The sequence below is a fragment of the Clostridiales bacterium genome (assembly GCA_025757645.1).
GTDB lineage: Bacteria > Bacillota > Clostridia > Oscillospirales > Oscillospiraceae > CAG-103.
In genome coordinates, this window is record CP107216.1 from 1301937 (window position 1) to 1763309 (window position 461373).

General features: G+C 59.1%; 469 protein-coding genes, 12 tRNA genes, 1 other RNA gene, 4 pseudogenes, 1 riboswitch and 2 other annotated features (2 of these 489 running past the window's edge). Of the genes and pseudogenes, 303 read left to right on the plus strand and 183 right to left on the minus strand.

The window, feature by feature from the left end; genetic code table 11:
- Window positions 1–93 carry the beginning of a hypothetical protein gene (locus tag OGM61_06105; GenBank protein ID UYI83442.1) on the minus strand. Its footprint begins 183 nt before the window's first position, so 93 of the gene's 276 nt are visible here — the first part of the coding sequence; the start codon lies at window positions 91–93; its stop codon lies off the left edge, out of view.
- Between the two features lie 380 nt (window positions 94–473).
- Between OGM61_06105 and OGM61_06110 the strand changes: the two genes are divergently transcribed.
- The 19 genes from OGM61_06110 to OGM61_06200 all read left to right on the plus strand — a co-directional run bounded on the left by OGM61_06110 (window position 474) and on the right by OGM61_06200 (window position 24851).
- On the plus strand, window positions 474–1232 hold the full coding sequence (locus OGM61_06110; protein UYI83443.1) for a hypothetical protein: 759 nt from the start codon (window positions 474–476) through the stop codon (window positions 1230–1232).
- On the plus strand, window positions 1229–1498 hold the full coding sequence (locus OGM61_06115) for a hypothetical protein (protein UYI83444.1): 270 nt from the start codon (window positions 1229–1231) through the stop codon (window positions 1496–1498). Before OGM61_06110 ends, OGM61_06115 begins: the two co-directional genes overlap by 4 nt.
- Window positions 1488–1994, plus strand: coding sequence for a terminase small subunit (locus OGM61_06120; protein UYI83445.1), 507 nt, complete (start codon window positions 1488–1490; stop codon window positions 1992–1994). Before OGM61_06115 ends, OGM61_06120 begins: the two co-directional genes overlap by 11 nt.
- Window positions 1995–3638 (plus strand): hypothetical protein, encoded by a 1644-nt coding sequence (locus tag OGM61_06125; protein ID UYI83446.1) that lies wholly within the window; start codon window positions 1995–1997, stop codon window positions 3636–3638.
- A gap of 171 nt (window positions 3639–3809) precedes the next feature.
- Complete coding sequence (locus OGM61_06130; protein UYI83447.1) at window positions 3810–4625, plus strand: hypothetical protein; 816 nt, start codon at window positions 3810–3812, stop codon at window positions 4623–4625.
- A 14-nt stretch (window positions 4626–4639) separates the two neighbouring features.
- Entirely contained in the window at window positions 4640–5290 is a 651-nt protein-coding gene (locus tag OGM61_06135) for a hypothetical protein (protein UYI83448.1), read from the plus strand.
- 12 nt (window positions 5291–5302) lie between these two features.
- Window positions 5303–6244 (plus strand): hypothetical protein, encoded by a 942-nt coding sequence (locus OGM61_06140; protein ID UYI83449.1) that lies wholly within the window; start codon window positions 5303–5305, stop codon window positions 6242–6244.
- Window positions 6245–6396: 152 nt separating this feature from the next.
- A complete protein-coding gene (locus tag OGM61_06145; GenBank protein ID UYI83450.1) occupies window positions 6397–6963 on the plus strand; it encodes a hypothetical protein in 567 nt (188 codons plus the stop codon).
- Between the two features lie 3 nt (window positions 6964–6966).
- Complete coding sequence (locus OGM61_06150) at window positions 6967–8838, plus strand: hypothetical protein (GenBank protein ID UYI83451.1); 1872 nt, start codon at window positions 6967–6969, stop codon at window positions 8836–8838.
- Between the two features lie 9 nt (window positions 8839–8847).
- The gene (locus tag OGM61_06155; GenBank protein UYI83452.1) at window positions 8848–10680 is read left to right on the plus strand and encodes a hypothetical protein; all 1833 of its coding nucleotides are present in this window, start codon (window positions 8848–8850) and stop codon (window positions 10678–10680) included.
- A 120-nt stretch (window positions 10681–10800) separates the two neighbouring features.
- Window positions 10801–11820, plus strand: coding sequence for a hypothetical protein (locus OGM61_06160; GenBank protein UYI83453.1), 1020 nt, complete (start codon window positions 10801–10803; stop codon window positions 11818–11820).
- 14 nt (window positions 11821–11834) lie between these two features.
- Complete coding sequence (locus tag OGM61_06165) at window positions 11835–12164, plus strand: hypothetical protein (GenBank protein ID UYI83454.1); 330 nt, start codon at window positions 11835–11837, stop codon at window positions 12162–12164.
- Window positions 12161–13330 carry a hypothetical protein gene (locus tag OGM61_06170; GenBank protein ID UYI83455.1) on the plus strand — a complete coding sequence of 390 codons (1170 nt, stop codon included), beginning with the start codon at window positions 12161–12163 and terminating at the stop codon, window positions 13328–13330. Before OGM61_06165 ends, OGM61_06170 begins: the two co-directional genes overlap by 4 nt.
- A gap of 1 nt (window position 13331) precedes the next feature.
- Window positions 13332–15317 (plus strand): tyrosine-protein phosphatase, encoded by a 1986-nt coding sequence (locus OGM61_06175; protein UYI83456.1) that lies wholly within the window; start codon window positions 13332–13334, stop codon window positions 15315–15317.
- Between the two features lie 85 nt (window positions 15318–15402).
- Window positions 15403–16251: an N-acetylmuramoyl-L-alanine amidase gene (locus OGM61_06180; protein ID UYI83457.1), complete on the plus strand. Its 849-nt coding sequence runs from the start codon at window positions 15403–15405 to the stop codon at window positions 16249–16251.
- 34 nt (window positions 16252–16285) lie between these two features.
- Window positions 16286–16723 carry a phage holin family protein gene (locus tag OGM61_06185; GenBank protein ID UYI83458.1) on the plus strand — a complete coding sequence of 146 codons (438 nt, stop codon included), beginning with the start codon at window positions 16286–16288 and terminating at the stop codon, window positions 16721–16723.
- 49 nt (window positions 16724–16772) lie between these two features.
- A complete protein-coding gene (locus OGM61_06190; protein ID UYI83459.1) occupies window positions 16773–18176 on the plus strand; it encodes a hypothetical protein in 1404 nt (467 codons plus the stop codon).
- Window positions 18177–18310: 134 nt separating this feature from the next.
- A complete protein-coding gene (locus OGM61_06195; protein UYI83460.1) occupies window positions 18311–24550 on the plus strand; it encodes a hypothetical protein in 6240 nt (2079 codons plus the stop codon).
- 212 nt (window positions 24551–24762) lie between these two features.
- Window positions 24763–24851: transfer RNA gene (locus tag OGM61_06200), tRNA-Ser, on the plus strand.
- A 79-nt stretch (window positions 24852–24930) separates the two neighbouring features.
- Here OGM61_06200 and OGM61_06205 read toward each other — a convergent pair.
- Window positions 24931–25122: a hypothetical protein gene (locus tag OGM61_06205; protein UYI83461.1), complete on the minus strand. Its 192-nt coding sequence runs from the start codon at window positions 25120–25122 to the stop codon at window positions 24931–24933.
- Between the two features lie 273 nt (window positions 25123–25395).
- Between OGM61_06205 and OGM61_06210 the strand changes: the two genes are divergently transcribed.
- Window positions 25396–26601 (plus strand): PLP-dependent aminotransferase family protein, encoded by a 1206-nt coding sequence (locus tag OGM61_06210; protein ID UYI83462.1) that lies wholly within the window; start codon window positions 25396–25398, stop codon window positions 26599–26601.
- Window positions 26602–26654: 53 nt separating this feature from the next.
- Here the strand turns inward: OGM61_06210 and OGM61_06215 are convergent, their stop codons facing one another.
- Complete coding sequence (locus OGM61_06215; GenBank protein ID UYI83463.1) at window positions 26655–27314, minus strand: suppressor of fused domain protein; 660 nt, start codon at window positions 27312–27314, stop codon at window positions 26655–26657.
- Window positions 27315–27336: 22 nt separating this feature from the next.
- Window positions 27337–27993: a Crp/Fnr family transcriptional regulator gene (locus OGM61_06220; protein UYI85567.1), complete on the minus strand. Its 657-nt coding sequence runs from the start codon at window positions 27991–27993 to the stop codon at window positions 27337–27339.
- 127 nt (window positions 27994–28120) lie between these two features.
- On the opposite strand from OGM61_06220, the gene OGM61_06225 reads away from it, so the two are divergent.
- A complete protein-coding gene (locus tag OGM61_06225) occupies window positions 28121–28834 on the plus strand; it encodes a 4Fe-4S binding protein (GenBank protein UYI83464.1) in 714 nt (237 codons plus the stop codon).
- A 125-nt stretch (window positions 28835–28959) separates the two neighbouring features.
- Window positions 28960–29033 (plus strand) — tRNA-Gln (locus tag OGM61_06230).
- A gap of 306 nt (window positions 29034–29339) precedes the next feature.
- Here the strand turns inward: OGM61_06230 and OGM61_06235 are convergent.
- The 3 genes from OGM61_06235 to pheS all read right to left on the minus strand — a co-directional run bounded on the left by OGM61_06235 (window position 29340) and on the right by pheS (window position 33137).
- Complete coding sequence (locus tag OGM61_06235; GenBank protein UYI83465.1) at window positions 29340–29582, minus strand: IreB family regulatory phosphoprotein; 243 nt, start codon at window positions 29580–29582, stop codon at window positions 29340–29342.
- Window positions 29583–29713: 131 nt separating this feature from the next.
- On the minus strand, window positions 29714–32095 hold the full coding sequence (pheT, locus tag OGM61_06240; protein ID UYI83466.1) for a phenylalanine--tRNA ligase subunit beta: 2382 nt from the start codon (window positions 32093–32095) through the stop codon (window positions 29714–29716).
- A 16-nt stretch (window positions 32096–32111) separates the two neighbouring features.
- On the minus strand, window positions 32112–33137 hold the full coding sequence (gene pheS, locus OGM61_06245) for a phenylalanine--tRNA ligase subunit alpha (GenBank protein ID UYI83467.1): 1026 nt from the start codon (window positions 33135–33137) through the stop codon (window positions 32112–32114).
- A gap of 425 nt (window positions 33138–33562) precedes the next feature.
- Here pheS and OGM61_06250 point away from each other — a divergent pair, with 425 nt between their 5' ends.
- From OGM61_06250 to OGM61_06280, 7 genes are all read left to right on the plus strand, one after another.
- Window positions 33563–34411 carry an NAD(P)H-hydrate dehydratase gene (locus OGM61_06250; protein ID UYI83468.1) on the plus strand — a complete coding sequence of 283 codons (849 nt, stop codon included), beginning with the start codon at window positions 33563–33565 and terminating at the stop codon, window positions 34409–34411.
- Between the two features lie 8 nt (window positions 34412–34419).
- Window positions 34420–35022, plus strand: coding sequence for a hypothetical protein (locus OGM61_06255; GenBank protein UYI83469.1), 603 nt, complete (start codon window positions 34420–34422; stop codon window positions 35020–35022).
- Window positions 34979–36094, plus strand: a complete 1116-nt coding sequence (gene alr, locus OGM61_06260; GenBank protein ID UYI83470.1) for an alanine racemase — start codon at window positions 34979–34981, stop codon at window positions 36092–36094. The genes OGM61_06255 and alr overlap by 44 nt, the downstream gene beginning before the upstream one ends.
- A gap of 82 nt (window positions 36095–36176) precedes the next feature.
- Window positions 36177–36527 (plus strand): type II toxin-antitoxin system PemK/MazF family toxin, encoded by a 351-nt coding sequence (locus tag OGM61_06265; GenBank protein UYI83471.1) that lies wholly within the window; start codon window positions 36177–36179, stop codon window positions 36525–36527.
- Window positions 36528–36557: 30 nt separating this feature from the next.
- Window positions 36558–37040, plus strand: coding sequence for a hypothetical protein (locus OGM61_06270; GenBank protein ID UYI83472.1), 483 nt, complete (start codon window positions 36558–36560; stop codon window positions 37038–37040).
- 55 nt (window positions 37041–37095) lie between these two features.
- A complete protein-coding gene (locus OGM61_06275) occupies window positions 37096–37590 on the plus strand; it encodes a hypothetical protein (GenBank protein ID UYI83473.1) in 495 nt (164 codons plus the stop codon).
- A gap of 65 nt (window positions 37591–37655) precedes the next feature.
- Window positions 37656–38960 carry a pyrimidine-nucleoside phosphorylase gene (locus OGM61_06280; GenBank protein ID UYI83474.1) on the plus strand — a complete coding sequence of 435 codons (1305 nt, stop codon included), beginning with the start codon at window positions 37656–37658 and terminating at the stop codon, window positions 38958–38960.
- Between the two features lie 50 nt (window positions 38961–39010).
- Here the strand turns inward: OGM61_06280 and OGM61_06285 are convergent, their stop codons facing one another.
- The 4 genes from OGM61_06285 to rlmB form a co-directional block, all read right to left on the minus strand.
- Window positions 39011–39829 carry an SGNH/GDSL hydrolase family protein gene (locus OGM61_06285; protein UYI83475.1) on the minus strand — a complete coding sequence of 273 codons (819 nt, stop codon included), beginning with the start codon at window positions 39827–39829 and terminating at the stop codon, window positions 39011–39013.
- 63 nt (window positions 39830–39892) lie between these two features.
- A complete protein-coding gene (locus tag OGM61_06290; protein ID UYI83476.1) occupies window positions 39893–41938 on the minus strand; it encodes an elongation factor G in 2046 nt (681 codons plus the stop codon).
- 127 nt (window positions 41939–42065) lie between these two features.
- Window positions 42066–44501, minus strand: coding sequence for a hypothetical protein (locus tag OGM61_06295; GenBank protein UYI83477.1), 2436 nt, complete (start codon window positions 44499–44501; stop codon window positions 42066–42068).
- A gap of 39 nt (window positions 44502–44540) precedes the next feature.
- Window positions 44541–45305, minus strand: coding sequence for a 23S rRNA (guanosine(2251)-2'-O)-methyltransferase RlmB (gene rlmB / locus OGM61_06300; protein UYI83478.1), 765 nt, complete (start codon window positions 45303–45305; stop codon window positions 44541–44543).
- 156 nt (window positions 45306–45461) lie between these two features.
- Between rlmB and OGM61_06305 the strand changes: the two genes are divergently transcribed.
- The 7 genes from OGM61_06305 to OGM61_06335 all read left to right on the plus strand — a co-directional run bounded on the left by OGM61_06305 (window position 45462) and on the right by OGM61_06335 (window position 60657).
- A complete protein-coding gene (locus tag OGM61_06305; protein ID UYI83479.1) occupies window positions 45462–46310 on the plus strand; it encodes a rhomboid family intramembrane serine protease in 849 nt (282 codons plus the stop codon).
- A 5-nt stretch (window positions 46311–46315) separates the two neighbouring features.
- Window positions 46316–47131 carry a hypothetical protein gene (locus OGM61_06310; GenBank protein UYI83480.1) on the plus strand — a complete coding sequence of 272 codons (816 nt, stop codon included), beginning with the start codon at window positions 46316–46318 and terminating at the stop codon, window positions 47129–47131.
- 115 nt (window positions 47132–47246) lie between these two features.
- Window positions 47247–47486 carry a hypothetical protein gene (locus tag OGM61_06315; GenBank protein UYI83481.1) on the plus strand — a complete coding sequence of 80 codons (240 nt, stop codon included), beginning with the start codon at window positions 47247–47249 and terminating at the stop codon, window positions 47484–47486.
- A gap of 339 nt (window positions 47487–47825) precedes the next feature.
- Window positions 47826–50879 (plus strand): S-layer homology domain-containing protein, encoded by a 3054-nt coding sequence (locus tag OGM61_06320; protein UYI83482.1) that lies wholly within the window; start codon window positions 47826–47828, stop codon window positions 50877–50879.
- A 106-nt stretch (window positions 50880–50985) separates the two neighbouring features.
- A complete protein-coding gene (locus OGM61_06325) occupies window positions 50986–58293 on the plus strand; it encodes an S-layer homology domain-containing protein (protein ID UYI83483.1) in 7308 nt (2435 codons plus the stop codon).
- A gap of 181 nt (window positions 58294–58474) precedes the next feature.
- Window positions 58475–58720: a binding site (T-box leader), on the plus strand.
- A 76-nt stretch (window positions 58721–58796) separates the two neighbouring features.
- Window positions 58797–60038 (plus strand): hypothetical protein, encoded by a 1242-nt coding sequence (locus tag OGM61_06330; protein UYI83484.1) that lies wholly within the window; start codon window positions 58797–58799, stop codon window positions 60036–60038.
- Between the two features lie 190 nt (window positions 60039–60228).
- A complete protein-coding gene (locus tag OGM61_06335; GenBank protein ID UYI83485.1) occupies window positions 60229–60657 on the plus strand; it encodes a hypothetical protein in 429 nt (142 codons plus the stop codon).
- Window positions 60658–60792: 135 nt separating this feature from the next.
- Here OGM61_06335 and OGM61_06340 read toward each other — a convergent pair whose 3' ends face one another.
- Entirely contained in the window at window positions 60793–61302 is a 510-nt protein-coding gene (locus tag OGM61_06340) for a hypothetical protein (GenBank protein UYI83486.1), read from the minus strand.
- 37 nt (window positions 61303–61339) lie between these two features.
- On the opposite strand from OGM61_06340, the gene OGM61_06345 reads away from it, so the two are divergent.
- A complete protein-coding gene (locus tag OGM61_06345) occupies window positions 61340–62149 on the plus strand; it encodes a PLP-dependent aminotransferase family protein (protein UYI83487.1) in 810 nt (269 codons plus the stop codon).
- Window positions 62150–62164: 15 nt separating this feature from the next.
- Here OGM61_06345 and OGM61_06350 read toward each other — a convergent pair.
- Window positions 62165–62248: transfer RNA gene (locus OGM61_06350), tRNA-Leu, on the minus strand.
- Between the two features lie 249 nt (window positions 62249–62497).
- Between OGM61_06350 and OGM61_06355 the strand changes: the two genes are divergently transcribed.
- Window positions 62498–63388, plus strand: a complete 891-nt coding sequence (locus tag OGM61_06355; protein UYI83488.1) for a DMT family transporter — start codon at window positions 62498–62500, stop codon at window positions 63386–63388.
- 49 nt (window positions 63389–63437) lie between these two features.
- Here the strand turns inward: OGM61_06355 and OGM61_06360 are convergent, their stop codons facing one another.
- The 4 genes from OGM61_06360 to OGM61_06375 form a co-directional block, all read right to left on the minus strand.
- Window positions 63438–64628, minus strand: a complete 1191-nt coding sequence (locus tag OGM61_06360; GenBank protein UYI83489.1) for a pyridoxal phosphate-dependent aminotransferase — start codon at window positions 64626–64628, stop codon at window positions 63438–63440.
- A gap of 209 nt (window positions 64629–64837) precedes the next feature.
- A complete protein-coding gene (locus tag OGM61_06365; protein ID UYI83490.1) occupies window positions 64838–66199 on the minus strand; it encodes a uracil-xanthine permease family protein in 1362 nt (453 codons plus the stop codon).
- Between the two features lie 35 nt (window positions 66200–66234).
- Window positions 66235–66774 (minus strand): bifunctional pyr operon transcriptional regulator/uracil phosphoribosyltransferase PyrR, encoded by a 540-nt coding sequence (gene pyrR, locus OGM61_06370; GenBank protein ID UYI85568.1) that lies wholly within the window; start codon window positions 66772–66774, stop codon window positions 66235–66237.
- A gap of 253 nt (window positions 66775–67027) precedes the next feature.
- The gene (locus tag OGM61_06375) at window positions 67028–68689 is read right to left on the minus strand and encodes a glutamine--tRNA ligase/YqeY domain fusion protein (GenBank protein UYI83491.1); all 1662 of its coding nucleotides are present in this window, start codon (window positions 68687–68689) and stop codon (window positions 67028–67030) included.
- Between the two features lie 139 nt (window positions 68690–68828).
- Here OGM61_06375 and OGM61_06380 point away from each other — a divergent pair, with 139 nt between their 5' ends.
- The 11 genes from OGM61_06380 (at window position 68829) to OGM61_06430 (ending at window position 78650) form a co-directional block, all read left to right on the plus strand.
- Entirely contained in the window at window positions 68829–69635 is an 807-nt protein-coding gene (locus tag OGM61_06380) for an NAD(P)/FAD-dependent oxidoreductase (protein UYI83492.1), read from the plus strand.
- A 33-nt stretch (window positions 69636–69668) separates the two neighbouring features.
- Window positions 69669–69876, plus strand: a binding site (T-box leader).
- 55 nt (window positions 69877–69931) lie between these two features.
- Window positions 69932–72556: a valine--tRNA ligase gene (locus OGM61_06385; GenBank protein ID UYI83493.1), complete on the plus strand. Its 2625-nt coding sequence runs from the start codon at window positions 69932–69934 to the stop codon at window positions 72554–72556.
- A gap of 105 nt (window positions 72557–72661) precedes the next feature.
- Window positions 72662–72997, plus strand: coding sequence for an anti-sigma factor antagonist (locus OGM61_06390; protein ID UYI83494.1), 336 nt, complete (start codon window positions 72662–72664; stop codon window positions 72995–72997).
- Window positions 72998–73011: 14 nt separating this feature from the next.
- Window positions 73012–73425 (plus strand): anti-sigma F factor, encoded by a 414-nt coding sequence (gene spoIIAB, locus OGM61_06395; GenBank protein UYI83495.1) that lies wholly within the window; start codon window positions 73012–73014, stop codon window positions 73423–73425.
- Complete coding sequence (locus OGM61_06400) at window positions 73422–74135, plus strand: sigma-70 family RNA polymerase sigma factor (GenBank protein UYI83496.1); 714 nt, start codon at window positions 73422–73424, stop codon at window positions 74133–74135. Before spoIIAB ends, OGM61_06400 begins: the two co-directional genes overlap by 4 nt.
- A 116-nt stretch (window positions 74136–74251) precedes the next feature.
- Window positions 74252–75055 carry a formate/nitrite transporter family protein gene (locus tag OGM61_06405; GenBank protein UYI83497.1) on the plus strand — a complete coding sequence of 268 codons (804 nt, stop codon included), beginning with the start codon at window positions 74252–74254 and terminating at the stop codon, window positions 75053–75055.
- A 213-nt stretch (window positions 75056–75268) separates the two neighbouring features.
- Window positions 75269–75997, plus strand: coding sequence for a hypothetical protein (locus tag OGM61_06410; protein ID UYI83498.1), 729 nt, complete (start codon window positions 75269–75271; stop codon window positions 75995–75997).
- Window positions 75998–76057: 60 nt separating this feature from the next.
- A complete protein-coding gene (locus tag OGM61_06415) occupies window positions 76058–76267 on the plus strand; it encodes a 4Fe-4S binding protein (GenBank protein UYI83499.1) in 210 nt (69 codons plus the stop codon).
- Between the two features lie 15 nt (window positions 76268–76282).
- Window positions 76283–77362 carry a 3-methyl-2-oxobutanoate dehydrogenase subunit VorB gene (vorB, locus tag OGM61_06420; GenBank protein ID UYI83500.1) on the plus strand — a complete coding sequence of 360 codons (1080 nt, stop codon included), beginning with the start codon at window positions 76283–76285 and terminating at the stop codon, window positions 77360–77362.
- On the plus strand, window positions 77363–78109 hold the full coding sequence (locus OGM61_06425; protein ID UYI83501.1) for a thiamine pyrophosphate-dependent enzyme: 747 nt from the start codon (window positions 77363–77365) through the stop codon (window positions 78107–78109).
- 1 nt (window position 78110) lies between these two features.
- Window positions 78111–78650, plus strand: coding sequence for a 2-oxoacid:acceptor oxidoreductase family protein (locus OGM61_06430; protein UYI83502.1), 540 nt, complete (start codon window positions 78111–78113; stop codon window positions 78648–78650).
- 83 nt (window positions 78651–78733) lie between these two features.
- Here OGM61_06430 and spoVAE read toward each other — a convergent pair whose 3' ends face one another.
- The 3 genes from spoVAE to spoIIID form a co-directional block, all read right to left on the minus strand.
- Entirely contained in the window at window positions 78734–79096 is a 363-nt protein-coding gene (gene spoVAE / locus OGM61_06435; GenBank protein UYI83503.1) for a stage V sporulation protein AE, read from the minus strand.
- A complete protein-coding gene (gene spoVAD / locus OGM61_06440) occupies window positions 79093–80115 on the minus strand; it encodes a stage V sporulation protein AD (protein ID UYI83504.1) in 1023 nt (340 codons plus the stop codon). The genes spoVAE and spoVAD overlap by 4 nt, the downstream gene beginning before the upstream one ends.
- Before the next feature lie 83 nt (window positions 80116–80198).
- Entirely contained in the window at window positions 80199–80447 is a 249-nt protein-coding gene (spoIIID, locus tag OGM61_06445; protein ID UYI83505.1) for a sporulation transcriptional regulator SpoIIID, read from the minus strand.
- Window positions 80448–80599: 152 nt separating this feature from the next.
- On the opposite strand from spoIIID, the gene OGM61_06450 reads away from it, so the two are divergent.
- The 16 genes and pseudogenes from OGM61_06450 (at window position 80600) to OGM61_06525 (ending at window position 92706) form a co-directional block, all read left to right on the plus strand.
- Window positions 80600–80803: a hypothetical protein gene (locus OGM61_06450; protein ID UYI83506.1), complete on the plus strand. Its 204-nt coding sequence runs from the start codon at window positions 80600–80602 to the stop codon at window positions 80801–80803.
- A 241-nt stretch (window positions 80804–81044) separates the two neighbouring features.
- Entirely contained in the window at window positions 81045–81329 is a 285-nt protein-coding gene (locus tag OGM61_06455) for a hypothetical protein (protein ID UYI83507.1), read from the plus strand.
- Window positions 81330–81355: 26 nt separating this feature from the next.
- Entirely contained in the window at window positions 81356–81862 is a 507-nt protein-coding gene (locus OGM61_06460) for a hypothetical protein (protein ID UYI83508.1), read from the plus strand.
- Between the two features lie 464 nt (window positions 81863–82326).
- On the plus strand, window positions 82327–83367 hold the full coding sequence (locus OGM61_06465; GenBank protein ID UYI83509.1) for a PhnD/SsuA/transferrin family substrate-binding protein: 1041 nt from the start codon (window positions 82327–82329) through the stop codon (window positions 83365–83367).
- A 4-nt stretch (window positions 83368–83371) separates the two neighbouring features.
- Window positions 83372–84130: an ATP-binding cassette domain-containing protein gene (locus OGM61_06470; protein UYI83510.1), complete on the plus strand. Its 759-nt coding sequence runs from the start codon at window positions 83372–83374 to the stop codon at window positions 84128–84130.
- Complete coding sequence (gene phnE / locus OGM61_06475; protein UYI83511.1) at window positions 84127–85683, plus strand: phosphonate ABC transporter, permease protein PhnE; 1557 nt, start codon at window positions 84127–84129, stop codon at window positions 85681–85683. Before OGM61_06470 ends, phnE begins: the two co-directional genes overlap by 4 nt.
- A gap of 289 nt (window positions 85684–85972) precedes the next feature.
- Complete coding sequence (locus OGM61_06480; protein ID UYI83512.1) at window positions 85973–86974, plus strand: WYL domain-containing protein; 1002 nt, start codon at window positions 85973–85975, stop codon at window positions 86972–86974.
- 33 nt (window positions 86975–87007) lie between these two features.
- Window positions 87008–87119, plus strand: a riboswitch (TPP riboswitch).
- A 67-nt stretch (window positions 87120–87186) separates the two neighbouring features.
- Window positions 87187–87771 (plus strand): energy-coupled thiamine transporter ThiT, encoded by a 585-nt coding sequence (locus OGM61_06485; GenBank protein UYI83513.1) that lies wholly within the window; start codon window positions 87187–87189, stop codon window positions 87769–87771.
- A 127-nt stretch (window positions 87772–87898) separates the two neighbouring features.
- The gene (gene rpmH, locus OGM61_06490; GenBank protein ID UYI83514.1) at window positions 87899–88033 is read left to right on the plus strand and encodes a 50S ribosomal protein L34; all 135 of its coding nucleotides are present in this window, start codon (window positions 87899–87901) and stop codon (window positions 88031–88033) included.
- A gap of 112 nt (window positions 88034–88145) precedes the next feature.
- Entirely contained in the window at window positions 88146–88499 is a 354-nt protein-coding gene (rnpA, locus tag OGM61_06495; protein UYI83515.1) for a ribonuclease P protein component, read from the plus strand.
- Window positions 88496–88714 carry a membrane protein insertion efficiency factor YidD gene (yidD, locus tag OGM61_06500; GenBank protein UYI83516.1) on the plus strand — a complete coding sequence of 73 codons (219 nt, stop codon included), beginning with the start codon at window positions 88496–88498 and terminating at the stop codon, window positions 88712–88714. The genes rnpA and yidD overlap by 4 nt, the downstream gene beginning before the upstream one ends.
- 38 nt (window positions 88715–88752) lie before the next feature.
- Window positions 88753–90012: a membrane protein insertase YidC gene (gene yidC / locus OGM61_06505; protein ID UYI83517.1), complete on the plus strand. Its 1260-nt coding sequence runs from the start codon at window positions 88753–88755 to the stop codon at window positions 90010–90012.
- Complete coding sequence (locus OGM61_06510; GenBank protein ID UYI85569.1) at window positions 90012–90785, plus strand: protein jag; 774 nt, start codon at window positions 90012–90014, stop codon at window positions 90783–90785. Before yidC ends, OGM61_06510 begins: the two co-directional genes overlap by 1 nt.
- A 23-nt stretch (window positions 90786–90808) precedes the next feature.
- A complete protein-coding gene (gene acpP / locus OGM61_06515) occupies window positions 90809–91036 on the plus strand; it encodes an acyl carrier protein (GenBank protein ID UYI85570.1) in 228 nt (75 codons plus the stop codon).
- Window positions 91037–91163: 127 nt separating this feature from the next.
- Window positions 91164–91955, plus strand: a complete 792-nt coding sequence (locus OGM61_06520; protein UYI83518.1) for a hypothetical protein — start codon at window positions 91164–91166, stop codon at window positions 91953–91955.
- Window positions 91956–91965: 10 nt separating this feature from the next.
- Window positions 91966–92706 (plus strand): annotated as a pseudogene (locus OGM61_06525) (stage 0 sporulation family protein).
- 641 nt (window positions 92707–93347) lie between these two features.
- Here OGM61_06525 and fabG read toward each other — a convergent pair.
- Complete coding sequence (gene fabG / locus OGM61_06530; protein ID UYI83519.1) at window positions 93348–94055, minus strand: 3-oxoacyl-ACP reductase FabG; 708 nt, start codon at window positions 94053–94055, stop codon at window positions 93348–93350.
- A gap of 108 nt (window positions 94056–94163) precedes the next feature.
- Between fabG and OGM61_06535 the strand changes: the two genes are divergently transcribed.
- Window positions 94164–94976 (plus strand): PASTA domain-containing protein, encoded by an 813-nt coding sequence (locus tag OGM61_06535; protein ID UYI83520.1) that lies wholly within the window; start codon window positions 94164–94166, stop codon window positions 94974–94976.
- Window positions 94977–95028: 52 nt separating this feature from the next.
- On the opposite strand, the gene OGM61_06540 is transcribed toward OGM61_06535, so the two are convergent.
- A complete protein-coding gene (locus tag OGM61_06540; GenBank protein ID UYI83521.1) occupies window positions 95029–95460 on the minus strand; it encodes a YfcE family phosphodiesterase in 432 nt (143 codons plus the stop codon).
- A gap of 170 nt (window positions 95461–95630) precedes the next feature.
- Between OGM61_06540 and OGM61_06545 the strand changes: the two genes are divergently transcribed.
- Genes OGM61_06545 through OGM61_06555 form a run of 3 tightly spaced genes read left to right on the plus strand, consistent with a single transcriptional unit; the run spans window position 95631 to window position 96478 of the window.
- Window positions 95631–95873, plus strand: a complete 243-nt coding sequence (locus tag OGM61_06545; protein UYI83522.1) for a hypothetical protein — start codon at window positions 95631–95633, stop codon at window positions 95871–95873.
- Complete coding sequence (locus OGM61_06550; GenBank protein ID UYI83523.1) at window positions 95866–96210, plus strand: hypothetical protein; 345 nt, start codon at window positions 95866–95868, stop codon at window positions 96208–96210. The genes OGM61_06545 and OGM61_06550 overlap by 8 nt, the downstream gene beginning before the upstream one ends.
- Complete coding sequence (locus OGM61_06555) at window positions 96203–96478, plus strand: hypothetical protein (protein UYI83524.1); 276 nt, start codon at window positions 96203–96205, stop codon at window positions 96476–96478. The genes OGM61_06550 and OGM61_06555 overlap by 8 nt, the downstream gene beginning before the upstream one ends.
- Here OGM61_06555 and wecB read toward each other — a convergent pair.
- From wecB to trpS, 3 genes are read right to left on the minus strand one after another with little or no spacing between them, the layout of a single operon-like run.
- Window positions 96475–97623 carry a UDP-N-acetylglucosamine 2-epimerase (non-hydrolyzing) gene (wecB, locus tag OGM61_06560; GenBank protein ID UYI83525.1) on the minus strand — a complete coding sequence of 383 codons (1149 nt, stop codon included), beginning with the start codon at window positions 97621–97623 and terminating at the stop codon, window positions 96475–96477. The genes OGM61_06555 and wecB overlap by 4 nt on opposite strands.
- Complete coding sequence (locus OGM61_06565) at window positions 97607–98803, minus strand: undecaprenyl/decaprenyl-phosphate alpha-N-acetylglucosaminyl 1-phosphate transferase (GenBank protein ID UYI83526.1); 1197 nt, start codon at window positions 98801–98803, stop codon at window positions 97607–97609. Before OGM61_06565 ends, wecB begins: the two co-directional genes overlap by 17 nt.
- A gap of 27 nt (window positions 98804–98830) precedes the next feature.
- Complete coding sequence (gene trpS, locus OGM61_06570; GenBank protein UYI83527.1) at window positions 98831–99844, minus strand: tryptophan--tRNA ligase; 1014 nt, start codon at window positions 99842–99844, stop codon at window positions 98831–98833.
- A 161-nt stretch (window positions 99845–100005) separates the two neighbouring features.
- On the opposite strand from trpS, the gene gltX reads away from it, so the two are divergent.
- The 5 genes from gltX (at window position 100006) to OGM61_06595 (ending at window position 104519) form a co-directional block, all read left to right on the plus strand.
- Entirely contained in the window at window positions 100006–101496 is a 1491-nt protein-coding gene (gene gltX, locus OGM61_06575) for a glutamate--tRNA ligase (protein UYI83528.1), read from the plus strand.
- A gap of 5 nt (window positions 101497–101501) precedes the next feature.
- Window positions 101502–102176 (plus strand): hypothetical protein, encoded by a 675-nt coding sequence (locus OGM61_06580; GenBank protein UYI83529.1) that lies wholly within the window; start codon window positions 101502–101504, stop codon window positions 102174–102176.
- 61 nt (window positions 102177–102237) lie between these two features.
- Complete coding sequence (locus OGM61_06585) at window positions 102238–103596, plus strand: germination protein YpeB (GenBank protein ID UYI83530.1); 1359 nt, start codon at window positions 102238–102240, stop codon at window positions 103594–103596.
- A 113-nt stretch (window positions 103597–103709) separates the two neighbouring features.
- A complete protein-coding gene (locus OGM61_06590) occupies window positions 103710–104345 on the plus strand; it encodes an Ig-like domain-containing protein (protein ID UYI83531.1) in 636 nt (211 codons plus the stop codon).
- Window positions 104346–104442: 97 nt separating this feature from the next.
- A tRNA-Val gene (locus OGM61_06595) sits at window positions 104443–104519 on the plus strand.
- A gap of 99 nt (window positions 104520–104618) precedes the next feature.
- Here OGM61_06595 and OGM61_06600 read toward each other — a convergent pair.
- The 5 genes and pseudogenes from OGM61_06600 to OGM61_06620 all read right to left on the minus strand — a co-directional run bounded on the left by OGM61_06600 (window position 104619) and on the right by OGM61_06620 (window position 108075).
- Window positions 104619–105800 carry a site-specific integrase gene (locus OGM61_06600; protein UYI83532.1) on the minus strand — a complete coding sequence of 394 codons (1182 nt, stop codon included), beginning with the start codon at window positions 105798–105800 and terminating at the stop codon, window positions 104619–104621.
- 152 nt (window positions 105801–105952) lie between these two features.
- On the minus strand, window positions 105953–106483 hold the full coding sequence (locus OGM61_06605) for a hypothetical protein (GenBank protein ID UYI83533.1): 531 nt from the start codon (window positions 106481–106483) through the stop codon (window positions 105953–105955).
- Window positions 106483–107442, minus strand: a complete 960-nt coding sequence (locus OGM61_06610) for an exonuclease domain-containing protein (protein ID UYI83534.1) — start codon at window positions 107440–107442, stop codon at window positions 106483–106485. Before OGM61_06610 ends, OGM61_06605 begins: the two co-directional genes overlap by 1 nt.
- Before the next feature lie 30 nt (window positions 107443–107472).
- Window positions 107473–107919, minus strand: coding sequence for a hypothetical protein (locus OGM61_06615; protein ID UYI85571.1), 447 nt, complete (start codon window positions 107917–107919; stop codon window positions 107473–107475).
- Between the two features lie 33 nt (window positions 107920–107952).
- Window positions 107953–108075: pseudogene (locus tag OGM61_06620) on the minus strand (helix-turn-helix transcriptional regulator).
- A gap of 150 nt (window positions 108076–108225) precedes the next feature.
- Here OGM61_06620 and OGM61_06625 point away from each other — a divergent pair.
- From OGM61_06625 to thrC, 60 genes and pseudogenes are all read left to right on the plus strand, one after another.
- A complete protein-coding gene (locus OGM61_06625; protein UYI83535.1) occupies window positions 108226–108417 on the plus strand; it encodes a helix-turn-helix domain-containing protein in 192 nt (63 codons plus the stop codon).
- A gap of 40 nt (window positions 108418–108457) precedes the next feature.
- The gene (locus tag OGM61_06630; GenBank protein ID UYI83536.1) at window positions 108458–108928 is read left to right on the plus strand and encodes a helix-turn-helix transcriptional regulator; all 471 of its coding nucleotides are present in this window, start codon (window positions 108458–108460) and stop codon (window positions 108926–108928) included.
- Window positions 108909–109196, plus strand: a complete 288-nt coding sequence (locus OGM61_06635) for a helix-turn-helix domain-containing protein (protein ID UYI83537.1) — start codon at window positions 108909–108911, stop codon at window positions 109194–109196. Before OGM61_06630 ends, OGM61_06635 begins: the two co-directional genes overlap by 20 nt.
- Before the next feature lie 129 nt (window positions 109197–109325).
- The gene (locus tag OGM61_06640) at window positions 109326–110093 is read left to right on the plus strand and encodes a helix-turn-helix domain-containing protein (GenBank protein UYI83538.1); all 768 of its coding nucleotides are present in this window, start codon (window positions 109326–109328) and stop codon (window positions 110091–110093) included.
- A complete protein-coding gene (locus OGM61_06645) occupies window positions 110084–111391 on the plus strand; it encodes a replicative DNA helicase (protein ID UYI83539.1) in 1308 nt (435 codons plus the stop codon). The genes OGM61_06640 and OGM61_06645 overlap by 10 nt, the downstream gene beginning before the upstream one ends.
- The gene (locus OGM61_06650; protein UYI83540.1) at window positions 111352–111660 is read left to right on the plus strand and encodes a hypothetical protein; all 309 of its coding nucleotides are present in this window, start codon (window positions 111352–111354) and stop codon (window positions 111658–111660) included. Before OGM61_06645 ends, OGM61_06650 begins: the two co-directional genes overlap by 40 nt.
- Window positions 111657–112427: a ParA family protein gene (locus OGM61_06655; GenBank protein UYI83541.1), complete on the plus strand. Its 771-nt coding sequence runs from the start codon at window positions 111657–111659 to the stop codon at window positions 112425–112427. Before OGM61_06650 ends, OGM61_06655 begins: the two co-directional genes overlap by 4 nt.
- Window positions 112420–113679 (plus strand): ParB N-terminal domain-containing protein, encoded by a 1260-nt coding sequence (locus OGM61_06660; GenBank protein ID UYI83542.1) that lies wholly within the window; start codon window positions 112420–112422, stop codon window positions 113677–113679. Before OGM61_06655 ends, OGM61_06660 begins: the two co-directional genes overlap by 8 nt.
- Window positions 113676–114221: a DUF4406 domain-containing protein gene (locus tag OGM61_06665; GenBank protein UYI83543.1), complete on the plus strand. Its 546-nt coding sequence runs from the start codon at window positions 113676–113678 to the stop codon at window positions 114219–114221. Before OGM61_06660 ends, OGM61_06665 begins: the two co-directional genes overlap by 4 nt.
- The gene (locus OGM61_06670; GenBank protein ID UYI83544.1) at window positions 114211–114570 is read left to right on the plus strand and encodes a hypothetical protein; all 360 of its coding nucleotides are present in this window, start codon (window positions 114211–114213) and stop codon (window positions 114568–114570) included. Before OGM61_06665 ends, OGM61_06670 begins: the two co-directional genes overlap by 11 nt.
- Window positions 114563–114853: a hypothetical protein gene (locus OGM61_06675; GenBank protein ID UYI83545.1), complete on the plus strand. Its 291-nt coding sequence runs from the start codon at window positions 114563–114565 to the stop codon at window positions 114851–114853. The genes OGM61_06670 and OGM61_06675 overlap by 8 nt, the downstream gene beginning before the upstream one ends.
- Window positions 114846–115094: a hypothetical protein gene (locus tag OGM61_06680; protein ID UYI83546.1), complete on the plus strand. Its 249-nt coding sequence runs from the start codon at window positions 114846–114848 to the stop codon at window positions 115092–115094. The genes OGM61_06675 and OGM61_06680 overlap by 8 nt, the downstream gene beginning before the upstream one ends.
- Before the next feature lie 53 nt (window positions 115095–115147).
- Complete coding sequence (locus OGM61_06685) at window positions 115148–115906, plus strand: hypothetical protein (protein ID UYI83547.1); 759 nt, start codon at window positions 115148–115150, stop codon at window positions 115904–115906.
- 97 nt (window positions 115907–116003) lie between these two features.
- Entirely contained in the window at window positions 116004–116180 is a 177-nt protein-coding gene (locus tag OGM61_06690) for a cysteine-rich KTR domain-containing protein (protein ID UYI85572.1), read from the plus strand.
- A 75-nt stretch (window positions 116181–116255) separates the two neighbouring features.
- Window positions 116256–116552, plus strand: coding sequence for an HNH endonuclease (locus tag OGM61_06695; protein UYI83548.1), 297 nt, complete (start codon window positions 116256–116258; stop codon window positions 116550–116552).
- Between the two features lie 257 nt (window positions 116553–116809).
- Complete coding sequence (locus tag OGM61_06700; GenBank protein UYI83549.1) at window positions 116810–117148, plus strand: P27 family phage terminase small subunit; 339 nt, start codon at window positions 116810–116812, stop codon at window positions 117146–117148.
- Complete coding sequence (locus tag OGM61_06705; GenBank protein ID UYI83550.1) at window positions 117145–118920, plus strand: terminase large subunit; 1776 nt, start codon at window positions 117145–117147, stop codon at window positions 118918–118920. The genes OGM61_06700 and OGM61_06705 overlap by 4 nt, the downstream gene beginning before the upstream one ends.
- 14 nt (window positions 118921–118934) lie before the next feature.
- Complete coding sequence (locus OGM61_06710) at window positions 118935–120128, plus strand: phage portal protein (protein ID UYI83551.1); 1194 nt, start codon at window positions 118935–118937, stop codon at window positions 120126–120128.
- Entirely contained in the window at window positions 120121–120723 is a 603-nt protein-coding gene (locus tag OGM61_06715; GenBank protein UYI83552.1) for an HK97 family phage prohead protease, read from the plus strand. The genes OGM61_06710 and OGM61_06715 overlap by 8 nt, the downstream gene beginning before the upstream one ends.
- Complete coding sequence (locus tag OGM61_06720) at window positions 120713–122125, plus strand: phage major capsid protein (protein UYI83553.1); 1413 nt, start codon at window positions 120713–120715, stop codon at window positions 122123–122125. Before OGM61_06715 ends, OGM61_06720 begins: the two co-directional genes overlap by 11 nt.
- Window positions 122125–122409: a hypothetical protein gene (locus tag OGM61_06725; GenBank protein ID UYI83554.1), complete on the plus strand. Its 285-nt coding sequence runs from the start codon at window positions 122125–122127 to the stop codon at window positions 122407–122409. The genes OGM61_06720 and OGM61_06725 overlap by 1 nt, the downstream gene beginning before the upstream one ends.
- Window positions 122410–122463: 54 nt before the next feature.
- Window positions 122464–122730 (plus strand): hypothetical protein, encoded by a 267-nt coding sequence (locus OGM61_06730; GenBank protein UYI83555.1) that lies wholly within the window; start codon window positions 122464–122466, stop codon window positions 122728–122730.
- Between the two features lie 4 nt (window positions 122731–122734).
- A complete protein-coding gene (locus OGM61_06735) occupies window positions 122735–123124 on the plus strand; it encodes a hypothetical protein (protein UYI83556.1) in 390 nt (129 codons plus the stop codon).
- Window positions 123117–123437 (plus strand): hypothetical protein, encoded by a 321-nt coding sequence (locus OGM61_06740; GenBank protein ID UYI83557.1) that lies wholly within the window; start codon window positions 123117–123119, stop codon window positions 123435–123437. Before OGM61_06735 ends, OGM61_06740 begins: the two co-directional genes overlap by 8 nt.
- Before the next feature lie 2 nt (window positions 123438–123439).
- Window positions 123440–124006 (plus strand): hypothetical protein, encoded by a 567-nt coding sequence (locus tag OGM61_06745; protein ID UYI83558.1) that lies wholly within the window; start codon window positions 123440–123442, stop codon window positions 124004–124006.
- On the plus strand, window positions 124003–124302 hold the full coding sequence (locus OGM61_06750) for a hypothetical protein (GenBank protein ID UYI83559.1): 300 nt from the start codon (window positions 124003–124005) through the stop codon (window positions 124300–124302). Before OGM61_06745 ends, OGM61_06750 begins: the two co-directional genes overlap by 4 nt.
- A 74-nt stretch (window positions 124303–124376) precedes the next feature.
- Complete coding sequence (locus OGM61_06755) at window positions 124377–124592, plus strand: hypothetical protein (protein UYI83560.1); 216 nt, start codon at window positions 124377–124379, stop codon at window positions 124590–124592.
- Window positions 124589–126712, plus strand: a complete 2124-nt coding sequence (locus OGM61_06760) for a hypothetical protein (protein ID UYI83561.1) — start codon at window positions 124589–124591, stop codon at window positions 126710–126712. The genes OGM61_06755 and OGM61_06760 overlap by 4 nt, the downstream gene beginning before the upstream one ends.
- Entirely contained in the window at window positions 126712–127713 is a 1002-nt protein-coding gene (locus OGM61_06765; GenBank protein ID UYI83562.1) for a hypothetical protein, read from the plus strand. Before OGM61_06760 ends, OGM61_06765 begins: the two co-directional genes overlap by 1 nt.
- Entirely contained in the window at window positions 127713–129170 is a 1458-nt protein-coding gene (locus OGM61_06770; protein ID UYI83563.1) for a phage tail protein, read from the plus strand. The genes OGM61_06765 and OGM61_06770 overlap by 1 nt, the downstream gene beginning before the upstream one ends.
- Window positions 129171–129181: 11 nt before the next feature.
- On the plus strand, window positions 129182–130060 hold the full coding sequence (locus OGM61_06775) for a collagen-like protein (protein UYI83564.1): 879 nt from the start codon (window positions 129182–129184) through the stop codon (window positions 130058–130060).
- A 1-nt stretch (window position 130061) separates the two neighbouring features.
- Entirely contained in the window at window positions 130062–132098 is a 2037-nt protein-coding gene (locus OGM61_06780; GenBank protein UYI83565.1) for a tyrosine-protein phosphatase, read from the plus strand.
- Between the two features lie 4 nt (window positions 132099–132102).
- Window positions 132103–132945, plus strand: coding sequence for an N-acetylmuramoyl-L-alanine amidase (locus tag OGM61_06785; GenBank protein ID UYI83566.1), 843 nt, complete (start codon window positions 132103–132105; stop codon window positions 132943–132945).
- A gap of 7 nt (window positions 132946–132952) precedes the next feature.
- A complete protein-coding gene (locus OGM61_06790) occupies window positions 132953–133267 on the plus strand; it encodes a hypothetical protein (protein UYI83567.1) in 315 nt (104 codons plus the stop codon).
- 13 nt (window positions 133268–133280) lie between these two features.
- Window positions 133281–133544 carry a phage holin family protein gene (locus tag OGM61_06795; GenBank protein ID UYI83568.1) on the plus strand — a complete coding sequence of 88 codons (264 nt, stop codon included), beginning with the start codon at window positions 133281–133283 and terminating at the stop codon, window positions 133542–133544.
- A 196-nt stretch (window positions 133545–133740) separates the two neighbouring features.
- Window positions 133741–134016, plus strand: coding sequence for a hypothetical protein (locus OGM61_06800; GenBank protein ID UYI83569.1), 276 nt, complete (start codon window positions 133741–133743; stop codon window positions 134014–134016).
- Window positions 134017–134062: 46 nt separating this feature from the next.
- The gene (locus tag OGM61_06805; protein ID UYI83570.1) at window positions 134063–134770 is read left to right on the plus strand and encodes a hypothetical protein; all 708 of its coding nucleotides are present in this window, start codon (window positions 134063–134065) and stop codon (window positions 134768–134770) included.
- A gap of 14 nt (window positions 134771–134784) precedes the next feature.
- Window positions 134785–135426, plus strand: a complete 642-nt coding sequence (locus OGM61_06810; GenBank protein ID UYI83571.1) for a hypothetical protein — start codon at window positions 134785–134787, stop codon at window positions 135424–135426.
- A gap of 13 nt (window positions 135427–135439) precedes the next feature.
- Window positions 135440–136462 carry a hypothetical protein gene (locus OGM61_06815; protein ID UYI83572.1) on the plus strand — a complete coding sequence of 341 codons (1023 nt, stop codon included), beginning with the start codon at window positions 135440–135442 and terminating at the stop codon, window positions 136460–136462.
- Between the two features lie 427 nt (window positions 136463–136889).
- Window positions 136890–136965 (plus strand) — tRNA-Pro (locus tag OGM61_06820).
- 225 nt (window positions 136966–137190) lie between these two features.
- Entirely contained in the window at window positions 137191–137418 is a 228-nt protein-coding gene (locus OGM61_06825) for a toprim domain-containing protein (protein ID UYI83573.1), read from the plus strand.
- A 291-nt stretch (window positions 137419–137709) separates the two neighbouring features.
- The gene (locus OGM61_06830) at window positions 137710–139371 is read left to right on the plus strand and encodes a hypothetical protein (GenBank protein ID UYI83574.1); all 1662 of its coding nucleotides are present in this window, start codon (window positions 137710–137712) and stop codon (window positions 139369–139371) included.
- A gap of 35 nt (window positions 139372–139406) precedes the next feature.
- Window positions 139407–140618 carry an ATP-binding protein gene (locus tag OGM61_06835; GenBank protein ID UYI83575.1) on the plus strand — a complete coding sequence of 404 codons (1212 nt, stop codon included), beginning with the start codon at window positions 139407–139409 and terminating at the stop codon, window positions 140616–140618.
- Window positions 140615–141244 (plus strand): response regulator transcription factor, encoded by a 630-nt coding sequence (locus OGM61_06840; protein ID UYI83576.1) that lies wholly within the window; start codon window positions 140615–140617, stop codon window positions 141242–141244. Before OGM61_06835 ends, OGM61_06840 begins: the two co-directional genes overlap by 4 nt.
- Window positions 141245–141425: 181 nt before the next feature.
- Window positions 141426–141809: a hypothetical protein gene (locus tag OGM61_06845; GenBank protein ID UYI83577.1), complete on the plus strand. Its 384-nt coding sequence runs from the start codon at window positions 141426–141428 to the stop codon at window positions 141807–141809.
- A gap of 62 nt (window positions 141810–141871) precedes the next feature.
- Window positions 141872–146845 (plus strand): hypothetical protein, encoded by a 4974-nt coding sequence (locus OGM61_06850; GenBank protein UYI83578.1) that lies wholly within the window; start codon window positions 141872–141874, stop codon window positions 146843–146845.
- A 183-nt stretch (window positions 146846–147028) separates the two neighbouring features.
- Window positions 147029–147400, plus strand: a complete 372-nt coding sequence (locus tag OGM61_06855) for a hypothetical protein (GenBank protein ID UYI83579.1) — start codon at window positions 147029–147031, stop codon at window positions 147398–147400.
- Window positions 147401–147481: 81 nt separating this feature from the next.
- Complete coding sequence (locus OGM61_06860; GenBank protein ID UYI83580.1) at window positions 147482–147925, plus strand: DUF5640 domain-containing protein; 444 nt, start codon at window positions 147482–147484, stop codon at window positions 147923–147925.
- A gap of 309 nt (window positions 147926–148234) precedes the next feature.
- Entirely contained in the window at window positions 148235–148996 is a 762-nt protein-coding gene (locus OGM61_06865; protein ID UYI83581.1) for an SDR family NAD(P)-dependent oxidoreductase, read from the plus strand.
- A gap of 151 nt (window positions 148997–149147) precedes the next feature.
- A pseudogene (locus OGM61_06870) lies at window positions 149148–149294 on the plus strand (multidrug transporter MatE).
- A 57-nt stretch (window positions 149295–149351) separates the two neighbouring features.
- A complete protein-coding gene (locus OGM61_06875) occupies window positions 149352–150179 on the plus strand; it encodes a M23 family metallopeptidase (protein ID UYI83582.1) in 828 nt (275 codons plus the stop codon).
- Window positions 150176–150784: a hypothetical protein gene (locus OGM61_06880; GenBank protein ID UYI83583.1), complete on the plus strand. Its 609-nt coding sequence runs from the start codon at window positions 150176–150178 to the stop codon at window positions 150782–150784. Before OGM61_06875 ends, OGM61_06880 begins: the two co-directional genes overlap by 4 nt.
- 9 nt (window positions 150785–150793) lie before the next feature.
- Window positions 150794–152632, plus strand: coding sequence for a TIGR03960 family B12-binding radical SAM protein (locus OGM61_06885; GenBank protein UYI83584.1), 1839 nt, complete (start codon window positions 150794–150796; stop codon window positions 152630–152632).
- Window positions 152625–153287: a TIGR03936 family radical SAM-associated protein gene (locus OGM61_06890; protein UYI83585.1), complete on the plus strand. Its 663-nt coding sequence runs from the start codon at window positions 152625–152627 to the stop codon at window positions 153285–153287. Before OGM61_06885 ends, OGM61_06890 begins: the two co-directional genes overlap by 8 nt.
- 138 nt (window positions 153288–153425) lie before the next feature.
- The gene (rplS, locus tag OGM61_06895; protein UYI83586.1) at window positions 153426–153767 is read left to right on the plus strand and encodes a 50S ribosomal protein L19; all 342 of its coding nucleotides are present in this window, start codon (window positions 153426–153428) and stop codon (window positions 153765–153767) included.
- A 156-nt stretch (window positions 153768–153923) separates the two neighbouring features.
- A complete protein-coding gene (gene lepB / locus OGM61_06900) occupies window positions 153924–154472 on the plus strand; it encodes a signal peptidase I (GenBank protein ID UYI83587.1) in 549 nt (182 codons plus the stop codon).
- Between the two features lies 1 nt (window position 154473).
- Window positions 154474–155352: a ribosome biogenesis GTPase YlqF gene (gene ylqF / locus OGM61_06905; protein UYI83588.1), complete on the plus strand. Its 879-nt coding sequence runs from the start codon at window positions 154474–154476 to the stop codon at window positions 155350–155352.
- Window positions 155349–155954 carry a ribonuclease HII gene (locus tag OGM61_06910; GenBank protein UYI83589.1) on the plus strand — a complete coding sequence of 202 codons (606 nt, stop codon included), beginning with the start codon at window positions 155349–155351 and terminating at the stop codon, window positions 155952–155954. Before ylqF ends, OGM61_06910 begins: the two co-directional genes overlap by 4 nt.
- A gap of 1 nt (window position 155955) precedes the next feature.
- Window positions 155956–156327, plus strand: a complete 372-nt coding sequence (locus OGM61_06915) for a YraN family protein (protein UYI83590.1) — start codon at window positions 155956–155958, stop codon at window positions 156325–156327.
- A 13-nt stretch (window positions 156328–156340) separates the two neighbouring features.
- The gene (gene thrC / locus OGM61_06920; GenBank protein UYI83591.1) at window positions 156341–157822 is read left to right on the plus strand and encodes a threonine synthase; all 1482 of its coding nucleotides are present in this window, start codon (window positions 156341–156343) and stop codon (window positions 157820–157822) included.
- Window positions 157823–157854: 32 nt separating this feature from the next.
- Here the strand turns inward: thrC and OGM61_06925 are convergent, their stop codons facing one another.
- Entirely contained in the window at window positions 157855–158043 is a 189-nt protein-coding gene (locus OGM61_06925) for a DUF1540 domain-containing protein (protein ID UYI83592.1), read from the minus strand.
- An 85-nt stretch (window positions 158044–158128) separates the two neighbouring features.
- On the opposite strand from OGM61_06925, the gene OGM61_06930 reads away from it, so the two are divergent.
- The 42 genes from OGM61_06930 (at window position 158129) to OGM61_07135 (ending at window position 196953) form a co-directional block, all read left to right on the plus strand.
- Entirely contained in the window at window positions 158129–158818 is a 690-nt protein-coding gene (locus OGM61_06930; GenBank protein ID UYI83593.1) for a metallophosphoesterase, read from the plus strand.
- A 114-nt stretch (window positions 158819–158932) separates the two neighbouring features.
- On the plus strand, window positions 158933–160261 hold the full coding sequence (tig, locus tag OGM61_06935) for a trigger factor (GenBank protein UYI83594.1): 1329 nt from the start codon (window positions 158933–158935) through the stop codon (window positions 160259–160261).
- Window positions 160262–160338: 77 nt separating this feature from the next.
- Window positions 160339–160920: an ATP-dependent Clp endopeptidase proteolytic subunit ClpP gene (clpP, locus tag OGM61_06940; protein UYI83595.1), complete on the plus strand. Its 582-nt coding sequence runs from the start codon at window positions 160339–160341 to the stop codon at window positions 160918–160920.
- A 62-nt stretch (window positions 160921–160982) separates the two neighbouring features.
- Entirely contained in the window at window positions 160983–162233 is a 1251-nt protein-coding gene (clpX, locus tag OGM61_06945) for an ATP-dependent Clp protease ATP-binding subunit ClpX (GenBank protein UYI83596.1), read from the plus strand.
- Window positions 162234–162280: 47 nt separating this feature from the next.
- Entirely contained in the window at window positions 162281–164701 is a 2421-nt protein-coding gene (gene lon / locus OGM61_06950) for an endopeptidase La (protein UYI83597.1), read from the plus strand.
- Between the two features lie 10 nt (window positions 164702–164711).
- The gene (yihA, locus tag OGM61_06955) at window positions 164712–165305 is read left to right on the plus strand and encodes a ribosome biogenesis GTP-binding protein YihA/YsxC (protein ID UYI83598.1); all 594 of its coding nucleotides are present in this window, start codon (window positions 164712–164714) and stop codon (window positions 165303–165305) included.
- Window positions 165306–165553: 248 nt separating this feature from the next.
- Entirely contained in the window at window positions 165554–166228 is a 675-nt protein-coding gene (locus OGM61_06960) for a site-2 protease family protein (protein UYI83599.1), read from the plus strand.
- Window positions 166203–167012 (plus strand): segregation/condensation protein A, encoded by an 810-nt coding sequence (locus tag OGM61_06965; GenBank protein ID UYI83600.1) that lies wholly within the window; start codon window positions 166203–166205, stop codon window positions 167010–167012. Before OGM61_06960 ends, OGM61_06965 begins: the two co-directional genes overlap by 26 nt.
- A gap of 9 nt (window positions 167013–167021) precedes the next feature.
- A complete protein-coding gene (scpB, locus tag OGM61_06970; protein UYI83601.1) occupies window positions 167022–167639 on the plus strand; it encodes an SMC-Scp complex subunit ScpB in 618 nt (205 codons plus the stop codon).
- A gap of 6 nt (window positions 167640–167645) precedes the next feature.
- Window positions 167646–168284 carry a DUF2953 domain-containing protein gene (locus tag OGM61_06975; GenBank protein UYI83602.1) on the plus strand — a complete coding sequence of 213 codons (639 nt, stop codon included), beginning with the start codon at window positions 167646–167648 and terminating at the stop codon, window positions 168282–168284.
- Window positions 168277–168657 (plus strand): GerW family sporulation protein, encoded by a 381-nt coding sequence (gene ytfJ / locus OGM61_06980; protein UYI83603.1) that lies wholly within the window; start codon window positions 168277–168279, stop codon window positions 168655–168657. The genes OGM61_06975 and ytfJ overlap by 8 nt, the downstream gene beginning before the upstream one ends.
- A gap of 60 nt (window positions 168658–168717) precedes the next feature.
- Window positions 168718–169857 carry a D-alanyl-D-alanine carboxypeptidase gene (locus OGM61_06985; GenBank protein UYI83604.1) on the plus strand — a complete coding sequence of 380 codons (1140 nt, stop codon included), beginning with the start codon at window positions 168718–168720 and terminating at the stop codon, window positions 169855–169857.
- Between the two features lie 10 nt (window positions 169858–169867).
- Window positions 169868–170569: an rRNA pseudouridine synthase gene (locus OGM61_06990; GenBank protein UYI83605.1), complete on the plus strand. Its 702-nt coding sequence runs from the start codon at window positions 169868–169870 to the stop codon at window positions 170567–170569.
- A gap of 130 nt (window positions 170570–170699) precedes the next feature.
- The gene (locus OGM61_06995) at window positions 170700–171563 is read left to right on the plus strand and encodes a MurR/RpiR family transcriptional regulator (protein ID UYI83606.1); all 864 of its coding nucleotides are present in this window, start codon (window positions 170700–170702) and stop codon (window positions 171561–171563) included.
- Entirely contained in the window at window positions 171544–172782 is a 1239-nt protein-coding gene (locus OGM61_07000) for an NAD(P)/FAD-dependent oxidoreductase (GenBank protein ID UYI83607.1), read from the plus strand. The genes OGM61_06995 and OGM61_07000 overlap by 20 nt, the downstream gene beginning before the upstream one ends.
- Window positions 172783–172804: 22 nt before the next feature.
- On the plus strand, window positions 172805–173497 hold the full coding sequence (gene cmk, locus OGM61_07005) for a (d)CMP kinase (GenBank protein ID UYI83608.1): 693 nt from the start codon (window positions 172805–172807) through the stop codon (window positions 173495–173497).
- Window positions 173498–173505: 8 nt separating this feature from the next.
- Complete coding sequence (locus OGM61_07010; GenBank protein ID UYI85573.1) at window positions 173506–175557, plus strand: bifunctional 4-hydroxy-3-methylbut-2-enyl diphosphate reductase/30S ribosomal protein S1; 2052 nt, start codon at window positions 173506–173508, stop codon at window positions 175555–175557.
- Window positions 175558–175698: 141 nt separating this feature from the next.
- Window positions 175699–176424, plus strand: a complete 726-nt coding sequence (gene ispD / locus OGM61_07015) for a 2-C-methyl-D-erythritol 4-phosphate cytidylyltransferase (protein UYI83609.1) — start codon at window positions 175699–175701, stop codon at window positions 176422–176424.
- On the plus strand, window positions 176421–176900 hold the full coding sequence (gene ispF / locus OGM61_07020) for a 2-C-methyl-D-erythritol 2,4-cyclodiphosphate synthase (protein UYI83610.1): 480 nt from the start codon (window positions 176421–176423) through the stop codon (window positions 176898–176900). Before ispD ends, ispF begins: the two co-directional genes overlap by 4 nt.
- Window positions 176901–176956: 56 nt before the next feature.
- Window positions 176957–177214, plus strand: a complete 258-nt coding sequence (locus OGM61_07025; GenBank protein ID UYI83611.1) for a DUF3343 domain-containing protein — start codon at window positions 176957–176959, stop codon at window positions 177212–177214.
- Window positions 177211–178332 carry an aminotransferase class V-fold PLP-dependent enzyme gene (locus OGM61_07030; protein UYI83612.1) on the plus strand — a complete coding sequence of 374 codons (1122 nt, stop codon included), beginning with the start codon at window positions 177211–177213 and terminating at the stop codon, window positions 178330–178332. The genes OGM61_07025 and OGM61_07030 overlap by 4 nt, the downstream gene beginning before the upstream one ends.
- 107 nt (window positions 178333–178439) lie before the next feature.
- Window positions 178440–179354 (plus strand): diadenylate cyclase CdaA, encoded by a 915-nt coding sequence (gene cdaA / locus OGM61_07035; GenBank protein UYI83613.1) that lies wholly within the window; start codon window positions 178440–178442, stop codon window positions 179352–179354.
- The gene (locus OGM61_07040) at window positions 179314–180564 is read left to right on the plus strand and encodes a CdaR family protein (GenBank protein UYI83614.1); all 1251 of its coding nucleotides are present in this window, start codon (window positions 179314–179316) and stop codon (window positions 180562–180564) included. Before cdaA ends, OGM61_07040 begins: the two co-directional genes overlap by 41 nt.
- 4 nt (window positions 180565–180568) lie before the next feature.
- Window positions 180569–180979 carry a SoxR reducing system RseC family protein gene (locus OGM61_07045; protein UYI83615.1) on the plus strand — a complete coding sequence of 137 codons (411 nt, stop codon included), beginning with the start codon at window positions 180569–180571 and terminating at the stop codon, window positions 180977–180979.
- A gap of 18 nt (window positions 180980–180997) precedes the next feature.
- On the plus strand, window positions 180998–181876 hold the full coding sequence (locus OGM61_07050; protein ID UYI83616.1) for a YicC family protein: 879 nt from the start codon (window positions 180998–181000) through the stop codon (window positions 181874–181876).
- A 6-nt stretch (window positions 181877–181882) separates the two neighbouring features.
- Window positions 181883–182152, plus strand: a complete 270-nt coding sequence (locus tag OGM61_07055; GenBank protein ID UYI83617.1) for a DUF370 domain-containing protein — start codon at window positions 181883–181885, stop codon at window positions 182150–182152.
- A complete protein-coding gene (gmk, locus tag OGM61_07060) occupies window positions 182149–182760 on the plus strand; it encodes a guanylate kinase (GenBank protein ID UYI83618.1) in 612 nt (203 codons plus the stop codon). The genes OGM61_07055 and gmk overlap by 4 nt, the downstream gene beginning before the upstream one ends.
- Window positions 182757–182954, plus strand: a complete 198-nt coding sequence (rpoZ, locus tag OGM61_07065; GenBank protein UYI83619.1) for a DNA-directed RNA polymerase subunit omega — start codon at window positions 182757–182759, stop codon at window positions 182952–182954. The genes gmk and rpoZ overlap by 4 nt, the downstream gene beginning before the upstream one ends.
- Window positions 182955–183009: 55 nt before the next feature.
- Window positions 183010–185463, plus strand: coding sequence for a primosomal protein N' (priA, locus tag OGM61_07070; protein ID UYI83620.1), 2454 nt, complete (start codon window positions 183010–183012; stop codon window positions 185461–185463).
- Between the two features lie 14 nt (window positions 185464–185477).
- A complete protein-coding gene (def, locus tag OGM61_07075) occupies window positions 185478–185978 on the plus strand; it encodes a peptide deformylase (protein UYI83621.1) in 501 nt (166 codons plus the stop codon).
- 5 nt (window positions 185979–185983) lie between these two features.
- A complete protein-coding gene (gene fmt / locus OGM61_07080; GenBank protein UYI83622.1) occupies window positions 185984–186907 on the plus strand; it encodes a methionyl-tRNA formyltransferase in 924 nt (307 codons plus the stop codon).
- A gap of 2 nt (window positions 186908–186909) precedes the next feature.
- On the plus strand, window positions 186910–188238 hold the full coding sequence (gene rsmB / locus OGM61_07085) for a 16S rRNA (cytosine(967)-C(5))-methyltransferase RsmB (GenBank protein UYI83623.1): 1329 nt from the start codon (window positions 186910–186912) through the stop codon (window positions 188236–188238).
- Window positions 188235–189266 (plus strand): 23S rRNA (adenine(2503)-C(2))-methyltransferase RlmN, encoded by a 1032-nt coding sequence (gene rlmN, locus OGM61_07090; GenBank protein UYI83624.1) that lies wholly within the window; start codon window positions 188235–188237, stop codon window positions 189264–189266. Before rsmB ends, rlmN begins: the two co-directional genes overlap by 4 nt.
- Before the next feature lie 13 nt (window positions 189267–189279).
- A complete protein-coding gene (locus OGM61_07095) occupies window positions 189280–190005 on the plus strand; it encodes a Stp1/IreP family PP2C-type Ser/Thr phosphatase (protein ID UYI83625.1) in 726 nt (241 codons plus the stop codon).
- A gap of 20 nt (window positions 190006–190025) precedes the next feature.
- Window positions 190026–191714 (plus strand): Stk1 family PASTA domain-containing Ser/Thr kinase, encoded by a 1689-nt coding sequence (gene pknB, locus OGM61_07100; GenBank protein UYI83626.1) that lies wholly within the window; start codon window positions 190026–190028, stop codon window positions 191712–191714.
- 27 nt (window positions 191715–191741) lie between these two features.
- Window positions 191742–192626, plus strand: a complete 885-nt coding sequence (gene rsgA, locus OGM61_07105) for a ribosome small subunit-dependent GTPase A (GenBank protein UYI83627.1) — start codon at window positions 191742–191744, stop codon at window positions 192624–192626.
- A 64-nt stretch (window positions 192627–192690) separates the two neighbouring features.
- Entirely contained in the window at window positions 192691–192846 is a 156-nt protein-coding gene (locus OGM61_07110; protein UYI83628.1) for a hypothetical protein, read from the plus strand.
- A 63-nt stretch (window positions 192847–192909) separates the two neighbouring features.
- On the plus strand, window positions 192910–194409 hold the full coding sequence (locus OGM61_07115; GenBank protein UYI83629.1) for a hypothetical protein: 1500 nt from the start codon (window positions 192910–192912) through the stop codon (window positions 194407–194409).
- An 88-nt stretch (window positions 194410–194497) separates the two neighbouring features.
- The gene (locus tag OGM61_07120) at window positions 194498–195229 is read left to right on the plus strand and encodes a YebC/PmpR family DNA-binding transcriptional regulator (protein UYI83630.1); all 732 of its coding nucleotides are present in this window, start codon (window positions 194498–194500) and stop codon (window positions 195227–195229) included.
- 162 nt (window positions 195230–195391) lie between these two features.
- A complete protein-coding gene (locus OGM61_07125) occupies window positions 195392–195691 on the plus strand; it encodes a zinc ribbon domain-containing protein (protein UYI83631.1) in 300 nt (99 codons plus the stop codon).
- Window positions 195692–195810: 119 nt separating this feature from the next.
- On the plus strand, window positions 195811–196071 hold the full coding sequence (locus OGM61_07130; GenBank protein ID UYI83632.1) for a hypothetical protein: 261 nt from the start codon (window positions 195811–195813) through the stop codon (window positions 196069–196071).
- Between the two features lie 57 nt (window positions 196072–196128).
- A complete protein-coding gene (locus tag OGM61_07135) occupies window positions 196129–196953 on the plus strand; it encodes a carbon-nitrogen hydrolase family protein (protein UYI83633.1) in 825 nt (274 codons plus the stop codon).
- Window positions 196954–196955: 2 nt separating this feature from the next.
- Here OGM61_07135 and tsaA read toward each other — a convergent pair whose 3' ends face one another.
- Window positions 196956–197633, minus strand: coding sequence for a tRNA (N6-threonylcarbamoyladenosine(37)-N6)-methyltransferase TrmO (gene tsaA, locus OGM61_07140; GenBank protein UYI83634.1), 678 nt, complete (start codon window positions 197631–197633; stop codon window positions 196956–196958).
- Entirely contained in the window at window positions 197630–198268 is a 639-nt protein-coding gene (gene nth / locus OGM61_07145; protein ID UYI83635.1) for an endonuclease III, read from the minus strand. Before nth ends, tsaA begins: the two co-directional genes overlap by 4 nt.
- 114 nt (window positions 198269–198382) lie before the next feature.
- On the opposite strand from nth, the gene OGM61_07150 reads away from it, so the two are divergent.
- Both OGM61_07150 and OGM61_07155 read left to right on the plus strand, forming a co-directional pair.
- Window positions 198383–199645 carry a replication-associated recombination protein A gene (locus OGM61_07150; protein UYI83636.1) on the plus strand — a complete coding sequence of 421 codons (1263 nt, stop codon included), beginning with the start codon at window positions 198383–198385 and terminating at the stop codon, window positions 199643–199645.
- A 3-nt stretch (window positions 199646–199648) separates the two neighbouring features.
- Window positions 199649–199834: a DUF951 domain-containing protein gene (locus OGM61_07155; GenBank protein UYI83637.1), complete on the plus strand. Its 186-nt coding sequence runs from the start codon at window positions 199649–199651 to the stop codon at window positions 199832–199834.
- A gap of 33 nt (window positions 199835–199867) precedes the next feature.
- On the opposite strand, the gene OGM61_07160 is transcribed toward OGM61_07155, so the two are convergent.
- The 6 genes from OGM61_07160 to OGM61_07185 all read right to left on the minus strand — a co-directional run bounded on the left by OGM61_07160 (window position 199868) and on the right by OGM61_07185 (window position 205351).
- A complete protein-coding gene (locus tag OGM61_07160) occupies window positions 199868–200728 on the minus strand; it encodes a DegV family protein (protein ID UYI83638.1) in 861 nt (286 codons plus the stop codon).
- A gap of 278 nt (window positions 200729–201006) precedes the next feature.
- Window positions 201007–201918: a translation elongation factor Ts gene (gene tsf, locus OGM61_07165; protein ID UYI83639.1), complete on the minus strand. Its 912-nt coding sequence runs from the start codon at window positions 201916–201918 to the stop codon at window positions 201007–201009.
- Between the two features lie 65 nt (window positions 201919–201983).
- The gene (gene rpsB, locus OGM61_07170) at window positions 201984–202718 is read right to left on the minus strand and encodes a 30S ribosomal protein S2 (protein UYI83640.1); all 735 of its coding nucleotides are present in this window, start codon (window positions 202716–202718) and stop codon (window positions 201984–201986) included.
- Between the two features lie 176 nt (window positions 202719–202894).
- Complete coding sequence (locus OGM61_07175) at window positions 202895–203176, minus strand: YlmC/YmxH family sporulation protein (protein UYI83641.1); 282 nt, start codon at window positions 203174–203176, stop codon at window positions 202895–202897.
- A 51-nt stretch (window positions 203177–203227) separates the two neighbouring features.
- Entirely contained in the window at window positions 203228–204010 is a 783-nt protein-coding gene (gene sigG / locus OGM61_07180) for an RNA polymerase sporulation sigma factor SigG (GenBank protein ID UYI83642.1), read from the minus strand.
- 66 nt (window positions 204011–204076) lie between these two features.
- Window positions 204077–205351, minus strand: coding sequence for a dicarboxylate/amino acid:cation symporter (locus OGM61_07185; GenBank protein ID UYI83643.1), 1275 nt, complete (start codon window positions 205349–205351; stop codon window positions 204077–204079).
- A gap of 132 nt (window positions 205352–205483) precedes the next feature.
- On the opposite strand from OGM61_07185, the gene OGM61_07190 reads away from it, so the two are divergent.
- The 3 genes from OGM61_07190 to OGM61_07200 all read left to right on the plus strand — a co-directional run bounded on the left by OGM61_07190 (window position 205484) and on the right by OGM61_07200 (window position 208765).
- Window positions 205484–206338: an AraC family transcriptional regulator gene (locus OGM61_07190; protein ID UYI83644.1), complete on the plus strand. Its 855-nt coding sequence runs from the start codon at window positions 205484–205486 to the stop codon at window positions 206336–206338.
- Window positions 206339–206341: 3 nt separating this feature from the next.
- Entirely contained in the window at window positions 206342–207352 is a 1011-nt protein-coding gene (locus OGM61_07195) for a peptidase (GenBank protein ID UYI83645.1), read from the plus strand.
- A gap of 150 nt (window positions 207353–207502) precedes the next feature.
- Window positions 207503–208765, plus strand: coding sequence for a diaminopimelate decarboxylase (locus OGM61_07200; GenBank protein ID UYI83646.1), 1263 nt, complete (start codon window positions 207503–207505; stop codon window positions 208763–208765).
- 59 nt (window positions 208766–208824) lie between these two features.
- Here the strand turns inward: OGM61_07200 and OGM61_07205 are convergent, their stop codons facing one another.
- Window positions 208825–209844 (minus strand): alpha-hydroxy-acid oxidizing protein, encoded by a 1020-nt coding sequence (locus tag OGM61_07205; protein UYI83647.1) that lies wholly within the window; start codon window positions 209842–209844, stop codon window positions 208825–208827.
- Window positions 209845–209889: 45 nt separating this feature from the next.
- Entirely contained in the window at window positions 209890–210774 is an 885-nt protein-coding gene (locus OGM61_07210; GenBank protein ID UYI83648.1) for a radical SAM protein, read from the minus strand.
- A gap of 223 nt (window positions 210775–210997) precedes the next feature.
- Here OGM61_07210 and OGM61_07215 point away from each other — a divergent pair, with 223 nt between their 5' ends.
- From OGM61_07215 to OGM61_07260, 10 genes are all read left to right on the plus strand, one after another.
- Entirely contained in the window at window positions 210998–211474 is a 477-nt protein-coding gene (locus OGM61_07215) for a tRNA (cytidine(34)-2'-O)-methyltransferase (GenBank protein UYI83649.1), read from the plus strand.
- 48 nt (window positions 211475–211522) lie between these two features.
- A complete protein-coding gene (locus OGM61_07220; GenBank protein ID UYI83650.1) occupies window positions 211523–212716 on the plus strand; it encodes a phosphoglycerate kinase in 1194 nt (397 codons plus the stop codon).
- A gap of 23 nt (window positions 212717–212739) precedes the next feature.
- Window positions 212740–213522, plus strand: a complete 783-nt coding sequence (tpiA, locus tag OGM61_07225) for a triose-phosphate isomerase (protein UYI83651.1) — start codon at window positions 212740–212742, stop codon at window positions 213520–213522.
- Window positions 213519–215042, plus strand: a complete 1524-nt coding sequence (gene gpmI, locus OGM61_07230; protein ID UYI83652.1) for a 2,3-bisphosphoglycerate-independent phosphoglycerate mutase — start codon at window positions 213519–213521, stop codon at window positions 215040–215042. Before tpiA ends, gpmI begins: the two co-directional genes overlap by 4 nt.
- A 12-nt stretch (window positions 215043–215054) precedes the next feature.
- The gene (gene eno / locus OGM61_07235) at window positions 215055–216347 is read left to right on the plus strand and encodes a phosphopyruvate hydratase (GenBank protein ID UYI83653.1); all 1293 of its coding nucleotides are present in this window, start codon (window positions 215055–215057) and stop codon (window positions 216345–216347) included.
- A gap of 79 nt (window positions 216348–216426) precedes the next feature.
- A complete protein-coding gene (locus OGM61_07240) occupies window positions 216427–217134 on the plus strand; it encodes a peptidoglycan DD-metalloendopeptidase family protein (protein UYI83654.1) in 708 nt (235 codons plus the stop codon).
- 87 nt (window positions 217135–217221) lie between these two features.
- Window positions 217222–217298, plus strand: a tRNA-Met gene (locus tag OGM61_07245).
- 32 nt (window positions 217299–217330) lie between these two features.
- Window positions 217331–217405, plus strand: a tRNA-Glu gene (locus OGM61_07250).
- Between the two features lie 3 nt (window positions 217406–217408).
- A tRNA-Val gene (locus OGM61_07255) sits at window positions 217409–217485 on the plus strand.
- 52 nt (window positions 217486–217537) lie between these two features.
- Window positions 217538–218365: a Cof-type HAD-IIB family hydrolase gene (locus OGM61_07260; GenBank protein UYI83655.1), complete on the plus strand. Its 828-nt coding sequence runs from the start codon at window positions 217538–217540 to the stop codon at window positions 218363–218365.
- A 50-nt stretch (window positions 218366–218415) separates the two neighbouring features.
- Here OGM61_07260 and OGM61_07265 read toward each other — a convergent pair whose 3' ends face one another.
- Complete coding sequence (locus tag OGM61_07265; GenBank protein ID UYI83656.1) at window positions 218416–219582, minus strand: PLP-dependent aminotransferase family protein; 1167 nt, start codon at window positions 219580–219582, stop codon at window positions 218416–218418.
- Window positions 219583–219806: 224 nt separating this feature from the next.
- On the opposite strand from OGM61_07265, the gene OGM61_07270 reads away from it, so the two are divergent.
- Window positions 219807–220541 carry a helix-turn-helix domain-containing protein gene (locus OGM61_07270; protein ID UYI83657.1) on the plus strand — a complete coding sequence of 245 codons (735 nt, stop codon included), beginning with the start codon at window positions 219807–219809 and terminating at the stop codon, window positions 220539–220541.
- Window positions 220542–220596: 55 nt separating this feature from the next.
- On the opposite strand, the gene OGM61_07275 is transcribed toward OGM61_07270, so the two are convergent.
- Window positions 220597–221703 carry a CapA family protein gene (locus tag OGM61_07275; protein ID UYI83658.1) on the minus strand — a complete coding sequence of 369 codons (1107 nt, stop codon included), beginning with the start codon at window positions 221701–221703 and terminating at the stop codon, window positions 220597–220599.
- 135 nt (window positions 221704–221838) lie between these two features.
- On the opposite strand from OGM61_07275, the gene OGM61_07280 reads away from it, so the two are divergent.
- A complete protein-coding gene (locus tag OGM61_07280; protein ID UYI83659.1) occupies window positions 221839–223062 on the plus strand; it encodes a class I SAM-dependent rRNA methyltransferase in 1224 nt (407 codons plus the stop codon).
- A gap of 248 nt (window positions 223063–223310) precedes the next feature.
- On the opposite strand, the gene OGM61_07285 is transcribed toward OGM61_07280, so the two are convergent.
- From OGM61_07285 to OGM61_07315, 7 genes are all read right to left on the minus strand, one after another.
- A complete protein-coding gene (locus OGM61_07285; protein ID UYI83660.1) occupies window positions 223311–225443 on the minus strand; it encodes a sodium-translocating pyrophosphatase in 2133 nt (710 codons plus the stop codon).
- 239 nt (window positions 225444–225682) lie between these two features.
- Complete coding sequence (locus tag OGM61_07290; GenBank protein UYI83661.1) at window positions 225683–226477, minus strand: acyl-CoA dehydratase activase; 795 nt, start codon at window positions 226475–226477, stop codon at window positions 225683–225685.
- Window positions 226478–226526: 49 nt separating this feature from the next.
- Window positions 226527–226733 carry a hypothetical protein gene (locus OGM61_07295; GenBank protein UYI83662.1) on the minus strand — a complete coding sequence of 69 codons (207 nt, stop codon included), beginning with the start codon at window positions 226731–226733 and terminating at the stop codon, window positions 226527–226529.
- A gap of 18 nt (window positions 226734–226751) precedes the next feature.
- Window positions 226752–228353, minus strand: coding sequence for a 2-hydroxyacyl-CoA dehydratase family protein (locus OGM61_07300; protein UYI83663.1), 1602 nt, complete (start codon window positions 228351–228353; stop codon window positions 226752–226754).
- Window positions 228353–229540 (minus strand): 2-hydroxyacyl-CoA dehydratase family protein, encoded by a 1188-nt coding sequence (locus OGM61_07305; GenBank protein ID UYI83664.1) that lies wholly within the window; start codon window positions 229538–229540, stop codon window positions 228353–228355. The genes OGM61_07300 and OGM61_07305 overlap by 1 nt, the downstream gene beginning before the upstream one ends.
- 478 nt (window positions 229541–230018) lie before the next feature.
- Window positions 230019–230837, minus strand: a complete 819-nt coding sequence (locus tag OGM61_07310; protein UYI83665.1) for a GNAT family N-acetyltransferase — start codon at window positions 230835–230837, stop codon at window positions 230019–230021.
- On the minus strand, window positions 230830–231408 hold the full coding sequence (locus tag OGM61_07315; GenBank protein ID UYI83666.1) for a uracil-DNA glycosylase: 579 nt from the start codon (window positions 231406–231408) through the stop codon (window positions 230830–230832). The genes OGM61_07310 and OGM61_07315 overlap by 8 nt, the downstream gene beginning before the upstream one ends.
- Before the next feature lie 203 nt (window positions 231409–231611).
- Here OGM61_07315 and murC point away from each other — a divergent pair, with 203 nt between their 5' ends.
- The 9 genes from murC (at window position 231612) to OGM61_07360 (ending at window position 243429) form a co-directional block, all read left to right on the plus strand.
- Window positions 231612–232997, plus strand: coding sequence for a UDP-N-acetylmuramate--L-alanine ligase (gene murC, locus OGM61_07320; protein ID UYI83667.1), 1386 nt, complete (start codon window positions 231612–231614; stop codon window positions 232995–232997).
- Window positions 232998–233178: 181 nt separating this feature from the next.
- Window positions 233179–235524, plus strand: a complete 2346-nt coding sequence (locus OGM61_07325; GenBank protein ID UYI83668.1) for a SpoIIE family protein phosphatase — start codon at window positions 233179–233181, stop codon at window positions 235522–235524.
- A complete protein-coding gene (locus tag OGM61_07330; protein UYI83669.1) occupies window positions 235524–235880 on the plus strand; it encodes a hypothetical protein in 357 nt (118 codons plus the stop codon). Before OGM61_07325 ends, OGM61_07330 begins: the two co-directional genes overlap by 1 nt.
- Window positions 235881–236014: 134 nt before the next feature.
- The gene (locus OGM61_07335; GenBank protein ID UYI83670.1) at window positions 236015–237250 is read left to right on the plus strand and encodes an adenosylhomocysteinase; all 1236 of its coding nucleotides are present in this window, start codon (window positions 236015–236017) and stop codon (window positions 237248–237250) included.
- 35 nt (window positions 237251–237285) lie between these two features.
- Window positions 237286–238689, plus strand: coding sequence for a magnesium transporter (gene mgtE, locus OGM61_07340; protein UYI83671.1), 1404 nt, complete (start codon window positions 237286–237288; stop codon window positions 238687–238689).
- Window positions 238690–238823: 134 nt separating this feature from the next.
- Window positions 238824–240407 carry a SpoIID/LytB domain-containing protein gene (locus OGM61_07345; protein ID UYI83672.1) on the plus strand — a complete coding sequence of 528 codons (1584 nt, stop codon included), beginning with the start codon at window positions 238824–238826 and terminating at the stop codon, window positions 240405–240407.
- Complete coding sequence (gene queA / locus OGM61_07350) at window positions 240404–241453, plus strand: tRNA preQ1(34) S-adenosylmethionine ribosyltransferase-isomerase QueA (protein UYI83673.1); 1050 nt, start codon at window positions 240404–240406, stop codon at window positions 241451–241453. The genes OGM61_07345 and queA overlap by 4 nt, the downstream gene beginning before the upstream one ends.
- Window positions 241454–241654: 201 nt before the next feature.
- Window positions 241655–242788 carry a GntR family transcriptional regulator gene (locus OGM61_07355; protein ID UYI83674.1) on the plus strand — a complete coding sequence of 378 codons (1134 nt, stop codon included), beginning with the start codon at window positions 241655–241657 and terminating at the stop codon, window positions 242786–242788.
- A 191-nt stretch (window positions 242789–242979) separates the two neighbouring features.
- The gene (locus tag OGM61_07360; GenBank protein UYI83675.1) at window positions 242980–243429 is read left to right on the plus strand and encodes an Hsp20/alpha crystallin family protein; all 450 of its coding nucleotides are present in this window, start codon (window positions 242980–242982) and stop codon (window positions 243427–243429) included.
- A gap of 120 nt (window positions 243430–243549) precedes the next feature.
- On the opposite strand, the pseudogene OGM61_07365 reads toward OGM61_07360, so the two are convergent.
- A pseudogene (locus OGM61_07365) lies at window positions 243550–244902 on the minus strand (4Fe-4S binding protein).
- Between the two features lie 36 nt (window positions 244903–244938).
- On the opposite strand from OGM61_07365, the gene OGM61_07370 reads away from it, so the two are divergent.
- The 20 genes from OGM61_07370 (at window position 244939) to OGM61_07465 (ending at window position 262079) form a co-directional block, all read left to right on the plus strand.
- Window positions 244939–245487, plus strand: coding sequence for a DUF368 domain-containing protein (locus OGM61_07370; protein UYI85574.1), 549 nt, complete (start codon window positions 244939–244941; stop codon window positions 245485–245487).
- Between the two features lie 137 nt (window positions 245488–245624).
- Window positions 245625–246755, plus strand: a complete 1131-nt coding sequence (gene tgt, locus OGM61_07375; GenBank protein UYI83676.1) for a tRNA guanosine(34) transglycosylase Tgt — start codon at window positions 245625–245627, stop codon at window positions 246753–246755.
- Between the two features lie 93 nt (window positions 246756–246848).
- Window positions 246849–247196, plus strand: a complete 348-nt coding sequence (gene yajC, locus OGM61_07380; GenBank protein UYI83677.1) for a preprotein translocase subunit YajC — start codon at window positions 246849–246851, stop codon at window positions 247194–247196.
- 71 nt (window positions 247197–247267) lie between these two features.
- Entirely contained in the window at window positions 247268–247696 is a 429-nt protein-coding gene (locus OGM61_07385) for a hypothetical protein (GenBank protein ID UYI83678.1), read from the plus strand.
- Window positions 247697–248010: 314 nt separating this feature from the next.
- The gene (locus OGM61_07390; GenBank protein ID UYI83679.1) at window positions 248011–248589 is read left to right on the plus strand and encodes a stage II sporulation protein M; all 579 of its coding nucleotides are present in this window, start codon (window positions 248011–248013) and stop codon (window positions 248587–248589) included.
- 65 nt (window positions 248590–248654) lie between these two features.
- Window positions 248655–249527 carry a site-specific tyrosine recombinase XerD gene (gene xerD, locus OGM61_07395; protein UYI83680.1) on the plus strand — a complete coding sequence of 291 codons (873 nt, stop codon included), beginning with the start codon at window positions 248655–248657 and terminating at the stop codon, window positions 249525–249527.
- Between the two features lie 107 nt (window positions 249528–249634).
- A complete protein-coding gene (gene ruvC / locus OGM61_07400) occupies window positions 249635–250150 on the plus strand; it encodes a crossover junction endodeoxyribonuclease RuvC (GenBank protein UYI85575.1) in 516 nt (171 codons plus the stop codon).
- Window positions 250135–250746: a Holliday junction branch migration protein RuvA gene (gene ruvA / locus OGM61_07405; GenBank protein UYI83681.1), complete on the plus strand. Its 612-nt coding sequence runs from the start codon at window positions 250135–250137 to the stop codon at window positions 250744–250746. Before ruvC ends, ruvA begins: the two co-directional genes overlap by 16 nt.
- Window positions 250747–250764: 18 nt before the next feature.
- A complete protein-coding gene (gene ruvB / locus OGM61_07410) occupies window positions 250765–251805 on the plus strand; it encodes a Holliday junction branch migration DNA helicase RuvB (protein UYI83682.1) in 1041 nt (346 codons plus the stop codon).
- Between the two features lie 107 nt (window positions 251806–251912).
- Window positions 251913–252533 (plus strand): sigma-70 family RNA polymerase sigma factor, encoded by a 621-nt coding sequence (locus tag OGM61_07415; GenBank protein UYI83683.1) that lies wholly within the window; start codon window positions 251913–251915, stop codon window positions 252531–252533.
- A 46-nt stretch (window positions 252534–252579) separates the two neighbouring features.
- Window positions 252580–252858 carry a zinc-ribbon domain containing protein gene (locus tag OGM61_07420; protein UYI83684.1) on the plus strand — a complete coding sequence of 93 codons (279 nt, stop codon included), beginning with the start codon at window positions 252580–252582 and terminating at the stop codon, window positions 252856–252858.
- Between the two features lie 87 nt (window positions 252859–252945).
- The gene (locus OGM61_07425; protein UYI83685.1) at window positions 252946–253149 is read left to right on the plus strand and encodes a DUF1858 domain-containing protein; all 204 of its coding nucleotides are present in this window, start codon (window positions 252946–252948) and stop codon (window positions 253147–253149) included.
- A gap of 62 nt (window positions 253150–253211) precedes the next feature.
- Window positions 253212–253901, plus strand: a complete 690-nt coding sequence (locus OGM61_07430) for a class I SAM-dependent methyltransferase (GenBank protein ID UYI83686.1) — start codon at window positions 253212–253214, stop codon at window positions 253899–253901.
- On the plus strand, window positions 253895–254695 hold the full coding sequence (locus OGM61_07435; protein UYI83687.1) for a Nif3-like dinuclear metal center hexameric protein: 801 nt from the start codon (window positions 253895–253897) through the stop codon (window positions 254693–254695). The genes OGM61_07430 and OGM61_07435 overlap by 7 nt, the downstream gene beginning before the upstream one ends.
- A gap of 87 nt (window positions 254696–254782) precedes the next feature.
- Window positions 254783–256261, plus strand: a complete 1479-nt coding sequence (spoIVA, locus tag OGM61_07440; protein ID UYI83688.1) for a stage IV sporulation protein A — start codon at window positions 254783–254785, stop codon at window positions 256259–256261.
- A gap of 410 nt (window positions 256262–256671) precedes the next feature.
- A complete protein-coding gene (locus tag OGM61_07445; GenBank protein ID UYI83689.1) occupies window positions 256672–257175 on the plus strand; it encodes a hypothetical protein in 504 nt (167 codons plus the stop codon).
- A 231-nt stretch (window positions 257176–257406) separates the two neighbouring features.
- Window positions 257407–258603: a pyridoxal phosphate-dependent aminotransferase gene (locus OGM61_07450; GenBank protein UYI83690.1), complete on the plus strand. Its 1197-nt coding sequence runs from the start codon at window positions 257407–257409 to the stop codon at window positions 258601–258603.
- Between the two features lie 143 nt (window positions 258604–258746).
- The gene (locus OGM61_07455; protein UYI83691.1) at window positions 258747–259481 is read left to right on the plus strand and encodes an N-acetylmuramoyl-L-alanine amidase; all 735 of its coding nucleotides are present in this window, start codon (window positions 258747–258749) and stop codon (window positions 259479–259481) included.
- Window positions 259478–260845 carry a DNA repair protein RadA gene (gene radA / locus OGM61_07460; protein UYI83692.1) on the plus strand — a complete coding sequence of 456 codons (1368 nt, stop codon included), beginning with the start codon at window positions 259478–259480 and terminating at the stop codon, window positions 260843–260845. Before OGM61_07455 ends, radA begins: the two co-directional genes overlap by 4 nt.
- A 211-nt stretch (window positions 260846–261056) precedes the next feature.
- Window positions 261057–262079 (plus strand): tyrosine recombinase XerC, encoded by a 1023-nt coding sequence (locus OGM61_07465; protein UYI83693.1) that lies wholly within the window; start codon window positions 261057–261059, stop codon window positions 262077–262079.
- A 26-nt stretch (window positions 262080–262105) separates the two neighbouring features.
- Here the strand turns inward: OGM61_07465 and OGM61_07470 are convergent, their stop codons facing one another.
- Both OGM61_07470 and fba read right to left on the minus strand, forming a co-directional pair.
- On the minus strand, window positions 262106–263776 hold the full coding sequence (locus tag OGM61_07470; protein ID UYI83694.1) for a hypothetical protein: 1671 nt from the start codon (window positions 263774–263776) through the stop codon (window positions 262106–262108).
- Between the two features lie 43 nt (window positions 263777–263819).
- Window positions 263820–264755: a class II fructose-1,6-bisphosphate aldolase gene (gene fba, locus OGM61_07475; protein ID UYI83695.1), complete on the minus strand. Its 936-nt coding sequence runs from the start codon at window positions 264753–264755 to the stop codon at window positions 263820–263822.
- A 160-nt stretch (window positions 264756–264915) separates the two neighbouring features.
- On the opposite strand from fba, the gene OGM61_07480 reads away from it, so the two are divergent.
- The 27 genes from OGM61_07480 to OGM61_07610 all read left to right on the plus strand — a co-directional run bounded on the left by OGM61_07480 (window position 264916) and on the right by OGM61_07610 (window position 290959).
- Complete coding sequence (locus tag OGM61_07480; GenBank protein UYI83696.1) at window positions 264916–266157, plus strand: 6-phosphofructokinase; 1242 nt, start codon at window positions 264916–264918, stop codon at window positions 266155–266157.
- 111 nt (window positions 266158–266268) lie between these two features.
- On the plus strand, window positions 266269–267867 hold the full coding sequence (locus tag OGM61_07485) for an ATP-binding cassette domain-containing protein (GenBank protein ID UYI83697.1): 1599 nt from the start codon (window positions 266269–266271) through the stop codon (window positions 267865–267867).
- Between the two features lie 3 nt (window positions 267868–267870).
- Entirely contained in the window at window positions 267871–269544 is a 1674-nt protein-coding gene (rlmD, locus tag OGM61_07490) for a 23S rRNA (uracil(1939)-C(5))-methyltransferase RlmD (protein ID UYI83698.1), read from the plus strand.
- A 119-nt stretch (window positions 269545–269663) separates the two neighbouring features.
- A complete protein-coding gene (locus OGM61_07495) occupies window positions 269664–270485 on the plus strand; it encodes a ParA family protein (GenBank protein ID UYI83699.1) in 822 nt (273 codons plus the stop codon).
- On the plus strand, window positions 270442–271368 hold the full coding sequence (locus tag OGM61_07500; GenBank protein ID UYI83700.1) for a ParB/RepB/Spo0J family partition protein: 927 nt from the start codon (window positions 270442–270444) through the stop codon (window positions 271366–271368). Before OGM61_07495 ends, OGM61_07500 begins: the two co-directional genes overlap by 44 nt.
- A gap of 12 nt (window positions 271369–271380) precedes the next feature.
- On the plus strand, window positions 271381–271656 hold the full coding sequence (locus OGM61_07505) for a DUF5720 family protein (GenBank protein UYI83701.1): 276 nt from the start codon (window positions 271381–271383) through the stop codon (window positions 271654–271656).
- A 29-nt stretch (window positions 271657–271685) separates the two neighbouring features.
- Window positions 271686–271871 (plus strand): hypothetical protein, encoded by a 186-nt coding sequence (locus tag OGM61_07510; protein ID UYI83702.1) that lies wholly within the window; start codon window positions 271686–271688, stop codon window positions 271869–271871.
- 66 nt (window positions 271872–271937) lie between these two features.
- On the plus strand, window positions 271938–272807 hold the full coding sequence (locus OGM61_07515) for a DUF6017 domain-containing protein (GenBank protein ID UYI83703.1): 870 nt from the start codon (window positions 271938–271940) through the stop codon (window positions 272805–272807).
- A 34-nt stretch (window positions 272808–272841) separates the two neighbouring features.
- On the plus strand, window positions 272842–273588 hold the full coding sequence (locus OGM61_07520; GenBank protein ID UYI83704.1) for a BRO family protein: 747 nt from the start codon (window positions 272842–272844) through the stop codon (window positions 273586–273588).
- 22 nt (window positions 273589–273610) lie between these two features.
- A complete protein-coding gene (locus tag OGM61_07525) occupies window positions 273611–273922 on the plus strand; it encodes a DUF5720 family protein (GenBank protein ID UYI83705.1) in 312 nt (103 codons plus the stop codon).
- Between the two features lie 12 nt (window positions 273923–273934).
- A complete protein-coding gene (locus OGM61_07530; GenBank protein UYI83706.1) occupies window positions 273935–274354 on the plus strand; it encodes a DUF4313 domain-containing protein in 420 nt (139 codons plus the stop codon).
- An 84-nt stretch (window positions 274355–274438) separates the two neighbouring features.
- Window positions 274439–274939 carry a PcfB family protein gene (locus OGM61_07535; protein UYI83707.1) on the plus strand — a complete coding sequence of 167 codons (501 nt, stop codon included), beginning with the start codon at window positions 274439–274441 and terminating at the stop codon, window positions 274937–274939.
- Window positions 274936–276765 (plus strand): type IV secretory system conjugative DNA transfer family protein, encoded by a 1830-nt coding sequence (locus OGM61_07540; GenBank protein ID UYI83708.1) that lies wholly within the window; start codon window positions 274936–274938, stop codon window positions 276763–276765. Before OGM61_07535 ends, OGM61_07540 begins: the two co-directional genes overlap by 4 nt.
- A gap of 219 nt (window positions 276766–276984) precedes the next feature.
- Window positions 276985–277203: a Maff2 family protein gene (locus tag OGM61_07545; protein ID UYI83709.1), complete on the plus strand. Its 219-nt coding sequence runs from the start codon at window positions 276985–276987 to the stop codon at window positions 277201–277203.
- Window positions 277204–277272: 69 nt separating this feature from the next.
- Window positions 277273–278142 carry a CD0415/CD1112 family protein gene (locus OGM61_07550; GenBank protein ID UYI83710.1) on the plus strand — a complete coding sequence of 290 codons (870 nt, stop codon included), beginning with the start codon at window positions 277273–277275 and terminating at the stop codon, window positions 278140–278142.
- 20 nt (window positions 278143–278162) lie between these two features.
- Window positions 278163–278615: a PrgI family protein gene (locus OGM61_07555; protein UYI83711.1), complete on the plus strand. Its 453-nt coding sequence runs from the start codon at window positions 278163–278165 to the stop codon at window positions 278613–278615.
- On the plus strand, window positions 278575–280977 hold the full coding sequence (locus OGM61_07560; protein ID UYI85576.1) for an ATP-binding protein: 2403 nt from the start codon (window positions 278575–278577) through the stop codon (window positions 280975–280977). Before OGM61_07555 ends, OGM61_07560 begins: the two co-directional genes overlap by 41 nt.
- On the plus strand, window positions 280974–281357 hold the full coding sequence (locus OGM61_07565; protein ID UYI83712.1) for a DUF3851 domain-containing protein: 384 nt from the start codon (window positions 280974–280976) through the stop codon (window positions 281355–281357). The genes OGM61_07560 and OGM61_07565 overlap by 4 nt, the downstream gene beginning before the upstream one ends.
- The gene (locus tag OGM61_07570; protein UYI83713.1) at window positions 281350–283086 is read left to right on the plus strand and encodes a CHAP domain-containing protein; all 1737 of its coding nucleotides are present in this window, start codon (window positions 281350–281352) and stop codon (window positions 283084–283086) included. The genes OGM61_07565 and OGM61_07570 overlap by 8 nt, the downstream gene beginning before the upstream one ends.
- A 28-nt stretch (window positions 283087–283114) precedes the next feature.
- Complete coding sequence (locus OGM61_07575; protein ID UYI83714.1) at window positions 283115–283372, plus strand: DUF4315 family protein; 258 nt, start codon at window positions 283115–283117, stop codon at window positions 283370–283372.
- Window positions 283362–284126: a DUF4366 domain-containing protein gene (locus OGM61_07580; protein UYI83715.1), complete on the plus strand. Its 765-nt coding sequence runs from the start codon at window positions 283362–283364 to the stop codon at window positions 284124–284126. The genes OGM61_07575 and OGM61_07580 overlap by 11 nt, the downstream gene beginning before the upstream one ends.
- Window positions 284123–284317 (plus strand): hypothetical protein, encoded by a 195-nt coding sequence (locus tag OGM61_07585; protein UYI83716.1) that lies wholly within the window; start codon window positions 284123–284125, stop codon window positions 284315–284317. Before OGM61_07580 ends, OGM61_07585 begins: the two co-directional genes overlap by 4 nt.
- Window positions 284314–284997, plus strand: a complete 684-nt coding sequence (locus OGM61_07590; protein UYI83717.1) for a conjugal transfer protein TraG — start codon at window positions 284314–284316, stop codon at window positions 284995–284997. The genes OGM61_07585 and OGM61_07590 overlap by 4 nt, the downstream gene beginning before the upstream one ends.
- Window positions 284984–287092 (plus strand): DNA topoisomerase 3, encoded by a 2109-nt coding sequence (locus OGM61_07595; protein UYI83718.1) that lies wholly within the window; start codon window positions 284984–284986, stop codon window positions 287090–287092. The genes OGM61_07590 and OGM61_07595 overlap by 14 nt, the downstream gene beginning before the upstream one ends.
- On the plus strand, window positions 287089–287367 hold the full coding sequence (locus OGM61_07600; protein UYI83719.1) for an immunoglobulin: 279 nt from the start codon (window positions 287089–287091) through the stop codon (window positions 287365–287367). Before OGM61_07595 ends, OGM61_07600 begins: the two co-directional genes overlap by 4 nt.
- Before the next feature lie 6 nt (window positions 287368–287373).
- Entirely contained in the window at window positions 287374–290742 is a 3369-nt protein-coding gene (locus OGM61_07605) for a YodL domain-containing protein (GenBank protein UYI83720.1), read from the plus strand.
- 1 nt (window position 290743) lies between these two features.
- Complete coding sequence (locus OGM61_07610; protein UYI83721.1) at window positions 290744–290959, plus strand: transposon-transfer assisting family protein; 216 nt, start codon at window positions 290744–290746, stop codon at window positions 290957–290959.
- 96 nt (window positions 290960–291055) lie between these two features.
- Here OGM61_07610 and OGM61_07615 read toward each other — a convergent pair whose 3' ends face one another.
- Window positions 291056–291823: a hypothetical protein gene (locus OGM61_07615; GenBank protein ID UYI83722.1), complete on the minus strand. Its 768-nt coding sequence runs from the start codon at window positions 291821–291823 to the stop codon at window positions 291056–291058.
- Between OGM61_07615 and OGM61_07620 the strand changes: the two genes are divergently transcribed.
- From OGM61_07620 to OGM61_07645, 6 genes are all read left to right on the plus strand, one after another.
- Window positions 291810–292166 carry a TnpV protein gene (locus OGM61_07620; GenBank protein UYI83723.1) on the plus strand — a complete coding sequence of 119 codons (357 nt, stop codon included), beginning with the start codon at window positions 291810–291812 and terminating at the stop codon, window positions 292164–292166. The two genes, OGM61_07615 and OGM61_07620, sit on opposite strands and share 14 nt — an antisense overlap.
- Window positions 292167–292285: 119 nt before the next feature.
- Entirely contained in the window at window positions 292286–299821 is a 7536-nt protein-coding gene (locus OGM61_07625) for an SNF2-related protein (protein UYI85577.1), read from the plus strand.
- A gap of 1 nt (window position 299822) precedes the next feature.
- Window positions 299823–300641: a DUF3849 domain-containing protein gene (locus OGM61_07630; protein UYI83724.1), complete on the plus strand. Its 819-nt coding sequence runs from the start codon at window positions 299823–299825 to the stop codon at window positions 300639–300641.
- 2 nt (window positions 300642–300643) lie between these two features.
- On the plus strand, window positions 300644–300982 hold the full coding sequence (locus OGM61_07635) for a MobC family plasmid mobilization relaxosome protein (GenBank protein ID UYI83725.1): 339 nt from the start codon (window positions 300644–300646) through the stop codon (window positions 300980–300982).
- A 151-nt stretch (window positions 300983–301133) separates the two neighbouring features.
- Entirely contained in the window at window positions 301134–301436 is a 303-nt protein-coding gene (locus OGM61_07640; protein UYI83726.1) for a hypothetical protein, read from the plus strand.
- Entirely contained in the window at window positions 301433–301732 is a 300-nt protein-coding gene (locus OGM61_07645; GenBank protein ID UYI83727.1) for a CD1845 family protein, read from the plus strand. Before OGM61_07640 ends, OGM61_07645 begins: the two co-directional genes overlap by 4 nt.
- Window positions 301733–301806: 74 nt before the next feature.
- On the opposite strand, the gene OGM61_07650 is transcribed toward OGM61_07645, so the two are convergent.
- Complete coding sequence (locus tag OGM61_07650; GenBank protein UYI83728.1) at window positions 301807–303219, minus strand: putative DNA binding domain-containing protein; 1413 nt, start codon at window positions 303217–303219, stop codon at window positions 301807–301809.
- Window positions 303220–303334: 115 nt separating this feature from the next.
- Here OGM61_07650 and OGM61_07655 point away from each other — a divergent pair, with 115 nt between their 5' ends.
- Window positions 303335–304747 (plus strand): relaxase/mobilization nuclease domain-containing protein, encoded by a 1413-nt coding sequence (locus tag OGM61_07655; GenBank protein UYI83729.1) that lies wholly within the window; start codon window positions 303335–303337, stop codon window positions 304745–304747.
- A gap of 222 nt (window positions 304748–304969) precedes the next feature.
- Here the strand turns inward: OGM61_07655 and OGM61_07660 are convergent, their stop codons facing one another.
- Window positions 304970–305326 carry a helix-turn-helix domain-containing protein gene (locus tag OGM61_07660; protein ID UYI83730.1) on the minus strand — a complete coding sequence of 119 codons (357 nt, stop codon included), beginning with the start codon at window positions 305324–305326 and terminating at the stop codon, window positions 304970–304972.
- A gap of 171 nt (window positions 305327–305497) precedes the next feature.
- On the opposite strand from OGM61_07660, the gene OGM61_07665 reads away from it, so the two are divergent.
- The 5 genes from OGM61_07665 to OGM61_07685 all read left to right on the plus strand — a co-directional run bounded on the left by OGM61_07665 (window position 305498) and on the right by OGM61_07685 (window position 310689).
- Window positions 305498–305701, plus strand: a complete 204-nt coding sequence (locus OGM61_07665; protein ID UYI83731.1) for a helix-turn-helix domain-containing protein — start codon at window positions 305498–305500, stop codon at window positions 305699–305701.
- Window positions 305679–306362 carry a response regulator transcription factor gene (locus OGM61_07670; protein UYI83732.1) on the plus strand — a complete coding sequence of 228 codons (684 nt, stop codon included), beginning with the start codon at window positions 305679–305681 and terminating at the stop codon, window positions 306360–306362. Before OGM61_07665 ends, OGM61_07670 begins: the two co-directional genes overlap by 23 nt.
- 9 nt (window positions 306363–306371) lie before the next feature.
- Window positions 306372–307607, plus strand: coding sequence for a HAMP domain-containing histidine kinase (locus OGM61_07675; protein UYI83733.1), 1236 nt, complete (start codon window positions 306372–306374; stop codon window positions 307605–307607).
- A gap of 62 nt (window positions 307608–307669) precedes the next feature.
- Window positions 307670–308353, plus strand: coding sequence for an ABC transporter ATP-binding protein (locus tag OGM61_07680; protein UYI83734.1), 684 nt, complete (start codon window positions 307670–307672; stop codon window positions 308351–308353).
- A complete protein-coding gene (locus OGM61_07685) occupies window positions 308350–310689 on the plus strand; it encodes an ABC transporter permease (GenBank protein UYI83735.1) in 2340 nt (779 codons plus the stop codon). The genes OGM61_07680 and OGM61_07685 overlap by 4 nt, the downstream gene beginning before the upstream one ends.
- A gap of 141 nt (window positions 310690–310830) precedes the next feature.
- Here OGM61_07685 and OGM61_07690 read toward each other — a convergent pair whose 3' ends face one another.
- Window positions 310831–311073 (minus strand): hypothetical protein, encoded by a 243-nt coding sequence (locus OGM61_07690; protein ID UYI83736.1) that lies wholly within the window; start codon window positions 311071–311073, stop codon window positions 310831–310833.
- A 218-nt stretch (window positions 311074–311291) separates the two neighbouring features.
- Between OGM61_07690 and OGM61_07695 the strand changes: the two genes are divergently transcribed.
- The 12 genes from OGM61_07695 (at window position 311292) to secG (ending at window position 322387) form a co-directional block, all read left to right on the plus strand.
- Window positions 311292–311705 carry a sigma-70 family RNA polymerase sigma factor gene (locus OGM61_07695; GenBank protein ID UYI83737.1) on the plus strand — a complete coding sequence of 138 codons (414 nt, stop codon included), beginning with the start codon at window positions 311292–311294 and terminating at the stop codon, window positions 311703–311705.
- Window positions 311706–311828: 123 nt separating this feature from the next.
- Window positions 311829–312005 (plus strand): DNA-binding protein, encoded by a 177-nt coding sequence (locus tag OGM61_07700; protein ID UYI83738.1) that lies wholly within the window; start codon window positions 311829–311831, stop codon window positions 312003–312005.
- Between the two features lie 61 nt (window positions 312006–312066).
- Window positions 312067–312750, plus strand: a complete 684-nt coding sequence (locus OGM61_07705) for a response regulator transcription factor (GenBank protein UYI83739.1) — start codon at window positions 312067–312069, stop codon at window positions 312748–312750.
- Window positions 312747–313778, plus strand: a complete 1032-nt coding sequence (locus OGM61_07710) for a HAMP domain-containing histidine kinase (GenBank protein ID UYI83740.1) — start codon at window positions 312747–312749, stop codon at window positions 313776–313778. The genes OGM61_07705 and OGM61_07710 overlap by 4 nt, the downstream gene beginning before the upstream one ends.
- A gap of 143 nt (window positions 313779–313921) precedes the next feature.
- On the plus strand, window positions 313922–314587 hold the full coding sequence (locus OGM61_07715) for an ABC transporter ATP-binding protein (GenBank protein UYI83741.1): 666 nt from the start codon (window positions 313922–313924) through the stop codon (window positions 314585–314587).
- A gap of 15 nt (window positions 314588–314602) precedes the next feature.
- A complete protein-coding gene (locus OGM61_07720) occupies window positions 314603–317236 on the plus strand; it encodes an FtsX-like permease family protein (GenBank protein ID UYI83742.1) in 2634 nt (877 codons plus the stop codon).
- Between the two features lie 637 nt (window positions 317237–317873).
- Entirely contained in the window at window positions 317874–318287 is a 414-nt protein-coding gene (locus tag OGM61_07725) for a sigma-70 family RNA polymerase sigma factor (GenBank protein UYI83743.1), read from the plus strand.
- A 498-nt stretch (window positions 318288–318785) separates the two neighbouring features.
- Entirely contained in the window at window positions 318786–319136 is a 351-nt protein-coding gene (locus OGM61_07730; GenBank protein UYI83744.1) for a type II toxin-antitoxin system PemK/MazF family toxin, read from the plus strand.
- A 79-nt stretch (window positions 319137–319215) separates the two neighbouring features.
- The gene (locus OGM61_07735) at window positions 319216–319377 is read left to right on the plus strand and encodes a hypothetical protein (protein ID UYI83745.1); all 162 of its coding nucleotides are present in this window, start codon (window positions 319216–319218) and stop codon (window positions 319375–319377) included.
- A 55-nt stretch (window positions 319378–319432) separates the two neighbouring features.
- Entirely contained in the window at window positions 319433–321109 is a 1677-nt protein-coding gene (locus OGM61_07740; protein ID UYI83746.1) for a recombinase family protein, read from the plus strand.
- 12 nt (window positions 321110–321121) lie between these two features.
- Complete coding sequence (locus OGM61_07745; GenBank protein ID UYI83747.1) at window positions 321122–322021, plus strand: restriction endonuclease; 900 nt, start codon at window positions 321122–321124, stop codon at window positions 322019–322021.
- A 114-nt stretch (window positions 322022–322135) separates the two neighbouring features.
- Entirely contained in the window at window positions 322136–322387 is a 252-nt protein-coding gene (secG, locus tag OGM61_07750; protein UYI83748.1) for a preprotein translocase subunit SecG, read from the plus strand.
- 82 nt (window positions 322388–322469) lie between these two features.
- Here the strand turns inward: secG and OGM61_07755 are convergent, their stop codons facing one another.
- A complete protein-coding gene (locus OGM61_07755; GenBank protein ID UYI83749.1) occupies window positions 322470–323012 on the minus strand; it encodes a TIGR01440 family protein in 543 nt (180 codons plus the stop codon).
- Window positions 323013–323144: 132 nt separating this feature from the next.
- On the opposite strand from OGM61_07755, the gene OGM61_07760 reads away from it, so the two are divergent.
- Window positions 323145–324191, plus strand: a complete 1047-nt coding sequence (locus OGM61_07760) for a DUF3048 domain-containing protein (GenBank protein UYI83750.1) — start codon at window positions 323145–323147, stop codon at window positions 324189–324191.
- Between the two features lie 155 nt (window positions 324192–324346).
- A complete protein-coding gene (locus OGM61_07765) occupies window positions 324347–325567 on the plus strand; it encodes a PatB family C-S lyase (GenBank protein UYI83751.1) in 1221 nt (406 codons plus the stop codon).
- Between the two features lie 54 nt (window positions 325568–325621).
- Here OGM61_07765 and OGM61_07770 read toward each other — a convergent pair whose 3' ends face one another.
- From OGM61_07770 to rpe, 4 genes are all read right to left on the minus strand, one after another.
- Window positions 325622–325954, minus strand: a complete 333-nt coding sequence (locus tag OGM61_07770; protein UYI83752.1) for an ArsC family transcriptional regulator — start codon at window positions 325952–325954, stop codon at window positions 325622–325624.
- Window positions 325955–325969: 15 nt separating this feature from the next.
- Entirely contained in the window at window positions 325970–327628 is a 1659-nt protein-coding gene (locus OGM61_07775; GenBank protein UYI83753.1) for a ribonuclease J, read from the minus strand.
- 138 nt (window positions 327629–327766) lie between these two features.
- Window positions 327767–328366 carry a recombination mediator RecR gene (recR, locus tag OGM61_07780; protein UYI83754.1) on the minus strand — a complete coding sequence of 200 codons (600 nt, stop codon included), beginning with the start codon at window positions 328364–328366 and terminating at the stop codon, window positions 327767–327769.
- A gap of 17 nt (window positions 328367–328383) precedes the next feature.
- Entirely contained in the window at window positions 328384–329037 is a 654-nt protein-coding gene (gene rpe, locus OGM61_07785; GenBank protein ID UYI83755.1) for a ribulose-phosphate 3-epimerase, read from the minus strand.
- Between the two features lie 183 nt (window positions 329038–329220).
- Here rpe and OGM61_07790 point away from each other — a divergent pair, with 183 nt between their 5' ends.
- Window positions 329221–329703, plus strand: coding sequence for a YbaK/EbsC family protein (locus OGM61_07790; protein ID UYI83756.1), 483 nt, complete (start codon window positions 329221–329223; stop codon window positions 329701–329703).
- Window positions 329704–329769: 66 nt separating this feature from the next.
- On the opposite strand, the gene OGM61_07795 is transcribed toward OGM61_07790, so the two are convergent.
- From OGM61_07795 to OGM61_07865, 15 genes are all read right to left on the minus strand, one after another.
- On the minus strand, window positions 329770–331839 hold the full coding sequence (locus OGM61_07795; protein ID UYI83757.1) for a heavy metal translocating P-type ATPase: 2070 nt from the start codon (window positions 331837–331839) through the stop codon (window positions 329770–329772).
- A gap of 2 nt (window positions 331840–331841) precedes the next feature.
- Window positions 331842–332105 carry a DUF6110 family protein gene (locus tag OGM61_07800; protein ID UYI83758.1) on the minus strand — a complete coding sequence of 88 codons (264 nt, stop codon included), beginning with the start codon at window positions 332103–332105 and terminating at the stop codon, window positions 331842–331844.
- Window positions 332106–332317: 212 nt separating this feature from the next.
- Window positions 332318–333523 carry a tyrosine--tRNA ligase gene (tyrS, locus tag OGM61_07805; protein UYI83759.1) on the minus strand — a complete coding sequence of 402 codons (1206 nt, stop codon included), beginning with the start codon at window positions 333521–333523 and terminating at the stop codon, window positions 332318–332320.
- Window positions 333524–333542: 19 nt separating this feature from the next.
- Entirely contained in the window at window positions 333543–333926 is a 384-nt protein-coding gene (locus OGM61_07810; protein ID UYI83760.1) for a C-GCAxxG-C-C family protein, read from the minus strand.
- Complete coding sequence (recN, locus tag OGM61_07815) at window positions 333923–335623, minus strand: DNA repair protein RecN (protein ID UYI83761.1); 1701 nt, start codon at window positions 335621–335623, stop codon at window positions 333923–333925. The genes OGM61_07810 and recN overlap by 4 nt, the downstream gene beginning before the upstream one ends.
- Window positions 335624–335647: 24 nt before the next feature.
- A complete protein-coding gene (locus OGM61_07820; protein ID UYI83762.1) occupies window positions 335648–336097 on the minus strand; it encodes an arginine repressor in 450 nt (149 codons plus the stop codon).
- Window positions 336098–336108: 11 nt separating this feature from the next.
- Entirely contained in the window at window positions 336109–336966 is an 858-nt protein-coding gene (locus OGM61_07825) for an NAD(+)/NADH kinase (GenBank protein UYI83763.1), read from the minus strand.
- Window positions 336963–337781 (minus strand): TlyA family RNA methyltransferase, encoded by an 819-nt coding sequence (locus OGM61_07830; protein ID UYI83764.1) that lies wholly within the window; start codon window positions 337779–337781, stop codon window positions 336963–336965. The genes OGM61_07825 and OGM61_07830 overlap by 4 nt, the downstream gene beginning before the upstream one ends.
- Window positions 337778–339637: a 1-deoxy-D-xylulose-5-phosphate synthase gene (dxs, locus tag OGM61_07835; GenBank protein UYI83765.1), complete on the minus strand. Its 1860-nt coding sequence runs from the start codon at window positions 339635–339637 to the stop codon at window positions 337778–337780. The genes OGM61_07830 and dxs overlap by 4 nt, the downstream gene beginning before the upstream one ends.
- A gap of 116 nt (window positions 339638–339753) precedes the next feature.
- On the minus strand, window positions 339754–340632 hold the full coding sequence (locus tag OGM61_07840; protein UYI83766.1) for a polyprenyl synthetase family protein: 879 nt from the start codon (window positions 340630–340632) through the stop codon (window positions 339754–339756).
- 3 nt (window positions 340633–340635) lie between these two features.
- The gene (gene xseB / locus OGM61_07845; GenBank protein UYI83767.1) at window positions 340636–340869 is read right to left on the minus strand and encodes an exodeoxyribonuclease VII small subunit; all 234 of its coding nucleotides are present in this window, start codon (window positions 340867–340869) and stop codon (window positions 340636–340638) included.
- Window positions 340844–342073, minus strand: coding sequence for an exodeoxyribonuclease VII large subunit (gene xseA / locus OGM61_07850; protein ID UYI83768.1), 1230 nt, complete (start codon window positions 342071–342073; stop codon window positions 340844–340846). The genes xseB and xseA overlap by 26 nt, the downstream gene beginning before the upstream one ends.
- A gap of 1 nt (window position 342074) precedes the next feature.
- Entirely contained in the window at window positions 342075–342602 is a 528-nt protein-coding gene (gene nusB / locus OGM61_07855; GenBank protein UYI83769.1) for a transcription antitermination factor NusB, read from the minus strand.
- A gap of 21 nt (window positions 342603–342623) precedes the next feature.
- Window positions 342624–342986 (minus strand): Asp23/Gls24 family envelope stress response protein, encoded by a 363-nt coding sequence (locus OGM61_07860; protein ID UYI83770.1) that lies wholly within the window; start codon window positions 342984–342986, stop codon window positions 342624–342626.
- A gap of 132 nt (window positions 342987–343118) precedes the next feature.
- A complete protein-coding gene (locus OGM61_07865) occupies window positions 343119–343337 on the minus strand; it encodes an S-layer homology domain-containing protein (protein ID UYI83771.1) in 219 nt (72 codons plus the stop codon).
- Between OGM61_07865 and OGM61_07870 the strand changes: the two genes are divergently transcribed.
- The 3 genes from OGM61_07870 to OGM61_07880 all read left to right on the plus strand — a co-directional run bounded on the left by OGM61_07870 (window position 343336) and on the right by OGM61_07880 (window position 345120).
- Window positions 343336–343974 carry a GHKL domain-containing protein gene (locus OGM61_07870; protein ID UYI83772.1) on the plus strand — a complete coding sequence of 213 codons (639 nt, stop codon included), beginning with the start codon at window positions 343336–343338 and terminating at the stop codon, window positions 343972–343974. The genes OGM61_07865 and OGM61_07870 overlap by 2 nt on opposite strands.
- A complete protein-coding gene (locus OGM61_07875; GenBank protein UYI83773.1) occupies window positions 343952–344653 on the plus strand; it encodes a LytTR family DNA-binding domain-containing protein in 702 nt (233 codons plus the stop codon). The genes OGM61_07870 and OGM61_07875 overlap by 23 nt, the downstream gene beginning before the upstream one ends.
- Before the next feature lie 251 nt (window positions 344654–344904).
- Window positions 344905–345120: a helix-turn-helix transcriptional regulator gene (locus tag OGM61_07880; GenBank protein ID UYI83774.1), complete on the plus strand. Its 216-nt coding sequence runs from the start codon at window positions 344905–344907 to the stop codon at window positions 345118–345120.
- 93 nt (window positions 345121–345213) lie between these two features.
- On the opposite strand, the gene OGM61_07885 is transcribed toward OGM61_07880, so the two are convergent.
- The 10 genes from OGM61_07885 to glpK all read right to left on the minus strand — a co-directional run bounded on the left by OGM61_07885 (window position 345214) and on the right by glpK (window position 352700).
- Window positions 345214–345777 carry a SpoIIIAH-like family protein gene (locus tag OGM61_07885; protein ID UYI83775.1) on the minus strand — a complete coding sequence of 188 codons (564 nt, stop codon included), beginning with the start codon at window positions 345775–345777 and terminating at the stop codon, window positions 345214–345216.
- A 13-nt stretch (window positions 345778–345790) separates the two neighbouring features.
- Window positions 345791–346285, minus strand: a complete 495-nt coding sequence (locus OGM61_07890; GenBank protein ID UYI83776.1) for a hypothetical protein — start codon at window positions 346283–346285, stop codon at window positions 345791–345793.
- On the minus strand, window positions 346282–346770 hold the full coding sequence (locus OGM61_07895; GenBank protein ID UYI83777.1) for a hypothetical protein: 489 nt from the start codon (window positions 346768–346770) through the stop codon (window positions 346282–346284). The genes OGM61_07890 and OGM61_07895 overlap by 4 nt, the downstream gene beginning before the upstream one ends.
- On the minus strand, window positions 346767–347876 hold the full coding sequence (locus OGM61_07900) for a stage III sporulation protein AE (protein UYI83778.1): 1110 nt from the start codon (window positions 347874–347876) through the stop codon (window positions 346767–346769). The genes OGM61_07895 and OGM61_07900 overlap by 4 nt, the downstream gene beginning before the upstream one ends.
- Entirely contained in the window at window positions 347873–348259 is a 387-nt protein-coding gene (locus OGM61_07905; protein UYI83779.1) for a hypothetical protein, read from the minus strand. The genes OGM61_07900 and OGM61_07905 overlap by 4 nt, the downstream gene beginning before the upstream one ends.
- Window positions 348259–348453: a stage III sporulation protein AC gene (gene spoIIIAC / locus OGM61_07910; GenBank protein ID UYI83780.1), complete on the minus strand. Its 195-nt coding sequence runs from the start codon at window positions 348451–348453 to the stop codon at window positions 348259–348261. The genes OGM61_07905 and spoIIIAC overlap by 1 nt, the downstream gene beginning before the upstream one ends.
- A 17-nt stretch (window positions 348454–348470) precedes the next feature.
- Complete coding sequence (locus OGM61_07915) at window positions 348471–348983, minus strand: stage III sporulation protein AB (protein UYI83781.1); 513 nt, start codon at window positions 348981–348983, stop codon at window positions 348471–348473.
- Entirely contained in the window at window positions 348980–349861 is an 882-nt protein-coding gene (locus tag OGM61_07920; protein UYI83782.1) for an ATPase, T2SS/T4P/T4SS family, read from the minus strand. Before OGM61_07920 ends, OGM61_07915 begins: the two co-directional genes overlap by 4 nt.
- A 107-nt stretch (window positions 349862–349968) precedes the next feature.
- A complete protein-coding gene (locus OGM61_07925; protein UYI83783.1) occupies window positions 349969–351141 on the minus strand; it encodes a DUF1015 domain-containing protein in 1173 nt (390 codons plus the stop codon).
- 53 nt (window positions 351142–351194) lie between these two features.
- On the minus strand, window positions 351195–352700 hold the full coding sequence (gene glpK, locus OGM61_07930) for a glycerol kinase GlpK (GenBank protein ID UYI83784.1): 1506 nt from the start codon (window positions 352698–352700) through the stop codon (window positions 351195–351197).
- A 93-nt stretch (window positions 352701–352793) separates the two neighbouring features.
- On the opposite strand from glpK, the gene OGM61_07935 reads away from it, so the two are divergent.
- Complete coding sequence (locus OGM61_07935) at window positions 352794–353723, plus strand: lysophospholipase (GenBank protein UYI83785.1); 930 nt, start codon at window positions 352794–352796, stop codon at window positions 353721–353723.
- Window positions 353724–353818: 95 nt separating this feature from the next.
- On the opposite strand, the gene OGM61_07940 is transcribed toward OGM61_07935, so the two are convergent.
- The 8 genes from OGM61_07940 to ybaK form a co-directional block, all read right to left on the minus strand.
- Window positions 353819–354595, minus strand: coding sequence for a hypothetical protein (locus OGM61_07940; GenBank protein ID UYI83786.1), 777 nt, complete (start codon window positions 354593–354595; stop codon window positions 353819–353821).
- Between the two features lie 20 nt (window positions 354596–354615).
- The gene (locus OGM61_07945; protein ID UYI83787.1) at window positions 354616–355518 is read right to left on the minus strand and encodes a TIGR01212 family radical SAM protein; all 903 of its coding nucleotides are present in this window, start codon (window positions 355516–355518) and stop codon (window positions 354616–354618) included.
- 35 nt (window positions 355519–355553) lie between these two features.
- Window positions 355554–356582 (minus strand): rod shape-determining protein, encoded by a 1029-nt coding sequence (locus tag OGM61_07950; GenBank protein UYI85578.1) that lies wholly within the window; start codon window positions 356580–356582, stop codon window positions 355554–355556.
- Between the two features lie 70 nt (window positions 356583–356652).
- On the minus strand, window positions 356653–357306 hold the full coding sequence (locus tag OGM61_07955; GenBank protein ID UYI83788.1) for a ComF family protein: 654 nt from the start codon (window positions 357304–357306) through the stop codon (window positions 356653–356655).
- On the minus strand, window positions 357303–359525 hold the full coding sequence (locus OGM61_07960) for an ATP-dependent RecD-like DNA helicase (protein ID UYI83789.1): 2223 nt from the start codon (window positions 359523–359525) through the stop codon (window positions 357303–357305). Before OGM61_07960 ends, OGM61_07955 begins: the two co-directional genes overlap by 4 nt.
- Entirely contained in the window at window positions 359501–359842 is a 342-nt protein-coding gene (locus OGM61_07965; protein ID UYI83790.1) for a hypothetical protein, read from the minus strand. Before OGM61_07965 ends, OGM61_07960 begins: the two co-directional genes overlap by 25 nt.
- A gap of 48 nt (window positions 359843–359890) precedes the next feature.
- Window positions 359891–362719 carry an excinuclease ABC subunit UvrA gene (uvrA, locus tag OGM61_07970; GenBank protein UYI83791.1) on the minus strand — a complete coding sequence of 943 codons (2829 nt, stop codon included), beginning with the start codon at window positions 362717–362719 and terminating at the stop codon, window positions 359891–359893.
- An 18-nt stretch (window positions 362720–362737) separates the two neighbouring features.
- Window positions 362738–363229: a Cys-tRNA(Pro) deacylase gene (ybaK, locus tag OGM61_07975; GenBank protein UYI83792.1), complete on the minus strand. Its 492-nt coding sequence runs from the start codon at window positions 363227–363229 to the stop codon at window positions 362738–362740.
- Window positions 363230–363365: 136 nt separating this feature from the next.
- Here ybaK and OGM61_07980 point away from each other — a divergent pair, with 136 nt between their 5' ends.
- A complete protein-coding gene (locus OGM61_07980; GenBank protein UYI83793.1) occupies window positions 363366–364307 on the plus strand; it encodes a glutamate--tRNA ligase family protein in 942 nt (313 codons plus the stop codon).
- 52 nt (window positions 364308–364359) lie between these two features.
- On the opposite strand, the gene OGM61_07985 is transcribed toward OGM61_07980, so the two are convergent.
- The 19 genes from OGM61_07985 to OGM61_08075 all read right to left on the minus strand — a co-directional run bounded on the left by OGM61_07985 (window position 364360) and on the right by OGM61_08075 (window position 386098).
- Window positions 364360–365103 carry a glutamine amidotransferase gene (locus OGM61_07985; GenBank protein UYI83794.1) on the minus strand — a complete coding sequence of 248 codons (744 nt, stop codon included), beginning with the start codon at window positions 365101–365103 and terminating at the stop codon, window positions 364360–364362.
- Window positions 365100–366443: a MurT ligase domain-containing protein gene (locus OGM61_07990; GenBank protein UYI83795.1), complete on the minus strand. Its 1344-nt coding sequence runs from the start codon at window positions 366441–366443 to the stop codon at window positions 365100–365102. Before OGM61_07990 ends, OGM61_07985 begins: the two co-directional genes overlap by 4 nt.
- Window positions 366444–366504: 61 nt before the next feature.
- Window positions 366505–367689 carry a serine/threonine-protein phosphatase gene (locus OGM61_07995; protein ID UYI83796.1) on the minus strand — a complete coding sequence of 395 codons (1185 nt, stop codon included), beginning with the start codon at window positions 367687–367689 and terminating at the stop codon, window positions 366505–366507.
- Window positions 367679–369370: a 4Fe-4S binding protein gene (locus OGM61_08000; protein UYI83797.1), complete on the minus strand. Its 1692-nt coding sequence runs from the start codon at window positions 369368–369370 to the stop codon at window positions 367679–367681. Before OGM61_08000 ends, OGM61_07995 begins: the two co-directional genes overlap by 11 nt.
- Before the next feature lie 102 nt (window positions 369371–369472).
- On the minus strand, window positions 369473–370042 hold the full coding sequence (locus OGM61_08005) for a uridine kinase (GenBank protein ID UYI83798.1): 570 nt from the start codon (window positions 370040–370042) through the stop codon (window positions 369473–369475).
- A gap of 130 nt (window positions 370043–370172) precedes the next feature.
- Window positions 370173–370607, minus strand: a complete 435-nt coding sequence (locus OGM61_08010; protein UYI83799.1) for an SUF system NifU family Fe-S cluster assembly protein — start codon at window positions 370605–370607, stop codon at window positions 370173–370175.
- Window positions 370597–371811, minus strand: coding sequence for a SufS family cysteine desulfurase (locus OGM61_08015; GenBank protein UYI83800.1), 1215 nt, complete (start codon window positions 371809–371811; stop codon window positions 370597–370599). Before OGM61_08015 ends, OGM61_08010 begins: the two co-directional genes overlap by 11 nt.
- Window positions 371801–372742 carry a SufD family Fe-S cluster assembly protein gene (locus OGM61_08020; GenBank protein UYI83801.1) on the minus strand — a complete coding sequence of 314 codons (942 nt, stop codon included), beginning with the start codon at window positions 372740–372742 and terminating at the stop codon, window positions 371801–371803. The genes OGM61_08015 and OGM61_08020 overlap by 11 nt, the downstream gene beginning before the upstream one ends.
- A 26-nt stretch (window positions 372743–372768) precedes the next feature.
- Window positions 372769–374175 (minus strand): Fe-S cluster assembly protein SufB, encoded by a 1407-nt coding sequence (gene sufB, locus OGM61_08025; protein UYI83802.1) that lies wholly within the window; start codon window positions 374173–374175, stop codon window positions 372769–372771.
- A gap of 16 nt (window positions 374176–374191) precedes the next feature.
- Window positions 374192–374938 carry a Fe-S cluster assembly ATPase SufC gene (sufC, locus tag OGM61_08030; GenBank protein UYI83803.1) on the minus strand — a complete coding sequence of 249 codons (747 nt, stop codon included), beginning with the start codon at window positions 374936–374938 and terminating at the stop codon, window positions 374192–374194.
- A 218-nt stretch (window positions 374939–375156) separates the two neighbouring features.
- Window positions 375157–375576, minus strand: a complete 420-nt coding sequence (locus tag OGM61_08035) for a DNA-binding protein (protein ID UYI83804.1) — start codon at window positions 375574–375576, stop codon at window positions 375157–375159.
- 71 nt (window positions 375577–375647) lie between these two features.
- A complete protein-coding gene (locus OGM61_08040; protein ID UYI83805.1) occupies window positions 375648–377537 on the minus strand; it encodes an ABC transporter ATP-binding protein/permease in 1890 nt (629 codons plus the stop codon).
- Complete coding sequence (locus OGM61_08045) at window positions 377530–379281, minus strand: ABC transporter ATP-binding protein/permease (GenBank protein UYI83806.1); 1752 nt, start codon at window positions 379279–379281, stop codon at window positions 377530–377532. Before OGM61_08045 ends, OGM61_08040 begins: the two co-directional genes overlap by 8 nt.
- Window positions 379282–379311: 30 nt before the next feature.
- A complete protein-coding gene (locus tag OGM61_08050; GenBank protein UYI83807.1) occupies window positions 379312–379731 on the minus strand; it encodes a MarR family transcriptional regulator in 420 nt (139 codons plus the stop codon).
- 129 nt (window positions 379732–379860) lie between these two features.
- Window positions 379861–380040, minus strand: coding sequence for a hypothetical protein (locus OGM61_08055; protein UYI83808.1), 180 nt, complete (start codon window positions 380038–380040; stop codon window positions 379861–379863).
- Window positions 380041–380058: 18 nt separating this feature from the next.
- Window positions 380059–381624, minus strand: coding sequence for a 2-hydroxyacyl-CoA dehydratase family protein (locus OGM61_08060; protein ID UYI83809.1), 1566 nt, complete (start codon window positions 381622–381624; stop codon window positions 380059–380061).
- On the minus strand, window positions 381624–382820 hold the full coding sequence (locus OGM61_08065; protein UYI83810.1) for a 2-hydroxyacyl-CoA dehydratase family protein: 1197 nt from the start codon (window positions 382818–382820) through the stop codon (window positions 381624–381626). The genes OGM61_08060 and OGM61_08065 overlap by 1 nt, the downstream gene beginning before the upstream one ends.
- A gap of 94 nt (window positions 382821–382914) precedes the next feature.
- Window positions 382915–383259 (minus strand): hydrogenase maturation nickel metallochaperone HypA, encoded by a 345-nt coding sequence (locus OGM61_08070; GenBank protein ID UYI83811.1) that lies wholly within the window; start codon window positions 383257–383259, stop codon window positions 382915–382917.
- 64 nt (window positions 383260–383323) lie between these two features.
- A complete protein-coding gene (locus OGM61_08075; protein ID UYI83812.1) occupies window positions 383324–386098 on the minus strand; it encodes an FAD-dependent oxidoreductase in 2775 nt (924 codons plus the stop codon).
- A gap of 248 nt (window positions 386099–386346) precedes the next feature.
- Between OGM61_08075 and OGM61_08080 the strand changes: the two genes are divergently transcribed.
- From OGM61_08080 to OGM61_08090, 3 genes are all read left to right on the plus strand, one after another.
- A complete protein-coding gene (locus OGM61_08080; GenBank protein UYI83813.1) occupies window positions 386347–386952 on the plus strand; it encodes a TetR/AcrR family transcriptional regulator in 606 nt (201 codons plus the stop codon).
- Between the two features lie 118 nt (window positions 386953–387070).
- On the plus strand, window positions 387071–387286 hold the full coding sequence (locus OGM61_08085) for a hypothetical protein (GenBank protein ID UYI83814.1): 216 nt from the start codon (window positions 387071–387073) through the stop codon (window positions 387284–387286).
- 3 nt (window positions 387287–387289) lie between these two features.
- Entirely contained in the window at window positions 387290–387424 is a 135-nt protein-coding gene (locus OGM61_08090; protein ID UYI83815.1) for a hypothetical protein, read from the plus strand.
- Window positions 387425–387565: 141 nt separating this feature from the next.
- Here the strand turns inward: OGM61_08090 and guaA are convergent, their stop codons facing one another.
- Window positions 387566–389107, minus strand: coding sequence for a glutamine-hydrolyzing GMP synthase (guaA, locus tag OGM61_08095; GenBank protein UYI83816.1), 1542 nt, complete (start codon window positions 389105–389107; stop codon window positions 387566–387568).
- A gap of 14 nt (window positions 389108–389121) precedes the next feature.
- Complete coding sequence (glmS, locus tag OGM61_08100; protein UYI83817.1) at window positions 389122–390954, minus strand: glutamine--fructose-6-phosphate transaminase (isomerizing); 1833 nt, start codon at window positions 390952–390954, stop codon at window positions 389122–389124.
- A 379-nt stretch (window positions 390955–391333) separates the two neighbouring features.
- On the opposite strand from glmS, the gene OGM61_08105 reads away from it, so the two are divergent.
- Window positions 391334–391534 (plus strand): alpha/beta-type small acid-soluble spore protein, encoded by a 201-nt coding sequence (locus tag OGM61_08105; GenBank protein UYI83818.1) that lies wholly within the window; start codon window positions 391334–391336, stop codon window positions 391532–391534.
- Between the two features lie 66 nt (window positions 391535–391600).
- Here OGM61_08105 and OGM61_08110 read toward each other — a convergent pair whose 3' ends face one another.
- Entirely contained in the window at window positions 391601–392761 is a 1161-nt protein-coding gene (locus OGM61_08110; GenBank protein ID UYI83819.1) for an alanine--tRNA ligase-related protein, read from the minus strand.
- A gap of 115 nt (window positions 392762–392876) precedes the next feature.
- Here OGM61_08110 and OGM61_08115 point away from each other — a divergent pair, with 115 nt between their 5' ends.
- Window positions 392877–393410, plus strand: a complete 534-nt coding sequence (locus OGM61_08115; GenBank protein UYI83820.1) for an ECF transporter S component — start codon at window positions 392877–392879, stop codon at window positions 393408–393410.
- A gap of 57 nt (window positions 393411–393467) precedes the next feature.
- Here OGM61_08115 and OGM61_08120 read toward each other — a convergent pair whose 3' ends face one another.
- The 3 genes from OGM61_08120 to mtaB all read right to left on the minus strand — a co-directional run bounded on the left by OGM61_08120 (window position 393468) and on the right by mtaB (window position 397088).
- Window positions 393468–394631: a 3-phosphoglycerate dehydrogenase family protein gene (locus OGM61_08120; protein UYI83821.1), complete on the minus strand. Its 1164-nt coding sequence runs from the start codon at window positions 394629–394631 to the stop codon at window positions 393468–393470.
- A complete protein-coding gene (serC, locus tag OGM61_08125) occupies window positions 394624–395715 on the minus strand; it encodes a 3-phosphoserine/phosphohydroxythreonine transaminase (GenBank protein ID UYI83822.1) in 1092 nt (363 codons plus the stop codon). The genes OGM61_08120 and serC overlap by 8 nt, the downstream gene beginning before the upstream one ends.
- An 86-nt stretch (window positions 395716–395801) precedes the next feature.
- The gene (mtaB, locus tag OGM61_08130) at window positions 395802–397088 is read right to left on the minus strand and encodes a tRNA (N(6)-L-threonylcarbamoyladenosine(37)-C(2))-methylthiotransferase MtaB (protein UYI83823.1); all 1287 of its coding nucleotides are present in this window, start codon (window positions 397086–397088) and stop codon (window positions 395802–395804) included.
- Window positions 397089–397118: 30 nt separating this feature from the next.
- Here mtaB and OGM61_08135 point away from each other — a divergent pair, with 30 nt between their 5' ends.
- On the plus strand, window positions 397119–398252 hold the full coding sequence (locus OGM61_08135; GenBank protein UYI83824.1) for a cysteine desulfurase: 1134 nt from the start codon (window positions 397119–397121) through the stop codon (window positions 398250–398252).
- Here OGM61_08135 and OGM61_08140 read toward each other — a convergent pair.
- Window positions 398241–399536, minus strand: a complete 1296-nt coding sequence (locus tag OGM61_08140) for an AI-2E family transporter (protein UYI83825.1) — start codon at window positions 399534–399536, stop codon at window positions 398241–398243. The genes OGM61_08135 and OGM61_08140 overlap by 12 nt on opposite strands.
- Window positions 399537–399794: 258 nt before the next feature.
- Here OGM61_08140 and OGM61_08145 point away from each other — a divergent pair, with 258 nt between their 5' ends.
- From OGM61_08145 to OGM61_08155, 3 genes are all read left to right on the plus strand, one after another.
- Window positions 399795–400925, plus strand: coding sequence for a D-alanyl-D-alanine carboxypeptidase (locus OGM61_08145; GenBank protein UYI83826.1), 1131 nt, complete (start codon window positions 399795–399797; stop codon window positions 400923–400925).
- Between the two features lie 74 nt (window positions 400926–400999).
- On the plus strand, window positions 401000–402280 hold the full coding sequence (locus OGM61_08150) for a glucose-6-phosphate isomerase (protein UYI83827.1): 1281 nt from the start codon (window positions 401000–401002) through the stop codon (window positions 402278–402280).
- A gap of 87 nt (window positions 402281–402367) precedes the next feature.
- Window positions 402368–402787, plus strand: coding sequence for an ATP-binding protein (locus tag OGM61_08155; GenBank protein ID UYI83828.1), 420 nt, complete (start codon window positions 402368–402370; stop codon window positions 402785–402787).
- A gap of 53 nt (window positions 402788–402840) precedes the next feature.
- Here the strand turns inward: OGM61_08155 and OGM61_08160 are convergent, their stop codons facing one another.
- From OGM61_08160 to gap, 5 genes are all read right to left on the minus strand, one after another.
- A complete protein-coding gene (locus OGM61_08160; protein ID UYI83829.1) occupies window positions 402841–403086 on the minus strand; it encodes an RNA-binding S4 domain-containing protein in 246 nt (81 codons plus the stop codon).
- Between the two features lie 53 nt (window positions 403087–403139).
- Window positions 403140–403415 carry an HU family DNA-binding protein gene (locus OGM61_08165; protein ID UYI83830.1) on the minus strand — a complete coding sequence of 92 codons (276 nt, stop codon included), beginning with the start codon at window positions 403413–403415 and terminating at the stop codon, window positions 403140–403142.
- A gap of 67 nt (window positions 403416–403482) precedes the next feature.
- Window positions 403483–404301 carry a nucleoside triphosphate pyrophosphohydrolase gene (gene mazG, locus OGM61_08170; protein UYI83831.1) on the minus strand — a complete coding sequence of 273 codons (819 nt, stop codon included), beginning with the start codon at window positions 404299–404301 and terminating at the stop codon, window positions 403483–403485.
- 67 nt (window positions 404302–404368) lie between these two features.
- Window positions 404369–405976 carry a polysaccharide biosynthesis protein gene (locus OGM61_08175; protein UYI83832.1) on the minus strand — a complete coding sequence of 536 codons (1608 nt, stop codon included), beginning with the start codon at window positions 405974–405976 and terminating at the stop codon, window positions 404369–404371.
- 112 nt (window positions 405977–406088) lie between these two features.
- Window positions 406089–407108, minus strand: coding sequence for a type I glyceraldehyde-3-phosphate dehydrogenase (gene gap, locus OGM61_08180; protein UYI83833.1), 1020 nt, complete (start codon window positions 407106–407108; stop codon window positions 406089–406091).
- Between the two features lie 222 nt (window positions 407109–407330).
- On the opposite strand from gap, the gene OGM61_08185 reads away from it, so the two are divergent.
- The gene (locus OGM61_08185) at window positions 407331–408398 is read left to right on the plus strand and encodes an ATP-binding protein (GenBank protein ID UYI83834.1); all 1068 of its coding nucleotides are present in this window, start codon (window positions 407331–407333) and stop codon (window positions 408396–408398) included.
- A 55-nt stretch (window positions 408399–408453) separates the two neighbouring features.
- On the opposite strand, the gene OGM61_08190 is transcribed toward OGM61_08185, so the two are convergent.
- Genes OGM61_08190 through murD form a run of 6 tightly spaced genes read right to left on the minus strand, consistent with a single transcriptional unit; the run spans window position 408454 to window position 414822 of the window.
- A complete protein-coding gene (locus OGM61_08190) occupies window positions 408454–409272 on the minus strand; it encodes a tyrosine-protein phosphatase (GenBank protein UYI83835.1) in 819 nt (272 codons plus the stop codon).
- Window positions 409247–410011 (minus strand): TatD family hydrolase, encoded by a 765-nt coding sequence (locus OGM61_08195; GenBank protein ID UYI83836.1) that lies wholly within the window; start codon window positions 410009–410011, stop codon window positions 409247–409249. The genes OGM61_08190 and OGM61_08195 overlap by 26 nt, the downstream gene beginning before the upstream one ends.
- Window positions 410008–410739: an NAD(+) synthase gene (gene nadE, locus OGM61_08200; protein UYI83837.1), complete on the minus strand. Its 732-nt coding sequence runs from the start codon at window positions 410737–410739 to the stop codon at window positions 410008–410010. Before nadE ends, OGM61_08195 begins: the two co-directional genes overlap by 4 nt.
- Window positions 410740–410761: 22 nt before the next feature.
- A complete protein-coding gene (ligA, locus tag OGM61_08205) occupies window positions 410762–412741 on the minus strand; it encodes an NAD-dependent DNA ligase LigA (GenBank protein UYI83838.1) in 1980 nt (659 codons plus the stop codon).
- Between the two features lie 5 nt (window positions 412742–412746).
- Window positions 412747–413391, minus strand: a complete 645-nt coding sequence (locus OGM61_08210) for a sporulation protein YunB (GenBank protein ID UYI83839.1) — start codon at window positions 413389–413391, stop codon at window positions 412747–412749.
- 48 nt (window positions 413392–413439) lie between these two features.
- A complete protein-coding gene (murD, locus tag OGM61_08215; GenBank protein ID UYI83840.1) occupies window positions 413440–414822 on the minus strand; it encodes a UDP-N-acetylmuramoyl-L-alanine--D-glutamate ligase in 1383 nt (460 codons plus the stop codon).
- A 124-nt stretch (window positions 414823–414946) separates the two neighbouring features.
- Here murD and rnpB point away from each other — a divergent pair.
- Window positions 414947–415290: RNase P RNA component class A (gene rnpB / locus OGM61_08220), an RNA gene on the plus strand.
- Between the two features lie 240 nt (window positions 415291–415530).
- On the opposite strand, the gene OGM61_08225 is transcribed toward rnpB, so the two are convergent.
- From OGM61_08225 to OGM61_08235, 3 genes are all read right to left on the minus strand, one after another.
- Window positions 415531–415606 (minus strand) — tRNA-Thr (locus tag OGM61_08225).
- A 32-nt stretch (window positions 415607–415638) separates the two neighbouring features.
- Window positions 415639–415715: transfer RNA gene (locus OGM61_08230), tRNA-Asp, on the minus strand.
- A 159-nt stretch (window positions 415716–415874) separates the two neighbouring features.
- Window positions 415875–418181, minus strand: a complete 2307-nt coding sequence (locus OGM61_08235; protein UYI83841.1) for a hypothetical protein — start codon at window positions 418179–418181, stop codon at window positions 415875–415877.
- Window positions 418182–418461: 280 nt separating this feature from the next.
- Here OGM61_08235 and OGM61_08240 point away from each other — a divergent pair.
- A tRNA-Pro gene (locus OGM61_08240) sits at window positions 418462–418537 on the plus strand.
- 454 nt (window positions 418538–418991) lie between these two features.
- On the plus strand, window positions 418992–419138 hold the full coding sequence (locus tag OGM61_08245; GenBank protein ID UYI83842.1) for a hypothetical protein: 147 nt from the start codon (window positions 418992–418994) through the stop codon (window positions 419136–419138).
- Between the two features lie 64 nt (window positions 419139–419202).
- Here OGM61_08245 and proC read toward each other — a convergent pair whose 3' ends face one another.
- From proC to proB, 3 genes are read right to left on the minus strand one after another with little or no spacing between them, the layout of a single operon-like run.
- A complete protein-coding gene (gene proC / locus OGM61_08250; protein ID UYI83843.1) occupies window positions 419203–420003 on the minus strand; it encodes a pyrroline-5-carboxylate reductase in 801 nt (266 codons plus the stop codon).
- A gap of 12 nt (window positions 420004–420015) precedes the next feature.
- Complete coding sequence (locus OGM61_08255; protein ID UYI83844.1) at window positions 420016–421272, minus strand: glutamate-5-semialdehyde dehydrogenase; 1257 nt, start codon at window positions 421270–421272, stop codon at window positions 420016–420018.
- Window positions 421273–421284: 12 nt separating this feature from the next.
- Window positions 421285–422067, minus strand: coding sequence for a glutamate 5-kinase (gene proB, locus OGM61_08260; GenBank protein ID UYI83845.1), 783 nt, complete (start codon window positions 422065–422067; stop codon window positions 421285–421287).
- 71 nt (window positions 422068–422138) lie between these two features.
- Here proB and OGM61_08265 point away from each other — a divergent pair, with 71 nt between their 5' ends.
- Window positions 422139–422501 (plus strand): hypothetical protein, encoded by a 363-nt coding sequence (locus OGM61_08265; GenBank protein UYI83846.1) that lies wholly within the window; start codon window positions 422139–422141, stop codon window positions 422499–422501.
- Window positions 422502–422634: 133 nt separating this feature from the next.
- On the opposite strand, the gene cysK is transcribed toward OGM61_08265, so the two are convergent.
- Complete coding sequence (gene cysK, locus OGM61_08270; protein ID UYI83847.1) at window positions 422635–423567, minus strand: cysteine synthase A; 933 nt, start codon at window positions 423565–423567, stop codon at window positions 422635–422637.
- Window positions 423568–424079: 512 nt separating this feature from the next.
- On the opposite strand from cysK, the gene OGM61_08275 reads away from it, so the two are divergent.
- The gene (locus OGM61_08275; protein ID UYI83848.1) at window positions 424080–425264 is read left to right on the plus strand and encodes an S-layer homology domain-containing protein; all 1185 of its coding nucleotides are present in this window, start codon (window positions 424080–424082) and stop codon (window positions 425262–425264) included.
- A gap of 114 nt (window positions 425265–425378) precedes the next feature.
- Here the strand turns inward: OGM61_08275 and OGM61_08280 are convergent, their stop codons facing one another.
- From OGM61_08280 to OGM61_08290, 3 genes are all read right to left on the minus strand, one after another.
- The gene (locus tag OGM61_08280; protein UYI83849.1) at window positions 425379–425978 is read right to left on the minus strand and encodes a manganese catalase family protein; all 600 of its coding nucleotides are present in this window, start codon (window positions 425976–425978) and stop codon (window positions 425379–425381) included.
- Window positions 425979–425981: 3 nt separating this feature from the next.
- Complete coding sequence (locus OGM61_08285) at window positions 425982–426413, minus strand: spore coat protein CotJB (GenBank protein ID UYI83850.1); 432 nt, start codon at window positions 426411–426413, stop codon at window positions 425982–425984.
- Window positions 426414–426537: 124 nt separating this feature from the next.
- The gene (locus tag OGM61_08290) at window positions 426538–427908 is read right to left on the minus strand and encodes an MATE family efflux transporter (protein UYI83851.1); all 1371 of its coding nucleotides are present in this window, start codon (window positions 427906–427908) and stop codon (window positions 426538–426540) included.
- Between the two features lie 138 nt (window positions 427909–428046).
- Between OGM61_08290 and OGM61_08295 the strand changes: the two genes are divergently transcribed.
- Window positions 428047–428120 (plus strand) — tRNA-Gly (locus tag OGM61_08295).
- Between the two features lie 237 nt (window positions 428121–428357).
- On the opposite strand, the gene OGM61_08300 is transcribed toward OGM61_08295, so the two are convergent.
- From OGM61_08300 to OGM61_08490, 39 genes are all read right to left on the minus strand, one after another.
- Window positions 428358–428753, minus strand: coding sequence for a type II toxin-antitoxin system HicB family antitoxin (locus OGM61_08300; GenBank protein UYI83852.1), 396 nt, complete (start codon window positions 428751–428753; stop codon window positions 428358–428360).
- 59 nt (window positions 428754–428812) lie between these two features.
- Entirely contained in the window at window positions 428813–428998 is a 186-nt protein-coding gene (locus OGM61_08305; GenBank protein ID UYI83853.1) for a type II toxin-antitoxin system HicA family toxin, read from the minus strand.
- A gap of 152 nt (window positions 428999–429150) precedes the next feature.
- A complete protein-coding gene (locus tag OGM61_08310) occupies window positions 429151–429534 on the minus strand; it encodes a hypothetical protein (protein UYI83854.1) in 384 nt (127 codons plus the stop codon).
- Window positions 429512–430108, minus strand: a complete 597-nt coding sequence (locus tag OGM61_08315) for a hypothetical protein (GenBank protein UYI83855.1) — start codon at window positions 430106–430108, stop codon at window positions 429512–429514. Before OGM61_08315 ends, OGM61_08310 begins: the two co-directional genes overlap by 23 nt.
- Window positions 430083–430400 (minus strand): hypothetical protein, encoded by a 318-nt coding sequence (locus OGM61_08320; GenBank protein UYI83856.1) that lies wholly within the window; start codon window positions 430398–430400, stop codon window positions 430083–430085. Before OGM61_08320 ends, OGM61_08315 begins: the two co-directional genes overlap by 26 nt.
- Window positions 430401–430683: 283 nt before the next feature.
- Window positions 430684–430947, minus strand: coding sequence for a phage holin family protein (locus tag OGM61_08325; protein ID UYI83857.1), 264 nt, complete (start codon window positions 430945–430947; stop codon window positions 430684–430686).
- 15 nt (window positions 430948–430962) lie between these two features.
- Window positions 430963–431235: a hypothetical protein gene (locus tag OGM61_08330; GenBank protein ID UYI83858.1), complete on the minus strand. Its 273-nt coding sequence runs from the start codon at window positions 431233–431235 to the stop codon at window positions 430963–430965.
- A gap of 7 nt (window positions 431236–431242) precedes the next feature.
- Window positions 431243–432109, minus strand: coding sequence for an N-acetylmuramoyl-L-alanine amidase (locus tag OGM61_08335; protein ID UYI83859.1), 867 nt, complete (start codon window positions 432107–432109; stop codon window positions 431243–431245).
- Between the two features lie 85 nt (window positions 432110–432194).
- Window positions 432195–434180 (minus strand): tyrosine-protein phosphatase, encoded by a 1986-nt coding sequence (locus tag OGM61_08340; GenBank protein UYI83860.1) that lies wholly within the window; start codon window positions 434178–434180, stop codon window positions 432195–432197.
- 1 nt (window position 434181) lies between these two features.
- Complete coding sequence (locus tag OGM61_08345) at window positions 434182–435576, minus strand: collagen-like protein (GenBank protein UYI83861.1); 1395 nt, start codon at window positions 435574–435576, stop codon at window positions 434182–434184.
- Window positions 435577–435589: 13 nt separating this feature from the next.
- The gene (locus OGM61_08350) at window positions 435590–437125 is read right to left on the minus strand and encodes a hypothetical protein (protein UYI83862.1); all 1536 of its coding nucleotides are present in this window, start codon (window positions 437123–437125) and stop codon (window positions 435590–435592) included.
- 16 nt (window positions 437126–437141) lie between these two features.
- Window positions 437142–437543, minus strand: coding sequence for a hypothetical protein (locus OGM61_08355; protein ID UYI83863.1), 402 nt, complete (start codon window positions 437541–437543; stop codon window positions 437142–437144).
- A 3-nt stretch (window positions 437544–437546) separates the two neighbouring features.
- Window positions 437547–439292: a hypothetical protein gene (locus tag OGM61_08360; GenBank protein UYI83864.1), complete on the minus strand. Its 1746-nt coding sequence runs from the start codon at window positions 439290–439292 to the stop codon at window positions 437547–437549.
- Window positions 439285–439851 carry a bacteriophage Gp15 family protein gene (locus tag OGM61_08365; GenBank protein UYI83865.1) on the minus strand — a complete coding sequence of 189 codons (567 nt, stop codon included), beginning with the start codon at window positions 439849–439851 and terminating at the stop codon, window positions 439285–439287. The genes OGM61_08360 and OGM61_08365 overlap by 8 nt, the downstream gene beginning before the upstream one ends.
- Window positions 439848–440294 carry a hypothetical protein gene (locus OGM61_08370; GenBank protein ID UYI83866.1) on the minus strand — a complete coding sequence of 149 codons (447 nt, stop codon included), beginning with the start codon at window positions 440292–440294 and terminating at the stop codon, window positions 439848–439850. The genes OGM61_08365 and OGM61_08370 overlap by 4 nt, the downstream gene beginning before the upstream one ends.
- Window positions 440295–440306: 12 nt before the next feature.
- Window positions 440307–440831, minus strand: a complete 525-nt coding sequence (locus OGM61_08375) for a hypothetical protein (protein UYI83867.1) — start codon at window positions 440829–440831, stop codon at window positions 440307–440309.
- Between the two features lie 6 nt (window positions 440832–440837).
- Window positions 440838–441308 (minus strand): hypothetical protein, encoded by a 471-nt coding sequence (locus OGM61_08380; protein ID UYI83868.1) that lies wholly within the window; start codon window positions 441306–441308, stop codon window positions 440838–440840.
- The gene (locus tag OGM61_08385; protein ID UYI83869.1) at window positions 441301–441732 is read right to left on the minus strand and encodes a minor capsid protein; all 432 of its coding nucleotides are present in this window, start codon (window positions 441730–441732) and stop codon (window positions 441301–441303) included. The genes OGM61_08380 and OGM61_08385 overlap by 8 nt, the downstream gene beginning before the upstream one ends.
- On the minus strand, window positions 441729–442127 hold the full coding sequence (locus tag OGM61_08390; protein ID UYI83870.1) for a hypothetical protein: 399 nt from the start codon (window positions 442125–442127) through the stop codon (window positions 441729–441731). The genes OGM61_08385 and OGM61_08390 overlap by 4 nt, the downstream gene beginning before the upstream one ends.
- The gene (locus tag OGM61_08395; protein UYI83871.1) at window positions 442121–442579 is read right to left on the minus strand and encodes a hypothetical protein; all 459 of its coding nucleotides are present in this window, start codon (window positions 442577–442579) and stop codon (window positions 442121–442123) included. The genes OGM61_08390 and OGM61_08395 overlap by 7 nt, the downstream gene beginning before the upstream one ends.
- Before the next feature lie 17 nt (window positions 442580–442596).
- Window positions 442597–443481 (minus strand): hypothetical protein, encoded by an 885-nt coding sequence (locus OGM61_08400; protein UYI83872.1) that lies wholly within the window; start codon window positions 443479–443481, stop codon window positions 442597–442599.
- Between the two features lie 24 nt (window positions 443482–443505).
- Window positions 443506–444096: a phage scaffolding protein gene (locus tag OGM61_08405; protein UYI83873.1), complete on the minus strand. Its 591-nt coding sequence runs from the start codon at window positions 444094–444096 to the stop codon at window positions 443506–443508.
- 403 nt (window positions 444097–444499) lie between these two features.
- Window positions 444500–446311 carry a phage minor capsid protein gene (locus OGM61_08410; protein ID UYI83874.1) on the minus strand — a complete coding sequence of 604 codons (1812 nt, stop codon included), beginning with the start codon at window positions 446309–446311 and terminating at the stop codon, window positions 444500–444502.
- Entirely contained in the window at window positions 446308–447660 is a 1353-nt protein-coding gene (locus OGM61_08415; protein ID UYI83875.1) for a hypothetical protein, read from the minus strand. The genes OGM61_08410 and OGM61_08415 overlap by 4 nt, the downstream gene beginning before the upstream one ends.
- Window positions 447657–447986 carry a hypothetical protein gene (locus OGM61_08420; protein ID UYI83876.1) on the minus strand — a complete coding sequence of 110 codons (330 nt, stop codon included), beginning with the start codon at window positions 447984–447986 and terminating at the stop codon, window positions 447657–447659. The genes OGM61_08415 and OGM61_08420 overlap by 4 nt, the downstream gene beginning before the upstream one ends.
- Window positions 447983–449575 (minus strand): PBSX family phage terminase large subunit, encoded by a 1593-nt coding sequence (locus OGM61_08425; GenBank protein UYI83877.1) that lies wholly within the window; start codon window positions 449573–449575, stop codon window positions 447983–447985. Before OGM61_08425 ends, OGM61_08420 begins: the two co-directional genes overlap by 4 nt.
- Window positions 449576–449579: 4 nt before the next feature.
- Window positions 449580–449813, minus strand: a complete 234-nt coding sequence (locus tag OGM61_08430) for a hypothetical protein (GenBank protein UYI83878.1) — start codon at window positions 449811–449813, stop codon at window positions 449580–449582.
- Window positions 449814–450034: 221 nt separating this feature from the next.
- The gene (locus OGM61_08435; GenBank protein UYI83879.1) at window positions 450035–450475 is read right to left on the minus strand and encodes a DUF1492 domain-containing protein; all 441 of its coding nucleotides are present in this window, start codon (window positions 450473–450475) and stop codon (window positions 450035–450037) included.
- A gap of 26 nt (window positions 450476–450501) precedes the next feature.
- Window positions 450502–451029, minus strand: a complete 528-nt coding sequence (locus OGM61_08440; protein UYI83880.1) for a DUF4406 domain-containing protein — start codon at window positions 451027–451029, stop codon at window positions 450502–450504.
- A 55-nt stretch (window positions 451030–451084) separates the two neighbouring features.
- Window positions 451085–451798, minus strand: a complete 714-nt coding sequence (locus OGM61_08445; protein UYI83881.1) for a hypothetical protein — start codon at window positions 451796–451798, stop codon at window positions 451085–451087.
- A 17-nt stretch (window positions 451799–451815) separates the two neighbouring features.
- Window positions 451816–452202 (minus strand): hypothetical protein, encoded by a 387-nt coding sequence (locus OGM61_08450; GenBank protein ID UYI83882.1) that lies wholly within the window; start codon window positions 452200–452202, stop codon window positions 451816–451818.
- A gap of 19 nt (window positions 452203–452221) precedes the next feature.
- The gene (locus tag OGM61_08455) at window positions 452222–453940 is read right to left on the minus strand and encodes a DNA cytosine methyltransferase (GenBank protein ID UYI83883.1); all 1719 of its coding nucleotides are present in this window, start codon (window positions 453938–453940) and stop codon (window positions 452222–452224) included.
- Window positions 453940–454362 (minus strand): hypothetical protein, encoded by a 423-nt coding sequence (locus tag OGM61_08460; protein UYI83884.1) that lies wholly within the window; start codon window positions 454360–454362, stop codon window positions 453940–453942. The genes OGM61_08455 and OGM61_08460 overlap by 1 nt, the downstream gene beginning before the upstream one ends.
- Window positions 454363–454371: 9 nt before the next feature.
- The gene (locus OGM61_08465; protein UYI83885.1) at window positions 454372–455007 is read right to left on the minus strand and encodes a Holliday junction resolvase RecU; all 636 of its coding nucleotides are present in this window, start codon (window positions 455005–455007) and stop codon (window positions 454372–454374) included.
- A 15-nt stretch (window positions 455008–455022) separates the two neighbouring features.
- A complete protein-coding gene (locus tag OGM61_08470) occupies window positions 455023–455781 on the minus strand; it encodes a hypothetical protein (protein UYI83886.1) in 759 nt (252 codons plus the stop codon).
- Window positions 455782–455976: 195 nt separating this feature from the next.
- Window positions 455977–456165 (minus strand): hypothetical protein, encoded by a 189-nt coding sequence (locus OGM61_08475; GenBank protein UYI83887.1) that lies wholly within the window; start codon window positions 456163–456165, stop codon window positions 455977–455979.
- A 41-nt stretch (window positions 456166–456206) separates the two neighbouring features.
- Window positions 456207–456362, minus strand: coding sequence for a hypothetical protein (locus tag OGM61_08480; protein UYI83888.1), 156 nt, complete (start codon window positions 456360–456362; stop codon window positions 456207–456209).
- Window positions 456359–456631, minus strand: coding sequence for an AbrB/MazE/SpoVT family DNA-binding domain-containing protein (locus OGM61_08485; GenBank protein ID UYI83889.1), 273 nt, complete (start codon window positions 456629–456631; stop codon window positions 456359–456361). Before OGM61_08485 ends, OGM61_08480 begins: the two co-directional genes overlap by 4 nt.
- Window positions 456632–456648: 17 nt before the next feature.
- Complete coding sequence (locus tag OGM61_08490) at window positions 456649–456879, minus strand: hypothetical protein (GenBank protein UYI83890.1); 231 nt, start codon at window positions 456877–456879, stop codon at window positions 456649–456651.
- 70 nt (window positions 456880–456949) lie between these two features.
- On the opposite strand from OGM61_08490, the gene OGM61_08495 reads away from it, so the two are divergent.
- Window positions 456950–457399 (plus strand): hypothetical protein, encoded by a 450-nt coding sequence (locus tag OGM61_08495; protein ID UYI83891.1) that lies wholly within the window; start codon window positions 456950–456952, stop codon window positions 457397–457399.
- Here OGM61_08495 and OGM61_08500 read toward each other — a convergent pair.
- Complete coding sequence (locus tag OGM61_08500) at window positions 457361–457564, minus strand: hypothetical protein (protein UYI83892.1); 204 nt, start codon at window positions 457562–457564, stop codon at window positions 457361–457363. The two genes, OGM61_08495 and OGM61_08500, sit on opposite strands and share 39 nt — an antisense overlap.
- A 393-nt stretch (window positions 457565–457957) precedes the next feature.
- Between OGM61_08500 and OGM61_08505 the strand changes: the two genes are divergently transcribed.
- Entirely contained in the window at window positions 457958–458347 is a 390-nt protein-coding gene (locus tag OGM61_08505; protein UYI83893.1) for a helix-turn-helix domain-containing protein, read from the plus strand.
- Here OGM61_08505 and OGM61_08510 read toward each other — a convergent pair.
- Window positions 458313–458888: an ImmA/IrrE family metallo-endopeptidase gene (locus tag OGM61_08510; GenBank protein ID UYI83894.1), complete on the minus strand. Its 576-nt coding sequence runs from the start codon at window positions 458886–458888 to the stop codon at window positions 458313–458315. The genes OGM61_08505 and OGM61_08510 overlap by 35 nt on opposite strands.
- A gap of 154 nt (window positions 458889–459042) precedes the next feature.
- On the opposite strand from OGM61_08510, the gene OGM61_08515 reads away from it, so the two are divergent.
- The 4 genes from OGM61_08515 to OGM61_08530 form a co-directional block, all read left to right on the plus strand.
- Window positions 459043–459846, plus strand: a complete 804-nt coding sequence (locus OGM61_08515) for a hypothetical protein (protein UYI83895.1) — start codon at window positions 459043–459045, stop codon at window positions 459844–459846.
- A gap of 13 nt (window positions 459847–459859) precedes the next feature.
- On the plus strand, window positions 459860–460021 hold the full coding sequence (locus tag OGM61_08520) for a hypothetical protein (GenBank protein UYI83896.1): 162 nt from the start codon (window positions 459860–459862) through the stop codon (window positions 460019–460021).
- Between the two features lie 194 nt (window positions 460022–460215).
- Window positions 460216–461031 (plus strand): DUF3825 domain-containing protein, encoded by an 816-nt coding sequence (locus tag OGM61_08525; GenBank protein ID UYI83897.1) that lies wholly within the window; start codon window positions 460216–460218, stop codon window positions 461029–461031.
- A gap of 61 nt (window positions 461032–461092) precedes the next feature.
- A protein-coding gene (locus OGM61_08530; GenBank protein UYI83898.1) for a site-specific integrase crosses the window boundary here: on the plus strand, window positions 461093–461373 show its start. 769 nt of this gene lie beyond the right edge of the window; only the first 281 of its 1050 coding nucleotides appear in the window; its start codon is at window positions 461093–461095; the stop codon falls past the right edge of the window.

Consider the following 461373-nt stretch of genomic DNA (forward strand, 5'->3'; position numbering starts at 1 on the left):
GAGATACAGTGCGTGCGCCTCGCTTGTGATGGGATCGCGGAGGATCTCCATGTTGTGCTTTGCCTGCAGTGCTTTTGCCTCGTTGCGTGTCATAGTTTTCGTCCTTTCCGGCCTATCGGCCTGTCGTGTTTCCCCTTTTGATGATTTAAGTATACGCTCAATGAGCGCAAATGTCAAGCACTTTTACGCTCAAGCGGCGCAAAAGATGAACAAAAAATGAGATAGAAGTTGTGCAAGATTTCGGTTTGATTTCTGCGGCGCCGGACGCGCCGCGGAAATGAGAACGAAACAGCAAAAACACCTTAATTTTATACGCGCGTGCGTGCGTATCTTTCCGGGCCCTTTAACGGCTAACTTAACTGCGTGCCGCCGAAGAGCGTGAGGAGTTGAAAAACGTCAACCGTGTCGCGGACGCGTGCACGCGATAGCAAATGCGGCCGGGGAAAGCCGGCTGAAAAACGGAGGAAGAAAGGATGAGAAAGCTGGTGGAGTATCACATCGTGTCCGGTCGCTGTGTCGAGACGCGGCGATGCATCCTGGATGTGTCGTCACGGACGCGCATGGGCCGCAAGAGCAGATCCAAACGGATCGCCGGCAACAGCAGCGCGAGGAAGATCGCTGCGAACGAGAAAGAGGCAGTCCGCCGTCTGGCGAGGATCATCAACTGCAACTTTCGGGCGGGCGACCTGTGGCTGCAGCTCAAGTACAGCGACGAGCGGCTGCCGGAGGATATGGAGGCCGCAAAAAAAGAAGTAAGCAAATTTTTGCGCAATGTCGGCGGCCGATACCGCAAGGAGACGGGCAAAAGCCTGCGCTATGTGCTGACGACCAGCGACACCGATCCGCGCACAGGCAAAAAGGTGCGGCTGCACCACCACCTTGTGATGGACCGAGCTGCGTGGGAAGTGGTGACGCGGTACTGGCCGGAGGATCAGTGCGGCTACGTCCTGCTCGACGGCCGGGGAGACTACACCGGCATCGCGCGCTACATGGTATCCAACGCATGCAAGGACGCACACGCAAAAAAATGGAGCAGCTCGCGCGGATTGGAGAAGCCGATCTACACGGAGCCGGTGATCGTGCGCGACGTGGACGGCATCCAGGCGCCGGAAGGGGCGCTTGTAAAAGAAAAGACGATCATCGACGACGAGGAAACGGGGCTGCGGTACGGCTATGTCCGAGCTGTCATGCCGGATCGGCCGAGCGCGAAGCGAAAGAGGCTGCGGTTATGAAGCAGGAATTCAAGCGGCTGCGGAGCGTGAGCAAGAGCTACGACGAGCAGGGGGCAATCTTTTTCGCGTGCCGAAATTTCGCGCGCCAGCCGAAAAAGACACAGGACAAGATACGACGCTTGTGCGCGGCCGCGGGGCCGGAATACGCACAGGCGCTGTTGGCGTACCTGACGACGGACATCTCGTGGGAGCGGACATGCATGGATTACGGCCTGAGCCAGGAGACATTGACGAGACTGAGGAGGCGATTTTACGATGCGTGGTGACGAGCGGGACGTCTATGACCTGCCGCTGGCGGAGCTGGAGCGGATGCTGACCGAGCAGCAAAAACGCTTTGTGGCGGAGCTGGAGCGGGACGGGCGGCCGAAGGAGGCGGCGATTCGCGCCGGGTACTCGGCCAAGACAGCAGAGAGCCAGGCGAGCCGGATGCTCAAGCTGCCGAAGATCGCTGCATACCGCCGGGCGCGGGCCATCGACCTGTACAAGCGGCAGGGGATCACGCCGGAGTGGGTGGGCAACCAGCTGCTGGAGGTGTACAACCGGTGCATGGAGGCGGTGCCGCACCTGGAGTGGGACCGCGACGAGAAAGCATGGGTGCCGGACGGGACGTGGAATTTTGACGCGAAGGGCGCACTGAATGCGCTGGGCAAGATCGGCGAGAGCATGGGCATGTTCCGGCAGGCGCAGAAGCAGGAAGGCGAGACGAGAAAGAGCGTGGAAGAATTCCTGCAGAGCCTTCCGGATGACGGGAGGGAGTTTTGAGTGATCGATATCCGGAATCCAAAGCAATACTGCGAGCATTTTTTGAAGATCCGCGACAAGAAGGGGAACATTATCCCGCTGCGGCTGAAGCCGGCACAGGAGATGCTGTACCGGATCATCAAAGAAGAGCACGATGCCGGGAGGCCCGTGCGTCTCATCATCCTGAAGGGGCGGCAGCTGGGCACCAGCACGGAGGTGGAGGGACTGTTTTTCGCGGACGCTGCGACGCGCGCAAACGTCTTTACGCTGATCGTGGCGCACGTGGAGGACGCGACGACGAACCTGTTCAACATGAACAAACTCTTCTACGACAATCTGCCGCCGGAGATCAAACCGATGCTGAAGGCCAGCAACGCGCAGGAGCTGGTGTTTGAAAATCCGACGAAGGATCCCGTGGAGAAAAAACGCAATCCGGGGCTGCGCAGCCGCATCCGATGCGTGACGGCGGGGAGCCGCGGCGTGGGCCGATCGTTCACGCTGCGGAACGTGCACTGCTCGGAAAGTGCATTCTGGCCGAATATGACGGAAAACATGCTGGGCATCCTGCAGGCCGTGCCGGACGACAAGGACACGTGCGTGGTGATGGAGAGCACGGCGAACGGATACAACGAGTTCAAGACGTTTTGGGACGGCGCGGTGTCGGGCGAAAACGCATTCCGGCCGGTGTTTTTGGCGTGGTATCTCGACCCGGACTATCGGCGGCCGGTGCCGCCGGGAACGGAATGGGCAGAGGATGAGAAGCAGATGCGCGCAGACTATGGGCTGGACGACGAGCAGCTGCAATGGCGGCGCTGGTGCATCAAGGCAAACTGCGGAGGCGACGTGCAGAAATTCCGGCAGGAGTACCCGAGTAATCCGCAGGAGGCGTTTTTGTTCACGGGCCGGCCGTTTTTCGACAACGAAAGCCTGGAGCGGCTGCGGGAGCGGGCGCCGGAGCCGAAGCACATCGGCTATTTTACATACACCGAAGCGGCCGACGGGAAACCGGAGAACGTGGCGTGGCGCGAGGACAAGAACGGGTATGTGCGCATATGGCAGGAGCCGGAGGACGGCCACCCGTATGTGGCCGGATGCGACACGGCGGGGGACGGCAGCGACCGGTTCACGGCGTTCCTGATCGACAACGCGGGCGGATGGCAATGTGCAGAGCTGCAAAAGGATCTGAGCGAGCCGGCATACGCGCGGCAGCTATACTGCCTGGGGCGGTACTACAACGGCGCGCTGCTGGCGGTGGAAATCAACTTTTCGACATACGTCGAATTGAAGCTGGAAGAGTGGGCATATCCCAACCTGTACCGCAGGAAACGATTCGATAAAAAGGCGGCCAAGCTGATGGACGCAAACGGATGGCGGACGGACAAAAGCACGCGGCCGGTGGCGCTGGCCAACCTGTGGAGCGTGATGGACGAGGTGCCGGAGCTGGTGCGAAGCAAGTGGACGCTTGGCGAGATGATGGTATTCGCCCGCAACGAACACGACCGGCCGGAGGCGATGGCCGGAGAGCACGACGACCTGGTGATGGCGGCAGCGATCTGCCACATGGCGCGGGAGCAGGGGCGCCAGACGGTGGACGAGCGGCCGGAGGAAAAGCGCGAGAAGCTGATCGTGCAGCTGGAACACAGAAAACGGCGGAAGATGCTATGATAGCGAAAACAACCGCGAGCGGCTTGCAGAAAATGCGAGCCGCTGTTTTTATGCGTGTGCAAAAAGCTGACGAAATCCCGAGGGGGTGCGCGATGTACGATGGGGACAGGCTGGGGGAGACCTATGCCAAATTCGCGGCCGCGGCGGACACCGGCGAACGAAAGGATCACCATGGACAACGAAAACCCGATCACTGACGCAATCGACGAGACCGAAGTGCAGGACGGCGGGGAAGCCGGGAACGAAGACCGGCAGGAGCAGGCGGAGACGGAAGGCGGCGCGGCCGAAAGCGCGGAAGAACCCGGCGACGGCGACCGGGGCCGGAAGCAGACGCACGAGCTCAACGCGGCGGCGAAGGCCGCACGCAAGCAGGCGGAACGGGAAACCGAGGAACGGATGCGCAGGAAGTTCGACGAGGAAATCGCGGCGACGGGCATCCCGAACCCGTATACCGGGAAGCCGTTTGGCAGTTGGAAGGAATTCCAGGACTATTCCAAGCGTTTTCACGACGAGCAGATCCGGCAGCGGGCACAGGACGAGCAGCGCACCGAAGAGGATATCCGGCGGGAGGATGAGGACAAACGCCTCGCCGCGCAGAAGCGAGCGGAGCTGCAGGAGCAGGCCGACGCGAAGAAGCGGGAGGACGAACGGCGCGCGTTCATCATGGCGGACGCGAAGGCGTTCATGGAGAAATTCCCGAAGGTCGACCTGCAGAAACTGGACGAGAACAAAAAGTTCCGCCGGTTTTGCGGGAAACGCTACGGCGTGGAGCCGCTGGCCGACCTGTATCAGGACTATCTGGACCTCGTCGGCTCGGTGGCGGAGGAAACGGCCGCGAAAGCGAGCAGCCGCAATGCGCGCGGCGCCGGCAACGGCACGGGCTCGACCGGGGGCGGCCTGACCGCGGAGCAGCGCGAGACGCTCGAGGCGTGGAACCGCAACAATCCGGAGCTGAAAATGACGGAAAAAGAGTTCCTGGAACGCTGAAAGGAGAAAAACACATGAGAGCATACCAGAACGTGGACGGCGGCTTTACCTTCGGCGTCCACGAGTACGACATTGCAAAGACGACCGCGATCAAGGCCGGGCAGGTCGTGAAGCTGAGCGAGGGCCTCGTCGTGGCGGCGACGGCTGCCGAGACCGGCGCGATCCTTGGCGTGGCGAAGGAAAACCACAGCGGCGCCGAGGATGCGATCAACCCGCGCAGCAACGGCACGAAGATCCTCGTGTACGACGACCCGGGCATGATCATGCGCTGCAAGGCACCGGTGATGGCCGCGACCAGCGGCAGCGCGACGACCTTTGTCAGCACTGACCTTGCGACGCTGGCGGACGACGACCTGAACGGCGGCTACATCGTGCTGGTCGAAAAAGGCGCGAGCAGCACCAACACCGACGAGCTTGGCAGTGTGCGCCGCATCACCGACTTTACGGCGACGAGCAAGACGCTCACGACCGCGAGCGGCGGCACCATCTGCGAGGGCGACAAGTACATGATCTTCCCGCCGCTGATGTTTGCCAAGGGCAACTTCGACGCGGACATTCAGGCGCTGGTGCTGACGGCGACGGCGGCGCTGCCGGTGAAGGTCGTGCAGATCGACCTCGTGCACGGCGAGATCGGACTCGTGGCGAAGAGCCACGCACTGAGATAAGGGGGAAGCAAAATGGACCAGGCATGGAAAACTGACCTTTACAAGTTTGTGGGCAAATCCTTTGACTTTGCCTATGCAAACCGACTCAACAAGCTGCTCGCCATCATGGGCGAGGAGAACAGCAGCAGCGTGGACTTCGAGCTGACCGGCACGGGCGGCTACGGCGAACTGCGCGAATACACCGGCGAGCTGAACAAAGGCGATATGAAGCGCGGCTTTAAGACCATCATCACGCCGGGCGAGTTCTCGCTGACGATCCCGGTCGGCTACAAGCAGGCCAAGATCGACAAGACGGGCGAGTGCAAAAAGGTGGGCAAGCGCCTCGGCGACTCGGCCGCGATGACCGTGTACACCCACGCGCTGCGCATGTTCGGCAACGCATTCAACTCAGATTATGCCGGCGGCGACGGCAAGGCGTGGGCTGCGACTGACCACCCGTGCGCCAGCAAGGGCAGCCAGGGCCGCAAGTACATCGCCGACCCGGAGGCCGGCACGTACAGCAACCTGATCAAAAAGGCGCTGAGCGTAGATGCCATCACGGAGGCACAGACGGTCGGCGGCAAGCTGCTGACGCCGGACGGCCTGCCGTTTCTGGCCGACTACAACACGCTGCTGGTCAGCCCCGACCTCGAGGCCGAGGCAAAGAAGATCTGCGGCGACGGCGCGAAGCTGCGCCCGACCGGCAACCCGGCAGACGACACGAACGCGGCCAACCCGCTGTATGACCTGCACTACATGGTCATCGGCGGCGGCGCGCTGGGCTTTGCGAAAAAGCAGTGGGCGATCTGCGACGCAACCCTGATGAAGGAACTGTGCAAGATCGTGTACATCACGCGGCCGACCGTGTTCGACAACGGCGACACCGACCCGCTGAAGGAAAACTTCACGGGCTACGTCGATTTCGGCCTGGGCTGGGGCGACGCGAGACAGATTATCTTCTCGAACCCGGCCTGACATAGAGACAACCAAAGCCGCCGGGCGCAGACGCGCCCGACGGCGCTGCCGTATACGGAGGGACGCATGAAGAAGCAGAAACAGCAGCCGGCGAAGGGCAAGCGCATGACCTATGCCGAAGCCGTGCAGAGGATCAAGCGGGGCAAGAAGAAATGACGCTGGGCGAAGGGAAGAAGAAAGTCTATGAGCTGCTGGATGAATACTCCTCGGGCGGCGAGCTGACAGAGGACAAGGACATCGAGCTGAAGCTGGCGGACTTTTTCGACATCGCGCAAAAGCGCGTGGCCATGGTCAAGCGCATTGTCGCCGTGAAGACGATCAACCGCACGGCCGGGAAGACGGAATACAGCATGCCGGGGAACTTCGGCGGGCTGTACCGCGTGTGGCGCGACGGGAAGGTCACGGGGAAATACCGCTGGAAGGGAAGCAAGATCGTGATCCCAGAGCGGGACGCGGCCGGGACGATTGAGGTGGAATACTTCAAGATCCCGGAGACAATCGGCGCGGAGACGACCGACGACACGGAATTCGAGGTGGCGGAGGACGCTGCGCAGGCCATGCCGTTTTTCGTGGCGGCGCAGCATCTGTTTCCGGATCTGGTGGTGGATTACTCGGCATACATGAACCAGTTCGAGCGGATGCTGCAATCTCTGGACACGCGCATTCCGGGAAGCGCAAGCGGCGGCGGTGTGACAAACAGCTTTTACAGGGGGGCTTAACCAATGGCGAGCAGGAGCGGAGTCAATATCAAGACGACGATTTACAACACGTTCAAGGGCGTGGACTTTTCCACGGACCCGTGCCTGGTCGACCGGCGGCGAAGCCCCCTTTGTACCAACATGGTCGCAGACTCCGGCGGGATGCCGGAGAAACGCTGCGGCTGGCGCACACTGCATAAAGTGGGCGGCGGAGCCGTGCACGGAATGTGGACGGCGCGGTTCGGCGAGGCGCAGAAATCCGTCGCCCACATCGGGACGAAGCTGTACAGCTGGGACGACACGGACGCGGCGCCGGTGGAGCTGATGACCGGGCTCCACGACGGGAGAAGCCAGGGCGTGCTGCTGGGCGGCAAGCTGTGGATCGTGACCGGCGGGGAGCTGCTGCGCTACGACGGCACGACGGTGACGGACATCACGGCGAGCGACGACGTGTACATCCCGGTGACGGTGATCGCCCGCAAGCCGGCAGGCGGCGGCGAGCCGTATGAGGATATCAACCTGCTGGGCAGATACCGGGAAAACCGGTTTCTGGCGGACGGAACGAGCAAGGTGTACCAGCTCGACGGCGTGATCGACGCCGAGGGCGATGTGCGTGTGTGGGTCAACGGTGAGGAGACCACGAGCGGCTGGACGGCAGACCGGACGGCCGGGAACGTGACATTTGGCACGGCGCCGGAAGCGCCGGCGGCCGGACAGGAGGACAACGTCCGCATCCAGTACCCGCACACCGTGAGCGGATATGCCGACAGAATCAAGAAATGCACGATCATCACGGCATACGGCATCAACGCGACGAACCGCATCGTGCTGTCCGGCAACCCGGAGCACCCGAACCTGGACTGGACGAGCGCCGTGAACGACCCGACGTATATTCCGGATCTGAGCTACAGTGCTGTCGGGCTCGAGGGCGTGCGGATCATGGGCTATTGCCGGATCGGCGAATATCTCGGGATCGTAAAGGAGGAAAACGCGCAGGACAGCAGCGTGTGGATCCGCAAGGGGACGCTCGACGGCGACGGAAAGGCGGTGTTTACCGTACAGGCGGCGCTGGCAGGCGTCGGCGCGGTGAGCACGGGGTGCTTTGCCAACCTGCTCGATGAGCCGATGTTTGTGAGCGGGACGGGAATCTATGCGCTGGTGAGCAGCAACTACGCCTCCGGGCGCGTGACGCAAAACCGGAGCTGGTACCTCAACGCGATGCTGACGGAGGAGCGGGGACTCGCAGACTGCACGGCCGTGCAGTGGAACGGCATGTTTCTGCTGGCCGTTGGCGGCGGCGTGGTATATGTGCTCGACGGCCGGCAAGAGCGCAGCTACCGCCGGGCGAGCAACAGCGACTACATCTACGAGGGGTACTACTGGGACGGTATTCCGGCGGTGTGCTGGATGGTGCGCAAGGACGGAGCAGACGAGCACCTGTATTTCGGGACGGACGACGGGCGCATCTGCCGGTTCTCGAGCGACTGGGACGATATGCGCAGGTTCTCGGACGACGGCAAGGGAATCGAGGCAATCTGGGCGACGCGCGTGGACGATGACGGAGACGCGACGGTGCTCAAGACGATGATCAAGCGCGGCGCAAGTGTGACGATCAAGCCGCACCAAAAGACCAGCGCGACGGTATACGTCGTAAAGGACGAGGACGCCGAGAAGCTGGTGGCATCCGGGTATCGGTCGATCTTCAACTGGGACGATATCGACTTTACGGATTTCACGTTCGAGACCTACGACGGGCCGACGGACATCATGCTCAACACGAAGGTGAAAAAGTACAAGCGGCTGCAGATCATCGTGGTGAACCACGAAAACGAGCAGGGGTTCGGCGTGTTTGCAATTACGAAGCACTATGTGGCCGGAAACTTTGCGAAGCGATAAGGAGCGGATATGCTGAAACGGAAGAAAGACAGGGAGCGGCCGGCAGTGACCGGCTATGACTATTCTGACCGGGAGCACAGGGAGCAGACCATTCAGGCGCTGTTCGGCAAGGCGCAGAGCGCGCGCAGAGCGACCGAGCGGGATTGGGAGCGCTACAACGACTACTATAATTTCATCCACGACATCACGGGCGAGACGCAGGAGGCATATGCCGATGCGGAGATGCCGTTTGCGCCGTCAGTGATGCCGGATGCGTTCATTCACGTGGAAAGCCAGATCTGCGCGACGGTTCCGGAGCCGGAGTTTCGCGGGCGTGACGACGGGATGGACCCGCAGAAGGCAAAGGAGCGCGAATACGCGGCGCGGTTCGTGTGCGACAACAACCGGCTGAAGGACAAAAACACGGCGAACGAGCGCAGGTTGATCAAGCTGGGGGATGCGTTCTGGAAAGTGTTCTGGGATCCAACGATGGTAACTGGCGTCAATGAGGGCGACATCCGCGTGGATGATGTGCCGGTTGAGAGCATCTACCCGGATCCGGCGGCGAGAGAACGCGGCCTGCAGGCGGGGCAGTATGTGTTCCACCTGTACCGGATGCACAAGGTTGCATTTGTGCAGCAGTATGGCAAAGCGATCGAGGAGGTGGGCATGGAGCCGGAACACATCCTGTCAAACGACTATGCGCAGGACCTGGACCTCTTTGATCTGTCGACCTCCATCAACGAGGACGACGACACGGTGACGGTGCTCGAACACTGGTTTAAGCAGCCGAAGGAGACGGAGGAAAACGGCGTGCGCGTGCCGGCTGGGGCGGTCGCCTGTTCCATCATTGTAGGCGGCCACGAAGTGAAGTACATCCCGAATTATTGGGAAAACACATGCCGGCAGAACCACCTGTTCCCGTTCGTGCATTACTGGCGTATCCGGGACGAGAACCAGTTTTACAACAAGTCGGAGCTGTTTGCGATCATGGATTTGATCGACATGGGCGACCGGAAGCTCGCCATGGCGCAGCTCAATGACGCGATGATGTCCAACGACGTGATCGTGCGCGAAGAGAACGCGCTGGCAGATGGATCAGAGCTGGACAACCGCCCGGGCGGTGAGATCGTCGTGCGCGATGGGCGGCTGAGCGGCGTGCAGCGGCTCGGCGGACTGCAGCCGCTGCGCAATGCGGCGGACAGCGTGGCATGGATCACGGAGCAGATCCAGCGCACGAACCGAAACTTTGACAGCAGCCAGGGCAGGGAGACGACGCGGCAGACGACGGCCACAGCGCTTGCCATGCTGCGCTCGGACGCGGAAGAGCAGGCCAACATTAAGACCGCGGACAGAACGGCCGGATTCGAGCGGCTGTACGAGCTGATCGACTGGAGTGTACAGGAGTTTTACGATACGACGCGCCACATCTATATTGGCTCAAAGAAAAAAGGAGAGCCAGACGTGAGCTTTGACTATCTGTCCGGGAACTACACGGAGACGATGCCGGCGATCGTGGACAGCGTGAGCGGGCAGATCGTGCGCGAAGAGTATGACTACTGGCCGCGCGTGGACGTGATCGTTTCGGCAGGCGACGGAATCGTGCACAGCAAGCAGGCGACACTTAAGGCGCTGGAAGGACTGGCGGCCATGAACGTAACCGCGCAGAACTACAAGGTGCTGGCGGCAGAGCTGGAGGTGCTGGATATCCCGCAGAAGCAGGAGATCATCGACGGCTGGCGCCAGCAGTTTGAAACGCCACAGCAGGAAGCAACAGAGGGCGGACTCACACAGGCACAGACGGGCGGCCTTGTGCCGGAGAGCTACCTGTCGCCGCAGGACGAAGGGGGCGTGATGATGTGACGTGCAAAACATGTGGAATTGAAATGATGCTGCTGCGCCGAGATGAGTACGGCGTAGCGATTTACGCATGCAGGAACGCGGCCTGCCCACAGACCGGGCGGGAAGTAAAGGAGGTCACAAATGGCATTCACAATTCCTGACGATGAGCTTGGCACGGTATCGAAGCTGAGCAATTACCCGAACCGCATCGAGCGGCTGAAGGCGGCAACACTCAAGGGCAGATTCGACGCGGACGCAAAAACAGTGATGGGAGCACTCAAGAGATTGATTCAGGAGCTGGGGCTTGCGACGGCGGCAAGAAACGTCGGCTTTGAAAAGACGACCGCGGTCAACGCTGATAACGTGCAGGACGCGATCGAGAACGTGCAGAGCCAGATTGCCGATGTTTCGCAGAGCGGAATCGCAGATGCGTCCATAACGGCGGCAAAGATTGCCGACGGCGCAGTCGGTACGGCTGCAATCGCGGACGACGCAGTCACGGCGGGCAAGCTGGCGATGAGCGCGGTCGACACCGACGCGATCAAGTGGGGCGCTGTAGATGCGTACCGCCTGAAAGACGCAGCCGTCACGGAGGCAAAGCTCGCAAATGGGTCTGTAACGGAAAGCAAGATCGGATACTATGCCGTGACAGGAAAGAAGATTGCGAGCGGCGCGGTGACGAGTGAAAAAATTGCAGACCGCACGATCAATAGTGCAAAAATGGGCGATGCGTCCGTGACGGAAAGAGCCCTGTGCGACGGCGCGGTGACGAACGACAAGGTAGGCTATAAAGCACTCGGGGAAGCAATATCTGTTACGCCGTCTTTCATGAAATCTGGCGGAACGGCGTCGGTAAACTCTTGCGCCTTCCGGTATGTGAAGGCTATCGGTGTGATGCTGTTTCAGATCGAACTGCTCGGGCTGTCTCAGCAGGAAGTGGATTCCGGCGTAATTCTTACGTTTTCCGGGTTGGATAAGCTGCCGAGCGAGGACGCGGGATTCGCGGCCGTAGTTCAGGTGGCGTCGATGACCGGGCCGAGCGGCTTTGCGCTTGCAAGTGCATGTTTTTACGAAGGCGGCGGACTGCGCATCGTGTATCCGGATAGCGTGAGCACCGGTGGCACCGTTATCACGTCTCTGTCCGGCTGGTACTTCTGCTGATGAGGTGAAAAGCAATGGCATATATCAAACGAGGCGAGGCAAAGACCGTTCCCGTGCGTGTGAAATTCAACGACATGGACGTGTTCCCGCTTGGCAACGTGGACGAGATCGCGTTCAAGTTAGGCGACAGTGTGCGCAAGACGTGGCCGGACGCGGTGCGGTATGATAATGTAAATGACCGGTTCCTGCTGACGCTGACGCAGGAAGACACGCTATCCCTCGATGTGGGGCAGGCGGAGCTGGAGATCACCTGCAACTTCAAGGGCGCGGGCAATATCCTGAAGCCGAAGAAAAACCCGAAAATCAAAGTGCTGGACTGCACGGACGAGGAGATAATGGAATGAGCGACAAGATCGAAGCCGAGATCCTCGATGTGTTTGGAGAAGAGGTAGTCGCAGCCGTTGACACGCCGCTTGTTGTGATCGAAGGCCCAAAGGGTGACCCCGGCAAGGACGGCCACAGCCCAGTGGTAACGGCCACCAAGTCCGGAGAGACAACAACAATCAGCGTGGACGGGGCGGCCATTGCCACGGTCGAGGATGGCGCAGATGGTGCGCCGGGAAAAGACGGCCCTACCGGAGCTGCGGGCAAGGACGGCCACAGCCCGGTGGTAACAGCCACAAAGACCGGCAAGACGACAACAATCAGCGTGGACGGGGCGGCCATTGCCGCGGTCGAGGATGGCGCAGATGGTGCGCCGGGAAAAGACGGCCCTACCGGCGCTGCGGGCAAGGACGGCCACAGCCCGGTGGTAACAGCCACAAAGGCCGGCAAGACGACAACAATCAGCGTGGACGGCGCAGCCATTGCCACGGTCGAGGATGGCGCAGATGGTGCGCCGGGAAAAGACGGCCCTACCGGCGCTGCGGGCAAGGACGGCCACAGCCCGGTGGTAACAGCCACAAAGGCCGGCAAGACGACAACAATCAGCGTGGACGGCGCAGCCATTGCCACGGTCGAGGATGGCGCAGATGGTGCGCCGGGAAAAGACGGCCCTACCGGCGCTGCGGGCAAGGACGGCCACAGCCCGGTGGTAACAGCCACAAAGGCCGGCAAGACGACAACAATCAGCGTGGACGGCGCAGCCATTGCCACGGTCGAGGATGGCGCCGATGGCAAACCGGGGGCTGCTGGCGCGGACGGTGTTACGCCGCACATCGGTGACAATGGCAATTGGTACGTTGGCAGCACCGATACCGGCAAGCCATCGCGTGGAGCAACCGGAGCACCGGGCAAAGACGGCGCCGATGGCAAACCGGGGGCTGCTGGTGCGGACGGCGTTACGCCGCACATCGGCGACAATGGCAACTGGTATCTTGGCAGCACGGACACTGGCAATCCATCGCGCGGAGCAACCGGCGCACCGGGCAAGGACGGCGAAAAAGGCGAACCCGGCGCACCCGGTAAGACACCTGTCAGAGGCACGGACTATTGGACGGCAGCTGATAAGCAGGAGATTGTCAACAGCGTCATAGCCGCCCTGCCTGATGGCACGGAGGTGAGCTACTGAGATGAAAAAGCTCTACGAAGAAACCGCCGTACAGGACATTGCAGCAGCTATCCGCGAGAAAAACGGCACTGCAACGAAATACAAAGTCGCGGAGATGGGCGATGCTGTGAGGCGCTGCTTGAACACCGGAGTGGAAACCGAAGTGTACACATTTGACCAGTGCCGCGCAGAGGTAGACAGGTATCTGAAAAACGTCACTTACGACCCCTCGGACTACGCTGTCTCGCAGATACCCGAATATGTGACGACAGTGAGCGCAAACCGACCTGTTGGCGTAGACATTGTGATGAAGTCCGCCGGAACGCTGACAATCGTGGACGGGTACACAGGTAACAGTGTTTCGCAGCCGGTCAGCGCAGGAGCAATCACAATCTATAACTGCACACCGGGCTCGATATCAACTTTTGTGCTGCTTGTTGGCGGAAAAGTTATCCAGCAGGGCGTCATTAAACCGACCGGAGCGTGCCGCATGATTCATTTGCTGAACGTGGGCAACGTGCGCGATCTTGGAGGCTGGGATTGCGATGGTGGCAGGGTAAAGTACGGGCTGCTCTTCAGGGGCGGCGAGATGTATGGATATCTGACCGATGACGGCAGACAACAGGCGATTGATATGCTCGGAATCCTCAAGGAAATTGACCTGCGTTTTGCGTCTGAACTGAACGGCAGGACAGAAAGTGGCTTTGGACCGACCGTAGATATGCTGTGGGTTGATATGACATGGAACGACCTTGCGTATCAGAAGTCAAGCGGGAATATCAAGGCGATCTTCGACCCGCTCTTCGATTATGTCATCGCAAACAAGCCGACATACTTCCACTGCTCTGCGGGCGCAGATCGAACGGGCGTGGTCGCTCTGCTGTGCGAAGCGATACTTGGGGTATCACAATCCGACTGTGATAAGGATTACGAACTCTCGAGTTTTAATTCTGGCGTCAGCACAGATGCGGAAGCCCGTCGCAGGAACGAAACGCCGTGGACGCGCGAGATTAACTACTTGAATGCCTATCCTGGTGCGACATTCCGCGATAAGGTGGTTAATTTTATGGTGTCGTGCGGCATTACAATCGAAAAAATCAACGCTTTCCGAGCAGCTATGATCGACGGGACGCCGGAGACAGTGACGGCAGATATCGCAACGTACAGCATCACAAAAACACTCACTGATGTCACAGTCAGCAACGGAGCGGCATCTGTGCAGCAGTACCAGCCGTTCGTAGCAAGCATCACTCCCACGAACGGCAAATTGATTGAATCCATCAAAGTGACGATGGGCGGGAAGGACGTGACTGCTGCTGTATTGCGTGGCAGCACGGACGTGCTGAGGCGAGCTGTACGGGTCGCTTTGACAAAATGCACAAGTAGCAACCCACGCGCGTATGTCATCGACGGGCAGTCTTATTGTACTGCGATAACTGCCGACACGGGGTGCGAAGTCAGTAATGTAAAAATCATGATGGGAGGTGAGGACGTGTCCACATTTTACAAAGATGGGGTCATAGCTATTCCAGAGGTGATCGGCGATATTGTTATCACGGCAACCGCTGTAGCCCAAGCCCCAGCATATACAAACCTGCTTGATGCCGCGATTGACATGGATGGAAACGTCATCGGGCATACGCCTATGTATAAAAATATGCGATACAATAGCAGCAGCGGTGCACCTGTTGCACACTCAGGGACGAATATCACGGGCTTGCTCCCGGTCAAAAAGGGTGATGTCGTGCGTATTCGATGGAAAGGGAACACTGATGTGTCATATCAATCTATCAAGTTTTTCAAGTCTGACCGAACCCAAGTCAAAGTCGGATATACATCTTTGGCCAATATCGAAAAAGGCCAAGCAGGGCCTGTTATAAACTTTAATGCTGCCAATGGAGTTGCCGATTTTGAGTTTACCAGCTCAAATGGCGCAGCCTATTTTTCAATCGTGCTCTACGACACGCTGGAAAATGTAATTGTTACTACAAACGAAGAAATCATATAAGTCTCAAAAGAGCCTCTTGTTGATTTTACAGGATGCCCTACAGCATCGGATTGATGAGATGCAGAGATGAAGGAGGTAACAGCTGATGGAATTTGTTTCTTGCGATCCGTCAAATTACCGCGCCGGGCGCACGCAGCCGGTGCGGTACATTGTGATGCACTACACGGCAAACAACGGTGACACTGCGCGCAACAACTGCGATTACTACCACCGCGTGGGCGGCCTGCAGGCCAGCGCGCACTATTTTTGCGACGAGCACGGCGCGATGCAGTCCGTGCGCGAGTGCGACACGGCGTGGCACTGCGGCGCGCGGGCGTACTGGCACCCCGAGTGCCGCAACGGCAACAGCATCGGCATTGAGATGTGCAGCCGCAAGCGCGCCGACGGCAGCTACTACATCCTGCCGGAGACCGTGGCCAACGCCGCGGCGCTTGCGCGGGAGATCATGCAGCGCTATGGCATCGACACGGAGCACGTGCTGCGGCACTACGACGTGACGGGCAAGCGCTGCCCCATGCCGTGGGTGGATGACCCGGCGCAGTGGACGGCATTTCTGGCCATGCTGACGCCGGAACACCCGAACGAAGAGGAGGAAGAACCCATGACACGATACAACAAAATCGACGACGTGCCCGATTGGGCGCAGGACACGGTGCGCGCGCTGGTGGATGCGGGCGCACTCGGCGGCGTGGGCGGCGGTAATCTGGATCTGTCCATGGATATGATCCGTGGCCTTGTGGTCGGCACCAAGTACGCAGCGGCATGCAACCCCCGGTACGAGACGATCAAGGACATGCCCGACTGGGCGCAGGAGGGCGTGCAGCGTCTGGTGGAGCGCGGCGCGCTCAAAGGAGACGCCGACGGCAATCTGAACGTGACGATGGATATGCTGCGCACGATGATCGTGTGCCAGCGCATGGTCGATGAAAAGTAAAGGAGAAATACATATGAATGCACCTAGTAAAGCAATGGAACTGAAGGCAGCCATCTCGGCTGTGCTGGCCGGCATGACGGCGTTCTGGGGGTGGACAGGCTGGCTCGTGATCGTCTGGCTGATTACGATGATCCTGGACTATGCGACCGGCTCGTGGGCGGCGCTGTCGACCGGAACGTGGGATAGCGCCGTAGCGCGTGCCGGCCTGTGGCACAAGCTCGGCAGCATCGTGGCCATGCTGGTGGCACTGCTGCTGGATGTGGCGCTGTCGGCGATTATCAATTATGGCGGATTGGGATTTGAGCTGCCGTTTACATATAAGACGGCTTTCTTGCCTTTGGTGGCGATTTGGTACATCGTGACGGAACTGGGCAGTATCACAGAAAATGCGGCGAGGCTGGGCGCTCCGGTGCCGAAGTTCCTGACGGACTGCCTGGCAAAGCTGAAGGACAAAACGGACGAACATAAATAACAGCATCCCCGCCGGAGAACCCGGCGGGGAAAACACTAAGGAGGCTATTATGGACGCAGGGCAGACCACCAGCTATATCGACGAAAACGGGCAGAAAAAGACCGGCATCGTCGCGCCGAGCTACAACAAGGACACGGACTATGCGAAATATATGCAGCGAGCTGCTGCGGATGGCGACATGGGTGCGGCATCGTACTACGAGAGCCAGCGGAACAAGAAGATCGCCGGGGAGGGCATGGATTACAGCCCGTCGAGCCTATACGCGCAGTATGCAAAGCAGTACACACAGGATGAAATGAACCGGCTCGAGAGCGGATACACGCCGAGCTACAACGTGGGGACGGACTACGCCAGCATGGTGGAGAAGGCGGCAAAAAACGGCGACTACGCCGCTGCGGCCTACTACGAGCAGCAGCGGAACAAGAAGATCGCTGGTGAGGGTATAACACAATATCAGCCGGAATACACCTACCAGAAATACGCGAAAGACTACGATGACGCACAGCGGGCGGAGCTGGAGCGTGGATACCGGACGGCGGCGGAAAAGGCTCAGGAGACCGGCTACCTCGAGAGCACGCTGAACATGCTGCAGGAGCAACTGAAGCAGCAGCTTGCGGCGAACGAGACGGAGAGCGCCAAGCAGACGGAGCTTGCGATGCTGAAGCTCCAGCAGCAGAAAGAGGAAGCGAAGAAGAAATACGACAGCACAGACCGGCAGCTTTACATCGACATGATGAAGGAGCAGAAGGCACTTCCGGAGCAACTGGCCGGGGCCGGGTACACGGGCGGCGCCACGGAGAGCTCACTGCTGAAAAACAGGCTGTCGTATGAGCAGGCGCTGCGAGAAAACGAGGGCGGCCGCGCAAGCGCGATGACGGCACTGGATGTTGCCGGAAATGCAGCGGAGCTGCAGCGGCAGATCGCAAAATCGCAGGCTGACCAGACGGCGCGCAGCAACTACCTGACCAACTACAGCAGCATCATGAGCGGGCTGCAGAGCCAGCGAAACTACGAGCAGGAGCAGGAGCTGGAAAGGAAACAGCAGGAGATCAGCTACGCACTGGCGGCGGCGGACAACTTGGCCAAGTACGGAGACTTCTCTGGATATGAAAAGGTGACGGACAGTAACGGCAACCGCCTGTATACGGACGCGCAGATCGCGGCAATGAAGGCAGAGTATGACGCGCTGAAGGCGGCGAGCACCAGAACAAGAAGCACGGGCGGCGGCGGGGGTTATAGCTACAGCGATTACAGCTATACACCGGCGGAGACGCAGGAAGAAACCGAGGAGACGCAGGACTGGACATCTGGCGATTTTGTGGCGAAGCTGGCTGAGGCGAAGCAGTCGGGATGGACGAACAAGCAGCTCCGGGCGCAGATCGACCAGGCGAAAAAAGACGGCCTGATCTCCAGGGACAGCGCAATCCGGCTGAAGTACCAGTACAGAGATTAAGGGGGCACACCATGGCAATGTCGACGGGCGAGTTCATGCGGAAGTATGGGCTGAAGAAAGGAACACAGAAAACGCAGACGCAGGGGGCGGGCGGGCCCCTTGCGTCGGGGGGGGAACTTTCAACCGGCGAGTTTATGCAGACGTTCAACGCGAAGGCGGCGGAGCCGGTGCACCATTACGCGACGATGCATTTCGACGAGAAAAAGAAACAGAAGAAAACGCAGAACCCGGAACTGCCGAAGGGACTTTCATTCGGCGAGTACCTGAAGCTCGGCACGAAGGACGCAAAGGAATACTTAAACGCTATTGGCAACCTGCCGCGCACGATCTTCGACAAGACAATCGACACAGTGGACAACGCCGAAAAGGGTGTGGCCGACCTCGGGAAGCAAGTTACCGGCAAATGGGACAGCTCGGACATCCAGCGCTGGGCGGCGGAGAAAGAAGCGCCGGCACAGCCGGATGACAAAGAGACCGGGAAGGGTATGCTGTGGAAGGGCGTGACGCAGGCGGCAAACGGCTTTGCGCAGACGCTCGGCTGGCTGCCGGGCAACGCGCTGAAAGAATTGGGCTGGGAGAATAACCCCTTTTCCAACTTAGCAGAGGCGCAGCAGCAGATCGCGGACGCTGCGCAGGAATACTACGGCAAGAACATGCAGAACGGCACGAAGGGGCAGAAGATCGCAGACGAGATCGGCACGTCGACTGTAGCAGCACTGCCGCAGGCAATCATGGCGATGATGACAATGGGCGGGAGTGCGGAAGCGCAGCTTGCAACAGGCGGAGCAAGGGCTGCCGCGACACTGCCGGGCATCGTCGGAAACGCGAAAACTTCGGCAGTCACTGCGCAGCAGATGGCGCAGGCAATGGCGAAGGATCCGAACTTCTGGTTGGCGTTTTCACAGGTGGCCGGGCAGAACTACCAGGACGCAAAAGCGGACGGCGCATCGGATTGGGAAGCAAATGCGTTTGCCATGGCCAACGGGCTTGTGAACGCGGCGGCCGAAGTGGCCGGCGGTATTCAGAAGCTGCCGGGCGAGCTGCAGGTGAGTGAGAGCGCGCTGAAATCGTGGATCAAGTCGGCCGCGGAAGAAGGTCAGGAAGAAGTCGTGCAGGGCGTGCTGGAGCGCGCGCTGCAGAACCTGACCTACAACAAGGGGAACAAGGTGTTTTCGACGAAGGACGAGGACGCCGTGCTCAACCCCGTGACGGGCGCGAAGGAATTCGGACTCGGTATGACCGTCGGTGGCATCCTCGGCGGAGGACAGACGATTGTCGGAAAAACCGCAGGGCTTGCGCGCGGAGCGGCGGGGAACGTACAGGCCGACGTGCGGGAACTGCCGAAGGCGCAAACCGTTGAGGAAAACACGCAGGAAGCCAACAATTCAGCGACGGCGGCGCAGGTGACGGAAGTACGCGAACTGCCAGCGGAGCAGACAAGCGTGGAGACGCAGACAGCAGAAGCACGCGAGCTGCCAATGGGGCAGGTGAGTGCGGAGTCGCAGGTGCGGGAACTGCTGGGCGGCGAGGTGACGAACAGCAAGGCGGAGAGGATCCTTGCAAATGCCGAGCTCCGGACAGCGTTTGAAACTGTAACCGGCGAGACGTTGGCCGGAACCAAGGCGCAGCAGCGCGAGACCATCAAGCGAGCGGCAGAATCACAAAATGCGCAGATTTTGCAGCAGAATGCGCAAATTCAGCAAGTTCATTCACAAAATCAGGCGAAAATTGTGAATGAACCGGTTGCGAGCACGGCAAACGCGCAGGAAAGCGGCAATTTTGCAGATGTGCGGGGGCTGCCGTCTGCCGATACGCAGGTCAAAAGCAAAAATGAACGAACTTCGAAGGCTATGCCACTTTTGCCAGAGAGATCAGAAATCGCAGGCTCGCAGGGGCTTCCGGTGCGAGCAGATAATGCGGTGTACAAAGTGGTTGAGATACCACAGGAGAAAATCGACGAGATATCCGCGTATGTTGATTCTGTCGAAAGCGCTACGGCGAGAAAAAAATATAAGCGGATTATTAAAGACTTGTTCATGGGTAAGACCTTCAAGAATGCGAACACATTGGCGAACGGACTGTATTACGAAATCGGCATTGGCTCGAAGGGAATTGGCGAGATTATTTCGAGGCAGCCGGTAAGCGCTGATACATTGGCAATGCTGGAGCAGCTGGACGAAATTGTGGAAAATGCGAAGTGGATGGCAAGCGAGCCGTCAAAGCACACGGCGCGCCACTTGAAGAGGACAGACATTTTTGAAACGAAAGCCATGTTCGGAGAGCTGCCAGGCGTCGCAAGAATGCGTGTGAATGTGGGAGACCAGGGAAACAACCTGTACTATTTGACAAATGTAAAAACAGAGGCTTCAAACTCTCAACCGCGCAACAACGATCGTTGGAAACGCGGGATAGAGAGTGAAGCCTCTGCAAGTAATATGGTATCAGAATCGAAAAGAGATGTCAAGAGCACGCAGGCGAAAGAAAGCGCACGAACTGCGGCCGAAGGCTACGCACGCGAGCACGGACTGCTGACCGGAGAAAACACGAGCAGCTCGGCGGTGGAAGAAAACGCGCGCGTGATGCGCGAGGCGCAGGAGAACGAGGCGGAGCGGCAGGAACTGCGAGACACCCCTGTGGAGCCGGGCACGCACGCGGAAAGGATGGGCGTGAAGATCAGCCACCCGTTTGCGCCGATCACGAACGTGGACGACCTTGTAACAGAGGCGAAATACGCCAAAAAGGCGAGCCGGGACATCGAGAAGAAAATCCGGGAGCTGAACCCGGCACCGGCAGAGAAAGAATTTGCGCAGGGAATCGCAAAAGGGGCATCATTCGACAGCGCCGGGAACATCGTGGGCGGAACGTACACGGCGGAGCAGATACCGACGACCATGTCAAAGGAAAAGGTGACGCAGCTCGCGTACTACTACATGGCAAAAAACGACTACGCGGGCAAACTGATCCGGAGCCGCAAATACGCCGCGCAGCGGCAGTGGCAGGCAAAGCTGGAGGAGCTATTCGGGACACCAGATGACCGGAAACTACCGGGCGCGCTGAGTTTGCAGGTGAACACGATGCAGCGGAACGTGGAGAAAACATTCGGGAAGGAACTGGGAAAGAAAATCAACGAAGAGCTCTTCGACCCGATCCTCGAAAATTCCGCAGAAAAGATCCGCTTTATTAACCGGATGTTTGACCGCGTGCGCGGGTTCGACCTGAGCGAATCGGAGAGCGCGCTGGTGCAGCGAGTGATCGAAGGGACCGCGGTGGCGGACCAGGTGAGCAAGCTGGATCCGGATATGCGAAAGCGCGTGGCGGATGCGGCAACGAGTACGGACGTGAAGAAGACCGCTGCGGAAATGAACATTCCACGGGAGCAAATGGAGCTCGTGGAGCGGTACAAGGCGTGGCTGGACACGCAGGCAAGGCTGCAGGACGCGGACGTGGACGCAAAGAAAATCGAAGAAGCGGCGGCGGGATACAAAAAAGCATATAACGAATTCTACGACCTGATCAACGAATTCCTTGTGAGCCATGGGTATGATCCGATCGGCTATGTGAAAGGGTACGCCCCGCACATGCAGCCAGAGAAGGCGCAGGAGGGAACGGCAAAGTTCCTGAAACTGATTGGGATCGACGCGCAGGTGTCGGAGCTGCCGACGGCCATCGCTGGCAGGACGGATAGCTTCCGGCCAGGAAAGCAGTGGAACCCGTACTTCCTCGAACGCACGAAAACGAGCAACGATAACGTAGAATATGACGCAGTAGGCGGTTATGAATCCTACGTCAACTACATGGCGAATGTCCTATATCACACGGACGACATCATGAAGCTGCGCGAAATGTCCAAATACTTTCGCGGGAAGTATGCGCGGGATGGGATCAGCGACCGGATTGCGCAGGCGAGAGAGATGCACAATGCATCGCTGGAGCAGAAGATCGGATTCCTGGAATCGGCGGACCGGATCGCGGAGGGCACGCGCCTGACGGAGGAGCAGGCAGACGCGGCACTGGACAAATACATCGACAGCTTGTTTGAAAACATCAACGGAATGACGAAGTACGGGCAGTTCGTGTCCGTATTGGATGACTACACGAACAAGCTGGCGGGGAAGCAGACGAAGGTGGATCGCGTGTTTGAAGACAAGTTCGGGCGCAACTTCCTGAACCTCGGCAACAAGCTCTCGGCCATTTTCGGACAGAGCACCATCGTGGGCAATCTGTCGTCCGCACTGAACCAGACGGCACAGATCCCGATGCTGGCGGCAGAAGTCGGAGCGGGGAATGTCGCAGAAGCTGTCCGGGACATCGTGACCGGGGAGACGAAGGCGGACGGATGGGAAGGCGCAAGTGACTTCCTGACCGGTAAGCGGGGAATTGACCAGCTGACGGAAACTAAGGGGCTGGGGAAGGTGATGGACGTTGCCGCTATCCCGTTCGAAGCGGTGGACGACGTGGCCAGCCGCGTGATCGTGCGTGCAAAATACCTGCAGGAAGTGAAAAAGGGCGCAACGCATGAGAAAGCAATGAGGGCGGCGGATGAATATGCCAGCAGGATGGTGGGCAACCGCATCCAGGGCGCGAAGCCGATGGCGTTTGAGGACAAAAACGTTTTCTCGAAGGCGCTGACGACGTTCCAGCTCGAGGTTGCCAACGCATGGAGTCATATCTCGCACGACTTGCCGATGGAATTTCAGACGATGGCAAAGACGCAGGGGAAGACTGCAGCCGTGAAAAAGCTCTGCGGATTCGTGGCAAAGTACCTGCTGGAGGCATTCATCTTCAACCGACTGACGGAATGGCTCTACGGTGGAACGCCGGCGCCGTTCGACGTGATCGGATATGTGACCGGCGCTATCGGCGCAGGCGAGGGACTGAGCACGAACAAGTACTTGCTGACGGCGCTGGACAACGCGCTGGAAGCGGCGACCGGAGAACGGGAACTCGGAACGGAAAAGCCGGAGCAGAAATTTGACACGGAAGCGGCGTGGGACCAACTGCGGTATACAGCATCAGGCGACCTTCCGTTTATCTCAAATGCGCTTTCCATGGCGGGAGCAAGCGACAGCAACATGCCGCTGCCGACAGTTCCGGTAAATACGCTTTCCGATGCAAAAACCGCTGTGTTCGGGAAAGATGCGGACACGCGCAAAGACGCGGCGCAGAAGCTGGCGGAGGACGCACCGAAGGAGCTGAAGACATGGCTGCCGATGGGCAACCAGATCTATAAGACCGGAAAGGGCGTCGAGACGCTTGTGCGCGGCGGTGCATATTCCGGGTATGGAGACTCCGAGCGGCTGAAGTATCCTGTGGACACGAGCGGGCCGAAGGGCCTGCTGAAAGGCGCGCAGATGGTGCTGTTTGGGCCGAATGCGACGCAGGACGCGAACGAGTTCTATGCATCCGGCGACAGAAGCCTGACCGTAAAGCAGACGCAGGCGTATCGGGACATCGTCGCCAGCGGGGCGGATAAAAAGACCGTGTACGAAACCATGCAGGCCGTGCGCAGTGTGGATGACGACGACCCGGAGGCGGCGGCAAAAGCAAAGCGCGACGCGATCCGCAACGCGGATCTGCCGGACAGATACAAACAGCAGATCTATTCGGCCATGATCGGCGACGGAAAGGACGTGAAGTTCAGCGCGCTGCGATCGGAAAAAATGTCGTGGGACAGCATCATGGATTGCTACGACGTTTACGACCGGATCAACCGGGACAACGAGAAAGCGTCCGTAAAGGCGGTCGAGTTTGCAGCGGAGGTGGATCGCATGAACCTTTCTGACGCCCAGAAGACGGCCGTGAAAAGCAATCTGGTGTTTTACTCCGGAGTGCAGGCAAAGGCCGAAACGTATGAGAAAATCACCGGAGCGGGCGTCAGCACGAGCGAGGCGGAAACACTCGCGCGCACGATTGGAGCACTGACCCCGGAGAAAGGCGCGGACAGCGTGACCGCTATGCAGAAATACAAAGCAATCGTTAACAGCGGCGTTTCCGATGCGACGGCAGCGGCGGCCGTGCAGGCGATCATGCCGGATTCCATCGCCGTGAAATTCTCGGCGGTGCGCCAGTGGAACGTGCCGGCGGAGAAATACGTTGAAGTGTATGAAGCAACGGAGGGAATCAAAGAAAAGTACGGCAAGACATCTCTGAACGCAGGCATGGCAAAAGCGGCGATCGACTCCGTGAGCGGCTTGACGCAGGAGCAGCGCGCGGCGCTGTGGCAAATTCAGAACAAGAGCTGGAAGCCGTATAAAAACCCGTACTCTACTGCGGTGGGCAGCAGTGTACGGGCAAGGCTGGAGAGCGGGACGGTGACAAACAGCCTTCCGACGGGCACAAGCAGGGCGGCCGGGGCGCTCGGGTTGCCGAGGTGATGGCGGTTGACAAAAGCGGAGGATGAACTTATAATAAAGCCAGCCTCGCGGAAGGGAGGGCGGTAAACTCTCCTTATATGCTGAACACAGCATCTACACACCGCGACGGCTATATGCTGATATATCGACGTTTTTAAAGGCTTCAAATCCCTCCTTCTCCGCCAAAAACAAGACGCCGGTCATCGGCGTCTTGTTTCTCTATCTGCATATCTGGAGAGTTACCGAAGCGGTCATAACGGGGCGGTCTTGAAAACCGTTAGGCGGCAACGCCACAGGGGTTCGAATCCCTTACTCTCCGCCATGAGTCCACCGTGATTTTGGATCACGGTGGACTTTTTCCATGCCTGAAAACCGCTTGAGATCAGGGGCTTTCGGCTATTTCAGCTTATAACAAATCCCCGCTGCGGAGCGATTCTGCGGCGGGAATTCGTACAGCCGAAACAGAACTGAATTTTGATCATCTGCTCGAGTTCGCGGTTTTTTGTCCGGCCCTCGTATTCCGCGATGTAGCCGAGCTTATCCAATAGCGTCTGGTCGATGCGCAGCGTGTATCGGCTCAGGTTGTCTTTCATTTTGTCGTCCCTCCGTGACGAAGTATTGGCGAAATTCTAGCGTCATATGGTTGCAAAATGCAGAAATGACGCATATTTGACGCATAACGGTAAGCGCGAATGAGCGTTCTATACAGAACCGCACTTTGTATGTGTGTGCCTTTCCGTTAGAACGCAGATTTTTCCGGTACGCCTTGTAATCCGGCGATCGTGTGCGCTATAATCGACACACTATGAGGGCTTGCCTGTCGAATACACAGACCACTACAAGTGCCCATGAAAGGAGAAATCATTATGAATCCCAGACTTTCCACCAAAATCCTGCGTCCCGACTTTCAGGGCGAGTTTACGGCAAGCATTCTTGCGGCAGCGGCGTCGCCTGACCTGATCTCTTTCGCGGGCGGTCTGCCGAACCCGGTCTCGTTCCCGGTCGAGGCGATGGACAAGGCTACGCACAAAGTGCTGGAGAAAAACGGCGTCATGGCGCTGCAGTACAGCGGCACGCAGGGCTATCTGCCGCTGCGCGAGTGGGTCGCCAAGCGCTATGAGACGATGGGCGTCTACGGTGTGACGGCCGACGACATTATCATCACCAACGGCTCGCAGCAGGTGCTGACGATGATCGGCGCGTGCATGCTCGACCCTGGCGACAAGATCATCGTCGAGAACCCGACCTATCTCGTCGCGCTGCAGTCGTTCCACTTCTTCGATCCCGAGGTCCTGCCCGTGACCATCAACCCCGACGGCATCGACTGCGACGAGCTGGCGGCGACCGTGCAGGCCAACCCGGACGTGAAATTTGCCTACGTCATCCCGAACTTCCAGAACCCCACCGGCCTGAGCTACAGCAAGGAAGTGCATGACCGCGTTGTGGAGATCTTCAAGGGCACGGACATCGTCGTGCTGGAGGACAACCCGTACCGTGAGCTGCGCTTTTCCGGCACTGCGACCGACAGCTTCGGCAAGGAGCTGGGCGAGCAGTGCTGCATGCTCGGCACGTTTTCCAAGATCGTTGCCCCCGGTATGCGCATCGGCTGGGTGTGCGTGCGCAACAAGGCGCTGCGCGAAAAGCTCCTGAGCTACAAGGCGACTGCCGACCTGCACACCAACATCTTCTCGCAGCTCGTTCTGGCGCAGTACCTCGCTGACAACGACATTGACGCGCACATCGAGAAGACGAAGGTGCTCTACAAGCACAAAGCGGAGCTGATGATGGACTGCATGCGCAAGTATCTCCCGGAGGGCGTGGAGTTCACGCCGACGGAGGGCGGCATGTTCCTGTGGGCCAAGCTGCCGAACGGCATGTCCGCGGTCGACCTTTACCGCGTCGCGCTCGCCAGGGGCGTTGCCATCTGCCCGGGCGACCCGTTCTATGAAAAGGAACGCAACGTCAGCACGTTCCGCATCAATTACTCCAACAGCAGCGACGAGGTCATCGAAAAGGGCATCCGCATCCTCGGCGAAGCCTGCGCGGAGCTGATCGCGAAGAAAGGCAACTGATCCAAAGCAAGATAACCAAACAGCCGCACCGTGAGGCCACGGTGCGGCTGTTTTTATACGTAGGACTTCGTTCTGCGCATGTCGAGCACCAGCTCGGGATCGTCCGCGCGCATCCGCTCGAGAATGCCGTCCAGCGCATCCGGGTCACGCGCGAGCGCGTCCAGCTCCGGCTGCGTGAGACCGACGAGCTGCAAAAACGCAACTCTTCCGTGCACCGTCTCGATCGGGGCGACGGTCGTGTCGCTGACGATGGCCAGCCCCGTGATGGCCGAGTTCAGCTCCGGGTGCAGGGAGCTGCCGTCGCCGGGGATGTACGCGCCCGGCTCGAAGAAATTGCCGGTCTGATACGTGTAGCGCGCCAGCTGGGCCAGCAGGTCGAGCGCCCACGTGCCGGTCTCGGCATAGCTCTCGCGCACCTTCATGGTCATTTCATAGCCCCATTTGCTGTACTCGGTGCCGAAGGCCGCCATGCTCGGGTACAGCTCGCTCATGCCGTAGGTGACGATGTGCTGATAGCCCTTGCCCGTGTCGTAGACGGCGAAGCCGTCGAGATATTCGTCGCCGCCGAAGGCCGCGCGGTCGTGCAGCTCGCTCTCGAAGCACACCGGCTCCGTTTTGGGGTAGCGCCTGGCAAAGGCCGCCTCGATCGCGTCCCGGCCGGGGGCCCAGTCGGGGTGCTTTTTCATCCGCTTTGCGTATTCTTCTCTCGTCATGTTGTGTCCGCCTTTCGTCGATTTACTCCAGTGCTTCGTGCACGGAAAAATGGTTCTTGTGGTAGGTCAGCAGCCCCTCGCGCTGCATCCGCGACAGCTCGCTGCACATGGCGCTGCGGTCCACGCCCAGATAGTCGGCTAGCTGCTGGCGGTTGTAGGGAATGTCAAAGCTGTACTGTCCGGCGCGCTTGACGCACTCGGAAAAGTACGACATGAGTCGGGCGCGGATGCCCTTCGGCGTTGTGTGCAGGATGCGCTGCGAGAGCTGCAGGTTCTTGGCCGCGCACACGGTCAGCAGGTTTTGAATGAGCTTGGCGTGAAACGGGCAGGCGTTCGTGCACGTCGTGAGCACCTTGCCGATGTTCAAAAACAGCACCTCGGTGTCCTCCGAAGCGGTCACGCTGATGAGCAGCGGCTCGCCCGGGATGCAGGCATAGGGCTCGGCAAACACTTCGCCCGGGCCGACGTGGCCGAGCAGACTGTGGCTGCCCCAGACGTCGTCGTAGCCGATCATGGCCATGCCGGTGAGCACCATGCCGAGCTGCTCGGTCGGCGTGCCCTCGGCGAGAATGGTCTCGCCCCGGTCGTAATGCTTTTGTGCCGCGCCGAGACATTGCAGCAGCAGCGGCAGTTCATCGCTGCCAATGCCGCGAAAGAGGCGCGTGTTGGATAGCATGATGTTCATTTTTTTGCTCCATTTGTTGTTCTGACAACGGATTTGTGGGTCTTATTATGCTATCTTATGCACAGAAAGTCAAGACCGCCGGGCGGGGGCCCGGACGATTTTTGGAAAGGGAAGGGATATTATGATCCGTAAGATCATCCACATTGACGAAGAAAAGTGCAACGGCTGCGGCGCGTGCGCGACGGCCTGCCACGAGGGGGCTATCGGCATCGTGAACGGCAAGGCCAAGCTCCTGCGCGACGATTACTGCGATGGTTTCGGCGACTGCCTGCCCGCCTGCCCGATGGATGCCATCCATTTTGTCGAGCGCGAAGCGGCGGCGTATGACGAGGCGGCCGTGCAGGCCAACAAGCGCAAAAAGCAGGTGCAGGCCGCACATGCCGCGCACGCCGGCGGCTGCCCCGGCCACCAGATGCATCGCTTCCAGTGTGAAGAGCCGGCCGCGGCAGCGACGCCGGCGGCACAGCCGTCGCAGCTCGGCCAGTGGCCGTGCCAGATCAAGCTCGTGCCGGTCAACGCGCCGTACTTTCAGGGCGCGAAGCTGCTCATTGCGGCCGACTGCACGGCGTATGCCTACGCGAACATGCACAGTGAGTTCATGAAAGGGAAGATCACGCTCATCGGCTGCCCGAAGCTCGATGCGGTGGATTACACCGACAAGCTCACGGAGATCATCCGGGGCAACGACATTCAGAGCGTGACCATCGTGCGCATGGAGGTGCCGTGCTGCGGCGGGCTCGAGCACGCGGCGCGGGAGGCGCTGCGCGCGAGCGGAAAGTTCCTGCCATGGCAGGTCGTCACGATCTCGATCGACGGGAAGATCCTCGACCGCTGAGCGCGTTTTTCCGGCCCTGCCCGCGCACGCGGGCAGGGCCGGAAAAAGTATTTTTCCTCTTGTGAAAAATATGCGACAAGAGGGTTGACAAATCCAAAAATATCTGTATAATATCATTTGTTCGTAGCGGAATTGTGTAATGGTAGCACACCGGACTCTGACTCCGTTTGTGAGGGTTCGAATCCTTCTTCCGCTGCCAACAGAAACGCCCTTGTCCATGACAAGGGCGTTTTTTTATCCCACAATGCAAGGAGAGAATTCGCTATGCAGGTGGAATCCTGTGTGCAGGACGGGAAAACCGTCGCGGTCATCACCGGAACGGAGCTGGTGCCCACCGGCGCGCAGTCGGCGCTCGATCTCATCATGACGCGCGCTATGAGACGGACACCAGCCTCATCGCAATCGAAAGAGCTGCGGTTGCGCGTCTGGTGCGTGCGGATGCGTTATCTGTGTATAGAAAAAGCCTCTGCCGGCCGGCAGAGGCTTTTTCCGTTTCGTGCGCTGCTTATTTGTCCAGATAGCTGGTCAGCAGCTCCTGCAGCAGCTCATCGCGGTCAAGGCGGCAGATGAGACTGCGGGCGTTGTTGTAGTTGGTGATATACGTCGGATCCTCTGAGAGGATGTAGCCGACGAGCTGGTTGATGGGGTTGTACCCTTTGACAACAAGGGAATGATACACGGAAGTGAGGATCTCCTTCATTTCTGTTTTGTTGTCGATCGCATTAAACCGTCTGGTTGCGTCTTCCATGCGAAGCCCTCCCTTACACAAGTTCTTGTGTTCATTATACCAAAAAACACAAGACTGTAAAGTCAATTTCCCAACTGTTTTCAAAAAAAGTTCTGAAATATTTCTTAAAATATTCCAAATCTCGACGCCGCTCAGCGGATGGTCGCGTTGAAAGTCTCCTTGAGCGCCTTGAGAACGCTCTGCATGGTCTCCTCGGCGTGGTCGTCGGTGAGCGTCTGGTCGTCGGCGCGCAGCGTCAGCGAGAAGGCAACGCTCTTGTAGCCGACCGGGATCGGCGCGCCGGTGTACACGTCGAACAGCTCGCAGCCCTTGAGGTACTGCCCACCGGCGGCGAGGATGCACGCCGAGAGCTTGGCGACCGGGATATCGGCGGCGCAGACGATGGCGATGTCGCGCGTCACGGCCGGGAAGCGCGGCAGCGGCGTGTAGACCGGGGTCGCGCCGCGGGCGGCGAGCAGTTCGCCGAGCCACAGCTCCGCCGTGTAGAGCTCCGCGTCCACGCCGTAGTTCGCCGCGGCGAGCGGATGGATCTGGCCGAGCACGCCCAGCAGCTTGCCGCCGGCATAGACCTTCGCGCAGCGGCCGGGGTGATAGGACGGATTGTCGTGCTCCGCCTCAAACGTCACGTCCGTGATGCGCAGACCGGCGAGGATGCGCTCGACCGCGCCCTTGAGCTGGAAGAAGTCCATGCCGCCGCCGTAGCCGCCGAGGCACAGCAGCTTCGGCTCGTCGGCCATGCCGTCCGGGCGGGCGAAGTAGACCTTGCCGATCTCATAGAGACGCACGGCCTTGTTGCGGTAGTTATAGTTGCGCGTGAGGATCTCGAGCATGGACGGCAGGATGGTCGTGCGCATGATGGAGGTGTCCTCGCCGAGGGGGTTGAGGATCTTCATGGAGTCGCGCAGCGGGGAGTCCGCCGGCAGACGGATCTTGTCATAGTACGACGGGCTGATGAACGAGTAGGTGATGATCTCGCTGTAGCCGAGCGCGCGGGCCATGGTGCCGATGCTGCGCTCCGCCTTCTGCGCGTCGGTGTAGCCGCCGCTGGTGGTCTGGCCGCGCATGAGCGTGCAGGGGATGTTGTTGTAGCCGTAGAAGCGGGCAATCTCTTCGGCGATGTCGGAGTAGTGCTCCACGTCGCCGCGCCAGGACGGGACGATGATCGTGTCGCCGTCGAGCTCGAAGCCGAGCGCGAGCAGGATGCGGCGCATCTCCGCCTCGGACACGTCCGTGCCGAGCAGGCCGTTGACCTTGTCCGGCTCGAGCTTCACGGTCTTGGGCACGATGGGCTCGGGCAGCACGTCGATGGTGCCGCGCATCACCTCGCCGCAGCCGAGCAGCTCCACGAGTTCGCACGCGCGGTCAACGGCCGCGACGGTGTTCATCGGGTCGAGGCCCTTCTCAAAGCGGCCGGAGGCCTCCGTGCGCATACCGAGCGCGGCGGCCGTGCGGCGGATGCTCGTACCGTTGAAGTTTGCGCCCTCAAAGACGACCATGGCCGTGTCGCCAACGATCTCGGAGTTGGCGCCGCCCATGACGCCGGCCACCGCGACGGGCTTTTCCTCGTCGCAGATGCACAGCATGTTCGGCGTGAGCTTACGCGCGTTGCCGTCGAGCGTCTGGATGGTCTCGCCCTCGCGCGCGGTGCGCACGATGATCTGCTTGCCGCCGATGCACGAGAAGTCGAAGGCGTGCATGGGCTGGCCGTATTCGAGCATGACGTAGTTGGTAATGTCAACGATGTTGTTGATCGGGCGCACGCCGCTGTTACGCAGGCGCTCGCGCATCCACGCCGGGGACGGCGCGATCTTGACGTTGCGCACCATGCGCGCGGTGTAGCGCGGGCAGAGCGCCGGATCGTCGATGCGGATGCTGACGTGGTCGTGGATGTCCTCGCCGCTGCCGGGGACGTCGGGCGTGTGCAGGCGGAGGGGCTTGTCAAACGTCACGGCGGCCTCGCGCGCCAGACCGATCACGGACAGGCAGTCCGGGCGGTTCGGCGTGATCTCAAACTCGACCACGTGGTCGTCCATGCCGATGACGGCGGCAATGTCGTCGCCGGGCTTCACGCCGTCCTCCTGCATGACCCACAGGCCATCCTCGATGGCATAGGGGTAGTCATGCAGCGTCAGGCCGAGCTCCTTGAGCGAGCACATCATGCCGTTGGAGAGCTCACCGCGCAGCATACCGGCATGGATCTCCTTGCCGTCGGGCAGGAGCGAGCCGTCGAGCGCGACGGGCACCATGTCGCCGACCTTCTGGTTCTGCGCGCCGGTCACGATCTGCAGCGGTTCGCTGCCGCCGACATCGACCTGGCAGACCCACATATGGTCGGAGTTCGTGTGGCGCACCATCTCCACGATGCGGCCCGCGACAACATTCTGAATGTTCTTGTGCAGGTCCGTGAACGTTTCCACTTTGGAGCCGGAGAGGGTCATTGCCTCGGAAAAGTCGTGGTCGGCCCAGGCCGAGCAGTCTACGAATTCATTGAGCCATTTTCTGCTTAAAATCATGGTAGCCTCTCCTTTCTCAGAACTGCTGCAGGAAGCGCACGTCGTTTTCGAAGATCAGACGCAGGTCGCTGATCTTGAACCGGCGCATCGCCAGACGCTCCAGGCCCATACCGAAGGCCCAGCCGGAGTAGACGTCCGTGTCGATGCCGCAGCCCTCGAGCACCTTCGGATGGATCATGCCGGCGCCGAGGATCTCGATCCAGCCCTCACCCTTGCAGGTGGGGCAGCCCTTGCCGCCGCACTTGTGGCACTGCACGTCCATCTCGCAGCTCGGCTCTGTGAACGGGAAGTGGTGCGGACGGAAGCGGGTGACGGTGTTCTCACCGTAGAGCTTTTTCACGAGCGTGTTGAGCGTGCCCTTCAGGTCCGCCATCGTGACGCCCTTGTCGATGACCATGCCCTCGATCTGGTGGAACATGGGCGAGTGCGTGGCGTCCACCTCATCCTTGCGGTAGACGCGGCCAGGGGCGACCATGCGGATCGGCAGCGGCTTGCTCTCCATGGCGCGCACCTGCATCGGGGAGGTCTGCGTGCGCAGGAGGATGCTGCTGTCCTCGGTCAGATAGAACGTGTCCGACCACTCGCGGGCAGGGTGGCCCTCGCTGGTGTTGAGCTTGGTGAAGTTGTATTCGGCCTCTTCGATCTCGGGGCCTTCGAGGATCTCGAAGCCCATGCCGACGAAGATGTCCTTAATCTCATCGAGCACGATATACATCGGGTGCTGGTGGCCGAGCTCCGGCGCTTTTCCGGGCATGGTCACATCGAGCGTCTCGGCCTTGAGGCGCATCTCGAGCATGCGGGCGTTGAGCGCCTCGCGGCGCTGGTCGAGCGCTTCCTCAAGCTCGGCGCGCACCTGGTTTGCCAGCTGGCCCATGGCCGGGCGCTCCTCCGCCGACAGGCGGCCCATCTGCTTGAGGATGGCGGTCAGCTCACCCTTTTTGCCGAGGTACTTCACGCGCAGGTTTTCCAGCGCGGTGATGTCGTCCGCCTGCAAAATGGCGGCGACGGAAGCCTCGCGCAGCTTCTGCAGCATTTCTTTCATGCAAACAACTCCTCCGTTGCAAGATTTTCGTGGTTCGTTGCGTTCCTTGCTGGATCGCGGACAAAAAAAGATCCTCCCGTCCCGCATACAGGGACGAAAGGAAACTTCCGCGGTACCACCCGAATTCGGCGCGTGCGCGCCGCACTCTGTGCGCGGTAACGGGCGGACCCGCCGGGGATTGGCCGGAGCTCACGGGCGAACAAAGCACGTTTCTCGCAGGGCGCTCTCAGCCGGCGGCGTCCCTCTCTGGCGCGGAACCTTGGTGCTATTTTCCCGATCCAAGCAATAAACTCAATAACAAAGCTATTTATACCACACTTTGCAGCACAAATCAATGTAAAAGGGGAAGAAAATTTGACGCGGCGCGCCGAAAACGTTATAATAATCGGAGAAAAATCACCCCTTTTCCGTCCGGGAGGCAAGCTATGCATCGCATTGCACCCTGCGCGCCGTATTTGCCGCGGCGTGCGTCCGATACCAACAAATATGACTACGGCCGTGTGCTCATCGTCGGCGGCTGCATCGGCTATACCGGCGCGCCGACGCTGTGCGCCCGGGCGGCCCTGCGCTGCGGCGCCGGGCTGGTGTCCGTCGGCGTGCCGGAGGCGATCTATGCCGTCACTGCCGTGAAAAACGACGAGGCGATGCCGTTTCCGCTGCCGTCGGCGGAGGGGAAGCTCGCGCGCGACGCCCTGCCGGTGCTGCTCGAGCGGCTGGAAAAGAGCGATGTGTGCGTGCTCGGGCCGGGCCTCGGCCGGAATGACACGCTCACGGCGCTGGTGCAGGCGGTCGTTATGCAGTCCGGCACACCGCTCGTGCTCGATGCCGACGCGCTCTTTGCCGTCGCGCAGGACGCGGCGGTGCTCGAGCGCGCCCGCGCGCCCATCGTGCTCACGCCGCACGATGGGGAGTTTGCCCGTCTGGCCGGGCCGGATAAAACCGGCAGGGCGGAGGCGGCGTCCGATTTTGCCGTCCGGCACGGCTGCACGGTCGTGCGCAAAGGGCCGGAGACGGTCTGCGCATTCCCCGACGGGGACGCGGCGGTGCTGCGCGTTGGCAACCCCGGTATGGCCAAGGGCGGCAGCGGCGATGTATTGGCGGGTATGCTCGGTGCGCTGCTGTGCCAGATGCCCGCGCGCGACGCGGTGCAGACCGCCGTCTGGCTGCACGGCCGGGCGGGTGATCTCTGCGCCGGGCGCATGGGCGAATATGCGATGAACCCGACCGATGTGATCGCGGCCCTGCCGGAGGTCACAAAACCCATCATCCGATAGGAGGCAGTATGCAGCGCAAAGCGATCGCTGCACTGATGATAAGCCTGCTGCTGTTGTCCGCGTGCGGACACGGCGCGGGAGAACAGACGTTTGAAGCCTTTCGTGACACGCTCACGGGCAAGCTCGTCACCGTGACGGCGCAGGTGCGCGTCCAGCGCGGCGACACGGTCACGGACTACACGCTCACCTGTCAGGAGCTGCCGGACGGCTATGACCTCACGGTCACGGCGCCGGAGCAGGCGGCCGGTGTCACGGCCCATCTGCGCGACGGGGCGAGCGCGCTCGCCTTTGATGACATTATCCTCCCGGCGGGCGACCTCAACGGCGCGGGTCTGACGCCGCTGACGGCGCTGCCCTATGTGGTGCAGGCCATCCGCAGCGGCTATGTCGACCTGACGTGGACGGAGGACGGGCTGCAGGTCGTGCAGCTCATCACGGACGATCATACCGCCGTGCGTCTGTATCTGGACGGCACGGTACCGCAGTGCGCGGAGCTGTCGGTCGATGACACGCTCTGTCTGCGCTGCACCATGGAAAACTGGAATCTGGAACAAGGAAGTATGAACGATGAATCGCAAGATCCGAACCTGGGTAGAGATCAGTCTCAATGATCTGGAACACAATTATCGTGAGATCAGCAGCCGCCTGCCGGACGGCTGCCAGATGCTCGGCGTCTGCAAGGCCAATGCCTACGGCCACGGCGCGGTGCGCGTGGCGCAGCGGCTGCAGCGGGCGGGCTGCCAGTGGGTGGCCGTCAACTGCTATGACGAGGCCGAGGAGCTGCGCGCCGCCGGCGTGACGATGAACATCCTGCTGCTCGGCCCGCAGTCGGCGAATATCGCGGTCGATCTGGCCACGCTCGGCGTGACGCAGGCGGTCGGCAGCATCGAATATGCGCGCGAGCTCAACCGCTTTCTCGCCGGCACCGGCCTGCGTCTGGACGCGCACATGAAGCTCGAGACCGGCATGGGCCGCACGGGCTTTGACGTACACGACGACAGCCACCTCGACGAGATGATCGAGGCGCTCTCGCTGCCGCACCTGAACTTCACGGGCGTGTTCACGCACTTTGCCGTCTCGGACGAAAACGGCGACCCGTACACGCAGCTGCAGTTTTCGCGATTTACGCACGCGATCGAGCGCATGGAGCAGGCGACCGGCCACCATTTCGCCATCCGCCATTGCGCCAACAGCGGCGCCGTCATCAACTATCCCGAGATGCACCTCGACATGGTGCGCCCCGGCCTGCTGCTCTACGGCGTGTTCCCGGCCAAAGAGACCGCCGGGCTCGACCTGCGCCCGGCCATGTCGCTCTACAGCCGCGTGTCCGATGTGACGCATCACCACAAGGGCGACACGATCAGCTACGGCCGCACGTTCACCTGCCCGCGGGATATGCGCCTGGCCGTGCTGCCGGTCGGTTATGCCGACGGGCTGCTGCGCAGCCTCTCCGGCAAGGGCGACGTGCTGCTGCACGGTCAGCGCGCGCCGCAGGTCGGCCGCATCTGCATGGATATGTGCATGGTCGACGTCACGGACATCCCCGAGGTGCAGCCCGGCGACGTGGCCACGATCTTTGGCCGTGACCTCTCGGTGGCCGAGCAGGCGGACAAGGCCGGCACCATCCCGTATGAGCTGCTGTGTGCCATGAGTCAGCGCGTGCAGCGCGTGTACATCGACTGAAGTATAAATTTCGCTCCGATGGCGAAAATAACTGTGCCCCTACATATCGACCGGGGCAAATATTCCATCGGAGATGAAAGCTATGCATCCAGTTCGACGCGGAGATATCTATTATGCCGACCTCAGTCCGGTGGTCGGCAGCGAGCAGGGCGGTATGCGCCCCGTGCTCATCATTCAAAACGACACCGGCAACCGCCACAGCCCGACGGTGATCGCCGCCGCGATCACGTCGCAGACCGGCAAGGCCAACCTGCCCACGCACATCTCGCTCGCAGCGCGCAGCTGCGGCCTGACGCGCGACAGTGTGATTCTGCTCGAGCAGGTGCGCACGCTCGATAAGTCGCGCCTGCGCGAGCGCATGGGCCGCCTGGACGAGCCTGCGATGCATCAGGTGGACAACGCGATCGCCGTGAGCTTTGGACTGCCGCAGTAAACACCCACGCCATCAAACGGAGGGACGGTTATGAAGAAAAAGACACTGACCACCATCATCCTCATCGTCGCGCTCGCCATGGTCGCCGCCGTGACCGTGTATGCCGTCGCAAACTACGGCACAAAGGAAGACCCGCTCGTCACATCCAGCTACCTGCAGGATGTGGTGCAGCCGCGCATGGAGGACGCCTACCGCTCCACGCTCGACGGGGAAGTCCGCGAGATGGAAGATCAGTTTGCCGACCAGGTCGCCGCTGCGGGCGGGTCGTATGTGCTCGTGACGCTCGAAAGCGGCCAGACGCTCACCGGCCGCGCCGGCACGGAGCTCCTCATGCGCACGGGCACTGCCGCCGTGACGCAGAGCGCCGCCATTGACCTCACGACCGGCGAGAGCGCCGCCGTTGGGGCAAAGCTGACGGAAAATCACCTGTACCTCGTGCAGGCCGACGGCGCCGGCATTCAGGCGACCGCCGACACCACCGTCATGGTGCGCGGCGGCTACAGCGTCGGCTGACTCTGGTTCTAAATCCGTCACTCCCGCGCATAGTCTGGTGCGGGAGTGATTTTTTATGCCTGATTATCCGATCCTGCAGCAAAACAAGCCCATCGGCACGTTGACCGTGACGCAGGCCGGGCTCTTCACAGTGTTTTCCGCGCGGGCAAAGGCGGATGCCGACCGCCTGCGGCTCGCCGTGTGCGGCGAGCAGGCGCGCGCGTATCTCGGCCTGATGCTGCCGGACGGGAGCGGATGGCTCACGCTGCGCAAGCGGCTCACGCGGCTCGAGCGCGCGCGCCTGCCGGATCCGATCCTGTTTGCGGCCGACGAGACATGGGACATTCCGGACGCACCGGCCCGGACGCCCGCTCCGCCGCAGGCACAAAAGTCCGCGCCGGACGACGGGCTTGACGTGCTCTGGTATTCTGCGCCGGACGGCGTGCTGACCACATTTGACGGCAAGCGGATGCTCATTGCCATCCCGGCGGACACGCCAAATCTGCCGCGCGGCGCCGAGACCGTGCTGCGCGAGATCGACGGCCGGCCATACCTCATTTTTCCGCGCTGAATTGCAATTCCGGCGCCGGCGTGGTATACTCATGGCAAGAAAAAACACAAAGGAGCATATCGGCGATGAGAATGAGCGATCTGATCGTGAAAAAGCGCGACGGGCAGGCCCTCACGACGGAGGAGATCCGTTATATGATCGACGGCTACAGCCGCGGTGAGATCCCGGATTATCAGATGTCCGCCATGACGATGGCCATCTATTTCCGCGGCATGGACCGGCGCGAGACGCTGGATCTGACCATGGCCATGATGCACAGCGGCGAGACGCTGGATCTATCGGGTGTGTCCGGCGTCAAGGCGGACAAACACTCGACCGGCGGCGTGGGTGACAAGACCTCGCTCGTGCTCGTGCCGATGGTGGCGAGCCTCGGCGTGAAGATGGCGAAGATGTCCGGCCGCGGCCTCGGCCACACGGGCGGCACGCTTGACAAGCTCGAGAGCATTCCGGGCTTCAACATCAACCTGCCCATGGAGCGGTTTCTGGAGAATGTGGACCGCGTCGGCATGGTCATCGCCGGTCAGACGGCGAACCTCGACCCCGCGGACAAGAAGCTCTATGCCCTGCGCGACGTGACCGGCACCGTGGCGAGCATCCCGCTCATTGTCAGCAGCATCATGTCCAAGAAGCTGGCCGCCGGCGCGGATATCATCGTGCTGGACGTCAAGTGCGGCAGCGGTTCATTTATGAAGACGCTGGACGATGCGCGCGAGCTCGCGACCGAGATGGTCGAGATCGGCAAAATGGCCGGCCGCAAGACGGTCGCCGTCATCACGGACATGGACGAGCCGCTCGGCCACGCCGTCGGCAACGCGCTTGAGGTCAAGGAGGCCATCGCGGCGCTGCGCGCGGAATACAAGAGCGAGCTGCTCGAGCTGTGCCTGACGCTCGGCAGCTGCATCCTCACGCAGGCGGGCATGGCGGCCGACGATGCGGCGGCCCGCGCCATGCTGGAGCAGACGATCACGGACGGTTCGGCGCTCAAAAAGCTGGCCGAGTTTGTCGCGGCGCAGGACGGCGATCCGGCCGCGATCTATGACCCGTCGCGCCTGCCCATGGCGCCGGTGCAGATGGAGGTGCCGTCCCCGGCGAGCGGCTATGTGCGCCACATCGCAGCGACGGACGTGGGCCTCGTGTCCATGCGCCTCGGCGGCGGCCGTGCGACGAAGGACAGCGTGATCGACCACAGCGTCGGCATTGTCCTGCGCAAGAAGGTGGACGAGCCGGTCACGGCAGGGGAGTCGCTTGCGACGATCCACGCGGCCGATGAGGCAGCCGCCCGCAGGGCGGTCGCAGAGCTCGCCGCCTGCTACACGATCACCCCGGACGCGCCCCCGGCGGAGCCGTTCATCAAGGCAATCATTCGCTGAAGACAACAAAAATCCCGGAGCTGCTGCTCCGGGATTTTTCTATACATAGGTTACGGGTAAGCGTGCGTGCGCAGATAGGTCATCCATGCCTTCATGCCCTCGGCGTTCAGGTGCATGCCGTCGCCGTCCTGATAGGACTGCGGCAGGAATCCGTCGTCCCCGACGAGGCCGCTGGCCATGTCGAGATACTTCACGCTGTTGCTCTCCGCGGCCGCGGCGATCCAGCCGTTGACCTTCTGGATGAGCTCGTTCGTGATGTCCTCGTATTGGTAGTTCGACGCGATCGGCGTCAGCGAGCAGCAGATGATCTTTGTGTCCGGGCTCTTGGCCTTGACGGCGTTGATGAGCGTGGTGTAGACGGATTTGATCTGATCCTCATTCGTCATGGAAATGTTGTCCGCGCTCGGGCAGATGACGAGATAGGCGGGCTTGTTGACCTCGCAGATCTCATCCGCGGGCACATTGTTGCCGGTCACGGGGGATTTGTACTTTGCCGTGTCGAGCGAGGAGGCGGGCAGAGAACCGGTGTCCGGTATCCAGACCTGCTTGGCGGCGTCCTTGCCGGTGAGCATCGACTCCGACTGCAGCACCTTCAGCGACTTGTCGCCCAGGAAATAGATCTGGTCGACATAGGTGCTGCCCTTGTCCTCCGTCTGCGCGAGCGCGGCGGACGACTGGATGGGCGAGATCGGATTTGCCTGCGGCGTCGGCGTCGGCGTTTCGGTGACGGCCGGTGTGGCTTCCGCCTTCGGCGAGCCGGTATTGCCAACGGCGTTGGTAAACACCAGCACGACGGCCACCAGCGCCAGACACAGCAAAATAGCGCCTGACCAGAAGGTGTACATCATGTTTTTGTTCGTGTTTTTCATCGGGATCCCTCGCTTCCGGATAGACAAAAGAAGCCCGATGAAGGGCTTCTTTTGCAGTTACAGTTACGCTTCCTGTTCTTTCTTGGCTTCCTCGATGACCTTCTGCTGGACGTTGCCGGGAGCTTCCTCATAGCGCACGAACTTGCACGAGAAGGAGCCGCGGCCCTGCGTCATGGAGCGCAGGTCGATCGTGTAGGAGCCCATCTCGGCCATCGGGACTTCCGCCTCGACGGTCTGCATGCCGTCCTCCGCCGTCATGCCGAGCACGGTGCCGCGGCGCTTGGAGGAGATGTCGGACATGATGTCGCCCAGATTGGCGTCCGGGATGGTGACTTTCAGCAGGCCGATCGGCTCAAGAATGGTCGGCTTCGCCTTCGGAATGCCGTCCTGATAGGCCAGGCGGGCAGCCGTCTGGAACGCCATATCGTTGGAGTCGACCGGGTGGTAGGAGCCGTCGTACAGCACGGCCTTCAGGCCGACGAGCGGGTAGCCGGCGAGCACGCCCTTCTGCACGGCGTTGCGCAGGCCCTTTTCGACGGACGGGAAGAAGTTTTTCGGCACGCTGCCGCCAAAGACTTCTTCTTCAAAGATCATGTCATCGGACTCGTCCTGAGGCTCAAAGCGGATCCAGACGTCGCCGAACTGGCCGCTGCCGCCGGACTGCTTCTTGTGGCGGCCGTGGGCCTCGACCTTGCCCTTGATCTTCTCACGGTAAGCGACGCGGGCGGGCTTGAGCTCGGTCTCGACGCCGAAGCGGCTCTTGAGCTTGGCGCACAGGACGTCGACCTGAATGTCGCCGGCGCCGGAGATGACCATCTGGTGGGTCTCGGCGTTGTTGACGAGCGTGAAGGAGATGTCCTCCTCGTTCAGGCGGGCGAGGCCGGAAGCAACCTTGTCGTCCTGGCCCTTGGTCTTGGGGCTGATGGCCATGGAGTAGCAGGGCTCTGCCAGCTCGATGGCGGGCAGCTCGACCTCGTGCTTCGGGTCGCAGACGGTGTCGCCGGTTTTCCACTCCATCTTGCCGATGGCCACGATGTCGCCGCAGCAGGCTTCCTTGACCTCGGTGTTCTTCTTGCCGCACATGGTGTACATGCGGCCGAGCTTATCGGTGCTGCTCATGCGCACGTTGCGCAGAGACAGATCGGACGTGACCTTGCCGGAGAGCACCTTGATGAAGGAGTACTTGCCGAACTGGTCGGAAATGGTCTTGAACACGAACGCGCACACCGGGCCGTTCGGGTCGATGGCGAGCTTGCCGCCGTCAGCCGTGGCGACCTCACCGACCTCGGCCGGGTTGGGCACGTAATCCACGATCGCCTGCAGCACGGCCTCGGTGCCGATGCCGCTGTCAGCGGCGCCGCAGAGCACGGGGAACACGGTGCGGTCCTTCAGACCCTGACGCAGGCCCTTGACGGTGTCCTCCTCGGAGAGCATCATGTCCTCGAAGTATTTCTCCATGAGTTCCTCGTCCGCACCGGCGGCCGTCTCAAAGAGCGTCTCGCGCAGCGACTCGACCATGTCGGCGTCGGCGGCGGGAACGGCGACCTTCGCGGTCTTGTTGCCATTGGTCTGGTAAGCCACGTTGTGCACCAGATCGATGACACCGGTGCCGTCGCTCATCGGCGCGGTCACGGCGCAGACGGCGCTGCCGTGCTTTTCCTGCAGGGCGGAGAGGACGGCGGCAAAATCGCCGTGATCTTCATTCGTCTTGGAGACGTAGAACATGCAGGGCATGTTGGCGTTTTTGAGGTATTTCCAGCTGCGCTCAGCGCCGACGGCGATGCCGTCTTTCGCAGTGCAGAAGATTATGCCGGCCTCGACGGCGCGCAGGGCGCACATCACGTCGCCCGCGAAGTCGAAAAAGCCCGGGCAGTCGAGCACGTTGATCTTGCAGCCGCCGAAGTTGACCGGCGCGATGCTGGTCGAGATCGTGATCTGGCGCTTGATCTCTTCGGGATCGTAATCACAGACGGTGTTGCCGTCGGCCGTCTTGCCCTGACGGTCGATCGCGCCCGTCATATACAGCATGCTCTCGGCGAGTGTGGTCTTACCGCTGCCGCCATGGCCGAGCAGGCACACATTGCGGATATTCTTGGTTTCGTAGCTCATGTAGTGTACTCTCCTTATATATAGACTATCCAAAATTCCTAACTCCGGAAATGGTGGTGTGCTGCACACACACGACTATAAAAGTATACACGATTTCAAAACTCTTGGCAATCATAAATATGAAAACTCAGCGTTTCAGGCTGAAATTCAGCAAAATGACCGGAACGAGCCACAGGCCCATGTACACCAAGAGGTTGCCGACGGTGGCGGAATCGAACGCGCTGATGGCGCACAGGGCAAACATCAGCACGACGCCGATGACCGTGCACAGCAGGGCGAGAATGACGCAGATGCGCACAGTGGAGTAGAGCTGGCGGCCGAGCGCGGCGACGCTCACGAGCGGGCCGAGCCCGTCGCGCGCCACGATGCCGGCGGTCTGCGTATAGTCCGACGGCTGCGCGGACGACATGGCATAGCGCTTGGAGTAGGCCGGAAAATCAAAACCGTCGGTCGACATTTTGAACTTCTGGCCGAGCATCAGCGGCGTGATGTTGAAATCCCGCACGGCGAAGATCGGCGCGATCTTCGTGCGCAGCAGGGCGAAGAGTGCGTTCTGCACGGACTGCACCGGTACATACTTGATCTTGAAAAAGCCGACGAGCAGGCCGTTGATCGACACGTAGACGGCATCTTTCATGCTGCGCGCCTCTGTCAGGCGCACGCCCCTGAGGTTCATGAATGCGGAGCTTCCGACGAGCACTTCCTCGCCGTTGATGATGGCGGTCAGGCCGCCGCTTTCGTTGCAGGCGAAATCTTCAAGCGGCATGAGCGCGCAGTCGTTGCGCTGCATGAGATCGGTAAATACGGGGGCAAGGCAGCTGCCGGATGAGACGATCACGCTGCCGGCATAGGTGATGACCTTGCCCGGGAACGCGCCGCCCAGGATGCGGATGGATTCGATCGAGATGTTGCGCGCAGTGAACAGATCCTTATCCGTGACGATCAGGTGCTTGCTGCGGCCAATATCGCTTGCGCCGCTCCACCCGGCGATGGCGCTGCCGGTGCGGGCGAGCTTGCGCGCGGCGGTCCGGAACGGGACGGCGAAGGCCACGAGCGCCGCAAACGGCGCGCACGGCGCGGTGACGGCGGCAAACACGTGCAGGATGTTGGCATAATTACCGCTGAGGATCGTGGCGAGCAGGCCGAGAATGACGGACGCCGCGATCAGATACGGCGCGAGCGAGGCATAGATCGTGTCGGCCGGGCCGGCCTCCTCGCTGCGGTGGATGAAGCCCGCGGTGTCGCGCTTGGACTTGAGCACGGTGATGCTGTCCTTGACGACCTCGCTGTCTGCGCTGACGGTGTAGGGATCGGTGTCGACCGCGAGCGCGCGGAACGTGGACTTGAAGCCGCGGCAGGCGTTCAGTGCGCTCCACAGGCAGCAGGCCACGGCAAACGCGGACACGGCGCAAAACGGCAGGCCGACGGCGTCCGAGCCTGTGATGGCCAGCACGACCGCATCGAGCGCGGAAAAGACGCAGTTGAGAAACACGAGCGATTCCAGTCCCGGCGTGCGGCGCACGAGGTTGAAAAAGCCGTTCGTGATGACATCCAGGCCGATGAGCATGACGGTCAGCTGCATCATCAGGCACACGAGCGCCGCGACGGACGGGCTGCTCCTGAGCACGCCGAACACCGGCAGGCCGAGCGAGATGTAGATCAGCGGAAGGCACACGAGCATGGCCGCCCGGCAGCGGAAACGCAGGGATTTGACCTGTCCGCCGTAGTATTTTGCGGCGGTTTCGGCGTCCGGCTCCGGGCCGAGATCCTCCTCGGCATTGGCCGAGGCGTGCACGGAGCTGTTATGCTCCCGGATACGGTAAGCCACGGCGGCAAGCCGCGCCATGAGCGGGTTGAGCACCGCGTCCTGAAAGCTGCGGTGCGCGGGACGGCCCGCGCCGTCGTCCGCGGCGTAGTCACCGGCGCGGGCGTAGGATGTGCCGCCGGCCGCGCTGTCGTTCATGCCTTCTTCCGTCACGGCCTGAAACACGCGCGTCGGCTCTTCCGGTTCGGGTTCGGGGTCATACAGCCCCTCCGGAACTTCCGGCGGGGGGGAGACGGGGATCGCCGTGTCTTCCGCCGGGGGCTCCTCCTCCGGCTCCACCGGCTCGTCCGGCACGACCTCCGAGAGCTTCGAGGCGAAATGCTTCAGCCCCGAGATGCCTTTTTTGGCCAGACGTTTGGCATTGGCCTTCGTCTCGTTCCATTTTTCGACCTCTTCTTCGGTCGCGTGGTCGCGCTGGCGCTTTGGCTGGTAGCGCTTGACGTCGTGATCCTCGTGCGGGGGCGTATCGGCAGCGGACGCTGCTGCCTCCGGGGCAGCGGCCTCCAATGCGCTGTCGAGCTCGGCGGACATGAGAATGTCTTCGGCCTCAGCGTCCTCGGCCTCTTCCTCTTCGATCATTTCCGCCGTGACGGGCCGGCTGCGATAGGCCGGCTGCGGACGGGGCGCGGGCGCGTCCGTCTGAAAATCTTTATATTCGTCCAAAATGGATTCCAGGGAGTATTCTTCTGCATCCAGGTCAAAAGAAACGTCCTCTGGCGAGCGATCAAATTGGTCCATATGGTCAACTCCTTTTAATAGCGTAGGGGGTGCGGGCGCTCAGCTCCGCTGGCGCAGCGCCTCATAGAGCAGCACGGCCGCGGCCGCGGATGCGTTGAGCGAGGAGATCTGCCCGCGCAGCGGGATGCTGACGAGAAAGTCACACTTTTCCCGCACCAGCCGGCTGATGCCGGTGCCCTCCGACCCGATGACGATGCAGGCCGGGCCGGTCAGATCCGTTTTCCACAGCTCGTTTGCGCCCTCGGCGGCAGTGCCGTAGATCCAGAGACCGTTTTTCTTGAGCGTCTCGATCGCGGCGGCGAGATTCGGCACACGCGCGACGGCCATGTGCTCGAGCGCGCCGGCAGAGGTCTTGTCCACGACGGCGGTCAGGCCCGCGCTGCGGCGCTTTGGGATGATGACGCCGTGCGCGCCGACGCACTCGGCCGTGCGGATGATGGCGCCGAGGTTGTGCGGATCGGAGATCTCGTCGCACAGCACGAGAAGCGGCGCCTCGCCGCGCTCGGCCGCGATGGCGAGCATATCCTCGATCGTGCTGTATTCCTTGACGGCGCACAGCGCGATCACGCCCTGATGCGCGTGCGTCTGGCTCATGGCGTCGAGCTTGCGGCGGTCGGCCTCCGTGACGACGATGCCGGCGCTGCGCGCCTTCGAGGCGATGTGCCCGAGCGTCTTGTCTACGTCGCCCTTGGCGATGAAGATCTTGTCGATCGTACGGCCCGCGCGCAGGGCCTCCATGACCGCGTTGCGGCCCTCGATCAGATCGTTGCGCGCTTCATTTTCAAATTCCTGTATTTGTTCCATGATATACCTATACCTTACGACATAATAATACAGATATCATCATACCACACGATCGCCCATTTAGAAAGCACAAATTACGATTCCGGATATTTTTTTATGGACTTTGCGGTTTTAAGAAGGTATCATGGACATACGTTGTATTTACGGAGGAACCCAATGAGAAAACTGATGAACAAAATCGACCGGTTTTGCTATGCGCACCCGCGTTTTGGCATTCCGAACCTGATGCTGATCATCGTCATCGGCAACGCGGCCGTCTGGCTGCTGACGAAAATGGACACGACCGGGCAGATCGCCTCGCTGTTGTGCGGCTCGGCGCAGGGCATCCTGCACGGGCAGGTCTGGCGCCTGGTGACGTATGTGTTCGTGCCGACGGAGGCCAGCCCCATCTGGCTGCTGGTGATGCTGTATTTTTACTACTGGATCGGTTCGTGCCTCGAACGCGAGTGGGGCAACGGCAAATTCACGATCTATTACGTGAGCGGCATGCTGCTCACGGCGATCTACGGCGTGGTGCTCTCGGCCATCCTCGGGCGCGACGTGATCGTCTCGACCACGTACCTGAACCTGTCGATGTTTTTTGCCTTTGCCACGCTCTATCCGGATATGCAGGTGCTGCTGTTTTTCATCATCCCGATCAAAGTGAAGTATCTGGCATATGTGGACGCGGCGCTGTTCGTGCTCGGCGTCGTCACGACGTCGTTCCCGCTGAACCTGCTGCCGGTGGTGGCGGTGCTCAACTATCTGGTCTACTGCGGCGACTGGCTGTTTGACTTTTTCCGCCCGTCGCACGTGCGCCAGCGGCAGAAAACGGTGAACTTCAAGCGCGAGGCCCGGCGCATCCAGCGCGAGCAGGCAAACAAGCCTTATCACTATAAATGCGCCGTCTGCGGCCGCACGGATGTGGATCATCCGGAGCTGGAGTTTCGCTACTGCTCGCGCTGCGTGGGCTACCACTGCTTCTGCCAGGATCACATCAACAACCATGTCCATTTCACGGAGTGACCGCCATGCAGACCAGAGAAATGAAACGGGAATATGAAGTCGCGGTGCTCGATCCGGCGGGCAACGTCACGGCCATCGTGCTCTCGGACGTGCTGGCCGCGGAGCGCGCGCGCATCGCGGCACAGCTGCTGCGCCTGCCGGAGCTGCGCATTGAACAGGCCGCTTTTCTGACCGCGCCGCGCTGCGGCGGGGAGATCCGGCTGGAGATGATGGGCGGTGAATTTTGCGGCAACGCCCTGCGCTGCGCGGGGTTTTATCACGCGTTGCGCACCGGCGCGCAGGGGAAAACCTGCGTTCTTGCCGAGATCAGCGGGGCGGAAGGCGTTCAGCCGGTCATGGCGGACACAGCGGCGGGGGAGGCGTCCACGGTGATGCCGCTGCCGCGCGCGGTGCAGCCGGCCGATTGGCCGGACGTGCAGGCCGTGCGCGTGACATTCGACGGCATCACGCACTTTGTCATGGATCGCGCGCAGCCGGACGATGCGCTCGTGCAGCGTGCCATTGCCGCCGCGCCGGAGGCGAGCGCCGTCGGCGCGCTGTTTCTCGACCGGGCGGCCGGCAGCATGCAGCCGGTCGTGTTCGTGCGTGAGACCGGCTCGTGCGTCGCGGAGACGAGCTGCGCCTCCGGCAGCGTCGCCACGGCCGTCGTGCTCACGGCGGACTTTGCCGACGGCATTACGGAGATCGGCATCGGCCAGCCGGGCGGCACGCTCGAGGTCGGCGTGCAGCGCGCCCACGGCGCGGTGACGGGGCTGTCCATCGGCGGCCCGGTGCGTCTGGCGCAGACGCTGACCGTTACCCTGGCGGACGCGCCGTGTTAATTCGTAAACTATGCTTGCATATTCGCGCACAATCATGTAGCATATTGCTAGATATTGCGCAGGAAACGGTACATAAAGTATCAAAAACTGCTGTTTATGGAGAGGAGAATGTGTGATGAAATGTCCCCGCTGCGGTCATGAAATGACGCTCGATACCCATCGGAAGTATGCGCTGAATATGTGCTATGAGTGCGGCTATATCGAAGGCCGCCTGATCGACCCCGAGAAGAAGGGCGAGTCGAACTTTGAGCGCATGAAGAAGCTCAATTTCAACGAAATGGTCGCGTTCCTGACCAAGGGCCTGAACCTGGACGAGGCCAAGCTGGCCGACTGGCTGGACGACGAGGTCAAGTGACCCGCACCACCGCATTTTGCACGCCGTACCCGATCGCGGGTGCGGCGTGTTTCTGCGCTGGACGAATGCGGCAGATCGCCGAGAATTTTCTTGACACGCTGTGAGCGCCATTGTATAATGCCAAGTGCGTGGATATGTGTCTGCTTTTGTGGCGCACTTTTCTTTTTTTTGTGGCAGTTTGACGTATCTAACATCGAAGAGCTAGTCGGGATCATGCACGCCCGGTCGGTGCAGATACGCCGGAGCGCGCTTTTCTTTTCCGCAAGAGTTAGATTGCTCTAATTTAAATTAGATGAATCTAACTTAAACTTCGCAACGAATCATTTGGAGGAAACATTCATGCAGCAATTATTCAAACGAATGCTGTCGGTGCTCCTTGCGGTCGCCGTTTTGCTGTCGCTGACGGTGACGGCGTTTGCGGCCGACGACGGCGCGGACGCGGCGCTCACGGCGGCGGATTATGCCGCTGCGGACGCGCTGTTCAACGCGCTCGAGGACGTGGAGCAGACGGCGGCGCGGCGGGATGCATCCGCAGACGGGCGCACACAGGCCATCTGCGACTATCTCAACGCGCAGGACGCGGTCGTGCCCGGCTCGGTCGAGACGAGCGGCGAACGGATCAACTGGATGACGGAGCAGGGCATCGCCTGTGCCTATTCTCCGCGTCTGGAGCAGATCGCGGCGGCGGCGGAGCCCACGGCTGACGATACGCCCGATGTGCAGACGCGCTCCTACGCCGCGCGCGGCACGCAGCACGGGCGCGATGTGTACCTGTTCCAGCCGTACTACGGCGTTGACCGCAGCTTCACCGAGCAGTACCAGAAGGAGGCCCAGCGCGTGGCGCAGGCGTCCGAGGGTATCTATCACTACTATAAAGGTGATGCGGCGACGATCGACGCCGTTGCGGACGCGATCACGGACGGCGGCGTTGTCTTCTTCGACTCGCACGGCTCGACAGATTACGAAAACGGCGAGGACTACACCTCCGGCGCCACGACGTCTTACCTCTGCCTGCAGACGGGCGACGGCCTGACCAAGGCGGATTATGACGGCGGGCACGCCGTTTACAGCAGCACGAGCGGCAGCATGAAATATTTCCTCGTGGACGGCACGGTCATTGCCGACCACATGGACGCCGACGCGCAGGCCAACAACGGCCTGCTCTGGATGGCGATCTGCCTCGGCATGGCGACCGACGGCCTGGAAAAGCCGCTCATGGACCGCGGCCTCGGCGCCGTTTATGGTTACAGCCAGTCGGTCACATTTGTCGGCGACTATACGTTTGAGGCTGTGTTCTTTGACAGCCTGCTCGGCGGCAGCACCGTCGCCGAGGCGATCACGGACATGAAGACGGCCTGCGGCGCATGGGACTGCTCGCCGCAGATCTGCCAGGCCAACGGCATGTCCGCCAACTATCAGATGACGACGCTGGAGGAGGCGCAGCGCGGCCGCGCCGCATTCCCGATCGTCGTCTCCGCGGATGATACCTATCCCGGCCACGGCAATGTCGATGCGCTGCAGGATGTCAACTCCGGCTGGGCGCTGCTCGACCGCTACGCACTGACGGCGGACACCGACACGCCGGAGCACGGCTCCGTGACGCAGCGGGGCATGACCGTCACGGCCAATGCCAACACCGGCTATTATGCCTCCGGCTACACCGTCACGCCCGAGGGCGCGGCGACCGTGCTGCAGAACGGCAATACCTTCCGCATTTCCGCACTGCGGCAGGACTGCAAGGTGACGATCCACTTTGCTGCCAAGACGCCGGCGGCCGTGCACTTCTCCGTGCCGGACGGCGTGACGCAGCCGGATGTCGCCGGTTATATCGGCGATCCGATCACACTCCCGCAGCCGACGGGCACGCCCACGGCTGACGCACAGGATTATCACTTCGTCGGCTGGACGACCGAGCCGGTCGAGACCCCGGCCGTGAGCGCGCAGGTGCTCCGCGCGGGTGAGCGCTATGATGTCACAGGTGCGGAGACAACGCTCTACGCGCTCTATCAATACTTTGCCACGCCGGATGGGCGGACGCCTGCGTTCTCCACTGTCACGGCGGACACGGATGACTGGAGCGGGACGTATGTCCTGCGCGGCGGTGACAGCGTCCTGCACTGTGACGGCACCGTTTACGGGGCGGCGCTTGGCAGCACCGCTGCTGCCGTGCCGCTTGCCAATACCGGCATCACCGTGGACGCGGACGGAAATGTCTCCGGCGTTTTCGGCACGTATACCGTGCAGATCACGCGCGTGCCCGGGACGGAACAGTATACCATCCGGCTCGGCGGCGCAATGTCATCGCTGTATCTGGCCTGCCGCTCGAACAGCGACCAGCTCAATTCCGACGTGGACGGCAGCAGCAGCTATGCCCGCTGGCTCATCAGCTGGAAGGATGGCCGCGTTGTCATTCAAAATGCACGCTTCATGGCGCGCAGCCTGCAGTTCTGCGCGGATAAGCAGTATTTCCGCTGCGTGCGCAGCACGGAGACCCCGCTGACGCTCTATCGCGGCGAGACCAGCGGCCTGTGGTACACCACACAGCTGCAGTCGGCCCATGAGCACCAGTATGTGGAGTCCGCCCGTCGGGCGGCGACCTGCACGGAGCCCGGATGGGTGGAATATGCCTGCACCGTCTGCGGCGGCACCTATCGTGACACGCTCGCCCCGCTCGGCCATGCATTTCATGACAAGGCTTCCGCCGCCTGCGCGCAGGAAGCGACCTGCACCGAGCCTGCGCAGTATTACGTGCAGTGCGACCGCTGCGATGCCGTCAGTGAGACGCTGACGGTCGCGGCCGGCGATTCGCTCGGCCACAGCTATCAAAACGGCGTCTGCGTCCGCTGCGGCGCGCTGATGCCGGTCACGCCGTTCGACGACGTGCCGGATGACGCCTATTACACCGAAGCCGTCTATTGGGCCAAGCGCTGCGGCATCACGAACGGCGTCAGCAGCACCTGCTTTGCCCCGAACGCGACGTGCACGCGCGCGCAGAGCGTGACCTTCCTCTGGAACGCCGCCGGCAAACCGGAACCGAGTTCCCTGACCGTCCCGTTTACGGACGTGTCGGCGGATGCTTACTACTACAAAGCCCTGTGCTGGGCGGTCGAACGCAAGATCACCAACGGCACGAGCGGCACGACCTTCTCCCCGAACGGCATCGTGACGCGCGCACAGGCGGTGACGATGATGTGGCGCGCCGCCGGCAGCCCGGAGGTCGCCGCGGATCAGACGTTCACGGACGTTCCGGCAAATGCGTATTACGCGGCCGCAGTGCGCTGGGCCGCCGCCAATAAGATCACGACGGGCACGGGCAACAACTGCTTTTCGCCCGCGGCCCCCTGCATTCGCGCGCAGATCGTGACGCTTTTGTACAATCAACTGCATGCATGATATGCCGGGACCGACCGGCGGAAAGGGAAGGTGAGGCCGCACACAGATCCGCTGAATGCACAAACAATATACATATCATATTTTTTCAGGAGGTAATGACCAACCCATGAACAAGGCAATCACCAAACGGCTCCTGTCCCTGGTGCTGCTGGTGGTCATGCTCGTCGGCTGCGCGCTCCCGGCCTATGCCGCGGACACCGGCGCGAGCGGCGATCTGACCGCAGTGTATGCCCAGGAGGGCACGAGCTACAAGGACGGTGTCTATGAGGGCACCGGAAAGGGCTTCAAAAATGGCGAGATCAAGGTCAAAGTGACCATCACCGACGGCAAGATCGCCAAGGTGGAACTCGTCAGCCAGGAAAAGCAGAGCTATTGGGAAACTATGAATGTCGCCTCGCTCTTTGACGATATCGTCAAGGCCAACGGCACCGAGATCGACGGTGTTTCCGGCGCGACCATGAGCAGCAACGGCGTCAAAGCCGCGGTCAACGACGCGCTGAGCAAGGCGCTCGTCACCGAGCCGGAGCAGCCGGACACCGGCATCTTTGCCGCCGGCATCGGCGCGAAGTCTGACCCGTATCTGATCCGCACGGTCGACCAGATCAAGGCGTTCGCGGCCTCGGTCAACGGTGGTGAGACCTACGCGAGCCAGTATGTTACGCTCGACGCCGATCTCGACCTCACCGGCGAGAGCTGGACGCCGATCGGCGGCGACAGCGGCAGCTTCAACGGCATCTTCAACGGCGACAACCACACGATCGCCGGCCTGACCATCGGCACGAAAGCCGAGCCCGCCGCGTATGAGTATGCCAGCCTCTTCGGCCTTGTCGGCAAGGGCGGTGCGATCCGCAACCTGGGCGTCAAGGATGCGTTCATCAACAACAAGACCACGGATGAAGACCCTGCAGTCGCCATTCTGGCGGCCGGCACCGGCGACAGCAGCGTGATCGACGGCTGCTGGGTCAGCGGCACGATCATCAGCGATGCGGCCGGTGACAACAACTACACCTACGTCGGCGGTGTCGTCGGCAATAACGGCGGCAAGAGCCTGGTGTGCAACACCTGGGCGGACGTGCAGATCGTGGCCAAGGGCAGCGATACCGGCGCGGGCGGGATCGTCGGCTGGACGAGCAACGATTCCGCGGTCATCAACTGCGCGGCGTTCGGCACGATCGGCAACTACTGCGAAGGCTCCATGATGTACGGCGCAGGCGGCATTGTCGGCTACAGCTGCGGCGCGATCTACGCCTGCTACTCCGACGTGACCCTGCACATGGACGCCATGTCCGATGCGGGCGACGGTTCCGATGTCCCCATCGGCGGCATCGCCGGCGCGCCGGCGTATTGCACGGCCGCTTACCGCTGCTGGTTCAACGCCGACGCGGCGCAGACCTATTATAACGATGAAGCGGTGGCAGAGCCGGTCGCGGTCGGCTATTCCACGCTCAGCTACTCGGTCAGCGACCAGGAAGAGTGCGCCGGTCTGACGTCGGCGGAGCTCACCTCCGGCGTGCTGGAGACGAATCTTGCCGACGCGCTCACGGAGGAAAAGCTTGCCGATGCGCAGGCGTATTTCTCCAGCAAGGCCGTCGGCCTGCTGGGCAACGGCGTTACGATGAACAGCCTGCTGAGCATGAGTGAAAACGGCTGGAACAGCTGGCAGGTCGAAAACGGCCGCCTGCTGCCGACCGGTGAGGGCAGCAATCAGCCTGTCGATCCGAGCGACTTCTTCGCCGGCGGCGAGGGCACGCAGGCTGACCCCTACCGCATCGAGACTGAGGCGCAGCTGCGCGGTTTCGCTGAGGCCACCCAGAACGGCAAGCTCAGCACCACGAACCTGTACATCCGGCTCGATGCCGATATCGCGCTCTCGGATGAGCCGTGGACGCCGATCGCCAAGTTCGGCGGCAGCTTTGACGGCGACGGCCACACCGTTTCCGGCATGACCATCGGCACGAGCGCGCAGCCGTCGGATCGCACCAGCGCCGGTTTCTTCGAGACGCTGGCAAACGGCGCGTCGGTCAGCAACCTCAAGCTGACGGACGTTTCGGTCAACGTCGTGCGCACGGGCAGCAGCCTGGATGATACCGTCTATGCCGGCGGCCTGATCGCCGGCGGCCAGACCATGGGCGCCGACGTCCGCATCGACAACTGCTCGGTCACGGGCGGTACCATTTCCGCGTCCTCCGGCATGCACGTGTACGCGGGCGGCCTCGCTGCCAGACTCGGCGGCACCAACTACGTTACCAACTGCTACACGGATATCGACGTCGCGGCCACCAGCAGCAAGTATGTTGCCAACGCGGCCGGCCTTGTTGGCACGTTCGGCAGCAGCAGCTTCGTCGGCAACTGTGCCGCGCTCGGCGATGTCACCGCCAGCGGCAACAGCCTGCAGTATAACCGCACCAGAGCGGGCGGCCTGCTGGCCTCGGCCCCGTTCCTGACGGAAAACTGCTACGCGGCCGGCAGCGTCACTCTGACGAATGCCAGCAGCGACTATGACGCCTATGCCGGCATGCTCATCGGCGAGCAGAGCGGCAGTGCCGTCGTGGACAGCCACTACAGCAGCAAGGCGGTGCTCACCGTCAACGGCGAGAGCAAGGACCTCATCGCGGTCGGCAAGACGCCTGACAGCTGGTACAGCGGCATCAACTACAACAAGATCACGGCGCAGGACGACGTTACGAACGACGCCTTTGCCGCCGTTATGAACCAGGGCATCTCCACCGAGGGCCTCGCCGCGACGGATGAATACCTCATCAACAGCGGCAAGTTCTCCGGCTACACGGCCGCGGGCCTTGCGGCCATGCGTCCGGCGGTCTGGCAGAGCTGGGGCGCTGCCGACGGCAAAGTCCTGCTCGGCGTGAAGGCCGAGAGCATCTTTGCCTCCGGCACCGGCACCAAGGCCGATCCCTTCGTCATCAAGACGGAGGCGCAGCTGCGCGCATTTGCCGCCTCCACCACCGGCGACAACGCGGTCGACTACGCGGGCCAGTATGTCGCGCTCGACGCGGACATCACCCTCAACGGTGCGTGGACGCCCATCCACTACTTCGCCGGTAACTTTGACGGCCGCAACCACACCGTCTCCGGCGTGCGCATCGGCACCGAGCTCGCGCCGCTCGAGCAGAAAAGCGTCGGCTTCTTCGACGTGCTGGCAAACGGCGCCACGCTCTCGAACCTGAACCTGACCAACGTTGCAGTGTACGGCAAAATCACCGCTGACTATGAACGTCCGTTCGTCGGCGGTCTCGTCGGCGGTAACCTCGGCATGGGCAAGAATGCGCGCATCGATCACTGCTCCGTCGTGGGCGGCATCGTCAGCACGGAGGGCAAGCAGTGGGCGTATGGCGGCGGCCTGACCGCATCGCTCTACCTCGATGCTTACCTCACCAACTCCTGGACGGATGTGACCGTGCAGGTCAAATCCACCGAAGGCCTGTGCTCGGCCGGCGGCCTCGTTGCCACGAACTCCAACGGCAGTATGATCGCCAACTGCGCCGCCCTCGGCGACGTGACGGCCATTTCGGGCTATACGACCTCTTCCAAGGTAAGCGCCTCCGTCGGCGGTCTCGTCGGCCAGGCGACCGGTCTGTTCCACAACTGCTACGCAGCCGGCAATGTTGCACTGACGATGGCCATCACGCCGGATGAACCGGCCGTGGGCAGCCTTATCGGCCAGATGTCCACGGGCCGCAGCTACAACGGCATCGTGACCGACTGCTACTATAACAGCAAGGCTACCGTGTCTGTCAACGGCACGTCCGGCAGCGCGACCGCCATCGGCGATCTCGTCAGCGGCGACACGAACAACGTCGCCGGTGTGGACACCTCCAGCGCCGCCTTTGTCGACACCATGAACCACGGCCTGACGGCCGAGGGCCTCGCCGCCACGGACAAGTTCCTCACGAGCGACGACATCGACTTCACGACCGACATGCTCATTGCCATGCGTCCCGCCGCGTGGTACGGCTGGGAAGCGCGCGACGGCAAGACCGTGCTCGGCGCGGACGTCTTTGTCCAGCCCGACGCGCCGGTGCTCGACTTCTTCGAGAGCGGCTCCGGCACGGAGGCCGACCCCTGGGTCATCCAGAACCCTGACCAGCTCAAGGCGTTTGCGGCTTCGTTTGCCAAGACGGATTACTCCGGCAAATACATCGTCCTCGGCGCGGACATCGACCTCGCAGGCGAAGCCTGGACGCCGATCGGCCACCTGGCCAACGGCACGCAGGCCTTCCGCGGCAGCTTCGACGGCCAGGGCCACAAGATCTCCAACATGGCCATCGGCAGCAAGACCGCCCCGGTCAGTGCGGAGCAGCGCGTGTACTTCGGCCTGTTCGCAGCGCTCATGAACGGCTCCGTTGTGGAAAACCTCGGCATGGAGAACGTCAGCATCCACCTCATGGCCGATAAGGAGTCCGCCATCGGCGGCGCGCTGGCCGGCTGCTGCGACCTTGCCATCATCAACAACTGCTGGGCGACCGGTGACATCACCGTGCGCACCGAAGACGGCGAGTACAAAAACAACAGCTTTACCGGCGGCCTGATCGGCTACAGCCAGCGCAGCTACATCCTCAACTCCTGGACCGACGTCACGCTCGATGCCTTCTGCAAGACGGCCAACGCCGAGGCCGGCGGCATCACTGCCATGAACGCCTACGGCATGATCGTTAACTGCTACACGTTCGGCGATATCTCCGGTGAGACCGACCGCGAGAACGTGGACGACGGCGGCGTGACCTACCTCGGCGGCATCGCAGGCTGCCAGGCCGGTACCATCGCTAACTGCTACACCACCAGCAACTGCACCTCCCGCAGCTGGACGCGCTATGTCGGCGCCATCGCCGGTATGGCCACCGCCATCAGCGAGAGCTACGACTCCTACTTCAGCGACGGCGCGCAGCTGACCATCAAGGATCAGACATTCGACCCGCCGGTCGCGTTCGGCAGCCAGGTCCCGTCCGGCTACAATGAGGACGGCGAATTCATGAGCGGCTCGTTCGTCAGCAACGTCGAGGCGCTCCCGGCAGCGGACATGACCGCGCAGGCACTCGCCGACAAGCTCAACGGCAACTTCGGCGCGTTCCCGATCTCGGAGGACGACCTGCCCGCCGCGCTGCGCACCTGGACGCTTCAGGACGGCGCCGTCGTGTTCGGCACCGACAACGCAAACATCACCTATGTCCCGGTCGAGCGCCCGGATCCGAGCATCAACTACGATTACAAGGACGGCATCTACTACGGCCGCGACGCGAACAAGAAGGTCATCGTGCGCATCACAGTGGCCGACAAGAAGATCGTCTCCGCCGAGGTCGTCGCCCCGGCCGACTTTGACGCTGCCAACAGCGAGAGCATTCTCGCGGCGCTGCTCAAAGACCAGACCGTGAAGAACGCCTCCGACGGTACGAGCGATGACCAGACGCTCAAAGCGGCGCTGTCCGTCGCCGTCAACAAGGCGCTGCTCGGCGATACGAGCACCTATGATCCTGCCGATCCGTCCTCCATCTTCGCGGGCGGCACCGGCACGCAGAACGATCCATATCAGATCGCAACGGCGGCGCAGCTGCGCGCCTTTGCCGCGGCGGTCAACGCCGATGAGCACTTCGACGGTGAGTACATCGTGCTCACGGCCGATATCGACCTCGGCGACGCCCAGTGGATGCCGGTCGGCAGCGCGGGCGGCCACTACTTTGCCGGTATCTTCGACGGGCAGAACCACTGCATCCGCGGCATGAAGATCGGCACGCAGGAAACGCCTGCGGACTATGTTTCCGCCGGCCTGTTCGCCTGCATTGACGGCGCAGTCGTGCGCAATCTCGCCGTGGCGGATGCGGAGATCTACATCGCGCGTCTGGATGCCGTGCGTACCTATGCCGGCATCATCGCCGGTGTCACCGACAACAGCGAGACCGGCGCCGGAGCCGTCATCAACAACTGCACCGTCTCCGGTACGATCTACAACAAGTCCGTTGACTGGAGCCAGAACGGCGGCATCACGGCCTACTGCTACAACAGCATGATCCTCAACTGCGGCGCGCAGGTCGACATTACGTCGATCTCGACCGGCGGCACGGCGCTCGCCGGCGGCATTGTCGGCCAGGACGGCTTTGCCATCGTCGCCAACAACTATGCCCGCGGCAGCATCTATGCCGAGGCCGGTGTCAACTCCGCCACCATCGGCGGCATCGCCGGCATGCAGGCCGGTGTGGCCGGCAACAACTACGCCGACGTGAAGCTGGTGTCCAAGAACGCCACCGGCGATATCGGCGGCATCACCGGCCGCAACACCGCCATCGGCACGATCATCTACGGCTACTTCAACAAGGAGCAGGAGCAGCGCTCCGGCAACTCGGTCATCGCCGAGCCCAAGGCGGTCGGTGAGAACGTGACCATGCTCGGCAACACCGGCGTTGTCAAGGAGACCGCCGGCATGACCGCGGCGGAGCTCCGCAGTGAGGCCTTCCGCGACCTGCTCAACGACAACCAGTGCGAGGATAAGGAATTGCGCACGGCACTTGCCCAGGGCATTTCCGACTTTGACATCGTGGTGCGCGAAGCCAAGCTCACGATCGACAGCTGGGTGCTCGACGGCATCGTCCGCCAGGGCAATGCGCCGACGATCCCCGTGCTGCAGTCTGCGGCCGCTCCGGTCATCGACCCGAACGGCGGCACCTTCACCGGCAAACAGACGGTCACCATCACCTGTGCGACCGAGGGCGCGCGCATCTACTACACGCTCGACGGCAGCGACCCGACGGCCGACAGCACGCTCTACACCGGCGCGTTCACGCTCACGGAGTCCGCAACGGTCAAGGCCATCGCCGTCAAGGACGGCTGCACGGCCAGCGAGATCATCACGGCAGCGTTCACGAAGGACAAGCCCGCCATCGTCTTTGTCGATGTGGCGGAGGACGCCTGGTACTACGACGCCGTCCAGTGGGCCGCAGATGCGGGTGTCACGAACGGCACGAGCAAGGATCATTTCTCGCCCGATATGAGCTGCACCCGCGCGCAGGCGGTCATGTTCCTGTGGAACGCCGCCGGCAAGCCGACGCCCAAGTCGATGAACAATCCGTTCGTGGACGTCTCGGAGGATGCCTACTACTATCAGGCGGTGCTCTGGGCCGTGGGCGAGGGCATCACGAACGGCACGGATGACCATCACTTCAGTCCCAACCTGACTGCGAACCGTGCGCAGTGCGTCACGTTCCTGTACCGCTATGTCGGCGCTCCGGCTGTGGAGAACAAGACGACGTTTGCCGACGTCCCGGCAACGGCTTACTATGCCGATGCCGTGGCGTGGGCTGCGGCCGAGGGCGTTACGAACGGCACGAGCAGCACGACCTTCAGCCCGCTGATGAACTGCACACGTGCGCATATGGTGCGCTTCCTGTATAACTACTTCGCCAAGTGAGCCGCACCCGGTAACGCACATACCAAAACCTGAGCACGAGCCGGCCGTTTCTTCGGAAACGGCCGGCTTTTTGCGCGGCAGCTGGATGCATGGATCCGACAAATTTCCTTCGAATTTTTCAACTTTTTTCGGTGAATGCGTGCCTTGACGCGCGCCGGATACGGGTGTTATCATCAAGCCATCAAACGCGAAGACACAGAGTAGTAAGCAGGAACGTCCTTTCAGAGAAGTGCCGGGTGGTGCGAGGCACAAAGCGTACAGACCTGCCGAACTGGCTGAACAGCGGCTGCGCTGAACGATGAGTAGGTGCAGACGGGTGCGCCCGTTATTGTGCAGGGATATGATGGTATCCCGTGTGAGTGCGTCCCCTGATTTGGGGGCGAAGAAGAGTGGTACCGCGGAGGGTTTTCGGCCTTTCGTCTCTTCTGCCAGAGGGCAGGAAAGGCGGAGGGTTTTCTTTTTTCCTGCCAAACCATCAGATCATTTTGCAGGAGGAACGAATCATGAAAACCCAAACCAGAACCAGAACCATACCCAAGACCCCGTTTTTTGCCGCCTTCTCGGTCGGCGCGGTGCTGTTTTCCGCGCACGCCGGCGGCGGCTTTGCGACCGGCAACCAGGCCAATACGTATTACGTCGGCCTCGGCTGGGCCGGCATCGTGTCGGCCATCGTGGCCATGCTGCTGCTCACGCTCACGATGCGTGAGGCCATGATCATGTACAATTCCCGCGGCCTGACGAGCTATAAGCAGCTGTTCGAGACGCTCTACCACCCCTTTGACAAGATCGAGTGGCTGTTTGAGATCTTCTTTTACATCATGGTGCTCATGGCCGTCGCGGCGGCCATCTCGGGCGCGGCGTCCGCGCTGCGGAGCTATTTCGGCGTGAACTATTATCTCGGCGTTGTGGCCGTCGGCTGCCTCGTCTTGCTCCTGACCATTTTCGGCGCCGGCATCGTCCGCGCGGCGTCCACCTATATGGGCATCGCCATCCTCGTCACCGCCATCACCATCTACGCCATCGGCATTTTCAAGAGCGAGTCGCCGCTGTTCACGGTGCTCTCCGCGGATTTCCGGACGACCGGCTTTGCCAATGTCCCCAAAGCGATCTTTAATGCCTTCACCTATGCCGGCTTCCAGTGCGTCACGCTCCCGACCATGATCGCCTGCGGCACGACCATGCGCAGCAAGCAGGGCTGTGCCAAGGCCATGTGGATCTCCTTTGTCATGAATGCGGTCGCGCTCGTGCTCTCCGTGTTCATGCTCATCTGCTGGCGCGGCGTCTACACCGCCGTGGACGGCGGCACGACCATCCCCACGCTCACCGTCTGCAATTCGATGGGCATCCGCGCGCTCACCGCAGTTTACGGCGTCTGCCTCATGCTCTGCCTTATCTCCACGGGCGTGACGACGATCTTCGGCTTCGTCGCCCGCTTTGAGAAGCTGCCGATGTTCCGCGGCATCCAGTCCGCGCCGGTGCGCAGCGCCATCGTGTCCGCGTTCATCATCATTTTGTCCATGTCCATCTCCATGGCCGGCCTCACGAACATCATCAAGTACGGCTATGGCTACTGCGGCTATCTCGGCATCGCGGTCGTGGTCGTTCCGTTCCTGACCGTCGGCGTGTACAAAAACCGCAAGTACATCCGCGAGCACGGCCTTGCGCAGGGCTTTGCCGCCGCGCAGCCCGAGGCCGAAGTGGCCGAGGAAGCGGCATCCGCCGCTATTCCCGCTGAGGCAAAATAACAAAGAGACACCTCACAGCAGCACTTGCCGCTGCGAGGTGTTTTTGCAAATACGTGAGATACATGCCTTATGGAGCCTTTATCGACCGCTGCACTGGCGTGTTGACAGGTTTTCGCACGCCTGCTATCATGGCAGTGCCGCGCAGAAATTCTGCTTGCGGAGATCACAGAAGTCATGGAGAAAACGACAGATGAAAATTTATGAATTGGTGCACATGCACGGGGCGGAAACGCTGGCGGATGGCCGCTTCCACTACGGGGATTGCGCGATGCTCGGCTGCTTTTCGTCGGCGGAGCGGGTGGCAGCAGCAATCGAAAAGTATCGCAGCATTCCCGGCTTTTGTGATTATCCCAACGGATTTGTCGTTTTTGCGCACGAAGTGGAAGAGCATGCGGTGCTCGTTTATCTGGCCAATGTCTACATTCACGATGCGGAATATGAATTTGAATATAGCCGGAACCTCGGTGTATTTAAAAATGAAGGTGACGCTCGACTTGCCGTCGAGGTTTTCCGGCAGGATAATTCCACGTGGTGGGAAGTAGATGGTTTGATTGTGGAGTGGAGTGTTGACCAATACACGCTGGATGAAATGAACTGCATAGACGGTTTCGAATATTGAGACAGTGAGTGACTCCGGCATTCCCGTACGGCCCGAGGTAGGCGCGGCCGCGGTGAAATAAGGCGAAATAACATATTACAAGAATCGCCCCGCAGCAGAGCTTCTGCTGCGGGGCGTATTTTTTTATGACCTTATTTATGCTGCCGGTTCCCATTCGACCGTATCGAGCACGGCCAGCAGCTGGTCGCCCTTGCCCGCGAACCAGCCGGCGTTCGGATCGGCCCAGGCGACGATGCCGCTGTTTTTGCCCTGAAAGCTGAGAAACGTCCAGTTTTTGTTGCCGTCATAATACCCGGCGGAGACGCTGTCTCCGGCGAGCGTCAGGGTCTCTTCCTTCAGCCCTGTGCCGCACACGCCGAAGCTGTCCGACCAATAGAGCTGCACGCAGCTGTCCGAGCCGCTGTCCGGCCAGATCTTCACGCCGAAGCAGGCTTCCGAGTCGTCGAGCGTCCCTTCGGGGCAGACTTCATACTTCCAGCCGTCCGGCACCTGCACGCGCAGCGTTCCGGCAGTTCCGGATGCGGTCACGGTTTCAGCGGGCGTCGGTGTTGACGGAGATACGGTCGTGGCCTGTTTGCCGCAGCCGGCGGGGAGGAGGAACAGCAGGGCCAGGATCAGTGCTGGGAGCAGTCTTGCTTTTTTCATAAATAACCACCTTCCTTTACTGGAAAAGACGGTGCTCATGGCAAAAGGTTTCGCATATTTTCTGCACATTGGAGATCCCGCGCGGTTTCCGGTCGGGCGCAAACCCACGCTCATCATCTGTTCGCCTGCGCGGCAGTTTCCTACCGGCGCGATCATGCCCATGACGCGCCGCATGGAGCTGGTCGCGTTCGCCAAACGCACCGGGGCGTATCTCCTGGAGGACAATTTTGAGAGCGAGTTCAACTATGAAGCTCCACCGACGTCCTCGCTCTTCGAGCTTGCACCGGAGCGTGTGCTCTCCGTCGGGACGTTCAGCAAGGTGCTCTTTCCGTCCGTGCGGCTGGGCTACATCGTGGCGCCGCGGCAGCTGGTCGCCTCGTTGTGCACGCAAAAGCGCCTGTCTGACCACCACACCAATTCGCTCGATCAGCTTGCACTGGCGGCGTTTTTGCGCGATGGGGAGCTCGAGCGGCACACCCGCCGCATGAAAAAGGAATACAGAGCCCGCCGTGATGATCTGACGGACTGCCTGCGTGCGCAGTTCGGGCCTGTGGTACACATCAGCGGCGGTGCTGCGGGCATGAATCTGGTCGCGGCCTTTGACGGGGTCGACTGCATGGATGTGCTCGTCCGGCGGATGCTGCAGCAGGGCGCTTACACCGTGCCGGTCGAGCAGCAGGCCGCTGTGAAGGGCCAGCACAAAAACAAGCTCATTCTGCGCTATTCCGGCCTGACGCGCGACGAGCTTGCGCTCGGCGCAGCGCAGCTGAAAGCGCGGCGATCGCGCCCGATCGGCCGGTGGATGCATGGCAAAAAAGAAGCCCCCACGGCGGCCATACAACAATAGCCGCCGTGGGGGCTTTGGTGCGCCTGAAGGGACTCGAACCCACACGCTGAAAGCACGAGAACCTAAATCTCGCATGTCTACCAATTCCATCACAGGCGCAAACAGAAAGCGGCGGTATTGGCCGCCGCTCATAAGCCTCTATTTTGACACGGGGAGGTTCCCGAGGCGGAGCAAAACGCTGTATCCGCGCACCGTTACAAACGGCACAATTATCTTACCACAGCCGTGTCGGCTTGACAAGTGGGCAAACGCAAATGCCGCGCAAAACTTTCTTGTCCACACAAATTGACAACCGTCCGGAAACCTGATATCATGCTCTGTCGAAAGCTTGATCTGGAGGGGTGCAGAATGCAGAAATATACGGCGTCCGTCATCACGGCTGGGTGTCTCTGGGGCTTGATGGGTCTGTTCACGCGCACACTGGCGACCTATGGCGTGGATTCCACGGGCGCGATCGTGCTGCGCTGCGGCATTGCGGCGCTGCTGTTCGCCGTCACGCTGTTCGTGCGCGACCCAAAGCAGTTTCGCATTCGGCTCAAAGACATCTGGTGTTTTATCGGCGCCGGCATCTGCAGCCTGCTGTTTTTCACGTATTGCTATTTTCAGGCCATCACGATCATGGATCTGTCCACGGCGGCCGTGCTGCTGTACACCGCGCCGTCGATCGTCATGATCCTCTCGCTGATCCTGTTTCACGAGCGTATCACGGTGCAGAAGCTCATCGCGCTCGTGCTGGCGTTTGCCGGCTGCTGTCTGGTGTCGCTCGTCGGCGGGGAGCACAAGCTCTCCACGGTCGGCATTCTCTACGGCCTCGGCGCGGGCTTCGGCTATGCGCTCTACAGCATCTTCGCCCGCTACGCGCTCGACCGCGGCTATTCGAGCAACACCATCAACTTTTATTCCTGCCTGCTGACCACCATCGGCGCGGCCATCATCTGGGGCGCGGCGCAGCCGCTCGGCGTCATGATCGGTTCGTGGAAGGGCTTCGGCCTGTGCACGGCGCTCGGCATCGTCACGTGCTATCTGCCGTATCTGCTCTATACCTATGGTCTCACAGGGCTCGAGACGGGTAAGGCGTCCATCCTGGCGTCGTTTGAGCCGGTCGTGGCGACGCTGGTCGGCATCTTCGTGTTCCACGAAAAACTCACACCGCTCAGCGCCCTCGGCTGCGTGTGCGTGCTCTCGGCCGTCGTGCTGCTCAATCTCAAACGCCGGCAGAAAGCAAACGAAATCCCATAAAGAAACCGTCCGTTCCCGATCGGGAGCGGACGGTTTTTGCGTATGCAGCTTATTTGTTGTTGTAGGCTTCGATGCCCTTGGCAAGCAGCTCCATGGAGCGCTTGAGGGCGTCCTGATTGATGACGTAGGCCATGCGGATCTCATTGACGCCGGTGTGTGGGGTCTTGTAGAAGCTCTCGGCCGGGGTGAACATGAGCGTGTCGCCGTTGTCGTCAAACTCCTCGAGCATGAACAGTTGGAACTTCTCCGCGTCGTCCACGGGAAGCTTGGCCATGACGTAGAACGCGCCCTTCGGCTCGGAGTAAATGACGCCGGGGATCTTCTTGAGCCCATCGACGAGCGTGTCACGGCGGGCCTTGTATTCCTTGCGCACGGCGTCGAAGTACTCGGGGCCGACGGTGTAGAGTGCGGCGGACGCGACCTGGTCGATCGTCGAGGCGCACAGGCGGCCCTGGCACCACTTCATGGCGTTGTTGTAGAGCTCTGCGTTGCGCGTGATCACACAGCCGATGCGCGCGCCGCAGGCGCTGAAGCGCTTGGACACGGAGTCGATGACGACGACGTTGTCCTCATATCCCTCGAGCTGCAGCAGGCTCATGAGCTTCTCGCCGCCGTAAACAAACTCGCGGTACACCTCGTCGCCGATGATGAACAGGTTATGCTCCTTGGCGATGTCGGCCATGAGACGGAGCTCTTCCTCGGTGAGGATCGTGCCGGTCGGGTTGCCGGGGTTTGTGAAGAGGATGGCGCGGGTGTGCTCGTTGATGCAGGACTCGACGCGCTCGCGGATGGCGAACTTGTAGTTCTCCTCCGGCGTTGTGGTGATTGGGCGGATGGTCGCGCCGGTCAGCGTGACGAACGTGCTGTAGTTCGGGTAGAACGGCTCGGGGATGATGATCTCGTCGCCTTCGTCGAGAATGCAGCTGAGCGCGATCTGCAGCGCCTCACTGCCGCCGGTGGTGATGAGCACCTGCTTGTTAGTGATGGGCGCATCGATCTTGCCGTAGTAGTTGACGACCGCGTCGATCATCTCGGGCACGCCGTCGGACGGGGCGTAGGCCAGGACCGGCTGGCTGAAGTTTTTCACAGCCTCAAAGTAGGCCGCGGGGGTGGCAATATCGGGCTGGCCGATGTTCAGGTGGTAGAGTTTCTTGCCCTTTTTGGCAGCCTCGTTTGCATAGGGCGCGAACTTGCGCATAGGCGAGAGGCCGCATTTTTCGATCTTACTGGAAAATTTCATGTTGCTCCTCCGTTTTTTCTTTGTATTTTTGGTTTCTTTTTTGCTCTCAAACACATTCATGATAACGCATTTTTTCCGAAACTACAACTGATTTTTTGGAAAAAACCGGTCACAAATTTAACAATCACGCCGCATGGGGAAGGGAAAAACAAGAGGCCGCCGCAGCTTTGCGCTGCGGCGGCCGGTGCGTATCTGGTTTCGATGCGGGCTCAGACCTTGAAGTCCACAGAGGTCGCACCCTGATCGTCCTGCTCGAAGGTGTAGTCCTTGCCGGGCAGGATGGCGTTGAGCAGGATGCCCACGATGGAGGAGACAGCCAGACCCGACAGGGACACGACGCCGATCTGGATGCTGCCGGAGTAGGTGATGCCGATGGCGAGCACGAGGATGAGCGCGGCGATGATGACGTTGCGGGTGTTGGTGAAGTCGACCTTGTTCTCGACGACGTTGCGCACGCCGACAGCGGAGATCATGCCGTAGAGCACGAGGGACACGCCGCCGATGGTGGCCGTCGGCATGGCGGACACGAGGGCCGCGAATTTCGGGCAGAAGGACACGACGATCGCAATGCAGGCCGCGATGCGGATCACGCGGGGATCGTAGACGCGGGACAGGGCGAGCACGCCGGTGTTCTCACCGTAGGTGGTGTTGGCCGGAGCGCCGAAGAGGGAAGCGAGGGTGGTGGCCAGGCCGTCGCCCAGCAGGGTGCGGTGGAAGCCGGGGTCGACCATGAAGTTCTTGCCGCAGGTGGAGGAGATGGCGCAGATATCGCCGATGTGCTCGACCATGGTGGCAAGGGACAGGGGCACGACCGTCAGCACGGCGGACCAGAGGACGCCGCTGTCGACCGGGCCGGCGAAGAGGTGGAACACGCTGTTTTTCCAGAAGATCGGCAGGCCGAACCACTTGGCACTGCTGACGGCAGCGGCGACGGAGGCGCGCTCCGCGGGATCAACGATGAGTGCGAAGATGTAAGAGCCGAGCACGCCGAGCAGGATCGGGATGATCTTGGCCATGCCCTTGCCCCACATGTTGAAGCCGATGACGATCAGGATCGCGACGACGGCGACGAGCCAGTTGGCACGGCAGTTGGTGATGGCGGAAGAGGACAGCGTCAGGCCGATGGCGATGATGATCGGGCCGGTGACGATCGGCGGGAAGTAGCGCATGACTTTCTTGACGCCGAAGATCTTGAACAGTGTCGACAGGATGATGTACATCAGGCCCGCGATGGCGACGCCGAAGCAGGCGTATGCCAGCAGGTCGTTGTTGTAAATGGCGGAGCCGTCGGCGTTCGTGCCGATGGTGCGCACGGCGTTGTAGCCGCCGATGAAGGCGAACGAGCTGCCGAGGAAGGCCGGGACCTTACCCTTGGTCAGCAGGTGGAACAGCAGCGTGCCGATGCCGGCAAACAGTAGGGTCGTTGCGACGTCGAGGCCGGACAGCGCCGGGACGAGGACGGTCGCGCCGAACATGGCGAACATGTGCTGGAGACCCAGAATGAACATTCTGGGCTTGCCGAGTGTACGTGCGTCGTACACCGGCTCGGTACCGATGGAGCTTTTACTCATAGATTTTTTCCTCCCGTGAAAATTTAATCTATTCTTTATCCTCTCTCGAGGATGCAGACACTGTTCTCTCCGTCCGTTTCCTGCAGGCGGACGGCCACGACCTCGCTCTTGGAGGTTGGGATGTTCTTGCCGACGTAATTGGCCTTGATCGGAAGCTCCGAATGGCCGCGGTCGATCAGGGAAAAGAGCTGGATGCGCGCCGGACGGCCGAGTTGCATCACGGCGTCGAGCGCTGCGCGCGCGGTGCGGCAGGTGTAGATCACATCGTCGACCAGCACGACGGTCTTGCCCGCAATGGGGAAGGGAATGTCCGTCCGGTTGAGTACCGGCGCGTCCGCGACCGTGGACAGATCATCGCGGTAGAGCGTGATGTCCAGCTCGCCGACCGGCAGCTGCACGCCGTCGATCTTCTCAATGTTTTTTGCAAGGCGGCGGGCCAGCGGCACACCGCGCGTGCGGATGCCGATCAGGCACAGGTCGTCCGTGCCGTCGTTTTTCTCGAGGATCTCATGCGCGATGCGCACGAGCGTACGGTCGATGGCGGCTTCGTCCATGATCTTTGCCTTGAATTTCAGCTCCACAGCGATCCCTCCTCCGGGCATAAAAAAACACCCTGTCCGGATACAGACAAGGCGGCAACGCGCAGGGAGAGCCCGCAGTGATTCCATTGACCGTGACACCTTGCCGGTATCTCGTACCGACTTAAAAATATCAGCTTGCACAGCATACCACCGTATCTCGTGCTTGTCAACAGCAAATTCACATTTTCGTCACAAAAACTTGTCCCTCCCGGTTTCGGCGGGAGGGACAGGATACATGATTTTGCGGTCAGGCTTTCTTAAAGCTGTCCTTGAGCGCGACGGCGCGGTTAAAGACCAGATGCTCCGGAGCCGAGTCCTTGTTGTCCACGGCAAAGTAGCCGAGACGCAGGAACTGGAACGCGGCCGGAGCCTCGGCGCCGGCGAGCATCCGCTCGACCTTGCAGCCGGTGAGCACGGACAGCGAGTCCGGATTCAGGCACGCCAGATAGTCCTTGCCGTCACCCTCGGGGTCGGCGTCGGCGAAGAGGTTATCATACAGGCGCACCTCGGCGTCGGCGCAGTTGTGTGCATCGACCCAGTGGATCGTGCCGCGCACCTTGCGGCCGTCGGGCGTGTTGCCGCCGCGGGTCTCGGGGTCGTATTCGCACAGGACCTCCGTCACGCTTCCGTCCGCGTCCTTGACGCAGCCGGTGCAGCGGACGATGTACGCACCCTTGATGCGCACCTCGTTGCCGGGGTAGAGGCGGTTATACTTTTTCGGCGGCTCCTCCATGAAGTCGTCGGCTTCGATCCACAGCTCGTTGGAGAACGTCACGTCGCGCGTGCCGGCGTTTTCGTCCTCGGGGTTGTTCTCGATGGCAAACGTCTCGCTCTGGCCCTCGGGATAGTTCGTGATGCGCAGCTTCACCGGGTGCAGCACGGCCATGGCGCGCTGGGCATGGAGGTTGAGATCCTCGCGCAGGCAGTGTTCCAGAAAGCTGTAGTCGACCGTGGACGCGACCTTGGACACGCCGATGCGCTCGCAGAAATTGCGGATGGACGCGGGCGTGTAGCCGCGGCGGCGCAGGCCGCACAGCGTCGGCATGCGCGGATCGTCCCAGCTGGAGACATAGCCCTCCTCGACGAGGCGGCGCAGCTTGCGCTTGGACATGACGGTGTAGTTGATGCCGAGGCGCGAAAACTCGATCTGGCGCGGCTTGCACGGCACGGACACATTGTTTACGACCCAGTCGTACAGCGGGCGGTGATCCTCATATTCCAGCGAGCACAGCGAGTGCGTGATGCCCTCGAGCGCGTCCTGGATCGGGTGCGCGAAGTCGTACATCGGGAAAATGCACCACTTTGTGCCCTGACGGTGGTGCTCGATGTAGCGGATGCGGTAGAGCACGGGGTCGCGCATATTGAAGTTGCCGGAGGCGAGGTCGATCTTCGCACGCAGGGTATACTTGCCCTCCGGGAACTCGCCGGCGCGCATGCGCGCGAACAGATCGAGGTTTTCCTCGATCGGGCGGTCGCGCCAGGGGCTGACGGCGGGGGTGTTCACATCGCCGCGGTATTCGCGGAACTGCTCCGGCGTCAGCTCGCACACATAGGCAAGCCCTTTTTTAATCAGCTCCACGGCGTATTCGTAATCCTTCTCGAAGTAGTCCGAGCCGAAGAAGAACCGGTCGCCCCAGTCAAAGCCGAGCCAGTGGATATCCTCCTGAATGGCTTCCACAAACTCGTTGTCCTCCTTGGAGGGGTTCGTGTCGTCCATGCGCAGGTTGCAGATGCCGCCGAATTTTTCGGCCGTTCCGAAATCGATGCACAATGCCTTGCAGTGGCCGATGTGCAGGTAGCCGTTCGGCTCGGGCGGGAAACGGGTGTGGACGGTCTGACCGGCGAAGCGGCCGCCGGGCGCAAGATCCTCTTCGACAAAGGCTTCGATAAAGTTTTTGGTATCTTCCATAGTGTCTTGTCAACTCCACATAAATTTGCGATGGGCAGAAAATTGTAAAGGTATTATACACGATTCGTTTTCTGTTTACAATATCGAAAAAGAAATATATAATTCAGACAGGATTGTAAGACAACGGAGGTGCGGACATATGTATGACCTGCTCATCATCGGCGGCGGCCCGGCTGGGCTGTCGGCGGCCATGACGGCGCGCAACCGGAATTTGACCGTGTGCGTGATCTGCGGCGGCGCGGCCGACAGCGCGCTGTATAAAGCCGGCCATGTCACAAATTACCCCGGTGTGCCGGATGTCTCCGGCCCCGCGCTGCTCGAGACCATGACGCAGCAGGCGCGCGATCTTGGCGCGGACATGCTGCGCGAGCGGGCGCTGTCGGCCATGCCGATGGGCAAAACGTTCGGCGTCTCGGCGGGCAAGGAATTTGTGGAGGGCAGGGCGCTTCTGCTTGCGACCGGCATTGCCCAGCGCGGCACGTTTCCCGGGGAAACGGCGTTTCTCGGCCGCGGCGTGAGCTACTGCGCTACCTGCGACGGCATGCTCTACCGCGGCAAGCGCGCGGCGGTCATCGGCCTGGCGGCGGACGCCCCGGCGGAGGCGGACTTCCTGCGTGAGATCGGCTGCGACGTGCAGTATTACGACGGAAAAAAGCACCGCTTTGAGATCCGCGGCGCCGAGCGGGCGGACACGCTCGTGATCGACGGCGCGGCACAGCCGGCGGACGTCATCTTCGTCCTGCGCGCGGGCTTTGCGGCCGATACGCTTCTGCCCGGCATCGCCACGGAAAAGGGCCACATCGTCGTGGATGAAAGCTATGCCGCGAGCATTCCCGGCGTTTTCGCGGCCGGGGACTGCACCGGCGCGCCCTATCAGATCCCGGCGGCGGTCGGCGAGGGCAACCGCGCGGCACTTTCGGTCGTGCGCTGGCTCAGAAACGCTTGACAAACGGCGCGGCAGGGCCTATAATTTTCCCATCCATTTGCGAAGAAGGGGAGGAGTAGTCTCCCGGCGGACGTCAGAGAGAAGGCGGTTGGTGCGAGCCTTTCGGATGCCGGAGATGAAGGTCGCCCCGGAGCAGCCGGCCTGAACGGAGTAGGGCGGCCGGGTTCTCCCGTTACAGAGACAAGAGTGTCACGCGCCTGCGTGGAATTCAGGTGGTACCGCGGTTTCGATCGCCCTGAAACAGTTCGTTTCGGGGCGATTTTTTTGCGCCCCGGCAATCTTAAAGGAGGAGAGCCATGAAAGAGCTTCCGAAGGTCTACGACCCCAAACAGGTCGAAAGCAAGATTTATGACATGTGGATGCGCGGCGGCTATTTTGCCGGCAAAGCCGATCCGGACAAAAAGCCGTTTTCCATCGTCATGCCGCCCCCGAACGTCACCGGCCAGCTGCACATGGGCCACGCGCTCGATGCGACGCTGCAGGACATCCTCACGCGCTATAAGCGCATGCAGGGCTATGCCGCCCTGTGGGTGCCCGGCACGGATCACGCCGGCATTGCCACGCAGATCAAGGTCGAGGAGATGCTGCGCAAGGAAGAGGGCCTGACCCGCTACGATCTCGGCCGCGAGGAATTCCTCAAGCGCGTCTGGGCGTGGAAAAAGCAGTACGGCAACCGCATCGTCGAGCAGCAGAAGTCGCTCGGCGTGTCCTGCGACTGGGACCGCAGCCGCTTCACCATGGACGATGGCTGCTCAAAGGCTGTGCGCGAGACGTTCTGCGAGCTGTATGAAAAGGGCCTGATCTACAAAGGAAACCGCATCATCAACTGGTGTCCGCACTGCCGCACGGCCCTGTCCGACGCTGAGGTCGAATATAAGGATATGCCCGGCGCGTTCTGGTATATCCGCTACCCACTCAAGGACAGTGATGATTACCTCACCATCGCCACCACCCGGCCGGAGACCATGCTTGGCGACACCGGCATCGCGGTCAACCCGGCGGACGAGCGCTACCAGCACCTCGTCGGCAAGACGGCGATCCTGCCGCTCGTGGGCCGTGAGCTGCCCATCGTGGCCGACGATTACGTCGAGCTCGATTTCGGCACCGGCTGCGTCAAGATGACGCCCTGCCACGACCCGAACGACTACGAGGTCGGCTTGCGCCATAATCTCGAGCAGATCCTCATCTTCGACGAGGACGCCCGCGTCATCAACGGCGGCAAGTACAACGGCCTCGACCGCTACGAGGCGCGCAAGGCCATTCTGGCCGATCTCGAGGAGCAGGGCTACCTCATCAAGACCGAGCCTTATAATCATAATGTCGGCACGTGCTACCGCTGCGGCACGACGGTCGAGCCGATGACGAGCCCGCAGTGGTTCGTCAAGATGAAGCCGCTGGCCGAGCCCGCCATCGAGGCCGTGCGCGACGGGCGCATCAAGTTCGTGCCCGAGCGCTTCAGCAAGACCTATTATAACTGGATGGAGAATGTGCACGACTGGTGCATCTCCCGCCAGCTCTGGTGGGGCCACCAGATCCCGGCGTGGTACTGCGACGACTGCGGCCATGTCACCGTCTCGCGCACCGACGCCTGCGAGTGCGAGGCCTGCCACAGCAAGAACATCCACCGCGACCCCGACGTGCTCGATACCTGGTTCAGCTCCGCACTCTGGCCGTTTTCCACGCTCGGCTGGCCGGATAAGGATTCCGAGGATCTGAAGTTCTGGTATCCCACGAGCGTCATGGTCACGGGCTACGATATCATCTTCTTCTGGGTCGCGCGCATGATCTTCTCCGGCCTGGAGCAGATGAAGGACATCCCGTTCCCGACGGTATTCATCCACGGTCTGGTGCGCGACGATAAGGGCCGCAAGATGTCCAAGTCACTCGGCAACGGCATTGACCCGCTCGAGATGGCCGACACCTACGGCGCCGACGCGCTGCGCTTCAACCTCATCACGGGCAACAGCCCCGGCAACGACATGCGCTTCTATGTCGAGAAGTGCGGCGCCATGCGCAACTTTGCCAACAAGCTCTGGAATGCTTCCCGCTTCGTGATGATGAACCTCACCATCGACAAAAACGAGCTGCCCGAGACGCTGGAGCTCGAGGACAAGTGGGTGCTCTCAAAGCTCAACACGCTCTCGAAGGAAGTGTGCGAGAACCTCGACAAGTACGAGATCGGCATCGCCGCGGCGAAGATCTACGACTTCATCTGGGACACGTACTGCGACTGGTATATCGAGCTCACGAAGCCCCGCCTCAACAGCGGCGACGAGGCCCGCGCCCGCAGCGCGCAGCAGGTGCTGCTGTATGTCCTGACGGACATTCTCAAGCTCCTGCACCCGTTCATGCCGTTCATCACCGAGGAGATCTGGCAGGCCCTGCCGCACGACGGCGAGGCGCTCATGATCGCCCGCTATCCGGAGTATACCGAGTCCCTTGCTTTCCCGGCCGAGGAGCGCGACTTTGAGATGGTCATGAACGCCATCCGCGCCGTGCGCAGCCGCCGCGCCGAGATGAACGTGCCGCCGAGCAGAAAGGCGCACCTGTTCATTACGACCGACCGGCAGGACGCTTTCCGCTCCGGTGAGATCTATATCACGAAGCTCGCCTACGCCGAGCAGATCACCATCAGCAGCGAGCTGCCGGCTGACGCGGAGAAGATGGTCTCCGCCGTCACGGAAGAGGCCAAGCTCTTCATGCCGATGGCCGAGCTGATCGACCTCGACAAAGAGCGCGCCCGTCTGGAAAAGGAGCTCGAAAAGGCCCGCAAGAACTACGAGGGCCAGATGCGCAAGCTCTCGAACGAGAACTTCGTCTCCCGCGCGCCGGAGGCCGTCGTGCAGACGGAGCGCGAGCGCGCCGAGAAGGCCAGGGCGCTCGTGGAAAATCTCGAGGCCAGCCTAAAAAACCTCGGCTGAGCGCCGCCGTCCGACAAATTCGGCCCACGTCTCTGGGCTACAATAGCACCGTGTACGAAGGTTCGTACACGGTGCTTTTTCTTTTGATTTAGGAGGTATGAGCAGATGCGGATGAAAACGCATGATGACGGCCGGTGCCTGACGCTGCGCCTGCTCGGCGAGCTGGATCACGCGGCGGCGCAGGAAGTCATGCCCGGCATTGAGGACGCCGTGGAGGAGTACCTGCCGCGCCGCTGCGTGCTCGACCTGTCCGGCCTGAGCTTTATGGACAGCTCCGGGATCGCGGTCATTCTCAAGACCGACCGCCTCCTGCGGCAGACAGGGGGCGCACTGGCGCTGTGCGGCGTGCCGCGGCAGGTGCGCCGGGTGCTGGACGTGGCCGGCCTGACCAATATCGTCCCGGTGCTCGAGGACCGGGCAAAGGAGTGTGAACAGTGTTGACGCAGAAAAATTACATGAAGCTGGAGTTTCCGGCGCGCAGCGTGAACGAGGGCTTTGCGCGCGCGGCGGTGGCGGCCTTCGCCGCGCAGCTCGACCCGACGCTTGCCGAGATCGGGGACATCAAGACCGCCGTGTCCGAGGCCGTAACGAATGCGGTCGTGCACGCCTATCCGGACAAGCTCGGCACGGTGCAGGTGCGCGTGCGCATCCTGCCGGACGAGCGGCTGGAGATCGCCGTCAAGGATCACGGCATCGGCATCGCCGACGTGGCGCAGGCGCGCACGCCGCTGTATACCACCGGCGGGGAAGAACGCAGCGGCATGGGCTTTACGATCATGGAGAGCTTCATGGACACGCTGCGGGTCAAGTCTGTGCCCGGCCGCGGCACGACCGTGACGATGTGCCGCCGCATCCGCCGCCGCGCATGATCGCCGAGGAGACGCGCGACCTGCTCCGGCGCGCCCAGGCTGGGGACGCCGCAGCGGCAGAGCAGATGGTCACGGAAAACACCGGCCTGATCTGGAGCGTGGCGCGGCGGTTTTTCGGCCGCGGCGTCGAGCCGGACGACCTGTACCAGCTCGGCTGTGTTGGCTTTCTGAAGGCCATGCAGGGCTTTGACGAGCAGTACGGCACGTGCTTTTCTACATACGCCGTCCCAAAGATCTCGGGCGAGATCCGGCGCTTTCTGCGCGATGACGGCGCGGTCAAGGTCAGCCGCAGCATCAAGGAGCGCGCGCAGGGCATCCGCACGGCGCGCACGCGCCTGGAGCAGACGCTCGGCCGCGAGCCGACGCTCTCCGAGCTCGCGGCCGAGACCGGGCTCGAGCCCGAAGAGATCGCCGCCGCCGAGACGGCCACCGGCCCTACGGAGTCCCTGCAGAAGGAGAACGGGGAGACCGGCTTTACGCTCGAGCACACGCTTGGGGACTACGATCAGGAAGAGCGCATGGTCGAATACGCCGCCCTGCGTGAGGCGCTGTGCCAGCTCCCGGAGCGGGAGCGGCAGGTCATCGCCCTGCGGTTTTATCACGGCCTGACGCAGCAGCGCGCTGCCGGCATCCTGCATATCTCGCAGGTGCAGGTGTCGCGCCTGGAGCGACGCGCCGTGGAGCGCCTGCGCGAGTGGCTGGCCACCTAGGCAGCCGGAGATCTGTTCTCCGGCTGCTTTTTCATGTCCCGGGCTTGACGACACAAGATATATGATGTTATGATGATTCTAACCGAATATCTTGCGCCGATTTGGAGGGACTGCCTGTGTACACGCCAAAAGAAGTTGCGGAGAATTATCTTTCTACCTGCCGGGCCAAGACGGCGCTGCCGCTGGGGCGGATGTTTCTGCTCGCCTGTCTGGCGGGGGCGTTCGTCGCGCTGGCAGGCGTCGCGTCCACGGCGGCCGCGGCCACGGTGGGCGATCCGTCGCTGGCGAAGCTCATCTCCGGCTGTGTCTTTCCGGCCGGCCTCGCCATGGTCATCGTGGCCGGCAGCGAGCTGTTCACCGGCAACAATCTCATGATCATGGGCGTTTTGTCGCGCGTGATCTCTGCACGGCGGATGCTGCGCAACTGGGGCGTTGTCTATCTGGGCAATTTCGTGGGTGCGGCGCTCGTCGCGGCGCTCTGCGTGCTGGGGCATGTGTTCGCCGCGTTTGACGGCCGGCTGGCGGCGTCTGTGATCTCCATCGCGCAGGCGAAGGCGTTCCTGTCGTTCGGCGATGCGTTTGTGCGCGGGATCCTGTGCAATTTCCTTGTCTGCATCGCCGTCTGGATGGCCAGCGCGGCCAAGTCCGTCCCTGGCAAGATCCTGGCCGTGTTTTTCCCGATCATGACGTTCGTCGTCGCGGGCTTTGAGCACAGCGTGGCCGATATGTATTATCTCACTGCTGGGCTGCTGACCGCGGCGCAGACCAGCGCGGCGGCCGCGGGCCTGACGTGGGGCAGGGCGCTGCTGGGCAATCTCCTGCCGGTCACGCTCGGCAACCTTGTCGGCGGCGTGTTTCTGGTGGGCGTGAGCGGGTGGTATCTCTACCTGAAGCAGGGAAAAACCACAGTTATTTCTTAGACGGCATTGTTAATTTGTAGATAACTGGCATCTTGTCCAGAAACGGCGAGCAAAATTGTGTACGTTCCACAAAACAGAACAACATTTGTTGACGAATTCACCCGATTGTGCTACTATGATAACCGTTGAGATTTGGATATTTGAATAGATGCATTTCATTTTTTAATACCCATTTGCACATTTTTAATACCCCTCGAGGGGAGGAGCATCGTTTTGAAAAAAATATATGTCATGATCGGCAACTACGGCAGCGGCAAGAGTGAGCTTGCGCTGAATTTTGCTTTTAAAGCGGCTGAAACCGGAAAGACAGAACTCATTGACCTGGACCTGGTCAATACCTACTTCCGCCTGACGGAGCGCGGCAAGCTCGTGGAGCAGAAAGAGATTCGTCTCATCTCTCCGAACTATGCCTGCTCCGGCGTGGAGACGCTGTCCCTGCCGGCAGAGGTCGCTTCTGCATTTGCCATGAACTGGGACACCGTCGTGTTCGACGTCGGCGGTGACGCCGTCGGTTCCACGGCCCTCGGCCGCTATTATGAGGACTTTCAGGACTTCATGGCCATGGGCCCGGAGCAGCTGGAGGTCCTGAACGTGGTCAATATCCGCCGCCCGCTCGCCGGCACGGTGGAGAAGATCATCGACCTGCAGCAGCAGATGGAGATCCATTCCCACCTGAAGATCACGGGTATGATCAACAACACCAACCTTGCCACCATGACCACGCCGGCGGAGCTGCGCGACGGTTATGAGATGCTGCGCGAGGTCAGCGACCGGACAGGCGTCCCGGTCATGTACACGACCGGCAAGAAGGAGATGCTCGACATTTTCCTTGCCGAGGGTCACGACCCGAAGTATATCGGCAAACCCGTCGCCATAGACATCATCATGAAGCGCGACTGGGAGAGCTATATCCACAGTCTGTCGGAGAAGAAACAGGCGTAACCCGCTCTTGCGGTTTACATAGGCAATTTCGCAAAACAGAACAGAAAAGAGGTAGCAAAAATGGTAAAGGTGACCATCAACGAGAATCTTTGCAAGGGTTGCGGTCTCTGTGTCAGAGCTTGCCCGAAGGGCGTTCTGGCGCTGGCGAAAGACAAACTCAACGCAAAGGGTTATCATCCGTCCGTCGTCGCGAATCCGGAGGCCTGCATCGGCTGCGCTTCCTGCGCGCGTACTTGCCCGGACGTGGTAATCAGCATTGTGAGAGATTAAGGAGGTACATCGAAAATGGCATTGACGCTTATGAAGGGTAGCGAAGCTATCGCTGAGGCTGCGATCCGTGCAGGCGCGCGTTACTTCTTCGGCTATCCGATCACTCCGCAGACGGAGATTCCTGAATACATGTCCGCACGTATGCCCGAAGTCGGCGGCTGCTTCCTGCAGGCCGAGAGCGAAGTTGCGGCTATCAACATGATTTACGGCGCAGCCGGTGCTGGTGCACGTGCGCTGACCTCTTCCTCCAGCCCCGGTGTCAGCCTGAAGCAGGAAGGCATTTCCTACTGCGCAGGCGCGCAGCTGCCGGCTGTCATCCTGAACGTCATGCGCGGCGGCCCCGGCCTCGGCAACATTCAGGCTTCCCAGGGCGACTACTTCCAGGCTGTCAAGGGCGGCGGCAACGGTGACTATCACCTGCTGACCTATGCTCCGGCATCCGTGCAGGAAGCGATCGACATCATGATGTACGCCTTCGACAAGGCTGAGAAGTACCGCATACCGGTCCTCTTCCTGGCTGACGGCATCATCGCTCAGATGATGGAGCCCGTGGAGATGCCCGAGATGGTCGACTACAAGATCGATCCCGAGAAGAAGCCCTGGGCCTGCACCGGCTGGAAACCGGGCGACGATCCGGCAAAGCGCGGCGTCATCAACTCCATCTACATCGATACCGAGACCCTGTCCGTCCACAACGACGAGCTGCAGGCCTGCTATCGTGAGATCACTGCCAACGAGCAGCAGTGGGAAGAGTACAACCTCGAGGGTGCTGAGTATGTCATCACCGCTTTCGGCACGGTTGCGCGTATTGCCAAGTCTGCGATCGTTGAGCTCAAGGAGCAGGGCATCAACGTTGGTCTGGTCCGCCCGATCACCGTTTGGCCGTTCCCGTACGACGCCGTCAAGAAGGCTGCGGAGCAGCCGGGCGTGAAGGCTGTGCTCGATGTCGAGCTGAACGAAGGCCAGATGCTCGAGGACGTCAAGCTCGCCATCAACGGCGCAAAGCCGGTCGACTTCTTTGGCCACCTCGGCAGCCAGATGCCGACCACCGAAGAGATCAAGGCGAAGATTATCAGCATGAAGGAGGGCAAGTAAATGTCTGTTGTTTTTGAAAAGACCAAGCTCCTCACGGACAAGCAGTTCCACTACTGCCCGGGCTGCAACCATGGCATTATCCACCGCCTGGTCGCTGAGGTCATTGATGAGATGAATCTGGACGGCAAAGTCATCGGCGTCGCGCCGGTCGGCTGCTCCGTTTTTGCTTATGATTACTTCAACTGCGATATGTACGAAGCCGCGCACGGCCGTGCACCCGCAGTCGCCACCGGCGCCAAGCGCGTCGTCGGCAAGGACACCCTCGTCTTCACCTATCAGGGCGACGGCGACCTGGCCTCCATCGGCACCGCTGAGATCGTTCACGCTGCGCACCGCGGCGAGAAGATCTCCACGATCTTTGTCAACAACGCGATCTACGGCATGACCGGCGGCCAGATGGCCCCGACCACGCTGGTTGGCCAGAAGACCACCACGAGCCCCTATGGCCGTGATGAGGACTGGTGCGGCGCACCTCTGAAGGTCTCCGAGATGCTCGCGGAAGTGCCGTGCTCCTACTACATCGAGCGCGTCGCTGTCAACAACACCCCGAACATCGTCAAGGCGAAGAAGGCCATTTCCAAGGCGTTCCATTATCAGATGGAAGGCAAGGGCTTCACGATGGTCGAAGTCCTGTCCGCCTGCCCGACGAACTGGGGCCTGAGCCCGATCAAGGCGATGGAGTGGCTGGAAGAGAACATGATTCCGTACTACCCGCTCGGCGTTAAGAAGGACAAGGGGGCTGAATAATATGAAGAAAGAATATATTTTTGCTGGCTTTGGCGGTCAGGGCATGCTCCTGATCGGTAAGTTCCTGGCTATGGCCTGCATGCTCGACGGCAAGCACGTCTCCTGGCTGCCCTCTTACGGCCCTGAGATGCGCGGCGGCACGGCGAACTGCTCCGTCATCGTCTCCGACGATCCGGTCGCATCCCCGCTGGTCGACATGGCTGACTGTGTTGTGGCGATGAACCGTCCGTCTCTGGACAAGTTCGAGAGCCACGTCAAGCCGGGCGGCGTCCTCGTCATCAACAGCTCCATCATCGACCGCAAGGCCGAGCGTGATGACATCCAGGTCGTCTACTGCGACGCCAACGGCATTGCCGAGTCCGTCGGCAACCCGAAGGGCGCAAACGTTGCGATCCTCGGCGCTCTGATGGAGAAGGCTCCGGTCGTCTCCAACGAGATCCTTGGCGAAGCGATCCGCATCGAGCTTGGCGAGAAGAAGGCCAAGTTCCTCGAGGGCAACATGAAGGCGCTCGAGGCCGGCGAAGCCGCTGCGAGAGGCTAAACCGTACTGAACATAAAAAAGAACCGATTCATCCGAATCGGTTCTTTTTTTGCGCGTGTGCGCGCGAGATGCGCCTGCCTGTATTATTGCTTGTCTTTGGATTTGAAGCACATGGCCACGAGCAGACCGAAGAAAATGGCTGCGCAGATCCCGGCCGCACCGGCCTCAAAGCCGCCGGTGAACGCACCGAGCACGCCCTTTTCGGCCACGGCATCGCGCACGCCTTTTGCCAGCAGGTTGCCGAACCCGGTCAGCGGTACGGTCGCCCCCGCGCCGGCCCATTTGGCGAACGGCCCATAGACGCCGACCGCGCCGAGCACCACGCCTGCCACAACATACAGCGTCAGGATACGTGCCGGGGTCAGCTTCGTCTTGTCGATCAGGATCTGACCGATCATGCATAGGACGGCGCCGACCAGAAATGCTTTTACATAGCCAAGGATCATGTGTTCACCTGCGTTTCGATCGCCACGGCGTGGGAGATTCCGGGGATGCTTTCGCCCTGCATGGATGCGGTGGGCGACATGAGCGCGCCGGTCGCCGCAAACAACAGCCGCCGGATCTGGCCGCCTGCCAGCAGCTTCAGCAGATGCCCCGCGAGCACGGCTGCGCTGCATCCGCAGCCGGAGCCGCCGGCGTGTACGTCCTGCCCCTCCAGGTCATAGATCAGCAGGCCGCAGTCCGTGTAGAGCCCCTCGAGCTCGATGCCGTCGTTCTGAAACAGCCGCGTCACGACCGTGTGCCCGATCTTGCCGAGGTCGCCGGTTACGATCAGGTCGTAGTAGTCCGGCGTGCGGCCGGTGTCGGCAAAGTGCGCCTTGAGCGTCTCATAGGCGGCGGGCGCCATGGCGGCGCCCATATTGTTCGCGTCCGTGATGCCCGCGTCGGCGATCTTTCCGGTCGTCACCATCGTCACACGCGGCCCGCTGCCGGCCGCGCCGAGGATGAGCGCGCCGGAGCCGGTGACGGTCCACTGCGCAGTCGGTGTGCGCACGCCGCCGTATTCCAGCGGGAACCGGTACTGCCGCTCGGCAGAGCAGAAGTGCGAGCTCGTGAGCGCGGCGGCGTGCTCGGCGTAGCCGCCGTCGATGAGCATGGCGGCCAGACTGAGCGATTCCGCCATCGTCGAGCACGCGCCATACAGGCCCAGATAGGGCACGCCGATGTCGCGCATGGCATAGGCCGAGCCTACGCATTGGTTGAGCAGGTCACCGGAGAGCACATAGTCGAGCTGCTCCGGGAGCAGCCCGGCCTTCTGGCACACAAGGTCGAAGCACTGCCGCAGCATGGCGCTCTCGGCCTGCTCCCAGCTCTTTGTGCCGAAATAGGTGTCCTGACTGACGCTGTCAAAGCAATCGCGCAGCGGGCCCTCGCCCTCCTTTTTGCCTACGACGCTGGCGGAGGCAAGGATCACGGGCGGGGCGACAAACTGCACGGTCTGAGGTCCGATTCGTTTGGATTTCAAGCAATCACCTTCGACGCTAGCGTTTCCGTTTTTGCGGGAAATATGCGCGGCGCGGCCGCCCATCCGGGTGGCCGCGCGCCGGTTTATGTACCTTTGTATTTTCGCCGCGTCGCCATGCCGCCGCGGATGTGCCGCTCCGCCTTGTTGCGGTCCAGCAGCTGCCGGACCTGCTGATAGAGCGCGGGGTTGATCTTCTCCAGCCGCTCCGTCAGATCCTTGTGGACGGTCGATTTTGAAACACCGAATTGTTTGGCGGCGGCGCGGACGGTGGTATTGTTGGCGAGAAGATATTCCGCAAGATCGCATGCGCGCGCTTCCATGTCCGTGTGCACTTACACCACTCCCCATATTTGCGTAATTCAGTATATGAATTTTTGCGGGGAATATGAGGCGGGCGCGCCGTGCGTGCCATTGCTTTGCGTGGACAACTGTGCAGGGGTGTGTTAGAATTCAAATAGAATGGCCTGAAGTGGGAGGAATGAACGTGGAGCTGCTGAAAATGGGGCTGCTTTTGCTGGTCGGATTCCTGTTTGGCGGGTACCACTTTGACGATCAGGTGCTGATCTCGGAGCGGCTGTCCGGCCATCATCGTGTGAAGTTGAAAAACACTCGCGTGATCAAAGTGTTTTTGCTCTTGCGCGATAAAAACCAACACAGTTATTTTTCGACGGTCGCCGTTTGCATGTAGATTTACGCATATCTTCTGGGAATCGCGAACTTTCTTTTGGCAGCCGTAATCCGTACTCGCGAAGCGGTCGATATTGTATTATATATTGACTATGGTTTTGGATTACTGGGCATGTTCGTAATTGTGTTCTTTGGTGCCTTTTATAGCATGAAGCGCAAAAAATGAGCGAGGATGGGTGCGCGCCATCTTTCAACCGATGAGAGATATAGGAGTGGAATGTATGAATTTTTGCTGCGAAGATATGCAGGCACATGTCCGCATCGTGACGGAACACACGGCACAGCTCTGCGATGGCAAAGCGATCTCATATCTGCCGCAGTTTCATGAATACGGCATCCCGTGCGGGGATGGGCATTCGCATATCGTGATTCATTATTGCCCGTGGTGTGCAAAGCCTCTGCTTCCGGCATCTCTTCGTGAGCGCTGGGTGGATGAGCTGATAGCCATGGGGTATGCCGATCCGCTGTTTGACGAGACGATCCCCGAGGCATACAAGACTGACCGCTGGTGGAGAGAACGAGCTTGAGATAAGGACGACTGAAGGAGACAGAAATGAAGCAGCGCTATGAGATACCGCTGCCGCTGGACGAGGTCAAGGAGCGGCTACGTGCAGATATGCAGACGGACTGGCCATTGGGGAAACTGTTGCGTAGTGTGAAAAGGCCGGCGAATGACCGACGCGGTCTATACGGGCAGATCGAGGGTGAGCGCCTCTGGGCGGTTATGATGCACGGATATGATATGTACCCGAAGCGCGTGTTTTTCGGTACGCTCCGTGCACAGGGCGATCACACAATCCTTGAGGGTGGTTTTCGCTATCCGATGCAGGTGCTGCTGAAGCTGGCAGTGCTCTTGGCGTGGATTTTGTTCGGTATCATCCGTATAGGTGTGTATACTGCGCCTGCGCTCCTTTGCGAAGCTGCGCTGTGCGCGCTTTTCTTTGCGCTGCTGATCGTGCCGGGGCGCTTGATTAACCGTGAGAATGACCGGACAGTGAGAGAATATTTTCAGCGGGCTTCCCGCGGGGAGCCATTCGCTCAGGAAGTCAACCCGGAATAAAGAGACAATTGGGAAAGGGACGCTGGCTGTGCGAGCATTTGCTTTGCATAGGTGTCAGTGGGCGAGATAGCTTGCGGGCGGTGCATCAGCACTGCCCACGTTTTTCTTCGTTTCGCTGCGTATTCGCCGGTGAAAATGTCGCGGCGGCAGAAATTTTACTCCTATTTTACAAACCGCTTGCATTCTCCGGCACCATGTGGTAAGCTGTCGATTGGTTTCCGGAATGCGGCGAAAGGGGGAGCGCCCTGGCGCCGCGCTCAACAGAAAAATGATGACGAAACCAGATTGCGAGGGAGCCCGTGTTCCGGGTTGAGAGGATCCCAGGGAGGATCGACCGGCCAAATCCGTCCGCAGGGGCGGATTCTCAGCGTCTGCCGGTTGTCAGGTATGGTATATGCAGCGCTGCATATGCCAATTTTTTATGCCTGCGGTCGGCGGAAAGAAAAAATCTGGAGGGTATGTACATGAAAAAAGTAGTGGCAATGATGCTGTCTCTGGTCCTGGCGCTCGGCCTGATGGCCGGCTGCGGCCAGAAGGACGCCGGAACGGCCGGCGGCACGAAGACGATCGAGAGTCTGAAGATCGCGTTCTCCCCGTATGCGGACGCCGATCAGATCACGACGGCGACCGAACCGCTCGAGGCGCTGCTCAAGGCGAAGCTGCTGGAAAAGGGCTATGACGTGCAGAGCATCGACATGACCGTCGGCACGAGCTACACCGCCGTGGGCGAGGCGCTCAGCGCAGGCAGCGCGGACATCGGCTTCATCTCCGGCGGCAACTATGTCCTGTTTTCCGATGACTGCGACGTGCTGCTGACGGCGCTGCGCTACGGCATCAACAAGGACTCCGACAACCCCGCCGACTGGAACGACGGCACCATCGAGGAAAACACGCAGGACATGACGACCTACTACCGCTCGATCATTCTGGCCGGCCCGAGCGCAAAGGGGCAGGAGCTGCTCAAGAAGGTCAACGCCGGCGAGGAGCTGACGTGGGACGATCTCAACAGCGCGACCTGGTCTGTGCTCGCCCCGACGTCCGCGTCCGGCTACATCTACCCGAGCCTCTGGCTGCAGGAGCACTATGGCAAGACCATTGCCGATCTGGATCACGTGGTGCAGTCCGACTCGCACAGCACGTCGCTCGCGCGTCTGGCCACCGGTCAGGCTGACGTGATGGTCTCCTATGGCCATATCCGCATCAAGAACGCGCCCATCTGGCAGGAGAAGCTCGGCGGCACGGCCCCCATGGTCGAGCAGACGGGCATCATCGGTGTGACCGAGGGCATCTACAATGACATGATCGCCTACAGCAAGAACTCCGACCTCATGGCCGACGAGGATTTCCGCAAGGCGCTCGGCGAGGCGTTCATCGAGATCGCCCAGACCGACGAGGGCAAGGAGATCATCAGCGTCTTCAGCCAGGTCGGCTATACCTGGGGCAAGGATTCGGACTATGACGGCGAGCGTGACGCGCAGGCCATGCTCAAGTCCGCCGGAAAGTAAACCCATGCTGCTGGAAGCTGCACACATCAGCAAGCGCTTCGGCAGCCGGCCGCAAGTGCTGACGGACGTCTCCTTCGGCGTCGAGCCGGGGGAGTTCGTGTCCGTCATCGGCCCGTCCGGCGCCGGGAAGACGACGCTGTTTCGCATCCTCAACGGCACGCTGCCGTGCGACGGCGGGGAAGTGTGCATCGACGGGCAGCCGTTTTCCCGCGCGCGCGGCCGCGCCAAGCGCGCCGTGCAAAAGCGCATCGGCACGATCTATCAGGACTTTGCCCTCGTAGAGCCGGTCTCCTGCCGGCAGAACGTGCTCAATGCCTGCCTGCCGGACATGGCGCTGCCGGCGGCGCTGCTGGGCCTGTTTTCGCGCGCACAGATCGCGGAGGCCGAGCGGCTGCTCGCGCGCGTCGGTCTGGCGGACAAGTGCGACGAGCCGGTCTGCGATCTCTCCGGCGGGCAGAAGCAGCGCGTCGCCATCGCGCGCGCGCTCATGCGCAGGCCCGCGCTGCTGCTGGCGGACGAGCCGGTCGCCTCGCTCGATCCGGTCACTGGCCGGCAGATCCTTGCGCTGCTGCAGGATATTCAGCGCACGGAGGGCGTCGCCATCCTCATGAACAGTCATAATCTCGACCAGAGCCGGGCGGTCTCCACCCGGCTCCTTGGCCTGCACGCCGGGCGGATTGTGCTCGACAGCGTGCCTGCCGCCGTGACGGATGCCGACCTCGCGCGCATCTACGGCGGCGCGGAAAGCGAGGCCGCGCCATGACGCGCGCGCGCGGCAGGCGCTGGGCGCGGGCACTGGGTGTGCTCGCGCTGTTTGTGCTGGCGTTCTGGCTCACGGGGTGCGATCCCGCGGTGTTCTGGGCGCGGCGGGCGCACCTGCGCGACATTGTCTCGCAGCTCTTCCCGCCGGACTGGAGCTACCTGTCCGCGATCGTCGCGCCGCTGCTGGCCACGCTGCGCATGTCCGTCACCGGCACGGCGCTGGGCGTGCTGCTGGCGCTCATCCTCGCGCCGCTGTGCGCGGCCAACCTGCCGTGCCCGGCGCCGGTGCGCCGCATCCTGCGGTTTCTGGTGCAGGTGCTGCGCTCGTTCCCGGCGCTGATTCTTGCGCTGCTGGCGACGTTCCTGTTCGGCCTCGGCACGTTCTCCGGCACGGTCGCCATCACGCTCTTCACACTGGCCGTCATGACGCGCATGACCTATGAGGACATCGAAACGCTGACGCTCGCGCCCTATCGCGCCCTGTGCGCCATGGGTGCGTCCCCGGCGCGGGCCTATGCGCGCGCCGTCGTGCCGGAGATCGCCTCGGGTTACCTGACCAACGCGCTCTACCTGCTCGAGACGAATGTGCGCCACAGCGCCATCCTCGGCTATGTCGGCGCGGGCGGCATCGGCCTGCTGCTCAACGAGAAGATCTCGTGGCGGGAGTATGGCCGCGTCGGTGCGATCCTTGTGTGCCTGTTCGTGACTGTCTGTTGCATCGAGTGGCTCAGCCACGTGCTCGGGCGCATCATCCGCGGCGAGCGCAGCATCCCGCGCGGGGCAAAGCGCGCGATCTGGGCGGCGGTGCTCGTGTGCGTCGTCGTCTGCACGGCGGGCATCGAAGCGCCGGATCTGGCGCACACGAGTAAAAGCGTGCTCGCGGCGATGGGCACGGGGCTGCTGCATCCGGACTGGAGCTTTTTCTTCGGCACCGGCAAGGACGGCCTCGGCTGGCTGCTGCTCGAGACGGTCGGCATCGCGCTGGCCGGTACGGGCCTCGGCGCGCTGCTCGCTTTGCCGCTGGCGTTTTTGAGCACACCGAAGCTGCTGCCGCGCCCGGTCGCGCTGCTGTTTCGGGTGCTGATCGTGGCGATCCGCTCCGTGCCGTTTCTGATCTACGGGCTGATTTTCATCCGTGTCTCCGGCCCGGGCGCGTTTACCGGTGTGCTGACGCTTGCGGTGTGCAGCATCGGCCTGCTCAGCAAGCGCTTCACCGAGGCGATCGAGTCGCTGGATTTTCGCGCTTACGACGCGCTGCGCGCCATGGGCGTCTCTCTGCTGCCGCGCATCCGCTATGCGGTGCTGCCGCAGCTCGGCCCGGCGTTTTCCTCGGCTGTGCTCTATCGGTTCGATGTCAACATCCGCGAGGCGTCCGTGCTCGGCCTTGTCGGTGCCGGCGGCATCGGCGCGCCGCTCATTTTCGCCATGAATCAGTACGCATGGAACGATGTCAGCGCTATCTTCCTCGGCTTTGTTCTGCTCGTCTGGCTCATCGACGTGGGCTCGGCCCGCCTGCGTACCCGGCGCACCGCGGCTGCCGCTCCCGGGAAATGAAGTTCGCGGCGGCCAACTGGTGGTTTGCACTGCGCCCGGCATTTTTTCAAATATTTTCAGTTTTTGTGATGAGAGTCCTGATTATGGGACTCTCTTCCTGCTATGATGGAGAAAACAGGCGGACAGGCGGCTCTGCAGCGCGAAAGGCAGCGGCTGCCGCCGGCGACGCCTGAGCAGCCGGTCAAATGGAAACGCTGTAAAAAATGTACATCATGATGGCTTTTGACTGGCTTACACCGCTGAATTGTGGTAATATTATGCTGATCCTTGCGGGAAACGGAGAATCACTATGCCAAAGTCACCGAATCAGAAACTGAAGTTACTGTACCTGATGGAGATCCTGCTGCAGCAGACGGACGAGCGCCACCCGATGACCGTGCCGGAGATGATCGCGCAGCTGGCCCAGCGCGGCGTGTCGGCCGAACGCAAGAGTATTTACGGCGATCTGGAGGCGCTGCGCACATTCGGCCTGGACATCGTGCAGGCCAAGTCCAAGACGACCGGATACTATGTCGGCACGCGCGCATTCGAAACGCCGGAGCTCAAGCTGCTGGTCGACAGCGTGCAGTCGTCGAAATTCATCACGCACAAAAAGACGCTGGCCCTTATCAAAAAGATCGAAGGTCTTGCCAGCATCTATGATGCGCAGCTCCTGCAGCGGCAGGTCTATGTTCACGGCCGCGTCAAGAGCATGAACGAGAGCGTTTATTATAATGTCGACGAGATCTCCGACGCCATTTCCCGGGATCGGCAGATCCGTTTTCACTACTTTGAATACACCATCTCCAAGCAGCGCCGGTGTCGGAAAGAGGGCGCGTTTTACGTCGTCAGCCCGCTGGCGCTGATGTGGGACAATGAAAATTACTATTTGCTGGCGTGGGATGCCAAGGCCGCTCTGCGCAAGCATTACCGCGTGGACAAGATGACGGATATCTCCGCGCTGGAGGTGCCGCGCGAGGGTGCGGCGGATGCGGCGCAGCTCGACCTGTCGGCGTATTCTCAAAAAGTGTTCAGCATGTTCAGCGGGGAAGAGCAGACGGTGCGGCTGCGCTTTGCCAACCATCTGGTCGGTGCGGTGCTCGACCGCTTCGGCAAGGACGTGATCGTGGTCGCCGATGGGCCGGAGCATTTCAAGGTCACGCTGAATGTGGTCACGAGCCCCAAGTTTTACGCCTGGCTGTTCGGCTTCGGCACTGAGGTGGAGATCCTCTCGCCGCCGTCGGCCCGGCAGGAGATGCAGCGTATGCTCACCGCCGCCGCGCAGCTGTATGCGGCGGATGCGCAGTCGTGACTTGACAAATCTCACATATGCGTGTATAAATCATCATGTACATTGGGGGGCTGGGTCATTCCCGGCTGAGACGAGTGAATCGAAGCTCGATACCCACAGACCTGATCCGGATAATGCCGGCGTAGGAAACGAAATCTATCATACATTATCATCGTTTTCTATGGACTGCATTGTTTCGGCAATGCAGTTTTTTCTTTGAGGAGGAACACAACATGGCCCAAAGCAAATCCCATCTGCGCCTGCGTGCGCTGTGCGAGGGCGCGATCTTCATCGCCCTGGCCCAGGTCCTGAGCTATCTCAAGCTTTTCGAGCTCCCGCAGGGCGGGTCTATCACGATCGAGATGCTGCCGATCTTTCTGTACTGCGCCCGCTGGGGCTTCGGCCCCGGTATGCTTGCGAGCTTTGCCTACAGCATTCTGCAGGCGGTGCTCAGCAGCACGTATGCCTGGACGTGGCAGTCGCTCATCGGCGACTATCTGCTCGCGTTCACGGTGCTCGGCTTTGCCGGCGCGTGCTCGAAGCTCAAGGACGGCTTTTTCATCGGCACGGTCGTCGGCAGCGTGGCGCGCTTTCTTGTGCACTATGTCGTCGGTGCGACGGTCTGGGCCGAGTACATGCCCGAGACCTTCTTCGGCCTGACGATGACGACGCCGTGGTTCTATTCGGCGCTGTATAACGGCAGCTTCATGCTCATCGACATGGTGCTCGTGCTCGTGATCGGCGCACTGCTGTGGAAGCCGCTGAAAAAGTACATCACCGGCGAGGATCTGCGCGGTGCCGCCGCGGCGAAAAAATGAAGGTTGACAGAGAGAATTTTCATAGTGTATAATGTATATCCGGCGTCAGTCGTCTGGCGCCGGATACTTTTTGCCAACTACGGCGGCGCGAGCCGCTGTTGAGTATGATCGAAAGGAGAAAAACACCATGTTCCGTACCTATCAGCCCAAGAAGCTTCAGCGCAAGAAAGAGCACGGCTTCCGCAAGAGAATGGCGACCGCCAACGGCCGCAAGGTGCTGTCCCGCCGCAGAGCGAAGGGCAGAAAGCATCTCAGCTACTGAGTTGCTGCGCGTGAGCAGGCAGACTTCTTCATAATGTTTTTCAGGGCGGGATCTTTCCGCCCTAAAGGCATTTCCGGAGCGTCTGCACAGCAGAGAGGATCGGGGGAGACCTTTGGAATTTACCAGCACGATCAAACAAAACTATGAATTCCGGCGTCTGTACTCGAAGGGCAAAAGCTGCGCCAATGCGTATCTGGTGGTCTACTGCCGGAAAAACCGCGCCGGCCGCAGCCGCATCGGCTACACCGTGTCTAACAAAGTCGGCCATGCCGTCGTGCGCAATCGCATTCGCCGCCGCCTGCGGGAGATCTATCGCCTGCATGAGCGGCAGATCGCGCGCGGGTATGATCTGGTCGTCGTGTCGCGCGTACGTGCGCGCACAGCGGACTATCACCAGCTGGAGGCAGCGTTCTTATCGGCGTGCGCCCAGCTCGGCCTGCTGACGGAAGGGAATGACGGCGTATGAAGCGGCTGCTCATTGCACTGGTGAAGTTTTACCGCAAGTATATCTCACCGCTCAAACCGCCCTGCTGCCGGTTCATTCCGACCTGCTCGGAATATGCGCTCGAGGCTCTGCAGAAATACGGAGCGCTCAAGGGCTCGTGGCTGGCCATCAAGCGCATATGTCGGTGCCATCCGTTCCATACGGGTGAGCATGAATTTTATGACCCGGTGCCATGACCGGGAAATCCTAAGAATTTAAGAATTGGAGTCGTCTTATGTCCTGGATTACTGCACCCTTTGCCTGGCTGCTCAAAGCACTCTATGAGCTGACCGGCAGCTACGGTTGGGCGGTCATCCTCTTCGGCGTCGTCGTGAACCTGATTTTGCTTCCGTTCATGGCCAAGAGCAAGAAGAGCATGATGCGCACCAGCCGCCTTCAGCCGCGGATCGCAGAGCTTCAGCGCCGGCACGAGGGAAACCAGCAAAAGCTCAATGAAGAGATGGCCAAGCTCTATCGGGAAGAGAAGATCAACCCGATGTCCGGCTGCCTCTGGAGCCTGATCCCGTTCCCGATCCTGATCGCGCTCTACAGCGTTATCCGTCAGCCGCTGACGAAGATGATGAGCCTGAGCGCGGACGCTGTCACGCAGCTGACCGACTGGGTCACGACCAACGCGGGCTATGTCGCGCAGACGAAGTCCGCCTATCAGGAGATCCAGATCGCCGACCTGATCCATCAGAACTGGGACGCCGTGACCGGCGCGCTCGGTGATTTCTCGGGCAAACTGCTGGATATCGACTATTCGTTCATCGGCCTGAACATGGGCCAGCAGCCGTCGTTCAAGATCTGGACCTTCGACTGGAGCAACAAAGCCGTCTGGCTTCCGGCTCTGGGCCTGTTCCTGATCCCGATCGTCTCGGCGGTGCTGTCGTGGCTGTCCATGAAGATCAGCACGGCAATGACGCCGCAGCCCGCTGCCAATCAGCAGCAGGCCGCTACGACCAACAAGACCATGATGATCATGATGCCGCTCGTGTCGCTGTGGATCTGCTATACGATGCCGGCCGCTCTGGGCATTTACTGGATTGTTAACAGCATCCTTGGCATCCTGCGTGATGTCAGCCTGACGAAGGTTTTCAACAAGCAGCTCGATAAGCTCGATGCCGAGCGGATCGCGCGCGAAAAAGAGCGCGACGCAGAGCTTGAGCGCAAGCGTCTCGAGACCGAGCGCCTGAAGGCTGCCGGCGAGACCGTCGTCAACCCCAACACCAGCAAGAAGAAGATCCAGGCCAGCCAGAAGCAGAAGGATGACGAGCGCAAGGCCGCAGCGATGCGCGAGGAGCGTGCTGCCCGCCGCGAGCGTCTCGGCGTCGAGCAGGCGGCTGCGCCGGAGTCCCAGGTCGGCAACCGCCGCTATGCGCGCGGCCGTGCCTATGCGCGGGACCATTATGCAGAGGGGCAGGCCGCCGCTTCCGAAGCGGAGCAGACGCCGGCCGCCGAAGCCCCCGAAGGAAAACAGGAGAGTACTGAATGATGTTGAAAACACTGGAAAAGTCCGGCAAGACGGAAGAGGCGGCGATCGCCGCCGCGCTCGAGGAGCTTGGCCTTGACCGGGATGATGTTTCCGTTGAGATCGTGGAGCGCGCCAAGTCCGGTTTCCTCGGCATCGGCGCCAGCCCCGCGGTCGTCCGCGTGCAGTATGAGGCGCCGGATGAGGAGCCCGAGACCGTTGCGGAAGCTCCGGCTGCGGCTCCGACCGCACAGGAGCAGCCTGCGGCCGCACCTGCCGCTCCCGCAGCGGCAGCGGACGAGCCGGAGAGCTATGCGCGCATCCGCGCATTTGTCAGCGGCCTGCTCGAGCACATGGGCATCCAGGCGGAGATCGAGATCACCGCGCGTGAAAATGGCGGCGTGAACGTGAACCTGTCCGGCAGCAACATGGGCGCGGTCATTGGCCGCCGCGGTGAGACGCTCGACGCGATCCAGCACCTGACCAATTATGCCGTCAACCGCGGCAGCGATAAGCACATGCACATCAGTGTCGACGCCGAGAGCTACCGCGCCAAGCGAGAGGAGTCGCTTGTGCGTCTGGCGGAGAAAATGGCCGCCAAGGCGATCAAGTACAAGCGCAGCATGGCGCTTGAGCCGATGAATTCCTACGAGCGCCACGTCATCCACACGGCGCTGCAGGATTACGAAGGCGTGACGACGAGTTCGACCGGTACCGAGCCGAACCGCCGCGTTGTGGTCTCCTACGAGAAGCCGCAGCGTACCAGCAACAAACCGGTCAGCCGTGAGTGGAGCTGACGAGAGACTTAGGAGGAAACGGTATTATGTTCGAACAAGTGAGACAACTGCTCGCCCATCAGTTTGAAGTGGACGAAAACACCATCACCATGGACACCAACATCGCGGATGATCTCGGTGCGGATTCGCTCGACGTCGTGGAGCTGGTCATGTCGATCGAGGATGCGTTCGGCATCACGATCGAGGACGAGAAAGCGGCCGAGCTGACCACCGTCCGTCAGGTCGTGGATTACCTCGAGAAGAACGCTTGAGATCTTACGTAAGAGAAGCAGGCAGCCGGTGCTGCCTGCTTTTTTTATTTCTGGAAATGCAATAGTGATTGACGAATCCGGCCGCAGCGGGTAAAATAAACAATGTATGCCGGAAAGGAGCGCGCGTATGCTGCAATTTCAACCGCAGGAGCACCTGATGCATTCGTATATTGTCGCGTCCCAGTCGGAGCAGGCGCGCGACCGGCTCTCACTCGATCTGGCGGCGGCCATGCTCTGCCGCAGTGACGGCGTGCGTCCGTGCCGGACGTGCCGGGACTGCCGCAAGGTCTATGACGGCGTGCACCCGGACGTGATCTATGTCGCGCCGGATCCGGACGCCAAAGTGCCGACGATCAAGGTCGACCAGATCCGCAGCATCGCGGCCACGGCGTACATTCTGCCGAGCGAGGCGGAAAAGAAGGTCTATGTTCTGCGTCAGGCGGACACGATGAACCTCAGCGCGCAGAATGCGTTTTTGAAGCTGCTGGAGGAGCCGCCGCAGAGCGCGGCGTTCATCCTTGCGGCCGCGAGCCCGGAGCTGCTGCTGCCGACGGTGCGCTCGCGCTGCGCACTGCTGCGCGACCCGACGGAGCAGCTGCAGGAATCGGACGAGATCCGCACCCTGGCGGAGGACTATCTGCGCGCGGTCGCGTCGCAGGATCGGCTGACGCTCCTGCGCTGGTGTCTTGCCCAGGAGGGCATGGATGCGCAGACGCTCTCGGCGTTTCTTCCCGCCGTGCAGCACCGGCTGGTGCACTTGCTGGCGGAGCCGGATGAGACGGTGCTGCCGCAGGCACTGTGCGCGCAGCAGCTGCGGCTCATGGAGACCTGCGAGAATTACCGCCGCGCCAATGTCGGCACGAAGCATATCTTTGGCCTGCTGTCCGTTTCGGGCGTGCAGGCGAAAGTTCAGAAGTGAGGATATCAAATTGACAGAAGTAATCAGTGTGAAATTCAAAAACCGCGGCAAGGTCTATTTCTTTGACCCGCACGGTATTGCCGTGCGCACGGGCGAGAAAGTGGTCGTTGAGACGTCGCGCGGGCTGGAGCTGGCCGAGTGCGTGCAGGGCAACCATGCAGTGCCGGACGAGACGGTCGTGCAGCCGCTGCGCTCACTGGCGCGCATCGCCACGAAGGATGACCTGCGCATCGAGGAGATCAACCACCGCCGCGAAAAAGAGGCGTTTTCCATCTGCAAGCAGAAGATCGCCGAGCACGGCCTGGACATGAAGCTCGTGGATGTGGAGTGCAGCTTTGAGGGCAACAAGACCATGTTTTTCTTCACGTCCGATGGGCGTGTGGATTTCCGCGAGCTGGTCAAGGATCTGGCCTCCGTGTTCCGCAACCGCATCGAGCTGCGCCAGATCGGCGTGCGCGACGAGGCGAAGATGCTCGGCGGCATCGGCATCTGCGGCCGCCCGTACTGCTGCAGTCAGTTTCTGGACGACTTTCAGCCCGTGTCCACGAAGATGGCGAAGGTGCAGTCCATGTCGCTCAACCCGTCGAAGATCTCCGGCGCGTGCGGCCGTCTGATGTGCTGCCTGCGCTATGAGCAGGCGGCGTATGAGGAGCTGGTCAAGGCCGTGCCGAAGGTCGGCGCCTTTGTCGAGACGCCCGCGGGCTACGGGACCGTGTCGTCCGTGAACATTCTGCGCAGCAGCCTGAAGGTCAAGCTCGACGGTCAGGGTGAGGACGTTTTCAAAAACTATCAGGCTGACGAGATCGCCGTGATCCCTGGCGGCCGCCCGAAGCCGGGCGAGCCGCTGCCGTCCCTGCTCAAGGACCGGCCGAAGCCGGTGCGCGATGAGGAGCCGAAAGAGGATCCTTGGGCGCTGCCGCAGCTTTTTGCCGACGAGGTCTACGGCGACAAGAAGCCGGAGCGTGCACGCACGCCCGAATCCGGCGAGAAGAAAAAACGCCCGCGCCGCCGCTCACGCGGCCACGGCGGGAAGAAGCCCGCGGACGCTCAGGCTGCGCCGAAGGCGGCGCAGGAGGGGGCAAAGTCCAAGGGTCAGCCGCGGCAGAAGTCTCAGCCCAACCGCAAATCCGGCGCGCGCAAGCCGGGGGACAAGCCAGCGGGCGAGAACGCCGAGCGCAGCCGCGCCAAGGCGCAGCCGCCCAAGCCGGCCGAGGGCGCGGCGCCGAACGGCGAAAAACGCGCCGACGGCCATCGCCGCCGCCATCGCGGCGGGCGCGGCCGCAACAAGTCCACGACGCCCGGCAATGCAGCGCCCAGCACGCCGGCGGCGGAATAAAAGCCAAAACAGGTGCATACCGATCCGGTATGCACCTGTTTTTTGCGCTGTCTGGTTCAGATCAGCAGTCCGCCGTCCACGCCGAACACCTGTCCGGTCACGAAGCGGGCGCGCTCGCTTGCCAGCAGCGCGATCGCATCGCCCACATCTTCTGCCGTGCCCATGCGGCACAGGGCGGTGCTGTCGGCCAGCTCCGCCTTGTCCTCGGGGCTGAGGTTTGCGATCATGTCCGTGTCGATGCAGCCGGGGGCGACGCAGTTGACGCGGATGCCGGACGGGCCGAGCTCCTTTGCCAGCGCCTTCGTGAACGCGACGACCGCGCCCTTCGTGGCCGAGTAGGCCACCTCGCACGAGGCGCCGTTCGTGCCGAGGATGGAGGCGAGGTTGATGATGTGTCCGGCCTTTTCATGCACCATCGGCGGGATCGCGCAGCGGCAGCAGTTATACATACCCGTGACATTCACGTCAAACAGCCGCTGCCAGACGGCCGGGTCGAGATCCGTCAGCAGCCCGTAGACCGCGACGCCGGCGTTGTTCACCAGCAGGTCCACAGGTTCAATTTTCTCGAACATGGCTTCGACAGCCTGTCCGTCGCTCACATCGGCGCAGATGGCCATGCCGCCGGTCTGCGCGGCGACCGCCTCGGCGGCCGCGCGGGATTGAATATAGTTCACGTGTACCGTCCAGCCGTCGCGGGCCAGCGCCAGCGCGGCTGCCTTGCCGATGCCGCGGGACGCTCCGGTCACGAGTGCGATTTTTTTCATGTCAAGATCCTCCCAGAAACGAACATTTGTCAAAACGCTGCGTCTATGTTATTATATACTTGTTTCTTTGAAATTGCTATCCATCCTGTCGATCCCGGAGGAAAAAATATGAGCAGACAGACAACCACACGCCGCCGTCACGGCGTCCGGCGCATGAGCGAGCGCAAACGGCTGACGATCACGGCGATCTCGGCGGTGCTCGCCCTGGTCACGGTCGTGATTTGCGCGCTGTCCGGCGTGTTCAATTTTCATAAAGGCAATGAGCGCATCCTGCCGAACCTCGTCGGCCAGACGGAGGAATCAGCCAAGGCGCAGCTTGCGGAGTTGGACGCCGAGCCGAGCATTACCTATGAAAACAGCGACGAGACCAAGGGCATCGTCATCCGGCAGGACGTCAATGAGGGCACGCAGCTCAAGCACCGGCAGACGGTCGCGTTCGTTGTCTCGCTCGGCCCGAAGGAGCAGCCCACGGCGCCGGAGGACACCCCGGTCGCCATTCCGAGCTTCGTCGGCCTGACGCTCGAGCAGGCGCAGGCGACGGCCAAGAGCCTCGGCGTCACCATCGAGGAGAGCGGCACGGTCTATGACGACAACGTGCGCAAGGGCTCCGTTGCACGCCAGAACCCGGTCGGCGGCACGATGGTCAAGCCGGGCACGACGATCCAGGTCTCCATCTCGGCCGGCCAGGAGAAGAAGGAGCACACCGTCACCGTTACGTGCGGCGCGGGCGGCAGCGTCAGCCCGAGCGGCAATCAGAAGGTGGCCGAGGGCGGCAGCGTGTCATTTACGATCACGCCGAAGGACGGCTACGAGGTCGCAACGCTGGTCATCGACGGCACCACAGTCTTGCCCCTGACGAGCTATTCCTTCATGAACGTGGACAGCAACCACACGCTCTACGTGACGTTCCGCGAAAAGTAAACACGGCACAGAATGCGCCCCCGGCGACTGCCGGGGGCGTATATTTTATGCTTTATGCTTCCGGAATGGCGTGGATGCCGACGGTACGGATCGCGCCGTTTTCCGTCTCGATGCAGGCGTACGTGCAGAGCGCTCCAACGCCCGCCGTGCCGGGGTTGACGACGTACAGCCCCTGCATGGTCTCGCTCATGGCACGGTGCGTGTGCCCGAAGAGCACCATATCCGCGCCCGCAAAATAGGCGGCATTGAGCAGGGCGTCGAGCGTATACTTCACGCTGTATCGGTGTCCGTGCGTGAGGAAGAACTTCACGCCGTCGAGCGTGAGCTGCAGCACCTCGGGGTTGACCGGCTCGCGGTCGCAGTTGCCGCACACGCGGTACAGCGGCAGGTCCGGAAACTCTTTTTCCAGCCGCTGTGTATCGCGCTCGCAGTCGCCGAGATGGAACACGGCGTCCGGCTGCTGCTGCCGGATGGCGCGCACCATGCCGAGCGTCCGGCCGTGAGAATCGGAAAAAACAAGGATCTTCGTGGCAAGTCACCTCTGCATTGCTCATAGAATACAATAAAAGCAGGATACCCGGCACGGCCGGGCCATCCGCATTATACGGGACACGGCCTGCAAAGTCAAGCCGCCCCGAATGGAGCGTGACCGATATGAAGGACTTGGATGCGCTGAAAAACCAGCTCGCGCGCGACGGACGCCTGCAGCGCCTGCAGGAGATCGCCGACTCGACCGACGGGCAGAAGCTGGCCGGTGCGCTCGATGCGCAGAAGATCGAGCAGGCGGCGCGCGCGGGGGACACCGAGACGCTGCGGCAGATCCTCACGCAGGTGCTCAGCACGGACACCGGGCAGCGTCTGGCCGGAAAAGTAAAGGACGCGATGCAGGATGGATGAGATCGGGGAGAAGCTCGACGCGCTGCTCAATGATCCGAAGCAGTTCGGCAAGATCGCGCAGTTGGCATCCTCAATCCTGGGCGACGGCGGCGGCAAGCAAGCGCCGCCGTCCGCGCCGGAGCCGGAGCTCGACGTCGATATGGGGCAGCTGCGCCGGATGATGTCGGCGCTGCGCGGCGGCGGGCACGACTCCGCCAACCGCCACCTGCTCGAGGCCATGAAGCCCTATCTGGCTGAGAAGCGCCGGCGCAAGATCGACCGCGCCATGAAGCTCGCGCGGCTTGCGTCGCTTGCCGAGCTTGCCGCCGAGGACTTGGAGGGGGACGACCATGTATAATCGCTATCAGGGCAACAGCGGCCGGGTCGAGCGCGTGCCGGATGCGCCGCAGCCGTCTATCCGTCCGCGCCCGCCCGCGCCGCCTGCCGGAAACAACAAGCCGCCGCCGGGCTTGCCCGGCGGCGGCTTGCAGCAGTTGCTGCAGAAATTTTCGCTCGCAGACCTCGAAAGCGAGGATCTGCTGCTGATCCTGGTGTTATACCTCATGTACCGCGAGAGCGGCGACAAGGAGCTGCTGTTCATCCTCGGCGGGATGCTGTTTCTTTAGTGCGCGGGCACAAACGGCTCGGGCGGCTGTGCGCCGAGAAAATGGCTCAGGATCGCCTGCGCGATGCGCGGGCAGGCCCGCCCGTCGCCATAGGGGTTGACGGCCTTGGCCATCCGGTCATAGGCGGCCGGATCGTCCAGCAGCTCGGCAGCCAGACGGTAGATCTCCTCCGTGTCCGTGCCGGCGAGCTTGACGGTGCCGGCAGTGACGGCCTCCGGCCGCTCCGTCTCGCGCCGGAGCACGAGCACGGGTTTTCCGAGTGCGGGTGCTTCCTCCTGAATGCCGCCGGAATCGGTCATGACCATGTAACTGCGCGCGATGAGCCGGTGCATGTCCACGGCGTCAAGCGGCGCGATGAGCCGGATGTTCGGCACGCCGCCGAGCAGCTCCTCCGCCGTGCTGCGCACGACCGGGCTCAGGTGCACGGGATAGACGATCTCGACATCCGGATAGTTGAGCGCCAGGCGGCGCACGGCGGTGAAGATGTTGCGCATGGGCTGGCCGTAGTTCTCGCGCCGATGGCAGGTCATGGCGATGACCCGGCGCGAAAAATCGACCTGCCGCAGTTCGTCCGAGACGAACTGCTCCCCGCGGACGGTGTAGGCCATGGCGTCGATCACGGTGTTGCCGGTGACGAAAATGTCGCCCTCCACGGCCTCGCGCTCGAGGTTGTGGGCGTTGTTTGCGGTCGGTGCGAAGTGCAGCGTGGCAATGCGGCCGACGAGCGAGCGGTTCATCTCCTCCGGGAAGGGAGACCAGCGGTCGTACGTGCGCAGACCGGCCTCGACATGGCCGACGGGGATCTTGGCGTAAAACGCGGCGAGCGCGCCGGCAAACGTCGTCGTGGTGTCGCCGTGGACAAGCACGATGTCCGGCTGCACCTCACCGAGCACTTCGCGCATCCGCTCAAGCACGCGCGTTGTGATCGCGGTCAGATCCTGCCCCTGCTGCATGATGTTGAGATCGTAGTCGGCACGAATGCCGAAACAGTCCATGACGGAGTCGAGCATTTCCCGGTGCTGCGCCGTAATGCACACGATGCTCTCGATCTCGGGATGCTTTTGCAGCTCCAGCACGAGCGGCGCCATTTTGATCGCTTCCGGCCGCGTGCCGAAAACGGACATGACTTTAATGCGTTTGCTCATCGTTGACCTCCTGTGCAGGTGCTTCGGCGGCATCGGCGTTGTTTGCCTGTTCGGCTGCTTCGGCTGCTTCGGCTGCTTCGGCCGCTTCGGCCGCTTCGGCCGCTTCCTGCGCCTCCTGCAGCTCCACGTCAATGTGGTGCTTGTGCACGCTCTTGCGGATGAAGGCGCACACGACAAAGCCGATCAGCAGCGCGAGGACGAGCAGTGCGATGCGGATGGAGCCCTTCGTCGTGAGCACGACGGCGGCGAGGCCGAGCGTGGCGCTGATGGCGTAGAGGATCGCGACGGCCTGCTTCTGGTTCAGACCGAGATCCATGAGCTTGTGGTGGAAGTGACCGCGGTCGGCGTGAAACGGGCTCTGTCCGTGCAGGATGCGGCGGCAGAACGCGAAGAGCGTGTCCGATAGCGGCACGGCCAGCGCGAGCACCGGCACGACAAACGTGACGATCGCGTAGAACTTGAACAATCCGAGCACCGACACCGTTGCCAGCACGTAGCCGAGCAGCAGGGAACCGGTGTCGCCCATGAAAATGCGGGCGGGGTTGAGGTTGTAGGGCATGAAGCCGATGCACGCGCCGGCGAGTGCCGCGACGATGAGCGCCACGTTCGGCTCCGACACGAGCAGCGCCACGACCAGAATGGTCACGCAGCTGATGGTCGACACGCCGACGGCCAGACCGTCCAGCCCGTCGATCAGGTTGACGGAGTTCGTGATGCCGACGATCCACAGCACGGTCAGCGGAATGGCGAGCCATCCAAGGACGATGGCCTCCTGACTGCTGAACACGTTCGGGTTCGACACGACGTTGATGACCACGCCGTGCAGCACGGCGATGACGGCGGAGAGGATCTGGATCAGAAACTTCGTCCACGCACGCAGGGAGATGATGTCGTCGATCACGCCGGTGATGACGATGATGATCGACCCGAGCAGAATGCCGCGCACCTCCTGCGTGATGTCCACGAACAGGAGCATCGACACGATGAAGCCCAGAAAGATGGCCAGACCGCCCATGCGGGGGATGGGGTGATCGTGCACGCGCCGGGCCTCGCCCGGTACATCCATGGCGCCAACTTTTTGCGCCAGGATCTTGACGACCGGCGTCAGCGCAAAGCTGACCACGAACGCGATGAGGATCGCTAGCATGACTTTGATCCAGACAGCAGTGTTAAGAAACATGAGAACCGATCTCCAATAATGTAAGTATTATTTGGCGACGAAGCCGACCTTCTTATAGACTTTGCGCAGCGTTTTGTTGGCAATGTAGGACGCCTTTTCCGCGCCGGCCTTGTAGACGCTCTCGAGGTAGGCCTTGTCCTTGAGCAGACGCTCGCTCTCCTCGCGGATGGGGCGCAGCGTCTCGACGACTGCCTCGCCGACGGCGGGCTTGAACGCGCCGTAGCCCTTGCCGTCAAATTCCGCCTCGATCTCCTCGAAGGTCTTGCCGGTGCAGGCGGAGTAGATGCTCATGAGGTTGGACACGCCGGGCTTGTTCGCCAGGTCATAGCGCACGCAGCGCTCGGTGTCGGAGTCCGTGACGGCCTTTTTGAACTTGCGCATGATATCCTCCGGACGGTCGAGCAGGTACACGGTACCGTTGGGGTCTTTGTCAGATTTGGACATTTTGTTTTCCGGCGAGACGAGACTCATGACGCGCGCGCCGATCTTCGGAATGTACGGCTCGGGGATCTTGAACACGTCGCCGTAGATGTTGTTGAAGCGGGTGGCCACGTCGCGGCAGAGCTCGACGTGCTGCTTCTGGTCGCTGCCGACGGGAACGTAGTCCGGCTGATAGAGCAGAATGTCCGCCGCCATCAGGGCGGGGTAGGTGAACAGGCCGCCGTTGATATTCTCGGCGTTTTTGGCGCTCTTGTCCTTGAACTGCGTCATACGCGAGAGCTCGCCGAACATGGTGTAGCAGTTGAGCACCCAGCCGAGCTGGGTGTGCGCGGGCACATGGCTCTGGATGAAGAGCGTGTTCTTTTCCGGGTCGAGACCGCAGGCGATGTATTGCGCGAGCTGCTCGATGGTGCGGCGGCGCAGGTCGGCGGGGTTCTGCCGCACGGTGATCGAGTGCAGGTCGGCCATGAAATAATAGCAGTCAAAGATCTCGGCGCGCTCGCTCCAGTTTTTGATCGCGCCCAAATAAGACCCGAGCGTCAGATCACCGGAGGGCTGGATGCCGGAGAGCATCACTTTTTTTGCTGTTTTTTCTTCCATTTTGATTACTTCCTTAACTGTTGTGCTGAAAATTCGTATTTGTTCGAATATTGTACCACAACCTGTGGTGGAATACAACACAGAAAGTTCCTTGACAATCCATGCGATGTAAAATAAGATATAAATAATTATGGTTTATCTATCCGGAGGATACAGAGAATATGAAAGATCAAAAGTGGTTTGAAGACATGGAGCAGCGCATCCCGCACGGCGAGGTGCGCACCCGCTTTGCACCGAGCCCGACGGGCTATATGCACGTCGGCAATCTGCGCACGGCGCTGTATACGTACCTGATCGCGCGGCACGCCGGCGGTAAGTTCATCCTGCGCATTGAGGACACCGATCAGGGACGCTATGTCGAGGGCGCGGTCGATGTCATTTACAGCACCATGCGCGCCTGCGGCCTGACGCATGACGAAGGCCCGGATGTCGGCGGCCCGGTCGGCCCGTATGTCCAGACCGAGCGGCGGGGACTCTATAAAGAATATGCCGAGCTGCTCATCGCGCGCGGCCACGCCTACCGCTGTTTCTGCGATAAGGACGATGCCGCCGAAGAAAATGTTTCCGACGGCGCGGTCATCCACAAATATGACGGCCGCTGCTCGCGCCTGAGCGAGGAAGAGATCGCGGCCAATCTCGCGGCCGGCAAGCCCTATGTCATCCGTCAGAAGATCCCGCGCGAGGGCAAGACCACGTTCCATGATGAGATCTTCGGCGACATCACGGTCGATAACGACACGCTCGACGATCAGGTGCTCATCAAGCGCGACGGTCTGCCGACGTATAACTTTGCCAACGTCATCGACGACCATCTCATGGGCATCACGCACGTTGTGCGCGGGTCGGAGTACCTGTCGTCCACGCCGAAATATAACCTGCTCTATGAGGGCTTCGGCTGGGAGATCCCGAAGTATATCCACTGCTCGCCGGTCATGCGCGACCAGCACAACAAGATGTCCAAGCGCCACGGCGACCCGTCGTATGAGGATCTGATCGCGCAGGGCTACCTGTCGGAGGCCGTGGTCAACTATGTGGCACTGCTCGGCTGGGCGCCCGGCGGCGAGCGGGAGATCTATTCGCTGCCCGAGCTCGTGGAGGCGTTCGACATCAAGGGCATCTCCAAGTCTCCGGCCATCTTCGATATCGACAAGCTCAAGTACTTCAACAGCGCGTATATCCGCGCCATGACGCCGGAGCAGTTCGCCGCCGTGGCCGCGCCCTATATCCGCCAGACGGTGAAAAACCCCACCATCGACCCCGCGCAGATCGCGCCGCTGCTGCAGCAGCGCTGCGAGGTGCTTACGGACATTCCGGAGAAGGTGGATTTCTTCGACGCGCTGCCGGAGTATGACATCACGCTCTATACCAATAAGAAGTCCAAGACCGACCCCGCCGTCTCGCTCGAGATGCTCAAAACGGTGCGCCCGCTGCTCGCCGAGCTCCCGGCGTGGGATGATGAGACGCTGCTTGCGGCCATGAAGGATCTGGCCGAGCGGCTGGAAGTAAAAAACGCGAAGGTAATGTGGCCGGTGCGCATTGCGGTGTCCGGCCGCGCGGTGACGCCCGGCGGCGCGGTGGAGATCTGCCGCATCCTCGGCCGGGACGAGACCCTGCGCCGGATCGACGCCGGCATCGCCAAACTGGAAGGGTGAGCGGCATGAAAAAACGCACGGGCGTGGAGCGGGCGGTCATCGTCATGGCCGTCGTGGTCGTGCTGCTTGCGATCGCGCTGATCGTGGTCAACGCAGCCGGCATCCGCATCCACAAGTCTGCACCGGAGGCACCGGCCGCGACAAATCTGCCGCAGTTTCCGTTTTCCGACGAGCCGGAGCTGATCCTTGGCAGTGGACAGACCCCGTCGCGGGACGCCCAGCAGGCAGTTTCCGTCGGCGGCGAGGATAAGACTATGCAGCTCGTGACCGGCTCGTTTGCCCAGCGTGGCGGCCCGGATTTCTCGCTGTATCTGGATACTTCCGTGTTTCTGAGCACGGAAATGGACGGCAAGTGCTGCTTTGCCCGCGCGGATGATGCGAGCATGGACGCCTATCTGGAGATCGGTTATCACCCGGGCGCGGACGCACAGACGCTTGCGGGTACGATTCTCAATGACTACGGCACGATCGCAACGACGGAGTCGCTCGGTCAGGTCAAGCTTGGAGATCTGAATGCCTACGGCGTCAACGGCGCCACGGTGCAAAGGCAGCTCGAGGCATACCTGATCCCGACGGCGTGTGGCTGCATTTCGGTCGTGCTCTGCCGGGCGGGAACGGCGCCGGCGGGCTGGTATGAGAGCCTGCTTGCCTCGGCGCAGACGCTGCAGATCGCCGACTGAGAAAAATTGCACATCAAAACCACCCTTTCCGGCAACACTAGTCCGGAAGGGGTGTTTTGCTATGAAGAAAAAAACGCGCGTGCTCATCATTTCCTACACGGCGGCGCTCGTCGCGGCGCTTGCGGTCGGCCTGATCGCCTGCCGCACGGATGCCAACCGCCGCCAGACGGCCATGGATGCCAACTACCGCCACGCTTACGGCGAGGTGCTCAACGCCGTGCAGGAGCTCGACAGCTCGCTGCAAAAGAGCCTGTATGCAACGACGGCGGCCATGGAGTGCACGGTCTGCACGGATATCTATAGCAATGCGCAGACGGCGGAGATGGCGCTTGGTGTGCTGCCGGTCAATTCGCATGCGCTCGCGCGCATCGCGCGCAACATCGCCCTTGCCGGGGACTACGCGCGCACGCTCTCGCGCAATGCGGCGGAGGGCAGAACGTTCACATCCGAGGAGCTGGAGCATCTGCGCGCCTTTTCCGATGCAACAAAGCAGCTGAGCACACAGCTCGCGGCGCTTGGCCAGTCGCTTTATGACGGCGCGGTCACGACGACGGCGCACGTGCGCAGCACGGAGTCACTGGAAAACCTGGGATCGGAGGCGGACCTGTCCGATACGCTCGAGGCGGAGCTTGCGGCGCTGGCCGATTCGTTTGAGGAGCTGCCGCTCCCGATCGCGGACGGCAGCTATCAGGTGCGCACGGCGGCGGACTATGCCATGCTGGCGGGCCACGACGAGGTCACGGAGGAGCAGGCGCAGGCTGCGGCCGCGGCCTTTCTGGATCTGGATGCGGCGCGCCTGCAGGCGACCGGCCGCTCGGAGGGCGCCGTACCGTGCTGGAACTTTGACATCGACGGCGGGGACGATACGTCCTATATCGCGGTCACGGTCTCCGGCGGGGAAGTGCTGCGCTATTACTCCTCCTGTGCCGGCGGCGAACCGGTGCTTTCGACCGATGAGGCGGCAGAAGCGGCCGCGGCGTTTTTGCGCGCGCGCGGCTATGACGGCATGCGCCTGATCGACACGGAGGACGCGGGGCAGTCACTCATCTGCACGTTCTGCTATGTGCAGGACGGTGTTCTGTGCACGGCGGATCAGCTGCGCGTGCGCGTCCGGCTCGACGACGGGACGGTCTGCGGCTTCTCGTCGGCATCGTATCTGGACACGCACCGGGCGCGCACGCTCTCGGCCGATACGATCGGCGCGGAAGCGGGACAGGCGGCCGTGCCCGGCGCGCTGCAGGTCGTGGACACGCGCACGGCATTTCTCCGGCTCTACGGCGCGCGGGAGACGCTGTGCTATGAGTACCTGTGCGAAACGGACGATGGGCAGCGCTGCGTCATCGCCGTCAATGCCCGCACCGGGCAGCAGGAACGCATCCAGACATCGGACGTGTCCGGCGGGGTGCAGATGCAGTTTTGATGCGCCGCGCAAGAGGGGGGAGCGGCAGGCTCTCCCTCTTGACGAAAAAAACCGAACAGTGTATGATAGGGAAAACAAATGCGTATCAAATCTTTACATATTGGAGGCTTCTCATGAGCGTCATTCCCAAGATCACCTGCCGGCGCTGCGGGCGCGAGTATTCCGGCCTGCGCAGCCGCTGTCCATATTGCGGTACGGGACGCAGCAAATCCGCAGAGCGCATACCGCTGCGCACGTCCAGTGAAAATGCGGGCACGCCGGCGGCGGAGCACGCTGCGGTCAATACGAAGTGGCAGATGCTGTTCGGCGGCATTTTGCTCCTCGCGGTCGTGGCTGCCGTCATCGTGCTCATCACCGTGAGCCTGAACGCCAGTCAAAATACCCCGAGCGTTGCCGAGCCGACCCCGCCGGCGACGGTTTCCAGTGCCGCGCCGGTCGCCACGCCGACACCCACACCGGAGCCGACCCCGACTCCGACGCCGACTCCGTCGGTCACGAGCATCACCATCACGTTCCTCGGCAGCAAGCGCACGGAGTTCGCGGCCAAGGTCGGCGATGAGGTGCCGCTGAGCACGACGATCTATCCGGCCGGCGGCAATCAGACTGTCACGTGGTCGAGTAAGGACGAATCCATTGCCACCGTCAGCGACAAGGGCGTCGTGACCGGCGTGGGCAAAGGCACGACGACGATCACGGCCGAGTGCGGCGGCGTGAAGGCCGACTGCACGGTCTATATCACGGCGAAGTAAAGCGCCCCATGTTCGACGGCTCCGAAAATAATCGGGGCCGTCGAAAAAAGGGGTTGACAAAAGGATGCAGATGCGTTAGAATAACCAACGCTGACACGGACGATTAGCTCAGCTGGTATGAGCATCCGCTTGACGTGCGGAGGGTCACAGGTTCGAGTCCTGTATCGTCCACCACGAAGAATCCCGCAATCTGTTGAGATTGCGGGATTTTTTGCGTTTTGCAGCATGTCCGCACTGCGTCATACTGCCCGTTGCGACGGGCTAAAAACGCGGCTATTGGGCGTCTGCCGGGGCGTTTGGGGATACTTTTGGGGATATTTTTTCGGCTGCCGGAAAGGCCTGCAGCACGGTGCCGAGGTTGGCCTCCGGGCTGCGCTCAATGAGGTGCGTGTAAATGTTGAGCGTGGTCTCCACCTTGGAGTGCCCGGCCAGGTACTGCACGACCTTGACATTGGCGCCGGACAGGATCAGGTTGGTGATGTATGTGTGCCGTAGGATGTGCGGCGTGACGTCAAAGTCGATCGTGATCTGCACCTTGGAGTTGCGCACCATCTCGCCGAGCTTTTTCTCACGGAGCACGGTCTCACCGTGCTCCGTGCGCTTGGCCGTGCCGGTCTGGCGGCGCGTGATGTAGCGCCAGGCGTTGCGGTACGCCGTCATGCTCCACGGCTGGCCGTCGCTGCTGCTGATGACATAGTCGCCGGTCGCGGTGCGCTGCAGGTCGGCGAGGCAGCCGACGAGCTTGGGCGGGATTGGCACGTCGCGCCGGGCGGCCGCGCTCTTGAGCTCGTCCGAGACGACCGGTTGATTGTGCACCCAGCGCAGCGCGCGGCGCACGGAGATATACGGCGCAGCGCCGTCGAGATGGACGCAGTCCCACTCCAGGCCGAGGATCTCCTCGCGGCGCAGACCGGCGTACAGGCCAATCATCACAAACGGATAGATGCGTGTGCCCGCGACGGCGTCCTCCAGCGTCTGCATCTGCTGACGGGACAGCGCCTCTTTTTCGGCCGATTTTTTGCCGCCGGCGCGCAGTCCGGCGCACGGGTTATGCCGCACGACGCCCGCGCGCTCGCCCGCTTCAAAGATCTTTTTGAGCGCGCAGACGATCTTATCCTGCGAGCTGCGCGACAGGGCGCCGCAGGCGCGCATTACCTCTGCGATGTCGTCCTCGGAGACCTCCAGTATGTGCCGCGCGCCGATAATCGGGCAGATGTGGCGATTGATGGCGATAGCATAGTCGGACTTGCGGCTGTCGCTGAGGTGCGCCGTATAGAGCTTGTACCACGTCTGCGCATACTGCCACACCATGGGATTGGCTGCCAGCGCCTTGCGGCGCTCGACCTCGACCAGGCGCTCGGCGACCTTGCGCTCCAGCTCCTCCGGGTCCTTGGCGTACACGGCGATATAGACACCGCGCTCGTCCCTGATCTTTTTCTTGAGATATTTTTGCATAGCAAATGCGCCTTGCATCTTGCGCGCCCGGCATGGGCGTGATAAGATAACAGGGCAGACTACCCCCTTTATTGCTTGGGTTGGGTTTTCTGTGTCAGCCGTCCGGTGTGCCAGCACCGGGCGGCTATTTTGTTATGTGTCCAATTTGGACACTATGCATTTTTGTTGCGGCCGTAAAAGATTTTGCCATGACGCAGGTTGCGCTTGTAGTAGCAGTGTGTGGATAGCTCCTGATCCGGATTTATGCACTTACCAGCGTCGCTGCACGCCTCATAGCGCGAGCAGCAGCCGAAATCAGTTGGCAGCGCATCAATCATATCGTCGAGGATCGCGGAGAGCAACGGCGCGTAGCTGACAATCGACTCAGCATCTGCAAGAGGCAGACGCACATAATACGGATCCGACCTGAGGTGTGATGTGCTGACATTCGCGGGGATCATATGCTCGTATTTGACCGGGATTGTCACATGACTTTTTTTGCCGCGGATGCTGATGCGGCATACGAGGCTGTTCTCGCTCCCGAGGTATAGGGAGCTGTACTGCGCGCCGTCCGCCTTAAAAATGAGCATATCTTCAGGTGTTGTCGCGTTGCGCATCGTCTCGAGGAGCGCCGGCTCTATCAGCTTGTACGCTGCCGTTTCCGCCGACATCTCATCCAACATATCCAGAGTGATCTGCTCCATTATACTTTTGCCCCCAAACCCGCGAGCTCCAAAAACTCGCACTCATTGATGATTTGTATCTGCGCCTGCCCGCTGCTGTTGAGCTCATATGCCTTGAGCTCCTTTGTGCTGTGCCCGCTTGCGCCGACGGCATCCGGGTCCTGCTCGCCGAGGACGAGATAATGCACTTTTTTGGACACGGACGTTTTGACCGTCGCGCCGCAGTTTATGGCTATCTGCATCGCCTCGCCGCGGTCGATGCTGAGCTCGCCGGTAAACACAATGTTTTTGCCGTATAGACAGCCGCGCTGATCGATCGTGTCGACTGTCGGAGCAATGTCACACGGCCGCGGCGCGTGCGGGTATGTCTTACTGTGCCCCTGTTGATGTGCAGACCTGTGCACCGGTTCACGAGCCGGGACAACATCGGCGTAATGGTAGATGTCTACGTCGGGCGATGTTGCGAGGTATTCCCACGCAGACAGACAGCCGCTGCGCTGGATACCGGTTATGGCAATCATTGCGCACGCCTGCGCGTCGTCCAGCGCGTTGTGATGCTGTTCGAGCTGGATGTGCAGCGCGTCCGTGCAGTTGTCCAGCTTCGCCTTGGCGATGCCAAGAGAGTGCGCGACGTCCAGAGTGTCGGCGTAAATAAAGTCTGGTATCTCATGGCTCAGCGACTGCAACAGTACCGTCATGTCAAAGTGAGCATTATGCGCAAAAACCGGCGTGTGCGGCGAGAACATGCAGGAGATCTCCTGCCATAGCTCGTCCAGCGTTTTGGCGTTTGCGACATCCTCGTCTGTGATACCGTGTACCGAGATATTGTAAGAGTCAAAACCGGCCACACGCGGCTTGATGAGCGAGTAATATGTATCAACGATGCGCAGACCGGACACGGCCGCAATGCCGACAGAGCAGGCACTCCCGCGGCTCGCATTGGCTGTCTCGAAATCAATGGCCAAAAAATCGCAGCTCATATGTAGCTCCCTGTGTCCAAATTGGACACGTCACAACTTGGCCCGCAGCTCGACCACACGGCCGAGGATCTGCACGGGCAAGCTCTCAATCTCCTCGTTACTGTAATACATAGGCTCGTAGGCCGGATTGCTGGGTATCAGCGTCACGCCCTGCGGGCTCTTTTTTATGCGCTTGACGGTTGCATCGTCGCCGTTTACCAGCACGACGGCGATGTCGCCGCTGTCCACGTCCGGCTGGCGACGGACGATCACGACGTCGCCGTCCGAGATCTTGGGCTCCATGCTGTGGCCCTTGATCTGCAGGCCAAAGTACTCACCGTCTCCGGCGTCTTCAGCGCTGATGTCCTCCCAGTCGATGACCTCCTCGATCGCGTCGATGGGGATGCCAGCTGCCACGCGGCCGAGGACCGGGACGCGGATGTAGCCGGGGCGCGCTGGGGTTGCTGGCTGCCCGCCGAGCAAGTAGTCAAGTGACACATCAAAATAATTCGCAATGCGCCGATATGTGTCGGTATCCGCCTCGTATTTGCCTGTCTCGTACCCAGACAGGGCGGCCTGACTGACATTGACTGACTTGGCGAGGTCTGCTTGTTTGACATTGTCGCGCTTGCGCAACTCCTTAATTCTGTTCATTTTTATCAACTCCGTTGATATCAAGATAATTGATAAAAATCGAAAAGTAAACGCAATATCAAGATAATTGAAAAAATATATTGACATATCAACATACTTGATATAAGATAGTAAACGCAATCAAGATAATTGATAAGCGGAGGTGATACCTTGGACGGCATCAAAATTTGCCGCGCGAAACGCGGTTTGACGCAGGCGGAGCTCGCGTCGGCGCTGCATGTAGGGCAAAGCACGGTCGCGATGTGGGAGACCAGCGGGTCATACCCACGCGCCGATATGCTCCCAGCAATCGCGGCAGCGCTGAGCTGCACGATCGACGACCTGTATAACGTGCCGGCCTGACCGGCTATCATCATGCTACCAAAGGATGTGACAAAACACCATGCAGCACAACTACCACAATATCAGCCAAACCGGTAGACGCATTGCCGGCATGACGCAGGAGCGCTGGGCGGAGGCGCTGGACATCTCCGTCGAGAGCGTGCGCCTGTACGAGTCCGGCCGCGGGATGCCGTCAGACGATGTTGCGACGCGGATGGTCGAGGTGTCCGGCGCGCCGGTGCTCGGCTACTGGCATCTGCTCAACAAGAGCCGCGTCGCGGCCGACCTGCTGCCACAGGTGGACACCATCGCCCTGCCGCAGGCCGTGATCCAGCTGCTGCGCCGGATCCGCGACTTTGACAGCTCGCACCGCATCGACCGCCTCGTGGACATTGCCGAGGATGGCCGCATCGACCAGGATGAGCGACCGGATTTCGAGCAGATTACGCGCGAGCTCGACGGGATCGTCCAGGCTGCCATGCAGCTCAAGTATGCGAGAGGAGGGGACGAGGATGGCCATGCTGACGACTAAAGATGTGTGCGAGCAGCTGTCAATCTCGCGGTCGTCCGTTGGGCGGCTGGTGACGGACGGCGAGCTGCCGTGCTACAAGCTGGGCAAGTCGCTGCGCTACTATCAGTCGGACGTAGATGCATACGTCGAGCGCTGCCGCATCGCAGCGGCGCCGGCAGCCGTCTGCGCACCGCAGCCGCGCCAGAAGCCGCAGCCGGAAAAACGCAAGCGCGGCCGGCCGATCAAAAACGTGGTGCCGGAGTATTACCCTGGCATGAGGGTGGTGTGAGTATGATGATGGGACAAAAAAAGAGCCGTGCCCGCGGCGACGGGCACGACTCAGGTGCAAAAAAGTGCAATAGCTATTGCACTTACATTTTACAGCAGATCCAAAACGATTGCAAGGGGGGATTTTGAGATGGCCGTGATGCGCGTCGAAAAGTCGACGAATTACACTGTCATGAGCAACCGCCATCTTGACGACACCCGCCTGAGCCTCAAGGCGATCGGCCTACTGAGCAAGATCCTGCGTCTGCCGGACGACTGGGACTATACGCTCGAGGGCCTCGCCCACATCTGCAAGGAGGGCAAGGACGCCATCCGGTCCGCGATCGTGGAGCTGGAGCAGGCGGGCTACATCGAGCGCCGCCAGACGCACGCGGCGGACGGATCTTTTGCGGGCAACGAGTACATCGTGCACGAGGCGCCGCTTGGCGCAGATGCGCCACCGTCGTCGGATAATCCCACAACGGTGTCACCGTCGTCGGGAAACCCGTCGACGGATAACCCGTCAACGGAAAATCCAACGCAACCAAGTACTAAAGATACCAAGTACTTAGATACTAATACCCCCTTTACCCCCCAGAGGGGGCGGCGAGCGCCGAAAAAAGAACAAGGGCGCGAGCCGGCGTGGAAGCCGGAACGCTTTGCGGCGTTTTGGAAGTACTACCCGCGGGGCGAGAAGCCAAGGGCTGCCGCGGCCGCATGGGACAAGCTAAAGCCGGACGATGCACTGATCGACGACATCGCCAGAGCGCTCAAGCGGCAGATGGCCAGTGAGGAGTGGCAGCGGGGTGTCGGCATCCCGTATGCGGCTACATACCTCAATCAGCGCCGCTGGGAGGACGAGCCACACGCGCCGGCAGAGCAACCGGCGGAGGGAGGAGGTCTGCCGCTATGGACGTAAAGCAGACACTGATCGATGCGCAGGCAGCCGTGATCGGCAGTGTGCTGATCTCGCCGGAGATCGTCGGCGACGTGATGCTGCGCGTATCGGCGGATGACTTTTTGACGCCGGAGTACCGGCACGTGTACGATGCCATCCGCGCGCAGTGGTCCGCGTGCCAGACGGTCGACGTGGTCACGGTGCTGCACCGCCTGGGCGATGCATATCGGCAGATGCTGGTGCAGATCATGGCCGACACACCGACGGCGGCGCACTGGGAGGCGTATGCCGACGTGATGCGCGAGCAGTCAAGGCTTGCGCGCATCAAGGACGCGGCAGCCAAGATGCTCGACGCGGTGACGCTGGACGAGGCGCGCGCGGCCGTCGAAACGGCAAGCGAGTGCCTGTGCGACAGCAAGACGCTGCGCGTCGTCAGCTGGCATCAGGGGCTGTGCGAGTTTTACCAGCGCCACGCCGATGGGCATCAGCCGGACTATCTCCGCTGGGGTATCCGGCAGCTGGACGAGAGGCTCTACGCAGAGCGCGGCGACCTGATCATCCTCGGCGGCCTGCCGAGCAGCGGCAAGACGCTGCTGGCGACGCAGTTTGCGATGCACATGGCGCGCTCCGGTCTCCGGGTCGGGATTTTTAGCCTAGAGACGTCGGACGCCAAGCTGTACGACCGCATGGTCGCGCAGACGGAGGGCATCAACTTCGGCCGCATCAAGCGCAACCAGATGGTGCTAGACGACTACAAGACGGCTTCGACGGCAATCCAGACCGCGCAGCGCATCACGCTGGACGTCATCCGGGCCTCCGGCTTTGGCGTTGCCGATGTGCAGGCGGTCGCCATGGCGCGGCGGTACGACGTGATCGTCATCGACTACGTGCAGCTGCTGCAGGCAAAGGGCAACACCCGCGTCGAGCAGGTGACCAACATCTCGCTGGCGCTGCACACGATGGCGCAGCGGGCCGGCATCGCCGTCATCGCGCTGTCGCAGCTGTCGCGCCCGGAAAAAGGGCAGCAGCGCAGCCGCACACCGTCGATGTCGGACCTGCGCGAGTCCGGCCAGCTGGAGCAGGACGCGGATGCCATCATGATCCTCGCGGCGCAGCCCGGCGGCGACCGGGTGCTGTCGATCGTCAAAAACAAAGAGGGCGAGCGCGGCGCGATCGAGCTTGTCTTTGACGCGGCGCATCTGCGTATGCTGCCGGCGGTGTCCAAATCGGACACGGCCGCGGACCACGACGACGAGGACGACTGGCCGCGGATGCAGGCATGGCCGCGCACCGCGGAGAGGGGAGGCGAGCTGCCATAAAGATCGGCGACAAGCTGCCCGGCATGGTGCCGTCCTATGGGTCGACGTGCTCTGGCTTTGTATCGGACGGGCAAGCCTTTACGGCGACCGTGGTGTACATCCATCCACAGCGGCGATTTTACACCGTGGAGTTTGATCTGCCCCGCGGTCGCAAGTGCCGCGAGAGCTACTATTTCCCGGACCGCGCGGGTGACGACACGCTGCCGCGCAAGGACCGGCAGCCGAGACTGCCGGGCGAGACGCGAAAAAAGAAAGGTGCAAAAAAATGAAAGTTATCAGCATTGTGAATCTCAAGGGCGGCGTCGGCAAAACCGCCACGGCCATCAACATGGCCAGCATCTTGGCCACGGAGCACGGCAAGAGCGTGCTGCTGATCGACGCAGACCCGCAGGCCAACGCGACCCGCTTTTTCGGCGGCGACCACGCGCCGGTGACGCTGTACGACGTTTTCACGCGCCAGAGCGCGTGGGATGAGTGCTGCTGGATGACGCAGGTTGACGGCGTGGACATCATCCCGGCCAGCATGGACCTGCTGCAGCTCGACGTCGCGGCGGCAACCGCGGATAAGTCGCTGGTCTCCGGCTTTGGGGACTTTATGGCATCGGAGTTTGCGGAGTCCGACTATGACTACGTCCTCATTGACTGCCCGCCGGGCTTTACGGCGGTGTCGATCGCGGGCATCTCCGTCAGCGATGACATCATCATCCCGGCCAAGGTCGACGCCTTTGCCATCTCCGGCATCGACGAGCTGACGGCGCAGATCCGCGCCGTGCAGACGGTGCGCAGCAGCATACGGATCGCCGGCGTGCTGGTGACGATGTGGCACAACGCCCCGGTCGTGACGCAGGGCGAGCAGTACCTGCGCGCCATGGATGTGCCGGTGTTTGAGACTACGATCCGCCGCACAGACAAGATGGACGAGGCAACCTTTGCGCGACAGCCGATCAGTACATACAGCCGGTGGTGCGCGGCCGCCCGCGACTACCGCGACTTTGTGGACGAGTACCTGGGCAAGGAGGCGGCAGACGATGAGTAATTTTAACCTCGCTGACTACATTAAGCCGCCAGAGGGCGCTGCCAAGCCGGCCGAGCGCAGGCTGCAGATGATCCCCACGCGCAAGATCTTTGCCAACGACAAAAATTTTTATGATACATCCAAGGTCGACGATCTGATCGACAGCATCCTGATGCAGGGGCTGCTCGACCCGCTGACCGTCCGGCCGTCCGGAGACGGCGAGGGCTACATCATCATCTCCGGACACCGTCGTCACCGCGCGCTGATGACGATCCTGGACGACCATCTCGCCGAGGACACAAAGCCCTTTGAGACAACGCCGTGCTTTGTGCGCGAGCCAGGCGACGACCTGATGGAGGAGCTGATGCTGATCCAGGCCAACAGCGCGACGCGCGTGCTGACCTCGGCCGAGACCTCCAAGCAGGTCGACCGCGTGCGCGACCTGCTGTATGGACTTAAGTCCCAGGGCTATGAGTTCCCGGGCCGGATGCGCGACTACGTCGCCAGCGCGTGCAATATCTCTGCGTCCAAGATCGCCCGGCTGGACACGATCAAGACCAAGCTGATCCCGCAGATCAAGCAGTACTATGACGACGGCCGCATGCCCGAGAGCGTGGCCTACGAGATTGCTAAGTGCTCCGAGGATGACCAGCAGCTGATCGCCAAGGTCAAGGGCAACGGCCAGGACGGCCTGCGCTCCATGCGCTGCGGCGAGGCCGAGCGCATCCTGAGCGACCGCGACAGTCTCGCCGCCCGCAAGTGCAAGTATGCATGCGGCGTCCCGTGCGGCAACGTGGTAAAGTCGCTGCAAAAGACGACCGGCAACTACATGCGCAGCTGCGAGCACACCTGCTGCATGGAGTGCTACGACATCGCCACGTGCGACAAATACTGCAAGGTCGCCAAGGACAGGCACCTGCAGATCCGCGAGGATAAGGCCGAGGCCGAGCAGCGCGCGAACGACGAGGCTGCCAAGCGCCGCGAGGAGCGCGGGAGCAAGTGCCGCATCTACTGGGGCAGACTGACGCACGCGCTCGCCGAATACGGCGAGCAGGAGGCAGTCGCCGAGGCGCTGCACACCACTGTGGCGGGGCTTGCGAGTGGCGGCACGTATTGGGCGCCTTACAGGAGCGTGGCTGTCGAGTCGCTCGACGCGCTGGTCGCGGCTGCCGACATCCTCGGCGTGACCACGGACTATTTGCTCTGCCGGACGGACAACCCGCACCTTACGGTGCTGCCGCAGCGCGAGAGCAAAAAGGAGGACGACGCATGAAAATCTACATAGCAGGTAAGCTCACCGGAGACCCGTACTATAAGGCCAAGTTTGCCCGCGCCGCTGCGGACATCGCCGATGCCGGCCACACGCCCATCAACCCGGCCCTGCAGCCGGAGGGCATGAGCAATGCCGACTATATGCGCATCAGCTTTGCGCAGCTGGACAGCGCCGACGCCGTCGCGTTTTTGCCAGACTGGGAGGACTCCACAGGTGCTCGTCTCGAGCACCTCTGGGTGGAGTACACCGGCAAGCCGACGTATGACATCAAGTCTGCGCGCCATTACAGGTGGACGCTTGCGACGACACGCGAGGGAGAAATCCGCGGCGTCGTCGACGGGCGCTGGGATTTTAACGGCATGACACGAGACGAGGTAATGGATACGATGCGGCTTTGCACCGGCGCAAGCCTGGAAAACTGCGACAAGTGCCCGCTGCATGCCGTCGACCACTGTGATGATGTACTGATGCAGGCGGCCTTTGAGCTGCTACAACACCACCAATTTTTAATCGACGAGCAGGAGGGCGGCCATGGCAAGTAATAATCATGCGTCGCGGGAGCTGGTCGGCCTGTCACTGCGGCTGCACGAGCTGGCGATCCATACTGGGGACCTCAAACACAGCTGTCTCGCCTGCGGCTATGAGCACAACTGCGGCATCCACGGCTGTGCGGTGCTGCTGGCGGCAGAGGAAGCTGTGGTTAAGCTCAAGGCCTACGTGGATCTCGGCTTTGAGCCGGAGGAGTACAAGCAGACAATGAGCATGGACATCATAGTCCGCTGTGCGGCAGCCGCGCTTGGCGTATCGGCCAAGCAACTGTGCGAGGTGGTAGCGCTGGGGAAGGCCGGGCGCTTGATGGTGCTGCCAGAAGGAGGAGAAAGCGATGGCTGAACACATCGATGAATCGGAAGTGCTGCAGAGAGCGCTGGACACCTACGGCTCGCTGCCGCAAATCGTGATGATTTTCGAGGAAATGAGCGAGCTGCAGAAAGAGCTGTGCAAGTACTTGCGCGGCAAATACTCGCCGGAAAACATCGCCGAGGAGATCGCCGACGTGGAGATCATGCTCGAGCAGATGATGATGCTGTTTTGCTGCGCAGATGATGTGCGCGACTGGCGCAGACGTAAAGTCGCGCGCCTGAAAAAGAGACTGGACGGCGACAGCGATGCATAGCGTCACGTACAAGCGGCGCGACTATCTTTTCGCCGTCCGCCGCCGGCGCGTGGACGATCTGCAGCGCTGGGTGCTGTGTCTGCGCTCGCCGCGGACGCACGAGTGGCTGCCGATCCTCGGCGAGCGACCGTTTGTCGGCCACGCTGAGGCGGAGGCCAGGCTCGCGCGGCTGGCAAAGGACAACAAATGGGAGGTGGCCTATGCCTACGGCATAGAGTTCGCGCCGCCCGAAAACAAGTAAAAAGGGATGGCGGGGCTGCGGCCCCGCCGTTTTGCGTCCTGTTAGGAGGCTACATGGCAAAAACAAAACGACTTAAAAAGCAGACCGCCGGACGTCTTGTGCGCGCTGTCTGCTATACGCAGGTGCTGTCAACGGACACGCCGAGGGCGCGAGCCGAAAAGGCCAAGTGCTCCACGGCGGCGCGCAGGAAGTTAAATTACCGCTTTGCGTACCAAAAGCTGCAGATGCAGCTCGCGGCCAACTTTACACGCCGCGATCTGTATGTGACGCTGACCTACGACGACGAGCACCTGCCGCCAAACCGCAAGGCGGCCAAAAAGCAGGTGGCCGCATTTTTCGACCGGATGCGCCGGCAGTACCGGCGGGCCGGGCGCGAGCTGCGCTATGTGTACGTCACGCAGGAGCTCCAGCGCGACGGCAGCCGACGATTGCACCACCATCTGATCATCAGCGCCACGGGCAGCGGCGACTATGACACCATCCGCGCGCTGTGGCCCAACGGCAGCAACGTCGAGATCCTGCCAATCGGCGAGACCGAGATGTATGTGCACGACGACTTTCTGGAGCTGGCACAGTACCTGCTCCACGAGCGCAACCCGGACGCACCGGCCACGGCGGTCGGGGACCGCGGCTGGAACGCGAGCCGCAACCTGCGCAAGCCGGTCGAGGAGTCCGAGATGGTGGATGAGACAGTGACGGTCACGGCGCCGCCGGGTGCGTTTGTCCTCGACACCGACCACAAACAAAATGAGTATGGCAGCTATGATTATATAGTGTACCTCCTGCCGGAGCGCAGCGCGCGCCGCGAGTAGGCACCTATATTATCTGTCTTGGGGTTGTGTATATCTTTAGACGCAGCCCAAACAAATTGGAGGGATTTACTTGCAAAATCAGGACACGCATGGTAAAATGTTAACCGTAAGGGCGGGTTATCTCATCTGCCCAGTATGCCACCGCAATCGGCGGCTGGCAAAGATCCGCAGCGACACGGAGGGTATCAACATCCCAGTGTTTTGCCGCGATTGCAAACACGAGATTATAATCGACATATCGAGAGGCCAGTGCTTTGAGAGCCGGAGCCGGTAAACAACACGTGTGTGTTTTGTTTGCTGGCTCCGGCTCTTTTTGTTTTGCCGGTCTCCTCGGAGGTGATAGCCCGTTATGGCGACCGGCATCTACGCAGACAAGCGCTGGCCGCCGCTGCGCGCCCGCATCCTGCGCCGCGATGACTACCTGTGCCAGCAGTGCCTGCGATACGGCAAGCACCGCGCGGCGACGACCGTGCACCACTGTTTCCCGGCCGGGCGCTACCCAGGCTATGCCTGGGCGGCCTGGAATCTTGTCAGCCTTTGCCCGCGATGCCACGACGCGATGCACGACCGCAACAGCGAGCAGCTCACGCCGCTGGGCGAGCAGTGGCGACAGCGCGCCGAGCGGCGCAAGCCCCCCCTCTCGTGACTTCCAGCGCCTACCATCCGGGGACCGGCGGGGGGGACTCTTTCCAACCGCGCCGAGTTTTCGGCGCGGGGGGATCGCGCGGGAACAAAGCAACCGGGCGCACGCGCGGGAACCTTGGAGGCGGCATTTTTGCGGCCCTGCGATTTTTGCGCAAAAACGAATCATTCCCGGCCAAAAACGTGGCAGGAACCGTGTCCGAATTGGACACAAAAGGAGCGTGAGACATGAGCAAGCGCGAGGATGCGATCCGCGAGAACATGCGGCTCGCTGGGACTTACAACCAGGCGTTTGAGCCGATCATCAAGACACTCGCCCGCATCCAGACGGAGCTTGCAAAGGCCGAGCGCGACTGGCGCGCGAACGGCGGCGAGTTTGTGACCGAGTACACCAACAAGAGCGGAGCGACCAACGCAGTCAAAGATCCGTACTACTCCGTGGTCGAGGGGCTGCGCGGGCAGATCGTGGACATCTCGGCGCAGCTTGGTCTGACGCCGACCGGCCAGCGCCGGGTGCTGGGTAACGCAAAGGCACCGCCCTCCGGTCCGTCCGCATTGGAGCGGGCGCTGGCGCAGGCACGAGAGAGGGCGGGCAAATGACGCAGCATGACATGGACAGCCTCCGGGCAAAGCTCGGCGACCATCACAATGCACAGGCGGTCTGGGACTATGTCACCGGCTGTCTGGACGGCACGATCCTCGCCTGCCCGGACATCCGGCAGGCGTGCGAGCGCTTTCTCGCGGATCTTGACGATCCGCGCTGGGACTTTCGGCCGGCCGAGGCCGAGTACGCGATCGAGCTGATCGAGACCATGCTGTGCCACCAGCAGGGGCAGCGGCTGGACGCCACTCCACTCCGCGGACAGCCGTTTTTGCTCCTGCCGTATCACAAGTTTTGCGTGTACAACCTCCTTGGCTTTTACCTTGCCGGCACAGACGAGCGCCGGTTTAAGGAGGCGTTTATCTTTGTACCCCGGAAAAACATCAAGACGACGTTTGCGGCCGCGCTTGCCTGGGCGCTGTCGCTAATCGAGTCGCCGTCCGGGTCCAAGGTGTACATCGTGTCTGCTGCGCTCAAGCAGTCGCTGGAGTCTTTTGGCTTTTTGGCCTACAACGTCCGGCGGCTCGGCCTGTCCCAGGACGACGACCCAAACGGCCTGCGCATCCTAGACAACAACGCAGAGCGCAGCATCTCCGGCTCGGTCGGCGAGGGGTCCATCTACATCAACGCGCTGGCGTCCAACCCGGACCAACAGGATAGTTTTAACGCCAACATCATCATTGCCGACGAGCTGCACGCCTACAAGTCGCCCAAGCAGTACAACGTGCTCAAGGAGGCGACCAAGGCGTACACCAACAAGCTCGTCATCGGCATCTCCACGGCCGGCGACCGCGAAAACAGCTTTTGCGGCCACAGGCTTAAGTACTGCCGGCAGATCCTCAACGGCACGATCAAGTCCGCGGACGCGGATGCGCTGTTTGTGTACATCGCTGCTGCGCCGGTCGACGAGGCCGGGAACGTGGACTACACCAACGCCGACGTGCAGCGCATGGCCAACCCCGCCTATGGGGAGTCCATCCGGCCAAATGACATCATGAATGATGCGTTGCAGGCGCAAAACGATCCGCAGCAGCGCAAGGACTTTTTTGCAAAGTCGCTGAATGTCTATACGTCCGCGATGCGGGCCTACTTTAACATCGCGGAGTTCCGGGCGTCAGATGCCAAATATCACTGGACGATCGAGGAGCTGGCAAAGCTGCCGATCAAGTGGTACGGCGGCGCCGACCTGTCCAAGATGCACGACCTGACGGCGGCCTGCCTGTACGGCGTATACCAGGGCGTCAACATCATCATCCCGCACTGTTGGTTCCCGGTCACGGCCGCGGCCGTCAAAGCCGAGGAGGACAACATCCCGCTGTTTGGCTGGCAGGAGGACGGCTGGCTGAGCATGAGCAACGACAAGTCCGTCAATCACGCGGAGATCGTCGCGTGGTTTGTGCGGATGCGGCAGATGGGCTTTAAGATCGCCGAGGTGGGACACGACCGGAAATTTTGCCGCGAATACTTTGCCGGCATGAAAAAGGCCGGCTTTAAGATCATCGACCAGCCGCAGTACTTTTACAAAAAGTCGGAGGGCTTCCGGCATATCGAGGCGGCTGCAAAAAACGGCCTGCTGTACTATCTGCACGCCGAGCCGTATGAGTACTGCGTCCAAAACGTCCGTGCGGTCGAAAAGACGGACGATATGATTCAGTATGAGAAGATCGAACCGACGCTGCGCATCGACGTCTTTGATGCGTCCGTCTTTGCGGCAATTCGGATGCTGGAAAACTCTGAGAAAGCAGCCAAAGACCTTGGCTGGTTTGCATGACAGGAGCGTGAGATATGAGACTTTTCGCGGGCCGCAAGGCGGCCAAAAAGCGAGGTGTCGGCGGCCTGACCGGGTGGATCGTCGGCAGCGACGGGTCTGCGATGCAGGTGCCCGGCTACACCCGGCTGATCGACTGCCCGGAGGTCGCCGCGGCGGTCGATGCGATCGCCGGCAGCGTCTCCAGCATGACCATCCACCTTATGGAAAACACCAAGGCGGGCGACGTGCGCGTGCGCGATGCGCTGGCGACCAAGGTGGATATCAACCCCTACGGCCCGACCACACGCAAGACGTGGGTCGAGTGGATCGTGCGCACGATGCTGACGACCGGCGATGGCAACGCCTTTGTGCTGCCGGTGACGACCAACGGTTACCTTGACGACCTGATGCCGATGCCGGATGCAACCGCGCAGCCGGTCGGCGACAGCTACGTCGTGCAGTGGCGCGGGCGCAGTTTTGCGCCGGACGAGGTGCTGCACTTTGTGCTCCACCCGGACTTGACCTATCCGTGGCGCGGCACCGGCTACCGGGTGCAGCTGCGCGACGTGGCAGCCGGCCTCAAACAGGCAGCCGCCACAAAAAAGGGCTTTATGTCCGAGAAGTGGAAGCCCTCCATTATCGTCCGCGTGGACGGTATCGCCGAGGAGTTTTCCGGGAAAGAGGGCCGCCGCAAATTTTTGGACGATTATTTGAGCACCGACGAGGCCGGAGAGCCGTGGGTGGTGCAGGCGGACCTGATGGACGTGCAGCAGATCAAGCCCCTGTCGCTGCAGGATCTGGCGATCAACGACGCCGTGACCCTGGACAAGCGCACGGTAGCCAGCGTGATGCATGTCCCGGCGTTTTTGCTGGGCGTCGGGGACTATGACCAGGACGCCTACAACAACTACGTCAGGTCGACGGTGATGGAGATCGCAACGGCCATCCAGCAGGAGCTGACCAAAAAGCTGCTGCTCTCGCCGTCCCGGTATTTCCGCCTCAACCCGCGCAGCCTGTATGCCTATAGCATGGCCGACCTGTCGTCGGTCGCGTGCGACCTGTATGTGCGCGGCCTCATGACCGGAAACGAAGTACGCGACTGGCTGGGCATGACGCCCAAAAAGGACCTCGACCAGCTCGTCATGCTTGAAAACTACATCCCCGCCGGCATGATCGGCGACCAAAAAAAGCTGATCCAGGATCAGCAGAAGGAGGGCGACAATGCCTAATAACAACAGCCGGCAGGGCCGGCAGCTGCGGAGCACGCCGCAGCAGTTTCGCACCCGCGACGACGGGGACGACCTCATCATCGAGGGGTATTTTGCCGTGTTTGACAGTCCCTATGTCCTGTGGGACGGGGCGACCGAGATCGTCAAGCCGGGGGCGTTTGCCGGATGTCTGTCCGGCGACATCCGCGCGCTGATCGACCATGACACACGGCTTGTGCTCGGCCGAACCAAGGCCGGCACGCTGACGCTGCGCGAGGATGCGCGCGGCCTGTATGGCACAATCAAAATCAACCGAGACGATGCCGACGCCATGAGCCTCTATGCGCGCGTCCAGCGCGGTGACGTCGACCAGTGCTCGTTTGGTTTTGACATTGAGGAGGAGACCTTTGTCGACCTCGGCGGCGGACAGTGCCGCTGGGAGATCACCAAGGTAAATCCGCTGTATGAGGTCTCTGTCGTGACCTATCCGGCCTACGAGGAGACCGCCGTCAAAGCCCGCCATGCGGATCTCGCCGAGATCCAGCGCCGGCAGGCCGAGGCGTGGAAAACCAAGATGAAAACCAGACTGACAGGAGGAGACAACAATGGCACTTAAAGTACTGCTGCTGCGCAATAAGCTGTCTGCCGTCAACGCGACGCTTGCACAGCTGCGTGAGCAGGCTGCGGCGCTGGAGACCCGCGAGAGCGAGCTGGCCGCAGACATCGAGGCGGCCAAGACTGATGACGAGCGCGCCGCCTGCGAGACGGCGATTGGCGAGTTTGAGGCGGACCGCGACAAGGTGACGGAAGACATCGAGGCCGCCGAGGCGGATGCCGCGAGCCTGACCGAGCAGATCGAGGCCGCCGAGGCCAACGCCGCCGAGGCCCGCAGCGCAGCCCACACCAACACCACACATCACACTGAGAGAGGAGCACACAAAACTATGCCTACCAACACCGCGGGCGGCGATGCCCGCAGCCGCTTTTACGGCATGACCTACGCCCAGCGCGACGCATTTTTTGCCCGCGAGGACGTCACCGCATTTTTGACCCGCACCCGTGAGATGCTTGGCCAGCAGCGCGCCGTGTCCGGCGCAGCCCTCGGCATCCCCGAGGTGATGCTGGACATCGTCCGCGACAACATCAACCGCTACAGCAAGCTGATCGGCTACACCCGCCTGCGCCAGGTGCGCGGCAAGGCGCGCCAGAACATCGTCGGCACTGTGCCGGAGGCCGTGTGGACGGAGATGGTGGGCGCGCTCAACGAGATGACCATCACCATCAACCAGATCGAGACCGACGGCTACAAGGTCGGCGGCTACGTCTTCGTCTCCAACTGCTACCTGGATGACGACGACAACATCGGCCTGGCGACCGAGATCCTTGACCAGCTTGGCCAGGCGATCGGCTACGCGCTGGACAAGGCCATTCTTTTTGGCACTGGCACTAAGATGCCGGTCGGCATCGCAACCAGACTGGCAGCCGCCGAGCAGCCCGCATGGTGGGGCACCAACCAGGGCGCTTTTACGGCGCTTGCGACGACCAACGTCATCAAGGCCAACTCCGCCGCCAAAAACGGCGAGGAATTTTACGCGGATCTGATCACCGCGCTCGGCGCTGCCGACCCCAAGTACTCCAACGGCACGCCTGTGTGGGTGTGCAATCACAAGACGCACATCGCGCTGCAGAGCAAGGCGCTTGCCTTTGACAGCGCTGCCGCGCTGACTGCCGGCGTGACGTCCGAGATGCCGATCATCGGCGGCCAGATCGTGGAGCTGGACTTTGTGCCGGACAACGAGATCATCGGCGGCTACATGGATCTGTATCTGCTGGCCGAGCGCGAGGGCACGACGCTGGAGCAGTCGCGCGAGGTAAAATTTATCGAGGACCAGACTGCGTTTAAGGCGACCGCCCGCTACGATGGCAAGCCGGTGCGCGGCGAGGCTTTTGTGGTAGTGCGCTACGACAACGTCGCGCCGGTGACCTCGGCGACTTTTGCCGCTGACTCCGCCAACTGATGGCCGGCGGTACGGCCGAGACGGTGCTTGCGCTGCTCAAGGCTGATCTCGGCGTGACGCACACCAAGCGCGACGAGTACTTTGCGGCGCTGATCGCCGCCGCCGGCAAGATGCTGCGCACCGAGGGCGTCGTCCTGGACATGGACGACCCCGGCGACCAGCTGCTGCTGGAGATGTACGCCGCGCACCTGCACGAGCGCAGGCAGCAGCCGACACTGGCAATGCCGCGCTACCTGCGGGCCAAAATCAACAATCGGCTCTGCCAACAGCAGATGCAGGGCTAAGGTACAACACGCCGGTGTGTCCAATTTGGACACACCGGCAAAGGAGGGAGACGTGTGTACGATGATGTAATCAATCTGATCGCCATTGACGAGCGCGGCAACGACGTCGGCAAGCACGAGGTGTTTTGCCGGCGCGAAAGCATCACGCGCGCCGAGCACTACCAGGCGGCCGCCGTCGGCCTGCACCCGTCGGTGCAGTTTCGGCTGGCGGACTGGCGCGACTATGACGGTCAGCGCTTTGTCGAGTATGGCGGTCGGCGCTATATCGTCGAGCGCACCTACGAGACACGGAACGGCGGGCTTGAGATTGTGGTGAGGTGACGGCATGCGCGACGAGACTGTAACCATCTCCACCCTGGACAAGGCCATCGCCGGCGCGCTGGAGGAGTACAACGCCGACGTGCAGAGTAAGCTCCGCGCGCTGGTGGACAACGCCATGCTCAAGCTGGTCAAGCTGACCAAGGCGACGGCTCCACGCGACACCGGCGAGTATGTCAAGCACATCGCCTCAAAGACGACATCCGACACCCCAACAAACTACGCCAAAACGTGGTATGTACGCGGGGAGCGCGCCTACCTCACGCACCTGCTTAACTTTGGCCATGCCAAGGTCAACGGCGGGCGCGTCGAGGGGACGCACTTTTTGGATTTTGCCAAAAAACAGGTCGTCGAGGAGTACCTCGACGCCGTAAAGGAGGCGCTGAGCGGTGGCTGATATCATCCCCACGGTGCTCGACGGCATCCAGCACATCGAGACGTGCTGGGCTATGCCGCCGTCGCTGCCGTATGCCGTCTATCACGACCGGACGACCCGCCGCGGCGCCGACCTGTACAACGGCATCAGCGAGCACAACATCACGATCGAGCTCTACGCGCAAAAGCCGGCCGAGGATCTCGAGGCCCTGATCGAGCAGCGGCTCGACGCGCTCGGCCTTGAGTACGTGCGGGAGGAGCGCATGTGGATCGACACGGAGCACTTTTTTGAGACGGTGTACGATTTTGCGTACACCGAGAAAGGATTTGCATAATTATGGCACTTAAAAAACGCAAAGATATCACGCTTGGTTCCGGCAAGCTTTACGTGCAGGAGTACACCGGCACGACCGTGCCGGAGACCGAGGCGATCTGCACGGACGACAACATCCTGGGCCACATCTCCGGCGGCGCGACGCTGTCGTACAAGCCCACCTTTTATAATGCCAAGGACGATCTTGGACTTGTGTCCAAGACGGTGCTCACCGCCGAGGAGGTGACGCTTAAGTCCGGCGTGATGACGTGGGACGGCAACACGCTGGCCAAGCTCAGCGCGACGGCCCGCGTGACGGAGACCGACGCTGCAACCGGGAAACCCGCGAAGCGATCCGTTAAGATCGGCGGCGTCGACAACGCCGACGGCAAAAAGTACGTGCTGTGCTTTAAGCACGCTGACAAGGACGGCAAGCGCGAGCTTTACGTGCGCATCGTCGGCAAAAACCAATCCGGCTTTGAGATCGCCTTTGCCAAGGACAAGGAGACCGTGATCGACGCTGAGTTTGCTGCCGACCCGATGGACGCGGAGGGCACGCTGATCTACTACGACGAGGTGTACACGGCATGACAAATCGATTTACACTTGGCCAGCACAAGGCAATCTTTACGCTGGAGCTGCCGGACGGCGGCGAGCTGCTGCTGACCGTGCCGCCGCTGAGCGTTTTTAAGCGGATGGCGGCTATGCAGGACAGCACGGGCGTGGACGAGATGATCGACATCGTCTGCGACATCCTTAACTGCAACCGCACGGGCGCGACGTTTACGCCCAAGGAGGTCGCCGGGCTTTTTGCCTTTGACGATCTCGTCGGATTTTTTGCCGCATACTCCGACTTTGTCGCGGGGGCGACCAAGGCAAAAAACTGACCATCCCGTACTATCCCGATGACGGAGATGGTACGGGATGCCACTACACGATCGAGACGGTCGGTGAGCATCTGGTGGCACAGTATGCCAACATGACTCTGCCGGACGTCTGCGATCTGCTGCTGGACGACTATCTGCTGCTGCTGCGCGACGCCTTTATCGCGCGCAAGCTGCAGTCGGCGGACGGCCGCGAGTATCTGGATAACGCCTGGAGGCTGGAGCAAACCGAGCCGGATGTGGACGGGCTGCGCAGCACCTTCGGGCGGCGGCAGGAGGAGGTGGACGCTTGAGCGGCAAAGGTACGACACTTAAGGGCATCACCGTCGAGATCGGCGGCGATACCACAAAGCTTGGCGACGCGATCCTTAAGGCGCGCAAGTCGGCGAGCGATCTGAGCGGCGAGCTACGCGGCGTCGAGTCGCTGCTTAAGCTTGATCCCACCAACACTGTCCTGCTTGCGCAAAAGCAGGATATCCTCGCCGAGTCGATCGCCGGCGCTAAGGACAAGCTTAAGATGCTGATCGCGGCGCAGGAGTCGATGTCCAATCAGCTGGCCGATGGCAAGATCAGCCCGGAGCAGTACCGCGACTTTGAGAGAGAGATCGAGTCGACGCGCCAGCAGCTCACGCGGCTGGAGGCAGCTGCCTCCGGCACGGACGACGCCGTCGCCGATGTCGGTGGCGCAGCCAAGGAGGCCGGCGAAAAGGCCGAAAAAGCCTCCGGCGGATGGACCGTCTTAAAGGGAGCGCTGGCCGACCTGGCAGCGTCGGCAATCAAGACCGCCGCGAGCGCGATCAGCGACACGGCGCAGGAAATGATTACCGGCGCGGCGGAGTATGGCGATACAATCGACAAAATGTCACAAAAGATGGGCATGTCGTCCGACGCTTATCAAGAGTGGGATTTTGTCCTGCAGCACTGCGGCGCGTCGATTGAGTCGCTAAAACCAGCAATGAAAACGCTGGCCACAGCTGCCGAAAACGGATCGGACGCCTTTACGCAGCTCGGCATATCGCAGGAGCAGCTCGCTGGCATGTCACAAGAGCAGCTTTTTGACGCCACGATTGCAGGTCTGCAAAATGTGACCGACGAGACGCAGCGGACATACCTTGCCGGGAAACTCCTTGGCAGGGGCGCGACGGAGCTCGGCCCGCTGCTTAACACAAGTGCGGACGACGTCGCCGATATGCGCGCGCAGGTGCACGACCTCGGCGGCGTGATGGGCTCGGACGCGGTCAAGGCGGCCGCAGCCTATCAGGACAGCCTACAAAACATGCAGTATGCCTTTAGCGGATTAAAAAACAACATCTCTGGCGAGCTGCTTCCGACGCTGACGCTGATCATGGACGGCGTCACAAAAATGCTGACTGGCGGCGGCGACGAGGTCGCGGCAGCGGTCGGAGACCTTGTCGTGTCCCTGTCTGGGCAGCTCACGGCGCAAGCGCCGCGCATGATGTCCGTCGCGCTGACCTTTATCGCGGCACTGGTGACCGGCCTGCTGTCCGCGCTGCCTGACCTGATGGGCGCGGCCGTGGATTTGGTGGGCGCGCTGCTGCTCGGCATCGCGGATCAGCTGCCGGGCGTCATCACTGCGGCGATGTCCGCGCTGCTAGGCATCGTGGACACGATCACGTCCCCGGAGTCGATCACGCTGCTGATCCAGGCTGCGATGCAGCTGATGCTGGCACTCGCCCGCGGGCTTATCGCGGCGATCCCGCAGATGATCGATGCTGTCCCTGGCATCATCACAAATCTCGTAGAGTCTTTTTACGCGATGCTGCCGGAGATCATCGGCGTAGGCATCGAGATCGTCATCGCGCTGGCGTCCGGGCTTGTGTCCAACGCCGGGCACATCCTCGCGGCTGTGCCGCGTCTGGTGGAGACGATCGTCCGCGGCTTTTTGGCCGCCGTAAAGTCCTACTGGGACATCGGCAAGTCCATCGTCGACGGCATACGGCAAGGCATCACGGAGCAGTGGGAGCGACTTAAGTCGGACGTGTCCCATCTTTTTACGGGCTTGGTCGACTGGATCAAAAAGCTGCTCGGCATCCACAGCCCATCGCGCGTCTTTGCGGATATCGGCCAAAACATGGCGGCCGGCATCGGCGATGGCTGGGCGTCCACGATCGGCGACATCAATCGCCAGATCGGCGAGTCGTTGCAGCCGCAGTACGTCGTCGGCGTGGATATGCAGGGACTGTATGCGCAGTCGGCTACGCTGCAAGCGGCCGCTGCTCCGGGCGCCGGCGGCGACGTCGCCGCCGTGCTCGAGCGCATGGACCGCCTCGAGCGCGCGATCACAGGGATGCAGATCTACATGGACGGAGACGCGCTTGTCGGATCTGTCGCCACGCGCATGGACTATGCGCTCGGCGGCATCTACGCGAGCAAGGACAGGAGGACGATATAATGGCACTTACGTGTAAAATCGGCGGTGTACAGTACACCGCGCTGGATCTGATGAGTGTGCAGATTGGCCTGCCGGACATCAAGACGCAGAGCGAGAGCGTCCCAGGCGCGGACGGCGAGATCGATCTTACCGACGCGCTGACGGGCGGCCCGGTCTTTGGCAACCGGCAGATCAAGCTCCGCTTTGGCTTTGCACCGACCGGGGATTTTGAGTTTTACAGCTTCGCCGCCGCCGTACATGGGCGGCGGCTGAAGCTGGAGCTGAGCAACAAATCCGGCTATTACATCGGCCGGTGCACCGTCGGCGCGCCGGACACATCACTGGACAAAACGACCTTTGATGTCACGATTGACGCTGATCCGTATCTGCTGGAGTCGACGGAGACCACCATCACCATCCCCGTACTGGCAGCGTCAAGCAACCTGATGGTCGGCAAGACGCTGACCGTCGGTGGATCGTCATCGTCATACGCGCATGTGTCCGGCAGCGGCGCGGACACGGAGCTGACCGTGTGGGCCGGTGACGACCCGACGGTCGAAAACTGGGTGCGTGTGCAGCTGCCGTGGCCTACGGCCGGGTCCTGCATCGTGACGGCAGAGGCGACGCAGGGCTGGTACGAGATCACGGACGCTGACGGCAACGTCTACAACGGCGGCTCGCGCTGGTGCGGAGATGTGCCTGCCAATGGCCTGTATGTCACCATGCACGCGCGCGGCGGGCCGGTAGACCAAAATGGCTATTTGCGCCGCGTCCAGATTTACAAGGCTACGCCGACGTCGCTGGCCTTTTTGGCCAGCGAGCGCCTGCTGTACCCGGCAGTCGGCGGCGTCACTACCGACACGACGATCATGCGCTGCTCTCGGCCGTCCGCGCCGGTCGAGCTGCGCGCGGGCGAGACCGTCAGCCCGTACCTGCACATCCGGCGCGAGCAGGACTATGCTTTTGCGGTCGCTGCCACTGCCGGGAAAATCACCATGACGGGCCGCAGGGGGTGGATGTGATGTATGCAGGCTATGTCGACGGCCGGCTGCTTTTTGCGGCCGGCATGCCGGGCTACGAGATCGTGGACGGCACGATCAGTGAGGCCGTCGGCTCCGCCAGCTCGGCGACGATCAAGCTGCCGCCGAGCAACATCATGCGCGACGTGCCCATCAAGCGCGCGTCCGTAATCTCCATCCGCAAAGACGGCGCGGAGGTCTTCCGCGGCTCTGTCGTCGACACGACTACGGACCTGCGCGGCATGCGCACTTATAGCATCGACAGTGCCATGATGTGGCTTGCGGATATCTGCAAGCCGCCGCATACAATCAATGCAATGGCGGTGTCGACATACCTCGGCGCGCTGGTGACGCAGTACAATGCCGGCTGCCTGGCCGGCAAGCAGGTCAAGCTCGGCGAGGTCGGCGCGTCGCTGCCATCGATCACGCTGGCTGCGAGCGAGTACAAGTCCATGCTGGACCTGGCCAAAGAGGCAGCATCGATCTCAGGCGGCGAGCTGCGCATCCGCTATGCGGACGGCTCCGTCTATCTCGACTGCCTGGCGTCGTATGACCACCGCTGCGCGCAGACGGTCGAGCTGCGCAAAAATCTCCTGGGCCTGACAGACGAGATCGACGGCGCGGACCTTATCACGCGCGTCTATCCCGTCGGCAAGGACGGGCTGACCATCGAGGACGTCAACGGCGGGCAGGTGTATCTTGTCAACGCCGCGGCAGAGGGCATCTATGGGCGCATCGACGGCACGCTGCGAGCCGATACAGACGATGCGTCCGCGCTCAAAGCGACGGCTGCGTCGTATCTGGCACAGCACAGCGGCCTGTCGCGCGGCATCCAGGTCACGGCGGCGGACCTGTCGGCACAGGACATCATGATCGAGTCCTTTGCGATCGGTGACAGCGTCCGCGTGGTGTCTCCTCCGCATGGCATCGACACCATCATGCAGGTGTCCAAACTGGACACAAGTCTGGTCGGCAGCAAGTCCAGCATGACGATCGGCTGGGGCAAAAAGTCTCTTACCGGCAGCGTCTCCTCCAGCGGCATCCGGTCGACCAGCACGTCGTCCGGCGGCAGCTCCAGTGCGGACACCATCATCGACCAGGGCACGACCGGCAAGTGGACGTGGCGCAAATGGGCATCCGGCATTGCCGAGATGTGGGCTCTATTTGACATAGGCGAGCTGGCAATGACATCCCAGACATGGGGCGCACTGTATACCGCATCGTGGATGGGCCTCGCGGCAAATAAGGCAGCGCGTGCGTATCCGTTTGCGTTTGTTGCAAACCCGGTCGTGTCGGCGACGCCAACGGTCGGGAGTGGCAACATCTGGCTTGCGACGAACACAGAAAACGACATAGGTACGCGGCTGACGCACGCCCCGGCATATCAGTGTGTGAGAGCATCCGATGCAGTTGTTAATGCCCCGCAGGTCAGCTATTACGTCGTGGGCAGATACAAATAAGGGGGAATAATATGGAAATCACAATCGCAGATGGCCGGGGCGCGCTGTGGCAGTGGGACACCGGGCGGCGCTTGCGCGTGGGCAGCGGCGTGGAGCAGGTGCACTACCAAAATCGCGTGCTTGGCGGCACGCTTGACGTGGACGTCGGTGCAGACGGCACGGCCATCATCCCGGACGAGTTGCTGCAGGACTGGCACACGCTGACGGTATACGCATACGTCACCGACGACACCGGCGCGTACACGATGGTGCAGCAGGATTTTGCGGTGCACAAGCGCGGCAAGCCGGCCGACTACGTGTACACGCCGACGGAGCAAAAAACGCTGTCGGATATCCAGCGCCAGATCGGTGATCTTGACGGTCTGACGACGGAGGCAAAGGACACGCTGGTGGCGGCAATCAACGAGGCGGCACGGACAGGCGGCAGCTTGCGCGTGGCGGACGGCTACATCCAGTACAGCCGCGACGGCGGCATGACGTGGGAAAACCTTATCGCCGTGGCAGATCTCAAGGGCGCGGATGGCGCGCCGGGCAAGGATGGCCCTGCTGGCGCACCCGGCAAGGATGGTGCAGACGGCAAACCTGGGGCTGCTGGTGCGCATGGTGCTAAAGGCGCGGACGGCATCACGCCGCACATCGGCGACAATGGTAATTGGTACGTTGGCAACACTGATACAGGTAAGCCATCGCGCGGAGCAACCGGCGCTAAGGGTGATGCAGGTGCAACCGGCCCTGCTGGCGCACCCGGCAAGGATGGCGAAAAGGGCGACCCCGGCACGCCGGGCAAGACCCCTATCAGAGGCGCGGATTACTGGACTGCGGCAGACAAGCAGGAGATCGTAAACGACGTGCTCGCGGCGCTCCCGGACGGCACGGAGGTGAGATACTGAGATGAAAAAGCTCTACGAAGAAGCTGCCGTGCAGGACATCGCTGCCGCCATCCGCGAAAAGACCGGCGGCGCGGAGACGTACAAGATCGCGCAGATGGGCGATGCGGTGAGGGGCATCAAGGGCGGGGCAAAGCCTGTCACATACTCGCAGGTTAACGCCGTTGTCGCAGCATACCTCGCTGACGTGACATATGATCCCGACGATTACAGCACGTCACAGATCGAGCAGTATGCCGGACAGACGACCGGCTATCGCAAAGACCAGCCCGCAGGCGTTGCAGTGCCGGTCGAGGATGGCACGCTGACGGCTTCGGACGCGATCGGCGGTGTGCTGCGCAAGGATGTGCGATCCGGCACGGAGACGCTCTATAACCTCGCTCCGTCTGCACAGGGTGCGGACTATGTGGTGCAGCGCAGCGGCATCGTGAGCGTAAGCGGGCACTTGACGCCGACCGGTGCGCTGCGAATGATCAGAGTCGGCACGACGCTCGCGGCAGGCAGCCCGTTTAATATCCGAGATTTGGGCGGATGGGCTTGTGACGGCGGCACGATCCGGTACGGGCTGCTGTTTCGCGGCGGAGAACTCAACGGGAAAAACTACGGCGTCAAGCTGACGGACGCAGACAAAGACGTGCTCTGCACACAGCTTGACATACGCGCAGAAATCGACCTACGCTCTGCGTCCGAGATCTCCGGCGTGTCCGGCTCGGCGCTGGGGTCTGCGGCGACGTGGGAGCACTATGCCGTGACGCCGTATGCATCCGGCGTGGATGCAGACGGTCTCGGCGCAGAGTATGCGCCGGTGCTGCGCAGCATCATCCGGCACGTCTGCGCAAACGAGCCGTGCTACATCCACTGTATGCTTGGCGCGGATCGGACGGGAACGGTGTGCGCCATCATTGAGGCGCTGCTCGGCGTGGCGCAGCCGGACATCGACAAGGACTACGAGCTGACGAGCTTCAAGGGCGAGATGCGCCGACGGAGCGATGCGGCATATGCCGGGCTTGTGCGATATATGCAGACGATGGCGGGCACAACACTGCGCGATAAGGTAGTCAACTGGGCGGCGCGCATCGGCATCACCGCCGCCGAGATCAACGCCTTTCGCGCGGCTATGATCGACGGGACGCCGGAGACAGTGACGCCGGATATAGCGACCTTCGCCGTCACCAACACGCTCTCCGGTGCGGCGACCGACAACACCGCGGCCGAGGCGACACAGTATCAGCCATACGAGGCAACGATCATCGCGCAGGACGGAAAAACTATCAGCGCCGTAACCATCAAAATGGGTGGCGTTGATATCACGTCGGAAGTCTGGCAGGGCGACGAAACCGATCTGTATCGCAAAGTCAAGCTCAACTTGAGCAACTGCTCTACCGATAATACGCTGCTGCTGGTGATCGATGGCCAGTCCTATGGCGCGAACATCGCCCCTGACGCAGGGTACACACTCGATGGAGCAACAGTCACGATCACAATGGGAGGGGTAGATGTGTCAAATTATTACTCTGGCGGGAAAATTGCGATCCCAAGAGTTACCGGGAATATCGAAATAACGATCAGCACAGTGGAGAGCGGCGGGACAACGCCTAACATTCTGGTGGACGCCTTCAAGGTCGGCGGTGTTTCCAAACCGGCCGTTGGATTCGCTAACGGGAAGAGACTCTCGACCTCTACGGGAGTAGAAAAGGACAACACCGGGTCGTTTGTTACCGGCTTTATCCCAATTAAGGCAGGATCTGTAGTCCGGCTCAAGCCGTTGACAGCTCCTTCCACAGCAGGCGTTGGCGCAACGGCAGTTGTTTTCTATAACTCTGAAAAAGTATACCAGACTGCGAGCTACATAGTTGTCAAGTCGTCCGCCGCCAATTTTGCGAACTGCACATACGAGCAAGAATCCGCAGACGTATACAAGGTATCGTGCAACAGCGATATACCGACGATTTATGCCTATGTAAGATTCACGCTGCCGATTGCTGATGGCGCGAATGCCTATGTGACCTATGATGCAGAGATGCCAGAGGGGGGCAACTGACAGCATGGAATTTGTTTCTTGCGATCCGTCAAATTACCGCGCCGGGCGCACGCAGCCGGTGCGGTACATTGTGATGCACTACACGGCAAACAACGGTGACACTGCGCGCAACAACTGCGATTACTACCACCGCGTGGGCGGCCTGCAGGCCAGCGCGCACTATTTTTGCGACGAGCACGGCGCGATGCAGTCCGTGCGCGAGTGCGACACGGCGTGGCACTGCGGCGCGCGGGCGTACTGGCACCCCGAGTGCCGCAACGGCAACAGCATCGGCATCGAGATGTGCAGCCGCAAGCGCGCCGACGGCAGCTACTACATCAAGCCGGAGACCGTGGCCAACGCCGCGGCGCTGGCGCGGGAGATTATGCAGCGCTATGGCATCGACACGGAGCACGTTGTGCGGCACTACGACGTGACGGGCAAGCGCTGCCCCATGCCGTGGGTGGATGACCCGGCGCAGTGGGCGGCATTTAAGGCAATGCTGACAACCAACACAGACGAGGAGGACGAGGATATGACACGGTATAACACGATCGACGAGGTGCCCGATTGGGCGCAGGACACGGTGCGCGACCTGATGGCGGCGGGGGCGCTGCGTGGCGACGAGCGCGGCAACCTGAATCTGTCGCTGGATATGATCCGGGGGCTGATGATCGGCACGAGGTACGCAGAGGCAAGCAATCCGCGCTATGCTACGGTGGATGACGTGCCCGACTGGGCGCGCGAGGATGTGCAGCGGATGGTAGACACCGGCGCGCTCGCGGGCGAGGGCGGCGGAAAGATCAACCTGTCGCGGGATATGCTGCGGACGCTGGTCGTGTGCCAGCGGATGATGGATGGAAAGTGAGGCAGCCGTGAGTACATATCAGTGGCTCTGCCTGCTGGGCGTGCCGACCATCCTGATCTCGGCACTGCTGGGGATGATAAAGCATCTGGCCAATCAGATCAAGCACGATCGGGCAGACACGGCGGCGACCAAACTGGGCGTACAAGCTCTGCTGCGCGCGCAGATGATCGCGGACTACAACAAGTGGCACGACCGGGGCTATGCACCGATTTATGCGCGCCAGAATTTTGAGAATTGTTGGAAGCAGTATCACGCGCTGGGGGCAAACGGTGTGATGGATGATATCCACCACAAATTTTTGCAGCTTCCGGCGGAAAAATGAAAGGAGTATACATATGGAACTTGGCATTGCATCTGTGGCGGCGATCACCGCCATCGCGTATCTGCTGGGCATGGCCGTCAAGGCCACCAGCGTGGCTGACAAATGGATCCCCATCATCTGCGGCGCGGCCGGGCTGGTGCTCGGCGTGGTTGCCTGGGCGATGGGCGTGCCGGACTATCCGGCGCATGACTGGCTCAACGCTGCCGCCGTCGGCATCGTGTCCGGCTGGGCGGCGACGGGTCTTAACCAGAGCGTCAAGCAGCTGACGGACAAGTGACATTGACACACCGGCATCCCCGATGGCTTCGGCTATCGGGGATTTTTTGTATCCTGCACAACTTCCGCACCAATTTTTATGCATCTTTTTACGTCGTTTGAGCGTAAAAGCACTTGACATTTACGCTCATTGAGCGTATACTTAAATCATCAAAAGGAAAACACGACAGGCCAGCAGGCCGGAAAGGACGAAAACTATGACACGCAACGAGGCAAAAGCACTGCAGGCAAAGCACAACATGGAGATCCTCCGTGATCCCATCACAAGCGAGGCACGCGCACTGTATCTCGAGACCGAGCAGCCGATCTCGGAGCTCGATGATCTCGCGGACATCTCTCGCCGCTCCAACGGCTGCGCGCCGTGCTACATGGAGGCCAACTACGAGGTGTATAACGCCACCGGCTCCGGCGTCACGTACAAGCTGCGCTGCCCGACCACATGGTTTGACCTCTGGGGCTGGGTCGACGAGTAATCTCGTAAGGATACACATTCGGACTCGAGAAAGGAGATAAATCATCATGGCAAAAGCGACCGCAACCTGCACCTGCGCCACCTGCGGCGCAACGTTTACGCGCACCAAAATCTGCCGCAATCGCCGCGAGGCGGATGGTTGGGAGGCATGGGCAGCCGCAAACTTTGATGAGTGCGATGCTTGCTACACTGCGCGCAAGGCATCCGAGCGCGAGGCTGCCGCCGCAGCGGAGGCTGAGCTGCCCCTGACGCTGCATATGACCGGCTATCCGTACAAAGACAACACGCCGGTCGTCCTGTTTTTCGGCGGCGACACCATGCCGCGCAAGGACGACATTAAGGCGCTCGGGTACCGCTGGTTATTTGCGGATGACTACATTACCTATGGCTACAGCGTCCAGCGCGGAGAGCAAAAATGGATCAAGGTCGTCCCGCAGGAGGACGCCTACGACGAGATCGAGCGCGCGAGGGCGTTCGGCGCCGTGATCGACGATAGCATTGTAGACACGGAGTATCTTGCCAAACAAGCCGCCGCCAAGCGCGAGCGCGTCGCGGCCGCTGAGGCATCCGGCATCACGGAGCCGGTCCGGCCGGACTGCTACCCGGCTGGCCGGTGGAACGGCAAGGTCTACGGTACGGCGGCTTATGGCTACCGCATCTACGTTGACAATGCGGAGGTCCGCATCAGCAACGATGACGCCGACGCGCTCAAAAACTATGCCAAGGCTCTGGCAGCCTGGCGTGAGGCTACTTAAGGAGGCAAAACGCAATGGAAAGCAAAGGTATCACCGCAAACGAGTATGAGGTGTATGTGGCCGATAGCCCGTGGCCGGACACAATCAGCGGCACCACACTCACAGACGCGATCAACGGAAACCTCCATCGCCTCGTCTCGAGCGCCGGTATCCGTGGGTCATACATCTCCATCGTCGGCTACCGTGCCGAGTACAAGCCAGGCATTCTCGGCGGGAAGGGCGGTGTCGATGTTGCAATCACGCTGCGCCGCGACCCTAAGACTGGATACTCTGCGGCATATGTTGCGCATGCCTGGATCTATGCCAGCGCAGACGATCTGGATGAGCACTACGATCTCACGGATAAGCAGTTTTCGGCAGCGCTGCAGGAGGCCACTGCCTACGATGATCCGGATGCGTTCGTGTCCGATGTTGCGACGTCAGACATCTTTGGTGTCAGCGAGGACGAGCTTCCGGCCTTGGCCGCAGAACTGCGGCCCATCTGGCGCTACGCGCACCTGTCCGTCAACGAGATCGTGCAGCACACCGGCCTGTCGCAGACAGATTTTGCGGCGCGGTTTGCGATCCCGCTGCGCACGCTGCAGGGGTGGATCTCCGGGAGCCGCGAGTGCCAGCCGTATGTGCGGCTGCTGCTTGCAAAGCAATGCGGGCTGTGACGGAGGTGTTAGCATGAGAGATCGCGAGACCCCACTGCCGCTGCTGCGCAAGTGGCTGCGCGACTGCCCGGATGCCTATCGCCAGCTTGACAGCTGCGCGACCGCCAACGGCGAGGACGGCTTTGCGTGGCCGGACTACTGCCCGCTGCCGATCAACGCCGCCTACACCTACCTTACCTACGCCCACGGCCGGAGCGGCCTGGATGCCGCAGCCACGTCGGCGGAGCTTACGGCCTGCTGGGCGTGGCGGCGCAGCCGCATCATCTATGCCATCGATGACGACATGGCCGAGATGCTTTTTGCCCAGGCGGAGGACATGGAGGACACCGACGTCCTGCCGGTCGACCTGCTGCTGCACCTGCCGTACCCCTGCATCTATGTCAAGGCTCACCACCCGGAGCTGCCCGGCGTCGACGGCTTTTTTGCATGGATTGACTACGACGTAAACCACGGCTCGACGGAGCTGCGCGTGCAGTGGCTGTACGATGATATGCAGGGCACCGTACCGCAGGTGCTGCATCTGGATCCGTCCGGCACGATCGGCGACTGTGTGCGGGCCACGCTGGATCGCACACAGGAAAATGTCGGCGTCGACATCAGCACCGTCTCGGACTTTGCGCCCCTCGGCCGCATCATCCTTGGCGTGATCCAGATCATCCTGTACATCATCTCCGACGGCGCGGACATCGCCGCTGCACCGGATCACAAGCACACGCAAAAGATCCCGCGCAAGCCCGACGACGTCGGCAAGGCCAGCACCGTCGATCTGCAGTATGTAGGCGTGCGCATGGGCGCGGCCATCCGCGGCGCAAGAGCGCGCGCTGAGGCAGACGAGGATGCCGATGCCGGCAGCACGCCCGGCGGCAAAAAGCGGCCGCACGCCCGCCGCGGTCATTGGCATCACTACTGGGCAGGCCCGCAGGATGATCGCCGTCTGATCCTTAAGTGGACAGCTCCCACCTACATCCACGCGGATGATATGCCGCCGGACGGCGAGACCGTCATCTACCCCGTGCGCAAGCCGCCCAAGCAGTGACGCGGGGATAATTGCGGGGATAAATTTTCGCACAGACTGCGCAAGCGCTTGCGTGCCAGTGCTTTCCGGCTTGGCACGATTTGCTTGACGTGCGGAGGGTCACAGGTTCGAGTCCTGTATCGTCCACCATAAAAATGCCGCGACAAACGTCGCGGCATTTTTATATTTTCGCAGCATTGAAAGAAAGAAAAAAGGAGACTGGCAGCAGTGCACAGTCTCCAAGGATGTAGTCAGCAAAGTTTGCAAGACAGGGCTGACCGCAGTGGTTTTATTATAGTGGGATTCCGGAATGCTGTCAAGATGAAAATAACAGAAAGAAACATTTCTTCCGAAAACAAGAATCGACAAATTTCGCATATTTCTCTGTAAAAATGAGAATTGATACTTGACAACCGTGTGCGTTATCATTATAATGAAAAAGCTGCATCGGGGTGTAGCGCAGATGGTAGCGCGCATGGTTCGGGACCATGAGGCCGCGAGTTCAAGTCTCGCCACTCCGACCATAATGTGGAGGCAAAAAAGATGTCTCCTGCGAAAAGCCCGAATATATCGGGCTTTTTTGCTACCCAAACGGCGATTTTTCTCTGTACCAAAACACAGATGTAAAATCGCCGTTTTCCCTTTGTGGATAGACTTGAATTCCCGAAAAGTAAATATCAGATACACAGGCAGATAGAAAGCAAAAATCTATCTGCCTTTTTTATTACCCTAAAAAGGAGAAATCAGATATGCGGTCCTTTATTTCTCTGCACAAGGAAAATTGGCGCAGTCACAGCTACGCTGCCGCCCGCTGTGTCGGGGATCAGGTGCTGTTTCAAATGCTGAAAGCGAATTCCAATATCGACACCGTCTATCTCTGCATGGACAACGATGTCGCAGGTCAGGCGGCGAACAAAAGGATATCCGACAAACTCTTTAGCAAAACGAATAGTGCGGAGTTTGCGACGACGAAGTGACAGGTGCCACCTGTCATGACGGAAGGAGAAAGTGAACTTACCCAACTGAAAAATAACTACAGCAGAAAGGAAAGACAAATAACTCTATCAAGGCAGAGTATAAGATGGAATCAGTTCGACTTGTGCAGGTCAAAGACCGCCCTTTTTCTCTGTTGTGGGTAAAAAGTGTGGCTTTTGTGCAAAGCCTTATAAGAGGCAGTTGAGAAACAGACGGATTTATGCTATAGATTAATTTGAAAAGGTATACCCAAGGAAAAACAAAAACGAATGAAGGCGAAATGGGGTCTGTTTATGACCGAACAGAAAAAGAATACTATCATAACAAGCGGCATCGCTGTACTTGCCGTGATACTGGCATATTGCTTCCGAATTGTAGGCAGGGGCAGCTTCTACCCGATGCTGTTTTCCTATCTGCGCAGCTTTATCTATATTGGCCTATTCGCTGCCTGGGGGCTCTCCGTCCGTCAGCGGATCGTGCAAAAGCAGGTGTGCAGGTTTATGACGGTCACCGCAGTACTGCTCATCATATGGATGGTAGTCCGTTCGGCAAAGTATTTTATATTCTGGCAGCCGGATGCCGTCCGTTACCTGTGGTATCTGTTCTATCTGCCCATGCTGTTTGTGCCTATGCTGGCACTGCTGATTGCCATGTCATTGGGAAAGCCGGACGAATACAAATTTCCCAAGGGAATGTCGGTTCTGTGGATCATCTCCGGCGTATTGCTTCTGCTCGTGCTTACAAATGACTTGCACCAATTCGTATTTACCTTTCCGAAGGACGCCGCCGTGTGGACAGACAAAAACAACGGTTACTCGATAGGCTACTTCATGATTGCAGGCTGGCAGGTGCTGTGCGCCTTTGCCGCACTCGTAATTATGTTTTTCAAATGCCGTGTGCAAAAAGGAAGGCTCCACTTTCTTCCCATTGTTCCTATGCTGCTGGCGATTGTTTACAGCGCACTTTACTATGCGGGTGCGGATTGGCTGCTCCACTTGTTCGGCGATATTGCCGCGTTCCAAAGTGTGATGTATATTCTGACCTTTGAGTTTTGCATCGCCTGCGGATATATACATTCAAACAGCCGTTATGTGGACTTGTTTGCCTCCTCTGTCGGCACATCGGCAGAGATTACTGACAAGGACTTTACCGTTCGGTATGCAGCTGTAAACACTGCGCCTATCTCAAAGGAAACGATGAAAAAAGCCGAGCAAAGCCCGGTCACGATGGGCGGCTTGACCGTTCACACCATGCCTGTTGACGGCGGCTATGCCGTATGGACAGAGGATGTGTCGGCTTTGCGTGACATCAAGGAGAACTCTGAGCTTCTTGCAGACGAGCTTGCCGACAGGAACGAAATACTCCGTTATGAATACAAGCGCGAAGCTAAGCGCCGCAAGGTGGAGGAGCAAAACCGCCTGTATGACCTCCTGCGTTCCGCTACGCAGACGCAGATCGACCGCATTGCGGAGCTCACTAAGGAATACCGCCGAATCTCAAGCACCGATCCCGACAGCGCCAAAACGCTCCTTGCCGAGATTGCCGTGCTGTGCAGCTATATTAAACGCCGCAAGCATCTGACGCTCCTTACCGACCGAGATATTAAAATAGCGGCAACGGAACTCCACCGTGCCTTCAATGAATCGCTCCAAACGCTAAAGCTGTTGGGCGTCCGCAGCTCGCTCTATGTGGACGAGTCTCTTTCCATGCTCTCCGGCAAAACGGCGACTGCTGTATTTGATTTTTACGAATCGGTTATTGAAGCCGATATTTTGAATTTAACAGGCATACAGGTAAGCCTCATAAAGGCAAACGGCTTGCGCTTGTCACTAAATGTGTGCTGCAAGGCCGACCTTTCCGCTTTGGCAAGCGGAGACAGTATCCGCTGTGAAAAAGAGGATGACGAGGAATACCAGCGCCTTGTATTTGAAGCGAAAGAAGGTGACAGGAAATGAGTGCATTTTCTTCCCTTTCTGAATTTTGGCAGACTATGCTGCCGTTTATCATGCTTGTGGAGATCGTCCTTGAAATCGGGCTGTTTATGTATCAGCTTCTTCGCAGCAATAAGCCGGTGCGCAGCCTGCTGAGTCTGGCGGTTATGGCGGTGATGATCCCACTGCTGTTCTCCGTTTCCCGGGCAGATCCCGATAATATCGGGGACGCATTTCTGCTGGGCGCACCGTGGCTGATATTTGCCGCTGCCATTTTCCTTGCGGCAGTTCACTTTGCCATTGCTCTGCCGCGGGAATACCGCCGTAAAAAGAACGAGCTCTCGCCGTTCTCCATTAAGGAAGCAACGGATAAGCTGCCTATGGGCATCTGCTTTGCTGACCCGAACGGCAGGATCATCCTGTGCAACAACCGTATGCGCAGGCTGTCCTTTGCCCTTTGCGGCCACGAGCTGCAAATCAAAAGCGATATGGAAAATGCCCTGAGCGTGCCGGACAGATCCGTAACCGTCAAGGATGATTGCTACATCCTGCCCGACAAGACCGTCTGGCAGTTTCGCACACAAACTATCACCGTGGAGAGCGATGACCGCTGGCAACAGATAACGGCGCACAATGTAACCGAGCTGTATAACGGCTACCAAAAGCAAGAGGAAATAAATAAAGAACTGGCAGAAGTCAATCGAAAGCTCAGGAAGATGTACGCTCGCATGGAGGACGATGTCAAGGAGAAGGAAAGCCTTGACCTAAAGGTCTATATTCACGATACCATCGGGCGGAGCCTCCTGACCATTCGTGACATCATCGGCAGCGGCGAGGACACCGAGAGAAAGCTCGAAGCCCTGCAAAACGCCGTCGGTATGCTGGCAAGCAACCGCGTCACCTCCGTCGGCACGATGCAGGAGGTGCAGCAGACCGCAAAGCAGCTCGGCGTAGCCGTTGAGGTCGAGGGCTATCTTCCGCGCGATACCGCCGCCGAGGAACTGACCGTTGCCGCCGCCAAGGAGTGCGTGACCAACTGCATCAAGCACGCAGACGGGAATGAGGTATATATCCGCATTGCCGAGCGCAATCATTGCCACGACATTACCATAACCAATAACGGCAGAGTGCCCACGGGGCCGATCAGAGAGGGCAGTGGACTTTCCGCGCTTCGTCACAGCATTGAAAGCCACGGCGGCGAGATGCATATTTCCCATGAGCCGCGCTTTGCGCTTCTCATCACGATTCCCGAAAAGGAGAATGAGCTATGATAAGCACCATACTTGTAGAGGACGATCTGTACATCCAAAAGCACTTTGTCGATCGTCTTGCGGCAGACGGCGAGTTTCATCTTGTCGGCGTTTTCCGTGACGCCTTTGAAGCGGAAAAGCACTGCGACGCCACCGTAAAGCTCGTCCTTATGGATGTGCAGACGCAGCACAAGCACTCCGGTCTTGCCGCCGCGGAGCGCATCAAAAAGGCTTTTCCGCAAATCAAGATAGTAGCCGCGACCTCGCTTGTCGATCCGCAGGTGCTGCAAAGAGCGAAAGCGGGCGCAGCCGACAGCCTGTGGTATAAAGACCACGGTACAGAGGAATTGATGAGCGTGGTAAAGCGCACCCTGGCAGGCGAAAAGCTCTTTCCCGATTCCTCACCCGCCATCGAGATGGAGGGCACAATGTCCGATAAATTTTCGCCGCGGCAATTGGACATACTGCGCCTTTATATAAAGGGCTTCACCTATCAGGAGATAGCCGATAAATTGGGCATCTCCAAAAACGGCGTTCGCTGGAATTTGGACGATATGGTGGGAAAAGGCGGGTTTGAAAACCGAGAGGCGCTCGTTGCGACCGCAATTGAAAATAAGCTCATGGTAACGACTTTGAAGGACGAATAAATGCAAAGTACCCCTTGACCGAGCAGGTCAAGGGGTACTTTGCGCAAAAAAGGCAGAATTATTTTGAAAAAACATTTTTTTCGCTCCGTTACTGGCACTTGTGCCAGTGACAAGCCTTAAAAAATCCGTAGAATAAAATGTGTATAAATATCGTTGTGTATAGACAAGGCGGTGGTGAAGGATGAAAAAGATCGTGCTGGATATTCAGAGCGATATCCATGCGCAAACCATGGAGCGAATGCTGATGCAGAAGCTGGACGATTGTCAGGTCGTGATCTCCGAATCGCCTGACACGACCGCCGAGTGGTGCAAAACACATCGACCGGACGTGCTCTTAATGGAGGTCAAGGCGTATTCACCATGGATGTTCAAAGAACGAATGGCAATCTGTGACAAGGTAAAACGAAACACGGAAAACTGCCGTGTCATTCTCTTTGTGGATGATGATACAGACGGAGAGTTGATCGAGCAGGTGCGGCAGGCAAAGCGCGAGGGTCTGATAGACGCTTTTCTCTTCGGTTCGGTATCCGAAAACTACTTTGCTTCGGTCATCGACAGTGTTTAAATCAGGCAACACAAAACGCATAGACAAATCTTCAAAATGATTTTGAGGGAGGAAATGATAGTATGACAAAAACGAACACACGAAGTCGCATCGTCAGCATCCTGCTGGTGCTTATAATGCTGCTCTCGCTGATGCCGAGTCTGATGGTTCCCACCCACGCCTTTTGGGACGACTACGACACCGGCGGAGATTGCCCCAACTGCGACCACTACCACTGGGCTGAGAATTGCTGCGACTGCCAGTTCTGCACCATTGACTGCAACTACGATTGCTGGGTTGAGACCCATTGCAACGACTGTGGTCTGTGCCTGGGCGACACGCCCTACTGGTGCTCAGAGTGCTTTAAATGCGCCGACTGCATGGAGGATACGCACTGCTCCACCTGCGCCAAGTGCTACATCGGCGAGGATGACCAGCTGTGCGGCGAATGCCATAAGGGTCCCTGCTGCTCCATAACCATCTGCGACACCTGCGGCTTCTGCGACAACTGCGCAAACGATGACAGCGACCCGATGCACTGCTCGCTGTGTAACGCCTGCTTCGGTTCGGTGGACGAGTGCGTGGACGACGATGATACCGGCGTCATCCACTGCGTCGATTGCCACACGGCCTGCGAGCAGTGCGAGGAATGCCTGCTGGCCAAGGAGAGCTGCGAGGACTGCGGCCTGTGCAAGGAGTGCTGCCGGGACAACTCCGATGCCGGCGGCTGCCCGGACGGCGAGACCTGCGTGGAAAGCGCCGAGTGGGAAGAGCACATCTGCCCGGGCTGCGACGGCTGGGTCACGGATAAGGAAGACGAGGACGAGTTCTGCGAAACCTGCGAGCTGTGCAAGGAGTGCTGCGAGGGCAACTCCGACTGCTCCGCGGGAATGTGTGCAATGGATACGGACTATGCGGATCACTTCTGCGAGGACTGCGGCCTGTGCTTCTGCGACAGCGACCCCTGCGAGGACGGCTGCGATCAGCGCTGCAAGGACTGCTGCCTCGATGCCGTGAAAGCGATGGGCTGCGATCATGACGACTGGTGCTTCAGCGACTCTGATTTTGAAGATCATCTGAAAGCGGAGCACAGCGGTGCCGGGCATACCCACATCGCTTCCTCGTCCTGGTCAGCTGACGGAACGCGGCACTGGCACCCCTGCCGCTATTGCGACGGTAAAAAGCTGAATGCCGCCAACCATGAATATGACGCCAAGGGCGTGTGCAAGGTCTGCGGCTACATCAGCGGCAGCTCCATCGTCATCACCCGCCAGCCCAAGGGCGTCAAGTGCAAGACCTCCATCTACGATGATTATAACGAAGAGCCGGAAAACGGCCTGCTGTTCTATGAAAATCACCCGGTCACCTTCTCTGTCTCGGCAAGAAGCCTGAAAGGCGACGAGTTGACCTATCAGTGGTATCGGAAGGATAATGAGCATCCCACGGCGGCGCCCTACAAGCTGCCGGAGGGTAGGTTTTACATGGGTGTGACGACCTCTACACTGAAGATGTCGGTTTCCACCCAGGCCTGTCAGGAGGACTACTCCTACTACTGCGTCATCGGCAGAAAGGGCGACGCTTCGGACACCATGAAAACGGCGGAGGCAAAGCTGACTGCCACCCATGCCTTCAGCTATCAGCAGGCCGGTGAGCCTGTGTACACCGACGACGGCAAGAGAACGCCGGAATACAAGGTCACTTGGGTCGATAAGGATGGGAATACCCATAATACTACCGTAGGCAGCGTTCGCAAAAGCGACGGCCACAAGCTCGCGTGCCTGTTTGAAGCAGGCGCAGAAGAATACGAAGCACATTATATGACCTCCGGCTACAAGGAGCGCATCTTCCCGCATACCTTTAAGCTTGAAAAAAGCTATGACGCGGTAGGCGGCGGCAGAGTTGACATGCTCGTCTGCACCGTCTGCGACTATTTCGTTTTTGTGAAGAGTCACGTCCATGATTACGGCTGGAACTGGGACTACACCGGCTTCGGCAGTATCTATGAGTATACCTTCAACATCGGCGGCTCGACCAAGACGGTGGAGCAGCTCGTCTTTGAGTCCGGCTATGCCCACCCCGAAAAGTGCAAGGTTCCCGGCTGCGAGGAGTTCATCATGGTTCCCCACAGCTGGGGTCGCTGGAACGTGGTTTTGTGCCCTGACACCGCAGGCGCCGAAGGCGGCATGGAGGCCGAATGCAGCGTCTGCGAGTACAAAGAGACGGAAAAAATTGACGGCGATTGGACAAAGGACACCGCCATTGTGACGGTGAAAAACGGCCGCGCAACCCGTATGATCGTCAAGCCAGGCGACAAGATCCGCCTTTATCCCGAGGAGAGAAACGGTCAGAAAGCCATCGGCTGGAAGGTGGAGTATCTCCGCGAATACAATGACGGAAGTCCTGTTAAGAAAAACTGGAGCAGCACCGAGGTCGCGAGCCTGTTTAAGCTCGTCAATAACGGCTCTGCACTCGAGTGGGGCTGCACGATCCCGGCGTTCAGCGCCATGGGCGCCCCCGGCGGCGGCCAATTCTTCTTCGAGCCGGTCTATGCAGGCTGTGACCACAGCGGCGGCACCACGGTGCTCAATGCGAAGGCGCAGGTCTGCGACCGCAAGGGCTACACCGGCGACACCGCCTGCGCAGACTGCGGCCAAGTCATCAGTGCCGGTTCGGATATTTACCCGCCTGCAAACGCCGGTCATACCGGTCCACTGCAGCCGCTGTACTACTACGGTACGACCAACTCGGCCACCACGGATGCAAGCCATGGCGGCAAACGCTATAACGCCAATTCGGGCGACTGCCGGCACCGGGCCTATGAGGGCGACTACCGCTGCACGGCTTGCGGCGGCACCGTAAAGGGCGAGACCGGCGACTTCAAACATAGCGGCCCCTTTGAGCTGCGCGATGTAAGAGCGGCAACCTGCACCGAGAAGGGCTATTCCGGTAACCAATACTGCACAGCGTGCGACAGGATCTCAAAGAAGGGCTCCGCTACCCCGTCCCTCCACGAAATTGCCGGCAACTACAAGCTGGTCAATGAGGTTAAGCCCGGATGCACCACCACAGGCTATAGCGGCGACTATCAGTGTACAAGAGGCTGCGGACAGATTTTCCGCTACGGTCATGTTATCGATAAGCTCAGCCATGATTGGGACGGCGGCAAACCGGCAACACAGGGCAAGAGCGATGGAATTCTCTACACCTGCCGGCGCACCGACTGCGGCGAGACGAAGTTTGTGAAGAATCCCGCTGCGACCGAGTATGCAGTTACCGTCACAGGCGGTACGGCGTCTGCATCGGGGAATGCCATTACCTCCGCCGCTGCGGGCGTTGAGATCACCGTCACGGCGATAATTCCCGATGGCAAGGTCTTTGACAAGTGGGTCGTGAAGTCCGGCGGCGTGACTCTTGCCGATGCTGCAAGCGCCGTCACCACCTTCACCATGCCCGCAAACGATGTTGCGCTTGCGGCAAGCTATAAGGACGCACCCGTTGCGACCTATAGCCTTACGACGCAGGTAAACGGCGGTCACGGAACGATCTCCGCGAGCAAGACAGGACTTGCAGTAGGCTCGACCGAAACGATCATTTTTACTCCCGACGCGGGCTATGAGATCGACACGGTCACCGTAAACGGCGCTGCAACGCCCGTGCTTGCCAATGTTCTGGACGTTACAATGGATGCGGATAAGACCGTCATCGTGACTTACAAGGCAACAGGCAGCACGCATACCCACAGCTACGGCACGGAGTGGAAGTATGACGACACCAATCACTGGCATGAGTGCCAGTGCGGCGACAAGGCCGACACGGCAGCACACAGCTTCCAGTGGGTGATCGACAAGGCCGCTACCAAGGAGGCCACTGGCATCAAGCACGAGGAATGCACCGTTTGCGGCGCCAAGCGCAGCGAGAACACCGAGATCCCCGCCCTGCGGGATTACGCCGTTACCGTCACCGGCGGTACGGCAACCGTTGCCGCAGGCACACCCATCACCCGCGCCATGGAGGGCGTTGAGGTCACCGTTACGGCACAGGCTCCTGACGGAAAGCACTTCGTCAAGTGGGTCGTTAAGGCAGGCGGCATTACACTGGCTAACGAGACCAGCGCCACCACCACCTTCACCATGCCCGCAAACGATGTAACGATCGAGGCGGAGTTCGCCGAAAACCCCGTAGAGGCGTATACGCTCACGGTTATCAAGGGCACGGCCTCCGTTGCCGCTGGCACCCCCATCACCGACAAGATCGAGCAGAACACCGTTGTGACCGTTACGGCGGACGCACCGGAGGCAGGCAAGGTCTTTGACAAGTGGGTCGTGCTGGAGGGCAATGTCACCCTGGCAGACGCCACCAAGGCCACCACCACCTTCACCATGCCCGGTAATGATGTGAAGATTGAGGCCACCTATAAGGATGCGCCTCCCAGCCATACCCACAGCTACGGCACGGATTGGAAGTATGACGACACCAATCACTGGCATGAGTGCGAGTGCGGCGACAAGGCCGATATTGCGGCTCACAGCGCCAGCGAGTGGATCGTTGACACGGCAGCTACCGAAACCGCCGACGGCGCTAAGCATAAGGAATGCACCGTCTGCAAGAAGGTTCTTGAAACCGCACCGATCCCCGCAACAGGCAGCACTCATACCCACAGCTACGGTACAGAGTGGAAGTATGACGGCACCAACCACTGGCATGAGTGCGAGTGCGACGATAAGGCCGACACGGCAGCACACAGCTTCCAGTGGGTGATCGACAAAGCCGCTACCAAGGAGGCCACCGGCATCAAGCACGAGGAATGCACCGTTTGCGGCGCAAAGCGCAGCGAGAACACGGTCATCGACAAGCTCCCCGACGGCGGCAACACCGGCAATACAGGCAGCGGTGATAATAACACCGATAAGCCAGGAAAGGACGACTCCACCAAGCCTCCTCAGACCGGTGACAGCAGAAACCTCATCGGTTGGCTGGCTGCTCTGTTCGTCTGCGGCGGCGTTCTGACCGTGCTGGGTCTGAACAGCAAAAAGAGAAAGGAATCCGAGGCTGAATAAGCCGACGCTTCCGAAATCGAAATATCCTAAATACAATAGGCGGTGACGGATCATTCCGCCACCGCCTATTTTCCTGAAAGCGGACTCGGCAGCAAGCCCCTTTCCGAAAGGCGGCAATCACGGCGTTGCCGCTTTTCGGAAGGACTACAGGACACTACGATAAGAAAAAGGAGAGAAGCTGCCATGACTGTTTCGGAAAGAATTCCCTTCAGCGGCCTGCTGCTGCCCTTACAAGAAGGGCATACCTACAGCTGTGACCGCTGCACCACCGACGGCATGGAGCTGCTGTTCGTTTTCCGTGAGAACGGGCATTCACGATATTACTTTGAGTCGGATATGCAGGGGTTTGACCGGAAGGCGGCAAGCGACAGCCACATTCTGACCGTGTATCCCCAGCCGAACGGCGACGGAGAGGTGTCCCTGCTCCATTTGAAGCGCGCCGCCACGGACAGATTTTTCCTTTTTCGTATGACCAAGCCCTGCGTCACGCTGACCGGCGAGATGTGTCTGTGGGAGGACGCACCCCATCGGCACCGGTCTGCCGATGCTTTTTGACTTCCTGGATGAAGTCAGAATATTGAAGTAAAGTAAGGTGAAGCAATGCAGGATAACAGAATACCGCCGCAGAAAAGACCCATGACCGAGGCAGAAATGCTCCGCAGGCGTGAGCTGCGCCGCTCGGCGATCAAAAAGCAAAAGCGGAGAAGGACGCTCTTTCTTACTGCCTGCGCCCTTGCGGCGGTGCTGCTCATAGCGGGCATCGTGCTGCTGTGCCGTAGCTGCGGCCGCTCCGAGAGCAGCCCTCATGACGAGAGCATCTACGGCAGCTTTGCAATGTCCGACAAGAGTTGCGTCTATACCTTCCGTGAGGACGGCAGCGGAGAGCTGCGGCTTTCCGGCGCACCGTATAAATTCCGTTTCACGCTGTCCGGCAGGACACTCTTTATCGACTTTGAAGCTGAGGCACTGACCGACTGCGAGTACGAGGTGGCGTATATCGATACGGGGCTTGAGCTGACCGCAGGCAAGGGTACGGCGACACAGGGTGAGAAATTCACGCTGAACAGAACAGAAAAATAAGACCCATGCGGTTATGAAAGGACGGTGACGGCGATATGCCGCCTGAAAAGAGAATAGCCGACCGGACGGCAATCTCCGGCACAGTTTCAAGAGCGCTCAGCAAGTAAAAAACTTGCTGGCGCTCTTTCTTTATGCCAACAATTTTATAGTGAGTCCTAGTTTTAATGAAATGATTCATAAACACACTCCGACCATATTGCTGCGGACGTTGCATCGTTCGCAGCGATTTTTTATTCCCCAATCCCTTGCGCAGACGGCGCAAGTTCGGTATGATAGAGTTACCGATATTTTCATTCTGGAGGAGAACGTATGAACATTGCTGTCATCACCGGCGCATCCGCCGGTATCGGCCGGGAGCTCGTCTACGCTGTGGACAAGGACGCGCGCTATGACGAGATCTGGGTCATTGCCCGCAGAAAAGAGCGGCTGGAGGAGCTGCGCGACAAGTGCACGAACCCCATCCGCCCGATCGCGCTCGATCTCTCGGATCTGAGCAGCATCGATGCCTATCAGGCCCTGCTCGAGCAGGAGCAGCCCGAGATCAAGATGCTGGTCAATGCGGCCGGCTGCGGCGTGTTCGGCCCCTTTGCCGAGGCGGACCGCAAGAAGCTGCTCGCCAGCGCGCAGCTCAATTCGCTCGCGCTCACTGGCATGTGCCACGCGAGCCTGCCGTATATGCACGCCGGCAGCAGCATCATCAACATGGGCTCGAACTCCGCCTGGCAGCCGGTGCCGTATCAGGCGGTGTACGGCGCGAGCAAGAGCTATGTCCTGAGCCTGTCGCGCGCGATCGGCCGCGAGCTGCGCCCGCAGGGCATCCATGTCATGTGCGTCTGCCCCGGCTGGATCAAGACCGAGTTCCAGCAGGTCGCGCACCATGACGAGTATATCCGCTATGTGGACAAGTGGTATGGCCCAGACGAGGTGGCGGCGCAGGCCATGCAGGATCTCAAGAAGAAAAAGAGTGTCTCCATTCTCGGCCACCCGGTGCGCCGTCAGGTGCGCCTGGTCAAGCTCCTGCCGGTGGACACCGTCATGGACATCTGGTGCAAACAGCAGGGCATTGAGTAAGCCATTTTCCCGCTTGACAATCCATCTTCCTTCTGGCATAACACCCTCGTTCGCTGGAGGGCGAGCTGTTCAGAGAAACGGCAGCCGGATAAGGCGCAGACTGAAATGTCTGTTCCTTGTCCGGCTTTTTTCTTTTTCGAGGAGGATGACCATGGATCTGCTCGGGGACAATGTGCGCGCGATCTACCGCAAATACTTTCTGGCGGCGTTCGGCAGCGCGCTCATCTCGTGTATTTACGGCGTTGTGGACATGGCGATGGTCGGCCAGTATCAGGGGCCGGACGGTACGGCGGCGCTGCCGTCGTGCTAAAACCGGGCCTGTCTGCATACACTCCTTTTATCGGGGGTGATGTGCATGAAGCGCTGGAAAGTTTATTTGTGCGCGGCGGTATTCCTGCTGCTGACGGCGGTGAAGATGATCGCCCCGGCGGCGGCCGCAGATGCGCGCAAGGTGCTGCTGCCGGCCATCAACGCGGACGATGATTACAAGTCCGTCTTTGCCGAGATCCGCAGCGTGTTTGCGCCCGCGCCGGTACAGACGCAGGACGAACAGCTGCGGCAGTATCTGCCCGCCGTGAACATGTCCGTCTGGTCGACGCCCGCACCGGAGCCGACGCCGACACCCACGCCGGAACCGACCCCGGAGCCGACACCGACGCCGACGCCCGAACCGACGCAGAGCCCGCAGCTGCAGGCGGCCCTTGCCGCGCGCGAGGCATTTCTCAACGAGCAGGCGGTCTATTCCGGCTATGCAGTGCCGACCAATGTCAGCTACGCGGTCAGCGAGCTGCCGTTTGCGCACACGTCACCGGTCGCGGGCTATACCTCGTCCGGCTTCGGCTACCGGCTGCATCCATTGGAAAACAAGGTGAAATTTCACTATGGCACAGATTTCGCGGCCAATTCCGGCACGGCGGTCTGTGCCTTTGCTGACGGCACGGTGCTTGCCGCCGGGCAGAATGACGGGTACGGCAACTATGTGAAGATCCGTCACGCCGATGGTTACACGACGCTCTACGGCCACTGCAGCAAGCTGCTCGTGCGCGCCGGGGAGACGGTCACGGCGGGGCAGGAGATTGCGCTCGTCGGCGCGACCGGCAAGGCGACCGGGCCGCACCTGCACTTCGAGCTGATGCACGACGGGTATTACTGCAATCCGGAGTTTTACCTCGCCGCCGTATGAAGCGCCGCCGCTTTGCGCTCGATGTGCGCCCGGGCGCGGTCGCGCTGCTTGCCGGGCTGTATTTTCTGCTGCCGCTGCGCTGGTGCGCGCGGCTGGCGCTCGCCGTGGCGGTGCATGAGCTGGGCCATGTTGCGGCGCTGGTGCTGTGCGGCACGGAGATCTACGGCCTGCGCATGGAGGCCTGCGGGCTGGCGCTGCGCTGCGCGCCGCCGGAGGACGCGGTGCGCACGGTCGCGGCGGCGCTGGCCGGCCCTGCCGCCGGCGCGGGGCTGTTTTGCATCCTGCGCGGGCTCGGCTGCCCGGAGGGGGCGGATCTGAGCCTGCTGTATTCGTGTGTGAATCTGCTGCCGGTGCTGCCGCTCGACGGCGGCCGCGCGCTGCAGGCGGCGGTCGCGGCGCTGGCGGGCGAGCGTGCGGCAGAGCGGCTGCTGGACGTGCTGGGACTGGTGCTGCCGGTCGCGCTCATGGGACTCGGTGTGGTGCTGTTTGCGCGCGGCATGGGGCTCGCACTGGGCGCGTTTGGCGCGTGGCTGGCGCTTTTGCAGCCGGGAATGACTTGCCAAGGGGGAAAACATGATGTAAAATACTCCTACTATCATATGTAGGAGTGTAGTATGGATCAGCGACTGGAACGCATCCTGCCGCGCGTGCAGAAGCCCGCGCGCTATACCGGCGGTGAATACCGCCAGATCATCAAGGACAAGGCGGAGGTGGACCTGCGCCTCGCTTTTTGCTTCCCGGATATTTATGAGATCGGCATGTCGAACATCGGCATGCGCATCCTCTATGCCACGATGAACCAGATGCCCGGCGTCTGGTGTGAGCGCGTGTTTGCCCCCTGGGGCGACATGGAGGCCGAAATGCGCCGCGCGGGCATCCCGCTCTACGCGCTCGAGAGCGGCGACCCCGTCAGCGAATTTGACGTTGTGGCGTTCTCGCTCGGCTACGAGATGGCATATCCCGCCGTGCTCAATATGCTCGACCTGGCCGGCATCCCGCTGCGCAGCGCTGACCGGCCGGAGCTGACGCCGCTTGTCATCGCGGGCGGTACGGCCTGCAGCAACCCGGAGCCGATGGCCCCGTTTTTTGACCTCATGATCATCGGCGAGGGGGAAGAGGTCAATAACGAAGTGCTGGCGCTGTTCCGGCAGGCGCAGCAGGCCGGCTGGAGTAAGACGCGGTTTCTCGAAACGGCGGCGAAGATCCAGGGCGTGCTCATTCCGTCGTTCTACGTCCCGCACTGGAACCCGGACGGCACGCTGCACGACCTGACCCCGACGCACGGCGCGCCCGCGCGCGTGACCAAGCGCATCATTCAGGATCTCGACGCCTGTTATTATCCGACGGACCCCATCGTGCCGAGCACGGAGATCGTGCACGACCGTGTGAACGTGGAGCTGTTTCGCGGCTGCATCCGTGGCTGCCGCTTCTGTCAGGCGGGGTATGTCTACCGCCCGGTGCGCCCGCGCAAACCGGAGACGATCATCCGGCAGGGCATCGAATCGCTCAAAAACACCGGCTATCAGGAGGCGACGCTCCTGTCGCTCTCGAGCAGCGACTACCGCCCGCTCGACGAGGTGTGCGACGGGCTGCTGGAATACTGCGAGCCGCGCAGCATGAGTCTCGCGCTGCCGTCGCTGCGCGCGGACAACTTTTCCATGGACATCATGAGCCGCCTGCAGAAGGTGCGCAAGGGCGGCCTGACCTTCGCGCCCGAGGCCGGCACGCAGCGCCTGCGCGACGCCATCAACAAAAACGTGCGCGAGGAGGATCTGCTCCATTCCTGCCAGGTTGCCTTTGAGGGCGGGTGGAACGGCGTGAAGCTCTACTTCATGCTCGGACTGCCGACGGAGACGGATGAGGACGTGGTCGGCATCGCGGAGCTCGCCAATCAGGTGCTGCACACATGGCGTATGCACGCGACGAACAAGGCCCGCGGTGTGCGCATCACGGTCAGCACATCGTGCTTCGTACCGAAGCCGCACAGCCCCTTCCAGTGGGAGACGCAGGTGACGATGGACGAGTACAAGCGCAAGGTGCAGCTCCTGCGCGAGAGCATCAGGGCCAAGAGCGTGACCTACAACTGGCACGACCCGGATACCAGCTTCGTCGAGGCCGTTCTCTCGCGCGGCGACCGGCGCATTGCCGACGTCATCGAAGAGGTCTGGCGCCGCGGCGGCAAGCTCGAGGCGTGGGGCGACTATTTCTCGTTCGACCGCTGGATGGCGGCCATGGACGCCTGCGGCGTCGACCCGATGTTCTATGCCTGCCGCGAGCGCGGGAAGGATGAGTTCCTGCCGTGGGACATCGTGAATATGGGCGTGCGCCGCGCGCATCTGTGGCACGAGCGCGAGCAGGCCTACAAGGCCGAGCTCTCGCCTGACTGCCGCAGGCAGTGTACCGGCTGCGGTGCGCTCGCACTCATGACGGAAGGGGGCAAGTGCGATGCCTGAAAAGCTGAGACTACGGTTTGAAAAGACCGGCCGTGCGATCTACATCTCGCACCTCGACCTCATGCGCACGATGCAGCGCGTGTTCCTGCGCGCCGACTGCCCGCTGAAATATTCCGAGGGCTTCAATCCCCACGCGCTCATCTCCATCCTGCTGCCGCTGTCCGTCGGCGTCGGGAGCGTGTGCGAGCTGATGGACTTTCAGCTGCGCGAGGAAGTAGACCTTGCCGCGCTGCCAGAGCGGCTCACGGCGGTCATGCCGGAGGGCATCCGCGCGCTCGAGGCGTACCCCGGCGGACGCAAGGTGCGTGAGCTCAAGTGGCTGCGCGTGACCGGGCGATATGAATATGACAACGCTGCTCCTGCGGACATGGCCGAAAAGCTTCGCGCGTTTTACGCGCGCGACGCCATCGTCATCACCCGCAAGACCAAGCGCGGGGAGGGACAGATGGACATCGTGCCCGCGATCTCGGAGCTGCACGTGCGGCCGGAGGCGCGGTTTGTGACGGTGGAGGCCGTCGTCTCCGCACAGAACCCGACGCTCAACCCTGACCACCTCGTCGCGGCGCTGCATCAGCTCGCGCCCGAGCTGGCCCCGGACTTTGCCGCCTTCACGCGGCAGGAGGTCTATACGGAAGATATGCAAATTTTCCGCTGAAAACACTTGCAAACCCGCGCAGGATGTGCTATTATCTTATGGCTTGTGCGAAACAGTGTTTCGCAAGATAACGACGGTCCGCTGCCGTGACCGGCTCTGTCCACCGGTATGAACGTCTGATAAAGGAAGGATTTCATTATGGATCTCATCAAAACTCTGACCGCGCAGTACATGAAACCCGAACTGCCGGCCATGCGCGTCGGCGACACCGTGCGTGTCACTGTCCGCGTCACCGAGGGCAACCGTGAGCGTACCCAGGCTTTCGAGGGCACCATCATCGCCAAGAAGCACGGCGGCATCAACGAGACGATCACCGTCCGCCGCATCTCCTACGGTGTGGGCTGCGAGAAGGTTTTCCCGGTGCACTCTCCCACGATCGTGTCCGTCGAGACCGTTCGCCGCGGCAAAGTCCGCAGAGCCAAGCTGTACTACCTGCGCGACCGCGTGGGCAAGAGAGCCAAGGTCAAAGAGCTTATCTAAGTGGATACTGCAAAAAAGAGGCTTCGGCCTCTTTTTTGCATTTTCGGGGCGTTTTTGCGATGCCGCCGGAAAAGAATTCACACAATTTTAGTTGCCGAAAATGGGTCTGAGCGTGTATAATATAATTTACGAATTTTTTACACCGAGGTTTTGAAAATGGACAGCAAGAATCCGAGCGGCGCCAAGAGCCGCGCCGAAGTATACGATTGGATCCAGTGCATCATCTTCGCGCTGGTGTTCTGCGTGCTGCTGTTTGTGTTTGCAGTGCGCATGGTCAATGTCGTCGGCCACTCCATGGTGCCGACGCTCGAGCAGAGCGACAAGGTCGTCATCTCCAACCTGTTCTATCATCCGAAGCAGGGGGACGTCGTCGTCCTGCGCAAGCAGACGCTCATGCAAGAACCCATCGTCAAGCGCATTATCGCAACGGAGGGACAGACCGTGGACATCGACTTTGACGACGGCGTGGTCTACGTCGACGGAAAGGCGCTCGACGAGCCGTATGTCAATGAGCCCGTGCACGACCGCGAAAATTTCGAGGGCAAGATCACGGTGCCGGAGGGCTGCGTGTTCGTCATGGGCGACAACCGCAACGCCTCTACCGACAGCCGCGACGCGCGCCTCGGCTGCGTTGATACGCGCTATATCATGGGCCGGGTATACTTCACGCTCTTTCCGGTCAAGAACATTGGAGTTGTAAAATAACATGGCGCAGGATTTTGAAAAGCTGAATATTCAGTGGTTTCCGGGCCACATGACAAAGGCGCAGCGCATGATCGAGGAGCACATGAAGCAGGTCGACGCCGTGTGCGAGATCCTCGATGCGCGCATCCCGATGGCGAGCCGCAACCCGGACATTGACCGTCTCGCGGGCGACAAGCCCCGCATCGTTGTGCTCAACCGTACCGACCTCGCCGACCCGAAGGCGACGGCGCGCTGGCACGCAGCCTTTCAGCGACAGGGCATGACCGTGCTTGAGACCGACAGCCGCAGTGGTAAGGGCGTCAACGGGTTTGCCGGCGCGGTGCGCACGGCGCTGCGCGACAAGATCGAGGCGTACGCTGCCAAGGGGCAGGTCGGCCGGCCGATGCGCGTTATGGTGCTGGGCATCCCGAATGTGGGCAAGTCCACCTTTATCAACAAGGTGGCGCGGCGCAAGGCGGCCGCCGCGGGCGACCGGCCGGGCGTCACGCGCGGCAAGCAGTGGATCACGGTCGATCAGGGCCTTGAGCTGCTGGACACGCCGGGCATCCTCTGGCCGCGGTTCGACAGTCAGGAGGTCGGCGAGCTGCTGGCCATCACCGGCGCGATCAAGGCCGAAGTGCTCGACCGCGAGACGCTCGCGGCTAACTTCATGCTCCGACTCGCACGGTTTTATCCCGACGCGGTGGAGCAGCGCTACAAGTTCCGCCCCGACCCGGCCTGCAATGGCTTCGAGCTGCTGGAGCAGGCGGCGAAAAAACGCGGCTTTCTCATCTCCGGCGGGGAATATGACCTTGAGCGGATGGCGGGCGTGCTGCTCGATGAATATCGCGGCGGCAAGCTCGGCCGCATCACGCTCGAGATGCCGGAGGCGGAAGCATGACGCAGGTCGATCTGTGGACATTGGAAAACGAGCTGCGCACGCCGGACGCCGAGCCGCTGTGCGGCGTGGATGAGGCCGGGCGCGGACCGCTGGCAGGGCCCGTGTGCGCGGCGGCAGTGATGCTGCCGCCGGGGCTGGAGATCCTGGGCCTGAACGACTCGAAAAAGCTCTCGGAGAAAAAGCGCGAGGCGCTTTATGATACCATCATCGCGCAGGCGCTGAGCTACGGCATCGCGTTTGCGACCGTGGAGGAGATCGAGGAGCGCAACATCCTCGGCGCAACGTTTCTGGCCATGAACCGGGCCATCGCGCAGCTGTCCCCACAGCCGGCGCTCGCGCTCATCGACGGCAACCGGAACACCGGCATCACCGTGCCGAGCCGATGCATCGTCGGCGGCGACGGCAAGTGTGCCGACATCGCGGCGGCCTCCGTGCTCGCAAAGGTCACACGTGACCGCTATATGCGCCGGATGGCGGAGACCTATCCGCAGTATGGGTTTGAAAAACACAAGGGCTACGGCACGGCAGCACACTATGCGGCCATCCGGGCGTATGGGCCAAGCCCCATCCACCGGCCGTCGTTCCTGAAGAAGATGCACTGATATGGCCGGTGCAGTCAAGGGAACGAAGGGCGCCTGGGGCGAGGAGTGCGCGGCGGCGTACCTGCGCCGGCGCGGCTACCGCATCCTGGCGCGCAACTACAGCTGCCGCTTCGGCGAGATCGATATCATCGCGGCCGACCGGCACTATGTCGTGTTCGTGGAAGTGAAGCTGCGCGCGTCCGACCGGTTCGTGCGCGCGGGCGCGTATGTCACCACGGCCAAGCAGGCGCGCATCCGCACGGCGGCGTCGCTCTGGCTGGCAGAGCACGAGACGCAGCTGCAGCCGCGCTTTGACGTGATCGAAATTTATGGCGACGCGGACACGCCGCACCGTCAACGCAGGATCAATCAGATCGAAAATGCTTTTGAATAACGAGGGATCAGATATGAACTACTACAGCACAAGAGATCATCAGCAGATCGTTTCCGCCGCACAGGCGATCGCCTGCGGCCTCGCGCCGGACGGCGGCCTGTTCGTGCCGGAGTCGCTGCCGGAGGTGTCCGCGCAGCAGCTTCAGGCGCTGTGCGGCATGACCTACCAGCAGCGCGCCGTGACGATCATGCGCCCGTTTCTGAGCGAGTTTACGGACGCCGAACTGGAGCGCTTCACCGCCGCAGCCTACGGCAGCCAGTTTGATGACCCGGCCGTTGCGCCGGTGCACCGGCTCGATGACGCCACGGCGTTTCTCGAGCTCTGGCACGGGCCGACGTGCGCGTTCAAGGACATGGCGCTGCAGATCCTGCCGTACCTGCTTACGGCGAGCCTGAAAAAGTGCGGCGAGCAGCGGCAGGTGTGCATCCTCGTCGCCACCTCGGGCGACACCGGCAAGGCGGCCCTGCAGGGTTTTGCCGACGTGCCGGGCACGAAGATCCTCGTGTTCTACCCCTACAGCGGCGTGTCGGAGATCCAGCGTCTGCAGATGGCCACACAGGCAGGCGATAACGTTGCGGTCAGCGCCGTGCGCGGCAACTTTGACGATGCGCAGACCGGCGTCAAGCAGATCTTCGGCGACAAGGCGTTTGCCGCCGAGCTCTCGCAGCGCGGCTGGTTCCTGTCCTCGGCCAACTCCATCAACTGGGGCCGCCTGCTGCCGCAGATCGTCTACTATTTTTCGGCGTACTGCGACGCTGTCACCGGCGGCATGATCGCCATGGGCGACAAGCTGAACTTCGTTGTGCCGACCGGCAACTTCGGCGACATTCTCGCCGGCTGGTACGCAAAGGAAATGGGCCTGCCGGTGGGCAAGCTCATCTGCGCGTCGAATGCGAACAACGTGCTCACGGACTTCATCCGCACAGGTACTTATAATAAGAACCGTCCGTTCCACACGACGGCGTCCCCGTCGATGGACATCCTCGTGTCGAGCAACCTCGAGCGCCTGCTCTATGCGCTCTGCGGCAGCGACGTGGAGGTCGCAGGCTATATGCAGCAGCTGCGCGAGCAGGGAAGCTACACGGTCTCCGATGCGCTCAAGGCAAAGATCCAAGAGGTGTTCGCCGGCGGCTTCTGCAATGATATCCAGACGCGCGAGAAGATCGGCCATGCCTGGCGCGACCATCGCTACCTGATCGACACGCACACGGCGGTCGCCTATCACGTGCTCGATGATTACCGCCGCGAGACCGGCGACACGACGCCGTCCGTCGTCGTGTCCACGGCAAGCCCCTTCAAGTTCTGCGACCAGGTGCTGCGCGGCATCGGCGGCACGGCCGACGCCTTCGGCCCGGCGTTGATCCGCCGCCTGTCGTGCGAGACGCAGATCGACGCGCCCGCGCCGCTGACCGGCCTGGACGCGCGACCGGTGCGCTTCGGCGGTTGTGTGGACAAGGCGCAGATGCTGCATACGGTGGACGAATTCCTGAAATAATATGTAACGGACGGGGAGACCCGTCCGCCGGGTCAGAACGCCGCGCGGCCCTTCTTGGTGAAGGTGCTGCAGAACGTCTCGTCCTTGCAGGTGCAGGTGCCCTGGGTGTTTTTGACCTGAATGTGGTCTGCGTGGCAGCGCTTGCCGTCCGCATTGTAGGCGCAGTTGCTCACGTCGCACGCAACGTTGTACTCGCAGCAGTCGTTCATATGATCGCTCATGGTTTCTGCCTCCAGATCAGATTCCGGCATCCGCCGGTCGAATCTATTGTGTGCAGCCGGGCGCGGAATATACGGAGGAACGCAAATGGCATTGTATGCAATCGGCGACCTGCATCTGTCGCTGGGCGCAGATAAACCCATGGACGTATTTGGCGGGCCGTGGGAAAATTATGTAGAAAAAATCAAACTTGGCTTTTCGTCCCTGCATGACGACGATGTCTGCGTGCTCTGCGGCGATCTTGCCTGGGGCATGACCATGGAGCAGGCGCTGCCGGACTTTCAGTTTATCGAGGCGTTGCCGGGGAAAAAGATCCTGCTCAAGGGCAACCACGACTTCTGGTGGAGCACCGCGAAAAAGGCTTACAGCTTTTTTGCGGCGCACGATATGCACACCATGGACATTCTCAATAATAACTGCTATTTCTACGGCGATTATGCCATCTGCGGCACGCGCGGCTGGTTTTATGAGGAGGCCAGGGGCGAGGCGCACGACCGGAAGATCATGCTGCGCGAGGTCGGCAGGCTCGAGACGTCGCTCAAAGCGGCGGGGGATAAGATGAAGCTCGTCTTTCTGCACTACCCGCCGAAGTATCTCGGCTATGAATGCCCGGAGATTCTGGACCTGCTCGATGCCTATCACGTGCCGCTGTGCTGCTATGGACACATCCACAGCCGCGGCTGCCGCAGCGCCTTTCAGGGCATGTATCACGACACGGAGTTCCGGCTGCTGTCGGCGGATTATATTTCGTTTTGCCCGCGCAGGATCCTTCCGTGAAACAGGTGTTGATTTTAGAGGATGAATCTGTTATAGTATTTAGGCATGTTCTTTTCATGACAAATTTCACGTAAACAATGCACCCGGCGATAAATGATTAGAGGAGGAAACCCAATGAACATCCAGAACATCGAAAAGAAAGAAAAAAACATGGCGACCTTTGAAGTGAAGGTCCCGGCCGATGTCTTTGACAATGCGGTCAACGAAGCATATAAAAAGAATAAGAACCATCTCTACGTGGCCGGCTTCCGCAAGGGCAAGGCCCCGCGCGCCGTCATCGAGGGTATGTACGGCAAGGAAGTGTTCTACCCCGACGCCATCGAGGCGCTGGCGGAGGATGCGTTCGAGGCAGGCCGTGCCGACTGCGGCTTTGAGTGCGTCGGCGCGCCGAGCCTGATCGACCAGAAAGTCACCGAGGACAAAGAGCTGATCTACACCTTTGAGGTCGGCATGTATCCGGAAGTGCAGCTCGGCCAGTACAAGGGCCTCGAGGTCCCGCAGAACCACGAAGCGTTTGACGAGAGCAAGGTCGACGAAGAGATGCACAATGTCCAGAAGCGCAACGCCCGCCTGCTCGATGTTGAGCGCGAGGCGAAGATGGGCGACCATGTCACGATCGACTTCGCCGGCTTCATCGATGGCGAGCAGTTTGACGGCGGCACGGCCGAGGATTATGACCTTGAGCTCGGCTCCAACACGTTCGTGCCCGGCTTCGAGGAGCAGATCGTTGGCATGAAGGCCGGCGACGAGCGCGGTGTCGTCGTCACCTTCCCCGAGAACTACGTTGAGGCGCTGGCCGGCAAGGAGGCCACCTTCAAAGTCACCGTCAAGAGCGTCAAGGAGCCCGAGCTTCCGGAACTGGACGACGAGCTGGCCAAGGACATCTCCGACTACGAGACCATCGCGGAGTACCGCGACCATGTCCGTGAGGATCTGGAGAAAGAGTTTACCGAACAGCAGGAGTCTGATTATGCGACCCGCCTCATGAAGGCCGCCGTTGACAACATGACCGTCGAGATCCCCGAGCCCATGATCCTGGCCAAGCTCGACGAGCAGCTGCGCAACTACATCTCCACCATGGGCATCAGCCCCGAGCTCACCCGTGAGCAGGTGCTCGCCTCCATGGGTCTGGACGAGAAGACCTTCCAGGAGATCATGCGTCCGCAGGCCGTGTTTGAACTGCAGACCGATCTGCTGCTCGACGCGATCGTCAAGGCCGAGAACATCGAGCTCGACGAGGGCGAACTCGACGAGACCTACAACAAGATGGCCGAAGAGTATAAGATGGACGTCGACAAGATCAAGCAGTATGTCGACGAGAAGATCATCGTTCTCGATATGAAGCGCCGCAAGGCTGCCCAGCTCATCCGCGACACCGCGGTGGACAAGGAGCCCGAGGCGAAGGAAGAAGCCGCTGAGACCAAGGAAGAGGCAGCCGAGTAATTCCCCGAAAGCTGTTTGGATTCCGGGCAGAACGGTTATGCTCTCTTGGATAAGCGAAACATCGAAAGGAGCGTACCATGAGTTTAGTACCGTACGTTGTCGAGCAGACCTCCCGCGGGGAGCGCTCGTACGACATTTTTTCCCGCCTGCTCAATGACCGCATCATCATGCTGTCCGAGGAGGTCAATGATACAACCGCCAGCCTGATCGTGGCGCAGCTGCTGTATCTCGAAGCACAGGATCCCGATAAGGACATCCAGTTTTATATCAACAGCCCCGGCGGCAGCGTGACCGCAGGCCTCGCCATCTATGACACCATGCAGTACATTAAGGCGGATGTTTCCACCATTTGTGTCGGTTTGGCTGCATCGATGGGCGCGTTCCTGCTCTCGTCCGGCGCGAAGGGCAAGCGCCTGGCGCTGCCGAATTCGGAGATCATGATCCATCAGCCCTCCGGCGGCAGCCAGGGCCAGTGCACGGATATTCAGATCCAGGCACGGCAGATCCTGCGCATCAAGGATCGCCTCAATCACATCCTCGCAGAGAACACCGGCAAGCCGGTCGAGACCATCGCCGAGGATTGCGAGCGCGATAACTTCATGACCGCGGAGGAAGCACAGGCTTACGGTCTGGTGGACAAGGTCATTTATAAGCGATAATCTGTCAGGGGAGGGAACCGCCGTTCCCTCCCTGTTTCAAATGTAGAAAATGTGAGGTTTTTATGGCCAGAAATGACGAGAAAAAGAGCGTGCGCTGCTCTTTTTGCGGCAAACCGCAGTCGCTGGTGAACCGGCTCGTTGCCGGCAACGGCGTCTATATCTGTGATGAGTGCGTGCGCCTGTGCATGAGCATCATCGACGAGGGCTATCAGCCCGAGAGCGTCTCCACGGCGCAGGTCACGCTCCGGCGCGACCAGCTGCCGAAGCCGGCCGAGATGCGCGCCACGCTCGACGACTATATCATCGGCCAGGACCGTGCCAAGGTGGTGCTGTCCGTGGCGGTGTACAACCACTATAAGCGCATCCTGCGCGGCGATCAGGATAACGATGTCGAGCTGCAAAAGAGCAATGTCCTGCTCATCGGCCCGACTGGCAGCGGCAAGACGCTCTTTGCCCAGACCCTGGCCAAGATGCTCGATGTGCCGTTTGCCATCGCGGACGCGACTACGCTCACCGAGGCCGGCTATGTCGGCGAGGATGTAGAGAACATCCTGCTCAAGCTCCTGCAGGCGGCGGACTTTGACGTCGAGCGCGCACAGCGTGGCATCATTTACATCGACGAGATCGACAAGATCGCCCGCAAGAGCGAGAACACGTCCATCACGCGCGACGTCTCCGGCGAGGGCGTGCAGCAGGCGCTGCTCAAGCTGCTCGAGGGCACGGTCGCAAACGTCCCGCCGCAGGGCGGACGCAAGCACCCGCAGCAGGAGTTCATCCAGGTGGACACGACGAACATCCTCTTCATCTGCGGCGGCGCGTTCGACGGTGTGGACAAGATCATCGAGCGCCGCATGGACAAGAAGTCCATGGGCTTCGGCGCCGAGATCCAGAGCGCCAAGGAGCGCGACCTGACCGAGATCATGAAAAACGTGCAGCAGCACGACCTGCTGAAGTTCGGCATCATCCCGGAGCTGATCGGCCGCATGCCGGTCATCACGGCGCTGGCCAGTCTGAGCCGCGAGGACATGGTGCGTATCCTCAAAGAGCCCAAAAACGCCCTGACCAAGCAGTATCAGGCGCTGATGCAGTTTGATAACGTCGAACTGGAATTTGAAGACGAAGCGTTGGGTAAAATTGCGGATAAGGCGATCGCAATGGAGATCGGCGCCCGCGGCCTGCGCAGCGTCATGGAAGGCGTCATGACGGACCTGATGTACTCCGTTCCGTCGGACCCGACGATCGCCAAGATCACCATCACCGCGGCGAGCGTGGACGGCACTGAGCCGCCGCGCATCGAGCGCCGGGAGCAGTGAGCCATTGCCTTCTGCCCCCAAGACCCCTGAGCGAAAGAGGAATCTGAATGGATAACACAACGACTATGGATCATGCGGAATTCACCGCCCGGCGCAGCCTGCCCATGATGGCACTGCGCGGCCTGACCGTGTTTCCGGGCATGATGCTGACCTTCGAGGTCGAGCGCAGCATGTCCATCGCGGCGCTGAACATGGCCATGAGCGACGATCAGATCATCTACCTGGTCCCGCAGAAAGACATTGCGACCGACATTCCCACCCCGGACGATGTGTACGGCGTGGGCACGGTCTGCCGCATCAAGCAGATGATGAAGCAGCCCGGCACCAAGACCATCCGCGTCATGGCCGAGGGCATCGAGCGCGGCCGGACGCTGGCCGTGCGCACGGACATGCCCTGCTTTGTGGCCGAGGTCGAGCCGATGCCGGATGTGGAAGAGCGGAAAACGGCGCGCACCGAGGCGCTCATCCGTCACTGCTGCAATTTGTTTGATGCCTATGTTACCGCGTCCGGCAACATGGCGCCGGAGTCGGTCATCAGCGTGCTCGGCAGCACGAACGCGGCGTTCGTGTCGAATTTTATCTCCCAGCACGTGTTCCTGCGTCCGGAAGAGAAGCAGGAGCTGCTGGAGGAGACGCGCCCGAGCCGGAGACTGTCCAAGCTCTCGAAAATGCTGCTGCACGAGACGAGCGTGCTCGGCCTGCAGCATCAGCTCGAGGAGGCGGCACAGGACCGGCTGAATCAGACGCAGCAGGAGTATCTGCTGCGCGAGCAGATGAAGATCATTCAGGCGGAGCTCGGCGAGTCCGACGATCCGGACTCCGAGAGCGCGGACTACCGTGAGAAGATCCTCGCCCTGCACCTGCCGGCCGACTCCGAGCAGCGCCTGCTCAAAGAGGTCGACCGGCTCAAAAAGCAGCCGTTCGGCTCATCGGAGGCGGCTGTCATCCGCAATTATCTGGACATCTGCCTCGAGCTGCCGTGGAACACGCGCACGAAGGAAACGCTCGACGTGCGCGCCGCGCGCGAGGTGCTGGACAAAGAGCACTTCGGCCTCGAAAAGGTCAAGGACCGCATCACGGAGTATCTGGCCGTGCGCCAGCTCGCGCCCGATGTCAAGGGCGGCGTGCTGTGCCTTGTCGGCCCTCCGGGCACCGGCAAGACGAGCATTGCCATGAGCATTGCCCACGCCACGAACCGCAAGCTCGCGCGTATCTCTCTCGGCGGCGTGCACGACGAGGCGGAGATCCGCGGCCACCGCAAGACGTATGTCGGCGCCATGCCCGGCCGCATCATCAACGGCCTGACCATCGCCGGTAGCATGAACCCCGTCATGGTGCTCGACGAGATCGATAAGCTCGGCAGCGATTACCGCGGCGACCCGTCGTCGGCGCTGCTGGAGGTGCTCGACGCAGAGCAGAACGACCACTTCCGCGATAACTTCATGGAGATTCCGGTCGACCTGTCGGATGTGTTTTTCATCCTGACGGCCAACACGCTTGACACCATCCCGCGCCCGCTGCTCGACCGCATGGAGGTCATCCAGCTCTCGAGCTATACCGACGAGGAAAAGCTCCAGATCGCAAAACAGCATCTGCTTCCTAAGCAGCGCAAAAAGCACGGGCTCAAGCCGTCGCAGCTGCGCGTGAGCGACGATGCCATCCGCGAGATCATCACGCTCTATACGCGCGAATCCGGCGTGCGCGTGCTCGAGCGCGAGCTGGCCGCCGTCTGCCGCAAGACGGCCAAGCGCATCGCGCTCGGCGAGTGCAAAAGCGTGCAGCTGCGCGCAGGCAGCGTGGCCAACTATCTCGGCCCCGCGCGCTTTGAGCCGGAGCACGTCTATGCGCAGGATGAGGTCGGCCTCGTGCGCGGCCTTGCCTGGACATCCGTCGGCGGGGAAGTGCTCGATGTTGAAGCCGCCGTGCTCGACGGCACCGGAAAGCTGGAGCTGACCGGCAACCTCGGCGACGTCATGAAGGAGTCGGCGCAGGCCGCCGTCACCTATATCCGCAGCCGCGCACAGATGCTCGGCATCGACCCGGAGTTTTATAAGAAGAAGGATATCCACATCCACTTCCCGGAGGGCGCAATCCCGAAGGACGGCCCGTCGGCCGGCATCACGATCTGCATCGCGGTCATCTCCGCGCTCACGAATACGCCGGTCCGCCGCGACCTCGCCATGACGGGCGAGATCACGCTGCGCGGCCGCATCCTGCCGATCGGCGGCCTGAAGGAAAAGACCATGGCCGCCATGCGCATCGGCATTACGACGGTCATCATCCCGCGTGAGAACGAAAAGGATCTCGAGGAGATCGACCCGACCGTGCGCAGTGCGCTCAAGTTCGTCACGACCGACCACGTGGACAAGATCCTGGATGTCGCGTTCGGCCGCCGGTTTGCCGCGGCCGTCAAGGCGGCGCACAAGGATGCGCCCGGCGACGCGGCGAACGTGAACCTGCGCCAGTGAGGAGACTGCCATGGCGACACTGAACCTGAATAAGGCGGAGTTTCTCAAGTCCGCCGTCAGCCCGTCCGGCTTTCTCGCGGCCGACCTGCCGTGCATCGTCTTTGCCGGCAAGTCGAACGTCGGCAAGTCCTCGGTCATCAACCGGCTGCTCAACCGCAGGAATTTTGCCCGCGTCGGCTCGCAGCCCGGCAAGACCGTCCATGTGAACTATTTTTGCATCGACGGCCGGGCATACTTCGTCGACCTGCCGGGCTATGGCTACGCCAGCGTCGCCAAGACGGAGCGCGCACGCTGGGGCAAGCTCATGGAGGACTTCTTCGCAGACCCCGCGCGCATCACGCTCGGCGTCATGATCGTCGACGCCCGCCACAAGCCAACGGCCGACGATGAGACGATGGCTGCGTGGTTTCATTCCACCGGCTGCCCGATGGTCGTCGTGGCCAATAAGTGCGACAAGCTCAAAAAGTCGGAGATCGAGCCGAACCTTGCGCGCATCCGGGCCACGCTTTTGCTGCCGGACGATGCGGTGCTCCTGCCGTTTTCGGCGGAGAAGGGCACCGGCCGCGAGGCGCTGCTCGGCGAGATCTTTCGCGCCATTGGATGAACCCAAGTGCAGAGCGTGCATTCGCGCGCTCTGCGCCGCAAAGCTCTGCAGGGCAGAGCTTTCTGCGGCGGCTGATTGGATTCGAGGCGGGCCTTGCCCCCTCGAGCCCCCCGCTGCGCATTCGATCCGGCGATGGCGGGGTCATTCTTAACTGCCCGAAGTGCAGAGCGTGTATTCGCGCGCTCTGCACTTGTTTTTTCGGCGGGGACTTGATATAATGCAAATTTGTAGGAATGGGAGGTGTGCGCGTGAACACCCTGCAATCGATCTGGAACGGGCTCGACTGGTCATATCTGCTGAATATCGTGCTGTCGGTCGTTCCGTCGCTGCTGTGCATCACGTTTCATGAGGTGTCGCACGGCTATGTCGCCTATCGCCTCGGCGATACGACGGCAAAGGACGCCGGCCGGCTCACGCTCAACCCTCTGAAGCACATCGACCCGATGGGCCTGCTGATGATGGTCGTGTTCAAATTCGGCTGGGCAAAGCCCGTGCCGGTGAACATGATGCGCTTTCGCAGCCCCAAGCGCGGCATGGCGCTCACGGCGCTGGCGGGGCCGGTGTCGAACGTGCTGCTCGCACTGGTGTTTCTGTTTTTGTACGGCCTGCTGTACCGGGCGCTGTATTCGGTGCAGTTTCTGCTGGACATGATCTGGCTGACGGCATATATCAGTCTGGCGCTGGCCATTTTCAATATCATCCCGGTCTCACCGCTCGACGGGTCCAAGGTGCTCTTTGCGCTGCTGCCCGACGCGGCGTATGCCAAGCTCATGCGCTATGAGCGCTATGGCATGATCCTGCTGCTCGTGCTGGTCGCCACCGGCGTGCTCGGCAAGCCGCTCACCACGGTGACGGAGGCCGCGTTTGACAAACTCTTTGTATTTGCGGAGTGGGGCTATGAACTTATCGGCATCTTCGGCTAAGCCGGACGATCCAACTTATTTTCTCGAGGGCGTCATCCACGACAAGAGCGAGATGGCGGATTTTGAGGGCCCGCTGAGCCTGATCCTGCTGCTCTTGTCGAAGAACAAGATCGAGATCCGGGACATCAAAATTTCGGAGATCCTCGATCAGTATCTGGAATACCTCAACGCCATGGAAAAGCTCGATCTCGAGATCGCAAGCGAGTTCGTGCAGATGGCGTCCTATCTGCTCTATATCAAGACCCGTATGCTCCTCACGGAGGAGAAGGAGGTCACAGAGCTTGAGCAGCTCATCGCATCGCTCGAGCAGCTCAAGTGCAAGGACACCTATGCGGCTGTGAAGTCCGTCACGCCGATGCTCGACGCTGCGGCCCAGACCGGCCTGCACTATCTCTCGCGCCCGCCGGAGCCGCTGCCGAAGTCAGCGGGGGAATACCGCTACCGCATCGAGCAGGCAGACCTTCTGCGCGCGCTGCTGTCGGTGTTCACGCGCGGCGGCGCGGCGGCGACGGATGCGCTGCAGATGGCGGCGCCGAAGCGCATCGTCTACAGCGTGCGCGACAAATGCCGCACGCTCATTGACCAGCTGCGCGAGCGGGGCAGCATGCCGCTCAGCACGCTCTACAGCCAGTGCACCAGCCGCAGCGAGATCGTGGCGACGTTCTTGTCCGTGCTGGAGCTGTGCAGCCTCGGCCATCTGATGCTTTCCGAGCAAAACGGTGAATATGTGGCAAGCTTCACCGGCGGCGTCACGGACGATATTCTGGAATCCATTGTTGAGTGAGAAATTTTTATGGAACACGAGGAATTACTTTCGGTCATTGAGGCCATTTTATTTGCAGCGGGCGATCCCGTGCCGGCGTCGCGCATCGCGCTCGTCACCGGCGAGGAGACGCAGACGATCGTCTCGGCCGCCAGGGAGCTCGCCGCGGCCTATGAGGAAAACCGCTGCGGTATGCGCTTGGTGCAGATGAATGATCTGCTGCAGCTGTGCTCCGCGCCGGAGTATGCGGAGTATATCCGCCGCGCGCTCGAGCAGCGCAAGCCGCCCAAGCTCTCGCAGCCGGCGCTGGAGGTGCTGGCGATCGTGGCGTATTTCCAGCCCGTCACGCGCGCGTACATCGACCAGGTGCGCGGCGTGGACAGTGCCTACACGGTCACAACGCTGCTCGAGCGCGGGCTCATCGAGGCCTGCGGCAAGCTCGACGCGCCCGGCCGCCCGTCGCTGTACCGCACGAGCGCGCTGTTTCTGCGCACCATGGGTATGCAGTCGCTCGATGAGCTGCCCGTGCTGCCGGATCTGTCGTCCGACGAGGGCGCGGAAAAGCTCGAACAGGCCATCTCGGAGCTGCGCGGCCGCGGCGAGCAGATGGAGCTGACGGACACGGAGGAAAAACCGACAGGGGAGTGATGCCGATTGACGGCCCTGTGGATCATACTGGCGGTCGCGCTGGTGCTGACGGTGCTGAATCTGCTGCCGGTCGGCGTGGACGCCGCCTACGCGGACGATGTGTTTTCGCTCGCGGCGCGCATCGGCCCGTTCCGGCTCCGGCTCCTGCCGAAACCGCCAGACCAGAAGCCAAAGAAGAAAAAGCCCCCAAAACCGAAGAAGGAAAAGCCGAAGAAGAAATCTGCCCCGCCGGATATCCGGACGATCCTCGCCCTTGCAAAGCTCGGCCTGCAGGCGCTGGATCGCTTTCGGCAGCGGCTGCGTGTGCAGCTGCTGCGGCTGGTGTTTGTCTCCGGCGCGTCGGATCCGTACGACACGGCGCTGGCGTTTGGCTATGTCAACGCCGCGCTCGGCGCGCTCACGCCGCTGGCGGAGCGGGCGCTGCGCATCGACGAGCGGGATATTCAGACCGGTGTGGATTTTCAGGCCGAGCGGCCGCGCATCGACGCGCGCATCGTCTGCACGATCCGTATCGGACAGATCGTCATTATCGCGCTGGCGTTCGGCGCAGGATTCCTGAAACAGAAAATGCACGCGAAACAGGCCCGGGCCGCACGCGCAAAGACCGCGCCGGCCACGCAGGAAAGGAAGGTCAGCAATGGATAATGAAATCAGTGCAGTCATGACTGCGACCATGAGCAAGATCAAGGAAATGGTGGACACGAACACCGTCGTCGGCGAACCGATCACGACGCCGGACGACATCACGCTCATTCCGCTGTCCCGCGTCAGCTTCGCCTTTGCCAGCGGCGGGTCGGAGTTCCCGATGAAGGAGAACAAAAACGGTGTCGGCTGCGGCAGCGGCGCAGGCGTCAAGGTCGAGCCGATGGGCTTTCTGATCGTCAAGGACGGCAATGTGCGCATGCTCAACGTCATGCCGCCGGCATCGAACACGTTTGACCGCCTGATCGACATGACCCCGCAGGTGATCGACCGCATCGACCAGTTTATCGACCAGCGTAAGGCCGACAAAGCATAAACCGCACCGAAAGTGCCCATAATAAGCACCGCCCGAAACTTGGAAAGGGTGGTGCTTGTTTTGAAACGGACGTTTTTTGGCCTTGCCTGCGTGCTGGCCATTTCTTTGCTTTTCACGCCGCGCGCACATGCCGCCGGGACGGACAATGCGGCCAGGGCCGCCATTGTCGTGCATCCCGAGACCGGCGTCGTGCTCTATGAAAAGAACGCGGACGAGCGGCTCGGCATTGCCAGCACGACGAAGATCATGACCGCGCTCGTCGTGCTCGAACACTGCGCGCTCGACGAACCGGTCGAGATCCTGCCGGAATACACGGCGGTCGAGGGCTCGTCGATGTATCTGCGCGCCGGCGAGACGTACACGGTTGAGGAGCTGCTCTACGGCCTGATGCTCGTGTCCGGCAACGATGCCGCCATCGCGCTCGCGTGTCACACGGCGGGCTCTGTGGCGGCGTTTGCGGGCATGATGAACGACAAGGCGCGCGCGCTCGGCATGACCAGCAGCGCGTTTCAAAACCCCAACGGCCTTGACGCCGAGGGGCACTATTCCACGGCGCGCGACATGGCGAAGCTCGCCTGTGCGGCTCTGGAAAATGAGACATTCCGCGCGATCGTGTCCACAAAGAGCACGACCGTGGACGGGCAGACGCTCGTGAACCACAACCGCCTGCTGCGCAGCTATGACGGTGCGGTCGGCGTCAAGACCGGGTACACCAAGACCGCGGGCCGGACGCTCGTGTCCTGCGCGCAGCGCGGCACGACGCAGTTCGTGTGCGTGACGCTCTCGGATCCGGACGACTGGAACGACCACACGCACCTGCTCGACTGGGCGTTTGAAAACTACGAGTACCGCTGCGTCGCCGGCGACACGCCGGTGTACGCCGTGCCGGTGCTCTCCGCCACGGTGGAGCTCTGCGCAGCGGCGCCGGAGCGGCCTGCCTATCTGCTCGTGCACCCGGATGACCCGGTGTCGCTGAAGGCGGAGCTGCCGCGCTTCACGTTTGCGCCGGTGGAGCAGGGCGCGCAGGCGGGCACACTGACGGCAACCGGCCCGGATGGCCAAAGCGTCACGGTGCCGCTGCGCTATGCCGAACCCGCGGCGCTCGACCCGGACGTGAAGATCGCGCCGCTCGCGCGGCTCGGCCGGCTGTGGACGCACGCCTGCCGTTACTTTTCTTCCTACTACTATCCTGTATCCTGAGGTGATGACCATGCAGCAGCGGCTGCAAAAGTGCATTTCCGAGGCGGGCGTCGCCTCCCGCCGCACGGCGGAGGCGATGATCTCCGCCGGCCGTGTGACCGTCAACGGCCGAACCGCACAGCTTGGCGCGCAGGCAGACCCGGAGACCGACGTCATCTGCATCGACGGCCGGCCGCTGCCGCCGCGCGCCCCGAAGCGGTACATAATGCTGAATAAACCGCGCGGCTATGTCACGACGATGCACGACGAGCGCGGGCGCAAAACGGTGGCGGATCTTGTGGCTTCGGCAGGGGAGCGGCTGTATCCGGTCGGGCGGCTGGATCTCGATTCCGAGGGCCTGCTCATTCTGACGAATGACGGGGAGATCGCAAACTGTCTCATGCACCCGTCACACGAGATCCCCAAAACGTATGAGGTGGACGTAGAGGGCGGCGACCTCGCAGCCGCGGCAGAGACCATGCACGCCGTCACGGAGCTGGAGGGCTATCGTGTCCGCCCGGCGGAAGTGACGGTGCTCGCGCCAGGCCGGCTGTCCGTCACGATCCATGAAGGGCGCAACCGGCAGGTGCGCCGCCTGTGTGCGCTCGCGGGGCTGCGTGTCCGGCGGCTCGTGCGCGTGGCAGAGGGGCAGCTGCGGCTCGGCACGCTCGCGCCGCGTCAGTGGCGGCCGCTGACGGAGCAGGAGATCACGTACCTGAAATCTCACCTTTGAGACAAAAATTTTTATGCAAGTTTTTCTCCTGGAAATTGCAAAAACAACTTGCAAAGTGGTGCAAATTTGCTTAAAATAAAAAAATGTGCCGCAGCTTGGCGGTAAAAATGCGTATTTACAGGGTGAACATATGAAAATGGATATATTGTCTGCTTTGGAGCATAAATTTCCCTCCTTTTCCAAGGGCCAGCGCACCATCGCGCAGTTTATTCTGAAAAACTATGACAAGGCGGCCTTTATGACGGCTGCGCGCCTCGGAGAAGTGACCGGCGTGAGCGAGTCGACCGTCGTGCGTTTCGCGGCCGATCTCGGCTATCGCGGCTACCCTGGCATGAAAAAAGCGCTGCAGGAGATCGTGCGCAACCGCCTGACCTCGGTCGAACGCATCGAGGCGGCCGAGAGCACCATGGACGGGCACGACGTGCTCAAGGCGGTGCTGCGCGCGGATATCAACAATCTGCAGGCTACGCTCGACGAGGTCGATCAGGACAACTTTGACCAGGCAGTCGATATGATCCTCTCGGCAAAGCATATCTACATCATCGGCATGCGCACGTCCACGACGCTGGCGGATTTTCTCGGCATCTATCTCAAGCTGCTGCTGGATAATGTCACGGTCGTCAAGGAGATCGCCGCGCGCGAGGTGTACGAACAGATGCTGCGCATCGGCGAGGGCGACCTCATCATCGGCATCAGCTACCCGCGCTATTCCAAGCGCACGATCAGCGCCATGAAGTTTGCGCGCGATCACGGCGCGCGCTGCCTCGGCATGACGGACAGCAAGGTCTCGCCGCTCAACGAGATCTCCGACGTGTGCCTGTATGCCAAGAGCGAGATGGTGTCCTTCCTTGACTCGCTCGTCGCACCCATGAGCCTGATCAATGCGCTCATCATGGCCGTCAGCGCGCGTGATCGGGAGCGCACGTTTGAGACGTTCCGCGAGCTGGAGACCGTCTGGAAAGAATACGAGGTGTATGGGACTGTTGAAAGCTGATGTAGTCGTGATCGGCGGCGGTGCGGCCGGGTCCATGTGCGCGCTCACGGCGGCGCAGCGCGGGCTTCATGTTGTGCTGCTCGAGCCGAACAAAATGCTCGGCAAGAAGCTGCGCATCACCGGCAAAGGCCGCTGCAACGTAACGAACCACTGCGATGTGAAAACCATCCTTGCCAACATTCCGGGCGACGGGCGCTTTCTCTACAGCGCGCTCAATCGCCTCGGCCCGCAGGATACGATGGCGCTGTTTGAATCGCTCGGCGTGCCGCTCAAGACCGAGCGCGGCAACCGCGTGTTCCCGGTCTCCGACCGGTCGCACGACGTTGCCAACGCCCTTGAGCGCGCCTACGCGTACGCCGGCGGGAAGGTCGTGCACGCTGCGGCAACGGATATTCTGACGCAGGACGGCGCCGTCTCCGCCGTTGTGACCACGGAGGGCGCGATCGACTGCGATGCCGCCGTCATCTGCACGGGCGGCCTGTCCTATCCGCTCACCGGTTCGACCGGCGACGGCTACCGGTTTGCGCAGCGGCTGGGCCATACGGTCACGCCCACGCGCGCCTCGCTCGTGCCGCTGGAATCCGAGGATCCCTGGTGCGCCGAGATGCAGGGCTTCTCCCTGCGCAACGTGACGCTCACGGTCTACGATGAGCAGAACAAGGCCGTTTACTCCGACCTGGGCGAGATGCTCTTCACGCACTTTGGCGTGTCGGGCCCGCTGGTGCTGTCGGCGAGCGCGCATATGCGCGACTTTTCGCGGCACAAATACCGCCTGTCCATTGATCTGAAGCCGGCGCTGGACGAAAAGAAGCTCGACGCGCGCATCCTGCGCGATTTTCAGAAATACGCCAACCGCGACTTTAAGAATGCGCTCTATGACCTCGCAGGCCATGCCATGATCCCGGTGCTCGTGCGCCTGTCCGGCATCCCGGAGGATACGAAGGTCAACGTTATCACGCGCGAGCAGCGGCATCGGCTCGTGGAGCTGTTCAAGCATTTTCCGGTGTCGGTCATCGGCACGCGGCCCATCGATGAGGCCATTATTACATCCGGCGGCGTGTCGCTCAAGGAGGTCAACCCGCGCACCATGGGCTCTAAGCTCGTGCACGGGCTGTATTTTGCCGGCGAGGTGCTCGATCTGGACGCCTATACCGGCGGCTTCAACCTGCAGATCGCATGGAGCACCGGCTATGTGGCCGGAAATGCGGCCTGCACATAACGCACGAAAGGAAATGAACGTTTTGGATACACACATTACCGTTGCCATCGACGGCCCGTCCGGCGCTGGAAAGAGCACGATTGCCCGCGCGGCTGCGCGCCGCTTCGGCCTCATCTATGTGGACACCGGCGCGATCTACCGCACGGTCGGCCTCGCCTGTGAGCGGGCCGGCGCGGACTGTTCGGACACCGCCGCCGTGCAGGCGCTGCTGCCGGAGCTGAAGATCGAGCTTGCCTATGACGCCGCAGGCGAGCAGCGGATGCTGCTCAACGGCGAGGACGTCTCGGACACGATCCGTCTGCCGGAGGTGTCGCTGCTTGCCTCGCGTGTGTCGGCGCTGCCAGTCGTGCGCACGTTTTTGCTGGATATGCAGCGCGATCTCGCGCGCACGCACAGTGCCGTCATGGACGGGCGCGATATCGGCACGGTCGTCCTGCCGGACGCCGGGCTGAAGATCTTCCTGTCCGCCTCGGCGGAGTGCCGCGCGCAGCGCCGCTACCGCCAGCTGCAGGAAAAGGGCATTGAGGAGTCTTATGCCGACGTGCTGCGCGAGCTCGAGCAGCGCGATTATGACGATACGCACCGCGCCGTCGCGCCGCTCAAGGCAGCGCCGGACGCCGTGCACATCGACACGAGCGACCTGACGCTCGATGAGAGCATCGACGCCGTGTGCGCGGCTATCCGCACACGCTTCGGAGTGGAGGGAAAGGCGTGAAGAAACTCATGGTTGCCAAGTCGGCCGGCTTCTGCTTCGGTGTCAGCCGGTCGGTGAAGATGGCCGAGGAAATGCTTGCTGCCGAGCAAAACTGCTACAGCCTCGGCGAGCTTATCCATAATGACGATGTGGTGCAGCACCTGCGGTCCGAGGGCCTCACGGTCGTGGACGGCCCGGAGCAGATCCCACAGGGCGCGTCCGTCATCATCCGCTCCCACGGTGTCAGCCGCGCGGAGTTTGAGGCCGTGCAGCACACGGGCGCGACGGTGTATGACGCGACGTGCCCGAAGGTCAAGCGCATCCATGAGATCGTAGCTGAGGCTTCCGCCGAGGGGCGGCAGCCGGTCATCATCGGTGCAGCCGGCCACCCCGAGGTGCGGGCGATCTGCGGCTGGTGCGTTTCTCCGGTCGTGGTCAATGACGCTGCGGAGCTCGCCGCGCGTATTGCCGACGGCACCATTGACTGTGCAAAACCGCTGACTGTCGTCATCCAGACGACCCAAACGCAAGAGAAACTGCTGGAATGTCAGAAAATCATAAAAAAACAGTGTACAAACGCAAAATTGTTTGATACAATATGTGGTGCTACGTTTACACGTCAGACAGAGGCTGCGCAGATGGCCAGCGCCTGCGACGCAATGGTCGTCGTCGGCGGCAGCCACAGCGCCAACAGCCGCCATCTCTACGAGATCTGCCGCAGCGCGTGTGCAAACGTGCAATTTATTGAAAACGCAGCGCAGCTTGATACAAGCGCGTTCGTACATGCGGATACGGTCGGCCTGACAGCCGGGGCCTCCGTGCCTGCATGGATCATTAAGGAGGTAAAACAAAAGATGAGTGACGAGATCCTGACTCAAGAAAATCCCACGGAGACTGAAAATTTTGATGAAATGCTGGAGGCATCTCTCAAGCCTATATATAATGGAGAAAAGGTAACCGGTACGGTCGTGGCCATTTCTGGCACCGAGATCAGTGTCGATATCGGCACCAAGTATTCCGGCTTCATCCCGACCAGCGAGTTCACCGACGACGGCATCAAGGTCGAAGACGTCCTGCACGTCGGCGACACCATTGAGGCGAGCGTTGTGCGCGTCAACGACGTGGAAGGCACTGCGATGCTCTCCAAGAAGCGTCTCGACGCCGTGAAGAACTGGGCCGCCATCGAAGAGGCACAGGAGAGCGGCGAGATCGTCGAGGGCAAAGTTACCGAGGACAACAAGGGCGGCATCGTTGTGTCCGTCAAGGGCATCCGCGTGTTCGTGCCCGCTTCCCAGTCCGGCCTGCCGAAGGACGCTGCCATGTCCGAGCTCGTCGGCCAGACCGTGCGCCTGAAGATCACCGAGGTCAACCGCGGCCGCAAGCGCGTCGTCGGTTCCATCCGTGCCGTCGCCCAGAAGGAGCGCCGCGAGCGCGCCGAGAAGATCTGGAGCGAGATCGAGGTCGGCAAGCACTATCACGGTGTTGTCAAGTCCCTGACGTCCTACGGTGCGTTCGTCGATATCGGCGGCATTGACGGTATGGTGCACGTCTCCGAGCTGAGCTGGAGCCGCATCAAGCAGCCGTCCGACGTGCTGTCCGTCGGCGACGAGGTCGATGTTTACGTCATCAGCTTCGATCCGGAGAACCACAAGATCTCCCTCGGCTACAAAGATCCTAACGGCAACCCCTGGAACAAGTTCATGTCCACCTTCCAGGTCGGCGATGTGGCGAAGGTCACCATCGTCAAGCTCATGCCTTTCGGCGCGTTCGCCGAGGTGCTGCCCGGTGTGGACGGCCTGATCCACATCTCCCAGATCGCCAACCGCCGCATCGGCAAGCCCGATGAGGTCCTGACCGTCGGCGACATTGTCGATGCGAAGATCACCGCGATCGACGAGGAGAAGCACAAGATCTCCCTGTCCATCCGCGCGCTGACCGCTCCCGAGCCGGCCCCGGTGCGCGAGCGCTCGGCGAAGAAGCCGCATGCTCCGGAAGCTGACGCTCTGGTCTACGAAGTGTCCGCCACCGGCGAGGCCACCGGCAACATCCCCGAGATCGACGACGACGAGATCGACGAGTAATTTCCGTCCTGAAACATCCCTGCACGAACCGTGCAGGGATGTTTTTTTGCTGCCCGCACCTTGCGCCGGTCCGCATTTCTGATTATAATGAAGCTATAGAATTTTGGATCATTGCACGATATTCGAGAAAGGAGCGATCCCATGGCACTTTACGGAAAGATCAAAGCGAAGCTCATCGGCAAACCGTTTTGCACGATGGTCGTTCTGGCGGCCGGTTCTTCCAAGCGGATGGGCCGCGATAAGCTGATGATGGAGGTCGGCGGCGTGCCGGTGCTCGTGCGCTCGCTGCAGGCGATGCAAAACTGCGCCGCCGTGGATGAGCTCATCGTCGTCACGCGCACGTCCCGCCTCGAGGAGATCGCGGCGCTGCGCGACCGGTACGGCCTGACGAAGATGACCAAGGTCGTCGTCGGCGGCATGACGCGCGCCGAGTCCTCGCTTGCCGGCGTGCTGGCGGCGAGCAATAGGGCCACGCTCATCGGCATCCACGACGCGGCGCGCCCGCTTGTGACGGATGATATCATCACGGAGACCATTCAGGCGGCGAAAAAGAGCCGCGCGGCCGCGCCCGGCATCCCGGTGCGCGACACGGTCAAGCGCACGGCCGGCGGCGTTATCACCGGCACGCCCGAGCGCGCGTCGCTCACCGCCATTCAGACGCCGCAGGTATTCCAGGCGGATCTGATCAAGGCCGCGCTCACGAACGCCATGCGCAAGCACCTGGCCATCACCGATGACTGCTCGGCCGTGGAGCAGCTGCGTGTCAAGCCGGTCGTGACGCAGGGTTCGGACGAAAACCTCAAGATCACGACGCCGATCGATATCGAGCTCGCGGAGTCTATTCTCAGGAGGCGCGGCAGGGCATGATGCGCATTGGTCACGGTTATGATGTACACCGGCTCGTCACGGGCCGCAAGCTCATCCTCGGCGGTGTGGACATCCCGCACGAGACCGGCCTGCTCGGCCACTCGGACGCGGACGTGCTGACGCATGCCGTCATGGATGCGCTGCTCGGCGCGGCGGCCATGGGGGATATCGGCCACCTTTTCCCGGACAATGACCCGGCTTATGCCGGCGCGGACAGTCTGGCGCTGCTGCGCGAGGTAACGGCGCGCCTGCACGCAGCCGGATACACGGTCGGCAATCTGGACTGCACCGTGCTCGCTCAGGCGCCGAAGCTCGCGCCGCACATCGCGCAGATGCGCCGCAATCTGGCGCAGTGCATGGACGTGGACGTGGACCGCGTCAGCGTCAAGGCAACGACCGAGGAGGGCCTCGGCTTCACCGGCACGCGCGAGGGCATCGCCGCGCACGCGGTCGTCCTGATCGAACGGATTTCGTAAACGCCTGCGCCGCTCCCGCATAGAATAAGGCATAACGATGTGGGAGGGAGCTCATAATGCAGCGCTACTGTCTGATCATGTGCAGGTCACTGACCTATGCACAGCGGTCATCGCAAGTGCTCGAGCGCGCGGGCATTACCGCCACTGTGCTCAAAGCGCCGCAAAGCGTTTCAAAGACCGGATGCACGTATTGCGTCAAACTTTATGAATCCCGTCTGGTTCGTGCGCTGGCGCTCCTGGACCGCGCAGCGATCCGGCGGGGTAAGGTGTATCGCCTGCTGGAAGATGGCACTTACCAGGAGGTGACGGTATGATCTATCTGGACTCGGCGGCGACGAGCCTGCTCAAGCCGCCGTCGGTGGCGCGTGCGACGGCCATGGCCGTGCGCACGATGGCAAGTCCCGGCCGCGGCGGCCACAGCGCCGCCATGCGTGCGGCCGATACGGTGTTTGCCTGCAGAGAAGCAGCGGCGGAGCTGTTTCATGTTCCGGAGCCGGAGCGTGTCGTGTTCACCATGAATGCGACGCACGCACTCAACATTGCGATCCACTCGCTCGTATCGCCCGGTGATCCGGTCGTGATCTCCGGCTACGAGCACAACTCCGTCACGCGCCCGCTCCATGCGCTGGGCGCGCAGGTGCGCGTGGCGGAAAGTCCGCTCTTCGACCCCGAGGCAGCGGTCAGCGCCTTCCGGCGCGCGCTGCCGGGTGCGAAGGCGGCCGTGTGCACGATGGTGTCGAATGTGTTCGGCTATCTGCTGCCGGTGCGGGAGATTGCGGAACTTTGCGCCGCCGCGGGCGTCCCACTGATCGTGGATGCCTCGCAGGCGGCCGGCTGTGTGGCGTTTGACGCGGCGGCGCTCGGTGCGGCGTTTGTGGGCATGCCGGGGCATAAGGGCCTGCTTGGCCCGCAGGGCACGGGCATCCTGCTGTGCTTTGCGCAGCCGAAGCCCCTGCTGTGCGGCGGCACCGGCTCGCAGAGCGTACTGCAGGATATGCCCGAGGAGCTGCCCGACCGGCTCGAGGCCGGAACGCACAACGTTCCAGGCATCGCGGGGCTGCTCGCCGGGATCCGCTATTTATCGGCGCAGGGCGTCGAGCATATCGAGCGGCGGGAGCGGTGGCTCGCGCAGCGCCTGACGGCGCAGCTGCGCGCGCAGCCCCGGCTGGAGGTGTTTGCGTCGCCGGATCCGGCGCGCCAGACGGCGGTGCTGTCCGTCCGCTGCCGGGATATGGACAGCGAACTGCTGGCGCAGGAGCTTGCGCGCTACGGCATCGCCGTGCGTGCGGGGCTGCACTGCGCGCCGGTCGCGCACCGCACGGCCGGAACGCTGGAGACTGGCACGGTGCGCCTGAGCCTGTCGCCCTTCAACACGGACGCGGAGATCGCGCGCACGGCGCGCGTGTTCCACGAGATCCTGCGCGCGGGATAACGCAGATTATGTATTGAAATCCGCCGGTTTGTAGGGTATAATATTATAATTCATAAGATTGGCGTTTTGCACCTGCAAAACGGAAACGAACAGCCGAGGAAATGCTTATGGCACAACTTGCAGCCTTCTGGGCAAAGCTGACGATGCTGGTGTCCACGATCCGGTTTTCTGACATCGTGGATATCCTGATCGTCGCTTATCTGATTTACAATGTCATCATGCTCATCCGCAAGACGAATTCCTATCGCCTTGCACAGGGCGTTCTGCTGATCCTGATCGCGCTGTGGCTGTCGGGTGTGCTGAAGCTGACGATGTTCAACCGCATCCTGCAAAAGACGGTCGAGCTTGGCCTGATCGCGCTCGTCATCATCTTTCAGCCGGAGCTGCGCCGCCTGCTCGAGCGCATGGGCAGCAAGGCGCTCCCGCGCTTTGGCGCAAAGCCGCTCGAGACGCTGGGCATGGACAATGTCATTTCGCAGACCATTGCCGCCTGCACGCAGCTGTCGGCGACCAAGACCGGTGCGCTCATCGTTTTTGAGCGCAGCGTGACGCTCGATGAGCAGATGCGCAGCGGCACCATCATCAATTCGGACGTGACGGCGGAGCTGCTCAAGAATATTTTCTATCCCAAGGCGCCGCTGCATGACGGCGCGGTCGTGATCCGGGATGGCCGCATCGCGGCGGCCGGCTGTGTCCTGCCGCTGACGAGCAACACGAACCTCAGCCCGGATCTCGGCACGCGCCACCGCGCGGGCATCGGCATGAGCGAGCACTCGGACGCCGTGATTGTGATCGTATCCGAGGAGACCGGCGGTATTTCCATCGCCGTGGACGGTATGCTCAAGCGCCGCCTGTCCCCGGACACGTTTGAGGCGATCCTCCGCAGCGAACTGGTGCCGGCGGAAGAGCAGCAGCGCAGACGCTGGGACATCATTGTCGATTTCGTAAAGAAACTCAATCCGCTTCGTCGGGAGAAACAACATGACAAAAAAGACGACGATCAACAAAATAGTCAGCAGTAAGGCTTTCTGGATCATCATTTCGCTGCTGGCCTCGTTCCTGCTGTGGACGTATATCATGTCCACGGAGGAGACGACGATCGAGATGACGTTTTCCAATGTCAAGGTCGTGTATCAGGGTGCAGATGATCTGCGCGCTACGCGCGGCCTGATCGTCACGGGCGCCGACGCGGACACGGTTTCCGTGCGCCTGAAAGGCACGCGGCGCGTGCTCGGCAACCTCAGCTCGGCGGACCTGTCGGCGGTCATCGACGTGTCCGGCATCTCGCAGGCGCGCGAAATGCAGGTGAGCTATTCGCTGCAGTATCCGACCAATGTCGATAAGAGCAGCATCACCGTCTTGAGCAAGTCGCCGGAGACGATCAGCTTCTCCGTCGTGCAGGAGGCCAACAAGACGCTCGAAGTGAAGGGCGTGTTCACCGGCAGCGTTAAGGATGGCTACACGGCCGAACCGATCCAGGTAGATCCGTCGTCCATCACGCTCTACGGCCCGCAGGAGGAGCTCGACGCGGTGGACAGCATCTGCGTCTATGTCACGCGCACGGATCTGGACAAGTCCATTGCGCCGACCAACTGCCCATATGTCCTGCTGGACAAGGACGGCAACAAGCTCACCCCCAAAGAGATCACCGGCAATTATGACACGGTCAGCGTGTCCATGCCGGTGCTGATGAACAAGGACCTGCCGCTGACGGTCTCACTGGTCGGCGGCGCCGGGGCGACGGAGGACAACTGTGTCATCGAGATCGAGCCGAAGAGCATCCAGGTCGCGGGCGATACGACGGTGCTGCAGACGCTCAACCAGCTCGTTGTGGCGACTGTCGATCTGTCGAGTTTTGCCACATCTTACGAGACGACGGTCACGATCCCGCTTGACAACAATCTGCGTAATCTCAGCGGCGTCACGGAGGCAACGGTCCGCATCTCCGTCCGCGGACTGGAAACCGAGAAGATCACGGCGACGAATATCACAACGACCGGCACGAACCGGCACGTGGAGATCGCAACGGCATCTCTGGTCGTGACCGTGCGCGCGCCGGCGGAGACGATCTCGCAGATCACGGCGGACAACATACGTGTTGTCGCCGATCTGACAAATTACAAGGCCACGAGCGGTACGGTCGCCGTGCCGGCCAAGGTCTATGTGGACGGCTTCTCCGACGCCGGTGCGATCGGGGAATACGTTGTGAATGTGCATTTTACGGGAGGATGATACCATGACGCAGGATGCAGTGGTAACAAAGCTGGTCAGCCGCCATGTGGCGGAGGTGGAAGTGGAGCGCGGCACGGCGTGCGGCGGCACATGCGAGTCGTGCGAGGCGTGCGTGTTCCAGAACCGCATCCGTGCAGAGGCGGTCAATAAGGTCTCAGCGCTGCCGGGGCAGAAGGTCGTCATTGAGAGCAAGACGTCGGACGTGCTCGGCGCGGCGGCGCTGCTGTATCTGGTGCCGTTTGTGCTGCTGTTTCTGGGCTATGCCATCGGCAATGCGCTCGGCTGGGCCGAGGGCGGCTGTGTTTTGATCGGCTTTGGCTTTTTTGCGCTCGGCGTGGCGTTCAATGTTATCTACCAGCGTAAGAAGAAAGCCAGCCCCATTACTTTTGAGATCATTCAGATCCGGGAATCCTAAGATAAGAAGGGTAAGCCAATGATAAGAAGTATGACCGGCTACGGCGGCGCAAAGGGCGTCGTTGAGGGCCTGAACGTCACGGTGGAGCTCAAGAGCGTCAACAACCGCTATCTGGACATCGCCGTGCGCATGCCGCGCAATTTCCTCTTCGCGGAGGACGCGGTCAAATCCACCATCCAGCAGCACGTCAGCCGCGGCAAGCTGGATGTGTTCGTCACGATCGATTCCTCGCAGGCGGCCGATACCGTCCTGCGTGTGAACGAGCCGCTGCTGCGCGCCTATATCGACACGCTCAATACGCTCGCCGTGCGCTACGACCTGAAAAATGACATGTCGCTCATGTCGCTCATGCGCTTTCCGGACATCCTGTCCGTGGAGAAGGCGGAGGCGGATCAGGATAAGATCCGCGCCGGTCTGGTCGCGCTGACGCAGCAGGCGCTCGCTGACTATGACCAGATGCGCGAGCGCGAGGGCGCGAAGCTCCGCGCCGACGTGGAGGAAAAGCTCGCGCGTATCGAGTCGCTGGTGACAAACGTGGAGGCGGCCGCCCCCGAGACGGCTGCGGCCTACGAGGCGCGTCTGCGCCAGAAGCTCGAGGCGGTGCTCGCCGCGGCCGATATTGACGAGTCGCGCATCATTGCCGAGGCTGCGATCTATGCCGACCACGTTGCCGTCGATGAGGAGACGGTGCGCCTGCGCAGCCACATCGCGCAGCTGCGCCAGATGCTGGAGTCCGGCTCTCCGGTCGGCCGCAAGGCGGACTTCCTCATTCAGGAGTTCAACCGCGAGGCGAACACCATCGGCTCCAAGTGCCAGAACGCGGACATCGCAAAGGTGGTCGTCGACCTCAAGTCCGAGATTGAGAAGATCCGCGAGCAGATCCAGAACATCGAGTAAGGAGCAGTGGACTTGAAACTCATCAACATCGGATACGGAAACTATGTCTCCGCGGAGCGGCTGCTGGCTGTCGTCAGTCCGGATTCCGCCCCCATCAAGCGCATCGTGCAGGACAGCCGCGAGATCGGTATGCTCATCGATGCGACCTATGGACGAAAGACGCAGGCCGTCCTCATCATGGATACCGGCCACGCGGTGCTTTCGGCACTGCCGCCGGATGCGGTACAGGGCCGTGTCCAGGCCTCAGATCAGGAAACCGGAGGAGATGCAACATGAACCGCCAGACAGGAAAACTGATTTTGATCTCCGGGCCGTCCGGCACCGGAAAGAGCACGGTCATTGCCCGACTGATGCGCCTGCGGGATGACGTGTGCTTTTCCGTTTCGGCCACGACGCGCGCTCCGCGTCCCGGCGAGGTGGACGGCAAGGACTATTTTTTCGTCACGCGCACGGCGTTTGACGCCATGGTCGCGGGGGACGAGCTGCTGGAGCACGCCGAATACGTCGGCAACTGCTACGGCACGCCGAAGAGCTATGTTGAGCGGCGCTGCGCCGAGGGCATGCATGTCCTGCTGGACATTGACGTGCAGGGCGTGCACCAGATCTCCGAGAACCGGCCGGACGCGATCCGCGTGTTTATGATGCCGCCGTCTCTGGCGGAGCTGGAGCGCCGGCTGCGCGGCCGGCACACGGACGACGAGCAGAAGATCTGCGAGCGTCTGGCGCAGGCACGCCGCGAGTGCGCGCTGGCGTATACATATGATTACATCGTCATCAATGACGATCCCGACGTCGCGGCCAAGGAGCTCGACGCCATCATCACGGCAGAGTGCTGCCGCTATCCCGATCGGAAAAACTATTTTACAGAGGTGCTTGAAAAATGATGCTTTATCCTCCCATGAGCGAGCTGGCCGCCAAGGCCGGCAGCCGTTATCTGCTGGTGAATCTGGTCGCGCGCCGCGCGCGCAACATCGCCGCCGCCGCGCAGGCCGCGGGCGAGCCGCTGGATACCAAACCGGTTTCCATGGCGATCGATGAGGTGTATGACGGCCGCCTTCAGGTCGTGCACAAGGAATAATCGCTTTCAGGCGGGCAGTACCCGCCTGATTTTTTCGGAGAGGGGGGGCGCGCAGATGCTGCAGATCCCGGTCGCAAAGGTCGCCGTTCTGGCTGCAACGTTTGCGTTCGACCGACCGTATACGTATAAGATCCCGCAGCCGCTGGCGGATACGCTTCGCCCCGGCTGCCGCGTCATGGTGCCGTTTTCGCGCGGGAACCGCCCGTGTGAGGGTATGGTGCTTGCGCTGGACAAGGCGGAGGATGACCCGAAGCTCAAGCCCATTACGCGCCAGCTCGACCCCGAGCCCATCCTCTCACCGGAACTGATCCGTCTGGCCGTCTGGATGCATGACCGCTTTTTCTGCACGATCTATGACGCGCTGCACGCGATCCTGCCGGCCGGCGTCTGGTATCGGGTCAGCACGGTCTACTGCGCGGCGCCGGAGCTGGATGAGGCCGCGGCGTTGGCCCAGTGCGGGAGATCCAAGCAGCGGCGGCTTGCACTCGAGACCGTGCTGGAGCACGGCGGCCGCTGCCCGCTCGACGAGCTGCAGGCGGCGTTTGGCGACAAAGAACCGGCAAGCGCGCTACACTGGCTCGTGGAGCAGAAATTTCTGACCGTGGAGGGCACGCAAAAGCGCGTCGTGCGCGACAAGCAGCTGGAGTATGCCAGTCTCGCCGTCCCGCTGGAAGAGGCGCAGGAGGAGATCCGCCGCCGCCGGCGTGCGCCGCATCAGGTCGCCATTTTGGAGCTGCTGTGCACGATCGGCCGCGCGTCGGCCGGTGAAGTGTGCCAGTTTACCGGCGCGCCGAGAAGCTCCATGAAGGCGCTTGTGCAGCAGGGCGTCGTGCACATTGACGCCGAGCCCTATTTTCGCCGTCCGGTGCATTACACCGGGCAGCCGCAGCCGATCCCGGCGCTGACACCGGCGCAGGAGCAGGTGTTTGACGGCCTGAAGGAGCTGCTGCGCGCACCGGACGCGCAGGCGGCGCTGCTCTTCGGCGTGACCGGCAGCGGCAAGACGCTCGTCTACCTGCACCTGATCGCGCAGGCGCTCGCGGCGGGGCAGGGCGCGATCCTGCTCGTGCCGGAGATTTCGCTGACGCCGCAGATGATCGAGGCGTTTTCCGCCTATTTCGGTGACACGGTCGCCGTTTTGCACAGCGGCCTGCCGCTCTCGGAGCGCTACGACGAGTGGAAACGCATCCGCGCGGGTCTCGCGCGCGTCGTTGTCGGCACGCGCAGCGCGGTTTTCGCACCCGTGCAGGATCTCGGCCTGCTCATCATCGACGAGGAGCAGGAGGACACCTATAAGTCCGAGAGCACGCCGCGCTATCACGCGCGCGACGTGGCCAAGTTCCGCTGCGCCCAGCACCGTGCGCTGCTGCTGCTCGGCTCGGCAACGCCGGACGTTGTCAGCCGCTATTACGCCGAGACCGGGCGCTATCATTACTTTACGCTGCCGGATCGGTTCAATGCCCGTAAGCTGCCGGACGTCATCATCGCCGATATGAAGCAGGAACTGCGCAACGGCAACTCCGGCTCCATCAGCTCCGTGCTCTATGGCGAGCTGGAGGAGAATCTCCGCCGCGGCGAGCAGAGTATTTTGTTTCTCAACCGGCGCGGCGCGAGTAAGATCGTCACCTGCGCCGAGTGCGGCGCGACCTATTCGTGCCCGAACTGCAGCGTCAGCCTGACGTATCATCAGGGCAACCAAATGCTCATCTGCCACCACTGCGGCTACCGCCGGCGGGTCGATCCGCAGTGCCCGGTCTGCGGCGGCGAGCTGCGCTTTCTCGGCGACGGGACGGAGCGCATCGAGGCGGATCTCCACGCGCTGTTCCCCGGCGTGGAGACGCTGCGCATGGATGCCGACGCCATTGCCATGGCCGGCACGCACGAGGCGCTGCTGCAGCGCTTTGCGCGCGAGCGCATCCCCATCATGATCGGCACGCAGATGATCACGAAGGGGCTGAATTTTGAAAACGTCACGCTCGTCGGCGTGCTCAATGCCGACCAGAGCCTGTACGTCGGCGATTACCGCGCCAATGAGCGCACGTTTTCGCTCATCACGCAGGTCATCGGCCGCAGTGGCCGCGGTGATGCGCCCGGCCGGGCCGTCATCCAGACATTCACGCCCGCGAACGAGACCATCCGGCAGGCGGCACGGCAGGATTACGATGCGTTTTACCGCTCGGAGATCCGGCTGCGCAAGCTCAACGGCACGCCGCCGTTCAGCGAGGTGCTGGCCGTCACGGTCTCCGGCGCGCAGGAGAATGCGGTCGTGCGCTGCTGCGCCTATATCCGCGATTACTTTCGCCAGACGATCGGCGAACGCGCGGAGGTGCTCGGCCCGGCACCGCTGCCGGTCGTGCGCATGAACAACCGCTACCGCTACCGCGTCACGCTTTACTGCAATCAGAGCAAGGCGGTGCGCCGCGCGGCGGCGAACATCGTCATGTACTGCAATACAGAAAAATCATTCCGCGATGTCACCGTTTTTGCCGATGACAATCCGCTGGATTAGAGGAGAGATACGATATGGCTACAAGAATGATTCTCAAAAACGGCGACCCGCAGCTGCGCAAGCACTGCCACGAGGTCAAGGATTTTAATCCCCGGCTGCACATGCTGCTCGACGATATGCGCCAGACGCTGGCCGAGTCCAACGGCGTCGGCCTTGCCGCGCCGCAGGTCGGTGTGCTGCGCCGCGCCGTCATCGTGCTCGAGACGAACGTCCCGGACGGGGAAGAGGAGTATATGATCGAGCTCATCAACCCCACCATCGTGGAGACGGCCGGGGAGCAGACCGGCGCCGAGGGCTGCCTGAGCATTCCGAACGAGTTCGGCATCGTCCAGCGCCCGGACTATGTGAAGGTCCGCGCGCAGGATCGCCACGGCGAATGGTTCGAGGTTGAGGGCCGCGGCCTGACGGCGCGCGCCTTCTGCCACGAGATCGACCATCTCGATGGCGTCCTGTTCATCGACAAGGCGATCCGGATGCTCTCTCCCGAGGAGCTTGAGCAGCAGGCGAAGGGGTGAGGCGCATGCGCATCGTGTTTATGGGCACGCCGGATTTTGCGGCCGTGTCCCTGCAGCGCCTGCTCGACGAGCGGTTTGACGTGGTCGGCGTATTCACGCAGCCGGACAAGCCGAAAAACCGCGGCATGAAGCTCCAGCCGAGCCCGGTCAAGGAGATCGCGCTCGCGGCGGGGCTGCCGGTGTTCCAGCCGGCAAAGATGCGCGACGGCACGGCGCTGGCTGATCTCCAGAGCCTGCGGCCGGACATTCTCGTTGTTGTGGCCTATGGCCGCATTCTGCCGGATGACCTGCTCGCGGTCGCGCCCTACGGGGCGGTGAACGTCCACGGCTCGCTGCTGCCGAAGTACCGCGGCGCTGCGCCGATCCAGTGGGCAGTGCTCAACGGCGATGCCGTGACCGGTGTTTCGACCATGTACCTCGACCGCGAAATGGATACCGGCGACGTGATCTATACCGCTCAGACGCCGGTCGGTGAATTCGAGACGGCGGGAGAGCTCTTCGACCGCCTTGCCGTCATGGGAGCGGATCTGCTCGTGCGCACGCTGCGCGATATCGCCGCGGGCACCGCGCCGCGCACGCCGCAGGATCACAGCCAGGCGACGTATACCCGTCCGCTCACGCGCGACGATTCGCCCATCGACTGGGATCAGAACCCGCGCGCGATCATCAAGCACATCTGCGGTCTCGAGCCGTGGCCCGTCGCAACAGCGGAGCTCGGCGGGCAGACGTTCAAGATCCATGCGGCGGATTACTCCGAGCGCACGACGCACAAAGCGCCCGGAACGATCGTGGCCGCCGGGAAAGACGGCGTCACGGTTGCCTGCGCCGGTGGGCAGACGGTGCGCATCACGCAGCTGCAGGTGCCGGGGAAAAAGCGCATGTCGGCGGCCGACTACCTGCTCGGGCACACGCTGCCCGTTGAGGGCTGACCATGGCCATGACTGCCCGGGAAGCCGCCTGGACTGCGCTGCAGCGCTGGCGCAAAAACGGCGCGTGGTCGGACGCTGCGCTCCATGCCGTCCTGCAAAATGCACAGCTGGAGCCGCGCGATGCCGCGCTTGCGGCGCGCATCTGCTACGGCACGCTGCAAAATCTGACCCTGTTGGATCATTATCTTTCCGTCTACTGCACAACGCCGCTGCAAAAGCTCGAGCCGAAGGTGCTCGACCTGCTGCGGCTGTCGGCTTATCAGATCGTGCTGCTGGATAAAATCCCGCCGCGCGCCGCCGTGAACGAGGCGGTCGCGCTCTGCCGCAAGGGCGGCTGTGCGCGTGCATCCGGTCTTGTCAACGCGGTGCTGCGCCGTGTGGCGGAGCACCGGGACGCGCTGCCGGAGATTCCGGGCGCGGGCACGGCGGACTATCTTGCCGTGCGCTACAGCCACCCGCAGTGGCTGGCACAGCGGTATATCGACGCGCATGGTTATGCGTTTGCCGAGCAGGCGCTGGCGGCGAACAACGCCGACGCTCCGGCCTGCCTGCAGGTGAACACCCTGAAAACGACAGCGGATGCTCTCATGGCGTCCCTGCACGCGGACGGCATCGAGGCAGAGCCGCACCCGTGGCTTCCGGACGCGCTGCTGTGCCATGGCGGCAATCTGGCGGCCGCGCGCGCCTTTGCTGACGGCTGGTTTTATGTGCAGGACGCGGCCGCGCACTGCGCGGCGCTCGTTTCCGGCGTGCAGCCGGGTATGCGCGTGCTCGATGCCTGCGCCGCACCCGGCGGCAAAAGCTTCGCCGCCGCCGTGCAGATGTACGATCAGGGATGTATGATTTCCTGCGATATTCACGAAAATAAATGGAAGCGCATCCGCGCCGGCGCTGAGCGGCTGGGGCTGACGTGCATTTCAACGCGCACGATGGATGCCCGCCGCCCGGATGCGGACCTGATCGGAGCGATGGACGTGGTGCTGGCCGATGTGCCGTGCTCCGGTCTGGGCGTCATCCGCAAGAAGCCGGAGATCCGCTTCAAAGATCCGGCGGAGCTTGCGCGTCTGCCGGCCATTCAGCGCGACATTCTCACCGGTCTTGCGCCGTGCGTGAAGCCCGGCGGCGTGCTGGTATATTCCACGTGCACGGTGCTCGCGCGGGAGAACGAAGATGTTGTGCGCGACTTCCTGCACACGCATCCGGAGTTTTCCGCCGAGGCGTTTTCGCTGCCGCTGCCGGGGGCGGACACGGCGGACGGTATGTTCACCTTCTGGCCGCAGGAACACGGCACGGACGGATTTTTTGTTTGTAAGCTGAGGAGACACGAATGAGAGACATCAAAGCCATGCTCCCCGAGGAGATCGCGGCGGCCCTCGCCGAAATGGGGCAGCCGAAATACCGCGCCAAGCAGATTTTTCAGTGGCTCGCGCGCGGCGTGACGTCGTTTGACGAGATGACGAACCTGTCCAAGGACCTGCGCGCCGCGCTCTCCGAGCGCTTTTTCATCTCCAAGCTCGAGATGCTGCGCAAGCAGGTGTCAGCCATCGACGGGACGATCAAATATCTCTGGCAGCTCGGCGACGGCAATGCCGTCGAGACCGTCGTCATGCACTACAAGCACGGCAATACGGTCTGCATCTCCTCGCAGGTCGGCTGCCGGCAGGGGTGCGCGTTCTGCGCGTCGACGATCGGCGGCCTGATCCGCAATCTTGAGCCGTCGGAAATGCTCGACGAGGTGCTCTATTCCGAGCGGGAGTCCGGCAGCAAGATCTCCAACATCGTCCTCATGGGCATCGGCGAGCCGCTCGATAACTTTGACAATGTCATGCGCTTTCTTGCGCTGGTCAACCACCCGGACGGGGAAAACATCGGCATGCGCCACATTTCGCTGTCCACGTGCGGCCTCATCGAGCGCTTTGACGATCTGGCGGCGCGCGACCTGCAGCTGACGCTGTCGGTCTCCCTGCACGCGCCGGACGATGCCACCCGCTCGAAGATCATGCCGGCCAACCACGGCCGCGGCGTGGCGGCGCTCATTGACGCCTGCGCCCGGTATTATGAAGCGACCGGTCGGCGCATTTCCTTTGAATACGCCATGATCGACGGCGTGAACGACACGCCGGAGCACGCCAGGCTGCTGGCCAAGCACGCGCGGCGTGTCTGCGCGCACGTGAACCTCATCCCGCTCAACCACGTGGAAGAGCGCGCGTTCCGGCCGTCCACGCCGGAGCATCTCAAGGCGTTCATCCGCATTCTGGAGCGGGCGGGCGTGAATGTGACCGTGCGCCGCAAGCTCGGCAGCGATGTGGATGCGTCCTGCGGCCAGCTGCGCAAAAAGGTCGCCGATCATCGAGCCTGAAGGGGGAGAGCCCATGCATTGCTTTGCACAGTCGGACAGGGGGACCGTCCGCAAGGAGAATCAGGATCGCGCCGCCTGTGCGCACATCCGGCGCAAGGGCTGCACCGTCGCCGTCGTCTGCGACGGGATGGGCGGCGCTGCCGGGGGGAAGCTCGCAAGCGATTTGGCAGCGTCCACGTTTCTGGCGGATTTTCGCCGCGAAATGATGGCGGGCAGCGCGGTCGAACCCGCCATGCGCCACGCCTGCGACGCGGCCAACCGCGCGGTCTATGACCGTGCGTGCGCGGAGCCTGACCTGCGCGGCATGGGCACGACGATCGTCGCCGCCTGCGTGCGCCGCGGAAGGCTTACGGTGCTGCACGTTGGCGACAGCCGCGCATATCTGGTCGGGCTGCGCCGAATGCAGCAGCTGACGACGGATCACTCGCTCGTGCAGGAGCTGGTCGCAAGCGGTCAGGTGCTGCCGGAGCAGGCACACCGTCACCCGCGGCGGAACGTGATCACGCGCGCCGTCGGCGTCGGCCCACAGGTCGAGCCGGACTGCCGCACGCTGCCGTTTCCGCTGGGTGCGCGGCTGCTGCTGTGCACGGATGGGCTGTCCAACACGCTGTCGGAGGGCCAGATGCATGATTTTTGCCGCGGCTCGCGGGATGCAAAGCAGATCTGCGGCCGCCTGATCGCGGCGGCGCTGGCACGCGGTGCGCGCGACAATGTGACCGCGCTCGTTCTTTTCCGCTGAAGCGCAACAGGGGGATCACTATGGAACAATCAATGAATCGCTATATCGGTCAGATGCTCGACGACCGCTACGAGATCCTGGAGATCATCGGCAGCGGCGGTATGTCGGTCGTCTACAAGGCCATGTGCCACAAGCTGCACCGCTATGTTGCCGTCAAGATCCTGCGCGATGAGATGGCGGCGGATGCCGAGCTGAAAAACCGCTTTCAGGCGGAGGCGCACGCGGTCGCCATGCTCTCGCAGCCGAATATCGTTTCGGTCTACGATGTCGGCCACAGCGGCGAGACGGAGTATATTGTCATGGAGCTCATCGAGGGCGAGACGCTCAAACAGCGCATGGCGGAGCACGGTGTATTCAGCGCCACGGAGGCGCTGCACTACGCCACGCAGATCTGCAAGGCGCTGCAGCACGCGCACGCCCACGGCATCGTCCACCGGGACATCAAGCCGCAGAACATCATGATCACGAACGATGACATGGTCAAGGTCGCTGACTTCGGCATCGCCGCGCTCGAGAACATTCACGAGGAGCGCAGCGGGCAGGCCATCGGCTCCGTGCACTATATCGCGCCCGAGCAGGCCAAGGGCCTCAATGCCGACGCGCGCAGCGACCTGTATTCCCTCGGCGTCGTGCTCTATGAGATGCTCACGGGCCACCTGCCGTATGACGCGGACACCCCGGAGGAGATCGCGCTCATGCACATCGCCGGCAGCGCCAAGCCGCCGCAGGAGTGGAACAGCGACATCCCCGAGGAGCTTGAGCGCATCACGCTCCGCGCCATGGAGCCGGATCTGCGCAAGCGCTATCAGTCGGCGGGGGAGATGCTCAAAGCGCTCAATGCCTGCAAAAAGCACCTCAATCAGCAGCGTCCGCTTGTCGAGCGGCGGCGGGAGAGCGCGGAGAAAAAGGACTCCTTTTTCGGTGTGGGTCAGGATCTGACGGAGGAAGCATACCAGCGCCGGCGCAAGCGGGCCAAGCGCGTGAGTTATTTCACGGGCATTTTCTCGGTCGGCGTCTTTGCCATTTTGCTGTTTGTGTTTCTGTGGAATTTCTGGCTTGAGGATCTGTTCCGCACGGCGGAGCGCGTGGATGTGCCGGACTTTACCGGCAAGTCCTACGAGGCGGTCGTCAACGACAAGCAGTATGCCGATTACCACTTCACGGTCGTATACACGGTCGATCCCGACGTGCCGGACGGCATCATCATCGAGCAGGATCCGGCGGCGGGCAAGAGCCGCATGCGCGTCTCGGACGGCATCAACGTGCAGCTCACCGTCAGCACCGGCGTCGTCATGACCGATGTGCCGTATGTCATCAACGAGGACTATGAGAAGGCGACGGCCGCGCTGGAAAAAGCCGGCTTTACGGTCACGACGGAGTTTCAGGCCTCCAAGGACGTGACGGCAAAGTATGTCATCAGCTGCGAGCCTGCGCCCGGCGAAAAGGCGGCCGCAGGGTCGAGCGTGAAGCTGATCGTCAGTGGCGGCCCCGAGCTGCGCCCGGTCACGGTGCCTGACCTGTCGGAGCTGACGGAGTCAGCCGCCATCGCGCGCATCGAGAGCAGCGGCCTGTGCTATGGCGGCACGTACAAAGAGACCAACGACGCCAAGCAGGGCACAGTCTTTAAGCAGAGCGCGCCGGCCAACACACAGCTCACGGAGTACAGCAAGGTCTATATCTGGGTCTCCGACGGGCCGAAAAAACCGTAAAGATGAGATAAAGGAGCAACAACGCTTATGGTGCAGGGTGTCATCATCAAGGCGCTCAGCGGCTTTTACTATGTGGCCGCCGGCGATCAGATCGTGGAGTGCAAGGCCCGCGGCCGTTTCCGGTACGACGGGTGCAGTCCGCTGGTCGGCGACCGTGTGGAGGTCAGCTTCGATGCGCACGGCAAGGGCCGCATCGACACCGTCCTGCCGCGGCGCAATGCGTTCATCCGCCCGGCAGTGGCGAATATTGACCAGCTCATCATGATCGCGGCGAACGTCAACCCCGTCACCGATCCGTTTCTGATCGACCGCGTGGTCGCCATCGCGGAAAATGCCGACTGCGAGCCGGTCGTCTGCCTCAATAAGTGCGACCTTGACCCGGCGGATCATCTCTATGCTATTTACCGCTCCATCGGCTTTCGTGTCCTGCGCACGAGCGCGGCGACGGGGCTCGGCGTCGACGAGCTGCGCGATGCACTGCGCGGGAAGACCAGTGCCTTCACCGGCAACTCCGGCGTCGGCAAATCGAGCCTGCTCAATGCGCTCGATGCGTCGTTCGGCATTGCGACCGGGGCCGTCAGCGAGCGGCTCGGCCGCGGCAAGCACACAACGCGCCATGTCGAGCTCTATGCGCTTGGAGCGGATACGTTCGTCGCCGATACGCCGGGTTTTGCCTCGTTTGAGGTGGACATGGTCGACCCCATCTCGTGCGAAAATCTGCAATATGCGTTCCGGGAGTTTCGACCGTATATCGGCCAGTGCCGATTTCGTGACTGCGCGCACCTGAAAGAGCCCGGCTGCGCCGTCCTCGCCGCCGTGGCGGCAGGCAAGATCGCGCCGGAGCGCCACGAGAGCTATGCGCGCCTGTACGCGCTCTCGGCCCAGGTCAATGACTGGGAAAAGAAGAAGTGACGCACCAAAGCGCCGCCCTCCGCATACACTGTAGGGAGAACCTGCAAGCGGAGGGCGGTGCTTTATGTTTCGACGGCGGGGGATTTGCTTCTGGATCGGCATCGCGTGCGTGGTCGCCGGTGTGTTCATCATTCTGGCGCTGGTGCTGCCGGCCGGCTTCTGGTGGTTTGCGCTCGGCGGTGCGCTCATTGCGGCAGGCGTGTGGCTGCTGCGCTGTTGATGGCGGCATAACCGGCGCGCGCCCGGCATAAGGATGTACAAAAACGACAAGGAGCACATCTTTATGGAACTACAACTGGGCAAGCAGAAACGCATGATGTACGCGCGGGTGTTTGACCGCACGGAGGAAGAGACCTGCAGCGTGGACGCCGTTGTGCCCGATGCGCTGGGGGACATCGGCGCGATCGTGGTCGCGGAGGGCACGTTCTGCCTCTGGAATCTGGATTTTTCGGACAAGAGCGCGCAGATCGAGGGCAGCATCGCGGCCGATGTGGTCTACGCGGAGGAGGGCGGCGCTCTGCGCAGCTTCCCGGTGGAGCTGCCGGTGAAGGTGCGCATCAGCGGCGAGACGCTCTCGCCGCACGTGCGGCCGTGGCTGCGCTGTACGCTCACCGCGCTGGACGCGCGCGCCGTCAATTCGCGCAAGGTGCGTGTCACGGCGCGGCTGAGCCTGTGCCTGCATGCTTATCGGGAGACGGAGCTCGCGCTCACGGACCGGATCGAGGGCGACGGCGGCGCAGTGTTCACGCGCACGGAAACGCTCCGCGTGCAGATTCCGGTGTCCGTGGAGGAAAAGACGTTCACCGTCTCGGAGACGCACCGCTTCCTGTCCGGCCAGCCCGAGGCCGACCGCCTGCTCTGCCATACGGAGACCGTGCTGCTCGACGATGTCAGCGCGGCCGGCAGCCGCGTCATTTTGCAGGGGCGTGTGTGCGCGGCAGTCACCTATCTCCCGCAGGGGCAGATGTGCCCGGTGGTCGAGACCTTTGAGACGGCGTTTTCCCAGATGCTCGACTGCCCGGCGGACACATCGCCGTGCCTGCTGCACACGACCGTCAACCTCACGGCGGCCTACCTGAACGTGAGCGCCGCGGCCGACGGCGCGGCGCTGGAGGCGGAGTACCATCTTGTCGCGCAGACGGTGTGCCTTGCGGATGCGGAGGCTGACTGCGTGACGGACGCCTACTGCAACACGGCAGAGCTCACGCTCGAGCGCGAGACGGTAGCGGCCGGTACGGTACAGCCGGGCGAGCCGCTGCGCCTGTCGGCGGAGGGTACGCTTGCGTGTGAGGCCGCCTCGCTGACGGTCGTGTCCCGGCGGGCCGTTGTCTGCGGCATGACGGAGGACGGCTGCGACGTGCTCGTCCGGCTGCTCGCGGCGGACACGGAGCAGCACGTATCCTGCATGGAAAAGCGTCTGCACCTGCCGCTCGAGCCGGCCGACGGCGCGCGGCTGGAGCTGCTGAGCGTGCAGCCGGAAGAGCCGGTGGTGACGGTCACGGCGGATGGGTTTCAGATCCGCGTGACGGTGACGGTGCGGACGGCCGTACTGCAGGAGTCCGACCTCCGGCAGGTCACCGGGGCGACGGCGCAGGAGCGCGCCTGCCCGTATGCCTCTGTACCGTCGCTGACGATCGTGCGCTGGGGCGGGGAAGACCTGTGGATGCTTGCCAAGCGCTACTGCTCGAGCGAGCGGCTCATCCGCGAAACGAACGGCCTCACGGACGATGCCGCCATGGCTGAGGCGCCGCAATATCTCCTTATTCCCAAAACGCAGGCGTAGTTTTCGCGCAAATATGCGGATTTTTCTTGCCACGCGGCCCGGAGTGTGCTAAAATATTCAAAGCATTTTAGCAAGAGGAGTTGTGACTATGTCCGGACATTCCAAGTGGCATAATATACAGAAAACCAAAGGCGCGCAGGACGCCAAGCGCGCGCAGGCGTTCACGAAGATCGCCCGCGAGATGATCGTGGCCGTCAAAGAGGGCGGCAGCGGCGACCCCAATAACAATTCCCGCCTCGCAGCTGTCATCGCCAAGGCGAAAGCCGCCAACATGCCGAATGACAACATCAAGCGCACGATCGACAAGGCGCTCGGCTCCGGCAACACGGATAACTACGAGTCCATCACTTACGAAGGCTATGGTCCGTCCGGTGTCGCCATCATCGTCGAGACGATGACTGACAACCGCAACCGTACCGCCTCCGAGGTGCGCCACTACTTTGATAAGTACGGCGGAAACATGGGGGCGACCGGCTGCGTGTCGTGGTCGTTTGATAAGAAGGGCGTCATCGTCATCAATGACGAGGATCAGGAGCTCGACGAAGACAAGGTCATGGAGGACGCGCTCGAAGCCGGCGCGGCCGACTTTGCGCCCGACGAGGGTGTTTACACGGTCTATACTGATCCCGACGATGTGGCGTCGGTGGCCGAGGCGCTCACGAACGACGGCTATGAGCTGCTGAGCGCGCAGGTGGAGATGGTGCCGCAGAACACCATCAAGCTCACCGATGAGGGCGACATTAAGAATCTCCAGAAGATGCTCGACATGTTCGAGGACAACGAAGATGTCCAGAACGTGTGGCACAACTGGGAAGAGTGATCTGATGCACGAAAACGACCGCGGCCGATCCGGCTGCGGTCGTTTTTTGCTGAAAAGATGAATTTTTTGTGAATTTTCGGATTGTAAATCGTTAAGTAATGTGCTAGTATACAACCAATGAAGCGATGCTTTCGCTCAGAGATATCAACGGAGGAAAACGAAATGAAATACTGCAGTCAATGCGGCAAAGAGCTGGTGGACGAGGCAGTCGTGTGCCCGAACTGCGGCTGTGCGGTGCAGGCGCCGGCGAACCAGCAGGAGGATAAACCGTCGACAGGTCTGAACATTCTGGCGTTTTTGTTCCCGGTGATCGGCCTGATCCTGTTCCTGTGCTTCCAGAATACGACGCCGGTGCGCGCCAAAGCGATCGGCAAATGGGCGCTGGATGGCTTCGTTGTCGGTGTTGCGCTCTCGATTATGGTCGGGATTCTGGGCGTGATTCTGGGTGCCATGTACGCATAAACGCGCGCGTGCGGGTGAAATGCAATCGCTGCATTTCACCCGCATTTTACATATACATGGTTTTGAACTTCACACGAAAAGAATATCATGGCCTCTCAAGCGTTCTTGGAGGCGATCGTATGAAGCATCCAAAGCTCTGGGACGGTATTTCGAGCGTTTTGGTTCTGTTTGGACTGGGCCTGTACGGCAGCAGCTGCTACTATGGCATCTGGGCACTGATATATGTAGCACTGGGGTGCATCGTGCTGGGCGCGGTCATTGCCGTGCGCACACAGCGCTGCCCGTTTTGCCATCGCTACCTCGGCATGATGTTTTTCACCGGCAAAAAGACGTACTGCCCGCACTGCGGCAGCGACGTGCGCGCGGGCAGAAACGTTTGACAGCGCCGTCATTTTCCGCTATGCTGGATGCATCATGCATGTGAAAGCAGGGATACCATGAAACTTGGCCTGTGCCAGATGCCGGTCACGGCGTCAAAAGCGGAAAATGGCGCAGCCATGCGCCGCTATGTGCGCGATGCTGCTGCGGCCGGCTGTGATCTGGTCGCGCTGCCGGAGATGTGGTGCTGTCCGTACAGCAACGCGGCGTTTGCGGAATACGCCGAGCCGCAGGGCGGCGAGACGTGGCGTCTGCTGCGCGACACGGCGCGCGCATGCGGCGTCTGGCTCGTCGCAGGCTCCGTGCCGGAACGCGATGGGGACGCGATCTACAACACCTGCTACGTGTTTGACCCGCAGGGGACGCAGCAGGCGAAGCACCGCAAGGTGCACCTGTTCGATATCGACGTGGCGGGCGGCCAGCGCTTTTTCGAGTCTGACACGCTCTCGCCCGGGCAGCAATACACGCTCGTGGACACGCCGTTCGGCAAACTCGGCGTGGCAATCTGCTTTGACGTGCGCTTTGCCGAGCTCTTTCGCATTCTGGCGCTCGAGGGCGCGCGGCTGATCGTGGTGCCGGCGGCGTTCAACATGACGACTGGCCCGGCGCACTGGGAGCTGCTGTTTCGCGCGCGGGCGCTGGATAACCAGTGCTTTGTCGCGGGTTGCGCTCCGGCGCGGGACGAGACGGCGGGCTATGTTTCCTATGCCCACTCGCTCGTGTGCGACCCGTGGGGGCGCGTACAGGCGCAGGCGGAGGCAGCGCCGCAGCTGCTGATCTGTGACATCGACCTCACGGAGACGGACGCCGTCCGGGCGCAGATCCCGGTCCTGCGTGCGCGGCGCACGGACCTGTATCAGCTGAAATATGAAAAAGACTCGTGATTTCACGAGTCTTTTTTTGCAATATCCGTGACGGTCAGTATTTGGTCACTGACCGTGAATTTCACCTCATAACCGCCGAATTCCAGCCCGTAGACACGGCTGGCGTCTGCCTGATACCGCGGGCGCGGATCCTGCGCGAGCACACCGACGAGTGCGTCGCGCTTCTCAACCGGGAAGCGGGCCAGCAGTTCCGGTGGAATCTCCACCGTCAGCGCCTGCATTTCCACCTGCCCGGTGAAGCCTTCCGTCGCCTCCGGATGGCAGTCGGCGTAGGGAATGTAGGGCTTGATGTCGTAGATCGGCGTGCCGTCCATCAGGTCCGCCCCGGCGACATGGAGCACCGGGCCGCGCGCGTCGGAAAATGTAATGTCCTCCAGACGCACGCACGACAGGCCGATCGGGTTCGGCCGGAACGGGGAGCGCGTGGCGAACACGCCCATGCGCACATTACCGCCCAGGCGCGGCGGCCGCACGGTTGGTGACCAGTCGGCGCGCACATTCTCGGAAAATTCCCAGATGAGCCAAATGTGCGAGAACGCCTCCAGCCCGCGCACGGCGTCGCGGCTGCGAAACTCCGGCTCGAACACGATCTCTGCCTGTAAACTCCCGACCACGCCGCTCTGGCGCGGGATGCCAAACTTCGTGGCAAAGTCGCTGTGGATGCGGGCGATGGGTTTCATGCGTCCGCCTCCTCCGCCGTCTGGCACACATGGCGCACGCAGCACCGGCCGCACATCGGCTTGCGCGCCGTGCATACGGCGCGGCCATGCAGCACGAGCCGGTGGCAGAAGTCGGACGATTCCTCCGGCGGCAGGATCTTGCGCAGTGCGGTTTCGATCTTGACGGGGTCTTTCAGTCCGTCTACAAGCCCCATGCGGTTCGAGAGCCGGATGCAGTGCGTGTCCACGACCACGGCGGGCTTGTGGTACACGTCGCCGAGAATGAGGTTGGCCGTCTTGCGGCCGACGCCGGGCAGGGAAGTGAGGGCCTCCATCGTGTCCGGTACGCGGCCGCCGTATTCCGCGACGAGCTTGCGCGCGCACAGGACGATGTCCCGCGCCTTCGCCCGGTAAAAGCCGCAGGAGTGGACATATGGCTCTACGTCCTCGGGCTCGGCGGCGGCAAACGCCTCGAGCGTCGGAAAGCGCGCATACAGCGCCGGCGTGACCTGATTGACGCGCTCGTCGGTGCATTGCGCTGCCAGCCGCACGGCAAACAGCAGTTCATAATCTTTCTGATATTGCAGGGAGCAGTCCGCGGGGTAGGCCTGCGCCAGACAGCGGAGGATCTCCTGCACTTGTTCCGGTGTGCGCATATTGTTCACCTCTCCGGCAGTGTAGCACATTTTGCGCCGCCTGCCAAGTGCGGCGAGTTGCCAAGGCGCGCAAAATGCGGTATAATATCGCCATTGCATCACAGGAGGCGCGCTATGTACAGACCATTGGCGGATGAAATCCGGCCGACCACGCTCGACGATGTCGTCGGGCAAAAGCATATTCTGGGCCCGAACGGGATGCTCCGCCGCATCGTGGAGTCCGGCGAGATCCCGAACATGGTGTTTTACGGCCCGTCCGGCACCGGCAAGACCACGGTCGCAAGCATCATCGCGGCCAGCACGAACCGCACCCTGCGCCGCCTGAACGCCACGACCGCGAGCATTTCGGACATCCGCAATATCATTGCCGAGCTCGATACCATGCTCACGCCCGGCGGTGTGCTGCTGTATCTCGACGAGATCCAGTACTTCAACAAAAAGCAGCAGCAGTCGCTGCTGGAGTTCATGGAGGACGGCCGCATCACGGTCATTGCCTCTACAACGGAAAACCCGTATTTCTATGTCTATAACGCGGTGCTCAGCCGCAGCACGGTGTTTGAGTTCAAGCAGGTGCCGGCCGCCGAGGTGGAAAAGGCCGTGCTGCGCGCGGTGTCCATTCTCAGCGCACGGGAAAACGTCACGGCAGACATCGAGCCGGGCACGGCGGGGTATATCGCGTCCGTCTGCGGCGGCGATGTGCGCAAGGCGCTCAATGCGGTCGAGCTGCTCTTTTCGGCGGCGCCGAGAGAGGGGGATACCATCCGCCTTCTGCGCGCGGATGCCGAGAACATCACGCAGCGCAGCGCCATGCACTATGACCGTGCGGGCGACGACCACTATGACGTCGTGTCCGCGCTCATGAAGTCGCTGCGCGGCTCGGATCCCGACGCGGCGCTGCATTATCTGGCGCGCCTGCTCGAGGCCGGCGACCTGATCGGTGCGTGCCGGCGCATCCTGTGCTCGGCAAGTGAGGATATCGGCCTTGCCTATCCGCAGGCGGCCATGATCGTGAAATCCTGCGTGGACAGCGCGCTCCAGCTCGGCCTGCCGGAGGCGCGGCTGCCGCTGGCGGAGGCAGTGCTGCTGCTGGCCACGGCGCCGAAGTCCAACTCCGTTGTCATGTCCATCGACGCCGCGATCGCCGACGTTCGGGCAGGGAAGGCGGAGCCCATCCCGCGTGAGCTGCAGAACGTCCATGCCGACGGCACGGGCTTCGAGCGTGAGCAGGGCTACAAGTATCCGCACGGCTACCCGGGTCATTGGGTGCAGCAGCAGTACCTGCCCGATGAGCTGAAGGGAAAGCACTATTATGAATACGGTGACAACAAGACCGAGCAGGCGGCGCGTGCCTACTGGCAGCGCATCAAGGGGGAGTGAGCGATGGATATTCAGGTCGGCGACATTCTGACGATGAAAAAACAGCACCCCTGCGGCGAGAAACGCTGGGAGGTGCTGCGCATCGGCGCGGATTTCAAGCTGCGCTGCCTTGGCTGCGGGCGCGAGGTCATGGGCCCGCGCGCGAAGTTCGAGAAAATGATCCGGCAGGTCGACCGGAAAGAGACATAAAAAACCCGGAGGACGTGTCCTCCGGGTTTTCGTTTATCTGTGGATGCCCTGGAAAAACAGCGCCACCGTGCCGGGGCCGACGTGCGAGCCGGTGACGGGCTCGTAGCACACGGTCAGGCATTCGCCGGTGAAGCCGCGCTGACGCAGCGCATCGAGCAGAAACTGCGCGCCGGCTGCATCGTCTGCGTGCGCGATGCCGATCTCCTCGGACTTGTCGGCGACGAGCTTCTCGTAAAAGTCCGCCAGCGCGGTGAGCGACTGCTTGCGGCCGCGCGTCTTGCCGCACAGGACGATCTTGCCCTCGTCATCGCCGCGCAGCAGCGGCTTGATCTTGAGCACGGTGCCGACGATGGCGGCAGCCTTGCTCACGCGGCCGCCGCGCTCCAGATAGGCGAGGTCATCGACCGTGAAGTACTGGCACATCGTATGGCGGCGGCGGGAGATCTGCTCGACGATCAGCGAGAAAGGCGCGCCGTTTTCGAGCATACGCGCGGCCTCGATCACCAGCAGCCCTTCGCCGAGCGAGGCGGCATAGGTGTCAATGGCGGCGATTTTCCGCTCCGGGAATTCTTCCTGCAGCTCCTGCACGGCCATGGCGGCCGCATGCGCCGTGCCGCTGATGCCGCCGGACATGCCGATATAGATCACGTCGTCGCCGGCCGCCAGCGCCGCGTGCAGCGGCTCGAGAAACGCGCCAAGGTTGATCATGGCGGTGGATACGGGCGTGCCGCTGCGCATGGCGTCATAGTAGGCTTTCCCGTCGAAATCAACAGCAGGATCCTGATGCGCTTCAACACCGTCGACGAAGTACGTCAGCGGGATGACGCGCAGGGAATATTTCTGAATGTAAGCAGCCGGCAGGTTTGCCGACGTGTCGGTAAAGATCTGGATCATGTGAGTGCTCCTTTGCTTGCTCAAAGTGCTGCACGGTGTGTGCCCTTTATCATCTGTACACCTGCTGGCGCATAAATACAAGCTACTGTCATTTTTCCCTGTCTACGTTCCAATTTTACGGTCTCTACCGGAAAAAATGCGGCTCTACACGGCCGTAGAGCCACTCTACTCCCGAAAAACGGCGGTTTTTACCGCTGATCTCCCACAAAAAGGATGACGCAGACAGAAATATCCCGCGGCCCGGTTCGGAGCCGCGGGATACAGAATGGAAGTGAAATTTACTTGATGAGCTTCGCAACTTCCTCGGCGAGGTCGTCCTGACGCTTCTCAATGCCTTCGCCCTTCTCAAAGCGGGTGTAGTTCACGAGCTTGATGGAGGCGCCGACCTGCTTGGCGACGGCGGCGATGTGCTCCTCAACGGAGACTTTGTCGTCCTTAACGAACGGCTGCTGCAGCAGGCAGATCTCCTTGAAGTACTTGCCGATGCCGCCCATGACGATCTTCTCGATGATGGCGTCGGGCTTCTTGGCGTTCTTCGGATCTTCCTTGGCCTGCGCCAGGCGGATCTCTTTTTCCTTCTCGATGAACTCCTCGGAGACATCGCTCTTATCCTTGTAGGTCGGGTTCAGAGCCGCGATCTGCATGGCGATGTCCTTACCCAGCTCGACGACGGCAGCGTCGGTGGACTCGGTCTCGAGGTTGACAAGCACGGCGATGCGGCCGCCCATGTGGACATAGGGGACGTTCAGGCCGGTGTCGTAGCGCGCGAAGCGGCGGACCTTGATGTTCTCGCCGATGACGAGGACCTTATCGTTCTGCTCCTCGAGCACGGTCTTGCCGTTGCCGTAAGCGCAGGCGTACAGCGCGTCGAGATCAGCCGGGTTCTCCTTGGCGACGACGGCGGCGACGCCCTTGACGTAATCCACGAACAGGTCGTTCTTGGCCACGAAGTCAGACTCCGCGTTGACCTCGACGATCACGCCGATACCATCGATGACGGCGGCGTAAGCCATGCCCTCGGCGGCGATGCGGCCGGCCTTCTTCTGAGCGGCGGCGAGGCCCTTCTCACGAAGCCATTCCACAGCCTTATCAATATCGCCGTCAGCAGCGGTGAGGGCCTTTTTGCAGTCCATCATGCCGACGCCGGTCATTTCACGCAGATTTTTCACATCAGCAGCAGAAAATGCCATAATTCTTTCTCCTTTATTGTTTTATCAGAAGGGCGGGTACGCGGCCCGCCCTTGCAGTTTTTCAATTACTCTTCGACCTTCTGGGCCTCTTCCTCGGAAGCAGCTTCCTCAGCGTCGGCGCCCTGACGGCCTTCCTGCACGGCGTTGGCCATGGTGGAAGAGATCAGGCGGATGGCGCGGATCGCGTCGTCGTTCGCGGGGATGACGTAGTCGATCTCGTCCGGGTCGCAGTTGGTGTCGACGATGGCGACGATCGGGATGTGCAGCTTGCGGGCCTCAGCGATGGCGTTGTGCTCCTTGCGGGGGTCAACGACGAACAGCGCGCCGGGGAGCTTCTTCATTTCCTTGACGCCGCCGAGGTACTTCTCAAGCTTCTCCATCTCGCCGAGCAGCTTCATGACTTCCTTCTTCGGGAGCATGTCGAAGGTGCCGTCCTCCTGCATCTTCTTGAGCTGAGCCAGACGGTCGATGCGGGTGCGCATGGTCTTGAAGTTGGTGAGCATGCCGCCGAGCCAGCGGGCATTGACATAGTACATGCCGACGCGGGAAGCCTCTTCCTTCACGGCGTCCGCAGCCTGCTTCTTGGTGCCGACGAAGAGGATGGTCTGGCCATTCTCTGCGAGGGTGCGCACGAAGTTGTAAGCCTCCTCGAGCTTTTTGACGGTCTTCTGCAGGTCAATGATGTAGATGCCATTGCGCTCGCAGTAGATGTACTCCGCCATTTTCGGATTCCATCTGCGGGTCTGATGACCGAAGTGGACACCGGCCTCGAGAAGCTGTTTCATAGATACGACTGCCATAGTTTTTTGTTTCCTCCTTTAATTAGTTGCTACCTCCGGGGGCGTCAACTGTGCCCGACCAGGCCGAAGCCACATGGTCGCACATCAACCCCCGTGCGTAATGCTCTGGTATTATACCAGAGAAATCCGGACAATGCAAGAGGATTTGCCCGGATTTTTGCCGTTTTTTCAGGCTGTCAGAGATAATTCTGCCGCTTTTCCCGCCGGCGGCGCGGCTGCTGCGCCGCGACCTCGGCGAGAATGATATCCTCGCCCAATCTGGAGATGGATTCCCACGGCAGAATGTAGTCGTCATCGCCGCTGAGCAGACCGCCGAGCCTTTTTTGCCCCGGCACGATCAGCGACACAATCTTGCCCTGCTCCAGATCGATCTCCGCGTCGCAGACATAGCCGAGCCGCTGCCCGGTGGTCAGGTCGATGACTTCCTTGTATCGCAGATCGGACAAACAGCATTTCATGGAAACCCCTCCGCAGCATTTTGGTATCAGTCTATGGCGTCGGGCGGCGGTTTATGAGGGAAAGATGTTCTTGCGGATTTTGCCGAGCGCATTTTTCTCCAGGCGGGACACCTGCGCCTGGCTGATGCCGATCTCACCGGCGACCTCCATTTGGGTCTTGCCGGCGTAAAAGCGCAGGGAGAGGATCTTCTTCTCACGCTCGTTGAGGTCGGAGATGGCGTTCGAGAGCGCCAGATGCTCCAGCCACTGCTCGTCCGTATTTTTCGTGTCACCGACCTGATCCATGACGCAGATGCTCTCGCCGTTGTCGGTGTAGATCGGCTCGTAGAGCGAGATGGGGTCACTGATCGCGTCGAGCGCGAACACGACGTCCCGCCGCGGGATGTCCAGTTCCTTTGCGATCTCGTCAAGCGTCGGCTCGCGGCCGGAGGCGGCAGTCAGGCGCTCTTTTGCCTGCAGGACCTTATAGGCGGTGTCGCGTGTGGAGCGGCTGACGCGGATGGGGCTGTTGTCGCGCAGGTAGCGCCGGATCTCCCCGGAAATCATGGGTACGCCGTAGGTGGAAAAGCGCACGTCGTGGTTTTCGGCGTCAAAATTGTCGATTGCCTTGATCAGACCGATGCAGCCGACCTGAAACAGATCGTCCACGTTCTCGCCGCGGCCGATGAATTTCTGGATCACGGACAGCACCAGCCGGAGGTTGCCGGCAATGAGCTGCTCGCGTGCGTCAGTGTCGCCGTGCTTTGCGCGGATGAGCAGTGCCCGGCAGGCGTCGCTGCTCAGGACTTTCAGGTCGGCCGTGTTGACACCGCAGATCTCGACTTTTCCAAGCATAAAAAATTCCTCCCATCCGGTACACCGTAGTGTTTCCGGGTGGAAGGAATTTGATACATCGGCAGATTACTGCTCGATAGCCTTGCTTTCTCTCTTCTTGGCAATGGCCTTCTGCAGCCAATCCTTGCCGTCCACATAGCGGGAGACGATGAAGGACACAACATAGTCGCCGGCGGAGTTGACCATGGTCGCCGGAGGATCGACGAGGTTGCCGATCGCCAGTGCGATCGGGTAGGCAACAGCCAGCTGGTCGGGGAAGAAGATCGTGCAGACTACCAGCTCGCCGGTACCGCCGCCGCCGGGGATACCGCTCATGGCCACGGAGGAGAACACCGCCACGATGATGGCCAGAATGGCCTTTTCCGTCGTGAAGTCCAGTCCGAACACGCCGAACAGGAACGCGACCTTGATGATGGCGCTCATGGCCGAGCCGTCCATGTGCATGGTGGCGCCCATGGGCAGCACGATGTCCGTGACATCCTTGCTGATGCCGGTCTCATCGGCAACTTCCATGTTCGTCGGGATGGTCGCAACGGACGAGCAGGTACCGAACGACACCGCCGCCGGGCGGAACAGCTTGGAGAACATGATCTTCGCGCCGCCCTTGCCGCCGCCGAACTGGGCGTAGATGGGGAAGAACACGAACATGTACACGAAGCTCATGACGTAGTAGATAATGAGCGTGCGGCTGTAGTCGGCGACCAGCTCCGGGCCGTAAGTAGACACCAGATTGGCAAAGAAGCCGAAGAAGCCGATCGGGGCATAGTAGGTGATGAGCTTCACGGTCTTCATGATGCAGCCCGTGATATCCTCGAGCACCTGCGCGGTCTTTGTCTCGGGGCCACCGTTCATCTGGATGCCGAAGCCGAACAGCACCGCCGCAACGATCAGCGGCAGGATAGCCTTACGGCTCAGCAGCTCCATGAAGTCGGGCTTGGTAAAGAAGTTGACGATCATGTCGCCGAAGCCCAGCGTATCGCCGATCTCGCCTTCCGTGATGGTGTAGTGACCATCTACGAGCGGGAAGATGCGGCAGACGATGTACATGATGACACCGGCGATAGCGGCAGTGACCAGGAACGTTGCGATGGTCACACCCATGATCTTACCGGCGCGCTTGACACTTTTCATATTGGCGATGGCAGATGCGATGGAGCAGAACACCATCGGCACCACCACACAGAACATCATGTTGATGAACAGTGTACCCAGGAATTCGATCTTTTTGCCGAAGTTCGGGGCGAACGCGCCCACGAGACAGCCGGCGACGATGCCGGTGAGCATGAAGATCAGGAATCCGTAAGTCTTAAAGAAAGACTTGGAACCGTTTGCCTTGGCCATAAATGCAACACTCCCAGTGTGTAGATTGCGCCGTAACAGCGCTTTGGTGACAGTATATACAATTCACCGTTGCAATAATTGTACAAAAATGCTATCATATATTGCAAAAGATGCTTTTTTCGGAGGCGAGCCATGCAGCAGACCGATTATGAGCGCAGGGGATACCTGCATGAAGATTTCCGTCTGTTCCACCTGAGCAGTGCGCTGGCGGAGGACACGGCATTCCACTATCATGAATTTCACAAGCTAGTATTCTTTCTGGCCGGGCGCGGGAACTACATCGTCGAGGGGCGCACGCACGTGCTGCGGCCGTATGACGTGGTGCTTGTGCGGCAGGGGGCGATCCACAAGGCGCAGATCGACCCGAGCCAGCGCTACGAGCGCGTGATCCTCTACATATCGCCGGAATTTCTCCGCGCACAGTCCACGGCCGCTTCGCAGCTGGACGCCTGCTTCCGTCTGCCGGCCGATGGGCAGAGCTTTGTCCTGCGGCCGGAGGCAGGGCGGCGCGCAGCGCTGCTGCGCACGCTCGATGCGCTCGAGGAGGAGGAGCGGAGCACGGCCTACGGGCACGACCTGCTCGCGCGGGCGCAGATGCTGCAGCTGCTGGTCATGCTGGGCCGCGGGCTGGATGACGACGGCGTGAACTACGCCCCGTCCGAGCACTGCAACGAGAAGACGGCGGCCATTCTCGAATACCTCAACACGCACCTGACCGAGGACGTCAGCATCGATGCGCTGGCGGACACCTTTTACCTCAGCAAATATTATATGATGCGTATGTTTCGGGAGGAGACCGGCTTCACCATTCACGGCTACCTCACGGATAAGCGCCTGCGTGTGGCGCGCGACCTCATTGCACAGGGCATGCGCACGACGGACGCCTGCTTTCAGTGCGGCTATCATGACTATTCCGCCTTTTCACGGGCGTACAAAAAACGGTTTCAGGTCAGCCCGCGCGCCGATCTGACGAAAGGAGCGAAGTAAGCCATGCAGCTGCACGCACAGTATTATTACCAGCAGCTTCCGCCACAGGAGCGCGCGGCCTATCACGGCATGCTGACCTGCCTGCGGGAGCTGACGCCGTCGGCGCGCATCCCGCGCCTGCCGATGGAAACGCTCAGCACGCTCTTTTTCCAGCTCCGGCTGGATCATCCGGAGATCTTCTACGCCGTTGGTTTTTCGTGCCGCGCGGTGCCGGAGGCGGCGTTTGTGGAGTTCTGGCCGGAGTACCGGTTTGAGAAAAAGCGCATCCGGGAGCACCGGCAGGCGATCGAGGCGCGCGTGACGCGCCTGCTGCGGCCGCTGCGCAGTCTTCCGCCGGCGGAGCAGGAGCGCGCGATCCATGATTTCGTCGTGGAAAACGTCCGCTATGATAAGCTCGAAAAGCCGTATTCGCACGAAGTCATCGGCCCGCTGACCAACGGCGTCGGCGTGTGCGAGGGCATGGCCAAAACGGTCAAGCTGCTGTGTGACGGGCTCGGGCTGCCGTGCATGATCGCCGTCAGCGACCGGGACCGCGCCAATGGCGAGCGCTACCTGCACGCCTGGAACATCGTCCAGCTCGGCGGGCAGTGCTATCATCTGGACGCCACGTTTGACAATTCCCTCAGTAAGTACGGCACGCGCTATGACTATTTCAATCTCGACGATACAAAGATCTTCCGCGACCACCGGCCGCTGCTGTATCCGGCTCCGCCCTGCACGGACGGCGGGCAGTTTTACTACAAGCTGCAGCACCTGTCGTGGACGAAGCCGGAGGAGGCCGCGCGCCGGGTCGACCAGGCGCTGCGCAAGAAGCAGCCGGGGCTGGTGTTCCACTGGCGCGGCGGCTATCTGACGCGCGAGGTACTGGCGGAGCTGTGCCTGCAGATCGACGCGGCGGCGCAGGCGCGCGGCCGGGCGGCGGCCATTTCGGTCAACTGGCCGCAGGCGGTGCTGCAGGTGCGCTTCGTCGATGCGGCCCAGCCGGTGGAAACGGAGTCGCTTGAGGACATCTGAGGCTCTTCCATTCCGGGTAAAATGACGGAGCGGGTGGATGATTTTGCCGCGCATATGCATGGAACGGCGAAAATGTCTTTGCCTTCTTGACACAGCCCCGAGCGGCTTCTAAAATGAGCACAATACTAGGTTTTGCAGGGAGGAAGTCCAATGAAGAAGCCGTTTGTAACAGCGGAGCAGCTTGAGGACATCGCCGCGCGCTATCCCACACCGTTTCACCTCTATGATGCGCAGGGCATCCGCGAGAATGCCCGCCGCCTGAAAGCCGCTTTTTCGTGGAATCCCGGCTACCGGGGATATTTCGCCGTGAAGGCTACGCCGACCCCCGCCATCCTCAAGATCCTGCAGGAGGAGGGCTGCGGCTGCGACTGCTCGTCGCTCACGGAGCTGATGATGGCCGAGCGCATCGGCAGCGTCGGCGAGAACATCATGTTCTCGTCCAACGAGACCCCGGCCGAGGATTACCGCTTGGCGGCAAAGCTCGGCGCAACCATCAACCTCGATGATATTACGCACGTGGACTTTTTGGAAAAGACGATCGGCTATATCCCGAAGCGGATCGGCTGCCGCTTCAATCCGGGCGGCACGTTCTCGCTCGGCGAGTCGCGCGAGGGCTTTCAGGTCATGGACAACCCCGGCGACGCCAAGTACGGCATGACGCGCGAGCAGATCACCGAGGCGTTCCGGATGCTCAAGGCCAGGGGCGCGGAGGAGTTTGGCATCCACGCATTTCTGGCATCCAATACCCTGTCCAATGAATACTATCCCGCGCTGGCGCGCATTCTCTTCCAGCTCGCGGTCGAGCTGCAGCGGGAGACCGGCTGCCATATCGCGTACATCAACCTCTCCGGCGGCGTGGGCATCCCGTATCGGCCGGAGGAATCGGAAAATGGCATTGCCGTCATCGGTGAGGGCGTGCGCAAGGTGTACGAGGAGATCCTCGTCCCGGCCGGCATGGGCGATGTAGCCCTGTGCACGGAGCTCGGCCGCTTCATGCTCGCGCCGTATGGTCATCTCGTGACGCGCGCGATCCATGCCAAGCATATTTACAAGGAGTACATCGGCACGGACGCCTGTGCCTGCGACCTGATGCGCCCGGCCATGTACGGGTCTTACCACCACATCACGGTCATGGGCAAGGAGAATGCGCCCTGTGACCACAAGTATGACATTGTCGGCGGCCTGTGCGAGAACAACGACAAGTTCGCCGTCGACCGCATGCTGCCGCGCATCGACATCGGCGATCTGCTGGTCATTCACGATGCCGGCGCGCACGGCCTCGCCATGGGCTATAACTACAACGGCAAGCTTCGCTGCGCGGAGGTGCTGCTGCAGCCGGACGGCTCTACGCGCCTGATCCGCCGCGCCGAGACGCCGGAGGATTACTTCGCCACCATGATCTGGGACGATTGAAAAAGAAAAGATCCGGGGACGGCTGTCCCCGGATCTTTTTTTCGTTAGCTGTATGTAGGTCACATCACGCGCACGCAGTCGCGCGTGATCTCGTCGAGCGTGTGCACGCCGCACATGGCCATCGTGTCGCGCAGCTCGCTGCCAATCTTTTCAATGTAGGTTGCCACGCCCTGCGCGCCGTCGCCGTAGACCATCGGCACGAACGGGCGGCCGATGAGCACAGCGTCCGCGCCGAGCGCCAGCGCCTTGAACACGTCCGTGCCGGTGCGGATGCCGCCGTCGACGAAGATCTTCATGCTGCTGCCGACGGCATCGGCGATCTCCGGCAGCACCTCGGCGCTGGCCGGCGTCTGGCCGAGCACGCGGCCGCCGTGATTGGACACGATGATCGCCGCCGCGCCCGCCTCTGCGGCCTTCTGCGCGCCGCGCACGGTCATGACGCCCTTGACGATGAACGGCATACCCGCGTAGCGGATGATCTCCGCCAGTTCCTGCACGGATTTGCTGCCGGCCGGCGGCGTCATATTTTTCAGGAAGGGGAGGCCCGCACCGTCAATGTCCATGGCGACGGCCTTGCAGCCGCTGGTCCTGGCCAGATCGAGCTTTTCAAAGACCAGTTCCTGGTTCCACGGCTTGATCGTCGGCACGCCGACGCCGCCCGCGGTGCGGATGGCTTCCATCGCGCCCTGGAACACGGCGGCGTCCACACCGTCGCCGGTGAAGGCGGCGATGCCGCTGTCGGCGCAGGCGTTGACGAGAATGCTGTTATACTCGCGGTCGGTGTACTTTTCGCCGTAGTGCAGCTTCATCGCGCCGAGCGGAGCCGCGAAAAACGGGTAGCGGTACATGGTGCCGAACAGCTCCACGGCCGTATCGACGGGTTCGTTCGGGCAGATGGTGTCCATGTTGACGCAGATCTTCTGCCAGGCGTCAAAGTTGCGGATAAAGCCGCTGCCGGGCGCTTTGGCGCCGGGACCGGGGACCTGGTTGCCGCAGGCTTTGCCGTTGCAGACCGGGCAGGCTTTGCAGTACGGCCCGATGCAGGTACGTGCGCTGTCAAGAATCTCTTTGTACTCCATGAGGGTACCTCCGTATATCTTTTTCTGTATTGAAAGAGTCGTGGTTCAAACGCCGGTGCCGTCAAACGCCGGGATCATGTCGCCGGTCGCGGCATCGAGATCCTGATAAAAGCCGTCGGTGATCTGGCTGTCGATCAGGTACTGGTACATTTCTTCGTTTAGCTCCGGGGAGATGGGATGCTGCAGCTCCGGCCACTGCGCCAGATCGCCGACGGGTGTGTACTGGCTCATGAGGCTGAAAAGCACTTGGCCGGGTGCAAATGTCTGCCCGACCCAGTCGATGACGCGGCGGGTGTTTTCCCCCTGCTGCGGCAGGATAAGATGCCGTATGAGCACGCCGCGCTGCAGCATGCCGTCCTCGTCGAGCCGGAACGGACCGGTCTGGCGGTACATCTCCAGAATGGCGGCGCGCGCGACCTGCGGATAGTCCGCCGCGGCGGAGTAGCGCGCGGCCGGCTCCGACAGGGCGTATTTCAGGTCCGGCAGGTATACCTGCACGAGCCCGTCGAGCATACGCAGTGTCTCGACGCATTCGTAGCCGGAGCTGTTCCACACGACCGGGATGCCGAGCTCCAGCCCGGAGAGCGCCTCGGCGATCTGCCGCGTGTAGTGACTCGGCGTGACGAGGTTGATGTTGTGCACGCCCTCATCGCGCAGACGCAAAAAAATGCCGCGAAGCTGCGCGACGGTGATCTCTTTTCCGTGCTCTCCGCGGCTGATGGTGCGGTTCTGGCAGAATACGCACCGCAGGTTGCAGCCCGAGAAGAACACCGCGCCGCTGCCGCGTGTGCCGGAAATGCATGGTTCCTCGCCGAAGTGCGGCGCGGCCCGCGCCACGACCGGCGCGTCCGGCACGGCGCAAAAGCCGAATTGTCCGCCTGCGCGGTCGACGCCGCAGCCGCGCGGACAGATGGAGCAAAGTTGTGTCATAATGCCTCCCGCGCATGGGGTCTTGCGCGAAATCTATGGATTCTGTGGATATTATAAAGTTTTTTCATCCATTTCGCAACCATCTTCGGCATGTTTCATGAAAAGTTCAGAAATCCAGTGCGTTCCTGTGGTAGCTTTATTTAAAAGGGAGATTGCAAAAAAAGCGGCTTCGGGATAAAATAATAGACGTCAAAATAGAAAAAATATGTAAGAGGAAAGCACTATGGTAGACATCGTTTTGGTTGAGCCGGAGATCCCGAACAATACCGGCGCCATCGCCCGCACCTGTGCCTGCACGGGTTCGCGGCTGCATCTGGTCAAACCGCTCGGGTTTGACATTTCCGACCGCGCGGTCAAGCGCGCCGGACTTGATTACTGGCATCTGGTCGATATCTCGGTCTATGAGAACATCGACGAGTATTTTGCTAAAAACGGCGATGAGAATCTCTGGCTGCTCACGACGAAGGCAAGCGTGAGCTATGTGGACGCCGACCTCTCGACCCCGAACGTGACGCTCATGTTCGGCAAAGAGACGCAGGGCCTGCCGGAGTGGCTGCGCGAGCGCTATGCCGACCATTGCCTGCGCATCCCCATGCGCGCGGAGGCGCGCAGCCTGAATCTGTCCAATACTGCGGCGATCCTGTGCTATGAAGCGCTGCGCCAGCAGAACATGCTCGGGCAGATCGATCTGAATGTCTGAATACCATATCACACGCCTGTGTGAAATCACAAAACAGGAGGAAGCAAGATGAACTACAACAAAATGACCGTCAGGGACGTCCCGCTTTCCGGAAAAAAGGTGCTCCTGCGCTGCGACTTCAATGTCCCGCAGGACAAAACGACCGGCGAGATCACGAGCGATAAGCGCATCGTGGCCGCGCTGCCGACCATCCGCTATCTGCTTGACAACGGCGCTGCCGTGATCGCCTGCTCGCACCTCGGCAAGCCGAAGGGCACGTGGAAAGAGAGCCTCACGCTCGCTCCTGTGGCCAAGCGCCTGTCGGAGCTGCTGGGCATGGAAGTCATCTTCGCCAAGGACATCATCGGCGAGGACGCCAAGGCCAAGGCGGCCGCGCTTCAGCCGGGCCAGCTCCTGCTGCTGGAGAACCTGCGCTTCGATCCCCGCGAGGAGAAAAACGATCCCGAATTCGCTAGGGAGCTTGCCTCGATGGCGGAGCTCTATGTCTCCGATGCGTTCGGCACGGTGCACCGTGCGCACGCTTCCACCGCCGGTGTCGCGGCGTATCTGCCCGCGTATGCCGGACTGCTGATCGAGAAAGAGCTGTCCGTCATGGGCAAGGCGCTCGAGGATCCGAAGCGCCCGTTTGTGGCCATCCTCGGCGGTGCAAAGGTGTCCGATAAGATCGGCGTCATCAACAACCTGCTCGAAAAGGCCGACACGATCATCATCGGCGGCGGCATGGCCTATACGTTTATCAAGGCGCAGGGCGGCGAGATCGGCACGTCCCTGCTCGAGGCAGACAAGATGGACTATGCGCTTGAGATGATCCAGAAGGCGAAGGACCGCGGCGTGAAGCTGCTGCTCCCGGTGGACACCATGGCCGGCGATCAGTTTGCCGCCGACTGTGCGCGCAAGGTTGTGCCGACCAATGCTATCCCGGCCGACTGGATGGGCCTGGATATCGGCCCGGAAACCATCAAATTGTTCACGAAGGCCGTCAAGGGTGCCGGTACGGTCGTCTGGAACGGCCCGATGGGCGTGTTTGAGTTCCCGGCCTTTGCCGCCGGCACGGAAGCCATTGCGGCGGCGCTGGCAGAGTCCGGCGCGGTGACGATCGTCGGCGGCGGTGACTCGGCCGCTGCGGTTGAGAAGCTCGGCTTTGCCGATAAAATGACGCACATTTCCACCGGCGGCGGCGCTTCGCTGGAGTTCCTGGAAGGTAAGGAGCTGCCGGGCGTTGCGTGCCTGCTGGATAAGTAAGTCGCAGAAAGGAATCATTGGATATGAATTTGAAAGAGAGAAAAGCAATCATCGCCGGCAACTGGAAGCTCAATAAGCGCGTGGCCGAGATCCCGGCCTTCACGCAGGAGCTGCAGGCGAATCTTCCCGCCGAGCGCTGCTGTGACGTGGTCATCTGCGCGCCGTATCCGCTCATTGCCGCGCTGGAGACGGCAGGGCAGGGCTGCCACCTCGGCGTCGGCGCGCAGGATGTGTCCGAGCACCAGCACGGCGCATTCACCGGCGAGGTGTCTGCCGAGCAGCTCAGCGACCTCGGCGCGCAGTACTGCATCGTCGGCCACAGCGAGCGCCGCAGCTACCACGGCGAGACCGACCTGCAGGTCAATGCCAAGACGAAGATCCTGCTCGACGACAGCATCACGCCGATCATCTGCGTCGGCGAGAGTCTTGCGCAGCGCGAGCATGATCTGACCGAGACGTATGTCGCCTATCAGGTCGCAGCGGCCTTCTCCGGCCTCACGGCCGAGCAGGCCATGCACTGCGTCATCGCCTATGAGCCCCTGTGGGCCATCGGCACCGGCAACACCGCTACGAGCGCGCAGGCGCAGGAAGTCTGTGCGTCGATTCGCGCCACGCTCGGCAAGCTCTATGACCTCGAAACGGCCAAGACGATCAGCATCCTTTACGGCGGCTCCATGAACGCGGGCAACGCGGCCGAGCTGCTGGCCCAGCCGGATATCGACGGCGGCCTGATCGGCGGCGCGTCACTCAAGCCGGTCGATTTCTCGAAGATCGTCGCCGCGACGGCGCAGGGAGCCTGCGAATGAGCAACGGGAAAGTCGCACTCATCATTCTCGATGGCTACGGCATCGGCGAGCCGAACGACGGCAACGCCATTTACATGGCCCAAACGCCGGTCATGGACGGCCTCCTGCAGCGCTGGCCGCACACGAAGCTGTCCGCTTCGGGGCTGGACGTCGGCCTGCCGGACGGGCAGATGGGCAACAGCGAAGTCGGCCACACGAACATCGGCTCCGGCCGCGTCGTGTTTCAGGATCTGCCGCGCATTACGAAAGCCATTGAGGATGGGACATTCTTTGAAAATCCGGTCTATGCAGCAGCACTGGACAACGCAGCAAACGGCAAGGCCCTGCATATCCTCGGCCTTCTGTCTGACGGCGGTGTGCACAGCCACATCCGGCACATCTTTGCCATGGTGAAAATGGCGCACGACCGCGGCATCGGGCGCGTGTACCTGCACTGCTTCCTCGACGGACGCGATGTTGCGCCCACGAGCGGCGCGGGCTATGTCCGGCAGCTGCGTGACTACTGCGCCGAACTCGGCACCGGAATGATCGCAACGCTGCAGGGCCGCTTCTACGGCATGGACCGCGACAAGCGCTGGGATCGCATCGAGGCCAGCTACAACGCCATGGTCTGCGGCGAGGGCATACAGGATCCCGACCCCGTTCATGCGATGGAGGCCAGCTACGCCGCCGGTGTGACGGATGAATTCGTCAAGCCCGTTGTCTGCGACCCGAACGGGCGCATTCAGTCCGGCGACAGCGTTATCTTCATGAATTTCCGTCCCGACCGCGCGCGCGAAATGACCTATGCGCTCACGCAGCCGGACTTTGACGGCTTCCGGCGCAAGATCGTTGCGGAGCATCTGCACTATGTCTGCACGACGCGCTACGATGAGAAGCTCACCGGCCTCCCGGTCGCGTTTCCGCCCGAGGAGCTGCACGATACGCTCGGCGAGATCGTCAGCGCCCACGGCCTGCGCCAGCTGCGCATCGCGGAGACGGAGAAATATGCGCACGTCACGTTCTTCTTCAACGGCGGTACGGAGACACAGTACCCCGGCGAGGACCGCGTGCTCATCCCGTCGCCGCGCGAGTATCCGACCTATGACCTCATCCCCGAGATGAGCGCTTTCAAGATCAAGGATGAGCTGGTCCGGCGCATCCGCACCGGTACATATGACATGATCGTCTGCAACTTCGCCAACTGCGACATGGTCGGCCACACCGGCGTGATGCCGGCCGCCATTCAGGCGGTCGCGTGCGTGGATCGCTGCCTCGGCGAGGTCGTCGCGGCGGCGCAGGAGATGGGCTACACGCTGCTCGTTACCGCGGACCACGGCAACGCCGACCGCATGGTCGAGCCGGACGGTTCGCCCAACACGGCGCACACAACGAATCTCGTGCCGCTGGTGCTCGTCGGCAGCGATCTGCCGCTGCGCCCGCACGGCCGCCTTTCCGATATCGCACCCACGATGCTCGAACTTATGCACATCGAGCCCAAACCCGCAATGACAGGCGAGAGCCTTATCGAAAAATCATAAAGGAGTATGAACATGAAGGATTATTTTGAAATTGTGGACGTCAGCGCCAGAGAGATTCTCGACTCCCGCGGCAATCCGACCGTGGAAGTGGAGGTCACGCTCGACGACGGCACCGTCGGCCGTGCGGCCGTTCCGTCCGGTGCTTCCACCGGCATCTACGAGGCCTGCGAGCTGCGCGACGGCGATAAGAGCCGTTACCTCGGCAAGGGCGTGCTCAAAGCCGTGGAGAACGTGAACGTCGAGATCGCCGAGGCGCTGCAGGGCATGAACGTGCTCGACCAGACCTCGATCGACAAGCTCCTCATTGAGCTCGACGGCACGCCGAACAAGACCCGCCTCGGCGCCAACGCCATCCTCGGCGTGTCCCTCGCGTGCGCGAAGGCCGGCTCGCTGGCGACCGGCCAGAGCCTGTATAACTACATCGGCGGCTGCAACGCCAAGACCCTCCCGGTGCCGATGATGAACGTGCTCAACGGCGGCGCACACGCCACCGGCAGCAACGTCGATATTCAGGAGTTCATGATCATGCCCGTCGGCGCCAAGAGCTTCTCCGAGGCGCTGCGCATGTGCTCGGAAGTGTTCCACGTGCTCAAGAAGGTCGTTCCGGCCTCCGGCGTGGGCGATGAGGGCGGCTACGCGCCGAATCTCGACAGCGACGAGGACGCGCTCAAGGCGCTCGTCAAGGCCATCGAGCTGGCCGGCTACAAGCCGTATGACGATTTCATGATCGCTATCGACAGCGCCTGCTCCGAGTGGTTCAACGCCGAGGACGGCTGCTATCATCTGCCGAAGCGCGGCATCGTCATGACCCGCGAACAGATGGTCGACATGTACGCCGACTTCGTGGAGAAGTACCCGATCATCTCCCTGGAGGACGGCATGGCCGAGGACGACTGGGAAGGCTGGAAAATGCTCATGGATCGCCTCGGCAAGAAGATCCAGCTCGTAGGCGACGATCTGTTCGTCACGAACGTCCAGCGCATCAAAAAGGGCATCGAGCTCGGCGCAGCCAACGCGGTGCTCATCAAGCTCAACCAGATCGGCACGCTGACCGAGACGCTCGACGCCATCCAGATGGCGCACCGCGCCGGCTGGACGGCCGTCGTCTCGCACCGCTCCGGCGAGACCGAGGACACCACGATTGCGGACATCTCCGTTGCCGTCAACGCCGGCCAGATCAAGACCGGTGCGCCGAGCCGCACGGACCGCGTGGCGAAGTACAACCAGCTCCTGCGCATCGAAGACGAGCTGTTTGACGTGGCGCAGTACCCCGGCAAGGACGCATTCTTCAGCATCAAAAAGTAATTTTCCCCAACCGGTATAAAAGGTGTTTGCGTGGGTGACAATACCCATGCAAACACCTTTTTTCTTGGAGGGAAACACGATGGAACCGAACAAGGACAAAAAACCGGAGAAGAGATCCGTACGCTTCATCGAAGGCAAGGGCTTCTACATAGCCCTCGTCCTGTGCGCAGCGGTGATCGGCGTTTCCGCCTGGTCACTGCTGTCGGGTACGAAGACTATGGACAGCGAACACGATCAGAACACGTTGCTGGAAGTGACGCCTGCGCCGACGATCCCTGCGCCGGAGACGGCGGAACCCACACCGGAGATGACACCGGAGATGACACCGGAGCCGGAAATTCCGGCCGAGGACGCCGCTGAGACGGCGGCGCAGGACAAGTATGTCTGGCCGGTAGACGGCGCTGTGCTGCGGCCGTATGCCATGACGGCGCTGACCTACGACGAGACCATGTCGGACTGGCGCACGCATGACGGCATTGACATCGAGGCCAAATACGGCACAGTTGTCTCGGCCATGGCGTCCGGCACGGTCACGAAGGTGTATTATGACGATCTGTATGGCACGACTGTTGTGACCGAGCGGGAGGACGGCCTGCGGTGCACGTACGCCAACCTGGAAACGATCCCGACGGTAAATGTCGGCGATCAGGTTTCCGTAGGGGATACCATCGGCTCGGTCGGCGATTCCGCCGGCTGCGAGTCGGCACAGGAGAGCCACCTGCATCTGTCGGTCGCGGCCTCCGGTCAGAGCGTGTCGCCGCTTGACTATCTGCCGCAAAAAAATTAAAAATTCGCCGCAAAACTTATTGACAACAGGAGCATTGTTTGGTACAATGCTCCTTGCGTCTGGCAGTTGGCGAGGCGCGAACAACATGGCGGCATAGCTCAGTTGGCCAGAGCATTCGGTTCATACCCGAAGTGTCCCCGGTTCGAATCCAGGTGCCGCTACCAGGGGGATGCTGCACCCGCAGCATCCCATCTTAGGCCCGTTGGTCAAGTGGTTAAGACACCGCCCTTTCACGGCGGTAACATGGGTTCGAGTCCCGTACGGGTCACCATTTGGAGGCTTAGCTCAGCTGGTTAGAGCGCATGCTTCACACGCATGAGGTCGATGGTTCGAGCCCATTAGTCTCCACCAGCAAAATCCTGTGTTCTTTGAACACAGGATTTTCTTGTTTCAGGAGGTGCTTATGAAGCTGATCGCTTTGGATCTGGACGGGACCCTGCTCAATTCGGGCAAGGTCGTTTCAGAAAGAAATGCCGCTGCGCTTTCGCTTGCAGCCGCGCAGGGGAACGTGATCGCTCCAGCGACCGGGCGCGCCCTGCGGGCGATCCCGGAGCAGGTGATGGCGTTTCCGTTCGTGCACTATGCCATTACGATCAATGGCGCGAAAGTGTCGGATACGCGCACCGGACAAGCGGTCCTGCGCGCGGAGATCGCGCTCGATACCTGCCTGCGCCTGCTCGATTTTGTCGGACGTTATGACGCGATGTATGACTGCTATTGGAATGACACCGGTTGGGTCGATCGGTCGTTTCTGGAGCGGGTGCGCTACTATAATTCCGATGAGGAAGTGGTCACGCTCCTGCGGACCACCCGCGCACCGGTGGATGATCTGAAGGCGTTCCTGCGTGAAAACGGCCAGCCGGTGCAGAAGGTGCAGCTCTGCTTTCGGGATATGGCCGAGCGCGAGACGGCCCGGGCAGAGATCGCGGCGGCGTTCCCGGAGATCCTGGTCACGTCGTCCTTCCGCAACAATCTGGAACTCAACGCCGCCGACGCGGACAAGGGCAGGGCGCTGCTCGCGCTCGCGCAGCATCTGGGCATTCCGGCCGCAGACACCATTGCCTTCGGCGACAGCTCCAACGATCTGCGCATGCTGCGCGCTGCCGGCACGAGCGTTGCCATGGGCAATGCCGCGCCCGAGGTGCGCGCGGTCTGCGGCTGCGTGACCGATACCAACGATCACGACGGCGTGGCGGCGTTTCTTTATGCGCACGTTCTGCACGGAAAATGAGATAAAAAAAGACCGCGTTCCGAAGAACGCGGTCTTTTCCATGCAGGAAATTACTTCTTGAGGTTGGCCTTGATGACCTCGCCCAGAATGGTCATGCCCTTTTCGATCTTCTCTTCGGGCATGCAGGAGTAGTTCAGGCGGATGCAGTTATTGTGGCCGGCGTCCGGGAAGAAGCCGTCGCCCGGAACGTACGCGACGTTGCGCGCCAGGCACTGCTTTGCCATCTCGTTGGTGTTGATGTACTCCGGCAGCTCGACCCAGGTGAACAGGCCGCCGTTGGGGTGGGTGAACTTCGCCTCAGGCGGGAACTCGCGCTCCATGGTCGCCATCATGACGTCACGGCGCTTGCGGTAGCACTCTTTGATGGTGGCAACGTGCTCGTCGAGGTCGAACATGTCGATGAACTTGGAGACAACGAGCTGCGCCTCGGTGGAAGCCTGCAGAGACGCGGCCTGCGCGAGGAAGTTGTACTTCTGGAGGATCTCGCCGTCGGCGCAGACCCAGCCCAGACGGTAGCCGGGCGCCAGGATCTTGGAGAAGGTGCCCAGGAAAACAACGAGGCCCTTGGTGTCCATGCTCTTGAGCGCGGGCAGGTACTCGCCTTCAAAGCGGAGCTCGCCATAGGGGTTATCCTCAACGACGGGGATCTCGTACTTATTGATGATGTCCATGAACTGCTTGCGGCGCTCGAGCGGCCAGGTGCGGCCGGACGGGTTCTGGAAGTCGGGGATGACGTAGATCATCTTGACGTTCTCGGTCGTGGCGAGCACTTTCTCAAGCTCTTCCATGATCATGCCGTCGCCGTCGGTGGGGATGGCGACAAAGTTCGGCTCGCAGGCCTTGAAAGCATTCAGGGCGCCGAGGTAGGACGGGCTCTCAATGATGACGACATCGCCCTTGTCGCAGAAAACACGTGCCGAGTAATCCAGACCCTGCTGAGAGCCGGAGGTCACGAGAATGTTGTCCGCGCTGGTCTTGATGTTGAGCTTCGCTTCCATGCGATCGGCGATCTGCTGACGGAAGTGCTCAAAGCCGTTGGTGCTGGAGTACTGGAGCGCGACTCTGCCCTGCTCATCGAGGACAGCGTCGGTCGCGGCCTTGATTTTGTAAACGGGGAAGAGCTCGGGCGCGGGCATGCCGCCGGCAAACGAGAGCACTTCCGGCTTGTTGGCCAGAGCGAGGAGCTCACGGATCGCGGAACCCTTCAGCTGACTCATTCTGCTGGAAAACTGTACCATTTCTAAATTTCCTCCTTATTTTGCAGGTAATGATGAACAAAATCATCTATTACTTCTCATCATATTTAAGCACATTTTCATAGCAAAGTAAACCGTTTCCACGAATTCCGGCGAAAATTTTCGTTTTCATAATTTACACGGTTGTTTTTATTTCTTGACATAGAACGAGAAATTCGATATGATGAGGCAAAGGGGTGTTCAGCATGATCGGAACCACGCTCAAAAAACTGCTGGATGAACGCGAGATCAAGGTCAACGAGTTTGCGCGGCAGATCCATGTGCCCGCGCAGACGCTCTACAGTATCATCCGGCGCGACAATATGAAGATCGATTTTGAACTGCTGCTGCGTATCTGCGATGCGTTGCATGTCCCGCTGGAGACATTCTGCGGCACCGGCAGCACCGACCAGCCGACGCCCGAGGAGTGGGAGACGCTCTGGAAGCTGCGCCGTCTGGATGCGCACGGCCGGCTCGTGACGCTGCAGCTGCTGGATGCCGAGTGCGCGCGCATGCAGGCTTCCGAGCAGCAGCCGGAGCAGCAGAAGATCATCCCGCTGTATATGACACCGGCCGCAGCCGGCTATGCCTCGCCGGCCTTCGGGGACGACTATGAGGATTATGCCGTCGCGGCGGATTCGGAGGCGGATTTCGCGGTGCGCATCACCGGCGACAGTATGGAGCCGTACATCCATGACGATTCCATCGTGCTCGTCAAACGCGGCGCCACGATCTACGATGGGGACATCGGTCTGTTTTTCGTGGACGGCGATATGAAGTGCAAGCAGTACTGCCAGGACTACCTCGGCAATGTGTATCTGTTCTCCCTCAACCGTGCGCGCAAGGATGCGGATGTGACGATCAGCGCCTCATCCGGCATTACCATCTGCTGTTTTGGCAAGGTGCTGCTCAAGGGCAAGATCCCGCTGCCGCAGGACTGAAAAAGTAACGGCCATCCGCCGATCGGCGGATGGCCGTTTTGCATACTTTTATGTATCAGCGGTACATGAACGAGTAGTCCACGCTCAGGTCGCTGCCGGTCCAGGAGCCGTCGAGCTTGCCGAGTGCACGCGCATAGCCCTCTTCGTCCTCTTTGTACGGGCGCGGGCGGTAGTCATTCTTGCCGTCCGTGCTCGACAGACGGCAGGGGATGAGATCGTAACCGTCGACGGCCCAGCTGTCGCCGTCTTTTTTTACAGTCACCTGTGCGATCGCCGTGTCCACGTCGCGCGGAGCGGTGTTGCCGCCGAAGCTGAAGTTGCCGAGACTGTAGAAGATATAGCCGCCGTTGTAGGCTTCCATCTTCTGCAGGACATGCGGGTGCGTGCCGAAAACGATGTGCGCGCCCGCGTCAATGGCCGCGTGCGCAAAGGATTCCTGATTTGCAGTCACCTTGTAGCTGCCCTCCGTGCCCCAGTGCGGGGCGAAGATCAGAATGTCCGCGCCGGCTTCCTTGAGTTTCTGGATCCCGGTGGTGATGTTGCTTTTGCTCAGGCCGGTCCACCCCGGACAGTAGATGCCGATCTTCAGTCCATGCTCGGTCGTGATCACCTTGGATTCTCCGGCGGCTGCCCACGGAACGCCAACAGCGTCGAGCGCGGCCTTTGTGTCCGCGACGCCTTTGGCGCCGAAGTCGTCCGTGTGGTTGTTGCCGAGTGTGACGCATTCCACGCTGCCCTGCACCAGGATATCCGCATAGGACGACGGGCCGCGGAAATAGAACAGGGAAGAGGACTTGAGCTTTTCATCCGAAAACGTGCACTCGAGGTTTGCAAGGGTGAATTCGTCCTGATCCAGGTAGTCTACCACGCCGGAAAATGGCCAGGACGTCCCGTTTTTATCAATATAGCTGTCAAAATCGCGCCCGGTCTGGATCGAGGCAAGCGTGCAGTCGCCGACCATGGAGATGACAAACGTGTCCGGCTCCTTTGGCTTGTCGGCGTTTTGCACTGGACGCGGCGTACCGGCTGCACTGCCGCGGTCAGGCATTGTGATGGGGTCCTTCGCCAGAACGTCGCAGGTCATGATTGCGACCCAGACGCCGAGCCCGATGGCGATTACGAGCACAACGATCAGAAAAATACCGGATTTGGAGAGCTTCATGGCGTCACCTTTTCAAAACAGACTAATGTTAATATTATAAACGACCGGTCGGAAAATGTAAATATCGCATTTCGCTCTTGTCCGCGCGGCGTGTTCGGGGTACAATAGGGCGATTACATTGGGAGTGACGATGCCATGGAACGAAATTATCCGAAAATTCAGATCACGGACAAGGCAGCGCGCAGCCTGCGCAGCGGCCACCCGTGGGTCTATGCAGACGAAGTGCTGCAGGCAGACGCTGCCTGCGTCGACGGGCAGATCGTGGATGTGACCACGCGCAGCGGCCACTGGCTCGGCGTCGGGTTTTATAACAGCGCGTCCAAGATCCGCGTGCGCGTGCTCTCGCGCAACGCGAATGATCGCTTTGACGAGGCATTCTGGGCGCGGCGCATTCGGTACGCGGTCGATTACCGCCGCACGGTCATTGGGCAGAATTTCGACAACTGCCGCCTGATTTTCGGCGAGGCGGACGGTTTCCCGGGGCTGACGGTCGATCGCTTCGGCCAGATCCTGGTCGCACAGGTGCTCTCGCTGGGCATGGAGCTGCGAAAGCAGCAGCTATTCGCGCTCCTGCTGCAGACGCTGCACGCAGACGGTGCGCAGATCGACGCGATCTACGAGCGCAATGATGTCAAGCTCCGGCAGAAAGAAGGCATGGAACAGGGGACAGGCTTTGTGACGCTCGACGGTCTTCGGACGGATCTGGACGGACACGTGACGATCCGGGAAAACGGCATCCTGTACGACGTGGATTATATCCATGGACAGAAAACCGGGTTTTTCCTCGATCAGAAGTATAACCGCCGCGCAGCAGCGCAGCTCGCACAGGGCAAGCATGTGCTCGACTGCTTCACGCACACCGGGGCTTTCGGGCTCAACTGCGCAGCGGCAGGCGCGGCATCCGTCTTGTCGGTGGATGTATCGGAAGATGCGCTCACGACCGCGCGGCACAATGCAGCGCTCAACGGCCTGCAGGATCGCGTGGAGTATCTCTGCGCCGATGTGTTCGATCTGCTCACGAAGCTGGCCGAGCAAAAGCGCGGGGCATATGATTATATCATCCTTGACCCGCCGGCCTTCACCAAGAGCAGCGCGACCGTGGCGAACGCCATCCGCGGCTATAAGGAGATCAATCTCAAAGCCATGCGCATCCTGCCGCGCGGCGGCTATCTGGCCACGTGCTCGTGCTCGCACTTCATGACGGACGATCGTTTCCGCGCCATGCTGGCGGACGCCGCCAAGGACGCGCAGGTCTCCCTGCGGCAGATCGAGGCACGGCAGCAGGGGCCGGATCATCCGATCCTCTGGAACGTGCCGGAGACGGATTATTTGAAGTTCTATCTGTTTCAGATCGTATGACACAGGCGAAAAAAGCCTCGCAGAGTTTGCCGCCCGCAGGCGGCAAAGCATTGCAATCATTTCCTCTCGAGACATGTGCGTGAGAGAAAATGCTTCTCAGGCTGCAAGTGTGGAATTTGTGTGCAACCGGCACACAAATTATGCGCGCAGCAGACTGCAAGCCCTTTGTCGGAAAAACCCGGAGAGTTTTTCCGACAGGCTCAAAAAGCCCGTTGGCAAACTGCCAACGGGCTTTTCCATATCTGGATTTACAGCACGTTCATGAGGTTGAACGCAATGATCAGGCCAGCAAACACGATGGAGACCGTGGAGCAGAGCTTGATGAGGATGTTCAGGGACGGGCCGGAAGTATCCTTGAACGGGTCGCCGACAGTATCGCCAACGACAGCCGCCTTGTGCTGGGGGCTGCCCTTGCCGCCGTGGTTGCCGCGCTCGATATACTTCTTTGCGTTATCCCAGGCGCCGCCTGCGTTGGACATGAACACGGCCATTGCAAAGCCAGTGACGGACACGCCGCCGAGCAGGCCGACAACGCCGGTGGGTCCAAGGATCAGGCCGGTGACGATCGGGACGACAACAGCCAGCAGCGCCGGAGCGACCATCTCATGCAGAGCGCCCTTGGTGCACAGGCTGACGCAGGCCGCGTAATCCGGGTCTGCCTTGTAGTCCATGATGCCGACGATCTCGCGGAACTGACGGCGCACTTCCACGACGATGGACTGCGCAGCGGTCTGCACAGCGCTCATGGTCAGTGCGGAGAAAACGAAGGTAAGCATCGCGCCGATGAACAGGCCGACCAGAACGGACGGGCTCGTCAGCGTGAAGTTGAGGGTCTCGGGCGTGCGGGTCTGCACGATGTTGACGTAGGACACGAGCAGCGCCAGAGCGGTCAGGGAAGCAGAGCCGATCGCAAAGCCCTTGCCGGTGGCAGCAGTGGTGTTGCCAAGGGAATCGAGGGCGTCGGTGCGGTCGCGAACTTCTTCCGGCAGGCCGGACATCTCGGCAATGCCGCCGGCGTTGTCGGCCACGGGGCCGTAAGCGTCGGTCGCAAGGGTGATGCCGAGGGTGGAGAGCATGCCGACAGCGGCAATGCCGATGCCGTACAGGCCCTGGTTGAACTCAGCAGTGAACGCACCGCTGGCATCGATGATCGTGGTGGTGCCGCCTGCGCAGAAGTAGCTGAGCAGGATGGCGACGGAGACAATCAGAATGGAAGCCATGGTCGACTTCAGGCCCAGGGAGATACCGCCGATGATGATCGTAGCGGAGCCGGTCTCGGAAGCCGCGGCCAGCTGCTGGGTGGGCTTGTAGTTGTCAGAGGTGTAGTACTCGGTGAAGTAGCCGATGGCGCAGCCGCCGATGAGGCCGCAGAGGATGGCGACGTAAACGCCCCAGCAGTGCTGCTCGGGTCCGAGAATGAGGTAGGACAGGGGCAGGGCGAGCACAGCGGAGAGGGCAGCAGCCGTGTAGGTGCCGGTGCGCAGGCTCTTGAGCAGGGACATCTGGGTAGCGTCTTCCTTCGTCTTGATGAGGAAGGAGCCAATCAGCGAGCAGACAATGCCGCAGACAGCCAGCGCAACGGGCAGCAGCATGCCGCTCCAGCCATAGTTGGCGGCGGCGCTCAGCGCGAAGGTGGCAAGGATGGAGCCGACATAGGACTCGTACAGGTCAGCGCCCATACCGGCAACGTCGCCGACGTTATCGCCGACGTTGTCCGCGATGGTCGCGGGGTTACGCGGGTCATCTTCCGGAATACCGGCTTCGACTTTACCGACGAGGTCGGCGCCGACGTCAGCAGCCTTGGTGTAGATACCGCCGCCGACACGGGCAAACAGCGCCATGAAGGAAGCGCCCATGCCGTTCATGACCATGATGTTGGCAAGCACGGTGGGATCGGTGATCTTGCCAATGTAGCGCAGGCCGATAAACCAGAGCGTGATGTCCAGAATGCCGAGGCCGACAACCGTGAAGCCCATGACCGTGCCGGAAGAGAAGGCAACGTTCAGGCCGTGGTTCAGGCTCTCATGCGCGGCATTGGCCGTGCGGGCATTGGCGGCAGTGGCGATCTTCATGCCGATCAGGCCAGCGAGCATCGACCAGATGCCACCGGTCAGGAACGCAAACGGCGTCACTCTGGAAAGCATCTGGCCCTTGGAAGCAAAGGCGATGATCAGCAGGATGACAAATACGACTGCAAACACTTTTGCAACAGTGGAATACTGCTGCTTCAGGTAGGCGTTGGCACCGGCGCGGATCGAAGAAGCGATCTTGACCATCTTCTCGTCGCCTTCAGAGCACTTCATAACTTTGCACTTCTGCAGGTAGGCGAAAATCAGGGCGAGCGCGGCTCCGACGAAGCCGATCCAGAATAGGTTATCCATGGTTTTCCTCACTCCTAATATTTTGGGCTTTGGCCGGCGTGCTCTCTTCCATACGCCGGTCAACTGTCTTGATGACGTACATATATTAAACTAATCTGATCGTAAAAGCAAATACTTCTTGCAAAAACGATGAATTTTTTTATATTTTTTTCGCATAAACCGTGCACTTTGCGCTCTGGCAAAAAAAGAAGAGGGAGAACCGGGTGGTTCTCCCTCTTTTGGGGTAATCTCAGAAGCGATTACTTCTTGGCGAGACCCTTCTGGCGAGCGTACTCGGCAGCACCCAGAGCGCCCATCAGCTGCGGGTCGGTCTTCAGCTCAACGACTTTGAACTTCAGCACGTGCTCGATGGCCTGCTTCAGGCCGGCGTTCTTCGCGCAGCCGCCCGTCAGCGTGATGCTGTCGGTGGCGCCGGCCTTCTTGGCCATGACGAAGCAGCGCTTGGCGACGGCCATCTCGATGCCGGCGGCGATCTCGTCGGTCGGCTTGCCTTCGCCCACGAGGGTGATGACTTCGGACTCCGCGAAAACGGTGCACTGCGCCGTGATCGGGATGACGTTCTTCGCCGTCAGGGACAGGTTCGAGAATTCCGGCAGGCTCATCTCGAAGGAGCGGGCCATGGCCTCGAAGAAGCGGCCGGTACCGGCGGAGCACTTATCGTTCATCGCGAAGCTCTTGACCGTGCCGTCGGTGTCGATGCTGATGCCCTTGACGTCCTGGCCGCCGATATCGATGATGGCGCGGACTTCCGGATTCGTGACGTGCACGCCCATGGCGTGGCAGGAGATCTCGGAGATGTTCTCGTCGGCGAACGGGACCTTGTTGCGGCCGTAGCCGGTGCCGATGAGGTAAGCGAGCTCCTTGGAGTCCTTCAGGCCGACCTTGCCGCAGACTTCTTCCATCGCCGCGATCGCGGACTGCTCCGCATTGATCTTGCTGCGGATCGTCGTGTCGGCGCACATTTTGCCGTTCTCGTCGAGAATAACTGCCTTCGTGTAGGTGGAACCTACGTCGCATCCGCCAAAGTATTTCATAGTATTACTTCTCCTCCTGTTATATCTATGTTTTTAGATTATAAGGTGATCAGACGTTGTACTCGTAGTTCGGCTTGTTCATCTCATACGGCATCTTGGTCATGTCGCGGCGCGGCATGTTGTCGTAATGCTTTTTGAGGGTAGGCTCGACCACGTAGAACAGCAGCTTGCCGTCGAGGTCAAAGAAGAAAACGGCAAACAGCGCGGCGTTGACGCCAAGCGCCATGAGAAGAGCTTTCAGAATTTTTGCTTTCATTTCGTTTCCTCCTTCTAATTACCAAGTCATGGAGTCGTCGAACTCGAGCAGGGTCGGGTCGAGGGCTTCCTCGTGCATGACGGTTGTCATGTAGTCGTTGATGATCTGACGGATCTCCATGCGGGACACGGTGCGGCTGTCAGGCAGCGCGTGCGGCATCCAGATAGCATGGATGTTTCTATCACGGAACTCGTCCTCGAACAGGCCGTGCACACCCTGCATGCCCTTGCACTGCAGCTGATCGTACATCATGACCATGTCGCAGTTGAACTCCTCCATGTACTTCCAGCACTCAAAGATGTGGTGCAGGCCGCCGACGGCCATACGGCGCATCGGAGCCCACATGTGATACTGTGCCATGTCGTCCAGGCAGTGGTCATAGCTGTCGGTGCGGATGGTCATGTTGAACATCAGAGAGTCCATGTTCATGACGGTGTTCAGACCCCAGCAGTTATACGCCCAGGTGCACCAGTTGGAGTAGTACAGCGGCGCGCAGGACCATGCCAGCACTCTGTGGCGGGTCTCCGGGAAGCTGTTGATCTTCTTTTTGACGCACTTATTGAGGATCTTGCGGACGTGGCCGTCGACCTCATGCCAGACCGGCAGATCGCCGAACTGAGACTGGTAGATACGGTACAGAGCCTGCGCAACGCCGTTGACCGGGTAGTAGTTGGTCTTGGCGGCGACATCCCACTTCTCCCACTCGAACTTCATCAGCTCGTTCTGGGACTCGATGCACTTGACCAGGGAATTCCAGTCAAACGGGATGCCGGTCTGCTCTTCGACAAACTTCCAGCACTGCTCGATCTCGTCGCGGCAATGCTTCTTGAGCAGCGGATCGTCAAACTGCATCGGCTGCGGCATGGCGAACAGCGGCTTGTCGAGGAACCAGTCCTGCAGGATGGAGGTGGCGACGGAAGCGTCGCAGGCCTCGTTGGAGGTGACAACGATCGGCGCGTAATCGGGCATGTCGTCGAGGACGAACAGGCCGGCTTCCGCCTGGCACATCGGGCACGGATCGCCCGGCAGGCCGATGGACTGCACCGCGTCGATGTAGTTGAGAACGGTGTGGCTGTTGACGTGGCAGGTGACGAAGTACGGGATCATCTCCATCGGGACGTTCGTCAGCTTGCCGTGCCAGGGATAGAACACGCCGCCCCAGACGGTCTCGTTGTGGGCAACGTTGTGATGCCATCTGTAGTTCTTCTTGCCGCCGCGGAGGTTGGCGTCGGAGGAGAACATGCGCTGGAACTGGAAGATGGTCGCGTTGACCATGCCGCGGTAGTGCCACGCGGAGGCCTTCAGGCCCTCGCCACGCATGCCTTCCATGCCGCGGTCGAACCAGTGCAGAACCGGCAGGTAGGTCTGGCCGACCCAGCGGTAGCGCCACACGCCCTTGGCAAAGTTGATAAGGCCGCCGTAGCGGACAACGTCCATGACCATGTGCGCGTAGTTGTACAGCCAGATGTTATAGAAGTAGTACATGGTGTCGGGGAAGCCACGCCACTCTCTGTGCTTGTACAGACCGGTCTTGTCAATGTAGAGATCGCCCAGACGGCGCTCCTGATGGGGCTTGCCGTACCAGAAATCATGGGCAAGTGCTTTCATATCGTATTTCATTATTTGCCCTCCTGAATCTTCTTGATTTCGATGCTCTCGACGAAGGCCTGGAAGCGGGTACGCAGCTGGCCGGAGGCGCCGTTGATGTATTCCTTTTCGATGGAGCAGACCGGGTAGCCAAAGTCACGCGGCATGACGATGGTGTCGATCGTGCGCTCGTAGCTCCAGTATTCGCAGAACTTGTTGGAGGCAACGATGATACCGTCAGCCTTGTATTCCTTGGCGAGGTCGGCCAGACGCTGCTTGCGCTCGCGCATGATATCCTGCGGCATGAAGCGCGGGCAGTTGCTGGTCTCGAGATAGTGGCGGGCGATCGCGGTCAGCGGCTTCTCGCCGTCCTTGACCACGATGGGAGCGCGGGACTCCACAGCACCGTAGCAGTGACGGTCGCAGACGACTTCGGCGCCACAGCCTTCGATCAGCTTGGTGAACTCGGGGTCGTCGTTCTCGGAGCCGGCCAGAACGACCTTGCAGCGGAATGGACTCTTCTTGTCGGGCTTGCGGGTCTTGAGCTCTTTGGCCGTTTCCTTGAGCATCGGGAGGATCAGTTCCTTCGGGCAGACCAGCGAGCAGAGCTGGATGACCTGGAACTCATAGCCCGTGATGGTCGGGTTATCGAGCTTGCGGTAATCGCCGATCTCGTTGATGACCGCGCTGATCTCGTTGTGCAGGTCAATGGCCTTCATGAGGGCCTCGTCGGAGATGTCGATGCCGAATTTCTCGTGCAGCGGATCGAGGACGTGGGCCTGCAGCTGGCCTTCATAATGCTCGATGCTGTTCTGGTTTCTCTTGAACGGCACGTCGGTGAACGTCACGAAGAAGTCCGGATTCTGGATGACGTCCATGTAGCCAAGGTGCTCCTGGAAGCGGCAGGTGACCGTGCAGGTCTCGGTGCCGAAATCAGCGTCCAGGAAGTTGTAGCCGCCTTCGAGCGCACGCTCGAAGAGGCTGCGGCCGTAATGGCAGGTACGGCTGGACATGTAATATGTAGCCATGTCCGGAGAAGTGCATTTCGGCGCTCTCAGACGGACTGCAAAGCAGCCGGGCAGGTCAAGCAGAACTTCCGGCATGAAGTAGCAGGTGTAACCCAGTGCTCTCTTGCCGTCTGCCTTTCCTTGCCGGACCAACTCGTTGTTGGCCTCCTGGAGCAGGTTTTCAAATGCGATCAGGTGTTTCAAGTCTCTCATGTGCAAGCCCCCTTAAAATTTTTCGCATTCAACAACAGACTTTGTATGATTTGACATTCCGGTTTATGAAAACCCGACAAAAATGCTTGGATATATGCGCGATTCCCAGACAGCTTTGCCGATGTGGATATCTACTCATACACCTGAAGTATAGCGGATTTGTTGTTAATTGTCAAACAAAATATCCGCCCGAAGGGGATTTCTTTTGTTCAAAATTTTGCTGTTTTTCAATGATTTTTTCACATTATTTGTGGAATTTGTTCAGTAACCGGACACGCTTCCGCGTGGTGTCCGAAAAGAAATATTTTTTCCCGCAAAAACAAAACAGCGCAGAAGAACACTTCTGCGCTGTTTCGCTTTGTTTTGTTGAGGGGGTGAGGATAAAATGAAATCGGATTGCTTGCTTCGATAGAGAATGTTACCGGGACAATATTACAGAAGCAAGGCAAAAAGTATTTCTAATTTATGAAACTTTCACTCAGTCCAGATAAAGTCCCCAGAGCACATCCGAAGCCGCACAGGAAAGCGGGCGGTAAGCAGCCAGCGCCTGTGCGCCGTCGGGCCGCTGAACACACAGCTGCGCCTCCTGTGCGCCGAAGCCTGCAAGCAGTGCCTGAACGGCCGGCAAAACGTCCGTACCCAGCAGCTCCTTTATGAGCAGCTGCGCCCCGTCCCGCTCCGCAACGGCACACCCGCTGGCGATGCGCACCAGCGCGCCGCCGCACAGATCGCAGAGATCTGCCTGAAATGCCAGCAGCGCAGCAGACAGCTCCACGTGCGCGCGGCCGCGCAGTGCCTGCTCCCGCAATGCGGCGTACTCCTGCGCGCTGACCCGCTCGATGACCGGCGGGCACTGCATATCCGGCGCACGTGCGATGCGCAGCCGCGCACCGCGGGCAGTCTGTGTGGTACCCATGACCGACCGATACCATGCGTACAGGGATGCTTCTGCCGGGAGCGTATAGAGCACGCAGCCGTTCGCGTCCGCTTCGGCGGCAAAGCGGCGCATCAGTGCCGACGCATAGCCGTGTCCCTGCTGCGCCGGATCGGTAGAGACCGCATAGACATAGGCGCAGGGGAGAGCGGTCCCGTCAGCCGTATGCAGCCGGCCGCCCAGCAGATGCGCTGCCGTGACAACAGTTCCGTTCATCTCAACGACCCAGGCGGCCGCTTGCGGCGGAAAGCGATGATAAAATGCGCCGATCAGCTCCGGCGGATCGCCGTAGGCGGTCTGCCAGAGCTGGGTCAGCACCGGCAGGTCGGCCGCGGCTGCGCGGCGGATGCGTGCGTCAGGCATCGGGGTACACCTCCGGGCAGCGCGTATAGATCTCCCGCTGCAGCGCTTTGAGATCGACGAACGTCTCCGGCCGCTTGCTCGGGTCGCGCAGCAGGGCGGAGGGGTGATAGATCGCCATACAGCGCCGGCCATTGACATCAAACCACTGCCCATGCTCGCGCGTGATGCGAAACGGGTCTTTGATGAGTGCGGTCGCAGCGATCCGGCCGAGGCAGACGATGATCGCCGGGTCGACGAGCGCGATCTGCCGCTGCAGCCATTCGCCGCAGCATTTCTGCTCCACGAACTGCGGGTCACGGTTGTGCGGCGGGCGGCACTTGACGATGTTGGCGATGTAGACCTTCGTCCGGTCGAGATAGATCATTTCGAGCATATCATCGAGCAGCTTGCCGGCCGGCCCGACAAACGGCAGCCCCTGCAGGTCTTCCTGTTCGCCGGGGCCTTCGCCGATGAGCATGATGCGCGCATCCTCGGCGCCGTCACCGAATACGAGGTGATGCCGCGTCTCACCGAGACCGCAGCGCCGGCACTGCGCGCACTCCTGCTTGAGTTCTTTCCAGGCTTCGTTCATGCGCTCTGGCTCCTTTTCCCTTGGATGAACCGGCTTTTTGCGGCCGGTTCGGCAAAAAATATATTGTAATGTAGCGTCAAACGTATTATAATACCCCGGTATGAAAATAACAACTGTAACCTGTCTGTAACCAGTTCGCGCGGCGTTGGGCGATCCCGCTGCGCCGGACATTACAATATTTTGAATGAAATTTGGTGCTTTGAATGGATTTTCAGGATTATCTGGTTCCCGGGAAAACCGGGCTGCTGATCGGTATCGGCGGCGTGTCCATGTCGCCGCTGGCAGAGGTGCTGCATGATGCGGGGCTGGACATCCGCGGCTCGGACATGAGCGAGAGCGACAATACGCTCACGCTGCGCGAGCGCGGCATTCCGATCCACATCGGCCACAGCGCCGCCAACGTTACGGATGATATCGAGTTCGTGATCCGCACGGCCGCCGTTCATGACGACAATCCGGAGGTGCACGAGGCGCACCGCCGCGGCATCCCGGTCTTTGAGCGGACGCAGGCATGGGGCGCGCTCATGCGCGGCTACCCGAATGCGCTGTGTATTTCCGGCACACACGGCAAGACGACGACGACGTCCATGTGCACGCACATCATGATGGCGGCGGAAAAAGACCCGACCGTCATGATCGGCGGCACGCTTCCGCTGCTGCACGCCTGCCACCGTGTCGGCAAGGGCAATACGATCATCATGGAGTCGTGCGAGTACTATAACTCGTTCCTTTCGCTGAATCCGACGATCGCCGTGATTTTGAACATCGAGGCGGATCATCTGGACTTTTTCAAGGACATCGAGGACATCAAGCACTCGTTCCGCCAGTTTGCCGAGCGCGTTCCGGCCGAGACCGGCACCGTGATCGCAAACTGTGACGATGTCAACACCATGGATGCGCTGCGCGGGATCGAGCGCAAGGTCATCACCTTCGGTCTCAGCCCGAAGGCGGACGTGTATGCGGAGAACATCATGCACCGCGGCTCTTCGTCCGAGTTTGATATTTATCACCGGGGAAATCTGTTTGCCCATGTGACGCTCCATGTTCCCGGCATCCACAATGTGCGCAACGCGCTCGCTGCCACGGCTGCGGCCATTGTGCTCGGCGTCAGCCCCAATGCCGTCAAGTACGGTCTTGCCGGCTTTGAAGGCGCGGGCCGGCGGTTTGATTATAAGGGCAAGTTCCAGGGCGCGGATCTGTATGACGATTATGCGCACCACCCGAGTGAGCTGCGCGCGCTGCTCGACGCGGTGGATACGCTCGACTATCAGCGCACGATCGTCGTGTTCCAGCCGCACACCTACAGCCGCACGGCAAAGCTCTTCAATGATTTTGTGGAGCAGCTGCGCCGCCCGACGATCGTCTATCTGGCGGAGATCTATGCTGCGCGCGAGAAAAACACCATCGGCATTTCTTCTGCCGATCTGGCCGCGCAGATCCCGGGCGCGAAGTTTTACCCGACGTTTGCGGAGATCGAGGCCGAGCTGCGCCGCATTGCCCGCCCGGGCGACATTATTCTGACTGTGGGCGCCGGCGACGTGTTCCGCATCGGCGAGCACCTCCTGTACCCGGCGGACAATAAGGACTGAGCCCACGCGATTAAAACGGAATTTCATCAAAAGCTGTCGGTTTGCGGCCGGCAGCTTTTTTGCGCCCAAAAGCAAACGATTCCTGCGCAAAGACATTTTCTGCGACAGCGTGGAATGACAGTTTTCATAACAATGAAAATCTATAATTTATGTAAACTGTTTTGCGTCAGGAGGAACCGTTATGAATGTCAAGATCGCGGGACACGACCGGCCGGTGCGTGCACCCGGCGCCTTGCCGAGCCCAATCGGGCTGCTGCCGGCAAGTGAAAATGCCAAATGGGTCGGTATGCTCGTCAGCTTTGCGCTCGGGCTGATCCTGTCAACGGCGCATATCGCCGGGTCGCCGGCGCCGTTCGGTCTGGCGTTCCTGGCGGCGATGGGGTATGGCTCCGGCGGCGCGCTGTGCCTTGCCGGCTGCGCGCTCGGCTACTTTGCGGCCTTCGGCGTTGCGACCGGCACGCAGCTCGCCGCCGGCTGCTGCCTGATTTTTCTGACGGCATATTTTCTGCGCAGTCATCCGTTTGTGCAGACGCGCTGGTATCCGTCGGCTGTCTCCGCGGCGGCTTACATACTGACGCGGCTGGTGCTGTGTCTGCTCACGGGCGGCCTGTCGCTGCTGCTGGTGTCCCGCATGGTACTGTTTTTGCTGCTGTGCGCCGCATCGGCCTATGGGTTTGACGATCTGCTGCGCGCGCAGGAGCCGCGCACGGTCAATGCGGAGATCTGCCGCAATGTCTCGACCGTGTTTCTGCTGGCGTGTCTGCTCATGGGCGTGAACAATCTGCTGCTGTTCGACACGCTGTCGGTCGGCCGGGCGCTCTCGGTGCTCATTCTGCTCATCCTCAGCGGGACGGGCGGCGCGCTGTGTGGGGCATCGGCCGGGCTGATCCTCGGCATCGCCATGGACGTGGCCGCCGGTGCGGGCGTCCTGTTCTCGGTCGTCTATGCCGCTGCCGGGCTGCTGTCCGGGCAGTTTTGCAAGCATCGGCGTGGGTTTTATCTGCTCATATTCGCGGCGGCGTACCTGCTGACGCTGTTTTGCATCCCGCTTCCGGAGCTGCGCATCGGCGCGGGCGTGGAGCTGGCGCTTGCCATGGGCGCATATCTGGTGATCCCGAAGAAGTTCGTGGTAGCGGTCGGCGCGTTTTTGCAGCCGCTGCGCGGCGGGAGCGGGGAGTCCGGTCTGCGCCGCTATGTCGCGGGGCGCGTAGGCGGCGTGGCGCATGCGTATCAGCAACTGCATGACACGGCGTGTCAGGCTGCAAGTACGGCAGAGAATGATGCCGATGTGGCGAAAGTCTTTGACCGCGCGGCCGACCGCGTCTGCTGCCGGTGCAAGCTGCAGCAGGAGTGCTGGACGCGCCGGGCGCTTGATACGCTCAACATCATGAACGATGTCACGCGCCGCATTCAGGCGCGCGGCCGGCTGCTGCCGGAGGATTTCCCGCCGTACTTTCGTGACCGCTGCGTCCATCTGCACGAGTATACCGAGGTCGTCAACGGCGAGCTGCGCCTGCGTGCCTACCGGCAGCGGATGCAGGAAACGCTGCAGGAAAACCGCACCGTGCTCTGGGAGCAGTATGCCGACTTTGCGCAGGTGCTCACAAATGTTTCCCGTGAGCTCGACAGCAGCTACGGCGCTGACCCACTGGCGGAGCAGCGCCTGATCCGCTGGCTTCGCACCATCGGTGTGGAAGCGGACGCAGCTGTGTTCCGCGAGAGCACGGGCCGCCTGCGCGTGACGATCGACAGCCGCTATCTGCGCCCGCTGCTGGAACTGCCGGACTATCTGGACAAGCTCTCGGCAACGCTGGGCGTGCGCCTGTGCATGCCGGAAAACGCCGCGCGTGACGACAGCCTGCTCCTGCTCGAGGCAGAGCCGCTGGCCGTCTCCGTTGGCATTGCGTCCATGCGCAAGAAGGGGGAGACAGTCTCCGGCGACCGCGGCACGTATTTCAAGACAGACGCGGGGCAGCTGTGCGTGATCCTGTCCGACGGCATGGGCTGCGGCGAGACGGCGGCCGACGGCAGCATCAGCACGGTCGGCATGCTGGAGGAATTTTTGCGCTCCGGCGTCAGCCCGGCGCTGGCGATGAAGCTGCTCAACTCCGCCATGCTCCTGCGCGACGGGGAGAACTGGGGCTATGCCACCGTGGATCTCATGTGCATGAATCTCTTCACCGGTGAGGCGGATTTTTATAAGTACGGCGCTGCGCCGACGTATGTCAAGTCCGGCGGCGCGCTCAAAAAACTGCGCTGCACGTCCTTCGCGCCCGGCCTCGAGCAGGAGAGCGGCAAAGCGCCGGACGAGCTGCACATGCATCTCAAGCCCGGCAGCGTGGCCGTGATCGCAAGCGACGGCGTTGTCTCCGACGGCCGCGACGAGTGGCTGCGCAGGCTGCTGAGCGATTCGGACGACCGTGATATGAAAACGCTGGCGGGCAGCGTCGTGCGCGCGGCGATCCGCGAATACGGACGCAGCGACGACATGACCGCCCTGGCGGTAAAAGTGGAGGTGCGCAGCTGATGAAACGAAAAAACAAGCCCATCCGCAGACCGGACGCCGTGCAGCCGCTCCCGCTGCCGGCTGACGCGGACGAGATCGCCTTCGCCCACGGCGTTTCGCGCCGCGTCGTCGTAGTCGATGCAGCCGAAAGCCCGCTGTTCGAGCAGATCATTTACATCGTGCGCGATGATGCCGCCAGCGGCGGCGTCACGGCGGCGGATCTGGTGCAGCAGGCACGCGATGCCGTCGGACATGTACCGGCAGCGCCCACGCCACGGCCGCGGCAAAAATCCTATACCGGTCTGCTGATCTGGCTGTGTTCCGTCGCCGGCGTGCTGGCGGCGGGCATCGGATACTGCCTGTACTGCGGCTGGTGATGGTACGAATCTCCTGCGACCCGGAGGGATATGCATCCTCCGGGTCGTTTTCTGCGGAAAAACCGGTTGTCAACGCTTGACGAAAGTGTTAGAATAAAGCGCCTGAAACGATTTTTACAGCGGGAGGTTACTTTATGAGCACGATCAAGGACCTGAACCTGGCGCCATCCGGTGAGCGGAAGATCCGCTGGGTGGAAGCACATATGCCTGTTTTGCGCGATATCGGCAGCGATTTTGCGCGCGAAAAGCCGTTTGCCGGCCTGAAGATCGCACTCTCCGTGCATCTGGAGGCCAAGACGGCCTACCTGTGCCGCGTGCTCGAGATGGGCGGAGCGGAGATGCACGTCACCGGGTCCAACCCGCTGTCTACGCAGGACGACGTTGCCGCAGCGCTGGCGGCGAAGGGCATGGACGTGCACGCGGTCTACGGCTGCACGGACGAAGAATACCAGGCGCACCTGCGCAGCGTGCTCTCCGTCGGGCCGAACATCATCATTGACGACGGCGGCGATCTTGTGCACCTGATGCACACGGAGTTCACGGATCTTATTCCGCAGGTCATCGGCGGCTGTGAGGAGACGACGACCGGCATCCACCGCCTGCGGATCATGGACCGTGCCGGAACGCTGCGTTTCCCGATGATCATGGTCAATGACGCCGACTGCAAGCACCTGTTCGATAACCGCTACGGTACGGGTCAGTCTGTGTGGGACGGCATCATGCGCACGACGAACCTCGTCGTGGCCGGTAAGTACGTCGTCGTGAGCGGCTATGGCTGGTGCGGCAAGGGCGTGGCCCTGCGCGCCAAGGGCCTCGGCGCGAAAGTCATCGTGACAGAAGTTGACCCCATCCGGGCGCTCGAGGCCGTTATGGACGGCTACGAGGTCATGCCGATGATGGATGCCGCCGCCATCGGCGACATTTTCGTGTCCGTCACGGGCTGCAAAGACGTCATTACGCTCGAGCACTGCGAGCGGATGAAGGACGGCGCGATCGTCTCCAACGCCGGACACTTCAATGTCGAGATCGACATGGAGGCGCTCGACCGCTGCGCGGATGAAATCTATGAGGCGCGGCACAATATTGATGCTTACCGTCTGCCGAACGGCAAGACGATCTATGTCATTGCGCAGGGGCGGCTGGTCAATCTGGCGGCCGGCGACGGCCACCCGGCGGAGATCATGGACATGAGCTTTGCCGTGCAGGCCATGAGCGCGGAGTATCTGGTGCGCACGCGTGGCCAGCTGAAACCGGGCGTCGTGTCGGTCCCCGCGGAAATCGATGACAACATTGCGCGCCGCAAGCTCAAGGCTATGGGCGTTTCCATTGACAGCCTGAGCTGTAGCCAGAAAGAATACCTGAACGGTTGATGCTTTGAGACCGGACGGAAAGGAGGGGCAGAGAGATGGACGATCAGAACCGGGAATACGAAGATTACGAGGCACTGCACGACGAGCTCTTTGCACTTCTCGATCAGCACCGGATGAAGGCGCTGAGCCAAAAGCTCGGCGAGATGAACGAGTTTGACATTTCCGAGTTCCTCGGCGAGCTGTGGGAGGATAACCCGCAGCGGATGGCCATGGTGTTCCGTATCCTGTCCAAGGAGATCGCGGCGGCCGTGTTCGCCAACCTCGAGGTCGAGGAGCAGGAGACGATCATCAACTCCATCACCGATACGGAGCTTGCCGGCATCATCGAAGAGCTGTATGTTGACGACGCCGTCGACATGATGGAGGAGCTGCCGGCCAATGTGGTCAAGCGTGTCATGCGCACGGCGACGCCTGCCACGCGCAACCTCATCAACCAGTACCTGAAATATCCCGAGAATTCTGCCGGCAGCATCATGACGGCCGAGTTTGTGGACCTGAAAAAATACATGAGCGTGCGCGAGGCGTTCGCCCGCATCCGCAAGATCGGCGAGGATAAGGAGACAATCTACGTCTGCTATGTCACGTCGGCCAAGCGCAAGCTCGAAGGCGTTGTCACCGTCAAGGATCTGCTGCTGTCGGACGATGACGTGATCCTGGAAGACATCATGGACACGAACGTCATCTATGCCTCCACGACCGACGACCAGGAAGAGGTCTCGGAGATGATCTCCAACTACGACCTGATCGCGATCCCGGTCGTGGATAAGGAAGGCTGTCTCGTCGGTATCGTCACGGTCGACGATATCATCGACGTCATGGAGCAGGAGACGACGGAAGACATCGAAAAGATGGCCGGTATCACGCCGTCCGATAAGCCCTACTCCCGCACGAGCGTCGTGGATATCTGGAAAAACCGCATCCCGTGGCTGATGTTCCTCATGCTCTCGGCGACGTTCACCGGCATGATCGTCACGCACTTTGAGGACGCACTGGCCACGCAGGTCGCGCTCGCGTCGTTCATGCCCATGCTCATGGGCACGGGCGGCAACTCCGGCAGCCAGTCATCCACGGCGATCATCCGCAGCCTGTCGCTGGGCGATACCTCTCCGTCGGACGCGCTGCGCGTGATCTGGAAGGAGCTGCGCGTTGCGTTTTTGTGCGGCGTCTCGCTCGCGGCGGCCAACTTTATCAAGATGCTGCTCGTTGACCGGCTGCTGCTGGGCAACATCGCCGTCACGATGCCGGTCGCGGCGACCGTCTGCTGCACGATCGTGTTCGTGGTCATGTTCGCAAAGGTCGTGGGCAGTCTGCTGCCGATGATCGCGGAAAAGATCGGCGTCGACCCGGCCGTCATGGCAAGTCCGCTCATTTCGACGATCACGGACGCCGTGTCGCTGCTGATCTATTTTTCCATTGCGAAAATGTTCCTGCATTTTTAATTTGCATTTCAACGCCCCCGGAGCATCCGGGGGCGTTTTACCATGGAAAAGCACTTGCATAATGCGCGGAAAATCATTATAATAAAGTGTCATATTTTGCGTATGACCACTCTCACGAAACAGCGAGGTGCGCTATGAAATCAAGCCTGAAACGAGTGATAACGGCGCTGCTTGCCGCCGTCATGCTGGCTGCGATCCCCTGTGTGCCGGCCTTCGGCGCGCAGGAGTATTACGTCAATGACGGAGAAAACACGCTGGCGCTGGCGGATGCGTATGCCATCGGCGCGGACGGCAGCACGGCGAAGCTGCCGGAGCGCGGCGTCTATGCCGCCACGGCGAGCGGCACGCAGCTGCTCGGCGGCAGTGAATACGACGATGAGCAGCCGAACATTCCAAACGGTATCGTCCGCGTCGGTCTGGCCTTCGGTTCGACGGCGCTGGATGCGGTCCATCTGCAGATCAAGACCGGTTCCGGCTTCGCCTTCGGATACTATGACTCCGATCGTGTGTTCCAGTCCGTCGGTTCGACGGCGGAGAGCGCCGTCACCGTTATTGCGGATACGAACGTCACGGTTGGGGACAGCGCGTTCGGCGCTTATCATGTCCAGCTCGGCGATACCTATGCGAGCTTTGACGCTGCGCAGGCAGCGGCCAACAGCTGCGGCGGCTATCCGGTGTATTATAACGGCAGCTACCGCGTGCGCATCGGCAGTTACCGGAGCGCGGACGATGCACCGGCGGGGCAAGGGACAGTTGTCTCCGGCGGCGCACGCAGTGTGCTGGTCGTGAAGGCCAGCACGGAGCAGATCCTGTTCGGCTTCGACTGCGGCTCGACCCGCTCGCTCTCGCTTGCACCGCAGAACGGCAGCGGTGCTGCCATCACGCAGGTTGCCGAGTGCAAGGAGCGCAACGGCAGCCGGTCGTGCACGTATTACGGCGATTTTCAGTTTACCCGCCTCAGCACACAGGAACCGCAGAAGCTCACGCTGGTGAATTTTGTCGGTCTGGAGCCCTATGTCAAGGGCGTCACGCCGTATGAAATGAGCAGCGGCTGGCCGCTCGAGGCGCTCAAGGCGCAGGCGGTCTGCGCGCGCACCTATGTCGCTTCCCACATGAACGGCTCGCCGGCCTACGGCTTTGACGTGACAGGTACAACGACCAGCCAGGTCTATTACGGTACACTTGACGCATCAGCGAACAGTGACCGCGCCGTGGATGAGACGGCAGGGAAGTTCGTCCGCTATGAGGGCAAGCTGTGCGAAACGTTCTACTTTGCGGCGGACGGCGGCGCGACCGAGGACTCCGAAAACGTCTGGGTGACCAAGGTGCCGTACCTGCGCGGTGTCGTCGATCCGTATGAGAAGGACATCGAATTTTACTGCAAGAGCTGGAGCACGACCATCTCCCGTGCAGCCGTCGGGGACGTCTCCATCACCTATACGCCCATTGGCAATGCCATGACCGTGACGGTCGGCGGCAAAACCTACAGCAAAGACGCCGTGCGCACATTCCTGACAAGCGTCTGCGGCCTGCGCTATAACAGCCGCCACTTTACCGTGGAGTATGACGCTGCCTCGGACACTTATTCTGTCGTCGGCGGCGGCTATGGCCACAACTGCGGCATGAGTCAGTGGGGGGCCAAGGCCATGGCGCAGGAACACGGCAAAACCTATGAAGAGATTATCAGTTTCTACTATACTGGAGCTTATGTAGCATGAAAAAATCGGATTTTTATTTTGACCTGCCGGAGGAGCTCATCGCGCAGACGCCGCTCGAGCGCCGCGATGCCTCCCGGCTGCTGACGCTGGACAAAACGACCGGCGCTGTCGCACACCATCACTTTTACGAGCTGCCGCAGTTCCTGCGTCCGAACGACTGCCTTGTGCTCAACGATTCGCGCGTGCTTCCGGCGCGCCTGCTCGGCCACCGCAGCACCGGCGGCGCGGTCGAGGTGCTGCTGCTGCGCGACCTTGGCGACGGCAAGTGGGAGTGCCTGACCCGGCCGGGCCGCAAGACCCAGCCCGGCACTGCGCTCTCGTTTGGCGACGGGGAACTCACCGCTACGGTCGTCGATGCGATCGCCGACGGCAACAAGATCGTACAGTTTCACTATGACGGCATCTTTCTGGAGGTGCTCGAGCGGCTGGGCAAAATGCCGCTGCCGCCGTACATCAAGGCAGAGCTGCAGGATCAGGAGCGCTACCAGACGGTCTATTCCCGCGAGCTTGGCAGCGCCGCCGCGCCGACAGCCGGCCTGCACTTCACGAAGGAGCTGCTGCAGCGGATCGCGGACATGGGTGTGAAGATCGGCTATGTCACGTTGCACGTCGGCCTTGGCACGTTCCGCCCTGTCAAGGAGGACGAGATCGAGGATCACCCGATGCACTCGGAGTTTTGCATCATCCCGGAGGAAACGGCGCGCATGGTCAACGAGACGAAGGCCAATGGTGGCCGCGTCGTCTGCATCGGCACGACATCCTGCCGCACGGTCGAGAGCTTTGCGGATGCGGACGGAACGCTCCGCGCGCAGTCCGGCTGGACGGACATCTTCATCTACCCCGGCTACAAATTCAAGTGCATGGATGCGCTCGTCACGAATTTCCACCTGCCGGAGAGCACGCTCATCATGCTCGTGTCGGCGCTGGCCGGGCGGGAGCACATCCTCAACGCATACAAGATCGCCGTCGAAAACCGCTATCGGTTCTTCTCGTTTGGCGACGCCATGTTCATTGCCGATGGCCTCGATGCCGGCGGCGCTGAGTAAGAAAATGAAAAAACAGGCTCGCGGCCGCGAGCCTGTTTTTTGCTGTATCGGTTCAGTTTTGCGCAGCTTCAAATGCCTGCTGCAGATCGGCGATGATATATCGGTGTCTTCCAGACCGACCGCCAGACGGATCAGGCGATCCGAGAAGCCGGCGGCCTCGATCTCTTCTTTCGTGCACACGGAGTGCGTCATGGAAGCCGGATGCTTGATGAGCGTCCCGCAGTCGCCGAGGCTGACGGCCAGCGCGCACAGATGCACGTGGTTGAGCACCTTCTTGGCTTCCTCGAAGCTGCCCATCTCGAACGAGACAACGCCGCCGAACCGCGTCATCTCGCGGACGGCCACGGCGTGATCGGGATGGTTCTCCAGACTGGGATAGAACACTTTCTGCACATACTTGGAGCCGGCAAGGAAGTCCACCACTTTCTGCGTGTTTGCGCAGACGGCGTCCATGCGCACCTTGAGCGTCTTGAGGCCGCGCAGGATCAAAAACGCCTCCTGCGGCCCGAGCACTGCGCCCGTAATGTCCTTGAGTCTGACCATGCGGATCTGGTCCATGATCTCCTTGCGCGCCGCCGAGAAGCCCACGACCACGTCGCCGTGGCTGTTGAGATACTTGGTCGCGCCGTGCACGACGACATCCGCGCCCAGCTTCAGCGGCTGCACCAACAGCGGCGTGGAAAAGGTATTGTCCACGATGACGAGACAGTCCGGATCCTGCGCATGCGCGTAGTCCGCGACGGCGCAAAGCGCCTGTATCAGCAGATCTATGCGCAGCTGCGCGCACAGATCTTCTCCGACGAGATCGCGGCCGGACAGCCGCTGCCGTCGTATCGGTTTATGAGCCGGAAATACCAGGTCAACGTCGCCACGGTGGAAAAGGCGTATGATCTGCTGGAGGCCAACGGTTATATCCGCCGCTGTCAGGGCAGCGGGTGTTATGTCCTGCCGCTGGATAATTTCGAGTTCTTTGCCGACGGCGTGGTGCTCTACAGTTTTCAGGCCGGGCAGTCGGAGACCGGGCCGGTCTATGATTTTGCCACCAGCACGCCGCTGGCGACGCGGGAGGAGACGCGGCAATTTGTCGCGCTGGCCGACGAGCTCGCGCAGCAGCGGCCGGATGCGCTCCTGCGCTATCCGCCGACACGCAGGCGCTGCGGCAGCATCTGGCCGCGCGCAGCATTTGCTGCGCCTGAGCTATGTCGGCTGCCCGCTGGAGCAGATACCGGTAGGGATACACTCTATCGACTGGGAAATCGACTGGCTGCTGGAGCACCAAGCGGCGTTGGAAATTTAGTTGAGGTATCTTGTTGCATATTTTGTGAACAAACATAGTGCCTTTTGTGAACGTTAGCACTCACCTATTGACAGTGCTAAAAAGCGTGCTATGATGAAGACGATCGATGAGGGAGGGCCTCCAGAGGGCCTCCGGAGATCAGGCATTGTTGTACAAACGGTAACAGAGTTCGCCAACGCGTGGAGTTTTTCCCCAGCGCCTACGAAAGGTATGAATGGAGGAATGACTTATGTTGCCGAGCATTTTTGGTGAAAACCTGTTTGATGATTCGCTATCCGATTTCTTTGATTTCGGCCGTATGATGCCGCAGGTCAGCAGTGAGCTGTATGGCAAGCACGCCAGAAATCTGATGAAGACCGATGTCCGCGAACTGGACGGCTCGTATGAGCTGGACGTGGACCTGCCGGGCTTCAAGAAGGATGAAGTGACGGTCGATCTGCAGGACGGTTACCTGACGATCAGCGCTGCCAAGGGTCTGGACAAGGACGAGTCCGATAAGAAGGGCAAGTTCCTGCGCCAGGAGCGTTACGCCGGCTCCATGAGCCGCAGCTTCTATGTCGGTGACGATGTGGAATCCGCAGATGTCTCCGCGAAGTTCGAGGATGGCATTCTGAAGATCAGCGTCCCGAAGGCTGCGCCGAAGGAGCTTCCGAAGCACACGACCATCACGATCGAGTAATATGCAGCAATGCAAGCGCGCCCCGGCCAAAATGGCCGGGGCGCGCTGCTTTTTAAAGGGATATCCCCGCCGATGCCTGAAAAGGCATCGGCGGGGATACGTCTGTTATGAACAACGGTTTCAGCTGCGTTTGCTGCGCAGTTCCTTGACCTTGATCCTGGCAGCACGCTTGACCATGTAGGGGAGAATGGCTTTCATCTTGTCCTCGGAGCGGATCATCTTGGTCGCTTCCGGGTGATCGCGGCCAGGTGGATGGCGTCAAACTCGCATCTGGTCGTGCACACGCCGCAGCCGATGCAGCGGTTGGTATCGACGACGCACACGCCGCAGCCGATGCAGCGGTTGGTATCGACGACGCTCACGCCGCAGCCAAGGCAGCGGGACGCCTCCTTTTTGACCTGCTCTTCCGTGAACGTGCAGCGCGGGTCGCGGAACGTCTTGCGCGCTTCCGCGCCGGAGAGCGCCGCAGGCACCTGCCGTACCGGCGCGTCGAAGCACGCCGTCGGCAGGGCAACATTGCGCTTGTCCAGCTCGGGATACACGCGGCGGTTGCGGCCGATCGTCAGGCTCTGGCCCTCGTGCACGTAGCGGTGCAGGGAAATGGCGGCTTCCTTGCCGGCGGCAATGGCGTCGATCACAAACTTCGGCCCGGTGGCCACATCGCCGCCAACAAAGATGTCCGGCTGTGCGGTCTGAAGCGTGAGGCCGTCGCAGATGTGGCCGCAGACGGCGGGGAAGGGGTTCTCTTTTTTTGATAAGCTTGAGCGCGTCCATGTAGCGGCCTTCGGCAACCATGCGGATATAGCCCTGGACGGCAATATGCGCCGGGCAGTTGCTCTTGCAGGGGGCGGTGCCGGTGTCATAGCAGTTGGCGGACGGATTGTCGTCTCGGTAATTTTCGTTCCACATTTCCGGGCCCCATTTGGCCTCATCCGGCAGCACCTGCTTCGGATAGACGATCGGCCCCTCCTTCGTACACAGCTTCTGCCCGAGCTTGGCGGCACCCGCCGGGCACACCTTGGCGCACTGACCGCAGGCAACGCACTTTTCCGGATCGACATGCGCGCGGTAAGCGGATGCGGACATATTCGGCGTGTTGAACAGCTGGCTGGTGCGCAGCGCGTAGCAGGAGCAGACGCAGCAGTTGCAGATGCTGAGGATCTTGTCCTTGCCGTCAATATTCGTGATCTGGTGCACAAAGCCGTTTTCCTCGGCGCGCTGCAGGATCTCCATGACCTCTTCGCGCGTTGCAGGGCGCGCTTTATTGGTCTCGATGGCGTAGGTCGCCATGTCACCGACGGTAATGCACATGTCCTCTTCCAGATGGCCGCAGCCCTCATCGCGCACTCTGCGGGACCGGCGGCAGGAGCAGGCGCCGACCGCATACTTGCCGTCGTACTTATCCAGCCAGTGCGACAGATGCTCCAGATCGACCGACTTCTGCTCCGACGGGATCGCCTTTTCGAACGGGACGGCACGCTTGCCGAGCTCACGTTCCACACCGACTGGATGCGCTATGACTGCTATGTAGACCTCAGCGGCGCCGTGCTTGGCGCGTTTCGGGAAAACTGGCTGCCGTTTCTGGGCGGCCTTGTGCTGGTCGTCGGGCTCTCGGCGCTGCGTTTGTCCGCGCTGGTCAACGACCTCGGCTTCGGCATCGGCACGGCGCTGTATGCGTTTGCGGCCGGGGCGCTGGCGATCTCGGCGATGGTGCTGCCGGGCATCTCCGGTTCGTCTCTGCTGATGTCGTGCGGACTCTGTCTGCCCGTGATCGCGGCAATGAAAGACCTGCTGCAATTTCAGTTCGGCCAGTTCCGGCTGCTGGCGGCGGTTGGGCTGGGCCTGCTCGCGGGCTTTGCCATTGCTCCGCATTGCATCCGCGGCTGGATGCGCAAAGCGCCGGGCGCCGTCACCTATGCCGTGTTGGGCATGATGCTCGGCTCTCTCTATGCGATCATCGTCGGCCCGACGACACTGAAGGTGCCGCAGCACGCTATGACAATATCTGATTTTCACCTGATTTTCACCTCCTCTGGTTCGCGCTCGGCATTGCCGTGATGCTGGGCCTGGAGGCGCTGAAAAGGCGTGTGCAGAAGGCGCTGGCCCACTAATACGCAAATCTTCCGGGAACGCTTGACTTGATGCTGCAATCTGTTAGAATAAGTAGGCAATCCAAACAGAAAGGCAAGCAAACTATGTTTCAACTGATTTGCAAAGACGGCCATGCGCGCCGCGGCGCGTTCACAACGCCGCACGGTACGGTGCAGACGCCGGTGTTTATGAATGTCGGCACGCAGGCGGCCATCAAGGGCGCGCTCTCGGCGGAGGATCTGGAGACGATCGGCTGCCAGGTCGAGCTGTCCAACACGTACCACCTGCACGTGCGTCCCGGCGACGAATTGATCCGCGACCTGGGCGGCCTGCACAAATTCATGACCTGGGAAAAACCGATTCTGACCGACAGCGGCGGATTCCAGATCTTTTCGCTGGCGCAGCTTCGGAAGATCACGGAAGAAGGCGTTGCCTTCAACTGCCATGTGGACGGCCGGCACATTTTCATGGGGCCGGAAGAGAGCATGCGCATTCAGGCCAATCTTGGCTCGGATATTGCAATGGCGTTTGACGAGTGCATCAAGATCCCGTCGCCGTACGACTACGTGAAAAACTCCTGCGACCGGACGTATCGCTGGCTGCAGCGCTGCAAGGCGGCGCTCACGGATTACACCGGCCGTGACGATGCTGTCAATCCCGGCCAGGTGCTCTTCGGCATCAATCAGGGCACCATTTTTCACGATCTGCGCATTGAGCATATGAAGAAGATCGCAGACCTCGATCTGGCCGGTTATGCGATCGGCGGCCTCGCGGTGGGGGAGACGACGCAGGAGATGTATGATACCATTGCTGCCGTCGAGCCCTATATGCCGGCCAACAAGCCGCGCTACCTGATGGGCGTCGGCACACCGGGGAACATCATCGAATCCGTCGCGCGCGGCGTGGACTTTTTCGACTGCGTCATGCCGGCGCGCAACGGCCGCCACGGACATCTGTTCACGTGGTCAGGCATCATCAACATTAAAAATGAGAAATATCAGCGCGATGAGCAGCCGATCGACCCGCAGTGCGACTGCCCGGTCTGCCGGCGGTATTCCCGCGCCTATCTGCGGCACCTGTTCAAGGCGGAAGAGATGCTGGCCATGCGCTTTGCCGTGATGCATAATTTGTATTTTTATAATACGCTCATGCAGCGCATCCGCGCGGCGATCGAGGCGGGGGAGTATGAGGCGTTCCGGAAAAGTTACACATCCGTACTCGATATGCGCATTTAATGCTTGCATTTGCATAGGAAAGCAGATATAATATCTTTATCTTTATACGGAGGTAAAACCATGGGAAGCTCTGGCGGATATTCATCCATTATCATGATCGTTCTGATGCTTGTCATCTTCTATCTGTTCCTGATCCTTCCGGAGAACAAGAAGAAGAAAAAGCTCAATGAAATGCGTTCCAATCTGAAAGTCGGTGACGATATCGTCACGATCGGCGGTATGATGGGCAAAGTCGTCCACGTCACGGACGACAGCGTGACCTTCGAGACCAGCGAGGATCAGGTTCGCATCCAGGTTGCCAAGTGGGCCATTTCCACGAACGCCCGCGCCGAGGCGCAGGCTGCCAAGGAAGCTCAGGATCGCAAGGCTGCCAAGCAGAAAGCAAAAGAAGCGAAAAAGGAAGAGCCGAAGCACGAGGAGCCGAAGGGCCCCGAGGTGTAACGCTGCTTTCGGAATGATTCACCCCCTGCAGGAATATGCTGTGATGCATACGTTCTGCAGGGGGTGTTTTTTTGAATACGGAACAAAAATGGCTGCCGATGCTCTCGCGCGCGGCGGCGGCCGGCCTGGCCGGACTTGGACTCGCGCTGCTCTTGAGCTGGCTGGCTGCGCTGGCCATGAATCACGATGTGCTGCCCGGCTCAGATGTGCGCCTTGCTGCGTTGGTGTGCTGCGGGCTTGCGTGTCTTGCTGCCGGCGCGCTCTCGCCGCGGCCGGAGCAGGGGAGGGCACTTGGCGGAGCGATGACATGGGCGGTGTGGGCGATCGGATATCTCATCCTGAAGGCGGCCGTTGGCGCGCAGGTTTTCTGCGCCGCTACCGCCATGACGCTGCTGACCGCGCTGGCTGCTGCGATCGTCGGTTCGTGCATTTTTCATAAAAAGTTACGAAATAGAACAAAGAAGAAAAAACGGAAACAGAAGAGATATTACGGTTGGTAATCAGGCAGAAGGTTTACATAATCATCGTTTGATTACCTATATATTGCGTTAGATACGCAATGATTACCGAAATATAGTCATATACCGCTGGAAATACTGGGCATCTCTTTCTGCTCAGTTACGTGGTTTACATAATATTGTTAACATAATTTCTTGTCATAATAAACAAAAATGAACAAATTCTGACGAACTACTTGATAACATTTTCGATTTGTATTATATTATGTCTACAACGCATTATGTAAATTGTCATGTTATGAGCGTATGTTCATAGGCTGTCAGTGGTGATGAATGTGCGACATAACAGATTGCGTGTGCGCCGGAAACCGGCCGTCTCCCGCTTTCCGCTGCCGCCGCTGCTCGCGGTCGGTATGGCGGCGGGCTATGTGATCGGCTGCTGCTTCGGCGCCAATGCTGCGCTGCCGGAGCCGTCAAATCCGGTTCTTTCCTTTTTGAGCAGCAGCGGCGCGGGTGGGACGCTGTACGGCGGCTTGCTGACAGAGCTGTGCGTCTCGTGCGCCTACGGTTTTGCGTTTTTGCTGCTGTCTACGTCGTATCTTGGTTTTTTGCTGATTCCGGCCGTTTTCGGGATCAAAGGTTTTTTGTCCGCCTGTACGGCGGCCGCCTTCCTGAATTCCGGCTGCGACCATGCGTTTTGGCTCTCCTGCGTCGCAGTCGGTCTGCCCGGCATTTTTCTTGTGCCGGCGCTGTTTCTACTCGGAACGCTCTGCGCGCAGATGTCTGTGCGTCTGCTCGAGCAGCGGCGCGGCCTGCCAGTCCCCGTATCATCGGAGCGATATTCCCGGGAGCTGGCGCTTGTGTTCTGCCTGCTGTTGGCGGCTGCGGCCGCCGCGTGCTATGCAGTACCGTTTTTCACACGGCTTATTCTGTGACCTGTGGTCACTGTGGATGAAATCTGATTGGAAAGGGGGAAGTCGTCATGCGGGATTCCGACGGAATGGAATTGTTCGAGTCCTACCTGCGCGATGTCAAGCGCTCGTCGCAAAATACGATTTCCTCATATCTGCGGGATATCCGCCAACTCAGCGAATATCTGCACGCACACACGGATGCCGATCTTGGCTCCGCGGAAGAGGAAGAGCTGTGTGAATACATCGACTGGATGCGCAGTAACGGCAAGTCCGTTGCCACGGTTTCCCGGGCGATCGCATCGCTGAAAAATTTCTATGGGTTCCTGCTCAACAATCACTATGTGCAGCACAATCCGACCGGCAAGCTCGTACCGGACAAGGCCAAGCAGAAGCTGCCGCAGATCCTCTCGAGCAAAGAGGTCGAGCTGCTGCTGGCGCAGCCGGAGTGCACGGACGCCAAGGGCTACCGTGACCGCGCCATGCTCGAGCTGCTGTATGCGACCGGTATCCGTGTCAGTGAACTGATCTCGCTCAACATTACGGATGTAAATCTGTCCGCCGGTGTTATCCGCTGCCAGGGCCGCGATAAAGCGCGCATGATCCCCATGTATCCGGCGGCTGTCCGTGCGCTCACGGAGTACATCAACTTCATCCGCCCGCAGATGATCGCAGCGCCGGATGAACAGGCGCTGTTCGTCAACGTCAGCGGGGAACGGATGTCGCGTCAGGGCTTCTGGAAGCTCATCAAGAACTATCAGACCAAGGCCGGCATCGAAAAGACGATCACACCGCACACGCTGCGCCATTCCTTCGCTGCGCATCTGCTGGAAAACGGCGCGGATATCCACGCCATTCAGGAAATGCTCGGCCATGCGGACATCTCCTCGACGCAGATCTATTCGCACCTTGTCAGCAAGCAGCTCAAGGATGTCTACAACAAAGCGCACCCGCGTGCGTGACATACGTGTTTTCAAGCGCTCCGAAACGACTCGGGGCGCTTTTTCTTTTCCCGGCAGTTGCCTACGGGGCGAAAATATGCTATATTTATTTAATTGGAGTGATGCATATGCGGATCCTGGGCGTTGACCCCGGCATTGCCACGGTCGGCTTCGCGGTGCTGGACGCGGAAAAGCGCAGCCAGCGACTGCTGACCTGCGGCGTGATCACGACGCCGGCCAAAACGCAGCTGTCCAGCAGGCTCGACCAGATCTACCGCGACCTGAATGAACTCATCGCGCAGTTTCACCCGGAAGTGATGGCGGTCGAGGAGCTGTTTTTCAATACGAATATCACGACCGGCATCGCTGTTGCCCATGGCCGCGGCATCATCCTGCTCTCAGGCTATCAGGCCGGGCTGCAGATCTATGAATACACGCCGCTGCAGGTCAAGCAGGCGGTCGTCGGTTATGGCCGTGCGGACAAAAAGCAGGTCATGGACATGGTGCGTCGCATCCTGTCCCTGCAGGCCGTGCCGAAGCCGGACGACGCGGCGGACGCCGTCGCTATCGCGCTCTGCCATGCGCGCAGCGCCACATCTTTGATCCATCAACAGGAGAGATTTGATCCATGTTCTACCATATAAACGGAGTCGTTACCGATATCGAACCGAATCTGGTCGTGCTGGAGTGCGGCGGCGTGGGCTATGCGCTCAACGCCAGCCTGAACACGATCAGCAGCGTCAGAACGGGCGAGCGCGCCAAGCTCTATACGTATGAGTGCATCCGCGAAGATGCACATGATCTCTACGGCTTTGCCAGCAAGAGCGAAAAGCACTGCTTTGAGTTGCTGCTCGGCATCTCCGGCGTTGGACCGAAGGCAGCGCTGTCCATCCTTTCATCCAACACGCCGGACGGACTGGCATTGGCGGTGCTCAACGGCGATGAAAAGGCGCTCACGAGTGCGCCCGGCATCGGCAAGCGCATTGCGCAGCGCATCCTGCTCGAACTCAAGGACAAGATGGCCAAGGAGAGCGCAAGCGTGGACTTTGCGGATCTGACGCCGGCGGTGCCCGCATCGGACGCGGCCTCGGCCGCGCGCAGCGATGCGATCGCCGGCCTGTCCGTGCTCGGTTACAGCATGCCGGAGATCAATGCGGCGCTGCGCACGCTGCCGTCCATTGAGGGCATGAGCGCGGATCAGATCATCAAGGCCGCGCTGCGCGCCATGATGCAGCAGTAAGCAGGGGAGGGAGCGTATATGAGTATCAGTTTTTCCGAGGACGCCCAGCAGGAGGTCGTCACCTCTTCCTGCGTGCTTCCGGAGGATTCCGGCGAGGGCTCTCTGCGCCCGCGGCTGCTGAAGGATTATACCGGTCAGGAAAAAGCGAAAGAGAACCTGCAGGTCTGCATCGACGCGGCGCGCCTGCGCGGCGAGCCGCTCGACCACGTGCTGCTCTACGGCCCTCCGGGGCTTGGCAAGACGACGATGGCCGCCGTCATCGCAAACGAGATGGGCGTGAACATGCGCATCACCTCTGGCCCGGCGATCGAAAAGGCCGGCGATCTGGCGGCGCTGCTGACCAACTTGCAGGAACATGATATTCTCTTCGTGGACGAGATTCACCGCCTCAACCGCGCAGTCGAGGAGATCCTTTACCCCGCCATGGAGGACTACGCGATCGACATCATCATCGGCAAAGGGCCGTCGGCCAATTCGATCCGGCTGGATCTGCCGCGCTTTACGCTCATCGGAGCGACCACGCGCGCCGGACAGCTGACCGCTCCGCTGCGCGACCGCTTCGGCGTCAATCTGCGTCTGGAGCTCTACAGCCCGGCCGAGCTGCAGAAGATCGTAGAGCGCAGCGCCGGTATCCTCAAGGTGGAGATCGACAGTGCCGGCGCGTATGAGATCGCCTCGCGCTCGCGCGGCACGCCGCGCATTGCCAACCGTCTGCTCAAGCGCGTGCGCGACTATGCGCAGGTGCGCGCCGACGGCGTCATCACCAAAGAGGTCGCCAACGCCGCGCTGCTGCGCCTGGAAGTGGACGAGATGGGCCTCGATGCGACGGACCGGCGGATGCTGCGCAGTATCATCGAATTCTATCACGGCGGGCCGGTCGGCCTGGAAACGCTCGCGGCGACGATTGGCGAAGAGGCCGTGACGCTCGAGGACGTCTATGAGCCGTATCTGCTGCAGCAGGGCTTTTTGACGCGCACGCCCCGCGGCCGCTGCGTCACACGCCGTGCTTATGAGCATCTTGGCCTGGAATACATCGGCCAGCAGGAGATAGATCTCTGAAAAAAGCGCTGAATGTCATCGAAACGTGCATTTTGTACAAAAATGTATTGACTTTTCAACGTTTTTAGTTATAATTTGTTTTGAGTGGTATTGGAGTTTTGAAGGTTATGATGGATGATTCCAAACTGTCTGATGCAGAGCTGCTGGCACTGGTGAGTGCCGGGAATGCCGACGCGGAGGAAGCCCTCGCAGAGCGCTACAGCCGCCTGGTGCGCATTTGCGCGCGGCCGCTTTTTCTCATCGGCGGTGACAGCGAGGATCTCATTCAGGAAGGAATGCTTGGCCTGCTCTCTGCCATCCGGCAGTATGACCCGGCATCCAATGTGCCTTTCAAAGCGTTTGCAGAGGTTTGTATCAGCAACCGCATTTACAGTGCCATCAAGTCCGCTTCCAGACAGAAGCATTCTCCGCTCAACAGCGGCATTTCCCTAGACAGCATCCTCTCAGAAGAATCACAGACCCAGGCGTCCAGCTATCCGGAAGCAAATTGTCGTGTTACTGAGGAGCAGGTTCTGGCCAGAGAGAGTGAACAAGAGCTATTGTCCGCATTTACCCGGTATTTGTCAGCGTTTGAAGCGCGGGTGCTTCGGCTGTATCTGTCCGGCCTTTCCTATGCCGAGATGGCGGCCGAGACGAACAAACCCGAAAAATCCATTGACAATGCCGTGCAGCGGATCCGCCGCAAACTGGCGCGGCTCCCCAATTTCAGCGACTTCAGCAAGAGCTGAACGCAATATAGCCGAGAGGCAAGTTTTTCAAAAGAGAGGATTTATCATGTTCGAAGACAAAACGTTGAAGTGCAAAGAGTGCGGCGCAGAGTTCGTTTTCACCGCCGGTGAGCAGGAATTCTATGCGGAAAAGGGCTTCCAGAATGAGCCCCAGCGCTGCAAGGCCTGCCGTGACGCGCGCAAGAACGCCGCCCGCGGTCCCCGCGAGTTCTTCACTGCTACCTGCGCTGCCTGCGGCGGCGAGGCCAGAGTTCCGTTTGAGCCGAAGTCTGACCGTCCTGTCTACTGCAGCGAGTGCTTCGCGAAGATGAGAGAGCAGCACTAATCAGCAGATAAACTGGTTAAAATGATTGGGGCGCTTCGTGCGACCCAATCATTTTCTCACAAGCAAACTACCGGAGGTAAAAAGATTATGTTTGAAATTTCCAGAGATACGATGATTTCGGAGATCCTGTCCAATGCGCCGGAGGCCATGCCCGTGTTCCAGAACATCGGCATGCACTGCCTCGGCTGCGCCATGGCCAGTGGCGAGACGCTGGAGCAGGCTTGCCTTGCACACGACGTGGATCCGGACGAGTTCCTCGAGCAGCTGCGCACCTATCTGGAGAGCCTGTAAGATACAGACATGGATCAAAAGCCGGCGGTACGCCGGCTTTTGGCGTTTCCGAAGGAGTATGTATGGATTCCATTCGTCTATCACCGCGGCTGCAAATGGTCGCGGACTTCGTGCCGCCGTGCGCCTGCGCTGCGGATATCGGTACAGATCACGGATATTTGCCGGTCTGGCTGCTGCAAAATGGAGTCGTTCAAACGGCCATCGCGGCCGACATCCATGTCGGTCCGCTTGCCAATGCGCGGAAGTCCGCCGCCGCTTACGACTTGGAGGAGCGCGTTCGGTTCGTGCAGGCGGACGGTCTGCAATTTCCGGACGCGCAGGCAGCGGATGTCATCACCATTGCCGGCATGGGCGGGGAAACGATCTGTGCGATCCTGACGGCCACACCGTGGCTGCGGCAGGGAAAACGGCTCGTTTTGCAGCCGCAGAGCAAAGTGCAGGAACTGACGGACTGGCTCTGGCACAACGGTTTTACGATCGAGGACGCAGCCCTCTGCCGCGATGCCGGCAAGCGCTATCTTGCCCTGCGCGTGCTTGGACAGCCGGCCGGGCAGACATACACGGTGGAGCGGCTGCTGCTTCGCCGCCGCGATCCGCTGCTGCCGGAGCACCTCACAGAAGAGATCCGGCGGCAAACGCGCGCACGCGCCGGCATGGCGCTTGCAAAGCAAACGCCGGCGGCGGAACTGGCAGCGATCGACGCGCGGCTCTCGCAGCTGCAAACCTGCCTGAAGGAGGTACAGACATGGTAATTATCAATGACATCTACGCTTTCTTAAATGAGATCGCGCCGGTGCGGTATCAGATGGATTTTGATAACGCCGGTTTTCTGGTCGGTGACGGCGGAACTGCGGTAAAAAATGCGCTGCTGGCGCTGGACATCACAGACGCCGTGATTGCAGAAGCGATCGAGCTGCGCGCGCAGCTCATTGTTTCGCACCACCCGCTCATCTTTACGCCGCTGCGGCACGCGACGACGGATGATCTCGCCGGACGCAAGGTGCTGACCATGGCGCGGCACGGCATTTCAGCCATCTGTATGCACACGAATCTGGACATTGCCGACGGCGGCGTCAATGATGCGCTCATGGCGGCGCTGGGCGCGGAGGTCACGGGCGGCCTGGAGCCGGCCGGTACGGCGGCCGACGGGCGCACGCTTACCTGCGGACGTGTAGGGAAGCTTCCGAACCCCATGACCATGGCGGAATTTCTGCCCTATGTTGCCGGACGTTTGCACGTCAACGGGCTGCGGTATGTGGACGGTGGCCTGCCAGTGGAAAGAATCGCGGTTTGCGGCGGCTCCGGCGGGAATATGCTGGATCTGGCGGCTGCGAAGGGCTGCGACACCTTCGTGACGGCAGACGTGAAGTACAACCGCTTCCTCGCGGCAAAGGAGCTTGGCATCAACCTGATCGACGCCGATCACTTCTGCACGGAAAATGTGGTCATCCCGGTCCTGCAGGAGAAACTTCAGCGGCAGTTCCCGGATGTTACATTCACCGTCAGTCAGGTGCTCCATCAGACCGCACAGACATATTGTCCATAACGTATGCCGCCGGCACGCTGCCGGCGGCATATTCTCGTCCCGGACCTCATACAGTTTTGGTAAGACTGATGAGGAGAGGACGACAGAATGGACAATTCTTCAATTTACGCAGACATTGCCGCCCGTACCGGCGGGAATATTTACATCGGCGTTGTCGGCCCGGTACGCACCGGGAAATCGACCTTCATCAAACGCTTCATGGAAACGCTCGTGCTTCCGAATATTTCCGATGATTACGTGCGGGAGCGTGCGCGCGACGAGCTGCCGCAAAGCGGATCCGGCCGGACGATCATGACAGCTGAGCCGAAGTTTGTCCCGGAGGATGCCGTCTCGATCGAGCTGGATGCTTCCGTGCGCGCCTCCGTGCGGCTGATCGACAGCGTTGGATATATGATCCCCGGCGCAAACGGTCAGTACGAAAACGGGGAAGAGCGTCTGGTCACAACGCCGTGGTACGATCACGAGATCCCCATGCGCGTGGCGGCGGAAGAGGGAACGCGCAAAGTTATCCGCGAGCACTCGACGATCGGCATTGTCGTCACGACCGACGGCAGCGTGACCGAGCTCGCGCGGGAGGACTATGCCGCGGCAGAAGCGCGCATCGTTGCAGAGCTGCAGGACATCGGCAAGCCGTTTCTCATCCTGCTCAACACGGCCGATCCGGCGGGGGAGGCCGCACAGACATTGGCGGCTCAGCTGCGCGAGCAGTACGATGCCGCCTGCCTGCCGGTCAACTGTCTGGAGCTGACGGAGCAGGATATTCTGGAGATCCTGCGCTCGGTATTGTATGAATTCCCGGTCACAGAGGCTTGCTTCCGTATGCCGGAGTGGATGGACGTCCTGGCACCCGAAAATGAGACAAAGCAGCAGCTCTATGCACTGCTGCGCGAACAGATGCCGTCACTGCACCGCCTGCGTGACGCACGGCGCGCGGCGCAAGTGCTCGCAGACAGCGAACTATTGGAAGCGGCGGACGTGGAAAACGTCTCTGTGGACACCGGGGCCGTTTGTTACGTGCTCACATTTCCGCGCGCGCTGTACTACAGCATCATCAGCGAACAGGCGGGCGTTTCCCTGCGCAGTGATGGGGAGCTCATCTCGTTTCTGGCGGAAATGGGGCGTATCCAGGCTGACTATCAGCACATCCGCGGCGCACTGGAGGACGTGCGCAGCAAGGGCTACGGGGTCGTCATGCCGTCGGCCGGTGATCTGCAGCTTGCAGAGCCGGAGATCGTCCGCAAAGGCGGGCGCTACGGCGTCCGGCTCAAGGCCAGCGCAAAAGCCATTCACATGTTCCAGACTACGATCGAGACAGAGGTCTCGCCGGAGATCGGCGGAGAGAACGCATCGAGCGAGATCCTCGGCTTCCTGCTGCAGGGCTTTGACGGGGATGTCGAGCAGCTCTGGCAGTCCAATATTTTCGGCAAGCCGATCTACACGATCGCACAGGAGGGCGTGGAGGAAAAGCTCAGCTGCCTGCCGACGAAAGCGGTCGGAAAGCTCCAGGAAACTTTGCAGCGCGTGGTCAATGAGGGCAGCGGAACACTGATCTGTATTATTTTGTGACAGGAGCTCTGTCTGGTGTCCGGGAACCGGCTTGCAGACGCTTTTTTTGAGAATAGCAAATCGTTATAACAGGCATCCGGCGTTTTGCCGGATGCCTGTTTATGTTGTCCCTGTCCTTGATTTCAGGATTTGTGTCTTGAAATCAAGAATCATGATGATTCTTGAATTTGCACTGATGCAATGGTAAACTGTGGTCATGGAAGTCTCTCGAGTTCGTGTATGACGACGGCAACCAGCCGTTCGCCATGATCTACAACGACGGCTCGACCTCTTAATGCAGTCTTCAGGGCTGGCCTTACAAAGATCAAAAGGCATCAGGCTAAACGTATGTCTAGTCGTGTAATGCGGAAAGGCTTTTTCTCTCTCGTCGTAGGCGGTGTGCACATGAGTGCATGGCGCGGGATTCGCCCATGGTGAACGTGATGCAATATAATATTGATTCAATTATCAGAAGCAAACCAGCATGGATTTTTTATTTACTCTTGATTCAAGCCTTAATTGTAATAATGGCGATTAAGGGTATGCAATTTGTTCTAAAAAAAGAAAGCAGTATTTTCGCGTGGAAGATTAAAGACAGGCCAAAGCATTGGAAGACTTACGATTTGATAGCGAAGGTGATTATAACTGCGGGGTTGGCTTTCTTGGTCATCACTTACACGCTTCCATTTACGCTGGATATTCCACGTCTACTGACGGGAACGGAAGAGCGTGCGACAGTTATTATTGTAAGCGGGTATGACTACAGTAAAGAGAATGAGGCTGTTTTACCTCCTTTGGTGAGAGTACAAAATGTAGAAGATGAAACGGAGTTTAGAGTGTACCTTTTCCATGGTGAGATAGACGCAGGAGAATACATACAAATTGAATATCTTCCGCATTCAAAGCATGCACGAGTAATCCAGAAAGATGGATAAGTGGTCATTATGATGCGTACAACCGTCAGCACACAACCACAGATCATTATCGTTGTCTGCTGTATCACGCTGCGTCTTTGTGTATATCGGCGGACGGTGCAGTAGATTTTTTCTCAAACCGGCAAAAATGACGCGGATTCCGGCTGGTGTTTTGTGTAAGGTTTGCGTTGTTTTCTTCACAATGCTGTGGTAAACTATGGGCAAGAATTCTAAAGAAAACGAGGGATGTTTATGAAGGCACTTTCCAAAATTGCTGCCGGCGTGAGCCCGTCCGCAACGCTGGCCGTCAGCGCTCTGGCCAAGAAGATGAAAGCAGAAGGGAAGGACGTTATCGGCTTCGGCGCCGGTGAGCCCGATTTTGCCACGCCCGACCGCATCAGTTATGCCGGTGTGCGCGCGATCTGCGACGGAAAAACGCGCTACACCCCGGCGGCCGGCATGATCGAGCTGCGTCAGGCGATCTGTGACCGCGCCAAGGCGGATTACGGTCTGGAATACGAGCCCACGCAGGCAGTTGTCGCCAGCGGCGCCAAGCATATGGTCTACATTGCGCTGGCCGCTCTGGTCGACCCGGGCGACGAAGTCATCGTCCCGGCCCCGTACTGGGTCAGCTATTATGAGATGGTGCGCCTGTTCGGCGGTGTGCCTGTGGTCGTCAATGTCAGTGAGGAGCAGGGCTTCCAGCTCACGCCGGAGCAGCTCGAGCACGCCATCACAGACAAGACGAAGGCCATCATTCTCAATAACCCCTCCAACCCGACCGGCGCTGTCTATCCGAAAGAGGCGCTCAAGGCTGTCGCCGATGTCTGCGTCAAGCACGACCTGTATATCATCTCGGATGAGATCTATGATAAGCTCGTCTATGACGGCGTGCCGTTCACCAGCGTCGCCGCGCTCAGTGACGAGATCAAGGCACACACGATCCTCATCAACGGCGTCTCCAAGACCTATGCCATGACCGGCTGGCGTATCGGCTATTCTCTGTCTCCGGCGCTGGTGGCCAAGGCTATGACCAATTACCTCAGCCACTCGACCGGTGCACCGGGCACGATGTGCCAGTGTGCGGCCATCGAGGCGCTCTCCGGCCCGCAGGACGAGGCGGAGCAGATGCGTAAGGTGTTTGAGCAGCGCCGCGACCTGATCGTGCGCCGCATCAACGCCATGCCCGGTGTCAGCTGCCTGAAGCCGAGCGGCGCGTTCTACGTCATGATGAATCTCGAGCAGATCCTCGGCAAGCAGATCGACGGTCAGGTCATCGGCAGCGGTGATGATTTTGCAAAGCTGCTGCTGGAAAAGAGCCTGGTCGCGGTCGTGCCGGGCAGCGGCTTCGGCGCACCGAATTTTGTGCGCCTGAGCTATGCGATCTCGACGGAAAACATCGAGACCGGCATGGATCGTCTGGAAGGCTTCCTGAAGCAGCTTCAGTAACTCACAATATTGAGAGGCGCGCGGTTCGACCGCGCGCTTCTTTTTCTGTGCTTTGGTTGACGCGCCGGGCACAAAATGGTATCCTGAGAGCATGTCATAAGCGTCCGTTCCCGCCGCATACCATAGCAAGAGGGGGGAGCGCCGTGACAAAGTTACTCTATCAGCGGATCCTGGTCGTGCTGCTGGCGTTGATCGTGGTGTTCGGCGGCTGGTTTGCCGCCGACTGGCAGCTCCGGCGCGCGGAAGCAGCCGCAAACTGGACCGATCCAAAGCGGGTCCTGATCCTTGACGCCGGTCATGGCGGGGAGGACGGCGGGGCAGTGGCACCAAATGGGACGGTCGAGGCGGATATTAACCTGCAGATCGCGCTGCGCGCACGCGCGATCGCGGAGCTGACCGGCATTGAAGTCGTCATGACACGCGACAGCCCGGATATTGCATATCCGGACAATGCCACCACGATCGCCGAGCGAAAGAAAGCCGACCAGCACCAGCGCGCAGAACTGATCCGAAAAACGGATAACGCCGTGCTCATCAGCATCCACCAGAACTGCTATCCGGATCGCAAACCGTCAGGCGCGCAGGTACTGTATGCGGCGAGCGACGGCAGCGAAGCGCTCGGCACACAGATCCATGACAATCTCGTTGCATATCTTGACCCGCAAAACCGGCGCGTCGCGGCGCCGATCTCGGAGAAGATCTACCTGATGCGGGAAGTGAAATGTCCCGCAGTGCTGGTCGAGTGCGGCTTTTTATCCAATGAATCCGAGTGTACAAAGCTCAAGGACGGCGGCTACCAGACCAAACTGGCGGCCGTGATCATCGCGTCCTACTTACAATACCGGCAGTCTCTGCCGCAAACAGGAATGGTTACATGAAAGCAAAATCGAGTACAAAAACCGTTTTTTATTGCTCCGAATGCGGCAATGAGACGGCAAAATGGATGGGGCAGTGCCCGGCATGCGGCGCATGGAACACGCTGGTCGAGGCGCCGAAAGAACCCAAAATGTCTCTCGGCACGCGCGCAAAACGTATCGCACAGCCAAAACTGATCTCGGAACTGGACGCCGAGGAAGAACTGCGATTTTCCACCGGGATCGGGGAATTTGACCGCGTGCTCGGCGGCGGCGCCGTGCGCGGCTCGCTGGTTCTGGTCGGCGGCGCGCCCGGCATTGGCAAATCCACGCTGCTGCTGCAGCTCTGCGGCCGCATCAGCGAGCAGGAAACGATCCTTTACGTCTCCGGCGAAGAGAGCCAGCGCCAGCTGAAAATGCGCGCGCAGCGCCTCGGCGTTGATCACGGCAGCATCTATGTGCTGGCGGAAACGGACCTGAACACCGTTCTCGCCACGATCGACGACCTGCAGCCGACCGTCCTGATCGTAGATTCCATTCAGACTATGTACGACGCCGAGACGGCCTCGACGCCCGGCAGCATCAGTCAGGTGCGCGAGTGCACGATGCGCATCATGCGCTCGGCCAAGGACAGCGGCTATACGGCATTCGTTGTCGGCCACATCAACAAGGAGGGCAGCATCGCCGGCCCGAAGGTGCTCGAGCACATGGTCGACTGCGTGCTGTACTTCGAGGGCGATCAGAGTATGTCGTACCGCATTTTGCGCGCGGCAAAAAACAGATTCGGGTCAACCAACGAGATCGGCGTCTTCGAAATGGAAGATTCCGGGCTTCGAGAGGTAACAAACCCATCGGAAATGTTACTGTCCGGACGTCCGACCAACACGCCGGGCACTTGCGTCGTCGGCGTCATGGAGGGGTCGCGCACGGTGCTGGCCGAGGTGCAGGCTCTAGTCACGCCGTCGGGCTACAGCGGCGCGCGCCGGAACGCCAACGGCATCGACTATAACCGCGCCATGCTGCTGCTGGCCGTGCTGGAAAAGCGTGCCGGTTTTTCGCTGTCGAGCTGCGATGCGTACATCAACGTCGTCGGCGGTCTGCGGCTGGACGAGCCGGCCACGGATCTGGCGGTCATTCTGGCAATCGCATCGAGCTATAAGGATCTGCCGGTCGGCAGCGATCTGGCCGCCGTCGGTGAGGTCGGCCTGTCCGGCGAGATCCGCTCCGTGAGCCATTTGAATCAGCGCCTGTCGGAGATCGCACGGCTGGGATTCCGGCGCTGCATCATCCCGGCGCACGTGCGCGATGATGTGCAGAAGCAAAACGGCCTGCAGACGATCCCGGTCAAAAACATCCGGGAAGCGCTCAAGGCTGTGTTCGGTGCGTAGATCTTTCGATTTCAGCTGCGAGAAAGCGCACGATGAAAAAATGAGAAAATAGCGCAGAAAACAGCCGAAAGACGCTTATCGTGCTTTTCGGCTGTTTTCTCCTCCTCTGAATTCGGCAAAATTTTTATTTTGCCGAATTATTTGTGGATTTCGTCAATAGACACTGCCCCTTACTTCTGGTATGCTCTTATTAGAATTTGAGGTGTTGGCTATGGATTATTCAGATGCGCCGCAGGTGCTGCGCGACTTTTTGATTTATCACGAAACGATCTGCGGGCATTCCAAGGCGACGGTCGACCAGTATTATCTCGACCTGCGGATGTTTCTGCGATTTTTGAAGCTCGACCGCGGGCTCGCGCCGCGCACGGCGGAATTGGACGAGATCTCCATTGCGGATGTGGATCTTTCCTTCCTGCGTGCCGTAACGCTCACGGAGGTTTACAGTTTTCTGGCCTATCTGTCGCGCGACCGCGTCAGGCAGCCGAATGCGCACGAGCCGGAATACGGCTTGAGCGCCAGCTCGCGTGCGCGCAAGATCGCCGCGATCCGCAGCTTCTTCAAATACCTGACCGTGAAAGCGAAGCTGCTGGAGGAAAACCCGGTGCAGGATCTCGACTCCCCGAAGATACCAAAAACCCTCCCCCACTATCTCACACTGGAAGAAAGCAAGCGGCTGCTGTCCGTTGTGGATGGGAAAAACAAGGAGCGCGATTATTGCATTCTGTGTATTTTTCTCAACTGCGGTCTGCGTATCTCGGAGCTGGTCGGCTTGAACCTGCAGGATGACCACGGCGACAGCCTGCGCATCCTTGGCAAGGGCAGCAAAGAGCGTGTTGTCTACCTCAACAACGCCTGCCGCGAGGCGCTCGACCGCTATCTGGCTGTGCGCAGCGAAATCGCGCCGCCGCGCACGACGGCCATGTTTCTCTCCAACCGGCGCACGCGCATCAGCTGCGATTCCGTACAGGTCATGGTTAAGAAAAACCTGACCCGTGCGGGACTGGACGCCAGCCAGTATTCCACGCATAAACTGCGGCATACCGCCGCTACACTGATGCTGCAAAACGGCGTGGATGTGCGCACGCTGCAGGAGGTGCTCGGCCATGAGCACCTGAACACCACGCAGATCTACACCCACGTAGACAACGATCAGCTGCGCACGGCTGCAGCGGCAAATCCGCTGGGAGAATTCTCTCCTGACGAGAAAACGGCGAAAAAAATCTCCGATTCCTGAAAACAGGGATCGGAGATTTTGCTTGCTTATTTGGATTTGACCTTCGGCAGGTAATCGCGGACGCGATGATGCGGCTTATCGAAGCCGAACGCACGGATCGCCATCAGCAGCGTGCCGAGCGCGGCAGCGCCGTCCAAAACGGCGGCGAACCACAGCGTACAATAGCCGAGCTCTGCCATCACCAGCAGCAGGACCTTCACGACCACGCCGATCGCCAGATGCTCGCGGCAGATGCCCTCGACCCAGCCGGCCGTCTCGATCGCCTCCGGCAACAGGTACGGATCCTGGCTTGTGAGCAGGATATCGGCGTCAAACCGCTCGTCGCTCTCCTCCGGGATCACGCAGGCGTCCAGATCTGCCGATGAGTGCTCCGGATGTGCCGTGCAGCGGCGGTCATAATACAGCAGCAGTTCCCCGTCGCTCAGGTTCTCCACCTGCTGCGACAGGATCTGTTCCTTTTCCGCCCCGCTGCGCTTGCAATAGAGGTGATCCGCCTTGAGCTCTTTTGCATTCTCTGCAACGGAGTCGTTGCTGGCATTGCTGAAGAGCGTGATCGTGTGCACGCCCAGCGCACGCAGCTCTTTGAGCGCGGGCTTCGTGTCCGACTGCACAACTTCCTGCAGCAGGATCTTGCCTGCATACTGCTCACCAACGGATACATAGACCACATAGCCGTCTGTCAGGTCTGCATCCGGGATGTCCACACCCTTGAGGATCATCAGCTCACGCGTGCCGACGCAAACGCGGGTCGATTCAATGTAAACCTCCACGCCGCTCTCGGGAATATCCACCGCGCGGGAGAGATACTGCGTGAGAATGGGGCCGCTGTAGGCAGCGCAGATCGCGCGCGCCGTGCGGCTGTTCGAGCAGGACTCCGCATTGGCCGCCAGTTGCAGCAGGGCCTCCGGCGTCAGCTGACTGGATTTCACGCTGATCACCTTCGGAAGCTGGCTGTCCCCTTTCCCTTCATCGACTGCAACCGCACGCACGGCGTTGAGCGCGCGCATGCTGCGGCAGCTGCGAAACAGCACGTCGCAGCGGTATGCACCGTTGACGGCACTGTACCACACCAGCGGCACAGAAATCAGCAGCGCACACGGGGTGGAAAGAAAGAGGACGATCATGGCGGCATGAATTGCCCGGGAAACCGTTGCGACCTTGAGCACGATCTCCAGCACGGCCACCAGCACCGCAATGCACAGACCGGCCGGTGCAAGATAGCCGATCCACTTCGGGGCGGCGAATTCAGCCGGAGAATGGATCTCCCCGCCGACGGCGGCTTCCAGCGTTTTCTGCGCATGCACCGTAACGACCGCGATCAGTATCGACATGACCCGGTACACGAGCAGGAAAACGGCGGCATCCACCGGCTGCCCGACCGCCATCGTACCGATCACGCACACGATCACGATCACCGCGGGCCGGAACACCTGCCGGTCCAGAATGCAGGCGATCGCAGATGCAAGGTAGTCATACCCGGCGGCGAGCGCGGACAAAGCCAAAAGGATATACTGCACCACCGTGTTGTGCACCAGTGCGCCGATGACGCACAGTATCAGCGCCGCAGCAAGACGCACGATCAGCACAAGATACAGTCCCGTTTCCGGAAACAGGCGCAGCGTTTTCCAATCATAATCCGGCCGGTCGGCAGCAAAACAGCTCGCAGACAGCCGCATCAGAAGTTCCTGAAAATTCATGGGAGTTCCCCCTGTTCTGACTGAGCCGTATACAGACAGCAGCTCAGGCTTTTCCGTCGCAGCCGAGCACATCGACGATCTTGTGCTTGACAAGCTGCTTGATGTTTTCCCGCGCGGGGCCGAGGTACTTTCTCGGGTCAAACTCTGCCGGGTGCTCGGCAAGATACTTGCGGATCGTGCCGGTCATGGCCAGACGCAGGTCAGAGTCAATATTGATCTTGCACACGGCCAGGCGCGCTGCCTGACGCAGCTGATCCTCCGGCACACCGATCGCACCGGGCATAGCGCCGCCGAACTCGTTGATCATCTGTACGTATTCCTGCGGCACGGACGACGAGCCGTGCAGCACGATCGGGAAACCGGGCAGCCGCTCGGAGACTTCCTCAAGAATATCGAAACGGAGCTGCGGCTTCGTGCCGGGCTTGAACTTGTAAGCGCCGTGGCTCGTGCCGATGGCGATCGCAAGCGAATCGCAGCCGGTGCGCTCGACGAATTCCTGCACATCCTCCGGGCGCGTATAGGACGAATCCTCGGCCTTGACCTTGACATCGTCCTCAATGCCGGCCAGCGTGCCGAGCTCTGCCTCCACGACGGCGCCGTGTGCGTGCGCATATTCCACGACCTGGCGCGTCAGCGCGACATTTTCCTCAAACGGCTTGGAGGAAGCGTCGATCATGACAGAAGAAAAGCCGTCATCGACACAGGCCTTGCACAGCTCAAACGAGTCCCCGTGGTCCAGATGGAGACAGATCGGCAGGCCGGTTTCGATCACGGCGGCTTCCACCAGCTTGACCAGGTACGTACGGTTGGCATACTTGCGCGCGCCGGAAGATACCTGCAGGATCACCGGCGCGTTGCACTCCTTGGCAGCCTCCGTGATGCCCTGAATGATCTCCATATTGTTCACGTTGAAGGCGCCAATGGCATAGCCGCCTGCATAAGCTTTTGCAAACATTTCCTGAGAAGTTACAATCGACATTGACAAGTCAACTCACTTTCATATATTATGTAGAATGTCAATATGATGCAAAACAAATCATCGGTTCAATTTATTTTACACATGTTTTTAGATAATATCAATAGTGGAATTCAATGTTTCAGTAAAATCTATCAATTCTTTGAATTTATGGAGGTACGTTATGTCCGGTGAATTAAAAGGCGCGTGTATCTTTGGGCAGTCCGGCGGGCCGACTGCAGTCATCAATGCCAGCGCCTACGGAGTGCTCAAGACTGCGTTGGAATCCGATGCCATTACCAACGTTTACGGTGCGGCCCATGGCATCCGCGGCGTTCTGGATGACCGCCTGTATGATATCGCTCAGGAGGATCCGGACGAGCTCCGCCTGCTGCTGCACACGCCGTCGTCGGAGCTGGGCTCCTGCCGCTACAAAATGGCAGACCCGGACACGGACGATACGGATTACCGTCGTATTCTGGAGATCTTCCGGAAATACAACGTGCGCTACTTCTTCTATAACGGCGGCAACGACTCCATGGATACCTGCAACAAGATCAGCCGCTATATGCAGGCGCACGATTGGGACTGCCGCGTGATGGGCGTGCCCAAGACTATCGACAACGACCTCTTCGGCACCGATCACTGCCCCGGCTTTGCGAGCGCCGCCAAGTACATAGCGACCTCCTGCATGGAAGTGTCCAAGGACTGCCGTGTATATGACACCGGCACGATCACGGTCATGGAGATCATGGGCCGCCACGCCGGGTGGCTGGCCGGCAGCGCCGCGCTGGCATCGGCCTGCGGCTCCGGTCCGGATCTGATCTATCTGCCGGAAGTCGATTTTGACATGGAGCAGTTCCTTGCGGATGTGCACCGCATCTACGAGGAGAAAAATAACGTTCTCATCGCTGTTTCCGAGGGCATCCACTACGCGGACGGCTCATTCGTTTCCGAGGCCAAGGCCTCCGCGACCGACGGCTTCGGCCATGCGCAGCTCGGCGGTCTGGCGGCGCGTCTGGCGCAGGTGATCAAAGAACACGAACACGCCAAGGTGCGTGGCATTGAACTGTCGCTGCTGCAGCGCGCGGGCGCGCATCTTGCCTCTCAGACGGATATCGACGAAGCGTTTGCCGCCGGTAAGATGGCTGTCGAGGCGGCGCTCTCCGGCGAGACCGGCAAGATGGTCGCGTTTGAGCGCGTCATGGCAGGCGGTCAGTATGCCTGCCGCATGAAGCTCATTCCGCTCTCCGATGTCGCAAACTATGAAAAGAAAGTCCCGGTGGAATGGATCGTGCCGGAGGGCAACAACGTCACGCAGGACTTTATCGACTATGCCCTGCCGCTCATTCAGGGTGTGCCGGAGATCCCGCTGGAAAATGGCCTTCCCCGCTATGCACGGCTGAAAAAGGTGCTTACAGAATAAACGAAACGCAGAGTCGGCGGAAAATCGCCGACTCTGTTTATTTGTGCTGTTCAAGCGCGGGAAAATATGATAAACTAATTTACTATCTATTGTTACGAAGGAGTTTCCAAAATGATCACTGTTGATGACCTCTCGCTGCAGTACAGCGGAGCCCCGCTGTTTTCCAAGGTGAACCTGCAGTTTACCCCCGGCAACTGCTATGGCATCATCGGCGCCAACGGCGCCGGCAAATCCACGTTCCTGAAGATCCTCTCCGGTCAGCTCGAGCCGAGCACCGGCAGCGTCTATATTGACCCCAAGGCCAGAATGTCCGTCCTCAAGCAGGATCAGACGATGTACGATGCCTATACCGTCATGGACACGGTCATCATGGGCAACCAGCGTCTGTATGACTGTGGCAAGGAGAAAGACGCCATCTACGCCAAGGACGAGATGACGGACGAGGACGGCATCCGCGCCTCCGAGCTCGAGGAGGAGTTTTCCGATCTCGGCGGCTGGGAGGCGGAGTCGGATGCATCCCGCATCCTGCAGGGGCTCGGCGTCGCGCCGGAGCATCACGAGACGATGATGTCCGACATGGATCCGCGCCTGAAGGTGAAAGTCCTGCTGGCGCAGGCGCTCTTCGGCCACCCGGACATTATCCTGCTCGACGAGCCGACGAACAATCTCGACCTTGCGAGCGTCGTCTGGCTGGAAGATTTCCTGATGGATTACGACGGCACGGTGCTCGTCGTGTCGCATGACCGCTATTTCCTCAATAACGTCTGTACGCACATCGTCGATATCGACTACGGCAAGATCAAAATGTACGTCGGCAACTACGACTTCTGGTACGAATCCAGCCAGCTCATGCAGAAGCTCGTCAAGGATCAGAACAAGCGCGCCGAGCAGAAGATCCAGGAGCTGCAGACCTTTATCGCCCGCTTCTCCGCCAACAAGTCCAAGTCCCGGCAGGCCACATCCCGCCGCAAGCTGCTCGAAAAGATTTCCGTTGAGGACATGCCCGCCTCCAGCCGCCGCTATCCGTGGGTCGGCTTCAAGGCGGAGCGTGAGCCCGGCAAGGATCGCCTGTTCGTGACGGATATCAGCAAGACCGTCGACGGCGAAAAGCTGCTCAACCACGTGAGCTTCATCGTCGGCAAGGAGGACAAGATCGCCATTCTCGGCAAGAACGAGCTCGCCGTGACGATGCTCTTCAAGATCCTCATGGGCGATGAAGAGCCGGACGAGGGCACAGTCAAGTGGGGCGTCTCGACCACGCAGGCCTACTTCCCCAAGGATCACAACAGCTATTTTGAAAACTGCGACTATGACCTCATCGACTGGATGCGCCAGTTCTCCACCGATAAGCGCGAGAGCTACCTGCGCACGTTCCTCGGCCGGATGTTGTTTTCCGGCGATGATGTCTATAAGCAGGTCAAAGTTTTGTCCGGCGGCGAGAAAGTGCGCTGCATGATCTCGAAGATGATGCTCTCGGGGGCCAACTTCCTCGTGTTCGACCAGCCGACGAACCATCTCGATCTGGAGAGTATCGCGGCGCTCAACAACGGCATGGCCGCCTTCCCCTACAATATCATCTTCACGAGCCACGACCACCAGCTCACGCAGACGGTCGCCAACCGCATCATTGAGATCACGCCTGACGGCATCATCGACCGCCGCTGCACGTACGACGAGTATATGCACATCGCAGGTCAGGAAGCGGAATAAATCATGGAGCAGCTTGCGAAAAACCAACTGCACACCGCCGAGATCACGGGCTATACGTCCGACGGTGCAGGTGTATGCCACATTGCCGGCCGCGCCGTGTTCGTGAAAGGCGCGCTCGCCGGCGAGACGTGGCAGGTCCGTATCCTGAAGGTGACGGCAAATGCCGTCTATGGCAAGGCAGAGCAATGCCTGTCCCCTGTCCCGGCGCGCACGCAGCCGCCCTGCCCGGTTTACCGCACCTGCGGCGGCTGCAGCCTGCAGCATATGGACTACGACGAGCAGCTGCGCATGAAGCTCCAGCGCGTCAACGATGCGCTCACGCGCATCGGCGGCGTTTCGATGCCGGTACAGGACATCATCGGCATGGAATATCCGCTCTGTTACCGGAACAAGGCGATCTACGCCGTCGGCACGAAAGACGGCCGCGTGGTCAAGGGCTTTTACCGCGCGTCCAGCCATGACATTACGCCTGTGGAGCAGTGCCTGCTCCAGCTCCCGCTCGCGGACAAGGCGGCGCAGGCGGTCTGCGACTGGATGGATCTGCGCGGCGTTGCGCCGTATGACGAAGCCACCGGCCGCGGCACGGTGCGGCATCTGTTCACGCGCTGCGCCATGCACACGCCAGACGCCGTACTGTGCATCGTCTCTGCACGTGGGTTCGGCGCGCAGACGGACGGCCTGATCGCCTACCTGCGCGAGCACTGCCCGGAGCTGACCGGCATCGTGCTCGATGTCAACAAGCAGAAAGGCAACGTTGTGCTCGCGGGAGATTTCTATCCGCTCTGGGGAGTGCCGGAGCTGACCGACCGCCTCTGCGGGCTGACGTTCACGCTCTCGCCGCAGGCGTTTTATCAGGTCAATCCCGTGCAGGCCGAGCGGCTGTATGAGCGCGCGGTGGAATACGCCGTCAACGCGCCGACGGATCAGGTGCTGGATCTGTACTGCGGCGCCGGGACGATCAGCCTGTGTCTGGCGCGAAAGGCCGCGCACGTCATCGGGGCAGAGATCGTGCCGGAGGCGATCGAGAACGCGCGCCGGAACGCGGAGCGAAACGGTATCGAAAATGCGGAGTTTCTCTGTGCCGATGCCGGCGCCGCAGCGGCGGAGCTGGCCCGGCGCGGCGTCCGGCCGGACTGCATCGTGGTCGATCCCCCGCGCAAGGGCATGTCCCCGGAAGCCATCGACGCGATGGTGTCCATGCAGCCGCCGCGCATCGTCTATGTCTCCTGCGATCCGGGCACGCTCGCGCGCGATGTGAAGCAGCTCACACAGCACGGCTACACGCTCACGCAGGCGCTGGCCGTGGACATGTTCCCGCAGACGCCGCATGTTGAGACGGTAGTTCTTTTATCCCACAAAAAAGCCGACAGTTATATCCACATTGATGTGGAGTTTGGAGAGGGCGAGGGCAAGATTCCGGTAGATAGTATTGCTAAAAGAGCCGAAGCGTATAAGCCCAAAGAAAAAGTGACCTACAAAATGATTAAGGAGTACATAGAAGCGAAATACGGCTTCAAGGTACATACCGCATATATCGCAGAGGTAAAGCGAAATTTGGGATTGCCGATGTATGATGCTCCTAATGCGGTAGAAGAATTGAAACAGCCGAGGAAACATCCGACACCAGAAAAGGTAGAAGCAATCAAAGATGCACTTCGTTATTTTGCAGTGATATAAAACTTTACTTACAATCGAATATTTCTTACATAGCCGTTTATTCATTTATTTGAGTAAGCGGCTTTTTTCATCCCTATTTTTCGGAATAGGGATATTTTTTGTAGAAGGAGGAGGTTTATTTGAACACGCAAATCATCGCCATCGCCAACCAGAAAGGCGGCGTTGGCAAAACAACAACCTGTGCGAACTTGGGAATAGGTCTGGCACAGGCCGGAAAGAAAGTGCTTCTGATCGACGGGGACCCACAAGGAAGTCTGACAATCAGCTTGGGAAATCCGCAACCGGACAAGCTGCCATTTACACTGTCGGATGCAATGGGCAAAATTCTGATGGATCAGCCTATACGCCCCGGAGAAGGTATTCTGCATCATGCAGAAGGCGTTGACCTGATGCCTGCGGATATTCAGCTTTCCGGTATGGAGGTTTCTCTGGTAAACGCCATGAGCCGTGAAACGGTTTTACGGCAATATCTGGACACACTGAAGGGACAATATTCCCATATCCTGATTGACTGTCAGCCCTCGTTGGGGATGCTTACGGTCAATGCGCTGGCGGCTGCGAACAGGATCATAATTCCCGTTCAGGCAGAGTATCTGCCCGCCAAAGGACTGGAACAGCTTTTATCTACGGTCAGCAAGGTAAAACGGCAGATCAATCCAAAGCTCCAGATTGACGGTATACTGCTGACGATGGTGGATAACCGCACCAACTTTGCCAAAGAGATTGCTGCTTTGCTGCGGGACACCTATGGAAGTAAAATCAAAGTCTTTGGAACGGAGATTCCACACTCTGTCCGTGCAAAGGAAATTAGCGCAGAGGGAAAAAGCATTTTCGTCCATGACCCTGGCGGTAAGGTGGCAGAGGGGTATCGAAATCTGACGAAGGAGGTGTTGAAACTTGAAAAGCAGCGCGAAAAAAGTAGAACTGGCATCGGTAGATGATCTGTTTTCTACGGAGGAGAGCCGTGCCGATGCTCAGAGAGAAAAAGTAGTAGAAATCCCGCTGTCGGAACTGCACCCGTTCAAAGGGCATCCATTCAAAGTCAAGGATGACGAAGCCATGATGGAGACCGCAGACAGTATCAAGCAGTATGGCGTTCTGGTTCCGGCGATTGCTCGACCGGACCCGGAGGGCGGTTATGAGCTGGTAGCCGGACACAGGCGGCACAGAGCCAGTGAGCTGGCAGAAAAGGAGACCATGCCGGTCATTGTTCGGAATTTGGATGATGATGCCGCCACGATCATTATGGTTGACAGCAACCTGCAACGAGAAAGTCTGCTCCCCAGTGAAAGAGCATTTGCCTACAAGATGAAGCTGGATGCCATGAAACATCAGGGAGAGCGAGTTGATTTAACTTCGTCCCAAGTTGGGACGAAGTTGAGAGCCGATGAAATATTGGCTCAGCAGGCTGGTTCAAGCAGAAATCAAGTTCAGCGCTATATCCGTCTGACAGAGCTGATTCCTGAATTGATGGATATGGTGGATGAAAAGAAGATTGCCCTGAACCCTGCCTATGAGCTGTCCTTTCTCAAAAAGGAGGAACAGGTAGACCTGTTGGACGCGATGGACAGCGAACAGGCTACCCCTTCTCTTTCTCAAGCTCAGCGGCTCAAAAAATACAGTCAGGAGGGGCATCTGACCCTCGATATGATGCGTGTCATCATGGGTGAGGAAAAGAAAAGTGATCTGGACCGAGTGACATTTACCTCCGACACTTTGCGGAAATATTTCCCCAAAAGCTATACGCCCCAGCGGATGCAGGAAACCATTATCAAGCTGCTGGAGGCATGGCAGAAAAAGCGTCAGAGAGACCAGGAACGATGAAAGGAGCCGCCTATGAGGGATATTTCAGCCCGTGAGCTGAAAGGACACAACATTCTCGCCGTAGAGAGGTTTTGGGATAATACCCGCTGGATGATCGAGTTTTCCGTCCTGCGTCCCAGCACTGCTTACGGCAGCCCCGGAGATGAAATGCGGTTGTTTTTGACTGAGGACGGGTATCAGGCCGCCCTGCAAAGCCAACAGCGCCGGGAGATCAAAATCAAGCGTTACGCTCGTGTGATTGAGGGACATATCCTCGATTTCAAACCGGGAAAACGCCGCCGCTCATAAACCCATACAACGAAAGGAAAGGAATGACTATGTGTACGGTAAAGGAAATTCAAGAAGCAATCCGGGAAGATTGCAAATCTCAGCATGACATGGATTCAACGGATATTGACCGCGTGATGCAAACACTTCCTTTCGCCCAGGAGGAGCCATTTACAGAGGCGCGTCCCCAAAAGCCGCTGTTTTGGTTCTATGCAAGAAAATTTGAAAAGCGCTGAACACCGCAATTCTTTGAAATGAGGATTGCGGTTTTTTGTACCCAAAATTCGGAAGGAGTGAGGTCGATGGCCGTTTTTCGCATTGAACGGACCCGTGATTATACCGTGATGAGCAATCATCATTTACGAAATGCAAATCTGTCGTTAAAAGCCAAGGGGCTGCTTTCCATGATGCTGTCTTTGCCAGAGGACTGGAATTACACTACCCGTGGCCTTGCAAAGATCTGTAAGGAAGGCGTGGATGCCATCGGTGCTGCCCTGCGTGAACTGGAAGGAGCCGGATATATCGTGCGCCATCAGAGACGCGATAAAAGTGGGCGGATTACAGATACCGAGTATGTCATCTATGAACAGCCCCAGCCAGATATGTCCCAGCCGGATACGGCTTCACCAGATACGGAAAACCCGGATATGGTAAGACCGGATATGGAAAAGCCCGCAGAATTAAATATAGAGAAATCAAATACAGAAAAATCAATTACTTATGGATCAAGTACCGATTCCATTCCCTTCCGGGAAACAGCGGCGGCAAGACCGCCGGAACGGAAAGGAAGGGATGCGATGTCTGTCACAGAGATAGAAAATTATCGGGAGTTGATTTTGGAGAATATCGAGTATGACTGCTTGAAGCAGCGTTATCCTCTCTACCTGGATGACCTAAATGAGATCGTAGAGCTGTTGGTCGAAACGGTCTGTGCCAAACGAAAGACCACCCGGATCTCTGGGGCAGACTTCCCTCACGAGATCGTGCGTTCCCGTTTTTTGAAACTGGACAGCTCCCACATCGAGTTTGTCATGGACTGTCTGCAAAAGAATACCACCCAGGTACGCAACATGAAGCAGTACCTGCTTGCAGTGCTGTTCAATGCGCCTACCACCATGAACAATCACTTCACTTCATTGGTCAACCACGATATGCACGCAGGCGGCTGGTAAAGGCCGCCTTTTATCATGCAAAAGGAGGCACGACATGAACCAGATGGAAATTTTCAAAAACCCGGAGTTTGGCAGTATCCGGGTCATCGAAGAAAACGGCAAATACCTGTTCTGCGGAACGGATGTGGCCGCTGCGCTGGGGTACAGCAATCCCCGCGATGCAATTATCCGCCATTGTAGGTATGTCGTGAAACGCGACGCACCTCACCCACAAAGCCCCGACCGCAAAATCAGTATGACTTTTATCCCCGAAGGAGATTTGTACCGCCTGATCGTTCACAGCAAATTGCCATCGGCAGAGCGGTTTGAACAGTGGGTATTCGATGAGGTCCTGCCTACTATTCGTAAGCACGGGGCCTATCTCACAAAAGAGAAGCTGTGGGAGGTTGCCACTTCCCCGGAGGCTCTGATGAAGCTCTGCTCAGACTTGTTGGCTGAGCGTGAAGCGAATATTTCTCTGCGTAAGGAAAATGCACAGCTGGAGGGCAAAGCCGCTTTCTATGACCTGTTCATCGACTTAAAGCACAGCACCAATCTCAGGACTACCGCCAAAGAGTTGGATGTCCCGGAGCGCCGGTTTGTTCGGTTTCTGATAGAACGGCGGTTTGTGTACCGCACGGCATCCGGCAATGTGCTGCCTTATGCCAATGTGAAAAATGCAGGGCTGTTTTGCGTCAAAGACTACTGCAACCACGGTCATACCGGTTCCTACACGCTGGTCACGCCCCAGGGCAAGCTCTATTTTGCTCAGCTGCGGGAGATGATCTTGCTGGTCTCATAAGAACGGACAGGAAGTGGGTTTTATGCAGGAAGGCAAAACAATCGGGCAGCTGATGGAGGAAATGCGCCAGAAAGCCGGGGCGCAGAACTATCACGGTCATGACTACATGGATCTCCAGCGATTTGCGGAGAACACCCGGCACATGATTATTTTTGATGTACTGACGCATGACTCCCCGGTTGGCTGGAAAGGAGAACGCACCCGCCTGTTTTTGTCAGATATAGGCTATGAAAAAGCTCTGGACAGTCAGGCAAATGGGCAGATCAAGATTCTCAGCCATGCAAAGGTCAGAAATGGAGATTTGTTTTATGACCACAAAGAACAGATACGATAGGAGGAATCCGATATGAATGAGGAAAAGAAAGTACCCTTTAAGTGGGAATATGGGGAAGAAACCATATCGCTGCAACTTGGAATGTATGCGAATAATCAGCGGCTTTATATCGGCATGATTACCCATACAGAAGATGGAGCAGAGGCGTTTGCAGATATGACGGTGAACCTACCAGGATATTCCCTGGACCCCGGAGAGGCGTTTATTTCCGGTGACATCAGCAAGGATTTGCTGCGATTCATCAAAGAGAACAAATTGGGGAAGGTGCTTCCCTATCAGGTTCAGTCCGGTTATGGAAAATATTCTGCTGTTGCCTTTGATCTGGAGAAGCTGAAGGCATTTGACCCCAAAGGTGCGGCAGAGTTCCGGAAAGAGTGGAATCTGCCGGATAAGAAGCCGGTAAAGAAAAAGAGCCGCGGGATGGAGCGATGAAAAAATACCTCCTCCGGCGGCTGGTGGTTCCGCCTTAGCAAAAAAAGAGATTCCCTGCAAACTTCGTGGAAAGGAGGCGAGAAAATGCAGGAAGAAGTGGAAAACAGAACTTTGACGCTGGTTGTCAGTGGAACAAAGTTTACCGGCAGAATGTTTAAGGCTGCCATAAGCAAGTACATGGCACATCGAAAGGAAAAGAAGCTGGAAAAACAGAGAAGCCGTGATGCGCCGGTTGTTCCGCATGGAAAACAGACTGTGAAGCAGCTTGTCGGGCAGAATCAGGGAATATCCAACATTGAGATCACAGACCCCTCTATCAAGGAGTTTGAGAAAATCGCCCGGAAATATGGTGTGGATTATGCGGTGAAAAAGGACCGCAGCAGTTCTCCGCCAAAGTACCTGATTTTTTTCAAAGGCCGTGATGCAGATGCTCTGACAGCAGCTTTTACAGAGTACACCAACAAAAAGGTCAAAAAGGCAACGAAAACAGAGCGCCCGTCCGTACTGGCAAAACTTAACCGGTTCAAAGAGATGGTTAAAAATGCTGTGGTGGATCGCACCAAGCGAAAGGAGCTGGAACGATGAAAAAGACATTGGACATCAAAAAGCTCATTTTGCTGAATATGCCGTATATCCTGATGGGACTGTTTGCTACCAATTTTGGAGAGGCATGGCGAATGGCACAAGGGGCGGATGCTTCAGAAAAGTTTCTTTCGCTGATTGCGGTTCTGCCTGGGGCGCTGCAAAGTTTCTGGCCAAGCCTGCATCCATTGGACTTGTTGGTAGGACTGTGTTGTGGAGGCAGTCTGAGGCTGGCGGTGTATCTTAAAAGCAAGAACGCCAAGAAATATCGACATGGTTTGGAATATGGTTCGGCCCGCTGGGGAACCCGTGAGGATATTGCACCTTACGTTGATCCTGTATTTCAGAACAATGTGATTCTGACGAAAACGGAGAGCCTGACCATGAACAGCCGCCCCAAGGACCCCAAGGCTGCCAGAAACAAAAATGTACTGGTGATTGGCGGCTCCGGTTCCGGTAAGACCCGATTCTGGCTGAAACCAAACCTGATGCAGATGCACAGCTCCTATGTTGTGACGGACCCGAAAGGAACAATTCTGGTGGAGTGCGGAAAAATGCTCCAAAGGGGTGCGCCCAAGCTGGGGAAGGACGGAAAGCCCATGAAGGATAAGCACGGCAAGGTCATTTATGAGCCGTACCGAATCAAGGTCCTAAATACCATCAACTTCAAGAAGTCCATGCACTATAACCCCTTTGCATACATCCACTCGGAAAAGGATATTTTGAAGCTGGTGACAACGCTGATCGCCAATACCAAAGGCGAAGGCAAGGCCGGAGACGATTTCTGGGTAAAAGCAGAAACCTTGTTGTACTGCGCGCTTATTGGCTATATCCATTATGAGGCTCCGGTGGAGGAGCAGAACTTCTCTACCCTCATTGAGTTCATCAACGCCATGGAAGTCCGTGAGGATGACGAGGAGTTCAAAAACCCCGTAGACCTGATGTTTGATGCACTGGAAGCCGAGAAGCCAAATCACTTTGCGGTGCGCCAGTATAAGAAATATAAGCTGGCCGCCGGCAAAACAGCCAAGTCGATTTTGATTTCCTGCGGCGCTCGCCTTGCCGTGTTCGACATTGCAGAGTTGCGTGAGGTCACGGCTTATGATGAGCTGGAGCTGGATACTCTGGGAGACAGGAAAACTGCTCTGTTCCTCATTATGAGTGATACGGATGACAGCTTTAACTTCCTGATCTCCATGTGTTATACCCAGCTTTTCAATCTGCTCTGCGAAAAAGCCGACGATGTGTATGGCGGCAGGCTTCCGGTTCATGTGCGCTGTTTGATTGATGAGTGTGCTAACATCGGGCAGATTCCGAAACTGGAAAAGCTGGTGGCCACCATCCGAAGCCGTGAAATCTCTGCCTGTCTGGTGTTGCAGGCACAGAGTCAGCTCAAGGCGATCTATAAGGATAACGCAGATACCATCATCGGTAACATGGATACATCCATCTTCCTGGGCGGTAAAGAGCCGACTACCCTCAAAGAGCTGGCTGCCGTGCTGGGCAAGGAAACCATCGACACCTACAATACCGGAGAGAGCCGTGGGAGGGAAACCTCCCATTCACTCAACTATCAAAAATTGGGGAAAGAGCTGATGAGCCAGGATGAGCTTGCTGTTATGGATGGAGGCAAGTGTATCCTCCAGCTGCGCGGTGTGCGTCCTTTCCTTTCGGATAAGTACGACATCACCAAGCACCCCAATTTCAAGTACACTGCCGACGCGGATGATAAGAACGCTTTTGACATTGAAGCATTCTTGTCTGCAAGGCTGAAACTCAAGCCCAATGAGGTCTGCGATGTATATGAAGTAGACACAAAGGGCGCTTAATTTCGTTCCGCTTTAGAAGGGAGTGATCTTATCTATTCGCCGCACCTGCCCTCTATGGGCCATTGGCGTACAAAGCGGACAATCGCGAGAAAAAATAATGAAAAAGGAGGACAGCCGGAATCATGCCCCCGGAAACCGGGCGGCAGATTGTTCCGGCTTTTGTATGCCTATGAAACATGACAAACATATTTTTTAATCAGATTCCGGCTAACAAACTATATGGCATTTTTTGAACAGGCAATCACCGTTCTTCAGACCCTCGTTATCGCGCTCGGTGCCGGTCTCGGTATCTGGGGCGTTATCAACCTGCTGGAAGGTTACGGCAACGACAACCCCGGCGCCAAGAGCCAGGGCATGAAGCAGCTCATGGCCGGTGCTGGTGTAGCCGTGGTAGGCATGGTCCTTGTACCTCTGCTCTCCGGGCTTTTCTCTGTCTAAGCGTCTCCGTATGAAATCCTTGCCGCTCCCGCAGTTTTGCGGGGGCGGCGGAAAGGAGGTTGACACCGTATGGATTTCTTACTTGAAGCCCTGACAAATTGGCTGAAAGAAATGCTGGTGGGCGGCATTATGAGCAACCTTTCGGGGATGTTTGACAGTGTAAACCAGCAGGTCGCGGATATATCCGTACAGGTAGGCCAGACCCCACAGGGATGGAATGGCAGTATTTTCAGCATGATTGAGAATCTGTCCAACTCCATCATGGTGCCGATTGCAGGCGTGATCCTGGCTATCGTGATGACCGTAGACCTGATCCAGATGATTGCAGACAAGAACAACCTGCATGATGTGGATACCTGGATGATTTTCAAGTGGGTGTTCAAATCAGCTGCTGCCATCCTCATTGTCACAAACACATGGAATATCGTGATGGGCGTCTTTGATATGGCGCAGAGCGTGGTGGCGCAGGCGGCAGGGATTATCAATTCGGATGCGTCCATTGACATTTCCTCAGTTATGACCGATCTGGAACCGAGGCTGATGGAAATGGATCTGGGACCGCTGTTCGGACTGTGGTTCCAATCCCTCTTTATTGGCATTACCATGTGGGCGTTGTATATCTGTATCTTTATCGTTATTTATGGCCGTATGATCGAGATTTACCTTGTGACTTCGGTGGCTCCCGTTCCAATGGCTGCAATGATGGGTAAAGAATGGGGCGGTATGGGACAGAATTACCTCCGATCCCTGCTGGCGCTGGGCTTTCAGGCGTTTCTCATTATCGTCTGCGTGGCAATTTATGCTGTGCTGGTGCAGAACATCGCTCTGGAAGATGACATCATCATGGCGATCTGGAGCTGCGTGGGCTACACCGTACTGCTGTGCTTTACACTATTCAAAACCGGCAGCCTCGCAAAATCAGTCTTTCAGGCGCATTAAAACGGAAGGAGGTTCCCACATTGGCTTATGTACCCGTACCCAAGGACTTAACAAAAGTCAAAACAAAGGTCATGTTCAATCTGACCAAGCGGCAGCTTATCTGCTTCACGGGCGGAGCGCTTATTGGCGTACCGCTTTTCTTTTTGCTCAGAAAACCTACCGGAAACAGTGTAGCGGCTATGTGTATGATGCTGGTTATGCTGCCCTTCTTTATGCTGGCTATGTACGAAAAGCATGGACAGCCCCTTGAAAAGATCGTGGGCAACATTCTCAAAGTAGCTGTGATCCGTCCCAAGCAGCGTCCCTACCAGACCAATAACTTTTATGCCGTATTAAAGCGGCAGGAAATGCTCGATAAGGAGGTGTATGACATTGTTCACCGCAATAAAAAAATGGCTGCATCGGATGTTCGGGAAAACCGAGGAAAAAACTGTGCAGCCGGTAAAGACAAAGAAAAAGCTGTCCCGCGCTGATAAGAAGCAGATCGAAGCGGCCATTGCCCGCGCTAACCGCACGGACAAAAAAGGAAAATCTGCGCAGGACAGTATCCCTTATGAACGGATGTGGACGGACGGGATCTGCCGCATATCGGACAGCCACTACACAAAGACCATTCAGTTTCAGGACATCAACTATCAGCTCTCCCAAAACGAAGATAAGACGGCAATTTTTGAGGGTTGGTGTGATTTCCTCAATTATTTTGACAGCTCGATTCATTTCCAGCTGTCTTTTTTGAACCTTGCGGCATCGGAGGAGACCTTTGCTAACTCCATTTCCATCCCGCCCCAGAGGGATGCCTTTGACAGTATCCGCGAGGAATATACCACAATGCTGCAAAATCAGCTGGCCAGAGGTAACAACGGCCTCATCAAGACCAAATACCTGACCTTTGGTATCGACGCAGACAGCATCAAAGCCGCCAAGCCCCGTCTGGAGCGTATTGAGACCGATATACTTAATAACTTCAAGCGTCTTGGTGTAGCTGCCAGAACGCTGGACGGTAAAGAAAGGCTTTCTCAGCTTCATGCGGTATTCCACATGGATGAACAACTCCCGTTTCAGTTTGAATGGGATTGGTTGGCTCCTTCCGGTCTGTCCACAAAGGATTTTATTGCACCAAGCTCCTTTGAGTTCCGCACCGGCAAGCAGTTCCGTATGGGCAAGAAATACGGGGCTGTTTCTTTTTTGCAAATTCTCGCACCGGAGCTGAATGACCGTCTGCTGGCTGATTTTCTGGATATGGAAAGCTCGCTCATTGTGAGTATGCACATTCAGTCGGTGGATCAGGTGAAAGCCATCAAAACGGTAAAGCGGAAGATTACCGACCTGGACCGCAGCAAGATTGAGGAACAGAAAAAAGCAGTCCGTGCCGGATACGACATGGACATCATTCCATCTGACCTTGCTACCTACGGCAGTGAAGCGAAAAAACTCTTGCAGGATTTGCAGAGCCGCAACGAGAGAATGTTCCTTTTGACCTTTCTGGTGCTGAACACAGCGGACAATCCCCGTCAACTTGGCAACAACATCTTTCAGGCAGGCTCTATTGCCCAGAAGTATAACTGTCAGCTGACCAGGCTGGACTTCCAGCAGGAAGAAGGGCTGATGAGTTGTCTGCCTCTGGGTCTCAATCAGATTGAGATTCAGCGAGGACTGACCACCAGTTCCACAGCTATCTTTGTGCCCTTTACTACGCAGGAACTGTTCCAGAACGGGAAAGAAGCTCTGTACTACGGCATCAATGCTCTGTCCAACAACCTCATCATGGTGGACAGAAAGCTGCTGAAAAACCCCAACGGCCTGATTCTGGGTACGCCGGGTTCCGGTAAGTCCTTCAGCGCAAAACGAGAAATTGCCAACTGCTTTTTGCTTACCAGTGATGATGTTATTATCTGTGACCCGGAAGCGGAGTACGCACCTCTTGTTGAGCGTCTGCATGGGCAGGTCATCAAGATCTCACCTACTTCAACCAACTATATCAATCCGATGGATCTGAATCTGGACTATTCGGATGATGAAAGCCCGCTGTCACTCAAGTCTGACTTTATCCTCAGCTTGTGTGAGCTGATCGTGGGCGGTAAGGAGGGCTTGCAGCCGGTGCAGAAAACCATTATTGACCGTTGTGTACGGCTGGTTTACAACGAATATCTCAATGACCCAAAGCCGGAGAATATGCCGATTTTGGAGGACCTTTATAACTTGCTGCGGGAGCAGGAAGAAAAAGAAGCTCAATACATTGCAACGGCATTGGAAATCTATGTAACGGGTTCTTTGAATGTGTTCAATCATCAGAGCAATGTGGACATTGATAACCGGATTGTCTGCTATGACATCAAGGAACTGGGCAAGCAGCTCAAGAAAATCGGTATGCTGGTGGTACAGGATCAGGTGTGGAACCGCGTTACCATCAACCGTGCCGCTCACAAGTCTACCCGCTACTACATCGACGAGATGCACCTGCTTTTGAAGGAGGAGCAGACCGCCGCCTATACGGTGGAAATCTGGAAGCGATTCAGAAAATGGGGCGGTATTCCGACAGGTATCACCCAGAATGTCAAAGACCTTTTGAGCAGCCGCGAGGTGGAAAATATCTTTGAAAATTCCGACTTCGTGTATATGCTCAACCAGGCAGGCGGAGACCGTCAGATCCTCGCCAAGCAGCTGGGGATTTCCACACACCAATTATCTTATGTGACCCACTCCGGTGAGGGCGAGGGCCTGCTGTTTTATGGCTCTACAATCCTGCCTTTCGTGGATCACTTCCCGAAGAATACCGAGCTTTACCGCATTATGACCACCAAACCCCAGGAACTGAAAAAGAAGGAGGATGAATGATGATGAACCCCAACATTTTGAATAAAAACCCGCTGATGTTTTTTGACAGGGCGGTAAATGCCCAGCGCAGCCAGTTGCTTACGGTCATGGCCGATGCGGTAAGTGAGTGCCGCACGGCGGCAGATCAGGCAGCCGAACTGAATGAGACCGGTCAGGTGGGGCTTCTCCGTCTGGCAGAGGTCTGGAGCACCATCCGTGCCAAGGAAGGTATGGGCGGCCTGATTCTGGAAGGAACAGAGGCGAAGATCCTTTCCGATGTGGTGGCACAGTTTTATGCCTACCTGTCCGGCTGTATGTTCAACGATCCTGTGGGAATGGCCATTTATGCAGAGCTGCACTACATGATGTCCTCCCTCATGCTGGGAGAATGGTTTGAATAAAGAGCCGCGCCTGCGCTTTACTGATGAGGAACGGTCTGATCCTGCACTGGAAAAGCCGATCCGTAAAGCGGAGAAAGCTGCGGCCAGAGCAGATAAGGCGCAGGCCAATATCCCAAAGAAAAAGGTCAGGCAGACGGTCATTGACCCGGATACCGGAAAAAAGACCTCGAAGCTGACCTTTGAGGACAAGAAAAAGCCACCTTCCAAAGTTTCTCAAGGAGTCAGGGAAGCTCCCGTCCATCTGGTCGCAGGCAAGCTCCACAAAGAGATCCGGGAAACAGAGCAGGACAATGTGGGCGTGGAAAGCGCCCACAAGTCCGAGGAAGCGGTGGAGACCGGCGCTTATCTGGTGCGGGAGGGCTATCGCAGCCACAAGCTGAAGCCGTACCGCAAAGCAGCCCAGGCAGAGCGTCAACTGGAAAAGGCAAATGTAAATGTTCTGTACCAGAAATCTTTGCAGGAAAATCCCCAGTTTGCCAGCAACCCTCTTTCCCGCTGGCAGCAAAAGCAGGCCATCAAAAGGCAGTATGCCGCCGCCAAACACGCCGGTCAGACTGCCGGAAATACCGCCCAGGCTGCATCTAAAACCGGAAAAGCCGCAAGGACGGTAAAAGAAAAGGTACAGCAGGCAGGGGCATTCGTCATGCGCCACAAGAAGGGTTTCCTGATGGCAGGGGTTTTGTTCCTCATTACCTGTATGCTGATGAATACCATGTCCTCCTGCTCCATGATGGCGCAGAGCATCGGTTCCGTTCTCTCCGGCACCACCTATCCGTCGGATGACCCGGAAATGCTGGCGGTGGAGGCAGATTATGCAGCCAGAGAAGTCCAGTTGCAGGAGGAAATCGACAACATTGAAAACAGCCACCCAGGGTATGACGAGTATCGCTATGACCTTGGTATGATCGGCCATGACCCTCATGAGCTGGCAGCATTTCTGTCTGCCGTCTTGCAAGGTTACACCCGGCAGAGCGCTCAGACAGAGCTGGCGCGTGTGTTTGCAGCACAGTATCAGCTGACGCTTACTGAGGAAGTGGAGATTCGCTACCGCACGGAGACCTCCACCGACCCGGAGACCGGCGAGACCACCTCAGAAGAAGTCCCCTATGAGTATTACATTTTGAATGTGAAACTCACCAGCAAGCCCATTTCCGCTGTGGCGTCGGAGTTACTGACCTCGGAGCAGATGGAAATGTATCAGGTTTACCGGCAGACCATGGGCAATAAGCCGCTGTTGTTTGGCGGTGGTTCCCCTGACATGAGCAATTCCGAGGACTTGACCGGTGTACAGTTTGTAAATGGAACCCGTCCCGGAAATCCGCAGTTGGTGGAGCTGGCCAAGCGTCAGGTCGGCAATGTGGGTGGCTATCCTTATTGGAGCTGGTATGGCTTTGACAGCCGCGTGGAGTGGTGCGCCTGCTTTGTATCCTGGTGTTATAACCAGGCTGGAAAAAGTGAGCCGCGCTTTGCAGGCTGTGAGTGGCAGGGCGTTCCGTGGTTCCAGTCTCATGGACAATGGGGTGCAAGAGGCTATAACAATCTGGCTCCCGGAGATGCAATTTTCTTTGATTGGGATTTAGATGGGACAGCGGACCATGTGGGTATAGTGATCGGTACGGATGGCAGCCGTGTTTATACGGTGGAGGGAAATTCCGGCGATGCCTGCAAGATCAAAAGTTATGACCTGAATTATCAAAGTATTAAGGGCTACGGCCTGATGAACTGGTAACAGACTTTGTGGAAAGGAGTGAACGGTTATGGCAAAAAACAAAATTGAACGTATCGACCAGGAAATTGAGAAAACCCGTGAGAAGATTGCGGAATATCAGGAAAAGCTCAAGACCCTGGAAGCACAGAAAACGGAGGCAGAGAATCTGGAAATCGTTCAGATGGTTCGTGCGTTACGCATGACTCCAGCACAGCTGAACGCTATGCTTTCCGGTGGAATGAACCACGGCAGAGATACGGCACTGTCGGAATCAAATAATCAGGAGGCTACCGCTTATGAAGAATAAAAGAATTTGCAAAACACTTTCCGCCATTTGCCTGACAATGGTTGTGGCATTTGGCTTTACGATCCCTGCTTTCGCACAGGGGTCAGAACAGGCTCCGGCGGCACCGGCAGAGGATTCTACCAATGACAGCAATGTGATTGTGGAAGAAACAGAACCGGCACCGGCACTTACACCGGAGGGGAATGCGGCATTGGTGGATGATTTTGGAGGCAATAAGCAGCTTATTACTGTTACGACCAAAGCTGGAAATTACTTTTACATCCTGATTGACAGGGCGAATGAGGACAAGGAGACTGCTGTTCACTTTCTGAATCAGGTGGACGATGCAGACCTTGCGGCGCTGATGGAAGATGGAAAAGCAAAAGAGGAGCCGCCTGCGGTATGCAGCTGCACGACAAAATGTGAAGCAGGGGCAGTCAATACGGCTTGTCCGGTCTGTGCAACTGATAAGAGTAAATGTACGGGCAAAGCACCGGAACCTCCGGCAGAAATATCGGAGCCGGAAAAGGAGAAGCCTGCCGGACTGAATCCGGCTGCGCTGGTCCTTTTACTGGCTCTGCTTGGTGGCGGTGGCGTATTTGCCTATTTGAAGCTCGTTAAGAACAAGCCTAAGACCAAGGGCAATGACAGTCTGGACGATTATGATTATGGCGAGGAAGATTCCGAGGAATGGGAAACCGAAAATGAGGAGTCGGACGAGCCGGACGCTGACGGGGGCAGCACAGAAGAAGATGACGAGGACAGCGTGAAATGACCCGTTTCACAGACAGTCCCTATGAACGCATGATGACACGCAGGCCGGAGGGCGGGAGGGAAACTTCCCGTCCTCCTTCTTTACCCCACAACCACCCCTGCTATGGCTGCGGGAGTTATGGAAGCCCCTGCGTAGGCATCTGCCATCGTGAGATGGAACGCTGGCTCAAAGAAAGGAAACGAAAAAAATGAGTGTTCTGATTATATTTATCAAGCTGATTGCTGTTTTTGACCTGCTGGTGATCGCCGTGTATTTTGGCGGCGACATTCTTTCTACCATGTTAAACAAACTTCGGAGAAAGCCAAAGCAAGATGACCCCTTTGATTTCTCCTTAGATACCGTGACAGTTTCATTGTCCATAGATTCTATCCGTCAGCTTTATTCCGGTGACGCGGCAGAGTTTGTGGAAGAAAAGATCCTGCCAAATGCGGAGAAAACAATGGCCGTTTTGACGGAACAAGAACAGACGGCGACTCGTCTGCTCTTATCTGCTCTGATCGGTTTTCTTGCAGCAGAAGCTCCTATGGATGAACAGAGCTTTCCTTTGATGATGGAACTTCTGAACTGCATGGAAGGGGAAAAAGAAGATGGTTGCCAGGATGCAGTAGATAGTTTACTTGAAGATGCCGCCTGCAATACCCGCCGTCACGAAGAATATTACAGCAATTATCAACGCTACCAGCTGATGCAGGTGGATAAAACCCGTGTCATTTTGGCTTGTCGTATCATCATCAATGACCTGCTGGGGAAACTGTACCGCTATGACTACCGGTTTGGTTATAACCTGCTACTGGATGAGGAAAACAGCATAGAGAAAAAACTGCACACGCCTGTGCGGGAAGAATGGGAGGCTGAAGATGATGAGATATAAACTGGTAATCGCTGAAAAACCATCGGCTGCACAAAGTCTGGCCGCCGTGATCGGCGCGACTGCTCGTAAGGACGGCTATCTGGAGGGGAACGGCTGGCGTGTCAGCTGGTGCGTGGGCCATCTGGCCGGTCTTGCGGATGCAGACAGCTATGACCCCAAGTACGCCAAGTGGCGATATGATGACCTGCCTATTCTGCCGGAGCATTGGCAGATGGTGGTGGGAAAGGATAAGAAAAAGCAGTTTGATATTCTCAAAAAGCTGATGAACGCCCCGGATGTGATGGAAGTGGTAAATGCCTGTGATGCCGGACGCGAGGGTGAGCTGATCTTCCGCAGCGTCTATGAGCTGGCAGGCTGCCAAAAGCCCATGAAACGCCTCTGGATTTCTTCGATGGAGGACTCCGCCATAAGGGAGGGCTTTGCAAACCTGCGCCCCGGTGCGGACTATGACGGACTTAGGGATGCTGCCCTCTGCCGTGCCAAGGCCGACTGGCTGGTGGGGATCAATGCCACAAGGCTTTTTTCCGTGCTGTATCACCGCACACTCAACATCGGGCGCGTGATGTCCCCAACGCTGGCACTCATTGTCCAGCGAGAAGCTGAGATCGACACTTTTAAGCCGGTTCCCTTTTATACCGTGGCGCTGGAGCTGCCCGGTCTTACCGTATCCGGGGAGCGCATGGCGGATAAAGCTGCTGCCGAACAGCTGAAAGAAGCCTGTCAGGGTGCAAATGTCACAATCAAAAAGGTGGAGCGCAAGGAAAAGTCCGAAAAGCCACCTGCCCTTTATGACCTGACTACTCTGCAAAGAGATGCCAACCGCCTGCTTGGATTTACGGCCCAGCAGACCCTAGACTATCTGCAAAGCTTGTATGAAAAGAAGCTCTGCACCTATCCCCGTACTGACAGCCGCTATCTGACCGGTGATATGGCAGACAGCCTGCCGGTGTTGGTGAATCTGGTTGCCAATGCTATGCCGTTTCGCAAAGGGATCGCCATTACCTGTGATCCGCAGACAGTCATCAACGATAAGAAAGTAACCGACCACCACGCAGTAATCCCTACCAGAAATCTCAAGGATGCAGACCTTTCTGCCCTTCCTGCGGGAGAAAAAGCGGTGCTGGAGCTGGTGGCCCTGCGTCTGCTGTGTGCCGTGGCCCAGCCCCATATCTATTCGGAAACCGTTGTGATTGCAGCGTGTGCCGGTAGGGAGTTTACCGCCAAAGGAAAAACGGTGAAGCACCCCGGATGGAAAGCACTGGAGGACGCCTACCGTGCCAAAATGAAGGATGCAGAGCCGAAAAAAGAGGGCGCAGAGAAAGCCCTGCCGGAGCTGACCGAAGGACAGACCCTTTCGGTTGTTGCTGCAATCGTCAAAGAAGGCAAAAGCAGTCCGCCCCTGCACTTTACGGAGGACACTCTGTTGTCCGCGATGGAGACTGCCGGAAAAGAGGATATGCCGGAGGATGCCGAGCGAAAAGGTCTGGGGACACCGGCCACCCGTGCCGGTATTTTGGAAAAGCTGGTATCTGCCGGTTTTCTGGAACGAAAAAAGAGCAGGAAAACGGTGCAGCTTCTCCCTTCCCACGATGCAGTTTCCCTGATCACCGTTCTGCCGGAACAACTGCAATCGCCGCTTCTGACTGCCGAGTGGGAGTACCGACTGGGCGAGATCGAGCGCGGGCAGCTTGCCCCGGAGGAGTTTTTGGACGGGATCAGCACCATGCTGAAAGATCTGGTGGGAACTTATCAGGTCATCAAAGGAACTGAGTACCTGTTCACTCCGCCCCGTGAGGTGGTGGGCAAATGCCCTCGCTGCGGCGGTGAAGTTGCAGAACTGCAAAAAGGCTTCTTCTGTCAGAATGATTCTTGCAAATTTGCAATCTGGAAAAATAACAAATGGTGGGCTGCCAAGAAAAAACAGCCGACCAAGGCTGTGGTGTCTGCACTGCTTAACGATGGCCGTGTCCGTGTGACGGGGCTATATTCGGAGAAAACCGGCAAGACCTACGATGCCACTGTGGTTTTGGAGGACGATGGACAGTACGCCAACTTCAAGCTGGAATTTGATCAGCGGAAAGGAGGCAGCCGATGAAGCTCTCTTTAGTGGAACGGGAAACCATTCTCCTTTATAACCAGGCAGAACCAATGGCTGAGGTCTACACCCACGATCCCCGTCTGATGGAGAAGCTGGAACTGCTGGCAAAAAAGCACCCCGACCAGATCACCCGAAAGGACGCCCATAACTTTACCGTCCCAAAGCGGTGTGTATCAGTCCGGGAGCCATATAGCGTAGAACGCCGCAAAGCCGCCAGTGAGCGTGCGAAAGCTGCCGGATACCAGCCCCCTGTGAGAAAGTCCAGCAGTTAAAGGCACATGACAGAGAATGTATTTGAAGCAGTCAAGCAGTCGGTCAGCACCAGAGATGCGGCAGCGTTTTATGGGATCGAGGTCAAACGAAATGGCATGGCCTGCTGTCCCTTTCACGATGATAAGAACCCCAGCATGAAGGTAGACCAGCGGTTCCACTGCTTTGGCTGCGGTGAAGATGGGGATGTGATCGACTTTACCGCAAAGCTCTTTGACCTCTCCCCAAAAGAAGCGGCGGAGAAACTGGCACAGGACTTTGGCCTAATCTATGACAGTCAGGCCCCTCCCCGTAGGAGATATGTCCGGCAGAAAACAGAGGCACAAAAGTTTCGGGAGGACCGGCAGCGGTGTTATCGCGTACTGTCCGATTACTACTATCTGCTGAAAAAATGGGAGGCCGACAATTCTCCCCGGACACCGGAGGAAGAACCGCACCCCCGTTTTGTGGAAGCAATCCAGAAGAAAACCTATGTAGAGTACCTGTTGGACCTTTTTTTTTATGAAAGTGAAGAAGAACAAAAGGCATGGATTGCAGAACACACAGCAGAAATCACACATTTGGAAAGGAGATTGAAAATCATGGCTGAGAACAAACACACCAACCGAGAGCGGCTAAGGGAAATCACAGATGGCATCGAGCAGGGGATCAAGGAACTGTTTGAGAGTGAAAAGTATATGCGCTATCTGTCCGTCATGTCCCGCTTCCACCGCTATTCGGTAAACAACACCATGCTCATCTATATGCAGAAGCCGGACGCTACATTGGTAGCCGGATACAATAAGTGGAAAGACCAGTTTGAGCGTCATGTAAAAAAGGGCGAGCATGGCATTACCATCATTGCTCCCACACCATATAAGAAGAAAATCGAGGAGCAGAAACTGGACCCGGATACCAAGGCTCCGATTTTGGATAAAGACGGAAAGATCGTCACAGAGGAAAAAGAAATCGAGATCCCCATGTTTCGCCCGGTCAAGGTCTTTGATGTGAGCCAGACCGACGGGAAACCTTTGCCTGAGCTTGCTTCCTCCCTTTCCGGCAATGTGCCAAATTATGAGGCATTCATGGAGGCTCTGCGCCGCAGTGCGCCGGTGCCGATCACTTTTGAAGCAATGGCCGCCGATACGGACGGCTATTTTTCTGCCGATCATCAGAAAATCGCCATTCGCCAGGGCATGAGTGAGGTGCAGACGGTTTCGGCCACAGTACACGAGATTGCCCACAGCAAGCTCCACAATCAGAAAAAGATTCAGATTGCCAATGACGAGCAATATCAGGAGATCGAGCTGTTTGATAAACCCGGTCTGTTCTCCAATGGGCGGATTGTCCGTGATAATCTGCCGGAGGGCGTTTATTGCTATGACCTGCGCGGTTCTGACTACGACCCCGGAGAGCCGGTCTGTGTAGAAGAACAAGTGGTTGTAAACCATGCAGGTTCCGTTCTGCTGACAGAGCCGCTGGAGCTGGCGGAAGATGGACGCCTGATGCTGACCGAGGAAGAAGGGCTGAATTTTGTTGGCGGCTTTTCTACCCTCACCCAGTTTTTGCAAGAACAGAGGAAAGACCGCCACACGGAGGAAGTGGAGGCTGAAAGCATCTCCTATGCAGTCTGCAAATATTTTGGCATCGAGACCGGAGAAAACAGCTTCGGCTATATTGCAAGCTGGAGTCAGGGCAAGGAGCTGAAAGAGCTGAGAGCCAGTTTGGAGACCATCAATAAGACCTCCGGCACTTTGATCTCTGACATTGAGCGCCACTATAAGGAAATATGTAAAGAGCGTGGGATTGATCCCCATGCAAAGGCAGAGCCGGAAACCGCCCCGATAGAGCAGCCAACCGGCAATCTGACTTACTATGTGGCAGAGTGCATGGAGTTTTCAAACCTTGGAGAATATCACGATAACCTGTCTTTGGAGGAGGCGGTCCGCATCTATCAGGAAATTCCGGCAGAGCGAATGAACGGGATCAAGGGCATTGGCTTTGAGCTGAAAGACGGAAGCGACTATGAAGGACCGTTTCCAATTTTGACCGGGCAGACCATTGACCTGGACACTATTCAGGCAATCGACTATTACCGTGACAATCCGCTGGTACAGAAAGCGGTAAAGGAACTGGCTGCGGCCATGTCGGAAATGGAGGTACTGGGGGCGGATGCCAACCGGCAGGAGGCTTTGTTTCTGATCAACGATACTACCTATTTTCATATCCAACCTTGTGACAGCGGATGGGACTACACTCTTTACGATGCTGCGTCCATGAAAGAGCTGGATGGTGGTCAGCTGGATATGCCGGAGCTTTCCTGCATGAAGGCAGTTCTCCAGATTTGTGATGATAACGATCTGGACAGCACTTTGCTCAGACGCGCTCCCTTGTCTATGGTTGAGACCTTGCAGGAAGCTGCTTATGAGCAGATGCAAGCAGAGGCAAGTCAGATGACCGCTTCTGCCCAGCTGCCGGAAGCGCAGGAGCAGGCACTGGATGAATACCCCATGCCAGATGAGCAGGTATCCACACAGGATATGCAGGAATACGGCTACTCCTATGATGGGATGCTCCCTGTTACCAGAGAACGGGCGTTGGAACTGGATGCCGCCGGTTTGACCGTCTATGTGCTGCATGAGGACAATACGGAGAGCATGGTGTTTGACCCGCAGGAAATCATGGATCATGGCGGTCTTTTCGGTGTGGACCATGAGGAATGGGAGAAAAGCCCTCAGTTCCACGAAAAGGTCATGGAGCGTCAGGAACATCAGCAGGAACGCGAACAGGCATTTCTCTCCCAGAACAGAGATTGCTTTGCCATCTATCAGGTAAGTCGTGACGATCCGCAGAATGTGCGCTTTATGAATCTGGACTGGTTAAAGTCCCATAACATTTCCATAGACCGCAGCAATTATGACCTCATTTACACAGCTCCTCTGAGGGAGTCTGGCACTGTGCCGGAGCAGCTGGAAAAACTCTATCAGCAATTCAATCTGGAAAAGCCCGTGGACTTTCACAGTCCCTCCATGAGCGTCAGCGACATCGTTGCGATCAGACAGGACGGTAAGGTATCCTGTCATTACTGTGACAGTGTTGGTTTTACCCAGATCCCCGGATTCCTGCCAGAAAACCCGCTGAAAAATGCGGAAATGATGCTGGAGGACGATTACGGCATGATCGACGGTATCATCAACAATGGCGCAAAAGAACCTACGGTGGCAGAGCTGGAACAGCAGGCCCGAAGCGGTCAGCCCATTTCCCTGATGGAGTTGGCAGCCGCCACCCATCGGGAGGAACGGGAAAAGAAAAAGTCCGTCATGGAGCAGCTGAAAGGCCAGCCCAAGACAGAACACAAAAAGACAGCACCCAAAAAGAGTGCGGAAAGGGAGATTTGATATGGGCAACTTTACTTTTGAGGAAATGAACCTGATGTGCATTTACAATACCGGCAGCCGCACCGGGCTGATTGACAGTCTGCGTGAGATGCGCGGCGAGCTTTCGCCGGAGGAAACGGAGCTGAAAGAGTTGACCGACAGCGCTCTTACGAAGCTCTGTGCGATGACCGATGAGAAGTTTGCCGAACTGGAGCTGTACCCGGATTTTGACCAGTAAACAACATAACCGCAGGGATGGGGTGGCGATCTGCAACCCCGCCTTTTTACCCCAAAACTGAAAGGAGGACAGAATACTATGCCAACCAAAGCTGAACTATATGCACAGATGGCGGAGAAAGTGGCAACGCAACTCACTGGAAGCTGGCAGGAATGGGCAGGGTTCCTTACTACGGCAGCCCGACTTTACAAGTACCCGTTCCATGAGCAGCTGATGATCTACGCCCAGCGCCCGGACGCTACCGCCTGTGCAGAGTACGATTTGTGGAATGAAAAGATGGGCCGGTATGTAAGGCGTGGCTCCAAGGGAATCGCTCTGGTGGACGATTCCGGGGACAGACCCCGCCTGCGCTATGTTTTTGATATTTCCGACACCGGAACCCGTGAACATTCCCGCACTCCCTGGCTGTGGCAGCTGGAGGAGCGCCATTTGGATTCGGTGCAGGCCATGCTTGAGCGCACCTATGATGTTTCCGGTGATGACCTTGCCGGACAGCTCACGGAGGTAGCCGGAAAACTGGCTGAGGAATACTGGACGGAGCATCAGCAGGACTTCTTCTATATCGTTGACGGTTCCTTTTTGGAGGAATATGATGAGTTTAACATCGGAGTACAGTTCAAGGCAGCAGCCACCGTCAGCATCACTTACGCTTTGATGTCCCGCTGCGGACTGGAGCCGGAACGCTACTTCGACCACGAAGATTTCATGGCAATCTTTGATTTCAATACCCCGTCCACCATCGGGGCGCTGGGAACAGCGGTCAGCCAGATCAACCAGCAGGTGCTGAGGCAGATCGGCGTTAGCGTCCGAAATGCAGAGCGCGAAGCCAACCAAGAAAGGAGCAAACAAGATGAACAATCCCATGACCTATATCCAGAACGGAGACTATCTGATTCCCGACCTGAAGCTGAGCCAGCAGCCGGAGAAACCCCTGGGCAAGTACGGCAGGATGAGGAAAACCTACCTGAAGGAACATCGTCCCATCCTCTACAACCAGATGCTGCTGAGCGAGAAGCTGTACCAGCACCTTCTGGAGATCGACGAGACCGCCCAGAACAGACTGGAGCAGATGATGCCCCAGCTGGCGAAGGAAGCGGGAGCCACCGAGGAACTGAAAGCCAGCGATCCCATGAAGTGGGTGGGGCTGATGAACACCTGCAAAGCTCAGGCAGAGGAGATTCTGATGGCGGAGCTTATCAACAGCTGACTCTAAACCTGTTCCTCTCCGAAGCGGAACAGATCCAATCCATAGATGAAGCAGAGAATGTAGCACATACATCCTCTGCTTTTTCTTTTGCCCAAAATGACATTGACCATGTGCTGCGTTTGGGAGGCAATACAGACCGTCAGAGGGAGCGTGTGGTTGCAGCCTTTGAAAAGCAGAAAACCACCGCTGAGATTGCCGAGATACTGAAAACGCTGTACCACGGTGGCAACGGCGTTGGCAGTGTGAGTGCATGGTATGCCGAGGATGGTATCCATCTTTCCCACGGGAAGTCTGTCCGTTATGACAGGTCTGCCCAGGTCATTTCTTGGGAGCGCGCCGCAGAGCGTATCGGGGAGCTTTTGGAAAGTGGTCAGTTTGCCTCCAATGTGGAGCTTGCAGAAGCGGCAGGCTATGAACGATCCCTCCTCTCGGAAAAGCTCTGGCATCTGTATCACGATCTCAGTGAGGACGCCAGAAAAGCCGGATATTTGTCCTGCCTGTCAGAGATCAAAGGCAATGGATTCCCAGAGGAGACCCGCCGTCTGACGGAGAAGCTGAGTGAACCGGCTTTCCGCCAGACCCTCAAGGAAGAATACGCTGCCTTCTGGACTGCCTATCAGCAGGACCGTGACCTGTTGCGTTTTCACTATCATAGACCGAGGGAGATCTGGGAGAACCTGAAGGACCTTGACCTGCCACGCAGGACCTTTTCTTCAGAGCTTTCCCAAGTGCCAACCGTCCAGCACTTTATTACCGAGGATGAGATCGACGCCGCCATGACCGGCGGAAGCAGTTTCGCCGGAGGAAAAGGCCGTATCTATGCGTTCTTCATGGAAAACCATACGGATAAGGAAAAAGTGAGATTCCTTAAAGACGAGTATGGCATTGGCGGACGCTCTCATGCCCTGTCCGGCGCAACACACAGCGGCGAAGATCACGATGGGAAAGGACTGCACTATAAAAAGCAGGACTGCCCGGATGTTCACTTGAACTGGGAAAAGGTTTCCAAGCGCATTACCTCACTTGTCAAGAAAGGTCGCTATCTTACCGAACAGGAACAAGCGCAGTATGACAAGATCCAGGCTGAAAAGGATCTGGCAGAAGAAGATGCCATTCAAGCCCAGCAGCCGGAGATAGAGGAAGAAACGCCAAAGCCTACCCTTCGGGAGCAGTTTGAGCAGTATAAGCCTGTGGTGACTGCCGCCATATCTGAGGATGTGGCATATCGAAATGCCTGCGGTCATTCCGACCGTGAAAATGCTGTCATCGAGGGCAATGCCGCTGTGCGCCGTGCGGTTCTTGGCTCTAAGGATATGGAGCTGATCCGCCTTTATTCGGATGTGCCGGAGTTCCGCCAGCGCCTGCACCGGGAAGTGATCGACGAAACCTATCCAAAGCTCCATGAGCTTCTGCGCCCTCTTTCTCAGGAAGATATTGATACTGCCCTTTGTGCATGGAACGGCAATATCGAGAGTAAACACGCTGTCGTCCGCTATATGAAAGACCATGCAAGAGAGAAGGATACCGCTGCATGGCTGGCTCAGGAATACGGTGGCAGCAACAGCCCGTTCGTTGTCCGTGCCGGAAGCCCGGAGGAAACACAGCTGCCCTGGCCGAAGGTACAGCGCAGGCTTGCCCAGCTGATTCAGGAGGACCGGTTCTATACCGAAGAAGAACAGGATCGTTTTGACAATATCGACCCTATCGCCATCCGGGAAGCCCTGGAGGAAAGAGGGATCGTCAACGGACAGGTGGCAGACCCGGAAAAACTGGACAATGACCCGTTTATCCAACAGGTGATGTCGGATGCCGAGCAGATCGCAGCTGCCGAGACAGAACAGACTTCCGAGGTTTCCATTTCTGATGAGGAATATGATGCAGTTCGCCGCCCGACTCCGCAAAGAACCTCCTATGATCCTGCCGCCCCGGTTTATGCCGTGGGCGATACCGTGTATATCGAGGATGACGCCTATCAGATCACCGAGCTGCGGGAGGACACCGTGCAGCTTCTGCCTACCGGCATGGTATATCCCATCTATCGGGCAGAGCGCAAAGAACAGTTCGAGCAGCTGCTTCGGGCAGACCGCCGCAATGCTTACTATACCGAGTTTCTTCCCATTGACCCGGACAAGGCAGATCAAGACCTGCGGGATGTATTGGCCCATGGACTGATGGATGAAGCGGATAAACAGCAGCTTTCCACGCTACTGCAATCTGGCAGGAGCAACAGTGAGATCGCCTACTGGCTGAGCAGAGCCTACCCTCATGAGATTGAGACCCTGAATCTGGAGACCGGCGATATTGCCGATTACCGTACCACGGCACAGGGCATGGAGCTGGAAGTCCTGGACGCAGAGGAAAAGCGTCTGGCTGTGCTGTATTTCCGCTGGGATGAGGTTGCGCCTTTGCTGCGCGGGATGTATGCCCGTCAGCAGGACGGCTTTGGACAGGAACAGCCCCAACCGGCTACCGAATCCCCGACCTTCCATTCCGAGACCATGGCCGTCTATCCGGGCGATAAGAACCATCTACCTTATGATGTGGTGGTGGAACGGTTGCATATTGAGGAGCCGGAGCCGCCAGCCCCTGTAACAGAGCCGGAGAAAACCTTTGAGGAAGTGCTGGATGAACACCCGGTTTCCATTCAGGTCAACGGCCAGTGGCAGACCTTCCCCAATGCCAAAGCTGCCGAGGAAGCCTCCTATGAGGAATACAAGGCTAACCTGCGCCGCAATGCACAGAACTTCCGCATTACCGATGAGCATTTGGGTGAAGGCGGTCCAAAAGCCAAGTTCCAGGCAAATGTTAATGCCATTCGTTTGCTGAAAGAGCTGGAATCTGCCGGACAGCAGGCAAGCCCCGAACAACAGGAGATTCTTTCCCGTTATGTGGGCTGGGGCGGTCTTTCAGATGCCTTTGACCCGGAAAAACCGGCATGGGTTTCCGAGTATGCCCAGCTGAAAGAGTTGCTGACCCCGGAGGAATATGCCGCCGCCAGAAGCTCTACCCTCAATGCCCATTACACTAGCCCTACGGTTATTCAGGCAATCTATGAAGCGGTGGGGCGCATGGGCTTTGAGACCGGAAATATTTTGGAGCCATCTATGGGTGTGGGCAACTTCTTCGGTATGCTGCCGGAGGAAATGAGAAACAGCCGTCTATACGGTGTGGAGCTGGACCCGGTTTCCGGGCGCATCGCAAAGCAGCTCTATCCCAAGGCGGACATCACAGTAGGCGGCTTTGAGACCACTGACAGGCGGGACTTCTTTGACCTTGCCATCGGCAATGTGCCTTTTGGTCAGTATCAGGTCAATGACAAAGCCTACAACAAGCTGAATTTCAACATTCATAATTACTTTTTCGCCAAAGCATTGAATCAGGTGCGTCCCGGCGGTGTGGTAGCTTTTGTGACCTCCCGCTATACCATGGATGCCAAGGATTCCACCGTGCGCCGCTATCTTGCCCAGCGTGCCGAGCTACTGGGAGCGATCCGTCTGCCTAATGACGCGTTCAAAAAGAATGCCGGTGCCGAGGTTGTATCGGACATCATCTTTCTCCAAAAGCGGGACCGTCCGCTGGACATTGCACCAGAGTGGACGCAGACCGGACAAACGGAGGATGGGTTTGCCATCAACCGGTATTTTATCGACCACCCGGAAATGGTGCTGGGCAGACAGGAGCCGGTAAGCACTGCTCATGGTATGGATTACACCGTGAACCCTATCGAGGGACTGGAGCTTTCCGATCAGCTGCATGATGCTGTGAAGTACATTCATGGCACTTATCAGGAGGCAGAGCTGCCGGAGCTGGGCGAAGGCGAAGCCATTGACACCTCCATTCCTGCCGACCCAAATGTGAAGAACTATTCCTATGCCATTGTAGACGGGCAGGTGTACTATCGGGAAAACAGCCGCATGGTGCGCCCTGACCTCAACGCCACCGCCGAAGCCCGTGTAAAAGGTCTTGTGGGACTGCGTGATTGTGTGCAGGAACTGATCGACCTTCAGATGGATGCAGCGGTTCCAGACAGCACCATTACCCAAAAGCAGGCGGAACTGAACAGCCTCTATGACAGCTTTTCTGCAAAATATGGCCTTATCAATGACCGTGCAAACCGACTGGCCTATGCAGATGATTCTTCCTATTACCTGCTCTGTGCGCTGGAAGTCATCGACGAGGACGGAAAGCTGGAGCGCAAGGCGGATATGTTCACCAAACGGACCATCAAGCCCCATCAGGCAGTGGCTACTGTGGATACGGCAAGCGAAGCACTGGCGGTGTCCATCTCGGAAAAAGCCTGCGTAGATATGAGCTATATGAGTCGGCTTACCGGAAAAACAAAAGAAGAACTGGCCGGAGAGCTGCAAGGCGTGATCTTCCGTGTACCGGGACAGTTGGAGAAAGACGGCACACCCCATTATGTGACTGCTGATGAATACCTTTCCGGCAATGTACGCCGCAAACTGCGTCAGGCACAGAGGGCGGCACAGCAGAACCTTTCTTTTGCAGTCAATGTGGAAGCCCTTACCGCCGCCCAGCCCAAAGACCTGGATGCGTCGGAAATCGAGGTGCGTCTGGGCGCTACCTGGATTGACAAGGAGTACATCCAGCAGTTTATGTACGAGACCTTCAACACCCCGTTTTATCTCCAGCGCAGCATTGAGGTCAACTATTCCTCCTTCACTGCTGAATGGCAGATCAAGGGGAAATCTTCTGTATCCTACAACGATGTGGCAGCTTACACTACCTATGGAACCAGCCGCGCCAATGCTTATAAGATTTTGGAGGACAGCCTGAACCTGCGGGATGTCCGTATCTATGACACCATAGAGGACGCAGACGGAAAAGAGCGCCGCGTACTAAACGCCAAGGAGACCACTCTGGCTGCCCAAAAACAGCAGGCTATCCGGGAAGCCTTTAGGGACTGGATCTGGAGAGACCCGGAGCGACGCCAGACTTTGGTGCGCCAGTATAACGAGGAAATGAACTCTACCCGTCCCCGCGAGTATGATGGCAGCCATATCACTTTTGGCGGCATGAACCCGGCCATTACCCTGCGGGAACACCAGAAAAGCGCCATCGCCCATGTGCTGTATGGCGGAAATACCCTGCTGGCACACGAAGTAGGCGCAGGCAAAACCTTTGAGATGGTGGCCGCTGCGATGGAAGCCAAACGCCTGGGCTTGTGCCAGAAATCTCTCTTTGTGGTTCCCAACCACCTGACTGAGCAGTGGGCATCGGAGTTTCTGCGCCTCTATCCTTCTGCCAACATCTTAGTCACAACCAAAAAGGACTTTGAGACCCATAACCGCAAGAAGTTCTGCGCCCGTATTGCGACCGGTGACTACGACGCCATCATCATGGGACACAGTCAGTTTGAGCGTATCCCCGTCAGCCGGGAGCGTCAGGAACGGCTTCTCTATGAGCAGATCGACGAGATCACCGAGGGCATCGCAGAGGTGCAGGCCAGCGGCGGCGAGCGTTTTACCGTCAAGCAGCTGGAGCGTACCAGAAAGTCTCTGGAAGCCAGACTGGAAAAGCTGCAAGCCGAGGGGCGAAAAGATGATGTGGTAACTTTTGAGCAGCTGGGTGTGGACCGGCTGTTTGTGGACGAGGCCCACAACTACAAGAACCTGTTTTTATACACAAAAATGCGGAATGTGGCTGGTCTTTCCACATCGGACGCGCAGAAATCCTCCGATATGTTTGCCAAGTGCCGCTATATGGATGAGATCACCGGAAACCGTGGCGTGATCTTTGCCACCGGCACACCGGTCAGCAACTCCATGACCGAGCTTTACACCATGCAGCGTTATCTTCAATATGAACGCCTGCAAGAGCTGAACATGACCCACTTCGACTGCTGGGCTTCCCGATTTGGGGAGACCGTCACAGCATTGGAGCTGGCACCGGAAGGCACCGGCTACCGGGCAAGAACGAGATTCAGCAAGTTCTTTAATCTGCCGGAGCTGATGAACCTGTTCAAAGAAGTGGCCGACATCAAGACTGCCGATCAGTTAAATCTCCCTACCCCGGAAGTGGAGTACCACAACATCGTGGCGCAGCCTACCGAACATCAGCAGGAAATGGTCAAAGCTCTTTCGGAGCGTGCATCGCTGGTACACAGTGGAACTGTTGACCCGTCCCAGGATAACATGCTCAAGATTACCTCGGATGGCCGTAAGCTGGGGCTTGACCAGAGAATCGTCAACCAGATGCTGCCGGACGAACCTGGCACAAAGGTCAATCAGTGTGTGGACAACATCATGCAGATCTGGCGGGACGGCAAAGCTGACAAGCTGACCCAGCTGGTGTTCTGCGACATTTCTACACCGCAGGCAAAAGCTCCTGCAAGCAAGGCGGCGAAAACGCTGGATAATCCACTGCTTCACGCATTGGAAGGCGCTGTGCCTCTGCCGGAGCAGGAGCCGGCCTTTACGGTATATGACGATATTCGTCAGAAACTTATTGCCCAGGGGATGCCTGCCGACCAGATCGCTTTTATCCATGAAGCCAATACCGAAGTGCGGAAAAAGGAGCTGTTCTCTAAAGTCCGTACCGGTCAGGTTCGTGTCCTCTTAGGCAGCACCGCCAAGATGGGCGCAGGCACCAATGTGCAGGACCGTCTGGTGGCACTTCATGACCTGGACTGTCCGTGGAGACCGGGAGACCTTGCCCAGCGCAAGGGTCGTATCGAGCGTCAGGGTAACAAGAATCCTCTTGTCCATGTGTACCGCTATGTGACAGAAGGAACCTTTGATGCATACCTCTGGCAGACGGTGGAGAATAAGCAGAAATTCATTTCCCAGATTATGACTTCTAAATCGCCGGTGCGTTCCTGCGATGATGTGGATGAAACAGCCCTCAGTTTTGCCGAGATCAAGGCTCTGTGTGCCGGAGATCCCCGCATCAAGGAGCGTATGGATTTGGATGTGGAGGTATCCCGCCTGAAGCTGATGAAAGCCGACCACCAGAGCAAGCAATATCGTCTGGAGGACCAGCTGCTCAAATACTTCCCGGAGGAGATTGAAAAGCACAAAGGCTTTATCAAGGGCTTTGAATCTGACCTGGAGGTTTTGGCAGCACACCCGCACCCGGAGGACGGTTTTGCCGGTATGGAGATTCGTGGAGACCTGCTGACCGATAAGGAGAACGCCGGTGCAGCCCTTTTGGATGCCTGCAAGGAGGTCAAAACCTCCGATCCGGTGCAGATCGGCAGCTACCGGGGTTATGCCATGTCCGTGGAATTTTTCGCTTGGAAACAGGAATATACGCTCCTGCTGAAAGGACAGATGACCCACAGGGCAACCCTTGGTACAGACCCTCGCGGAAATCTTACCCGTATCGACAATGCCCTCACTCAGATGCCCCAGCGTCTGGAGGCGGCAAAGGCACAGCTGGATAACCTCTATCAGCAGCAGGCTGCCGCAAAGGAGGAAGTCGGAAAGCCATTCCTTTATGAAGAAGAACTGACAAGCAAAAACGCCCGTCTAGTGGAGTTGGATACCCTGCTCAACATCGACGGAAAGGGGCAGGCACACACCGAGTCTGTTGTTGCCAAAAGCACACGGACTTCGGTGCTGGATAACCTAAAACGCCCGGTGCAACCCCGCAGTACAGACAAGAAACCAAAACAGCATGAGGAGGTGCGATAACATGAATACTAACGATCTGAATACAGCTCTTTATGAAAAGATGGCTGCCGAACAGGACAAGTTCCGGGACTGGCTGAAAAGCCAGCCCCCGGAAGAAGTCTTAAACCATGCCTATGAGTACACCATCCGCGAGGACATCGTGATGGCAATAGAGGAACTGGAGTTGACCGACACCCAGGCTCAGGCACTTTTGGAATCTTCTTTGCCGCTGGCGGATGTGTACCGCTACTTTGAAAAGCTGGAGACCGGTCACATGGATGTGATCCGGGACAGCATTGAGAACCGTGCCGACGATGTGTGCAGAGCTAAAGAGGAACTGCGAACAACACCGATCTATCCCCATTCAGCTGCCTATGCGAGAGAACATGGGGAGCTGGAGCAGTACCGAGCTTCCAACAATGTAAATCGCCAATGCAAGGAGTCTATTGAAGCGGCGGTGCGGGAGCACTTCGACGGAATGTATCTCAGCCACGATGCGGCAAAGGGTGTGATCGAGACCTATGGCATGGAGCGTGTGTCCATGGTTCTGTCTAACACGGTCCAGCTTCAGGACTGGGATGGGCGTTACTCCCGACGCAACAAAGAATGGGCCAAGACCATTCCCAACGATAATCCCGAAACCGTCCGTTGTGGTTATGCCTTAAACAGCCACCCTGCTGTGCTGGATGGTTTTATTGATCTGGTGCGTGAAGAACAGCAGCGCAGCCGTACCCAGAGAGAAAAACTGGAACCGTCCCGTCACTCAGTGCGGGATAAGCTCAAACAGGAGCTGCCCGCCCATAAGTCTGCCGCCCCGAAAAAACGGGAGCCGGAGCGATAACCATGGCAAAGCGCAAGCGGGATGTGCCGGTTTTGTTTTGGGTGTCCGCAGAAGAACTGGAACTGATCCATCAAAAGATGCAGCAATACGGGACAGAGAATTTGAGCGCTTATCTGCGGAAAATGGCGCTGGATGGTTATGTGGTCAAGCTGGAACTGCCAGAGCTGAAGGAGTTGGTCTCCCTGATGCGCCGAAGCAGCAACAACTTGAACCAGCTGACCCGCAAAGTGCATGAGACCGGGCGGGTTTATAATGCTGACTTGGAGGATATATCCCAGCGGCAGGAACAACTGTGGGAGGGTGTGAAGGAAATCCTTACCCAACTCTCCAAACTTTCATAACAGGGATAGATACTCCATTTGCGGAGGGAGGAACGGCGTTTCTTCGCCGCACCTTCCTCCGCTTTTTCTTTTTGTCTGTATCCTTGTCTTTTGCCTGTCCGTACCGGATAATATGAGTAGAATAAGAAGCGTAGCAAAGGAGTGAAAACAGATGCTGACCTTTGAAAAGGTGCTGGAGATTTTTGCGGATTACCTGACCGCAGACGAGACCATAGAAGTTTATATCAGCCGCCATGGATGTGTAAGAGTTGAATTTGACCAAGATTTTCACTATTGCTCTGGCGAGGTGTGCCATACTCCCAAGGAACTGTTCGACCTCTTAGCCGATGATTACCGGACTTATCTGGAGATTGAACTGACCAAAGGAAAACGGGAAGTGACGGAAGATGATGAGAGAGAAGCGGATGCCCTGTGCAAACGGCATCTGGAGCGTTGGAAGGAGGAACAGGAATGAAGATTTTGAAATGTCTGCTGATGATCGTAACTGCACCGGTCGTTTTGGTGTTGACGCTTTTTGTCTGGCTCTGCACGGGGCTGATCTACATATCCGGTCTGGTGCTTGGTCTACTAAGCACGGTAATTGCTCTGCTTGGCGTGGCTGTGCTGATTACCTATTCCCCGCAGAATGGTGTGATTTTGCTGGTTATGGCATTTTTGATTAGCCCGATGGGGCTGCCGCTGGCTGCGATCTGGCTACTGGGAAAGGTGCAGAGTTTGAAATTTGCGATACAGGATTGGGTGTATGGGTAAATGATGTGAATATAATTTGGAATGAAAAAGAAGCAGGACAATGGGAGATGAGACCCAATGCCCTGCTTCTCTGTTTATTCGGAACGAACTGTAATATATTTTTGATTGCGACTTTTAGGTTTATCGGGAATAGTCATTTCTAATTGCCCGGATTCTAAAAGCGGATTGATATGTTTCAAAGTGAAGTTTCTTAAATCTTTGAAGCCGCAAAATACTGCAAGCTCTTTCTTGGATTTTGGTGTTGTGCAAAAAGTCAAAATCTGTTTGGATACCGTTGATAGTTCAATAACTTGGTGGGTAACTTGGTGGATAACTTGGTGGGCGTCACCCTCTAAGTTGTAGTTTACATTTTTCAAGATGACTCTGAAATCTGTCGCTGTTGAGGAAAATTCGGGCTTATATGCCTCTGTGTATCCAGGCAGCTTTTCGGTTTCACTGACGATTTTGCGTAGGCCACTTCCACGGCGTTCCATGTACTTCATGCGGTGGAACAGGTCAGCAATCACAGGGTTTCGTCGCATCGAACGGATACTGTAAATATCGTATTCCTGAATTGAGCCGCCGCCAAACATACCGCCCGGAGATGTGATTTCCACCCGATCATCAAACATATCAATATGGATTTCGCTGCCAAGTACAATATAATCACGATGGATAAGCGCATTAACAAGAGCCTCTGTCACAGCTCGTTCAGCATAATCTGGCTTGTCTACACGATACTGTGCCTCTTTGACAAAACGGACTTTGGAATTATTGCGAATAAATTCACTGCCGCTTTTCAGTAGATAAATCAGATTCCCTTCGTATTCTTTATCGTCCAGTGCATCATCAAAGATAGAGCCTTTTTCCAAGCCATTCCACCGGGTACAGAACATACGGGAGTTATAAACTGTGTGCTGATCGGTCATGAGCTTTCCGGCATTGGTCAAGACCCCATTTTTGTCAGCCAAACCGAAGGAAACATAATCGGATGGCTCAAAGCGGAGGCCGGTTCGTTCCAGATAGGTTGCCTCCAGGAGTGTGAAGCTGTAATCCTTTTTCACAGCTTCTGTTGTTAAGGTGTCAAAGGACTGATTGGTTCCCTTTAAGATCAGTTCATTTACAATGTAATCCGGGGCAATTACGCTTTCATTTCCAACACGGATATATGCTTCCATCACTCCGTCTGCCTTGTAATAATATGGGGTGCTGCGGCCGGGAGAAACCTCCAGAGCTAATAGATTTTTACCATCTTCCTGTAATGGTTTTAAGATAAACTGAGGTAATGGTGTGATTCGTTCTTTAATTAAGCGGCTGATCGCCTCAGCATCCTTTTGAACATCGGACAAGCCAATAGGTTTCCGGTCATCAGAGATTCCGAAAAACAGAGTTCCGCCGATTCCATTAGAAAAGGAACTGACACTTTTTAACCAGCTTTTTGGTTTCTTTATTTCAAGTGCAACTTTGAAATCACATTCGGTTGCTTCAGCAATTAGCTGTTCTATCATAAAATCCCTCCTTTGAGGTATTGGTAGTTTCTTTATATTATACCCATAAGGAGAGTTTATTTCAACGATAGGCACAAAGAGTTCAGAGAAAATATTTTTGAGAGGAGGGTTTTTTATGGCAACTACAAGAATCATGCCGCTTCATGTTGGCAAGGGCCGCACAGAAAGTCGGGCGATCAGTGACATCATCGACTATGTAGCAAATCCACAGAAAACAGATAACGGCAAGCTCATTACCGGCTATGCGTGTGACAGCCGGACTGCGGATGCGGAGTTCCTTCTGGCAAAGCGGCAGTACATTGCCGCTACCGGACGGGTGCGCGGCGCAGATGATGTGATCGCCTATCATGTGCGCCAGTCCTTCCGCCCTGGTGAGATTACCCCGGAAGAAGCAAACCGGCTGGGCGTAGAATTTGCAAAGCGTTTTACTAAAGGCAATCATGCCTTTGTGGTCTGCACTCACATAGACAAGTCGCACATTCATAATCACATTATCTGGTCATCGGTCAGCTTAGAATATGACCGGAAATTCCGAAACTTTTGGGGCAGCACCAAGGCGGTTCGCCGGTTAAGTGATACAATCTGCATTGAAAACGGACTGTCCATTGTAGAGAATCCGAAACCTCACGGAAAAAGCTATAACAAGTGGCTGGGAGATCAGGCAAAGCCCTCTCACCGAGAGCTGCTTCGTGTGGCGATTGACAACGCATTATCACAAAGCCCTGCTGATTTTGAGGAACTTCTGAAGCTACTGCAAGAATCCGGCTGTGAGGTATCAAAACGAGGGAAATCATATCGCTTGAAGCTCCCCGGTTGGGAGAAAGCCGCCCGTATGGACAGCCTGGGCGAAGGATATGGATTGGAAGATTTGCGGGCAGTTCTCTTAGGAAAGAAAGCACATACCCCGCGAAAGAAAACAGTCACACAGGCAGAGCCGCCGAAGGTCAATCTGCTGGTGGACATTCAGGCAAAATTGCAGGCTGGAAAAGGTGCTGGCTATGCTCGATGGGCTAAAGTTTTTAATCTGAAACAAATGGCGCAAACCATGAATTACCTGTCAGAGAACAATCTGCTGGAGTATACGGTTTTGGAAGAAAAGGCTACGGCTGCCACGGCACATCACAATGATCTTTCGGCGCAGATCAAAGCGGCTGAAAAGCGCATGGCGGAGATTGCTGTTCTGCGTACTCACATCGTAAATTATGCCAAGACCCGTGAGGTCTATGTGGCATATCGTAAGGCGGGATACTCTAAGAAATTCCGGGAGGAACATGAGGAAGAAATTCTGCTCCATCAGGCTGCTAAGAATGCCTTTGATGAGATGGGCGTCAAGAAGCTGCCCAAGGTCAAAGAGTTGCAGACAGAGTACGCGAAATTGCTGGAAGAAAAGAAAAAGACCTATGCCGAGTATCGGCATTCCCGTGAGGAAATGCGGGAGCTTTTAACGGCAAAGGCCAATGTAGATCGGGTGCTGAAAATGGAGGTAGAACAGGATGTTGAAAAAGAAAAAGACCACGGCCAGCGGTAAGCTGGTCCTGGTCAAAAGCGTTCGCAGAACGCGCAGCCACAGAATGAAATTCTGTGTTCAAAGGGGCTTGGGGGCGCTGCCCTCAACAAGCAAGCAGAGAGGAAAATCACAAAGGGATTTTCTCCTCTGCGGGCCTGTATGTATTAACACAGGCATTGCTTGCCTCTTTTCTCCGAAATTGAAAAGAACCAGTGAGAGAATCGTTAAATTTCACTCACTGGCTCAATTCATTTCAAATATCTCGGACAACTCTGTCAGTTCTTTCACCGTTTCTTGGGTGTGATGCAACAGGGTGTCACGCATTTCTGGCGGACAGCTGGAATAAAGCATTTTCATCTGATTGACACCTTCATCTTCCAGAGAAATATCTGGATTTATAAGCGTATCTAAAGAGATGTGCAGGACCTTTGCCAATGCTCTCAAAATCAAATAAGAAGGATTCATTTTCCCCTTTTCGATATTGGCGATTTGCTTTACAGAAACATGGCTCAGATCCGCAAGCTCCTGTTGTGTCAGGTCTTTTTTCTTTCTGGCTTCCCGCATTTTTTGCCCTAAAGCAGTTAAATCATCAATCGGCATAATCGTTCACCTCAATAATATTGTATCGTTCCGGTTTGATTTGAGGAATAACCTTATCATTCCGGTTTTTTCGGTACGATTATACTGATTTTTCTTTTTTGCAACATGGTTGCAGGCTTGTATTCTTCGAGCAATAGAAATATAATGGAATGTATTGCAGGAGGTGCAGAGATGGACTATATGACCCTAAAAGAAGCAAGTGAAAAATGGGGAGTTTCAATTCGGCAGATAAACTATTATTGCGCCGGTGGCCGTATTCCCGGTGCTGTGAAGGTGGCTACAATTTGGCTGATTCCGAAAGACGCGGAAAAGCCTGTGGATATGAGAACGAAGCAAGGAAAGGAGCAAAAAAATGCAAAAGATACTTTATGTTGAAGATGATTTGAGCCTGATTGATGGATTGCAATATACTTTGGAAGCAAGTGGATATATGGTGGACAATGCCAAAACTGTAAAGGAGGCTTTGGCCCTATTCCGAAAGAACACCTATGATTTACTTTTGCTGGATGTTACGCTCCCAGATGGCACAGGCTTCGATGTTTGCAAAGCGGTACGGAACAGCTCAACCGTTCCCATTATATTTTTGACAGCTTCGGATCAGGAAATCAGCATTGTCCGAGGACTTGATATGGGTGCCGACGATTATATCACCAAACCGTTCAAGCTGAATGAACTTCTATCCAGAATTAAGGCAATCCTGCGCCGTTCCTTGCAGTTTTCCAAAGCAGATACCTTTTTGGAAGCCAATGGTATTCGTGTAGATACGGCGGAACGGCTCGTTTGGAAAAATGATGAACCGCTTGACCTCCCGCTGGTGGAATACAAATTACTATGTTTGTTCATGCAAAATCCTAATCACCTTATGCCGCGAGAAATGATCCTGGATAGGATGTGGGATGGCAACGGAAACTTTGTGGATGACAATACCTTGTCTGTGTATATCCGGCGGCTGAGAAACAAAATTGAGGACACACCCAATCAGCCTAAATACTTGCTGACGGAACGAGGTATCGGCTATAAATGGGTCGTTGAGTGAGGACAAGGTATGGGCAAATTAGGGAAAGAAACAAAGAATCTACTGTTGGCAATCACCGTCATCTGCCTTATTTCATTTCTACTTGCCGCAGGACTTTCGTTTTTACTTGCAAAGGACTTCCAACATGAGATGTTGCTCCATGACTATGGTGTTTCCGGCTACCAGCTGAACCATGAGGATAAATTGCAGATTTCAGCTTTTACTGCTCACCCCAACGAAAGCGATATAGAACGAGGCAAAGAAGCGCTGGCCTCTATTGGATACAGTGAAGCAACATCTATGCAGCTATTGCCAACTGTTCGGGAATATCGAAATCAGACGATGCTGTATCTATTCTTGCTGCTGTTGTTTCTGTTCGGTATGGTATATCTGGTTCTGCTGTTTTATCTGCGACGCCAGCATAGAGCTATTGATGATGCGGGAAGTAAGATTCGAGAATTTTTGGATGGCAATTCTATGTCCAGAATTGAATGTTCCCAAACCGGTGATTGGTATAGCCTTTTCCATGATGTCAATGAAATGGCGACTATTCTCTCCGCCCATGCAGAGAGCCAGAAGCAGACAAAGGAGTTCTTACAGGACATCATTTCGGATGTATCACATCAGATTAAAACGCCGCTATCTGCTTTGAAAATGTACCATGAAATCATAAGCAGTCATAAAGGAGAAGCCGAAACGGTGGCGAACTTTTCGGAAAAATCTCAACGAGAGATTAAGCGAATGGAGAACGTTATTTATACACTGCTCAAACTGGCGCGCCTGGATGCGGGAATTATACAGATGGAAAAAGCAGAAGAAAATGTTTCCGCTCTCATGCAAGATGTTTTGGAACGATTTGAAACATGGGCAGAACAGGATCACAAAGAGATCACCCTTTCGGGTAAGGATGATATTTCTCTTAATTGCGATGCACTATGGATGTCGGAGGCGATTGGAAATATCGTCAAAAATGCTTTGGAACACACACAACCGGGCGGTCACATTTCGGTGCAATGGACACAATCACCCCTGTTGACTCAGATCGTCATTACAGACGATGGCAAAGGTATCCACCAAGAGGACTTATACAACATTTTCAAACGCTTTTACCGCAGCCGCTTTTCGTCAGATGTGCATGGGATAGGATTGGGCTTACCGCTGGCTAAATCTATTGTGGAGGCACATGGGGGAACTATTTCTGTAACCAGCACACTCAATGTTGGAACTACCTTCACATTGAACTTTTTCAGCCTTACAAATGAGTAAGATGCAGGTCACTTGGAAGTAAGCCGAAGGGGGTATGATGTGACCATAAGGAGGTACTGCGTATGAATATTCTTGAAGTACAGGACTTGTGCAAAACCTATGGAAAAGGTGAAGCAGCGGTTCAAGCGTTGCGTCATGCAACATTTTCGGTTCGCAAAGGTGAATTTATTGCCATTATTGGTGAATCTGGCTCCGGCAAAAGTACGTTGCTGAATGTTGTGGGTGCTCTGGACAAAGCCACTTCCGGCAAGGTCTGGATCGACGGTCAGGATATTTTCTCAATGCCGGAGAAAAAACTGACCGTGTTCCGGCGGCAACACATCGGTTTTATCTTTCAGTCATTTAATCTGATCCCGGAACTGAATGTAGAACAGAACATCACTTTTCCGTTGCTGCTTGACTACAAGCGGCCAGACCAGAGGTTTGTCAACGAGCTGCTGAATGTTTTGGGACTGACCGAACGCCGTCATCATCTTCCCAGTCAGCTCTCCGGTGGCCAGCAACAGCGTGTCGCTATCGGCAGGGCTTTGGTTACACGACCTGCACTGATTTTGGCGGACGAGCCGACCGGCAATCTGGACAGTAAAAATAGTCAGGAAGTCTTGGCTCTCCTGCAAACCATGTCGGCCAAGTACCAGCAAACCATTTTGATGATTACCCACAACAAAAATCATGCAAGTGCGGCAGACCGCATTTTCAATATGTCTGATGGTGTGCTGAAGGAGTTGGGGGCGAGCCGGAAATGAAACACTACCTCGACTTGGTTTCTATCTCCAACAAGGTTCACCGCAGGCAAAGCCGCATGACACGCATTTGCATTGTGCTGGCGGTTTTCCTGGTTGCAGTCATGTTTGGACTGGCCGATATGTATTTGAAAAGCATGACGGATGAAACCCGGCATCAAACTGGAGATTGGCATTGTAAAATCACAGCTATTGACGAAAAAACATCCGAATATATTGCTGCCCGCCCTGAAATAGACTTGTCTGGCTGGCAAGGCAACATTCCCGCAGAAATCGGCTGCACAGTGGCAGATCAGCTCGTTTCTGTTGCAGGGATGGACGAGACAATATTTTCTGAAATTTATTTAGGTTCTGTCCTTTCAGGTGAGTTCCCTGAGATAGCTGGACAGGTAGCTGTTTCATCTACATTAGCACAAACAGCAGGAATTTCGTTGGGAGATACTCTTGCTTTGAACTCTCCTGATGGGAGTACAATGCAACTGGCGATTACGGGAATTATGGATGATGATGCCGCCAATATGATCTCGGGAAGTGCCAGTGCAATCCTTTTGACACCTGAAGGGCTGTCAAGCATTCAAACTGCGGATCTAAGCGGCAACTGGCAGTATGTCGTTCGGTTCTCGCTGCTCACTAATGTTGGTTCCAGCATTGCTGATATTCAGCAGCAAAACGGCATATCTGATGCACAAATCACCCAAAATGAAGAACTGCTCAGTATGCTCGGGCAGCTACCGGGTTCCAATATGTCGCAGATATACACAATGGCATTTCTGCTTTCTTTGGTGGTAATGGGAACTTGTGTTATGATGATTTCCAGTAGTTTGAATAGTAATGTCAGCCAGCGCATGGAGTTTTTCGGTTTACTGCGCTGTTTGGGAGCCACTCGTCGCCAAGTATTGCGCTTTGTGCGCCGTGAGGCTTTACAGTGGTGCATTACCGCCATACCCATTGGTATCGGGTTAAGTATCGTGGTGGTTTGGGGACTGTGTGCAGTCATGCGGCAGCTCAGCACTGTATGGTTTGGTTATATGCCTATCTTTGGCATTAGCTGGCTAAGCATTGGTGTGAGCATTGTATTGGGACTTATTACCGTTCTATTGGCGGCTCGGACCCCCGCAAAAATGGCAGCAAAGGTTTCCCCATTGGAGGCTGTCACAGGCAATACACAGCAGGAATCCTCGTTCCGCCATGCGGCAAACACTCGGCGGTGGCATGTAGAGGTAGCACTTGGTATCCATCATGCCAAGGCCAAACGGCGCAGCTATATTCTGATGACAAGTGCATTTGCAATCTGCATCACCTTGTTTTTAGGGTTCTGTACGCTGGTTCCCTTTATGGAAAACGCATTTATGCCGAAAGAATGGTCGCCCGAGCTTTCCATTGTCAGTGACACAAATACTTGTTCCATTCCGGCGGATCGAAGGGATGCCGTAGTACAAAATTCCGCTGTTAGTCGAGTGTTTGGCAGAATGTTTGCTTATGATGTTCCTGCCCAAATTAGCGGCGCAATCCATAACAGCAATCTAATCTCCTATGAAGAAAATCAGTTCCGCTGGGCGCAAGATCAACTAATTGCAGGTTCTATAGATACTGTAACGAACACGCCGGGACAGGTCTTGTTTGTGGCAAACGCAGGAACAGAAGTGCAGGTGGGAGATACCATTACACTGACAATAAACGGGAAGGATCAAACAGTTACTGTAGGGGGTGTTTTGTCTGACAGCCTATTGGCTCGTGCAGAGAGAACGGAAACACTGATCTGCTCCGAGGAAACTTTTTCGCAGCTGACGGGTGAGACTGGGTATACTATCCTGGATGTCCAGTTCCGCTTTGGTTCTGATGAAGAAGATGTTGCCGAGGTTGAAGCATTGTTCGGTGAAGGAGTCACTTTCACTGATGTCTTAATCCAAGCACAGCAACAACGTGGCCTTTATTATGCTTTTGCAACATTGGTATATGGTTTCCTGTCAATCATTGTAGCCATTACGATTTTCCATATTATGAATACCATCAGCATGGGAGTTTCCGCCCGAACTCGTCAATATGGAGTAATGCGTGCCATTGGCATGAGTAATCAACAGCTTACACGCATGATTTCTGCGGAAGCTGTCTCGTATGCCATAAGTGGTGTCATATTGGGATGTATTTTCGGATTGCTGTTTCATTGGTTCCTGTACTCCAGCCTTATCACTCGCACATTCGGAAATCCCTGGAGTGTTCCGTGGCTGGAATTGTGCTTGATCATAGGCGTGATTCTCGCAACCACGGCGCTGGCTGTACGAGGCCCAGCAAGAAGATTACACGCTATGTCGATTGTGGAAAATATCAGCTCGCAATAAAATTATATGGCATACGGCCAATAGGCTAAATACTCATGTGGATTTGAGAGGTTGTCCCTCCGAGAAGATCGGTGTGGGCAACCTTTTTATTTATCTTACAGATAAGTAAGATGGAAGTCATTTGGAAGTAAGATTGATTCCTTAAAATCGAAACAAATAAAGATTTCCTGCCGGACGACGGCAAAAGAAAAAAAGCCGTCGTAGAGCAGACAATTTGACACGCCCATTTGAAACGGCGGCTTTGATTTTCAGAGCCGCCGTTTCTTTGCGTTTACACAATCCTATGACGACTTGCAGGGACACGGTAGCCGATTGGAGGTTATTTTGCCGTGTCTCGTTTGCTTTTTCAAAGCTCACATGATCTACATCAGTTAAAAAAAGCATTGCTCCTCCTCCGGGCAAGTATAACATTGCATCGGCATTATCGTTCCATGTAATTCAGTATAATAATGACTGTTCTTGGCGCGCCAGTTTTCCCTCACGGAAATCTGGCGTTTTTTGTTGCCATTTTTTCGGAGATGACCCGGTTGTCTGCCGGTGTCGGTCTCCGCCTCCATTCGATTCACCCGTCAATCACCTGTGAATCGAAATGGAGGTACATAATGAAGAAAATTAACCTTCGGGAACTTTATCCTAATGTTTATACAACAGACTTTTTTGTAGATGTGACAGAGGAAGTAATGGAGACTATTCGAGCAGCTGAACGTGCGGAAGCTGCGTATGAGCGAAAGATGTATCGCTATAAGGCGTACTACTCCCTGGACTGCGACAACGGCATTGAAAATGCGATTCTGATGAAGCCCCAGACACCGGAAATGCTTTTGGAGGAAAAGCAGCTGCGGGAGCAGCTCTATGCTGCTGTGATGGCTCTGCCAGAGAAGCAGGCCAAGCGGATCTATGCCCGGTATTATCTGGGTATGCGTGTGAGTGAGATCGCCACAGCGGAGGGCGTAGACCAAAGCCGTGTCCGTGATAGTATCCGGCGTGGTCTGAAGCAACTAGCAAAGTATTTTTAGGATAGAACTACAAATGGGGCGCAAGGTCTCAAAATGCTTCTGGCACAGGGCCTTGCGCCCTATTTGCACGCTTGTATTCTTCGAGCAAAGGAAATATAATAAACCATATTGGAGGGAAACTATATGGATTATATGACGCTGAAAGAAGCAAGTGAAAAATGGGGTGTTACCCCAAGGCAGATCAATTATCTGTGTACCGGTGGGCGTATCCCCGGCGCTGTAAAGATGGCTACCATTTGGATGATTCCCAAGGATGCAGAGAAACCGGCAGACCGCCGTTTCAAAAATACAAAAAAATAATCCTCTCGTGAGGTTTCTGTGACATTTGGATGCTACACTAAGAATGAAGGAGTGTGATACAATGCGAATTTTAGTAGTCGAGGATGACCGACTTTTGAATAATACCTTGTGCTATAATCTGGATACTGCGGGCTATGCCGTGGACTCTGCATTGACAAAATCAGCAGCCAGCAACTTTCTGACCAAGCAGGACTATGACCTGATCGTGCTGGATGTAAACCTGCCGGATGGGAATGGCTTTGATTTCTGCCGTGAGGTAAAGGAGCGTCGGCCGGATACGGCGGTGATCTTCCTGACCGCAAACGATATGGAAAGTGATATGCTCAAAGGATATGAGCTGGGCGCGGAGGACTATGTGACCAAGCCATTTCCTATGAGCGTCTTTCAAAAAAAGCTGTCCGTGGTGCTGGGGCGGTTGGCGAAACAGTCTGGAGGCGATTGCTATGAGGATGGTGCGCTGTCCATCAATTTCTCGGAGATGACTGCTTCCCTGTCCGGTAAGCCGTTGGTGTTCACTCCGTTGGAATACCGGCTGTTGAAAATACTGACCAAAAATCCGCAGAATGTTTTGACCAGGCAGGTGCTGCTTGAAAAGCTGTGGGATGCCGATGGAAACTTTGTGGATGAACACGCCCTGACTGCGGCCATCAGCCGGGTGCGGAACAAAATTGAAACAGAGGGATGCCAGTACATCAAGACGGTGTACGGCATGGGCTATATGTGGATCGGAGGGGCATCGAAATGAATATGCGAAAACTCTCCATCAACAAAGCCTGTATCCTTTTGGGAACGCTTTTGCTGCTGGCGGTTGGTGCAGTCTGCGCCGCTGTTTATCTGCTGACCCAGAATATAACCGCTGTCCGGTGTGTGTTCCTGTTCAGTCTCTTTGTACTGCTCTGCGTTATCTTCTTTGTGGCTCTGATCCGCCGGAAGCTGGTTCGGTTCTCCGATGCCTTTTGTGGTCAGATGGATGATATGCTCTCCGAAAATATGCAGCCGAAGCAGACAACCTGCGAAGAAAGCCTGTTCTACAAAATCAACTATCGGCTGGGGCGGCTGTACGAGGTCATGCAGGAAAATAAAAACAGCATCGCAAAGGAACGGACTGACCTACAAGAGCTGATCTCTGACATCTCTCATCAGGTCAAGACCCCGATTGCCAACTTGAAAATGATCAACAACACGCTGCTTGAAAATGAGGTTCCTCCGCAGAAGCAAAAGGAATTTCTGACAGCCCAGGCCAGCCAGCTTGATAAGCTGGGCTTCCTCATGCAAGCCATGATTAAAACCTCCCGACTGGAAACGGGAGTCATTTCGCTGGAGCAGAGACAGCAACCGGTTTACGATACCCTTGCCGCTGCCCTAGGCGGGATTTTGCTCAATGCCGAAAAGAAAAAGATAGATGTGCAGGTGGAATGCCCGGAGCATTTGGATGCACGCCATGATAGAAAATGGACAAGCGAAGCCCTGTTCAACATTCTGGATAATGCTGTGAAATACACCCCGGCAGGCGGGCAGATCCGTGTGTCGGTGGAAGGCTGGGAAATGTATGTGAAGATCGACATTGCCGATACCGGCATCGGCATTTCAGAGCAGCACCAGGGGACGATTTTCAAGCGGTTTTATCGGGAAGATGTGGTGCATGATGTGGACGGTATTGGAATCGGTCTGTATCTGGCCCGTGAGATTGTGACCTTGCAGGGCGGTTATATCCGGGTAGCGTCTGAGGTTGGGAAAGGCTCAACCTTTTCTGTTTTCCTGCTCCGAAAGTAGAGTAAGCACACCCCGAAAATTGAAATGTCACAGATTCGTGACATTTGGGGCTGAATTTAGCGGAAATTTTTTGTGGCTCGTGACATTTCTGTGAGGTTTGGTCGTTACAATGGGTTTATCAAAAAGAAAGGATGGTGTTCTCTATGAGCATTTTGCAAACGACTGAACTGAAAAAATATTATGGTGCAGAGCCGAACATTACCAGAGCCTTGGATGGTGTGACCCTCTCTATTGAAAAAGGAGAATTTGTAGCTATCGTAGGAACCTCCGGCAGTGGTAAATCCACGCTGCTGAACATGATCGGCGGATTGGATGTGCCCACCTCCGGCCAGGTGGTCGTGGATGGCAAGGAGCTGTCCAAACTCAAAGACGAGGAACTGACCGTTTTCCGCAGAAGAAAGATCGGCTTTATCTTCCAGAATTACAATCTGGTACCGGTGCTGAATGTCTTTGAAAATATTGTGTTGCCTGTGGAGCTGGACGGAAACAAGGTAGACAAGAAGTTTATGAACGAAGTAGTGCAGATGCTGGGGCTTGAGGATAAGCTGAACAATATGCCCAATAACCTCTCCGGCGGCCAGCAGCAGCGCGTAGCCATTGCCCGCGCCTTGGTGTCAAAGCCCGCTATTGTCTTGGCTGATGAACCCACCGGCAACCTGGACAGCAAGACCAGCGCCGATGTGCTGGGGCTTCTGAAAACTACCAGCCAGAAATTCCACCAGACCCTCGTAATGATTACCCATAACAGTGAGATCGCCCAGCTTGCCGACCGCATTATTCGGATCGAGGATGGTAAGATCGTGCAGTAAAGGGGGGGCGGGACTATGAATGACATTCTATTTGGCAACAATAATTCCAAAGTAATTACCAAGCTATCCAAACGCTATTTCAAGAAGAATAAGGTACGCAATCTGGCTGCACTGCTGGCAATTATCCTGACTGCTTTCCTGTTTACCTCTATCACTTCCCTGGCGTTCAATATGGCGTCCTCCATCCAACTCTCTCTGCAAATGCAGAAAGGCAGCAAGGCGGATGGCACTTTGGGGTATATGACGGAGAAACAGTACGAGCAGCTTGTAAACAGCGATTTTGTGGACCAGGCAGGACACCGGCGTATCATTGGCTATGCAAGCAACACTTCCAGCCATTCCATTGAAATCAATTATGAAGATAGTGTGCAGCAGGAACTGACCTTCTGTGTGCCTACCCACGGAGCTGCACCGGAGAAAGCGAATGAGATCGCCACTACGGATTTGGCGCTGAAGGCGCTGGGTGTAGAACCTGAGATCGGCGCAGAGGTTCCGTTAGAATTTGAACTGCGGGGGAAAACTTATCATTACGATATGGTGCTTTCCGGCTGGTGGGAAGCAAGCAATGACTCTGTGAGCGTTGCGACTGTTTCAGAGCAGTTTATAAAAGAAAATCCCGATGTGGTTCAGAACACTTATGCGGTAGACCATGTAATGTCCGGCGTTACTTTTTCCGATGTCGTGCTGAAGAATAAAGCAAATGTTCAGCAGCAGTTGAATGAGTTCGTTTACTCCATTGGCGGCAATCCAGAGGATATGGGCGCAGACAATTTCATTCTCGCCTCCGAAAATCAAATGTCCCAGGGATTGACTTCATCAGAGTCCATCGTGCCTGCTGTTGTATTTATCCTGATGTTTGTCGTGTGCGGATACCTGCTGATCTACAATATCTTTGATATTTCCGTGATGCAGGATGTTCGTCAATACGGTCTGCTGCGGACGATTGGAACTTCCACACGGCAGATCAAGAGCATTGTGAACCGTCAGGCGGTCTGGCTCACGCTGATCGGACTGCCTATTGGTCTGATTGCCGGTTTCTTTGCCGGTTGGGTGCTGCTTCCTATCGTGACAGAGATCATTAACCTTGAATACTCTATGGTGGGTACATCCGTATCGACCTCGCCCCTGATCTTTGTTATTGCCGCTCTCTTTACAATTTTGACCGTGCTTATCAGCACCCGGAAGCCTGCAAAAAAGGCGGCAAAGATTTCTCCTCTGGAGGCGATCCGCTACACCGAGCAGAACGCCTATAAAAAGAGCAGTGCCAAGCGTACCAATAGAGTAAAGCTGTCCCGCATGGCCTTTTCCAACCTGGGGCGCAATCGTCGGCGTTCAGCGTTTATCATTATTTCCCTGCTTCTGTGCATCGTCCTGTTTAACTCTATCATCATTGTGACGCAAAGCCTTGATGAAGAAAAGTGGGTAAACCGTGTTACCAGAACAGATTTTAATGTCTATAACTCCGCCGCATTTAATGTAATGGAGGGCGTTCAGCACCATGAAGATACGCTCTCACAACAGGCAGTGGATCTGATTGCCGGACAGCCCGGAGTTGAGGATGAACGCTATCTTTACCGAAATACAAAGGACGATAGAAATGTGCTGGTTGACTATGGGTTTGAAGATTTAAGCGGTATAGAGCTATTCCATGAGGAAGAAGGCGTTGTAAATCAAAGCTATCAGGGATATAGCCTGTACACAAGTTCTGATACCGAAAGGCGCTATTTTGGTAATGTGATGGGAGCCTCCGAGAATTTCTGGGCGGATATGCGTATTTTTGAAGGCGAAAAAGATGCCGAAACCTTAACGCAGAAAATGGCTACCGGAGAATATGTCATTATTGGTTGCCCCATCGACAAATTGACAGAGGAACCAAATAACACTCCGCTGACCGATCAGTTACAGGTCGGGGAGAGCATTTCCTTCTACAAGGATGGGGAACTGGTCAAAACCAGCACCATCCTTGCAAAAGCGATTCTCGTGGGAACAGAAACAGAAACGCCCACAGGCACTACCGCTCAGGCACACATCGCCGGTGATGCTCCTTTTGTATATCTGCCGGACACTGTATTCAAGGAAATCTATGACGCTCCCACGCTTCTGACTTATGGATTCAATGTGGAGGAAGCCTTGCAGCCGCAGATGGAAGAATTCTTGAGCAGCTATGTGAGCGAAAATACTTCGGTTGCCTATACTTCCACCAAGCTGTTGAAAGAGCAACTTGATTCGGTCCGCAGCATGATTCTGGTTATCGGCGGTTTGATTGGCTGCATCATGGCCTTTGCGGGACTGATCAACTTTACCAACATGATTATTACCAACATCATCACCCGCCGCCATGAGTTCGCTACCATGCAAAGCATCGGTATGACCGGCAAGCAGCTTCGCCGCCTGATGGTCTATGAGGGCATCTATTATGCCGCCGGCGCAGACATTATTGGCGGAGCAGCCGCAGCGGTCCTGGCAGTCACGGTGCTAAAGAGCGCATTAAATGGCCCCTCCATGTGGTTCTTTACCCTGAACATTACATTGGTTCCTGTTCTGGTCATTGGTGTGCTTTATCTGCTGCTGGCTGCGGTCATTCCGCTGATTGTTCTCCACTTCTTTAACAAGGGAACTGTGGTGGAACGGCTGAGGACTTCGGAGTAACGGCAGAGATTGCTACAATAAATAATCATAAACCTATTGAAAGCCGGGAGGAGGCATTTCCTCTCGGCTTTCCTCAAAAAAATTGAAATCTCACAGATTGGTGAGATTTCAGCTTGTTATTTTGTCGAAATGGCGTATGCCCGTGACATTTCTGTGAGGATTGCCTGTTAAAATAAAAGAAAAGTGAAAAAGTTGCCGCACGATGGCAAAAGAAAAAAAGCCATCGTACAGCGACTATATTGTTATGCACTTTGCAACGGTGGCTTTGAAAAAATCAGAGCCGCCGTTTCCTTTCGTCTATCTAAAATGAACGACGACCCTACACCCTGCAATCTGGTACGGCGGCACATAGGAGGATGCCGCCATGTCAATTTTCGTCATTCACAATAGCCATGAGTTACACCAGCTAAAAAAAGTCTTGCCCCTCCTCCGGGGGAGTATGACTATCTATCAGTATTATCGTTCCATCTAAATCAGCAGAATAGTAGGTATTTTTGTCGCGCCAATTTCCCATTACGGGGAGTTGGCGTTTTTTGCTTTCGATTTTTCGGGAAGGCGTCCGAAGTATGTCGCTGCCGATCCCCGCCTCCTTTCGATTCACTCGTCAACCGCCCGTGAATCGAAATGGAGGTACATAATGAAGAAAGTCAATCTTAGGGACTTATATCCCGATGTTTATAAAAACGATCATTTTGTAGAAGTAACAGAAGATGTGCTGGAGACGATCCGTGCCGCTGAGCGTGCAGAAGCTGCTTATGACCGGAGGATGTATCGCTATAAAGCGCATTACTCTCTGGACTGTGATAACGGCATTGAAAATGCGATCCTGATGAAGCCCCAGACGCCGGAAATGCTCCTGGAGGAAAAGCAGCTGCGGGAGCAGCTCTACGCCGCAGTGATGGCTCTGCCGGAGAAGCAGGCCAAGCGGATCTATGCTCGGTATTACCTGGGTATGCGTGTGAGCGAGATAGCAGTAGCGGAGGATGTAGACCCAAGCCGTGTCCGTGACAGCATCCGGCGTGGTCTGAAGCAGCTGGCAAAGTATTTTTGAAAAAGTTTCGTTTGGTGCGCTCGTTTTTTGCTCTTTTTGTCAGAGTTAATAAGAAGGACAAGTTTTCCCCCTTCAACAGCACTTTGACAATTTCATAGACAGCATAACAGGTACATAACCCGTGTACGAGCGAGTGTGGAACGCCGCGAAGATAGAGCAGTCAGGGAGGTGATGAACAAAGCTGCTTTGGAGCGATCTACGATTCCACAAAACGGATGGTGGCAGATTCGGCGCGAGGACTGCACGGGGGCTTAAAGATACTTCCTCACGGCCTCCTAAAGACTTGGGGGGAACCCTGCGGCGCACGAGTAAAACGACGCTGCGGAGTTATGACAACCGCGCCAGCGGAGACCTGCTATGTTCCCAGCGTTAGGGGGCGTGGCAAATATGACGAGTAATCCGAACAGAATAACAGTAGCCGCACCAGGTTTTTATCCGAAGATTTTTTTCAGACTGGTGCGGCTGTTTAAGTATTAAGATATTAAGGAGGCGAGAGTGATGTTTGAAAAATTCCATCGAGGTGACATATATTCGGCTGATTTAAGTCCTGGTATTGGCTCCGAACAAAGTGGCTCTCGTCCTGTACTCATTCTTCAAAACAATGTGGGAAATTGTTTCAGTCCTACGATTATTATTGCAGCAATTACCAGTGTAAGTAAAAAATGCAGAAAATTCCCCACGCATTACCACTTAAACGACAGATGCGGTTTGATGAAACCATCTGTTGTTATGCTGGAACAGATCAGAACAATCGACAAGTCGAGGTTAAAAAACTATATTGGTCATCTAAACAAGGATGACATGGAAAACATAAACAAGACGCTCTTGTGTAGTCTGGGGATTACATAAAAGTGCCGAAAGGCCGTATCATTTTCAGGCTGTGCAAGTAGAGTTATAATTTCGTTAGGAATTGCGGAGGTGATTCTGAATGGAGAATATCCAGAATAAAAGCGCATTGATTCCTTCAGATGAAATCCGGTCAGAAGAACTTCTGGCGGAACAAAAATTTGAAGCGTTTATCACTTCGCTGGCACATATTATCGAGAAATATGGTATGAGAGTGCTGGGCGAGGTTGACGGAGCTGCGTGAGAATCGCAGCTTTACATAGGATATTTTCCAAAAGTAAATTTTGGAGGTATGAATTATGAACCGATATGGAAAACGCTGTGTTTTGTATCCGAGGGTCAGCACAGAGATGCAAGTGGACGGATACAGCCTGGAAGGTCAAAAAAATATGCTGACACGATTTGCGGATCGTGAGGAAATGATCGTTGTTGATACTTATGAAGATGCCGGTAAATCCGGTAAATCCATTGAGGGACGACCTGCCTTTCAAAAAATGCTCAGAGATATTGAGGATGGCTTGGACATTGACTATATTTTAGTGTATAAGCTGTCACGGTTTGGCCGTAATGCAGCAGATATACTTAACTCTTTGGAGTTGGTTCAATCTTATGGTGTAAATCTGATTTGCATAGAAGAAGGGATTGATTCCTCTCAGACAAGCGGAAAACTTTTGATTTCTGTACTATCTGCTGTGGCTGAGATTGAGCGTGAGAATATTATCGAGCAGACGATGAACGGGCGGCGCGAAAAGGCACGGCAGGGTGGATGGAATGGTGGCTTTGCTCCCTACGGATATACACTGGAAGATAACAAGCTGATGATTGAAGAAACAGAGGCTGTGGCAATACGGAAGATTTTTGAATTATATACTTCATCGGAAATCGGTTTGGGTGGTATTGCGAATCAGTTGAACTTACAAGGTATACGGAAAATTCCGAGGCAGAATGGCACATTAGAGGATTGGACAGGACATTTTATTAAACTGATATTGGATAACCCGGTTTATTGCGGTAAAATTGCCTATGGACGGAGAACGAAGGAAAAAGTCAAAGGCACAAAAAACGATTACCAGATGAAAAGAAATGACGATTACATTCTGACAGAGGGACAGCATAAAGGAATCGTTAGTGAGGAGGTATGGGAAAAGGCTCATGCCAAGCGTCTTAGAACCGGAGTAAAGCAACCGTCAAAAATTGGGCGGGATCGAGTTCATTTGTTATCAGGTCTGCTGAAATGCCCGGTTTGTGGAAGTCCCATGTATACGAATAAACACGCATGGACAAATAAAGATGGCACTTACAAAGAAATTTACTATTATGTATGTAGTCGGAATAGGATGGTCCGGGGTAAGCATTGTGAATATAAGGCGATGCTGAAAAAGACCGATATTGAACCGATGGTCATTGAGGCAATTCGTGAGATCGTAAGGAATGAGGAATATGCCCAAGCCATTAAAAAACGGATTGGCGTTCAGATTGACACGAAAGCAGTGGATAAAGAACTGGAGGGCTATCAGGCAAAGCTGAAGGAAGTTGATCTGAATAAAACAAGATTGGAACGGGAAATTGACAGTCTCCCTGCTGATGCAAAATACCGGGAACGAAAGCTCCATGATATGACCTTGCGGTTAGATTCCCTATATGATGTCATTGTTGAGCTGGAGGAAAAAATCGAAGATGCCAGACTTCGGCGAGATGCAATTAAGCAGCAGGCAATTACTCTTGAGAATATTTACAAAATCATGGTGAATTTCGACTGCGTTTATAATATAATAAATGACGAAGAAAAGAGAAATGTGGTCACAGCCTTGATTAAGGAAATTGAAATTTACAGGAATGACGAGTCTGAATATCCGCTAAAGCGGATTGGTTTGAATTTTCCGGTGTTCAAGGATGGCGGGGAAGTTACGGAGCTTTTGTGGGACAAAGGGAATACCGTTGAGACTGTGGCACTGCTGAATAGAATATCTGAATAAGGCGGTGAAAAAATGTCTTTACCGAAGTATAATGAGCTATATCTTCCTTTTCTAACAGTAATACAAGATGGTGCTGTTTATTCTACAAGAGAAATTAAGGCCAAGCTGGCATCCTATCTTTGCCTTTCAGAAGATGATCTCTCACTTTTGCTTTCTAACAGTATGCAATCCGTCTGGTCGACAAGGGTCGGTTGGGCAAATACATACTTGAAAAAAGCAGGACTTGTGATCGCGCCGAAAAAGGGCCATTGTCAAATAACCGATGAGGGGAAGCGTTTGCTAGAAAGTGATGTTGATATTACAAATCACTATCTTCAGCAGCATTATCCCGCCTTTGAAGCGTTTGTAAAAGGAAAAAAGAGCGAAAATACCGATTCCGATGCAACAGTGCAGCGGGATGCTTCCGAAACACCGCAGGAAACATTTGAGCGAGTCTATTCCATCATCAATGAGCAGCTGGCAGATGAACTGCTTGCTGCTATTATGGATCAAACGCCAACATTCTTTGAAGCTCTTGTTGTAGATTTAATGAAAGCTATGGGATATGGCGACGGATTTGTTACAAAAACAAGTGGTGACGGCGGGATTGACGGCATTATTCACGAAGATAAGCTTGGGTTTAACTTGATTTATATTCAGGCAAAACGCTGGGCCACGGACACGACCATCGGAAAGCCGGAAATTCAGAAATTTGCCGGTGCGATGATGGGACCGCCAAAAGTGGATAAAGGGCTTTTTATTACGACTGCCAAGTTTTCTCAAGGTGCAAGAGATTTTGCGAACGCGCAACATATCATTCTTGTTGATGGTGAAAAGTTGACCGAACTCATGATTGAATATAATTTGGGTGTATCAGCGCAAAAAACATATCAAATCAAACGCATTGACAGCGATTACTTTCTGGACACTTAATAGATGCAAGAAAGCAGCATTTTTTGCAAAAAGTCTCTTGCAATGCACCAGATGTTGTGATATAGTAACTCCGTTATATTAGATGATTTCCCCTACCATGAAAGGATGAATACCATGACTACTTTGGAACTGATTCTGACGATTATCCAGCTGGTTTCCGGTCTCGCCGTGACCGTGATCGTGCTGATGCAGTCCGGCAAGAGCGCCGGCCTGTCCGGCGCCATTGCTGGCGGCGCGGAAACGTTCCTTTCCAAGGGCAAAGCCAAGACGCTCGATGCTAAGCTCGCCAAGGCGACGAAGTGGTTCGGCCTCGTCTTTGTTGTCCTGACGCTGGTGCTGACCGTCCTGATGCACAAGGGCGCGTAATTTCCGGCACAGAACACAAAAGCGCATCCCCCGGCATTGCTGGGGGATGCGCTTTTTCACTTTTTTGTTGGATTGCCCGGTATCAGTCCGGATACTCTGCGCGGCTGCCGCCGATGAGCTTCGGCCGCGTGCGGGCGGCATTGACCGGCGCTTCTCCGATCGTCTTGACCGACAGGCGCAGTGGTACAGCCACATGCTTGAGGTGCATGCCGATCATGGTATTGCCGATATCGAGGCCGGCATCGGCCTTCACAAATTCGACCGCGACGGGATCGTCCATCGCCTCATAGACCGCCGTTGCGAACGAGCCGCCGGCTTTCGGCCGCGGGCGGACGCAGACGATCTCGTATCCGAACCGCTCCGCGTCGGCGCGCTCCATGATCAGGGCGCGGTTGAGGTGCTCGCAGCACTGCGCCTCCAGGCAGAGGCCGCGCGCTTTCAGGATCGGCAGGATCTCATCGACCACGGCTTTTGCCGCCTCGGGCGTCGAACCCTTGCCGATCTTCTGCCCCATGATCTCGCTCGAGGAGCAGCCGATCACGACCTGCTGGCCGGGCGTGAGCGCGGCAACGTCCAGCAGTTCAAGCAGCGCAGCGCGGGCGGATTTGCGGATCTCTTCATACATGAATGGTCATCTCCAGACAGTTATTAAAAATTCTTATTTCCATTGTAGCACGGTACGGGGCATTTGACAATCCTCTGCAAGGCGTGTATCATGAACGTTGACCAAATTATTGTAACAGGAGGGAATTGCGTTTTGAAACGTTTCAATCGCATTTTTGCTTGTCTTCTCGCCGTGGCGCTGCTCGCCTGTGCCTGCTCCGGCTGCGGTAAAAAATCCGAGGAGCCGTCCGTCAACGGTGCCGACGCGAAAAACGAGCACTACTATGCCCCGCTGACCGGTGAACCGCTGAGCAGCAAACCCGCAAACACCCGGCCGTTTGCCGTCATGATCAACAACATCGTCTACGCGCAGCCGCAGGTCGGCATCAGCAACGCAGACATGATCTACGAGATCCCGGCCGAGGGCGGCATCACGCGCATGATGGCCATTTTCAGCCACCTGTACGATGTGGAGTCCGTCGGCAGCATCCGCAGCCTGCGCCCGTATTATCTGAGCGTCGCCCTGTCGTATGACGCCATTGTCATCCACGCCGGCGGCAGCGAGCAGGCCTACAGCGACGTCAAGACCTATAACGCCGACCATCTGGACGGCGTGCGCGACGGCAACACCAGCTCCATGTTCTACCGCGACGCCAGCCGCGGCCAGCACGGCTCGGAGCACACGCTGTTCTTCCACGGCGCGAACGTGGAAGCGCTCGTGGATCGGTACAAGTTCCGCACCGAGCATGAGAGCAGCTACAAGACCGGCCTGAACTTTGCCGACAATGCTGTCGACCAGTGCACCGGCGGCGCGGCCGAGAACGTGCAGGTGACGTTTAACACGTCCAAGAGCACGTCCTTCACCTACCACGCTGACAGCGGCAAGTACACGGCCGTGCAGTACAAGGCCGACTATAAGGACGGCGCGACCGGCGAAGCGGTCCCGTTTACCAATCTGCTCATCCTCTCGGCCGATATGAAAACGGTGGACAGCTACGGCCGCCTGGCCGTCGACCTCATCGGCAGCGGCACCGGCTACTTTGTGACCGGCGGCAAGTATGTGCCGATCAAGTGGGCACGCAGCGATATCAACAGCTGCTTTACTTACACGCTCGAGGACGGCACGGCGCTGAACCTCTCGCGCGGCACGACCTATGTCGGCGTGATCCCGACCAACGGCGGCAGCGCCAACTTCAGCTGAGAGCAAAATCAAACCATTTTGCAGCACTATGTGCGTGGGAAATCGCGCACATAGTGCTTTTTTCTTCCGCAGCAAGGTTGCCTGTTCTCTCAAATCTCTGCTATAATGGCTGTGCAGCCGGATGCAGCTGCAAGTGCACAGAAAGGAAGATCGCTATGACCTACAATTTTGATGAGATCATTGACCGCCGCCACACCAACGCGCTCAACACGGATGGCTTCCGCGGCTATATTTTTCACGCCGGGCCGGAAAAGGTATTTGCCTTCAAGGATGAAGAATTTGTCCGCATGTGGGTCGCTGACATGGAATTTGCCGTTGCGCCGGAGATCCTAGATGCGCTACGCGCGCGGATCGACCGCCGCATCTTCGGCTATACCGGCCTGTATGACGACGAATATTACCGCACGTTCTCCAAGTGGTGCCGCGATCACTATGACTGGAGCTTTCCCAAGGAGCAGCTGTGCGTCTCGCCGGGCATCATCCCGGCGCTCTACCAGCTGACGGAAACGCTTTGCGGCCCGGACGAAAAGGTGCTGCTCAACACGCCGGCCTACGGTTATTTCCTCCACGCGGCGGAGTATGCCAGCGTGGATGTGCTGACTTCCCCGCTGCACAAGAAGGCTGACGGCACATTCGAGGTGGATTATGAGGACTTCGAGCGCAAGTGCGCCGATCCCGCGTGCAAGCTAGTGTTCTGGTGCAATCCGCACAATCCCACCGGCCGTATGTGGACAGAGGAAGAACTGCACAGGGTCGCCGCGATCATCGAAAAGTATAACCTCTGGGTGGTGTCCGACGAGATCCACTGTGACCTGATCCGCTGCGGCCGCCGCCACATCCCGATGGCAAAGGTCATGGATCGCTATCCCAAGCTCATCACCTGCATGGCGCCTACCAAGACCTTTAACATGGCGGGGCTTGCGTTTTCCAATATCATCATCCGCGATCCGGCGCTGCGCGCCCGTTTTCAGGAGCGCGACAAGCTGTTCGGCATGGTCAACCCCATGTCGCTGACGGCGGCGCAGGCGGCCTATTCGCGCGGTGGAGCGTGGCATGAAGCACTAAAGCAGTATTTGGACGAAAACTTCGCATTCGTCAAGGCGTTTCTGTCCCAGGAGCTGCCGGAGGCGGTCATGTACATTCCGGAGGCGACGTATCTGGCGTGGGTCGATCTGTCGCGCTGCCTGCCGGACGTGGCGGACCTACCGGACTTCTTCGCCAACAAGGCGGGCGTTCTGCTCGAGGGCGGGGATTCTCTCTTCGTCGGCAACGCAAAAGGCTATGTGCGCCTGAATCTTGCGATGCCGCGCGCGATCATTCAGACCGGTCTGGAGCGGATGCGCGATGCGATCCGCGAAGAGCAGGCAAAGCATTAAAAACAAAGCAAAAAGCCCGATATGGCCAGCGCCATATCGGGCTTTTTCCCGTTTTTATTCCCACGTCTTCCACACATCCGGGCAATAGCCGACGGTGGCCTGCCGGCCGTTGCGGACGATGGGCGTCTGCAACAGGGACGGATCTTCGAGCAGCCGCTCGATCTTGTCCTGCTCATAGGCCAGGTGCTGCACAAGCGCGTAGTCCGCCGCCTTGGGATTGAGCATGGTATCCAGCCCGACAGCATTTTTCACGCTCGTCAGTTCGCCGCGGCTCATCCCATAGCGCAGCAGGTCAATGGCCTGGTACGGGATGCGGCGCTCCTTAAAATAGCGCTCGGCCTTTTTCGTGTCAAAGCATTTGGATTTGCCCCAGATCTGGATCTTCATGGCGCACTCCCCTGCTCAGACTTCAATGATCACGGGCAGCACCATGGGGCTGCGGCGCGTGGTCTTATACAGATAGCCGCTGATGTTCGACTTCACGCGGCCCTTGATGGTCGCCCAGTCGTGCTGTTTCTGCCGCTCGCAGCTGGCAAGGCTTTCATTCACGACACGCTTGAGCTCGCCCATGAGTGCCTCCGCCTCTTTGACATACACAAAGCCGCGGGTAATGATCTCAGGATCAGCGACCGGCTTGCCGTTTTCGGACGAGAGCGTGATGATGGCCATCACGATGCCGTCCTCGGCCAGATGACGGCGGTCGCGCAGCACGGCGCTGCCGACGTCACCGATGCCGGTGCCGTCGATATACACATCGCCCGCTGGGACATTGCTCGTCGCGCGCATACTGCGCTTGGTGATCTCGATCACTTCGCCGTTTTTAGCCACGAGCACGTTCTTCGGCTCCACGCCCATGAGTTTGCCGATCTCGGCATGCTTGCACAGCATCCGATACTCGCCGTGCACGGGGATAAAGTAACGCGGCTTCGTCAGCGCGAGCATCATCTTCAGCTCCTCCTGGCAGGCATGACCGGAGACGTGCAGCGGCGTGTTGCGGTCATAGATGACCTCCGCGCCCTTCTGAAACAGCTCGTCAATGACGCGGCTGATCGTGATCTCGTTGCCCGGAATGGCCGAGGCAGAGATGATGATGCGGTCGCCGGCGTCGATCGTGACCTGTTTGTGCTCGGAAAACGCCATACGGTGCAGCGCAGACATCGGCTCACCCTGGCTGCCGGTGCAGACGATAACGGTCTTGCTGCGCGGCAGGCTGCCGATCTGCGACATGTCCATCATGACGCCGTCCGGAATGTCCACATAGCCGAGCTCCGTCGCAACGCGCATGATGTTTTCCATGCTGCGGCCGGTGATGCCGACCTTGCGCTTATACTTTGCCGCCACGTTGATAATCTGCTGCAGGCGATGGACATTGGACGCAAACGTCGTGACGATGATGCGCTTGTTACAGTCCTTAAAGAGCTCATCAAAGCAGTCGATCACGCGCGCTTCCGAGGCGCAGTAGCCGGGACGCTCCACGTTCGTGGAGTCCGACAGCAGCGCGAGCACGCCCTCGTTGCCGAGCTGGCCGAGACGCGGCAGGTCGATCATGCCGCCCTGAATGGGCGTGAGGTCGATCTTGAAGTCACCCGTGTGGATGACGGTGCCGATCGGCGTTTTGATCGCCAGCGCAACGGAATCGGCAATGCTGTGGTTCGTATGGATGAACTCCACCTCGAAGCAGCCGAGCTTAAACTTATCGCCCGGCTTTTTCGTGAAGATCTGCGTATGGTAAAGCAGGTCATGCTCTTCGAGCTTGAGCTCAATGATCGCCGCCGTCAGAGGCGTTGCATAGATCGGCATGTCAAGCTGCTTGAGCACATACGGGATCGCGCCAATGTGGTCCTCGTGTCCGTGCGTGATGACCATGCCGCGGATGCGGTTTTTGTTGGCCTTCAGGTAGCTGATGTCCGGGATGACCATGTCAACGCCGTAGAGGTCCTGATCCGGAAAGCCCATGCCGCAGTCGACAAGGAACATATCCTTGCCATACTCGTAAACGGTGAGGTTCTTGCCGATCTCACCGAGCCCGCCGAGCGGGATGATTTTCAATTTGGATGCCATTCGTATCTCCTTTACGTTCGCTTTCGGGCAGACTGCTCCCCCGGAAGCTGGTTGATTTTTCGAAAAATATGTACGAAATGCATTGCCCGCGGCGGCGGATAACCAGAGTATTCCCAGAAATCCGAGCCGTCAAACCTGTTACATTTCCATTCGGCCGGCCAGCGCCCGCAGGAGCGTGGCATCGTCCGCATATTCCAGATTGGAGCCGACCGGAATGCCGTAAGCCAGACGTGTGATCTTCACGTCAAACGGCTTGAGCAGGCGCGCGATGTACATCGCAGTCGCCTCACCTTCCGTGTCGGGGTTGGTGGCCATGATGACCTCCGTGATCCCGCCGGCAGCCACACGCTTGACCAGCTCCTGGATCCGGATATCGTCCGGGCCAATGTGATTCATCGGCGACAGCACGCCGTGCAGGACGTGATAGACGCCGTTATACTCGCGGCTACGCTCAAACGAGAGCACATCGCGCGGCTGTGCCACGACGCAGATGGTGCTCTGGTCGCGCTTCGGAGAGGCGCAGATGGTGCACGTCTCCTGATCGGTGAGATTCTGGCAGATGCTGCAGCAGTGGATGTTTTTCTTGGCGTCCACAATGGCCGCGGCAAACTTCAGCGCCTCCTCTTCCGGGAGGGACAGAACATGAAACGCCAGCCGCTGCGCGCTCTTGCGCCCGACACCGGGCAGCGCGGCGAACTGGTCGATGAGGTTTTCAAGTGCATTCGGAAAAAATGACATGGGAATACCGTCCTGAATCAAGCATTGCGGATGGCGGCGATGGCGGCCGCGCGGTCACACCGGCGAAACACGGCACTGCCGGCCACAAGCACGTTGGCGCCTGCTTGCTTTACGAGCGGGGATGTCTCCGGGTCGATGCCGCCGTCCACCTCCAGCTCGCACGCAGGATTGACCTGCAGGATGCGCTCGTGCAGCGCTGCGATCTTCGGCAGCTGATCGGCCATGAAGCGCTGTCCGCCGAAGCCGGGCTCCACCGTCATGACCAGCGCCAGATCCAGCAGCGGCAGATACGGAATGAGCACGCTCTCCGGCGTCTTCGGCTTAATGGCAAGGCCGACCTTTTTGCCGTGCGCCTTCACATCCTCGATCGCGGCGAAAATGTCCTGCGGCTCGTCCGCCTCGACATGGAACACGACCAGGTCCGCACCGGCATCGCAAAACGCGCCGACATAGCGATGCGGCCGGTCGATCATGAGATGCACATCCAGAAACATCTGCGTATACCTACGCACGGACTTCACGACCGGAATGCCGATCGAGATATTCGGCACAAAAATGCCGTCCATCACGTCAATGTGGACATAGTCCGCACCGCCGGCCTCAATCTGGCGAATGTCCTCGCCAAGCGTGCAGAAGTCCGCCGAGAGAATGGAAGGTGCAAGTTTTGTCATGGATGCCACTCCGATCTATGGATATCCGGCAAGCCGGACACGATCCGCATTTCTATAACTAAGTTATTATACACCTGTTACGGTTATCCTGCAAGTACCGTCGGCAAAAAATCGCGGCTTGACGAACGCCGCCGCCTGCGCTATCATGTGCTTCAGATACTTCAAAGAATAGGAGTGAAGCACATGTCTATCGAAGCAGGAAGAGCGTATTTCCGGCAGTTTGGTATGGAGGACCGTGTGCAGGAGTTCACGGTCTCGAGTGCGACCGTTGATCTGGCGGCAAAGGCTCTTGGTGTTGAGGGTGCGCGGATCGCAAAAACGCTGTCGTTCAAAACGGCGGACGGCTGCATGTTGATCCTCGCCGCCGGCGATGCGCGCATTGATAACCATAAATTCAAGGAAAAATTCCACATGAAGGCCAAGATGCTCTCGGCCGACGAGGTGCTGGAGCTGGTGGGCCATCCGGTCGGCGGCGTGTGCCCGTTCGGCTGCAAGGAAGGCATCCCGGTGTATCTGGACGTGTCGCTGCAGCGGTTTGAGACGGTGTTCCCCGCCGTCGGCAGCCCGTCGAGCGCGATCGAGCTGAATCTGGACGAGCTCTACAAATATTCCAACGCCCTTGAGTGGATCGACGTCTGCAAGCTCCCGGCCCCGGCCGAGGCGTGAGCCAAGCGCAAAAAAGCCTGACGAACCATCGTTCGCCAGGCTTTTTTATTTGCGATTCGCAGAAGATCACGCCAACAGCTTGGTCATGCTCTTGAGGCTGATGACCAGCGTGGAGGCGTTGTGCAGCAGCGCAGAGGTCGCAGGCGGCAGAACACCGGCCACACCCAGGCAGATCAGCAGGAAGTTGAAGCTGATGATCTTGCGGTAGTTGCTGTGAATGCGCTCCATGAGTGCGTCACTCAGGCGTTTGAGCGTCAGCAGGGCGTACAGATCATCGGCGCCGACTGTAATATCGGCCACTTCGCGTGCGATGGCCGCGCCGTCACTGATGGCGACGCCGGCATCGGCCTCGGAGAGCGCCGGGGAATCGTTCACCCCGTCGCCAAGCATAATGACCTTGCGTCCGGCCGCGTGCTCCGCCTGAATAAAGGCGGCCTTGTCCTCGGGAAGGACTTCGGCGAAATAGGCATCCACACCGACCGCTTCCGCGACCGCGCGGGCGGTCTTTTCATTGTCGCCGGTCATCATGACCAGCTTGGTCACGCCGAGCTCCCGCAGGCCACGGATGACATCGGCCGCTTCCGGCCGCAGCGGGTCTTCGATGCAGATAACCGCTGCCAGCACACCTGAAACAGCAAGATACAGGTGCGAATACGTATCCGGAAGAGCATCGAATTTGGCCTGCTCCCCTGCCGGGATGACGCAGTGCTCATCCTCAAAGACAAAGTGGTGGCTGCCGATGACGACCTTCTGTCCGTCGACGCTGCTGGAAATGCCGTGCGCGACCAGATACTCCACGCACGAATGACGCTCCTCGTGGCGCAGACCGCGGCGCGCCGCCTCCGCGACGACCGCTTTGGCCATGGAGTGCGGATAATGCTCCTCCAGGCAGGCAGCCAGACGCAGCATGTCCGCCTCATCATTGCCGCCGAAGGTCACGATCTGTGCAACTTTCGGCTCGGCGCGCGTGAGCGTGCCGGTCTTATCGAAGACGATCGTGCTCGCATCGGACACGGCCTCAAGGAACCGCCCGCCCTTGACGGACAGGTGATAGTCACTGGCCTCCTTCATGGCAGAGAGCACCGCGATCGGCATCGAGAGCTTGAGCGCGCAGGAGAAATCGACCATCAGCACGGCCAGCGCCTTGGTCATGTTCCCGGTCAGGAGCCAGACCAGCGCCGTTGCACCCAGACTGTACGGAACGAGCTGATCGGCAAGGTGCGATGCGTGATCCTCCGTTGCGGACTTGAGCTTTTCCGACTCCTCGATCATGCGGATGATACGGTCGTAGCGGCCGCTGCCGGCGCTCTTTTCCACGCAGATGGTGCAGTCGCCCTCTTCGACGACGGTACCGGCGTAGACATAGCCGCCCTCCGCTTTGCGGACGGCCAGCGGCTCGCCCGTGATGGAAGCCTGATTGACCATCGCCTCGCCGGAAACGACCTTGCCGTCAAGCGGGATCACGTTGCCGGTATGGATCACGATCCGGTCGCCGACCTGAACGTCTGCCACCGGCACAAGTACGGAGCCGGCGTCTGTCTCTTTCCAGACCTTGTCCACATTCAGGGACATGGTCTGTGCGAGATCGGCAACGGACTTCTTGTGCGTCCACTCGTCGAGAATGTCGCCAATGCCCAGCAGGAACATGATCGAGCTTGCCGTCTTGAAGTCCTTGCGCAGCATCGAAACGGTGATCGCCGTTGCGTCCAGCACCGGCACCTGGATCTTCCTGTGCATCAGGCACGTCATACCGGCCTTGATATACGGCACGGAACGCGCGACCGTGATCAGCGTGCGCACCGAGCTCGGAACGAACAGCTGCTTGATGCCGCGCCAGCACAGCGATGCGACAAGCTTGTCCTCAAAATCACGATTCAGGGCGCGGCTGCTGTGCTCCGGCGCGAGCGCCTGCTCCTTGGCATAGGCAAAGGACGAGAGCGCCTTTGTAACCGTTTCCCGCGGCCCGTCGTAGCAGATCACGGCGTCGCCGGTGCGGTCATAGACTGTCGCTTTTGTGACGCCGGAGACCCGATTCAGGTATGCCTCCAGAATGTCCGCCTGCTGCAGCGACATGGCACCCTGCATTGTATGCACGCGCATACGGCCCCGGGTTTCATGCAGGATTGTGCATTTCATACTTACTCAGCCTTCTCCGCCGTATCCTCAATGACCTCGGCCTGTTCGGCCGCGCGCTTTTCATTGAACGCCTTGGCACCGGCCAGAACGTCACCCGCGATCTCCTTGACGTTCGTTACAACCGCCATGACATCATCCTTTTCGCGCAGGGCCGCTGCCGTCGTATAAACGTATACCTTCTGGGCATCTTTACTTGCAAGAATCTTTGCCCCGACTGTTGCAAACAGCGCGCCGCCAACAAATGCTCCCAATTTTTCCATGCTCATAACGATTTACCTCCATGTAATTTGATCCGCAGAATTGCGGTCTGGTTAGCTTGCTCGAATTTCTGTTAGATGCAGCTAACTTTCAATTTCAAGTTATACCACTCTAACCTGCTTTTTTCAAGTGTTCGGATAAAAATTTACACATTTCGGCAACGTTAACAAAAGTGCCCCGCCAGAAACGGCGGGGCACGATCAATCTGTCGGATATTTGGTTACTTCAGCAGCATCTTACGGAAATTCTTCTTGCCGCGTTTGAGCACAACGCCGTCCCTCAGCTCTGCCTCGGTAAAGGTCTTGGCAATATCGGTGACCTTGCTGTCGTTAGCAGTCACGCCGCCCTGCTGCACATTGCGGCGCGCATCGGACTTAGATGCACACAGACCGCTCTTGACGAGCAGGCTGAGGATGTCATTGCCGTCTTCTTTCGTGATCTCCACCGTCGGCACGCCCTCGCCGGAGCCGCCGAACACTGCCTTGGCAGCTGCCTGCGCCTGATCGGCCTCCGCCTCGCCGTGTACCATCTTCGTGAGCTCGTAGGCAAGGATCTCCTTGGCTTTGTTGAGCTGCTCACCCTGCCAGCTGTCCATCTTGTCGATCTCCTCGAGCGGCAGGAATGTCAGCATACGGATGCACTTGAGCACATCGGCATCGTCAACGTTGCGCCAGTACTGGTAGAACTCAAAGGGCGTGGTCTTATTCGGGTCGAGCCAGACGGCGCCCTTGGCGGTCTTGCCCATCTTTTTGCCCTCGGAATTGAGCAGGAGCGTAATCGTCATAGCGTGTGCATCTTTGCCGAGCTTACGACGGATGAGCTCCGTGCCGCCGAGCATGTTCGACCACTGGTCGTTGCCGCCGAACTGCATGTTGCAGCCGTAGTGCTGGAACATATAGTAGAAGTCGTAGCTCTGCATGATCATGTAGTTGAACTCCAGGAAGCTCAGGCCCTTTTCCATGCGCTGCTTGTAGCACTCAGCACGCAGCATGTTGTTCACAGAGAAGCATGCTCCGACCTCGCGCAGGAGCTCAATGTAGTTGAGCGGCTTGAGCCACTCGGAATTGTAGAGCATGAGCGCCTTGCCGTCCGAGAAGTCGATGAAGCGCTCCATCTGACGCTTGAAGCACTCGGCATTGTGTTTGATGGTCTCCTCAGTAAGCATCTGGCGCATATCGGTGCGGCCGGAGGGGTCGCCGATGAGCGTCGTACCGTCGCCGATGAGGGCGATGGGCTTATTCCCGGCCATCTGCAGACGCTTCATCAGGCACAGCGCCATGAAGTGACCGACATGCAGCGAGTCCGCCGTGCAGTCAAAGCCAATGTAGAACGTGGCTTTGCCGTTGTTGATCATGTTTTTAATCTCTTCCTCGTTGGTCACCTGCGCGATCAGGCCGCGGGCGATCAGTTCATCATACAGTGTCATCGTTTTCTCTCCTTGCGCGTTATTCTTTCACTTTGTTCTCTGCGAGGATCTCCTCGGCGCGCTGTGCGCCCCAAGCAATCATATGGGCGCAGTGGCCCTTGCCACCGTTTTTCGCCACGAGCTCCTGGCAGCGCAGGCAGCCAAACTCGGCGCGGAAGCTCTGCGTCATCTGCTTGGTCATGGCCGTGGCAGTCGCCTGATCGGCCGCAAGGCCGAACGCCATCACGGCGCCGGTGATACTGCCGCAGATCTCACCGCAGCGCACACCGCCGCCGAAGCCGGCCGCGACACGCTTTGCCGTGCTTTCGTCCAGGCCGGTCTCTTCCTGCAGCGCTGCGAGCACGCTCTGCGCGCAGTTAAAGCCGTTGTCGTGATAAGCAATGGCGGATTCCTGAATACTCATGGTTCTCTCTCACCTTTCTTAAGCGATTGTTTATAGGCATCGGCGGAAGCGAGCTGCTCTGCCGCGCTGGCCAGTGTCAGCGGTGTGATGTGATCGCCTCCGTAGAGCCGCGCGATCTCGCGCTGGCGGCCGTCACTGTCGAGCAGCTGCACCGTCGTGCGGGTACGTCCGTCCTGCTCGCGTTTTTCGATCAGGTAATGCTGATCGGCCATAGCCGCGATCTGCGGCAGATGCGTGATGCAGATGACCTGCTTGACCATAGAGAGCTTACCGAGCTTTTCACCGACACGCTGAGCGGCCACGCCGGAAACACCGGCATCCACCTCGTCAAAGACCATGGAGGGCACGTCATCGCGTTCAGCGAACACGTTTTTGAGCGCCAGCATGATGCGCGAGAGCTCACCGCCGGAAGCGATCTTACTGATGCGCCCAAGCGCCTCTCCGGCATTTGCCGAGATCAAAAAACGCACATTGTCCGCGCCTGTACTCTGAAATCCGGGCGTACCGCCGAGCGGTGTGATCTCCACGTGAAAGCGCACGGACGGCATGGACAGCTCGCGCAGTTCACGCTCGACCTGCCGCTCGAGCGCGGCGGCGGCAGTCCGGCGCGCCTGCGTCAGTTCCGCCGCCGCTGCGCGCGTCTGCTCCGCCTGCTTTTGGATCATCGATTCGAGCTTCTGCAGCCGGTCGCCTGCGTATTCGATCTGGTCGAGCCGGGTCCGGGCCGCTTCAAGCGTGTCGATCAGCCCCGCCTCATCCGTATTGTATTTCCGCTCCAGACGCCGGAGCAGCGACAGGCGCGTTTCGATGCGGTCAAATTCCTCGTCGGAAAAATCCAGCCCGTCGCGGAAGTCGCGCAGCGTCTCCGCCGCGTCCTGCAGCGTGAAGACCGCGCCCTTGACGGCCTCCGGCAAAGGCGCGAGCTCGCCCGCGTAGTTGGCGGCCCGCTCGATCTCCGACAGGGCTTCTCCGGCCAGCGCAGCGGCGGAATCGTCGCGGCCGGCCAGCAGGTCATACGCCTGATCGACCGCTTCCGAGAGCTTTTCAAAGTTGCGCAGCAGGTCGCTGCGCTCCGTGAGCTCCGCCTCTTCCCCGGCCTTGAGCTCCGCGCGCTCCAGCTCTTCGATCTGGCGGCGGAGGCTTTCGGTCAGCAGTTCTTTTTCATTTTCATAAGTCGAGAGCGTGTCACGCTCCTTGCACAGCGCCTGATAGGCCTGGTACTGCTCGCGATAGCGCGCGAGCTCCGGGTCTAACTGGCCAAATCGGTCCAGATTGCGCAGGTGCTCCCGCTCATCGAGCAGGTGCTGCCCGTCGTTCTGGCCGTGGATATCGAGCAGCAGCGCGCCCAGTGTGCGCAGCTGCGCCGTTGTGACCGGGACGCCGCAGACGCGGCAGGACGTCTTGCCCTCGGCCGTGATCTGGCGGCGGATGATGAGCTCATCGTCGCACTCGATCTCGTTTTCCTCGCACCAGTCCCGGCACGGGTCAGGATCGAACGTCGCGCAGACGACCGCCTTTTCGGCGCCGGTGCGCACGAGCTCGCGCGAGGCGCGCGCGCCGAGGATCGCGTGCATGGCGTCCACAAGGATGGATTTGCCCGCGCCCGTCTCGCCGGTCAGGATGTTCAGGCCGGGGCCGAGCTCCAGATCCGCCCGCTCGATGACCGCGACGTTTTCAATATGCAGTTCTCGCAGCAAAGCGCTTCACCTCCTGCGGTGTCCTCAAAGCAGCTTTTCGATCTCGTGGAAAAACTCATCGGCGGACGTATTGTCCTTCATGAGCAGAAATGCCGTGTCGTCGCCCGCAAGCGTGCCGACGAGCGTGTCGATGCGCATACTGTCGAGCGCGGAGCATGCAGCCGAGGCGAGGCCCGGCAGCGTCTTGATGACGATGATGTTCTGCGCCTCGGCATACGACGTCACACATTCCCGGAAAATTTTCTTCAGGCGCTCATCGTAGCCGGGAAATTCGTCCGCCGCCGGTGCGGCGTAACGGTATTTCCCGCTCGGCGCGAGCGTCTTCGTCAGGTGCAGCTCCTTAATGTCGCGCGACAGCGTCGCCTGCGTGCTCGGAACGCCGCGCTGCGCCAGCACATCCATGAGCTGGTTTTGCGTCTCGATCTCCTGCTCTGCAATGATCTGCAAAATGATGTTTTGTCGGGTGGATTTCACGTCGTCCCTCCTCACAGTCTGTCTGTCAGCTTGCCAAAAGCCGTCTCATAAAAGCTGCGGATGCCGGTATCGGCCAGCAGCGTGTAATTGTCCGATCTGCGGATGCGGATCTGATCGCCGCGGATGAGCGCGATGCTGTCGCCGCCGTCCGCCACGAGGATGGCCGGCCGGTCATGAATGCGCTCCGGCACGATCGTGATCTGCCGCCCGGGCGCAAGCACAAAGGACTTTCCGGCCAGACTGTGCGCGCAGATGGGCGTCATGATGATATTCTCGTTTTCCGGCTCGACGAGCGGGCCGCCGGCCGACATGGAATAGGCCGTGGAACCAGTCGGCGTGGCGACAATGATGCCGTCGCCGTTGAAGCGCGTGATGGGCACGCCGTCGCCATAAGCGGTCACGCCGATGCAGTCCACATGACCGCCGTGGATGACCACGTCGTTGAGCACCGACTGCGTGCAGATGATCCGCTCATTGCGCACGAGCTCCACATCGAGCATCATGCGTCGGCTGACCGTATACTGCCCATCCGCGATCTCGAGCAGCATATCCAGCTCGTCGTCCTCTAGGCCGGCCAGAAATCCCTTGCCGCCGAAATTCACACCGATGATTGGGATCGGATGGTCACGCAGTGTGACTGCAACATGCAGGATCGTCCCATCGCCGCCCATGACGATGATGAGCGCAGCATCGTGCGCGGCGGCCTCCAGCGGCCGCACCAGGACATCTCCCGGCAGGTAGGCCTTCGGCGCAAATACCGGTGACATGACCACCCGATGGCCGTGCTCCGTGAGCATACGGTAAACCGTCAGCGCTTTTTGCAGGCCGCTGTCCCGGTATGGATTGGCCGCAATGACGATGTGTTTCATATGCCGCTCTCTTTTCCGTGGGCCAGCGCACTGTGCGACTGCTCCACAATGGCCGCCGGATCGAGCTCCGGCGCGGGATGTGTTCCCTTGCGCAGGTAGCCAAGGTACTCAATGTTGCCCTCCGGCCCTTTGATGGGCGAATAGTCCAGCCCCATGACGGTAAAGCCCGTGCCGGGCACAAAGTCCAGAAAGCTCTCGAGCACCTCCAGATGCACCTTCGGGTCACGGACAACGCCTTTTTTGCCGACCTCTTCACGCCCGGCTTCAAACTGCGGCTTGATGAGACAGACGACCGCAGCATCGTCCTTCAGCAGTGGACAGACCGCCGGCAGAATGAGCTTCACGGAGATGAATGACAGATCCATGACCGCGAGATCCAGCGGTTCCGGGATCTGCTCGGCTGTGATATAGCGCACGTTCGTGCGCTCCATGGAGATCACGCGCGGATCGTTGCGCAGGCTCCACGCCAGCTGGCCGTAGCCGACATCGACGGCGTAGACCTTTGCCGCACCGTTTTGCAGCAGCACATCCGTAAATCCGCCGGTCGAGGCACCGCAGTCGATACACGTCAGGCCGGTGGGATCGATCGGAAACACTTTGAGCGCTTTTTCCAATTTAAAACCGCCGCGGCTGACATAGGGCAGCGTGTTGCCGCGCACCTCGATCTTCGCATCGGGCGCGACCTGCGCGCCGGGCTTGTCCGCGCGCTGGCCGTTGACATAGACAACGCCGCTCATAATGATCGCCTTCGCGCGCTCGCGGCTCTCGCTCAGGCCCTGATCAAAGACGAGCTGGTCGAGTCGTACCTTCTTCATACGCCGTTCCCCTCTTTCTCGCCGGAGCGCATCGCCTGCGCAGCGGCAGCGATCGCCCGGGCATCCAGACCGTATGCCGATTTGAGCACATTCGGCGCTCCGTGCGGGATGATGCCATTGCCAAGATTGAGCAGCCGCGCGGCCTTCAGCGCCATACCGGCCTGCCCGGCAGCAGAGAGCACCTGCTCGCCGATACAGTTGGCAGCGCACACATCCTCGACCGCCAGCAGACGCCCCGTCTTGTGCAGGGACGCAAGCACCGGCGCCAACTCCAGCGGCGCGACCTGCGCCAGCTTGACGACTTCTGCCGAAATGCCCTGCTGCGCAAGCAGATCCGCCGCCTGCAGCACATCGTTGATGACTATGCCGTAGGTCAGGATCGTCAGATCATTGCCCTCACGCAAAACCGTGACCGGTTCCGGATGGCAGTCCTGATATGCGCCCTCGCCGCCGCGCGGATAGCGCAAGGCGACTGGGCCGCTCAGCTCCAGCACCGCTTTGCGCAGCATCGCGCGCAGCTCGGCGAAGCTTGCCGGGCAGAGGATGCGCATATACGGCACGGAGCTCAGATAACTGATGTCAAAGCAGCCGTTGTGCGTATCGCCGTCATTGCCGACGATGCCGGCACGGTCGACGCCGAGCACCAGATGCAGCCGCTGCAGGGATGTGTCGTGGATGAGCATATCATACGCGCGCTGCAAAAAACTCGAGTAGATCGCCGCGACGGGCTTGAGCCCCTGCTTGGCCATGCCGCTGGCCATCGTGATCGCGTGCCCTTCCGCGATGCCGACATCGTAGAGGCGATCCGGATGCCGCTCGGCAAAGGTCGTCAGGCCCGTGCCGGTCTGCATGGCCGCCGTGATGGCGACGACCGTCGGATCTTCATCCGCCAGCTGCGAGAGCGTCTCGCCGAACACGTGCGAAAAGTCCGGCTTCGGCGCAGGCAGCGCCCCGGTCACGGGATCGAACGAGCTGACGCCGTGGTATTTCTCCGGCGCCTGCTCCGTGTAGGAGATGCCCTTACCCTTTTGCGTCACCACATGCAGCAGCACCGGCTGGCGCAGGTCACGCGCCCAGCGCAGCATCTTTTCCAGCTGCTGCTCATCGTGCCCGTCCACCGGACCGATGTAGTAAAAGCCCATATCGTCGAACATGTTGTTCGGCAGGACAAGATCCTTCACATGTTCCTTCACATGGTGCAGCACCTTATACAGTCCGCGCGCCTTGCCGACGGTATTGCGGTAAAACTGCTTGAAGTGCAGATAGCTCGGCTTCACGCGCTGCTTGGACAGCAGCGTTGCCATGCCGCCGACGTTTTTGTTGATGGACATGCCGTTATCATTGAGCACGATGACCATCGGCTCGCCGCTCTGCCCGGCATCCGACAGGCCCTCGTATGCCAGGCCGCCGGTCAATGCGCCGTCACCGATGAGGGCGATGACGTCATAGTCCGCCCCCGTGAGTGTACGCGCCCGGGCCATGCCCAGCGCGACGGAGATCGACGTGGAGGCGTGGCCGGCCACAAACGCATCGTGCACGCTCTCATCCGGCTTCGGAAACCCGGCAATGCCGCCGAACTGCCGCAGCGTGGAAAACGCTTCGCGCCGTCCGGTCAGGATCTTGTGCACATAGCTCTGATGACCGACGTCGAACACGAGTCGGTCCTTTTCGGTGCTATATACCCGGTCAATCGCAACCGTGAGCTCCACTGCGCCGAGATTCGACGCCAGATGCCCGCCGGTTTTCGCAAGATTCTCGACCAGAAAAGAACGAAGTTCCGCACACAGTGCCGGAATTTCTTCCGCCGGCAGCGCCTTCAGGTCGGCCGGTGAATGGATTCGCTCTAATATACTCAAAACAGAATACCTCACGTATAATAATACAAAGTATACTATAACAAAAAGTGCCGGACTTTACAAGAGTAAGCCGACACTTTTCGCAATTTCACCGGAAGTCCGGTGTTTTTATGGATTCAGTTTTTCCGATCTGCCAGCGAGCGGGCGAGCTGCTGCAAAAATGCGCTGTCCGCAAACACACTGTCCACAGCTGCTGCCGCTTGCTCGGACAGCTCGTGCACATAGGCGCCGCAGCGCTCCAGACCATAGAGCGCCATGAAGGTGTTCTTCCCCTCGCGCGCATCCGAGCCGATGGGCTTGCCGAGTTCCGCCTCCGTACTGATGACATCGAGCATGTCATCGCGGATCTGAAACGCCAGACCAAGCGCCTTGGCATACTGCGCCGCGGCCGCGCGCTGCTGCGCGTTTCCGCCGCCGCAGGTCACGCCCATGAGGCATGCGGCGTGGATCATCGCCGACGTTTTGCGGTCGTTGATATCCATCAGTTCCTCTTTTGTGAGGACCTTGCCCTCACCTTCCATATCTAGCTGCTGACCGCCGCAGATGCCGTTTTCACCGGCAGCCTCGGCGAGCAGGCGCGCGCACTCGGCGCGCACATCCGCCGGCAGCTCCGTCGAAAGGATCGTGTGGAATGCCTCCGCCTGCAGGGCGTCGCCCGCCAGCGTCGCCGTGCACTCGCCATAGACCACGTGGTTCGTCGGCTTGCCGCGGCGCAGATCATCGTTATCCATGCACGGCAGATCGTCGTGGATGAGCGAATAAGTATGCACCATCTCGACCGCACACGCAACTGGCAGCGCCGCGCGCACATCCCCACCGCAGGCTGCGCAGAACGCGAGCACCAGCACCGGACGCAGGCGTTTGCCGCCGGCGGTCAGGCTATAGTGCATCGCCTCCAGCAGACGATGATAGGACACGGTCGTGTCCGCAAAATAGGTATTGAGCGCCGCATCGGCGAGCGCTTTGTATTCCTGATACTGTGTCTGATAATCCATACGTTATTCCTCAGTTTCAAACGGGAGCTCGACAGGCGCGCCGTCGCTCCCTTTTTTGAGCTGCACGACCTTCTGTTCCGCCGTGTCCAGCATTTCATTGCAGGCCGCAAGCAGGCGCGATCCTTCCTCAAACAGCGCCAGCGACGCATCGAGCGGCACATCGCCCTTTTCCAGCTGCTTGACGATCTCATCCAGCCGCTGCATGGACGCTTCAAAGGTCAGTTTCTGTTTTGCCATGGGCATCCTCCCTGTTGTTTACGGTGCAGTGCAATGCACCGTCCTGAAGCTGTACACGAACCGGATCGCCCGGCTGCACCTTTGCCGCCGAGCGGAGCACCGTGCCGTCGGCATCCGTCGCCACAGCGTAGCCGCGGGCAAGCACCTTCAACGGGCTCATCGCGTCCAGCGCCGCCGCATACTGCGCAAAACCATGTCTGCGCGCGGCGAGCCAGCGCTCCCCCGCCGCCGTCAGGCGGCTGCGGGTATAGTCCAGCTCCACGCGCCGGAGATCGAAATAAGCCGCCGGAGACTGCAGCACACGGCGGCCGGCCAGATTGTCCAGTGCGGACCGGCGCTGTGCCATCTGCTTGCGCATCGCCTGCACCATGCGGATATCATACCCGCGCAGCGTCTCGCGGATGTCCTCCGCGTTCGGCACGGCCAGCTCCGCCGCATTCGACGGTGTCGCGGCGCGCAAATCGGCCACAAAGTCCGAGATCGTCACATCCGGCTCGTGCCCGACGGCGGAAATGACCGGGATATCCGAATCGTAGATCGCCCGCGCGACACGCTCGTCATTGAACGCCCACAGATCCTCGATCGAACCGCCGCCGCGGCCGGTGATGATGAGGTCGCCGACCCGATAGCGGTTGGCATACCGGATCGCTCCGGCGATCTCCGCCGGTGCCTCCGTCCCCTGCACGCGCACGGGCAGCAGCACGACCTCGCTGGCCGGCCAGCGCTTACCGAGCACGCGGATGATATCGCGCACGGCCGCACCCGCCGCCGACGTGATGACAGCGATCCGCTGCGGAAACAGCGGCAGTGGCTTTTTGTGCGCGCGGTCAAACAGGCCCTCCTTCTGCAGCTGCTCCTTGAGCTGCTCGTAGGCGGCATACAAGTCGCCCACACCGCCCGGAATGAGCCGCGTACAGTAGAGCTGATATGCCCCGTCGCGCGGATAGACCGCGATGCGGCCGATGGCCGCAACGCTCATTCCGCTCGCCGGGCGAAAGCGCAGCGACTGCGCGCTGCTGCGAAACATCACGCACCGCAGGCTGCTCTCGGCATCCTTGAGCGTGAAATAATGGTGCCCGGACGGGTAGACCTTGTAGTTGGACAGTTCCCCCGTCACACAGACATTACCGAGTAGCGCATCCGCATCCAGCAGCTGCTTGATGTGGGCGTTGAGCTCCGTTACGGTAAAGGATGTACGCGCCATGTCAGGCTTCGGCGCCGTTCTCGGGCGTCTGCTCCGGTTCATCGGCCGGCGCTTCAGCGGATGCTTCTTCCGCTTCGGCCTCCGGCTCGACCTCGCCGCGCACAAAGCTGCCGAGCACGCCGTTGATAAACGCCACCGTCTCCGGCTCTTCATAGCCCTTGGCCAGTTCCACCGCCTCATTGATCGCGGCGGCATTCGGTACGTCGTCCATATAGAGGATCTCGCACATGGCGCAGCGCATGATCGCCGCGGCAACACGGGAAATGCGCTCCAGCCGCCAGCCGCGGGCATATTTTTCGATCATGTGGTTGAGCTCGTACATATGGTCATAGACCAAACCGGTCAGCCGGCGGATATAATCGAGCTGCTTCTCGTCCGGATATTCCAGAAACAGCGGGTCTTCCTCCGCCAGCGTCGCAAAATACTCGCGGCTGAAGAAAGTATCCGCCGTCTCGCGGGCATCGTCCCCGGCGAGCTGCGCGGCAAAGCTGAGCTGGATCGCGATCTCACGCGCAACCGTTCTTGTCATAGTGATTACTCCTGCTTTTCTTTATTTGTCGAAGGCCACACCGGACACATGCACGTTCACAATGGGCTTGCCCATGCCGGTCATGGACTCGACCGCGCTCGTGACCGATTCCTGCACGGCCTTTGCGACCGCCACGACGCTGCAGCCATAGCGCACCGTAATGATCGTATCGACCGTCATCGTGCCGTCGACGATCTGCACCTTGATGCCTTTGGCGGCAGACTTGATGCCGAGCAGCTCGGCCAGCTCCGTACCGGTAGAGGTCGCAACACCGGCGACGCCGTCCACTTCCGTGATCGCTGCGCGCACCATGGCGGCAACGACGTCCTCAGAGATATTGATGCTGCCCTTTTCATCCTGGCAAGTAATATAATTTTCCGGCATAGAAAAATACCTCCCGATAAAATTGTACAGTATAGTGTACCACGCGCAGCGGCAAAAAGAAAGAAAAATGTTTCCCGTCCGGCAAAAAGATGCACCCCGTGAGATTCACAGGGTGCATCCGCATACTTGGAATTACTTGGTCATCGTCTCATGGAACATCATCAGGATCTTTGCAGCCTCCGCGCGTGTCGCGTTTCTGGCCGGCTGGATGTACAGGCGGCCGTCGACCGGGACGCCGGAGATCGCGTTGATCGCAACGGCGTCCTTCATCGCGTCCAGCGCCCAGGAGCCGACGCTGCCGGCATCCACAAAGCGGCTCAGATCATCCGGCTTCCAGGTCCGATCGACCATGCAGCTGAGCCACTATACAGCCCTGACTTCGCAGTACGAGGCTAACCGCCGCATCCGGCACGACATTCTGCACCACGTCAATACGATCCGGTATCTGCTTGAAAACGGTCAGCAGCAGGAGGCAACGGAGTACGCCGGGCAATTTCTGGCCGAGAATCAGCGCAGTTCACAACTCGGGCAGTGCGACAACCCGGTCATTGACGCCTTCCTCTATGGCCGCGTTCAGGAGGCAAAGGCACAAGGGATCACTGTTGAGACGCACATTATTCTGCCGGTCGAGCTGCCGGTCTCGAACACGGACCTTGTCATCGTGTTCGGCAATCTCATGGATAACGCCGTCGAGGCGTGCGCAAAGCTCGAAAATCCCAAAATCGAGCTGAATGCGCACATTGAAAGGGGGTATCTGGTCATTACGGAATCCAATCCCGCTGTACCTGAACCGGAGGGACGCAAACAGCGCCGCATTCCAGAGCTGGAGCGCGGCGTGGGAATGCAGATCTTGAAGTCAGTCGCAGAAAAGTACCAGGGCAGCTGTATGAGCGAAACAGGAAATGGTAATTATTCCGTGTCCGTATTTCTGAAGCTGGGCCAGGCAAAAGAAGGTAATGCAATTTATGCTGAAAATAGTTGTGTGTGACGATGATGCGCTTTGCTGTAAAGAAATCGTTAAAGGTATTCGGGACACACTCGGATCTACACCTGCAGACATCTCCGATTTCCGCGATCCCACACTGTTGCTGGAACACCTGCGCAAAACCGACTGTCAGCCGCACATTGCCCTGCTGGATATCTGCATGCCGGAACAGGATGGCATCCGTTTGGCGCAAAGCATGAAGCAGTACGCGCCCTTCTGCCAGATCATTTTCCTCAGCAGCTACCTCAGCTATGCAACAGAGGTATACGAAACCGAACATATCTACTTTATCCTAAAGTCGCAGCTCCACCAGCGGATCGGCCCTGCGCTGCATCAAGCCCTGACCGCGCTGGGCGATCGTTCTGTGCAGATCACGGCGCAGAAAGATGGCAGCACGCACGTGATCGCGCTGCAGGATGTACTGTATCTGGAGCGTAATCTGCGCAAGACAAAAGTGATTACGCAGCAGGGCGTTTTCCTGACGCAGGAATCACCCGAAACGCTGATCAGCGGGTCCGGCCATTTCGTCCGCTGCCACCAGAGCTGCTGGGTAAATCTCAAACATGTGCAGGCGATCGGCAGCAACCATTTCACCATGGACAGCGGATCTGGCATTCCGATCAGCCGCACTTATCTTCAGGAGGCCAAACAGCGGTTTTTACATGAATTGATCCACATTTGAGATAAACGATCCCCCTCTGATTCCGTCAGAATCAGAGGGGATCGTATTTTCATTGCTTCTTTACGCGCTTGCAAAACGCCCTCAAAGTCGCAGTGATCTGCTCGCAGGTCACCGGCAGAGTCGTCCGGTATTTACGCTTTTTATGAGGCCCGAATGCGCTGTACCCCATACTTGGGAATGGTCAAGTTAACATTAGGACAATATAATAAGAAGGAAAAGTACGAAATATCGGACAGTGAGGAGGCATGGGCATGATCACCTACGCCCCACTATGGGAGACGATGAAGCAGCGGCGCATCACGACCTACGCCCTGATCAAAAACGATTCGTTCAGCCGCGGCACATTGGACTCTCTCAAGCACAACCGCAATATTACCACCGCGACGCCCAATGACCTTTGCCGCATTCTCTCCTGCCGCGTGGAGGATGTGCTGGCCTATATTCCGGACGAAACCGAAGAACCGTAACTGCCCGTTTCCGATCATGAAATGGGCAGTTTCTTCTTGAAAATAGCAGCATCCCCGCTCCGGTCGGAGCGGGGATGTGTTTTACAGGATGGTTCACTGCGCGTCCTGCGCGTCGGCCTTGACCTCAATGACCTTGATCTGCGGCGCGGTATAGTCCGTTTCTTTGACGATGGTGTCCGTGATGGTTGCGACCTGTGCCGTGCTCAGCCCATCAGCCGGCGCGGGCACGGCGACCGTGATGCCCTCATCCGTGATATAGACCACACACTCGGAAAAATCCTTGGCCAGCAGGAGATTTTCGATCTGCGTCTCGGTCATGGAGTCGCTCGCCATGGCAGAGATGGCACTCATGGCGCTGTCGATCGTCGCCTGCGAAGCGCCCTCGGCCGTCGAGGCTGACTTGAGCAGCGACAGTGCCTCGTCGCGCGACTGCTGGCGCGTCAGACGCGCTTTGGCAAAGTAATCATCGGATGCCGACGCCGACGCTGCGGCCGCTTCCTCCTCCGCCTTGACCGCCGCCGTTGCGGCGTCCTCGGCGGCGGCCATTTCGGCGTCCGCCTTTCCCCACTGGGTGTTGTACGACCAGTTAAAGTAGATCGCGGCGCAGACAAACAGCAGCACCACAATGATCGCAATGTTTCGTTTGGTTTTTTTCATAGTCGCCCTCCCGTTATTTAGATTGCGGATCCGGCTCCTTTCGGAGCACGGAGATGTGATCCATGCTCAGGCCGGTAAACTGTGCCACTGCCTGCGTGACGGCGAGCTGCACCTGCGGCGAATCCGCCCCGTCACAGACGACGACTGCGCCGAGATACTGCGGGCTGACCGTCTTGAGCTCCACCGCCTCCTGTGCCCCGCCGCCGGCAGAGATGATGGTCGGCTCACCGCTATCATCCGTCGCCAGCTCCCGCTCGGCCGAGCAGCGGTAGGACAGCAGCACCCGCACTTGTCCCGCGCCGTTGATCTGCTGCAGGAGCGTTGTCAGGCGCTGCTCCTCGGCCTGGATCGTCTGCGGCTGTGTCTGCTCGGAAACGGCTGCCGCCTGCGCCGTCTTGGCCTTTGTCCTGCTGCCGGTCGGCAGCAGGAGCAGAATCAGCCCCGCGAGCAGGATGATGAGAACGTATTTATACTTGGCTGCGAAAGCGCTGAGTTTTCGTGTGTTCATGATGTACTGCTCCATTCCTGCCGCGTGCGCGGGACCCCGAGGTCGGCCTCGATGATCTGCGCCAGGCGGCTGTTTTCTGCTGCCGGCCCGGATGTGACCAGGCGGACGGACTGCGGATACCAGTAGCCGTCGGTGCTCCACTGCAGCGTGACCTGCGCATCGTCGAGCGCAGCGCCGCACTGCGCGGCTTTGTCCAATATATATGTGCGCATTTCCGATTCTATGACCGTGCGCTGCAATCGCTCGCTGCTGTCGGACACCGCGCCGTCCGTCGACACCGAGACGTGATAGTCCTGCAGCGCGGCGGCATAAGCGTCATAATCGAACGTCACCAGCGGCGAGAACAGCAGGCACGTCAGGGCAACGCCGCCGACCAGCTTCGTGACGCGCCGCAGGCTCTCCGACGTCGGAAACAGCGACGCCAGCGCCGTCAGCAGCGCCACGCCCGCCAGACTGAGCAGCCAGGCACGCAGAGATTCCATCATCCTGTCACCGCCTTCATACTCGACACGATCGAGAGGAACAAAATGAGCGACGCCACGCCGACCATCCCCAGCAGGAAACCGTACACGTCCGCAAAGCCGTCGATCAGCCGCCCGACACGCTTGTCCGCGAACGATTCGGCGATACCGGCGGCAAGCTTATACAGGACATAGTGCACGGCGAACTGCAAATACGGCGTGACGCACATAGCGGCGACACTGACGACGCCGACGATGCCAATGCCGCTGCGCAGGATCGCGGCGCTGGAAGTGACCGTGGACGCCGCATCGGCCACGATGCTGCCGACGACCGGAAGCGCGGCAGAGACGGCCGTCTTGACTGCCTTGGCTGCGGCTGCATCCGCCGAGCCGGTGAGGATGCCCGTCAGCGACAGGTAGAGCGTGAACACGCTCGCAAAGCCGATGAGCAGCAGCCGGAACGCCTTGCGCAGCAGACCGCTGAGGGACGCAAGCACGTCGTTTTCGAGCGTTGTGCCGCAGATGACCGTACCTGCGTACAGATACAGCAGCGGCAGGAGCACCGCTGTCTCCGCGGACAGAAGCACATCCAGAAACAGTGAAGTCGCCGCGTATTTTGTGGCCGCCGACGTCGCCGCGCCACTCGCCGCCGCGGCGGCACACATGCTCGGCAGCAGGATCTTGGAAAAATCCCGCAGCGTTGCAAGTGCCTCGCTGCCCGCGGTGATGCATGAGGTCACGTGCGTAACGCTCAGCGCGGCGACCGCCACCGTGCCGGCCATCTGCGTGACCTTTCCGCAGGCGCCGCTCACGGAAAGGGACGCGCACAGCGCCGACAGAAACACGATCGCCAGCAGCAGCGCCGCATTGCGCGCCGCCGACGCGACGGCCCCGCCGCCCTCGTGCAGCACATAGGCCCAGAGCTTTGCGAGCAGGGACTGCGGCTGCGCGGCATCCGCAACGGACAGTTCACCGAAGGCGTCATATGCCTGCTCCGGAAGCGCGGATTCCAGCGACGCCGTGCCGAAATCCGCTGCCTGCTCAGCCGCAACATCGTAGGCAAACGCCCCCGGCGTACACGCCGCCAGCACCAGCAGCACAGTCAAAAGCACAAGCAGCCGCTTTTTCATAAGCATTCTCCGATCATGGTCAAAAACGTGCGCATCAGCGGCAGCGCGGCATAGAGCGCTGCCGCCACGCCAACGAGCTGCACCGCGCAGGCGCCGGCAGCCTGTCCGGCGTCTTTGCAGAGGCTCTCCCCGATCATCGTCAGGATGCTGATGGTCATGCACTTGAGCAGCGGCCCGGTGTAGACGCCGGAGAGCTTGCTGACCGCGATCGCATCGCGGAAAAACGCCGCCAGCGGCTCCAGCAGACCGATGCACAAAAACAGCGCCAGCAGTGCTGCCGCCATGCTCAGCAGAAGCGACATGCCCGGCACGGTCTTGTAGACCGTGGCGGCGGCAGCGGCGGCAATGACCACGATGATAATCGCCTGAAAGACCGGCTCCATCACAGGGAAAACAGGCTCTTGATTAAATCGAACAGCTCGCTGATCTTCTGGATCACCAGCACCAGCACCACGACCAGACCGGCAATGGTCGTCATGAGCGCCTGCTCGTCGCGCCCGGCGCGCGAGAGCAGGATATTGAGCACGGCGACCAGAATACCGATCGCCGCAATCTTAAAGACAAGGTCAACGTCCATAAGCGCCTCCTGTGTAATCAAAACAGAGCCACGGCGGCGAGCAGACCAAGCGTCGCGCCGAGGCCGCAAAAGAGTTTTCCGCGCTGTGTCGTGTCCGCCTGCATCTGCGCCGCAGCAGCCTGCAGCGTCTCGATGCAGGTGTCCAGCGCGCGGCGCTGAATCTGCGCGTCATACTTGCCAAGCTGTTCGCCCAGCGTCAGCAGCGCTGCGCGCACATCGGGCGTCAGCATGTCCAGCGCCTGAAACGCGGCCGCCCAGCTCTCGGAAAACGGCCGGCCGCCGTCCGTGATACCATCTGCGAGCGCGGCATATTGCGTGCTCAGCGGCTCGGGCGCGCCCGCCGCCAGATGGCGCAGCGCCTCCGGCAGCGGCAGCAGACGGCCGACGATATCGCTGCGCAGCAGGTTCAGGCTGTCGATCACCGCCGTGAGCAGGCGCAGCCGCAGCCGCAGCTCCTGCCGCAGCGCGAATCCGGCGGCCGTACTGCCCAGAAACACCAGCGCCGCTCCCACCCAGTGCAGGCGCGTCATGTCAGATCCTCAACGGTATAGACGCGCTCGCCGTCGCTGCGCGTGATGCACACGGCGCGGCGGAAAATATGCTCGTCCAGCAGTGCGCGGTACAGCGCCCTGTGCCGCAGCGCCGCAACGCTCTGCGCGTGCGCCGTCGCCAGCAGTGCGACGCCGCAGCCGGCGGCGATGCGGATGGCCTCGATGTCCTCCGGCGCGCTGATCTCGTCAAACGCCAGCACATCCGGCCGCATGGCGCGCAGGAGCATCATGCAGCAGGCTGCCTTCTGCCCGCCGGTCATCACGTCCGTATTTGCCCCGACGTCAAACTGCGGCGCGCGGTTCTGCACGGCCGCGATCTCGCCGCGCTCGTCCATGAGCGAGATGCGCGTGCCCATATCGGACAGGCGGCGCACACACTCGCGCAGCAGCGTCGTTTTCCCGCTGCCGGGCGGCGAGAGGATGAGCGTACTGCAAAACCCATCGCGGAGCAGCTGCGGCAAAAGCGCATCGGCACAGCCGGGCACCGCGTGCGGGATGCGCACAGACACGGAGCTCAGCTGCCGGATGCCGTCGATCTGCCCGGCAGCCTGTCCGTAAGCGCAGCCGCAAAGCCCGACGCGGCAGCCGCCGGCCGTCTGTAAGTACCCCTGCCGGATCTGTTCTCCAGCCGCGTAAACGGACGCTCCCGTCGCGCGCTCGAGCAGATAGTCCAGATCACCCGCCAGAATGGCGCGGCATTCCGCCGGATATACATGCGCCTGCGTCAGCAGCACGGGCACCTGGCCGATGCGGCAGCAGATCTCTTCCACGAGTTCCTGCCGGTCGCGCTGCGTGTTCGCAATGGCCTGTCCCAGCGCCGGCGGGAACAGCGCCAGCGCCTGATTTGTGAAGATCATGGTGGTCCCTCCTCTTTTGTTCTGCCACATCCTATGCACGCGCCGCGCGCGGCAGAACAAAAAAAGAGACAGCCGATTGGCTGCCTCTCAGGTAAGATAGTTACGAATTACAGTTTGCGGCACTCGAGGTAATAGCGCTTGTCCGCGCCGAGGCCGATGGAAAAGCTCTTTTTCGGGAACGGGCCGGAGCGCAGCACCGACGTAAAGAGCTCCGCCTTATCCATGCGCGGCATGAGGATTCCGCAGCAGCCATCACCGGCCGCAAGGGCGATCGCCTCATCGTCGCCGTGGATATAATCGACCGAGCCGCCGTTTTCCGCGAGATAGGCCGTGCAGAACACATCCATCGCGGCGATCGCTTCACCGAGCGACGCGCCCTTGGCGAGAATGTCGCGGCGCGCACGCCCGGCGATCAGGGAGATCGCATAGCCGCTGCCGTCAGTGGATGCCAGCGCCGTCTCCGCCGCCTGCATCCATTTGGACGCATCGGTACCGAAGAGCACGCGGTGGATGGGTTCAAACGTCACGGCCGGGCTGTGCAGGTTCACAAGCTCAACGAGTGCGTAGCGCGCGGGATCGGCCGCCGCCTGCTCGGGCGTGAGCGTTTGTTTCTTCTCCAGCCAGCACAGACGGGCTGCCGCCAGACTGTGGTTGCCGTCCGCGATGGCAAAGCGCATGGGGTGCGCGCCGTCCGTGCCGACGCCGGTCGCGCACAGGCGCGCGGCAAGCACATCCGCCTTCGCGCCCGCAATGCGCAGACCACGAACGTGACCGCCGCCGGACATGAGGTCAAAATCATACAGCGTTTCGCCGGCCGCCGCCTGCGCTTCCCGGCGGATCGTATCCTCCGGATCGCTGTAAAACACCATGATGTGCGGCATCTCCAGCGCCGCCGCCGCACGGATGCGCACACGCGCCGGAAGGCGCGAGGCGACCGTGCCCTCCGTCGCGCGGATCGGCGTGACGGAGTCCGGCGCGTAATCATACGCCTCCAGATCGAGCGCGCCGACAACGCCGCAGCGCACGGCGCCGCCCGGCAGCGTGCGCTGCACGAGCACAAGGCTGTGCGGCACGGTGCGGAACACGCCGTCATCGAGGTAACGGCGCATGGTCTGCTGGATCTCGCGCGTCGCCGCAGCCTCATCGCACTTGCCGAGGTAAAACTCCGGCAGCATCAGCCGCAGCGTGGACGGCGCGTCGCAGACGGTGTCCTGCACTGCCTGCCAATAGCCGGCATCCGCCGTGAACTGGTCACAGGCAATGACGCTCCAGCGCCGCATATCCGCATGCGCCGGCAATAGAATATCCGTTGGGGTAAAAAACAGGTTCAGGTTCATTCCTGGCTCCACTTTTCCGCTCTGCCGACGGCGCGCAGCCAGTTATCGTGATACTGCTTTGCCTGCTCGGCATCCATTTCGGGCTTGAAAATACGGTCAGACTGGCGCAGGAGCGCAATATCGTCCACGCTCTCCCAGACGCCGCTGGCAATACCGGCGAGGAACGCCGCGCCGAACGCCGTCGTCTCGACCAGCTTCGGCCGGTCGATCGGCACGCGCAGCATATCCGCCTGAAACTGCATCAAAAACGAACTGACGGACGCGCCGCCGTCCACACGCAGGACGGAGATCGGGCTCTCGGCATCGACCTGCATGGCATCGAGCAGGTCCTTGACCTGATATGCGATGCCCTCAAGCGTGGCGCGGGCGATGTGTGCCTTGTTGCTGCCGCGCGTGAGGCCGACGATCGCGCCGCGGGCGTACATATCCCAGCGCGGCGCGCCGAGACCGGTGAACGCGGACACAAGATACACGCCGCCGTTGTCCGGCACGCTCTCGGCCAGGATATCGCACTCATGCGCCGTGCCGATCAGGCCGAGCTCGTCGCGCAGCCACTGGATGGAGCTGCCGGCATTGAACACGCTGCCCTCGAGCGCATAGGTCGTCTTACCGTTGACCGACCACGCAACGCTCGTGACCAGACCGCTGACGCTGCGCACGGATTTGCTACCGGTGTTCATGAGCGTGAAGCAGCCGGTGCCGTATGTATTTTTCGCCTGGCCCGGCACGATGCACGCCTGCCCAAGCAGGGCGGCCGCCTGATCACCGGCGCTGCCGCAGACCGGAATGCCCTCGAGCGTCTCCAGTCCCGGCAGACCTGCCGTCACCTGTCCGTACACCATGGACGACGGCACCGGCGTCGGCAGCATGCTCATCGGAACGCCGAGACGCGCGCAGAGCTCCTCGTCCCAGCAGAGATTATCAATGTCAAACAGCATCGTGCGCGAGCAGTTGGAATAGTCCGACACATGGGCGCGGCCGCCGGTCAGATTCCAGATGAGCCACGAGTCCACATTGCCGAACAGCAGCTCGCCGCGCTCGGCGCGCTCGCGCGCACCCGGAACGTTATCGAGGATCCACTTGATCTTCGTGCCGGAAAAATAGGCGTCGATGAGCAGGCCGGTCTTCTCCTTCACATACGGGCCAAGACCGTCGGCCGTGAGCTGATCGCAGATGGGCGCCGTGCGGCGGCACTGCCAGACGATCGCGTTATAGATGGGCTTGCCCGTGTTCTTGTCCCAGACGATCGTCGTCTCGCGCTGGTTCGTGATGCCGATGCCAGCGATGTCCGTCGGCGACAGGCCGCTCTTTTCAAACGCCTCGCTCATGGCAAGCATCTGGCTCTCAAGGATGACCATCGGATCATGCTCTACCCAGCCCGGCTTCGGGTAGATCTGCGTAAAAGGATACTGCGCCAGAGACACAATGTTGCCCTTACTGTCGAAGATAATGGAGCGGGAACTGGTTGTACCCTGGTCAAGTGCAATGATGTAGCCGTTCATAATTAACATTAACCTCCATAGACTTGACGGAATCCGTCAATTGGAATACAATTCAGGTAGCATTTAGTATATCACAACTGGAGGAGTATTGCTATGCCATCTTTTCATGATTTCAGGTTTTTATCCACTGACGGGAAACACAAGGTATTTGCAAGAGAATGCACCCCCGACGGCGAAGTCCGCGCCGTTTTGCAGATCGCGCACGGCGTCGCCGAGCATATCTATCGTTACGCCCCATTCATGGAGTTTCTGGCCAATCACGGCTTTGCCGTCGTCGCAAACGACCACCTCGGCCACGGCAAGACCGCCGAAAACGAGCAGGAGCTGTGCTTCTTCGCGGAAAAGGACGGCTGGAACGATGTCGTGAGCGACATGGATCAGCTCCATAAGCTGACCGCCGCCAAGTATCCCGACGTCCCCTACTTCCTGTTCGGCCACAGCATGGGCAGCTTCCTGACCCGCACCTATATTATTGACCATCCGGAGGGGCTCAAGGGCGTCATCATCAGCGGCACCGGCCAGAACCCGGCCGCCGTCGTCGCCGCCGGCAAGCTCATGGCAAAGCTCGAGATGATCGACAACGGCCCCATGTATCACAGCCCCACGCTCGACAAGCTTGCCTTCGGCAGCTATAACAAGAAATATGACCACGTGCGCACAAAGCTCGACTGGCTCACCCGCGACGAAGCGATCGTGGATCAGTACATCGCCGACCCGCTCTGCGGCGCGATGGCGACCGCCGGCATGTTCCATGATATGATGGGCGGCCTGCAGTATATCTGGAAGACGGAAAACCTCAACAAGATGAACAAGGCCACCCCGGTCTATTTCATGGCCGGCGACGGCGACCCGGTCGGTAACTACGGCGAGGGCGTCAAGAAGGTCTATAACCGCTTCCTGAAGGTCGGCTGCAAGGACGTAAAGCTCAAGCTCTATAAGGACGGCCGCCACGAGATGCTCAATGAGCTCAACAAGGACGAGGTCTATGCCGATATCCTCGACTGGCTCAACAGTAAGATTTGATTTCCTCGGTCGATACATTACCACAGTTCATCACGGCAAATTATATAAGCTGCGGGCGGTGCTGATGCACCGCCCGCAGTATTTTTATAAAGCGCCTAGTCGATGACAGAAAAAACGCGTTCATCCCCGGATGAAAAATCTTCCGGATCATAGTACGGAGGTTCTCCCGTCCACACCTGATGGAAACGAATCGTGAGGGAATCATGGCGGCTTACTGCAACATAAACTGCAAGCTTTCTCTGCGGATACTGCATCTTGATATTGCAATAGATGAGCCTGCAAAGAACAGGTGCGTCTGCAACAAGTTCAGAAAACGCTTCGTCCGAAATATCGTCCAACAAATGCTCGTGGTTGTTTCCAGCCTCATATGCCGTTTTGTCCTCTACGGAAAGCGGAATGGTCTTTCTATGGTCATCGCATAAACAAAGCAGTTCATTCCCGGCAGCATCCGTCAGCACTTGATAATGCAAAAGCTGCGAGAATGTCCGGAACAAGCCTGTGATACCGGTCGAATGTGATGCGCACAGCTTCCTTCTGAAAAGCCATTTCACGTTTGAGAAAGCTTTTTCTCTATCAGCCGCGGCAATGGTTCCGTATGACTTTTGCCGGTCGTAATAATTGCACAAATAGAGTCCGTGGTCTTTGATACGCATGGCGATGGAGACAGTTTCGTTTTCGCGTGAATATGCCAAAAATCTCGAAATGCCAGTACACAAATCTCGCGCAAAACCCCTCAAGGCAAGGAACTCCCGGCACGAAATATGCTCCACGAGTTTAACTTCAATATCATCTTTTGGAGTGCCTGGATATGCCGAATCCATTCGCCTGCAGAATTCGCATATTCCATGAATAAAATCTGTTTCTCTTCTCATAGTCAGTACCTGAAATAACGTTACAGTTCCGACCCCTGCACCAGATCGTCGCGCGCGAAAGCTGCGTGGATCGCATTGAGCACGCGCTTTTTGTCCGCGCTCCAGAGCGGCGCGATGAGGTCACGCTTGGCGCCGTCGCCGGTCAGGCGGTGGATAACTACCTCCGGCGGGAGGACGCACAGACACTGCTCGAGCAGGTCGATATAGTGCTCCGGCGTGAGCACCTCGAACTTTCCGGCAGCATAATCCGCCGCCAGATCCGTGCCGCGCAGCACATGCAGCAGGTGCAGCTTGATGCCCTGCGCCCCGCTCTGACCGATATAGCGCGCGGTCTGCACCATCTGCGCATCCGTCTCCCCCGGCAGGCCGAGAATCTGGTGCACAATGACCTCCAGACCGGCCGCGCGGAGACGGCGGACCGCACCGTCAAACACCGGCAGATCGTAGCCGCGGCGGATATAGGCCGCGCTCTGCGGATGGATGGTCTGCAGGCCGAGCTCGACCCAGACGGGCTTTTCCGTGTTCAGCCGCTGCAGCAGCGCGATCACAGTATCCGGCAGGCAGTCCGGCCGCGTGGCGACCGACAGCGCCACAACGTCCTCCGGCGCAAGCGCCTGCGTGAACAGTTGCTCCATGCGCGCGAGACTGCCATAAGTGTTCGTGAAGTTCTGAAAATAGGCAATGTATTTACCGCCGCCGTTTTTACCGGCCACGCGCACCTTGGCCGCCTCGATCTGCTGCGGGATGTCCAGTGCGCGGTCAGCGGCGAAGGCACCGGAACCGTCCCCGGCGCAGAAAATACAGCCGCGCGCACCGATAGTCCCGTCCCGGTTCGGACAGGTAAAGCCGCCGTCGAGCGCGAGCTTATAGACCTTGCAGCCGAAGCGGCGGCGCAGCTCCTCGTTCAAAGTGTGATAATACATGGAAGAAAAAGGCCGGGGATGTCCGGCCTTTGTGTTTATGCCTTCATCTGGCGCTTGCGCGCGAGATTGACCATACCGTCTTGCATGTCGTTGAGATTCATGAGCATCTTGCCGCTGCCGAACGCCGCGCACGAGAGCGCGTCGTCCACGACGGTCGTGCGGATGCCGGTGTCCTTTTCCACGAGCTGGTCGAAACCGTAGATCAGGCTGCCGCCGCCGGCCATGATGATGCCGTTTTGCGCCACATCGGCCACGAGCTCCGGCGGCGTACGCTCAAGCACCATGTGGATGGTCTCGAGTATGTCGCGCGCGGGCTCGGCGATGGCCTCCACGAGCTCGACGGAGCTGATCTTCACGGATTTCGGCAGGCCAGTCGTCAGGCAGCGGCCCTTGACCTCCTGAATGCCGACCTCGGCGCGCGGGACGAGGCACGCGATGCCGATCTTGAGCTCCTCGGCCGTGCGCTTGCCGATGAGAATGTTGTGCTTGCGGCGCACATAGCGCACGATCGCCTCGTCAAAGGCGTCGCCGGCGGTCTTGATGGACTCGCTCTCGACCACGCCGCCGAGCGAGACGACCGCAACCTCCGTCGTACCGCCGCCGATGTCGATGACCAGATGGCCGTCCGGCTTGGAGATATCCGCGCCCGCACCGGCCGCCGTGGCCACGGCCGACTCGACAAGGTAAACCTTGCGCGCGCCGGCCTCGATGACGGCGTCGATGACGTTGCGCTCCTCCACACCGGTCACGCTGCTCGGCACGGTGACGAGCACGCGCGGCTTGAAGAGACTGAACGACGTCACGCGCGAGAGCAGCTCCTTGAGCATGAGCGCCGTCATGTCATAGTCCGAGATGACGCCCGCGCTGATCGGATGGATGGCCACGATGTTCGCCGGTGTGCGGCCGAGCATCTTCTGCGCGTCCTGACCGACCTTGAGCATGCGGCCGGTGTACTTGTCGACCGCCACGATGGACGGCTCGCGCAGCATGATGCCCTTGCCGCGCACGAACACGCGGATGTTGGTCGTGCCGAGGTCGATGGCAATGTCACGTTCAAAAATCATCATAAAGCAAAACTCCTGTATCATCCGCACAGCGGATGTTATAGTCAATCGTAGCCGTCCGGCGGCTGTTTTAGTCAGCGGAGCGCGCGACCGTGGCGCACACCACCTGCTCCGCGCCCGCCTTGCCGAGCACCCGCGCGCACTCGGAGAGCGTGGCGCCGGTCGTGACGACATCGTCGATGAGCAGGACGCGCTTTCCCGTCACGTCCGCGCTCCGCTTCATGCGGTAGGCGCCGGTGATGTTCGCGCGGCGTTTGGCAGCGTCGCCCGTTCCGGACTGCGGCTGCGTGTTGCGCTGCTTATGCAGCGTCTGCGTGAGCGGAAGGCCGAGCTCCTTCGCCGTCGCTTTCGCCAGCAGACGCGCCTGATCGTACCCGCGCTCGCGCAGTCTCCTGCGGCTCAGCGGCACCCACGTGACGAGGTCATACTCCCCCGCCAGCTCCGCGCGCACCGTGCCGGCAACGAGGCGGCCATAGACCTTGGCGTACCCCGTCGCGCCGCCGAATTTATAGCGCAGCAGCGATTCACGCACATTGCCCTCGTAATTGAGCGGCGAAACACACGCAGGGATAAATGGAAAGTGCTGCCGCCCGCCGTTTTGTGCAAAGGGCAGACCTGTCTTGCAGTGCGCGCAGAGGCCCTCGCGGCTGGTCTCAAGAAAATCATGGCAGAATGCGCACCGCGGCGGATAGAGCAGGTCGAGCAGGAATGTGACCACCTTCATATCGCACCGCACTCCCCGCAGAGCCGGGCGCGCAGGCCGCTGTAGCGGCGAGTCTGCGTCTGGTTGTCGATCATGTGATAGGCCGCGCCCTCGTCGCCGACGATGATGAGCAGGGACTTGGCGCGCGTGATGGCCGTGTAGAGTACGCTGCGCGTGAGTAACATGGGTCCGGCCCTGCCGATACAGAGCACAACGGCGCGGTACTCGCTGCCCTGCGATTTGTGCACCGTCATGACCCAGGCGTGCTCGAGCTCGTTGAGCATCTCAAAGCCGTAGGTCGCGGTCTTTCCGTCGTAGCACACGGCGAGCGTCTCCGTCTGCGGGTCGATGGCCGTGATCTGACCGACGTCGCCGTTATAGACGCCCGTTCCGGCGGTCGTACCGTCCGGGTTTTTGAGCACGATGTCATAGTCATTGCGGATCTGCATGACGCGGTCGCCCTCGCGAAAGACGGTCTCGCCGAAGCGCCGCTCCTTCTTCTCGGGCGACGGCGGGTTGAGCGCCGCCTGCAGGCGCACATTCAGTGCCGCCATGCCGGTGTCATACTTGCGCGTCGGCGTGAGCACCTGAATGTCGGACGGCGGGATCTTCATATTGTTCGGCAGCCGCGTCCGGCACAGCTCGACGACCGTGTCGGCGGCCTTCTGCGCATCCGCACGCCGGAGGAAGAAGAAGTCCCCGCTGTTTTGCGCAAGGTTCGGGTGCTCACCGCGGTTGATCGCGTGCGCGTAGGAGACGATGCTGCTGCCGGCGGCCTGACGGAAGATCTCCGTCAGGCGCACGGTCGGCACGACGCCGCTGCGGATGATGTCCGAAAAGACGTTGCCCGGTCCAACGGACGGAAGCTGGTCGGCATCGCCCACGAGGATGAGCCGGCACTCAGGGCGCATGGCGCGCAGCAGCGCGCACATGAGCGAAATGTCAACCATGGAGCACTCGTCGAGGATGACGGCGTCGCACTCGAGCGGGTCGTCCTCGTCGCGCCGGAAAGTGATGTCCTGATGGTCGTCGCTCATGCCGGCCTCGAGCAGGCGGTGGATCGTCTGCGCGCTCCGGCCGGTCAGCTCGCTCATGCGCTTGGCGGCGCGGCCCGTCGGGGCGGCGAGCTGCGTGTCGAGCTTGAGCACATCAAACAGCGCGAGAATCGCGCGGATGGAGGTCGTCTTGCCTGTGCCGGGGCCGCCGGTGATGGCGATGACCTGATGCTGGCAGGCGAGGCGCAGCGTCTCCTTTTGCTGGTCGGCAAAGGTCAGACCGAGCTGCGCTTCAATGCGTGCGGCGATCTGCTCCGTGTCCGGCATGCGGCGGTACTCCGTCTGCGTCATGGCAAGCAGGCGCTCGGCCGTGTAGGCCTCCGCCTCGTGCAGACGCGCGAGATAGCATCCGTCGCACCCGGCGACGCGCTCGCGCACCAGTTCGCCGCTCTGCACGAGCGTGTCCACGCTCTCGGCGACCAGCTCGTCCGGCACGCCGCTGAGCTGCGACGTCGCCGCCAGCAGGTTGCGGTACGAGATGAAGCAATGGCCGCGCACGGCGTTATAGGCGAGCTCATACAGCGTCGCCGCGGCGACACGCTCTGCGCTCTGATCGTCAAACCCGTGGCCGAGCGCCAGCGCGTCCGCCTCCTGAAATGTTGCGCCGATGGCGTCCGAAACGAGTATGTAAGGGTTGTCCTGCACGAGCTGGAGCGCATCATCCCCGTAATACTGGTACATCCGCAGGGCAATGACCGGGCGGATGTTCGCCGAGGCCAGAAACTCGATCAGGCGGCGCATACCGGCCTGACGGCGGAAATTTGCCGACATGGCCTTGGCCTTGGAGAGACTGATGCCTTTGATCGTGCAGAGCTTTTCCGGTTCGTATTCGAGCACGTTGAGCGTGTCGGCACCGAAGCGCGACACCATCAGTGACGCCGTCGCCGGGCCGATGCCGCGCACGGCGCGTCCGGCAAGGTAGGCATAGATCGCGTCCGCCGTCTCCGGCATGGTGCGCTCGGCAAACTCGGCCTTGAACTGTTGGCCGTGTGCCGGGTGCGTCATCCAGCTGCCGGTAACGATCATGGACTCGCCCGGCACGGCGTACGGAATGCAGCCGACAACCATCGTCTGGCTGCCGTCATCCACGTCAAGCTTGAGCACGGTGTAGCCGTTTTCCTCGTTCTGATAGATGACCGCCGCGACGGTGCCGCATAATTCTATTGGATTGGTGTTTGCATCCATTGGCAAATTTCCTCTGTATTGCACAGTTTCAGATCTTCGCACTGCCGCGCCAGCCGCTCGGCCAGCGCGGCCGCCTCCTCCGTCAGGCCGCAGTCCACGAGCAGAATGTCCGCCGCGGCCGTGCCGCTCTCGCGCAGCCACAACGCGCCGCGCAGAAGATTTTCCAGCTCCGGCGCGTCCCCGCGCGCCTGCACGACGAGCGTAATGCGCGTGTCCCTGCCGGAGCGCACCGGCGTGAGCAGCGCGCAGCCCAGCATCCACAGCAGCCAGGCAAAGCCCAAGATCAGCAGAACGCATAAGGTGATCTGAATGACCATGTTCACCGCCCCCTCTCCTTTCAGCGTATGAGAAAAGGGGCTTGGCCGTTAACTTTCGAGTTCTTTTTTCAAAAACTGGCCGGTGTAGCTCTCGGCGCAGCGCGCGCAATCTTCCGGTGTGCCGGTAAAGACGATGCTGCCGCCCGCGTCGCCGCCCTCCGGACCGAGATCGATGATATGATCGGCCACCTTGATGACGTGCAGGTTGTGCTCAATGACGAGCACCGTGTTGCCCGCGTCGGTCAGACGATTGAGAATATCGATCAGGCGCGCGACGTCCGCCACGTGCAGACCGGTCGTCGGCTCATCGAGCACGTAGATCGTCCGGCCGGTACTGCGCTTGGAGAGCTCCGTCGCGAGCTTGATGCGCTGCGCCTCGCCGCCGGAGAGCGTTGTGGACGGCTGACCGAGCCTGACATAGCCGAGGCCGACATCCATGAGCGTTTGCAGCCGGTCGCGGATCTTCGGCTGGTTCTGAAAAAATGCGAGCGCCTCTTCGACGGTCATGTCCAGCACCTCGGCAATATTCTTGCCCTTATAGTGCACCTCGAGCGTCTCGCGGTTGTAGCGCTTGCCCTTGCAGACCTCGCACGGGACGTAAACATCCGGCAGGAAGTTCATCTCGATCTTCAGCAGGCCGTCGCCGGAGCAGGCCTCGCAGCGGCCGCCGCGAATGTTGAACGAGAAGCGCCCGGCGCTGTAGCCGCGCAGCTTCGCGTCCTGCGTGGAGGCGAAAAGGCTGCGGATATCGTCAAACAGGCCGGTATACGTCGCCGGATTGGAGCGCGGCGTGCGGCCGATGGGACTCTGGTCGATATTGATGATCTTGTCCAGATACTCCACACCGTCAATGCCGTCGCATTTCCCGGGACGGAACTTCGCATGGTTAAGCTTGCCCGCAAGCGTTTTATACAGCACCTCGTTGACGAGCGAGGACTTGCCGCTGCCGGACACGCCGGTCACGCACGTCATGACGCCGAGCGGGATCTGCACGTCCACGTGCTTGAGGTTGTGCTCGGTCGCACCGCGGATCACGAGCGCGTGACCGTTTCCGGTGCGGCGCTGCGCGGGCACGGGGATCTTCTTTTTGCCGGACAGATACTGCCCGGTGATGGAGCGCTCGCAGCGCGCGACCTCCTCCGGCGTACCGGCACAGACCACTTCCCCGCCGTGCACACCCGCACCCGGGCCGATGTCGATGAGATAATCTGCCGCACGCATGGTGTCCTCGTCGTGCTCGACGACGAGGAGCGTGTTGCCGAGATCACGCAGCTCGCGCAGCGTGGCCAGCAGCTTTTCATTGTCGCGCTGGTGCAGACCGATGGACGGCTCATCCAGAATATACAGCACGCCCATGAGCGACGAGCCGATCTGTGTTGCGAGCCGGATGCGCTGGCTCTCGCCGCCGGACAGCGTGGCCGCCGAGCGCGCGAGCGTCAGGTACTGCAATCCGACGCTCTGCAGAAAATGCAGGCGCGAGTGCACCTCGCGCAAAATACTGTCGGCGATCTGCGCATCCTTCTCGCTGAGCGTGAGCCGGTCGAGAAACGCCAGTTCCTCCGTGATCGGCAGTGCAGTGAACTCCGAGATATTCAGCCCGCCGACCGTGACGGCCAGCACCTCCGGCCGCAGCCGCGCGCCGTGGCAGTCCGGGCAGGCCGTCTCTGCCATGCAGTCCTCGAGCGATGCACGCATGGCATCGCTCTGCGTCTCCTGATAGCGGCGCTCAAGGTTGCAGACGATGCCCTCAAACGGGCGGCGCAGCACGCCGGAACCGCGGTTGGTATCATAATGCAGGGTGAGCTCTTCATCCCCCGTGCCATAGAGCAGGATCTCGCGCACGTGCTCCGGCAGGTCGCCGATGGGCGTTGCAAGGTCAAAGTGATATTTTTCCGCCAGTGCGTCGTAATACATCCGGCTGATGCTCTCATCTTTGACGCCGTTCCAGCCGCTCGCGGTGATGCCGCCGTCGAGGATGGACTTCGACGGGTCCGGAATGATGAGCGCCGGGTCGATGCGCAGCCGCGTGCCAAGGCCGCCGCAGGTCGGGCAGGCGCCGTAGGGGCTGTTGAACGAGAACATCCGCGGCGTGAGCTCCTCGATCGAGATGCCGCAGTCGTCGCAGGCGTAGTTCTGCGAGAAGAGGATCTCGCGCTTTTCCTCCGGGATGTCTGCCAGCACGAGACCACCGGAGAGCGCGGACGCGATCTCCACGGCGTCGGTCAGGCGGCGGTTCTGGTCGGGGCGGATGACAACGCGGTCGACCACGATCTCGATATTGTGCTTGCGGTTTTTATCGAGCGTGATCGTCTCCGTAAGGTCGTAGATGCTGCCGTCCACGCGCACGCGGACATACCCGCCGCGGCGGGCATCGTCGAACACCTTCTGGTGTTCGCCCTTTCTGGCGCGAACGACCGGCGCCAAGATCTGCACGCGCGTCGCCTGCGGCAGCGCCGCGATCTGATCGACGATCTGGTCGACCGTCTGGCGGCGGATCTCCTTGCCGCACTTCGGGCAGTGCGGCACGCCGACACGCGCCCAGAGCAGACGCAGATAGTCGTAGATCTCCGTGACCGTGCCGACGGTCGAGCGCGGATTTTTGCTGGTGGTCTTCTGGTCGATGGAAATGGCCGGGCTCATGCCCTCTATGGAATCGACGTCCGGCTTGTCCATCTGGCCGAGAAACTGGCGCGCATACGACGAGAGGCTCTCCATATAGCGCCGCTGTCCCTCGGCAAAGATGGTGTCGAACGCAAGGCTCGACTTGCCCGAGCCGGACAGGCCGGTCATGACGACCAGTGCATCGCGCGGAATTTCCACATCAATGTTCTTGAGATTGTTCTCCCGCGCGCCTTTGATTACAATATGATCCCGCATGGGTGCCTCCGTGGTTGCTTAGGATTCTATGGTCAGCTCCGCCGTGCCCGCACGCACGAGCGCGATGAGCGCCTGCGGCGCGACCTCGACCTGATAGCCGATCTTGCCGGCACTGACAAGGATGGTCTCCTGCGCGAGCGCCTGAGAAGCAAAGACCGTGCGCAGCTGCTTTTTCATGCCGACCGGCGAGCAGCCGCCGCGCACATAGCCCGTCAGGGGCGTGAGCTCGGACACGTGCAGCATGGCAATGGACTTCTCCCCCACGGCCTTCGCCGCTTTCTTGAGGTCGAGCTCGCACGCGACCGGAATGACGAACACGTACGGCGTCTTGCTCGCGCCGCGGGCAACCAGCGTCTTGAACACCTTCGCCGGGTCCATGCCCGTCATCTGTGCGACGGTCACGCCGTCCACCGCATCGTCGCCGTGCGGATATGTGTGCGGCGTGTAGGGCACCTTCTTCTGGTCGAGCAGACGCATGACATTTGTTTTTTCGATGGATGATTTCGCCATGAGACATTCCTCCGCTGATAATAACACTTTATTATATCCGATTTCCCGCATAGTTTCAAGGGATTTGGCGCAAAAGCGTTGCCAACCGGCGCGGTTATGCTATAATACGCTCAGTATGAAACCGGAGGGATGACCGATGCCGGATAACACGATCCGCGGCCGCTTCGCACCCAGCCCGAGCGGGCGGCTGCACCTGGGCAATATGCTGACATTTCTGCTTGCATGGCTGGACGTGCGCGCACGCGGCGGGACGATGGTGTTCCGCCTTGAGGATCTCGACCCGGAGCGCAGCTGGGAGCACTATGCTGACCTGATGGCCGACGACCTCCTCTGGCTTGGGCTCGACTGGGACGAGGGCTGGCGCCCCGGCTCGCAGGACTGCCGTCAAGGCGCGCGCGCACAGCGCTACACCGCCGCGCTGGATGCATTGACCGAGCGCGGCATGGTGTATGATTGCTATTGCAGCCGCGCAGAGCGTCTGGCCGCGAGCGCACCGCACCCCGGCGAGCCGCGCGAGGCCGGCTGCCCCTGTCGGACGCTGTCAGAGCAGGAGGTGCAAAAGCGCCTGCGCATGGGTCGTCGCGCGGCGAAAAAGCTTGCGGTCACGGACGCGGACATTGCCTTCGTTGACGCGCACTACGGTCTGCAGGCAGCCAAACTGCGGCACGGGCGCGACGATTTTCTCATCCGGCGCTCGGACGGCGTGTTCGCCTATCAGCTCGCCGTAAGCGTGGACGATCTCGACATGGGCATCACGCGCGTTGTGCGCGCACGCGACCTACTCGACTCCACACCGCGGCAGATCTGGCTGATGGAAACGCTCGGCGGCAAGGCCCCGGAATACGCACACGCGCCGCTGCTCGTCGCGCCGGACGGGCGCAAGCTCTCCAAGCGCGAGGGCGACCTGAACATGGAGGCCCTGCGGCAGAAATACACACCCGAGCAGTTGACCGGAAAGCTCGCCAAGCTCGCGGGTCTGCGGCCAACGGACGCGCCGGTGACGGCAATCGAGCTGGCAGCGGACTTTTCCTGGGACAAGATCCCGCGCGCGGACATTGCGATCCCGCCGGATTTTTAATATGAGACGCACGGTGGGCGCATCCAGACGGATGCGCCCATTTTCCATGCAGTTATTTTTTCAGCAGCCGGTCGCGCATGGTATTGTGCGCGGCGAGCTCGGCCGCATCGTCCAGCGGCTGGAGTTCCAGATTCGGATAGCGCTTCTGCAGCGCTGTCGTGAGCAAATGGTCACAAAATGCGGGGTTTTTCGGCAGGACCGGGCCGTGGCTGTATGTGCCGAAGACATTTTGATAGCGTACGCCCTCATAGCCGTCCTCCCCGTTGTTGCCGCCGCCGACGAGCACCTTGCCGAGCGGCGACACGCCGCTGCCAAGATAGGTCTTGCCGCTGTGGTTTTCAAAGCCGACGACCGCGCTGCCGCCGGACTCCGGCAGGCACTCAAAGAGGAAGTTGCCGATCATACGCTCCTTCGAGCCGACGGTGTAGTAGTCGATCGCGCCGATAAAGTCGCACTGCTTGCCGTCCCACGTGCGGTAGTAGCTGCCGAGCATCTGGTAGCCGCCACAGATGGTCAGAAACGTCTTGCCGTCGGCGATGGCAGCCTTGATTTCGCTGCCCTTTCCGGCTTTCAGGTCGGACAGGAGCACCTCCTGCTCAAAGTCCTGACCGCCGCCGATGAAAAACAGGTCAAACTGCGTAAAATCCGCCTGCTCGCCGACCGTGACCTCCGTCACCTCGGCGTCGATGCCGCGCCACTCCAAACGGCGGCGCATGCAGAGAATGTTGCCCCGGTCGCCATAGAGGTTCAGAAGATCCGGGTACAGGTGGCAGATGCGCAGGGTCTTCTCGCTCATTCCCAGAACTCCTTTCCGCCGAGCCGCTTTTGCAGCCGGCCGCGCAGATCCAGCATCGACGTATACGTCGGCATGATGAACACCGGGTATTCCGACGCGCACATGGCGTCGATCAGCGGGTCATAGTCATAATACACCTGAATTTTCGTCTCGTCCACGCCCGCATACTTCAGGCGCAGGCGCAGCTCGTCGGCGCGCGTGCCGGACACGAACACGTGGCGAAGATGCTCGCCCATGGCGGCGAGCCGCTCAAAGTCCGCGTCCCAGATCCACGAGATGTCCGTACCGTCGGCGTCCCGGTCGTTGAGGCAGACGACAAACGTCGCGTCCTCGTTCAGCCCGGCGAGATAGCGCATGGTCTGGTTGCCGCCCGCGGGGTTTTTCACGAGCATCATGCGCCCGGGCGTACCGCGCAGGTCGAATTTCTCCATACGGCCAAAGCCGCAGCCGAACGCGCCGAGCGCGTGCACGATCGCCTCCGGTGTGAAGCCGAATGCGTACAGCGCAGCCGCCGACCCGACGGCATTGTAGATGTTATAAGCTGCCGGCAGGTTGATGTGCACGGCGTACTCCTGTCCGCCGATGGCCATGGTAACATCGCTCGTGTCCACGCCGAGATTCAGCACCGCTGTGACGGCGACCTGCGGGGCTTCGCGGTGGTAGCCGCACTTCGGGCAGCGGAACGCGCCGAGATGGCCGTACGTGCGGTAGTCGTAGACATATTCCGTCTTGCAGTGGATGCAGTGCGGCGCGTCGGAGATCTCCGTCAGGTCGTCACCGCCGAGCGGCACATTCACGCCAAAGCGCACAACCGGGTTCGGCACCTGCGCCGGGATGGACGCGATGAGTGAGCAGTCGGCATTGATGCACAAAACGCTCTCCGGCGTGTGGCGGATGCCCTCGATGATGTTATTGAGCGTGTGCGTGATCTCACCGTAGCGGTCGAGCTGGTCGCGGAACACGTTCGTGGCCACGATGACCTCCGGCTTGAGGTACTTGAGCACGGTCTTGGATGCAGCCTCGTCGCACTCAATGACGGCAAACTGGCACTTTGGCCTGCCGGTCAGGGTGCTGTGCATGGCAAACTCCGCCGTGATGCCGGAGATGAGGTTCGCGCCCGAGCGGTTGGCAAAGTAATTGAGGCCCGCATCGGCGAATGCCTGCTCGATCATGCGCGAGCTGGTCGTCTTGCCGTTCGTGCCGGTGACGAGGATGACGCGCACCCCCCGCGAGAGCACGCCGAGTACCTGCGGGTACACCTTGAGCGCCACGCGGCCGGGAAACGCCGTGCCACCGCGGCGCAGCAGCCGCAGCAGCCCGCGTGCAAGCTTACACAGCAATACTGCAAAAAAAGTTCGGATTTTCATTCGTTAGGGTCACTCCGTGATGATTTCGCATCTGTCAGCAGATGCTCATTTTGACTGTTTTTCCGGCCAGAGTCAGCATATCGCGCAGCTCCTGCACCAATTGCAGCTTGCGCTCAAAGCTGAACTCCGTATCCTGCTGGGCGAGGTTGCTCGCGTTGCCGAAGAGGACATTGACCTCCGTCGCCTCCTCGAGCAGTACGAGCGCGAGCTTGGACGCGCCGTCCTTCATGTGGGCGAGCTCGAGCGTGTACATGCCATCCGCGAGGTAGTCCTTGATGCGTTTCATCGTCACATTGACCGTAACGACGCCCTCGGTCGTCAGATCCACACCGTGGATCTCGCTCATCGGCGGCACCTCCTCCGTGCCACTGCCGGGCAGCGTATGCACCTTTACGCCCAGATATGACGCGACAGCGTTGGCCGTGGTGCCGCCGCAGACAACATGCTTGCCATCCTTGCCGAAAAACAGCCGCATGGTGCTCAGATCATCATCCTTGCTCTCGGGCGGGCCGATCATGACGTTGACCGGACAACGCTCACGCAGGCGCGCGACAACAACAGTCGTATCATCATGCATGGCATCCATGTCCAGCGTCTTGACGGTCGAGAGGATACTGGCCGCCATACGCTGTGAGGAGACGGTGGGTGAATAATTGCGCAGGATAAAATCCTCAATGTCCTGCCGCGCCCAACCGGCGTCCGTCGTCACGCCGCGCCCGGCCTCCGACACGCCGTCGCTGAAGAGCACAAGCATATCGCCCACGTCAAAATGCAGGTAGCTCTCGTGCAGCTCCTTTTCCTGAATGAAATTGACGGAGTAGTTGTATTTCCCGATCGCGCCGTTGTGCACGAACACAGCGTTCGGGTTGTCATACTGGATCAGGCGCGCGCGGGTGCCGGCCGTCTGCAGGATCGTAAAGGTCGCATAGGCGAGCTTGCGCTCCTTGCACATGGGCAGCGTTTCCGCCACGGTCGTAACGCACTCGTCGATCGGCACGTTGCCCTTGAGCATGGTCGTGAGCATGGTCGTTGTCAGCGTGGAGAGGATGTTGGCCTTGACGCCGCTGCCGAGACCGTCGGAGAGGATGACCGTCGCGTCATTGTCGTCCCATTCGAGCGCACACTGATCGCCGCAGAGCGTCTCCCCGTTTTTGTTGCGGCTGATGACGCTGATGTCCCAGACCGTGTTCCTGCAGCGATTCGTTCGTTTACGCATCATCATCGCCGTCCTCATCAAGCATGATGGCTTCCTTCAGATCATGCACAGCCACCTTGGTCTCCGCTGCCGTTTCACCGAGCAGACTTGCAATCTCGTGGACGATGCGCAGCTGGTTTGCAATGATATCGTCCGCCAGATCGGCCGCATGGATCTTCGTCTTCTGGATCTTGTTGCGGCGCTGGCGCGCTTTCGTCACGTCGCGCATGATGCAGGTAAAGAGCGTCCGCTCCGGGTCGCAGATAAAGATGCGCTCGAGATAGACGTTGTAGTCAGCGAGAAAGACCTCGTCCGTGACCTGTGTCTCGTCCTGACTGATCATCTTCACGAAGTCGTACTCATCCATGATGCGCGACACCGGATATCCGATGATGTCCGCCGGATCCTTGATGCCGAAGATCTTGCAGGCAGCCTTGTTGATCTGCTTGACCTTCAGCTTCTTGCCGACGGTGACGATGCCTTCCGGCGAGACATTGATGATCTTCTCGGAATAGGTCTCGGCGCGCTCTTTCATGTAGGGCATGCACATGCTGATCTCGGCGCGGCCCTCATAGACGGCGATGGCCTTGTCGCGGCAGGTGCGATAGCCGCACAGGCCGCAGTTGAGTTCATCCGCCGGGCTGAATTTGCCCATCTTGCGCAGGATGCCGTTGATGACGGACTCGGGCGGCAGGTCGGTCGGGTGCTTCTTGTCCACGAGCACACGGCGCATATCCACTGGCTCTTGAATGTCAAAGTTTTTTCCGCCGCCGGCGCTCTTGATCACGCGGCGGCGCGACTCGAGCAGGTTCGTGTGCTTCTGCCGGAAAGCAAGGCCGCCGACACAGTTGCCGTGGCAGGCGGCGATTTCAATGAAACAGTTGCGCAGTTCACCGTTGACGACGCTCTTGAGCGTCTGAATGCTGTCATCCAGACCGTCGAGGAACAGATAATCGCGCCCGGAATCGAGCGACATGGAATGCAGAACGCCGTTCGTGATCGTGTAGCCGCGCGAGAGCAGCGGCTCATCCGCCGGCACATTGGGGTTGACGGCAACGCCGGCCTCGTGCATCCAGTCCTCGAGTTCCGTGAACGTAATATCATAGTCGGCGCCGACGCTCTCAAAGCGCGTCGTCTCCTCTTTCTTGGAAATGCAGGGGCTGACATAGACAATGGTCGCGCCGGGATAGCGCTTGCGCAGCAGCACGGCATGCGCCTGCATCGGTGAGAGCACCGGGGCCAGATACGGCAGTGCCTCCGGCAGGTGCTTTTCCACATAGAGCACGATCGTCGAACAGCCGGACGTAATGATTGGCGCATCACCCGGCTGGGCGGCGAGCTTTTCCAGCTCCTTCTTGACCAGGTAGGCGCCCTCCGCCGTCTCGTGCGCCGCTGCAAAGCCGAGCTTTTTGAGCGGCTCGGCGATGCCCGCAAAACCAGGAGTATCAAAATAGGCGATGTAGGAGGAATCGACGCTCACAACGACCTGCTGGCCGGACGCGATCAGTTCCTGGATCTGCGCGACGTCGCTGATGTCCTCCTTGGCGTGCTGCGGACAGACGGACACGCAGTTGCCGCAGAGAATGCAGTCGCTGGAAATGATCTGTGCGTGACCCTGATAGACGCGGATGGACTTGACCGGGCAGAACCGGACGCATTTGTAGCAGTTTTTGCAGTTGGCCTGTTTGAAACGCAGAACATCCATGTAGCTCCCGCCTTTCTGTGAAAATTCACTTCGTATATGTTCTTTTAATGTAGCACAAAACCGCGCGGGACACAAGCCCCGCGCGGTCATCCGCAGGCTGATTCAATTTTCCCGGCAAAGGTCGGCGCGCTCCGCAACTTGAAACCGCGCAAAGTACGTCTCCTCCATCGGAATCCAGACGTTTGTAAACATCGGCAGCATTTTTTCACCATTGCGCGCAGCAATGCGGCGGTGCTGCTCCTCCGGGCCGACCGAGAGGAACACGTGCAGGTCATAAAGATCCCACAGCGCCGGATGGCAGGAATAGGACCCCTCGATGAGATTGACCGGCCTTGCCTCCGCGTGAACCGGCGCGCACAGCTGCTGCGTTCGGCAGTCATAAGGGCGATACGTCACCGGCGCGCCATCGCGCAGCGGACGGAGCACCTCAGTCAGGAAACGCTCGAAGTCCACATTGCCGCCCGGCTGACGCAGGCGCTCGGGCGTGCGCTGCTCCGGGCGGAGGAAAAAGTCGTCCATATGAAACACATTGCACGCCAACTGTGCCTGCAGGGACGCGGCCAGCGTGGTCTTTCCGGCGGCGCAGCGGCCGTCAATGGCGACAAGCACGCGCGGCTGCGCGGCCGCGAGCGCACGGATGCGCCGCAGAAGAGCGGGTTCAAAATCAGTCATACACAGCACCTGCCGTCAAGAGGATGTCTTATCATAATCCTACAGGCACGCGCTGTCAAACCGGGGATTTCCAGCGCGCAGAAAGCCGCCGGCAGACACCGCATCGGCATCCGCCGGCGGCGGGAACGGCTTATTCTTCGACCTTGCCGGTCAGCGCCTCCGAGAGCGTGCGCCAGCCGAGCATGGCGCATTTCACACGCGCGGGCATATGCGCGATGTCCTTGAGAGCCGAGGCCTCTTCGAGACTCTCGATCTCTTCCTCGGTCGCCTCGCCGTGGATCATGCGCAGGAAGGTGCGGCCCATTTCCAGCGCCTTTTCCTTCTTCTGCCCCACGATCATGCCGAGCATGATATCGGCCGACGCCTGCGAGATGGCGCAGCCGTCGCCGACAAAGCCGCCATCGGTGATGACATCGCCGTCGGTCTTGAGCTTGAGGACGATGTTGTCGCCGCAGCTCGGGTTCACACCCGCGAGCGCAATGTCCGCGTCCGGAATGTCGTGCTTGAACTCCGGATGGATGTTGTGCTCGGTCAGGATCTCATTATAGAAGCTTCTATTTTCCATATCCCATACGCTCCCTCAGGGTCGAGAGGCTCTCAAGGAACCGGTCGACATCCTCATCGGTGTTATAAAAGGCAAAGCTGGCGCGCGCCGTCGCGTTCAGACCGAGGTGCGCGAGCAGCGGCTGCGCGCAGTGGTGACCGGCGCGGATGTTCACACCGTCGGACGCCATGATCTCGCTGATGTCGTGCGGGTGCACGCCGTCGACCGTGAAGGTGATGATGCCGTTGTGATCCTCCGGGCGGTCCGTACCGAGCACGTGCACGTGCGGCACGGCCAGCACGCGCGCGAGGGCGTTGGCCGTCAGGTCGTGCTCGCGCTGCTGGATGGTGTCAAAGCCGACGCTCTGCACGTACCGGATGGCGGCAGCCAGACCGGCCGCGCCGGCGGCATTGACCGTGCCGGCCTCGAACTTATGCGGCAGCTCGGCATAGACAGCGCCCGTGCGCGTGACGGATTCGATCATCTCGCCGCCGGAGAGAAACGGCGGCATTTCCTCGAGCAGGTCCTCCCTGCCGTACAGCCCGCCGATGCCCATCGGGCCAAAGACCTTGTGCCCGGAGAAGGCGAAGAAATCCGCGCCCAGCTCCTGCACGTTCACCGGCATGTGCGGCGTGCTCTGCGCGCCGTCCACGACCATGACCGCGCCCTTCTTGTGCGCCATGGCGGCGACTTCCTTGAGCGGGTACTTCCGGCCGAGAACATTCGACACCTGCGTCATGGCGACGATCTTCGTGCGCTCGGTAATGAGCGATTCGATTTGCTGAAGATCCACACTGCCGTCGGGCGCGCACTCGATGAACTTCAGCTCCGCGCCCGTCTGGCGGCAGACCATCTGCCACGGCAGCAGATCGCTGTGGTGCTCCATGATAGACACGAGCACCTCATCGCCCGCCTTGACGTGCGTCAGGCCGTAGCTGTAGGCGACGAGGTTCAGGCCCTCGGTCGTGTTGCGGGTAAAGACGATCTCACGCGCCGAGCGTGCCCCGATGAAATCGCGCACGGTCTCGCGCGCCTGCTCATAGATATCGGTCGCCTCCACGCTCAGCGGATACAGCCCGCGCAGGGGGTTGGCATTGTGGCAGCGGTAGAAATCCGCCACCGCGTCCAGCACGCACTGCGGGCGCTGCGCCGTGGCCGCGTTATCGATATAGGCGACGTCCGTGTGCTGAAAGATCGGAAAATCCTGCTTATAATCATACGTCATCGTTGAGTTCCTCCTCCAGCGTCTGAAGAATCTGCGCGCGCAGCACTTCATCGTCCACCGTGCGCGCAAAGCGCTCGATCGATGCGCGGGCCAGGATGTTTTCGGCCTGAGCGCGGGAGATGCCGCGGCTTTCAAAGTAAAACAGCGTCTCGTCATCGAGCTCACCGATGGTCGCGCCGTGGTTGCCGACGACATTTTCCTCGGCGCAGAGAATGAGCGGCACCGTCTTGTTGACAACATCGTCGCCGAGCATGAGCACGGTCTCCTTCTCGTTGCCGACGGAGTTCGACGAGCCGGTCTTGAAGTCGATCGTGCCGCGGAAAACTTTTTTCGCCGCATCCTTGAGCGCGCCGGACGTGTCGATCTCGCACTCGGTGTTTTTGCCGTAGTGGTTGACGACGACGTTGACGTCGATCGTCTGGCTGCCGCGGCCGAGATAGCCGATCTGCGCCGAATAATGGCTGCCGTCGCCGACAAGCTCCGTGTCATTGTCCGAATACAGGTCGCCCCTGCCCATGAGGATCTGCGTCATGTCCACGCCGGCGCCGGGCGCACAGTCGGCGTCCGTTTTGGCGTAGAGCAGCGCGCTGTCCTGCGCACAGAGCACCTGCACAAGGCGAAGAGACGCGGCATCGTGGAGCTTGAACGCCGTTTCTACGGCGAAGCTGCCCTGCGTATCGAGCACCATATACACCGTTGCCTGCACGTCGGCGGCCACATCGACCGCGATGTGCTTGCGGCTGAAGCCGGCCGCACCGGTCAGGTCGATGTGCAGCGGCTGCGCCTGATTTTCCGCTGTAATTGCATAGGAATCCGTCCCGAGATCGGCCGTGTCGGCCACATTCCACGGGATGGTCGCTTCGTTGACCTGGAGATGGTTCCACGTTCTGGTCGGCAGTTTGTTGACGACCAGCTGTTCACTCGTATTCACGATATTCCCTCCTTTCGGAATGTGGGTCAGCCAATGCTGCCCTTCATCTCGAGACGAATGAGATTGTTCATTTCCACCGCGTACTCCAGCGGCAGCTCCTTGGAGACGTTGTCCGCAAAGCCGCTGACGATCAGCGCGCGGGCGTCCTCCTCGCTCATGCCGCGGCTCATGAGATAAAACACCGCCTCGTTGCTGATGCTGCCGATCTTTGCCTCATGACCGACGGCAGCGTCCTTCGTGCGGATGTCCATGGCCGGGACGGTATCGGAGCGGGACTCGGAATCGAGCATCAGCGACTGGCAGGACACGGAAGATTTTGCGTGCTTGGCGCCCTTCTGCACCACGACGCTGCTGCGGAATGTGCTGATGCCGCCGCTCTTGCTGATCGAGCGCGTGTTCATATACGAGCTTGTGTTCTTGCCGATGTGCACGACCTTCGCACCGGTGTCGAGGTTCTGCCCCGCGCCGGCAAACGTGACGCCGGTGAATTCCATCTTGGAGTTATCGCCTTTGAGCACGCTCATCGGGTACAGGCAGCCGACATGAGACCCGAACGAGCCGGAAACCCACTCGATCACGCCGCCCTCTTCCACGAGCGCGCGTTTTGTATTGAGGTTATACATATTTTTCGACCAGTTCTCGATGGTCGAGTAGCGCAGCTTAGCGTTCTTCTTCACGTACAGCTCCACGCAGCCGGCGTGGAGGTTCGCAACGTTATATTTCGGTGCCGAGCATCCCTCGATAAAATGCAGACTCGCGCCCTCATCGACAATGATGAGTGTGTGTTCAAACTGGCCAGCACCCTTGGCGTTCAGACGGAAGTACGACTGCAGCGGGATGGACACCTGCACGCCCTTCGGCACATACACGAACGAGCCGCCGGACCAGACCGCGCCGTGCAGGGCCGCAAACTTATGATCGCGCGGTGTGACGAGCTTCATGAAATACTTGTGCACCATATCGGCGTACTCGCCCTTGAGCGCGCTCTCCATGTCGGTATAGACGACGCCCTGTGCAGCCACTTCGTCCCGGACGTTGTGATACACGAGCTCGGAATCGTACTGTGCGCCGACGCCGGCGAGCGATTTGCGCTCCGCCTGCGGGATGCCGAGACGCTCGAAAGTATCTTTAATATCCTGCGGGACGTCCTTCCAGTCGCTTTTCATGTCGGTCTTGGGACGGACGTATGTTGCAATGTGATCCATGTCCAGCCCCTCGATGGACGGGCCCCAATCCGGGATCGGCATCTCGTTATAGATCTGCAGCGACTGCAGCCGGAACTGCTGCATCCAGACCGGATCGCCCTTTTCCTTCGAGAGCCGGTCGATGATCTCCGGTGTCAGGCCCTCCTGCATACGATAGGCATCGTCCTCTTTGTCGCGGATGTCATAGACGCTGCGGTCAATGTCCGCGACCTGGCTTTTTTCCTTCATTCGGATCGCCTCGCTTTCAGTCTGCCCGGATGCCGCCAAAGCCGTTTTCATTGATGGTATCTACAAGCGATGCATCGCCGTTTTTCACAATGACGCCCTGCTCCATGATGTGCGCGGCGTCCACCGTCAGCGCCTCGAGAATGCGGGTGCTGTGCGTGATGATGAGCAACGAGCCGTGCACGCGCTCACGATAGAGCTGCACGCCCTTGGAGACCGTGCGCACCGCGTCGACGTCCAGACCGGAGTCCGTCTCGTCGAGGATGGCAAGCTTCGGCTCGAGCATGAGCATCTGCAGGATCTCCGCTTTCTTTTTCTCACCGCCGGAAAAGCCCACATTCAGGTCGCGCTCAGCATAGGAAGCGTCCATCGCCAGCAGCTGCATCGTCTCGGCAAGATTCTTCTTGAAGTCCCAGAGGCGGATGCGCTTGCCGGTCTTCTGCTCGAGCGCACTGCGGATAAACGCGCTGAGCGTCACGCCGGGCACCTCGAGCGGATTCTGAAACGACAGAAAAATACCCCTCTTCGCGCGCTCGTTGACCGGCAGCTCCGTGATGTCCTCGCCGTCAAAGACGATCTTTCCGGCCGTGACCGTGTACTCCGGATTGCCGGTGATCGCATAGCCGAGCGTGGACTTGCCGGTGCCGTTCGGCCCCATGAGCACATGCGTCTCATCCTTGCCGACGGTCAGGTCCACGCCGTGCAGGATCTCTTTCTCGCCCGCACTCACGTGCAGGCCGCTGACTTCAAGCAGGTTGCTGTTCATATATGTATCCTCCGTTCCCAATGGCAAACCGTGCCTGACGGCACGGCTGCATACGTATACACGAATTCAGAGAGGCTCAGGATGGTCCGGCACAAAATCCTACCTCATCGAGATGAATTATATGCCTATATTCCTATGTTGTCAATAGGAATATAGGATCAAGGCAGCAAAAAAAGCACGCACGACTCAATAGCCGTGCGTGCTTTTGACACAGATGCTCAGAATTGGAACAGGTTCAGGCCGATCTCCTCACTGTGAAAACGATCCACTCTTCCGTCGATAACCGTGATGACCATCTCACAGGTGGCGCTGATAACGGCGCGGTTGAGATGTCCGCCGAACACCTCGCCCTTCTCATTACCGGCGCTCATGTGCAGGTGCGTGTAAAACGCGCCGTCCATCGTGTTGATCGTGCCGGTCAGCGAGACGATCTCGAAATCGCCCGCGAAGGAGTTCGCGTGGTACTGCTTTTCGGCCGTGTGGAACACGCCGACCGTAAACTCCCCGACTGCACCGAGCGCCTGCACGCTCGCGAGCTTGATCTGCTCGGCCTGCGCAATGGCCGCAACCTGCTCAAGCACTTCTTCCCCACGGTCGATGCGGGCGACGATGGTGTTTCCAAATCTTCGATACTCCATGGTTCTCCTCCTTTGCTTCGTTACCGCAATTATACCGCGCCCCCCTGCCGGCCGCAAGGGGGCGCAGGAAATTATTCGAGCTCGAACGCCCCGGTATAGAGCTGGTAGTACACGCCCTTTTCGGCGATGAGCTTTGCATGGTTGCCGCGCTCGATGATGCGGCCATGGTCAAGCACCATGATGACGTCCGCATTCTTGACCGTCGAGAGCCGGTGCGCGATGACGAACACCGTGCGCCCCTCCATGAGCTTATCCATGCCGCTCTGCACGAGCGCCTCCGTGCGGGTGTCGATGGAGCTGGTCGCCTCGTCGAGGATCATGACCGGCGGATCGGACACAGCCGCGCGTGCGATGCTCAGCAGCTGCCGCTGGCCCTGGCTCAGGCCGCTGCCGTCGCCTTTGAGCACGGTGTTGTAGCCGTCGGGCAGCATGCGGATGAAATGGTCGGCATTGGCAAGCTTCGCCGCCGCGATGCATTCGTCATCCGTCGCGTCCGGATTTCCGTAGCGGATATTTTCCATGACCGTACCGGTAAAGAGATTCACGTCCTGGAGCACGATGCCGAGGCTGCGGCGCAGATCTGCCTTACGGATCTTATTGATGTTGATGCCGTCGTAGCGGATCTTGCCGTCGGCAATGTCGTAAAAGCGGTTGATAAGGTTCGTGATCGTCGTCTTGCCCGCACCGGTCGCGCCGACGAAGGCGACCTTCTGGCCGGGTTCGGCGTAGAGCGTGATGTCATGCAGGACCTCTTTGTCCGACGTATAACCGAAGTCGACGTGATCGAACACGACGCGCCCGGCAAGCTTCGTGTATGTGACCGTGCCGTCGCCGTGCGGGTGCTTCCACGCCCAGAGACCGGTGTGGTGGTCGGTCTCGGCGAGCGTGCCGTTTTCCTCCTTGGCGTTGACAAGCGTCACATAGCCGTCGTCCGTCTCCGGCTCGGCATCCATGAACGCGAAAATGCGCGATGCGCCGGCCAGTGCTGTGACGATGGAGTTGAACTGGTTGGAGATCTGCGAGATCGGGTTTGTAAACCCGCGCGAGAGCGTGAGGAAGGATGCGATCATACCGAGCGTGAGCGTGTTCATGCCCGTCAGGCCGAGGTTCGGCGTGCCGGCAATCGCCATCGTGCCGCCGATGACGGCGATGATGACATACTGCAGGTAACCTACGGCGTTCATCATCGGCATCATGCTGTTGGCCATGCCGCTGGCGCGCGCGGCGTTTTCCGCCCAGACGCGGTTGCGGCGGCGCAGCTCCGCCTTGCTCTGCCCCTCGTGGCAGAAGACCTTGACGACCTTCTGGCCGTTGACCATCTCCTCAACATAGCCGTTGAGATCGGCCAGCGCCGTCTGCTGCGCCATGAAGTAGCCGCCGATGCGGCCGGTGAGCTTGCGCACGAACACGAGAATGAGCGCCATGACGGCGCACACGATCAGCGTCAGCCAGATGCTGATGTACAGCATGCAGAAAAACACGACCGTCAGCGTAAACACGGACGACACGAGCTGCGCCATGGACTGCGCGATCATCTGGCGCAGCGTATCGGTATCGTTCGTATACAGGCTCATGATGTCGCCGTGCGTATGCGTGTCAAAGTAGCGGATGGGCAGGCGCTGCATCTTTTCAAACATCTCGTCGCGGATGCGCTTGAGCGTGCCCTGCGCGATCGTGACCATGCGGCGGTTATACAGCCATGTGGCCAGCGTACCGACAAGATATACGCAGCCGATGGTGATCAGCGCACGGATCAGGCCGGAATAGTCCGGCGACGCCGTGCCGAGCATGGGCACGATATAGCCGTCGATCAGCTTTTGCAGGAACATGGACGAGGCCGCGCCTGCGACCGCGCTCAGCAGGATGCAGACCGTCACGAGCACGAGCGTGCCCTTATAGGCGCGCATATACGACAGCAGGCGCTTGAGCGTCTGGGAATCAAACTTTGGGCGTTCAGGCATCGTCCTCGCCTCCCTTCTGCTGGGACTCATAGACCTCGCGGTAAATTTCGCACGTGCGCAGCAGCTCATCGTGGCAGCCGACGGCGTCAATGTGGCCGTCATCGAGCACGACGATACGGTCCGCGTTCTGCACGGAGCTGATGCGCTGCGCGATGATGATCTTCGTCGTCTCCGGGATATAGGCGGAAAGGGACTGCTGGATCTGCGCATCCGTGCGCGTGTCGACGGCGCTCGTCGAGTCGTCGAGAATGAGCACCTTCGGCTTTTTCAGCAGCGCGCGGGCGATGCACAGGCGCTGCTTCTGGCCGCCGGAGACATTCGTGCCGCCCTGCTCGATATGGGTGTCATAACCGTCCGGCATGGCGGAGATGAACTCATCCGCACACGCGAGCACGCAGGCGTGACGGAGCTCCTCGTCCGTGGCGTTTTCGTTGCCCCAGCGGAGGTTTTCCTTGATCGTTCCGGAAAACAGCTCGTTTTTCTGCAGCACCATGGCAACGGCGTTGCGCAGCGTCTCCAGATCATAATCGCGCACGTCCACGCCGCCGAGCGTCAGCCTGCCGCCGGTGACATCGTACAGACGCGGGATGAGCTGCACGAGCGAGGATTTGGACGCGCCCGTGCCGCCGATGATGCCGATCGTCTCGCCGGAGCGGATGTGCAGATCAATGTCATCGAGCACCTTTTTGTCCGCCTTGGAGGCGTAGACAAAACTCACATGGTCAAAATCAATGGCGCCGTCGCGCACGGCCATAACCGGGTGCTCCGGATTTTGAATGTCCGTCTTTTCCTCGATCACCTCGGCGATGCGGCGCGCGGACGAGAGCGAGATCGTCAGCATGGCAAAGACCATCGACAGCATCATCAGGCTCGAGAGGATCTGCATAGCATAGGTGATGAGCGCGGTGAGGTTGCCGGTCGTCAGGCCGAGCGCCGGGTCATTGCCGCTGGCGATGATGGCCTTGGCACCGAGCCAGGAGATGATGATCATGCACGCGTAGATACATGACTGCATCAGTGGCGCGTTGAGCGTGATGAGCCGCTCGCCCTTGGAAAAGTCCTTATAGATGCGCTCGGAAATGGCGCCGAACTTGCGGATCTCGTGCTGCTCCTGATTAAAGGACTTCACGACACGGATACCGCGGACATTTTCCTGCACGACGTTATTGAGCTCGTCATATGTGCGGAAAACGCGCGTGAAGACCGGGAACACGCTGCGGATGATGAAAAACAGCGCCACGGCAAGGATCGGCAGGATGATGAGAAATGTCATGGAGATATCACGGCTGATGCGGAACGACACGATCATGGAAAAAATCAGCATGACCGGCGCACGGATCGCCATACGCATGAGCATCTGAAAGGCGTTCTGCACGTTCGTGACATCCGTCGTCAGGCGCGTGACGATGGACGCAGTGGAAAACTTGTCGATGTTGGAAAATGCGAAGGTCTGCACGTTGTTGTACATATCTTCGCGCAGGTTCGCGCCGAAGCCGACGGACGCGCGCGCTGCGATACGCGCCGCGAGCACGCCGGTCGCGAGCTGGAACGCCGCCAGCAGCAGCAAAAATGCGCCGAACTTCCAGACCGCCGCCATACTGCCGCCCTCAATACCGAAGTCGATGAGGTTGGACATATACAGCGGGATCACGATCTCAAACACGACCTCCAGCGCCGAGAGCAGGACCGTCACGAGCGCGGGGCCTTTGTTTTCCCGCAGACTGCGGGACAATGTATGAAGCATGGATTTCCTCCTTCCTGAATCGCGGACCGATCAGCCGAGGTCGGCATAGATCGTGCGCAGGGCCGATTCCAGCGCCGCGATCTGTTCCGGCGTCAGCGAGCGCAGCATCTGCTGCTCCGTTGCCTGGATCGTGGCGTGCATATCCTGCGCGATCGCGGCAGCGCGCTCCGTTTGGCAGACGATCTTGCTGCGTTTATCTGACGGGTCAAGCCAACAGTACACAAAGCCGTTTTGCTCCATGCGGCCGATGATGCCGGCCACCGTCGGGTGCGACACCTGCAGGAATCCTTCGATCTCCTTTTGCGTCGCCTGCCCGCCGTTGTGGTTCAGATAGCCCAGTACACGGCTTTGCGTCAGCGTCAGCCCCTGCTGCGCGAGATCGGCATCTGCCCGCATTTTGATCTTATCCGTGATCATTTTTAATAGACATCCGATTTGAAATTGCTCCATGATACACCTCCAATGTGTAGCACGCTACGCATTATAGCGATAATATTTTTTATCGTCAAGAGGCGTCACAAATTGTTTACATGCGAAAAAAGCCCGCCTGCCGAAGCAGACGGGCTGTACAGAAAAAGATTACAGGTGCTGGTCGCGGTCAATCTTGTCGTAGTGCTTGAGCAGGATGCCCTCCATGACGGAGGTCAGCTTCATGTCCAGGTTCCAGAAATAGATGACAAACGTGACCACAAACGCGCCGAGTGCGCCGAGCGACACACCCATAAGGGCCTTGAGCAGCTTGCTTTTCAGATTGTTCATGTTCGATCTCCTCTCTGATTACCAGGACTTGTCGTCCTTCAGGATCTCCAGGCTCGGATCCACAGGCTCTTCCTGCATGACGGTGCGCATGTAATCATTGACCTGCTGGCGCACGCCCTGACGCGAGACCACGCGCGGGTCAAACAGATCGTGCGTGACCCAGATGAGGTGGATGCCGTGCTCACGGGCGCGCTCCTCAAACAGGCCGTGCATGCCGTCGAGCGCCTTGCAGCTCATGTGCTCCCAGAGGATGACCATGTCGGCGTTGAACTGCTCGCAGAACTCCCAGAGCTCGTCGAGGAGGACCTTGTAGCCGCCGTGGGTGCGGTTGCGCATGATCATGTTCTCTGTCAGCCAGGCCATGTCGTAATACGCCTGCTCGCGGTTTTCGGGCGTGTCCTCCGTGACGAGTTCGCGCGTTGAGACCATGGAGAGCATATCCGTCAGCGGCACGATGCCCCAGCAGTTGAGCAGCCAGACGAGGAAGTCCATGTAAAAGTGCGACTGCACGCCCCAGACGATGGCGCGGTGGCGGTACTCGTTGGCGGCCTTCTTCTGCTTGCGGTAGGCGCGCTCGGCGAGCTGCGTGATCTTGCGATCGACTTCGCGGAACGCGGGGACCTTGCCGCAGATGGCCATGTAGTTCGTCTCCGTGTACAGCGCAAGGTTGGAGCCAAAGACCTGCGGATAGTCGGTCTTGTTCATCTCCAGCCACTCGAGGCGGCACTTGGTGGCGTAGTTCACGCGCTCGGCGCACTCGAAGTACGCCTTCCAGTCCCACTTCTCGCCGGTGTGCTCCTCGATGAAGGCGATGGCATTTTTGATCTCCTGCGCGGCGTAATCCTGCACGTCGTCCTCGCGGTGGCGCAGGGGCGCTGCCAGCTGGAACACCGGAATGCCGTCCTCAAGCTCGAGGCGCTTGGAAATGACGCCGTTTCCGAGCAGAGAGCCGTCGCACGTCGTGTTGCACTGCACGGCGCACGCGCCGAGCACCGGCGCGTCGTCGTCGATGGACACACCGGCCTCCGCCTCCGGCATCGGGCAGACATCGCCCGCGAGGCCGTACTCCTGCGCGACGTCGATATAATGCTCGGCTGCGTGCTGGTTGAGCAGCACGGAGACATAGGTCGACGGCGTCTCACGGCTCAGGCCCTTGAGCGTCGGGAAGCCCATCATGACGGCGGTCATCTCGTTTTCGTCCACGAGCACGACCTTGTCGGAGAATTTCTTGTCCTTGCCGATGCGGCGGTCGCCGCGGAAGAGACCGTCGAGCAGCTTTGCCACGTCCTCGATGATAAGATCCTGCTCCAGGTGGCAGATGCGCAGATATTCATCGCGCAGGCCCTGGGTGTGGCGGTCGACCATCATGGGCACGGCCAGATAGTTGGCCATCCAGCGATAGCGGAACATGGCCTTGATGTTGCGCGGCTTGGAGACCATCTTCGCCATGGTGATCCAGTTGTGCAGCCAGCGGGAATAATCATAGAGAGTGTCGGTCACGCCGCGCCACTCGCGGCGGTTGCGGACCTTGCCCTCGGTATAGAACTTACCGAAGTTTTCACAGCCGATTCTCTTGTTGGACATCACTGTTTCCCCCCTTGAATCTTCTTGATCTCCATGCTTTCCACGAATGCCTGCACACGGGTGCGCATCTGGCCGGAGGAAGCGATGTTATACGGGCGGTCAACGGACAAAACGGGATAGCCGTAGTCATCGTTGAGGATGTGCGAGCCGAGCATGCGCTCATACGCCCATGGATCGCAGAACTTGATCTGCTCGTAAATGATGCCGTCGGCCTCGTACTCCTTGGCGAGCTGATTGACGTATTCGCGGCGGCCGATCATCTTGGGCATGTTCATATAGCGCGGGCACTGGGCGCGGTTCATGTACTGGCGGCAGATCTGGGTCAGCGCGTCCTCATCGTCCGTCAGCACGATCGGGTCGCGGCCCGGGAACGAGCCGTAGCAGAAGCGGTCGGCGCAGACGTACGCACCGGTCTCCTCGACGAGCTTGATGAAGTCAATGTCATCGACCTCAGAGCCGACGACGACCACACGCGCGCGGTAGGGGGTCTTCTTGTCCGGGCGGCGGGTCTTGAGCTCCTTGAGCGTCTCCTCGAGTTTGTCGATGAGCAGATACTTCGGCGCGACATAGGTCGCAAGCGTGATGACGTGGAATTCGTAGCCCGTGATGCGCGGATTGGGGCCCTTGCGGTACTCGCCGATGGCGCGGATGAGCTCGCACACGCGGTTGTGCTCGGCGACAGACTTGCGGATGGCCTCATCCGAGACGTCGATGCCATAGACATCGTGCAGCGGCGTGAGGATATGGTTGCGGCACTGCAGGACGTACAGGTTCAGGCCGTTGTCGTCCGCCTTCATTGGGATCTCCATGTACTCGAAGAAGAACTTCGGCTTGTCCTTGCCCATGGTCTTGAGCAGCTCCATGTTCTCCACGGCGCGGTTCATCATCGAGCAGCCGTCCGGCGTAATCATGCAGTCGGCAAAGTTGTAGCCGCCTTCAATGGCGCGCTCGAGCAGCGCGCGGCTGTACTCGCACAGGAAGCTGGTCATATAATATGTGGCCATTTCCATAGAGCCGGTGCGCGGCGCGCGCAGGCGCGTTGAGAACGAGCCGGGCAGGTTCAGCAGCGGCTCGGGCGTGTTTTCGCAGGCATAGGCAACGCAGATCTTCCCCTCGTTCTGCGCCTGAGCGATCAGGTCATTGTGCGCTTCCTGCAAAAGGTTTTCGAAGTACAAAAGATGTTTCAGGTCTTTCATGGTTCACTCCCTCTTCGTTCGTGTTTCTATCAAAAGCGGCTGCGCGACCGCTTCTGTCTCTTTTGCTGCCCATAGGCAGGGAGGCGTGCCGGAATCAGCGCGCCTCGATCTGTTTGATATTGATCTCATTGCCCTGCTGCAGCCAGGTGTTGCCGCTGCCGCAGTGCGGGCAGGTCTTGCCGTATTGTACGGTCGGGTAAGTGGTCTTACAGTCGTCGCACCAGGTGACGGCCGGAATGATCTCATACAGGAATTTCGTGCCCTGAATGATTGGCTCCTTCTTGGTATACCAGTTCCAGCAGTCCTCGAGATATTCCGGCACAATGCCGGAGACCTCACCGAATTCGAGCGTGACCGACTCGATCTCGGTGAGGTTGTTTTCCTTGGCAATCTCCTGCACCTGCTTGACGACATAAGTAACGATACTCAGCTCGTGCATGGGGGCTCCTTTCAAGCGGGCGGGCACAGCGGGAAGGGTTCTGTGCCCGCCTCATAATGATGGATTACTTTTTCTTTTCCGCCAGGGACTTCTTGATGATCTTCACCTGACGCTTGGCGGCATAGGGGCCGATGGCCTTGAACTTGTCCTCGGCCGGGATCATCTTGCTGTTTTGCGGACGCACGCGCTTGAGGTGGATCGCGTCGAATTCGCACTTGGTCGTGCAGATGCCGCAGCCGATGCACTTGTTCGGATCGACGACGCTGCGGCCGCAGCTCAGGCAGCGGGACGCCTCGGAGCGGATCTGCTCTTCGGTGAACGTCACGCGGTCGTCCTGCATGGTGCGCACCTTCTTGCTGTCGATGGCAACGGCGGCACGCGCGGGCTTTTTGATCTTCTCGGTCGGCAGAACGATATCGTCCTTGTTGAGCTCCTTGAACTCGCGGGTGTTGCGGTGGATCGTCAGGGTCTGGCCCTTGTTGACGAAGCGGTGGATGGACACCGCGCCCTCGCGGCCGGTCGCGATCGCGTCGATCGTGTACTTCGGGCCGGTGGCGCAGTCGCCGCCGACGAAGATATCGGGCTCGTTGGACTGGAACGTCACGGCGTCGTGTGCGATCAGGCGGCCGTCAGCCGTCTCCGCCGCGGTGCCGGCCAGAACGTCGCCGTAGACCGAGCGCTGGCCGATGGCGACCAGAACGTTGGAGCACGGGACGGTGATGGTCTCATTCTCGTCATAGACCGGGGCGAACTTGCCGCTCGCGTCGCGGACGGACACGCAGCGCATCAGCTCGATGCCGGTGACCTTGCCGCCCTCGCCGAGGATGGCCTTCGGCGCCCAGGAGTTGTTGATGACGACGCCGTCGGCGATGCCGGCGTTCTTCTCGTCCGGAACGGTGGGCATCTCTTCGTCCTTCTCGAGGCAGTACATGTTCACGCTGCCCTTGGTCAGACGCAGGGCCGCGCGCGCCACGTCGATGGCCGCGTTGCCGCCGCCGATGACGACCACATCGCCCGTGAGCTTCTTGAGCTTGCCAGCGTTGACTTCACGCAGGAAGTCGAGACCGCTCTTGACGCCCTTGAGATCCTCGCCGGCGATGTTGAGCTTCGACGCCTGCTGCAGGCCGACCGCGACGTAGAACGCCTGGTAGCCCTCTTCGCGCAGCTGCTGGATGGTGATGTCCTTGCCGACTTCGACGCCGCATTTGAACTCCACGCCCATCTCGCGCAGCACATCGATCTCGGACTTGACCACGTCCTTGCCGATGCGGAAGCTCGGAATGCCGTTGACGAGCATGCCGCCGGGCACGGCTTCCTTCTCGAACACGACCGGGCTGTAGCCCTCGATGGCCAGGAAGTAGGCGCAGGACATACCGGCCGGGCCGCCGCCGATGATGGCGACCTTCTGGTCAAACTTCTCATGCGTGCAGGAGTTCATGGGCGGCACGTAGCGGTGCTCGGCCTTCATGTCCTGCTCGGCAATGAACTTCTTGATCTCGTCGATGGCCAGCGGCTCGTCGACGGTGCCGCGGGTGCAGGCATCCTCGCAGTACTTTCTGCAGATGCTACCGCAGACAGCCGGGAACGGGTTGTCCTTCTTGATGAGCTTGAGCGCGTCGGCATAGCGGCCGTCGCCCGCCATCTTGATGTAGCCCTGGATGGCGATGTGCGCCGGGCAGGCAGCCTTGCAGGGCGCCGTGCCGGTCGGCCAGGTCTGGATGCATCCGTTCTCGTTGCGGTAATTCTTGTTCCAGTGATCCTCGCCCCACTTGGTGTCGTCCGGCAGCTCATGGTGCGGATACTGGATGGGGCCTTCCTTCGTGCAGAGCTTCTGACCGAGGCGGACAGCACCAGCCGGGCAGGTCTCTACGCACTTGCCGCAGGCAACGCACTTTTCCGGGTCGCTCTCGGCCACGTAGGCGGAGGCGGACAGGTTCGGCGTGTTGAACAGCTGGCTGGTGCGCAGCGCGTTGCAGACGCCGACGGCGCAGTTGCAGATGCCGAAGATCTTGTTCTCACCGTCGATGTTCGTGATCTGGTGGACATAGCCGCGGTCCTCGGCCTTCTGGAGGATCTCCATGGCCTCTTCATAGGTGATGTCGTGGCCGTGGTTCGTCTCGCGGCAGTAGTCGGCGAAGTCGCCGACGCCGATGCACCACTCGCCTTCCACGTCGCCGGAGCCCTCGCCGCGGATGCGCTGCTGCTTGCGGCAGGAGCACACGGACACGCCGATGTGGCCCTCGTACTTCTTCAGCCAGTGGGACAGGTGCTCGATCGGCAGAGACTTGCTCTCGGCCGGGATGGCCTTTTCGACCGGGATGACGTGCATGCCGATGCCGGCGCCTCCGGGAGGCACCATCTCGGTGATGCCCGCCAGCGGCAGATACGCCATGCGCTCGAAGAAGTCTGCCGTCTCCGGGAACATGTCCGCCTGCTCGGGATTGATCATCATGATCTCGGCACTGCCGGGGACGAACATGTCCAGCACCCAGCGTTTCTCATGGTTCGGGTTCTTGCCGTCGAGGTTCTCCCAATGGAACTCGACCAGACCGCTCTCGCTGATAGCCTGCATCGCTTTTTCCAGATAGGCTCTGTCGAACTGCGGGTTTTTCTTTGCGAGCTGCTCGATCGTGAGCGGCACGCGCTTTTTCATCGTCAGGGCGATATCGAGGATATCGTCCGCCATCTTCTCATCATACTTCACCGCCGTGAACTTCAGGGCGGAGTTGATGCCCAGATACTCCGGGGCATCCGGCGTGATCTTGTCCTTGCCGAGCAGGACCGTTGCGCGATCCGTGATTTCTTTGCCGAGCTTTGCAATTTTCTCGTCTTTTGTCATGTTCTCGCTTCCTTCTCTGATAGTTTACATCCAAATAACGACGGGCCGTTCGGACACTTGAACAGCTTCCAGCGTCGCCATGTTAATTTATTAACCCTGCAATGTCAAGGCCTCCAGGGCATTTTTGAAACAAGTCACAAAAAAGTTGTAAAAGAATTGCGAATAAAATCTTATGTGTGTTGAATCACAGAAACAAAAGTCGTATAATGTTTGAAGAAAGCAAACATTTTTCGTCAGGGGTGTTTGAAGTGCAAGATTCTTCCTGGAAATTCAAAGAGGAAGTCGCGGAAACAGCCATTTCCCTCTTTAAGCGCGACGGATATAACAACGTGACCGTCAACGACATCTGCAAGGCATGCGGTATCTCCCGCTCCGTCTTTTACTCCTCTTTCAACGGCAAACGCAGCATCCTCGAATACATGGTGGAAAAACCGCAGCACAATGACGACAAGAGCTTCATGAAGTTTGCGCACGCAGATAATGACTTTGAGCGCATCTGGCAGCTGTTCGACCGGTTCATCACGATCGCTTACGACTTCGGCCCGGAACTGACGAGCACACTCTTCATCATGCAGTTCGAGTCGCCCGAAGGCATCCGCACGGCCATCCATGCGCTGGACGATCTGTTTGCAACGCTGGCCAATAACTGCGCCAAGGCGGGCATTATCGACACGGAAGAGCCGCCGGATCTGCTGTCGCGCATCGCGACGGATCTGGTCTGCCATGAGCTCTATGTCTGGTGCAGTCAAAAGGGCAACTTCTCGCTGCGCGCACGTGCGCGGCAGTATGCCGAGGTCGCCTACCACGTCAAACCGGAATACCGCATGCCGGCCGAACAGCGGGATGCTCTGTGACTTGCAGCATACGGCTACCGCCTGAATCTGTGCATGCAATACCATGGCGCTTTCAGTCAGTGACGTAAAATCACGCCGCCACAGGGACTGAACAATCTGCTGCTTGAGGAAATGATACATGAATAAATATGTTTATAAGCTCGGAGAATTCAGCGGCAGTGATTACCTCAAATTCAGAAAGGGAAATTCTGGTGCCAGCAGGAAGTTTCTTCGACAAGATTCACTGTATGTACTGGACAACGCGTTTTACTTTTTCCTGGCAAGCGCATTTCAAAAAGTCTCTGTGTCATTCGATATGTTTGAAGATACTAGTGTTACAAGAGGAGAATGGTGAAAAATGATGCAGCTGAACATTCCAGAAACCGTTCTCCCCGAATTTGTAAGTGATGCTAAGGAAACGATATCTGCTACAGACCGTTGGGTCACAGAAGAAATCGGAGAGAACGAAGAATTCATTGTCATTGGCGTATAACAAAAAAGAGCTATCTGATTTCAAATGAAGTCAGATAGCTCTTTTCTTATGAATCATAAAATTCTGTTGCCAAATCGCTGCCGCGAGGGGCTTCAAGGCTTAAAAAGTCCAGTATTTACAGGCTTTTTTCGACCTCTGGAATTATTCCCACTCGATCGTGGCGGGCGGTTTGGACGTAATATCATAGACGATGCGGTTGATGCCCTTGACCTCGTTGACGATGCGCACGGAGACGCGGTCGAGCACATCATACGGGATGCGCGTCCAGTTGGCAGTCATGAAGTCCGTCGTCGTGACACTGCGCAGCGCGAGCGTATAGTCATACGTGCGGCCGTCGCCCATAACACCGACAGAGCGCATATTCGTCAGCACCGCGAAGTACTGATTCATCGTCTGCTCCAGGTGCGCCTTGGCGATCTCGTCGCGGAAGATGAAGTCCGCGTCGCGCAGGATGTCCAGCTTGTCCTTGGACACCGCACCGAGACAGCGGATGGCCAGACCCGGGCCCGGGAACGGCTGGCGCATGACCAGATACTCCGGCAGGCCGAGCTCACGGCCGAGCGCGCGCACCTCGTCCTTAAACAGCAGACGCAGCGGCTCAATAATCTCCTTGAAGTCCACAAAGTCCGGCAGACCGCCGACGTTGTGGTGGCTCTTGATGACGGCAGCGACATTCGTGCCGGATTCGATCACGTCGGGATAGATCGTACCCTGAGCCAGATAGTCGACCGAGCCGATCTTCTTGCCCTCTTCCTCAAAGACGCGGATGAACTCCTCGCCGATGATCTTGCGCTTCGTCTCCGGATCGGAGACGTCCTTCAGGCGCGTGAGGAAACGCTCTTCCGCGTTGACGCGCACGAAGTTGATGTCCCAATTCTGGAACGCAGCCTCGACCTCGTCGCCCTCGTTCTTGCGCAGCAGACCGTGATCGACAAAAATGCACGTGAGCTGATTGCCGACCGCCTCCGCCAGCAGCGCGGCCGCGACCGAAGAATCCACACCGCCGGAAAGTGCCAGAAGCACCTTGCCGTCGCCGACCTTGGCGCGGATGTCCTCAATGGACTTGCGCATGAAGTCGCCCATCGTCCAGTCGCCGGTCGCGCCGCAGACCTCATACAGGAAGTTGCGCAGCATGGCCTGTCCGTACTCGGTGTGGTTGACCTCGGGGTGGAACTGCACGCCGTAGAAGCCGCGCGCTTCATCGCAGATACCGACCGTCGGGCAGGCATCCGAATGCGCCACAAGCCGGAACGAATCCGGCACCTTGGCCATATAGTCCCCGTGACTCATCCACGTAATGCTCTGCTCCGGCAGGCCGCGGAACAGACGGCAATCGGTGTCAAACCATGTCTCCGTCTTGCCGTACTCGCGCGCGGTGTCCTTCCCGGCGGCGGTTACTTCCCCACCGAGATACTGCGCCATGAGCTGGCAGCCGTAGCAAATACCGAGGATGGGGATGCCGAGCCGAAAGATCTCCGGATCAACCTGCGGCGAACCTTCGGCGTACACGCTCTGCGGGCCGCCGGTGAAGATGATGCCGATGGGGTCAAAGGCGCGGATCTCATCCACGGTCATGGTGTTCGGCTTGACTTCGCAATAGACATTGCACTCGCGCACGCGGCGCGCAATAAGCTGGTTATACTGTCCTCCGAAATCGAGGACGATGACAGACTGATTCGGCATGGATGACGCTCTCCTTATTCGACGGTAACGGATTTCGCGAGGTTTTTCGGCTTATCGATCGCGCAGCCGTTGGCTTTTGCGACATAATATGCAAAGAGCTGCAGCGGCACGATCTCCGCCGGGACGACGAACAGGTCGTCCATGCGCGGTACGAGGATCACATCGTCCGCCTCGGAATAGATGGCGCGATTGCCCTCGAGCGCCACACCAAGCACGCGCGCACCGCGCGCCTTGACCTCTTTGACGTTGCTCATGGTCTTGTCAAACAGCGGCTCGTAGCACGCAACGGCGATGACGAGGCGATTCTCCTCAATGAGCGCAATCGTGCCGTGCTTGAGCTCGCCCGCGGCATAGGCCTCCGAGTGCAGGTAGGAGATCTCCTTGAGCTTCAGCGAGCCCTCCATGCAGACAGCGTAGTCCACATTGCGGCCGATGAAGAACAGGGACGGATTGTTTTTGTACCGCTCGGCCAGCTGCGCGATCTGCGGGTTGAGGTCGATGGCGCGCTGCACCATCTGTGGCAGGATCATGAGGTCGTCCGTGAGCTTTGCCGCCTCTTCCCTGCTCAGGCAGCCGCGCTTCTCGCCCAGATAGAGCGCCAGCAGATACAACACCGACACCTGCGTGGTGTAGCCCTTCGTGGTCGCAACGGCGATCTCCGGACCTGCCCAGGTGTAGATGACATCGTCCGAGATGCGAGCGATCGTACTGCCGACGACGTTGACGATCGAGAGCACATAAGCCCCCTTGGACTGCGCCTCGCGGATGGCGGCGATGGTGTCCGCCGTCTCGCCGGACTGCGAAATGATGATCATGAGCGTGTGCTCGTCGACGATCGGGTCACGGTAGCGGAACTCACTTGCAAGGTCGGCATCGACCGGGATGTGCGTGAGCTTTTCGAGCGCATATTTGCCCGCCTGGCCGGCATAAAACGCCGAGCCGCAGGCCGTGATCATGATCTTGTTGAAGCCCATGAGCTGCTCGTCGGTCATCTTCAGCTCGTCAAACACGACGCGGTGATCCTTCACACGCGGGTCGAGCGTGGACTTGATGGCACGCGGCTGCTCCATGATCTCTTTGAGCATGAAATGCTCATAGCCGCCCTTCTCGGCAGCCTCGATGTCCCACGCGACGCGGGAGACAGGCTTGTGCACGGGCTTTCCGGTGCAGTCAAAGACGGTATAACCGTCGGCGCGCACCTCGGCGAGCTCGCCGTCGTCAAGATAGACCACATTTTTCGTGTGCGACACAAGCGCCGTCACGTCGGAGGCGAAGAAGTTCTCACCCGCGCCGACGCCGATGATCAGCGGACAGCCGTTGCGCGCGAGGAACATCTGCTCCGGGCAGTCGGCGCACAGAATGCCGATCGCATAGCTGCCCTCCAGACGGCCAAGTGTCTTCATGACAGTGTCCTTCAGGTTGCCGTCACCGGTGTAGTACATATCCAGCAGATGGACGATGACCTCCGTGTCCGTCTCACTATGGAACCGGAACCCCTTGGCCTGCAGCATCTCGCGCAGCTCCATGAAGTTTTCGATGATGCCGTTTTGCACGATGGCGAACTTGCCGTCGTTGCTCACGTGCGGATGGGCGTTCGCCTCCGTCGGCGCGCCGTGCGTGGCCCAGCGCGTATGGCCGAGGCCAATATAGCCGTGAAGATCGCTACCGTCATGCGTTTTGGCCAGCAGATTCTTGATCTCGCCGCAGGCCTTGGCAAGCTCGATCGTGCTGCCGTCGAGCACGGCGATGCCGGCCGAGTCATAACCGCGGTATTCGAGCTTCTGCAGCCCTTCGAGAAGGATCGGCGCAGCCTGCTGCGCGCCGACGTATCCAACGATTCCACACATAGTCAGTTCTCCTTATTATTTTGAAAAATCATCGTTATCGCAATTCTATGCCGACATTGTGCAAATACGTACAAAATGCCAAAATAGCATTCTAAATATTATACCGATATCCCGTTCGTGTCAAGTTGCGCTTTGTGAACACTGCATAGACCGCAGTCCCCGTTGCCGCGGGCCGTCCGCCAAGGCAGAATGGAAAATGCAATCATCGCAACCGGATGGCGCACATCCCCGCGCGCCGGAAACAGCCGGCAAGAAAGGCAAACAGCGACAAAAAAGCTTGCAAAAATTGCATTTTTCTGCTCTGCATACTTCCATTCTGTCCGCAGAAAATAGTAGCGGGTCAAGAAACCCAAAACACGAAAAGGAGATGGAAAACGAAATGGCTACTTCCAACAGCAACAACCTTGTCAACCCCAATGCGCGTGAGGCGATGAACCGCTTCAAGATGGAAGCCGCGTCCGAGGTGGGCGTGAACCTCAAGCAGGGTTACAACGGTGATCTGACGTCCCGTCAGGCCGGCAGCATCGGCGGCCAGATGGTCAAAAAGATGATCGCCGCCTACGAAAACGGCATGCAGTAATCTGAGCAAAACCGAAAAAAGCAGGGCCGCGGAATTCCGCGGCCCTGTTTCCTATCTGCATCTATATTATTTCCCGGGATAGACAGCAAAAAACGCCTCGATCGCGGCGGCCGGGGCCGTGCACGAGCCCTGGATCATGGTCGGCTTGCCGCCGCCGCGGCCGGAGATGGCGGCATTGATGGTCTTTGCCTCCGTGCGCAGATCGACCGTGCGGCTGCCGATGATATAGCGGTAGCCGTCCGCATCGCTGCCGGTAAAGGCGGCGCAGACGCCGCCGGCAAGCAGCATGCCGGCATTGACGAATTCGCGCATGGCGGCCGGATCGTCAAAGCGGTCGATGACGCAGATACTGCCGGGCGTCTCCCGCAGCAGCTGCAGCCGCTGCGCGTTGAGGCGGCGCTCCAGCTCCGCGGCCGCGGCCTTACGCTGCGCGATCTCATCGAGCAGGCGCTGCACGGCCGGGACGACATCCGCCTGCCGCACGGACAGCTGCGCCGAGAGCGCCGCGACCTGCGCGCTCTTTTCCCGATAGTCCGCCTCCGCGTCCGACCCGCACAAAATCGTCACGCGCACACCGCCGCGGTGGCGCATGAGCGACGTGAACTTGATCGCGCCGATCTCGCCCGTGTGCGACACGTGCGGCGCGCAGCAGGCGCAGACATCATAGCCCTCGACGGTGACAATGCGTATATCCTCTTTCAGGTCGAGCTTGCTGCGGTACTCCATGTGCGCCAGCTGCTCCGGTGCCGGGTACTCTGTCCGGATCGGCACATTGCGGTACACTGCCTCATTTGCCAGCTGCTCGATGTGCATGAGCTGCGTCCATGTGAGCTCGCCGCTATAATCCATCGTGATCGCGTCTTCCCCAAGGTGGAAGCCAACGTTGTCAAATCCGTATTCCTTATGGATCAGCCCGGAGATAATGTGCTCGCCCGAGTGGCCCTGCATGCGCCGGAAGCGCTGCGGCCAGTCGATCTGGCCGCGCACCTGCGCACCGGGTGCGAGCGGCGCGTCCGTATAGTGCACGATCGCATCCGGCAGCAGCTGCACGTCCAGAACGCGCGCGCCGCCGAGCGCACCGGTATCGGCCGGCTGACCGCCGCCCTCCGGGAAAAACACCGTCTGATCGAGCACGACGGCATAGCGCGCCCCGTCCGGGTCGCAGCGCAGCACGGTCGCAGAAAAATCACGCCGGTGACTGTCGAGATCATATAATTTCCTGGTCATGGTCAAATCCCCCATTTCTCATAGCAGTATAGCAGGAATTTTCGTTGTTCTCAACCCTTGCTTATTTGTGTCGAATATCGTATTCTTGTGCCAATAACATAAAAAGGTGATAATTATGAACCAGAAACTCAGAAATCTCGTCTACACCGCCATGCTCATGGCGCTGTGCTGCGTGGCGACGCTCGTCATCAAGATCCCGACCGTGACCGGCGGCTATCTCAACGCCGGCGACATCGTGGTCGTACTCGCCGCCCTGCTGGCTGGCCCGCTCTACGGCGGCGTGGCTGCCGGTTTCGGCTCCGGTCTGGCGGATGTGATCTCCGGCTACATGAGCTACGCGCCCGGCACGCTCGTCGTCAAAGGGTGTGCGGCCGTGGTCACGGCGCTGATCTTCCGCGCCTGCCGCAAAAAGTCCTTTGGCTTCGCGCTGCTGAGCGCCATCTGCGGCGAGATCATCATGGTGCTGGGCTACTTTGTGTTTGAGGATTTCATTCTCGGCTATGGCGCAGCCGCGGCGGCAGAGATCCCGGGCAACGCCGCGCAGGCCGCCGTCGGCATCGTGGGCGGTCTGGCGCTGTACTTTGCGCTGAGCAAAGTGCCGCAGATCCGCGATTTCTCCGAGGCCGCGCTGGCAAAAAAGCAGAAATAAATCCACTCCATACGCAAAACAGCCGCTCCCGATCGGGAGCGGCTGTTTTTCTCGTTTTTACACCACGCGCACGCGAATGACCTCCGGTATGCGGTCAATCTTTGCCACCTGATCGTCATCGAGGCGGCCGTTGAGATCAATCATGGCATAGGCGTATGCGCCGTAAGCCTTGTTGATCATGTTCTCGACGTTCAGGCCCGTGCTGCAGGTGATCTCCAGGAACTGGTTGAGCATCGTCGGCACGTTCTGGTGCAGGATGCACACACGGCTGACGCCCATGCGCTCGAGCGTCGCGTCCGGGAAGTTGACGGAGTTTTTGATGTTGCCGTTGGCGAGATAATCGTAGAGCTCGCGCGCGGCCATGACGGCGGACTTCTCCTCGCTCTCCGGCGTGCAGGCGCCCAGATGCGGCAGCGCGATGATATTGTCGACGCCGACGACCTTTTCGTTGGGAAAGTCCGTGACATACTTGCCGACGCGGCCGGAGGCAATGGCGGCGAGCATGGCGTCGTCATCCACGATCTCGGCGCGCGACTCGTTGATGATGCGCACGCCGTCCTTCATCTTGGAAAACGCCCTGGCATCAAGCATATGGAACGTCTGGTCCGTGTACGGCACGTTGATGCTGATATAATCCGCCTTGGCATAGATGCCGTCGAGGTTCACCTCGTGCTTGACATCGCGCGAGAGCCGCCACGCCGCGTCCACGGACAGGTACGGATCATATCCGCAGACATTCATGCCGAGGCTCACGGCAGCGTTGGCGATGAGCGCGCCGATCGCGCCAAGGCCGATGACGCCCAGCGTCTTGCCCATAAGCTCGGGGCCTGCAAACTGCGATTTGCCCTTTTCAACGAGCGCGGGGATGTCCTTGCCCCGGCCGTTGAGCCCCTTGACCCAGTCAATGCTGCCGAGCACATCGCGCGACGAGAGTACGAGCGAGCAGAGGATCTGCTCCTTGACCGCCTCGGCGTTTGCGCCGGGCGAGTTGAACACGACGATGCCGCGGCGGCAGCAATCCTCGAGCGGGATGTTGTTCGTGCCGGCGCCGGAGCGCGCGATGGCGATCAGGCTCGGCTCAAAGGCATAGCTGTGCAGGTCGGCCGAGCGCAGGATCAGGCCATCTGGTGCCTGTATGTCCTCCCCGACGACGCAGCCGCGCTCTTCGAGCTTCTGCAGGCCATAGGGGGATATATGGTTCATGGTTTTGATTTTATACATGATGTTCTACCTCAAACTGTTTCAGATAATCCACGAGCGCATCCACGCCCGCCATCGGCATGGCGTTATAAAGCGAGGCGCGCATGCCGCCGGCAACGCGGTGGCCCTTGAGATTCAGCAGGCCGCGCGCCGCCGCGCCGCTGATGAATTCCTTGTCGAGCGCATCGTCCCCGGTGCGGAACGTGACGTTCATATCCGAGCGGGAGCCCGGCTGCGCACAGGGATGAAACAGCGCGCTGTTGTCGAGAAAATCGTACACCTTTGCGGCGCGCGCATGCTTGAGCTGCTGCATGCCCTCCACGCCGCCCTGCCGCTCCAGCCACGCGAGCACGAGACCGAGGATGTAAATGCACCAGCACGGCGGGGTGTTGTACATAGAGTCCTTGTCGATCATGCGCTGATAGCTGTACATGACCGGTGTGATGGGCAGCTCATGCCCGGCGAGACTGCGGTCAACGATCGCAACCGTCAGGCCCGCAGGGGCCATGTTTTTCTGCGCGCCGGCGAAGATCACGCCGTATTTTGACACATCGACCGGGCGCGAGAGAATGTCCGACGACATGTCGCACGCGAGCGGCACGCGGCCGGTCTCCGGCACGTACTGCCATTCGGTGCCGTAGATCGTATTGTTGGCGCAATAATAAAAATAGGACGCGCGCGCATCGAGCCTCAGCTCGCTCTGCTGCGGGATACGGGTATGGCCGCAGGTGGAGGTGTCCGCCGCAATGTGCACCGCGCCGTATTTCTCGGCCTCTTTGGCCGCGTTGCCGGAAAAATGCCCGGTCACGGCATAGTCCGCCGTCCCCTGCTCGCCCATCAGATTGAGCGGGATCATGGAAAACTGCGCCGTGCCGCCGCCCTGCAAAAACAGGATCTCATGTGTGTCCGGCACAGACAGTGCGGCGCGAAAACGCGCCTTCACATCCTGGAAGATATCCGAAAAAGCCTGACTTCGGTGACTCATCTCCATCACGGACATACCCGTGCCATGATAATTGAGCAATTCCGCCTGCGCCTGCCTGAGCACTTCCTCCGGCAGGACCGACGGTCCAGCAGAAAAATTGAACGTTTCACTTCGGGTCACGGAAATCACCTCCAGGGGTCAAAATTCATCGCATACAGCACATTCTGCATGGATTGAGAAAAGTCTAACACGTTCCGCAAAGCGCGTCAAACCAAATCCCCCACAAGCATTTGCCCGGAAACGGCAGAGATTTTGACATTTTTCACAAGTCCGCGCAGATCGTCCCCCGCAGCGCGCACCAGACAATAGTTGTCCGAGTGTCCGACCCAGCTGCCGTCATGCTCCGTCTCGAACAAAACGGGCAGCGTCTGGCCGACCTGCTGCACCAGATAGCGCTGCTTGCAGGCATCGGCCACGCGCTGTGCCTCATGCGCGCGCGCCGATTTGACCGCGTGGCTGAGCTGCTCCGGCATGGCGTCCGCCTTCGTGCCAGGGCGGCGGGAGTACGGGAAAACATGCACGGCCGCAAAGCCGACCTGCTCCAAAAACGCCACTGCGGCCGCCTGATCTGCCTCCGTCTCGCCGGGGAAGCCCGTGATCATGTCCGCCGTGAGCGCACAGCCCGGGAAATACCGCCGCAGCCGCTCGACGCAGGCGAGAAACTCTGCAGTATTATATTTGCGGTTCATGCGCGCGAGCGTGCGGTCGCATCCGCTTTGCAGCGAGAGATGGAAATGCCGGCAGACCTGCCCGGTCGCGGCGGCGCGGCGGCAGAAGTCCTCCGTGATGACCGTCGGCTCGATCGAGCCGAGGCGCAGACGCATCTGCGGCGCGGCGGCGGCGACCGTCTCCACGGCGTCGGCCAGCGTCAGCTTACCCGGCAGATCCCGGCCGTAGGACGCGATCTCGATGCCGGTCAGCACCAGCTCCCGATAGCCCTCGGCGGCCAGATGCGCCGCCTGACGCGCCATTTCCTCCAGCGGCAGACTGCGGATGCGGCCGCGCGTATACGGGATGACACAGTAGGTGCAGAAATTATTGCAGCCGTCCTGGATCTTCAGCATCGCGCGCGTGCGGCCGTAGGCCGCGCCCGCCGGCAGCGGCTCAAAGTCAAAGCGCTGGAACGGATTATCCACGCACGTGACGGGCGCGTGCTCACGGAACGCACGCAGAATGTCATCCACAAATGCCTGCTTGCTGCCGCTGCCATGTACCACGTCGGCGCCGATGGACGCCGCGTCCTCCGGGCTGAGCTGCGACCAGCAGCCGCACACGGCGCACAGCGCCTGCGGGTGCTCCTCGCGCAGCTTGCGGATCATCTGGCGCGACTTGCGCCCGCCCTCCGCCGTGACGGCGCAGGTGTTGACGACGATCAGATCGACCGGCTCACCGTCCGCTGCGGCCGTGAAGCCGTGCGCGTGCAGGAGCGTTTCGATTGCCTGCGCTTCATACTGGTTGACCTTGCAGCCGAGGGCGGTTATAATATAGTGCATAAAAACATCTCCAAATCGAGGTAAGTGATCATGGTTTATCTGGACAATGCCGCAACGACCCGTGTCTGCCCGGAGGCAGCGGAGGCGGCAGTACATATGATGACGGAGTGCTTCGGCAACCCGAGCACGACCTACAAGCTCGGCCGTGAGGCCAAGGCCGCCGTGGACAAGGCGCGCGGCCAGATCGCAAAAGCGCTCGGTTGCCAGCCGGACGAGGTGTATTTCACGTCCTGCGGCTCCGAGGGCGACAACTGGGCGCTCATCTCCGGAGCGCGGTACATGCGCCGCCGCGGCAAACACATCATCAGCTCCGCCGTGGAGCACGACGCGGTGCGCAAGTCGCTGGACTTTCTGGAAAAGGAGGGCTACGAGATCACGCGCCTGCAGCCGGACGGCACCGGCGCCATCCCACTCGAGGCGGTGCGCGCGGCGCTGCGGCCGGACACGATCCTCGTCTCGCTCATGATGGTCAACAACGAGACCGGCACCGTCAACGACATCGCCGCCGTCGCCCGGATGCTGAAAGCGGAAAACAGCATTGCCCTGCTGCACACGGACGCCGTGCAGGGGTTTTTGAAAGTGCCGTTCTCGGCCAAAACACTCGGCGCGGACATGATCACCATCAGCGGTCACAAGATCCACGCGCCGAAAGGCATCGGCGCGCTCTACATCCGCAGCGGACTGAAGCTGCCACCCTATATCCTCGGCGGCGGGCAGGAGCGCGGCATGCGCGCCGGTACGGAGGCCACGCCGCAGATCGCCGCCTTTGGTACGGCGGCCGAGATCGGCAGTGCGAAAATGGCGCAGGCCACGAAAACCATGGCCGAGCTGCGCGCCCACGCCATCGACCGGCTGACAGCCGAGGTGGACGGTCTTGTCGTCATCGGCGGCGGCTCGCCGCACATCCTCAGCATTTCTCTGCCCGGCTACCGGAGCGAGGTGCTGATGAACTTCCTCGAGGCGCGCGGGATCTACACATCAAAAAGCTCCGCCTGCAAAAAGGGCGGGCGGAGCCATGTACTCGAGGCGATCGGGCTGCCGGCGAACGTGATCGACGGCGCGCTGCGCATCAGCTTTTCGCGCTACACCACGCGGGAAGACATCGACGCGCTGTGCGATGCACTGCGGGATGCAAAGCAGTCCCTCTTCCCGTCACTTCACTGAATCATCCTTTGGATCCTTGAGCGATTCGTCCGGCACCTCCTGCGGTAGGCGCACCGGCTGCATCGTGGCATCGTCGATGTAATCCAGATCCATATATTCTGCGGTCTCCGTCTGGAGGCCGCGTTTTTTCAGCCCGTGATCGACCAGCCGCTCCAGGCCGGCATAGATCACGACGAACACCGGCACGCCCAGCAGCATGCCGATGAAGCCGAACAGGCCGCCGCCGAGCAGGATGGCGAACATGATCCAGAAACCGTTAATGCCGGTGGAATTGCCAAGGATCTTCGGGCCGATGATATTGCCGTCGATCTGCTGCAGGACGATGATGAAAATGACGTAAATCAGGCACTTCATCGGCGAGACGAGCAGAATGATCAGCGCCGTCGGCACCGCGCCGATGAACGGGCCGAACACGGGGATGATATTCGTCACGGCGACGATCACGCTCACGAGCACGACATACGGCATGCGCATGATCGCGCAGCAGATATAGCAGATGACGCCGATGATGGCGGAATCAATGACCTTGCCGCTGATAAAGCCCATGAACGCCGTGTCCGTGAAGCGAATGGCCTTGAGGATGCGCTTGGACGCCTTGACGGAAAACATGCTGTAGAGCACCATCTTGGACTTTGCGAGAAACAGCTCCATATTCGACAGCACATAGCAGGCGACGACGAAGCCGATGAGCACATCGAGGATCGCACGCAAAACGGCATAGATGCCGGTCGTCACGCTCGTGACCACCTTGCCCATGGACGGCAGCAGCGCGGTCTTCGCCCAGTCGAGCAGACTGTCGGACACATCGCCGGTCGCGGAGAGGAGCACTTCCTCTACCTCGGGATTGTTTTCAAAGAACTTGTTGATCCAGCCGGTGATCGTGTCATAGTACTCCTGATAGTTGAGCACGATGCTCTCAACGCTCGTGTAGATCTGCGGGATGATGAGCCAGATGAGGGCGGCGATAATGATCAGGGCGACCAGAATCGAGAGCGCGACGGACAGGCCGCGCGCAAGTGAGGTGCGCACCGGTTTTTTCGGGCGGAGCTTTTTGAGCAGCGGCTCAAAGAGCTTGCGCTGGAATACCTTCGTCAGCGGCCAGAGCAGGTAGGCGATCACCAGGCCCCAGATGATCGGGCTGAGGATGCCGAGCAGCGAGCTGATCGCATCGCCGATGGATTTGCCATGCTGCAGCAGCATGTAAAACAGAATGCAGCACGCGATCACGCCGAACGCCGTGATGCCCCAGCCGAGATATTTGTTTTTTGGATCAAATCGCTTCATAAACCGTCTCCCCCCATCGCGCCCGCAGCGCCCGCCAGTGTCTGTGATCAGTCGGATTTATTTTACTATCATGTGCCCGCACCGTCAAGCCGGTAATACCGGGCTTTTCGTACATTTGCGACACGGTGCGCCGTATCTTGACACGCTCTGAGCGCTTCGGTGTGCAAAAGCCTGTGTAAATTGTGGAGACTCGGACTGCTTTTCCACGCGCCCCCGGCATAGGGTGATAAGGAGAAATCAACGGAAAGGGCTGAGCATATGAAACGATGGATCTGTCTGCTGCTGGCAGCGCTGCTGCTGCTCACACCAGCGATGGCGCTCGAGCAGCCAACGGACGAGGAGCTGAAGATATCCGCACCGTCGGCGATCCTGATGGAGCGCTCGACCGGCACGGTGTTATACGAGAAAAATGCCGACGAGCACCTGTCCCCCGCCAGCGTGACGAAGATCATGACGCTGCTGCTCATCATGGAGCAGCTCGACAGCGGCCAGCTCGATACGAGCGACATCGTGACCGCCAGCGCCCATGCCAGCTCCATGGGCGGCAGCCAGATCTGGCTCAAGGAGGGCGAGCAGATGAGCGTCGACGAGATGCTCAAGTGCATCGCCGTCAACTCCGCCAATGACTGCGCCGTCGCCATGGCAGAGCACATCTCCGGTTCCGAGGAGGCGTTCACCAAGCGCATGAACGACCGCGCGAAAGAACTGGGCATGGAAAACACGCAGTTTCTCAACTGCACGGGGCTGACCGACGATCCCGGCCACTACACGACGGCGCGCGACATCGCGTGCATGTCCCGCGCGCTGCTGGCCCATCCGCGCATCCGCGACTACACCACCATCTGGATGGACACCGTGCGCGACGGCCGCTTCGGCCTCGCCAACACCAACAAGCTCATCCACGCCTACCCCGGCGCGACCGGCCTGAAGACCGGCTACACCCAGCAGGCTATGCACTGCCTGTCGGCCAGCGCCGAGCGCGACGGCGTGGAGTACATTGCCGTGGTGCTGCACGCGGAGAGCTCCAAGGCGCGCTTCGCCGACGCAGCGACGCTCCTCAACTTTGCCTTTGCCAACTATTCGCTCTATTCCGTCGCAGCCAACACGGTCATTCCGCCCGTGCGCGTACGGTTTGCCGAAACGGACAGCGTGCAGCCGGTGCTCTCGGGCACGGACGCCATCGTCGTGCGCAAAGGCATGGCCGCACCGCAGACGGACATCGCGCTCAACGAGGACCTGTGCGCCCCTCTGGAGCCGGGCGCGCAGGTCGGCACCGTAACCGTCACCGACAGCAGCGGCGACACGCTGATCCTGCCGCTGGTCGTCCCGGACGGCGCTGCGCGCATCTCGACGGCGCACCTCTGGCTGCAGCTGCTGCGCGCGCTGTGAGCGACAGATTTCCGGTTGCGAAATCCCGATTTTCGTGTATACTGGTGATATTCTTTAAGAGAGAGGGCATCGCAATGATCAAAGTGGATCTCTCCGGCGCGGCCGGATTTTTTGACCCCGCAGGGCCGGACTACGCGGCCGCTGCACAGGCACACCGCACGCTGCTCGAGCACACGGGCGCCGGTGCGGATTTTACCGGCTGGCTCGATCTGCCGGAGCGTATGCAAAGCGGAGAGCTCAAGCAGATCCTCGCCGCCGCATCCCGCATCCGCGGCCGCTCGCAGGCGCTGGTCGTCGTGGGCATCGGCGGGTCATATCTCGGCGCGAAGGGCGCCTTAGAGCTGCTGCGGCCGCGGCCGCAGCCCGGCGACCCGAAAATCCTCTTTGCCGGCAACTCCCTGTCGCCGGACGCGCTGATGCATCTGCTCGAGGAGCTGGGCGATCTGGACTTTGACCTGAACGTCGTCTCCAAATCCGGCACAACGCTCGAGCCCGCGCTCGCGTTCCGGATGTTCCGCGGCCTGCTGGAGGCAAAGTACGGTCCGGAGAAGGCCAAAAAGCACATTTTCGCCACGACGGACGCCCACCGCGGCGTACTCAAGCACATGGCGGACGAAGAGGGCTGGGAGACTTTCGTCGTGCCGGACGACGTCGGCGGGCGCTACAGCGTGCTGTCCGCCGTCGGCCTGCTGCCGATGGCCGCCGCCGGTATTGATGTACAGACCGTGATCGGCGAGGCCGGCGAGGCTTTCGCCGCCATGAGCGCGCAGTCGCCCGAAAACCCCGCCTGGCAGTATGCCGCCGCGCGCCAGCACCTGTACCAGCTCGGCAAGACGACCGAGATCCTCGCCTGCTACGAGCCGTCGTTCCGTTTCATGGCCGAGTGGTGGAAGCAGCTCTACGGCGAGAGCGAGGGCAAAAACGGCATCGGCATCTTCCCCGCCTCCGTGGAATACAACGCCGACCTGCACTCCATGGGTCAGTATATTCAGGACGGCCCGCGCACGCTCATGGAGACCGTCGTCTCATTCGAGCAGCCGCAAAATGAGTTCACCGTCCCGTTCGCCATGGGCGACCCCGACCGGCTCAACTACCTTGCCGGGCGCAAGCTCAGCGACATCAGCCACATGGCGCAGGAAGCCGTCAAGGCCGCGCACATCGCAGGCGGTGTGCCGAATCTGGAGGTGCGCGTGCCGAAGCGCGACGAGGCCGGGTTTGCCTGGCTCGTGTGCTTCTTCGAGCTGGCATGTGCCATTTCGGGCTATATGTCCGGCGTCAATCCGTTCGATCAGCCCGGCGTGGAAGCATATAAGAAGAATATGTTCTCTCTGCTCGGCAAGCCGGAGGCAAACTGAGAAAAGTTATCGTTGCAGTCGGCGCGAAAACGTGCTAATCTAGGCATAGGGTATCGCCCTGACTTTCAAAAGGAGTGTGATTGACATATGGTCCAACTGATCATGGGTCTCAAAGGTTCCGGCAAAACGAAGCGTTTGGTGGAAATGGTCGCCACGGCCGTCCGCGAGGAATCCGGTTCTGTCGTGTGCATTGAAAAGGACAAAAAACTTACGTATGACATTCCCTATCAGGCTCGCCTGATCTACGCCTGCGACTATGCGTACGCGATGGGCTCTTACGATTTCTTTAAGGGCTTCCTCAGCGGCCTTCATGCCGGCAACTACGATATCACCCATGTGTTTGTTGACAACTTCACGAAAATGCTATCTGAGGTCTCTGAGCCGCAGATCGCGGAGTTCCTGGCCTGGCTGAATGATTTCTCCGAGCGGGAACACATTCAGTTCACCCTGTCTCTGAGCATGGATCCCGCGGTGACCGGCAGCGAGATTACAAAATATATGATCTGACATACGGCAAAACCGCCGCTCCGAACATCCGGAGCGGCGGTTTTTTGCGCGCATCATTCGGCGAGCTCGCGGTACATGGCCGCAGCGTCGCCTTTTTTCGCGTTTTCCGTGACGGCGAGCACTTCCACCTTCACGGTGCGCTGGCCGAAGGCGATCTCGATCACGTCGCCGACCTTCACGTCATACGACGCCTTGGCCGTCCGGCCGTTGACCGTGATGTGCTGACCGTCACAGGCATCGTTTGCCACGGTGCGGCGCTTGATGAGCCGCGAAACTTTCAGATATTTGTCCAGGCGCATAGGCATCCTCCTGTGAAAAACGCTCCGGGTCAGGCCCGGAGCGTTTGCATCGCTTATTTGGAAACAGCGTCCTTGAGCACTTTGCCGGCCTTGAAGACGGGCACGCGCGTCGCCGGGATCTCGATCTCTTCCTTGGTCTTGGGGTTGCGGCCGATACGGGAGCCGCGCTCCTTGATGTCGAACACGCCGAAGCCGACGAGCTGCACCTTTTCGCCGACCTCGAGGTTGGCGGTGATGGTGTCAAACGTCGCGTTGACGGCCTTCTCGCTGTCCTTCTTGGACAGGCCGGTCTTTTCGGCAACTGTTGCGATCAGTTCTGCCTTATTCATGATGGTAATCCTCCTACTTCATGTTTGTGTTGGCATATGCCATGATATAGAATTCCGCACGGGTCTCTCACTGCCGTGCAGATTTCTTTCCTTCGTTGTCCGCGCTGGCCGTCTGCTTGGCCTGCTGCCAGAGCGGCTGCATCTGCGCGAGCGTGCGCTGCTCGAGCGGCACGCCGCTGTCCGCCGCTGCGGCCTCCATGGCGGCAAAGCGTCGGATGAATTTTTCGCACGCGGCATGGGCCGCCTGCTCGGGGTCGATGCCCGCAAAGCGCGCCACCTTCACGGCGGCAAACAGCAGATCGCCCAGTTCCTCGGTCACGGCGTCCGCGTCGCCGGAGGCCACGGCCTCGCGCAGTTCCCGCGTCTCTTCGGCGACCTTGTCGAGCGCCGCATCCGCGTCCGGCCACTCAAAGCCGGTCCTGGCCGCCTTGGCCTGAATCTTTTCACAGCGCCAAAGTGCCGGCAGACTGCGCGCCACGCTGTCCATCGCCTCGGCGGTGGTCGTCTGCGCGCGCTCGCGCTGCTTGATCGTGTCCCAGTCCGGCGCATCCGGCTCGTCGCGCCGGAACACATGCGGATGCCGGTAGACGAGCTTTTTGCAGGCAGCGTCCGCCACATCGTCAATATCAAAATGCCCGGCCTCGCGCTCAATATCCGTATGGAACAGCACCTGCATGAGCACGTCGCCCAGCTCTTCCTTCAGGTGCGCCGTATCACCGGCGTCGATGGCCTCGCAGACCTCATACGTCTCCTCCAGGAAGTTGCGGCGGATGCTCTCGTGCGTCTGCACCTGATCCCACGGGCAGCCATCCGGCGAGCGCAGGAACGTGATGAGCGCCACAAAGTCGCGCAGGTCATAGCTTTCTTTGCAGAGAAAATCTAACACAATTTTGCTCCTTCTGCAACCCTTTTTTCAAAAAACCATTGAAAATTCAGGATTTTTCGGTGTTATGTCATCTGATGTGCAGAACTTTTGCGAGCTTTTCGCCCTTCGGGATCAGCTGCAGATCGGCCAGCGTGATCGCGTGCGTTTTTACGACCGCAATCAGATACGCCACGACCGCGCAGACCATCGACACGAGCATGGCCAGCGCCATGCGCTTCCAGCTCAGGTCGCCGCCCATGGCGGCGGACAGGCCCGCATACACGCCCCAGGCCACGACAGCCATGATGAGCGTGCTCAGCAGCGGACGCACGAGCGCCCGGCCGACATTCGGCCGCTCACGGAGCGTTTTGCACAGGAAAATGTGGTTCATGGTGCAGATGACAAGATAGCACGCGAGCGTACCGACCGGCGCGCCGGTGATATTCAGCTCCGGCACCGCGATCAGGAACCAGTTGACCGCGATCTTCGCCAGGCCGCCGGCCAGCATGGAATAGACCGGGTAGATCTCGTGGCCGGTCGCCTGCAGGACCGCCGTCGTGATCAGTGAAATGCACACGAACACCGACGCAATGCCCAGCAGCATCAGCAGCGTTGGGCCGGCCGCATTGCTGCGCGGATAGAGCACGTTGACGATCGGGTAAGACAGCACGGCAAGCCCGATGCCCATCGGCATGGCGACCGCCGCGGAAATGCGCAGCGCGGATTCCGCAATGGTCTTCGACTGCGTATACTTTCCCTGCACGACCGCCGCCGCAATGGCCGGGACGATGCTGATCGTCATCGGCGTCACGAAAGCGGCCGGGAGATTATACAGTGTCTGCACCTTGCCGTAAACGCCGTAGAGAACGTTTGCATACGACTCGGAATAGCCAAGCGCCGTCTGCAGGCGGTACATGATGAGCTTCGTGTCCACGAGATTGATGATGCTCAGCACACTGGAGCCGAGCGCGATCGGGATGCTGATACGCAGCAGCGTGACGAGAATATGTCCGGCGGAATCCGGCACATCCGGATCCGCGACCGGTTTTTCCGGATAGTGGCGGTGATAATAGATCGCCACATAGATCAGCGCAAAAGCGCCGCCCGCCGTGACACCGAAGATCGCCCCCGCCGATGCGACCGGCAGACTCTTGCCCGCGCGCGTAAAGCTCCACGCGAGCACAAGACCGACGGCGACCTTGCCCACGACCTCGAGGATCTGGGAGACGGTCGTCGGCTTCATGTTGCTCATGCCCTGCGCATAGCCGCGGTACGTGCTCGTCAGATACACGAGCACGAGCGCCGGCGACAGCGCCCAGATGCTCTGTGCCGCGCGGACATTGTTGAGCATCCCGGCCAGCTCCGTCGGGAACAGGAACATGACCAGTCCGAGCAGCAGTCCGAAAATGGCAAACGTCAGCCAGGCCACGCGGAAGATCTTGCGCGCCTGCACGGGGCGGCCGAGCGTGTCCGCCTCACTGATCATGCGCGAGAGCGCGACCGGCATACCCGCCGTGGCCATGTTGAGAAAGACATAATAAATATTATAGGCAACGGAGAAATAGCCGTATCCCTCGTCGCCGAGAATATTGCCGAGCGGGATCTTATAGATCGCGCCGAGGATCTTGATGACCACAACGCCGGCCGTCATCATGGCCGCGCCGTGGAGATAGTTCTGCTTGCTGCTTTCCTGCAAACCGCACTCCCTCCCCCGCTGAAATTTCACGTGCCGGTATACTTTACACTACCGGACAGAAAAAATCAAGGGAATGCAGCGCATTCCCCTGATTTGCGGTTTGTTTTTCCGATCACGCCTTGCGCACGGAGTCGATGTGGCGCGTCAGGTCGAGCATCTTGTTCGAGAAGCCCCACTCGTTGTCGTACCACGCCATGAGCTTGACGAAGTGATCGTTGAGCGCGAGGCCAGCCTTGGCATCAAAGATGCTGGTGTGCGGATCGGTGATGAAGTCGGAGGAGACGACCTCGTCATCGACATACTCGACGACGCCGGCCATCGGGCCTTCCGCGGCAGCCTTGACGGCAGCGCAGATCTCATCATACGTCGCAGCCTTCTCGAGGCGGCAGGTCAGATCGACGATGGACACGTCCGCGCTCGGGATGCGCATGGAAGTGCCGGTCAGCTTGCCCTGCAGGGCCGGAATGACCTTGCCGACCGCCTTGGCAGCGCCGGTGCTGGTCGGGATGATGTTGCCGTGCACACCGCGGGACAGACGCCAGTTCTTCTTGGAGAAGCCGTCGACAACCTGCTGGGTGGCCGTGTCGGCATGGACGGTGGTCATAAGGCCCTCGGCGATGCCGAAATTATCGTTGATGATCTTGGCCAGCGGCGCCAGGCAGTTCGTGGTGCACGAAGCGTTGGACACGATCTTGATATCCGGGGTGTACGCATCGAGGTTAACGCCGCAGACGAACATCGGCGTGTCGTCCTTGGACGGGCCGGAGAGCACAACGACCTGCGCGCCGGCGTCCAGATGATCCTGCGCCTTTTCCTTGGTCAGAAACGCGCCGGTGCACTCGAGCACATACTCGACACCCAGCTCGCCCCAGGGCAGGAGCTTCGCGTCGCGGTTGTTGAGCAGCGCAACGCGCTTGCCATTGACGATCAGGGCCGGGTTCTCGCCGCCCTCGCAATCGACCGTGCCGTGAAAGCGGCCGTGCACGGAATCGTACTTCACGGTATACGCCAGCTGCTCGGGCGTCTTATCCGGCGCGTTGACGGCGACGACCTCAATATCGTCGGCGCAGATCGCGGCGCGGAACACCAGACGGCCGATGCGGCCGAAGCCATTGATGCCAATTTTAATCATGCTCTATTCCTCCTGTTATATCTGCTGCGCACAGCACGCAGCGCAATTTCTTACAGCTACATTCTATAACAATTCCGTCGAAAGCGCAACCACATTCTTATCGGCGCGGCAGGCGGCGCTGGCTATTTGCAACAAATCTCCGAATTTTTGCGTGTAAAAGCTTGTGTCTATTGACGAATTCTGCTATACTGTTTTTTAATACATCTTAGGGGGGATCGGAAAATGAGCAATACTTTGATCATCGACTCGCTCAACACGCTGTTTTCGATGAGCAACACCGCCGTGATCGGCGCGCAGGAGCAATTTGTCGCGTTTATGAACCCGGCGGCGCAGGAACTGTTTCGCGGCAACCGCACAAATCACAAACTCACCGAGCTGCTGCCGGCGCACATCACGGAGGCCACGGCTACGGAATTCGTCACGTCTGCCACGATCGAAAAGCGCCACGTCATCATCTCCGTGACATCGTTTGGTGCGTTTCGGCTGTTCTCGTTCGTGCCGCAGGATGAAAACGCCCTGCGGGCCGGCGCGCAGTTTGCACCGTTTCTGGCATCTCTCAACGCTTTCCGCACGCTCACGACGTATTTTTCAGACTACGCCATGCAGCTCAGCGACGTGCGCTTCCGGCGCAACGCCGCCGAATTGACGCAGTTTTACTACCGGCTGCTGCGCTTCACGCTCAACGCCTCCACGGCCTCCGGCCTGTACGACGGCACGCTTGCGTTCATGCCGCAGCTGTGCGACCTGGGCAAGGAATGCCGGACGCTGCTGGATAACATCCAGCCGATCACCGACGCCAACGGCATCGTGCTGGAGGTCAGCATTCCGGACGAGCCGATCAACTGCGCGCTCGACACGGCGCTCATCCAGCGCATGCTGCTCAACATCATTGCCAACTGCACGGAGCGCTGCAAGCACGGCGACCGCATCCGCTTTACCGTCACGCAGGAGGGCGACCACGCCGACATCACCATTCGGGATGACGGTGTACGCATCCCGCCGGAAAAACTCGGGACGATCTTTATCCCGCTGCGTGTGACCGGCGTGGATTTTTCCGATCTGAGCAGCAACAGCTTTGGCCTGACGGTCGCACTCGGCATTGCGGAAAAGCACGATGGCACCATTCTCCTGGAGAGCAACGAATGGGGCGGAACCACGTTCCACGTCGTGCTCAGCACGGTGCTGCCGGAAACGAATCTCTTCCGTGCGCCGAAGGTGCCGTATGGTCACGCGCAGGAAGATCCCATCCGGATCTACCTGTCCGATCAAATGCCGAAACAGGAGCTGTAAGCAAACACACAGCATCACAACGGCGTGCCGCCCAAATGGGCAGCACGCCGTCTTTTTATTCTGCTGTCAGGTAACGCGCGCGCAGCGCCGCCCGCTCGGCCGCGCCAACACCAAGCGCCTGCGTCAGAAAAGCGTCCACACTGCCGTATCGCTCCGCGACCGCATCGCGCGCAGCCGTCAGGAACGCCGCGTCCGCGCGGTCAAACGTGCGGATGACCTCCCGCTCCGCCTCGCTCAGGTCATAGTCCACGACCGCCGTCAGCAGACAGTCGGTCGAGGCGGCCATGCGCTCGTTGGTGATCAGGTAGTTTTCCACGATGACCGGCCAGTCCACACCCAGCGCCGTCAGCAGCAGCATCGTGCCGACACCGACGCGGTCTTTCCCCGCCGTGCAGTGGTAGAGCAGCGCGCCGTCCGTCTGCGCGAGCAGAAGCGCAAAAAACTGCCGGTAGTGCGCGATGGAGAATGCCTGCGTGACGAGACTGCGGTACAGTTCGCACATGAACGCCCGCTCCCGGCCGGCCATCGCTTTCGCGTGCGCGACGACGGCCGCATAGGGGTCGGCGTGCTCCTCGCGCGTCAGGCCGGCCGCCGCCTGCTGCACGATCGGGCAGTGGACATACTGCACGCCCGGCAGGACACGGTCCGGTTTCTGCTCCCGCTCGAGGTCCGTGCGGAAATCCACGACCGTGCGCAGCGGATATTCCGTGAGTGTCTGTGCGTCCGGCTCTGTGATGCCGGCAAGTTCGCCGCTGCGCAGCAGCAGGCCCGGCCGGATCGTGCGGCCATCCATGGTGGGCAGGCCGCCGAGGTCGCGCGCATTCGGCGCGCCGCGCAGCAGCCAGCGCTCAGAGGCCGAAGAGTTGTTTTCCATTTTGCAGTGTCACCTCCGCGACTTCTTCTGTGGTCATGCCCTTGATCTCCGCTATGCGCGCAGCAATGTACGGCAGGTTGCGCGAATCGTTGCGCTTGCCGCGGTTCGGCACCGGGGACAGATAGGGCGAATCCGTTTCGAGCAGCATCCGGTCCGTCGGGCAGGCGGCGATCACGTCCAGCGCCTTGACGGCATTCTTATATGTGATCGGGCCGTCAAAGCCGAGGTACCAGCCGCGGCGCAGCAGCTCGCGCGCCATCTCCACGCTGCCGGAAAAGCAGTGGAACACGCCGCGCAGGCCTGGATAATCGCACACAATGCGCAGGCTGTCGCCGTGCGCCTCCCGGTCGTGGATGATGACCGGGAGATCCAGCTCCAGCGCCAGCTCCAGCTGCGCGCGCAGCATGATCTCCTGCGTCGCCTTCGTGGAAGCGTCCCAGTAATAGTCCAGACCGATCTCGCCGATGGCGCAGACCTTGGGCTGCGCCGCCAGCGCGCGGATCTGCTCCAGACTGTCGTCCGTCCAGCCGGCGGCTTCCTCCGGGTGCCAGCCGACGGCGGCATAGACGAAATCATATTCCTGTGCGATGGCGACGGCGCGCGCGGACGTCGCAGCACAGTCGCCGGGATCCACGATGAGCGCGACGCCGCTCTCATGCACGGCGCGCAGCACCTCTTCGCGGTCGGCGTTGAACTTTCCGCTGTCGTAGTGTGCGTGGGTATCGAAATACTGCGTCATTCGGCGTGATAGGTTGCGGCCGGGCGGCGCTTATGCTCGCTGCGGCTATGGTAGCGATCGATGATGGCCTTGTCGTGCTCGCTGGCCTCGCCGGTGAGGATGTATTTGTCGATGGCGGCGTAGGTCACGCCCATCTCCTGCTCATCCGTCTGACCCTCAAAGAGACCGGCGGACGGCGCTTTGCGGATGATGTTTTCCGGCGCATGCAGCCAGGTCAGGAACTCGTAAATTTCCGTCACGGTCAGGTCGGCGATGGGATTGAAGTCATACGCGCCGTCGCCCCACTTCGTGAAATAGCCCATGTATGCCTCGCTGCGGTTGCCGGTGCCGGCGACGAGACGGCCCTCGGCCGCGCCGATGGTGTAGAGCGTGAGCATGCGCAGGCGCGGGGCGATGTTCGACGTCGCCATCTGGTTGAGCGTCGTGACGGCGGAGACCGTCTGCATGACGAGCTCCTTTTCCGCCGTGAGATCGACCGTGCGCGTCTCGATGTTGAACTGCTCGGCCACGGCCAGACCGTCGGTCATGTCCTCGCCGAAGTTGCGCTTGGAGGCGCACGGCATCATGATGCCGACCGTATTGTCGCACGCGGCCCTGCAGAGGATGCCGACGAGCGCGCTGTCCTTGCCGCCGCTGTTGCCGTAGATGACACCTTTGGCGCCGCTGCTTTTGAGCAGGTCGCGGATAAAGGCGACGCGGTTTTCAAATTCTTTTGCGTAATCTCGCATGATTTCCACTCCGTTTCTTTCGTTACTCCTGGATCATGTCCAGGAATTCAGCTTCCGTAATGATAGGCGTGCCGAGCGTGAGCGCCTTCTGATACTTCGAGCCGGTGTTTTCGCCGGCGAGCAGATAGGACGTTTTTTTCGACACGGAAGAACTCGTCTTGCCGCCGAAGCGCTCGATGATGGCACTGGCCTCGTCGCGGCTGAAGTGCTCGAGCGCGCCGGTGAGCACAAACGTCTTGCCGGCAAAGCGGCGGTCCACGACCTGCTCCCTGGAATCAAAGCTGACGCCCGCATCGCGCAGCAGGCGGATCTGGTGCTGTGATTGTGGGTTATCGAACCATGCACGCAGGTACGCCGCCGTCGTCGGGCCGACGTCAGGGATGGCCATGAGCTCTTCTTCCGTCGCCGCCATGAGCTTGTCCAGCGTGCCGAAGTGCATGGCCAGCACTCTGGCCGCCTTCTGCCCAACCTGCCGGATGCCGAACGCGCACAGCAGGCGCGCCATGCCGGCATCCTTGCTCTTTTCGATGGCGGCCATGAGATTCTCGGCCGACTTCTTCCCCATATGGTCCAGCGCCGCGACCGACTGCGGCTCGAGCGCATACAGCTCCGCCGGGGAGTGCACGAGCCCCGCCTCAATCAGCGACTGGCACAGCGAGATGCCGAGGCCGTCGATATCCATCGCCTCGCGGGAGGCAAAGTGCGCAATGTTGCGCAGCCGCTGCGCCGGGCACTCCGCACCCGTGCAGCGCAGGGCCGCACCGTCCGGGTCGCGCACGACGGGCGCGCCGCACTCCGGGCAGGTATCCGGCATATGAAACGGCACCGTGCCCTCCGGCCGCTTATCGCGCACGACGGAGAGGATCTCGGGAATGATCTCCCCCGCCTTCTGCACGAGCACCGTGTCGCCGATGCGCAGGTCGAGGTTGTCGATGAAGTCCTGATTGTGCAGCGTGGCATTCGTGACGGTCGTGCCGGCCAGACGCACCGGCTCAATGACCGCCTTCGGCGTGAGCACGCCCGTGCGGCCGACCTGCACGACGATGTCGCGCACGCGGCTCTCCTTCTTCTCCGGCGGGTACTTATATGCCACCGCCCAGCGCGGGAACTTTGCCGTGCTGCCGAGATACTGCCGCTGCGCAAGGTCGTTGATCTTGATGACCGCGCCGTCGATGTCGAACGGGAACGTCTCGCGGTTGTCGCCGATCCAGTCAATGCGCGCGCAGCAGGCATCGAGCGTTTCACAGCGCTGATACGGCACGACCGGGAAGCCCAGCGACGCCAGATAGTCCAGCGTTTCCGTGTGCGCGGCAAACGTGCGGTCGCTGTCAAACTGGAGGTTGAAGATGATGATATCGAGCTTGCGCGCCGCCGCGACCTTCGGGTCCTGCTGGCGCACAGAGCCCGCCGCCGCGTTGCGGGGATTGGCCAGCAGCGGCTGTTCGAGCAGCTCGCGCTCGGCATTGAGCGCTGCGAATACTTCGTGCGACATATAGACCTCACCGCGCACGATAAGCTTTGCAGGCGCGTTTTCAAGCGTCAGCGGCAGGTTGCGCAGCGTGCGGAGGTTTTCCGTCACGTCTTCGCCGGTGATGCCGTCGCCGCGCGTAGCGCCGCGGACGAACACCCCGTTTTCATACTCGAGCGACATGGACAGACCGTCGATCTTCGGCTCGACGGAATAATCATGCGCCTGCGTGAGCGCACCGTCCATGCGCGCGCCGAACGCGCGCAGCTCGTCGAACGAGAACACGTCCTGCAGGCTCTCGAGCGGCACCTGATGGCGCACCTGCGCAAAGGTGTTGAGCGCGTAGCCGCCGACGTGCTGCGTCGGCGAATCGGGCGAGGCGTACTCCGGGTGCGCCGCCTCGAGCTCTTCGAGCCTGCGCATAAGCGCGTCGTATTCAAAGTCGCTGATCTCGGGCGCGTCCTTCACGTAATAGAGAAAATTTGCGTGTTCCAGCTGACGGCGCAGCGTCAGGATCTCTTCGCGTACATCCATGTTGTCTACTCCACTTCCACATACGTCTGGGGCACTTTGCCGACGATGACCGTCTCGGCCAGCAGGACGTTCGTGCCCACGGTCTCGGTCTTGTGCTCCCAGGGCACCAGAATGTCGAGATCCATCTTCACGTTCAGATATAGTTGATATTTGCTCTGGTTGATCGCGGCCGACATGAGCTCGTTGTGATAGTTCACGTCCGACGTCGTCAGCACAAGGATGCGCACTGGCAGCGGCAGCTTGAGCCCCGGCAGAAAATTCACGCCGAAGAGCGTCTCAAGCGGGATGTCCAGCTCGACCTGCCCGTCGTCCCCGTCCATCATGTGCTCGAGCACGAGCGAGGACACCTGCCCCACGTGCTCGGTGTCGATGCTCACGGCCGTAATGGTCCCGTCAGCGTCCGTGCGGTAGGTATAATAGTCGCCCTGCACCTGCGCCGTCGCCGCCGTGACGGCGGCGTTGATTTTCAGCTGCATGAGGTCGCAGGCGGAGTTGACGGCCAGCTGCATGATCAGGTGCAGCACCGACACGGTAAAATACGCCATGCCGCCCAACAGAATGCATACCAGCAGCAGCGCCGCCAGCTTCCGGTTCGGCCGCAGCGGGCACCGGCGGGCAGCCGGTCTCCAGCGGCGAGGTGCACAAATCATAGCAGATCCCCCCTGCCATGCTATGCAGCGGCGGGGCAATTCATGCGCTTATTGCAGAGATTCCACAATGGCGCGGAAGGTATTGCCGCGCTCTTCAAAGTTTTTGAAGAAATCAAACGATGAGCAGGACGGCGAGAGCGTCACGATATCGCCCGGCTGCGCAAGGCCGTAGGCCGTCTCGACCGCTGCGCGAAAATCCGGCGCCTCAACGAGCGGCAGCTTTCCCGGGTCATAGCATTTCGACGCGCGGATGGCGGCGGCAATGCGCTGCGCCGTCTCGCCGACGACGACCGCCGCCTTCGCGTGCAGGCAGACCTCGTCACCGAGCGTATCAAACGGGATGTGCTTGTCGTGCCCGCCGAGGATGATGACCGGCGGCTTCGGCAGCGCGTGCAGGCCCGCGATCGTGCGCGTGGGGCTCGAGGCGATGGAATCGTTGATGAACGTAATGCCGTTGAGCTCGCGGATGCGCTCCATGCGGTGCGGCACGCCAGAGAAGGTGTGCGCGACCTGAACGCACGCCGCATTGCCGACCAGGCCGTCGGTTGCGGCAAAGGCCGCCATATAGTTTTCCACGTTGTGCGCGCCGGGAATGCGGATCTCGGCGGCGTCGAGGATCTTCTCCGCCTTGCCATCGTGCGCGCGGTAAATCACACCATCCGTGCAGTAAACGCCGTTTTCCACCGGGCCGATGCTGCTGAAATAGCGCACGCGCCCCGGCGCCTCGGCCGCGAAGCGCGGCGTGTGGGCGTCCTTCGCGTTGAGCACCAGGCAGCCGTCCGGCCGCTGGCCGCGGTAAATGCTGCACTTGGCCGACACGTAGTCCTCGAAATCCGGATGCACATCCAGATGATTCGGCGAAATGTTCGTGATGATGGCCACATCCGGCGCGCAGTGCATGCTGTGCAGCTGGAAGCTGCTGAGCTCGAGCACGGCAAAATCCTCCGGACGGATCTCCGGAATGCGGTCAAAGAGCGGCGTGCCGATGTTGCCGCCGAGGTGCACGGTGTACCCCTGCGCACGCAGGAGCTCGGCCGTGATGGTCGAGGTCGTGGTCTTGCCGTCGCTGCCGGTGATGGCGATGATGCGGCACGGGCAGAGATTGCAGAACGCCTCCATCTCGGAGGTGAGGATCGCGCCGCTTTGCGCAGCCGCGCGCAGCTGCGGCACGATGGGCAGCACGCCCGGTGTGCGGAAGATGACGTCGAAGTCCAGATGCTCCAGATAATCCGCACCAAGGATAAATTTTGCGCCCTGCGCCGCGGCCTCGTCGCCGGTCGCGCCGAGCTGGGCGCGGTCGCGCCGGTCGCACACCGTCACGTCGCAGCCGTTGCGCAGCAGCACGCGCACGAGCGGCTGATTGCTCACGCCGAAGCCGATGACGCCGATGCGCTTGCCGCGCAGATAGTCCATATAGTCCGAAAAGGTCATGCAGACACTCCTTTTCCAAAAGGTAATCATACGTGGAGATTATACCGCTCATTCGTGCCGATTACAAGAAAATAAATCACTGCCGGACTTGACGCGGTGCGGCAGGATGTGTAAAATAGTCGGGCGAGCAGGCCGGACAGCCGCGGGCACGAGCCGAAAGGCTGTGCGTGAGGAAAGTCCGGGCTCCACAGGGCAAGGATAACGGGTAACACCCGCCAGGGGCGACCCTCGGACAAGTGCAACAGAAACAAACCGCCCGAGCGATCGGGTAAGGGTGGAAAAGTGAGGTAAGAGCTCACTCGCCGGCTGGAGACAGTGCGGCGCTGTAAACTCTATCCGGAGCAACACCGCGGAGGGACATATGGCCGGCCCGGCCGTCCCATGGAGGTGGCTGGAACGCACCGGCAACGGTGCGTCTAGATAGATGGCTGTCGATTACAGAACCCGGCTTACAGGCCCGCTCGCTACGCCTGTCAAAGGAGTCCGCACGGACTTTTTTGGCAGGCTTTCGCATATCGATTTCCCGCGGCAAGGAAAACGTAAGCCCCCGCCAAACGGCGGGGGCCGCACACCGTGCATTGGCTTCGGCGGCTGAAACCGAACATAGGCAAAACGACGCCGGACAGGGCTTCCCTGTCCGGCGTCGTGGTTTTTGCGCGGTCTTTGATAAACAAAAAATCCTGCAACCGCAACGGTTGCAGGATTTTCTGGAGCTGCTACCCGGATTCGGACCGGGGACCTCATCCTTACCAAGGATGCGCTCTACCGACTGAGCTATAGCAGCATACAAAGCCCGCGGAGCTTTCGCCCCGCGGGTGGCGACCGAGAAGGGACTTGAACCCTCGACCTCTAGCGTGACAGGCTAGCGTTCTAACCAACTGAACTACTCGGCCTCGTCGCCTCAGCGCTTGTTTAATATACCAGACGATTCGACTGCTGTCAAGTTATTTTTGAAAAAATTTTCGGCGATTTTCATTTTCCGCTCTGGCCGGTCTCCTCCGGCGCAAAAATGTCTCCCGGGCAAAAAAGCCCGGGAGACACACGCGAGAAAATTACTTGGTGATCTGGAAAGCGCGCGTGATGGGCGCTGCCTGATAGTTGCCGCCCAGAGTCACGACCGTCACAACATAGCGGCCGGGCTCAGTCGGGGGTGTCGTGGTGCTGGAGTACGGCTTCCACCTGCTGGTGAAGCCGGAGTACAGGTAGTGCACAGAGGACTGATCCTCGACTTGTTCCCCGTTATAGCTCAGCGTCGCACCGAAGTCGAAGTTCTTCACGTCCGCAGCGGAGATCTTGCCATTGGTGAAGTCCTGATTCCAGTCGAGCTTCACACCGGAGTAGTGCTTTTTCACAACGAGAGCGCCCATACCGAAGCCGGTGTTGTAGTTATCGTTGTTCGTGATCGCGTAAACGGTGTAGATACCCACCTGATCCGGTGTACGCAGGGCAATGCGGACATTGTCCAGCAGGGTGATCTTGTTGAACACGTTGATGATCTGCTGCAGCGTAGCGACGTCAACACCCATCAGCTTGAGCGCTTCACGCACTACGGCATACTCGCTGCCATTGGCGATCTTGTCCAGATTCTGCTTGAGTTCGCCGACAGTGATGCCCTTGTCCATGATATCCTTGATCGTCCGCAGACCGACTTTTTCGAGCACAGGATCAACAACCTTGATGAACGCGTTGTCTGTGTAGCGCTCGGGCAGCTGCACGAACACGCTGGACACGCCGGTATAGACTGTGAAGATGTCAAAATCGTCCACGGGATCGGTGGTGACGAAGCCCTCGCCCGGCACTTCATCGGCGTAGATGCTCGTCGAGTGCACCTTGACGGAGACATTTGCCTTCTTGACCGTGAGCGAGCCTTCCTCAGCCTCGCTGGAACGATAGGTCTCGTTGCCGTTGAAGGTCACGCGGATCTGCTGCTCACCAGCGCCCATCTGGGGGTAGAAATACTGGAGTTTGCCAGCACTGATTCCCTCTTCTCCTTCGATCGGAACCCACTTTTGGAGTCCTACGTCGCCGCCAAGATCACCGGCCACGACCTTAGCCGTTGCGTAATACTCGATCGTAAAGTCGTCCGCGCTCAGCGTGCTCTTGTCGGGCAGCGTGGAATCGTCCCAATCAATGACGTATTCAAAAATCTGCTGCGTCATGGCAGCGGCATCCTTATTGTAGATGAGAGAGATGCTCGGCTTAAGGACGACGGCGCTGGCCTCGCGGCTGTCGGTCATCTCGACGGTGACTTCCGCCGTATAAGCCTGGTAGCCTGCGTTGCCGCGCCAGGTGAAGCGGATGGTCTGTGATCCGAGGCCAAATTTAAAAAGCTGGTCAATAAAGTCGCTGCCCGTCAGGCTATAATTCAAGGGCTGATAATTTTTGATAGCACCTATACCGGCGTTATACTCCACCGTCACGTCGTTGATGGAGACGTTCGGATCGGTGCTCTCGAGCAGCGCCTCGCGCAGAGCCTGCGCGGTTTCCTCGTAGTTGATGCTCTGATCCTTGTTATAGACCATCGAGACTTCGGTCACACCCTGCTTGAGCTGGAACGGAGCTGCCGCGCGGTCAAGGAAGTTCACAGTCGTTTTCACAGTGTCAGCCTTGTAAGTATCGTCGCCCTTGAAGCTGATCTGGATCTGCTGCTCACCCGCAGAAATGGCGGGATAGTTCAGGCCGTCGACCTTGCCGCCCTCCAGAGGAGCCCAGTTCTTGCGGATCTTGCCCGTAGCATAATACTCGATGGTCACGTCGTTGACCGTCAGCTTGGGCGTGGTGCTCTCCACGACCAGGCTAAAGATGTTCTCACGCAGCGCGTCAAAATCCAGCGTGCCGTCTTCCTTATACGGCAGCTTCACGCTGGCGTCCTGCTTGAGCGTGATGGACGAAGAGAGCTTCTCCGCCTTCGTCAGCGTTACTTCCGCTGTCGTGTCAGCAACACGCACCTGATAGCTGCCATCCTTGTTGTCCTTCAGCGCGGGGTGGGTAAAATTGATTCTATTATCTACGCTAGTAAACCCATTAATGGAACCCCAGTCGGTATGCGTGGCAGAGATGCCCAAAAAACTCTTGCTCTTGCCCTCGCACTTGTACTCCCACTTGAGACCAGTTTGACTATCCAGAAGTGCGCTCTGCTCTTCCTCGCTCTTCTGGTCAAAATCCTTGACCAGCGCGCGCGTCAGCGCATGGTTCACTTCATCGGTCGTCATCGTGGACTTAATGATGGCCGTACCGTTTTGCAGCGTGTAGTCGATGTCATCCGCCGCGAACACGGCCGGCGAGAACGCCCCGACCTGCGACAGCAGCAGGACCGCCAGCAGGCACGCCAGCAGACGCTGCAGTTTTTTACCTGTCATGATATTTCCTCCTTTGTTTCTATTTCGCCAAGTGGATCTTGCATGCCACCGCATGCATGGGACTGTATCATCTCACATAGGTGTTAAGAACACGTTAACAAATCACCCAAAAAATTTCAATTTATTTATTTAAAAAATTTATGATTATTTCGAAACCTATCTATTCGGAATTCTGATACAATCGTAAAGAAATGTAACGAAAAACTTTCTGCCCGAAAGCCGCATTTCCCTCTTGCATTTTTTTGCGCGGTGTGCTATATTATTTGAGCAAATGTGATATCCGGGTGTAGCGCAGTTGGTAGCGTGCTTGAATGGGGTTCAAGAGGCCGGAAGTTCGAATCTTCTCACTCGGACCAACAAAAAGTCCTGTATTCTCAAGGAATACAGGACTTTTTCTTTTTCCGTTTTTGCGTGCAAATTATCGATGCGGTGTGCAACGGGTGTGTAATGGTGTGTAATAGAAATTATTTATCGGAAAGCTGTTTCACAGACTGATTCAGCCCCGTCGCCGCCCAGTCGGACACGATGCCGACGGCGGCAGCGTGCTGATCCTGCTGGGCGCCGTCACGATCCTGATCAAGCTGCTATAAACGATCCGCGCCCGCGCTCCGATATGGTGCGCGGGCGTTTGCGATTCGACGCTTCGCGCAAAGATCGTTCCATGCCTGACAAAAAATTTGAATTTTATGAAGTTTTTTCGACGCCTACAGCATTCGACACGTTTCTGCTCCATTCTGTGTTAGACTGCGCATCGCAGCGACCGGAAGACGCGCCGGAAACCGCAAATACGCAGAACAAAAAGGAGATACCATGGACTTCAAGAAACTGTACTTCACCCTCTTCAACACGCTGAGCGACGCCGTTGAGCAAATCGACACCCACGACTATGAGGAGGCGCGGCTGCTGCTGATCCATGCACAGCAGGAAGCCGAGGAGTGCTACATCACGTCTGCATAAGCAACCATGCAGCGGCCGGGCCGCACCCGAATGGGTGCGGCCCGGCCGGCATTTTTAACTGGGATCACCCGAGCTGGCGGGTCTTTTCAAACGCGGCGTCCACGGCCGCGATGCAGCTGCCGCGAAAACCGTGCTGCTCGAGCGCGTCGACGCCGGCGATCGTGCTGCCGCCGGGGCTGCAGACCTCGTCCTTGAGCTGCTCCGGGTGCTTGCCGGACTGCAACACCATCTCCGCGCTGCCGGCGAGCATCTGCGCTGCGTAGCGGATGGCTTTTGCGCGCGGCAGGCCGCATTTGACGCCGCCGTCGGCCAGCGCCTCGATGAACATATACGCAAACGCGGGGCCGCAGCCGGTGATGGCGCAGCCGGCGTCAATCAACGCCTCGGAAATGGGGTCGACGATGCCCGCGGCCGCCATGAGCGCGCAAAACGCCGCGAGATCGCCGTCCGTGACATTGCCGTTGGCACAATAGAGCACGACGCCCTGCCCCACGGCGCAGGCCGTGTTCGGCAGGATGCGGATGATCTTCTTATCCGCGCCGAGCAGCCGCTCGAGCCGCTCCAGCTGCACACCGGCGAGCATGGACACAAAAATGCTCTCCGACGCCGCGATGGGCGCTGCCAGCGACTGCACAACGCCGTCGATCATCTGCGGCTTGACGCCGAGAAACACGAATTTGCTGCCGCCGAGGATCTCCTCCGGCGCGGCCGCACGGCAGCCCAGCCGCTCGGCCGCCGCCGCGCTGTGCGCGGGGCTGCTGCAGGCAACGGCGACCAGCTCCCCCGTGACCTGTTTGGCCGCGGCCGTGGCCAGCGCGCCGCCCATATTGCCGGCGCCGATGAAGCCTGCTTCAAACTTTTTCATAGTGTTCCCTCCTCAGCGGATCTGTCCGTCGCCGCGGATGATATATTTATAGGTGCTCAGCTCGTCGAGCCCCATGGGGCCGCGGGCGTGGAGCTTCTGCGTGGAGATGCCCATCTCGCAGCCGAGGCCGAACTCACCCCCGTCGGTAAAGCGGGTGGAGACGTTGACGTACGTTGCCGCGCTGTCCGTGCCGTTGATGAAGCGCTCGGCGCTCGCGGCGTCCTCGGTGACGATGGCATCGCTGTGGTGCGTCGAGTGCGCGAGCACGTGCGCGATGGCGGCGTCCAGACTGTCGACCACGCCGACGGCGAGGATATAGTCCAGATACTCCGTGTCAAAGTCCTTGTCGGAAGCGCTCTTGCCGTCGATGATCTGCGCCGCTGCCGTATCCAGCCGCAGCTCGACCGGTGTGAGGCCCTGCGCCGCGCGGTCATCGACCAGCGCCTTTTTGAGCATGGGCAGAAACCTGGCCGCGACCGCCCGGTGCACAAGGCAGACCTCCTCGGCGTTGCAGACCGAGGGGCGGCTGGTTTTGGCGTTTTCGATGATGCGCACGGCCTTGTCGAGGTCAGCATACTCGTCCACGTAGACGTGGCAGATACCGGTGCCGGTCTCGATGCAGGGCACGGTGGCATTGCGCACGCAGGCGCGGATGAGCCCCGCCCCGCCGCGCGGGATGAGCAGATCTACAAGGCCCTTGGCCTGCATGATCTCCGTAGCGCTCTGGTGGCTGGTATCCTCCACGATGTTGACGATGTCCGGATCGCCGCCCGCGGACGCGATGCCCTGCTTGAGCGCGGCCACGATGGCTTTGGCCGTGCGGAAAGCCTCCTTGCCGCTGCGGAGCATGCAGACGTTGCCGCTCTTGATGGTGAGCGCCGCCGCGTCGGACGTGACGTTCGGGCGGCTCTCATAAATGATGGCGACCAGGCCGAGCGGCACCTGCTTTTTATAGATCTTCATGCCGTTGGGGTGGTCGATCTGCGCGAGGATGCGCCCCGTGTGATCCGGCAGCGCCACGGTCGCGCGGATGCCGTCGGCCATGGCGTCGATGCGATCTTTGTCCAAATAGAGCCGGTCGAGCATGACATCCGAGATATGGCCGCGTGCAGCGTCCATGTCCTCGGCATTGCAGCGCAGGATGACATCGCACTCCGCCTGCAGGCTGTCCGCCATGGCGGACAGGATGCGGTTTTTGTCCTCGGCGGAAGCGTTGCAGATGCTGGGCCACGCGGCCTTCGTCCGCCGGAGAATGTCCATAGTCGTCATAGTAGTCCCTCCTCAGGAATGTGGTATCAGAAATCGGGTGCCGGCGCGCCTGCCGGCCACAATGTCATAGAGCACCTCGGGCTTTTCGCCGTTGGCAATGACCATTTCGCAGCCGGCCGCCGTTGCGATCTGCGCGGCGTGCAGCTTCGTGACCATGCCGCCGGTGGCGAGCGCGGAGCCCTTGTCTCCGGCAAGCGAGAGAATGTGCGCGTCGATGACCGGCACCGTCTCGATGAGCCGCGCATCCGGGTTTCGGTGCGGGTCGCTGTCATACAATCCGTCAATGTCCGAGAGCAGGATCAGCAGATCCGCACCGATGGCGGCAGCCACGATGGCCGAGAGACTGTCGTTCTCGCCGATGGTGTTGTCCACGCCGATCTCGTCCGTCGCCACGGCGTCGTTTTCATTGATGACCGGCAGCGCCCCCAGCTCCAGCAGCCGCGAGAGCGTGTTGCGCACGTTGCGGCTGCGCTGCTCACTGCGGATGTCCTCGCCGGTCAGCAGCAGCTGCGCCACAATATGATTGTACTCCGTGAAGAGCTTATCGTAAAAATACATCAGCTCGCACTGGCCGACGGCGGCCGCGGCCTGCTTGCCCGGCATATCCGCCGGACGGCCGGACAGATTGAGCTTGCCGACGCCCATGCCGATCGCGCCGGACGAGACGAGAATGATCTCGTGACCTGCATTTTTCAGGTCGCTGAGCACTTTGCACAGCCGCTCCATGCGCTGAATGTTCAGCCGCCCGGTCGCGTGCGCGAGTGTGGAAGTGCCGACTTTAACAACGATTCGCATAATGATCCCTCTTACTGCATGATGGCATCTATTATAGCGCATCGGGCGCAAAATTGCATCCCTTTTTGTCTTTGCTGCGCAAAAGATGCGCCAAAGATCCCGCGCGCACGGCCGGACAGTCCGGCGACCTGCTCACGGAGCATCTGGAGATCGGCGGTGCGCTCGTGACTGACCTGAAAAACCGCGAGACCGCCAAGGCCGACGACGCCCGTCGGCGCTGGTACGCAAACGCCGACGCCATCAGCGCGTTTCTTGCCGGCATCAACGCCTGCTGGAACGAAGAAAAATGGCGCGAGTTTTTTGACGGCAAAGAGGCCACGCTGCGCCTGCAGGGCGACTATGCGGCCGACATCCGCATGTTCGACCGGATCGAGACCGAGGCGCTGCGCATGGCCGACTATATGTTCTGCGGTCTGGCCATGCGCTGCCGCTGAACGCACAAGCGCTCCCCGCCGGGATGACCCCGGAAGGGAGCGCTTTTTCACAGAATTGTGCCGGATGCACAACGGGAGACACCTTGCGGTGTCTCCCGTTGCATGTGAAAGAAGAACGAACGCTTGCCTGCACTCAGTCTGCAAACAGCGGCGTCGACAGATAGCGGTCGCCGGTATCCGGCAGGAGCACGACGATGGTCTTGCCCTTGTTCTCCGGGCGCTTGGCCAGCTCGATCGCCGCCCAGACGGCAGCGCCGGAGGAAATGCCGACCAGCACGCCCTCCTTATGGCCGATCAGGCGGCCGGTCGCAAACGCATCCTCGTTGCTGACCGGGATGATCTCATCATAGACCTTCGTGTTGAGCACGTCCGGCACAAAGCCCGCACCAATGCCCTGGATCTTATGCGGACCGGCATGGCCCTCGCTCAGGACCGGAGAGGTCTCCGGCTCCACGGCCACGACCTTGACCTTCGGGCACTGGGACTTCAGGTACTCGCCGACGCCCGTCACGGTGCCGCCGGTGCCGACACCTGCAACGAAGATATCCACGTTGCCGTCCGTGTCCTCCCAGATCTCCGGGCCAGTCGTCGTGCGGTGGATCGCCGGGTTGGCCGGGTTGACAAACTGACCGGGGACAAAGCTGTCGGGGATCTGCGCAGCCAGCTCGTTGGCCTTTGCGATCGCACCCTTCATGCCCTGCGCGCCGTCCGTGAGCACGAGCTCCGCGCCATAGGCCTTCATGATCTGGCGGCGCTCCACGCTCATGGTCTCCGGCATAACGATGATGATGCGGTAGCCTCTGGCCGCGGCGACGGACGCCAGGCCGATGCCGGTGTTGCCGGAGGTAGGCTCGATGATGACGGAGCTCGGCTTGAGCACGCCGTGCTGCTCCGCGTCCTGGATCATGGCCAGCGCCACGCGGTCCTTCACGGAACCGGCCGGGTTGAAGTACTCGAGCTTTGCCAGAATGCGGGCCTCGAGCTGCTGCTCTTTTTCGATATGGGTCAGCTCCAGAAGGGGCGTTTTTCCGATCAGCTGGTCAGCGGATGTATAGATCTTACTCATGAGATGTTCCTCCATTTATGTATCGTATTATTAAAATATGTATGTTTGACTCGTGATGGACTTGCCTGCGCTCAGCCGCCGCAACAGTGCCAGCAGATACACAGGCGGCCGGAAATGCGCCCTCGCATTTTCATCGCCTACCTTCTCTATAGGTTAATAGGATTATATCGCGTTTTACCCAGTGTGTCAATAGAAAATTCACTTTTCTTTTCTGGCAGGGAAATTGTTTGCAGACACTCGAGCCGGTAATTGACCATATATGCATTATTCAACGATCGTGCGCGCGATTCGCGGGTTTGCGGCAGATGGTTGCTGCTGCCGCTGCGAGCAATGGAATGACCGGTCATTTTTTGCAGATCTTTGCGTTTGCGGCGCCTTTGCACAGCGCTTCCATAGCTTGACTTTTCAGGGCCGACAGTGTATACTAGTCGCATAAGTGTACGTGGATCGGCTGTGTTACCCGACATCCGGCATAACGGCACTTATGCACATTTATAAAAGGAGTGGAAACAATGAAAAAGTCCCGCAAACTGCTCTGCGTGCTTCTCGCTCTGGTTATGGTCGTCAGCCTGCTGCCGGTCATGGCTTTTGCAGCCGATGAAGACGTCGCAGCCGATGAAGACGTCGCAGCTACGGTCGAGGAGATTTCCCCGGAGACTGAGGGCGTCAAGGATCTGTTCGCCAAACTGCCGAACTATCTGGTTGCTGTAAAGACCTCAGACGGTCGCGTCGCTGCCGGCGCTCAGGTCGTGATCTACAACCAGAACAAGGATCAGGTCACCACTGCCGTCGCCAACTACGGCGTCGCCATCTTCTCCAAGAAGGATCACCTCAACACTTACTCCGTGTCCGCCACCTGGACCGACCCGAACACCAACATTAAGTATCAGTCCCTCGTCGGCTTCAACTGGTCCTTCGGCAAGAAGCCCGACATCGACGTCATCACGGTTTACCCGACGATCGACATGATCCTCAACACCACTGACCACAACGCTTACATCAAAGGTTATCCGGATGGCACTGTCAGCCCGGACGGACGCATCACCCGTGCCGAAGTCGCCACCATTCTGGATCGTCTGATGAAGGATCAGGTCAAGGCCAGATTCGACTCCAAGCCCACTGTCAACTTCTCTGATGTCAGCAGCGGCGCCTGGTACTATGACGCTGTGCAGATGTGCGCGAAGGCCGGCATCGTCGCCGGTTATCCGGGCGGCTCGTTCAAGCCCGACCAGGCGGTCACCCGTGCGGAGTTCTTCAAGATGGTCGCCATGCTCTACAGCGATACGCTCAACACCCCGATCACTGGCGGTATCTTCAAGGATATCAACGGTCACTGGGCAGAAAAGTACATCAACCTGCTCCAGAAGCTCGGCATTGTCAAGGGCGACAACGGCAGCGCAAGACCGAACGACAACCTGACGCGCGGCGAAACAGCTGCCGTTATGAACCGCATCCTCGGCCGCGTTGTGAATAATTCCAGCTTCAGCGATGCCAAAGTTGCTGCGGCTATGAAGACCTGGCCGGACTGCACTTCCTCGCACTGGGCCTATGCCGAGATCCAGGAAGCCACCAACAGCCACGACTACACTTGGGACATTAACATTCTCACGTACTCTGACCATAATGGAATCTTCAAGGCTTTCATTGAGAACCTGAAGAACCCGGTCACCGAGCGCTGGACTTACATCAAAAAGTAAGCTTTCCCCCAACTACCACAAAGCAGGCACCTTCGGGTGCCTGCTTTTTTGTCCCGCAAATTGCGCCGCTGCAGAAAAATCCAGCGCCGGCTGACTGCCGGCGCTGGTTTCGTTTCAGGAGCGATCAAATGCCGGATTGGTCATATAGACGTTCTTCTGATCCATCTTTTCCGTCGCCAGACGCAGCGCCTCGCCGAAGCGCTGGTAGTGCACGACCTCGCGCTCACGCAGAAACCGGATCACATCCGTCACATCCGGGTCGTCGCAAAGCCGCAGAATGTTGTCATAGGTCTTGCGCGCCTTCTGCTCGGCCGACATATCCTCCGACAGGTCGGCGATCACATCGCCGGTCACGCCGATCGTCGCCGCCGTCCACGGCGTGCCGGATGCAAACTGCGGAAAGACGCCCGCCGTGTGATCGACGAAGTACGTATCATAGCCGGACTGTTTGATCTGCTCCGGCGTCATGCTGCGCGTGAGCTGGTAGACGATCGTTCCGACCATCTCGAGATGACCAAGTTCCTCCGTGCCGATGTCCGTCAGGATCGCCGACAGCTCCGGATACGGCATGGCATAGCGCTGACTGAGATAGCGCAGGGACGCGCCGAGCTCGCCGTCCGGTCCGCCGTACTGCGAGCAGATGAACTTCGCCAGCGCGGGGTTGGCGTTGCGGATGCGCACCGGGTATTCGAGTTTCTTTTCATAGACAAACATCGCTTACTTCTCCTCCCCTTCCGGCTGCCACGGCCACGGTGCGTTGAGCCAGTCATAGACGTCTGCGCACGCGAGATCCGACACCGTGACCGGCCCGCACTGCTCCGTGTAGCGCTTGTGCCCTTCGGCACGCATACGGATGCATTTTTGCAGCGTCTCGAACGCCTCGCGGTCATCCGGATGCGTGTCGAGGTAGAGATTCAGCTCGCGGATGACGAAGTCCAGCGCCATCAGCTCGCACAGCGGCGTGCTGAGGTCGCCGGGTTTGTTGACCATGTTCATAAACGGCAGGTCCAGTCCCGGAAACAGCGTACCGCGCGCCAGTGCCATGCGCCGATCATACGCGGGTTCGCTGGACTGCTGCATGGGCGTCTGCGCCAGCGCCAGCGGCGCGCATTCCGGCAGCGGGCCCTGCTTGAAATTGCATTTGTCCACAGTCGTTCCTCCTTTTCAAATCGGGCACTCGGCCCGCATTATCCTATGCAGGCCCGGTTCGGCCGGTGCGGAACGCGACGAAAAAAGGCGGCGCCGTACGGCGCCGCCTTTGCGGAACGGAGCTTTATTTCGTTTTTGGCATCGCCATGCCCGTCTTTTTGAGCGTGGTGCGCAAAAAGAACAGCGAGAGGATCAGCGAGGCGACCTCCGCGATCGGGAATGCGAACCAGACGCTGCGCAGCACGCCGCTCAGCGACAGCAGATACGCCGCCGGGATGAGCACCACGATCTGACGCGCGATGGAGATGAACATACTGTAGACGCTGTAGCCAAATGCCTGGCACGAGGAACCGGCCACGATGCTGATACCGGCAAATATGAACGCCAGACTCATGATGCGCAGCGCGGGCGCGCCGATCTCCAGCATGGCGTCCGAGGCGTCAAACATCAGCAGCAGCTCTTTCGGAATGAGCTGGAATACGAGCAGACCGATCACCATGATCGCGACGGCGTAGACCATGCCGAGGCGGATCGTCTTATGGATACGCTCCGGCTTCTGCGCGCCATAGTTATAGGCAATGATCGGCACCATGCCGTTATTCAAACCGAACACCGGCATGAACACAAAGCTCTGGAGCTTGAAATAGACGCCGAACACCGCGACTGCCGTGGACGAAAACGTGATGAGGATCAGGTTCATGACGAAGCACGTCAGCGATGAGATGCAGCTCATGATGATCGACGGGATGCTGATGGCCGTGATCTCGCCCATGAGCTTGCCGCTCGGGCGGATGTGCCGCAGGCGCAGGTGGATCTCCGGATTCTTGCAATGATTGAGGATGACCGCCACGACCGCGCCCAGGCACTGGCCGATCACCGTCGCCCAGGCCGCGCCGGCAATGCCCATCTTCGGGAAACCGAGCAGGCCGAAGATGAGGATCGGGTCGAGGATGATATTCGTGATCGCACCGACCAGCTGCGTGATCATGGAATAGATCGTGCGGCCGGTCGCCTGCAGAAAGCGCTCGAAGGTGATCTCGATGAAAACGCCGAACGAGCACAGCACGCAGATATTGAGATATGTGATGCCGTACTCGACAATGGACTCAATGTCCGTCTGTGCGCGCATATAGGCACGAATGCCGACCAGGCCGGCGACGAGCACGAGCAAATAGCTCAGCAGCGCCAGCAGCAGGCCGTTGACCGCGACCTGATTGACGCGCTCGGCGTTTTTCTGCCCCAGCGCGCGCGACAGCAGCGCGTTGATGCCGACACCGAAGCCGACAGCGATGGAAATGATGATGTTCTGCAGCGGGAACGCCATGGACACCGCCGTGAGCGCATCCTCGCAGATGCGCGAGACAAAGATACTGTCCACGATGTTGTACAGCGCCTGCACGAGCATGGAGATCATCATCGGGACTGCCATGGACAGCAGGAGCTTATTTTCGGGCATTGTGCCCATTTTGTTTTCACGAAGGGTTTCTTCCGGCATATCGTCACTCCTAAATGTATCAGCAAACAATGTAAAACGCCACGAGTGCCTATTATAGGTTGCCCGCAGCAGGATGTCAAGGTATGTTGCATTTTTCACTTGAAAACGACACTTGGCCGTGCTATAATAATTGCACCTGTGGGATTAGTTCATTGGTAGAACACCTGCTTCCCAAGCAGGATAGGCGGGTTCGATTCCCGTATCCCGCTCCAAATCAGAAAGCCCCGGAATTCCATGAATTCCGGGGCTTTTCTTTGTATATCAATGCTTTGCGGTGCTTTTGCTTCGCTAAATTCTTTAACGCCATGTTGCTATTTCTCGAAGTCTGTTAGCACTTTTTCAGCGCAAAATGCTAACTAAAATGCTAACGCGGAAACCTAAAAAACAGCGCATCAAAGCAACAAATCGCCACTGAACGTAATGATCCAGTGGCGATGCTTCTACACTATTTAAATATTCAACTCAGCGCGCAACGCTTTTTGCAGAACCGCAGAGAAGTTGATTTCTTCGCGCTCTGCCATTGTATTCAGCCACGAAGGAATCGTCAGCGTTTTCTTTACAGCCTTCTTATCATAGAATTTTCGATAATCCATCGTGTCGCAGTCGATCAAGCTGCAGAACTGGTTTTCACCGCACTGCACTGCCGAGATATCCGAAGCTGCCGGAGTCTGTTCTTTTCGCTCTTCCATATCATAGAGCATCAGGCACAGCGCATCCTGCGCCGCTTCAATAGCCTCTGCCAATGTCGTTCCGGATGTAACGCACCCTTCCACGTCTGGGAAATACACACTGTATCCGCAATCTTCTTTTTCAAAGATTGCCGGATAAACATACTTAGTAGTCATAGTCTCTCCTTTTTCATTTACGCTCTTACATTATGTATCTTAGTCGTAGTGCAGGGGCTTTATTCAAGCCCCGCACTCTTCAAAATTGATTTCAATGTACCAGTCGGCACATCCTCTGTTTTGTGGCGTCCAACTGTGAACCGTTTCCCGGTTGCGGGGTTGCACCACACCGTATGTCCGCGCCCCTCTCTTGCAACAACACACCCGGATTTTTGCAAGAGCTTTATGAGTTCACTGTACTTCATGAGGCCCTCCAATCGCTTAGGATGGTTATATTATAGCACGTGTAAACACGTATGTCAACAATATTTCGCACGTATTTGTACGTATAGCAAAAATTCCCGGAAGGCCGAAGCCCTCCGGGAATGGTTAATTGAATGAATCCATGCATTATAGTTTATTTTTTATTGCTATCATCAGTATTAATCTCATTGTGCTTTTTTTCACCGCACTTGTCTTCAATGAAAAAGAGAAGCATTATGCAAGCAATAGCCATAATTATTGCGATGATCAACATACTAAGAACCGACACATCAGTAAAATCATATCCCGCACTATTAGCAAATATCTTCAGAAGCGCCGAAGCTACTATCTCTACCGTCGATCTAATCATTGAAAGAACTGTAATTAAGAGCAGCATAACCACTACTAAGGTATTCAGTTTTCCGGCGGACGTCTTAAACTCCAAAAAAAACGCATTACTTAACACACTAATCAGGCTAGATAAAACTTCACTGTCCTTGTTTCTCTTTCCGTCCCTATTTTTCTTCTCCTTTTTCATCAGTCTCTCTCCCTCTATCTTTTATCGCCACAATTGCGGTAAACAGCAATCCAGTGCTACCTAAAGTTAACGAAATTAAATACCACGGATTTATAATGACCGTCCTAAGGCACACACTTAAGATGAGAGTAGTGAGAGAAGAAACGGAAAGTATTAACAGAATCAAAATAGTAATGACAATCTCTTTGGGTAACGTAATCAACATTTTATCATCTCGCTTTGCTGCGGATTGATTGCTGCCCTCTTTGCTTTCATTATACGGTAAAACACTTGAAATATTTGTCGTTTCTTTCGCTGCACATTTCCACTCTGCGTAGTTTGAATGAGACCAATCATACTCAATAGCATTTTTAGTTGCTTCAGGATCTCGTGCTCCGCGCACCGCATCTGAATATATGATTCTAAGTAACTGCTTAACCCCGCAGCCATCGTCTTCCGAAAGCACTTGATCAATCATACTGGATTGCTCATTGAGCCACTTTTTTTCATTAAAATCAGCTACTTGCCCTTGCAAGCGTGTTCTCTGCTCATACGCTTTCGACCATACATTAGGTTCGCCGACTTGCGCTCTCATCATCTACTCCTTCATCCGGATTTTCCTCTGCAGCTATTCCATTCCCGTTTTTGTACTTTTTTTCGTAATCAATCATCTCTCTCAAAAAGCCTAAAGCAAAGCGCTTCATGCTTTCAGCAGGAATAGATACATTAGAACAAACAACAACTTTATCAGTATTTTCGGTTTCCTGGATCTTAGCAAATTGAATATTCATTTCTTTTTCTGACGCATTAAACAGGAAGAGCTGACAATCTATTGGGCTTTCCGCTTCAGCTAAAATTTCAAGTTCAAAATTTTTTCCGGTTTCCAAATGTTATCACTCCTCGGAAAAACGCAAGGCACACATATTGGCAATTTCATTATTCGTAAAAGCCGCTAAAATGCGTACATCCCGTTGCAATTCTTATCATTTCTGGCAATATTTTATCACATTTGATCGGTTTGTCAATCAGGCTCTTTGCCATTTCATTATGTCATATCCGCAAAAGCCGCCGAAGTTGAATCATCCCGGCAGTCTTGATATACATATTATGTATAAGCAAAAAACCCGGAAGGCCGAAGCCCTCCGGGAATTGCTTTGTCTTTATAATTATTTATTTATCCGTCAGCTGCTTGACGCTCTGGTTAAGCCCCGTCGCCGCCCAGCCGGACACGATGCCGACGGCGGCAGCGTTGAGCCAGTCGTGCGCGGGATAGTCCGGCACGCCCATCGCCCATGCGACGACGCCGAGGATCAGGCCGGTCGCGCCGCAGATGATTGGGATCCACTTATCTGCGGCCTCGGTCGCCTTGACGGCCATGCCCACAAGGTAAGTGATGGCGGTGATCGCCGCCACAGATGCAATACCAAGTTCCATAATGATGTCCTCCTCTTAATTTTTGTGCTCCAGATCATCGATCCGGTGATTGGCCACCTTGATGCGCTCGCCGAGGAGCTCGGTGCACTCCTCCAGCTTATATGTACGCGCGATGACCTGATTGTGCTTGTCCACCTTGCGCTCGAGCTGCTCAATGCGATACGCCTGCAGCTCGTCGCGCTTGTCCAGCTCCGCGATCAGCTTGTTGTGCTGCGCGCGGCTGTTGATGAGGCCGACCACAATGGCGGCCGCTGCGCTGACCAGCGCGGCAATGATAACCTCCGACATTCGCGCCTCACTTCCCGCCGCCAGCGGCGTCCACCATCCGCTGGCACACGAGCATCGTGCGCAGCATATCCAGCGACAGGTCGAGCCTGCCGTCGGCGTCTCCTTTGAGCGCGCCGCGGTCAACGAGTCGCTGCGCCTCTTCCTGCGCCCAGCCGGGCATGTCCTTGATCGTCTCGTACCGGGGGTTGCGTTCCGCTGCGTACTTGGTGCCGACCACAAGGCCACGGATCATATCCATGGACAGATCCAGATTGCCGCCGCCCACGCCGCCGAGTGCGCCTGCATCCACCAGCGCGCGCACCGTGTCCTGTGCCCAACTCGGGACTTCCTCGATCGTGTTGTACCTCACCATGTCATCCTCGTCCTCCTCGTCTGTAGTAGTGTTTTTCGGCGTCAGCATGGCCAGAAATGCCGTCCACTGCGCCGGGTCATCCACCCACGGCATGGGGCAGCGCTTGCCCGTCACGTCGTAGTGCCGCAGCACGTGCTCCGTGTCGATGCCATAGCGCTGCATGATCTCCCGCGCCAGCGCCGCGGCGTTTGCCACTGTCTCCGGCTTGATGTAGTAGCTGCCGTCGGCGCGCTTGCGGCTGCACATCTCGATGCCGATGCTGTTGGCATTGCGGCACTCGGGATGCCAGTACGCCCGCGCGCCGCAGTGCCACGCCGTGTCGCACTCGAGCACGGACTGCATCGCGCCATACTCGTCGCAAAAATAGTGTGCGCTGGCCTGCAGGCCGCCCACGCGGTGGTAGTAATCGCAGTTGTTGCGCGCGGTGTCGCCGTTGTTTGCCGTGTAGTGCATCACAATGTACCGCACCGGCTGCGTGCGCCCGGCGCGGTAATTTGACGGATCGCAAGAAACAAATTCCATCAGCTGTTACCTCCTTCATCTCTGCATCTCATCAATCCGATGCTGTAGGGCATCCTGTAAAATCAACAAGAGGCTCTTTTGAGGCTTATATGATTTCTTCGTTTGTAGTAACAATTACATTTTCCAGCGTGTCGTAGAGCACGATTGAAAAATAGGCTGCGCCATTTGAACTGTCGAATTTAAAATCGGCAACTCCATTGGCGGCATTAAAGTTTATAACAGGCCCTGCTTGGCCTTTTTCGAGATTGGCCAAAGATGTATATCCGACTTTGACTTGGGCTCGGTCAGCCTTGAAAAACTTGATAGATTGATATGATATATCAGTGTTCCCTTTCCATCGAATACGCACGACATCACCCTTTTTGACCGGGAGCAAGCCCGTGATATTCGTCCCTGAGTGTGCAACAGGTGCACCGCTGCTGCTATTGTATCGCATATTTTTATACATAGGCGTATGCCCGATGACGTTTCCATCCATGTCAATCGCGGCATCAAGCAGGTTTGTATATGCTGGGGCTTGGGCTACAGCGGTTGCCGTGATAACAATATCGCCGATCACCTCTGGAATAGCTATGACCCCATCTTTGTAAAATGTGGACACGTCCTCACCTCCCATCATGATTTTTACATTACTGACTTCGCACCCCGTGTCGGCAGTTATCGCAGTACAATAAGACTGCCCGTCAATGACATACGCGCGTGGGTTGCTACTTGTGCATTTTGTCAAAGCGACCCGTACAGCTCGCCTCAGCACGTCCGTGCTGCCACGCAATACAGCAGCAGTCACGTCCTTCCCGCCCATCGTCACTTTGATGGATTCAATCAATTTGCCGTTCGTGGGAGTGATGCTTGCTACGAACGGCTGGTACTGCTGCACAGATGCCGCTCCGTTGCTGACTGTGACATCAGTGAGTGTTTTTGTGATGCTGTACGTTGCGATATCTGCCGTCACTGTCTCCGGCGTCCCGTCGATCATAGCTGCTCGGAAAGCGTTGATTTTTTCGATTGTAATGCCGCACGACACCATAAAATTAACCACCTTATCGCGGAAGGTCGCACCAGGATAGGCATTCAAGTAGTTAATCTCGCGCGTCCACGGCGTTTCGTTCCTGCGACGGGCTTCCGCATCTGTGCTGACGCCAGAATAAAAACTCGTGAGTTCGTAATCCTTATCACAGTCGGATTGTGATACCCCAAGTATCGCTTCGCACAGCAGAGCGACCACGCCCGTTCGATCTGCGCCCGCAGAGCAGTGGAAGTATGTCGGCTTGTTTGCGATGACATAATCGAAGAGCGGGTCGAAGATCGCCTTGATATTCCCGCTTGACTTCTGATACGCAAGGTCGTTCCATGTCATATCAACCCACAGCATATCTACGGTCGGTCCAAAGCCACTTTCTGTCCTGCCGTTCAGTTCAGCCGCAAAACGCAGGTCAATTTCCTTGAGGATTCCGAGCATATCAATCGCCTGTTGTCTGCCGTCATCGGTCAGATATCCATACATCTCGCCGCCCCTGAAGAGCAGCCCGTACTTTACCATGCCACCATCGCAATCCCAGCCTCCAAGATCGCGCACGTTGTCCACGTTCGGCAAATGAATCATGCGGCACGCTCCGGCCGGTTTAATGACGCCCTGCTGGATAACTTTTCCGTCAACAAGCAGCACAAAAGTTGATATCGAGCCCGGTGTGCAGTTATAGATTGTGATTGCTCCTGCGCTGACCGGCTGCGAAACACTGTTACCTGTGTACCCGTCCACGATTGTCAGCGTTCCGGCGGACTTCATCACAATGTCTACGCCAACAGGTCGGTTTGCGCTCACTGTCGTCACATATTCGGGTATCTGCGAGACAGCGTAGTCCGAGGGGTCGTAAGTGACGTTTTTCAGATACCTGTCTACCTCTGCGCGGCACTGGTCAAATGTGTACACTTCGGTTTCCACTCCAGTGTTCAAGCAGCGCCTCACAGCATCGCCCATCTCCGCGACTTTGTATTTCGTTGCAGTGCCATTTTTCTCGCGGATAGCTGCTGCAATGTCCTGTACGGCGGTTTCTTCGTAGAGCTTTTTCATCTCAGTAGCTCACCTCGCTCCCATCCGCGATCTCCACTGTCTTAGCCACACTGCCGTCATAGGTAACGGTGGTGCTGCCGATCTTGATCGTCAGTTCGTTTGGATTTTTCAAGGCCGTGGGGATAGTGGGGATATCATCCATAGATGCCAGCCGCGTATCGCTTGCCTGCACAGTGCCATTGACGATGGCGATAGTCAGCGACTGCGCGGGGAAGCCCATTGCGGCCAGCGCTCCAGAGCCCGAAAATATCCAAGTATTAGCTGCGGGCATTGGGACAAACAGCGGAAGTGTTGCTGTATATGCGCCCAGCGCGCACCGGCAGACAAGATTATAGCCTGAATTATAAGCCGCCTTTATGTCGTCCATAGCCACTTGGCACGTGTAGTTGGGGTATTTTCCCGCAAGGTCGATATAAAAGACGAGGTGAATGTCGTCGATTATTTCTTGCTTGTCTGCTGCTGTCCAATAGTCGGTTCCTTTAACGGGCGTGTGACCGGAAGCACCCGGTGCGCCGCGAGATGGCTTGCCGGTGTCGGTCGCGCCAAGATACCAGTTGCCATTGTCGCCGATGTGCGGCGTAACACCGTCCGCACCAGCAGCCCCCGGTTTGCCATCGGCGCCGTCTTTGCCCGGTGCTCCGGTTGCTCCACGCGATGGCTTGCCGGTATCGGTGCTGCCAACGTACCAATTGCCATTGTCACCGATGTGCGGCGTAACGCCGTCCGCGCCAGCAGCCCCCGGTTTGCCATCTGCTCCATCCTCGACCGTGGCAATGGCTGCGCCGTCCACGCTGATTGTTGTCGTCTTGCCGGACTTAGTGGCCGTTACCACCGGGCTGTGACCGTCTTTACCCGGTGCACCATCCTTGCCCGGAGCACCGTCCGCGCCCTTGAGCTCGGCCACGGCGATAAGGTTTGCCCACGTCATGCCGCCGTCGCGGCTGTACTGGATGTAGCCGTCCGCTACGCGAAAGCTGCCGCCTGTCCGTGCCGCCTCGTTGATTGCCGCCACCAGCGTATCCTTTGCTTCCGTCGTCAGGTCGGCAAGGTCGCCGATCTGGCGCTGGATCGTCTGCAACGTCAGCTGGTCTGTCGGTGTGTATACATACCCGGCGGGCTTTGCGCGTTTGTGCACGATAAAGTCCTGCTGCACCATCGTGTACGCGCCGGTGTCGTCGGTTACGTAGGCGTAGGCCGTCAGCGGGTGCCAGTCCTGCAGCAGCTCGTCCGGGATGATGGCCGTGCCGTCGTCCCCGACATCCACGTCCACGCTGCAGCCAAAGCACTTATTTTGATAGTGGACCTGCTTGACGCCGTTGCCATCGGTGATCTTGACCCGCCGCCCGGTGTCCCACTGCCACAGCGCACCACGCCCGTCTGCGATTGTGATAGTCATATGGTTGCCCCCTTTACTTGTACCTGCCCACAACATAGTAGCTGATCTGCGGGCTATTAACCGTCGCGTCAGATGCTCTCACGCACTGATACGCCGGCGCGTGCGTCAGCCGCGTACCTATGTCGTTTTCCGTGTTAGTTGCAAGCCAGATGTTGCCGCTCCCAACCGTCGGCGTCGCAGACACGACAGGGTTCTCAACAAATGCAAACGGATATTGGCGTGCCGCCTTATTGGCCGCGAGACCCATCCACGATGCGGTATACAGTGCGCCCCATGTCTGCGTTTCCATTGCAAGCTCGTCCGTATCAAACGTAGCCCACATCTCTGCGATGCCCGACAACCACTTGCGCCACGTCCATTTGCCGGTCGTGCCCTGCGCAACGACATAGTCCGCGCCGACACCGGATGCCGACGATCCGGAAGGACCGCCGTCGGACGTGTTGTAGCTGCTGCCGGATTCGACGCTGTTGCCAATCGACGTTTTGCCGGAAAAAACGAATGTGTAATCCGTGATGATTGACGGGTATTCCCTGCCGTTGATGTCCTTGACGATAACCTTGTCGAAAATATCAAGCCGCGGGTCGGCCGGAAGATCTCCAGAGAATTTATAGATCGGCTTTTCTTTCAGCTGTTCGTACACCGTCTCTGCGACTGCTTCAGCAGCGACCGTAATTGATCCGGACGGTCCTTCGATGCCCAGCCACAAATTATCGTCATTCAGTTCAATAACGTAGCCTCCGGCACCGAAAAAATACGTGTGCTCTTGCCCGTCACTGGCGAATGTCTTTTTCACACGCACTCCAGTGACTTCGACCGGCGTACTTGCCACTTCCAGTTGGTTAATCCACTGTGTTAACGTCACATCTGCTGTAGACGTAATCGGTCGCACGTACAGCGCATCCCCAGACACCATGGCATTGCCACCGCAAGCCAGTGCGATAGCTTCAATCACCTGCCGAATGGTATGTTGTGCATCCACGGTCGCCAGTGCGTTATATCCCAAGTCGCTATCAATTGCGCTGGCTGTCAGGCCAATCTGCTGCGCCGCCAGCTCCCACAGCTCTTTGTAGTTATGGTCCCCCTGCATCGCTGCCGGACACAGCACATCCGCCGCCTTCATGGCATCGTAGCAAGTAAGCGTGGTAACTTCGTGCACGGTTTCCACTTCATAAACTTTAAAGCTGCCCATTGGAACCAAGTATCCATTGCCGTCAATGGTGATATTGGCGTTCAGGTGCACTGTCGCCCCTTCGTATAGATTCCGGTTATCTACGTTTTGCCACCCATCATCGTACATTTCAATTGTTGCACATTTGCACGCAGAAAGCCCAACCGGGTAACTGCCGGATGATATCTGCGCTGTGATTTTCGTCCCGCCCGGGCGGAACTGCGAGTTGCTTGCCTGCAGGTGCTCTCCGGCCTTGACCGTCACAGTTGTTCCGGCATAATACACCAATGTCACATCGTGATCCCACGTAAAAGATGCTTCGACCACAAAGTTCGTCTGCGATGGATAGACGCTTGTGATTTGACTTTCGACTGTTCGCATATCATGTCACCACCAATCACGTCAGCGGATTGACGCTGACCATGTTAAAATCCAGGGACGTAAACAACTCTTTGCCTTCGTTCAGCCGACCAATGTCAAGCTGCCCCTTGCCGACGTAAAACCACGACGTACACCACGCGCCATAATAGGCGGAAAAGTAGTGCAGCTGGAATTGCTGGCCTTTGGCGATAATCTTCAGGATCTGCGACAGCATAGTTTTGCTGATCGACGCCCGGCTATATCCAAGTGCTTCGACCGTGAACAGCGGACTGACGACGGCCGCGCCGGTCTGGGTGCGGCCGCTGTCCGCCGTGTAGGTCGTCTCAAAGTCGTACGACAGCGCGCCGGAGTCCGGCTGTGGAAGCACCAGCCATTCATCCGACGGACTTTTTCGAATTTTAATGTATTCCTGTGCCATGTGTTACACCGCTACAAGCGGGTTTTTACCCGTTTGCCCTTTCCGCAGTTTTGCTTCGGTAATGACTTCGTCAAACAGCGTCCGGCGATCCAGCCGCGCAATGAATTCGTATCGGCTGCCAGCGCTGCCAGCTTCTTCGCGCACGATTTGGCGCAGCAGGGATTCCGGCGCTTCCAGGTTGTTTCCGTTGCGCTGGTCGCCCAGCACGGCAAGGAACTGCCGGTTCGCCGGGATGACCGCGCCGCGCGCCAGCATCGGGATCTGCGGCACTGGCAGTGGATTCACGCCCCACATATTCTGGAACGGTGAAATGCCGAGGAAGTGCGCATTGCGGATCGTATTCAGCATGGAGTTGATCCTGTTGAACGGCACGGCAATGATCGTGTTCATGCCGCGGATAATGGCATTGACGACCGCGCGGAAGGTATTTTCAATGCCTTCCTTGATGCCTGACCAGATACGGCCGCCGGTCGAAAACACGTCTTTGACCTTCTGCCATGCATCGCGGAATTTGCCCTGAAACCATTCCGGCACGGATTTGAACGCGTTTTTGACGCCCTCCCAGGCGGATAAAGCGCCGGAGGCGACTTTTTCCCACAGGGATTTGAAGCCGTCCTGCAGGCCGCCAATCGGGTTCATTAAATCCAACAAACCGAGACCTACTTTTTTGATGCCTTCCCACACGTTGCCGTCTAGTATGTCGGCGATACCTTCCAGCACCAAACCGACGCTGCTAAGAATCCACGCGATTCGCTGCATCGCCACATACAAGACGGTTTTCACGATGAACTGCACGACCGGAGAATCCCAGATACGCTTCAGGGATTCGATGATTGAACGCAGTGCTTCGCCGATTTTCGCCAACCCAGCCTGGACGTTGTCCGGCAGCTTGACCTGGCTGACGCCGCTAAAATCAGGCGCGGCAGACCCGCCGCCACCGCCTCCGCCGCCGGAACTGTCGTTCGATTCCCAACGGTTCATTTCGTCCAGCCCCGAAAGCTGCCGCTTCGCTTTTTCCGCCGCGTCACCGGCTGCGGATGTGGCGTTTGCCTGCTGGTACAGCGCTTTGGCGTTGGCCTGTGCCTGCGATGCCGTCTGACCGAAGATTGCGCCAAATACAGACGAAATAACGGCCGTAAGCTTCGCCAGCCATGACAGCAGCGTCCGAATGGCGGGAAGAACAAAACTATAAATCGGCGCGAAGGCCGTCAGTAGATTGCCCCTGATCTGCGCAAGGGACGCAGACATTTGCTTGTCTGCGTTGATGGTGTTCAGCAGCACAGACCGCATGGCGCGCAGCGCCTTCGCGATCATCGTAAAGATAAACACTTTCTTCGCGATGGTGGCAATGCGCTTTGCGAATTTGCCCATTTGTTCGGACACTTTCGACGTCGATGCAGCCGCTGACTGCTGCTTCTGCATGTAGGCGCCTATAGCGTCGTTTGCCTTGGCCTGGTCCGCCTGCAATCCCTGCAACTGCAGTTGCGCGTCTTTCATCTGCTGCGTCGTTTTCTGGATTGCATCGCCGGTTTCCTGCGATACTGTCCCGGTGCTTCTGGTTTTCTTTTCGTTTTCGGCAACAGCCTGCAGTTCTTCCAGCTGCTGCCGCAGCGTGGCTACCTTCTGCGCGGCCTTGTCCACGTTGTTCGCGGCCTTTTTTGCGTTGTTTTCCAGCTTCGCAAGGCCAGCGTCAAACTGGCCACTGTTTATCGTTGTATCAAATACCAGATCGCCGACAACATCAGCCATCGCGCACACCCCCTGTCATCAGCTGCCGGATGAATTCATCTTCGTCATCGGTCAGATGCGCCGACTTGAAATCAATCAATTCCCGGTTTTCGTCGTAGTATTCGCGTTCCCACTTTTCCAGCTCCTTGTGCTTGCGCAGCTTCCGCCGGATGTCCAGGATCGTGGAAAATGTGCAGTCACCGATCTCCATGTAGTAGCCGACGAACGTCCACCAGTGCATATACGGCAGCGCGCGCACGTCCTGCCCAGCTACGCGGTTGATCGGCGCAATGATCATCGGGAAATCCTGTTCCCAGTCCATCTGCTTCGGCTGCTGCCGCTGGTCGCCGCGATCCACACCGCCGTCTAAAAACCACAGCATGAATTTCACCGCGGCGGCCATGTCCGTGATCTGATCCCAGTCCGGATAAAAGATCTTGACCGCCACTTCGGCGCGATCCTGATCTGTCAGCTCTGGGTCATTCAGCGCGGCGCAGATGTCCAGAATTTCTCGGAAGTCGCTTCGGATACGAAAACACCGGCCGCCGATACATGCTGCCTTCGGCAGGCCGGTATTCATGATCTGCGCTTCTTCCTGCGCTGACCGCCGCTGTATTTATCCAGGTATTTTGCCTGACGCTTCTGCGCGGCAGCGGTCGCAGCGTCCATCTCGCGCCGGATCTGGCGCGAAACCGCTTCCAGGAACGAAATGATTTGCAGGGAACCGGACGGCGTGAGCGAAACGCAGTAGGCTTTGCCGAACACTGTATCGCAGACGGGCGAAGGGAACGCCGCGTCCACCTGTTCGCGTGCGTAGGCGTCCAGTTCTCGGATCGTCGTGCGGGCGTCCGTATCGCTTTCCTGCGTGCCCATTTCGTCGGCTTTGGCCTTGATCGCCATCGCTACCGCTTCCAGCCGGTCGATGATACCGATGTCGTTCGGGTCAAAATAGATCTTCCGGTTTGCGTCGCCATTGATAGTGAACGCTTTCAGGCCGGTTTCAAAAGAAATGTTATTGCTCACGCCGCCACCCCCTTATGCCGTCGCCTTCGTGAACGTGGCCACGCCGTCCGCAATGGCCGCAGTGCCGACCGTGCGCGTGCCGCCGTAGGTCACGTCAAACGGCATGTCCACCGTCTTGTCGCCGCCCAGCGACTTCACTTCGATTGCGCAGCCGCTATAGCGCTCGGCAAACATCGCCGTGTCCTTCGTGCCGGCATAGCAGTGCACGATCATCATATCCTGTTCGGCCAGCGCTGCGACATCCTGATCCTTGATTGCCAGCTGCCACAGCTTCGTCAGCGCGGTTTCGCCGGCGTCCAGATTGCACGGGTCAAAGGTCTGCGTGATGGTCGGCGCGGACATGGTGGTAAACGTGTTGCCCAGGATGTCCTGCGTGGTCTCCTTGTTCCAGTCATATTCCTGACTGCTGTCTTCCACGCGCTTGCCGACGATCGACCAAACCGGCGCGGAAGACGTGCCGGTATTCAGGAAGGCCATCAGCAGTTTGCGGGCAATCGTCTGTCCCGCGGTTGTGTTAAAAGTCGTACTTTCAGGCATAATGCATCACCTTTCAAAATTATTGTCGTACCGCATCGACAGGGACACGGCCCAGTCTTCCACACCGTCGGCGTAGCGCCCGGCCAGATAGGCCGCCGACACCTGTACAAATGCAGTGATCGTCCGGCCATCGCCGAGGTCCGGCCACGCGGCAAGCGTGTGCTGCTGGCCGTCCGCCGTGATCGGCTGTTTTTCCAGCCAACGCGCCAGTTTGTCCAGCCAGCCCTTGATGTGGATGCGGTCCGTTTCCGACTGCGGCACGGCGCGATATACCACCTGAAACGCATAGTTGCATTTCTGGTACACACCGCCCATGATGTCGGTCGTTTCGCTGATCACCGTCGCCGCAGCGGACGGGTAGATCCCGACGCCGGACTTGTCGCCCAGCTCGCCGAACCGGATTTCCCGCGCGCCAATGGCCGGGAAACCATTCAGCAAGCCGCTCAGGATCGTTGAAAAATCTTTTGTGTCAACCATTTGATTCCCCCAGGATGATCCGCTTGCACTCCGCGGCCCATTCCTTGCCGTGTTCGTTTTGGGCCACTTCCGCCCAGTGCGGCACGCCGGTCGCAAACCGCAGATCGCGGTCGGTCGCAACTTTCACAGCGTCCTTGCGCGCCCACGGTGAACCGGTTTCCGGGTCGACCATGACCTTACCCATATACAGATACCGTGCATATGGGCCTGGGAACACAACCTGCCGGCCACCTTCTGCGACGTATGAACGCTGCTGCAGGCTGCCGGTTTTCAGCGGCATATACAGCTTGCTGTCCGCCAACACCTGCCGGCCGAGCCATTCCTGCGCTTTGGCGAATCGCGGGCCGTATTTGGCGAACCGGAGATTTACCCGGACGTGCCCTTTGACATAGCTGACGTCCTTATAGTGCTTGATGCCGCTCATGACGCTGTCACCTCGAAGTGTGCAATCAGCGGAAACCACGCGCAGGATGTGATGCGGTGGCACTCCGTGACTTTGCATAGCACATCGTATTCCGCCCAGTCGTGCTCGCCGCGGCAGAAATAATCGCCCGGCTGAAACGCAATCATGCCGCTGCGGTCATCCGCCGCCTGGTACACTTCCGGCGTCGCATAGGTCAGCGCGCCAATGGCCGCTTTCGGGACAAGCAGCAGCACATAGTGCCCCGGCACATCGCCGGTCGTACCTGGCGTCATAGCGGTTTTTGCTTCCACCTTGACGCCGGCCAGCACGTACCGCACCCACGTATCGGCCTGACCGCGCGCACCGCGCACGCGCGAAAAAAGCGTGATCGTATCGCTATGCAGCAGCATCAGCATGTCACCCCCGCGTATAGCACAAGGACACCGTCCACGGCCACGCCGGAAAGCCAGCGCCGGAGCAAGTCAAACACCAGCTCGTCACGTGCCGCCGTAGTCTTCGCGGCGGCCGTGTAGCAGCTGTCAGCCGCTTTATATGTGATCGATTCGCTGCCGGACGACACCGACGCCACAGGGCCGGCGGTTTTTACGCCGCCGACGTCTGCGGTTTCAGCCGCGCTGTCACGCGCCTGGTCAATGCGGTAAAGGCATTCGGCCAGTTCGCACGCGCAGTCCTGCAGCTTTTCGGCGTCGATCGTGGATTCCGGCAGCGTGCCGCCGAAGCGGTCGAACGTAAAGCGGTCGATCTCCCGCGCCGCCGCACGCAGGTAGCGCGTGGCGGTCGATTCATCGCAGAAAGGGGACAGATCGTCCCCGTACCGTTTTACGTATGTGTCAAAATCCGCGTACACCGTGATTCACCTGCCGATCACGCGCTTGCGTAGGACTTCACGTGCACCTGCGCAGCGTCCAGCACACGCAGGGCGGCGTTTTCCTCGACCTGCGCCTTGGTGCCAGCGAACAGCTCGGAGTCGACCATGCGGACGATGCTGAAGTTATCGCCGACACCGAAGGCGTTCGGATCGTACATGATGAATTCCACCTTCGCAAGGTTCGCCGCCGTAACGCTGGCCTTCGTACCGCCGTGCGGATAGTAGGCAAGATCAGCGGACGACGCGAAGCCGTTGACTTCGATCCAGGTAAAGCCCATGAAGCTGCCTACCTGGCCGCCGGCAGCGGCGGCGAGCAGCATTTCGTTGGACGTCGGGGTATACTTCTCACCGGCGAACTCCAGCATCGTCGCGAAGAAGTCCGGGCTGCAAAGCACGATGGTGGGGTTGGCTTTCGCCTTGACCATGGCTTTGCGTTCGGCCAGTACCTGCGCCTTGAAGTTGGCCGCAGTGGTCTTCGTGGTGTTGGTGGATGCAGTACCCTCGGAGATCAGGCAGGCAAGCGCGCACTGATTCTTTGCCTCCGCGACTTCGCGGGTGGCAAGGGCCAGATGCTCCTCGGCAATCGGGAACGCCACAGCAGCCGCCTGCACGCCGTAGATCTTCTTCGACGCCTGCAGGTTGTTGTTGAAAACGGCCTGAACCAGCGTGTCAGCGGCAGCGGTGTCCGTGAAGTCACGGCCGGGCGTGCCGACAGACGCGGCGGTGGAGGTCAGCTTGTGCCAATAGCAGCCGCCGGCGCCGTCGACCATCACGTCCTGATAGGTCACACCGGGTACAAGCCAGGTCTTATAAAACAGGTTGGGAAGAACAGTTGCCTTGTACTGCTCATCCACGTAAAGGGAACCATACTGGATAGACATAGATCATCATTTCCTTTCGTAGTCTTAGCCCCTGAAAAACGGGTTGTTTTTGTATTTCTGGGCTACGTATTCTTTTGCGCCCCCCGCCGGCGGCACCATGCCGCTGTGACCGGACGAAAAGCGCGCCTTGCTGGCGGGATCGGCCACAAGGATGCCGGGAATCTCCTTGCCGTTCTGATCGGTGACAAGGCCGGTAAACAGGTCGTCGATCGACTTGCCGCGCGCATCGTCGGAACCCAGAGCTGTCACAAGCTTGTCCGTGATGCTTTCGCGCGTGATGTCGTTGACGAAATGCTTGCCCGACAGGAACGTGTCCACCGTACTGCGCAGCTTCACGGCGGCAGCGTCCTTCTTGCGGTTGTCCCTCTCGGTCTGCAGGTCATTGGTCAGGGTCGTGATCTGACCCTTCAGCGCTGCGACATCCACGCCGTCAAAGGCGGCAAGCTTGCCCTGCACGTCTTTCAGCGATGTGTCCAGCGCGTCGTGGCGTTCCTGCAGCTTGGTGAATTCCGCCACGGTCTTGTAGTTTTCGGCGACGGCCTTGCGCAGATCCGCCGCCTTTCCTTCCGGAATCGTGATACCGAAGTCGGAAAGAATGGTCTCGATGTTCTTCATGCGTAATCCTCCTGAACGTGATTTTTAACAGCCCGTCGACTGTACGGATTGAGCCGGATGAACCACCGGCGGGGTCGTGATATGGCAAAGGGGCAGCCGGTTTCCCGTCCGCCCCTGCGTATCCTGATTTGATTTTTGGTATAAGAAAACCACCTTGCCGATTGGTAAGATGGTTTTCGCGCGTGCGTGATTATTATATAAAATAATTTTCTTTTCAGCCGTTATTTATGCGTAAGTTTTTCTTCATAACCTATCCCGTTGTTACATTCCTTCTGCTTGCTCGGATTTGATCTGAACATATGGTCAACAGGTATTCCATCGGGGAAGGCGTCACAGGCGCATTTCCACCCGTCAATATTTTCTCGTTGGTGGATGCACTTATCACAAGGGTAATCTGTACAAATCATTTTCTTCCCCCCTTAATATATTTATCATATAGCGCTTTTGCTTCTTTCGGGACTTCTGCATTTCTGCTTAACAGGACTTCCACTTCCGCAATGCACTCGGCACCATCACTAAAGGCTGTTGCGCTGATACCTTCTATGTGAACATTCCCTAAAGCTGCATAGAGTTTTTCGACTTCTTCAACACTCAACCCGTGTATAAGCTTTGCATGACCACACTCATGTATAACTGCTTCTTTAAGGCTTTGCGGCAAATTGCTTTTGGTATTTGCAATCATTGCGTCAGCCTCTTTAATAGTCAATCCGCCAAGAATCCGGCTGTTAATATTGATTTCGGCTAATCCGTACTGATTAGTAAACACCTGAAACAGAGCAGAGCTTCCGGTTGTATCATCATAAAAATCGCCAAACCGTGCGGAAGAAATGTACATATCTCCGTTCGATTCAAATTCTTTTATTGTTTCGCCTATAGTGTCCGATACTTCCGGAAGGATATTTTGGGTATCCGCCATCATTTTGAAGTCGTCAATGTCAATCGATTTTATTGTACTACTATTTTCGGAATTTTCAACCGCTTTTGTAGGCAGCCCAGACGGGAGCTGCACACCGGTGATCTTCTGTTGTACCCGCGCCGCCGCAGACGCGGTTGACGCCGCCGAGCGATCCCAGCCCGCAACGGCCAGCCGCTCGTGGTATGGTTTCAGGTCGTTATCGGCGCAGAACTTCGTGTAGGCCGCGTTCTGCGCCTGCAGGCGCTTGGCGGACTGCGTGTATTTCTCCTGCAGCTTTGCCTTGGCTGCCGGATCTTCACAGTTTTTCACGGCCGTATGCAGCGCCGCACACTTGCGCTTCTGTGCACGGATGCGGCGTTCCATCGCGCGCTGCGTCTGCGACAGCTCATACGCGCGTCGGTTGGCTTCGGTGTCGATAGGCTTGTTGTGATTCTGACTGACGCCCGGCAGGAACGGCGTAAAAGAATGGCAGCAGTTATAGCCGCACAGGCCCAGCGGGTTCTCCGGGTAGCCGGTCGCATCCAGCAGGTTATCAAACTGCGCGTCCTTGCCGTCGATGCAGTACACCTTGCCCTGCCAGCCGGCATGATCGGCGATTGGGTCGGTATCGGACACACGCGCGCCAAGATGCTGCGACACCAGCACATGATTCCAGCCCATGTCTTTGCACTGCTGGATCGTCATGTTCCCGGATGACTGCGCCACGCCGGTGCGGATGCAGCGCAGCACCGCCACTTCCAGCGTGTCCTTATGGCCGGACGGATAGCGCACGATCGGCTGCACCTGCCCCAGCGCCTTCACGCCGTCGAGCATGGCAGCGGTATAGGGCTGCGCGCCGGTGCGCACTTTCCAATACGCCGCGTCGCAGATGTCGATAAACGCCTGATTGGTCACGCCGGCCGTTGTGCGCGTGATGTTGGATATTTCACCGACCGTGCGTTCATAGGCGTCTGTAATGATCGCCATCATGCGGGGCGACAGGCCGGAAAACGTCACAGCGGAAGCTTCGGCGTCTGCCTTTGCCGCCTGAATACCGCTGTCCTTGAAGATCTTCGCGATTTCCTGCTGCGATTTTCCGGTGTTTTTGGCTAGCGCCTTCTGGATTTCATCCAGATTCCCTCCAGCCTGTTCCAGCACCCACGCCTGCCACTCGTCCGTGCCGGTCAGCAGCTTCTTTTCTCCGCGGCCGAACCGGATCATGAAGCGCTCGATCATGTCTCGCGCGATCCATTCCGTCAGGCCGTCCAGCAGCGGCAGCAGGGTTTCGCCGATTTCCTGAAACTGTTCCGGGGTAATCATTCGGTATCAGGGAACAGCCCCGGTTTCGCTGTGTTGGCTTCGGCATAGGCCGCTTTTGCGTCGTCCTCGCTGAACCCTTCAAAGCGCACCAGATACATCCACCACGGCAAAACGCCCAGCTGGCAAAGGCTTTTCGTGTTCTGCCGGTCTTCTTCGTAGCTGTACGTGATGTCGCCGAAATTATACGCCACGGTATACGTACCATAGGGCGCCAGATCGTAGATGTCGGCGTAGTCGTTCAGTGCCTGGATCAGATCATCCACAGCTGCCTGGATGCGGTCGCGGATGTCCTTGATGCGCTGGATGGTACGGCGGTCATCGGCTTCCACCTGCGTCGCGGTGGCAAGGCCCTGCTTTTCGTTATAGCTGAAATAGCCTTCTGAAAAGCCGCACTTGGTCGACAGGCTTTGCAGCAGCAGATTGATGCCCGTCTGGCGTTCGCCTGTTTTCAGCTTGCGGTCAATTTCCTGATAGAAGCTTTCGGCCGCCGAGCCGGCAACGTTTTGCACATAGCGCGGCAGCCGCACGGAAACATTTTTCCGGCCGGGCTCGCGCAGCAGACGGTCATCCACAAGGGCGATCGACCGGGAATCCTGAATTTCGTCCACCATGGCAGACCATGCAACATCCAGTCCACGCAGCTCCGGCAGGGCGTTGGCATAGATGGACATACCGCAGGCGCCGCCGTCGATATTGTTGGCGTCTGGCATGGTGCACACGGCAAACAGCGGCGCGGTATCATCCAGCACGGCGTCCGGCAGGATGCCCACCCAATCCGGCACTTCGTCCAGATTCGCACGGGATGCCGCTGTTTTGCCCTTCGCTACCCGGAACGCGCGGTTGGAAACCACATAATGCGTCCCTTCATAGCGGTGGTATTCTGCCTTGACGTAGTAATAATCCGGCGTTGCCTTCGTGTCGTACAGCACCACGCCGGTCACGCACTTGCGGTTATCCACAGCCGTGATCGTAAATTCCGGCGGCGTGTACAAGCCGATGCTGTCCGGCGTGGGTTTCAGCAGGAACATACCGGCGGCGCAGCCAACGTCCACCATGTCACGCAGGAACGGAATCAGTTCTTCGTTCAGACGTTCCTGCAGCCAATCCGCGCGGGCCGAGCCGGACAGTTCGACGCTGACGCCCATCGTCGCAAGGCGCGCAGCTTCGCCGGTCACGGCCTTCGCAAAATTGATGGTGCGATCCTGATCGTTTGCCCACGGCGGGGTGCCCGTCCAGATCTGCATCCACAGGTCTTCCGCTTCGCGCATTTCCGGCGTTACCAGCGGCGCAATGCGGAATTCTTCGCGGATCTGCTTTTTCACGCTGTCCAGCGGGATATTGATTTTCACAGGCAGCCAACCTCCTTGAACACTTCGCACATTTTCGGAAACTGCGAAGCAATCCAGTCCACGTATGTTTCGTCATGGCCGTATTCCGGATGCGTAAAGTTTTCGGACAGCCCGCTTTCAAACAGAAATGCATGAATGATCTCATGACGCATAACTTTTTTCTGATAGACGCTAAAGTCTTTCAGGTCGCAGTCTTTGGCCTTTTTTGAAATAACAATGGTCTTTACCGTTTTGTCGCAGTAACCATCGCATTTTTCAAGCATTGCATCTTCGGCCGCCGTGGCTTCAATGATTTCATATTCCGTCCCCAAAATATTTACAGTCATGCACTTGCCCCCCTGCGCATCGTCAGCGGTTCCAGTGCGTACCGCGTGGCGTCGATGCTATGGTTATTCACGTCCGGGTATCCGGTGACGATGTTGCCGTCCCGATCCCGCTCGTATTCGTATTCCTGAAATTCCTTTGCCGCGTTCGGGCAGCGCACCGGGTCGATGATGATGCGCCTGCGCTGCAGCCACTTCATGCCGTGTTCGATCGACCCCGGGCCTTTGACAGCACCGGTGACAGGCAGGCCCATTTCACGGTGGTCGTTGACGCTTTTCGGTTCGGCCGAATCCGCCGTGATGGTGTAATCGTCATAGCCGTGCTCGATGATCCAACGCGCCGTCTGTTCGTTCGATTCCTTGCTGACGTAGTGTTCTGCGAAGATATACACCGCCTCGCGGTCGCTGTCGTAGTAGCAACGGATGAAGCAATACGGGTCGGGATACCAGCCCCAGTCCTCGCCCTGGAAGATGCGGTCGAAATGTGAAATCTCTTCGTCTGTGATCTCCCGCTGTTCCAGATAGTCAAAGACGCTGCCGCCGTCGCCGTTGGCCACGCCCTCGTATTCGTGTTCGTATGCTGCCGGGTTGACTTCCTTCAGGTGCTCCGCATCGGAGATAAACTTCGCGCCCAGCCATTCCGGCGGCGCTTCCGTGTAGCTGGAATGATGGAAAACGCGCCCCGGATTCGGGACAAGCCGCTCCTTGTTGACCCAGCTGGATTTGCTTTTTGGCGGGTTATAGGACGAAAAGTCGTAAGAATCCGCGCCGCCACGCAGCACGGATTGGTTGATAGAACGTTCTTCTTCCGGCCCGCAAAGCTGGTCTTTTTCTTCCTTCCACAGGATGCCGATATAGCCAAACGGCGGCTTGATGGATTTCAGTTTCAGCGGGTCGTCACAGCCGCGAAAATAGATCGTCTGGCCGGTTTCTTTCAGCACGATTTCCAGCGGCGACAGTTTGCAGTTGAATTCGTCGTAAAGCCCCAATTCATTGATTGCCCATTTCATCTGGGCATACACGCTGTCTTTCAGGGTGTTGCCCATCTTGCGGATGATACAGGCGTGCATCGTCGGGTTGTTTTTCAGCAGCTCGACGATTTTCAGGGATATATACGACGATTTCAGGCCGCCGCGGCCGCCCTCGAAGACGTACGTCATGTTCGGCTGAATGCGCCGGTTGATGTCGACAAACGCCCGGCCGATGACGCGCGCAGGCAGCTCATAGTGCGCAGATGCACGCGCCGCCGCCCTTGTTTCCTGCTCTTCCTTGATGCGCAGCGACTTCTCAAGGTCGCCGGCTGCGCGTAGACGGTCAGCGATGGAGGTTTCGATGCCGAACTGGTCTTTTTCCTGCCCACGCATGATCGCCGTGCGCAGCTCCTGGATCTCTTTCAGGGATGCCGTGCGCTCGGATTCGATTTTTTCCTGCCGCCGCGCTATATAGATTTTTATGTCAGGTTTTGTCAGGTTTTCCGCTCCGATGGATTTGGCGGTTTTCGCCGAGTACCCTGCTCTGCGCGCCGCCTCGGTCGCGTTGCCCAATTCGATGTAAAAATCCGCAAAAGCGCGCTGCTTTGGCGTGAGATTCATGGGATCACCCGCTATAGATTTTCGCCAGCGTTTTTACGACATCCGCCATGCTGTAAGTCTCCAGTACGCGCGTGCTGATATGCTTCCCGGTTTCATCGGTTTCTGCCTTTTCCAACACGTATTTTGTTACCATCCGGCCAAGCCGCTCGGAGTAGTGCTGTAACTGATTGACTTTGTAATGCTCGCCGCGCTGGTTCAGCGCCGCCTGCAGTTTGTAGGTAAGTTGTTTCAGATTCATAACCGCACCAGAATGCACAAAGCACCGAACCCGAAACCGGGCCGGTGCTTTGCTTTGTTGAGAGACAAGAGAAAAAGCCATGCGTACATTCTGCAAAAAGAATCAAAGGAAGAGAGGTATATCACAAAGTGACTTGCGGGACCGGTCTCTCTCGCAATCCCGCGATATCACTTTAACACAGATTCCCGTGAAAATGTTCCCGATTTTTTCCCACGTCACGCTCACGTCTCTGTGAGGCCGTACATTGTGATTGTAAAATTCCGCAGTGCGCAATCCTTCCAACGGTAAGCGGTCGTTTTCTCGATGGCCAATTCCCGGCACAGCCGCTCAACGCCGCCGATGCACGGCGTGATGTAAAAGCGCTGCAGCACGCAGCGGTCCCGCTCTGAGAGCTGATTCAAGGCACGATCCACGCGGCGCACCCGGTTCTCGGTCAAGCGCTGCGCCTCTTCCAGCCGCTCGCGCTTCAGGATGTTGTTGACGAGCGCATCGTCCCGGCCGTTTGAGCCGCCGGCGACCGGACTGCCGTCCGCCGAGGCACTGCGGATGCTCGTGATCTCCGTCGCCAGGTCAGCGATCTGATCGCTGATGTTTGCAATTGCCGCCTTTCGGTTCATGTAGTTGCGCAGCTCATCAGCCGCCTCCCGCTTCCAGTCCAACATCCTCACCTCCTTTGTCAGTCATCATTTCACACCGCCTCGCTCCCCGGGACGATGCGATCCCAGCACTCTGTGCATATCTGCGGCACGCTTTTCTTTGTATTCCAGTTCTTTTCGCATAGACATTCAGTACCATTTCCCGGCTCATATCCGTATTCCTCCGGACATCCCGCACACCCGCCGATGAAGCATGCATCCACCTTGTCCGGATGCTCCATAACCAGCAGCTCGCGGAATGTGCAGCCGTGCGACTTCCTTACAAGCATATCTACCCGAAAACCGTCCCAGTCTGCCGTCGGCACGCCGACATAGTCACACCACGCGCGTTCCAGCTTCGCGCCGGCGGATTCCACCCAGTCCGGAAGGAACACAACGTAGTCCACCGCCTCCATCTCAGCGAAGCAGATGCGCATATAGTCCAGCTTGGTCAGCCCCTCCGGCGCTGTGACCGGATTGATGACCGTCGCGCCCAGCCGCTCAAGTTGTGCAACCGCTCGGGCGAATTTTCCCTTATAGTCCGGATCACCGGCGATTTTCCCTGATATGTAGATTTTCATGGTTGTCCTCCTTTCAGAGCACCGGGCGAATTTCCCCGCCCAGTGTGCTATCGAATCACTGCATGATGACGACCTTGCCCTGTTCAATCAGGTCTTTCAGGCCGCGCTCGAAATACTCAGCGATGTTGCGTTTCGCTTCCAGACGCCAGATGCCGCCATCCGCCTCGAAAAAGGCGATGCCTTTCTCGCTGTCCACGCGCAGGAGAAATTCGCTTTCCGGCTGCGCGACCTCGAGGAACGTGCGGAACGGCTGCAGTTTAATCCGTGGCCGCACATTAACGACTGCGTTGAGCGCAACGCCCTGCCGCGCCGTCACGGTCTGCGTGACGCCATTATCGTTGGTAGACACTGTGTTCTCATCGGACATACGGCTGAGCAGATCCAGCAGATACTCCGTGCCTCCGTTCGGGATGAACAGACTGCGCAGCTCGATCAGCGCAGTTTCTCGGTCACGCCAGCCAGTGCGCATGCCCGGCGCGTCCGCCTGCGCACGATACAGGACATTGCGGGAGAAGTCCGGCAGATACGTCGTCATTACTTCGACCTTGTTATAATCCCGGACATGTACCATGATGGTCGTCCCAACCTTGGCGATCTCGGTGCGCACCAGCTTGCAGACAGCATCCAGACCGCTGACGCTGACGGAATCGGGACGATCCACATGCGGCGGGATCCGCGTAAGATTGGCGTCGGAATAGGTCTGCCCATCAATTTCGAAGATTTTGGTTTCTTTCAGGCTCACGATTTTGTCGATCATTTCTGCGAACATTGTCATATCCTCCTTCGTTATTCGGCTGCCTGCTGGCTGGCCTGCAGCAGATTCAGAATTTTCGGTGTTTCCTGTTCATGCCCGTCCATGCGCATCTGGCCGGGGAGCTGCGGCACCATTTCGGCAACGACCATTTCCCCGTTGCCATCAGTGGTAACGCAAAGCGACGTTGCGACCGGATTGGTCGCCGCGAGCGTGGCCTTGGCAACAACATTCACGCGGATCTGCCGGCGGTCATCGTCCGGTGTCAGCTCGATCGTCAGCGTGATCTTGCGCTTTGCGGTTGCTTTGGTGTTGACGTCAAGGATGTTGTCAACACAGCGCTGCATCTCATAGTCCACGCGCTCCTGGAATGCACCCTGCGCCATCTGCAGGATGCTCGCTCTTTGGGTTTCGTGATTCATGGTTGTCCTCCTTCGTTTTTTACATAGCCACCGCATCAGCGAGTGCGGCCATTGTCTCAATTTTCCCGGGCACTGCATACTCCGGGAGGTTCGCTGCCACAACGGCCGCAGCCATCGGCGGGCAGACGGCATTGCCGCATCTGGCTACTTGCTGTGTCTTCGGGTAAGGCTTTCCGGCCGCATCATGGTCGATGATGTAATCCGGCGGAAAGCCCATGGCGTTGTACAGCTCCCGAGGCGACAGCATCCGCAAGCCGATATCCGCGATATAGTACAGCACCCCGCCGATTGACAGGAGCAGCAGGTCATCCGTGCCCAGTGCGTAGCCACAGTACCGGTTCAGCAGATCGCGGATCTGCGGCCAGTAGTGAAGCCGCTCGGATGTGCCGATTTTACAAAGCACTGCCTTGCAGCAGCCAAACACGCCGCCCGCTGTCTGTGTCGGCAGCGGCTCCGACGGCCGTGTGCCGACCTCGTCCCGCTTGTACTTGACTACATGTGCAGCAACCACGGCTTCCCGGTCGTGACTCGTGACCGCATGCATCGGGCTTTGCACATCCAACGGCCGGCCTCTGCCGTAATACTCCACCAGATTCGCGCAGGTAAGGCCGTAACGGTTCGAGGCGTCCACCGTGCAGACGGGCTTATCCAGTCCAGCCGCTCGGGCGCTTTCTGTTTTCTCCGTGTGGTACTGGATCAGTGACGGCGATAGCAGCATCTGCCCGCCGCCTCCGCCTGTACGGACTGTGTTCATTGGTTCGGAGACCGGTGCCCCGACACTGTTGCTGGTGTTCGTCATCGTCAGCGGCGTGAGGACCGTCCGGCAAATGCCACCGGTGTGCTTTGCCGTAATCGTTTTACACGGCTCTTGGCTATCCGTGACGTGCCCACCTCTGGAATGGTTACAATCAACGATGAACGGTGCCCCGGATTTGATCGTGAACTTGTCCACGCCGCGAATAATGCGGCGCATGGTGTTGTCCGCCAGCGGCCGGACGCTGGAAATGCCGTACCGCTCGTGGATTTCATCCTTCGTCGAAAAAATTGAAGGGCACGGCAGCGACCAGTCGATGATCTCCGCTGCGCTGCGCCATGGCAGCAGTTTTCCGCTGCGCACTTCCGCACTGTCTCGCGGGGCGTGTGTGCGCTCCGGCCAGACGATCGCACGTCCGTCGCAGCGGGCAATCAGCACCAGCCGACGTCTGGTAGTCGGCGCACCATAGTCGGCTGCCACCAGCTCGCGCCATTCCACGGTATACCCAAGTGCCCGAAGCTGCCCGACAAACTTCTGGAACGTCGTACCGGCCAGTTTCTTTACCGGCTTCCCCTTACGCACCGGCCCCCACGTCTGGAACTCTTCGACGTTTTCAAGGATGATGACGCGCGGGCGCACCTTCGCCGCCCAGCGCAGGGCAATCCACGCAAGGCCCCGGATCTTGCGGTCAACAAGCGCCGCGCCCTTTGCCTTTGAAAAATGCTTGCAGTCCGGCGAGAACCATGCCAGCGCCACCGGCCGCCCTCGGCAGACCGTCTCCGGATCCACATCCCAGACAGATGCCTGGTAATGCTCCGTGTACGGATGGTTCGCCTCGTGCATCCGGATCGCTGCCGGGTCGTGATTGATTGCCACATTGACGACGCGCCCAAGCGCTAGCTCGATTCCCGTGGACGCGCCGCCGCCACCGGCAAAGCTGTCAACGATGATCTCGCCGTCAAGCGTCTCCTGTGTACGCAGCATCATGTCGCCTCCCCCGCGCCGAGCGCGAGCTGCCCGGCGGCATACAGCTCGTACACCGTCCGTCCGCGATCATCTGCCATATACGGCAGGAAGATCTGCTGCATCGGCACATCGCAGGATTCGATCAGCGCCATTTGCGCCAGCACCCAGTCGCGCACGTTCCGCCACGCAGTCATTTCCGCCTGCTCGTGGTCGGCCTTGATCTTCTGATTTGCAAACACCCGCAGCGTCCCATCCACGGCCGCCGGCAGGCGGAAGCCACGCGGCCCAACCGGCGTGTCGATCCCAAACGCGATCGCCTGCGGCTTACCATTATCGTAGTCAATCATGATCTTGGTGGCGCCGTGGCGTGCAAGCGCGCCTTGGATTTCCCCGATGGACGTATATACGTCCACTTTCGTCGTATAGTTTTTGATTGCCATGTGCCCACCTCACTCCGGATCGCCGAGAAACAGGATCACGCCCCGGCGCATCTGCACCCGGTACGGCTCCAGCTCCTCGGCTGTCATGTACTTATGGCCGAAATGCTCCTTCATCCGCCACCAGACTTCCCACGGCACGCGATAGACCGCGCGACCGCGCAGACACACCAGCACAAAGACCAGTGCGCCCTTCTGGGCGTGCGACTGCATGGCATATGCCTGCTCGTGCGTCACCGCGCTCTGCAGGATGCGGTCTTTGTCCGTGGCCTTGGCTTCAAATACAACGCTGCGGCCGCCGTCGATCGTGCCCTGAAAATCCGGCTGCGCCTGCTTGGTGAAAACCGCCTCGAACGACCAGCAGCCGCTCGCGTTCTGATGCCGGCCGGAAATGACCTTGATCGGCTCCGGCGTCTTGTCGATCTCCGCGATGCCATGCGCCCGGTAATACGCGCAGGCCGTGAGAATCTGCGCCTCAAAGCCTTCCCCGGTCGCACGGCTGATACTCCCCTGTGCCTGACGCGCCGGGTTTTTCGCCGACTCCTCGGCGTGGAAAAACTGCAGCGCCTTTTCATACGCCACAGGATCCAGCTTGCGCGCCGCCTGTTTCTGATAGCGCGGCGGAAGGCTGTCCATGCTGATGCCCATTGTAGTTGCTCCTTCCTATGTAGTGTCTTTGATCTCGTAATACTCCTGCCACGGCCAGCCGCTCAGCTCATGCCAGCCGCTCTTATACTCCGACCCATCGTCAAAGCGATAGAGATGCATCCCCCGTCTGGCCTTCGGCTCTTTTCTCCACGTCTCGGCCTTGGTCACCTGATAGCGAATCTCCGGCTTGGCCATGCCGGCGCTGCAGGTATACCGCCGGCGGCGGATGCCCTGCTCGCGGCAGCGGCGCATGGTGGAGCGTGATTCCTTGATGAGGTAGGACGCGAGCTTTGCGTGGTTCTTGCGGTCATCGAGCATCTGGAAGCTGATAGAGCCCGCGCCATTGGTCACCTTTGTCCAGGCGGCGTCGATGATCTGCGCATCAAAGCGCGGCAGGAGGATATGATGATGCACGTTCGTCATGTGCTTGGTTTCGAGCACGGCGATGTATTTCAGGCGCTTGCCCGCTTTGGCGTACGCCTTACGCAGCTCGCGGAAGAACGCGGCTCTGTCCCGCTCGGCTTGCTCTAATGTGATGGTTTTGCACCAGTAGTGCAGCACCAGATGGAAGTCGCCATAATGGTAGTTGCAGTTGATGAGCCAGCGCAGGTGCTCCTCTGCCACGCGCTCGTTGATACGCTCCTGACACTTGGAGGTCTCCTTCTCGGATGATCGCTTGCGCGGCTTGACTTCCTTGCTGTGCACACGGGATGAATACATCTTGCGGTGCTCGACCGTTTCCCCGCACACGACGGTGCGATGTACATACGGCATGATTGCCTCCCTGTCTGTCTCCGGTCGAGTTAGTAATTGGTCTTACCGAAGCTGAAAACGCCTTGCGGCGTCAGCGTTTTTCGGCTTGCAGGGCGGGCAACTGTATGCTATAATATACATATAGTGTAGCGCGCCCTGTGCGCTATTGGGTTTTCACCGCCTGCGGGTTTGACGATCTTCGCAGGCGGTGTCTTTTTATGTCTCCGGCGGCGCCCACATGACGCGCGCCCCGTGGACGACTTCCTGCCATGGGACGCCCCACAGCTCCGCCGCGCACTGGATCGCCGCGAACGGCGATGCGCACGGTACGACCACGGCCTTGCGCCCCGGGAGCGCCACCCGCGCGCGGCCTTTTGCGGCCCAGCGGTCATTCCGGCGTCGCATGGCCAGCTCTGCCGGTGACATATATACGACCTCCGGACGTCTCATGCGACGCCGAGCGCAGCGAATAGGATGTGAAACAGCCACCCCGCCAGCGCGATGCCGGCGATAAAGGACGCGCAGACGATGCCGTCTTCGGCACCCCAGATGATGTAGCGGCGCACCTTCGCCTTGGCGCGCGGATCTCCGAACACCTTCATTCGTCGTCACTCCCCTCTGCCGTTCGGTACAGCATCTGCATGTTGTTCGCGCAGATATTGCACACCGGCGTGCCGTGAATGTACCGGATGTCGTTCACGCTGCCGCAGAACGCGCAACCAGGCGCGTACTTGCGCAGAATGATGCCTTTCCCGTCCGTGTAGATCTCGACAGGGTCTTTCTCCTGGAGATCGAGCGCCCGGCGCAGCTCCCTCGGGAGCGTGATGCGGCCGAGCTCGTCGACCCTTCTGACGATTCCTGTTGCTTTCATTGGTTTCTCCTTTCTCATTACTGATATTTGATCGCTGCGCGCAGGGTGTCGATGGGGATATCCAATCCCCGCCCGAGCGCGAGCAGGTCGTTAATGGTCATGCCGCCAATGTTCTGCAGCCGGTTCGCCGCCGTCTGGCGGCAGCAGCCGATCAGGGTCTCCGGCTTGACGCCCTGCACCCGGATCTGACCATAGAGCAGCGTCTGCAGTTGGTCATAGCGGCTGGTGCGCTTCCTCAGTTTTGGCATATGTACCTCCCTCCTTTTCTTGCCTGTTCCTCCTCGCACGTGGTAGAATCACAGCGAAGGAGGAATTTTTATGGATATTCTTGAATTGCAATATGAAATACTCTCGCGCTTGAGCTCGCAGTGCGGCAGTTTGAATCTGAATGACTTCCAGCTTGAAACCGGGGAATCGGCAACAGACATCGAAGCAGCCGCTCGCGCTCTCTGGACACATGAACCGCATTTTGTGAGAGCTTTCGGTGAGAACATTGACTTTCTGAACATCACCGACGCCGGCCGGCTCGAACTCGCTCGCCTCAAACAGGAGCGGGAGCAAAAAGCCAACGAGGCCCAAGCTGTTGCCAACCAGATTGCGGAGCTCCGCCGAATCGCTGACGCTGCATCCGAGCGCGCGGAAATCGCAAGACAGCAGGCTGTTACCGCGCAAGAGCAAGCCAGAAAGGCCGAAAAAGATGCTACGTTCTCGAAAATCGTTGCCATAGTGTCACTCGCTGCATCCATCATCATTCCGCTGGTTACCTGACAGCCGCTCGAGTGCATCTGTATACATCTTCTCGGTTGCCCGCTCCCGCTCGAACGTGGATTTCAGACAGTCATTGCAGATGTGATTGAAGATCGCAAGGCATACAAGGAAGCCGACAAAGCAACAGATCACACCAACGGCGACCAGCGTCTTCAGGGTGTACATATTTTCACCTCCCCTGCGCGGATGTTTGTTATTGCAGAATAGTTCTGTTAAACCTTACTGCTTTAGCAAAAAAATATCATCAATGCCTACATGATAAATGCTGCACAGCTGAGCAAGTTTATTTGCGGTCGGATATGTCTTGCCCTGTTCCCAATTGCTAATCGTGGAAACGTTGACATTCAGGCGCTTTGCAACGCATTTCTGCGTAAGGCCACTATTAATCCTCGCCGCCTTCAAAGACAACTTCATATCTTCACCCCCTTCTCACTAGTTCTGTTTAACCTTACCACTTGATTTCAGAATTGTCAATAGTTTAAACCGAACTTTTTCCGTTTTATATTGACTTTTTTCAGGTTTAAGCGTACATTATGTAACTGAAATGAGGTGCTGCCCTTGAACAGCGAAATATTCTACGATAAAAAAATCTTCGCACAGAACCTTTGCCGTCTCATGAAAGAGAGCGGCGAAAGACAGACCGACATTGCAAAGCTGTTAAAAGTAAGCAAGTCTACTGTATCAGAATACTGCAAGGGGCAACAAATGCCCCGTATGGACAAAATCGAAATGCTCTCTATTCACTTCGGAGTCTCTAAGTCCGAACTACTTGAATCAAGCGAGCTTACAGGCTCAACTTCGCCAAAGGATGCGCAACGGCCAGAGCGCAAAAACGTTGTCCGCATTGCCGGCCGCGACGGTTCTTATGTCGAGAAGAATTTGAGCGACGAACAAGTCGCCGCTCTGAAAACGCTCATCGATCAGCTCCCGGAAGCCGATGACCTCTGATATAATCTGCAAACTGATCGTATACCAGCCGCTCGAGCGGTGAGGTCAAAAAGCGCTTCCGCCAGTAAAGCTCCTGCATGCGCGTCCAACGGAATTCGGCAGCCGCTCGGCTGATGTCGCACAGCCGCTCGATGTCCTCAGCCGACTGCACGCTGCACCCCCATAGCACACAGGCCGGGGCAAGCAGACGCGAGGCAAACACGTTGGCCGCCTGCTCGATGGGATTGTCGTCCGGGGCTGGCTCACGGCACACGAGGTCATACCGGCCGACGTGGCCCAGGATGATGTGGCCCAGCTCATGCGCGCAGGTAAAGCGCTGCCGCGCCGGGATCGCCAAGCTGGACACCATGATCGTCGGCGCGCCGCCGATGACGGTGGACATACCGTCGTTGTTGTCCCGCTCGGCCGGCGTATACCGCCGCACAGACACGCCCAGCGCCCGGCACACGCCGCTGATCTTGACCGGCAGCTCCGTCACCTTGCAGTCGATCAGGATGCGCCACGATGCATCGCGCGCGTCTTTGTAGTCTTGATAGTTCACTTCCATCGCCTCCGCGCTTATTATGCGCAGGGGCGGCGGCGTAGCACAGTCCCTTTTATCGTACATCAAAGAAAGAATAGACATTTAGACCATAAAATGATAAAATTGGTTTAAATCGTTGTAAAGCGAAAGCAGATAAAAGGGGTGGAGTGTCATGAGTTTTTGGTTTAAAAAACGCAAAAAAGCTTCAGCGGCAGCGCCAATTCCGAAGCATCCGGGTGAATATGCTCAAGATTGCAATCAAAGCCTCCTCAAGGATGGACGATATGATCCAACTCGCGTTTCCAGCCATGAAAATGACGTGGTTAAAGAAGTGATTTTGGCATCTCGAAAAAAATATTCACGTCCATATCAAGGAATTGGCCTTGCAGTGGAGACTTATTCCGTTATCTACAAGCCGAGATATATCTTGTATGAATATATAGTCCAGAAATACGGTCACTCAAGTAGTGTTTTTGATGTTCTCGCAACCGCCATAGCATACAAAGAAAAGGGCGCCGCCTATAGACGCCTCTCACTCCAATATTTTCAGTTGTTCTTCCAAAGCGCATCAAGTGCTGACATTGCAAAGCTACCACGGTCATACCCGCTCTGGTCTATTTACAATATGATGTCAGACCTATATGAAAGCACTTACGACCTAGAAAGCGCGCTCGATTACGCAAAAAAAGCCGCAGCAGAAAAGCGGCGGCTTAATTTCATTTCTCCATACGACGTTACGCATACAGGAAAAATTCTGTTGAAAATGCGTCCTGAACTTGCGGTTGACTATTTTGCGGAATGCCTCAATGATTCAAATCTTAAACAATTCAAGACCATTATCCAGGAATCGCTTGACGACGCAAAGGACAAGGAAAAAAGAGGGTACATATACAAACCACGCCGCAAAATTATTGAACCTGATCAATTCGACATCGAAATTCAGAATCTTGTGCGTGAACGATACATCAATTTGTAAGATGGTGGCACGCATGCAGGCAGAAATCTATAGCATCATGTACCGCATGATCCACAAATACGGCTGGAATTGGGGCACCACGCGCGGCCTCATCAATCGCCGGTTCGGCACGAACTATACCGCCGATGAATTGAAAGAGCTGTACAGGCGGTATTTCTTGTCTAAGAGAAAATGAAAAAGTGCTTGCGCACAATTAACGGCACAAGCACTCTTTCCACCAAATAAAAATCTCTTCAAAAACAAATAACTCCTAGCCAAATTCCTTACACAGAATTATGGCTAAGCGTATTATATGCACAATGAGCGTAAAAAGTCAACATTTTTATCAGTTAAATTATTGGTATTATACTAAATTTTATGGAGTAACTTATGGAACTATCTATTACTAACGATTTATTTCAATTTGCCTTCTGCGGCACGAAAGATCAGTGGTACAAAAAGCTAGACAGACTTGCCCAGCTTGCTTTGCCCGAAAAATGGTCTTACCGAAATCCACTGCCCACAGGCCAGAACCAGAAAACCCCTATACTAGAAAATTATATTCTACACACTTTTAAGCGGCTCGCATTTGAGTACGAGCAAGCTGAAACCGACCAAGAGCGAGAAGAAATATTTTCAGTTGTTGGAGACAAGCTCTGTTTTAACACTGGACTGTTTACAACAACATACGAAACGATTTATGCAGCTTTCCAGAAAAATAGAGTTCCAGGGAAAGAACCATGGTATTTAACGTGCTTTTCTGATACTGGCGACCCTTTTTTCAGAGATTTCTTGCATCTTCCACGTCGCGCACAGTATTTTTCAAAAATCAGCGAGCTAATTTATGATACAAACGCCGAGCTTCGTGTCAACACTGCACACATACTACAAAACGACCGAAATCGCGAACGCCTCCCAGAATCCTTAAATGATTCCCCGTACCTAACAACTCTATTTAACGGTGCTGTTGATCTTGCAAAGAAAAAAATCGAAGCAAATTACAAAGCAGCAGTTCCTCAGTTCTACGATAATCAACTCTGCTTTCTGCTTCCTATATGCCTAACAAACATGGATAACGCAGATCTTTCCCTCGCCGTTAGATGGCATGATGGTTACTATACGGGTCACACATGCCTAACCCTCGACATGGCCTATAATAATGCCAGACTAATCGCGTGCCCGAATAGCGAGTGGCTCAAGCCCTGATTCCACTATGGTGCATTGCGCCATGATGAAAATCAGATTCCGTATAGCAAGGAGGAATACCATGAAAGTCCCCGAGCCGCGAAAATTGAAAAGTGGAACATGGTTTATCCAGATGCGGCTCGGCGGCGAGAGCATACCGGTATCCGCCCCGACGCGGACGGAGTGCATCAAACAGGCGGAAAAAATCAAAGCCGACTACCGCAACGGGCAGCGCCTCCCCTGCAAGAGCACGCAAACGCTGGAGCAGTGTGTGACGGCGTACATCGACGCCAAGCGCGGCGTGCTGTCGCCGTCAACGATACGAGAGTACAAATCCATGGCGCGGAATCGGTTCACCGCGCA

Coding starts and splice junctions, on each gene's coding strand:
- OGM61_06110 (UYI83443.1), top strand. CDS start 474: ATGAGAAAGCTGGTGGAGTATCACATCGTGTCCGGTCGCTGTGTCGAG.
- OGM61_06115 (UYI83444.1), top strand. CDS start 1,229: ATGAAGCAGGAATTCAAGCGGCTGCGGAGCGTGAGCAAGAGCTACGAC.
- OGM61_06120 (UYI83445.1), top strand. CDS start 1,488: ATGCGTGGTGACGAGCGGGACGTCTATGACCTGCCGCTGGCGGAGCTG.
- OGM61_06130 (UYI83447.1), top strand. CDS start 3,810: ATGGACAACGAAAACCCGATCACTGACGCAATCGACGAGACCGAAGTG.
- OGM61_06135 (UYI83448.1), top strand. CDS start 4,640: ATGAGAGCATACCAGAACGTGGACGGCGGCTTTACCTTCGGCGTCCAC.
- OGM61_06140 (UYI83449.1), top strand. CDS start 5,303: ATGGACCAGGCATGGAAAACTGACCTTTACAAGTTTGTGGGCAAATCC.
- OGM61_06145 (UYI83450.1), top strand. CDS start 6,397: ATGACGCTGGGCGAAGGGAAGAAGAAAGTCTATGAGCTGCTGGATGAA.
- OGM61_06150 (UYI83451.1), top strand. CDS start 6,967: ATGGCGAGCAGGAGCGGAGTCAATATCAAGACGACGATTTACAACACG.
- OGM61_06155 (UYI83452.1), top strand. CDS start 8,848: ATGCTGAAACGGAAGAAAGACAGGGAGCGGCCGGCAGTGACCGGCTAT.
- OGM61_06160 (UYI83453.1), top strand. CDS start 10,801: ATGGCATTCACAATTCCTGACGATGAGCTTGGCACGGTATCGAAGCTG.
- OGM61_06165 (UYI83454.1), top strand. CDS start 11,835: ATGGCATATATCAAACGAGGCGAGGCAAAGACCGTTCCCGTGCGTGTG.
- OGM61_06170 (UYI83455.1), top strand. CDS start 12,161: ATGAGCGACAAGATCGAAGCCGAGATCCTCGATGTGTTTGGAGAAGAG.
- OGM61_06175 (UYI83456.1), top strand. CDS start 13,332: ATGAAAAAGCTCTACGAAGAAACCGCCGTACAGGACATTGCAGCAGCT.
- OGM61_06180 (UYI83457.1), top strand. CDS start 15,403: ATGGAATTTGTTTCTTGCGATCCGTCAAATTACCGCGCCGGGCGCACG.
- OGM61_06185 (UYI83458.1), top strand. CDS start 16,286: ATGGAACTGAAGGCAGCCATCTCGGCTGTGCTGGCCGGCATGACGGCG.
- OGM61_06190 (UYI83459.1), top strand. CDS start 16,773: ATGGACGCAGGGCAGACCACCAGCTATATCGACGAAAACGGGCAGAAA.
- OGM61_06195 (UYI83460.1), top strand. CDS start 18,311: ATGCAGACGTTCAACGCGAAGGCGGCGGAGCCGGTGCACCATTACGCG.
- OGM61_06205 (UYI83461.1), bottom strand. CDS start 25,122: ATGAAAGACAACCTGAGCCGATACACGCTGCGCATCGACCAGACGCTA.
- OGM61_06210 (UYI83462.1), top strand. CDS start 25,396: ATGAATCCCAGACTTTCCACCAAAATCCTGCGTCCCGACTTTCAGGGC.
- OGM61_06215 (UYI83463.1), bottom strand. CDS start 27,314: ATGACGAGAGAAGAATACGCAAAGCGGATGAAAAAGCACCCCGACTGG.
- OGM61_06225 (UYI83464.1), top strand. CDS start 28,121: ATGATCCGTAAGATCATCCACATTGACGAAGAAAAGTGCAACGGCTGC.
- OGM61_06235 (UYI83465.1), bottom strand. CDS start 29,582: ATGGAAGACGCAACCAGACGGTTTAATGCGATCGACAACAAAACAGAA.
- pheT (UYI83466.1), bottom strand. CDS start 32,095: ATGATTTTAAGCAGAAAATGGCTCAATGAATTCGTAGACTGCTCGGCC.
- pheS (UYI83467.1), bottom strand. CDS start 33,137: ATGAAAGAAATGCTGCAGAAGCTGCGCGAGGCTTCCGTCGCCGCCATT.
- OGM61_06250 (UYI83468.1), top strand. CDS start 33,563: ATGCATCGCATTGCACCCTGCGCGCCGTATTTGCCGCGGCGTGCGTCC.
- OGM61_06255 (UYI83469.1), top strand. CDS start 34,420: ATGCAGCGCAAAGCGATCGCTGCACTGATGATAAGCCTGCTGCTGTTG.
- alr (UYI83470.1), top strand. CDS start 34,979: ATGAATCGCAAGATCCGAACCTGGGTAGAGATCAGTCTCAATGATCTG.
- OGM61_06265 (UYI83471.1), top strand. CDS start 36,177: ATGCATCCAGTTCGACGCGGAGATATCTATTATGCCGACCTCAGTCCG.
- OGM61_06270 (UYI83472.1), top strand. CDS start 36,558: ATGAAGAAAAAGACACTGACCACCATCATCCTCATCGTCGCGCTCGCC.
- OGM61_06275 (UYI83473.1), top strand. CDS start 37,096: ATGCCTGATTATCCGATCCTGCAGCAAAACAAGCCCATCGGCACGTTG.
- OGM61_06280 (UYI83474.1), top strand. CDS start 37,656: ATGAGAATGAGCGATCTGATCGTGAAAAAGCGCGACGGGCAGGCCCTC.
- OGM61_06285 (UYI83475.1), bottom strand. CDS start 39,829: ATGAAAAACACGAACAAAAACATGATGTACACCTTCTGGTCAGGCGCT.
- OGM61_06290 (UYI83476.1), bottom strand. CDS start 41,938: ATGAGCTACGAAACCAAGAATATCCGCAATGTGTGCCTGCTCGGCCAT.
- OGM61_06295 (UYI83477.1), bottom strand. CDS start 44,501: ATGGACCAATTTGATCGCTCGCCAGAGGACGTTTCTTTTGACCTGGAT.
- rlmB (UYI83478.1), bottom strand. CDS start 45,305: ATGGAACAAATACAGGAATTTGAAAATGAAGCGCGCAACGATCTGATC.
- OGM61_06305 (UYI83479.1), top strand. CDS start 45,462: ATGAGAAAACTGATGAACAAAATCGACCGGTTTTGCTATGCGCACCCG.
- OGM61_06310 (UYI83480.1), top strand. CDS start 46,316: ATGCAGACCAGAGAAATGAAACGGGAATATGAAGTCGCGGTGCTCGAT.
- OGM61_06315 (UYI83481.1), top strand. CDS start 47,247: ATGAAATGTCCCCGCTGCGGTCATGAAATGACGCTCGATACCCATCGG.
- OGM61_06320 (UYI83482.1), top strand. CDS start 47,826: ATGCAGCAATTATTCAAACGAATGCTGTCGGTGCTCCTTGCGGTCGCC.
- OGM61_06325 (UYI83483.1), top strand. CDS start 50,986: ATGAACAAGGCAATCACCAAACGGCTCCTGTCCCTGGTGCTGCTGGTG.
- OGM61_06330 (UYI83484.1), top strand. CDS start 58,797: ATGAAAACCCAAACCAGAACCAGAACCATACCCAAGACCCCGTTTTTT.
- OGM61_06335 (UYI83485.1), top strand. CDS start 60,229: ATGAAAATTTATGAATTGGTGCACATGCACGGGGCGGAAACGCTGGCG.
- OGM61_06340 (UYI83486.1), bottom strand. CDS start 61,302: ATGAAAAAAGCAAGACTGCTCCCAGCACTGATCCTGGCCCTGCTGTTC.
- OGM61_06345 (UYI83487.1), top strand. CDS start 61,340: ATGGCAAAAGGTTTCGCATATTTTCTGCACATTGGAGATCCCGCGCGG.
- OGM61_06355 (UYI83488.1), top strand. CDS start 62,498: ATGCAGAAATATACGGCGTCCGTCATCACGGCTGGGTGTCTCTGGGGC.
- OGM61_06360 (UYI83489.1), bottom strand. CDS start 64,628: ATGAAATTTTCCAGTAAGATCGAAAAATGCGGCCTCTCGCCTATGCGC.
- OGM61_06365 (UYI83490.1), bottom strand. CDS start 66,199: ATGAGTAAAAGCTCCATCGGTACCGAGCCGGTGTACGACGCACGTACA.
- OGM61_06375 (UYI83491.1), bottom strand. CDS start 68,689: ATGGAAGATACCAAAAACTTTATCGAAGCCTTTGTCGAAGAGGATCTT.
- OGM61_06380 (UYI83492.1), top strand. CDS start 68,829: ATGTATGACCTGCTCATCATCGGCGGCGGCCCGGCTGGGCTGTCGGCG.
- OGM61_06385 (UYI83493.1), top strand. CDS start 69,932: ATGAAAGAGCTTCCGAAGGTCTACGACCCCAAACAGGTCGAAAGCAAG.
- OGM61_06390 (UYI83494.1), top strand. CDS start 72,662: ATGCGGATGAAAACGCATGATGACGGCCGGTGCCTGACGCTGCGCCTG.
- spoIIAB (UYI83495.1), top strand. CDS start 73,012: ATGAAGCTGGAGTTTCCGGCGCGCAGCGTGAACGAGGGCTTTGCGCGC.
- OGM61_06400 (UYI83496.1), top strand. CDS start 73,422: ATGATCGCCGAGGAGACGCGCGACCTGCTCCGGCGCGCCCAGGCTGGG.
- OGM61_06415 (UYI83499.1), top strand. CDS start 76,058: ATGGTAAAGGTGACCATCAACGAGAATCTTTGCAAGGGTTGCGGTCTC.
- vorB (UYI83500.1), top strand. CDS start 76,283: ATGGCATTGACGCTTATGAAGGGTAGCGAAGCTATCGCTGAGGCTGCG.
- OGM61_06425 (UYI83501.1), top strand. CDS start 77,363: ATGTCTGTTGTTTTTGAAAAGACCAAGCTCCTCACGGACAAGCAGTTC.
- OGM61_06430 (UYI83502.1), top strand. CDS start 78,111: ATGAAGAAAGAATATATTTTTGCTGGCTTTGGCGGTCAGGGCATGCTC.
- spoVAE (UYI83503.1), bottom strand. CDS start 79,096: ATGATCCTTGGCTATGTAAAAGCATTTCTGGTCGGCGCCGTCCTATGC.
- OGM61_06455 (UYI83507.1), top strand. CDS start 81,045: ATGCAGGCACATGTCCGCATCGTGACGGAACACACGGCACAGCTCTGC.
- OGM61_06460 (UYI83508.1), top strand. CDS start 81,356: ATGAAGCAGCGCTATGAGATACCGCTGCCGCTGGACGAGGTCAAGGAG.
- OGM61_06465 (UYI83509.1), top strand. CDS start 82,327: ATGAAAAAAGTAGTGGCAATGATGCTGTCTCTGGTCCTGGCGCTCGGC.
- OGM61_06470 (UYI83510.1), top strand. CDS start 83,372: ATGCTGCTGGAAGCTGCACACATCAGCAAGCGCTTCGGCAGCCGGCCG.
- phnE (UYI83511.1), top strand. CDS start 84,127: ATGACGCGCGCGCGCGGCAGGCGCTGGGCGCGGGCACTGGGTGTGCTC.
- OGM61_06480 (UYI83512.1), top strand. CDS start 85,973: ATGCCAAAGTCACCGAATCAGAAACTGAAGTTACTGTACCTGATGGAG.
- OGM61_06485 (UYI83513.1), top strand. CDS start 87,187: ATGGCCCAAAGCAAATCCCATCTGCGCCTGCGTGCGCTGTGCGAGGGC.
- rpmH (UYI83514.1), top strand. CDS start 87,899: ATGTTCCGTACCTATCAGCCCAAGAAGCTTCAGCGCAAGAAAGAGCAC.
- yidD (UYI83516.1), top strand. CDS start 88,496: ATGAAGCGGCTGCTCATTGCACTGGTGAAGTTTTACCGCAAGTATATC.
- yidC (UYI83517.1), top strand. CDS start 88,753: ATGTCCTGGATTACTGCACCCTTTGCCTGGCTGCTCAAAGCACTCTAT.
- OGM61_06510 (UYI85569.1), top strand. CDS start 90,012: ATGTTGAAAACACTGGAAAAGTCCGGCAAGACGGAAGAGGCGGCGATC.
- OGM61_06520 (UYI83518.1), top strand. CDS start 91,164: ATGCTGCAATTTCAACCGCAGGAGCACCTGATGCATTCGTATATTGTC.
- fabG (UYI83519.1), bottom strand. CDS start 94,055: ATGAAAAAAATCGCACTCGTGACCGGAGCGTCCCGCGGCATCGGCAAG.
- OGM61_06535 (UYI83520.1), top strand. CDS start 94,164: ATGAGCAGACAGACAACCACACGCCGCCGTCACGGCGTCCGGCGCATG.
- OGM61_06540 (UYI83521.1), bottom strand. CDS start 95,460: ATGGTGCGCGCCATCCGGCAGCAGCAGCCGGACGCCGTGTTCCATCTC.
- OGM61_06545 (UYI83522.1), top strand. CDS start 95,631: ATGAAGGACTTGGATGCGCTGAAAAACCAGCTCGCGCGCGACGGACGC.
- OGM61_06550 (UYI83523.1), top strand. CDS start 95,866: ATGGATGAGATCGGGGAGAAGCTCGACGCGCTGCTCAATGATCCGAAG.
- OGM61_06555 (UYI83524.1), top strand. CDS start 96,203: ATGTATAATCGCTATCAGGGCAACAGCGGCCGGGTCGAGCGCGTGCCG.
- wecB (UYI83525.1), bottom strand. CDS start 97,623: ATGAGCAAACGCATTAAAGTCATGTCCGTTTTCGGCACGCGGCCGGAA.
- OGM61_06565 (UYI83526.1), bottom strand. CDS start 98,803: ATGTTTCTTAACACTGCTGTCTGGATCAAAGTCATGCTAGCGATCCTC.
- trpS (UYI83527.1), bottom strand. CDS start 99,844: ATGGAAGAAAAAACAGCAAAAAAAGTGATGCTCTCCGGCATCCAGCCC.
- gltX (UYI83528.1), top strand. CDS start 100,006: ATGAAAGATCAAAAGTGGTTTGAAGACATGGAGCAGCGCATCCCGCAC.
- OGM61_06580 (UYI83529.1), top strand. CDS start 101,502: ATGAAAAAACGCACGGGCGTGGAGCGGGCGGTCATCGTCATGGCCGTC.
- OGM61_06585 (UYI83530.1), top strand. CDS start 102,238: ATGAAGAAAAAAACGCGCGTGCTCATCATTTCCTACACGGCGGCGCTC.
- OGM61_06590 (UYI83531.1), top strand. CDS start 103,710: ATGAGCGTCATTCCCAAGATCACCTGCCGGCGCTGCGGGCGCGAGTAT.
- OGM61_06600 (UYI83532.1), bottom strand. CDS start 105,800: ATGCAAAAATATCTCAAGAAAAAGATCAGGGACGAGCGCGGTGTCTAT.
- OGM61_06605 (UYI83533.1), bottom strand. CDS start 106,483: ATGGAGCAGATCACTCTGGATATGTTGGATGAGATGTCGGCGGAAACG.
- OGM61_06610 (UYI83534.1), bottom strand. CDS start 107,442: ATGAGCTGCGATTTTTTGGCCATTGATTTCGAGACAGCCAATGCGAGC.
- OGM61_06630 (UYI83536.1), top strand. CDS start 108,458: ATGCAGCACAACTACCACAATATCAGCCAAACCGGTAGACGCATTGCC.
- OGM61_06635 (UYI83537.1), top strand. CDS start 108,909: ATGGCCATGCTGACGACTAAAGATGTGTGCGAGCAGCTGTCAATCTCG.
- OGM61_06640 (UYI83538.1), top strand. CDS start 109,326: ATGGCCGTGATGCGCGTCGAAAAGTCGACGAATTACACTGTCATGAGC.
- OGM61_06645 (UYI83539.1), top strand. CDS start 110,084: ATGGACGTAAAGCAGACACTGATCGATGCGCAGGCAGCCGTGATCGGC.
- OGM61_06650 (UYI83540.1), top strand. CDS start 111,352: ATGGCCGCGCACCGCGGAGAGGGGAGGCGAGCTGCCATAAAGATCGGC.
- OGM61_06655 (UYI83541.1), top strand. CDS start 111,657: ATGAAAGTTATCAGCATTGTGAATCTCAAGGGCGGCGTCGGCAAAACC.
- OGM61_06660 (UYI83542.1), top strand. CDS start 112,420: ATGAGTAATTTTAACCTCGCTGACTACATTAAGCCGCCAGAGGGCGCT.
- OGM61_06665 (UYI83543.1), top strand. CDS start 113,676: ATGAAAATCTACATAGCAGGTAAGCTCACCGGAGACCCGTACTATAAG.
- OGM61_06670 (UYI83544.1), top strand. CDS start 114,211: ATGGCAAGTAATAATCATGCGTCGCGGGAGCTGGTCGGCCTGTCACTG.
- OGM61_06675 (UYI83545.1), top strand. CDS start 114,563: ATGGCTGAACACATCGATGAATCGGAAGTGCTGCAGAGAGCGCTGGAC.
- OGM61_06680 (UYI83546.1), top strand. CDS start 114,846: ATGCATAGCGTCACGTACAAGCGGCGCGACTATCTTTTCGCCGTCCGC.
- OGM61_06685 (UYI83547.1), top strand. CDS start 115,148: ATGGCAAAAACAAAACGACTTAAAAAGCAGACCGCCGGACGTCTTGTG.
- OGM61_06690 (UYI85572.1), top strand. CDS start 116,004: ATGTTAACCGTAAGGGCGGGTTATCTCATCTGCCCAGTATGCCACCGC.
- OGM61_06695 (UYI83548.1), top strand. CDS start 116,256: ATGGCGACCGGCATCTACGCAGACAAGCGCTGGCCGCCGCTGCGCGCC.
- OGM61_06700 (UYI83549.1), top strand. CDS start 116,810: ATGCGGCTCGCTGGGACTTACAACCAGGCGTTTGAGCCGATCATCAAG.
- OGM61_06705 (UYI83550.1), top strand. CDS start 117,145: ATGACGCAGCATGACATGGACAGCCTCCGGGCAAAGCTCGGCGACCAT.
- OGM61_06710 (UYI83551.1), top strand. CDS start 118,935: ATGAGACTTTTCGCGGGCCGCAAGGCGGCCAAAAAGCGAGGTGTCGGC.
- OGM61_06715 (UYI83552.1), top strand. CDS start 120,121: ATGCCTAATAACAACAGCCGGCAGGGCCGGCAGCTGCGGAGCACGCCG.
- OGM61_06720 (UYI83553.1), top strand. CDS start 120,713: ATGGCACTTAAAGTACTGCTGCTGCGCAATAAGCTGTCTGCCGTCAAC.
- OGM61_06725 (UYI83554.1), top strand. CDS start 122,125: ATGGCCGGCGGTACGGCCGAGACGGTGCTTGCGCTGCTCAAGGCTGAT.
- OGM61_06735 (UYI83556.1), top strand. CDS start 122,735: ATGCGCGACGAGACTGTAACCATCTCCACCCTGGACAAGGCCATCGCC.
- OGM61_06745 (UYI83558.1), top strand. CDS start 123,440: ATGGCACTTAAAAAACGCAAAGATATCACGCTTGGTTCCGGCAAGCTT.
- OGM61_06750 (UYI83559.1), top strand. CDS start 124,003: ATGACAAATCGATTTACACTTGGCCAGCACAAGGCAATCTTTACGCTG.
- OGM61_06765 (UYI83562.1), top strand. CDS start 126,712: ATGGCACTTACGTGTAAAATCGGCGGTGTACAGTACACCGCGCTGGAT.
- OGM61_06770 (UYI83563.1), top strand. CDS start 127,713: ATGTATGCAGGCTATGTCGACGGCCGGCTGCTTTTTGCGGCCGGCATG.
- OGM61_06775 (UYI83564.1), top strand. CDS start 129,182: ATGGAAATCACAATCGCAGATGGCCGGGGCGCGCTGTGGCAGTGGGAC.
- OGM61_06780 (UYI83565.1), top strand. CDS start 130,062: ATGAAAAAGCTCTACGAAGAAGCTGCCGTGCAGGACATCGCTGCCGCC.
- OGM61_06785 (UYI83566.1), top strand. CDS start 132,103: ATGGAATTTGTTTCTTGCGATCCGTCAAATTACCGCGCCGGGCGCACG.
- OGM61_06795 (UYI83568.1), top strand. CDS start 133,281: ATGGAACTTGGCATTGCATCTGTGGCGGCGATCACCGCCATCGCGTAT.
- OGM61_06800 (UYI83569.1), top strand. CDS start 133,741: ATGACACGCAACGAGGCAAAAGCACTGCAGGCAAAGCACAACATGGAG.
- OGM61_06805 (UYI83570.1), top strand. CDS start 134,063: ATGGCAAAAGCGACCGCAACCTGCACCTGCGCCACCTGCGGCGCAACG.
- OGM61_06810 (UYI83571.1), top strand. CDS start 134,785: ATGGAAAGCAAAGGTATCACCGCAAACGAGTATGAGGTGTATGTGGCC.
- OGM61_06815 (UYI83572.1), top strand. CDS start 135,440: ATGAGAGATCGCGAGACCCCACTGCCGCTGCTGCGCAAGTGGCTGCGC.
- OGM61_06825 (UYI83573.1), top strand. CDS start 137,191: ATGCGGTCCTTTATTTCTCTGCACAAGGAAAATTGGCGCAGTCACAGC.
- OGM61_06830 (UYI83574.1), top strand. CDS start 137,710: ATGACCGAACAGAAAAAGAATACTATCATAACAAGCGGCATCGCTGTA.
- OGM61_06835 (UYI83575.1), top strand. CDS start 139,407: ATGCTGCCGTTTATCATGCTTGTGGAGATCGTCCTTGAAATCGGGCTG.
- OGM61_06840 (UYI83576.1), top strand. CDS start 140,615: ATGATAAGCACCATACTTGTAGAGGACGATCTGTACATCCAAAAGCAC.
- OGM61_06845 (UYI83577.1), top strand. CDS start 141,426: ATGAAAAAGATCGTGCTGGATATTCAGAGCGATATCCATGCGCAAACC.
- OGM61_06850 (UYI83578.1), top strand. CDS start 141,872: ATGACAAAAACGAACACACGAAGTCGCATCGTCAGCATCCTGCTGGTG.
- OGM61_06855 (UYI83579.1), top strand. CDS start 147,029: ATGACTGTTTCGGAAAGAATTCCCTTCAGCGGCCTGCTGCTGCCCTTA.
- OGM61_06860 (UYI83580.1), top strand. CDS start 147,482: ATGACCGAGGCAGAAATGCTCCGCAGGCGTGAGCTGCGCCGCTCGGCG.
- OGM61_06865 (UYI83581.1), top strand. CDS start 148,235: ATGAACATTGCTGTCATCACCGGCGCATCCGCCGGTATCGGCCGGGAG.
- OGM61_06875 (UYI83582.1), top strand. CDS start 149,352: ATGAAGCGCTGGAAAGTTTATTTGTGCGCGGCGGTATTCCTGCTGCTG.
- OGM61_06880 (UYI83583.1), top strand. CDS start 150,176: ATGAAGCGCCGCCGCTTTGCGCTCGATGTGCGCCCGGGCGCGGTCGCG.
- OGM61_06885 (UYI83584.1), top strand. CDS start 150,794: ATGGATCAGCGACTGGAACGCATCCTGCCGCGCGTGCAGAAGCCCGCG.
- OGM61_06890 (UYI83585.1), top strand. CDS start 152,625: ATGCCTGAAAAGCTGAGACTACGGTTTGAAAAGACCGGCCGTGCGATC.
- rplS (UYI83586.1), top strand. CDS start 153,426: ATGGATCTCATCAAAACTCTGACCGCGCAGTACATGAAACCCGAACTG.
- lepB (UYI83587.1), top strand. CDS start 153,924: ATGGACAGCAAGAATCCGAGCGGCGCCAAGAGCCGCGCCGAAGTATAC.
- ylqF (UYI83588.1), top strand. CDS start 154,474: ATGGCGCAGGATTTTGAAAAGCTGAATATTCAGTGGTTTCCGGGCCAC.
- OGM61_06910 (UYI83589.1), top strand. CDS start 155,349: ATGACGCAGGTCGATCTGTGGACATTGGAAAACGAGCTGCGCACGCCG.
- OGM61_06915 (UYI83590.1), top strand. CDS start 155,956: ATGGCCGGTGCAGTCAAGGGAACGAAGGGCGCCTGGGGCGAGGAGTGC.
- thrC (UYI83591.1), top strand. CDS start 156,341: ATGAACTACTACAGCACAAGAGATCATCAGCAGATCGTTTCCGCCGCA.
- OGM61_06925 (UYI83592.1), bottom strand. CDS start 158,043: ATGAGCGATCATATGAACGACTGCTGCGAGTACAACGTTGCGTGCGAC.
- OGM61_06930 (UYI83593.1), top strand. CDS start 158,129: ATGGCATTGTATGCAATCGGCGACCTGCATCTGTCGCTGGGCGCAGAT.
- tig (UYI83594.1), top strand. CDS start 158,933: ATGAACATCCAGAACATCGAAAAGAAAGAAAAAAACATGGCGACCTTT.
- clpP (UYI83595.1), top strand. CDS start 160,339: ATGAGTTTAGTACCGTACGTTGTCGAGCAGACCTCCCGCGGGGAGCGC.
- clpX (UYI83596.1), top strand. CDS start 160,983: ATGGCCAGAAATGACGAGAAAAAGAGCGTGCGCTGCTCTTTTTGCGGC.
- lon (UYI83597.1), top strand. CDS start 162,281: ATGGATAACACAACGACTATGGATCATGCGGAATTCACCGCCCGGCGC.
- yihA (UYI83598.1), top strand. CDS start 164,712: ATGGCGACACTGAACCTGAATAAGGCGGAGTTTCTCAAGTCCGCCGTC.
- OGM61_06965 (UYI83600.1), top strand. CDS start 166,203: ATGAACTTATCGGCATCTTCGGCTAAGCCGGACGATCCAACTTATTTT.
- scpB (UYI83601.1), top strand. CDS start 167,022: ATGGAACACGAGGAATTACTTTCGGTCATTGAGGCCATTTTATTTGCA.
- ytfJ (UYI83603.1), top strand. CDS start 168,277: ATGGATAATGAAATCAGTGCAGTCATGACTGCGACCATGAGCAAGATC.
- OGM61_06990 (UYI83605.1), top strand. CDS start 169,868: ATGCAGCAGCGGCTGCAAAAGTGCATTTCCGAGGCGGGCGTCGCCTCC.
- OGM61_06995 (UYI83606.1), top strand. CDS start 170,700: ATGAAAATGGATATATTGTCTGCTTTGGAGCATAAATTTCCCTCCTTT.
- OGM61_07000 (UYI83607.1), top strand. CDS start 171,544: ATGGGACTGTTGAAAGCTGATGTAGTCGTGATCGGCGGCGGTGCGGCC.
- OGM61_07010 (UYI85573.1), top strand. CDS start 173,506: ATGGTTGCCAAGTCGGCCGGCTTCTGCTTCGGTGTCAGCCGGTCGGTG.
- ispD (UYI83609.1), top strand. CDS start 175,699: ATGGCACTTTACGGAAAGATCAAAGCGAAGCTCATCGGCAAACCGTTT.
- ispF (UYI83610.1), top strand. CDS start 176,421: ATGATGCGCATTGGTCACGGTTATGATGTACACCGGCTCGTCACGGGC.
- OGM61_07025 (UYI83611.1), top strand. CDS start 176,957: ATGCAGCGCTACTGTCTGATCATGTGCAGGTCACTGACCTATGCACAG.
- OGM61_07030 (UYI83612.1), top strand. CDS start 177,211: ATGATCTATCTGGACTCGGCGGCGACGAGCCTGCTCAAGCCGCCGTCG.
- cdaA (UYI83613.1), top strand. CDS start 178,440: ATGGCACAACTTGCAGCCTTCTGGGCAAAGCTGACGATGCTGGTGTCC.
- OGM61_07040 (UYI83614.1), top strand. CDS start 179,314: ATGACAAAAAAGACGACGATCAACAAAATAGTCAGCAGTAAGGCTTTC.
- OGM61_07045 (UYI83615.1), top strand. CDS start 180,569: ATGACGCAGGATGCAGTGGTAACAAAGCTGGTCAGCCGCCATGTGGCG.
- OGM61_07050 (UYI83616.1), top strand. CDS start 180,998: ATGATAAGAAGTATGACCGGCTACGGCGGCGCAAAGGGCGTCGTTGAG.
- gmk (UYI83618.1), top strand. CDS start 182,149: ATGAACCGCCAGACAGGAAAACTGATTTTGATCTCCGGGCCGTCCGGC.
- rpoZ (UYI83619.1), top strand. CDS start 182,757: ATGATGCTTTATCCTCCCATGAGCGAGCTGGCCGCCAAGGCCGGCAGC.
- priA (UYI83620.1), top strand. CDS start 183,010: ATGCTGCAGATCCCGGTCGCAAAGGTCGCCGTTCTGGCTGCAACGTTT.
- def (UYI83621.1), top strand. CDS start 185,478: ATGGCTACAAGAATGATTCTCAAAAACGGCGACCCGCAGCTGCGCAAG.
- fmt (UYI83622.1), top strand. CDS start 185,984: ATGCGCATCGTGTTTATGGGCACGCCGGATTTTGCGGCCGTGTCCCTG.
- rsmB (UYI83623.1), top strand. CDS start 186,910: ATGGCCATGACTGCCCGGGAAGCCGCCTGGACTGCGCTGCAGCGCTGG.
- rlmN (UYI83624.1), top strand. CDS start 188,235: ATGAGAGACATCAAAGCCATGCTCCCCGAGGAGATCGCGGCGGCCCTC.
- OGM61_07095 (UYI83625.1), top strand. CDS start 189,280: ATGCATTGCTTTGCACAGTCGGACAGGGGGACCGTCCGCAAGGAGAAT.
- pknB (UYI83626.1), top strand. CDS start 190,026: ATGGAACAATCAATGAATCGCTATATCGGTCAGATGCTCGACGACCGC.
- rsgA (UYI83627.1), top strand. CDS start 191,742: ATGGTGCAGGGTGTCATCATCAAGGCGCTCAGCGGCTTTTACTATGTG.
- OGM61_07110 (UYI83628.1), top strand. CDS start 192,691: ATGTTTCGACGGCGGGGGATTTGCTTCTGGATCGGCATCGCGTGCGTG.
- OGM61_07115 (UYI83629.1), top strand. CDS start 192,910: ATGGAACTACAACTGGGCAAGCAGAAACGCATGATGTACGCGCGGGTG.
- OGM61_07120 (UYI83630.1), top strand. CDS start 194,498: ATGTCCGGACATTCCAAGTGGCATAATATACAGAAAACCAAAGGCGCG.
- OGM61_07125 (UYI83631.1), top strand. CDS start 195,392: ATGAAATACTGCAGTCAATGCGGCAAAGAGCTGGTGGACGAGGCAGTC.
- OGM61_07130 (UYI83632.1), top strand. CDS start 195,811: ATGAAGCATCCAAAGCTCTGGGACGGTATTTCGAGCGTTTTGGTTCTG.
- OGM61_07135 (UYI83633.1), top strand. CDS start 196,129: ATGAAACTTGGCCTGTGCCAGATGCCGGTCACGGCGTCAAAAGCGGAA.
- tsaA (UYI83634.1), bottom strand. CDS start 197,633: ATGAAACCCATCGCCCGCATCCACAGCGACTTTGCCACGAAGTTTGGC.
- nth (UYI83635.1), bottom strand. CDS start 198,268: ATGCGCACACCGGAACAAGTGCAGGAGATCCTCCGCTGTCTGGCGCAG.
- OGM61_07150 (UYI83636.1), top strand. CDS start 198,383: ATGTACAGACCATTGGCGGATGAAATCCGGCCGACCACGCTCGACGAT.
- OGM61_07155 (UYI83637.1), top strand. CDS start 199,649: ATGGATATTCAGGTCGGCGACATTCTGACGATGAAAAAACAGCACCCC.
- OGM61_07160 (UYI83638.1), bottom strand. CDS start 200,728: ATGATCCAGATCTTTACCGACACGTCGGCAAACCTGCCGGCTGCTTAC.
- tsf (UYI83639.1), bottom strand. CDS start 201,918: ATGGCATTTTCTGCTGCTGATGTGAAAAATCTGCGTGAAATGACCGGC.
- rpsB (UYI83640.1), bottom strand. CDS start 202,718: ATGGCAGTCGTATCTATGAAACAGCTTCTCGAGGCCGGTGTCCACTTC.
- OGM61_07175 (UYI83641.1), bottom strand. CDS start 203,176: ATGAAATGCTGTTTGTCCGATCTGCGATACAAGGAAGTCATCGACCTG.
- sigG (UYI83642.1), bottom strand. CDS start 204,010: ATGCTTGGAAAAGTCGAGATCTGCGGTGTCAACACGGCCGACCTGAAA.
- OGM61_07185 (UYI83643.1), bottom strand. CDS start 205,351: ATGGCCAAGGCAAACGGTTCCAAGTCTTTCTTTAAGACTTACGGATTC.
- OGM61_07190 (UYI83644.1), top strand. CDS start 205,484: ATGCAGCAGACCGATTATGAGCGCAGGGGATACCTGCATGAAGATTTC.
- OGM61_07195 (UYI83645.1), top strand. CDS start 206,342: ATGCAGCTGCACGCACAGTATTATTACCAGCAGCTTCCGCCACAGGAG.
- OGM61_07200 (UYI83646.1), top strand. CDS start 207,503: ATGAAGAAGCCGTTTGTAACAGCGGAGCAGCTTGAGGACATCGCCGCG.
- OGM61_07205 (UYI83647.1), bottom strand. CDS start 209,844: ATGGAGTACAAAGAGATTCTTGACAGCGCACGTACCTGCATCGGGCCG.
- OGM61_07210 (UYI83648.1), bottom strand. CDS start 210,774: ATGACACAACTTTGCTCCATCTGTCCGCGCGGCTGCGGCGTCGACCGC.
- OGM61_07215 (UYI83649.1), top strand. CDS start 210,998: ATGGTAGACATCGTTTTGGTTGAGCCGGAGATCCCGAACAATACCGGC.
- OGM61_07220 (UYI83650.1), top strand. CDS start 211,523: ATGAACTACAACAAAATGACCGTCAGGGACGTCCCGCTTTCCGGAAAA.
- tpiA (UYI83651.1), top strand. CDS start 212,740: ATGAATTTGAAAGAGAGAAAAGCAATCATCGCCGGCAACTGGAAGCTC.
- gpmI (UYI83652.1), top strand. CDS start 213,519: ATGAGCAACGGGAAAGTCGCACTCATCATTCTCGATGGCTACGGCATC.
- eno (UYI83653.1), top strand. CDS start 215,055: ATGAAGGATTATTTTGAAATTGTGGACGTCAGCGCCAGAGAGATTCTC.
- OGM61_07240 (UYI83654.1), top strand. CDS start 216,427: ATGGAACCGAACAAGGACAAAAAACCGGAGAAGAGATCCGTACGCTTC.
- OGM61_07260 (UYI83655.1), top strand. CDS start 217,538: ATGAAGCTGATCGCTTTGGATCTGGACGGGACCCTGCTCAATTCGGGC.
- OGM61_07265 (UYI83656.1), bottom strand. CDS start 219,582: ATGAGTCAGCTGAAGGGTTCCGCGATCCGTGAGCTCCTCGCTCTGGCC.
- OGM61_07270 (UYI83657.1), top strand. CDS start 219,807: ATGATCGGAACCACGCTCAAAAAACTGCTGGATGAACGCGAGATCAAG.
- OGM61_07275 (UYI83658.1), bottom strand. CDS start 221,703: ATGAAGCTCTCCAAATCCGGTATTTTTCTGATCGTTGTGCTCGTAATC.
- OGM61_07280 (UYI83659.1), top strand. CDS start 221,839: ATGGAACGAAATTATCCGAAAATTCAGATCACGGACAAGGCAGCGCGC.
- OGM61_07285 (UYI83660.1), bottom strand. CDS start 225,443: ATGGATAACCTATTCTGGATCGGCTTCGTCGGAGCCGCGCTCGCCCTG.
- OGM61_07290 (UYI83661.1), bottom strand. CDS start 226,477: ATGAAATACTTTGGCGGATGCGACGTAGGTTCCACCTACACGAAGGCA.
- OGM61_07295 (UYI83662.1), bottom strand. CDS start 226,733: ATGAAAGCAAAAATTCTGAAAGCTCTTCTCATGGCGCTTGGCGTCAAC.
- OGM61_07300 (UYI83663.1), bottom strand. CDS start 228,353: ATGAAATACGATATGAAAGCACTTGCCCATGATTTCTGGTACGGCAAG.
- OGM61_07305 (UYI83664.1), bottom strand. CDS start 229,540: ATGAGAGACTTGAAACACCTGATCGCATTTGAAAACCTGCTCCAGGAG.
- OGM61_07310 (UYI83665.1), bottom strand. CDS start 230,837: ATGCCTGACGCACGCATCCGCCGCGCAGCCGCGGCCGACCTGCCGGTG.
- OGM61_07315 (UYI83666.1), bottom strand. CDS start 231,408: ATGAACGAAGCCTGGAAAGAACTCAAGCAGGAGTGCGCGCAGTGCCGG.
- murC (UYI83667.1), top strand. CDS start 231,612: ATGGATTTTCAGGATTATCTGGTTCCCGGGAAAACCGGGCTGCTGATC.
- OGM61_07325 (UYI83668.1), top strand. CDS start 233,179: ATGAATGTCAAGATCGCGGGACACGACCGGCCGGTGCGTGCACCCGGC.
- OGM61_07330 (UYI83669.1), top strand. CDS start 235,524: ATGAAACGAAAAAACAAGCCCATCCGCAGACCGGACGCCGTGCAGCCG.
- OGM61_07335 (UYI83670.1), top strand. CDS start 236,015: ATGAGCACGATCAAGGACCTGAACCTGGCGCCATCCGGTGAGCGGAAG.
- mgtE (UYI83671.1), top strand. CDS start 237,286: ATGGACGATCAGAACCGGGAATACGAAGATTACGAGGCACTGCACGAC.
- OGM61_07345 (UYI83672.1), top strand. CDS start 238,824: ATGAAATCAAGCCTGAAACGAGTGATAACGGCGCTGCTTGCCGCCGTC.
- queA (UYI83673.1), top strand. CDS start 240,404: ATGAAAAAATCGGATTTTTATTTTGACCTGCCGGAGGAGCTCATCGCG.
- OGM61_07355 (UYI83674.1), top strand. CDS start 241,655: ATGCTTGATGAGCGTCCCGCAGTCGCCGAGGCTGACGGCCAGCGCGCA.
- OGM61_07360 (UYI83675.1), top strand. CDS start 242,980: ATGTTGCCGAGCATTTTTGGTGAAAACCTGTTTGATGATTCGCTATCC.
- OGM61_07370 (UYI85574.1), top strand. CDS start 244,939: ATGCGCTATGACTGCTATGTAGACCTCAGCGGCGCCGTGCTTGGCGCG.
- tgt (UYI83676.1), top strand. CDS start 245,625: ATGTTTCAACTGATTTGCAAAGACGGCCATGCGCGCCGCGGCGCGTTC.
- yajC (UYI83677.1), top strand. CDS start 246,849: ATGATCGTTCTGATGCTTGTCATCTTCTATCTGTTCCTGATCCTTCCG.
- xerD (UYI83680.1), top strand. CDS start 248,655: ATGGAATTGTTCGAGTCCTACCTGCGCGATGTCAAGCGCTCGTCGCAA.
- ruvC (UYI85575.1), top strand. CDS start 249,635: ATGCGGATCCTGGGCGTTGACCCCGGCATTGCCACGGTCGGCTTCGCG.
- ruvA (UYI83681.1), top strand. CDS start 250,135: ATGTTCTACCATATAAACGGAGTCGTTACCGATATCGAACCGAATCTG.
- ruvB (UYI83682.1), top strand. CDS start 250,765: ATGAGTATCAGTTTTTCCGAGGACGCCCAGCAGGAGGTCGTCACCTCT.
- OGM61_07415 (UYI83683.1), top strand. CDS start 251,913: ATGATGGATGATTCCAAACTGTCTGATGCAGAGCTGCTGGCACTGGTG.
- OGM61_07420 (UYI83684.1), top strand. CDS start 252,580: ATGTTCGAAGACAAAACGTTGAAGTGCAAAGAGTGCGGCGCAGAGTTC.
- OGM61_07425 (UYI83685.1), top strand. CDS start 252,946: ATGTTTGAAATTTCCAGAGATACGATGATTTCGGAGATCCTGTCCAAT.
- OGM61_07430 (UYI83686.1), top strand. CDS start 253,212: ATGGATTCCATTCGTCTATCACCGCGGCTGCAAATGGTCGCGGACTTC.
- OGM61_07435 (UYI83687.1), top strand. CDS start 253,895: ATGGTAATTATCAATGACATCTACGCTTTCTTAAATGAGATCGCGCCG.
- spoIVA (UYI83688.1), top strand. CDS start 254,783: ATGGACAATTCTTCAATTTACGCAGACATTGCCGCCCGTACCGGCGGG.
- OGM61_07445 (UYI83689.1), top strand. CDS start 256,672: ATGGTGAACGTGATGCAATATAATATTGATTCAATTATCAGAAGCAAA.
- OGM61_07450 (UYI83690.1), top strand. CDS start 257,407: ATGAAGGCACTTTCCAAAATTGCTGCCGGCGTGAGCCCGTCCGCAACG.
- radA (UYI83692.1), top strand. CDS start 259,478: ATGAAAGCAAAATCGAGTACAAAAACCGTTTTTTATTGCTCCGAATGC.
- OGM61_07465 (UYI83693.1), top strand. CDS start 261,057: ATGGATTATTCAGATGCGCCGCAGGTGCTGCGCGACTTTTTGATTTAT.
- OGM61_07470 (UYI83694.1), bottom strand. CDS start 263,776: ATGAATTTTCAGGAACTTCTGATGCGGCTGTCTGCGAGCTGTTTTGCT.
- fba (UYI83695.1), bottom strand. CDS start 264,755: ATGTCGATTGTAACTTCTCAGGAAATGTTTGCAAAAGCTTATGCAGGC.
- OGM61_07480 (UYI83696.1), top strand. CDS start 264,916: ATGTCCGGTGAATTAAAAGGCGCGTGTATCTTTGGGCAGTCCGGCGGG.
- OGM61_07485 (UYI83697.1), top strand. CDS start 266,269: ATGATCACTGTTGATGACCTCTCGCTGCAGTACAGCGGAGCCCCGCTG.
- rlmD (UYI83698.1), top strand. CDS start 267,871: ATGGAGCAGCTTGCGAAAAACCAACTGCACACCGCCGAGATCACGGGC.
- OGM61_07505 (UYI83701.1), top strand. CDS start 271,381: ATGAGGGATATTTCAGCCCGTGAGCTGAAAGGACACAACATTCTCGCC.
- OGM61_07510 (UYI83702.1), top strand. CDS start 271,686: ATGTGTACGGTAAAGGAAATTCAAGAAGCAATCCGGGAAGATTGCAAA.
- OGM61_07515 (UYI83703.1), top strand. CDS start 271,938: ATGGCCGTTTTTCGCATTGAACGGACCCGTGATTATACCGTGATGAGC.
- OGM61_07520 (UYI83704.1), top strand. CDS start 272,842: ATGAACCAGATGGAAATTTTCAAAAACCCGGAGTTTGGCAGTATCCGG.
- OGM61_07525 (UYI83705.1), top strand. CDS start 273,611: ATGCAGGAAGGCAAAACAATCGGGCAGCTGATGGAGGAAATGCGCCAG.
- OGM61_07530 (UYI83706.1), top strand. CDS start 273,935: ATGAATGAGGAAAAGAAAGTACCCTTTAAGTGGGAATATGGGGAAGAA.
- OGM61_07535 (UYI83707.1), top strand. CDS start 274,439: ATGCAGGAAGAAGTGGAAAACAGAACTTTGACGCTGGTTGTCAGTGGA.
- OGM61_07540 (UYI83708.1), top strand. CDS start 274,936: ATGAAAAAGACATTGGACATCAAAAAGCTCATTTTGCTGAATATGCCG.
- OGM61_07545 (UYI83709.1), top strand. CDS start 276,985: ATGGCATTTTTTGAACAGGCAATCACCGTTCTTCAGACCCTCGTTATC.
- OGM61_07550 (UYI83710.1), top strand. CDS start 277,273: ATGGATTTCTTACTTGAAGCCCTGACAAATTGGCTGAAAGAAATGCTG.
- OGM61_07565 (UYI83712.1), top strand. CDS start 280,974: ATGATGATGAACCCCAACATTTTGAATAAAAACCCGCTGATGTTTTTT.
- OGM61_07575 (UYI83714.1), top strand. CDS start 283,115: ATGGCAAAAAACAAAATTGAACGTATCGACCAGGAAATTGAGAAAACC.
- OGM61_07580 (UYI83715.1), top strand. CDS start 283,362: ATGAAGAATAAAAGAATTTGCAAAACACTTTCCGCCATTTGCCTGACA.
- OGM61_07585 (UYI83716.1), top strand. CDS start 284,123: ATGACCCGTTTCACAGACAGTCCCTATGAACGCATGATGACACGCAGG.
- OGM61_07590 (UYI83717.1), top strand. CDS start 284,314: ATGAGTGTTCTGATTATATTTATCAAGCTGATTGCTGTTTTTGACCTG.
- OGM61_07595 (UYI83718.1), top strand. CDS start 284,984: ATGATGAGATATAAACTGGTAATCGCTGAAAAACCATCGGCTGCACAA.
- OGM61_07600 (UYI83719.1), top strand. CDS start 287,089: ATGAAGCTCTCTTTAGTGGAACGGGAAACCATTCTCCTTTATAACCAG.
- OGM61_07605 (UYI83720.1), top strand. CDS start 287,374: ATGACAGAGAATGTATTTGAAGCAGTCAAGCAGTCGGTCAGCACCAGA.
- OGM61_07610 (UYI83721.1), top strand. CDS start 290,744: ATGGGCAACTTTACTTTTGAGGAAATGAACCTGATGTGCATTTACAAT.
- OGM61_07620 (UYI83723.1), top strand. CDS start 291,810: ATGAACAATCCCATGACCTATATCCAGAACGGAGACTATCTGATTCCC.
- OGM61_07615 (UYI83722.1), bottom strand. CDS start 291,823: ATGGGATTGTTCATCTTGTTTGCTCCTTTCTTGGTTGGCTTCGCGCTC.
- OGM61_07630 (UYI83724.1), top strand. CDS start 299,823: ATGAATACTAACGATCTGAATACAGCTCTTTATGAAAAGATGGCTGCC.
- OGM61_07635 (UYI83725.1), top strand. CDS start 300,644: ATGGCAAAGCGCAAGCGGGATGTGCCGGTTTTGTTTTGGGTGTCCGCA.
- OGM61_07640 (UYI83726.1), top strand. CDS start 301,134: ATGCTGACCTTTGAAAAGGTGCTGGAGATTTTTGCGGATTACCTGACC.
- OGM61_07645 (UYI83727.1), top strand. CDS start 301,433: ATGAAGATTTTGAAATGTCTGCTGATGATCGTAACTGCACCGGTCGTT.
- OGM61_07650 (UYI83728.1), bottom strand. CDS start 303,219: ATGATAGAACAGCTAATTGCTGAAGCAACCGAATGTGATTTCAAAGTT.
- OGM61_07655 (UYI83729.1), top strand. CDS start 303,335: ATGGCAACTACAAGAATCATGCCGCTTCATGTTGGCAAGGGCCGCACA.
- OGM61_07660 (UYI83730.1), bottom strand. CDS start 305,326: ATGCCGATTGATGATTTAACTGCTTTAGGGCAAAAAATGCGGGAAGCC.
- OGM61_07665 (UYI83731.1), top strand. CDS start 305,498: ATGGACTATATGACCCTAAAAGAAGCAAGTGAAAAATGGGGAGTTTCA.
- OGM61_07670 (UYI83732.1), top strand. CDS start 305,679: ATGCAAAAGATACTTTATGTTGAAGATGATTTGAGCCTGATTGATGGA.
- OGM61_07675 (UYI83733.1), top strand. CDS start 306,372: ATGGGCAAATTAGGGAAAGAAACAAAGAATCTACTGTTGGCAATCACC.
- OGM61_07680 (UYI83734.1), top strand. CDS start 307,670: ATGAATATTCTTGAAGTACAGGACTTGTGCAAAACCTATGGAAAAGGT.
- OGM61_07685 (UYI83735.1), top strand. CDS start 308,350: ATGAAACACTACCTCGACTTGGTTTCTATCTCCAACAAGGTTCACCGC.
- OGM61_07690 (UYI83736.1), bottom strand. CDS start 311,073: ATGCTTTTTTTAACTGATGTAGATCATGTGAGCTTTGAAAAAGCAAAC.
- OGM61_07695 (UYI83737.1), top strand. CDS start 311,292: ATGAAGAAAATTAACCTTCGGGAACTTTATCCTAATGTTTATACAACA.
- OGM61_07700 (UYI83738.1), top strand. CDS start 311,829: ATGGATTATATGACGCTGAAAGAAGCAAGTGAAAAATGGGGTGTTACC.
- OGM61_07705 (UYI83739.1), top strand. CDS start 312,067: ATGCGAATTTTAGTAGTCGAGGATGACCGACTTTTGAATAATACCTTG.
- OGM61_07710 (UYI83740.1), top strand. CDS start 312,747: ATGAATATGCGAAAACTCTCCATCAACAAAGCCTGTATCCTTTTGGGA.
- OGM61_07715 (UYI83741.1), top strand. CDS start 313,922: ATGAGCATTTTGCAAACGACTGAACTGAAAAAATATTATGGTGCAGAG.
- OGM61_07720 (UYI83742.1), top strand. CDS start 314,603: ATGAATGACATTCTATTTGGCAACAATAATTCCAAAGTAATTACCAAG.
- OGM61_07725 (UYI83743.1), top strand. CDS start 317,874: ATGAAGAAAGTCAATCTTAGGGACTTATATCCCGATGTTTATAAAAAC.
- OGM61_07730 (UYI83744.1), top strand. CDS start 318,786: ATGTTTGAAAAATTCCATCGAGGTGACATATATTCGGCTGATTTAAGT.
- OGM61_07735 (UYI83745.1), top strand. CDS start 319,216: ATGGAGAATATCCAGAATAAAAGCGCATTGATTCCTTCAGATGAAATC.
- OGM61_07740 (UYI83746.1), top strand. CDS start 319,433: ATGAACCGATATGGAAAACGCTGTGTTTTGTATCCGAGGGTCAGCACA.
- OGM61_07745 (UYI83747.1), top strand. CDS start 321,122: ATGTCTTTACCGAAGTATAATGAGCTATATCTTCCTTTTCTAACAGTA.
- secG (UYI83748.1), top strand. CDS start 322,136: ATGACTACTTTGGAACTGATTCTGACGATTATCCAGCTGGTTTCCGGT.
- OGM61_07755 (UYI83749.1), bottom strand. CDS start 323,012: ATGTATGAAGAGATCCGCAAATCCGCCCGCGCTGCGCTGCTTGAACTG.
- OGM61_07765 (UYI83751.1), top strand. CDS start 324,347: ATGACCTACAATTTTGATGAGATCATTGACCGCCGCCACACCAACGCG.
- OGM61_07770 (UYI83752.1), bottom strand. CDS start 325,954: ATGAAGATCCAGATCTGGGGCAAATCCAAATGCTTTGACACGAAAAAG.
- OGM61_07775 (UYI83753.1), bottom strand. CDS start 327,628: ATGGCATCCAAATTGAAAATCATCCCGCTCGGCGGGCTCGGTGAGATC.
- recR (UYI83754.1), bottom strand. CDS start 328,366: ATGTCATTTTTTCCGAATGCACTTGAAAACCTCATCGACCAGTTCGCC.
- rpe (UYI83755.1), bottom strand. CDS start 329,037: ATGACAAAACTTGCACCTTCCATTCTCTCGGCGGACTTCTGCACGCTT.
- OGM61_07790 (UYI83756.1), top strand. CDS start 329,221: ATGTCTATCGAAGCAGGAAGAGCGTATTTCCGGCAGTTTGGTATGGAG.
- OGM61_07795 (UYI83757.1), bottom strand. CDS start 331,839: ATGAAATGCACAATCCTGCATGAAACCCGGGGCCGTATGCGCGTGCAT.
- OGM61_07800 (UYI83758.1), bottom strand. CDS start 332,105: ATGAGCATGGAAAAATTGGGAGCATTTGTTGGCGGCGCGCTGTTTGCA.
- tyrS (UYI83759.1), bottom strand. CDS start 333,523: ATGACACTGTATGATGAACTGATCGCCCGCGGCCTGATCGCGCAGGTG.
- OGM61_07810 (UYI83760.1), bottom strand. CDS start 333,926: ATGAGTATTCAGGAATCCGCCATTGCTTATCACGACAACGGCTTTAAC.
- OGM61_07825 (UYI83763.1), bottom strand. CDS start 336,966: ATGAAACACATCGTCATTGCGGCCAATCCATACCGGGACAGCGGCCTG.
- OGM61_07830 (UYI83764.1), bottom strand. CDS start 337,781: ATGAAGAAGGTACGACTCGACCAGCTCGTCTTTGATCAGGGCCTGAGC.
- OGM61_07840 (UYI83766.1), bottom strand. CDS start 340,632: ATGGATTATCAGACACAGTATCAGGAATACAAAGCGCTCGCCGATGCG.
- xseB (UYI83767.1), bottom strand. CDS start 340,869: ATGGCAAAACAGAAACTGACCTTTGAAGCGTCCATGCAGCGGCTGGAT.
- xseA (UYI83768.1), bottom strand. CDS start 342,073: ATGGCGCGTACATCCTTTACCGTAACGGAGCTCAACGCCCACATCAAG.
- nusB (UYI83769.1), bottom strand. CDS start 342,602: ATGACAAGAACGGTTGCGCGTGAGATCGCGATCCAGCTCAGCTTTGCC.
- OGM61_07860 (UYI83770.1), bottom strand. CDS start 342,986: ATGCCGGAAAATTATATTACTTGCCAGGATGAAAAGGGCAGCATCAAT.
- OGM61_07870 (UYI83772.1), top strand. CDS start 343,336: ATGCAGCTGAGCCACTATACAGCCCTGACTTCGCAGTACGAGGCTAAC.
- OGM61_07865 (UYI83771.1), bottom strand. CDS start 343,337: ATGGTCGATCGGACCTGGAAGCCGGATGATCTGAGCCGCTTTGTGGAT.
- OGM61_07875 (UYI83773.1), top strand. CDS start 343,952: ATGCTGAAAATAGTTGTGTGTGACGATGATGCGCTTTGCTGTAAAGAA.
- OGM61_07880 (UYI83774.1), top strand. CDS start 344,905: ATGATCACCTACGCCCCACTATGGGAGACGATGAAGCAGCGGCGCATC.
- OGM61_07885 (UYI83775.1), bottom strand. CDS start 345,777: ATGAAAAAAACCAAACGAAACATTGCGATCATTGTGGTGCTGCTGTTT.
- OGM61_07890 (UYI83776.1), bottom strand. CDS start 346,285: ATGAACACACGAAAACTCAGCGCTTTCGCAGCCAAGTATAAATACGTT.
- OGM61_07895 (UYI83777.1), bottom strand. CDS start 346,770: ATGATGGAATCTCTGCGTGCCTGGCTGCTCAGTCTGGCGGGCGTGGCG.
- OGM61_07900 (UYI83778.1), bottom strand. CDS start 347,876: ATGAAAAAGCGGCTGCTTGTGCTTTTGACTGTGCTGCTGGTGCTGGCG.
- OGM61_07905 (UYI83779.1), bottom strand. CDS start 348,259: ATGGAGCCGGTCTTTCAGGCGATTATCATCGTGGTCATTGCCGCCGCT.
- spoIIIAC (UYI83780.1), bottom strand. CDS start 348,453: ATGGACGTTGACCTTGTCTTTAAGATTGCGGCGATCGGTATTCTGGTC.
- OGM61_07915 (UYI83781.1), bottom strand. CDS start 348,983: ATGACGCGCCTGCACTGGGTGGGAGCGGCGCTGGTGTTTCTGGGCAGT.
- OGM61_07920 (UYI83782.1), bottom strand. CDS start 349,861: ATGATCTTCACAAATCAGGCGCTGGCGCTGTTCCCGCCGGCGCTGGGA.
- OGM61_07925 (UYI83783.1), bottom strand. CDS start 351,141: ATGCGGCGCTGGAGCGTCATTGCCTGTGACCAGTTCACGGCGGATGCC.
- glpK (UYI83784.1), bottom strand. CDS start 352,700: ATGAACGGCTACATCATTGCACTTGACCAGGGTACAACCAGTTCCCGC.
- OGM61_07935 (UYI83785.1), top strand. CDS start 352,794: ATGCCATCTTTTCATGATTTCAGGTTTTTATCCACTGACGGGAAACAC.
- OGM61_07940 (UYI83786.1), bottom strand. CDS start 354,595: ATGAGAAGAGAAACAGATTTTATTCATGGAATATGCGAATTCTGCAGG.
- OGM61_07945 (UYI83787.1), bottom strand. CDS start 355,518: ATGTATTATCACACTTTGAACGAGGAGCTGCGCCGCCGCTTCGGCTGC.
- OGM61_07950 (UYI85578.1), bottom strand. CDS start 356,582: ATGATTTTTGAACGTGACATTGCCATCGACCTCGGCACGACCAACATC.
- OGM61_07955 (UYI83788.1), bottom strand. CDS start 357,306: ATGAAGGTGGTCACATTCCTGCTCGACCTGCTCTATCCGCCGCGGTGC.
- OGM61_07960 (UYI83789.1), bottom strand. CDS start 359,525: ATGGATGCAAACACCAATCCAATAGAATTATGCGGCACCGTCGCGGCG.
- OGM61_07965 (UYI83790.1), bottom strand. CDS start 359,842: ATGGTCATTCAGATCACCTTATGCGTTCTGCTGATCTTGGGCTTTGCC.
- uvrA (UYI83791.1), bottom strand. CDS start 362,719: ATGCGGGATCATATTGTAATCAAAGGCGCGCGGGAGAACAATCTCAAG.
- ybaK (UYI83792.1), bottom strand. CDS start 363,229: ATGGCGAAATCATCCATCGAAAAAACAAATGTCATGCGTCTGCTCGAC.
- OGM61_07980 (UYI83793.1), top strand. CDS start 363,366: ATGCCGGATAACACGATCCGCGGCCGCTTCGCACCCAGCCCGAGCGGG.
- OGM61_07985 (UYI83794.1), bottom strand. CDS start 365,103: ATGAGCGAGAAGACCCTGCGCATCTGCCACCTGTACCCGGATCTTCTG.
- OGM61_07995 (UYI83796.1), bottom strand. CDS start 367,689: ATGATGCGTAAACGAACGAATCGCTGCAGGAACACGGTCTGGGACATC.
- OGM61_08000 (UYI83797.1), bottom strand. CDS start 369,370: ATGGATGTTCTGCGTTTCAAACAGGCCAACTGCAAAAACTGCTACAAA.
- OGM61_08005 (UYI83798.1), bottom strand. CDS start 370,042: ATGACTGATTTTGAACCCGCTCTTCTGCGGCGCATCCGTGCGCTCGCG.
- OGM61_08010 (UYI83799.1), bottom strand. CDS start 370,607: ATGGAAAATAGAAGCTTCTATAATGAGATCCTGACCGAGCACAACATC.
- OGM61_08015 (UYI83800.1), bottom strand. CDS start 371,811: ATGACGTATGATTATAAGCAGGATTTTCCGATCTTTCAGCACACGGAC.
- sufB (UYI83802.1), bottom strand. CDS start 374,175: ATGAAGGAAAAAAGCCAGGTCGCGGACATTGACCGCAGCGTCTATGAC.
- sufC (UYI83803.1), bottom strand. CDS start 374,938: ATGAACAGCAACCTGCTTGAAGTCAGCGGCCTGCACGTGAGTGCGGGC.
- OGM61_08035 (UYI83804.1), bottom strand. CDS start 375,576: ATGGAGTATCGAAGATTTGGAAACACCATCGTCGCCCGCATCGACCGT.
- OGM61_08040 (UYI83805.1), bottom strand. CDS start 377,537: ATGCCTGAACGCCCAAAGTTTGATTCCCAGACGCTCAAGCGCCTGCTG.
- OGM61_08045 (UYI83806.1), bottom strand. CDS start 379,281: ATGCTTCATACATTGTCCCGCAGTCTGCGGGAAAACAAAGGCCCCGCG.
- OGM61_08050 (UYI83807.1), bottom strand. CDS start 379,731: ATGGAGCAATTTCAAATCGGATGTCTATTAAAAATGATCACGGATAAG.
- OGM61_08055 (UYI83808.1), bottom strand. CDS start 380,040: ATGAACAATCTGAAAAGCAAGCTGCTCAAGGCCCTTATGGGTGTGTCG.
- OGM61_08060 (UYI83809.1), bottom strand. CDS start 381,624: ATGTCCAACAAGAGAATCGGCTGTGAAAACTTCGGTAAGTTCTATACC.
- OGM61_08065 (UYI83810.1), bottom strand. CDS start 382,820: ATGAAAGACCTGAAACATCTTTTGTACTTCGAAAACCTTTTGCAGGAA.
- OGM61_08070 (UYI83811.1), bottom strand. CDS start 383,259: ATGCACGAGCTGAGTATCGTTACTTATGTCGTCAAGCAGGTGCAGGAG.
- OGM61_08075 (UYI83812.1), bottom strand. CDS start 386,098: ATGACAAAAGACGAGAAAATTGCAAAGCTCGGCAAAGAAATCACGGAT.
- OGM61_08085 (UYI83814.1), top strand. CDS start 387,071: ATGAATAAATATGTTTATAAGCTCGGAGAATTCAGCGGCAGTGATTAC.
- OGM61_08090 (UYI83815.1), top strand. CDS start 387,290: ATGATGCAGCTGAACATTCCAGAAACCGTTCTCCCCGAATTTGTAAGT.
- guaA (UYI83816.1), bottom strand. CDS start 389,107: ATGCCGAATCAGTCTGTCATCGTCCTCGATTTCGGAGGACAGTATAAC.
- glmS (UYI83817.1), bottom strand. CDS start 390,954: ATGTGTGGAATCGTTGGATACGTCGGCGCGCAGCAGGCTGCGCCGATC.
- OGM61_08105 (UYI83818.1), top strand. CDS start 391,334: ATGGCTACTTCCAACAGCAACAACCTTGTCAACCCCAATGCGCGTGAG.
- OGM61_08110 (UYI83819.1), bottom strand. CDS start 392,761: ATGACCAGGAAATTATATGATCTCGACAGTCACCGGCGTGATTTTTCT.
- OGM61_08115 (UYI83820.1), top strand. CDS start 392,877: ATGAACCAGAAACTCAGAAATCTCGTCTACACCGCCATGCTCATGGCG.
- OGM61_08120 (UYI83821.1), bottom strand. CDS start 394,631: ATGTATAAAATCAAAACCATGAACCATATATCCCCCTATGGCCTGCAG.
- mtaB (UYI83823.1), bottom strand. CDS start 397,088: ATGCACTATATTATAACCGCCCTCGGCTGCAAGGTCAACCAGTATGAA.
- OGM61_08135 (UYI83824.1), top strand. CDS start 397,119: ATGGTTTATCTGGACAATGCCGCAACGACCCGTGTCTGCCCGGAGGCA.
- OGM61_08140 (UYI83825.1), bottom strand. CDS start 399,536: ATGAAGCGATTTGATCCAAAAAACAAATATCTCGGCTGGGGCATCACG.
- OGM61_08145 (UYI83826.1), top strand. CDS start 399,795: ATGAAACGATGGATCTGTCTGCTGCTGGCAGCGCTGCTGCTGCTCACA.
- OGM61_08150 (UYI83827.1), top strand. CDS start 401,000: ATGATCAAAGTGGATCTCTCCGGCGCGGCCGGATTTTTTGACCCCGCA.
- OGM61_08155 (UYI83828.1), top strand. CDS start 402,368: ATGGTCCAACTGATCATGGGTCTCAAAGGTTCCGGCAAAACGAAGCGT.
- OGM61_08160 (UYI83829.1), bottom strand. CDS start 403,086: ATGCGCCTGGACAAATATCTGAAAGTTTCGCGGCTCATCAAGCGCCGC.
- OGM61_08165 (UYI83830.1), bottom strand. CDS start 403,415: ATGAATAAGGCAGAACTGATCGCAACAGTTGCCGAAAAGACCGGCCTG.
- gap (UYI83833.1), bottom strand. CDS start 407,108: ATGATTAAAATTGGCATCAATGGCTTCGGCCGCATCGGCCGTCTGGTG.
- OGM61_08185 (UYI83834.1), top strand. CDS start 407,331: ATGAGCAATACTTTGATCATCGACTCGCTCAACACGCTGTTTTCGATG.
- OGM61_08190 (UYI83835.1), bottom strand. CDS start 409,272: ATGGAAAACAACTCTTCGGCCTCTGAGCGCTGGCTGCTGCGCGGCGCG.
- OGM61_08195 (UYI83836.1), bottom strand. CDS start 410,011: ATGACGCAGTATTTCGATACCCACGCACACTACGACAGCGGAAAGTTC.
- nadE (UYI83837.1), bottom strand. CDS start 410,739: ATGCGAGATTACGCAAAAGAATTTGAAAACCGCGTCGCCTTTATCCGC.
- ligA (UYI83838.1), bottom strand. CDS start 412,741: ATGGATGTACGCGAAGAGATCCTGACGCTGCGCCGTCAGCTGGAACAC.
- OGM61_08210 (UYI83839.1), bottom strand. CDS start 413,391: ATGATTTGTGCACCTCGCCGCTGGAGACCGGCTGCCCGCCGGTGCCCG.
- murD (UYI83840.1), bottom strand. CDS start 414,822: ATGACCTTTTCGGACTATATGGACTATCTGCGCGGCAAGCGCATCGGC.
- OGM61_08235 (UYI83841.1), bottom strand. CDS start 418,181: ATGACAGGTAAAAAACTGCAGCGTCTGCTGGCGTGCCTGCTGGCGGTC.
- OGM61_08245 (UYI83842.1), top strand. CDS start 418,992: ATGGACTTCAAGAAACTGTACTTCACCCTCTTCAACACGCTGAGCGAC.
- proC (UYI83843.1), bottom strand. CDS start 420,003: ATGAAAAAGTTTGAAGCAGGCTTCATCGGCGCCGGCAATATGGGCGGC.
- OGM61_08255 (UYI83844.1), bottom strand. CDS start 421,272: ATGACGACTATGGACATTCTCCGGCGGACGAAGGCCGCGTGGCCCAGC.
- proB (UYI83845.1), bottom strand. CDS start 422,067: ATGCGAATCGTTGTTAAAGTCGGCACTTCCACACTCGCGCACGCGACC.
- cysK (UYI83847.1), bottom strand. CDS start 423,567: ATGAGTAAGATCTATACATCCGCTGACCAGCTGATCGGAAAAACGCCC.
- OGM61_08275 (UYI83848.1), top strand. CDS start 424,080: ATGAAAAAGTCCCGCAAACTGCTCTGCGTGCTTCTCGCTCTGGTTATG.
- OGM61_08280 (UYI83849.1), bottom strand. CDS start 425,978: ATGTTTGTCTATGAAAAGAAACTCGAATACCCGGTGCGCATCCGCAAC.
- OGM61_08290 (UYI83851.1), bottom strand. CDS start 427,908: ATGCCGGAAGAAACCCTTCGTGAAAACAAAATGGGCACAATGCCCGAA.
- OGM61_08300 (UYI83852.1), bottom strand. CDS start 428,753: ATGACTACTAAGTATGTTTATCCGGCAATCTTTGAAAAAGAAGATTGC.
- OGM61_08305 (UYI83853.1), bottom strand. CDS start 428,998: ATGAAGTACAGTGAACTCATAAAGCTCTTGCAAAAATCCGGGTGTGTT.
- OGM61_08310 (UYI83854.1), bottom strand. CDS start 429,534: ATGAAAAAGGAGAAGAAAAATAGGGACGGAAAGAGAAACAAGGACAGT.
- OGM61_08315 (UYI83855.1), bottom strand. CDS start 430,108: ATGAGAGCGCAAGTCGGCGAACCTAATGTATGGTCGAAAGCGTATGAG.
- OGM61_08325 (UYI83857.1), bottom strand. CDS start 430,947: ATGGAACTTGGTATTGCATCTGTGGCGGCGATCACCGCCATCACTTAC.
- OGM61_08330 (UYI83858.1), bottom strand. CDS start 431,235: ATGTCGGAGGTTATCATTGCCGCGCTGGTCAGCGCAGCGGCCGCCATT.
- OGM61_08335 (UYI83859.1), bottom strand. CDS start 432,109: ATGGAATTTGTTTCTTGCGATCCGTCAAATTACCGCGCCGGGCGCACG.
- OGM61_08340 (UYI83860.1), bottom strand. CDS start 434,180: ATGAAAAAGCTCTACGAAGAAACCGCCGTACAGGACATTGCAGCAGCT.
- OGM61_08345 (UYI83861.1), bottom strand. CDS start 435,576: ATGACTATCACAATCGCAGACGGGCGTGGTGCGCTGTGGCAGTGGGAC.
- OGM61_08350 (UYI83862.1), bottom strand. CDS start 437,125: ATGCGAACAGTCGAAAGTCAAATCACAAGCGTCTATCCATCGCAGACG.
- OGM61_08355 (UYI83863.1), bottom strand. CDS start 437,543: ATGGCACAGGAATACATTAAAATTCGAAAAAGTCCGTCGGATGAATGG.
- OGM61_08360 (UYI83864.1), bottom strand. CDS start 439,292: ATGGCTGATGTTGTCGGCGATCTGGTATTTGATACAACGATAAACAGT.
- OGM61_08365 (UYI83865.1), bottom strand. CDS start 439,851: ATGAATACCGGCCTGCCGAAGGCAGCATGTATCGGCGGCCGGTGTTTT.
- OGM61_08375 (UYI83867.1), bottom strand. CDS start 440,831: ATGCCTGAAAGTACGACTTTTAACACAACCGCGGGACAGACGATTGCC.
- OGM61_08380 (UYI83868.1), bottom strand. CDS start 441,308: ATGGTTGACACAAAAGATTTTTCAACGATCCTGAGCGGCTTGCTGAAT.
- OGM61_08385 (UYI83869.1), bottom strand. CDS start 441,732: ATGAGCGGCATCAAGCACTATAAGGACGTCAGCTATGTCAAAGGGCAC.
- OGM61_08390 (UYI83870.1), bottom strand. CDS start 442,127: ATGCTGATGCTGCTGCATAGCGATACGATCACGCTTTTTTCGCGCGTG.
- OGM61_08400 (UYI83872.1), bottom strand. CDS start 443,481: ATGTCTATCCAGTATGGTTCCCTTTACGTGGATGAGCAGTACAAGGCA.
- OGM61_08405 (UYI83873.1), bottom strand. CDS start 444,096: ATGAAGAACATCGAGACCATTCTTTCCGACTTCGGTATCACGATTCCG.
- OGM61_08410 (UYI83874.1), bottom strand. CDS start 446,311: ATGATTACCCCGGAACAGTTTCAGGAAATCGGCGAAACCCTGCTGCCG.
- OGM61_08420 (UYI83876.1), bottom strand. CDS start 447,986: ATGACTGTAAATATTTTGGGGACGGAATATGAAATCATTGAAGCCACG.
- OGM61_08425 (UYI83877.1), bottom strand. CDS start 449,575: ATGAATCTCACGCCAAAGCAGCGCGCTTTTGCGGATTTTTACATCGAA.
- OGM61_08430 (UYI83878.1), bottom strand. CDS start 449,813: ATGAATCTGAAACAACTTACCTACAAACTGCAGGCGGCGCTGAACCAG.
- OGM61_08435 (UYI83879.1), bottom strand. CDS start 450,475: ATGTTGGACTGGAAGCGGGAGGCGGCTGATGAGCTGCGCAACTACATG.
- OGM61_08440 (UYI83880.1), bottom strand. CDS start 451,029: ATGAAAATCTACATATCAGGGAAAATCGCCGGTGATCCGGACTATAAG.
- OGM61_08445 (UYI83881.1), bottom strand. CDS start 451,798: ATGTTCGCAGAAATGATCGACAAAATCGTGAGCCTGAAAGAAACCAAA.
- OGM61_08450 (UYI83882.1), bottom strand. CDS start 452,202: ATGAATCACGAAACCCAAAGAGCGAGCATCCTGCAGATGGCGCAGGGT.
- OGM61_08455 (UYI83883.1), bottom strand. CDS start 453,940: ATGCTGCGTACACAGGAGACGCTTGACGGCGAGATCATCGTTGACAGC.
- OGM61_08460 (UYI83884.1), bottom strand. CDS start 454,362: ATGGCAATCAAAAACTATACGACGAAAGTGGACGTATATACGTCCATC.
- OGM61_08465 (UYI83885.1), bottom strand. CDS start 455,007: ATGGGCATCAGCATGGACAGCCTTCCGCCGCGCTATCAGAAACAGGCG.
- OGM61_08470 (UYI83886.1), bottom strand. CDS start 455,781: ATGCCGTATGTACATCGCACCGTCGTGTGCGGGGAAACGGTCGAGCAC.
- OGM61_08475 (UYI83887.1), bottom strand. CDS start 456,165: ATGCGACGCCGGAATGACCGCTGGGCCGCAAAAGGCCGCGCGCGGGTG.
- OGM61_08480 (UYI83888.1), bottom strand. CDS start 456,362: ATGAAGGTGTTCGGAGATCCGCGCGCCAAGGCGAAGGTGCGCCGCTAC.
- OGM61_08485 (UYI83889.1), bottom strand. CDS start 456,631: ATGAAAGCAACAGGAATCGTCAGAAGGGTCGACGAGCTCGGCCGCATC.
- OGM61_08490 (UYI83890.1), bottom strand. CDS start 456,879: ATGCCAAAACTGAGGAAGCGCACCAGCCGCTATGACCAACTGCAGACG.
- OGM61_08495 (UYI83891.1), top strand. CDS start 456,950: ATGGATATTCTTGAATTGCAATATGAAATACTCTCGCGCTTGAGCTCG.
- OGM61_08500 (UYI83892.1), bottom strand. CDS start 457,564: ATGTACACCCTGAAGACGCTGGTCGCCGTTGGTGTGATCTGTTGCTTT.
- OGM61_08515 (UYI83895.1), top strand. CDS start 459,043: ATGAGTTTTTGGTTTAAAAAACGCAAAAAAGCTTCAGCGGCAGCGCCA.
- OGM61_08520 (UYI83896.1), top strand. CDS start 459,860: ATGCAGGCAGAAATCTATAGCATCATGTACCGCATGATCCACAAATAC.
- OGM61_08525 (UYI83897.1), top strand. CDS start 460,216: ATGGAACTATCTATTACTAACGATTTATTTCAATTTGCCTTCTGCGGC.